Here is a 453,651-nt window from a genome sequence, read left to right on the forward strand (position 1 = left end):
TGCGCCGCTGCACGCAGAACTGCGGGACACATGGCTGCAACATGTGGGACAGGTGCTTGAAGAGGCCACCCTGGCCATGCCCACACCCGAGTCGGCGATGCATCCGGCCTATCGGGGCGGCGCTTCGGGGCGCCACACCGAAGCGCTGGGTTATTTGCTCGCTGAAATGCAGTATCTGCAGCGCGCCTATCCGGGGGCGACATGGTGAACAGCGTTCAGGGTTCTCGCCGCGTGGATACGCGGGCACCGTCCAGCGGCGGCGCCACGCCGCATGCCGGGCATGACCAGGGCACGACACATCCCAGTCGCGATCAGGTTCTGGGGTGGTTGGAGGCGGTGCCTGATCCCGAGATTCCTGTGATTTCCATCGTCGATCTTGGCATTGTGCGCGATGTGCACTGGGATGCCGAGGGGGCGTGCGTGGTGACCATTACCCCCACATATTCGGGCTGCCCCGCCATGCAGGCGATTGCCGAGGACATCGCCGGTGTGCTGCGCGGCCATGGCATTACCGGCGCGCGCATCGAGACCAGGCTTGCGCCGGCCTGGACCACAGACTGGATGAGCGGGCGTGGCCGCGAAGCCTTGCGGGGCTATGGTATTGCGCCGCCGCAGCAAAAGGCGGTGGATGTGTCCGGTATTGCGCGCCGGCCCGCCGCAATTGTGCCTTGCCCCCATTGTGGCGCCGCCCGTACACGGCTGATCAGCGATTTTGGCGCCACCTCGTGCAAGGCCTTATATCGCTGCAACGCCTGCGGCGAACCCTTCGACTATTTCAAGACGCATTGAGCGGCAATGATGAGCGCCTTCCATTCCCTGAAAGTAGCATCCGTGGCGCGCAATACGCGCGATGCAATTGTGGTGACCTTCGAGGTGCCGGATGCCCTGCGCGACACCTTTGCGTTCCGGCCCGGTCAATACCTGACGCTGCGCACAAATGTGGACGGGCAAGAGTTGCGCCGTTCGTACTCCATTTGCGCCGTGCCGTCCGATATGCAATTGCGCGTTGCCATCAAACGCCAGGATGATGGCGTGTTCTCGTCCTGGGCCAATGCCAGCCTGGCCAGCGGCCAGGCATTGGACGTAATGCCCCCGGATGGCAACTTCACCTATCCATTCGAAGCGGGCCAGGCGCGCAGCTATGTGGCATTTGCGGTGGGCAGCGGCATCACGCCTATCATCTCGCTGATCAAAGCCGCACTGTCCACCGAGGAGCACAGCCGTTTCACGCTGTTCTTCGGCAACCGGGCCTCTTCGGCCGTGCTGTTTCGCGACGAGATCGAAGACCTGAAGAATCTATACATGGAGCGCTTCTCGGTTGTGTATGTCATGAGCCGGGAGCATCAGGATATCGCGCTGTTCAACGGCCGCCTGGACGGCGCCAAGGCCGCGCAATTGATGGCAATGTGGATGCGCGGTGAGCAGATCGACGCCGCTTTTGTCTGCGGGCCGCACGACATGATTGAATCTGTGACGCAAGCGCTCAAGGAGCATGGCCTGGATAAAAGCCGCATCAAGTTTGAACTGTTTGGCTCGCCGCCAGGGCCTCGCGCGCTGCGCACTGGCCACGACGCCCGCAAGGCGCCGGGCAGCCAGCAATGCGAGCTGACGGTTATCCAGGACGGCCTGACGCGTACGCTGACGATCGCCAAGAATCGCGAGAGCGTGCTGGATGAGGCGCTGGCGCAGGGCGTTGAGCTGCCTTACTCATGCAAAGGGGGCGTCTGTTCCACTTGCCGCTGCAAAGTCGTGGAGGGCGAAGTGGATATGGACGCCAACTTCGCACTCGAAGACTACGAAGTGGCACGCGGCTTCGTCCTCGCCTGCCAAAGTTTTCCGGTCAGCGACCGGCTGGTAATCGATTACGACCAGGAAACCTAGCGCTACGCAGGGCATCATGCACCAGCCCGCCAACCGGGCATTTGCGTATGCCTCGCATCGACAACGCATAACCAGGGAGCAGAGACACGTGCCTACCGATTTTTTTGCCGCAAATCAGCAGATGCTCGACCGGGCCGTCCAGGCGATCGGCGAGCGGACCTATTGGAGCCCGTTTTCTGAATCGCCCAGCCCGCGCGCCTATGGCGAGACGGCCGGCGATGAGGGCAAGGCCGCCTTCGAGGCTCGCAAGGGGCGAGCCTTTGAGCTTGACGTGGAAGAGGGGGGTGAAGCGGGCAGAATGGTGGGTGATGAGGTTTCGCCCTTCGGCTTTCCGCTAGAGATCCGATATTCGCACCGCGATGCAGCCACCCTGGTGCGGCGCGCGCAGGATGCACTTGCGAGCTGGCGCGAGCGCGGGCCGCGCGTGTGGGTGGGCGTTGCCCTGGAAACCTTGCGCCGGCTGAATTTGCGCAGTTTTGAAATGGCATATGCGGTGCAGCATACGACAGGCCAGGGCTTCATGATGGCATTCCAGGCTGGCGGCCCGCATGCACAGGATCGCGGGCTGGAGGCCGTTGCCTACGCCTGGCAGGAAATGCGCCGCATACCGGATGAGGTAATCTGGGAAAAACCGCAAGGCAAGCAGGAGCCCATACGCATGGCCAAGCGCTACGCCATCGTCCCGCGCGGGGTTGCGCTAGTGATTGGCTGTTCCACTTTTCCCACCTGGAACAGTTACCCAGGGCTGTTTGCCAGCCTGGCCACAGGCAATAGCGTCATCGTCAAGCCGCACCCCAATGCCATTCTGCCGCTGGCCATTACCGTGGAAATCGCGCGCCAGGTGTTGGAAGAGGCCGGCTGCAACCCCGATGTAGTGCAACTCGCACCGCACGACGCGGCGGATCACCTTCCGCAGTCGCTGGCACTGGATGCGGCGGTGCGGTTGATTGATTTCACGGGCAGCACCGAGCACGGCAATTGGCTGGAGCGCAATGCGCGGCAGGCGCAGGTGTATACCGAAAAGGCGGGCGTCAATCAAGTCATTATCGATTCGGCCGACGACGTCAAGGCGGTGGCGCGCAATCTCGCCTTCTCGTTTGCGCTGTATTCCGGGCAAATGTGTACTGCCCCGCAGAATATCTACGTACCGCGAGCCGGTATCGAAACCGCCAGTGGCCACTTGTCCTTCGATGAGGTCGCGCAGGCGCTTGCGCAAGCACTGGACAAGCTCATGTCGGATCCAGCGCGTGCAGTCGAGATTACCGGCGCTATACACGACCCGGCGGTGCTGGGGCGTATTGACAAAGCCCGTGCTACAGGCCTGCCTGTTCTGAGCGACAGCCGGGCCCTAGAGCATCCGGCCTTTGAACGCGCCTGCGTACGCACGCCACTGATGCTCCGAGCCGATGCCGATACCGACCGCAAGCTCATTGCACACGAATGGTTCGGGCCCATCGTCTTTGTGGTTGCAACCGACTCCACAGATGCCAGCCTGGCCTTGGCGCGCGAAATCGTGAATGAGCACGGCGCGCTTACGCTGGCCTGCTACAGCACTCGCGATGCGGTGTTGGATCAGGTGCGCCATGTCGCCGAGGAGACCGGCGTCTCGCTCTCGCTCAACTTGTGCGGGGCAGTGTTCGTGAATCAGACTGCCGCCTATAGCGATTTTCATGGCACGGGCGCCAATCCTGCCGCCAATGCAGCGTTGTCCGACACGGCCTATGTCGCCAACCGGTTCCGTGTCGTACAGACGCGCTGGCATGTGTGAAGCACGCGTAGAGGCGCCACCGAGACTATGAGGCATACGGGAGACAATATGCAGTACAAAAATATCGATCTGACCGTTCAGAATGACGTCGCGCGCATCACGTTGAATCGGCCCGACAAGCTGAACAGCTTTACGCAGGCCATGCACGAGGAGCTGGTCGACGCTCTGGATCGCCTCGCGGCGGAGCCGCCGCGTGTGCTGGTCATTACCGGTTCCGGTCGCGGGTTTTGCGCCGGCCAGGACTTGTCGGAGCGGCAGCCTCAGTCGGGCCAGCGCGTGGATCTGGGCGAAACCGTGCAGAAATGGTACGCGCCGCTGGTTCGTCGCCTGCGCGCGTTCCCCGCACCTGTGGTGGTGGGGGTCAACGGGGTTGCGGCGGGTGCGGGCGCCAATGTGGCGCTGGCTGGCGATATTGTCATCGCCAAGGCATCGGCCAGCTTTATCCAGCCATTCTGCAAGCTGGGCTTGATTCCAGATACAGGCGGCACGTATATGCTGCCCCGGCTGGTGGGGCGTGCGCGCGCGCTGGGCCTGGCGCTGCTCGGCGACAAGCTGGACGCGCAGCGGGCGGCCGACTGGGGCCTGATCTGGGAAGCGGTGCCTGATAGCGAATTCGATGCCCGGCTCGATGCCCTGGCCCGCCATTTCGCGGCGGCGCCCACCAAAGGGCTGGTCTATACCCGGCGCGCCATCGAGCAAAGCCTGGACAACACGCTCGATGCGCAGCTGGATCTTGAAGGCGCCATGATGCGCGAGCTCGGCGCCAGCGACGATTACGCGGAAGGGGTGGCTGCGTTTCTTGAGAAGCGGGCGCCTGTATTCAAGGGGAAATAATGACGCTCACATCCAGCAGCCGCCATACGGACGACATGTCGAATGCGGGAGGCGGAACCGTGCCCAAGACAGCCGAGATGCCTACGCAGTCTGGTAATGGCTCGCCCGCGGCCGCAGGCTGCGTGTTGCCCAACGATCCCCAGGCATTGGCGGAACTGGCCGCTCGAACCATGTACGAAAACGATCCAGCCTCGCAGGCACTGGGGGCGGTCGTGGACCGCGTCGGACCGGGGCGGGCGGAGATGTCCATGACGGTGCGGCGAGACATGTTGAATGGCCACGGCACCTGTCACGGCGGCTTTATCTTCGCCCTGGCCGACAGCGCCTTTGCCTTCGCCTGTAATTCCCGCAACGACGCAACAGTAGCGTCGGGCGCCACGATCGATTTTCTGGCGCCTGCCTTTGAGGGCGATGTACTCACGGCACAGGCGACGGAGAGCGCGCTGGCCGGGCGTACCGGCCTTTATGACGTCGAGGTGGTTAATCAGCAGGGCCGGCGGATTGCGCTGTTTCGCGGACGGTCTTACCGCATCCGGGGGCAGGTGGTGCCGGGCGAACCCGCGTGACCATTGCATCGGTGCGGCAGCGCAACAACAGAGATCACCTATCGCTGGAGCAGGAGACAAGCATGCTAGCAAAAACAGAGCCCGGACAAGCCGGGCGGGACCCTATCGAACACGCCAGTCGCGACGAACTGCAGGCCGTACAGCTCGAGCGCCTGAAATGGACGCTGCGCCACGCCTACGAGAATGTGCCGCACTACCGCAAGGTTTTTGATGCGGCGGGCGTTCATCCCGACGACCTGAAGCAGTTGTCCGACCTGTCGCGGTTTCCGCTGACCAGCAAACAGGATCTGCGCGAAAACTATCCGTTCGCGATGTTTGCGGTGCCCCGTGAGAAGGTGCTGCGTATTCATGCGTCCAGCGGCACAACAGGACGCCCCACAGTGGTAGGCTACACGGCCCGGGATATCGATATCTGGGCTGAACTCGTCGCACGGTCGATGTGGGCGGCTGGCGCACGTCCGGGCGATATTGTTCAGGTCAGCTATGGCTATGGCCTGTTCACTGGCGGCCTCGGGGCGCACTATGGCGCCGAACGGCTCGGATGCTCGGTCATCCCGATGTCCGGCGGACAGACAGAAAAACAGGTGCAGTTGATTCACGACTTCCAGCCGTCCGTCATCATGGTGACGCCTTCGTACTTCTGCAACATCATGGAGGAAATGCTGCGGCAGGGCATGGAGCCGCGCGACAGCTCCCTGCGTATCGGAATTTTCGGCGCCGAACCCTGGACAGGCCGGATGCGCGAGGATATCGAGCGCCGTGCAGGGATTGATGCCGTCGACATCTATGGCTTGTCAGAAGTGATGGGGCCGGGCGTGGCGATGGAGTGCGTAGAGGCCAAGGACGGCCCGGTTATCTGGGAAGATCATTTCTACCCGGAAATCATCGACCCGCTCACCGGCGAACCCGTGCCTGACGGTGAACCAGGCGAGTTGGTGTTCACCACGCTCACCCGCGAAGCCATGCCGGTTATCCGTTACCGCACGCGTGATCTCACCCGTCTGCTGCCACCCACTGCACGCAGCATGCGCCGCATGGACAAAATCACCGGTCGCAGCGATGACATGCTCATTATCCGCGGTGTGAATCTCTTCCCCACACAGATCGAGGAAATCATCTTGGGCATGCCCGAGCTTGCCCCGCAATACCAGCTTGTGGTCACCCGCGAAGGCAACCTGGATGCGCTTGAAGTCGTGGCTGAGTCGCGGCCAGAGTTTGATGCGCACGACAGCGCCTGGCGAACCGAGGTGGCCGGCCGTCTGCGCCATGCCATCAAGGGGCGCATCGGCATCTCCACGCGGGTCAGCATAGGCCAGAGCGGCCAGGTCGAACGCACCCTCACCGGCAAGGCCAAGCGGGTCGTCGACAAACGCCCTCGCTGAGCACTGCGCCCGTCTCGATGCGTCCGCCAGCGGGCTGCCGCCGCGCGTCGCACGTGTGCAGCGCGGAAGGGTGTCACCAGGCGCGTCATGGGCTCCGATGGCTAAGCCCCGCATGTGTGCGGGGCGGGGTATCATTCCATCTTGAGTAATCGACGATGGTGAGCACATGCAGCCAATGCCTTCCGCCGTTGCAGGCATAGGGTTGGACCTTGTACGGCTGGAGCGCATCCAGCACGTATATGCGCGGCGCGGCGAAAAATTCGTGCGGCGCATACTGGGCAGCGAGGAAATCGAAAAATTCCGCCAACGCTATGCGCGCGACCCAGCGCGTGGCCTGCGCTTCCTGGCGAGCCGCTTTGCCGCCAAAGAAGCGTTTTCAAAAGCGGTGGGCCTGGGCATGCGCAGCCCTATGGCTTGGTCGCGCATGCAAACGCTCAATGAGCCCAGTGGCCGGCCTTGCGTCAAGCTCAGCGAGCCGCTCGCTAGCTGGTATGGCCTGCGTTTCGGCAAGGCGCATGTCTCCATCACCGATGAAACCGATACGGTTGCGGCCTTTGTCGTGATCGAAACTCTGCCCGCCGTGCGCGGCGTTCCGGATAACTGAATGGCTAACGAAATCATCCAGGCGCGCATGGCGCCGGGCCCCGTCATGGTTGACGTGCAGGGCACTACACTCACTGCTCACGAGCGCGACCGTCTACGCAACCCGCTCGTAGGGGGCGTCATCCTGTTCGCGCGCAACTTTGAAAGCAGGGCCCAGCTTACGGCGCTGTGCGGGGCCATCCATGCCCTGCGCAACGAACCCCTGCTCATCGCGGTCGATCACGAGGGCGGACGGGTGCAGCGTTTTCGCACCGATGGCTTTACGCCATTACCTGCCATGTGCCATTTTGGCCAAATGTGGTCGCAGGATTCCCCGGTTGCCATGCGGCTGGCCACAGAAACCGGCTATGTACTGGGCGCCGAGCTGCGCGCCTGTGGTGTCGATCTGAGCTTTACGCCCGTGCTGGATCTGGACTACGGCGTCAGCGAAGTGATCGGAACGCGTGCTTTTCACCGCGATCCGCGTGTGGTTACCATGCTGGCCCGCGCGCTTATTCATGGGCTGATGCTCAGCGGCATGGCCGCCTGCGGCAAGCATTTCCCAGGGCATGGCGCCGTAACGGCCGATTCGCACCACGAGATCCCGATCGACGACCGCGGCTTCGAGCAAATCATGCAGGAAGATGCCGCCCCCTATGGCTGGCTGGGCGACATGGTTCTGCCGTCGGTCATGCCGGCCCATGTCATTTACCGCAAGGTTGATCCCAATCCTGCGGGGTTCTCGTCGCACTGGATCAAACAGGTGCTGCGCCGTGACCTTGGCTACGATGGCGTCGTGTTTTCCGACGACTTGACCATGGAAGGCGCCACGGTGGCGGGTGACATTCTCGCCCGGGCACAGGCGGCGCTGCGCGCTGGCTGCGACATGGTGCTGGTATGCAACCGGCCCGACCTGGCAGATGACCTGCTGGCCAGGCTCGATGTCACGCACAGCCCCGAGTCCGTTGCGCGCATCCGGCGCCTGATGCCGCGCCTGCCCGCACCTGATTGGGATACCCTGCAGGCCGATCCCCGTTATCAGTATGCCCGACGTCTTCAATCTCAAATCGTTTCTGGCTGATCTGCCGCACCTGCCCGGCGTCTACCGTCACATCGACGACAAGGGAGAGGTGCTGTACGTAGGCAAGGCCCGCGACCTCAAGAAGCGCGTCAACTCGTACTTTCAGAAGAATCTCGCCAGCCCGCGCATCGCCCACATGGTGGCGCGGGTGGTGCGCCTGGAAGTCACGGTAACGCGCTCCGAGGCCGAAGCGCTGCTGCTGGAAAACAACCTTATCAAGCGGCTCAAGCCGCGCTACAACATCCTGTTCCGGGACGACAAGTCGTACCCCTACCTGATGTTCAGCGGCCACGATGTGCCGCGCATCGCCTATTACCGCGGCAGCACCAGCGGTAAGGGCCGCTACTTCGGCCCCTACCCCAATGCGTGGGCGGTGCGTGAAACCATACAAATTCTGCAGCGCGTGTTTCGTTTGCGCACCTGCGAAGACAGTGTGTATGCCAATCGCTCTCGCCCCTGTCTGCTGTACCAGATCGGGCGTTGTTCCGCACCTTGCGTGGGCTTGATCTCGTCCGACACGTACCAAGAGGACGTGCGGCGGGCCATACGCTTTCTGGACGGCCATGCCGATGAAGTCCTGCGCGACATCGAGGCGCGCATGCTCAAGGCTTCCGAGGCGCTGGATTTTGAACAGGCGGCGGTGCTGCGCGACCAGATGGGTGCGCTGGCCAAGGTGTTGCAGCAGCAAAGCATGGAAAAAACCGGCGATGACGATGTCGATATCATCGCTGTGGCGGCGGCGGGCGGGCGTTTCTGCGTCAATCTTGCCATGGTCCGTGGCGGGCGCCATCTGGGCGACAAAGCCTTTTTCCCCAGCAATATTCACGAAGACGACAGCGCCGCCGATGTGCTCGCCGCGTTTGTCGCTCAACACTACCCGGACACGGCTATGCCGCCGGTGCTGGTTTGTTCGCACGCCTTGCCTGATGCCGGGCTGATGGCGTTACTGGCCGAGCAGACCGGCAAACGGGCACGCGTGATTACGCGCCCGCAGGGCATGCGCAAGACTTGGCTGGAACAAGCGGTACGCAACGCCGAACTGGCCATGGCGCGGATGCTGACCGAGTCCACCGCGCGGGTCGAGCGCACGCTGGCGCTGGCCACCGCGCTCGATCTCGATACAGACGACGGCGCGCTGGATGCGCTGCACATCGAGTGCTTCGATATCAGCCATACTGCGGGAGAGGCCACCCAGGCCTCTTGTGTGGTGTACGAGCATCACGACATGCAGCCATCACTCTACCGGCGCTACAACATCGCTGGTATTACCCCCGGTGACGACTACGCCGCCATGCGCCAGGTGCTGACGCGGCGCTTTGGCCGCGTTGCCGATGGCCACGCCGAGATGCCAGGCGTGGTGCTCATCGATGGAGGCAAAGGCCAGGTCGAGGTCGCGCGGCAGGTGTTTGCCGAGCTTGGCCTGGATATCCGTACACTGGTGGGGGTCGCCAAGGGGGAAGGGCGCAAAGTCGGGCTGGAAACGCTGGTTTTTGCGGATGAGCGCCCGCCGGTGGCGTTGGGCATCGAATCGGCCGCGCTCATGCTGGTGGCGCAGATCCGCGACGAGGCGCACCGCTTTGCAATCACAGGCATGCGCGCCAAGCGTGCCAAGGCGCGCACCGTATCGCGTCTGGAAGAAATCGAAGGTGTGGGTGCCCGGCGACGCCAACGCCTGCTGGCGCGCTTTGGCGGGTTTTCGGGGGTGGTCGATGCGAGCATCGACGATCTGCGGTCGGTCGAGGGGATTTCCGACGAATTGGCCGAGCGGATCTATCATGCGCTTCGTTAGGGCAGATGGGGTAGTATCTCACTATGCGTCGATTCAAGAGCAACCCTTACTATGCCCCTTAACCTGCCCATTGCCCTGACCTGGCTGCGTATCGCCTTGATCCCGTTCATTGTGGTGCTGTACTACATCCCGGGGGGCTTGGTATCCGAGCCGCTGCGTGATGCAATCGCAGCCATCACATTCATCATCGCGGCCCTGACAGACTGGTTCGACGGCTGGCTGGCGCGGCGCTGGAATCAAACCTCCGCGTTCGGCGCCTTCCTCGATCCCGTGGCAGACAAGCTCATGGTATCAGCCGCGCTGCTGATTTTGCTCGACCTGGGCCGCGTCGATTCATTCATCGCACTCATCATCATCGGTCGCGAGATCACCATTTCGGCGTTGCGCGAATGGATGGCCAAGATCGGCGCGAGCGGCAGCGTGGCGGTCCACCAGTTGGGCAAGTTCAAGACTGCCGCGCAAATGGTCGCCATCCCCTGCCTGCTCTACGCACGTCCGCTGGCCGGTGTGCCGCTCGGCTGGATCGGCGAAGTGCTCATTATCATTGCAGCCATCCTCACAGTCTGGTCCATGTGCTACTACCTGAGCCGCGCCTGGCCTGAAATTCGCTCCAAGTCCGATAAAACCTCTTGACAATGACATGTAGCCGCCATGACCACAGCCAATCCCGCCCTGGAGGGCGTCGCTCCTGACTCCATCACCCTGAAGCGGCAAGACTGGAAGATCATCGGCCTGATCGGGTCGGCGCACGGCTGCTCCCATTTCTTCCAACTGGTGTTCCCCACGCTTTACCTGTCCCTGGCGCAAGAATACGGCTACGACTACGTCAAGCTGGGGTTGCTGGTCTCGATCTTCTTTGTCGTCTCGTGCATCGGGCAGGCCAGTTCGGGTTTTGTCGTGGATCGCATCGGGCCGGCGCCGGTGCTGCGCTTCGGGCTCGGCAGCTTCGTGGTGGCCGGCGTGCTCATCGGCGCATCCAACGGCTATGCCATGCTGGTGCTGGCGGCCGTCATCGGAGGCGCGGGCAATTCTGTCTTTCATCCGGCCGACTTTTCCATCATCAATCATCGTGTCAGCCCCCGCAGGTTGGGGCATGCGTTCAGCACGCACGGGTGGACGGGCAGCCTGGGCTGGGCGCTTACGCCACTGTTCATGGCCACGTTCATTGCCATTGCCAACTGGCGCGTCGCGGCATTCGCAGCGGCGGCGCTGGTGGCTTGTGTGCTGGCGCTTGCCTGGCTGGGCCGCAGCCTGCTTACCGGCAGTGCGCCTGCGCCCACCATCGATGGTGCACAGTCGGGGCCTTCGAACGAAACCGACCTGGCCAGCAAGTCAGTGGGTGCTACGCTGGCTACGCTGCTGGTGCGGCCTGGCTTATGGGGCGCTTTCCTGTTCTTTGCCTGCACATCCATCGCCCTGTCGGCAGTGCAAAACTACACCATACCCATGTTGGGCGGCACCTATGGCATCGACAAAGTGCTGGCCGGCACTACGCTGTCCGCCTATATGCTGGCGGCCGCCGCCGGCATGGCGGCAGGTGGTTTTCTGGCAGGTGCTACCCCCAACAGCGAACGCACGGTGGCCATATCGTTGGTGTTAGCGGGTGGCCTGCTGGTGGTGCTGGCCCTGGGGGTGGTCTCGCCCGTGTTCGCCATGGTGTTGGTCGGGCTGGCAGGGTTTTGTTCGGGGGTGTCGGCACCTTCCCGCGACATGCTCATCCGCCGCGTCGCGCCCAAGGGAGCCACCGGCACAGTTTACGGCCTGGTGTATTCGGGCATGGATGTAGGCTCTTCGCTGGCGCCTGTTGGCTTTGGCTTGCTGCTTGATGCCGGTTTTGGCCGCGGCCCCTGGTACGGTGCCGCCGTCAGTTTTGCGATCGCTGCAGTGCTGGCCATGCTGGTGGGGCGCGCCGCTGGCCGGCCCACCATACCTGCGGGGCAGGCCGCCTGAGCCCCGGTGTTGCCGCGTTTCTGCGGTGCGCGCAATGTTGGCGGCGATAGCCTGTCAGCCCGCCGCCGTCGCTGATGTTCGAAACAATACGGATGCCGCAGGCTGAGCGACTATTGTCGTATCGTGCGCGTATGCACCGGCCCTTGCGGCGTGCTTCCGCGCCAGGGGTTGATGTCCAACCCTCCGCGCCTTGTATAGCGCGCATACACCATCAGTTGTTCCGGCCGACAGGCCCGCATGATGTCGCAATACATCTTTTCCACGCAATGCTCATGGAACTCGGTGTGGCGGCGCAGCGACACCACATACCGCAGCAAGGCCTCGCGATCGATGCGCGGGCCCGTATAACGCACCTGCACGCTGCCCCAGTCGGGCTGGCCGGTGACCGGACAATTTGACTTGAGTAGGTCCGACACCAGTGTTTCGGTGACGCGCGTTGCACCAGGGGCACAGCGCAGCAAATCAGTGCGAGGTGTGTAGTCGGCAATCTCGATATCGGCGCCGTCGATGTTATCGCCCTCGAGAGGTTCGCAGCGTTGGGTGTCGCACCCGCTCAGTGGCGTCAGCGATACCTCGACAAGGCTTCCCGCCGCAGCGCTCAAGTCGCGTACGAGGATGTGCGTCAGTTCGTCAACGCTCTGCATTCGCTCTTCACTGAATGAGTTCAGATAAAGCTTGAACGATTTGGACTCGACCAGATAGGGGCTGGACCAAGGAAATTCGAACCGCCCTATAGCCACCACTGGCTTGCCACGCGGCGTCAGCCACGAAAGTTCATAGGCGTTCCAGATATCGGCGCCATGCCATACGGCCGGGGTATGCAAGGCTTGCCGATTGAGGGCTCGCGCAACCGGAAACAATAACGAAGCGTCATAAGCGCGAGGGTAAGCCACCTCGCGTCCTAGAGGCGCCTGGGTAAACGGAATGTCATGCATTCGAACATTGTACTGCCTGCGACTATTTTTCACATTATGAAAAACGTTGTTCATATCGTGAAATTCCTATGCTGCAATGCGCTTTTAAACATTTCACGAACGGAAAAATAGTTTCACAATGCGGTAAGAAAACCGTAAGAGATTGATTATAAATAATAAAATTATATGTCTTATATAAGACAAAAACCGATATTGCCCCGCAGCATCCGAGTAGACTTTTCCTCAACGGCGACACTTTTTCGCCACCCGGTTTCAAGCTCTATTTTCATCATTGCATTCCACAAAAAGGAAATCATCATGTCTACTCGCGAAAACGAAATCCGTACACTGCAGCGCACTTGGGCTGAAGAGCCACGCTGGCAAGGCATCAAGCGCAGCTATGGCGCCGATGAGGTGATCCGCCTGCGCGGCTCGGTGGCGGTGGAGCATACGCTTGCACGGCGCGGCGCCGAAAAACTCTGGTCGCTGCTGCACACAGAGGATTTCGTCAATGCGCTGGGTGCGCTTACAGGCAACCAGGCCATGCAGCAGGTCAAGGCCGGTCTCAAGGCTATTTATCTGTCTGGCTGGCAGGTGGCCGGGGATGCCAACGGCGCGGGCGAGATGTACCCTGACCAGTCGCTGTATCCTGCCAACTCGGTGCCGCAAGTGGTTCGCCGCATCAACAACGCCCTCACGCGCTGCGACCAGATCCAATGGATGGAAGGCAAGAACCCTGGCGACGAAGGCTATATCGACTACTTTGCACCTATTGTCGCTGATGCTGAAGCCGGGTTTGGTGGTGTACTCAACGCTTTTGAACTGATGAAGGCGATGATTGAGGCGGGTGCGGCAGGTGTCCACTTCGAGGATCAGTTGGCATCGGTGAAGAAGTGCGGGCACATGGGCGGTAAAGTGCTGGTGCCTACCCGTGAGGCGGTGGCCAAGTTGGTGTCTGCGCGCCTGGCCGCCGACGTTATGGGTGTGCCCACGGTGCTCGTGGCGCGTACCGACGCCGACGCGGCCGACTTGGTCACTAGCGATATCGATCCGTCCGATCAACCCTTCATCACTGGCGAACGTACCGTGGAAGGCTTCTACCGCACCCGCGCCGGCATTGATCAGGCGATTTCCCGCGGCCTGGCCTATGCGCCATACGCCGACTTGGTGTGGTGCGAAACCTCCACCCCCAATCTCGAGTACGCACGCAAGTTCGCCGAAGCCATCCATCGTCAATTCCCCGGCAAGCTGCTTTCCTACAACTGCTCGCCTTCCTTCAACTGGAAGAAAAACCTGGACGACGCCACGGTGGCCAAGTTCCAGCGCGAGCTGGGCGCCATGGGCTATAAGTTCCAGTTCATCACGCTCGCAGGCTTCCATGCGCTGAACTACGGCATGTTCGAATTGGCGCACGGCTACGCCCGCCGTCAGATGAGCGCTTTCGTCGAGCTGCAGCAGAAGGAATTCGCCGCGGCCGACCTGGGCTTTACCGCCGTCAAGCATCAGCGTGAAGTAGGTACTGGCTATTTTGACGCTGTGACGCAGACAATCGAAGGCGGTCAATCTTCGACCACGGCATTGACCGGCTCGACCGAAGAAGCCCAGTTCGACCACGACACCCAGAAGGACGGCTTGCGCGTGGCCTGACGCCGCAACGCCAAAAGTGGTTCAAGGCGTCGCTAAGCTGTGCCGGTAGTGGCACGTGTCAGGCGGTCGCCAGAAAGAAAAACGCAGCCAAACTGGCTGCGTTTTTCTTTTTGTCGGCAGATATATGACTATTGCTGAAAGATAATCGACTTTTAGGTAAGATGGGGGCCTTTCGGCAGCGGGCTTCATACGTGCTGCCGGCCACGGCCTGAGCGAACGTTAATTGTTGTAGGCGCGCCACGCAAGGGTTACTAGCGCAGTGGGCTGCCTGTGCGCCTTCATATGGATCAAACACTGACCCCAGGCGTTTGATATAAATCAATACTCAGGTAAACCCTAGGTCATATAGTCTCCGCCATGCGCGCATATTCCATTTTTGCTACACCTCAACAACTGTCGGCAGACGATCGTTTGATTCGCCGCCGCATGCTCGCGCGCATGGGGCTGGCATGGTTGGGCATGATGCAAGTCATGATGTTCGCGTTTCCTGGCTATCTGCGTTCACCTTCCATGGCGCCGGACAATCTTGCATTGCTCGACCAAGCCATCTACATGATGAACTGGATCAGCCTGGCGCTGACTGTGCCGGTTGCGCTCTACTGCGCGTCTCCAGTGTGGCGCGGCGCATGGCGCCAGCTTCGGCGCGGTCACGTCGGCATGGATGTCCCCGTCGCGCTCGGCATTGCCGCCGCCTTCATTCCCAGCGCCCGCGCCACGTTCGCCGGGCACGGCGAAGTCTATTTCGATTCGGTCACCATGTTTGTGGCCTTTCTGCTCACCGCCCGCTACCTCGAGTTATGCGCACGCCAGTCCATCGAGGCAGGCGCCGGCCATGTTCGTATCGAGCAGTTCCGGGCGTCCATATCGGGTCATGCCAACACCTTGGCTTTCTGGTTCGTTGCAGTGCAGCTAGCGCTGGCCTTTATCGTGGGCGCGGTCTGGTTTTACTACGCTCCCGAACGTGCCGTGAGCATCATGGTTGCACTGCTGGTCATGAGCTGCCCTTGTGCCATGGCCATGGCCGCTCCCACCGCGGTCGCTGCTGCACATGCTTCGTTGTCCGCACGCGGCACGCTGCCCGCAGGCGAGCTTTCCTCCCTCGTTGCCGCCACACGCCGTGTGGCGCGCCAGAATCTTTATGGTGCGGTTATCTGGCATCTGCTGATGACGCCACTGGCTGCCGTCGGTCTGGTGGCTCCCTGGGTGGCCGCCATCACCATGCTGGTTTCGTCGCTTGCCGTGGCCGCCAACGCGTGGCGCCTGTTTCGTCGGCAAACTCGCGGGTCGCACCCATCCTGGGCTACGGAGCCTGCCCGGAGCTGAGTTATGTCGGGGTCACTGCTGCTTCTGTTGCCCATCTCGCTGGTAATGGCCGTCCTCATCGGGGCGGCCTTCTGGTGGGCGATCTTTGCGGGGCAGTTCGACGACGCTGGTGACGCAGGCCGGTCCATTTTGCAGGATGACGACAGCACGGCGGCGGCGGGGCAGACGTCGGGCGGCAGGGCAGACATGCCTGGGGATACGCGCCGCTGAGGCGCACTGTTACAAGAATCAAATCGTTGTTGTTTAAATCAATCTGAGGGGAAACTCATGAGCGCTTCTGATACTGCTGGCAAGCAGGTCGAGGTCTTCAATTACGGGGTGGTCCGGCAGTTCACGATCGCCACCGTATTCTGGGGGATCGTCGGCATGGCTGTCGGCGTCCTGATCGCTGCCCAGCTCATCTGGCCGGAGCTTAATTTCAATACGCCCTGGCTAAGTTATGGTCGCCTGCGTCCATTGCATACCAACGGCGTCATTTTCGCCTTCGGCGGTAATGCACTGTTTGCAACCTCGTACTACGTGGTACAGCGCACCTGTCAGGCTCGCCTGTTCAGCGACAAGCTTTCCGCTTTCACCTTCTGGGGCTGGCAACTGGCGCTCGTGGCCGCCGTCATCACGCTGCCCATGGGTTTCACCAGCACCAAAGAGTACGCCGAACTCGAATGGCCGATCGATATTCTGATCGCCTTGGTTTGGGTGGCATACGCCGTGGTGTTCTTCGGCACTATCGCCAAGCGCCGTGTCAAGCACATCTATGTGGCCAACTGGTTCTTCGGCTCGTACATCCTCACCATCGCCGTCCTGCATATCTTCAACAACCTCGAAATGCCGGTATCGCTCTGGAAATCGTACTCAGCCTATTCGGGTGTGCAAGATGCCATGGTGCAGTGGTGGTATGGCCACAATGCCGTGGGCTTCTTTCTCACCACCAGCTTCCTGGGCATGATGTACTACTTCGTGCCCAAGCAGGCCGGCCGTCCCATTTATTCGTACCGCCTGTCCATCGTCCACTTCTGGGCACTTGCGTTCACATACATGTGGGCCGGTCCGCACCACCTGCTGTACACCTCGCTGCCCGACTGGACCCAATCGCTGGGCATGGCGCTGTCGCTGATTCTGCTGGCACCGTCCTGGGGCGGCATGATCAACGGCATCATGACGATGTCTGGCGCATGGCACAAACTGCGCACCGACCCCATCCTCAAGTTCCTTGTGGTGGCGTTGTCGTTCTACGGCATGTCCACGTTCGAGGGCTCGATGATGTCTATCCGCACGGTCAATGCGCTGTCGCACTACACCGACTGGACAGTGGGCCACGTACATTCCGGCGCGCTTGGTTGGGTGGCCATGATCACCTTCGGTTCGTTGTATTACCTGATTCCGCGCCTGTATGGTCGTACGCAAATGGCCAACATGAAGCTGGTTGAGCTGCACTTCTGGGTTGCGACGCTGGGCGTGGTGCTGTACATCGCCTCTATGTGGATCGCCGGTGTGATGCAAGGCCTGATGTGGCGCGCCACCGAAGCTGACGGCACGCTCACTTACAGCTTCGTCGAAGCAGTCAAGGCTACATACCCGTTCTACGCCATACGCTTGATGGGCGGGTTGTTGTTCCTGTCGGGCATGTGCCTGATGGCCTACAACACCTGGATCACGGTGCGCCGCCAAACCAAGGTAAACCCGGCTGTGCCCCTGTACAGCCCTGACGCCCGCGACCCGGCCTTTGTCGGTCCCGCGACGCAAGTGGCTTCGGCTTGAGGAGAAGAAAATGGCCAATAAATCCACGGGTTTTTCCCACAAGCTGATCGAGACTAACGTCGGCCTGCTGATTGTCCTGAGTATTCTGGTGATCTCCTTCGCTGGCCTGGTGCAGATCGTGCCGCTGTTCTTCCAGCACTCCACCACGCAGGCGGTACAGGGTGTCGAGCCCTACGACTCTCTGAGCCTGATCGGCCGCGACATCTACATCCGCGAAGGCTGTGTCGGCTGCCATTCCCAGCAAATCCGCATGCTCAGCTCCGAAGTGCAGCGCTATGGCCCGTACTCGTTGGCTGGCGAATCGCGCTACGACCACCCCTTCCTGTGGGGGTCCAAGCGCACCGGCCCCGATCTGGCCCGCGTGGGCGGACGCTATTCCGACGACTGGCATCGCGTGCACCTGCGCAATCCGCGCGATGTCGTCAAAGAGTCGAACATGCCGGCCTACCCCTGGCTGGCACAGCGTTCGGTCGAGGGTGAAAACGTGCAAGACCGCATGATCGCGCTGCGCAGGCTGGGTGTGCCCTATACCGACGAGCAGATCAGCAAGGCGCCCGAGGCGCTGAAGGGTCGTACCGAGGAAGATGCGCTGGTGGCTTTCCTGCAGGGGCTGGGCGTAGCCGGCCGCGATGCGGCGGCCAAGGCGGTGCGTGAGGGAGCGCTGTGATGCTGGGGATTTTCAACGGGATCGCCACACTGCTCGTGCTGGCGACATTCCTGGGCATTGTTTGGTGGGCCTGGTCCGCGGGGCGGGCCAAGGCCAATCACGAGGCATCCATGCTGCCGTTCGCTCTGCCAGACGAGGCGATAGCCTGCGCGGCGACGCAAAAGAATGAAGGACACAATCATGAGTAATTTCGTCAGCAGTTTCTGGAGCTACTTCATCGCCATCATTTCGCTGGGCGGTATCGTGTTCTGCCTGTGGCTGCTGTTCACGCAGCGGGCCTGGCTGGGCCGTTCGGTGCCGGCGGGTGAAGACACCGGGCACGTGTGGGATGGCGACCTGACGGAGCTGAACACGCCCGTGCCACGTTGGTGGACAGTGTTCTATATAGGCCTGTGCGTGATTGCGTTGGCCATTCTGTTCCTCTATCCCGGCCTGGGCGACTATTCAGGCAAACTGGGCTACACCGCTGCCAAGCAGGTCAAGGCGCAGCAGGAGGCCATGCACGCACAGATCGAGCCTTTGTACGCGAAGTATCGAGAGATGCAGATTCCCGCTATTGCGCAGGATGAAAACGCGCGTCAGATTGGTCAGCGCCTGTTTTTGAACAACTGTGCGCAGTGCCACGGTTCAGATGCGCGCGGCGCGGGCACCTTTCCCAACCTGACGGATAAAGACTGGCTGCATGGCGGCTCACCCGAGCAGATCATGCAAACCATCACCAAGGGCCGCCATGGCATGATGCCGCCCTGGGCATCGTCGGTCAGCCCGGTCGATGCGGCCAACATCGCCAACTATGTCCGCTCGCTTTCAGGCCTGGCCAGCGATCCGCTCAAGGTGGTGCCCGGCAAGCGCGGCTTCGAAACCTACTGCGTCGCCTGCCACGGCATCGACGGCAAGGGTAATCAGGCTGTTGGCGCGCCTAACCTCACAGACAATGTCTGGTTGTTCGGCAGTTCCGAAGCCGCAATCGTCGAAACCATCCTGAAGGGCCGGCAGAACGTCATGCCCGCACAGGAAGGTATCCTGACGCAAGACCAGATCCGCATGCTGACGGCATGGGTCTGGGGCCTGAGCAATCAGGCTGCGGTGGCAGCCAAATAAGGGCGTCACGCCCCCAACCCCGATCATCACATCGAGTAGGTCATGGACAGCGAATCGATCAGCCGCCCGGCGAGCGCGGCCAGGAAAGAAGAAATCCCCGCCTGGAGGCCAGCACAGCTGCCTTCGCCCGGCGGTCCTTCTCCCCAGGTCGAGCAGGCGCTGTCCGAAGTCCGCGGCAAGATTTATCCGCGTTCGGTGACGGGGTACTTTGCGCGCTGGCGCGTCATCATGGTGTTTGTCACACAGGCCATTTTCTATGGCCTGCCGTGGCTGCAATGGAACGGCCGCCAGGCTGTCCTGTTCGATCTCGCGGCGCGCAAGTTCTATATTTTCGGCATGGTCTTGTGGCCGCAAGATGTCATTTATCTGGCGGTACTTCTGGTGCTGTCCGCGCTTGGGCTGTTTCTGTTCACGGCCATGGCGGGCCGCTTGTTCTGTGGCTACGCCTGTCCGCAAACGGTCTACACCGAAATCTTCATGTGGATAGAGCGCAAGGTAGAAGGCGACCGCCTGGCCCGCATCCGCCTGGACGAAGCCCCCTGGTCGTGGCGCAAGTTGCGCATCAAGACAACCAAGCATACGCTGTGGGTGCTGCTCGCTTGGTGGACGGGCTCTACCTTCATCGGCTACTTTGCCCCTATTCGCGAGCTTGGCATGGGCCTGCTCACGTTTACGCTAGGCCCCTGGCAGTGGTTCTGGATGGTGTTCTATTCGTTTGCAACCTGGGGCAACGCCGGCTTCATGCGCGAAGCCGTGTGCAAATATATGTGCCCATATGCGCGTTTCCAGAGCGTCATGGTCGATGACGACACCTTCGTCGTCACGTACGATTACAAGCGCGGCGAACCGCGCGGCGGCCGTTCACGCAAGATCGATCACAAAGATGCGGGCATGGGCGACTGCGTCGATTGCAGCATGTGCGTACAAGTCTGTCCAACCGGCATCGACATCCGCGAAGGCTTGCAATATATGTGTATAGGGTGTGGTGCCTGTGTTGATGCCTGCGATACGGTTATGGACAAGATGGGCTACGATCTCGGCCTCATCCGCTATACCTCCGGGCGCGCCATTACGGACGGCCTGACCCAGAAACAGGTGCGTAAACGGGTGCTGCGCCCGCGCGTGCTCATTTACTGGGCTGTCATGATCGCCATTGCAATTGCCTTTGTGGTCTCGCTCGGCACCCGTACCACGCTGCGCATGGATGTTATCCGCGATCGCGGTGCGTTGGGTCGTGAAGTGCCCGGTGGCATCATTGAAAACGTCTACAGGCTGCAGTTCATCAATACGTCTGAGGCGCCAATTACGCTGAAGCTTGGCGCCAAGGGGGTGGAAGGGCTTTCGATCGAAACCGCCGACACCCGCGGTCAGTCCGTCACGGTCGATGCGGCTTCCAACCGCCTGGTGCCCATCGTAGTGCGGGCGCCGGCGGCCAGCACCCAGCCTGGCCTGCACGAAATCGAGCTGCGCGCCGAGGGTAGCTATACCGAAGGCCGTAATGTGGACGTTGTGGAAAAATCCAGTTTCTTTGTACCGAAATAATGTCTGGGGAGGCTCGTCAGATGTCCAGTTCGCTACGCAATACTACGCAGCAGGCCGCCCCGGACAAGGTGGCGCCGGTCGAGCAGATGGGTGCTCGCCCCTGGTGGCGCGAACCCTGGCCGTGGATACTCATGGCCGGGCCCGCGCTCGCGATCATCGGCTGCATCATTACCATTGCGCTGGCCGTGCAGAATTTCTCTGACCAGGAAATCCGCGATGGCGGAGTCAAGCGCGGTCTGGTGGTGTCCGTGGAAAAGCCAGCCGTGGAGGGCCATCGGGCGCAATGATGGGGCAGGGCGCACTCGTTGTGCGGACGCCACAAAAAGGCAACACGGGTGAGCCTGTACTTGGTAACGACCCCGATGCGCGTGCTGCAATGTGCGGATACACTGATGTCATTACATACCAACGACATTGCATGCCAATGGGAGACACTATGAGAAACCGCACGTGGATGTGGGTGCTGTGGCCTTCGTTTCTGGCCGCCGGGGCGGTCAGCGCCGCCGTGTTCGCCCTGGTTGATCCGCTGGATATCACCTTTCTCGGTTATCTCAACGCAACCCGCCAGCAAGTGTACGCGGGTGGGTTTTTTCTTTTCTGGCTGATGGCGGCCTTGTCCAGCGCGCTTACGCTGCAGATCGCGCCGCCGCGTGCGCCTGAACTCGACGAGTTCGGCGAGCCGCTTCATTACTGAGGCCTAAGGCGGCATCGCTACGGCGGGCATGGCCGTATTGTTGATCCCCGCATGCCGACGCCCTGAGGCGTTGCCGTTTATCGATACCAGGCCCGTGCCAGAGGGCCTAGGGCTGAGTCATGTGGTGCACTCTATGCCGGCCAGCGCATGCAGCGCAGGTAGATCCAGCAGGTGTACCTCGCGTTGGTGGATGCGGATCAGGCCTTCTCGGGCAAAGCGCGAGAACAGACGGCTGACTGTTTCAAGGGTAAGACCCAGGTAATTGCCGATTTCGTCCCGGCTCATGCGCAGCACGAACTCATTGGGCGAATATCCAAGCGTGGAAAGGCGCTGCGATAAATTCACAAGAAAAGCCGCCAGCCTTTGCTCTGAGCGCAAGGCCCCCAGCGACATGACCATCTGATGCGAGCGATTGATCTCTTTGCTCATCAGGCGGCGAAATTGCTGCTGCAGCGTAGGCAGTTGCTGGGAAAGCTGATCCATGTCGCGAATTCGGATAACGCAGACTTCGCTGTCTTCCAGCGCCACGGCATTGGACACGTGCTGGTTGGTGAGCAAGCCGTCCATACCGATGATTTCGCCGGGCAGCAGGAAGCCGGTGATCTGCATGTGTCCCGAGGCGTCTTCCAGTTGTGTCTTGAGCGAACCGAAACGCACGCCATAAACGGCGTCGGCAGGGTCACCCAGATGGAACAGCGTGCCCCCCTTGCTGATCCGGATGCGCTCTTGCACCAGTTCGTCGAGCCGGGCAATGTCTTCGCGCGCCATACCCAGCGGCAGGCAGATATCGCTCAGCATACAGGTCGAACAGCGAGAGGCTTCTGGAGTGATTGAAATTCTTCTTTGCATACAATCGCCCCCCGTGGGCGAACAGTAAAGTTATCAGGCAGGCGCGGCATGAAATGCGGCGCCTGCCGCGGCCGGTACGGGGCAAGGGCCCTGTACGCAATGACCCGCACCCTGATGAGGCAGATCATGCGACCAGAAATTGACCTATGTCAGGGATAGTACCAAATATGTCAGCACTCTACTGTGAACGGTGCTGAAATGTTTGATGCAACGGCGCGGTGCCCCGGTTATAAGCATTAACGCGGGCCTGAAATTTGCCGGCGTGTTCCCTTGAAAAATCGCGTGCCATCCGCACATATTCTGTATCCGAGCTCACGCTCCTTCTCTTTACTGTGAAGAACAAACATGCGATTCGACAAACTTACAACCAAGTTTCAGCAAGCGGTCGCAGATGCGCAAAGCCTTGCTGTTACCAACGATAACCCTTATATCGAGCCCGCGCACGTGCTGGCCGCCCTGCTCGCGGATAGCGCCAGCGGCACCGCCAGCCTTCTGGCGCGCGCCGGGGTGGCTGCCAACCGGCTGGCGCCTGCGGTAAACAACCAGATCAAGAACTTTCCCCAAGTACAGGGTGCTGAAGGCAATGTGCAGGTCAGCCGAGACCTGCAGGCAGTGTTTGCCCGCACCGAGAAAGAAGCAGCCCAGCGGGGCGATAGTTACATTGCCAGCGAGCTTTTCCTGCTGGCACTGGCAGACGACAAGGGTGAAACCGGCCGTATTTTGCGCGAAGCCGGGCTAGAGCGCAAGGCGCTCGAGGCGGCCGTTAACGCAGTGCGGGGGGGCGCCGCGGTGTCCGACGCCGAAGGCGAATCCCATAGAGAGGCCTTGGCCAAGTACACCACCGACGTCACCGCACTAGCCTCCCAAGGTAAGCTCGATCCCGTCATTGGGCGCGACGACGAAATCCGCCGCGCCATACAGATTCTGCAGCGCCGCACCAAAAACAACCCTGTCCTGATCGGTGAGCCGGGCGTGGGCAAGACGGCAATTGTCGAAGGCCTGGCGCAGCGTATCGTCAATAACGAGGTACCTGAAACCCTGAAGGGCAAGCGGGTGCTGTCGCTCGACATGGCATCTTTGCTGGCCGGCGCCAAATACCGGGGCGAGTTCGAAGAGCGCCTCAAGGCAGTCCTTAACGAACTGGCCAAAGACGAAGGCCAGACCATTGTATTCATCGACGAGTTGCACACCATGGTGGGCGCCGGCAAGGCCGAGGGCGCGATCGATGCCGGCAATATGCTCAAGCCCGCGCTGGCGCGCGGCGAACTGCACTGTATCGGCGCCACCACGCTCGACGAATACCGCAAGTACGTCGAGAAAGACGCCGCTCTCGAGCGCCGCTTCCAAAAGGTACTGGTGAGCGAGCCGGATGTCGAATCCACTATTGCCATCTTGCGCGGGCTGCAAGAACGCTACGAATTGCACCACGGCGTGGCGATCACCGACCCGGCCATCGTGGCGGCTGCCGAGCTGTCCAATCGTTATATTACCGACCGCTTCCTGCCGGACAAGGCCATCGACCTCATCGACGAGGCAGCGGCGCGCATTCGCATGGAGATCGACTCCAAGCCCGAGGTTATGGACAGGCTGGACCGCCGCATCATTCAGCTCAAGATCGAGCGCGCAGCAGTCAACAAAGACACCGACGAAGCCTCGCAGCGGCGCCTGAAGGCTATCGAAGACGAGCTTGTCTCGCTGCAGCGCGAGTACAACGACTACGAAGAAGTCTGGAAAGCGGAGAAAGCCGCCGTCCAGGGTTCGCAGGCCATCAAAGAAGAAATCGAGCGTGTGCGTGCCGAAATGTCCGAGTTGCAACGCAAGGGTCAGTTCGACAAGCTTGCCGAGCTGCAGTACGGCAAGCTGCCAGAACTCGAAAACCGCCTGAAAGCGGCCGAAATCGGCAAGCAGCAAGTCGATGCGTCCGACAGGCCACGCCTGCTGCGTACCGAGGTGGGCGCCGAGGAGATTGCCGAGGTCGTTTCGCGCGCCACCGGTATTCCGGTGGCCAAGATGATGCAGGGCGAACGCGACAAGCTGTTGAAGATGGAAGAAGTCCTGCACAAGCGCGTGGTGGGCCAGGATGAGGCGGTCACCCTGGTGGCCGATGCCATCCGGCGCTCCCGGGCGGGTTTGTCGGATCCTGCGCGCCCCTATGGTTCCTTTTTGTTCCTGGGGCCCACGGGGGTGGGTAAAACTGAACTCACCAAGGCGCTCGCCAGCTTCCTGTTCGATTCCGAGGATCACCTGATTCGTATCGACATGAGCGAGTTCATGGAAAAGCACTCCGTCGCGCGGCTTATCGGCGCGCCGCCGGGGTACGTGGGCTACGAAGAGGGCGGCTATCTTACCGAGGCAGTGAGGCGCAAGCCGTATAGCGTCGTGCTGCTGGACGAGGTCGAAAAGGCGCATCCGGATGTGTTCAACGTATTGCTGCAGGTGCTGGACGATGGCCGGCTCACCGATGGCCAGGGCCGCACCGTCGATTTCCGCAACACAGTCATCATCATGACATCCAACCTGGGCTCGCAGCACATCCAGAGCATGACTGGCCAGCCTTACGAGGTGGTCAAGGAGGTCATCTGGAGCGAACTCAAGCAAGCGTTCCGGCCCGAGTTCCTGAACCGTATTGACGAAGTGGTGGTGTTCCATGGGCTCGATGCCACACATATTTCCGCGATTGCCCGGATTCAGCTGCAGCGCCTGGGAGCCCGCCTTGCCCAGAAAGACATGCGGCTCGAAGTGTCGGATGCCGCGCTGGCGCAGCTCGCGCGCAGTGGCTTCGACCCGGTGTTCGGGGCGCGGCCGCTCAAGCGGGCCATTCAGCAGCGCATCGAGAATCCGATTGCTCGCCTGATCCTTGAAGGCAAGTTCGGGCCCAAGGATGTGGTACCCGTCGACTGGGACCAGGACGAGTTCGTGTTTTCGCGCACTCTGCAATAAGGGGTCGGGCCCGCGCCTCGCATATACTGGCGGTTTTACAGGCGCGGCCCGATTCTCCCGCACAGGAGTGCATTCATGTCCCAAGAAGCTTTCATGCGCGAGGCCGTGGCGCTTGCCCGTGCCAACATTGAGGCCGGCGGCCGTCCCTTTGGCGCTGTTCTGGTACGCGATGGTCAGATCATCGCGCGCGCCGCTAACCAGATCAACCAGACCAGCGACCCCACCGCGCACGCCGAATTGCTCGCGCTGCGCGAGGCGGGCGGCAAGCTGGGCACCTCGCGCCTGGACGGCTGTGAAGTTTATGCCAGCGGCCATCCCTGTCCCATGTGTCTGGCAGCCATGCGGCTGGCGGGCATCCGCGCCGCCTATTTCGCATATTCAAACGAAGATGGCGAGCCCTTCGGCATGTCAACTTCTGACGTCTACGCAGAACTGCCCGCGCTGGCGGTGGATGGGTCCGCGCTACTGCAGCCTTTGCGTCCCGCCGGCGAAGAAGGGCTGTATCATGCCTGGTCTGCTCGACAGGTAAAGCATGGCTGAACACGGGGCGAAGCGGCAAAGCCTTCGAAACGGCGAGCACGTCGCGCATGCCGGCGTCCTCGCCTTGATTGTCATCGTTGCCCTGGGCATGAACCTGCGCCCCATCCTTACGACGATCGGGCCCTTGCTGGCGGAAATACGTGCGGATACAGGTCTGGGCTTCCAGGGTGCTTCGCTTTTGACGGCGCTGCCTGTTGTCTGCATGGGGGCGATTGCGCTCGTCCTGCCGTGGATAGACCGCGTTGTGTCCGAGAACCAAGGTATCGTGAGCGGGCTGCTGGCCATTGCCGCTGCATGCCTGTGGCGCGCCTGGCTCGACGGGGGCGGTGCGCTGATCGCCAGCGCCGCGTTGGCGGGCACGGGCGTCGCCATTATCCAGGCGTTGGTGCCAGGCGCCATAAAGCGCTGGTTTCCGCGGCATGTTCCCACTGCCCTGGGGTTTTATTCGGCCTCGCTCATGACGGGGGGCGGCGTCGCTGCCGTGCTGGCCCCGCAGGTCGCGCAATGGTTTTCAAGCTGGCGGGTGGGTCTCGCTGTGTGGGCACTGCCAGCGCTGTTGGCGCTGGCGCTGTGGCTGCGTGGGCGTCCGGCTGAAGTGGTCCGGCCACGAACGGCGGGGCCCGTCCGTCACTTCTTCGGCAACCGGCGTGGCTGGCTGCTGGCGTTTTACTTCGGTTTCATCAACGGTGGCTATACCAGCATGGTGGCGTGGCTGCCGCCTTTTTATCGCCAGTTGGGCTGGAGTGCGCCAGCCAGCGGGGGCCTCATCGGCTTCATGACAATTTTCCAGGTTATCGGCGCGCTGGGCGCACCGGTGTTAATGCGCAGCGGCCCTGACCGCCGCCCCTGGCTGATTCTGGCACTGGCGACACAACTGGTGGGGTTTGTAGGGTTGGTGGCGGCGCCGCAGGGCATGCCTTTGCTGTGGGTCGCGCTGATCGGCTATGGCCTGGGCTCGTGTTTCGCCCTGAGTTTGACGCTGACGCTCGATCACGTGCATGAGTCGCGCGCCGCCGGCAGCCTGGCAGCTTTTGTGCAAGGCGTGGGCTTTATCATCACGGGTATTATTCCGTACATCACGGGCTGGCTGCGTGATACCACCGGCGCCTTCGACGCTTCATGGATTGTGCTTGCCGCTTCGGTGGCGGTAATGATTGCAGTGACGATGATATTTTCGCCGCGAGGGTATCAGAAGGCCATCGGTGCGCCTTGACCGCCGGATATAAGGCCGGCGCGGCGGCGCGCACCCCACAGTCGTTGATCTGATCAGGCTCGTTTTCCAACCCCTAGGCCCGCTTGAACCAGTTGCCGCGGTCGTAACCGGCATTGATGAAGGGAATGCCGTGTTTTTCCGCAAGACGAATGTTTCGTTCTTGCGGATTTTGTATTCGCGATCGGGGTTAAACGCATCATGTCAGTCGCCGATGACCAGATTCCAAAGTTCAGTGACCGCGGCGCGTTCCGCTGCAAGCTGCGCGGCAGGTAGCCGGGCTTTCTCGGCCCCCTGCAATCGCAAGGCATGCTGATGCTTGCGCAACGCGCGGTAAGCGTCGGCCACCCTGGCGGCAAGGTCTTGCGGGATCAGGTTTGCCTTGCCCGCCAAGCCTAGCAAGGCAATATTGCCCAGGTTGTCCAGCAGTTCTGGATGCTGTCGTGCATGGCTGAGCACCAGGTACTGCGTGATGAACTCTACATCCACCATGCCGCCGCGATCATGCTTCAGATCGAATTCGGGGCTGGGGTTGGGGTGGCCCGCACTGATACGTTCGCGCATGGTGCGGACATCTGCCCGCAGTGTGTCAGGGTCGCGTGGCCGCAATAGTATCTCGCGCCTGATCCGCTCGAAGCGTTCGCCGATGGCTGGATCGCCCGCTACGTAGCGGGCTCGCGTGATCGCCTGGTGCTCCCAGGGCCAGGCATGGTGCAACTGGTACTGTTCAAAAGCGTCCAGTGAAACAGCCAGCAGGCCGGCGTCGCCGTCAGGGCGCAGCCGCAAGTCTATCTCGTACAGGCGGCCAGACGATGTCATGGTGGACAGCCACGACGACGTGCGCCGGCCCAGCTTGGCGTACAGCTCGCCAGCCTCATCGCTGTTCGGATCCTGGTACAGGAAGACCAGATCCAGGTCGGAGGCGTAGCCGATTTCCTTGCCACCCAGCTTGCCGTAGGCGATGATGGCAAAATGCGGTGGAGCAAGCGTGGCACCGCCGTGGTGGCCGCGGGGTTGTATCAGTGGCCAGACGCGGTGGATCGTTTCGCTCAGCAACATGTCCGCGAGTGCCGAAAGCTGATCGGCCAGGCGCTCCACCGTCAGCACACCCTCCAGGTCTTGGGCCAGCAACTGGAAGCTGATCTGGTGCTGAAAGTCGCGCATCAGGTTCATCTGCTGTTCGACGTCTGGCTGTCCGTTGGCCAGCACGCAGGCATCCAGTTCGGCGCGCAACTGCGCAGCCAGCGACGTGAAATCGGGTGTGGCCATCAATGATTGCCATTCGATCAGGCTGTCCAGCAGGATGGGATGGCGCAGCAGATACTGCGCAGCCCAGGGGCTGGCGCCTACCATGCGCGCCACGCGGGCGAGCGTGTCGGGGTATTCTGCCAGCAGCGCGAGGTAGGCGCTGCGCTGGGCAATCTGTTCCACCAAATCAAGCAGGCGAGTGGTAGTGACAGCGGGCTGGTCGGTGCCGGCAGACGCACGAACAATGGCGGGCAGCAGGTCTTCCAGGCGCTGGCGGCTGCTGGCCGAGAGGCTGCGCACGCGATGGCTGTCTAGCAACGCATGCACGCGCTGGCCGATGGCGGCCGCTTCTTCGCCATATACCTGGCTGAGCAGCGCGGGCAAGTCCGCTTCCTGGCGATCGCCGTCTGCCGTGCCTGCTGCCGTGCCGCCTCGGCCCGGTTTCCGAGCGACGCTGCCATTGCCGACGCTGTCATTCCTGCCGTCGCTGCTGTCGTCGCCACCCATGCCTGCAATGCGGAAGGCATTGCGGAAGGTTTGCGACACAAACGCGCGATGCGCCGCAAGTGTTTCATCGAATTGCGTGGTCGGCATGCCCATGGCTTGGGCCAGACCCTCGCATTGTGCGGGATCGCGCGGAAGCAAATGCGTTTGTTCATCTTCGCGGTACTGCAGCATATGCTCGACGCGCCGCAAGAATGTATAGGCCGCGCTCAAGCCTTGGGCCACTTCATTGGCCAGCACGCCAGCCTTGACCTGCCTGTGCATGGCATCGAGCAGGCCGCTTTGCTGGAGTGATGGTGTGCGCCCGCCGCGGATCAGTTGGTTCAATTGGACCACGAACTCGATTTCGCGGATGCCGCCATCACCCAGCTTGATGTTGTGAACGGCATCGATGCCGTTGCGGGCTGATGCGCGCCTGGCCCAGTCCTGGCGTATGCGTTCCCGCAGCCCCCGCAATGCCGCCAAGGCATTGAAATCAAAATATTTACGATAAACAAAGGGCCGACGCAGCCGTTCAAACTGCTCCTGCTGAGCACGGGAATCGCTGCCTGGAAAGGCACTGCAGGGAATAACGCGGGCCTTGAGCCACGCATAGCGCTCCCATTCGCGCCCCTGTGCCACAAGATAGTTCTCGAGTGCATCCAGGCTCCAGGCCAACGGGCCTGCGTCGCCGTCGGGGCGCAGGCGCAGATCGCTGCGGAACACCTGCCCGTGCTCGTCGGGCTCGGACAACACCGGCATCATGCGCTGCGTGACGCGGCCATAGAATTCGTGGTGGCTGATGGCGCGGCGCCCGTTGGTTTCACCTTCTTCGCCATATAGCATGACCAGATCGATATCGGATGATACATTGAGCTCGCAACCACCCAGTTTGCCCATGCCAATAATCAGCATCTCTTGCGGCAGCCCTGTGGCTGGATCCATCGGCATGCCATGTGTCTGCGCCACCCCTGCGGCGACGCTTTTATAGGCTTGCGCCACGGCAAGATCGGCCAACGTCGACATTGCCGTGACCACCTCCCCGAGGGGCGCCGCTCCGTTGATATCGCGGACCATTAGCGTAAAAAACACGCGCTCGCGCAGTTGGCGCAGCACGCGCCGCACATCGTCCACAGCCAGAGTGGTGTCGCGGGCGCCTTCGCCGGCCAACTCCGCGAACCATGCCTGCAGTGTTTCGTTTGTCACCGCGTGGCGGGCCGCCTCGCCCAGCCATTGTCCGAAGGATTCGCTCGCGGTCAGCTTTCTGCGCAATGCGCCGGACCAGCGCAGTGCGCTCTCTAATATAATGGGCTCAGACATAGTAATACCGGAAGGTGCGGGCTCAAGACTTTCGGACGATACTGCAAATCCTGCCTCACTGGCTATTGAACAGATAAGTGTTGCGCAAATCCGGCCTCCTTCTTAACGTGCTTGGCGCTCTTGCCCTGGCAGTTTATCTGCTTGTATGTGCGCTGGTGCTGGCCGGTCGATACTGGATCCTGCCTAATATCGATACTTGGCGTCCACAGATCACCGCCCATTTATCAGAGCGCTACGGCTTGCATATTCGTGCCGCCCGTATCACTGCCGACTGGAAAGGCCTGAATCCAACCATCGTACTCACCGGCGTGTCGCTTTCAAGTACCGGCAATGTTTCAAGTACCGGCAGTGCACCGCAGGCGGGTGTGCTGCGTGTGCCCCGCATTCGTGCCACGCTCGCATGGCGCAGTGTACTGGCGCGTTCACCCGTGTTCGCGAATCTGGACGCCGCTGGCATCCAGCTTGACCTCGGCCGCGACGAGCAAGGCCATTTTCATGCCTTTGGCATGTCGTTCGGCCCTGACGCCTCGCCCACCTCCGATATGCTGCCGGCGCTTCTGGGCTGGCTGTCGCAGCAGGACCGCATCGTACTGAGCGAAGCCACGCTGCGCTGGACGGACGCTTTGCGCGCCGCGCCGCGCCTGGATCTGCATGGCGTCACGCTTGCATTGGCCAGGCATGGCGGCCAGCGCAGCTTTTCGCTCGATGCTTCGCTGCCTTCGCAGCTAGGCTCTACGGTCACTATACGCGGCGTACTGCAGCATGTCGGCAACGCACCCGGCGCGCCCAGCGAGGCCGCCTCGGCCATGCCAGCCTTGGGTTTTCCTGGCGAGTTTACGGTCGATGGCGATATTTACGCACGCATAGCGGGCTTGCGGCCCGAGGCCTTGGCGCCATGGATCGATCTGCCGCGTACGCTCAGTACCGAACACACGACACTGCAATTGCGTGCGGGCGTATCGCGGGGCCAAGTCAAAACATTGACGACAGATGTCACCCTGCAGGGAAGTAACTGGCATCCTGGCCGAGGTGTGCAAGTGGCGGCGCAGGCCTTGCGGCTCTATCTCGATGGGCCCATCGAAGGGTATAGGCAGGTATTTCGGCCCTGGCAGGCAGTGGAGGATGTCAACCCTGGTCGCGCGCCCAACCGCAAGACGCCGCATTTGGCGTATAGCCTGCAGGGAACCGGGCTTTTCATGCAGGCCGATTTCCAGTTTGGCCATCCGATCAGGCTCGGCAGGGTAAGTGCCAGCGGCGAACTGGTGCGTCCGCCCGATGGTCCTTTGCGTGTCACCTATCAGCAAGCCATGGTCGCCAATGCCGACATCCAGGCAACTGTGCATGGCAGCTGGACACAGGGTGGAGAGGGTATGGCTGGAATCATCGATCTTGCCGGGCAAGCCCGGCGCGCCAGCCTCTCCGCGATCGTACGCTATCTACCCGAACGAGTGGACGAAGATGCGCGAGCGTGGATGGTGCATGGGCTGCTGGCGGGAGAGCTGGAAGATGCCGATATCCTGTTGCGGGGTGATTTGCTGCATTTTCCGTTCGCCGAGCAACCGCAGGCCGGCGACTTCAAGGTGTCGGGGCGCTATCAGGGCGGGGTGATCGATTATCTGCCGCCGCATGACGGCACGAAGGGCTGGCCTCGTCTTGAGGCCATGCGCGGTACCGCCTCGCTGCATCGCGCCGACCTTCGCCTTACCGCCACCGAAGCGGTCGTGCGTCCGGCGGCTGGCGCGGCCATCGTGCTGCGCGATGTTCAGGCCCGCATTCCTAATATAGAGCATGAGCCCATTCTTACGGTAAAGGGCAATACCATTGCGTCGGCATCAGCTTATCTTGCGCTCATGAAGTATTCGCCGCTGGGTGGGTTGCTGGACGACTCTTTCAATGACACCTCGGCAACAGGCGAGTGGCGAGTGCCGTTATCGCTGATGATTCCGCTCACGCGCGGGGAAGACACCGAAGTGGACGGCGCTATTCATTTCGATGGCAATGCGGTGCGACTGCTGCCCGATATGCCAGTCCTTTCCGATATACGCGGCACGCTCAATTTCTCTCATCGGTCCGTTCAGGCCGATAATCTCGCCGGCCGCTTTCTTGGCGGCAAGATGACCATTTCCGGCGAGATTGGTGCGCAAGGGAAGGGCTTGCGCATGGAAGGCGTTATCGGCACACGGGCGCTGGCCCAGTACGGCAACGCTAAAGTGCTTACCCGATTACAGGGTGTGATCCCATACAGTGCCGTATTACGTCGAGGGCCGGATAAAAGTCATGCACTCACGATTTCATCATCCTTGAAGGGGTTGATGGTCGATCTGCCTCAGCCCTTGGGCAAGAGCGCCGATACAGCCATGCCCCTAAAGGCTGTTTGGCGTCGCGAGCCCCAGGAAAACAGCCGTCTGCTGTCTGTTGAGATCGGCAGCCACACTCACGCGCTGATGCGCAGAGACCAACGGGAACGCGGGCCGATCTTCGCAGCGGTCTCCATCGGCGTCAACCAGGCGCCGCGGCTGCCTGCAACAGGTTTGCATATTGATGCTCAACTTCCCGAAGCATCGCTGGACGTCTGGCACCAGGTGCGTCGCGACATCGAAACGCCCTTGCGGGCGACGCCAGTACGCAGCTCCGCGAACGTGCAAAGCGTAGATGGCACCGCAGCGGACGGGCATGCACTTTTCCCGCCCTTGTCGCGCCTGCGTCTGCAGAGCAAGCACGCTACTTTCCACGACTTGGCCCTTGATCAGGTCACGCTTACTGCCCAGCAATCCAATCCAGGTGTATGGCGCGTGGATGTCAGCTCTACCCAAACGGCTGGGGCAGTGCAGTGGCGGGAGGTGGGAAATCGTATCGAAGGCCCCGTCAATGCCCGCTTCAACCGCATGGCGATTGGCACGTCGTCGGAGAAACCGGCTGACGATGGAAGCAATAGCGATGACGCCATCCGCTTGCTGGACGGCGATGAGCCCCTGGATATTCCCGCCATCGATCTGCATATCCAGGATCTCAAGCTTTATGGCCACCATGCAGGCTCGCTATCGCTGCGCGGCGTGAACCAATCGCATGGCCGATTGTGGCGGCTTGACGCCCTGCATCTCGGAACCGGTGATGGCGAGCTGAATGGCTCGGGCCTGTGGCGCTTGTCCGGCCCGCAGCGGGGGCTGACCATCAAGGCAACTGCCCGGTTCAAGAACCTGGGCAACTATCTCGAGCATGCCGGGTTCACCGGCCTGGTTGTCGGCGGCTCGGGTACGGTCGGCGGGGAGTTCGAATGGCGCAACATGCCATGGGCGTTCAGCCGCAGTGATCTGAACGGCAAGGTCGAGGTTGATCTCGCCAAGGGGCGCTTCAGTAGTATCAACTCAAAATCCGCACGATTGCTCGAATTATTGTCGCTGCAATCGGTCAATCGGTTGGCGCGCGGCCAGGCCAACCCCGCAAGCCTGGGGCGGGACGGGTTCCCCTTCGACAATCTGCGCGGTAATCTTTCCATTGGCGGCGGCATGGTGACTACGCGCGACTACCGCGTCAATGGGCCCGCGGGTACGATCGTGCTCGAAGGCAGTGCCAATATCGTCGACGAAACTCTGGATATGCAAGCCGCTGTCGTTCCCAATCTCGACATCAGCGGTGCAGCGATTGCCGCTGGCATCGCCATCAATCCTATTGTTGGCGTGGGGGCGTTTCTCACTCAGTTGCTGCTGCAGACGCCATTGGCAAAAGCCATGGCCGTGCAGTACCACATCACCGGCCCGTGGTCCGCGCCCGTCATCAACGAACTTGCCGTTCCTGAAAAACAACCGCCCTCCGCACCTCGGGCGCCTGCGCTGAACAACTGACGATCAGGTCACCAGTGCACGGGCGCATACCATACGCCGCACCATAAAAAAGGCCCTTCCGAGGAAGGGCCCTTACGTCAGCAAGCCTGGGGCCTGGACACCGGCGGGTAGCCTGTGTCAGTAGAGGCCTTGCTGCAGCATGGCGTCGGCAACCTTTACGAAACCAGCGATGTTTGCGCCGTTTACGTAGTTGATGCTGCCGTCGGCATTGCGGCCATAATTAACGCAATTCTCGTGGATATTGCGCATGATCGCATGCAGCTTCGTATCGACCTGCTCACGCGTCCAGCTCAGGCGTTGGGCATTCTGGCTCATTTCGAGGCCCGACACCGCGACACCGCCTGCATTTGAGGCTTTGCCTGGCGCATACAGAATGCCCGCATGCAGGAAGGCATCTACCGCATCCAGGCTGGTGGGCATATTGGCGCCTTCGGCTACGCAGCGCACGCCATTGGCAAGCAGCGTACGTGCATCTTCAAGCTCGAGCTCGTTCTGGGTGGCGCAGGGCAGCGCGACATCGACCGGTACGTGCCAGGGGCGTTTGCCAGCTTCGTAATTCAACCCAAGGCGCTTGGCATAGGTTTCCACACGACCACGTTCTTCGTTTTTGACGCGACACAGTTCGGCCAGTTTTTCGGTCGTGAAGCCAGCCGGATCAATCGCCACGCCGTGGGAGTCGGAGACCGTCACCACTTTGGCACCCAACTGCATGCATTTTTCGATGGCATATTGCGCCACGTTGCCGGATCCGGATACAGACACGGTGAGGCCTTCGATGGACTGGCCGGCCTGCTTGAGCATTTCTTCCGCAAAGTACACCGCACCATAGCCTGTGGCTTCTGGGCGGATGAGGCTGCCGCCGAACGTCAGGCCTTTACCCGTGAATACTGAAGCGGCCGAATTGGACAACTTCTTCATCATGCCGGCCATATAGCCGACTTCACGCGCACCCACGCCGATATCGCCCGCCGGTACGTCGGTGTCCGGGCCGAGGTGGCGGTATAGTTCAATCATCAACGCCTGGCAGAAGCGCATGACCTCACCATCGGATTTTCCTTTGGGGTCGAAGTCGGAACCGCCTTTGCCGCCGCCCATGGGCAGTGTCGTCAATGCGTTCTTAAACGTTTGCTCGAAGGCCAGAAACTTGAGGATAGAAAGATTGACGGAGGGATGAAAGCGCATGCCGCCCTTGAAGGGGCCGATGGCTGAGTTGTGCTGAATGCGAAATCCGCGGTTGATTCGGGTTTGGCCCTGGTCGTCGACCCAACTGATGCGGAACTGGATGGCGCGCTCCGGTTCTACCAGCCGCTCCAGTATGCCCTGGGTCGCATAACGCGGATTTTGCTCAATGAACGGCCACAAACTAGTCATCACTTCTTTGACCGCTTGCATGAATTCCGGCTGATGCGGATCACGCGCGCGTACCTGGTCTAGGAATTGATCGAGTGTTGGAAGTTTCATCAAGGCTGCTCTAAAGGGGTTTAAAGGAAAGTGGTTAATTACTTCTTCATCATGTCGAAGAACTCGGCATTGGTCTTGGTGGCGCGGATCTTGTCCAGGATGAATTCCATGGATTCGATCTCGTCCATGTCGTGGATGAACTTGCGTAGCACCCAGACTTTCTGGAGCAGGTCCGGCTTGATGAGCAGCTCTTCACGGCGCGTACCCGATTTGTTCAGATTGATGGCCGGGTACACGCGTTTTTCAGCCAGGCGGCGCTCCAGGTGCACTTCGGAGTTACCGGTGCCTTTGAATTCCTCATAGATCACTTCGTCCATCCGGCTGCCAGTTTCAACCAGGGCTGTACCGATGATGGTGAGCGACCCGCCTTCTTCCAGATTGCGCGCCGCGCCGAAGAAGCGCTTGGGCCGCTGCAGCGCATTGGCATCGACACCGCCTGTGAGGACCTTGCCCGACGCGGGCACGACGGTGTTGTAGGCGCGCGCCAGTCGGGTGATAGAGTCGAGCAGGATGACCACGTCTTTTTTGAGCTCGACCAGGCGCTTGGCCTTTTCGATCACCATTTCGGCGACCTGCACGTGGCGGGTGGCCGGCTCGTCGAAGGTGGACGCCACGACCTCCCCGCGCACCGTGCGCTGCATTTCGGTAACTTCTTCGGGGCGTTCATCCACCAGCAGCACGATCATGACTGCGTCGGGATAGTTGGTGGTGATGGCATGGGCAATGTGCTGCATCATCACCGTCTTGCCTGACTTGGGGCTGGCGACGATCAACGCGCGCTGGCCCTTGCCAAGCGGCGCGAAGATGTCGAGGATCCGGCCAGTGATATTTTCTTCGCTCTTGATATTGCGTTCGAGCGTCATGACCTCGTCGGGGTGCAGCGGCGTGAGGTTTTCGAACATGATGCGATGCTTGATCGCCTCGGGCTGCATGCCGTTTACTTTGTCGACCTTGACCAGCGCGAAATACCGCTCCCCGTCCTTGGGCGTGCGTACCTCGCCTTCGATCGAATCGCCCGTGTGCAGGTTGAAACGGCGGATTTGCGACGGCGAGATGTAAATGTCGTCTGTGCTGGCCAGATACGACGTTTCAGGCGAACGCAGGAAGCCGAAGCCGTCAGGCAGCACCTCGAGCACGCCGTCGCCGAAGATCTGCTCGCCTTGCTTGGCGCGCTTTTTCATGATGGCGAACATCAGCTCTTGCTTGCGCAGGCGGCTGGCGTTATCGATGTCCAACTCGGCGGCCATTTCCAGCAGCTTGGAAACGTGCTGTGCTTTTAATTCGTTGAGGTGCATGGGGAGAAGAAGGGGGAGGGGGTATTTGCAAGGGGGTGGCGAGCCCAGACCGGGCTCGCGCGCGAAACAGCAGTACAGGTGTGGTTACAGGGATTCGTCCAGGAAGGCGGCCAGTTGCGACTTGGAGAGCGCGCCTACTTTGGTTGCGGCAGCCTTGCCGCCCTTGAACAGCATCAAGGTGGGGATACCGCGGATGCCGAACTTGGCGGCAGTATCCGGGTTCTCGTCGACATTGACCTTGGCGATGATAACACGACCGGCATACTGCTTGGCCGCATCGTCAAGCAAAGGCGCGATCATTTTGCATGGGCCACACCATTCAGCCCAGTAATCGACCAGCACGGGCAGGTCGGAATTCAGCACATCGGCCTCGAACGAGGCGTCGCTCACGTGTTTGATGGAGTCGCTCATGATAAAAAAGAAAAAGAATTGGACGTATGGAGAGACTATACGGGACAGCGCCACAGTCGCACAATGCGATGGGCCGATTCCGGCCGCTTGGGTGCCTGCCCGCCAGCGGTATGTTGCAGTATTTCGACAAGCATACCACCTGAGGCGGCCGGGCGCGGTTCGCGGAGTCCGTAAAATAACGTATTCACCTGATCTGAATTGGGAAGAAATTGGCTATACCACGTTACGACGAAGCATCGATAAAGGTACTCAAGGGGCTGGAGCCGGTCCGTCAGCGGCCCGGCATGTATACCCGCACAGACAACCCGCTGCACATTTTGCAGGAGGTCATCGACAACGCCGCCGATGAGGCACTCGCAGGCTTCGGCAGTGAAATCGGCGTCACATTGCACACCGACGGCAGCATTTCCGTGCAGGATGACGGGCGCGGCATTCCTGTGGGGCTGCATCCCGAAGAAAACGCGCCAGTGGTGGAGATCGTCTTCACGCGTCTTCATGCCGGCGGCAAGTTCGACAAGAAGCAGGGCGGCGCTTATGCGTTCTCGGGTGGTTTGCACGGTGTCGGGGTTTCGGTCACCAACGCCCTGTCCACCCGCCTGCATGTGCGCGTGTGGCGTGATGGCGCCGTGCATGACCTCGAATTCGCCAACGGTGAGGTCAAGCGGCCTCTACACCAGGTTGACACCGCGCCGCGCCGCAAAACCGGCACACTGGTGCGTATTTGGCCCGATCCCAAGTATTTTGACAGCGCCGCCATTCCGTTGGCCGAGCTCATTCACGCCCTGCGCAGCAAGGCGGTGCTGCTCAGCGGCATCAAGGTGACACTCACCACCGAGAAATCCGGCGAGGTGCGCGCGTGGCAGTATGACAACGGCCTGCGCGGCTACCTCGAAGCCTCGCTGGAAGGCGTCGAAAAAGTCATCCCTGTTTTCGAAGGCCGCCAGTATGCGGGCGACGATGATGAAACGTTTGCCGAAGGCGAAGGGGCGCATTGGGTGGTGGCCTGGACTGCCGAAGGCCAAGTCCTGCGCGAATCCTATGTCAACCTTATATCCACCACGGCGGGCGGCACGCACGAGGCGGGCCTGCGTGACGGCCTGTTCAATGCCGTCAAGGCATTCGCCGAACTGCATGCGCTCATCCCCAAGGGCGTAAAGCTGCTCGCCGACGACGTCTTCGCCCGCGCCAGCTTCGTGCTGTCGGCCAAGGTGCTCGACCCGCAGTTCCAGGGCCAGATCAAAGAAAAACTCAACAGCCGCGACGCCGTGCGCCTGGTCAGTGGCTATGTCAAGAACGCGCTGGAGCTGTGGCTGCATGCCAATGTCGAATACGGCCGCAAGCTGGCCGAGATCGCCATCCGCCAGGCCCAGGCCCGTGCCCGGTCGGCCCAGAAGGTTGAGAAACGCAAGAGTTCGGGTGTGGCGGTGCTTCCGGGCAAGCTTACTGACTGCGAGTCATCCGACATCTCGCAAACCGAGATCTTCCTGGTCGAAGGCGATTCGGCGGGCGGTTCGGCCAAGATGGGCCGCGACAAGGAATTCCAGGCCATTTTGCCGCTGCGCGGCAAGGTGCTCAATTCCTGGGAGGTCGAACGCGACCGTCTGTTCGCCAATAATGAAATCCACGATATTTCCGTGGCTATCGGTGTCGATCCGCACGGCCCCGCCGACAATCCCGATCTTTCGGGCCTGCGCTACGGCCGCATCTGCATACTTTCCGACGCGGACGTCGATGGTTCGCACATTCAGGTGCTGCTGCTAACGCTGTTCTTCCGCCATTTCCCTCGTCTGGTCGAAGCGGGGCATGTCTATGTGGCACGCCCGCCGCTGTTTCGTGTCGATGTGCCAGCCTCTGGCAAGCGCCCCGCCCGGAAGGTTTACTGCCTGGATCAAGCCGAGCTTGAGATCGTGCAGGACAAACTGCGCACTGAAGGTGTGCGCGAGTCAGCCTGGAGCATTAGCCGGTTCAAGGGCTTGGGCGAAATGAGCGCCGAACAACTCTGGGATACCACCATGAATCCCGACACGCGGCGTTTATTGCCGGTCGCTTATGGCGAGCCTGGTGTTGAGGCCACTGTGCGCATGTTCGACATGCTGATGGGCAAGGGCGAATCAGCGCAGCGGCGCCACTGGCTCGAAGAAAAAGGCAACCTTGCCGACGTCGACATCTGATTTCCGGAGATAACGAATGGATAGTACCCAACCTGGCCTGTTTGATCAGGGTCCGGACAGCGATAGTATTACGTTGGCAAACTACGCCGAGCAGGCCTATCTGGACTACGCGGTGTCTGTCGTGCGTGGCCGTGCGCTGCCCGACGTCACCGACGGCCAGAAGCCGGTGCAGCGCCGCATCCTGTATGCGATGCAGGCAATGGGCCTGGGCCCGGGTGCCAAGCCGGTCAAGTCGGCCCGCGTGGTTGGCGACGTGCTCGGCAAATATCATCCCCACGGCGATCAGGCGGCCTATGACGCCATGGTCCGCATGGCGCAGTCCTTCACGCTGCGTTACCCCTTGGTCGACGGTCATGGCAATTTTGGTTCGCGCGACGGCGACAACGCAGCCGCCATGCGCTATACCGAGGCGCGGTTGACGCCATTCTCGCGTCTGTTGCTCGATGAACTGGACGAAGGCACGGTCGATTTCATCGCCAATTACGATGGCAGCCAGCAAGAGCCCTTGAACCTGCCGGCGCGATTACCCATCATGCTGCTCAACGGCGCGTCGGGTATTGCGGTGGGCATGGCTACCGAGATCCCATCGCACAACCTGCGCGAAGTTGCTGCCGCGTGCGTAGCGCTGATACGCGATCCGTCGATGGCCGACGAAGCGTTGTACAACTACGTGCCGGGCCCCGATTTCGCGGGCGGCGGGCAGATCATTTCCGCCCCCGAGGATATCGCCGCAATTTACGAAACGGGCCGCGGCTCGATCAAGGCTCGCGCCCGCTGGAGCTTCGAAGAGCTGGCGCGCGGCCAGTGGCAGTTGGTCGTTACTGAGCTGCCGCCAGGCACGTCGGCGCAAAAAATCCTCGAAGAAATCGAAGATCGCAGCAATCCCAAGGTCAAGCCAGGCAAAAAAAGCCTTTCCGCCGAACAGCAACAGACCAAGGCCCTGGTGCTGAGCATGCTCGACGCTGTGCGCGACGAATCGGGCAAAGAGGCCGCTGTGCGGCTGGTGTTCGAACCCAAAACAAGCCGCATCGATCGTGACGAGTTCGTCACGATGCTGCTCACACAGACTGGCATGGAAAGCAGCGTGCCGCTCAACCTGGTATGCATCGGCACCGACGGTCGGCCGGGCCAGCGTTCGCTCCGCAATATCCTTACCGAATGGCTGGAGTTTCGCGCGCACACCATGACGCGCCGTACGCGCTATCGGCTTGACAAGGTTACCGACCGCATCCATGTCCTCGAAGGCCGCATGGTGGTCTACCTGAACGTCGATGAAGTGATCCAAACCATCCGCGAGTCCGACGAGCCGCGCCCAGCCTTGATGCAGCGCTTCGATTTGTCAGAACGGCAGGCTGAAGACATTCTCGAGATGCGTTTGCGCCAGTTGGCCCGTCTAGAAGGCTTCCGCATCGAGAAAGAGCTGGCCGCCCAGCGCGAAGAGCAAGCCGCCCTGCAGGAATTGCTGGAGAATCCGCGCGCCTTCAAGCGCCTGATGATCAAGGAAATCGAGGCCGATGCCAAAACCTATGGCGACGACCGCCGCACATTGATCGAGGTTGCTGAACGCGCGGTCATGGAAGTCAAGGTTGTCGAGGAGCCAGTCACTGTCATCATCTCCCAGAAAGGCTGGCTGCGCACGCGCCAGGGGCACGGCCACGATGCCGCGCAGTTCAGCTTCAAGTCGGGCGATACACTCTACGCCGCTATTGAATGCCGCAGTACAGACGATCTGGTGGCATTTTCCGACAGGGGCAGGGTCTATAGCGTGGCCATTTCCAGCCTGCCGTCCGCGCGTGGCGACGGCCAGCCCATTACCTCCATGATCGAACTCGAGCCAGGCGCTCATATTGTGCATATGGTGGCTGGCGACTCGGCGCGCCGCTATGTGCTGGGCACCCGCGCGGGCTACGGCTTCATCGCCGCGCTCAAGGATCTCACCACACGCCAGCGGGCCGGCAAACAGTTCATGACGCTGGAAAAGGGCGATGTCATGCTCAGGCCGCTTCCCTTGCGCAACAGCGACACCCAACTGGCGATGATGGCGCACAAGGGGCGATTCCTGGTGATTGATCTGGCCGAACTCAAAACCCTCTCGGGCGGTGGGCGCGGTACCATCCTGATGAGCCTGGACGACGGCGACTTTCTGGAACAATGGGTGGCAGCCGGCCAGCAAGGTCTGGAAGTGCATGGCATCTATCGCAACAAGCACACCGTCGTCGAGCTCGAAGGCACGACGCTCGCCGACTACGTGGGCAAGCGCGCGCGCAAGGGCAAGCTGCTTGACGTGAAGGTAAAAGGGGCGACGTTGCATCCGCGTTGAGGGCATACGCTTCGGCGCGTTCCGGGGCGGCGCCGTACGCCTTCATCGCGATGGCGCTGTCCGGCTTAAAATGGCGGTATTTTTCTCTCGACAACCTAAGGCATAAAAAGCGGGCATATGAGTTTCAAGGTTACTGTTCTTCCTAGCAAGCACGAATTCGAAGTGGCGGATGGCCAGACCGTGCTGGATGCGGCCCTGGCTGCGGGCATCGTGCTGCCCTATAGTTGCCGCAACGGCGCGTGCTCTACCTGCAAGGGCAAGGTGTTGTCGGGCACCTACGACGCTGGCGCCGCACCGGGGCATATCCTCGAGGCGGAAGACCTTGCGCAAGGCTACACCTTGTTCTGCCAGGCCCGGCCCGCATCTGATCTCGTCATCGAGGCGCACGAAATCCGCATGGCCAGCGACATCCAGATTCGCAAGATGCCTGCCCGCATCATGGGTCTGGACAAGGTCGCCGACGATGTCATGGTCGTCAAGGTCCAGCTACCGCCTGCGGATCCCTTCCGGTATTACGCGGGCCAGTATCTCGAATTCATCATGCGTGATGGCCGCCGCCGCAGCTATTCAATGGCCTGCCCGCCGCAAGAAAACAACCTGGTCGAACTGCACATTCGCCATACCCCCGGTGGCGCTTTCACCGACCATGTCTTCGGTGTTGGCGACACGCAAATGAAAGTGCGCGAAATTCAGCGTGTCGAAGGGCCTTTCGGCTCTTTCTTTCTGCGCGAAGATTCCGACAAGCCCATCATCTTGCTGGCCAGCGGCACGGGCTTCGCTCCCATCAAGGCCATTGTCGAGCAGATGATCGCCACTGGCAGCCAGCGTAAGGCGTTCTTGTATTGGGGCGGGCGCCGCCCGCACGACCTTTACATGGACGAGCTGGCACGAGAATGGGCCCAGACGCTGCCCGGCTTCCGCTACGTGCCCGTGGTGTCCAATGCGATGCCTCAGGACGCCTGGGCGGGCCGCACCGGCTTCGTGCATCAGGCCGTGCTGGACGATTTCCCCGATCTGGCGGGCTACCAAGTCTACGCCTGTGGCGCCCCAGTCATGGTCGATGCGGCCCGGCGTGATTTCACCCAGCAGGCGGGCCTGCCGGAACATGAGTTCTATGCCGACGCTTTCACCACAGAGGCCGACGCTGCATAGCGAGGCTGGGGCATCCCGCCGGCGGATGGCTGCCGGCCGGCACCGACGGGAGGATCAAGCATGAAAGTAGCGGTATTGGGTAGCGGCATTATTGGTGTGTCGACCGCATGGTGGCTGCGCCAGGCGGGCCATGACGTTGTCGTCATCGACCGCGAGCCCGGGCCGGCGCAAGGCGCCACGCGTGCCATCGGTGGCCATGTTTCTGTTTCCGGTGCCGGGCCTTGGGCCAATCCGCAGGCACCGCTGCAATTGCTGCGCTGGCTGTTCCGCGATGATGCGCCACTACTCTTCCGGCCTCGGCTCGATACCCGTCAGTGGCTATGGAGCCTGCTGTTCCTGCGCGAATGCATGCCAGCGCGCGTAGCGGCCAATACACGTGCCATGGTCCGCTTGGCCGAATACAGCCTCGCCACGCTGCGCGCCATGCGCCAAGAACTCCAGATCGACGATCAGCATGGCGAGTCCGGCATCCTGAAGTTTTACCGCAGCCCTGTCGAATTCGAAGCATCCCAGGAAATGGCCGGGATTCTGCGCGATTTTGGCATTGACCGGCGCGTTGTCACGCCCGACGAAGTGGTGGCGCTCGAGCCGGCGCTGGCGGGTGCAAGAAACCAGATTGTGGGTGGCGACTACGCGCCCGGTGACGAAACAGGTGATGCGTATCTTTTTGTTACCGAACTGGCGCGTAAAGCGGCGGAGCAGGGCGTAGAGTTTCTGTTCAATACGCAGTTGAGCCGCCTGTCCGCAGCCGGCGGTGAGATCACCGGGGCCGAGGTGATCGGTCCGGACGGCTTGTATCGTACTGTCACGGCCGACGCCTACGTGGCGGCGCTTGGCGCTCACACGCCGCAATATATTGTGCCGCTGGGCGTGCCGTGTCACGTGTATCCGGCCAAGGGTTATTCGGCCACATTCGATATCATTGACGCCGGCAAGGCGCCTGTCATCAGCCTGAACGACAGCGCCAACCAGGTTGTGTATACGCGCCTGGGCACGCAGTTGCGCGTGGCCGGCACGGCCGATCTGTCGGGGTATTCCCGGGCACTGAATACAATCCGTTGCGATAATATGGTGCGCCAGGCACAGGCTTTATTCCCAAGCGCCCTCGATTTTGCTAATGTACGTTTCTGGTCGGGCTTGCGGCCCGCCACGCCCGCCAATGTTCCGCTTGTTGGCCGGGCAAAAATCCGTAATCTCTACCTGAACACAGGGCATGGCACTCTGGGCTGGACAATGGGCGCGGGCTCTGGCCGCGCACTTGCCGATCTCATCTCCGGGCGCTCTCCCGAACCCGAGTTTCCTTTTTTAGGCTGATTCTTTCTATGAAGCTACTTCGCTTGTGCGGCGCCGCTGGCGCCGGGCGTGCCATTGCGTGGCTGGGCGTTGGCGCGCTCGCCTGTTCCAGCAGCGCCGCATTCGCCGCCACCGACATCCAGGTTTGGCACACGCTCAACGGGCATAACCGGGATGTATTCGAAAAACTGGTCAAAGACTTCAATCGTGGCCAGAACGATGTCAACGTCAAGGTCAAGGCCTTCGATAACGGGGCCGCCATCGAACAAGCCCTTTCGGGCATAAAAAAGGCCGACGATCGCCCTCAACTTGTGCAGCTCGAAGACCAGCACGCCGCCGACAGCACCGCGGGGCGCAAAGACATCAAGCCCTTGTACAGCTTGCTCGCCGCACACCCCATCAAGAATGCCGACTGGTTTCTGTCCGATAAAAACACTTTTGTACGCGACGCCAAAGGGCGGCTGGTCGCCTTCCCTTACATGGCCGAAGTGCCGGTCATGTACTACAACATCGGCGCGTACAACAAAGCCGGCATCAAACCAGCCGAGCCACGCCGCCCCTGGGCCGAACTCCAGGCTCAGCTCGTTACGCTGGCCAACAATGGCTCGCGCAAGTGCCCAGCCACGTCCGACCAGCCTGTTTCGATCAACCTCGAGAACCTGGCCGCCGTCAACAACCAACTGTACGTCAGCAACGGTAACGGCTTGAAGGGCAAGGGCAACCCAGCATTCAGCTTCGATTCGATGTATATCCGTCATCTGTCGATGATGATCACCTGGGTACGCAGCGAGCTCATGGTCAAGCCCGAGTACGACAGCGTCGCAACCAAGCGGTTCGCCAACAACGAATGCGCCGTCCTGTTGTCCACATCGGGCAACCTCGGCTGGTTCGATGGTGCCAAGGGCCTTGATTTCGCAGTGTCTGGTCTGCCGTACTACCCTGAGGTCACGCGCACCCCGGGTCTGCCCTTTGTAAGCGGCTCGGCGCTCTGGGCAACCAGCGGCCATGCCAAGGCCAGTGACGCGGCCAGCGCAGCATTCCTGTCCTGGCTGGCGCAACCCGAGCGCGCGTCGGCCTGGTTCCAGAAAACCGGCTATCTGCCTCTCACCGCGCAAGCGTACAAGGCGACGGATAGCAACTACTTCAAGAGTTTGGGCGGTTGGCAGGAACTGGTCGCTGCCTATGGCAGGGCGCCCACTGACAACAGCCGCGGCTTCCGGATCGACAACTATCCGAGCATTCACGCGATGTTCAAGCAAACGCTCGAGCAGGCCCTCGACGGTAAGCAGCCAGCTGTTACCGCGCTCAAGACTGCGTCGGCGCAGGCGAGCAAAATGATGGCGACCAAGTAAACGCCTAAGCGCCGGCGCAAGCAGGCTTGCGCCGGCGCCGGCGTCGACCAGCACCGACGTGCTTAGCGGCGCGGGCAAGGTATTTTCCGCACGCTATGTCATCCCATGTGATCTTCGATCACATGGGATTTTTTTGGCGCAGACAGTTCCATCCATTCGTACAAGCCGGTCTGGCGGCTACGCAGGCATGACGGCACCATGCCGGGACGCACCACCATTCCGTGCGGTTCCTCCTCATTGCCGTCATGTGCCGCTTGTTCTTCCTTTTTGTATTGTCCAGCCTCCTTGCCGCTTGCGCGACGACATCTTCCCGGTTCGGTCTGGCGCCGCATGCCACGCATGCGCACGGTGCCCTCCGAAATGCGTCGCCTGCGGCGCCCACCATGCTCCAGCCTGGCGCGGCATTCAGCTTCGATTGGCATCTTTCGGGCAACCGTGCGGTTGCGCCATTGCAGGTTTTTGATGACGGGCGGCGCGTCTGGCTGCAGTTTGCGCCAGGCCAACCCTTGCCCGCGATATTTGCCCGCACAGCGGCTGGTGATCAACCTATATCGCCAGCTATCGAAGGTGCTTACGCCGTCCTGCCTGCCTACTGGCCAGAGATCATCCTGCGCGGCGGCCACCTCGTTGCATACGTGCGCCGCAGGCAGCACGCGCCCGAGGCGCCGCTTGCCCACACGGCGACGGCCACAAACGCGTCCGGCCCTATAGCTGATATCGATGGGGGTGCGCCAATGCTGCGGCGGTCGGATGGGGCATCGCCCACTGCCGCCGCACTGACGGTAAACCAAGCCCCGGCGGCGGGTCCGGCCAGTTTGGGCCCTGGCTCTGCTGGCACGGTCCGTGATAATGCCCCGTCTGCGGCCGTATCCCCGGAGGCCGTGCCATCCGTGGCTTTCCGCGTTACCCCCGATGATCGCAATTTTCGGCTTGCGCTTGTACGCTGGGCTGGGCTGGCGGGATGGACCTTCCGGCCCGAACATTGGGCGGTGGAGGTGGATATCCCCATTACCGGGAGTGCCAGTTTCGATGCCGAGTTCAAATCGGCGGTGCGCGATCTGATTGCGACGACCGAAATGGCCGAACGTCCCCTACAGCCCTGCTTCTATGCCAATCAGGTATTGCGCATTGTTGCCTATGCGCAGCCGTGCGATCGCGCCGCTGCCAAAGGGGCGCAATCATGACTATCAGCCGCGGCTTTTTTCCCCTTCTTGTCAGAGGCGTATGCTGCGCCGCCCTGGCAGCCGCCGTATCCGGCTGCGTCCTGTCCAACCGCATAAACAAAGCCATATCGGCTTTTCATAAAGCGGGCGAACAGGCATCGTCAATGCGCCAGGATTTCGAGCGCACCGTGCATGACTCGGCTCGGCGCGAGGCCGCTCAGGATGTCGCCCGCCCCTGGATCGCAGGGCGTCCGCAGCCATTGGCGCGTGACATTGTCCTGCCGCCGGCGCTGCGGGCCGATGTCAATACGGCGCTGCTGTTTTCAGACGGTCCACTCGATCTCACAGAAATTGCGCGCCGCATTACAGTGGCAACCGGCATTGCCGCGAACGTGCAGGCCGAAGCATTGCTGCCGCCTCAGGCGTTCATGCCGCGCCTCGCGGAAGCCGGCTCGGGCGGCAGCGCCACCACAGTTCCAGCCGCCATGCATGCCAAGCTGGACGGAGCGCCCGAGCCGCTGGCGCACGTGCTCGATCGGCTCGCTGCCCGCTTGAATGTGCGCTGGCGCTATCGCAACGCGCGCATCGAGTTTTATCGCACCGAGACACGAACCTACATCGTCCGAGCCCTGGCGCTGAATGCCAGTGTCGAAGCATCCATGGGCGTCGCGGGCAATGGCACTCCTGGTGGTTTTGTTGGTGCGTCCCGCACCCGTCTCGAAAGCGGCGCCCACGATGCGTTGGCTACAGTGCGCGCTCGTATCGAACCATTTCTGACCCGCTCGGGTGTGCTGGTGGCCGAACCAGGCGCGGCTGGCGCAATTGTCGTCACAGACACCCCTGACGTGCTGGACCGGATCGCGGCTTTTATCGATCAGGAAAACCGTGGCCTGACGCGACGTGTTCGGCTGGTGTTCGAAGAGCTAGCCGTGCAGGCACACGACAACGCAGAGGCTGGCCTTGACTGGAGCGTCGTGTTTTCTTCCGCGCAAGCGGCACTCAGCGCCGCAACGCCGGGCGTGGGTGCAGGCCGGGCAGGGGCGGCCGGGTTGGTGGCCCATGCGGCGCAAGGTGCATACGGCGGCTCCGAAGCCATTGTCCGTGCGGTGTCAGAAGTGGGCCATGTGGTGCGCCGAAGCCGGTTTCCGGTGCTTACGCTCAACAGGCGCCCCGTTACCCACGCGGTACGTACAACCTTCTCTTATATCGACAAGGTTGAAACGCTATCCGTGGGCGCCATCCATGGCAATGCGGTGCCTAAAGTGTCCGTCAGCCAATCCGAGCAAACAGTTGGCTCTCTGCTGACCATCGTGCCCGACGCGCAGGAGGATGGACAGATTCTACTGTCGATCGCCTACGACAGCACGGTCGCACAGCCACTGCGTTCTGTGGCGCTGGGCGATAAGGATCATCCTCTTCAATTGCAACAGATCACGATTGACGGCAATGGCATTGTGCAGCAGTTGGCGGTACGGCCGGGTCAACCGGCGTTGATCGCAGGGTTTGATCAGGTCAGGCACGAAACCAGCGGCCGGCGGCTCAATCCGGGCTTGCCGATGGCGCTGGGCGGGGAAAACAAAGTCGCGGATCGCCATGTCACCACGATCGTCATCGTCACGGCACAATTGGAAGAAGGCTGACCCAGATATGTCCACGACACAACCCCTGGTGTTAATGGCGCCGGGCCAGCCTGGCCTGGTATTTGGCATCCAATGGTTCGCCACATTGGATGCCACGCCCGAAAGCTCGTTGCGGCGTCTTGCCCGTGAGCACCATGCCACTCACACCGTTCCAGGTGCTTATGGCGCGGGCACAGTTGGGCTGGCACGCCTTGCTACCTATCCGTCGCCGGCCCATGGCACATCATATTCTCTGAGGCGCGGAAAGGGGCTTTGCCTGCGTATCAATCGGTATATACAGCGGGGATCGACGCGGGCCAGGCTGCCAATGTATTCGGCGGCGCAGGCGCTGGCTGGCTTACTTCCCACCGGCTCCCAGGCGTTTGTCATGCAGCTGGAAGACGGTGTGTTTTGGCTGGCAGGAGTGCACGAAGGTGCTGTCATTACGCGTGCCGACCGCTTGTTTACGTGCCGTGGGGACGCCGAACAAGCGGTCGCTGATCTACGTCTGGCCTATCCGGCGCTTGGGGGTGCACCTTGCGGCGGGCCTTCAGCCTGCCCTGATATCCAACAGCTTCGACGGGCCATTGGCCCGGCAAGTCAGCTCCAACCGGCGCCAGCCCGGCGTGCCTGGCCACATCGGGCGATCCTGGTGTTTCTATTGGCGTTTGCGTTCGCCATCTACTTGCCAGACCGCATGGGTGCATTCTCGTCGCCCCCGTTGGGTGTGAGTCAATACACTACTAGTCCGCCGATGCACGCTTCAACCCAAGGCTTGGCGCTGCGGCAGCCAGGCGCTGCCTTCCTGGAGCCCTTGCTGGTCATGCTGCAAAGGCTGCCAGTCGTTCATGCGGGTTGGGTGTTCAATCATGTCGATTGCGCTGCAGTTTCCGCATCTGACGCTTCTATGATGCAGTGGCATTGCACGGCGGCTTACGACCGCAGGCCGCTGGGCACCAGCGCCTCGTTTGTCCGCAACGGATTACCAGGGTGGTCAGTGAGTTTCCCTTCTCTTGACGAGGCGAAGGCAAGCTGGACTGCAGAGCCGGAGCGTGCCTGGATCCCTGGAGTCAATAAGGTTGCTGCAGCGCCCGTTCAGCTTCAAAGCGCACTGCAGGAAATCGCACCGGCGTTCAGCTCACTGGATTTGGGGTCTGGTGGTGAGGCCATGATCCGTGCATCGCCCCAGGGTGCGGCAGGCGGCGCAATGGTCCCGCGGTCGTTGCATCTCGCCGGGCCACTGCGATCGCTCGCACTCCTACTCCCTCATGAAAGCCACATTGCTTGGCATCGCGCCACGCTGCGCCATCAACCCGCGGCGATGCCGGGCCTGCGCAACAGCCGTCTGCACGTCACGCTCGAAGGAACTGTCTATGAAGCCTCAACGATATCTTCCACGCCTGCGCCTGAAGAGAGGCCGCCAGCGAATCCGTCTGGCTACGTCCAGGCGCGTTGAGCGCGCTGCCTCAGGCTTTATGTTCTTTGTTCTCGCGGCTGCCGTGCCGGTCGCGGCCCAGCCCGCGGCGGTTCCGTCCATACGAGATCAATGGCTTCAGGAACAACAGTCCGTACGTGAACTAATGCGTATGGAGACCGAAGAGGCATCAACCCGATTGCAGCCCGCCGATCAGTTTGCGCCTCACGCGACGCAGAGCGATGCGCGCGGCGAAGCGGCGGACGATGCCTTGGTGCTGGTCGGCATTTACGGATTCGGCAAACGGATGACTGCACAGGTTCTGATCGATGGACGGCCGCATCTGTATCGTCAAGGCCGCGCGCAGCCGCTTGCGCAAGCTCGGCTTGCGTTGCACGGCGCCGACGCGCCCCTTGAAGCCGTTTATACCTTGCAGGGGATGAGCGATTCATGCGTGCGGCTTGCTCGCGGGGAGCGTCCCGTTACGCTATGCCTGCATCCCGAACTCCAGCGGCCTTCGGAGCAACCATGAAGGCGTTATTGTTTTCGCCACTGAATCGCTTGCGGGCCCAGGCCCCCGCAAGGCTGTCGCTGCGTTTCGACGCCGCTGCGGCTGTGGCCCTGCATCACAGAGATGAAGTGCAGGCGTTGCGGCCAGGGGTAATCCGGATACTCACCGACACCTTCGATGTCGCTGCATTGGCTGGCAGAATGGTGCCGGCGCTTATGGAAGACGGCAGCGTTGCCATTTTTTCGCTTGCAGCCCATGTTGGCGGCGATCAGGCTGATGCGTTGGCGCGCCGGATAGTTCTGCGGGGGCATAGAGCGGCATCTCCACCACGTTATGCGGTCACTGCGCCCCTGCTGCTGGCGCTCAGCCGCGGCCAGTGCGCCGTGGGTGATGCGCCTGCAGGCGCTGATACCGGTGAACGGCAGTCGAGTACCGCACTAGCTGCCGCGTTTCACGATCTGATTGCATGGGGTGTCCGCCACAAGGCCAGCGATATCCACTTCAACTTGCGTGATCGCGAGCCGAATTCTGAAGTCCGTTACACGATTGCTGGCCATTATGTGGCGCCGGAACGCTCGCGCTGCCTGTCCACAGCCATGCTTCGCGACATGCTGGCTGTGGCATGGATGGATGTGCGGGGTGGCAGCGGCGCGGTCTTCGATCCTCTGCGAGAGCAGCAGGGGTCACTGCAGATGTCGATCGATGGTGCGCTGTATCTCCTGCGCTGGGCATCCATGGCGGCGGAAGCCGGCGCCAGCGTCTGCCTGCGCATCCTCACGCGCGACCTCGCCGTTGCGAACAGTGGGTTGGCACAGTTGGGCTACTTGCCGGCACAGTGCGCCCAGATCGAGCGCGCACTGCTGTCGCAGGGCGGCGCGGTCGTGTTTGCAGGTACTGTCGGTTCGGGAAAGTCGACAAGCCTGGCGGCGCTGGTAAGTGGCTTGGCTGCGCACCGCAAAGTCCTGACGCTCGAGGATCCTGTCGAATATCTTATTCCGGGCGCTATTCAGAATGCCATCGTGCGCAACCTTGACGAGGTCGCGCACGATGCCTATGCCGCCAAGCTGCGAGCGGTGAAACGATCCGCCATGAGCGATGTATTGCTGGGCGAAGTACGTGATATTGAAACGGGTCGGGCGTTTATGGATCTGGCTATCTCGGGTGTCAATCTCTATACCACCGTGCATGCGCCCAGCGCCGCACTGATACCGGCTCGCCTCGCGTCGGATTTCATCGCGATCCCGAAGAGCTTCCTGGCCACTCCAGGTGTGCTCAAGCTGCTTGTCTATCAGGCCTTGCTGCCTGCGCTATGTCCACATTGTTCCCTGCCTGTCCAGTCACTGACTATAAACGGGGGAGCGCATCCCGGTGGTGGCTGGCGCGATGGCGCCCAGTGGCGTGCATGGCTCAACGTATTGGCAGGGTTGTATGGTGAGCGCGTTCATATCACGCGCATCCGCAACGCCGAAGGCTGCGATCGCTGTCGGGCGGGCAACCTGCCTGAACTATACGGCTATAACGGCCGAACGCTGGCCGCCGAGGTCATGGAACCATGCCTGGATCGGCATCCCCGTCCCGATGCCATGGCGTGCGCGGTGGGCAAGGCATTGCAAGGCGAAATTGATCTGCGCGACATCGAATGCCGATTCCATGCCTTTGAAACAATACGGCGGCGTGCGGCTGTGTCGGACGATCACCGGGCTGCATCATGAACATTGTTCCACCAATCTCAGCCCGAGGCGGCCGTTCCTTCATGCAAGGCATTAGGCTGTGGCGTGATAACCGCCATATGCGCGCCAAGCGCGGGGATTACTGCGATTACCTTGGCGCTTTGCTTTCGGGGCAGCGTGGTGCGCGAACCCTGCGCGCCATATTTGCCCAGGATGCCGCGCGCCACGGGGCAACGACCGTGCGCGGAAGGCTGTCTGCGCACTGGATGCGCGCCTATGAGGCCAGCGGCGGCGATCTGTATATCACCTGGCAGGGCAGCTTCCCGCAGGATGAGCGCGCCGCGCTGCGGGTGCTCCAGGCCGCCGGAAGCGATGCGCTGATCGATGCGTTCAAGGCTCTCTCGGCGGACTGCGACCTGATGCGCAGGATACGTGACATCTACGTTGGCTCGCTTTGTTCGGCTGGTGTTGCAATGATGTTGCTGACGGCGATGTTGCTCGCTGTCGCCTGGTGGACCACGCCCCGGCTGTTGCATGCGTTCTCGGCCCTGCCGCCGGCGTACTACGGTGAACTGACGCACGCGTTGACACGTTTGGCCGAATGGGTGCGGGCAGGCTGGCTGGCGGCGCTCGTAACTGCGACCGGCGCATGGGCATTCATGATCTGGTCACTGCCCAACCTCGTGTGTGGTGTGCGGGTTCGGCTGGACCGTCTCGGTCCATGGCGTCTGTACCGCCAGTATCAGAGCCTGCGCCTGTTTGGCCTTCTGAGCATTCTGCTGGGGCAGGGTGAAGGTGGCCCCACGCGGTTGCGGACGGCGCTGCAAGCCTTGGGTACCGGCGCTACACCGTGGTTGTCGTCTCAGATCGAGCGCATGCTGGCCCGTATCGAGGCAGGCCATACGGGCGCCGCCAGCTTCGATACGGGCTTGCTGGCACAAGAACACTATTGGTTTCTCGCAGACCTCATCACGGCACGCGGGCTCGGCGCGGGCCTCCCACTGGGCGCGGGCCGCCTGCGCGAACAACTGCTTTCGGCTGCTGGCCGGCACGCGCTGCGCTTGCGCTGGGGCCTGTTGCTTGGGGTGTTGTTCTGCATGCTGGGGCTCGGCGTGTGGCATTACGCGGTCATCGACGAACTTCGTCGCGCGCTTTTGCTGCTTTACGCCGACCAGTAGTTGGCGCATTTCGCTGGCAGCATCAGCCACGGTTTCCAATCGCCGGCGCGGCCGCTGCGCGCCGGCATTCCTTTCCAGAGGTGTTTATGGCATCACATTCAGCTTCCCAGCGCGGCTTCTCGCTGCTTGAGATCTCCATTGTCAGCGCGGTGATTCTGTTGATCGCCGTGATCGGGATTCCTGTCATTGGCAACTATATTGTCGAGAGCAAGGTTCCGCGCGTTGGCGAGGAACTTGCTCGTTTTATCATGCAAGTGCGCATCAACGGCCAGGTGGCGGGGCAGTTTCCTTATCGTGGCGTAAATACCGTTGCTTTGGCAGAAACGGCGCGCGAGTCTGGCGTGCTGACGGTGGCGGGCGACAGAGGAGCGCCGCGTGTGCTGCATGGCCTGGGAGACGGTGGAGAAGTCCAGGTGGCGGCGTCCACTGACGGGGCGTTGCTCACCATCACTCTGTCCGGCGTCAGCCATGTCGCATGCCCAGGCATTGCAACGGTCCTGCAACGCCTCGCCTCCGTTGTTGCTGTCGGCAACGACAGACAGGCGCTCGCAGTGGTCAAGAACCAGACTACGCCATACAGTCCGATACTGGTGCGCGGCCTATGCGGCCGCGGCAGTGTCAATACCTTTGTGTTCACGTTGGCTTAGGGACTGGTATGCACGCGCAACGGGGTTTCGCACTGCTTGAACTTCTGCTGGCGACAATGGTGGCCACCCTTATCGCAGTGTGGGGGGTGAGCACACTCGTCGATAACATGGACGATGCGGGCGCGCGCGCCGCCGCTCGCTGGATGTTGGCCGTGCGCGACGCGGCCGGCCGTTACCTTGCCCGGCATGGGCCCGAACTCAGCCTTGCCAATGTGCCAGCCGCCTTGCAGCATGAAGGCTACGCGGATTGGCGCACACCGACGCCGGCGGAGCTCAAGCGCGCCGGGCTGCTTGCGGAGGGGTTGCCGCTCACCGTCGCGATGGGAGCTGGCGCCCATATACGTGTGGTGCGCCGCGGCCTGTGCCCCGGCCATGCGTGCCGCCCCAATGCGCTTGTATACAGTGCCCAGCCTTTTGTACGAGAGCGGGGTAGGGTTGATGAGCGCGCTGTGTCGCAGTGGTTGCTGGAAGCGGCGGGTGCGGGCGGCTGGGTAAGCCCGGGGGCGTCGTCGCAGTTGCGCGGCCCCCTGTTCACTCTGCCCAATCCTCCTTGGCCGGGTGCCGCATTGCCGCCCGGGACGGTTGCCATGCTGGCGGACGATACTTTGCGTACAGCGCAAGTGGTGCATATCGGTGATCGCCGGGACCCGCAGCTTCAGGGTGCGATGACTGTAAGCGGTGATATTCGCGCCGGTGCCAATTTGGCTGTGGAGGGATATGTTCGGATCGGCGCGAGGAGGGCGCCAGGCCAGGCTTGCAATGTCGACGGCGCATTAGCGCTGGCGGTGCAGCCGCATAAAAGCCTGCTGGCGTGCCAGGGCGGCAGTTGGACTGCGTTGGGCGTCGCTGCGGCGCCCGGTGGCAGTTATTCAATCAATTCGGTAACTGGCTGCAAAACGCATGCGGGTCAGTCCACTGCCAATGTCAATACCGGAACCTGCGCCTGCCTGCCGGGCCAGAAAGCGATCAAGGTCGGCGAGGATCCCCCTAATCTCTTGCAGCGAGGCCGCATTAGCCATTTCATCTGCGTAAATTGATGGCGCGCAGCCACATTGCACAACACGTCGGCAAAGACACCCTATAATTAACAGTTACCTTTTTATCTCGTGTTTTTCTCCAATGAAAACCTCCGAAATACGTCAGAAGTTTCTGTCTTTCTTCGAGTCGAAGGGCCATCAGCTCGTCCCTTCGTCTTCCCTGGTGCCGGGCAACGATCCCACGCTGCTCTTCACCAATGCGGGGATGGTGCAGTTCAAGGACGTATTCACGGGCAAGGACAGCCGCCCCTACAGTCGTGCCACTACGTCGCAGCGCTGTGTGCGTGCCGGCGGAAAGCACAACGACCTCGAAAACGTCGGCTATACCGCGCGGCATCACACTTTCTTCGAGATGTTGGGCAATTTCAGCTTTGGCGACTACTTCAAGCACGATGCCATCCGCTACGCCTGGGAACTGCTCACCAAGGTGTACGGCCTGCCTGCCGACAAGCTTACCGTCACGGTGTACCACGAAGACGACGAAGCCTACGACATCTGGGCCAATGAGATCGGCGTGCCCCGCGAGCGCATCATCCGCATTGGCGACAACAAGGGTGCGCGTTATGCGTCTGACAACTTCTGGCAGATGGCCGATACCGGCCCCTGCGGCCCCTGTTCCGAGATTTTCTATGATCACGGCCCTGAAATCTGGGGAGGCCCTCCGGGCTCGCCCGAGGAAGACGGTGATCGTTTCATCGAAATCTGGAATCTGGTTTTCATGCAATTCGAGCGCGATGCCCAGGGCAACATGATGCCGCTGCCGCGTCCATGCGTCGATACGGGCATGGGTCTCGAGCGCATCGCGGCGGTGCTGCAGCATGTGCATTCCAACTACGAGATCGACCTGTTCCAGGCGTTGATCAAGGCCGCCGCACGCGAAACCGGTGTGTCCGACCTTTCCAATAATTCGCTCAAGGTAATCGCCGACCATATCCGTGCCTGCAGCTTCCTCGTCGTGGATGGCGTGATACCGAGCAATGAGGGGCGAGGCTATGTGCTGCGCCGCATTGTGCGTCGCGCACTGCGGCATGGCCACAAGCTGGGCCAATCGGGCCTGTTCTTTCATCGCCTGGTGGGCGATCTCGTGGCACAGATGGGTGACGCCTATCCCGAGCTCGCCGTGCAGCAGTTCCGTGTCGAGCAAGTTTTGCGCCAGGAAGAAGAACGGTTCAGCGAGACCCTTGAGCACGGTATCAAGATTCTTGATGCCGCGCTGGCGCAGGTGCCTGAAAACGGCACACTTGATGGCCAAACGCTGTTCACGCTGTACGACACCTATGGCTTCCCGGTCGACCTTACCGCGGATATCTGCCGCGAACGCGATGTACAGGTAGATCACGCGGGCTTCGAGGCCGCCATGGCGCATCAGCGTCAGCAGGCCAGGGCGGCGGGCAAGTTCAAGACTGCTGGCAACCTTTCCTACAGCGGTGTTGAAACGCGCTTCGATGGCTACGAGCATCTCCAGGGGCTGGGCAAGGTTACCGCGCTTTACGTCGATGGCACCTCGGTTGGCAGCATTCATGCGGGGCAGGACGCTATCGTTGTGCTGGATGCTACGCCTTTCTATGCCGAGTCCGGTGGTCAGGTAGGCGACATGGGTGTGCTCGAAGGTGGCGGCGCTCACTTCACCGTACACGACACGCAAAAGATTCAAAGCAATGTATTTGGCCACCATGGCCACCTCGAAAGCGGTTCACTCAATTTGGGCGATACGCTGGATGCGCGTGTCGACGCCACACGGCGTGCCCGCACGGTACGTAATCACTCCGCGACGCACCTGATGCATAAGGCGTTGCGCGAAGTCTTGGGCGGGCATGTCCAGCAGCGCGGCTCTTTGGTCGATGCAGATAAAACCCGTTTCGACTTCGCCCATGATGCGCCTATGACACCGACGCAAATCGCCGAAGTCGAGCGCATCGTCAACGATGAGGTGCTGTCCAATCATGCAGCCGCGGCCCGCGTCATGACCTATGATGAAGCGGTACAAGGCGGCGCTATGGCACTGTTTGGCGAAAAATACGGCGATACCGTCCGTGTTCTGGATATCGGTTTCTCGCGCGAGCTGTGTGGGGGCACCCACGTTGCCCGCACCGGCGACATCGGCCTGTTCAAGATTGTGGCTGAAAGCGGTGTGGCCGCAGGCGTACGCCGCGTTGAAGCCATCACGGGCGATAACGCCGTGCGTTGGGTGCAGGAAACCAATGAGGTGCTGCTGCGTGCCGCGGGCCTGCTGCGCACCCAGCCGGCGGATTTGGTTGATCGCATCGCTCAGTTGCAGGGCCAACTGAAGGCCCTCGAGCGTGACCTCGACCAGGTCAAGAGCAAGCTCGCCGCGTCCGCAGGCAGTGATCTTGCGTCTCGCGCCATTGCGCTGCCCGGTGACGCGCGGCTGCTGGTGGCCAATGTCGGCGGCGCCGATCCCAAGGCGCTGCGCGGCATGGTCGATCAGCTCAAAGATAAGCTCAAGTCCGCCGTGGTGCTGCTTGCCACTGTCGCCGACGACAAGATCAGCATCGTGGCCGGCGTTACGTCCGATCTCACTGGCAAGGTGAAGGCCGGCGAACTGGTCGGTATGGTGGCCGCGCAGGTTGGTGGAAAGGGGGGCGGCCGTCCAGACATGGCCATGGGCGGCGGATCCGATGCCCAAGCTCTGCCAGCGGCAATAGAAAGCGTGCAGGGCTGGGTCAGCGAACGCCTGGCCTGAGTCCGGAGCATAATATGGCCACTCCCGTTGATTTCACGCCAGCCTTCGACCTGGAGGTCGATGCCCGCGGGTTGAAGTGCCCGCTGCCCATACTGCGCGCCAAGAAGGCTTTGGCACAGCTGGAAAGCGGGGAAATTCTGCGGGTGCTGACCACTGACACGCATGCCGTGCAGGATTTCGAAGCTTTCTCGCGGCAGACCGGCAATGCGCTGGAAGCACAAATAGACGAAGGCGAGTACACGGCGCATTACCTGCGCCGCCGCTAGGGCAAGGGGCGCTCGCCAGGGCGGGCGGGTTCGGTGCAGGTGCCGGGGTGACGCCAACGCGACATATATTCGCGTGGCCATGCGTCGTCAAGAGCGGGCCGGCTGCTGGCCTTCTTGCCGGTGCCTGTCGCTTTTTGCCCCGTACAGCGGCCAAAAGCGGCAAAGGGTTTGCCGGTGCCTGCCAAATAGTGCTAGAATCTCTTGTTTTTCACCGTATTTTCAAAGGATTACCATGGTTGTGATTCGTCTGGCCCGTGGCGGCTCGAAAAAGCGTCCGTTTTATAACGTTGTGGCAGCCGATTCGCGTAATCGCCGCGATGGCCGCTTCATCGAGCGCGTGGGTTTTTACAATCCCGTGGCGGCTGAAGGCGCAGAAAGCCTGCGTCTGGCAATGGATCGCGTCCAGTACTGGACCGAAAACGGCGCCCAGCTGTCGCCCGCCGTTGCGCGCCTGGTCAAGCAGGTTTCCGCCCAAGCCGCTGCCTGAGCGCATTTTGCGCCACAGCGCGTAGCCTGCCCGCGGCAGGGCGCGTTTGTGTCTGGCCCACCCGTATGCCCAGCAGCGTCGACGCACCCCTTGGCACCACGCCAGAAGATCTGGTAGAGCTGGGGCGTGTTGCGTCCGCCTATGGTGTGCAGGGGTGGGTCAAGATACAGCCGCACGCAGCAGGCGGCGATGCCCTGCTCACTGCGCGAGTCTGGTGGTTAAGAGCGCCCATCCTTCCTGGGGATGTTGGCGCTTTGCCTATTGCGCGGGCTTATCCGGTGCTGGCATCCCGCAAGCATGGCGCAACGGTTGTGGCGCAATTAGGCCTGGTCAACGACCGTGACATGGCTGATGCGCTGAAGGCTCATACCGTTTGGGTCCCGCGCGCCAATTTTCCCGCTTCCGCGCCAGACGAATATTACTGGGTTGATCTCATCGGCTGCAGCCTGTATGGCGAGCACCAGGGTGCGCCTGCACTCATCGGTGTGGTGCAAGATGTGGTCGATAACGGCGCTCATGCGGTGTTGCAGGTGGCAAGGCAAAGCCTCGACGCCTCGGGCCTCGCGCAGCCTGTCCTCAACAGCAAGGGCAGGTCTGTCGAAGTGCTGGTGCCCTTTGTGGCGGCGCATGTGCACACCGTCGACATCGCTGGCAAGCGGCTCGACAGCAATTGGCCGGTCGAGTGGTGATATGCGATTTGATGTCATCACCTTGTTTCCGGACATGTTCTCCGTGGTCCGGGATCTCGGTGTCACGGGTCGCGCCCACCGGCAGGCGCTGTGGTCTCTGCATCTCTGGAATCCGCGTGATTTCACGCACGACGTCCATCGCACGGTAGACGACCGCCCCTACGGTGGCGGGCCGGGCATGGTCATGCTGGCCGAACCCCTCGAGCATTCAGTCGATGCTGCGCTGGTCGCGCGCGGCGCCGCCGAGCCGCCACCTGTCATCCTGATGAGCCCTACAGGTCAGCGCTTCGACCAAAGCATGGCGCAAGAATTCGCCGCAAGTCCAGGGGCTGTCATTGTATGTGGCCGTTACGAAGGCATCGACCAACGCTTCATTGACCGGCGCGTCACGCATGAGATTTCCCTGGGGGATTTCGTGTTATCCGGGGGGGAAATCGCCGCGCTGGCCATCATTGATGCTGCCGTGCGGCTTCTGCCGGGCGCGCTCAACGATGCTGGCTCCGCGCCCCAGGATTCTTTCAATACTGCGCTTACGGGCTTACTCGACAGCCCCCATTACACGCGCCCCGAGGTATACCAGGGCGTATCGGTGCCCACGCCGCTGCTGTCGGGCCATCATGCCAATATCGCAGTTTGGCGGCGCCAGCAGTCGCTGGCATTGACGGCGGCGCGTCGTCCGGATCTTATCGAGCATGCCCGCGCTTCTGGGCTGCTGTCAAAGGCTGACGAAAATTATCTCGCCGCCCTGCGGCGGGAGGCCGGCCAGGCCTAAGCCGTGGCCGGCAGGCACAGCGCCCGCCGCAGGGCGGGCGGCCCCTTCAAACCAGGCGTGCCAATTGCGCTTTGACTTTCTCAAGTGTTTCGCCGAACTGAACCACGCGGGTTTTTTCCTGATCGATCACCGCGGCAGGAGCACGCTCGATAAAGCTGGCGTTGCCCAGTTTGCTCTGCGCCTTGGCGATTTCACGCTCCAGCCGTTCAACCTCTTTGCCCAAGCGGGCGCGTTCAGCATCTTTGTCGATCTCGACTTTCAGCATGAGCTGGGTTGTGCCGACGACCTGGACCGGCGCGCCCAGATCGGGAAGCTGCGTGACGACATCGACCCCTGAAAGCTTGGCCAGTGCCATGAGGTAGATGCTGTTGGCTGCCAGCACGCTGCTATCGCCCTGGGCCACAAGTGGCACGCGCTGGGCGGGCGAGATACTCATTTCACCGCGCAGTGCCCTGACGACATCGACCTGGGCCTTGAGCTCGGCGACCTGGGCTTCGGCCTGCTCGTCGATGCGTGTAGCATCTGCCATCGGATAGGGCTGTATGGAAATGCTGATCACGGTGTCGGCATCGCGTACGCCAGCTACGACGGAAACCTTCTGCCAGAGTTCTTCGGTGATGAAAGGGATGATTGGATGTGCAAGGCGCAATACGGCTTCCAGCACGCGAATAAGGGTGCGCCGGGTACCAAGCTGCTGGGCTGGTGTGCCGTTTTGCAACTGCGTTTTGGCCATTTCCACGTACCAGTCGCAGTATTCGTCCCATACGAAGTGGTAGATGGCATTGGCGATGTTGTCGAACCGATAATCGGCGAAGCCTCGGTCGACGTCCTGCTCCAGCCGTTGCAGTTGGCTGATGATCCAGCGGTCGGCGAAGGAGAGTTCAGCCTGCACGTTTTGGCCGTCGACGTAGAGGGTATCCGACGAGAGCGCATGCCCTTCGGTATTCATCAGCACGAAGCGCGTGGCGTTCCACAGCTTGTTGCAGAAGTTGCGGTAGCCTTCGCAGCGCTTGAGGTCGAAGTTGATGTTGCGGCCCAGTGTGGCGTAGGCAGCCATGGTGAAGCGCAGCGCATCGGTGCCGTAGGCGGGAAAACCGTCGGGGTAGTCTTTGGCGGTTTTCTTGCGGATGCTGGCGGCTTGCTTGGGATTCATCAGGCCCGTGGTGCGTTTATCGAGGAGCGCGTCCAGACCTATGCCGTCGATCAGGTCGACCGGATCGATGGTATTGCCCTTGGACTTGCTCATCTTCTTGCCGTCCATGTCGCACACCAGGCCGTGCACGTAGACACTGCGGAAGGGTACTTGGCCGGTCATGTGCATGCTCATCATGACCATGCGAGCAACCCAGAAGAAAATAATGTCGAAACCTGTGACCAGCACGCTGGATGGCAGGTAGCGCGCCAGGTCGGGTGTTTGCTCGGGCCAGCCCAAATCGGTGAACGGCACAAGTGCAGACGAGAACCAAGTGTCCAGGACATCCGGGTCGCGGGTCAGCGGGCCTTTGACGCCGGCGGCATCAGCCCTGACGCGGGCTTCTTCTTCGGTGCGGGCAACGAATACCTGGCCGTCTTCAGCGTACCACGCGGGAATCTGATGGCCCCACCAGAGCTGGCGTGAAATACACCAGTCCTGGATCTTCTCGAGCCACTGGTTGTAGGTGGTGGTCCAGTTTTCAGGGTAGAACTTGACGCGCCCGTCGGCTACCGCCTCAAGCGCCACATCCGTAATGCTCTTGCCAGGATGGAGGGTGCCGGCCGGCGCGGGCTTGCTCATGGCCACGAACCATTGATCAGTGAGCATGGGTTCGATCACGGTATTGGTGCGATCGCCGCGCGGCACCATGAGTTTGTGAGGTTTGATACTTTGCAGCAGGCCTTGTGCGTCCAGGTCGGCCACGATCTGCTTGCGCGCGTCGAAGCGGTCCATGCCGCGGTAGGCTTCAGGGGCTTCGCTGGACACCTTGGCGTCCAGCGTCAGGATGCTGATCATGTCCAGGTTGTGGCGCTGGCCTACGGCGTAGTCGTTGAAATCGTGCGCAGGAGTCACCTTTACGACACCCGTGCCGAATTCACGATCGACATAGTCGTCGGCGATAACGGGGATGCGGCGCCCCACTAGCGGCAGCACCACATCATGTCCGATCAGATGGGCATAGCGCTCGTCTTCCGGGTGCACCATGACAGCCACGTCACCCAGCATGGTTTCGGGGCGTGTGGTGGCAACGACCAGGTGCGTGATCCCGCCCGCCGGTTCAGCCAGTGGATAGCGGATTTCCCACATGAAGCCGTCTTCTTCCTCGCTGACCACTTCGAGGTCGGACACTGCGGTGCCCAGCACAGGGTCCCAGTTCACCAGGCGCTTGCCGCGGTAGATCAGGCCTTGCTCATACAGGCGCACGAAAACCTCGGACACGCCCCGGGACAGGTTGCCGTCCATGGTGAAGTACTCGCGCTCCCAGTCGCACGAGGAGCCCAGGCGACGGAATTGCTGTGTGATGGCGCTACCCGATTGTTCTTTCCATTCCCATACTTTTTCAAGGAATTTTTCGCGCCCCAGGTCGTGGCGCGAGATGTTCTGTGCGTCGAGCTGGCGCTCGACCACGATTTGCGTGGCGATGCCCGCGTGGTCGGTGCCGGGTATGAACACCGTGTCGTGGCCGCACATGCGGTGATAGCGCACCAGCCCGTCCATTACGGTTTGATTGAAGGCATGGCCCATGTGCAGCGTACCGGTGACATTGGGCGGAGGGAACTGAATGACGAAGGGTTGGCTGCTGTCGCGGCCTGACGAGGCGACATGTTTGCCGCCCTTGAAATAGCCGTGCTGCTCCCATTGCGCGTACCAGCGGGATTCAAGTTCCTGCGGTTCAAAGCTTTTGGAGAGTTGGTCGGTGCTGATTGATGCGGGGGATGAGGTCATGGCGGTGAAATAAACTCGTGCGATACGGGCGGTGCGGGCAGTGAAAGCGTGCGCAAGGCGGGCTGCGGCGGCGCGCGGCGAGGGCGGTGCGCCTCGCATGCGTGGCGGCGCGCCCCCAAATGCGAATCCTCTATTTTATGATGGAGTGACAGCGCATGGGCGTGTTAAAATGCCCGGTTAACATAAACTTTACCGAAGTTGTTGTTTTTATTGAAGAAACCATTTCGGCAACCCTTGGTCTGAGCCTTTTCGCGGGGCCGGGCGGGCGCCGTTGGCGTTGCCCGGTCTTGTGCCCGGGGCAGGAACAAACCTTTCTTTTCTGGAAATTTTCATGGCAATTGAACGCACCCTATCCATCATCAAGCCCGATGCCGTCGCCAAGAACGTAATCGGCCAAATCGTCGCCCGCTTCGAGCAGGCCGGCCTGAAGGTCGTGGCGGCCCGTTTGCAGCAGCTCTCGCGCGACGAAGCCGAGCGTTTCTATGCAGTACACAAAGCGCGTCCCTTCTACAAGGATCTGGTCGATTTCATGGTGTCGGGTCCCGTGTTCGTGCAAGTGCTCGAAGGTGAGAGTGCCATCCAGAAAAACCGCGACCTGATGGGCGCCACCGATCCCAAGAAGGCCGAGAAGGGCACCATCCGCGCCGATTTCGCTGACAGTATCGACGCCAACGCAGTGCACGGTTCCGACGCGCCCGAGACCGCTGCCGTGGAAATTGCTTTCTTCTTCCCCGAAAGCAACATCCACAGCCGCTGATCCGGCGCTATAGGCAAGACGCAATGCAAGGTCCCACCGTCGTTCCGGCCAAGGCCGAACTCATCAATCTGCTTGGCATGGATGCCCCCGCGTTGGCCGACCTGGTCGGCCAGTGGGGCGGCAAGCCGTTTCGTGCCAAGCAACTCCAGCGCTGGATACACCAGCGTGGGGTCGATTCGTTCAACGACATGACGGATCTTGCGCGCGTCTTCCGTGAGCAGCTATCTGCGCATTGCGCGATTCACGCGCCCGCCGTCGTCACTGAGCAACGCTCTTCCGACGGCACCCGCAAATGGCTGTTCGATGTCGGCCGCAACAACGCGGTCGAAGCGGTCTTTATCCCCGAAGACGACCGCGGCACGCTGTGCATTTCCAGTCAAGCCGGCTGCACGGTGGCGTGCCCGTTTTGTTCCACGGGGTATCAGGGTTTCAACCGTAACCTCACAACGGCCGAGATCATCGGGCAACTCTGGTATGCGCGCCGCGCGGTCGAGGCCGAGCGCGCGGGCGCCCGCATCGGCGAGGCCAGCGCCGAGGCGCCCGACCGCGTCATCAGCAACGTCGTGATGATGGGCATGGGCGAGCCGCTGCTCAATTACGACCAGGTGCTGGGCGCTTTGCGCCTGATGCTCGACGACAATGCCTATGGCCTGTCGCGGCGGCGCGTCACTGTTTCCACTTCGGGTGTGGTGCCCATGATGGACCGTCTCAGCCGTGACTGCCCCGTGGCGCTCGCGGTGTCGCTGCACGCGCCCAATGACACCCTGCGCGACCGCTTGGTGCCGCTTAACCGCAAGCATCCTCTTGCCGAACTGCTCGACGCCTGTAATCGCTATCTCGAGCACGCGCCGCGCGACTTCATCACCTTCGAGTACATCATGCTCGACGGGATCAACGACGCCGACGAGCACGCCGACCAACTGCTGGAGATCGCGCGCCGGGTTCGGTGCAAGTTCAACCTGATACCATTTAATCCTTTCCCGCAGTCGGGGCTGAAACGTTCTCCTCCCGCACGGGTTCGGCTTTTTGCTCAACGCCTGATGGACGGCGGCGTGGTCACTACAGTGCGCAAGACGCGCGGCGATGATATTGCAGCCGCTTGCGGGCAATTGGCGGGTGATGTCAAAGACCGCACACGCGTTGCCGAGCGTCTACCCGATCGCGCCGTTATCGCCATCAATCAGGAGCGTGGATGAATCAACCTTTGCTGAGAGAAGATCCGAACGGCGCCGGGCCCGGTCCGGCGTTGCCTTCAGACATGCCCGCTCATGCGGCGAGGCCCCATGGTTCCTCGGGTGGCGATTCGGTGCCGTCCACCGCGCCGTCTTCAGCGCCCGATGGCAATGGCGTCGGTCCCACGCTGCGCGGCCTGCGGGAGGTGCGTGGCCAGAGCGTGGGTGAAGTGTCGGCCCGCCTGAAGTTTTCCACCCGCCAGATCGAGGCGCTTGAAGCAGAGCGCTGGGAAGCCCTGCCTCAAGGGGTTTCGCTGCGCGGGTTTGTAAAAAACTATGGCCGTTTCCTGGACGCCGATATCGACGCGCTGCTGGCCATGCTCGACACTCAGGTAGGCGACACGGCGCCGCGTGCGGTAAACGTAAGCCGCGCGGCGCCGCTGGGCGCCGTCGATGCTCCGCTGCAAGTCGAGAGCGTTTCCCGTCCATGGGGATGGCTGTTGATCATTCTCATTCTTCTGGCTGTCATCGGCTTTTATGCGCTGGAGCGAGGTTGGATCCCCGATTCATGGCTGGTCTTCGACTGGCTCAAGATGCTGAAAAATGACTGATACTTCCAATTCGTACGAGGCAGGGCAAGCGTTGCCAGTGGGTGCCGCCGTCCGGCGCCGCACGCGCCCGGTTGTCGTGCGCTGGGGCGATCGCAAAGTCCAGGTAGGTGGTGACGCGCCGGTCGTTGTGCAGTCTATGACCAACACCGATACGGCGGATCCGATCGCCACCGCCATACAGGTCAAGGAATTGGCGCTGGCAGGGTCTGAAATTGTCCGTATCACGGTCAATACGCCCGAAGCGGCGCGCGAGGTGCCCGCAATCCGCGAGCAGCTTGATCGGATGAACATCTCTGTGCCGCTGGTGGGAGACTTCCACTACAACGGCCACAAATTGCTGTCGCAATTTCCCGAGTGCGCCCAGGCGCTGTCCAAGTACCGCATCAACCCCGGCAATATGGGGGGCGGAAAAAAGCGCGACGACAATTTCGCGCAGATGATCGAGATCGCTTGCCGCTACGAAAAGCCGGTGCGCATCGGTGTCAACTGGGGCAGCCTGGATCACGAACTGATGGCCCGCATGATGGACGAAAACGGCCGTCGCGCGCAGCCTTGGGAAGCCCAGGCGGTCATGCGCGATGCCTTGGTTGTGTCTGCCATCAGCAACGCGCGCCGCGCCGAAGAGCTCGGCCTGTCACCTAATGGCATCGTCCTGTCGTGCAAAGTCAGCCATGTGCAAGACCTGATCACGGTCTATCAAGACCTTTCCAGCCGTTGCGACTACCCTCTGCACCTGGGGTTGACGGAAGCCGGCATGGGCAGCAAAGGGATCGTCGCTTCCACGGCAGCACTGGCGGTGCTGCTGCAGCAGGGCATTGGCGATACCATCCGCATTTCTCTCACGCCAGAACCTGGCGGAGACCGCCGTCGCGAAGTAATCGTCGCCCAGGAGATCCTCCAGAGCATGGGCCTGCGGGCTTTCACGCCTATGGTTGTGGCCTGTCCTGGTTGCGGGCGCACCAGCAGCACCGTATTCCAGGAGCTCGCCGATGACATCCAGCGCTTCCTGCGCGATCAGATGCCTGTCTGGAAGTCACGCTATCCAGGGGTAGAGAACATGAACGTCGCTGTCATGGGTTGTGTGGTCAACGGGCCGGGCGAAAGCCGGCACGCGGACATCGGCATCAGCCTGCCCGGCACGGGCGAGATTCCCTCGGCCCCGGTCTTCATAGACGGCGAGCGCACCATTACACTCAAGGGCGACAACATTGCCGTCGAGTTCCAGGCCATTGTCGAAGACTACGTCGAACGCCGCTACGGCACCGGCGCAGCGCAGTATTCCGGTCGCGGCTAGCCCGCGCATACCCAAGTAACCATGACATCAACATTTAAGAAGGTTCATGCCATCACCGGCATGAAAGACGCGCTCCCCGACACCAGTGCTGCGTGGGAAAGCCTGGAAGCTACTGTCCGGGAGTGGCTGGGCGCTTACGGCTATTGCAATATGCGCACACCGGTGCTGGAGCACACCCGCCTGTTTACGCGCGGCATCGGCGAAGTCACCGATATCGTCGAAAAGGAGATGTATTCCTTCACCGATGCGCTCAACAACGAGCATCTCACCATGCGGCCGGAGTTCACGGCCGGCATGGTGCGCGCTACCATCGAGCACAATCTGCTGTACGAACGCCCGCATCGCGTCTACGCAATGGGCCCGGTGTTTCGTCACGAAAAACCGCAGCGAGGCCGCTACCGCCAGTTCCATCAGATCGACGTCGAGGCCCTGGGTTTTGCCGGCCCCGACATTGATGCCGAACTCATTGTCATGCTGGCCAGGCTCTGGAAGCTGCTTGGGCTCACAGACATCCGGCTCGAGCTCAACTCGCTGGGGCAGGCCGAAGAGCGCGCCGCCCATCGGGCAGCCCTTATCGAACATCTTCAGAAGCATATCGACGTGCTCGACGAAGAGGCTCGGCGACGCATGCACACCAATCCGCTTCGCGTACTTGATACCAAGAATCCCGCGATGCAGGATATGGCCAACAGTGCGCCGCGCCTGTTCGACTTCCTTGGTGCAAAGTCGCGGGAGCACTTTGCCGGCGTATGCGAGCGCCTAGCGGATGCTGGTATTTCTTACAGGCTCAATCCGCGCCTCGTGCGGGGCCTGGATTACTACAATCTGACCGTTTTCGAGTGGGTCACAGACCGGCTCGGTGCCCAGGGCACGGTATGCGGCGGCGGTCGCTACGATGGTCTGATCGAATTGCTGGGCGGCAAGCCTGCGCCGGCCGTGGGCTTTGCCATCGGCATGGAGCGCTTGCTCGATCTGTGCGAACAAATCGGTGGCCAGGCCGAGCGCCCGGAGTGCGACGTCTATCTGGTTCACCAGGGCGAAGCCGCCCAGCGCCGTGCTGCGCTATTGGGCGAAAGCTTGCGCGATGCCGGATTGCGTGTCATTGTTCATGCCGGTCCGGGCAGCTTCAAGGCACAGTTCAAACGTGCCGACGCAAGCGGTGCGCGCGTGGCCGTCATACTTGGCGATAACGAGCTTGCCAGCGCCAGTGCCAGCGTCAAGTGGCTGCGCGAGCAGGACGGCCATATCGGGGCACAGCAAGAAACCATCCCGCTCGATTGTTTGGTAACAGAGTTGAAAAACAGGGTCTGAAGAAGCATGGCATACGATTTGGAAGAACAGGAGAAACTCGACGCCCTGCGTGCGTGGTGGGACCGCTACGGCACGCTTTGTGTCGTCCTGGTGTTCGTCGCCGTCGCGGGTGTGCTCGGCTGGCGTGGCTGGCAGTGGTACCAGGAACACAAAAGCAACCAGGCCATGAGCTACTTCGAGGCGCTCGAAAGCGCCACGGGGCAGCAGGGTGACGAAGCCGTCGCCCGCATCAAGGCGGCCAGCACCACCTTGCGCGACGACTTCCCGTCTTCCGGCTACACCTCGCGCGGCCTCCTGGTGGCTGCCATGGCCCTCCAGCAGCGCGGCGACCTCGACGGTGCGCGCCAGCAACTCGAATGGCTGGTCCAGCGCAGCGCTGATCAGGCGTTGGTGGCGCTGGGCAAGTTGCGCCTGGCTGGCATATTGCTGCAGCAAAAACAATACGAGCCCGCGCTTGCCTTGCTTGGCGAGCCACCCCCAGCGTTCGCCGGCCTCTATGAAGACCGGCGCGGCGACATCCTGCTCGCGCAGGGCAGCAATGACCAAGCCCGTGCGGCCTGGGAAAGCGCGATCAAGGCATTGGGCGCCGACCCCGCCGCGCAGATCGTGCAATTGAAAATCGACGCCTTGAGTGGAAACTGATCCATGCGTAACACCGCTTTCCGCCGTTCATCGTCCCGCCGCTTCTTGCGTGGCGCCATATTGGCACTGAGCCTGGCCGGTCTGGCTGGCTGCTCCATGTTTTCCAGCAGCGATCCGCGCTACGAGCCCACGCCGCTCACTGAGTATGCGCCGGGCGTTACTGCGGCGGTAGCCTGGAGCACGTCCGTTGGCAGCGGCGGAGGCTATGGTTTTGCACCCACCGTCGTGGGCGAATCCGTTTACGCAGCTGCGCCGGGTGGGCGTGTCGTCAAGGTGGCGCTTGGTTCGGGAGTGGTGCAGTGGCAGGCTGATACCGGCCGCGAGCTTTCCGCCGGGGCGGGTTCCGACGGCACCAACACCGCCGTTGCAGCCAATAACGGCGAGGTTATCGCCTACGACGACAAGGGCGTCGAAAAATGGCGGGCCAAGGCCTCCAGCGCCATCAACATCCCGCCTGTGGTTGGTGCCGGTGTCGTCGTTGTGCGCAGCAGCGACTACCGCATACAGGCGTTCGACGCCCAGACGGGCGAGCCTCGCTGGCAGGTGCAACGGCCAGGCCCGGCGCTGGCACTCAAAACCAATATGCAACTGGTCATCATCCAGGGGCTGGTTGTGTCCGGCATGCCTAGCGGTCGCCTGATGCTGATCGAGGCTGCCAGCGGCAACGTCCAGTGGGAAGGCCAGGTCGCCAGTTCCCAGGGCGCCACAGACCTCGAACGCATCCGTGACGTGGTCGGTACGCCGCAGGTCCAGGGGCCGCTGCTGTGCGGCGTCGCCTATCAGGGGCGCATGGTGTGCTTCGATGTCTCCCAGGGTGGGCGTCCAATCTGGGAAACGACCTTCTCCAGCAAAACCGGCATGGCCACCGACAACGTGCATGCCTATGCGGGCGATCAACGCGATGTGGTGCATGCGTTCAATCTGGCAAGCGGCAGCGAAGTCTGGAAGCAGTCCGCATTGCGCAATCGTCGGTTGACGCAGCCGGCGGTTGTACCGCAGGCAGTTGCCGTCGGTGACCTGGATGGCTATGTCCATTTTCTGTCCCGTGAAAACGGGCATCTGCTGGGCCGCGTGAGCGTGGGCGGCGGCGCCGTGCTTTCTCCGCCGATCGCCACCACGCGCGGCGTGCTGGTGCAAACTGGCAATGGCAATCTGGTGCTGGTTGGTGTCAATTGAACAAATCTGTATTCAAGCCCGTTATCGCCCTGGTAGGGCGCGCCAATGTGGGCAAGTCCACATTGTTCAACCGCATTACGCGTTCGCGTGCCGCGCTGGTAGCCGATTTTTCCGGCCTTACGCGGGATCGCCATTACGGCGAGGGCAGGGTGGGCAATCATCCCTTCATTGCCGTCGATACCGGCGGCTTCGAGCCGGTTGCCAAAGAAGGCATATTGCTCGAAATGGCGCGTCAGACGCAGCAGGCGATCGCTGAAGCGGACGTGGTGATCTTTCTGGTCGACGCCCGTGCTGGTGTCAATGCGCACGATCATGAAATCGCCCGCCTGCTGCGCAAGAGCGGCCAGCGTGTATTGCTGGCGGTCAATAAGGCCGAAGGCATGCGCTACGGCTCGGCGGCGGCTGAATTCCACGAACTGGGCTTGGGCGAACCGCATCCCATTTCGGCCTCACATGGTGATGGCGTCGTTGATCTCATCGAAGAAGCACTTTCTTTCATGGATGCGGCCGAGGCGGGCGGTTCCGACGACAGCGTCGTTTTTGACGCCGATGCACTCAGTGATGACGATATCGACGCCGTCTTAGCGGCTGGTGACGAGGCCGGTGCTGAAGCCGCCGACGAGGCTGACGCTGAAGCTGGCGTGCAGCACCGGATAAAGCTGGCTGTTGTAGGCCGGCCCAACGCAGGAAAATCCACGCTCATCAACACGCTCGTGGGCGAGGAGCGCGTTATTGCCTTCGATATGCCGGGCACCACGCGCGATGCCATCGAGATCGAGTTCGAACGCGGCGGCACGGCTTATACCCTGATCGATACCGCAGGTTTGCGCCGTCGTGGCAAGGTGTTCGAAGCCATTGAGAAGTTTTCCGTCATCAAGACGCTGCAGGCCATCGAAGCCTGCAATGTCGTGCTGCTCATGATTGACGCCCAGGCGGGTATTTCAGATCAGGATGCCCACATCGCCGGCTTCGTGGTCGAAACCGGGCGGGCGCTAGTGGTTGCCATCAACAAATGGGACAGCGTCGACCGCGAGCAGCGCGAACTGCTGCTGCGCGAGTTCGAGCGCAAGCTGCGGTTTCTCTCTTTTGCGCGCATGCATACGATATCCGCCACGAAGGGGCAGGGCATCAATGCACTCCTCAAATCGGTCAATGCGGCGCATGCCGCTGCGTTTTCCAGGTTGTCCACGCCTCGCCTTACACGCGAATTGCGCGATGCTGTCGAGCAGCAACCGCCGCCGCGCAAGGGGATTTTTCGCCCCAAGATGCGCTATGCGCACCAGGGCGGCCAGAATCCGCCGCTCATCGTTATTCACGGCAATGCGCTTGATGCCATACCGGATTCGTATCGCCGCTATCTCGAAACGCGCTTCCGTACCGCATTCAAGCTCGAAGGCACGCCGTTGCGCATCGAGTTCAAATCATCCCAGAATCCTTACATAAAGGGGGCACAGTGAGCCGTTATTGGAGTGACGACGTATCCAGCCTTTCTCCCTATGTCGCAGGGGAGCAGCCAAAGATCGAGGGCCTGCTCAAGCTGAATACCAACGAAAGCCCCTATGGGCCGTCCCCGCGCGCCATTGAGGCGATACGCGCCGCTGCCGGCGATCGCCTCCGGCTGTATCCCGACAACGAATCCAAGGCACTGTGTGAAGCGGCTGCACGCGCCTACGGCGTGGATGCCAGCCAAGTTTTCCCCGGCAACGGATCGGACGAGGTGCTGGCCCACATTTTCAATGGGCTGTTCCGCCACGAAGGCAGGGCGCTTTGGCTGCCGGATATCACCTACAGCTTTTATCGTACATTCTGCGGGTTGTTTGGTATTCCGGCTCGGCTTGTTCCGCTGGCCGACGACTATGCCATCCGGCCGGCCGACTACATCGGGCCGCACGCCGAGACGCCCGCCGGCATCATTTTTGCCAACCCCAATGCGCCTACCGGGCTGGCCATGCCACTGTCAGACATCGAGGCCATTGCGCATTCCAATCCTGATGTCGCGGTCGTCGTAGACGAAGCCTATGTCGATTTTGGTGCTGAATCCGCCGTATCATTGCTGGGTTCATGTCCAAACTTGGTCGTTGTGCATACGTTGTCCAAGTCGCGCGCGCTGGCGGGGCTTCGGGTCGGGTACGCCATCGCGGGCGTTCAAATCATCGATGGTCTGAATCGCGTCAAAGATAGCTTCAATTCCTATCCGCTCGACATGCTGGCGCAGGCGGGGGCCGTAGCGGCGCTTGACGACGGCGGCTATTTCGACCAAACGCGCCGAGCCGTCATGGATACCCGGCGGCAGTTGTCGGACGCGTTGGCGAAACTTGGTTTCGAAACATTACCGAGCTCCACTAATTTCGTTTTCACCCGTCATCCGCGCCACGATGCAGCAGACATCGCTGCAAGGCTTCGGGCACAAAAAATCCTTGTGCGCCATTTCAAGCAACCGCGTATCGAGCAGTTTCTGCGCATCACCGTCGGTACGCCCGAAGAATGCGATCGTCTCTGCCTGGCGCTGGCAGATATCGTGAAGTAATTGCAACTCATTTTTTTTCGTATTGGCCGGATTATTTTGCAAGGGGGCCGTGCCAATACCGGGAAAACCCTGTAAAGTAGATATCTCACCAAACCACCTAAAACAACACAATTGGAGCCTAGCCAATGAGCAACAAAGGGCAAACACTACAAGATCCATTCCTAAACGCCCTGCGCAAAGACCATGTGCCCGTGTCTATCTACCTTGTCAATGGCATCAAGCTGCAAGGTCAGGTAGAGTCCTTCGATCAGTATGTCGTCCTGCTGCGCAACACTGTCACGCAAATGGTATATAAGCACGCGATCTCCACGGTCGTTCCCGCTCGCCCTGTCAATTTCCAGGTGGATGATTCCGCTGAATAACCCGCGCACTCTTTGCACCTGGCTGCCCGCCAAGCGCATCGCGCTGGCGGGTGTTTCGTTTGGAGGGCGCCCATGAGCATGAAAGCCCTCATTATCAGTGTCGACCTTGGCGAGCCCGATTATCAGGCTCATGCCGATGAGTTTGTCATGCTTGCGAAGGGCGCGGGGGCGGAGATTGTCGGCACCGTCGCCGCACGCCGGGCGAGGCCCGATGCGGCGCATTTCATCGGCAGCGGCAAGCTCGAAGAGGCAGTGCTGCTGGCCCATGAAACCGGTGCCGAAATCGTTTTGTTCGATCAGCCATTGAGCCCCGCACAGCAGCGCAACCTCGAGCGCGGCATCAACCTGCGGGTTGTCGATCGGGTCGCGTTGATTCTCGATATCTTCGCGCTGCGAGCCAAGAGCCACGAGGGCAAGCTGCAGGTCGAACTCGCGCAGCTGCAGCACCTGTCCACGCGTCTTACACGCATGTGGACCCACCTCGAACGGCAGCGCGGCGGCATCGGCATGCGGGGGCCGGGCGAGTCGCAGCTCGAGATGGACCGACGCATGATCGGCGACAAGGTGCGCCTGTTGCGCGCGCGGCTCGATCGCGTGCAGCGCCAGCGCGCCACGCAGCGCCGCGCCCGGGCGCGCGGCAATACGCTGTCGGTATCGCTGGTCGGTTATACCAACGCCGGCAAATCGACACTGTTCAACGCCTTGACGCGAGCCGGCGCCTATGCGGCTGATCAACTCTTTGCCACGCTCGATACAACGACACGCCGCGTCTGGATCGAAGGAGCGGGGCAGGTGGTCATTTCCGATACGGTAGGCTTTATCCGGGACCTGCCGCCCACGCTGATCGCAGCTTTTCGTGCCACACTCGAAGAAACCGTGCAGGCGGATCTTCTTCTGCACGTCATCGATGCCTCAAGCCCTCAACGCGATGAGCAAGTCGCTGAAGTCAATAAAGTGCTCGCCGACATTGGCGCGGCCGATATCCCCTGTATTCTCGTCTACAACAAAATCGATCAGGCTGGTTACGAGCCCCGTGTGGAACGTAACGAACATGGTACGATTGCACGAGTTTTCGTAGGCGCACTGGAGCGCCTGGGTTTAGAGGGTTTGCGCCAGGCAATCGTCGAAACAGGACAAATCGCGGGAAACAATGCGTTTAATATCAAAAATATTCAATCTGAATGATCCGGGCTGGGGGCGCGGCAATAACAACAATAGTAATGGCGGCTCCGAACCCCCGCGCCGGCCTGGTCAAAACGAGGGCCCTCCCGACCTTGACGAGGTCTGGCGCGACTTCAACAATAAGCTGGGCTCGCTGTTCGGCCGCAAGCCGCGTCGCGGCGGCGGTGGTTTTGGCGGCGGCAACGGTTCGGGGGGCGGCGTCAACCTGCCCAAGGGCTCGCCCAAGCTATTTGTTGTGCTGGGCGTGGTCATTGTGGGTTTGTGGCTGGCCAGCGGTTTCATCATTGTCCAAGAAGGCCAGGTCGCGGTCGTCACCCGCTTTGGTCAATACACCAAGACACTCAGCCCCGGCCTGCAGTGGCGTTTGCCGGCGCCCATCGAAAACCACCAGATGGTCAATATTGCGCAGCTGCGCACCTTTGAGGTCGGCTACCGCGGCAACACGCGCAACAAGGTACTGCCCGAGTCACTCATGCTGACGACCGACGAAAACATTGTCGATCTGCAGTTCGTGGTGCAGTATCGTCTCGAGCCGAACGGCGCGCCCGACTACCTGTTCCGCACCAACCAGCCGGATGAATCCGTGCGCCAGGCCTCAGAAACGGCAATGCGCGAGATTGTGGGCAAGAAGCCTATGGATTTCGTGCTTTACTCGGGCCGCACCGAGGTCGCCGCTGAGGTTCAGAAGCTGGCCCAGAATATCCTCGACCGCTACCAGACGGGCATCCAGATCAGCACGGTTGCCATCCAGAACGTCCAGCCGCCCGAGCAGGTGCAGGCTGCGTTCGATGATGCCGTCAAGGCCGGCCAAGACCGCGAACGTCTGATCAATGAGGGCAACGCCTATGCCAACAAGGTTCTGCCTGAAGCGCAAGGCCAAGTGGCCCGCATGATCCAGGATGCCGAAGGCTACCGCGCGCGCGTCATCGGCAATGCCGAGGGTGATGCCGCGCGCTTCAGCAGCGTCGAAGCCGAGTACGCCAAGGCGCCCGAGATCACGCGCCAACGTCTATATCTGTCCACCATGGAAAGTATATTGGCCGACGTCAGCAAGGTGGTGGTGGATACCGATTCCGCCAACAACATGCTGTACCTGCCGTTGGACAAAATCATGAACGACGCGGCGCGGGCGCCGCGCAATACGGGCGACCAACCCGGCGCCGCCGCGGCTGGGGCAGCATCAGGCCAGTCTACCGAGGCTGCCAACGGCCGGGCGGCAGCAGGCCGAACCGGGAAGGCTGCTGCTTCCGGCAGTTCGTCGCTGTCCGTAAACCCGTATTCGCGCTGAGAGGCATAGATGCAACGCTCCTTTCCCATACTGATTGGCCTGCTGATTATCCTGGCAGTGCTTTCTTCGTGCGTCTTCGTTGTGCGAGAGCGTGATTCGGCGCTGGTTTTCGCCCTGGGTGAAGTGCGCGAAACCATCGTCAAGCCAGGCCTGTATTTCAAGCTGCCACCACCGTTCCAGAATGTCGTCTTCCTCGACAAACGTCTGCAAACCATCGAAAGCAGCGACCCCGAGCGCATCCAGACAGCCGAAAAGAAGAATCTGTTGATCGATTCCTACGTGAAGTGGCGCATCGCTGATCCTCGGCTCTTCTACGTGACGTTCGGCGCCAATGATCGTGGAGCGGTCGAGCGGCTTTCAGCACAGATTCGCGATGCTCTCAACGCTTCCGTCAACGTGCGCACCGTCAAGGAAGTAGTTTCCAACGAGCGCGACAAAATCATGAGTGAAGTGCTCGATAACGTTGCAGCCCGGGCCAAGCCGCTGGGTGTCGACGTGGTCGACGTTCGCTTGCGTCGCATCGACTTCGCCCCTGAAATCTCCGAATCCGTTTACAGGCGTATGGAAGCCGAGCGCAAGCAAGAGGCCAATCGCCTGCGTGCAAGCGGGACGGCTGACAGCGAGCGCATCCGCGCCCAGGCCGATCGCGAGCGTCAGGAGATCCTGGCCAAGGCTTATGCGCAGGCGCAGCAGGTGAAGGGCGAGGGCGATGCCACGGCATCGGCCATTTTTGCTGATGCATACGGCCGCAATCCCGATTTCTTCAAGCTTTACCGTAGCCTGGAGGCCTACCGTACTGTCTTCTCGACCAAGGGTGACACCATCGTACTCAGTCCGCGCTCCGAGTTCTTCCAGTACTGGGGGGCGGCACATGGTGGCGCAGCAGGCGCGTCAGTCAAGCCCTGATGCGTCCGTAATCAGGTTTTGGCGATGTCTTCGTACGTTGCCAAAGCCTGAAGCGGCACCCGAAGTGTGCACGTACCCTCGTTGCGTGCCATGTGGCTTCGAGTTCGCGCCCTTGGCTTGGCGGCTTTCATTTCCCTTGCTTATTCGTTTATACTAACGCGTAAGTTTCGATTATCTTTTCCGCAAGCGACTTGGCGGGCTTACGCCCCAGGTCGCTTTTTGTTTGGCATAGCCCATTACCGTTCTCACCGGGACTGCACAATGTCCACATGGTTGTTGCCAGAGAATCTGGCGGATATTCTGCCGGCCGAGGCGCGCCGTATCGAAGAGTTGCGGCGCACACTGCTCGATCTATATCGCACGTATGGATACGAGATGGTAGCCCCGCCGCTGGTCGAGTATCTTGATTCACTGCTGTCGGCTGGCGGAGATTCGCTCAGCCTGCGCACATGCAAGCTGATCGATCAGCTTTCTGGCCGCACGCTTGGCGTGCGTGCCGACATGACCCCCCAGGTATCGCGCATCGACGCGCACCTGCTTAACCGCGAAGGCGTCACACGGTTGTGTTACTGCGGCCCAGTGCTGCACGCGCGGCCCGCCGGCTTGCTGTCGGATCGCGAATTGCTGCAGATCGGCGTCGAGTTGTTCGGCCATGCCGGCTTCGAGGCCGACATCGAAGTCATCGAGCTCGCGCTCGAGTCCGTGCGGCGCGCCGGGCTGGCTACCGCGCGTGTCGACCTCAATCATCCCGCAGTGCCGCACGCCATCATTGCGGCGGATGCGGCATTGGCTGACGCCGCCGCCGATATCCTTTGCCTTTTGGGTACCAAAGACGCCCCCGGCATCGCCGCGCTGGCCGAGCAGTATCCAAATGCGCGGGCTGACAGCATCGATGCGTTGCTTGCACTGTTGTCCCTTTACGGCGGCATGGACGTCATCGAGCGTGCGCGCAACGAACTGCCACCGCTGCCGGCGCTGCGCGCCGCCCTTGATGATCTCGATGCCTTGGTCCGCGCGCTGCCAGGGCACGATTTCACGGTTGATCTGGCCGATGTTGCCAGTGGCTACGGCTATCATTCGGGTGTGGTGTTTTCCATTTATGCCCAAGGCTGGCACGATGCGCTCGTGCGCGGCGGCCGCTACGATGGCGTAGGGCGGGCATTTGGCAGGGCGCGTGCTGCCACCGGCTTCAGCCTCGATTTGCGCAAGCTGTCCTCGGGCCTGCCGGCGGCACAGCCGGCCAAGGCTGTGCGGGCGCCATGGGGTAGCGACGCAGCACTGGTTCAAACCTTGCGAGCCTTGCGTGCGCAGGGCGAGATCGTGGTGCAGATGCTGCCCGGGCAGTCTCATGCACTGGATGAATTTACCGTCGATCGCGAGCTTGTGCTGGTCGATGGGGCATGGACAATAAAAGCGATACACTAAGTCCTTTCGCGGGCAGTGTATGTATATGGGTTAACCCTGTACCGGGCGTGCGCGTACCACCGCGCCGGTCGGCACTTTTGTGATACGTAACATGAGCAAGAACATTGTTGTAATTGGCACCCAGTGGGGCGACGAAGGCAAGGGCAAGATTGTGGACTGGCTCGCCGAGTCTGCACAGGGCGTTGTGCGTTTCCAGGGCGGCCACAATGCCGGTCATACCCTGTGGATCAATGGCAAGAAAACCATTCTGCGCCTGATCCCTTCGGGCATCATGCATTCGCACGTTATCTGCTATATCGGCAACGGTGTCGTCTTGTCGCCGCAAGCGCTGCTGCAAGAAATCGGCGAACTCGAAGCTGCGGGCCTCGATGTGCGAAGCCGTCTGCAGATTTCTCCCGCCTGCCCGTTGATCCTGCCGTATCACATTGCCGTTGACCAAGCTCGCGAGGCGCGCAAAGGCGAGGGCAAGATAGGCACAACGGGCCGCGGCATCGGCCCCGCCTACGAAGACAAAGTGGCCCGCCGCGCGCTGCGGGTGCAGGATCTCTACGATCCGGCTATCTTCGACGAAAAACTCGCTGAAGTGCTCGATTACCATAACTTTGTGCTCACTAATTACCTGGGCGCCGCTGCAGTGTCCACCAGCGAGGTTCGCGATCAGGCCATGTCCCTGGCGCCCCAACTGCAGCCCATGGTTGCCGACGTGGCCAGTACCCTTTACCACGCCCAGAAGGGCGGCCACAAGCTGTTGTTCGAAGGTGCGCAGGGCGCCTTGCTGGATATCGATCACGGCACTTACCCCTATGTCACCAGCAGCAATTGTGTCGCTGGCGCCGCATCGGCGGGTGCAGGTACAGGCCCGCAGTCGCTGCCCTATGTGCTGGGCATTGCCAAGGCCTACACCACGCGTGTGGGCGGTGGGCCGTTCCCCACCGAGCTGCTCGACGACACGGGCGCGCGCCTAGCTACCGTCGGCAAAGAATTCGGCTCGGTCACAGGTCGCCCGCGCCGCTGCGGCTGGTTCGATGCGGCAGCAATGAAGCGCTCGGTCATGATCAACGGCATTTCCGGGCTGTGCATCACCAAACTCGACGTGCTGGATGGCGTCGAGCAGATCAAAATCGGCGTTGGCTACCGTTATAAGGGCGAGTTTCTTGATGTGCTGCCTTATGGCGCGCATGCCGCAGCCGAAGCCGAACCGGTGCTCGAAGAAATGGCCGGCTGGACGGAGTCCACGGTGGGCATTACCGAGTACGACAAGCTGCCCGTCAATGCGCGCCGCTATCTGGAGCGTATCGCCGAGGTTTGCGACGTGCCCATTGATATGGTTTCCACTGGCCCCGATCGCCTCGAAACCATTGTGCTGCGCCATCCGTTCGGCGGCTAAACACCCATGTTGCCGCTTCAGGCGGCAGCGGTGGCTTTTCTCCGGCGGCAGACGGGTTTATCATTACGCTCCTTTCAACTTACCGGAATCCGCGTTATGACAATGCCGCCAAGCACTGACCGTGATCTTTGGGTGAGCTGGGACGCCTATCATCAGCTCATCGAGAAACTGGCGCTCGCTGTCCATGACTCGGGTTGGCAGTTCGATAAAATTCTCTGTCTGGCGCGCGGTGGCGTGCGAGTGGGTGATGTGCTCTCCCGCATCTACGATCTGCCGCTGGGTATCCTTGCCACAAGCAGCTATCGCGAAGCGGCGGGCACGCAGCAGGGCCAGCTCGACATCGCCCAGTTCATCACTATTACGCGGGGCACACTCGATGGCAAAGTGTTGCTGGTAGACGACATGGTCGATACTGGCACCACCTTCATGCGGGTGCGGGATCATTTGCTCAGGCAGTTTCCTGCCATCACCGAGCTTCGCACGGCGGTGTTGTGGTGGAAGGGGCACTCCCAGGCCACGCCCGACTATTTCGTTGAAAAACTGCCCACCAATCCCTGGATACACCAGCCTTTCGAAGACTACGACAGTCTGCGTCCGCATCAGCTTGAATCCTGGGTGCGTAAAGGTGAGCGCGCATAAGCCAACCACGGTGGTGTCATTCATGATAAACTTGCTGGTTGTCGCCTAACCCACTAACTTTTTAACCAAGGCTCTTGATTACATGCCTATTGTTCGTCTGAAAGAAAACGAGCCGTTTGAAGCCGCACTGCGTCGCTTCAAGCGCACGATCGAAAAAAACGGCCTCTTGACCGAACTGCGTTCGCGCGAATTCTACGAAAAGCCCACGGCTGAACGTAAGCGCAAGCACGCTGCTGCCGTCAAGCGCCACTACAAGCGCATCCGCAGCCAGCAGCTGCCCCCGCGCCTGTACTGATTTTTTCGAAGGCGGGGCACGCCGCTCGGCTGTACCCCGTATCGCACTGCGGCGAGGGCTTTGATGATACCTGAGTCCTTTGTCCAGGAACTGCTCGCCCGTGTCGACGTTGTCGACGTCGTGGGGCGTTACGTGCAGTTGCGCAAGGGTGGCGCCAATCTGCTTGGCCTCTGCCCATTCCACAACGAAAAAAGCCCTTCCTTCACGGTAAGCCCCACCAAGCAGTTTTATCATTGCTTCGGTTGCGGCGCGCACGGTAGTGCCATCACCTTCCTGATGGAGCACACAGGCGCCAGCTTTCCCGAGGCGGTTCGCACGCTCGCGGGCAGCGTCGGCATGTCCGTGCCTGAAATGCAGCGCAGCCCGCGCCAGCAGGCTGCCGACAGGCGACGCAAGGAAGAAGTCTCTCGCCACCAGCAGGTGCTGGATATGGCCCAGGCGCACTACGCTCGAGAGCTCAAAGGCTCGCAGAGCGCCATCCGTTATCTCAAGCAGCGCGGGTTGTCCGGTGCGACGGCGGCCCGCTTTGGCCTGGGCTGGTCTGGCACAGACCGGCGCGGCCTGGCGGCTGTGTTCCCGCACTACGAAGATCCAATTCTGGTCGAGTCGGGCCTGGTGATCGAATCCGAAGACGGACGCCGCTACGATCGCTTTCGCGAGCGGATCATGTTTCCGATTCGCAATGGCCGCGGCAAGATCATCGGTTTCGGTGGCCGCATCATTGGCAAGGGCGAGCCCAAGTATCTCAACTCTCCTGAAACACCGCTGTTTTCCAAAGGCCACGAGCTGTATGGCCTATGGGAAGGGCGAACCGGCATACGCAGCGAAGGCTTTGTGCTGGTGGTCGAAGGGTATATGGATGTGGTCGGGCTGGCCGAGCACGGTATTGGCAATGCCGTGGCAACGCTGGGTACAGCCACCACGCCGTATCACATCCAGAAGCTGCTGCGCGCCAGCAACCGCATTGTGTTCAGCTTCGACGGCGACAAGGCCGGGCGCCGGGCAGCATGGCGGGCGCTCACCACCTGCCTGCCCTTGGTGCGTGACGATGTCTCGATGCGCTTTCTGTTCCTGCCGGCGGAGCACGACCCAGATTCTTATATCCGCGAATTCGGCAGTGAGGCGTTCCGGGCTACGGCTAACGAGGCGATACCGCTGTCGCGCTTCATGCTCGAAGAGCTTGCCGGGCGCCACGCCATGAACGAAGCCGAGGGGCGCGCCGCCTGCGTACATGAAGCCAAGCCGTTGTTGGTCACGCTGCCGGAAAGCGCCCTGCGGCTGCAGATCGAGCGCGAGTTTGCGCGCATGGTGCTGCTTACGCCCGAAGAACTGGCTCGAATGCTGGCTGAGATGCCCGCCCCGGCCGGCCGAGAGAGTGCAGTGGAGCCTGTGGCGGATGGCCTGGTGCAGTTGCCGGCCCGCAGGGGGCCTGCTGCGCACGGCGGCTCGGTCGAGGCGCCTGCTGCTGTCGGCGGCGCCGGCGACGAACCGCCCGGCTTTATGGACGACGCCCCCGATTTTGGCGGCGTCCCCGCCGAGTTCACGGCTCACGATATAGAGCCGTTCTATGATGAACCGTCGGCTGCGGAATATGGCGGCGGATACGGTGGCCCATCGGGGCCGGCTGCTGGCAGCACATGGAAGGGCAGGCGAGAACGAGGCGCGGGAGAATCTGGCGCGCGTGCGCGTATGGGTTTTCGGCAGGGTGGTCGCGAGCCGCGCGGCGGGCAACGGCCGCATGCCGGGGCGCGGGCAGTCACGCCTATGGCAAAACGTCTGCTGCGTCTCTTGCTGGCGCATCCCGAGCTTGTTTCGACGCTAGGCGACCAGCAGCTTGAAATTTTGCATCAAGGCCCCCATCTTGTCCTTGTACGAGAATTGATCACGCTGGCAAACATGAGCGGCGCGCGCCATGCGGGTGCCTTGCTGCAGGCGGCCGAACCCGGTTCCGACCTGGCAGGCGTACTGGCATCGCTGTCTCCCGAACTGCTCGCCGGCGAGGAGTTGCCCGACCCTCAAACTGAATGGAATGATGCGCTGCGGCGTATTGAACTGGACGCCATCAAGGCAGAGCAATCGGCATTGATTGACGCAGGCCTTGCCGACGATTTGTCCAGAAGGCGGTATCAAGAGTTGACGCGACGAATTGCATTGATCACCAATGCCCCGTAGCATTTAATTGCAGTAAAATAGATAGTTTTCGCGCATTAATGACGGCTTTAGATGGCCCACAGGTGCGTGATCCAGCCAGCCACCATTGCCTTGCGTACGATTAGCCAAGGACAGCATACCCAGCACAGGCGGCCAGGATCCGTGTCGGTGTGTCACACCACAGCCGTACGCGGCGCGAATGAGTTTGCCCTGCAGTCCGCGCCAGGCGTCCCGCCTGCGGCGCGTATCTGCATTTACGGAAGCGACTTATGAGCAAAGTGACCGGTAAAACCCCTCAGATGGCCGAAGAGGTCGTCAAGAAAGCCAAATCGCTGGCGGCGGCCAAAGGTGTCGACAAGGCATCGGTCGAGGCTGGGGCAGGTGCGGATGCGTCCGCCACCAAGGCAGCCAAGAAGGCGCCCGCCAAGCGTGCGGTGCGCAAAGCTGCTGCGCCAGAGGGGGCCGCCAAGCCGGCGCGCAAAACCGCCAAGGCTGCCGATGACAGCAAGGGGCCGGCCAAGGCCCGCGCCGGCGCAACCGGCCGTCGTCCTGGGCGCCCGGCCAAGAATGCCAATACCGATTCGGTCGATTTCACCGACGACGACAACGGCGACGCTGAAGTCATTCCAGAGCTCAAGCCGCTGCCCAAGCGTGGCAAACGAGGCAAGGGTGACAAGGATGCGCCGTCCCGCAGCCAGATGACACCCGAAGAACAGGAAGCGCGCCGCAACCGGCTCAAGATCTTGATCAAGCTGGGCAAAGAGCGCGGCTACCTTACCTACGGTGAAATCAACGACCATCTGCCCGACGATCTGGTGGACGCCGAAGCCATCGACGGCATCATCAGCACCTTCAGCGACATGGGCATCTCGGTCTACGACCAAGCGCCCGATGCCGACACCTTGCTGATGAGCGACAACGCCCCGGTTGCCTCCAACGATGACGACGTCGAGGACGAGGCCGAGGCAGCATTGACGACGGTGGACTCCGATTTTGGCCGCACGACGGATCCGGTGCGCATGTACATGCGTGAAATGGGTACGGTCGAGCTTCTCACCCGCGAGGGCGAAATCGAGATCGCCAAGCGCATCGAAGATGGCCTCAAGCACATGGTCATGGCTATCGCTGCGTGTCCCACCACCGTCAACGAAATTCTCCAGCATGTGCAGCGCGTTCGCGATGGCCAGGCTCAGATCGATGAAATCGTTGACGGTCTGATCGACCAGGAAGGCGAAGAGTACGCCGGCGCCGGTGTGTCCGTGGATAGCGATGAAAGCGAAGACGGTCCGGCCGGTGGCATGAGCAGCAAACAGCTCGAGTACCTGCGCACCAAATCCCTCAAGAAGTTCGAGGTGATCGGGACGTGGTTCGAGAAAATGCGCAAATCGTTCGAGCAGGACGGCTACCGGGCTGACGACTACAACCAGGCCCAGGAAGCCATTCTCAATGAGCTGATGGGGGTGCGCTTCACCGCCAAAATGGTCGAAAAGCTTGCGGATACGCTGCGCGAGCAGGTTGCCCAGGTACGCACCCTTGAGCGTGCTGTACTGCATACCTGCGTAGATCGCGCCGGCATGCCGCGCGCACACTTCATCAAAGCTTTCCCGGGCAACGAGACGAACCTGGAGTGGGTGCTGCAGGAAGTGGCCGCCGGCCATTCCTACTCAGAAACGCTCGAGCGCCACGTACCGGCAGTGCATGAGCTGCAGCAGAAGCTGATTGACCTGCAATCAAGCGTCGTGCTGCCGCTGAAAGACCTGAAGGACGTCAATAAGCGCATGGCCACTGGCGAAGCCAAAGCTCGCAAGGCCAAGCGTGAAATGACCGAAGCCAACTTGCGTCTGGTGATTTCGATCGCCAAGAAGTACACCAATCGAGGCCTGCAGTTCCTGGATCTGATCCAGGAAGGCAATATTGGCCTGATGAAGGCGGTCGATAAGTTTGAATACCGGCGCGGCTATAAATTCTCCACCTATGCCACTTGGTGGATACGCCAGGCCATTACACGGTCCATTGCCGACCAGGCGCGCACCATTCGTATTCCGGTGCACATGATCGAAACCATCAACAAGATGAATCGCATCAATCGCCAGATCCTGCAGGAAACCGGCGCCGAGCCCGATCCAGCAACCTTGGCGCAGAAGATGGACATGCCCGAAGACAAGGTGCGCAAGATCCTCAAGATCGCCAAAGAGCCGATTTCGATGGAAACCCCAATCGGTGACGACGATGATTCGCATCTGGGTGATTTCATCGAGGACACGGGCACGTTGTCCCCGTCCGAGTCGGCGCTGCACGGTTCTATGCGTGATGTGGTGAAAGAAGTGCTTGATTCGCTTACGCCTCGCGAAGCCAAGGTGCTGCGCATGCGTTTCGGCATCGAGATGAGCACCGACCAGACGCTCGAAGAAGTCGGCAAGCAGTTTGACGTGACGCGCGAGCGCATCCGCCAGATCGAGGCCAAGGCGTTGCGCAAGCTGCGCCACCCCAGCCGTGCCGACAAGCTCAAGAGCTTCCTGGAAGGGCAGTAACCATAACGGTGTATACCAGTGCCACTGGCAGGGCGCAAACATTGCGCCTTGCCAGTGTCTGGAAGCCATCGCCCCGCACGCCCTACAGGCATTGCGGGGTTTTTTTCGCTGCGATGCTACATTGGCGTCATGGCATCATATGTGGACGATGCATGCGTGATGATTGTCGGTAATCGTCTGGTGCTCACTGAAGGAGACGGCAGTATGTCCTGGACCATAGATCTGAACTGCGACATGGGCGAAAGTTTCGGCGCATGGCCGATGGGTAATGATGTACAGGTGCTGCCGCATGTTACGTCTGCCAATATCGCCTGTGGTTTTCACGCTGGTGATCCTACAACGATGCGCAAGACGGTGGCCGAGGCGTTGCGGCATGGCGTTGCGCTGGGTGCGCATCCAGGGCTGCCGGATCTGGTGGGTTTTGGCCGCCGCAATATGGCCATCAGGCCCGCTGAAGCCTATGACATGGTGGTGGTGCAGATCGGTGCGCTTGCCGCGGTCGCGGCCACCCGAGGCGCCCGGCTCCATCATGTCAAGGCACATGGCGCGCTGTACAACATGGCTGCGAAAGACCGCGCGCTGGCCGAAGCCATTGCGCGCGCCGTGCGCGATGTAGATCCTGCCCTGGTGTTGTATGGTCTGGCAGGCAGCGAATTGGTGCGGGCAGGTGAGGCTGCGGGGCTAGTGGTAGCCCAGGAAGTCTTCGCAGACCGCACCTACCAAGCCGACGGCAGCCTGACACCGCGCAGCCAGCCCGGCGCGATGATTGTGGATGTGGACGAATCGCTGCGCCAAGTGCTGCGCATGGTGAAGGAAGGGCGCGTGACGACGCTGCAAGGTGAAGATATTGCCGTGCAGGCCGACACGCTGTGCGTGCATGGCGACCAGCCTGGAGCGGTGGCGTTTGCCCGTACGATCCGGGATGCGCTGGCGGCGGCAGGGGTCACTGTTTGTGCGCAGGCGCGGCGGGTTTCCTGAATGTTGCCAGGGCGTGTGCCGCGCCCCCTAGCACCAAGCCCCAGAAGGCGCTGCCTACTCCCATCAGTGTGAGGCCGGAAGCGGTGCATAAAAATGTGATGATTGCAGCCTGGCGGCCATCTTCATCCGCCAGAGCTGCGGTAAGGCTATTGCCGATGGTGCCCAGCAGTGCCAAGCCGGCAATTGCGGCGATGAGCTCCGCCGGAAACGCCGCGAACAATGCCACTACCGTCGCACCAAATATCCCGGTCAGCAGGTAGAAAACCCCGGCCCATATCGACGCTTTGTAGCGCTGGGCGGGGTTCGGGTCGGCGTCGGGACTCATGCAGATAGCGGCGGTAATAGCAGCCAGGTTGAATGCAAAACCCCCGAAAGGGGCCAGCACAACCCCGAGCGCCCCCGTCCAACTGATCAGGGGCGACGCCGGTGTCTGGTAGCCGTTGGCCCGCAGTACGGCTAGGCCCGGCACATTCTGCGACGTCATGGTAACGATGAACAGCGGAACCCCAACCCCAATCAATGCCGACAACGAAAACTCCGGTTTCATGAAGACGGGCGCGGCGGGACGCCACGAAAGGTTATCGAGGCGTATCAGGCCTAATACCGCCGCGGCCGCGATGCCAGCCACCAGCGCCAGCGGCACGGTATAGCGCGGCGCCCAAATCAGCGCGCCTAGAAACACGGCGACCATGAACAACACCAACGCCCATTGTGTCTGCATGGATGAAAACAGGGACATGCCGAAGCGCACGAGAATGCCGGCCAGCATGGCCGCCGCGAGATGGCGCGGCATATATTGCATCAGTTTCTGGAACCAGCCGGTCATACCGCTGAGCAGGATCAGCAGCGAAGAAAACAGAAAAATGCCCGTGGCCTGGCCCATGGTCAGGCCCGCCAGGCCAGTAACCAGCAGCGCTGCGCCCGGGGTGGACCAGGCAGTGAGGACCGGGCTGCGATAGTGTGCGGACAGGCCGATGCAGCTTGCCGCCATCCCTATGCCCAGCGCCCACATCCAGGAGTTGAGCTGGTCGGGGCTTGCGCCGGCTGCATTGGCAGCCTGGAAAATGATGGCCACTGAGCTGGTGTAGCCGACGAGCACGGCGATGAGGCCAGCTGTTAAATGTGAAACCCTGAACCCCTTGCCCACGCTGTTTCCTTTTATGGAGTGCGCCGCGAGCCGCCGGGTGGCAATGGCCGTGCGCGGCGGCCGGGACAGGGTGCGGCGTGAAAGCTGGGTATCCTAACGCGGAGCGGCACGATTGGCAATGACGATATGTTATAACATAACAATTTTATTGCCCGGAGAAATGCCGTGATTGCAAAACCCGCTCCCTTCGCCGCTTTTCTGGGTCTCGCACTCGGATGGGCGACCTCTGCCGCCGCACAGGACGCCGTTCAAATGCTCGATGCCGTTACCGTCAGCGCGTATCCGCTTGCGCCTGGCCGCAGCGATACGCTGGCGGTGCCCGCTGCCGCGCTGGATGGCACGGCCCTGGTGCTCAAACGGGAGGCGACACTGGGCGCCAGCCTCTCGGGCCTGCCAGGGGTGCATGCCGATACTTTTGGTGCGGGTGCCAGCAGGCCGGTTATTCGCGGGCAAACAGCGCCTCGCGTCAAGGTCCTGTCGGCGGGCTCGGCGCTCATGGATGCCTCATCGGTATCGCCGGACCATGCCATTACCAGCGAACCGATGCTTGCCGAGCGCGTCGAGGTGCTGCGTGGGCCGTCAGCGTTGCTGTATGGCGGCGGGGCGATCGGGGGTGTGGTCAACGTTCTCGACAACAAAATCCCTACCGCGATTCCCGAACAAGGCATTGAAGGCTTTGGCGAAGTGCGTGGTGCAACGGGCTCGAAAGAGCGGGCAGGGGCGTTCGGCATGACCGCCGGAGAGGGCAATGTCGCGGTGCATGTGGAAGGGGTGAGGCGCAAGTCGGGTGATTATCGCGTACCCGATTGGCCCGGTGGGCGGCTGGAGGGCTCACACGAGGAAAGCACAACCGGCAGCGTCGGGCTGTCCTGGATAGGTAGCCGGGGTTATACAGGTCTTGCTTACACGCACACCCGAAGCCGCTACGGTTTGCCTGGGCACGAGCACGAATACGAGAGTTGCCATCCGCACGGCAGCCATCTGCATTGCGGCAGCCACGGCCACGAGGGCGATGCGCAGCACGATGAGCATGAGCATGGCGGCGAGGATGCCCATGCGCACGGTGCGCCGTATATCAAATTGAAATCACAGCGCCTGGATGTGCGCGGCGAGTACCGTGATCCGCTGGACGGTCTGCGGGCGATCCGTTTCCGGGGCGGCGCCACCGATTATCGTCATGACGAGATCGAAGGCCATGAAATCGCCACAACATTCAGAAACCGTGGCCAGGAAGGGCGCATAGAGTTAGCGCATTATCCGATCGGTGGCTGGCAGGGGGTGGTGGGGCTGCAGGGCGCGCGCAGCCGCTTCAGCGCGCTGGGTGAAGAGCGTTTCATGCCCGAAGCCGTTACACGCAGCGCGGGCATTTTTGCCCTTGAAGAATACCGGCTTGGTGATTGGCGTTTCGAACTAGGCGCGCGGCACGAATGGCAGCGCATTGATCCAGAATCCGCACAAGCTTCGTCCAGGCTGCGCGGCAATTCGATGTCGGCTGCGGCGGTGTGGCATTTCGTCCCTCAATATGCGTTGGCCTTATCGCTGTCCAGATCCCAGCGCCTGCCCAGCGCACAAGAGTTGTACGCCCATGGCATCCACCTTGCCACCAATACCTATGAGCTCGGCGATGCGGGCCTGACGGCCGAAACCTCGCGCAACATCGACCTGACACTGCGCAAGCTTGAGGGTGATGCGCGCTTCAGCCTGGCGGTGTTCCACAACAGCGTGAAAGACTACATCTATGCCAACACGCTCGATCGTCACGAGGATTTTCGCCTTATCCAATACACCCAGCGCGACGCCCGCTTCACCGGTGTGGAGGGTGAGGCGAGCTACCGCTTCAGCCCCCATTTCACCGCCGGGGTATTCGGCGATCTAGTCTACGGCACATTGCGTGGCGGCGGCAATCTGCCGCGCATACCGGCGGCCCGTTTGGGCGTGCGGCTCAATACGGTCTGGCACCAATGGTCAGGCGGGCTCGAGGCCTACCGAGTGTTCAGGCAGAACCGCGTCGCCGACCATGAAGCGGAGACGGCGGGCTACAACATTGTGAATGCGGATGTTGCTTACGATGGGCGGTTGGGGGCGATGGATTACACCACCTATGTACGCATCAGCAATTTGTTCGATAGCTTAGCCTACAACCACGCTTCATTTGTATCCACGGCAGCGCCCCTGCCGGGGCGCCGGGTCATGGCGGGCATACGGGTGGCTTACTGATGCGAGGGGGGCTCAGGCGCGGCCGAAGCAATTGAAAAATACCCGGCAGAAATGCCGGCGCAACCAAGCCCGCCAAGCACGTCGCTGCGTGGCGTCGGCGCCGGCAATGGCGACCATCAGCAGTAAAAACACTGCACCGACGCCCAGTGTTGCAAGTGTCACAACGAAAAGAGGAACAAGCAATTGATTCATGTCGAACCTCCTAGGGGTTACCCTGATTCTACGCTAAATCTGTAGATCTGACAGGGTAGGACGGGGGGGCCTGCGCCGTCGTGGGGTGCAGCGCACGGGCTGCGTTTAGCGCAGCTTGACGAAGGTAGGAAAAACTACGCCTTTGCCGCTGGAGTACCACCATCCGGAGCAATCTAGAACTCGTAGGCAGCCACGGCGATTGCTCCCGCGGATTGGCGGCTCTTCCCCGAAATCGGCCATGTTGCGCGTGATCCCCGCGCGATGCAAAGCAAAAAGGGGTTGCGCATCCGTTTGCGTAACCCCTTGTTTTTGCTGCAAAATTCTGGTGGGCCCCCCGAGAGTCGAACTCGGCACCAACGGATTATGAGTCCGCTGCTCTAACCAGGCATGAGCTAGAGGCCCGTGAAACTGGCCACATGGGCGGGTGCGTTAAGGCTTGGGAACCTTTGGACAACACCCGCTACCGAGGTCGTGCAGGATCTGCACGACCGTGGCGGTCTGCAATTATTACACAAAAATCGGAAGGACTTTCCACATCCAGTGCTGCAGAGATGCCGCGGCGCAGCCCTTGGGTGCGTTGCATGATGTGCATAGTTGTCTTGAATTGCGCAACAGGTATTTATCCGACGCTGGTTGACGGATCGAATAGGACGAATAGCGGGTGCCGGCAGGCACATAACTTGCTACGGAGGTTTTCAATATATCAATAACCGATACAGGCGGCACCGGGAGCTTCCAATGGACTACTACTACGTCCCTTTCGTTTTGTACGGTATCAGCATGGGGTTGTTTGGTGCGCTTGCCCTGCTGTTGCACAGCCAGGACAGTCAGGATGTGGCGCAGCGTCCTCGTCGCAAAGCGCAGGTGCGCGCCCGCGTGTCTGCGGCGCCCCTGGTGTTGAAAAGCATGGAAACCTGCAGCCCGATATCGGGCGATGCCGCGTTGGTGCCGCGAAAAAGCGGGTCGCCGCGGGATTTGCCGGGTACGCTTGCGGGCGTATAGGGGCTCGCATCAGCTACACCTCCATCGTCGTGTGCGCATCATGCGGGGCGCGATTGGGCGGTCCATATTAGAATCGTGCCGTCGGCCGGGATACCCGGACGCCGGAGAAAGAAGCAATGGTGATACGCGCAGCAGTGACAATCTGTCTGACCGGTATGCTGGCCTGGGCGCAAGGCAGCTATGCCGCTGGGGGGGGGTGCACCACCCGATCGAGTGGTGATATCACGGGCGACACGCCCGCAGGTTCGTCCATGGCCGCAGGGCAGGTATTCGATGTTCCGTGCCGGGGCGGGATACGGGGCGAACTGCAGGTGTTGAGTGGTCGTTTCTTTGACGTGACGCTGCAGCTCGAACAATACGCACGTGATGGCTGGCGGGTTGTGCAAGGTGGCCAGCGCATTGCCTATAGTGCCATGCCTGGCATGTATCGGTTCACTGTGCGAAACAGTGCTTCTGACAACCCACAGGCCGCGCCCGCGGTGTGGCGTCTTCGTTATTCCCTTCCATTCTGATGCGCGGCGAACCGGCTCCCGCGCTTGCCTATCTGTGCCTGGCGACCAGCATGATGCTGGTGGGCAGCTATGTGGCACTGAGTAAACCGCTAGCTGCGGTGTTCCCACTGTTTCTGCTGGCATGGCTGCGATTTGGTATTGGTGGTGTGGCCATGCTTCGCTGGCTACGCAAGCCTGCACATGAACCCGTCCTGACACCGCGTATTCGTATGCTGGTGTTTCTGGAGTCCTTCCTGGGCAATTTTCTGTTTACGCTTTGCATGATAGGCGGCGTCAAGCTGACGGGCGCGGTGGCAGCAGGGGTGATTCTGTCGTTCACGCCCGCGGCGGTGGCCTTGATGAGTCGTGTGTTTCTTCAGGAGTCGATTTCACCAAGGGTATGGGTGGCAGTATGTCTAGGGGTGGTGGGCATAGGCCTGCTTTCCCTCTCGGCAGAGCACGGGGCGGCGCCAGCGGCAACGGTTGACTATGCATGGCTGGGAAATCTGTTGCTGGTGGGTGCGGTGTTTTGCGAAGCCGCCTACGCTGTCATTGGCAAGACACTTACGGCAGTGCTGAGTCCGAGGCGCATCAGTGCGATCATCAATCTATGGGGGTTTGTGCTGACATTACCGGCGGGCGTCTATGCGGCCTGGTATTTCGACTTCGCGTCGGTTGGGTTGGGTATATGGGCGTTGCTGCTGTTCTATGCCTTGGCGGCCAGCGTCTGGACGGTGTTGTTGTGGATGACGGGACTGCGTGGTGTGCCTGCGTCGCGGGCTGGGGTCTTCACGGTGCTTATGCCTGTGACAGCCGCGCTGGTGGGGATGATGGTATTGGGTGAAACGCTCAGTGGTGTGCAGTGGCTTGCATTTGCGCTTGCCTTGGCCGGGTTGATAACAGCCACGCTGCCGGGTAAAGGCGGCCGGGCGGGGCGGCAAGGATAAGAAAACTTGCGATTCTGACGGCTTGATACCTGGCGTTGCGGGGTACTATCTGACAAAAACCAAAACGCTGGAGGTGTGTGTGTATCGCCCGGTTTGCCTGTTGTTCGCGTCGGCATTGTTATTCAGTGCTCCCGTGCCCGCTGCACAGATTGCGCGCATGGTGCCACAGGGCGAGGTGGCACAGGTCAGGCAGGTGGAGCTCGCGTTCGATGCGGACGTGGTTGTGTTCGGCCAGGGCTCACAGCCGGCACCCGTGCTGCTTGATTGCGGCGGGGGTGTCGCGGGCAGTGGCCGCTGGCTTGATGCGCGGCGCTGGACATACGTATTCGATACACCGCCCGGCCCCGGCGTGTCGTGCGACGTGCGTATCGATCCGAGGTTCCGTACCCTTGCGGGCGAGGCGGTGACGGGGCAGACGCATTTTCATTTCAGCACCGGCGGGCCAGTGGCCAACATTGACCGCCCTTACGGCGATACCATTGCCGAAGATCAGGTGTTCGCGCTGCGCTTCAATGGTGCGGTGGATGAGGCATCGGTGCTTGCCCATACGCACTGCACGGTGCAGGGGTTAGGTGAAACCGTACCGGTGCGAACGATCACCGGCAAAGACCGTGCGGCGCTGCTGCAGGCACTTTATGGGCCGCGCAATGATGCGCGCACACAGTTCGTCGCTCTTGTGCAATGCAAGCGGCGTCTGCCTGCGACGGCTCATGTGCGGCTTAGTATCGACCCTGGTGTCACGACGCCGGCCGACGACGGGCGCAGGCCGGTCGAGGCCACGCAGGGTGCGCATTTCGACTTTACCGTGCGGCCGCCTTTCTCTGCGACGTTTTCATGCCTGCGCGAGCGCGCCGACAAGCCCTGCACGCCCGTATCGGGCATGGCGCTGTCTTTTTCGGCGCCTATCGCTCGCGATGATGCGGCGCGGGTGGTGCTGCGGGCAGCAGCGGCAACGTTCGCGCCGAATCTGGGCGGCGACGATGGCGATACGGGGCCGGTGTCGCGGCTTGACTTCAAGGGGCCGTTTCCACCGGACGCCGTGCTGGAGCTCGGGCTTCCGGAAGGCTTGAGAGATGACGCCGATCGTGTGTTGGCCAACGCGGATCAGTTTCCGATGCGAGTCGCTACGGGGCCTTATCCCCCGCTGGTAAAGTTCGCCTCAGGCACTTTCGGTGTGATCGAACGTTTTGCCCATGTGCCACCGGGCGGCGACGAAAGCGCGCATCCGGCAGCCGTGCCGCTGACTTTGCGCAATGTGGAACCGGCGCTGGCCACGAAGGCATTGGCTGTTTCAGCGGGCACGGTGCACGATTATCGTCCGCGCGACGATGTTCAGGTGCTGCGCTGGTATGCCAGGTTGCAGCAACTGGACGGCGCGTATTGGACTGATGGACAGTTGAAGAATATTATCGCCGGCAAGGCGCCTGGCGACAGCAAAGGCAAGCCGGTGGATACTCGCGCAGTATCCGTGCTGGCAAACCAGGAAGGTGTGCGCACGCTTACGCTCCCGGGGGCTGTGTCGGGCACCGGTGGGCAGGCTCCTTTCCAGGTTGTCGGCGTACCGATCGCCGAGCCAGGCTTTCATGTTCTCGAAGCCGCATCGCCACGGCTGGGGGCGTCGCTGCTTGGTCATGATGGGCCCATGTATGTGCGTAGCGCCGCGTTGGTCACTAATCTTGGTGTGCACATCAAGACCGGCCGCGATGATGTCCTGGCGTGGGTCACTACGCTGGACGATGGTAAACCCGTCGCGGGTGCGGATGTCAATGTGCTTGATTGCGAAGGCAAGCATCTGGCGGCGGGACGTACAGATGCGCAGGGCTTGCTGCACATCGTTCAGAACCTGGATGCGCCGCAATACTGCGATGCCACCGGTTTGAGCGGCTTGTATGTGTCAGCGCGCGTTGGCGCGGACCATCCTCAGGCGCGTGGCCGGGCAGACTTTTCTTTTGCGTTGTCCGGTTGGGATGCAGGCATCGAGTCTTGGCGCTTCAATGTGCCGGTTGACACCCGCCCCGAGCCAACGTTGGCAATGCACACGGTGTTCGACCGCACTCTGTTGCGTGCCGGCGAAACCGTATCCATGAAGCACTACATTCGCATGCAGACGCGCGATGGCCTCGCGTCGCCCGATGCCGGGCCCAGGCTGCCCGACCGGCTTGTGGTGGCGCACGAGGGCTCCGACGAGCGCTTCGAACAGCCCGTGCAATGGATCCCGACGGCAACTGGGGGGATGTACGCCACCAGCGCGTTCGCCATCCCGCGCACCGGAAAATTAGGGGTTTACTCAGCCACGCTGACGGACGCGGATGGAAATTGGTATGGGCGCGGCACTTTCCGGGTTGAGGCTTTCAGGCTGCCTCTGCTGGATGGGCATATTACGATCAAGGCGGCAGGGCAGGACGCGGGCGGCGCATTGGTCGCGCCGGAAAGATTGGAAGCGGATGTGCAATTAGGCTACGTGTCGGGCGGCCCGGCGGGCGGGGTGGGCATCGGCCTGTCGGGCGTGATGCGCGGCCGTGGTGTGTCGTTTCCCAATTACGATGATTTTGTTTTCGACGCACCGCGTGCCGGGGGCGTTGAAGAGGGCGCCGATGCGCCGGCCGCGCAGACGTTGTTCCTCGATAAGAAGCAGGTGAGGCTTGATGCGCAGGGCGGTGGGCGCATACATATCGACGAGGTCCCGCAGGTACGAGGCCCCGCCGAGTGGCTGTTCGAAGCCAGCTTTTTCGACCCTAACGGGCAGGTGCAGACGCTCAGCCGGACGGTGCCCGTATGGCCAGCATCCGTACAGGCGGGCTTACGGGCGGGAAACTGGCTCAACAGTGGCAAGCCAGCCGCCATTCATGCGTTGGCGCTGTCCACGTCCGGTGTGCCGCAGGCCGATGTGCCCATGACAGTGCATGCGCTTGCGCGCACCGTCTACTCCACCCGAAAGCGCATGGTCGGCGGCTTTTACAGCTACGATCATCACACCGAAACCAAAGACCTGGGGCAGGTATGCGAAGGCAAGACGGATGCGTCGGGCATGCTGGCCTGCGAGGCAACGCTGGCGCATACCGGCGAGGTCACGCTGGTTGCCACGGCGCGGGACGCGCAGGGGCGCGCCTCGCAGGCAGCTGCCTCGCTGTGGGTCACCGGCAAAAATGACTTATGGTTCGGCGGTGGCAATGATGACCGGATCGATGTGATTCCGGCGCGCAAGCAATGGAAGCCTGGCGAGATTGCCAGCTTCCAGGTGCGCATGCCGTATCGGCGCGCGACGGCGCTGGTGGCGGTGGAGCGGGAAGGGGTGCTGGAAACCAGGATTGTTGAACTCGCGGGCGCTAACCCTGCGATCGAGCTGCCTGTCAAGGCCGAATGGGGCCCCAACGTATATGTGTCTGTGCTGGCCTTGCGCGGCCGCGTGCGTGAGGCGACATTGGGCAGCTTCCTTGACTGGGGCTGGCGGGCGCCGCGTGCATGGTTCGAGGCATTCAGGCGCCGCGGAGATCCGTATACGCCGCCCACAGCACTGGTCGATCTGGCCAAACCCTCGTTTCGCTTTGGCCTTGCGGAAATCCGCGTCAGCGATGACCGGGACCGGCTGCACGTGTCGGTCAAGGCCGACCAGACATCCTATCAAGTCAGGCAGAAGGTTACCGCCAGGATCAAGGCCACGTTGCCGGACGGCACGCCCGCCGCCCATGGCTCGGTTGCCTTTGCCGCTGTCGATGAAGCGTTGTTGGCCCTGATGCCGAACAAGAGCTGGGAGGTGTTGACGGCTATGCGCCAGTTGCGCAGCTATGGCGTGCAGACCGCGACGGCTCAGATGGAAGTGGTCGGGCGGCGCCACTATGGTCGCAAGGCGCTGCCCGCCGGCGGAGGTGGAGGGGCAAGCCCGACGCGTGAGTTGCTGGATGCACTGGTGCTTTGGGAGCCTGTGGTGGACTTGGACGAAAATGGCCAAGCCACCCTGACGTTTCCATTGAACGACACGCTTAGCCGCTTCAGGCTGGTGGCGATCGCCGATTTCGGCAGCCAGCGGTTCGGCACCGGGTCGACGGACATTGTGACAACACAAGACCTGCAGTTGATTCCGGGCTTGCCGGATACGGTGCGCAGCGGCGACACCTATCAGGCAATGGTCACCTTGCGCAATAGCACTGCGCGTGAAATGCGGGTGCGTGTTGCCGCGCGCTACGAAGGCGAGGGTATCGAAAGCGCCAGCCTGAGTGAGCGCGAGGTCAGCATTGCGCCGGGCCAGGCAGCCACAACGCAATGGCGGATTGAAGCGCCGCAAGGCAATGAAAGCGCGGCTGGCACGCGGCTGCGCTGGACTTTTTTGGCCAGTGAAACCGGAGACAGCGCGGCGTCGAACGATGCTGCCGCTCCGGCGATGGATCGCCTGCGAGTGAATCAGCAGCTTGTACCCTCGGTTCCCGTGCGGACATGGCAGGCCAACCTGCTTGCGCTGACGGGCGGCGAATCGGCCGTGACGCTGCCGGTGGCCCCGCCCAAAGGGGCCCTGGCCGATGCATCGGGACGGCCACGTGGTGGGTTGCAGGTCGATGCGCAGCCCACCCTGGGAGGCGGCCTGCCGGGGGTTAGGGAATGGCTGCGCGCATATCCCTACACTTGCCTGGAGCAACGCAGCGCCAAGGTCATTGGCCTGGGCAGTACGGCGGACTGGCAGTCCGTCATCGCTACGCTGCCCGATCATCTGGACGAGAACGGGCTTGTCGCCTACTTTCCTGGTGGCGGCCAGGGCAGCGATATCTTGACTGCCTATTTGCTTTCGGCCAGCCATGAAGCTGAGGCGCTCGGGTTGGATTTCATCATTCCGCAGCCCTTGCGCGACCGTATGGCCGCCGGCCTGGAGGCATTTGTTCAGGGGCGTCTGACGTCGCCGCATTGGTCGCCTGTTCGTGATCTGGATATGCGCAAACTGGCCGCGCTGGATGCATTGTCTCGCTATGGTCTTGTCCACCCGCGCATGCTGGACAGCATCGCGGTCGCACCAGACAGATGGTATACATCCGCGGTGATCGATTGGCTTTCAATGCTGCAGCGTGTGCGGGGGATCGATCGGCGCGAGCAGTTGATGGATCAGGCCAGCCAAGTACTGCGTGGCCGAGTCGCAGGGGGCGGAACCGCTCTGGCGCTCCCGGCTGGCGGCCTGAACGATAGTTGGTGGCTGATGGCGGGCCATGAGGTCAACCAGGCCAGGCTGATGCTTGCTGTCAGCCAGCGGCCCGATTGGGTCGACGATATGCCGAGGCTGGCGCAGGGCCTGCTCGCCAGCCAGCGCGAGGGCGCTTGGCGCACAACATCGGCCAACCTGTTCGGTACGCTTGCAATGCGGATGTTCGCGGCAAAGTTCGAAACAGGGCAAGTGGCAGGCGTGGTACGCCTCGCATTGGCGTCGGGTGGCAAGGCGTCGATTGCTGTGAAGGATGCGAGTGGCAAAGAGGCTGGCAAGGCTGGAGACGCGTATCTGCCATGGGCGTCTGCGCAAAACGACAGCCTTGTGTTGCGCCAGGATGGGAAGGGCAAAGCATGGGTGAGCGTGCGGGCGCAAGCGGCGGTGCAGGTGCGCGAGGCGGTGTCGGCGGGCTATCGCGTGCGGCGTGAAATCACGCCTGTGTCCCAGGCGGAGCAAGGGGTGTGGCGGCGGGGCGATGTATATCGCGTGAAGCTGACGATACATGCCGCGGCTGGTATGCCGTGGGTCGTGGTCGATGATGCTATCCCCGCCGGCGCCACCATTCTGGGCAGTGGGCTGGGGCGGGATTCGGCCATCGCGGCCGATGGCGAAGATGACGATGCGAACCATCGTCCGCCTCGCTATGTCGAACGCGGCGCCGACGCCTACCGGGCCTATTATGATTTCCTGCCGCAGGGCGAGAGCACACTCACCTACACAGTCAGGCTCAACACCGCCGGGCGGTTCTCGCTGGCGCCAACACGCGTGCAGGCACTGTATCAGCCGGACGTCTATGGTGAGCTTCCTGCCGCTGCGCCTCTTGATGTCGCACCCGCGCAGGGGGCGTTACCGTGAGGCACGGCGCATGGGCGTTGGGGGCTTGGCTGGCGGTGTACTGCATGCCGCTGTCTGCCGCTCAGTTTCCCGCTTATGAGCAGGTGCGCGCGCAGTATGCGTCATCGGACATTCTCGTGCTCGATCGGCAAGGTCAAGCGGTAGCGCGCGTTCGTCACGATCTGCAGGCCCGGCGCGGCGACTGGCTGGCGCTCGACGACATATCGATTGCTCTGCAGCGGGCGGTCATCATGTCCGAGGATCGGCGTTTTTATGCGCATGGCGGTGTCGACTGGCAGGCTATGGCTGCCGCTGCGTGGAGCAACGTGGTGCACGACCGGCGGCGCGGAGCATCCACGCTGAGCATGCAACTGCTGGCGTTGATGGATCAAGACTATCGGCGCGAGCCTGGCGGCCGCGGCATGGTGCAGAAATTCGATCAGGCGGTTGGGGCGCAATCGCTTGATGCGCAATGGACAAAGGCGAATATTCTGGAGGCTTACCTGAACCTGGCCGCCTTTCGGGGTGAACTGGTCGGGGTGGACGCGCTGTCTCGCGTGATGTTCCAAAAGCGGGCCAGCGCGTTGAACCTGCGCGAAGCCGCGTTGGCGGCCGCCATGCTGCGTGGGCCTAATGTGTCTGAGGTCTTGCTGGCCAAGCGGGCCTGTGCCCTGTTGCGGGAGATGGGGGTGCCGCAGGCTTGTCTCGGGCTGCGCGAATTTGCCGAGGTGGTGTTGCGCCGTGGTTCGTATCCCTTGGTCGGTACGCCGGGCATTGCCCCGCATTTTGCGCAGTTGGCGCTCGCCGACCTGCTGGCCCCTCCCCGAGTGGGGGCGCGCGTTGCCACGTCGCTGGACGCATCGCTGCAGCGATTGGCGGTGGCTGCCGTGCAGGCGCGTTTGCACGCTTTGGGCGATGCCAATGTACGCGACGCGGCAGTGGTGGCGATGGACAACTTAACGGGCGAAGTGTTGGCGTATGTCGGCTCGTCGGGCGCAATGTCGGACGCGGGACAGGTGGATCATGCGCGAGCGCTGCGCCAGGCGGGTTCGGCGCTCAAGCCTTTTTTGTATGCCCAGGCGATTGGGCAGCAGCGCATCACGGCCGCATCACTGTTGGAGGACAGCCCGCTGAATCTGTCGACCGGCGCGGGCCTGTATATCCCCCGCAACTACGATGCGCATTTTGCGGGCTGGGTCAGCGTCCGTACGGCGTTGGCTGCATCGCTCAATATCCCGGCCGTGCGTACGCTCATGATGGTGACACCCGATGCGTTTGCGCGTCGGCTGGTGGCGCTTGGACTGCCGTTGACGCATCATGGTGATTACTACGGCTATAGCCTTGCTTTGGGTAGTGCGGATGTCACGTTGCTGACGCTTACCAATGCGTATCGCGCGCTGGCGAATCTGGGGGATTTCAGCCTGCCGCGATATCGTGCGCAGGCGGGTGGGCAGGATGACGTGTTCGCGCACCGGCAGGTGGGTACCCCTGGCGAGGCGTGGATCGTGGGCGATATTCTGTCCGACCGCCAGGCCCGTGCACGTACATTCGGGCTCGACAGCCCGCTGTCCACGCCATTCTGGACCGCGGTCAAAACGGGGACTAGCAAGGACATGCGCGATAACTGGTGCATAGGGTGGTCGTCGCGCTACACCGTAGGCGTATGGGTGGGCAACAGCGGTGGCGCCAGCATGCGGGACGTCTCGGGCGTATCGGGGGCGGGGCCGATCTGGCATGACGTCATGGCAGCCCTGCATAGGCATCAGCGCAGTGATCAACGGGGCCCGCCGGCGTCGGTCACGCGCCAGCCGGTGACGTTCGAAGAGCGTCTCGAACCGTCCAGAATAGAAGCGTTTGTGGGTGATACCGCGGTGAGCCGGGTTGCATTGGCGGAGCGCGCATCCGCATCCGGTCCCGCATATGTGCGGATCGAACAGCCAGCGGACGGCGCCTTGCTTGCCCTCGATCCCGACATACCGCCGGCGCGCCAGTGGCTGCGACTGCAGGCGCGCGCAGAAACAGGGGGCGATACGGGTAGGCTGCTGTGGCGGGTCAATGGACGGGTGATTGGCGAAGGCACGAGTGCGCGTTGGCAGCCTACACCGGGCAGCCATAGGGTCGAGCTTGCGGATGCAGCAGGCCGCCGCCTGGATGTTGTCCAGATCACGATACGTGGCCTTCCAGGCACAGTGCGTGCTGATTCGATCGATGAAATGACATTTGATGCAATACACTCTAATTTTGTAGAGTAAATTGATAGACTTTGTGCCGATCCGGAATCCGCAGCCGCGGCATACCCAACCGTCACTCATAGCAGGGGAGAAGCGATGAAATCCATACGTACTTTGAGCCGTCTCGCGGCACCGTTGGGTCTGGTTATTCTGGCAGCTTGCCAAACACCGGCTCAGAAGACGGCGACGGCGCCTGCTGCGGCAGACACGACGGCCCCTGCATCCGCACAGCAGCAACCCGCACCGCAGCCTGCCGCGCGCCAGGGTGCTCCTGTCGCTGTGTTTCTTGCCGACACCGCGGTGCAAACGGGCTGGACGCCCGTTGATATCCCGGATGGCAAGCTGTACGTCAATCCCCAGCCGGTCATCACGCGCGCCGATCTGAGCGGCGTGCAGGCAGGCACCAACAAGGCGGGGGATGGCCTGCTGGCACTGGGCCTGAACGAAGAAGGCAAGCGCAAGATCGTCGATATAACCACCAAGAATCCGAACAAACGACTAGCGCTGGTAGTGGGCCGCACGATGCTGGCGGCGCCCGGTTATTCCACGCCTGTCAATACCGAACACTTGGTATTTGTGGTTGGTACTGAGCAGAACGCAACCGCAGCGGCGCGTGCTATTGCCGGTGTGCCGCAGGATGGCTCCGGGGATGCTGGCGCGCAGACGGCGCCTGCGCAGCCTGACAGCAAGGCGCCCGCCGGCGGCGGGGCCTCGACAACGCCCGTCCGGTAGCCTGGATCGTGTCGGCGGAATTAGCCATACCGGCGCTCGAACGTACACTGGTTCTCGGATTCAAGAGTCTCGTGTGGTTGAACGGCTTGGGCATTGCAGCAATCACCCTCTGTTCGGCCGGTGTGGTGCAGCTCGATATTGCGACGATCTGGCTGCGCTTTCCGCTTGCCCTGTTTCTGTCAGGGTTGGCGCTTGGGCTGCTGGGGTTGCTGTGGTCGTATCCTTTGCAGAGCAGCTTGGCCGCGCGGCTCGCAAGTGGGCGTCGCCCTAAACTCTATTGGGTACCCATGCTCTGTACCACGCTTGCGTATCTTCTGAGCCTCGTCATGTTTGCCGGCGGCTGTTGGTTCTTCCAATTGCTGCTCGAATCGCTCCAGACATACTAGCTGGGTCGCGAGCCGCCGACACCCGGCTGTGTAGGTGCGTCGGCTATCTTGTTGTTTTAATGTGCGACATGCAGAAAACACTCGCACTGCAAGCGCGAAAAAAATAAACTATACGCACTGCGTATAGTTTATTTTCCCAACAGGATTCTTATCATGACCGTATCGCAACAGGTGTTCCTGCGCGACGCCATGCGCCGTCTCAACCTGACCCGGGACGTTTTTGCTGGCCGTATCGGCGTCAAGCGCCGTGCTCTGGATACTTGGCTGTTGCCCGAAGGCTCCCAGGAATTCCGCCCCATGCCTGAGGTGGTCAGCCGTTTCGTCACCGAAATCGTCGAAAACGAAGCCTTGCTGCAAAAGTATGCCGAGCGCGCGCAGTCGGGCCCGCTGCGCACCCGCCTCGCGTATGAAGGCAAGCACCAGTTGCTGTCAGTGGATCAGTTCACGCGCGAATCCGTGGAGGAGTTGTTCCGCATCGCCGACCAGATGCAGCCCATCGCACGTCGCCAGAAAGTATCGCGCGTGCTTGAGGGCGCTGTCCTGGGTAACTTGTTTTTCGAAGCAAGTACACGTACGCGCGTCAGCTTTGGAGCGGCTTTCTGCCGCTTGGGTGGTTCGGTGTGCGACACCACCGGCTTCACATTCTCATCCATGGCCAAGGGCGAATCCATCTACGACACCAGCCGCGTGATGAGCGGCTACGTCGATGCCATGGTGATACGCCATCCCGAAAAAGGTTCTGTGGCAGAATTTGCCGCGGCCACCAACATCCCTGTTGTCAATGGTGGTGATGGCCCAGGCGAGCACCCCAGCCAGGCCCTGCTCGACCTGTACACCATCCTCACCGAGTTTTCGCGCTTGGGCAAGCTGTTGGATGGCGCGCATATCGCCATGGCGGGCGACCTGAAATATGGGCGTACCGTACACTCGCTGATCAAGCTGCTGGCCTTGTACCGCGGCCTGAAATTCACGCTGATCTCGCCGCCTGGCCTGGAGATGCCCGATTACATCGTCGAACAGGCGGGTAAGAATGGCCACGTCATCGAGCAAACCCATTCCCTCGAACAGGGCCTGCGCGGTGCGGACGTAATCTATGCCACACGCGTCCAGAAAGAGCGCTTTTCATCGGAAGAGCAGGCGGCGGGTTATACGGCCGATTTCCAGGTCAACAAGGCGATCATTGATCAGTGCTGCGGGCCGGATGTGATCGTGATGCACCCGCTGCCGCGCGATAGCCGCGAAGGCGCCAACGATCTGAGCGTGGACTTGAATCATGACCCGCGCCTAGCCATTTTCCGCCAGACCGACAACGGCATCCCGGTGCGCATGGCTATTTTTGCAGTGCTGTTGGGGGTGGAAGGCTTGGTGCAGCACTCGCTGCGCGATGTCACGTGGAGCCCCCCTTCACACATAGGCCCCGACGACAGCGTGTTCCACGGGCTGGATTAACCCCGCCAGTGGTAGTACGGCAAGGCTCCCTCACGCAGCCTTGCGTTCGCCGCCCAGCGCCTCGACCAGGTCGTCGATCAGCCGAGCCAGTTCGCCGGTCATGAGGGTGAAGTCCGAATCAAATTGTTCGGCATCGTTCAGCCCGGCGCTTTCCTGGCCTTCCTTGATCACGTCCAGCGGCGCAAGCCGCTTGATGTCCAGCCCCTCAGTAAGCACAAATGACACCCGATCGGCCCAGGTAAGCGCGAGGCGCGTGCACTGTTTGCCGGCCTGGACGTGTTTGCGCACATCATCGATCTCCACAGCCTGGCGCACATAGCGCACCGCAGCGCCGCTGTCGCTGGTGGAGCGAAGTTCAGTATCCTGGTCGATGGAAAAGCCGGCAGGTGGTTCGTCGCCGATCAGCCAATTGGTCATGGCAGCGGCGGGTGACTGCTCCACATGCAAAGGTGTAACCGGGAAGGTGTCGAGCGACTTGGCCAGCAGGCCCAGCACCTCGTCGCTTTTTGCTGACGCTGCGGCGTCGATCACCAGCCAATGATTGCGGGTATCGAGCCAGACGCGGGTGTCGCGGTACACACTGAAGGCCTTGGGCAACAGCTCGTCAGTGACTTGCTCTTTGATTTCCTTCATTTGTTTGCGGCCGGGCTTGAAGCCTTGCTGCTCTTCAATTTCCAGCGCCTTGGCCTTGGCCACCTGGTTGATCACAGTGGTAGGCAGAAGCTTTTTTTCAGCCCGCAGGCTCAGCATGTATTGGCCGTTTTGCGTGTAAACCAACCCGCTGTCCTCGCGCGGCGCGATCCAGCCCAGGCTTTGCATGTCGCGGCTGCCGCTAGGGCGGAAAGCCTGTTTGGCCAGTGCCGCTTCAAGCGTATCGGGGGTGCATTTCCAGGAAGGGGCCAGGCGATAGATCTTGAGATTCTTGAACCACATATATTGCTTCGTGAGGGACGGCCGCGCTGATGCAACCATGCGGGGCGGCGCGCGGACGGCCGTGAAAGGGAAAGGGCGATTGTAAGCCCAATCGGTTGGACAAAAAAATGGCCCGGCATGCCGAAGCATGGGGGCCAACAGGGAACACACTGAGCTGTGCATAAAAAGCTCGCGGGGGGCACAGCACAGGTGATAAAAAGAACCACCTGGCCAGACCGGGGGATCAGACGTCGGGCGTTGAAACGGTGGTGCTCTCTATGGGATGCATTCTACGGAGCAATCGCTGACGTCCGCCTGAATCGGCGCATGAATATCAGGGGGCTGCGTCCCGGGCTCGGCGGTCGATGCCGATGCCAGGAGGAGACCGTTTACGCATTGATATCGTTGCGATGGGTTTCTTTCACGCACGACATGCCCACGGCCAATGTAATGAGCGCGATCACGATGGGGTACCAGAGCCCATAGTAGATATCGCCCGTTGCAGCCACCAAGGCGAATGCGGCCGGTGGCAGAAAACCGCCGAACCAGCCATTGCCGATATGGTAGGGCAGGCTCATCGATGTATAGCGTATACGGGTGGGGAACATCTCCACCAGCATGGCGGCAATGGGGCCGTAGACCATAGTGACCAGTATCACCAGCAGGGTCAGCAGCAGTACAACCATGGCGTAGTTGATCTGGCTTGGATCAGCCTTGGCGGGATAACCGTGGCTGCGTATGGCGTCAGTCAGCTGGCGCCCCAGCAGGTTTGAACGGGCGGCGAATTCAGCCTTGCTCAGTGTGGCCCCCTCGAAAGACTCGAATACGTCCTGGCCGATATGCGCACGTGCAATGGTACCCGGCGGGGCAGTGACGTTGGTGTAGTTCACCGCATTGCGGGCCATGAAGGCCTTGAGGATATCGCATGAGCTGGTGAATGCCGTCGTGCCCACCGGATTGAATTGAAAAGAGCACGCCTGCGGGTCGGCCACGATGGTGACCGGTGCGTTGCCCAGGGCGCGTTCCAGGGCCGGATTGGCAAAGTGCGTAAGGCCCTTGAAAACCGGAAAATACACCAGCGCGGCCAACAGGCAACCCGTCATGATGATGGGTTTGCGGCCGATGCGATCCGACAGCGCGCCGAATATCACAAAAAAAGGAGTTCCCAGCAGCAATGCCAGGCCGATCATGATGCTGGCGGTGTTGGCCTCGATGGCCAACGTCTTGGTCAGGAAGAACAGGGCGTAGATTTGCCCGGTGTACCACACTACGGCCTGGCCCGCGGTCAGGCCGAACAGGGCGAACAGCACGCGCTTGAGATTGCTCCAACGCCCAAAGGATTCACGAATGGGGGCTTTGGAGCCTTTGCCTTCCTCTTGCATTCGGCGAAACGCGGGCGACTCGTTCAAGCGCATCCGGATCCACACTGAGATGACGAGCAGGATGGCGGAAATAAGAAAAGGAACCCGCCACCCCCAGCGCAGGAATGCATCTTCGCCCAGCGTGGCCCGAAACCCCAGCACGACAAGCAGTGACAGGAACAGCCCCATGGTTGCTGTAGTCTGTATCCAGCCAGTATAGAAACCGCGCCGGTGTTGAGGCGCGTGCTCGGCCACGTAGGTGGCCGCGCCGCCGTACTCGCCGCCCATTGCCAAGCCTTGCAGCAGACGCAGGCCGACCAGGATGGCGGGCGCCGCCATCCCGATTGAGGTGTAAGAGGGCAGCACACCCACCAGAAACGTGGACATCCCCATGATCAGAATAGTGATCAGGAATGTGTACTTGCGGCCGACGAGGTCGCCGAGCCGCCCGAACACCAGAGCGCCGAAAGGCCGTACGGCGAACCCAGCGGCAAAGGCGAGCAAAGCAAAAACGAACCCGGCGGTAGGATTGACCCCGGAAAAGAAATGCCGGGCAATGACAGCCGCGAGTGAACCGTACAGGTAAAAGTCGTACCACTCGAACACCGTGCCTAGCGACGAGGCAAAGACGACGCGCCGTTCCTGGTGTGTCATCGGGCGCATACTGTCGTCTGGCGCGGGTGCGTTCTGCGCGGACGAGTAGGTGTTCATCTGGAGCTCGCGGGCATCATAGGGCATAGACATTGGCTGGGAAGGGCGCTCAGGGATCATGGGCACAGGCCCCGACTATTGCCGCCGGGCGGAGCGGCCTGTTCATGCGTAATCACGCCGCATGGCTTCAATACGGCTGAAGGTGATGCGTATGCAAGTACCCTGGGTGACAGGCATGAAGGCCGCGCTGGCCTGGTGAAGGTCGGCGATCTCCTTGACAATGGACAAACCCAGGCCGCTGCCGTCGCGGCCGCTGCCCAGCACCCGATAAAAGCGGTCGAAAACATGCTGTTGTTCGTCGAGCGGGATGCCAGGGCCCGAATCGCGAACTTCGAGATAGGCGGAAAGGGCGTCGCCGCCAATACGCACCGTGACACTGCCGCCCTCGGGGGTGTAGACGATGGCGTTCTCGATCAAGTTGCTGATCAACTCCGTCAGCATCAGGCGATCGCCGTTGATCAACGCGGGTTGCGGGGATTGTTCCAGGCCAAGGTCGATGTGCCGGCCAATCGCGTTTTCGACCCAGTGTGTGGTTTGTGTCGCCGCCAGCGAGTTCAGATCAATCTCTTCAGCACCCAGGCGTGTACGGGCTTCGGCGCTTTCCGCCCGCGCCAGTGTCAACAACTGGTTGACCAAGCGGGTGGCGCGCTCGGACCCGCGCACCAGTTGGCGAAGGCTGTCGTGTTTTTTTTCAGTGCTGTCTTCGCGCAAGGCTAGCTCGGCCTGCGTGCGCATGCCCGCCAGCGGTGTTTTGAGCTGATGCGCGGCATTGGAAACGAACCTGCGCTGGCCGTCGCTGGCGGCCGCCAACCGGGCGAGCAGGCTGTTCATGGCTGCGATCAGGGGCACGATCTCCGCCGGTGCGAGTTCGGCGCTGATGGGCGAGGTGTCGTTGGCGCGGCGGGCGCGTATCCGCTCTTGCAGAATACTGAGCGGCTCCAGGCCTTGGGTCAGGCCCAGGCCGGCAAGCAGCGCGGCCAGCGGCAGCACGATAAGCTGGGGCGTCAGCATGCCAGTGAGAATCTCCTGCTGCAGCGTTGCCCGCATCTCGTTCGATTGTGCCACCACGGTCAGGAATGGCATGCCCGTGATGTCGCGCCCGCCCCAAAGGTAGGCGACGCGTATGCTTTGCCCCTGGTATGTATCATTGCGCAGTTGGATCCGGTCTTCGTCGTAGGTCCAGTTGTCAGGCAGCGGGATGTCGCTGTTGCCGCCCAGAGAGTGCCCATTCGCATCGCGGATCTCCCAGCGGATGATGTGTTCGGTGTCCCCCTGCAGGATGGTGATGGCCGAAGGCGGCAGGCGCAGCCCGTTCAGAATGGCCTGGCGTTCGACTTCATGCCGCAGCATGCGCAGGTGGTCAGATAGCGTGCGGTCGTAGGGCGCGTTGGCGATGTTCTGGGCGATGAAGTAGGTAATCACCAGGCCGATGCTCCAGAGCAGGAACAAAGGGCCGAACATCCAAACGATGATTTTGTTGAGCAGCGAGCGGTGGGTCCGTCGCCTTGGCCCGCTGAACCAGCGCCGTCTTGCCGCAGCCTGGTCTTCGGTGCGTTCGAGAATGTCAGGATCGATCAGCATGCGCGGCGACGGTCACTGTACCGGTGTGGCGGTACAGTGTTCGGGTTCTAGGTAGTAGCCCAGGCCACGCACCGTCACGATGCGGGCGCCGCTGGGCTCGATTTTTTTGCGCAGACGGTGCACATACACTTCGATGGCATTGGGTGTGACCTCTTCGTCCCATTCGCACAGCAGGTCAACGAATTGATTCTTGCTGATCATGCGCCCGCAACGCGAGAGCAGGATCTCCAGCAGCCCGGTTTCCCGGGCCGAAAGCTCCAGCGGCTGGCCGTTGATGCTGGCCATGCGGCCATTCAGGTCGAAGGCCAGACCCTTGTGCACCAGCACCGTGCCCGCGCGCCCCGCGCTGCGCCGAGTAAGCGCGCGCACACGGGCCTCGAGTTCGGTCAGCGCGAAAGGTTTCGCCATGTAGTCGTCGGCACCAAGGTCCAGGCCCGTTACCCGTTGCTCCACCGCGTCGGCGGCCGTTAGAATGAGTACCGGAATCGGCGTGTTGCGAAGGCGAAGCTGGCGCAGCACGGCCAAGCCATGCATCCGAGGAAGGTCCAGGTCAAGAATCAGCAGGTCGAAGGCCTGCAACTGCAGGGCAGAATCGGCGCTGCGGCCGTCGTTGACCACATCCACCGTGTAGCCGTCGTAGCGCAGCGAGCGCGAAAGCCCGTCGGCCAGGATACTGTCGTCTTCTGCAATCAGGATGCGCATGGCATGTCAGGGCGTGGCCCTCGCAGTCGGAAACAGCCCTCCGCAGGTGTGCACGCATCGGCGGAAGGGTTTGCCTCATTCTGGCACGTATGCCGCTGGCGAGCCAGTCAGGGATAACGATGGATATCTGTCTATACATACAGTACAATCTGATGCAATAATTGTTCTATTCTGTGTGCCCAGTGGGCAGCCAACAGGTAAAGCTTCTCGTTGGCGCTGCGTCGAGCAACCCGTTCCACTCAGTTATCGGGCGCCGCATGCGGCGGCGCTCCTCCAGTATTTATGCCTCTTTAGCCAAGGATCCTATGGACGACAAAAACAGCAAAGCCGCCAGCGAACGCAGCAAGGCGCTCGCCGCAGCCCTATCCCAGATCGAAAAGCAGTTCGGTAAGGGGTCGGTCATGCGTTATGGCGACGACTCGGTCGAGCACGACATCCAGGTGGTTTCCACTGGCTCGCTCGGGCTGGATATCGCCCTGGGCGTAGGCGGTTTACCGCGCGGGCGCGTCATCGAAATCTATGGCCCTGAATCCTCGGGCAAAACTACGCTCACGCTGCAGGTCATTGCCGAAATGCAGAAGATAGGCGGCACGTGCGCCTTCATCGACGCCGAGCATGCGCTCGACGTCCAGTACGCCAACAAGCTTGGCGTCAATCTGTCCGATCTGCTTATTTCCCAGCCCGATACCGGCGAACAGGCCCTCGAAATCACCGACGCGCTGGTGCGCTCGGGTTCCGTCGATCTCATCGTGGTCGACTCCGTCGCCGCCCTGGTTCCCAAGGCCGAAATCGAAGGCGACATGGGCGACTCCCTGCCGGGCTTGCAGGCCCGGCTCATGAGCCAGGCGCTGCGCAAACTCACCGCCACCATCAAGCGCGCCAATTGCATGGTCATCTTCATCAACCAGATCCGCATGAAGATCGGCGTCATGTTCGGCAACCCCGAAACCACCACCGGCGGCAACGCGCTCAAGTTCTACTCCTCCGTGCGTCTCGACATCCGCCGTATCGGCGCCATCAAGAAGGGCGATGAGATCGTCGGCAACGAAACCCGCGTCAAGGTTGTCAAGAACAAGGTCGCGCCACCCTTCAAGCAAGCAGAGTTCGACATCATGTACGGCGCCGGCATTTCGCGCGAAGGCGAAATCATCGATCTGGGCGTGCAGGCTGGCATTGTCGACAAGGCGGGGGCCTGGTTCAGCTACAACGGTACGCGTATTGGTCAAGGCAAGGACAACGTGCGCGAGTATCTCAAAGAGCGCCCAGAGCTCGCCTTCGAAATCGAAAACCGCGTGCGCGATCAGCTTGGTGTTGCACCGCTGGCGGCGCCTTTGGTCAAGCCTTTGGCCAAACCAGTGTCGGCCACCAGCGAAGCCGGGGCTGAAGACTGATACCGGCTGGGGCGGTCGCCATGTGTCCGGGTTCCGACGACGATTTCGAAACCATGGCGCCAAAACCGGTGGCGCCCGTCACCGGTGTACGCAGTATCCAAGCTGTTGCTCGCGGTGCCGCCCAATCGCAGCAACCGCAGCGGGGGCAGCAGTCCCCGCAGTTGCAAGAGCGGCAACGATCGCAACAGCCGCAAACGCAGCAAGAGCCAGATGCAAGGGCAAGCAGGCGTGCCGGCATTAGCCTGAAAGGGCGCGCCATTGGCTATCTTTCCCGGCGCGAGCACTCGCGCCTCGAATTGCAGCGCAAGCTCGCGCCGTATATCGACGCCGACGATCCCGAAGCACTAAAACGCGTGCTCGATGAACTCGAGCGCGAAGGCTGGCTGTCCGATACGCGCTTTGCACAAAGCCTGGTGCATCGTCGCGCGGGCCGTTTGGGCGCTCGCCGTGTTCTACAAGAACTACGCCAGCATGGCGTGGCCGACGACACGCTGGCCGAGGTTGGCGATACTCTGCGCGATTCAGAATGCCAGCGTGCCCGCGATGTCTGGCAAAAAAAGTTTGGCCAGCGGCCCGCCAATGCTAAAGACTACGCGCGCCAGTATCGTTTTCTTGCGTCCCGTGGCTTTCCGGTCGATATCGTTCGCCGCCTTCTGGGTGATGTGCCCTACGGCGACTGACCCACCCGCGCGGGCGTGTTGTTCAACGGGCGGCTTTGATCCCATTCAGCGTCTTGAAGCATGTGTCGCGTGCCTGCTTCACGAATGCCTGCACGTAATCCGATTGCGCATCTTCGATACGCGTTGCGGCATAGAGCGTGCGCCACACCCCTTGCTCTCCCAGACGACAGGTGCGCAGCCAGTCTTGGCCCAAGTACTCGGTAAGTGCCCAGTTGGGCAAGGCGGCCACGCCGCGTTGGCTGGCCACCAACTGTACGATCATGGGGGTTAGCTCCGCCTTGCGTATGGCGGCGGGCTCAACGCCGGCTGGGTCAAGGAACACGGTAAACACATCCATGCGCTGGCGGTCTACCGGGTAAGTGATCAGCATCTGGTCGGCAAGCTGCTGAGGCTCGATGTACCGATACTGTGACAGCGGGTTGCCCGCCGCTACAGCCAGTACCAGTTCGTAGCGAAACAGCGGCAGGTATTCCACCGCTTCCATGGGTTGGGGGTCCGAGGTCACCACCACATCGAGGTCGCCGCGCAGCAGCGCAGGCAGCGGGGCAAAAGAAAACGCCGCCGACAAGTCCAGCTCAACTTCAGGCCAGTCGTGGCGAAATGCGTCCAGTGCTGGCATCAGCCACTGAAAGCACGAGTGACAGTCAATCGCCAGATGCAAACGGCCGCTGCGTCCAGCGGCGAGTCGCTGCAACTCGCGCTCTACCGCTCTGATTCGCGGTAACACGTCATCAGCCACCGCCAGGATGCGCAAACCTGCGGTCGTCAGCCGCGCAGGGCGGGTGCGACGGTTCAGTAGGGGCGTTTTCAGCCGTACTTCGAGATCACGCAGTTGATGCGACAGGGCGGATTGCGTCACATGCAGCCGCTCTGCGGCTTCCTGCAAACTGCCTCCGTCGCGGATGGCGGCCAGTGTTTCGAGATGGCGTATTTCAAGCATTGGTCAACAGAAGAAACAGCGTTGGAAGGGGAAGCGTATCGATAGCATCCGTCGGTTATCCGCCGGTGCAGGCGAGATGCAGGGAGCCGGCCCTGGAGGGACAGCATAGCGCTGCGCTGGCGCGGATACTGCTATGTGCCAATGCAGCTATGCCAACGCCGCTTCCGGCGAACGGAAACTCAGCCGAGTGATATGACAGGTATTTTATATGAAATTCATTCATTGTAAGAATGTTGGATTTGATTTTGATTCAAATAAAGCAGCCGGCACAATGATGTTCTTCGCAAAACAAATTCATTCAGCAAGGGTTTTTCATGATTACCACTCATAATCTTGGTTTTCCACGCATTGGTGCGCAGCGTGAGCTCAAGCGCGCGCTCGAAGCGTATTGGGCGGGGGAGCGCACACTCGAAGCCCTGGAGGCCGAAGGCCGCGCATTGCGCGCCCATCACTGGGCGTTGCAGGCCGAGGCGGGCCTGGCCTATGTGCCGGTGGGCGATTTTGCCTGGTACGACCATATTCTTGAATGGACGACTCTGCTGGGTGCGGTGCCTGCGCGTTTCGGCCAGCCGGATGGCGAGTCTGTAGGGCTGGACACGTTGTTTCGCATGGGGCGGGGCAGGGCGCCCACAGGCAGGCCGGCGCCCGCCTGCGAAATGACCAAATGGTTCGACACTAACTACCACTACATCGTCCCCGAACTCACGCCAGGCCAGTCCTACCGCATCGCACGCAGCTATCTGTTCGACCAAGTGCGTGAGGCGCAGGCAGCTGGCCACAGCCCCAAGCCGGTGATTCCGGGCCCCTTGACCTGGCTTTGGCTGGGCAAGGGCGATGCCTACACCGGCGGGCCTGGAGACAGCGCCAAGCTGGCATTGCTCGATGCGCTTTTGCCTGTCTATGCCGAGGTGTTGGCAACACTGCATGCATTAGGCGTGCAGTGGCTGCAGATCGACGAGCCCATTCTTGCGCTCGATCTGCCCGACGCCTGGCGCGAAGCATATGCCCGCGTCTACACAACCCTGGCTGGCGGCCAAGGGCTGCGTCCGCGCATTCTGCTGGCTACATACTTCGGCCCGCTCGGCGATAACGCCAGCGTATTGCGCGGTTTGCCGGTCGATGGCGTGCATATTGACCTGGTGCGTGGTGCCGGCCAACTTGACCAGGTTCTCGATGTTATCGAGCGCGAGCAGGTACTCTCGCTGGGGCTCATCGACGGCCGCAACATCTGGCGTACCGATCTGGATCGCGCCGCGCGGATTGCCGGCGACGCCCTGTCGCGTCATGGGGACAGGCTCTGGCTCGCGCCGTCCTGCTCCCTGTTGCATGTGCCGGTTGATCTCCAGCACGAAACCGCCCTTGATCCCGAACTCAAGAGCTGGCTGTCGTTCGCCGTCCAGAAACTGGATGAGCTTCGGCTGCTCGCCGCGCTCGCGGCCGGCGACACTGATCAGCAAGTTCAGCAGGCCTTGCAGGGGCAGCGCGATGCGCTGGCAGCCCGCGCAGCATCACCGCGTATCCATAACAAAACTGTCCAGGAGCGCATGGCGCAATCCGACGCCTTGTCGCGTGAGCGCCCCCCCTTCGCGGGCCGCATCGCGCAGCAGCAGCGCAAGCTGGGGCTGCCTGCATTCCCAACCACTACGATTGGATCCTTCCCGCAAACCACTGAAATCCGAAAGGCGCGACGCGACTGGAAGCAGGGTGCCATCAATGATGGCGCGTACGAAAAAGCGATGCGCGAAGAAATCGAGCTAGTCATCCGTTTCCAGGAAAAAATCGGTCTTGATGTGTTGGTTCATGGTGAACCCGAGCGCAACGACATGGTCGAGTACTTTGGCGAACTGCTTGGCGGTTTCGCGTTCACGCAAAATGGTTGGGTGCAAAGCTATGGCTCGCGCTGCGTAAAGCCGCCAGTGATCTTCGGCGATGTGGCGCGTCCCGCGCCCATGACAGTCGGCTGGTCTGCCTATGCCCAGTCGCTCACGCAACGACCGGTCAAGGGCATGCTGACCGGGCCAGTCACGATTCTGCAGTGGTCGTTTGTGCGCGACGACCAGCCGCGTGCAACCACGTGCCGCCAATTGGCGCTGGTGCTGCGTGATGAGGTGCAAGATCTCGAGGCGGCGGGCATCGGTGTCATCCAGATCGATGAGCCGGCTTTCCGCGAGGGGCTGCCGCTGCGCCGTGACGATTGGCAATCTTATCTGGACTGGGCTGTCGACTGCTTCCGCCTGTCCACCGGCGGCGTCAAGGACGATACACAGATCCATACCCATATGTGCTATTCCGAGTTCAATGACATCATTGCGTCCATCGCGGCGATGGATGCCGACGTCATTACAATCGAGACGTCGCGCTCCAACATGGAACTGCTGGGCGCCTTCGAAGATTTCCACTACCCGAACGATATCGGGCCCGGTGTCTATGACATACATTCGCCCAATGTGCCGCGGCTGGACTGGATGGTCGATCTTATGCGCAAGGCGGCGACAAGGCTGCCCGCCGAACGCCTCTGGGTCAACCCGGATTGTGGCCTGAAAACACGTGCCTGGCCCGAAACCGAGGCTGCGCTCACCGCGATGGTCGAAGCGGCAAAGACACTGCGTTATACTTAGCAGGTTTGCACTTGTGAAGTGTTGTTTTGTAAATGCCGCTGCCCCCCTCCGAGACCGCACGCGAGCCTCTCCATTCGCGATCCATCCGCGTGAATTCGTTCGCCCGGGCGGACGGCCTCTGGGATCTCGAGGCTGAACTCATCGACGTCAAGGCATACGACTTCCCGCTCCGGGGCGGCGCGACGCATCGCGCCGGCGACCCCATCCACCACATGCATCTGCGCATCACGATCGATGAGAACTTCACGATCGTCGATGCCGCCGCGGCTTATGATGCCGCCCCCTATGGGCCGCACTGCATGGCCATCGAGCCGGATTACCATGATCTCATTGGTATGAACCTGCTGCGCAACTTCCGCGATGCGGTCAAGGCGCGTTTCGGCAGGGTAGCCGGCTGTACACACATGAGCGAGCTGACGTATGTGCTGCCCACCGCGGCGGTACAGACCATGGCCAACCGGCGCCGCCAGGAAGCCCAAAGGCCTGACGCCCGGCGCCCGTTCCAGCTCGACGGTTGCCATGCGCTAAGCGTCGAAGGTGAGGTGGTAAGGCAGTATTACCCCAAGTGGTATGTCACTCCGGCGGCAGAAACAAAATGCGAGTAGGCAACATCCAACCACGCGCCTTGCTGTGATCCGGCATAGGCGCGTTTTCCGTAATTTCCACGTTCTGACAGGTAACAAATGAAAATTCACGAGTATCAAGGCAAGGAACTGCTGAAGAAGTTTGGCGTCACCGTGCCGCGCGGGATTCCTGCTTTTTCGGTCGAAGAAGCAGTCGCCGCGGCGGAGAAGCTGGGCGGCCCAGTGTGGGTGGTGAAGGCCCAGATTCACGCGGGCGGCCGCGGCAAGGGCGGCGGCGTGAAGCTGGCTCGTTCCATCGACGAAGTCCGTCAGCTTTCCTCCGAGATCCTCGGCATGCAGCTGATCACGCACCAGACCGGTCCGGAAGGCCAGAAGGTGGGCCGCCTGTTGATCGAAGAAGGCGCCGACATCAAGAAGGAATACTACGTGGGTATCGTGACCGACCGCGCTTCGCAGCGTGTGTGCGTCATGGCATCGAGCGAAGGCGGCATGGAAATCGAAGTGGTTGCCGAAGAATCGCCCGAGAAAATCCTGAAGGTATTTGTCGATCCCAAGACTGGCCTCACCGACGCCGAGGCTGCCCAGTTGGCTCGCGGCATTGGCGTGCCCGAAGCTTCGGTTGCCAAGGCTGGCGCCGAATTCCAGAAGTTGTACAAGGCTTACTGGGACACTGATGCGTCCTTAGCCGAAATCAACCCGCTCATCCTCACGGGTTCGGGCGACATCATCGCCCTGGACGCCAAGTTCAACTTCGACTCCAACGCCCTGTATCGTCACCCCGAGATCGTCGAGTACCGCGACCTGGCCGAAGAAGACCCATCCGAAGTCGAAGCCAGCAAGTTCGGCCTGGCATACATCCAGCTCGACGGCAACATCGGCTGCCTGGTGAACGGCGCCGGTCTGGCCATGGCTACCATGGATACCATCAAGCTGTTCGGCGGCGAGCCGGCCAACTTCCTGGATGTCGGCGGCGGTGCGACGGCTGAGAAGGTCACCGAAGCTTTCAAGATCATGCTGGCCAACAAGGGCGTCAAGGCTATCTTGGTTAACATCTTCGGCGGCATTATGCGTTGCGACGTCATTGCCGAAGGCGTCATCGCCGCATGCAAGGCCGTGAACCTTACCGTTCCTCTGGTCGTGCGCATGAAGGGCACCAACGAAGAGCTGGGCAAGAAGCTGCTGGCGGAATCCGGCCTGCCCATCATCAGCGCCGACACCATGGCCGAAGCGGCCACCAAGGTCGTTGCCGCCGCCAAATAAGAATTCTGAGGATTTGTAAATGTCGATTCTGATCAACAAAGACACCAAAGTCATCACGCAGGGTATTACCGGCAAGACCGGCCAGTTCCACACCCACATGTGCCGCGAATACGCCAACGGCAGAAACCAGTTCGTCGCCGGCGTGCATCCCAAGAAAGCAGGCGAAAACTTCGAAGGCGTGCCCATCTACGCCAGCGTGAAAGAAGCCAAGGAAGCCACTGGCGCAACCGTTTCGGTGATCTACGTGCCGCCCGCGGGCGCTGCCGCCGCCATCTGGGAGGCCGTCGACGCCGACCTGGACCTGGTCATTTGCATCACCGAAGGCATCCCTGTACGTGACATGCTGGAAGTACGCAACCGCATGCGCGACGAAAACAAGAAAACTCTGCTGCTGGGTCCCAACTGCCCTGGGCTTATCACGCCCGACGAGCTCAAGATTGGCATCATGCCTGGCCACATCTCCAAGAAGGGTCGCATTGGCGTGGTCAGTCGTTCGGGCACCCTCACATACGAAGCCGTGGCGCAGCTCACCGAGCTGGGCCTGGGCCAGTCAACCGCAGTTGGTATTGGCGGCGATCCCATCAACGGCCTGAAGCACATTGATGTGCTCAAGTTGTTCAACGATGATCCCGACACCGACGCTGTCGTGATGATCGGCGAAATCGGCGGGCCCGACGAAGTCGAGGCGGCACGCTGGGCCAAAGACAACATGAAGAAGCCAGTGGTCGGCTTCATCGCAGGTGTTACGGCGCCGGCCGGCAAGCGCATGGGCCACGCCGGTGCCTTGATCTCGGGCGGCGACGACACGGCTGACGCCAAGCTGAAGATCATGGAAGAATGCGGTATCCGCACCACGCGCGATCCTTCCGAAATGGGCCGCCTGCTTAAGTCGGTGCTGTAGTCATTGGTACTGCCGGGGCGCCGTGCGCGTACCGGCAAACACATAATATCGGGGGCGGAAAGCTCGGCATCGGCCGTACCCCGATACACGCAACACCTGCAGCATCCTGTGGTGGCGCCTGCCCTGTAGCGGGGCGCCGCCACAGGCTTTTCATTGCCTTTAATGAAGGGGGATCTTCATCTTAGGACACATGAAACATGGATGTCGGTTCCACTCAGTTCTGGTTGGCCCTGCTTGAAATCATCTGGGTCAATATCCTGCTCTCTGGCGACAACGCCGTCGTCATCGCCCTTGCGGCACGCTCGCTTCCCCCCAATCAACAGCGCATGGCCATTGGTTTTGGTTCTACGGGCGCCATTGTGCTGCGCATTATCCTCACCATTGTGGCGGCCAAGCTGCTGCTCCTGCCCTGGCTCAAAGTTGTGGGCGGCCTGCTGCTGCTTTGTATAGGCATAAGCCTCTTGCGCCCGAGCGACGACGCCGAAGACGGCGTACGCGAACATGGCAGCCTGATGGCCGCCATACGCACGATACTGCTAGCGGATCTCGTCATGAGCCTGGACAACGTCGTGGCCGTCGCGGCGGCGGCGCATGGTGATTTTGTGCTGCTGATCTTTGGTCTTGCAATCAGCATCCCGTTGGTGATCTTCGGGAGCACATTACTGCTCAAGGTCATCGAACGCTTGCCGGTCATTGTCTGGCTGGGAGCGGCGCTGCTGGGCTATATTGCGGGCGAAATGCTCGTGAGCGATCCGGCGATGGTGAACACAATAGATGGTGCGGCGCAGCAGCTGCATACGTCGGTGCACCAGTTTGCGGTATTCATCGGCGTGGCGGGGGCAGTTATTGTCCTTGCCACCGGTAAGGTTTTGCGCCTGCGGGCTGCCGGCTGAAGTCAAGCTGAACTAAAATAGTCCCGGCTATATGCTGCCACCCCGGCGCAGGGCTGCGCCGGGGTTAATTTATTTCACGCGGCCAGGCCTGCCAGCCGTGCAGGCCAGCACTGCTCAACGGGACAACTAATGTTAGCCTTTCTAGATTCCCTGCATTGGGGCGCTGTATTCCAGATCATTCTCATCGACATCCTGCTGGGGGGTGACAACGCCGTGGTGATTGCGCTGGCGTGTCGAAACCTACAACACAGCAAGCGTATGCAGGGCATACTCTGGGGTACGGCGGGGGCCATCGTACTGCGCGTTGTCCTGATCGCCTTCGCACTCACCTTGCTCGATATCCCTTTCCTCAAGATTGTCGGAGGTGCACTGCTGCTGTGGATAGGTATCAAGCTGCTTGTGCCTGAGGAAGACGCCCACGGCAATATCAAGAGCGGCAGCTCGGTATGGAGCGCCGTCAAAACCATTATCATCGCCGACTTTGTCATGAGTCTGGACAACGTGATCGCCATTGCGGGCGCTGCCCAGAGTACCCATCTGGATCATCAGTTGTACTATGTCATATTCGGCCTGCTGGTCAGCGTGCCTATTATCATCTGGGGCAGCACACTGGTGCTCAAGCTGATCGACCGCTTTCCACTGGTTGTTACCTTCGGCGCTGGCCTGTTGGGCTGGATTGCCGGCGGCATGCTGGTCACCGATGTCTTCGTTTTCAATCGTTTTGGGGAGCCCAGCCTGGCTGTTTCCTATACTGCCCATATTGCAGGCGCGCTGTTTGTGATCGCGGTCGGCAAATGGATATCAAGCCGCAAAGGCCCCAAGGAATCAACATGAGTTTGTTCAAATCGTCCGCTGGCAAAAAGCATTTCGAATCCGGCCTGTCTCTGCTGCAAGGCCTGGGCATTCTTGCTCTGATCGGCATCATCGCCGCCGTCGTCATCAACTACTTCATCTGAGGCGATGGTGGCTCAAGCTTTAGCTCCCGAACGGCTGGTCATTGCCACGCGCGCCAGCCGGCTTGCCCTGTGGCAGGCCGAACATGTGCGCGATCGCTTGCGCGCGCTGTATCCCGCTTGCGAAGTCAGCCTGCTGACCATGACCACGCGCGGCGATCAAATTCTGGATCGCAGCCTGGCCAAGGTAGGCGGAAAAGGGCTGTTCGTCAAAGAGCTTGAAACCGCCTTGCTCGATGGACGGGCTGATCTCGCCGTGCATTCGCTCAAGGATGTGCCTGTAGACCTGACACTGCCGTTTGCCCTGCCTGTCATCATGGAGCGCGATGATCCGCGCGATGCCTTCGTCTCCAACGACTATGCTTCGCTCGACGAATTGCCCGCTGGTGCCGTCGTGGGTACTTCCAGCCTGCGCCGCGAGGCGCAGCTGCGCCGCCGTTATCCGCACCTTGCCGTACAGGCGCTGCGCGGCAATCTCGACACACGGCTGGGAAAGCTCGATCGTGGCGATTATGCCGCCATCATCCTGGCCGCCGCCGGCCTGCGTCGGTTGGGGCTGCAGGATCGTATCCGCGGCCTGATCGAACCCGAGCTCAGCCTGCCCGCTGCAGGGCAGGGTGCACTTGGGATCGAAACCCTGGCTTCGCGGGCTGACCTGCATGCCTGGCTGGCGCCCCTGGGTGATCCCGCCACGACGGCCTGCGCATTGGCCGAGCGTGCGGTCTCGCGCACGCTTGGCGGTTCCTGCCAGGTTCCGCTGGCGGCTTATGCGCAGTTGCGGGGGCAAACCCTTTTTGTGCGCGCACTGGTGGCCGAACCCGACGGATCCCGGTTGCTCAGCGCCGAGGCGAGCGGCAGCGTTGCGCAGGCTGAATCGCTGGGTCAGCAGGCAGCCCAAGCCCTGCTGGGCCAGGGTGCCGATGCAATTCTTGCACGGCTGGCGGCTGCCAGCCCGCACGCCTGAGGGGCCGCGCCCCAGGCATATGCAGCTTACGCGCGCGTTCGTTCTACTTACTCGCCCCCAGGGCAAGAACGCTGCGTTGGCGGGCAGGCTAGGCGATGCCGGCCTGTGCGTCATGCAGGCGCCAGCGCTCGTCATCACACCATTGGCCGTCACCATGCAGGCGGTTCGGCAGGCGCGGGCGGCCCAGCTGGCAGTCTTCGTCAGCGGTACTGCGGTTCGCGCCTACTTTCGGGCGATGGATCAGGCTCTGGGCGGGCAGGGGGCGTTTCGCTGGCCGGCGGGCCAACTGGCTGCCGCAGTCGGCGCCGAAACCGCGGCTGCCCTGCGCGGCAGCGGTCGAGTCCCCGAAGATGCCATCCTTTATTCCCGCGCGCCCGATTCCTCTCACGACTCCGAGTCCTTGTGGCCACTGCTCGCCGCCCGCTTGGGCAATGTGCGTCAGGCACTGATTGTGCGCGGGGAAACCGGGCGCGAATGGTTGGGCGAACAACTGACGGGCGCCGGTGTGCAGGTTGAACGCATGGCACTCTACCGGCGTGAGGCGGCTGTGTGGGGTGAGCGCGAGCAGGCATGGTTGGGCAGCGCGCTGATGCCCGGCCATCGATGCATCACGCTGTTGACCAGTAGCGAAGGGGTCGATGCCGTATGCGCCAACATAGCAGCCTTCGGCCTGCTTACGCGCTGGCGGCAAGCCTGTTTCCTGGCCATCCATCCACGTATCGCAGAGCGCTTACAATCGGTGCTTGCGGTTTCTGGCAACGGGCAGCCGCCAATGGTACAACTATGCCAACCGGGCGAAGAATCCGTCTATCGCGCTTTGTTGCAGATGGCATCCGGCCCGTCAGGCTCCTAGGGATTACAATCGCGCCATGACAGAAAAACACACCGAACTCCCGCAAGATTCGAAGGCGGCGTCCACTTCCGCCGTCCCCAAGGCTGATTCGGGCTCACGTCCCGCCCCGGGCGCTGTGCCAGCAGGCAAGTCCGCTCGTGGCGTCAGGCGCGGCGGCCTGGCAGGGCCCGCCCTGATCGTGGCGGTCGTTGTGGCACTGGTTCTGGCGGCGGCCTTGTGGTATCAACAGCGGCGTTTCGAAGGTATCGCTGCCCAATTGCAGCAGCAGGCCGCCAGCAGCGCCGATTTCTCTCGCGAAGCCGACGCACTCGCCCGCCAGGCACGACAGCAGGCCGACGAACAGGCGCAGCGTGTCCAGGCGCTCGAATCCGAGCTCGCCGATACGCGCACCGAACTCGATGGCCTGCAACAGGCCTTCCAGTTGATCACCGACAGCGGTTCCGAGCTTGTGCTGCTCAACGATGTTGATCACCTGGTCACGATTGCCCAACAGCAATTGCAGCTTGGCGGCAACGTCGCCAATGCGATCATCTCGCTCGAAACTGCCCAGGCCCAGTTGGCTCGCGCCAACCGCCCTGGCTTGGCTTCCTTGCAACAGACCATCAACGGCGATCTGGATCGTCTGCGTGCCGCTTCTACCATTGACGTCGCGCTGCTTTCTTCACAGCTCGACGAATTGGCCAATCTGCTTGGCGACGCACCACTCATCGTGCCCGATGATGCCGCGCCCGCTGCTACGGCTGCGCCCGCAGCCAAAAGCGCGGCACCAGCGCAAGCGGGCACACCTGAGCCCTCGGACGCCGATGCATCGTGGTGGGCGCGCAGCGCCGGCGCCGCCAAAGGCTGGGTGCAGTCCGCATGGGGGGCCGTGCGCCAGGACCTGGGTGCTTTCATCAATGTGCGTCGTGTGGACGACACAGCCGCCTTGCTTATGTCGCCCGATCAGGCGCGTCGTTTCCGCGAAAGTCTGCGTCTGCGCATCATGACGGCGCAGTTGGCGATCATGATGCACCAACCAGGCATCTGGGCTTCTGAAACGCGCGCTCTGCTCGAGGCGATAGAGCGCCGCTTCGATCCCCAGTCGGCAAAAACCCGTCAAGCGCTCAAACTGGCGAGGCAGTTCGCCGATACCCCCATCGACGTCAGGCTGCCCACGGTGGACAACAGCCTGCGAGCCATCGAAGCCTTGCGTGCAGAACACCAGCGCGACGAGGCCCGGGATGGCACGCACGAGGGTGCCGGTGAGCAGCCTGGGCAGCAGCCTCCCGATGCCAGCGACAAGCCCGCTGGATCCGCCACGCCGGCTGTTCCTGATACGCCCGTCACCCCGAGTGGCTCGAGTGCACCGGCGCCCGATACGCCGCCTCCCGCCGTGCCTTCAGCCGGCACGGGTGGCCAGGCGGCTGGCGCACCGTTGCAGCCTAACCTGGGTTGAGGTGTTGTCATGAAGACTTGGTTCTGGACGCTCCTCGTTTTTGTTGCCGCAGTCGCGCTTGCGCTGGTGCTGCGCGAGCACAGCGGCAACGTGCTCATCATTGCCCAGCCGTGGCGGATCGAGCTTTCCCTTACCCTGGCGGTACTGCTGCTGGTGGCAGGCTTCGTTGTGCTGTATATCCTGCTCAGGGTGCTCGCCTGGATAATAGGCGGCCCAGAGCGCTTCCGCTCCTGGCGTTCGCTGCGTGCCGAGAAGCGTGACCATGAACTGCTGGAAAGTGGTTGGATCAAGGTGTTGGAGGGTCGCTACGCCGACGCCGACAAAGACTTGTCGCGCCTCATCGGGCGCACCCGTTCCGGCGGACGTCGTGTATTGGCCGCCCTGGCTTCAGCGCGCGCGGCGCATCATATGGGCGAATTCGCAAAGCGCGACGAAGCGCTTGCGTTGGCCACTTCCAGCGCAAAGAACGACTTGCATCTGCGCGAGGCCACGAGCATCGTCGCCGCCGAGCTTTACCTCGACCAGAACAGACCCAACGACGCCCTCCAACTGCTCAAACCCCTGCAGGATGCCAGCTCGCTGCATTTGCAGTCCACCGGCTTGCTGTTGCGCGCGCATCGCCAGCTTCAAAACTATGACCGCATCTACGACCTGACTCGTGTGTTGCTGCGCCGCGGGGCGCTGGACAAGACCGAGGCGCGGCAACTGATCGAGCTGTCGGCGGCTGCCCGCCTGCAGGCAGGCGGGCTTGAGCAATTCAAGAGCACATGGGGTGACCTCAAGGCAGATGAGCGCACCTTGCCAGACATCGCGCTTGCGGGGGCGGCAATTCAGTCGGGCGCCGGCAACCACGATGAAGCGGCACGTATTCTCGAGGCAGCGCTCGCGGTCAAACTGGATGCCCGTGTCCTCAATGCCTATGCGCAATGTCCGCAGGAGCATGTTGCCCGCCGCCTCAGCAAGGCCGAAAGCTGGCTCAAATCCCATCCCGACGATCCCGCGCTGTTGGCCGCCCTGGGCAAGCTGTGCCTGACAGGCGAGCTCTGGGGGCAGGGCGAGCATTACCTGCTTCGCAGCATGAAGCTGCGCAGTGACATGCGTATCCATTCTCTGTTGGGCAGCTTGTATGATCGCTTGGGTCGAACCGGCGATGCCATGAAGCATTGGCGCCGCGCAGCGGGCGTGGCAGGCGCGTTGCCGGTACTGCCCGACATCCACCGTGCCTTGCCGGCGGCCGATACGCACAACGATCCGCTGCTCGTCGATGCAGATCCCTTGCAATCGCCTTCCGTCACTCAGGATGTACATGTGCCGGTTGCGGCCAGTGCCGCTGATTTCTTCGATAGCGATTATGCCGCTGTACAGCCGGCGGAGCCGCCGCTCCCCGGGTCGGCGGCCACGGCCTCCGCGTCTTCGGGCGCACCGGCGCCGCAAGGCGACAATAGCGGGCTGGACGAGTACTTCGACAGTGCTCCCATACCAGGGGTAGACTTGTCCGAGGCGCCCGACCTTGCGGGGCGCAACCGGCGGCGCGATTGACGCTTTAGCGAACGCATACATCCGTTGATTGCATTGCGCCTTATTCGCAGATTCTGTTTTTCCTTACTGAACCTTCCTACCTCACAAGGCAAGACCAGCATGAGTTTAGATCGTGTACCGCCCGGCGATAATCTGCCGGATGAATTCAACGTCGTCATCGAAATCCCCATGAACGCCGACCCAGTCAAGTACGAGGTCGACAAAGAGAGCGGCGCCGTATTCGTCGACCGCTTCATGCTGACGGCCATGCACTATCCCTGCAACTATGGCTATATTCCACAGACACTGTCGGAAGACGGCGATCCGGTCGATGTGTTGGTGCTGACGCCTTTCGCCATCCAAGCCGGTGCGGTGATCCGCGCCCGGGCCATCGGCGTGCTCAAGATGGAAGATGAGGCGGGGCTCGACGCCAAGCTGCTGGCGGTGCCCGCCGACAAGCTCTATCCGCCGTATAGCGTCATCAAGACAGTGCAGGATGTGCCCGAGCTCGAGCTCAAGCGTATTCAGCATTTTTTCGAGCACTACAAGGATCTCGAGAAAGGAAAATGGGTCAAGGTACAGGGCTGGGAAGGTCCTGAAGCCGCCCGCAAAGAGATCGTCGATGGTGCCGAGCGCTGCGCCAAGGGCGGGGAATGACAATGGAAACCGTCATTCCGTTCCCGCAACAGCCTGTGCTGACGGTCGTTGGCAGCCAGGCCGTGTTTCCGGTTCGCCGCGTCTACTGTGTCGGGCGCAATTACGCTGAGCACGCCAAGGAAATGGGTTTCACGGGCCGTGAAGATCCATTCTTCTTCTGCAAGCCCGCCGACGCGTTGGTCAATGTCGCCGATGGCGCAGTCGGCCAGATGCCATATCCGCCGCGCACCGCTAACCTGCACTATGAAATCGAGCTGGTTGCCGCGCTGGGCAAGGGCGGCCGCGATCTGTCGATCGAGCAGGCCGCAGAGGCCATTTGGGGCTATGCGATCGGGCTCGACATGACGCGTCGCGACTTGCAGGGCGAAGCAAAAAAGCAGGGCCGTCCCTGGGAAGTCGGCAAAGCCTTCGACTATTCCGCGCCGATCGGCCCATTGCATGCTCGCGTGTCCACGGGCGAGCTCGAGGCGGGCGCCATCACCCTGACGGTAAATGGTGTTCAGCGCCAGTCTGGCGATCTGTCCGACATGATCTGGCGCACCGCCGAAGCCATTTCTTATCTCTCCAGTCTGTTCGAGCTTCAGGCAGGCGATCTGGTCTTTACCGGCACGCCCGAGGGCGTTGGCCCGGTGGTGGCGGGTGATGTCATGGTGGGCGCCATTGCCGGCCTGGGCGAGCTGCACGTAAAGGTCGGCAACCCCGCCTGACCACTTTCACCGGCCACAGTTGCCCAGTGGCCGGTGATCCGGCATCGCCGCTCACTGCCTGGGCCGATGCCGAATCACTCGCGTAGCGCCCATCGCGTGTCTGGTTCAGACGCTATGCTGCTGGGATTCGACGAGCCTTTCACCACCGCCCCCGACGGGTGGACTTAATCATCCATTTCGGATTCTCCGAATTGGAACACGTGCAGATGCAGAGCACACTGGCTACTCCAGTAATTTCCGGAGTAGCAGCTATGCGTTTTTCAGTTTCCACGCGCCGCAATGCCCAACGCGGCCAAGGGATGACCGAATACATGACTGCCCATACTGGCCAGTGTTTATGCGGGTCTTTGTTGTGCAGTCTAATAGACGTCTAAAACCCTGTGTCCAAAACTGAACGGTTATCCAGCCTTTTTTGTCGTCGCATCGGCAACCTTCTTGGTCGGCCCCTGGACCACTTTTGCGGACTTGTCGCGCAGATAAATCTCGGTGGTTCTGCGGTCGGTATGGCCGAGTAGGGCGGACGGGTCTTTGCCTTGGCGATCCGCATCGGTGCCCGACATAGCGCGCAGGTCATGCAACGTCACGTCTCCCAGTCCGACACTTCGTGCGGCCTCCTTGAAGCTGCGCCACACGTTGCTGTGCAATCGCATCTTTCCGGCCCTGCCGGCGACCAGGTACTTCATGGACCTCACTGGTGTGCCAAGGGCCTTGGCCCGCGCAACTACGTCGCGCAGTTGCGGCGTCCAGGCGACGATGAGGCGCTTGCCGGTTTTCTGTTGGTCGACAAAGATGCCCTCATCCAGTAGGTGCGCGTGCTCGATCTTGAGCACGTCACCGATGCGCTGGCCAGTCAGATAGCACAGATCCATCACAACCTGCAGCCAGGGCGCCACGACGGCGTAGATGCGCTGATACTCTTCAGGCGTGATCAGCCGGTTGCGCTTGCCCTGTGGCAATCGTTTGACCGTCAGGCACGGGTTCGTCTCCACCAGTTCGCGATCCAGCGCCCATTGGTAGACGAGCTTCAGAACCGTCAGCATACGGTTGGCTGTCATTGGGCTGTGCAGGTATAGATCCATCATCTGCACGATGTCGCCGTGCTTGACCTGATTGGGACGAAACTCCGCGAACACCTCTTTCAGCAGTCCCGCACAGTAGCTGTACTGCTTTTTCGTCGAAACAGCGACATCCTTGGTGACCTGCGGGAGCGCTTTGTCGATCAGGGCTGGAACGCCTTCGGTCGGTAGCGCGACGATGCGTGCATACTCCATCAGCGCCTCGTGAAGATCTGCACCCAGCCGGCGCCACTGGTTATTCTTGACGTAGTAGTACGCCCCGTGCTTTAGGTACACGGATGCGGGGAGATGACGGTCCTTTGTCCGTGGGCGCATGGCCGAACGAAGCCTCCATAGCTGCTCGCAGCACAACCGGTGTGCCGTCGGGCCTGATCTTGTAAGGGATACCCAATTGTGCCAATACGTGGCACTGGCTGGATTTGCGTGTTTTGCCGGTAACGCTCTCCAGCTCGGCTGGCGATAGTACGAGCATACTGCTTCTTCCTCCGTTACTCGGCCTGCGCATCACGTTTGCCTGCTTGATAGCCCGCCTGAAACCCCGCGTCGTAGCACTGGGCTGCATAGGTCGTGACGCGCGGTTCGTTCCAGACCGGGAGCGCCGATTTGTCGCGGTAGCACGGTTCGGGTAGGGGTGGTAGTTCTGGGGTGCTCATGGCGCCTCCCGGTCAGGTGCTCTCAGCAGCATGTTTTCGATCGCATGTTCGAGAATGGTCCTGCCGCTGGGCAGCAAGATCTGGCCGAGAAACGCACCTTCGAAAGACAGAATGCCAGTCTCAATCGCAGTGATCTGGCCTTTGATCCAGTCGCGAAGGATCGAATACACGGCCACGCTGGCAATGTCCATCGCCTTGCGTTCGTATTGCTGCTTGGTTCCTGATCGGCGCGAGTTCCACGGGTTCTCTTTCAGCCAGGCCGCCGCGTAGCCTTTGGTCGATGCTTTGACGCTGACCATCTGCCCCCGGTACTCGAATTGGACGAGCAGCTCGCCGGCGGCATCGTCGACCATGGAACCGAACTTGGAGCAGCCGAAGCCGCGCAGTAGTTTCTGGATCTCGCCCAGGGCCTTTTCGCCGCTGGTGGCGGTGCTGTAGGGAAGGGTCATGCTACGATCACCTCGGACGATTGGAGATGACCATGACCGCTTGCGATTCGTGCCTGAAGTTGGACGGAATGCCGTCCAGCACTCCGCCGCATGACAAACTTTCTCCTTCGGGCGTGAGCGCCTTCGGAATCCCGAAGCAGGATATGGTCAAGCGAGATACTCAATGGAAATGCACGGCTTGCGGGACGTGGATGTATCAGGCCACTGACGCCGGCGATCCACCGAACTTGTGGAGGACAGGCGAGCGCCCGCACGATTGGCCGGTCACATAGGCCGTTCTTTCGAGTCTTCATAGGAACTCCACCGGATCTGTCATCGACAGCAGGAACAGAAAGCCGTAGCCGAATCCCGCAGCGAAGATGCCAATAGCGGCCAGAATGAGAAGTGCGATTTTCATGGCTCACCCCGCGATCCGGTGGCGCGTCACACCGACTACGCCTGGTGGCAGGTTGTCGTTGCCCACGGCCTCCAGAAATGGCGTCTCGCCGCCATTGTTGGCTTTGATGTAATCAACCTCGACCTTGGCCGCGTTGATGACGACCTGGCTCATTTCGCTGATGGCTTTGGCTTGCTCGACGGTCAGCTTGCCGTCCTTGAGCATCTGCATGGCCTCGAACAGGCCATCGCGCAGATCACTGATGTTTTTCGACATGATTGATTCTCCGGTTTAGGACGGCGCGGGCGCGGATGGCGTCGCCAATTTCCTTGGGGTAGCGGTGCAGGCTGTTGCGACGCATGTTTTCGGCCAGGCTGATGCATTCGACTCGGTCTAGAGTGATCTGCTCGAGGATGTTGGTTCGCATGCCAGGCTTGAAAACGACGATGTGTTTAGGTGGCACCGGTCCGTTGGCTTCGACCCAGACGAGCTCATGCACGCCGCGCCAGCGCATGCTGTTGCTGCCCTTGTTGTTGCTGATCTTGCGTTGCAGTATCCCGCTGGGGTCGAGACGGTAGGCGCCAATTGGAAGGGTGTTGTGTGGGTTCTGTCCTACCTTGAACTGGGTGTGCGCCATACGACCAGGTGCATAGCCCGGCCGGCGGATACCCTTGTTGGCCGGTATCAGTCCCGGCTTGAACCTGTACTCGGCCCCTAGGTTGTCGCCATGGCGCAGCCGGCATGCATGCGGGCTGTCCAGATACGCTGGCGACTTGACCAATCCCAGCCTACGCGCCTTCGCATAGACCTGCGTGAGCGGTCTACCCAGTGCCTGGGCGATCCGTTCGGTGGGGCTGTCTGCGTAAAACTTGCGCAGGATCTTCACCTCGATCTCCGTCCAGGGCTTGCGCGTCATGCCAGGCCTCGCTCGAGCTGGCGCAGTCGGCGTTCGATTGCTCGTACGACCGTTTTTTGGAGGTCGGGTAGGGCGAGGGCAGCCAGACATTGCGCGCGGTCAAAGTGCTTTACGCGCCGGATGCGATCCTCGGCGGCGACCTCGTAGCAGTCGCGCCCGCTGTAGGTTGCGACATAGAATGGATGCGTTTCGGTGTTCATGCTGCCTCCTTCACGGCCTCTGACTGGGCGATCGCGCCGCCGGCGAGCCATTGGCACTTGACTTGGGGAAAGCCGCTCATATTGGGCGCGGACTTGAATGTGCCAAAGAGCAGCGCCGTGTCGATCTGGCCGTCAGTAGCCATGGCGTCAAGCCCATCGATGAGGTCGGCACGCCCCTGCAGATCCAGGACGTCTACCCGGTCCAGTGCCACCATACGCAAGCCGGACAGTGACGCTAGCGCCAGTGCAATGATGGCGTCGGCGCGCCAGCGCTCGGACTCGGACAGCAGGCCGTACGGACGCTCGCCAGCGGCGATCATCATGTCTGTGTCGATGGTGAGGTGGGGCCAGTACAGGGCCTCGGACACGTAGCGCAGCGCCTCGCGCATGGGTTCCAGCGCGCTTTCCAGGATCTGGGCGGGGATGCCGGCCGGAGACAGGGCGTCGATCGCTGACTGCCAGTCCAGCGCTTGCTGGTGCGCGGCGGCTGCCGTGGCGGTGCGGTGCTGCGCTTGGGCGGCGGCCTGTTGATTGGCCACCAGCGCCTGCAGTTCGCCGCTAACCTGCGCGAGCTCCTGCTGATACCCGGCCAGGATCGTTCGCACGGACTCAACCTCGCTTTCGCTGCCTCGCTCAATCGACTGCTCCAGGCGGGCGCCAGCGGCCTGGGCGGCAGCGATATCGCGTTTGTCGTTGTCCACACTGCGTTGCATGAGGTCACGTGCTTTACGCGCCTCGGGCAGTTTGGCGGCGGCTTCCGGGTTACCCTGGGCGTCAAGTGAGCCATGCTGGGTCTCGTACTGGCCAAGAGCCACCAGAATGCGGGAGTCCAACGCCGCCGGAATGTCGAAGCTGTTATTTCCTTGGTTGTATACGTCATCCAGGCACGCGGCCAGGTCATGCACAAGCCCCACACGCGGGCCCGTACCAGCCTGGCCCTCCAGGATCTTGACTTGGTCAGCCCACTTGAGCAGCTCGTCCTGATCACGCTCGAGCTTCGCTTGCAGGCTCTCCAGTTTGGCGAATGCCTTGCCGTCGGCTTCGCGGCTTTCCTCAGCGGCCAGCCAGCTTTTAAGTTTCTGCTCGGCGGCGCCCAGTTTCGTTTGCTCGGTACCAATCTTGCCTTTGAGGATCTCGGCGCGCGTCTTGAGTTGCTCGATCGCGGTGGTATCCACGTCAGGCGAGATCGCTTTCCACGACTGGGCCTTCACGTGGCCATACGTTTCGCCGGTGGCAGCCTTCCAGGAAGCTTTGGCGTCGCGACAGCGCTCCTCGGCGAACTTCGCGGCAGCTGCGAAGCCGGCGCGCAGCATGGGTGTAGAGGCGTCGATGATTTCGTCAGTCAAGCCACGCTCGCGCATGGCCGCGATGATGTCTTCCTTCTTGCTGCTAGCACCCGTGAGTGCGAAGAGCAGCTGGCGCCGTTCGTCGGGCGAAGCCGCCGCGAATGACGCTGGCTCCAGACAGTAGGGCAGGGCGAGAGCCATCGGCTCCCACTGCGCCTGGGTGTGGCCGTGGCGCAGCTCCTGCTTGCCATCGGGGGCGGTGAAGGTGGTCGCGCCACCCTCAATCTCGATGGCCACGGACCCGGCCTGCTCGCCAGCGTGCACCAGCTGGCCAAGATCCTTTTTTCTAATGACGCGTTCGGGCATGCCGAGGAAGGCGGCGCGTACGGCCTCGCGGACGCTGCTCTTGCCGGCGGCGTTCGCGCCGGCAAATAGTGTCACGGGCGTTGTGAGGGCAGTCTCAATGTGCGTCACGCCGAGCAGGTTGTCGATGCTGATGCTGGTCAGTTTCATGACGCGATCTCCGCATAGTCGCCATCGGGCACGATGACTACGTCGCCGCGGATCGCGTGCGTGGTGCCGGGGCGGCAGTTCTCCCAATACAGCTCGGTCGCCTTCTGGTTGATCGGCAGGTCGTTCAGGTAGCCCGCGTCGTCGATCAACATGACGTGCAGCGGGTTGCCAAGGTGGCGCAGCATGACGGGCTCGAGGGTGTCGGCACCGATCATCAGCTTGACGTCGTCCAGGGCGTGAGGCCCTTCCAGGTGGATCTCGGTTCCGTCGGTGCGGATCAGCTTGCGGATGATGGTCATGATTGCTGGCCCTCCGTTTCGTCGGCGTCTTGCTGCTCGCCCGGGTTCTCTTCATGCCAGGCCTTCCAGCCCTTGACCCACTGAATGCACAACGGGCCGGCCATGACGGGGCAGTCAGTCTGCGGCTTGCCTTCTTCGGCCGCGTCGTAGCCGTCATCCCAGGCCTGGTCCAGTTCTGATTGCAGGGGCTGGTGCTCGATCGCTGCAGGCTTGAATTCGGCGTCCACGACATCGCTGTCATCGTCCATGCCGTCGCCATCCTGGTCGGTGTATTCCTTGCCCAGATCCATGGAGCGCTGGTCGCTCTCGCCCTGGACGTCATCCATCCCGCCGGTGTGCTCGCTGGCGTCGGCCACGACGATCAAGCACGCATGGCCCACGCTGTCGAACAGGTGGTGGCGCCCCTCGCTGTTCTGGTTTATCTTGAACTGCGCCTTGATACCGTCCTTACTGGTGACCGATTCAAGGTCGCCGATGACGGTCGTGCGGTTGTTGCTGGCAATCAGGTGCACCGCCATCTTCACGTTGTATTCAACGCGATCGCGCAGCCGGTCGATGATGTCATCCTGCTTGGATTTGGTCAGGCTCGCCCACGGCTTGGGCAGCAGCTTGATCTCCTGGACCAGCGCGGAGAGCAAGTCGCGCCCCAGGCTGTCGGCGGTCATTTCGCGGATGTCTTTGGGCTGCTCGGGCTGTTGTTCGGGCTTCTTCTTGGCCATGGTCGTTTACTCCAGGTTGGCGGCTTGGCGGCGGCTGCGCGCCGCCGTGGCGGTGGGTTGCGGTTTGGTCTGTTCGGGAGGGACGTGGCGCACGCCGTCGAGCTCGTCCTGGCGCTGGCGGTAATACTCCTGCAAGGCTGCGTGATGCTGCGGGTTGGTGTCCTGGATGAGGTCGGCGGCGACGTCCAGCGTGTCGTGGTCCTGCGCGACGCGCAGCGCATGACGGACCTTGGCGTGATCGGTGTACTCATCCGCAGTAGGTGCCGCGTCGGATTGCTCCGCCTGTGGCGCCGGTTTACCGGCCTCGCCTTGAGCTTTCTCGCGGGAGGAGGTGGTGACTTCGCCGGTGTCCGGGTCGATGGCCTGATCCTCGTCTTCCTCTACCGGCGTGATGTAGTCGCCCTCCAGGACGTTATCCAGCGCCTGAGAGCGGCCGGTGCTGCCGACTTCGTCCAGCGCTGCAGCCTGCGCAAGCTCAATGGACACCGGTAGGTATTTCACCAGGCGGCGCAGCGCTGTTTTGCGGCCCATTTCGGCGTAGTGCTGGCCCCAGACTGTGCTGGACTTGTCGCGGGCGAACTTGTAGTTCTGGCTGGCGTCGCGGATCTCGTTGATCTGGTCCGCGCTCATGACCTCGAAAGCATGCCCGCCGCCCACGAGCTTGGCGACCGCATAGAAGGCGATCACCGGCCCGCGTCCGCTCATGGCTGGCTTGTGCACGAGCGTCTCTTCCAGCCCGTAGCTGTACTCGAAGTGGTCGTTCGCGCACACTTCGTGCGCGGCGATGCTCACGATCTGGCCAGAGCGGCGCGCGAGGTCAATGAGGCCCTTGTAGCCGAGCACGATCTGCACTTCGGTGACACCCTTCCTGCGATTCTCGAAGGGGATCAGGTACGCGTGGCCGAGCGGCGTGTTCGGCTCCAGCCCGAGCTGCGAGCAGTGAACGACGGCGCCCATGAGCGATTCGACGCTGCAGTTCATGAGCTTGGGGGTTGTGCGCAGCGCGCCCAGCGCGATCTTGAGCATACGGTCCGCACTGACATGCTTGGGCAGTACCGCTGCGATGGCGCCGCGCTGACTCTCGAAGAATTTCTTCACACTGCCGATGCCGGCGTCGCGCGCGACCATCTTGGAGGTCTGCTTCAGCTCTGCGAGCGAGGTAGGATTTGCAGCCATGGTGTAAAGCTCCTTGTCTGATTAATGATCGATGTCTGTCATTGCCCATGCGGGCAGGGATACGGGCTGGATGCCCTCGGGGTAGCCGGGCCACTCCCCCGAGCTCAGGCACTGCGCGTAAGCGCTGACGTTGCGCCGGTATTCCGCGCGGCCCTGTTCGAGACTCGCTTCGTCCAGCATCACGGCGCTGGCCGCGTATGGGTATTCGGTTTCAACCGCCAGGAACACGAACGCCAGGACATCGACGTTGGCAGCTGCTGCATAGCCGTCGGTGTAGTACGCCGCCTGCACGTGATATCTCATGCGGGCAATCTGACGGGCGAACTCGACGGGGGCGGCATTGCTGTACGTTTTGACGTCCACCAGGATTGCGCGCCCCGGTCCCGCGTCATGCACCCAGTCCGGCCGACAGCGGCAAAGCACGCCCGTGCCCGAGTCTCGCCAATAGGCGGACACTTCCGGGCGCCCGCGGTCCAGTGCATCGCGAATGTCTGGCAGCCGACGTACACTCTCGGCCTGCCGCAGCGCCGTCTCGCGCTGCTCGTGCGTGATGATGGTGCGACCTTCATTGTTGGCCAGCCATTCGCGCCACCAAGCCATGGCACTCAAGGAATCGCTACTCGGATTCTTGGCGTTCCACTGCGCGCTGGTCGGCTTGCGCGGCGCGTCTGCAGGCAATACGGCATAGCGCTTGTCGAACTCGGCGGGCTCCAGAATGGCGCAGTGCGCGAGGTGCCCGGCCAGACGCGCGGGCGTCTCGTCGTTCTCTTTGGGCGGGCGGTTCGGGTCCAGGTACTCGGCAAAATAGTGCGCCGGGCTGCGTTCGATGAGGTCCAGGCCGGTCTTGCTGATGCCGGCGCCGCGATGGTATTGCTCGATGTCCTGGTCCTCGATGATGCCAAGTGGCTCGAGGCGGTCTGTGAGGACGTTCATGCTCACACCCCCATCGGCACGTTGGCCGCAACGAACCAGATGATCAGGGCGACGGTGCAGTAAACGGCCACCAGCCCACGTGTAGACGGTGCCGCCTGATGCGCCGGCTGCGGGACCGGAATCGTCAGCAAACGATCATCATTGGCCGCCTTGCGCCGGGCGCAGGCGGGGTAACCATAGATCTCTGTGGGGAAGGCCGGCTTGGCCTGGACGGCCTTGGCATAGGCCGGGTGGATGACATGGCACGCACGCCGGCGGGCCAGAGTAAAGCGGGGGTTGGTTTGCATGGCATCTCCACAAATTAAGCGTATCGCTTAACGTGAATATTAAGCGACACGCTTATTTAAAGTCAAGCGAATCGCTTAATCTGTGTGAGGTGCCGTATTGCTAGATTGGGGACACTGTTTTGACTCGATCTAGGCTTCAGCTGTCGATCTGTTCGGGATGAAGAGCGGCGAAGGCTTTCTCATACGCCGTGACGAGCAACGCACGCTGCGCCGGCTCTGCAAGGTTTACAAAGCATTCTCCATCGTGACTGCTTGCAAGCAGGAGAAGGGCCCAGAGCTGGGCCCGTGGGTCGTGTGGGTTGGTCGCGGTGTAACGTCCAGACGCCCGATTGCGTTCAGGCAATTCTTCCGTACAATTCTGCATTGCTGCCTCGTCCTTCAAAAACAGGGGTAGTAGATGTATTCACGCCCCGGAGCTCTGAACCTCCGGGGCGTTTCTTTTTGGGTAGCTCTATATTGCACTGTGTAAATATCCAGTGCAATAGGCGTCCGGAAGCGACATCGAAAAACGCCAGTGGTTATGCGGGTTTTTTGAAATGTAGGTATTTACCCTATGCGCAGCAGGCGCTCCTGTCGCTGGGAAAATTATCGGCCGGGACTGCCGGCGCCATTGTGCGGAACAAAGGCCAATACCGGCACTTTGCACGTATATTGCCGGTATTATGCGCGGCTATCCTGCGGCGCATGGACAAGAAAGAAGCGCCCGAAAAACTGGATGTTCGCCTGCCTGGCGACCTGCGTGACCGCTTGAAGGAAAGGGCAAAGCGCGAGAACCGCTCGAGCAATGCCCAGGCGGTGCATTACATCGAAGCCGGCCTGAATGGCATGGACGCCGAGGAACTCGCGCGCAGGATTGCCAGCATGGACGCCAAGCTAGATGAGCTGCTGCGGCGCTTGGACGGCCGGCGCGGGTAACAGGCCCGGTGGCTCGTGTTTTGGCAACGCCACACGACATACCGGCAACGTACATTCAGGAAAGATCCGAAGTGCTGCGCCGCCTTGCCGATTCCGTATTCCTTCCCCTAAACTACGTCGATGCTTCTGCGATGGCGACGCATTTCGCCGCCTGCGTCATACGTACTTGGAATAACTGTATTGCGAGCCATCAGATATGTCTGTACAAAGCAGCGGTGCCGAGGACCTTCAGGGCGTAGCCTCGTTTACACATGAGTCCGAGCAAGCACGCGAGAACGGCAGCGAAGGTGGTCGTTCGACGAGCATGACCAAGTCTGAGCTGACACGGAAGATCTCAGACCTCGCTGACAAGCTGGACGAGGCGGTGAGGCGCTGGCTGGGAGACTGAAGCCGATCAACGAAGCCCTCCGTCGGGCCGCAGGTGTCGCCAGTCGAAATCCAGCCGCTCAGACCGGTGTATAACTTCCTGAGCCGATTACGCCACAACAGTGTGACATCGGACGTCATCGCGGGCCCGCTTGGCCGCTTGTAAATCACTTTGACGCATTCAAACTGCGTCGCATATCGCACGACGGCCTCGCGAATGTCCGCGAGGAATGCTGAATCTGAGCTTGCAACCTGGCGGCCCTCATGACGGGCGATCAAACCGGCCCGCGCGTGATGGATGGTGATCGTTTCCATAGCAACTCCTGAGCATTAATGAGTTTTGATTTTTACACCAGGTCAAGCAATCTCGGGATTTTTGATTCCATGGCGTGCGGCGCTCGTTGGTGATGGTCGCTTCTGGGGGGGGCCTACTCCAGCGGGTGGCGAATATTCGCGGCAGCCAATTTATTCCAAGGCTTCTGGTGCGGTAAGCGCAGGAGGCTAACGCGGGCGAACATGAAAATAGCCCCTCACGGAGGGGGCTATACTTCAAAGGTGGTACGAAAGTTACACAGTAGTGTTTATGATTGTGCCTTGGGTGAACGACCGTGTGGATGATATTTTAATCGTCGGGTGGGTATGGCCAAGGTCGCTTAATCTGTGTATCGATGTAGATCGTTTCCAACACATTGAAGAGATCTGCCTGTGCAAGAGCGATTTTCATAACGTCGACGTGATCAATCGAGAATTTTCTCGTATACGAACGGCTTTCGAATTTTTCATGACCTGTAATAACATCCATGAATTTTCCGACGGATGTCGAGGCCTGATCGAACCGTTTTTCCATCTTCACAAGTACTTGAAGTAGTGAATCGAGTCGCTCCAAACCTTGCTTGATCTTGATTTCTGCTGATCTGGCGTCGTCGGTGCTATTCTTCAGTTCACAAAAATAGTACTGAGCCTCGTCGGTCAGTTTTTCAGCACGCTTTATCAGTTCATTTATCAGGCTACGGATTTCTTTGCGTGTCTCTCTGCGGTCATTATCACGTGAGACAACGACCCATCCGATTGCGACGATCAGTGGCGCCAACGCGGGTGCGATATACGAACGAAATATCTCTACACTACTAAGCGGATCGGGGGTCATAGCAATTACTGCACTGTTGCTAGCTTGCCATCCTCATCCTGAATGTATTGCCAGGCTCGATCGACGTACATGCGCTTCCGACCGGAAACTATGAGGCGTTCACGCAGCACATTCAGGCGGTAACCCGAGCGGACCAAGCCACCAAAAGCTTCCTCAAGGAAAGAAGACCCTAGACCTAAGGTCCCATCGAGATTTACCGACACCTTGTCGAACGAGCCCAGTGCTGGCAACAGAACCTCTTGGAGGAATTTTTCTCCGGACCATGGGCCGTCAGTACGATACCTTCCCGCGGCGAATGGCGAAAAATCGCGAGCGATGTTGATCACTTTATCCATTTCCTGAACTCTGCGAGCCAAGCGCTTTAGCGTTGAAAGTCCATTGAATTAAGGTCCCCATGATGGACATTTCATGGTCAAGAATTTTTTCCACGCCCGAGCTACCACTATGCGTAAAGATGCCGCGATCGCTGAAAATTCGCAATCCGCCGGATCCTGCAGATTTGACTAATTCTAGCATCTCGTGCAGCCCCTTGCCCCGATTGTCTTTCCCGGTTCTCGTGGCTCCCAATTCGATCGCTGCTTTTATGTACTTGGCATCTAGAGAAGTGTCCGCGCCAAGGCGCTGGAGTATCGCTTCAACAGCGTAACTAGCCCATCTGCCGATGATCGGAAGGGTGCGACGAATGCCAACTCCCAAGTCACACACAGACAGATAGACCACGCCTTCTTCATTGTATTCAGAAAAGAGCCACCAATCTTTTTCAGTACGTATCCCGTCGCCCCGCGGTTGTATGTACGCATGATGCACGGCATTCGTAATGGCTTCCTGCATGGCGCTGAGTAAGTCGAATGCCAAGTCTTCTCCCAAGTGACGTTCAAGCTTATTCTTCAAGGGCGCTAGGCTTGTTATGTCAACATCGCGACCAGCATGATATGTCCAATTTCGAACGCGATTGTGGCCAATGTGGAGTCGTGGAGAGACACCAAACTTCGAAAGTAGGCCGATATGTTGAAACAATTCTTCTACAACTCGATCCCGTGGGCGGGATGCTCTAATGGTGCAGCGTCCTGAACGTGCGGAGATAAGTCGTTCAACTTCGGCTACAAACAGTAGGGTGCCGCATGGATGTAATAGCCGAACTGGCGCTAAATCCAAAAAAACGTCGGAGTAAGATCGAGCGGCCCGATGGATGCGTCTAATAAAGGTCAATAGCTTTTTTCTATCTGACAGAACTATCAGTGAGAAAATCTGAGGCGCGGATATCCGCGCTGTTCGCCCATGGCGACGAACCTTTGATGTTTTGGACGTGATCGTGAACAGAAGACAGCGTTTGGCAAACTGCCGATACATCTGGCGCCGCTGCGCTCGCAGCATACGTTCTTTAGCAAGTTGAATTCGCCTTATTTTTGCCTTAGAAGTAAGCTTTTTCATTGTTCTGAGATCATCGTTAATGCAATAACAACGGCTTTCGGCGGGGGCCGTCAAGCCATCATTTCCGTAAGAAACTCTTCCGCCCACTATCGGTGACGCAATATGTCCCGCCCCGTGTCCCTGTGCAGAACGTCCCGCTGCGGCAGTCGCAGCTCGTTGCTGACTTTCCTTTCGGCTTGGTCACCAAGCTCTGTGCGGGTGCGCGAGACGTCGGACATATCTTCTTGCTGGCGCTGATCGACCCGTCGTTGCACACGAACTTGCCGGCGGCGCAGTGCGACACGCCGCCTTTCTTGCCGGAGCAGGGCGTGTTGCGGACTTCAGCTGGGTTCGCCAACCAGGACCCAACGAACAGCAGCATAGCGCCGGATAACCGCCAAGCCGTTAGCTTGTATGGCATGCGTTGCAACACCAATAACAGCCGTTGATTTTTGCGTTTGGCCATTGGTATTTGGCGTAAGCGACTGCACCATAGCAGTCGTGATGCATGCCGAGATCTTTCTGGCTCGAATTCAAGGGCATGTATGAGCAGCCAATCGTTGCGTTGTGCACCTCAAAGTCGCCGTTCGCCTGTTGGTTGGTGTTGATGATGAACCTTGGCACGTGTGTCTCCTTGTTGAGTTCTGAATAAATTCTGATCGCCATTTGGCGAGGAAAACTGATCCTTACGGTTGTCGACAAAGCCGACGATTGCAAAGACCGCCAGAGCCAATAGGGCGCCGGCCCAGATCCCGGCCAGTAAATAGTCCTCGTTCATTCCTTAACGTGTATGTCAGGCGCCCGCCGGAGCATGAAACAGCACACCGGCGCCGGATCCCGTCAGTGCGGCCTGCACCGACACGTCGGAGAGCATCACCTGAAAGGTGCGGTCCTTGTGCGAGGTCATGCTGGAGTACACGATTGGCGAGCCGTCAACGAAGGCAGACATGGCGTCGAACTTGAAGTCCTTGCCGATATCATTCTTAACACTTACCCCAAGGCGGATATCAAGCGCGGTTGCGTGCATCTTCTTCTTGGCCCCGTCCAGGCGTTGCTGGATCTGCTCCGGCACCACAACGCTGAGCAAGACCGACTCGTTGGATATCAGGTTGATGTGCGCCGGCGATGCGGGCTTTCCTTCCTTATCCTTGTCCAGGTAGACGGGGATCTTGAAATGGGCGTACGAGTCCATTTTCTGGCGAAAGCACTCGACGAATTGCGCATCCTGAAAGATCCCGGGAATTTGTTGCTGCGTCTCGACCAGGGAGGAGGAGGGCTTGCGCGAGTCCTGGTAGTCCGCACAGCTGGCCACTTCAACGTACAGCGCGCCAGGCAACACCTTTGTGGGGCCGCTGAGCAACTCGCTCAGACTGACCTGCGTTTCTACCGTTGCCTTGCAGCCGGCCAACGCCAGCGTGGATAGCAAAACAGCAGCGAATTTTCCTGTTCTCATATGCGCTCCGTCGATCTACACCTTTAACAATTATTTAACATGTTTTGTTACTAGCGAGGTAAAAAAATCAGCCCTTGTCTCGCTCCGCCTCGAAACCGCGCAGGATGATATCGAAGGCGTCGTCGGCTTGGCGTTGCTGCTGCGGCGTGAGAGCTCGGATTCTTTCCACGGTTGCTTTCGTGAGCGGCCACGGTTCGCTTGAAGGCTCCGCCTTGTGTGGCGCAGCATGGTTCGTATCCATCCAGCCTAGTGGCTTTCGCATGCCGGTTTCCAGCTTGCGCGCGGCCTGGCTGCCTAGGTTACGCGCACGGCCCGTCTTCTTGTCCACAGCGCGATTACGAATCTGGCTGATGTATTCGGGAGAAAGTCCGCATGCCTCGGCTAGCGCGTCGGCGGTTCCCGCTTCTTTCACGAGCGTTTCAAGGTTTTCGAGGCGTAGTTCGGCAGCGGATTTCATATGCACGCCATTACAAAGCAAAACGCTTAACAACTGAAGGAGCGAAATGCTTGAGATGATTAAGCGAATCGCTTAATATGTTGGCATGAACCTCCTCGACTTTGTTAATCAGGAACGCGGCAAACGCATGCAACTCGCCATTGCAATCGGCGTCCCGCCCATCCTCATCTCTCAATGGGCCAACCGGAAGCGGCAGGTCCCCGCGGAGCGCTGCCCCGACATCGAGCGGGCCACCGCCGGCGCGGTCCGCTGCGAAGATCTGCGCCCAGACATCGACTGGTCTGTTCTGCGCACCGCGCCTCCCATCACACGGGCCGAGCTGCAGGAGGGCGAGCATGCGTGAAATCCGCATCAATGCGTTCGTCTTCCACGCAAACGCGACCGTTGCCGAGATGGATACAGAGCTGGACGACTTCTGGATCAGCTTGGGCCCCGGGGTTGGATATGCGCGATTCATCCGCCAGCACCCAGGCCAAGCGCACTTCCTATTGCAGCAAGTGCGGTCGGGGTGTTCGCCAATCCCAGGTCCACTAGTTTCAGTGCGAGGTGTTTTGTGGTCTCGGCGGGCAGCTCTCGAAGCTGATCAATCCATCGCTTCTTATCGGGTTGAGGCAAGTCGGACTGAACAATCTTGTTCTCGATCAGCGTCTTCAGAGTGTCGTCATGGATCTTGATCGTGACCACTCCCAAGATAGCGGACAAGCCCCCGTCGTCGGCCAGGAAGTCCAGGCCGCGCGCCGTGATGCGAGTCGCTCCAATGATCTGGACATAACCGTCGCTGAGCGTTCCTTGCAGGCCATGCTCAAGAAGCCCGAGCTCCGCGAGGTAGAACACATTCTTAATGACCAGGTCCGTGTCCGGGTCGATAAATTGAAGTTCTTCCGGATAGCCACTTGGGTAATAGTTCGCGAGCTCCGTAAGAATCTTTCGCTGCAGATTCCGATCGAGCGTCATAAGAATCCCCCCGTCGTAGAAGAAGGTCGTGTGAGAGCTTCCGATTCTACGACGTGCGGGGATCCCCATGGCTCAGTGCACCTGCCTGACACTGTCGTCCAGCTCGGCCAGCGCCACGTAATCGAGCTCGACGCACAGCTGCCGGAACACCTCGGCCACCACCACGGCGGGCGCCCGGCCCAGCGCTGCGCGCGTGATATTCCGAGCCTGGGCCAGCAGGCCCGCCATCTTCCGAGTGTGATCGTTCGCGCCGGCGTCTCTGGCCGGCAGCGGCGTCGCGTCCATTCGAACTTCCCATCCCTCTCAATTTCTTTATGGCGCCATTGTCCGGCCGCCTGGAGCATTCGTCATGCGTAGCCTGTCGCACACCCTGATCGGAATCCTTCGCGAAGAGATCTCCGAGTACCGCCGTATCAACCGTATGTCGCGCGAGACCATCGCGGCCAATATCGTCGAAGCGCACGAGCGCCTGGGCGCTGACACGTTGGCCAACATCCGGTTCGAGCCGAAAACCACCGACGCCTTTGAGCGCATGAAGGTCAACGCCGACCGAATCTTTCGCTGGCTCGATGACGAGACCAAAGACAACAACCTGGTACCGGCCAACTTCCTGCAATCGGTCCTGGCGGGCGTGCCCGAAGAAGTGCGCCGGCGCGCGCTCGACCGCATGCTGATGCCACTGGGCTTTGCGGTACGGTCATTGACCCTTCCGCAGGCCCTGGTGCCATTTTCAGCGTCAGTGGCTGTGGATCTCATGCGCGAGCAGAACGAAGCCGCCCAGGCCGTCACCAGTCTGATTGACGGGCACGACAAGCACGAGCTCGAGCACGCGCATCAGCAGATATCCGAAGCGATCGACGCCGCCAATCGGACGCGCGCCATGATCGAGGCGCAGATGGCCGCCAGCGAAGCGGTGAAGGCAGGGTAGCGCTATGGCCGCATCACTGGCCCGCGCAGCTGCGTTGCTGTGTGGCAATCCACGATTTCAGGCATATCTCGGCGTCGACAGTGTGGACGCTGCTGCTGCCCACGTTCGACGCGTGTGCGGCGTCTCATCGCGTCGTGAGCTGGATAGCGACGCTGAGGCGGCGAAGCGGTTTCATGAGCTTCGGCGGCAGTTCGCTTATGGGGGGCACCCGTGAATTATTACCCGCACCACATCGGCGATTACATCACCGCCACGGCGCACCTGACCATGCTCGAGGACGGTGCTTATCGCCGCCTCCTCGACTTGTACTACTCGACTGAAAAGCAGCTGCCGCGCGATCGAAAGGCGCTGTATCGGCTGGCCAGAGCCCGCACCCAAGAGGAACAGGATGCCGTCGATATCGTCGTCGAGGAATTCTTCGTCGACACCGATGATGGCTGGTTTCACTCGCGCTGCGACGAAGAAATTGAGAAGGCCCGGGTTTCCAGCGAACGATCTCGCGTCAATGGAAAGAAGGGCGGTCGGCCACGGAAACAGGAACCCGCAGATATCCCGCTAGGTTCCTCTGATACTGAAAACCAAAACCCAGAAGAAACCCAGCAGGTTATTTCTAGGTTATCAAATCAAAACCCAGAACAAACCCAGGGCGAACCTAGCGATAACCTGACCCCAAAGCCCCCAATAACCAATAGCCAAGAACCAATAACCAAAGATAAAGCAGCAGCAGTTATACCTCCACCAGAATCGCGCGAGGCTGACCCGCCTGCTGCGCTGCTTGAGATCGAAGACGTTCCGAAACCGCAGGGCGACCCGGTCCATCTGCGCGCGATCGAACTGACCGCCTTGCTGCGAAAGCGCGGGGCCGCATTACAAGCCTCTGACCCGCGATTGCGACGATGGGCATCCGAAGGCGTGACCGATGCACAAGCGCTGCAGGCGCTGGAGCTCGCCCAGCAGCGGCGCGAGACGGCCGGAAGCGCCGCGCCGATCAATGCGGGATACCTGGACTCAATCCTGGCGGATGTGATCGCCGAGAAGCCGGCGACGGGGGCCGTCCAGCGGCCGGCGATCGACGACTGGTACCGCACCGACGCCGGTATCGAGCGCAAGGGGCGTGAGGTCGGCCTGTTCGCCCACGGCGGGGAGTCCTACGGCTCGTACCGCGATCGCATCTGGCAGCGTATCCGCAGCCTGGAAATCCAACCGGAGGCAACCCAGTGAGTGACTACGCAAAGGCGAGCCGTGCCGTCAAAACGAGCGCAGCCGGCAGCCCCGTCCCCATGGCTCCGACCGGGCAGTGCGTTGTGCCGGGCTGCCAGCTTCCGGCCACTATGACCGCCAGCACGACCGGATCGAACGAATGGCATTGCCGGCTGCACTTCAACGCGGACTATGCCAGCCGCGATGCAATCACCGCGATGGCAAACAATCGGATCGGCGCCTATCGGCTGGCTCTGCGGTGCATGAACGCACCATTGGCTGCACGCATACCGTCCCAGGTCAAGTCGCTGCTCGCGCAGCTCGGTCGCGAAGACCTGCTCAAAGGCGCCAAACCGCTGTTCAAGAGCGCGCCTCTGACGGCTCGGGCGCTGGGCATGCACATGCTGTCCGTTCTCGACCAGGAATGTCGCAAGGTGCCCGTTTCAGCGACGCATCTGGACCAGCGCGACGGCTACGACTCCTGGCTACGGGCCGGTGATATCGCCAAAACAGAGGTCGCGCCATGACCGTCCAGTGCATCGCCTGTCGGCATTTCAACCTGCGTGGCGCCGGACAGATGGCCCGCCAAGGCTTCGGACACTGCGCGCTACGGGGCAGCGCCGCGGTGTTCCAGAGCGCCACGTTCGAACGTCTTTGCCCACGGTTCGAGGCCGTGGACGCCGATACGGTCGCCAAGCGCACCACATGGCTGAACTGGGAAAGGCGTCGATTTTTCGAGGAGATTCTCAAGCATGACCAAACATGACCGCAGCGGCACCGCAGCCGATACCCGGCCGATACGCAGCACCCAGCGCGCCGTGAGTTTCATGGTGCCCGGCAAGCCGGTGGGCAAGGGCAGGCCACGGGCCGCCAAGCGCGGCCGCCACATCACGCTGTACACGCCTGAGGAGACGGCGTCCTACGAGTCGACGGTGGCGCTGGCGGCTGGCCAGGCGATGGCCGGGCAGCCGCTCATCGATGGGCCGGTCGACGTGCTCATGCGCATCGCTCTGCCGGTACCGGCCTCCTGGTCGCAGAAAAAGCAACGTGAAGCCCTCGCCGGCACGCTGGTACCCACGGTTAAGCCGGACATGGACAACGTCATCAAAGCCGTTTTCGACGCCATCAACGGCGTGGTCTGGAACGACGATACCCAGGTAGCCGACCTGCGGGTGCAGCGCCGCTACGGTGCCGCGCCTGGTGTTTCGGTGGTGGTGATGACGTTGGAGGGCTATTGAGATGCCGATACGGGACATAGGTCTGAAGGACCTGAACCAGGCAGAGCGTGTTGAGTACCGGGCTAAGGTGCGCGAGCTGTCATGCCTGGCGGTCCAGAAACTGCGCGAGGACTATGGGCTCATGGCGGCGCGTGATCCGCAGAAGACAGAGACCCATGCGGTTATCCGGCTAATTCTCGAGCTGACCGGCCGCACCAGGGGCTCCCGCTCGGACGAGGCGCTGCTGATCGACTTCCTGCGCGGCCGGATGGATCGTGGCACGCCAGCTGCGCCGCGCGCGCCGCGGCCATTTCGTCCGCTACAGATCAGTGCTGACATGCGAATGAACGCCGCGCGGGCCGCTGCGACCCAGCCCACGATGTACACGCCCAATGGCGTGGGCATCGCAAACCAGTACAGCGAATTTTTTGTGTTGAAGAAGGAACAGGCATGACCACGACATGCGAGCCATTGTTTCAAAGCGCGCACGCCGCGCTGGTGTACGCATTCAACTATTCTGGCCAGGCCTATGATCGGCCGATCATGAACCGTATGGCCGACGATCCGGTCGAGGCGGTGTCAAAGGGCCTGTCCGGTCTCGATGGCGCCGGCCAAGCCGGCATGATCTTCAACAAGCTGCAGCACCTGCCGCCGCTATACCAGTACATCGTGTTCGCTACCTACGCGCCGCGCTCCATTCCCTGCAGCTGCCGGTATCCATGCTGCTCTGGCCACAAGCGCAACGAGTTCTGGCATGCGTGCATTCGGCAGATCGAGGAGGCGGCGATTACCCAGGCGCTGCCCGGGTGTGTGTCGCACCGGGTGCTTCGCCGCGGCATCATACAGCGGGAGTTCGGTGATAAGTCGCTGTCGCTGGCCGAACTGGCCGAGAAAGCTGGCGTACACCGGGACACCGCCACCAATCACGCCAGCAAGATACGGGCATGGCTTCACGGACAGAAAGCGAAGTCCGGCCATGAGGCGGTGGCGGGCGTCAAAACAGCCGCGCTTCGAATGATTGCTCAGATTCTCGCCGAGGATGGACTGGTAAGTCCTTGACCATTCCGAGTTTGTATCCGAAAATAGCGCCAATTATGCAATTCTCGTAATTGCGTCCAGATAGAACGAACCCCGCCTTGAGCGGGGTTTTTGCTTAGTAGTTGAGATTCTTATTCAACCATTCGTTCACTTCGGTCGGGCCGAATCCTTGCCATGGTTGTTTGAGCGTAATGATGTAGATATGATCATTTTGGTCGAGGAGCGGCCGCAATGCGTTATACACATCGTCAGGCGTTCCGAAATGCGTAATCGCGTAGCTCGATTCGGAGAGCCTCGCCCAACTGGTGCCGGTGTTTTTGATTTTATCTACGATCGGCGGACGGTTGATTTCTCTATTCAAATCATAGGTTACTAGATAGACGGTCATCTTCTTGTTCCTATAAAGTCGTGGAGATTTCGTTTTATATCTATTTGTTACATATAGGCATGAGCGTAAACCTCAATTGACCACAAATAATGTCGTGATATATGCCCCGCAAAGACAAAGCTCGCGCCGCGTCTAGCGGCCGCATGACACCCAGGCAAAAGCGGTTCGTCGACGAGTACCTGGTCGACCTGAACGCCACTCAGGCAGCAATCCGCGCCGGGTACAGCCCCCGGTCGGCCAAGCAGCACGCCGACGTGCTCATGTCCAGGCCACATATTGCCGCTGCCATCGCAGCCGCGCAGGCCGCCCGCACCAAGCGCACCGAGGTAGACGTCGATTACGTGGTGCGGCGCCTGGTCGAGATCGACCAGATGGACGTCCTGGACATCATGAACGATGCCATGGATCTCAAGCCCGTCAGCGAGTGGCCACGTGTATGGCGCCAGTACCTGTCAGGGTTTGACCTGGCGGAGATGTTCGAGGGCCGGGGCGAGGACCGCGATCTGGTCGGGATTCTGAAGAAAATCAAGTGGCCCGACAAGGTCAAGAACCTGGAGCTGCTCGGGCGGCATCTGGGCATGTTCCGTGAGCATGTCGAACTCACGGGCAAGAACGGCGCGCCCATTGAACAGGTTTCGATTGACACCAAGGAATTCGCAAAGATCGCCAAGGAGATGCTGAGCAAGGTTTGAGGCCCCCGATATGAACACATTCAATGATCTGACAGATCAGGAACGGTTCGTATCGCGGGTGCTGGCCAGGGAGGACCTGTACTACTTCTCGCGGTACATGTTCCTGGCCAGGCGCAACTTCCCCTGGATGCGCTCGGATCACCACCAGGTCATCTGCGATGCGCTGATGCGCGTCTACCGGGGCGAGTGCAAACGGCTCGTTATCAACGTGCCGCCGCGCTACTCGAAGACCGAGCTGGCCGTGGTCAACTTCATGGTCTGGGCGCTGGGCAAGAACCCGGATGCCGAGTTCATCCATACCAGCTACGCGGCCACATTGGCGGTGCAGAACGCCGCCAACGCGCGCGAGCTCGTGCGTCACGAGGAATTCCAGCAGGTTTTCCCGAACGTACAGATCCGCTCGGACAGCGCCGCCAAGGGCGACTGGAAGACGGAGCAGGGCGGCGTCGTATATGCGGCCGGCTCGGGCGGCACGATCACCGGCTTTGGCGCCGGCAAGGCGCGCCCCGGGTTTGGCGGCTGCTTTCCGGTGGGCACCCGCGTATGGACGGAAGAGGGCTTATTGCCCATAGACCGTATCGTGCGCGAGCGCATGGCGATCAACGTGTGGTCTTTTGACTACGCTGGAAAAATGGTTCTTCGCCCTGTGACCGCTTGGCATGAGAACCCGCCCAACGACATTGTGCGGATTACGTTCGATGATGGCGCGACAGTTGAATGCACCCCAGATCACCGATTCTGGACCGACAACCGTGGATGGATACGCGCTGACTCACTCAGCGTAGATGATCGGCTTCCTTGCGTCCAGGGCGGCGTAGAAGGCACGGATGACGTCGGCATCGACGCCCAATGCGATAGCGGTAGGCTTGATGCCTTTGCCGTCTTTCCGTCCGGTTCGGCTCTCCCTGTTGGAGATGGCGTAGTCGGCTTGCTGGCTGGTGAGCTTGGTTCGCAGGTAGGTCTGTCTGCCTCGCTTTCTAACGACATCGATGCCGCCGGTGACAGACTTCCACGTTTCGCCTCGCCAAATTTGGAGGATGACGGCGGCGCTCACTCCGTGCGCGTTGGCAAGGTCGTCGGCGGGAACTCCGGTCGTGTGGTAGATCGTCAGGGCCTGTTCGTTCGTGAGAATGGCGCAGGGGTGCACCTCGGCTTCGCTGAAAGTGCCATGCCTCTGGCTGTCAACGATATTGGCGGCGCGGGTATCGTACCGGAGATTGCTGAGCCTGTTGTTGCTGGTGTCGCCGTCAGCATGGCACACGTCGGCGCTCTCGGATTGGGGGCCAACAAAGGACAGCATGACCAGCTGGTGAATATAGAAAACCTTGGGCTTGGCATTCCTGGACAGGTTGACGCGGAAGTAACCCTTACCGTCGTTGCTGGGCTTGAGGATTCGTTCGGGTTGGACGTATTCAGACCCGGCGCGCGGAATGATACGGCGCTCGCTTCTGACGCGCCCCAAGTCACTGACCGAGTAGAGCCCTTCATATCCGGGCACCGGAAGCCAGTTCTCGTTGAGCGTGTCAGGCATGGTGATGTTACCTTCTGTTTGACTGTCGATGAATATCATAATTTTACCGTCGAATCTGGTTTGGTGGTAAAAAATTGCATAATCATCGATGACCCGCACAAGCCCGATGAGGCAACGTCGGACGTCATCCGCAAGGGTGTCATCGACTGGTTCCAGAACACCCTGGAATCGCGGCGCAACAGTCCCGATACGCCCATCATCGTCATCATGCAGCGCTTGCATGAGGAAGATCTGGCTGGGTGGCTGCTCGCGGGCGGCAACGGCGAAGAATGGGAGCATGTGTGCCTCGAGGCGCTGATCGATGAGGGTCTGCCGACCGAGCGGGCCCTGTGGCCGGCCAAGCACACCGTAGCAGACCTTAAGCGCCTGAAGCGCTCGAACAGCTACATATTCAGCGGCCAGTACCAGCAGCGGCCAACGCCCAAGGGCGGCGCGATCATCCGCGGCGAGTGGTTCCCGCGCTATCGGGTGGTGCCGCCGCTGCAATGGCGCGCCGCCTATGTCGACACCGCCCAGAAGGCGAAAGAGCACAACGACTACACCGTCTTTACGCATGCCGGCATGGGGGTGGACGGGCGCGTGTACCTGCTCGACGTCGTGCGTGACAAGCTGGACGCCGTGAGGCTGGAGCAGACGGCGAAGGATCTGCATGCGAAGTGGAAACTAACCGCGCCGTACCAGGGCAAGGCGTTCAGATACTACGCGATCGAGGACAAGGCCAGCGGCACCGGCCTGATCCAGCAGCTCAAGACCAAACACACCATTCCGGTGAAGGAACTGCAGCGCCTGCGCGGCCAGGACAAGTACAGCCGCGTGATGGACATCCAGGGGCACCTGGAAAGCGGTTTTGTCGTGCTGCCTGAGGATGCGCCCTGGGTGGCCGATTTCATCGCCGAATGCGAGGCCTTCACAGCAACCGACACCCATGCGCACGACGACCAGGTCGATACGCTGGCAGACTGCGCGGCCGACATGCTCGGCGGCAACGACATTGACCGATTCATGGCACTTGCACAATGACCACTCTGAAACTAGACGGCTACGAGAGCGCCTTGATCGGCAACCGCCGTTTCGAATTGGCCTTGCCGTGCCACGACGCCGCGATGCTGTACGCCCGGGGCGGCCTGTACGGTCGCGTGATCGACAAACCCGCTGATAAGGCCGTGGCGCGCGGCGTGGAGATTGAGGGCGACGACGGCAGGGTGCAGGACGAGCTGGACCGGCTCAAGGTCATGCCGGCCCTGGCCGACGGCCTGCGCTGGGCACGACTGAATGGAGGCGCCGGCATTGTGGTGGTGGCTGATGATGGGACCCTCAGAAAGCCGCTGAACCCCGACAATCTTGGCGAAATCGCGGAGTTGCGCGTGTTTGACATCGTCGACATAAGTGCCGACGAGCGCCGATACAGCGACCCGGGCAAGGCGAACTTCGGCATGCCTGAGTTCTACCGGATCCACAACGGCGGCGCCACATTCATCGTGCACGAGTCTCGTTTGATCGAGATTTCGGGCGATCCGCTGCCGGCGAAGATGCGGCTGCGAGGCATCCCCTGGGAGGGCGGATCCGCGGCGTCGCAGGCGTTTGCGGCAGTGAGTCGCTACGAGGAGTCGTTGCAGCTGGCCGTGAGCATTCTCCGGCGAAAGCAGCAGGCTGTCTACGGCATGAAGGGCCTGGCCGACATGATCCAAAACGACTTGGAGCCTGTCGTCCAGAAGCGTATCAATCTCGTCGACTCGGTGCGTGGCGTCCTGAACACCGTTGCGATCGACAGCGAAGATGATTACGACGTCAAGGACATGAACCTTTCAGGCGTCAAGGACGTCATCCAGGAGCTGCAGGTCGGGTTGTCTGCCGAAACGGGCATCCCGGTCACGATCCTGTTCGGACGCTCGCCCGGGGGCATGAATGCGACCGGCGAGGCCGACTTCGACGGCTATCACGAGATGATCGAAGGGCTGCAGCGCACACGGCTCACGCCTGCGCTGGAGCGTATCGTGTCGCTGATCTACGCCCAGAGCCGATTCTCTGACCCGCCCGAGGATTGGAAGATCTCCTGGCCGGCACTACGAAGCCCGACGGACAAGGAAGCCGCGGAGGTCAGAAAGGCAAACGCCGAGGCTGAAGCGCGGGAAATGGATGCGCTGGGCGCTGCCGTGGGCCTGGGCACGGTGAGTGAGGAAGAAGCGCGCGCGCACCTGATGCAGCTCGAGCGCTATGGATTGGAAAAGGACGATGGCGCGGACACCTCAGCACAGTACGCAGCGGTCACGTAAGCCACGCAAGTGGCTGCGCCCGGCCGCCATTGAGCGCGAGTACGTGAGGTATCTGGCCACCGTAGCTCGTGACGTGAACGGCGCCGTTGAGGCTGTCGTGGTTCCTGTTCTCGTCCAGCTGCGCCAGGACGACTGGCGTGACACGCCCGAGGCGACTGGCTGGTACGAGCGGCTGCGCATGGCTATCGCGGACGCCGCAGCGGCGATCGTATTGCCGGCCGTGGCCGAGCAGGTGGCCAATTTCGCGCGCCGGGTGAGCAGTTTTAATGCGGACCAGCTGCATGCCATCCTGCGGGCTGCTTATGGCGTGGACATCTTTCAGGCTGAACCATGGCTCGTCGACGTGCTGCGCCAGTTTGAGGCCGAGAACATCCGGTTGATTCGTTCGATTCCGCAGCAGGCGCTGGATCGACTGCAGGGCAAGATCATCCACGCGGTGCGTGTGGGCACGCCCACGGCGCGCCTGAAGCAGATGATTCGGGAGGATTACGGCGTCACCGCGCGCCGGGCCGAGCTCATTGCGCGCGACCAGATCGGCAAGCTCAATGGCCAATTGACCGGGGCACGCCAGCAGGGCATTGGCGTGACCTCCTACAGATGGCGTGGCAGCCTGGATGAGCGCGAGCGCGATGAGCACGTCGCGCGCGAAGGCGAGGTGATCGCCTGGGACGATCCGCCCTCAGACGGCCACCCAGGTGAACCGATCAACTGCCGGTGCTGGGCCGAGCCGGTGTTGCCGCTGCTCGAAGACCTGCAGGGGCTCATCTATACCGACCCGCTGCCCGCCCGGGGCTTTTCCCGGACACGATTAGGAACACCACCATGACCATGCGATACGACCGGGTGCCTATCAAGGCGACGCGCAACGATGCCGGCTACATCATCGACACGCCCGTTCTCACCAGGACTGGCGTTTTTCTTTACCGAGACCCGCAAGGCCGCGAGCGACGCGAATACCGGCCGCCGGAAGTCGTATTCGCCGCTGACTCTCTAAGCGCGTACAAAGGCATCCCCATCACCGACGGCCACCCCGGCAAGGTCAACAGCAAGAACGTCAAGCAGCACATCGTCGGCACGGTGATGTCCGAGGGTCGGCAGGACGGTAACGATCTGGCGGCAGACATCGTCATCCATGACCCGTCGCCCGTGGAAGCCGGCAAGAAGGAGTTGTCCTGCGGGTACGAGGTGACCTTCGACGAAACACCCGGCGTCTCACCGCAGGGTGAGCGCTACGACGCGATCCAAACCAGTATCAAGCCGAATCATTTGGCTCTTGTTTTACGTGGCCGGGCGGGAAACGCGCGGCTTAATCTCGACGCTGCCGACGAGGCGGCCAACCACCCAGAGGAATCATCCACCATGGATAAGATCCGTCTCGACAGTGGCCTGTCCTACGAGGCAGCGCCAGAAGTCATTCAGGAAGTCAATCGCCTGCGCCAGGACCTGGCAACGGCCAATTCGGACAAAGACAAGGCTCAGGCCCAGGCAGATAGTCTGGACGCCAAGGTCAAGGAGCTCACCGGGCAAATTGAGCAGGTGCGCCAGGATGCGCATGCCGGCGCGCTTGCGCGGATCAAACTCGAAACCCAGGCCACGGACATGGGCGTGCAGTTCAAGGCCGATGCCAAGGACCGCGAGATCCAGGAGGCGGTCATTAAGAAGGTGCGCGGCGACGCGTTCAAGCTTGACGGCAAATCCGATGACTACGTTTCCGCGGCGTACGACCTGGCGCTCACCGAGAAACAGGGCCGCGACACTAATGTGGCGGCCACGCGTCAGGCGATGAACCAGGACGCCCACGGCGGCGCACCCGCCGGCGAGGGCCAACCCACACAATCCATCTCGGCCAGCGCGGCGCGCGCCAAGTATGTGGCGGGCATCCGTCATTAATCCCCCGAAGGAGTTCTCATGTACGAAGATCAAATGGACATTGCCTTTGCGGGCATGAAAGCGGACTCCGGCGCTGACCGTGTCGAGTCGTTCCCCGTCGGCGCAGCAACCCTCGCCTTTGGCGTGGTGACCGGCACCGATGCCAATGGGCTGCTGGTGGCCGGTGCCGGCACCAAGCTGCGTGGCATCACGCTGCACAGCCACACGGTTCCTGGCGCGACCTATGTCACGACCGAGTGCGCCTCGGTGATGACGCGCGGGCTCGTCTGGGCCAAGGTTACCGCTGCCCAGGTCGTCACCGACGGCGGCTCGGTCTACGCGGCCGCCGATGGCACCGTGTCGGACCTGAACACCAACACCGCAGTGCCCAACGCGAAGTTCCGCTCCGGCGCCGTCACCGTGACGGGCGGAACCATCGCGCTGGTCGAACTGCACAATCCGTTCGCCTAAGCCAGCGTCTGAGCCAATCACTCGAGGAAACCAACATGGAACACATGCACTATGATGCGGCGGACGTCGCCGCCATTCACCAGTTCGCCGCGCAAAGCCAAGTCGCCTTGCGCGAGGACGATGGCGTGTTCGCTGCGCGCCAGCTGGACTACGTCAAGGCCCGCACCTACGATCGCAAGCTGCCCGCCATGAACGGGCTGCTGCTGGTGCCGACCTCGTCGGACACGCCCGAATGGGCCGAAACCATCACCTATCGTTCCTACGATATGGTGGGTATGGCCAAGATCATCGCAAATTATGCCGATGACCTGCCGCGTGCCGATGTCTCGGGCACCGAGCGCAACGTGCCCGTTCGCACCATCGGTGACAGCTACGGCTACAACATCAACGAGCTGCGCGCTTCCACCGCCCTGGGCGCCCGGCTGCCCGAGCGTAAGGCCACGGCTGCGCGCCGCGCTATCGAGGTCAAGCAAAACCAGATCGCGATGGTTGGCGACGCCGACTATGGCCTGTACGGCATTACCAATCACCCGAACATCGGCACCACGGCGGGGCTGACGGGAGCCTGGGCCAACGCGGCGACGACCGCTGCGCAGATCGTGGCGGACGTGGACATCCTGTACGCCGCGATCACGACCCAGTCCAAGGACGTGCATATGCCCAACCGTCTGGCGATTCCCGCCACCGCGCTGGCCGCGATGAAGCGCAAGTATGTCGCTGACACCGGCGGCAAGTCGGCCTACACGGTGGTTCGCGAGAACTACCCCGACCTGCAGATCCTCGGCTTGTCTGAGCTGCAGGATGTGGGCGGACAGTCGCTCTCAATCATCGGCGAGTTCAGCGAGGAAAACGCCAGCCTGGAACTCGTGATGCCGTTCAACCAGCTGCCGGCACAGGCCCGCAACCTGGAACTGGTGGTGCCGTGCCTGGCGCGTACCGGGGGCGTGTCCGTCCACTATCCGCTGGCCTTCACCAAGGCCGTGGGCATCTAAGGAGGCGAACGCGATGAAAGTGACCAATCCGAACCCCTGCCTGGTCAACGTCCTGGTGGATAACGACTACGTGCGCATCGGCCCCAACCAGAGTGCCGACGTGCCCGAGAAAGCCGTTGCCAGCTTGCTCAAGTCCGGCGCGCTCGTTGCTGCCGGCGAGGACGCCGGCGATGACGGCCAGAAGACCGCCGGCGACATGCGCGCCGGTGAGCTCAAGGTCGAGCTCGATAAGCTGGGCGTCTCCTACGCTGGCAACGCCAGCACGGAGACGCTGCGCGGCCTGTATGAGGCGGCGCTGGCTGGCCAAGCCGGGAAGGGGCAGTAACCATGGCGGCCACCGTCGAAGATCTCGATTTCATGGCCCCGGCGGTGGCCGGCATGCCGCTGGCAGACAAGCAAAAGGCACTGACCTTCGCCGAAGCATACCGACCAGCCTGCCTGTCAGAGGCCAAGCAGGACGAAGCGCAGTTGCTCTACGCTGCCTGGCTCCTGTACGGCCGCCTGCGGCAGCAGGAAGGCGGCGTCATCCCCGCAGGCGTAAAAAGCCTGAAAGAGGGCGATGTTGCCGTGACCTACGGTAGCGGCGCGGATGGCGGCGATCTGACCGATCCGCTCGGGTTCTACGGGCGCTGGAACAAGTTGAACAGGCTGTGCGGGGTCGGCGCCATCACCGCCAGCAACTGGCGATCGCACTGCTGCTGACCATGGCCAACGTCAAAATCATCGATCACGGGCTCGATGCCCTGCTGCGCCAGACTGATGCGCTCGCGGGTTCTGGCGTGAAGGTGGGCATCCAGGCAGGAACGGACAGCCAGGACGGCACCGACATGCTCGATATTGCCATCTACAACGAGTACGGCACTCGGCACATCCCGCCGCGGCCGTTCATGCGTAATGCGGCTGAGAAGTACCGCGAGGACATCGCAACCGTCATGGACCACCTGGCCAGGAAGGTTGAAGACGGCGCTAATGCGGCTCAGGCACTCGAGACCCTCGGGCAGTGGTACCAGGGGCGTCAGCAGGCCCACATCCGCTCGGGCGAGTTCAAGCCCAACGCCCCGGCCACAATCAAAAGGAAGGGCAGCAGCGTGCCCCTGATCGACAAGGGCAAGTTGGTCAACGCCGTTCGCTATGAGGTACTGAAAAAATGAGCACGATCACTCTAACGCGCGGCGGTAAGCAGATATCTGCCAGTGAGCAGGCAGCAAGGGTTCTACAGCGCGAGGGCTGGGTTATCCAGAAGGAGCAGACCCCTGTCACGCCGCCGGCCATGGTTGCGGTGACCGCGTCCAAGCCGAAACGTAAGGCAAGAAAGTGACCATCCGCACCCCACAGACCATCATCCCGCGCAGCGAAGGCTCGCGCGTGAACGGTATCTGGCAGGACGGCGCCGATCTGCCGGCCATCACGATTCTGGGCAGTGTGCAGCCCGCTACCAAGGGCGACTACGACCAACTGCAGGCCGAGCAATCGGGGCGGCGAATTGAGCGGCTGGTGCGCCTGTACACCGACGCAAGGTTGCCTGTGGCCGGCGAGGACCGCACCAACGGCGCCATTCTGCTCTGGGAAGGCGAACGGTACCTGCTCGTGGCCGTCTCCCCGTGGCGCTCGACGGCGCTCAAGCATTACCGCTATCTGGCCGGCATGATACCGAGGTCGCCATGAGCATTGATCTGACCTTCTTCCAGTTCTTCGAGTCGCTGCTCACGGTGCCGCTCGTGCAGCTGCCCGACAACGGGCCGCGCGCAGCGCCGGTCTTTGCCACGATCCAGGTCACACCAGGCACGCCGCTGCCGGTGCACAAGGGCGACGTCGGCGCCGATGGCCTGCGCACGCTCTACGCCTATCGCACCGTCCAGATCCAGATTCAATGCTACGGCCCGGGCGCGTGGGACGTGCTCGACACTTTGGCCATGGCGCTTGCGACTGATGCGGCCACCACCGACGCCGAGGCGCGCAATATCGGCATCCTGTCCGTCGACCTCCTTCAGTCGGTACCGGCGCTGATGGACAACCAGGCCTTCGAAGATCGTGCCATCCTGGACATTACAGCGAACTACGTCGGCTCGCTGGTCGAGGACGTAGGCTACATCGAAACCGTCATCGGATCGGTGCAGGTGGACGAACTTCCGTCACAGCCATTCGAAGCAACCCTCATCGTTTAACCACATACCTCCGTCTCACCCATAGCCACCCGCCAGGTGGCTTATTTCATTGGAGCCACCTATGGCCAAGCTGAACCGCATCGCTGATGTCGTGATCTCGCTGGGGACCACCGCCATCACCGAACGTTCCTTCAACGACATGCTGATTCTTGGCAGCCATGTGCTGTCTACCACGCGCGCTCTGGTCATCACCGGCGCGGACGAACTGCTCGATCTGGGCCTGCCGTCCACCGATCCGCTGTACTTTGCCGCACGCGATGCGTTTTCGCAGATCCCGGCCGTGCGCCAGGTGTATATTGGCCGCCGGCAGACCAACGAGGCCAAGATCACGGTCAACGCAGCAGCCGTAACGGCCTACTCGGTGGCGCTCAAGTGGCGCGACATCGCCGGCACGCAGCAGACGACTACAGCAACCTACCCCGGGCTGGTTTCGGACACAACCACGCTGATCGCAAGCGGCCTGGCCGCAGCGATTAACGCTACGGCAGCCCCATTCACTGCCGCGGCCGTCGGAGCTGTGGTCACGATCACCAACGACGTCGCCGGTGCCGCGATGGCGCTGCAGGTGTCAGCCGGCGATATGACTATGGCGCTTACGCCCAGCACCGAGACCACCACAGACGCGCTGGCGGCGGTAAACAGCGAGATGGAGAACTGGTACGGTCTGGTCATTACCAGCCGCGACACCACCGACGTGAAGAACGCTGCAGCTTGGGCCGAGGCCAACGAGAAGTTGTTCGGTACCGCCTCGAGCGACCCGAACGTGATTGACTCGGGCTCGACGGCCGACATTGCCACGGAGCTGAAGAACAACCAGTACTTCCGCACCTTCGTCATGTTCAGTGAGCAGGCCGCAACGCAGTACCCCGAAGCTGCGCTCATGAGCAACCGCTTCACGTACTACGCTGGCGCGGAATCCTGGTCCAACGTCCAGATGGCTGGCATCACGATCAGCCCACTCTCCGAAGGGCAGTACCTGACGGCCAAGGGCAAGAATGCGACCACCTTCGAGATGTTCCGCAACTTCGCCGTGACCCAAGGCGGGCGCGTGGCCGCCGGCGAGTGGATCGACGTCATCCGCCTGCGCGACCAGCTGGTGGAGCAGATCAAGGTGGCCGCTGTGGGTGTCATCGTGCGCGCGACGAACTCCACAGGCAAGGTGCCCTATACGGACGAGGGCATCCAACTTATTGGCAACGCAATCCGAGATCCGCTGGACCTGAACGTGCGTCGCGGCGGTATCGCGCCTGAAGCACTGGACGAGAACGACAAGATCATCCCGTCCTACACGATCACGCTGCCGCGCGCGAGCCAGGTGCTCACCAACGACAAGGCCAACCGCATCCTGCGCGACGTCAAGTTCACCGCCCGCCTGGCTGGCGCAATTAATACTACTGAGATCAAGGGATCTCTGGTTTACGACTTCTAAGCGGAGCAATGAAAAATGGATTTTTCGCCTATAGCGGACATCAAGCCGTCAGATGAAATTAGGTTTTGGGCCAAAGTGCATCGTGACAATGAGCCAGCTTGCTGGGAATGGCGTGCGCATAAAAATTCATTCGGATACGGGAAATTTTTTCTTAATGGCATGATTGTCTATGCGCACCGCTTCGCATGCGCTTTGCGCGGGGATGACATCACGAGGAAAATCGTAATGCACACCTGCGATAACCCGTCTTGCGTCAATCCCCGCCATCTTGTGGCCGCCACACAAAAAGAAAACGTAGTCGATATGTTCGATAAGGGGCGCGAAGGCCGCTTTCGGGGAGGCGCTTATTGTTCTGCTTCAGTATCTGCAGAGAAAATCGCGGGAATGCGAAAGGCGTATCGCGACAATGGGAGCATCAGAGAGACAGCGCGATTGTTCGATGTCAGCTATGACATTGCACGTCAATCAATACGCGGAGTTACATGGGCCCGCGCTGTTTGTGGGGAACCACCGGTAGAACTTGGTGCGACGCGGCGGGCAAATATCGGCGCAAGGGCGCTTACAGATACTCAAGCGGCGAGCATCAAACGATCACTTCTTGCTGGCTGCAGTCGCGCAGAAATACGCACAGCTCACGGAATATCAAAAACACTCCTGTCTGACATATCGACCGGAAAAGCTTATCAATGGATATCTGTTTAATAAGGAACAGTTATGGCTCAGGATCTCAAAACGTATTCCCCCGACCAGGTCAAGGTCATCATCGGGCCGCATACGGTGACCGGTACCGCCGACGGCACGTTTATCACCATCGAGCCGATGGGCGATGGCGTGACCAGCGAGGCGGGCGCCTACGGGGACGTGGCACGCGCCATGAGCCTGGATCCTCGGCACACCATCACAGTGACCCTGCAGCAAACCAGCCGTTCGAACGACGTTCTGTCGGCGCTGCATGATGCCGATCGGCTCTCTGGAGGCAATGGCGCCGTGCCGATCGCAGTTACTGACCTGCGTGGCACCACGCTCTTTGCCGGCACCGGCTGGGTGGTCAAGAAGGCGCGTGCGACCTTCTCCAAAGGCCTGGAGGCCAAGGAGTGGGCGCTGGAGGCCGTCGGCCAGTTCACGAACGGGGGTAATGACTGATGGCAAAGCCGATTGAAGTGACGGTTGGAGAGACCCTTTTCTTCGTCACGCCCATGGACGCGTTCGAGGCGCTGGCTGCGTTCGGCGACCTGCAGAAGGACCTGCTGCCGGCGCTGGGCGAACTCATCTCGGTTGCGGCCGGTCAGGATGATGGCGAAGCGGCCATGGGCCGGGCCATCGAAAAGCTTTCAACCAAGCTGGACGGCAAGCAGCTCAAGTACTGGGCCGACCGGCTGCTCACGCGCGACACGATCTCGGTCGAGATCAACGGGGCGGATATGCCACTGGACGTTGCGGCCAAGGCGATGGCGTTCCGGGAGTTTACCGACATTCTGGAGCTGCTGGCCCACGTCATCCGGATCAATTTCGCCGGGCCTTTTATGCGCTGGCTCAGCCGTACTGGTCTGGACCTGAGCCAGCTTCAAGCAGGCCTGTCGGGCGCTATCGCCCAGAAATAGAGCGCGAGTTCCTCATCTGGCGTCCGGTGTTGGCGGGCAAGGCTTCGGTCGGCGAGATCCGCCGACGCGAGGTCCTGCTGCTGGACCTGATCAAACTCAATCACCTGTTGGACGCCCAGGCTGCCGCGGAAGCGGCGGCCTATGAGAAGGGAAAGTAGAGATAGCCATGGCAATTGTTCGCGAGCTTGTCACACTGCTGCGCTACCAGGTCGATCGGAGCGGCCTGACGGAATACGCCCAGAAGGCGCAGACTGTCGGGCGCCAGGTAGGCGGCATCGGACGCGCGGCCATGCAAGGCTGGCGCGAAGGTGTGCGAAATGCCTTGAACGAGTACGGCTTGGTGCCGGGCAAGGTATGGCAGGGCATTCGTGAGCAGCGCCGTTTGAACCGCGAGCAGCGTCAGTCTGTGCAGAACGTGCGCGAGATTGGCGGCGGCTACTCGATGTTGGGCAGCTACATCCGGGCAGCACTTGCCGGTGTTGGCGTGGTAGCCGTCGCGCAGTTGGCGGACGAGTGGTCAGGCGTGCAGGCACGCATCGGACTGGCCACCGACAGCGTAGACGAGCAGCGCATTGCCATGGAACGGCTGTACGCAACGGCCCAGTCGTCCGGCCAGGACTTTCTTGCTACGGGCGACCTGTTTACCAGCATCAGTCGCAACCGCAAGGAGCTGGGGCTGGCGCTGGACGATTCGCTGCAGTTGACCGACACCATTGGCAAGCTGCTCACCATCGGCGGGGGTTCTGCGGCAGGCCAACAGGCCGCGCTTACCCAGCTTGGCCAGGCGCTGGGCTCGGGCACGTTGCGTGGCGATGAGCTGAACTCCATTTTGGAGCAGGCGCCGCGCCTGGCCCAGGCCGTGGCCGACTCCTTTGGTGTATCGGTTGGGCAGTTGCGGGCGCTGGGCGAAGAGGGCAAGATCACCAGCAAGGCGCTGGCCGACGGGCTGCTCAAGCTGGGCGCGTCGATCAACGAAGAGTTCGACCGCATGCCAAAGACGTTCGGTCGGGGCATGACGCTCATTCGCAACGCCTGGGGCCGGTTCATTAACCAAATGAACCGCGCCACGGCCGCCAGCGAGTCGTTTTACGTGGTCGCCCGGCTCATCGCCGAGAATATGGCCGAGATCGTGCGCATCGGTGCTATGGCACTCCTCGCCGCCGGCGTGATGAGGCTGCTGCCGTTGCTCAAAGCTATGCGCGGGGCCTCAATGGCGGCGCTTTGGCCGTTCCTGCGGATGTACACCATCTTGGAGTCTATCCGGCTGATCGGTGACGATGTACTCACGTGGCTGCACGGCGGAGAATCTGTGCTGGGCACCATCATTGGCCGTTCCGAGGCTTGGAAAACGCAAGTCGATGCGGTCAAAGGTTTCCTCGCCTCTATAAAAGACGCGTTGGGCGGTGCTTCCGAATCCCTCGGTGAATGGCTCTCGAAGTGGGGCACCATCGGCACGGTCATCGCTGGCGTTGCGTTGCTCATTGGTTGGATACCTACGGCCATTGGCGTTGTCGCGCTCATCCTGATTCGCTATTGGGGCGATATCAGGCAGGCTGGTGAAGACCTGTGGGATGCCTTCACCGAAGGCGCCGCCCAGTCCTGGACCGAGATAAAGTCCGACTTTCAGCGGCTACTCGACTGGTTCAAGGAGCAGGGAGCATGGCTCAAGAGTTTGTTTGCCGGCATGGTGCCGGACTGGCTATCGAATGGCGTGAGTCGAGTAGGCGACTTCTTCGGCGTCAGGCCGTCGACGATGCAGCGAGGTGGTAGTGCTCCGATTTCGACCACCGACAATAGGCGTACCGAGATCATAATCAACGGCGTTGCCGGCAATCCCGCGACGGTAGGAAAAGCCGCCGAACAGGGTGTCAACCGGGGCTTTGGCCCGGCAGTTCCCGTCGTGCCCCCCGGCTTTCTGACCCCAAATGTCGAGGCAATGCCTTAGAATGTAGCGAATAATTACAATTTGAGGGGTTGATGTGAAAGTCGTCGCTGGGGATTTCCCGATTACGGTCCCATCTTGGGCGTCGAGTGACTGCTTCATTTTTGGTGATAGAAAGAAGGGCGAGACTGTTCTCTACGTCCATATCGAAGAAATCGAGCTGCAAGAAGAGACTAAGAAGGGCTCCCTTGTGAAGATTCGCTTCCTTGATGGACGCCGGCTGCTTACCCAACTGACCGAAGATGAGTACCTCCGCATTCGAGGTGCGCTGTTCGACGTTCAGGAAGACCTGGACAGCAGGCGCGCCGACGCCGTTGCACGTTCGGATAGCTACAAGCTATACGTCCAAAAGAGGCTCCTGCGCCAAAAGCGAATCAAGCAGATTGCTCTTGTTGGAGCATTAGCCATCGTCGGCTACGGCGTTTTATCGCCAAGCTCCGAGGAAGCGGCGCCGGCTCCTAGTTCTCCCGCGGCCAGTTCAACGAGCGCCGCCATCGCCGCTCCGAAGGATTCGGCGACTTCTGCTCAATCGGCGACACCGGTAGCGCCCGTCAAAGATTTACGGCCTGCGCCTGCCGAGCCGAAAGGTGTAATTGCTGATGGCGCGATCCAGAAGATCACGAAGGCCCAATACCCAAAGACCTTCAAGCAATGGGGGCAAAAGGGCGTGGATCGCATCAATAGTCTGACGCCGGCGGCTGCACAGCTGGTGATCGATTCCGGCACATGCGACAGCCTTGAGTTGATCGAACTATCGGGGCGTAGCAAGCCGCCCAGCAGCATTGTTTTCTTTGCTGATTGCAAGAACGGTAATCGGTTCTACGTAAGTGACGCTGACATCAAGGCTAGTCAGAAGTTGATGTCTAAGAACGAGACGACTTCAAAATACAGCGACAGTGCAATGACGGAGATGTGCACAAAATCTATCCGGTCTGGGTTGCAGTTTCCCTCGACGTTTGACGCTAATTTTGGTGGCACGACAGTCTATAGAGCGCCGGGCGGCAACGTTGTTGTGAATATCGACTTCGAAGCCAAGAATGGGCTGGGCAACGTGCTCCCTCATAGAGGCCGCTGTGTCTTCGATGATCGAGGAATGTCTCCACCCGAGATATCTCCACGCTGAAACAGAGACCGCCTTCGGGCGGTTTTTTTATGGACGACTCTCATGGCATTTCTCTCCCTTCTATTCGGCCTGGGCGGCGCGCAATCAATGATCGGCAGCTTGCCGCTCGATGCACTGCTCTCCGAGGACACTGAGCTCACCTCCACTGCCACAAAATACCCGGTGGAGGACGGCACGAACATCTCGGACCACATAACCCGCGAGCCCGAGCGCCTGGCGCTACATGGCACGGTGACGGCCGCCGGCATCCTTCTTCTGGGCGCCGGCGGGCGTTCCAAGCTCATCGCGGCTAAAGAGGCCATGCGGCTGATCCATGAGCAGAGGCTACCTGTGACCGTGGTGACCGGCTCCGATGTGTATGCCGATTTCGCCATGGAGAACGCCAAGATCTCGCGCACCAACGAAAGCGAGAAGATCACGCTCTCGTGCGAGTTCAGCAAGATCGATAAGACGCAGCTGCAAACGGCGGACATCCCGCCTGAGAAAGCCCAGGGCAGCGCCAAGGGCAAGGCTGGCAAGACGGCCGAGAAGGGGGGCAAGGTTGCCTCTGGTGGCAGCGGCGCGGCCGGCAGCACGCCGCCTCCTTCCGAACTGGCCAGAAAAACCGGGTGGGGCACATGATCACGATCCCTCTGATAGACCAGAACTCATTCGTCATCGAAGCGAGCCTGGAGGACCGAACCTACTTCCTGCGCTTTGATTGGAACAGCGAGGCCGGGATCTGGACCATGGCGACCCAGGATGCAGGCAGCCAGGCCGTGCTGACCGGCGTTGTGCTGGTGCCCAACTCACCGCTGCTCGACCAGTTCCGCCACCTGGCTGTGCCGCCCGGCGAATTCATTGTGTACGCCCTGAACAATGACCTGGTGCTGGGTCGAGATACGTTTCTCGCCGGCGCCGCGACGCTGTATTACCTGACGGAGGCCGAGGTTGCCACGCTTCAATCGTGATTATCGGCTGCTTATTGGGCCGGCCGGTGGCAGGGGCGTCGAGATTGTGCCGCCGCTGCGCATGACGTTCGATATCTCCAAGGACACGAAGGAGGAGCCCAATGAGATCAAAATCCGCGTCTGGAACCTAAAAAAAGAGACGCGCGACGCCATCGTCGAGCCGGACAATGTGGCGGCTCTGTATGCCGGGTACGCCGAGGAGGATGGGCCACTGCTCATCGCCTACGGTACCGTGCTGCAGGGCTGGACGTATTTTGACGGGCCCGACGTCGTCACAGAGCTGGACGTCCTGGACGGCTACGCGCAGATCCGCGACACCGTGGTGAGCCTGGGCTATGGCCCTGGCACGCGGGCGCGGCTCATCATTGCCGACATGGCTCGCCAAATGGGCCTGCGCCTGGTCATGGCCGATGATGCGCCGGATCGGGTCTGGCAGAACGGCTTTTCCTACTACGGCGCGGCCCGGGTGGCGCTACACAAGGTGGTGCAGGGCACTGGCCTTGAATGGAGCATCCAGAACGGCGAGCTACAGGTGATCTCCCGGCGCGGCACGACGACGCGCCAGGGCTTTGTCCTTTCGGCGAGCTCTGGCCTTATCGGCCACCCCGAGCGCACGCGCCAGGGCGCCAGGGAGAAGGCAAAGGTCAGGGATCAGAGAACGGGCGACAACAGGAACATCGTGTCGGCCCGCCAGCAGGTGGATGGCTGGCGCGTGACATCCCTCCTGCTGCCTACGCTGAACCCGGGCGACCTGGTCAAACTGGAGTCGCGCACGGTCCAGGATTGGTTCCGGATCGAATCGCTTAAGCATGTCGGCGACTGGGGCGGGCCGGGCGACTGGCAGACGGAACTGGAACTGGTCGAGCGTAACGCTCCCCCGAGGAAGCAGTAATGAACGAACTGATTGCAGCCGTGCTGGCCGACCTGAATGTTTGCCTGCCTGGCGTCATCGTCGCCTATGACGGCACGACCGCCACGGTGCGCCCGGCCATGCCCAAGCAGTTGGCCAACGGCGAGACCCTCGCAGCGCCACAGATTGTGCAGGTGCCCGTGTGTTGGCCGATCGCCGACGGTGGCCGAGCCCAGATCACGGTACCGCTCAAACCAGGCGACCCAGTGCGGCTCACGTTCTCCCAGCGTAGCCTGGAGAATTGGCTGTCCGGTTCAGATCAGGCCCCTGATGATCCACGACAATTCGACCTGACCGATTGTTTCGCGTCCCCGGTGATGCGTCCGGGCGTGTCCGCAGATCCGGACAATGTGACGGTCCAGTATGGCGCTGGTACGCTCAAGATCGCTCCGAGCGGGGACATCACGATCGATGCACCGAGCCTGACGATCAACGCACCGACGACCGTGAACGGGCTGCTGACCTACACCCAAGGCATGATCGGTTCTGGCGGCACGCAAACGGCGCAGATCAACGGCGACGTCATCGCCAACGGCGTGAGCCTGGTCCACCACAAGCACCCGGGCGATAGTGGCGGCACGACTGGGGAGCCGCTCTGATGGGTATCGACATCAAACTGGACCGCAGGCACGACCTCGCGCTGTCCAAGACAAATGACCTGGTGCTCATCGATGGCGCGCAGCGCGTGCGCCAGCAGATCGAGGTGACCCTCCTGACGTTCCTCGGCGAATGGTTCCTGGATGTCTCCTGGGGCATCCCGTACCTGGAAAAGATCATGATCAAGACGCCCAACCGTGCCGAGATCGAAAACATCATCCGCGCCAAGGTTCGCGATGTGCCGGGCGTGACGGCTGTGCCATCTGTACAGGTCGAACTCGACGCTCGGGCGCGCCAGGGACGCATCACGCTGCCCGACATTCAGACTACCGAAGGGCTGATATCAGTCTCGGTAACACGATAGGAAACTTCAACGATGGCCGATTACGGAATCACCCCCGATGGATTCGTGCGTCCGCGCCTGCCCGAGATCCGGGCGGAGATCATCGACACCATGCGCGCGAATCTGCGCGCCAAAGGGCTGCCCGACGACATTGAAACTCGGCCCGATTCGGTCATGGGCGTGGTGATCGACACGTTCGCAGACCGTGAGGCGGCGCTTTGGGAGATGGGCGAGGGCGTCTACTATGCGATGTACCCGGGCTCTGCAGTGGGTGCCGCGCTTGATCGCTCGGTGTCCTTTTCTGGGGTCAAACGCCTGCAAGCCGAGCGTTCCCAAGCGTATGTGGTGGCCTATGGCATTGCCGGTACCGTCATCGGCGCCGGCAGCCAGATCCGGCACCGCAGCACGCAAAGCATCTGGGAGACGACCGCGCCCGTGACCATCAGCGCCGCGGCGGCTGCCGATGTGCGTATCGTGCCCACCATTCAGAGTTCGAGCACCTACACCATCACGGTGGACGCCACGGCCTATAGCTATGTCTCGGATGCCACAGCGACGGGGGGAGAGATCCTGGCCGGCCTGACGGCGGCGCTCGCGACCAGCGGCTTGCAGGTCGCCAATGACGGTGCGGCGCTGCGCTTGGTATCCACGGCCAAGGTAGGCGTGAACATCACGCTGACCGCCAACCTCACGTTCTCCGAGCTGGGCTCCGCGGTGCTGGCGCAAACGGTCGATGTCATCCCTGAGGTGGCCGAGCCAGGCGATCTGAATACGATCGTCACTCTCACCACCGGCTGGACCCGCGTGACCAACCTGCAGGAAGGATCCGTTGGCCGGCTACAGGAGACGGACGCCCAGTTGCGGGCCCGGTACCGGCTGGGGGTCTTTCGATTTGGCGCGGGCACTCTGCCAAGCATTGGGCCGAACATCCTCAATGACGTGCCGGGCATCACTGACATTCGCGTGTTCGACAACAAAACTGACATCGTGGATGCGGCCGGCAGGAAGCCTCACAGCGTACATGTCATCGTGGACGGAGGCATTGACGACGATATTGCAGTTGCCCTCTACAAGTACAAGGGCGGCGGAATCGATACGAACGGCGCTGTCACTAGGACATTAGCCACGGCCGAGGGCCAGCAGATCATCCAGTTCGATCGACCGACGCCTGTATACGTATGGGTCAAGGCGGTGGTGACACTGCTGCCGCCCGAAGAGCAGGCGTTTCCCTCGGATGGTTTCGACCAGATTCGCGCAGCGATCCTTGCCACTGGCCAGGCCCACGTAATCGGTCAGGATGTTCGCCTCCAGCGCTTTTTCTGCGAGATCTACAAGACGCCCGGCATTGCCAATGTGGAGCTGACCTTTGCCAGCACCGGTAACCCGGCCTACACGCCGGTCTCGGGAGACTATTCGGCGGCCAACATCACGATTGCCGACATCGCCAAGGCACTTTTTGACGCCAGCCGTATCGAGGTGACCTGATGGATCTGGATCAAGACCATGCCGACATTGCATGGGGAAACTTCCTTGCGCAGTACGGCGATTCGCCACGGCTCGAATCGGTGGTCCGGGCGTTATATTCGCCGCTCTCGCACAAGCAGCTCAAAGCGCTGTACGACGAGCGCTGGCTCGATACGGCCGTGGGCAGGCAGCTGGACGGTATCGGTGAGATCGTCGGTCAGTCTCGCGAGATAGACGATACGCTTTTTGTGCAGTTCTTCGGTTTTGATGGCCAGCCAGATGTGATGGGGTTCGGCAAAGCCCGTCTGCGACGGCAGTACGAGCCCGCTATTGCGGGGTCTACTCGTTTGCTCGACACCGAGTACCGAAAGATCCTGTACTGGAAGATCGGCCTGAACAACGGACACGGCACGGCGCCCGAGATTGCAGCATCCGTCAAAGCCATTTTTGACGCATCGGTCGTTCGGGTGCGGGATATGGGCAACGCCAAGCTGGGCGTCTGGTTCAACTCCACGCCCGACACGAACCCGGCGCTGCTGGTCAATCCCATGCGATGGGTACCAGCGCTGGCCGGAGTCGGGGTAGATCTGCTGGCTAACACGGACGAAAAACCGTTCGGGTTTATCAGCCAGGGCCTGTACGGCTTTGGCGAGGGCGTTCTGGCCCACAGCGTCTGACCACACACAACATTGACTGATCAGCCATCTTCGGGTGGCTTTTTTATTGGGGCGAACATGGCCGCTGTCGAATTCTTTACCGGTTTTAATTACAAGTGGGCGCAGGACGGGACTGCTTTTGCCTGGGATGAGGCGCAGTACAAGCAGGGCTGGGCCACCATCGGCTCGGTCCCGCCGTCGGTTGAGCAGTTCAACCGAGCTCAGCAGTTCCTGGACGAAAAGGCGAACTATTTGTTCGCGCACATCAAGCAGGCGGCGACCGATGCCAGCCTCACAATGACCGCCAGCGACACAACGACTCTGTCCAAGGTCATTCGCGCTTTGTCCCTTCCGATCTACGCGACGGCGCCAGCGGTCAATTCGGGTCCGATCATTTTTGCACTCGACCGTCAGCAGATCCTGCTCTGGCAGACCATCGGCACCTTCACGGGCTACGCATCGGCGGAGGTCGGCGACTTCCACTGGGGCACGTCGATTTCCCCGAAACCGTACCAGGAGCTGCTCATAGGACAGAACGTGGATCGCACGTTGCCCAAATATGCAGCGCTGATCGCGTGGGCGGAAGCCAACGGGCACATGAAGGCTTCGGCTTCCTGGGTGAAGGGAGCGTTTCATTTCAGTGACATGGGCGCGAACCTCATCCGGCTGCCCGATCTGCGCGACCAGTTCATCCGGGCGACCGGTACTGACGCTGACACTGCAAATGCGAGGGAGTTGGGTAGCAAACAGACAGGTGCCATTGGAACTCATGGTCACCAGATCAATCAGGACGTTCGAAGCGTAGGCCTTGCCTCCCTGGCTACCGGTACCGCCCTGCAACTATTGGATGTCGAACCCGGCATCACCCAGCAAATTTACGCCACCAGCACCGGAGGTGCTGAGACACGCGGCCCCAACGTGGCTCTTCATCCAACTATAGTGTTATGACTGGATGAAGTGCCGTATTAACTGACCGAGTTTCTGCGCCGCCTGTCAAGCCAGTATTCCGAGCGCCAACGCCGAAATTATTGGTTCCGCCTGTGTAATTGCCAGTTGCGGAGTCGGTTCCCGTCAGGTTGGGAATAAGGCTGTGTAAGTGCGCTTTGAGGGAGTCCAGCTGCTTGCTGCCAAGCACACGTGCATTTGCAGATAGATGGCCACATTCCTGCAAATGCTCGTGCGCTCGGATCAAAACAAATTGATGCCATCCAGAACATCGTTGGCACTGTCGGGGCAATGATTGGTGGCACCACTGTGGATGGCGCGTTTTCATACGTGACTGAAGCTCGCCAGATCCAATCGGCGGCCAGTGGTCTGGGAACATTTAGGTCAGTATTTGACGCGTCGCGCGTTGCGCGCACATCTGTTGAAACCCGTACCCAGAACACGGCTCTGCACCCCGTCATAACGTTATGACTGGATGGAGCGCGGTGTTTCCTGGGCGTGTGTCTGCGCCGCTACCCACTGAGAAACTGAGTATCGAGTTTCTGTAGAAATTTGGAGCCCCTTGGGCGACATCAGCGATCACTGCGCCGGACGCTCCGTATGCGGACACAATGTGATCGGCGCCGCTGCCTATCAACTGCAGCTTTTGAACCGCTTGGGCTTGGCTCGAACCAAGCGCACGAGCATTTGCAGTCAGAGGCACACGACCGGATGCATCGCGGTGTTTTTCGCCCGTGTTTCACTACCGCCCTCATTGAAGGTGGAGGCCAAGTAGCCTGGGGCCACCTGGTCATTGATAGCATACGAGGCGACCTCCACCCAGGGTGATTTGGCGGAGCCATAGTCTGCGAATACCATCTCGCCGAAGCCGGTTCCGGCCTCCGTTTTTAGCCTGTGGTAATGCGATTTGAACGCGTCTAACTGCTTGCTGCCAAGCACACGCGCATTTGCAGTTCAATTCCCACCCAATAATCAACCGCCCCGTCGGGGCCAGGAGTACTCATGTTTTTCCAAACCGATGCCACCGGCCTGCTGAATGGCCCGTCTCCGTACAACATGAAGGGCCACGGAGATGTCGCTGTGTCGCCCGCGCAGATTCCGGCCAATCACGTTGCCCGCTGGACGAGTACGGTCGAGCGCGGCGCCGCCAATTACGGCGAGCCCGGTACCGGTGAGTGGCAGTTTCTCGAGGATCACCGTGGCGACACGCTGTACACGGCCGACGGCCAGTACGAGTTGGGCACGGACTATCAGGAGCAGTCATTTGACGGCCTGGGCCCGCTGCCTGCATGGTTGACCATGAACGCGCCGTCGGCGCCAGAACCCACACTGGCCGAGGCGCAGGCCGGACAACTGGCGCAGATCAATGCCGCGTTCGAAAAAGCGGCCGGCGCGCTGACAGCCGGCTACCCAGAGGCCGAGCGCCTGACGTGGCCCGTGCAGCAGTCCGAGGCGCTCGCCTGGGCGGCGGATCCGGCGGCATCGACGTCGTACCTCGACGGTCTGGCGACTGCGCGCGGCATCACGCCGGCGGAGATGCGTCAGCTAACGCTCGACCAGGTCAATGCGTTCATGGCTGCCAGCCAGCAGCTGGTCGGAACGCGTCAGCGACTGCGCGACGCCATCAATGTGGCCACTACCGTCGCCGGCGTGCGCGCCGTGGTCTGGCCGGCGTAAATCAGGCCACCATGCGAAGTTGCTCGGCCTGCCAGCGGCCCAGTTTGGACTGCGTGAGCTGCCGCGCCAGATCCCGACCGTGCGGGTTGTAATAGCGCATGGTCATGCGGGTATCGCGGTGTCCGGTGAGCTTGGCCAGCTGTTGGATCGCGAACACAGCCGCAAGTCGGGACGTGGCCTCATGGCGCAGATCGTGAAAGCGCAGGTCATGAAAGTACGCCGTCACCGGCCGGCGGCCATGCAGGCGGCACACTTTGACGTAGGCGCGCCGCGCACGCTCGCGGGCCCGCCCGAACGCTTTTGATACCGCTCCCGGTGTGATATCGAAGATCGGCCCACGCATGGGCCGGCCCGCGAGCCATTTGCGCAGCGCATCGCGCGCGAAGGGAGAGAGCGGCACGTATCGGCTGTCACCGTTCTTGGTGTCGTGCAGCGTCACCACGCCGTGCGTCAGATCGATCTGTTCGCGCGTGAGTGTGACGATCTCCGATCTGCGCATCCCGGTTTCGACGGCCAGCGTCACGATGGTGGGCAGCGCTTCGGACCGTGTGTATCGCAGGATCCAGTCGATCTCGGCGCGCGGGCATTCTTCAGTGGAGACTCCGTACAGGCGGATCTGCGTGAATAGACGCCGGTCCCGGGCGTCGGCCACTGCTGGCCGGCGTACCAGCTGGACCGGGTTGGCCAGCCAGTGCAGACCCCAATCCTTGCGGGCAACGGTGTACAGGTGCGAGAGCAGCGCCAAGCGCCGATTGACCGTCGCTGGTTTGCGATCCTTCAACCACTCATCGCGCAGGCGCTGCAGATCGATCTGGCTGACCTTCGCCAGATTTCGATTGATGAGCAGCGTGCCGCGCCAGGCGCGCGCGATCGACTGTTCCTGATACGCGCTCTTCTTCTTTACGGACACCTCGGCCAGATAACGGTCGAGGGCTTCGGCGAGAGTGGGGCAGGAACGAAACAGGCGGCGCTGACGTGAGTTCATGGCGGGCAAAAAGTCTCGTTGTATCAGCAGTACCAATTTTCAAAGCCCCGAGTAGAGGCATTCCATCGCCCGGTTTGCCGGGCTTTTTTTCGTCCAAAGGAACGTGATGCAGGACATTCAAGAAATCATCGAAAGGGCGCTGCCCGGAGTGTTCGGCTCGGCCGGCGCTTTGTTCTGGCTCAAAGGGGGACCCATTCGGAAGTTGGGGCTGTTCCTGTTTGGCGTGATCGTCGCCTACTACGTCGGTACCGCGTTGGCGCAGTGGGCAGGCGTGAACGAGGCGGCTACCGGCCTGGTGCTGGGCCTGTTCAGCATGAGCATCGTCGATCGCCTGTTCGATGCCATCCAGCAATTCGATTTCAACGACCTGTTTGACCGCATCGTCGACAAGTTCCTGGGCCGGAGGTAATCATGGATTGGTTTCTCATCTACATCATCGCGCTGTACGTGATCATCATCCCGCTAGCCAGCTGGGGCGCGTTGTCGCCACAGTTCGATGCCAATATGCTGCAGCGCATTGCGCTGTGCATGGTGGCGCTTTGGGCCGCCTGGCGCATCTCGCTGATGCTCCAGCATGGATGGGGATTTCCTCATGAGCCACTGGTGGCCACCGCGCTCGCGCTGTATGCACTGGGAACGCTGCAGAAGGCGTTGGGGTACCGGAGGCGGGCATGCCGCGAATAACTCCTGACCAGGCCGGCGGCCCGAACATCTGTGCGTTCCTCGACGCCATCGCGTTCACCGAGGGCACCGACAACAACCGGCAGCCGACGCGCGATCATGGCTACGACGTTCTGGTCGGCGGTGCCCTGTTCACCGACTACAGCCAGCATCCCAACCGCCTGGTGCGCCTGAACGCGAAACTCTCGAGCACCGCCGCCGGCCGGTATCAGATCCTGTTCCGATTCTGGCGGATCTACCAGTCGCGCCTCGGGCTCCCGGATTTCTCACCGCTCAGCCAGGACCTGTACGCCATCAACCAACTGAAAGAGCAGGGTGCCTACGGGAGGCTCCAGGCCGGGCAGTTTGAGACGGCGGTGCTGCGGGTCAACGACATCTGGGCCAGTCTGCCGGGGTCACCCTATGGGCAGCACACATACAGCATGGACGAAATGAAGGCGATCTACATCATGCACGGGGGCACTTATGTTTAAAACCGCTCTGGCGATGCTGGGGGGCTGGAAGGGCTACGTCGCGGCGCTGGCGGCCGGCGCGCTACTGGCGGGTATTGGGGCGTGGACGGTGCAGGGATGGCGCACCGATGCGCAGCTGGCTAGCCTGCGCGCCGACCACGCCGCCGTGCTCGAGCAACAGGCGCAGGCCGTGGTGGCGTCCGTGCAGGCCGCCCGGGATCTGGAACAGCGGCGCACTGCCGCAGTGGAGAATGAACGTGATAATGCCATCGAACAATCGACGGCCCTGGCTGCTGACGTGGCTGCTGGGCGTACTGCTGCTCAGCGGCTGCGGCGCGAACTCAGTGCGCTACGTGAGCGCCAGGCCGGCGGCGATACCGCCTCTGCCCAGCGAGGCCCGGGTCAGTCTGGTACCGACGCCATCGGTTTGCTCATCGAGCTGTACGCAGGGTTGGACGGCGCTGGCCGAGAGGTCGCTGAGTACGCTGATAGGCTCCGAATCGCCGGACTGACGTGCGAGCGCAGTTACGACAGAGTGCGTCGCTAAAACGTCAGCCAGGTCCAGCCTCCACCTCTTTGTATATCCGCGCATTGCAGCCCGTAAGGTCCGATAGCCTCAGAATGGCCATATAGTTATGATTAATAGCACCACAGCGCCTACCGAAGATAGGCCAGACAACCAGCCCGTAATTACTGAGGCAGCGAACCACCTGCGCCCAGGCTCAATGTATGGTTTTGCGGTAGCAACAAGCGCACTCCAACTGTCAGCTTGACGGATTTCTCTGGCCCGCGTATCAAGGGCGGTCGCTTGTTTAACGTACCCGTTCTGTACGAGCCAGAACTGCAAAACTGACGCCAAGAGGCCAATTGTAAACGCTACTAAAGAGATCGATAACCACAGGCTTTCGATTCTCTGCAGCAAAGCTGCAGTGCCAGCTACGCCGGCTACTGCGACGATAGATAAATGTTTTGCCGTTTCAATCGACCATTTGCTCTGCTGATCCCACGCTCGCGCTGCAAAATTCGCAAATACGCCGTATTGGTCGCCTGCGAAATTCGCAAAGTGTTGAAGAGAGGATTCCAGCATTTCTTTTGTGTAATCGATATCCCCGCGTGTTCGAAATATGCTTTCGCCTATGTTGCTGTAGATCACCGCGTCGTAACCCCGAGAGACTGCCCAGGCGTGCCCAATGTATCTGGCCTCTGCAGATTGGCGAATCAGGTTTGACTGCTGTTGTTGTGGTTCCATACCGCCCCTAGCTTTTGAAAAGTAATCACGATTCTACTGGCTCGTTAGCCAGCGGATTTTGGTGTCGAGAATTCCCCATCGCTCGCGTGACCTGCCACCATTGGAAGGCGGATTCCGGACGCGGTGTCGATAACAGCTCGAACGCAGCGTCTATCGGCGTCTCTGGGTCCAGCCACGCCAGCGCATCATCCAGGAGCAATGCAACCGGTCGGCGATCATGCAGATCCATCATGCCGTGCGCGCCCAGCGCGAGCAGCTCGGGCTGCAGCGGATCCGGGATTGGCCTGGGCGTGTCTTTGCCGCCATGGGCGTGGCGCACGACCTGCAACCGGGGAATGTACCGGTTCAGTACGGCATGCCGATACATATCCATCTGCACAGGCCCCGGAACAGGGGCATCCCATTGTCGCTCGGGCAATTTACGGCCGTGCCGGTGCGTGCGGGTGATGGTGCAGTTCTGCATGGTAATACTGTATCGATGAACAGTATTTGTAGCACAAAAAGGCCCGCCCGATGGGGAGTTCAGGCGTCTAATACTCGGGATGGCAGTGAATGAAATCAATGTGTTGCAGGGACCGTTCTATCATCGTCAATTAGACAGAGCGACCATCGTTTCACTCTGTATTCAATAGGTTAGGTTGCTTTTCCGAGCAATTGACCGAATACATTGTCGTCGTCGCCTTGGTGGCAGTGGCCGCCATCGCTGTCTACCAATCTTTCGGCCAGGTGGTGCGCTCGCAAACCGCCGCCATGGCACGCGAACTCGCCGGCGAAGACGGCACGCGCCAGAGCCGTAGCGCGCGCAGCGCAGCCGATACGGCTGCCGGCCAAACCTCTTCCAAGTCACTCAAGTCGTTCACCGGCAATGCCGGCGCCAGCAAATGAGCGGGCATGCCTCGCAAGGCTGGAGGCAGCGCAGCCCTTGCGGCAGCCGTATGGCGCGGCGGGGTTGCGTGCGTACACGTGCTGCGGGGCAGTGCGGCCAGTCGCTGGTACTGGGCATGTTGCTGCTTGGCGTACTCGCGATCGCCTTTACGCGCTTTTTTGCTGTCGGCCAGGTGGCCGCCGCACGAGCGCGGCAGCTTCACGCCCTGGATGCCGCTGCATACAGCGGCGCGCTGGTGCAGGCTCGTGCGCTGAACATGATGGCGCTCATTAACCGCTCCCAGGTTGCGCATCAGGTCGCCATGGCGCATCTGATCACGCTGGCATCCTGGCAAGCGTATGGCGCCACGCAGGGGGGGCGGGTACGCCGCGGCAATCCGCCCGCCTACCTCATCGGCATGATGTTCGGGCCTCAGCATGGTATGGCGTATCGTGCTGCCGGCCATGCGGCAAACTTCACGGGCAGCGGGGCGCTGGCCGGTACGTTCATCCAGCATGATGCAACGGTTCATGGCCTGCTGGCCGGAGCGCAACGGGCGATAGCCCAGACGCTGTCGGCCGTGCGCCGCCAAGCGATGCAGGAGGTGCTGGCCGCCAACTATCCGCACCACGCGCCGGGCAGCTTTGATTTTGTGATCCACGCGGATACGCTGGCCGGCTACTTGCAGGCCAGGCCTGCTACACATAGCGGTATGGCGAGCATGCGCAATCTCGTGCTCCAGGCTGCAGGCGCCTATGGTTTTCTCGCGCCGCGCGACCATACGGCGCGCAATCCCTGGCTCGTTCATCCAGCCTGCCCGCATTTGCGCCACGAGCTCCGCCGCCGCGGCCACACCCGACTGGACCGCAATGGCCGCTGGCAGGCCAACGATACACAATCATTTCATGCGCTGCGCTTCAATCGCTACCGCTGGTGCTATCACCGCGAATATCCTATGGGCTGGGCATGGACCACGTCGGGCGGGACATGGTTGTCGGGCGGCGACGTGGTGCGGCGAGTGAGCGGCGATCGCCTTATTTCGCACGAAGTCAGCGAGTTCATCGCAAAGCGCATCGTTGGCGGCATTTCCCTTGGGGATGGCAATATATTTGCCGGGCTGCGTGCGCGGCTGGCCGTGTCGCGCTGGCCTGCACGCGGCATGCCGGGCTATGTCGATATTGCAGAGGCCAGGCGCACACATACGTTGCGATTTGCTGTCGCACTGAGGCTCGCCGGCCCCGAAGGGTTGAGTATGCGGGTGCACAGCGCGGCCGAGACCTTTTTCGACCGTCCTGTCGCTCGCAGCGACGGGCGTTCTGAGCGTGCCCATTTGTTCCAGCCATATTGGCAAGCCCGCTTGGCGCCTCAGCCTGGAGGGCGCCCGCGTGGGCCAGCAGGCCGGCGTCCAATACCACGTTGGCGCCGGCGCTCGGCGGCGTCAGCGCGCCGATACAGCGGGGCGCAGTCGGGTCAGGCGCTGGCCGAGGGTATGGTGGTGCTGGCAGCGCTGCTCGTCTTCTGGTTCGCCATTGGGTGGCTCTATCGCCTTCAGGGTGACGCCCTGGAGGCCCAGCACCACAGTCGTTATCTGGCTTTTTTGTTGACGCGTCATCCAGGCCGTGCAGCCACCCATGAAGGTAAATTGCGGCTGCCCGGCACTGCTCAGCCGGGCGCAGGTAGTGCGGGCACAAGGGCATTGCTGCGCCAATGGCAGGACGACCCAGTCGGTATTCTTGTCGTGCGCCGGTATGTTGGCACCGGTATACGAACGCCACAGGCGCTGTCGCGGCATATCGCAATACTGGCTGGTGCTGGGCACGCCAGTCATGACGCAGCCGCGCAGCGCATGTTGTTGCGTTCGCAGGCCGCTTGGCGGGCTGTCGCCCACTCATCCATCCAGTCCGCATCGAGCGCCGCGCGCCGTTTGGCGCGCATTGATCAGGGCTGGCTCCGCCCGGGCCCAGTGTTCGATTGGGTCACCCCCTGGGCCGGGAGGGTGCCGCAACACATGACCCAGCGACTCGCCGCCGCGGAACACGCGGGGACAGCCCGATATTCCTCTGCTTCAGGGGCGGCACATCATGCTAAGTAAACGCGGAGGGACTTTCATGCAACGTGACTGGTTGTGTTTACCCAATGCTCGATGGCGTGCGGCGGCGGGTATCGCTGCTGTGCTGTGCCCTGCCATATCTCCTCACGCCTATGCAGGGCTGAACGACGGGCAGGTGGAAGCGAGTCGGGCGGTTGTTATCGCCCCCGCCGTTGCCAATGCCTTTGCCCGTGTTGAAGCACTGGCGGGGCGCGCCTTCGACTGGCAGGCGCCGCTGTCGCTGGTGGCCAATGGGGTGGCCTTTCATATTCGTAGTTTCACGGCGTCGATGGGGTTGGAAGCGGCGGCACAGGTATTGGCCCGTCATGACACGCTGTTTCAGCGTCTTCTGGCAACCCCTGGTCTCGTACGCTTGTCGGGGCTGGCGAACGGTTCGCATTGGCTAGTCGAAATACAGCCGCACTCCGATGGGCAACCTGGCGTCAGCGGTCGCTTGTCGGTGATGGCGCTCCCCGGGGGCCTCCGATCGGCCCACGCGCCAGCCATCGTCTCCGTTCCCGCAATCGGCAGCCATCCCGACCTGTCTTGGCTACCGGCGGGCGCAGTGCCCTTGTTCGCTCACACAGACACGGCTGTGGCGAATCGAGGCGGACGCTATGGGTTCCGCGTCGACATGCAGGCGGATGCGCTGGCGGCAGGCATTGCAGCTCGCCTTGTGACGCTGGGATGGACGGCGCAGCACGAGGCGCCAGCCTTGCGTCGCGTACAGATGTGGCGGCGAGGGCCGGTACAGATGTTGATTTTTTTATGGGGCCGTGGCGATGGCACGGCCTTGTATGTTCATTTTCATTAGACAGCCATGAATCTGCCCCGTGTTCCTTCTTCCTGGTTATTGGCATTTTTTGCTGTTGCGGCAGGCGGCTGCGCTGCTTGGGCGGCCCAACGCTATCTGCACCAGCAGGCTGCCATGTTCGAGGCACGCCACAGCGTCCAGATGGTGGATCGCATCGTCGCAGCGGACGATCTCGCTGAAGGTACAGTGCTGCACGCCGGCCTGTTGGCGGTACGGGCGTTCCCGCTGCCGCATGTGGCGGCGGATAGCATTGCGCCAGCGCAGAGCGATACGCTGGAGGGTGCGGCGCTGCGGGCGGCAGTGCGGGCAGGCGATGCGCTATTGCCCGTTCATGTCGGCCCGCCCCGCTCGGCCGGGCTCGCGGTGCAGCTGCAGCCCGGCCGTCGTGCGGTCACGTTGCCTGTGGACGCCAGCAACATGCCGGCTGGGCTGATACAGGCCGGTGATCTCGTCGATCTGTATGTTTCGTTCAGTCATCAACGCCGAAAAGTGACCGCACCTTTACTGCAGCGTGTGCGGGTGCTAGCAGCAGGAGGGGACACGGGGCCGAGCACGGAGGCGGGAGCGACAACGGGCGCGCTCGACGCATTGACGCTTGATGCATCGCCAGCCGAGGCCATGACGCTCATCGCCGCGCGTGATGCAGGCACGATTACGGCAATGTTGCGCGCTCCAGAGGATACCGGCTCCAGCAATCTCGCCACACGCGGCGATCTGGCCAGCCTGCTGGGTATAGGGGGCCCGGCCGTCCCGGCAAGGCCTCAGGTTATCTATGGCAACAAGGCTGCGCGCGGCTTGTCGGCGCTGAACAGCAATCAGGCCGCGAAATCCGCTGGCGACAGCTTCTTCCAGCTGTCTTCAAATGCGCTTGCGTCAGTTGGGCAGGGCAGCGTCGAAAGACGGGAGGGCAACACAGAACTTGCATTTGCAAGGCATACCGTGAGTGCCATTGAGGCGGATTCACCGATGAGTGATGAGGACGCTGTGAGTCTGACGAGCATGTCCGATGATGATCAGGAGGAGTGATGTTGGTCCCGAGCAAGACGCAGTGGCGTGGGGTGCGGCATGTCCGGGGGCGTGCCGCGTGCGTTGCAGCTCAGATGCCGACGGTTGCGTGGCTACGCGGCGGTTCGGGCGCGACGGTCGCGCACCGGGCGATGGCTGTGGCGGCTGTTTGGATGGCGGGATGGCTTGCAGTGCCGGACGTGTTCGCCGCGGAGCCCGCCCCGTCGGCCGTGGCCACGCGGGAAGAAGGCTCGATGTCGATGCAGGTTGGCGAGGTACGAGTGCTGAAAGCGCCGAAGATTGCCAGGGTTGTTGTGGGTGACGGTCACGTCCTGCGTGCTCTGACAACTGATGAGAATGAAGTCATCGTATTTGCGCGCAACGAAGGCTTCAGCGCGCTTGGATTGTGGGCTCGCGACGGCACGCGCCGTCAACTGCGTGTACAGGTGGCGCCCGAAGGCGCAAAGCGGGCACAGGAAGAACTGCGCAGCCTTCTGGCGCGGATTCCGGGTGCAAGTGTTGTGGTGGTGGGCGAAAAACTGGTGGTCGAGGGCGACAACCTCGGTGAAGACGACAGGGCCCGGATCGCAGCACTCGCGCGTCAGTATCCGCAACTCGTGAACCTGACTGGGCAGGTTGGTTGGGATGACATGGTTCTGCTGGATGTGCAGGTGGTTGAAGTGCCGCGTTCGCGCTTGCGCGAGCTGGGCGTGCGATGGGGTGCGGCGCATGACGGCGCGGCCTATTTCGGGGCCGCGTGGGACGGCGGGAGCGCCGGGCTTGTTCAAAGGCCGGGCGCGCCGCCGCTCGCCTACCCGCTTAATCCTGGCACCTGGGCGACCTATGCCGGCGTCAACGCCTTGTGGTCAGCGCGCCTGAGCCTTATGGAGCAGCAGGGCCAGGCGGTGGTGCTGGCGCAGCCGCAATTGCTCGCGCGCAGTGGTGCCACGGCCGAGTTCCATGCCGGCGGCGAGGTTCCCTATTCTTCCGTCACGAGCGACGGTAAGCCACGCACTGAGTTCAAGCCTTATGGTGTGCAGTTGCGCATCACGCCGCAGGTCGAACGCAACGGAACGGTGCGCTCGCGCATTGAAGTTGAAGTCAGCGCCGTTGATCAAGCCTTGTCCGCGCCATCGGGTCCGTCGCTCAAGACTCGGCGCGCAGCGACCGAGTTCAATGTTCGCTCCGGCGAAACGCTGGTGCTGGCTGGCTTTCTTTCGCGCTCAGTGGGTTGGCATCAGGATGGCCTGCCCGGCCTGGCGGATATCCCTTTGGTTGGAAGCCTCTTCGGCGCAAAGCGCAGCTCGCATATAGAAACCGAGCTGGCGATTTTCGTTACGCCCAGCGTGGTTGCGGGCGATCATCCAGATCTGCGCGATCGGGTGCGGCGCGGCAAGGATCTGCTGGGAACAAGCTTCCCCGACGCCCCCTGGATCAATACCCCACTGCAAGCCCGGCAAGGCTTGCCGCACCCTGTTTCAGCGCCTGATGATGCAGGATGGCGCCCCTACGGCAACGGTACGCAATGGGCGCCTGACGACGATGTCGCGGCCTCGACGTCGCGAATGGGGAAAAACGCGTTTGAGTTGACGGAGTAAGGACATGGTTGAACTGGAGTTGCGTTTGGATGCGGGCGAGTGGGTGAGTCGCAGCGTGGTATTGCCTCTGCATATAGGCCGAGGCGCGGAGTGCGGCCTGCGGCTGCGGTCATGGCGGATCGCACGTCGCCATGCCTGCCTGGATCAGCGGCCCCTTGGTGTCTACGTCAGAGATCTGGGCAGCGTGGCGGGCACGCAGGTAAACGGCGCAAATGTGATTGAATACGGGCCCTTGGGGCTGGCTGACGAGATTTCCATTGGTCCCTGCACGCTGCGTTTGGGCAGTCGTGGCCGGGGCACGCTGGGCGGGATGGGCACAGAGCAGGCGGCTGGCGGCTGCGTTCCGGATAGGGGTTTGCCCACAGGGCGGGGCGGGCTTGTGCTGCACGCAGACGGCGAGCTGTGCGCACAACCTGAGCAAGGTAATGAATCGGTGCGTGGCCCGGTCGCACAGGCGGACGCGGAGCGAGGCGTCGGCGTGGGAGTAGTCTCGCCCGCCGAACGCTTGCCTGACAGCGCAGACACACTTGGCCTTGCGGCGCAGGACATGCATCTGCACCGTCGGCGGCTCCATGCTCGCTTGCTCGAAGCCCTGGATCTGCGGCGCAGGGATGTAGCCAGTCTCAGTGACGAGGCCTTGCGCGGCGAAGCTGCGCAGGTGCTTGCCGAGCTGATCGCCGCCGATACCCATCTGCCGGTTGCTGTCGACCGAGCGGGGCTCTTGCACGCGGTGGTGAATGAGGCGGTAGGATTGGGCGTGCTCGAGCCCCTGCTGGCTGATCCTGCCATTACCGAGATCATGGTCAACCGCCACGACGAGATTTTTGTTGAAATCGCAGGCCGGCTGAGCCGCCATGCCGGTACCTTCAGCAGCGAGGACGCTGTTCGCGGAGTGATTGACCGTATTGTCTCGCCGCTGGGTCGGCGCATCGATGAAAGCTCACCCATGGTCGATGCCCGTTTGGCGGATGGCTCACGCATCAATGCTGTGATTCCGCCCGTGGCGCTGCGGGGCGCGAGCCTGACAATACGCAAGTTTGCGCAGTCGCGGTTGGGCATGGATGATCTGCTGAATGCCGGTGGGCTGAATCAAGCCATGAGCGAGTTTCTGGCGGCTTGCGTGGCCAGCCGCAAAAACTTGATTGTGTCGGGCGGCACAGGCACGGGCAAGACTACTCTGCTCAACATCTTGTCCAATTGCATCGGCGAGCATGAGCGTATCGTCACGATAGAAGATGCCGCCGAGTTGCGGCTCAGCCATGGCCATCTGGTTGCTCTCGAGTCGCGGCCGGTCAATTCGGAAGGCACGGGGCGCGTCGATATTCGCGATCTGGTGCGCAACGCGCTGCGTATGCGGCCCGACCGCATTGTGGTGGGTGAGTGCCGCGGTGGTGAAGCATTTGACATGCTGGCGGCGATGAATACCGGCCATGAGGGCTCATTGACTACCCTGCACGCCAACAGCCCCCGCGATGCGTTGGCACGCCTGGAAACCATGATCCTGATGGCGGGCATGGATTTGCCGCTGCTTGCGGTCCGCGAGCACATCGCAGCAAGCATCCATTTTATTGTCCAGCAGGCCAGGCTTGCGGATGGCCGCCGCCTGGTGTCGTCGATTGTGGAAGTCACCGGCATGGAAAGCGGGCGCATCCAGACGCAGGAGATCTTCCGCTATCAGTCGCGTCCTGTACCTGGCTTTGCCGGTTGTGGTGTCATTCCCGAGTGCTTCATGGATGGCGCTGGTGCTGCGGCTGTCCCGTTATCGCTGTTCACTGCTCACACCGTACTCGCGCCTGCGGCGCCACTGCAGGGTTGATGATGTTTATTGCATTCTGCCTGTTGGCTGCGGCAATCGCGGGAATAACCGCCGGCTGGCTATTGCTGCAAACCATGTCGCGCGGCTGGTCCGCATACCGGCGCGCCTTCGGCCAGGATGTTGCCAATCGCATGGACGAATTCTTCCTGTTTTTCGATCCTTCCAGGTTGCTGGCGGCCAATCTTCTGGTGAGCGCAGCGAGTGCCACACTGGGCTTTGCGTTGTTGCGTACGCCGTTCGCGGCGATCATCGCCGGCGGGTTGGCACTTGCCGCGCCTCGCTGGCTGGTGGCGGCGGCGCATCGGCGCCGTTTGCGACGCTTCGATGCGCAATTGCCCGACTTGCTCATGGGCTTGGCGGGTGCATTGCGTGCCGGTATGGGGCTGCAGGCCGCGCTGCGGCAAGTGGTGGCGCAATCGGCCGCTCCCCTGTGCCAAGAGTTTGGCTTGCTGCTACGCCAGCAGCGCATGGGTGTGTCTTGGGACGAAGCGTTGAAAAACCTGCGTGAGCGCACGCCGACAGAAGGAGGGGCCTTGGTCGTATCGGCGTTGGCTATTGCGTCGCGCAGTGGTGGCGCGGTCGCTCAATCGCTCGATACGCTGGCATCTACGATGCGCACGCGCCAGCATCTGGATGAGCGTGTACGCGCACTGACATCTCAAGGCCGCATGCAGGCATGGCTGATGGCCGGGCTTGCCCCCGCAGTCGGCATGGCCTTGTACCATCTCGACCCGGATGCTATGCGACTGCTTTGGGAAACACCGCTGGGCTGGGCAGCGCTTGGCCTTATCACGGTGCTTACTTGCGCCGGCATGCTGCTGGTGCGGCGTATTGTTGCAATCGATGTATGAAAGGGGAAGGCATTGGACTGGCTCAGTTGTGCCGCCGCGGGGGTGTTTCTAGGGCTGCTGGCCTGGTATACCGGTCGCTGGGCGGTTATGTTCCGGCACGGTACGCGTCCGTACACGCACTCGTCGGCGCCGCATTGGGCCTGGCCTTGGTTGGAGGCGCTGCATCCTATCGTCGATGCCATGCTGCCGGCGGCGACTCGCGCCTATCTGGAGCGATTGCTGTCGCGGGCGGGCATGGCGGGGCAGGGCTGGCGCGCGGCGCATATTGCCATATTGCAATGCATGGCGCTCGCTACGCTTGCCCCAGCCGCGCTGGCGATGGCGGCGTGGGCAGGCGCTGGCGGCATCGCCGCGGCAGGCATCACTGCAGTGGCGGGCATACTAGGCCTGTGGTGGCCCTGCCAGCGCTTGCGCGAACGCGCACGAAAGCGCACTACATCGATTCTGCGGCAACTCCCTTTTATGCTTGATATGGCAAGCCTGTGCGTAGAGGCGGGCCAGAATCTGCATGGCGCTCTGCAGCAGGCTGCGTCCCATGGCCCACACGGGCCGCTGCGAGATGAGCTGCGCCATGCGCTTGCAGACATGCGTGGCGGTGTCCCGCGGATTCAGGCGCTGCGGGCCATGGCGCAGCGTACAAATGTGCCGGCGCTGCATAGCCTGGTGGCTTTGCTTGCACAGGCCGACCACATGGGTATGAGTATCAGCCCGGTGCTCAGGGCGCACGCAGAGCAGCGCCGGGCTGAGCGTTTCCTGCGGGCTGAAAAGCTGGCGCTGGAGGCGCCTGTGAAGATGCTGCTGCCGCTGGTGACCTGCATTTTTCCGTGCACCTTTCTGGTTATCGCTTTCCCGGTGGGGCAGCGCCTGCTGCTGGCAGGGGCGTGATATATGGGCAGGCCAGCTTCCGGCGGGAGTGGCGCTTTGCGGCCGCGCGGCGCGCTGGTTCTTTATGTGGCGGATACCTTCTTTAAACGCTTGTTCGGCCTGTTTGCCTGCCCGCCCTTGGTCTTTGGAACAGGCCTTTGCATCAGGCCATGCCGCGCAGTGCATACCTTTGGTGTGCGTGCGGCCATTGATGTGCTGTTTCTGGACATGCACGGCGGCCTGCGCCGTTGCGTGCACCGGCTTCAACCATGGCGCGCAGCGCTATGCCTGAAGGCTGGCATGGTAGTCGAGCTGCCGGGAGGCTACTGCGCTGCTCATCCCGACTACTTGCTACGCGTCCATCTCGCTCTCGGCCTGGTAGACATTGCCGAAAACGCTGACGTAGGCGGGATAGAAGCTGCAGTACAGGATGGCCGCCACAATGATGTTGACGGGCGTGAGGAGCACCTGCATGGCTGCGGCCGATATGCCCATCGACACAATCATGCCCGCCGCAGTCTGGATGGCGAAGAAGATGGCGGCCCAACTGGCGCCATAGGCAAGAAAGGGTAGCTTGTTGCGCCAGCAGGCCACCATTGAAAAGAATAAGGCTTGCGGCATACGGATGCCATGCCAGCCGATCAGTGCGGGCGCGTGCCAGAATAGGGCCGAAATGAGCACATACAGCAGGCCGAAGGTAATGAAGGGCCCACGCATGGCAAGCAGCAGGGCGTGCTCGTTGATAGCGCCGTCGGTGTTGAGTACCGCGGATAGGTCGCCCAGAAAGGGTAGGGTGGCGGCAAAACCCGCCGCCAGGCAGACCAGCAAGTAGGCCAGGCCCAATGCGAGCAGCCGTTTTCGGGTGTCACGCTTGCGCAGGGGCTGCAACCACATAGACAACAGCATGCGTCGTCCGTCGGCGATGTTGCGGCAGGCGCAGAGGGTGATGAACGTGAGGATAGGGGTGCCGGCGATCAACGCCATCTGCCCAAGCAGCGGAATGAGGTAGCTGATTGAGATCAGCACGCTGGTCACCATGCTCCAGAAGAACATGGCCATGGGCTGGCGGCGGAACAGGCCAAAACCGTCCTGGATCCAGGACCATCCGGCAGTGATCGGCAGGGTAGCGGCTTGCATGCGACGAACCTTTGTGTACGGCTTATAACGGGCGCGGCGCTACGGTGCGGCGCAGACGAAGGATGCGTTCGAAGTGGCGCGGATCGTGCGGCTTGAGGGTTTGCGCCGGCCGCGGCAGGAAGTAATCATACAGCCGTGACGTCCAGAAACGCAGCGCGGCGCCTTGCAGCATCAGTGGCCAGGCCTGGCGTTCTTCGGGCGTGAAGGGCCTTACGGCGCGGTAAGCGTGCAGCCACGCATGCAGCTTGTGGTCGTCGAAACCACCTGTTGCGCGGTCGATGCACCAGTCGTTGACACTGACGGCCACATCGAACAGCCAGGTGTCGCACCCGGCGAAGTAGAAATCGATGATGCCGCCCATGCGGGGCATCTCGAAGGTGCCGTCGAACAATACGTTGTCGCGGAACAGGTCGCAGTGCGCCGGGCCGTTGGGCAGCTTGGCGTAGGCGGCGCTGGCGGCGAATTCAATCTGCTCGGCCAACGTTGCGCGGATCATTTCTGCCTGTGCCTCGTCGAGGAAAGGCAGAACCTTGGGCACGGTCTCGCGCCACCACACCAGCCCGCGAAGATTGGGCTGGTGGATGGGGAAATCCTGTGCCGCCAGGTGTGCACGCGCCAGCGTCTGGCCCGCCAGCGCGCAGTGCGCGGCGCTTGGCGCTGGCTCGTAGCCGCCCGACAGGCGTGTAACAATGGCGCAGGGCTTGCCGTGCAGTGTGGTGAGCCGGCCGCCCTCGCGCAGAGTTTGTGGCTCTGGCACGGGGATGCCGCGTGTGGCCAAGTGGTGCATGAGCTCGATATAGAACGGCAGTTGCTCATGCGTGAGCACTTCGAACAGTGTCAGTACGTACTCGCCCCGGGTGGTAGTGAGGAAGTAATTGGTGTTTTCGATGCCGGCCGTGATGCCCCGCAGTGAAACGAGGTCGCCAAGGGCGTAGCGGGTGAGAAGCGTGCTGGCGTCGCTATCGCTGACTGGGGTGAATACGGCCATATGGAACTGGATGTGAGACGGTTTGGATGCGCAAGGGATAGAACGGCGGGTGTCGCTAATGTGCAGGGGAGATTATCGCCCCGCAGGCGGATTGTAGTCGCACCGGTCAGCGATGGCGGGTCGGCCGGCTGATTTTAGTGCATTGGGCGCCCGCCCCATGCGCGAACCACGGGCGGGCGCGTGCCAAACACGTGGTCACGGGGGCGGGGCGGGTATCATGCGCCGGCCAACTGCTGGGCGTGATGGCGCAGATGGTCTTCGATGAAAGTCGAGATGAAGTAATAGCCGTGGTCGTAACCTTCGTGCTCGCGCAAGACCAGTGGCTGGCCAACTGCGGCGCAGGCCTGCCCGAATGCCTGCGGGCGCAGTTGTTCGGCGAGGAATTGGTCGGCCAGGCCCTGGTCGATCAGGATGCCGCCCGGAAACACGGGCTGGCCAGCCTTGGCGATGAGCCGGGTGGCGTCATAATCGTGCCAGGCATGCCGGTCTTCGCCCAGATAGCCGCTGAAGGCTTTTTGCCCCCAGGGGCAGTTGGCTGGTGCGGCGATGGGCGCGAATGCGGACAGAGAGCGGAAGCGTGCGGGATTGCGCAGGCCCAGTACCAGCGCGCCGTGGCCGCCCATGGAGTGCCCCATGATGCCGATGGCGTTTGGGCGCACCGGTAGCGCGCCAGCGACGAGATCGTAAAGCTCCTGCACGATGTAGCTGTACATGCGGTAGTGGCTGCTCCAGGGGGCGCGGGTGGCGTCAAGGTAAAAGCCGGCCCCGGCGCCGAAGTCCCAGTGATCGGTCTCACCGGGGATGCCTGCGCCGCGCGGACTGGTGTCCGGGGCGATCAGGATCAGCCCTTCGCGCGCCGCGGCGCGCTGTGCACCGGCCTTGATCATGAAGGTTTCTTCAGTGCAGGTCAGGCCCGCCAGATAAAACACGGCGGGGCAGGGTTTGCCCTGTACCGCATTGGGCGGCAGATAGACGGAAAAGCGCATCGGCAGGCCGATGACGTCCGAGGCATGGCGGTAGAAGCGTTGCATGCCGTCGAAACAGCGGTGTTCGCTGATGAGTTCTAGAGGCTGATGCGTCATGTCTGGAGTCTCCAGCCGCTGGCGCGGGCTTGGCCCGACGCCAGTGGAACTGATTGGATTGAAAATGCCTCGCTAGAGGGCGTACAGGGTGCGCTGACTGGCTGCCGCCGTCAGCGACGCCGGATCAGTACAGGACGACGGACCGGATCGACTCGCCGCGCTTCATTAGCTCGAAGCCTTCGTTGATGCGATCAAGCGGCAAGGTGTGTGTGATGAGGTCGTCGATGTTGATCTTGCCGTCCATATACCAGTCGACAATCTTGGGCACGTCGGTGCGCCCGCGCGCGCCGCCGAAGGCGCTGCCTTTCCAGACGCGGCCGGTGACCAATTGGAAGGGACGGGTGGAGATTTCGGCACCCGCCTCGGCCACACCGATGATGACCGATTGCCCCCAGCCGCGGTGGCAGCATTCGAGTGCCTGGCGCATCACTTTGGTGTTGCCGATGCATTCGAAGGAGTAATCGGCCCCGCCGTCGGTGAGTTGGATGATATGGTCGACCACGTTTTCGACGTCATTGGGATTGACGAAGTGTGTCATGCCGAATTTACGCGCCATGGCTTCGCGTTCGGGGTTCAGGTCGACGCCGATGATTTTGTCGGCGCCGACCATTTTGGCACCCTGGATGACGTTCAGGCCGATACCCCCCAAACCGAACACCACCACATTGGCCCCAGCCTCTACCTTGGCTGTGAACAGCACGGCGCCGATCCCGGTCGTTACGCCGCAGCCGATATAGCAGACTTTGTCGAAGGGAGCGTCGTCGCGGATCTTGGCCAGGGCAATCACGGGCACTACGATATGGTTGGAGAAGGTTGATGTGCCCATGTAATGGTGCACGGGCTTACCTCCGACCGTGAAGCGCGAGGTGCCGTCTGGCATCAGGCCTTTGCCTTGGGTGGCGCGGATGGCCGTGCACAGATTTGTCTTGCGCGATAGACAGGATTTGCACTGGCGGCATTCGGGCGTGTACAGGGGGATGACATGATCGCCAGGCTTGAGCGAGGTGACGCCAGGGCCTACCTCGAGCACCACGCCCGCGCCTTCGTGCCCGAGAATTGCCGGGAACAGGCCCTCGGGGTCGGCGCCGGACAGCGTGTAATAATCGGTATGGCAGATGCCCGTGGCCTTGATTTCGACCAGCACCTCAAAGGTTTTGGGGCCGGCCAGCTCGACGTCTTCGATGGTGAGGGGCGCGCCTGCCTTCCAGGCGATTGCTGCTTTTGTTTTCATGGTTTCGCGTCCGTGTGACTTAAAATAGAGAACCCGTCGGGCTCATGCAAGTCTATGTGAGTCCGCAGGTTCATTCAAGGCCGCTGCGCCTGGCGCGGCGGCGGGCATGATACACGTTATCCGCCCCGCGTCCGATATTGGCTTTTTCTTGTGACAACAACATCGCTTTCCCCTACCGCATGGCGCCTGTGCGTCGCACCGATGATCGACGTAACCGACAGGCATTGTCGTTATTTTCATCGTTTGTTGTCGCCGCATGCCCGTCTGTACACCGAGATGATCACGACCGGGGCGCTGACACACGGCGATGCGGCCAGGCATCTCGACTTCAACGAGGTGGAGCATCCCGTCGCACTGCAGTTGGGTGGCAGCGAGCCCACTGCACTGGCGCGTTCGGCGCGCCTGGGCGAGCAGTGGGGCTACGACGAAATCAACCTCAACTGCGGCTGCCCCTCCGAGCGGGTGCGGCGCGGTGCCTTTGGCGCCTGCCTGATGGCTGAACCCGCGTTGGTGGCCGATTGCATCAAGGCCATGCAAGACGCAGTTTCAGTGCCCGTTACCGTCAAACACCGCCTGGGTCTGGACTACAACGACGACCACGGCTTCGTGCACGATTTCGTCGGCAAGCTGTACGATGCGGGGTGCCGAGTATTCGTGGTGCACGCGCGCAATGCTGTGCTCAAGGGCCTGTCGCCCAAAGACAACCGCGAGATCCCGCCGCTGCGCTACGAGCGTGCGGCGCAATTGAAGGCGGATTTCCCAGGCTGTGTATTCGTGCTTAATGGCGGCATTGCCACGGTGCCCGATGCGGTGGCACTCATGGCGCGCTTTGATGGGGTAATGCTGGGACGCGCCGCGTGGCATAACCCGGGCATCCTGGCAGCGATCGAGCATGAACGTGACCCCGGCTTTGCGCTGCCCGACCCTGACGCAGTGGTTGCCGACATGACGCGTTACGCCGAAGCTCAGGTTAAGCGCGGCGTGCCCCTGCGCATTATTGTGCGCGGCCTGCTGGGGTGGATGGCGGGCACGCCTGGAGCGCGCGGTTGGCGACGTACGCTGTCGGATGTCGCGCTGCTCAAAAACAATGACCCGGCCTTGATAGGCCGGGCCTGGGAGGCGTTTCGCAACGCTGCGGGCACGGCGGGGCACCTGCTGCCCGACTGAGGCGGCAGGAGGCCAAATGGCCCGCGCGACGGCCGCTGGCGCGGGCCGACGGCCTTATTGGCCCGTGCGTGCGGCCTCGGTATCCGACGGCCAATCGCGGATGTACGCCTTTAGCATGTCGTTCTCGAACTGTTGCGCCGCCACGATAGCCTGCGCCATGTCGTAGAACGAAATCACACCCAGCAGCGTCGGGCCATCCATGACCGGGATGTAGCGCGCGTGCTTTTCGAGCATGAGGCGCTGCACTTCGTCGGCGCTGGTATTGGGCGATACACTGACCGGTGCGTCGTCCATGATGCTGCGAAGCGTGTTGTCGCCAGTGACGCCATGGTTGTCGTGCAAGTGCCGGATGATTTCCCGGAACGTCACCATGCCCGTCAATTGGCCGTGCTCCATGATGACCAGGGAGCCGATGTCCTGTTCGCTCATGGTTTCGAGGGCGCGGATGATGGGCATGTCGGGCGTGGCTGTGTACAGCGTATTGCCTTTGACGCGTAGTATTTCGTTTACCCGTAGCATGGTAGCCTCCTACCCTGTTGTGTCGTTCATTGTATTTTGCACCATCCTGTGTCGTTCGTGTAGGGGCGCGGTATCGAACAGGCTTTCAAGCCGCGGAGGCTTGGCGACCAGCGCTTTGGCAATGGCGTCGAGCAGCGCCTGGTTGCCGCGCAGCGCGGGCTGGCGGCGGTCCACCAGCATGGCATCCACCAGGCGGCCGATATCGGCGGCCCGCTGGTCGCAGGACAACACCCACACTACGTCGCCGCTCTCCATGGTATCAACCGCATAGCCAAGGTCTTTGAGCCGGCAGAGCACCCGCGCCAGCTCATCCTGGTGGATTTGCAGGCGATCGCACAGATAGGCCGTGCCTAGGCCGGGCGAGGGGCCTTCGGCCTGGGCCTGCCACAGCAGGCGCAGTGCGCGCAGCGCGTCGATGAACTCGTCGCCGGTGTAGTGCACCAGCGCCCAACGGCGCTGCCGCAGCGACGGGAGAATGGCGGCCACCGTGGCACCGACCAATATCACCAGCCACGACAGATAAATCCACATCAGGAAGATTGGCACCGTGGCAAAGGCGCCATATATGACGGTATAGGAAGGAAAACGGGCAAGGTAGTAGGCAAACCCGGCGCGCATGATTTCGAGCACCACGGCCGTGCCGATGCCGCCGACGAACGCGTCGCGCCACGCCACCTTGCAGTTGGGCACCATGCGGAATAGCAGGGTGAAGGCAGTGCCGGTGATCAGCAGTGGCGTCAGCGAGAGCGCAAAGCCGCCCTGGGACAAGTCGCCGATGACGCCGTCACTCTTGCGCGCCAGCAGGGACAGCGCCCAGGGGCTTGCCCCGGCGAGGATAGGGCCGAGCGAGACAAGCGCCCAGTAGGCCAGCATGCGTTGGCGGATCGGCCGTTGCTGACGCACCTGCCAGATGTCATTGAACGCTTCGTCGATTGTCATGATCAGCGATATCGACGTTACGATAAGAAACAAGGAACCTACGGCCGTGAGCCCCGACGCCTTGGCGGCGAACTGGTTCAGATACTGCATGACGGTATCCGACACTGAAGGGGGCATCAGACTGGCCGTCAGGAAATTCTGCAGCGCCAACTGGAATTCGTTGAACATCGGGAAGGCCGTGAACAGCGACAGCACAACGGTAAGCAGCGGCACCAGGCTGAGCACGGTGGTGAACGTCAGGCTAGACGCCACCTGCATCAGTTTTTTGTCTCCGGCGCGCTGGATGACGAACCGCGCAACGGCACCGCTGTTGGCCGGCAGCGCGAACAGATCACGCGCAGTTGAGCGCAAGCGGCTCGAAAGGCGGGTGGAAGCTTTCCCGCCGACATGGTTTGTATCGTCTTGCGGCATGCGTGTCAGAACCTTTCTGTGTTTCCTGGGGCCCGGCGCAGGGGGCGCTTTCGAGTGATAATACCAGCATGAGTACGCAACTTAATCCCATTCTGCGCCACGGCGCATCCGTAACGCTGGTCGCGCTGATCATCCTTTGCCTGGCCTGGGAGTTGCGTCTGGCGCCCCTGCGGCCCGGCGGTTCGCTGCTGGCGCTCAAGGCCCTGCCGCTGCTGCTGCCGCTGCGCGGCGTGCTCAAGGGCAGTCTCTATACCCTGCAGTGGGCCGCCATGCTGATCCTGCTGTACTTCATGGAAGGGGTGGTGCGGGCGTGGTCTGATACGTCGCCGGTATCGGTGGCCTTGGCCCTGGCTGAAACAGGGCTGGCGCTGGTGTTCTATTGTTGCGCCATCTTTTACCTGAAGCCCGCGAAACGGGCGGCGAAGCTGGCGGCCAAAAACGCTGAGGCGATGGTGGCCGGGGGTGCCGCGGGTATCGCGGCGCGGATCACGCCGGACGGGGTCCCGGACGAGGTGCCAGGGCAGGTGCACGACGCCGCTGGCGATGCGCCTAGGTCGGCAGCGCCGCAATCATAGGGGGCGTCATGGATCAGGTCGTGCTCAAAGACTCGCTGGTCGCGCTGGAGGTTGCTAACTCGTACGCTTCGCTGCCGGCCGCGTTCTACACGCGGTTGGCCCCGCAACCTTTGACTGAGCCCAGGCTGCTGCACGCTAACGCAGGTGTGGCAGCCATGCTGGGTTTGTCCGAAACGGCGCTGGCCGCGCCTGAGTTCCTGCAGGTGTTTTCCGGCGGGCAGCCGTTGCCCGGCGGTGACACTATCGCCGCCGTATACAGTGGGCACCAGTTCGGTGTCTGGGCGGGGCAGCTTGGCGATGGCCGCGCGCATCTGCTGGGTGAAGTGATTACGCCCGCCGGCAATCTTGAGTTGCAGCTCAAGGGGTCGGGCCTGACGCCTTATTCGCGCATGGGCGATGGCCGTGCGGTTTTGCGGTCGTCGGTGCGCGAATACCTCGCAAGCGAGGCGATGGCCGGCCTGGGCATACCCACTACTCGCGCGCTGGCGTTGGTTGTGTCCAATGACCCGGTCTATCGCGAAACAGTCGAAACCGCAGCCATAGTCACCCGCGTCTCGCCCAGCTTTGTCCGTTTCGGGTCGTTTGAGCATTGGGCCAATCAACCGGACAATCTGCGCATTCTGCTTGAGTACGTGGCGCGCAGGCATTACCCCGAGTGCATGGAACAGGTCGGCCCCGACAATGCGCCTGCGCTGGCCGCGCGAGTGCTGGCCGAAGTCACCGTGCGCACTGCCCGGCTGATTGCCGATTGGCAAACGGCCGGTTTTTGTCACGGGGTGATGAATACCGACAACATGTCCATCCTGGGCTTGACGCTGGATTACGGTCCTTACGGTTTCATGGATGCCTTTCAGGCAGGCTACGTGTGCAACCACAGTGATACTGCCGGGCGTTACGCCTGGAACACGCAGCCCGCCGTGGCGCACTGGAATCTCTACCGCCTGGGCAGCGCCTTGCTGCAATTGGGCGGCGAGCAGGACGCACTCAAGGCCGCATTGGGCGGCTACGAAGAAGCATTCCTTGCCGCATACCGCGGAAATCTGGCGCGCAAACTCGGCCTTGCGGGCTACCAAAACGGCGACGACACGCTGATCGACGGCTGGTGGCGCCTGCTGCACACACAGTCGGCGGATTTCACCCTCAGCTTTCGTGCGCTGGCCGGTGCGGCGGCGGACAGCGACGCCTTTGTGGCGCGTTTTCCCGAACGCGAGCCGGCGCGAGCCTGGGTTGACCAATATCTGGCACGGCTGGCGCGGGATGGTCGCCCCGACGCAGAGCGTGTGGCGCAGATGAACGGTGCCAACCCGCTTTATGTGCTGCGCAATTATTTGGCCGAAAACGCTATCCGGGCAGCCGCGCGCGGCGATGCCACTGAAATCGATACCCTGCTCAGGCTGCTGCGCGAACCCTATACAGAGCGTGCGGGCTATGAAGCCTATGCGGCGGAGCCGCCGCAATGGGCGGGCATGCTCGAAGTGAGCTGTTCGTCATGAGGTGCGTGGGTACAGTTGCCATGGCCGGCGACGCAGGCTCTACTACAATCGTCTATCAGATCGCGGCAGCGCTTTGCACTGCGATGGCGCGTCCCACCTTTTTACGTAACCCTTCACAATAAAACGATTATGTCCGGCAACACCCTAGGCAAGCTCTTCTGTGTGACCAATTTCGGCGAGTCGCATGGCCCTGCCATCGGCGCGGTGGTGGACGGCTGCCCGCCGGGCATGCCGCTGTCCGAGGCCGACATCCAGGCCGAGCTCGACCGCAGGCGCCCCGGCACATCGCGCCACGTTACCCAGCGCCAGGAACCGGACCAAGTCGAGATTCTTTCCGGCGTCTACCAGGGCAAGACCACCGGTACGCCGATCGGGCTGCTTATTCGCAATACCGACGCGCGCAGCAAGGATTACGGCAATATCGTCGACACCTTCCGACCTGGGCATGCCGATTACACCTATACCAACAAGTACGGCGACCGCGATCCGCGCGGTGGCGGGCGGTCGTCGGCCCGGCTGACGGCCCCGACAGTGGCGGCGGGTGCCATCGCCAAGAAGTGGCTGGCGCAGGCGCATGGCGTGCGTATACGCGGCTATATGAGTCAACTGGGGCCGGTTGCCATTCCTTTCGTGTCCTGGGACGACGTGCCGGGCAACCCCTTCTATGCGCCCAATGCCGGCATCGTGCCTGAGCTGGAAGCCTATATGGATCAGTTGCGCCGCGATGGCGATTCCATCGGCGCGCGGATAGAGGTGATTGCCGAGCATGTGCCGGCGGGGTGGGGCGAACCCCTGTATGACCGTCTCGATGCGGATATCGCACATGCCATGATGGGCCTGAACGCGGTCAAGGGCGTTTCTATCGGCGCCGGTTTTGAGTCGGTGACGCAGCGCGGCTCAGAGCATGGCGATGAGATCACGCCTGAAGGCTTTGTTGGCAACAACGCCGGCGGCGTGCTGGGCGGCATCTCATCGGGCCAACCGGTCACGGTGTCGTTGGCGATCAAGCCCACGTCCAGCATCCGTGTCGAGCGTCGCTCCGTCAACCGGGCGGGCGAACTGGTCATGGTGCAGACGCTGGGGAGGCACGATCCTTGCGTAGGCATACGTGCCACGCCGATTGCAGAGGCTCTGCTCGCCATTGTACTGATGGACCACGCGCTGCGGCATCGCGCGCAGTGTGGGTAGGCTCACGATTTTCCAGTGTTTTTCGCCAGCACTGCCGCGCCTCGGCAGCCATGTGGCGGTTTTGCCAGGCAAGCTCAACACAAGCAGCATCAAAGCAAAGGAGCGCTCATGAACAGCAATACTTCAAGAATCCGCAGGCTTTGTACGGTCGGCGCGCTATGTGCAGCAACACTGCTGGCCGCATGTTCAGCCGTGCAGACAACGGGCTCGGGCGCCGTTGGGGTAGAGCGCAAGCAGTATATGTCAGGCTTGGTGTCCGAGGCTGCCTTGCAGCAGGAGGCGGCGCAGCAGTACACCTCGCTCGTGTCCAAGGCGCGCAGCCAGGGTGCGCTGGACGTCAATGCAGCGGAAACCGCGCGCGTGAACAAGATCGTGCAGCGGCTGATCCAGCAAGTCGGTGTTTTTCGCCCCGATGCGCGCGGCTGGAACTGGGAGGTCCATGTACTGAACTCCGACGAGGTGAACGCATGGTGCATGCCCGGCGGAAAAATCGCCGTCTACACAGGCCTGATCAAGCAAATCAAACCCAGCGACGCGGAGCTGGCGGCAGTGATCGGCCATGAAATGGCACACGCCCTGCGCGAGCACACGCGCGAACAAGTGTCGCGCGAGATGGCGTCCAACCTCGGCCTGTCTGTCCTGTCGGCGGTTACCGGTACCAGCGCGGTGGGTGACCTGGGCGGTGCGCTGAACAAAGTGATGTTCAGCCTGCCCAACAGCCGTACGGCCGAATCCGAAGCTGACCAGATCGGTGTCGAACTGGCCGCGCGCGCCGGCTATGATCCGCGGGCCGCCGTCACCCTGTGGCAGAAAATGAACGCCTTGGGTGGCGCGGGCCAGCCCGAGTTTCTGTCCACCCACCCCTCTGCCTCTACCCGTATTGCAGAATTGCAGAAGGCATCGGAAAAGGTGATGCCGCTGTATCAGCAGTCTGCCAAGGCGGGCTGACGGCTCTTACACCGCCTGCGCCGCCGGCTCGGGGTTGTACCCCAGGCGCCGCGACAGGCGGCCGCAGACATCCCCCATGATGTCGCGAATCTGCTCGATGGAAGGCCGCGGTGTGCCGTCGATACGCGCAATGTGGGGGATATTGATGGCCGCCATGACCTGCCCATCGGCGCTGAAGACGGGGAACGCGATGTTCGTCACCCCGCCGATCTGTATGCTGGGCATGGACGCATAGCCTTTGGCGCGCACCTCCTTCAGGATGGCAAAAAGTTCGCCCGGATCCATCTGCAGTTCGCCTTCAACCTTGATATGGCTGCTCAGCATGCGCGTGCGCTCGACCTCGTCTTTGTAGGCTAGCAGCACATGGCCTGAAGAGGTGTCTGTCAGCCCCATGGCCTCACCCAGCTTGAGCCCCAGCGACCAGCGTTCGGGGCTGTCCACCTGCGCCACAATGACGACCCGGCCTGAGCGGAACAAGGAGAGGTGGCAGGACTGGCGCGCCCGTTCCGCAAGCTCGCGCAGCAGCGGCAGAGCGAGCTGGACCAGCGACTTGACCGGCTGGTGCTGGTGCGCGAGTTGAAACATCTTGAGGGTGAGCGCATAGCGGTCGTCGGGCTCTCCTTGGGCAATGTAGCCGCGATGCTGCAGCGTCATCACCATTCGGAAGATTTCGTTCACATTGCGGCCCAGCGCCTGTGCTAGCTCGTTGAGCGTATAGCCACCGTCCGTCTGGGCCAAGGCCTCAAGGATGTCCAGGCCTTTTTCCAGTGCCGGGGCGCTGTAGCGATTGGGTGCGGGTGTTGTCATGATGCTTGTTATGAGTAACGTTTTTTATATGTAAAAAACAATTAGGCGTTTTTCTGGGCTATTGAACAATTATCTCTCCCTTGCGGCTTTGTTTGTAGTGTTACCAAGAAGGGAAATCCCTAATCATTAAAAGGTAGTTGGCCATTGCTTGGCGGTTCGGGCTGGCTTACGATATTCGCCAGACTGTTAGAAATACAGTTTTATATATAAAAACAAATACGGGGCGGGCAGTATCCTTGTAAAGCCGCGCCATTTCCCCGGGCCGCATTGCATTGTATTGATACGGTCGTTGGATACAAAACAGCCATAACAGGAGGAGTACACCATGAAGAGACATCGTTTGCTCAAGGCGGCGCTCGCGTTGTGTGTCAGTGCAGTCGCAAGCGCCGCGCACGCGGCTTGGCCCGAGCGGCCCATTACCATGCTGGTGGCTTGGGGCGCTGGCGGCGGTACGGACGCAACTGCGCGTATTGTGGCCACGCTGCTCGAGAAGGAGCTTGGCCAGCCTGTCAATGTGGTTAACCGCACGGGCGGCAATGGCGTCGTTGGCCACGCTGCCATTGCCAGCGCCAAGCCCGACGGCTACACCTTGGGTATGCTGACGGTCGAAATCGCCATGATGCGGCATCTGGGGCTTACCAAGCTCACGCCGGCCGATTACACCCCGCTTGCACTGATGAACGTCGATCCTGCGGCGGTGTCGGTCAGCGCCGCATCGCCCTACAAGACCATGGGCGAACTGATGGATGCGATCAAAGCTAACCCAGGCAAGCTCAAGGCATCAGGGACAGGGCAGGGTGGCATCTGGCATATCGCAATCGCTGGCTTGCTCAAGAATGCCGGTCTTGCGCCCACTGCCGTGCCCTTCGTGCCTTCCAATGGCGCGGCGCCGGCCATGCTGGAACTGGCAGCCGGCGGCATAGATATCGTCCCCACGTCGCTGCCCGAGGCGCGCTCCATGATCGATGCGGGCAAGGCCCGGCCGCTCGCGGTCATGGCAGACCAGCGCGAGCCCTTGTACCCCGATGTGCCCACGCTCAAAGAGTCGATCGGCAGCGACTGGAAGATCGGTGTCTGGCGCGGCATTGCCGGCCCCAAGGGGTTGCCGGATGAAGTGGTCAAGAAGCTGGAAACCGCGCTCGCGAATGTGAATAAAAGCCAGGAATTCCGTGACTTTATGAAGCAGCGCGGCTTCGGCGTGGGTTATGCCAGTGGCCAGGAGTATGGCGCCTATATGAAAAAGTCCATGGACGATTTCGGTGAGGTCATCGCGGCGATCGGCATGGCGCGCCCCGCACCGAAATAACACGCCGCGCGCAGCACCCGGGCCGCGCGTGCAGGGCGGCTCGGGTTTGACGAGGATTCAAGCCGCCATGAAATTCGACGATACCCTGATCGGGATCGTGCTGGGTGTTTTTTCGGTCATTGCATTTGCCGCTGCCCAGGCTTTCCCACCCATTCCCGGCCAACAGTTCGGGGCCAGCCTTTTCCCTTCTGTGATTGCCGCGGGCCTGTTCATTTGTGCCGTGCTGCTGGTGATACAGGGTCTGCGCCGCCGAGCGGTCAGCGTGGCGCGGGCTGACTGGATGCGCGACCCTGTATCGGTGTTGCGGTTTGCACTCGTGCCGGGTGTGCTGGTTTTTTACTTTTCCGCCAGTGATGCGCTTGGCTTTCTGCTTTGCGCCTTCCTTAGCCTGATGGTGCTTTTCCGCGCGTTCGGCGTGACGTGGCGGCGGGCGCTGCTTTGCTCGGCAGCCAGCGTGCTGGTGATCCATTTCATGTTCTACAGCGTGCTGCACGTGCCTCTGCCTTGGGGTGTGCTGGGCGCCTTTGCCTGGTGACGCCATGGAACTCTCCAATCTATCCGCCGCGCTTGCGCAGATTGCCGATCCGTTCGTGCTGGGCGTGATCCTGTTCTCGGCCGTCTTCGGGCTGTTTGTCGGCGCGGTGCCTGGCCTGAGTGCCACCATGGCGGTGGCCCTTCTTGTGCCTGTCACCTTCTTTATGGATCCGGTGCCGGCGATTGCGATGATGGTGACGGCAACGGCCATGGCGATCACCTCGGGCGATATACCAGGCTGCCTGTTGCGCATACCCGGCACGCCATCGTCCGCGGCCTATACCGACGAGGCCTATGCCATGACGCGGCGCGGTCTGGCGGCTCAGGCGCTGGGGGCGAGCATTGTATTTTCGTGCATCGGCGGCCTGTTCGGCACACTGGTACTGATCACCTCGGCGCCGATGCTTGCCGAGTTGGCGCTCAATTTTTCTTCCTATGAGTTTTTCTGGCTTGTGGTGTTGGGCTTGTCGTGCGCCATCTTCATATCACCTTCCAGCACGTTGCGCGGCTTCGTCTCGCTTTTGATCGGGCTGTTGCTGGCATGCGTGGGCATGAATAACCCCGCCGCGTTTCCCCGGTTCACCTTCGGCAACGACGCTTTGCTCAATGGTGTCACGCTCCTGCCGATGATGGTGGGTATGTTCGCGATTTCCGAAGTGTTGCGCTACGCCAAGGATGCGACGCAGACGCGCGTGGAGATCAAGGAGCAAGTCGCGAATATTTTCTCGGGCATGGGAGGCTTGCTGCGCCGCTACCCCAAGAGTGTGGTGCGCGGCAGTGTCCTGGGCACGGTCATCGGCGCCTTGCCGGGGGCGGGGGCGGATATCGCGGCATGGATGTCCTACGGCATCAGCAAACGCTTCTCGCGCGAACCCGAGAAGTTCGGCACTGGTCATGTGGAGGGCATTGTGGAGGCGGGTGCCGCCAACAACTCGGCGCTTGCGGGCGCCTGGATACCGGCGCTGGTGTTCGGCATCCCCGGCGACTCGATAACAGCCATTGTGATTGGCGTGCTCTATATGAAGAATATGGCGCCTGGCCCAATGATCTTCACCAACAGCCCGGTACAGATATATGCCGTATTCCTGGTGTTCATTCTTGCCAACCTCATCATGCTGCCGCTTGGGTATCTTGCGGTCAGGCTGGCGAGCCGGGTGCTGAACGTGCCGCGCAATATCCTGATGCCGCTGATTCTGTTGTTCTGCATTGTCGGTACGTTTGCGATCAATAACAGTGTCTTCGACGTGATGGTGATGCTGGCCATGGGTGTGCTGGCGTTCGTTATGGAAGAAAACGACTTCCCGATTGCGCCGGCGGTGCTGGGGGTGGTGTTGGGCGGCATGCTCGAGGAGCACTTTATTTTTTCCATGATCAAGGCGGACGGTGATTTCATGATGTTCTTCAGCCGGCCCATCGCGGGTGCGCTTGGGGCGTTTGCCATATTGGTCTGGCTCACCCCGTTGATCAAGGCGCTTGTGCGGCTGAAAGCGAGACCGGCGCGGCGGGCGCGGGTGCAGCAAGGGTGACGCGCGGCTGCCCGAATGGGCGTGAGGTCAGGCGGGTGTTGAACGCGGATGAAGGGCTAAATGAAGACGCATCGAAGATGAACGGCATCGACGGCATGATCAATGACGAGAATGGAGGCGGGCAGGCATGACGAGAGGAGTGAATACAGCGCGGGCTATGAATGACGCGGGCGCGGATGCGGCGGGCGGACGTTATCGCGCCCACGATCTCGCGAGGTTTGCCGCGCAGGTACTGGAGCGGGCAGGCTTGCGGGCGGACATGGCGGCCACGGTTGCCGACGTGCTGGTGGAGGGCGATCTATTGGGCCACACCACGCACGGCCTTGCGCTGCTGGCGCCCTATGCGGCACAGCTTGCCGCCGGTGATATGGCGCGCAGCGGCGAACCTGAGCTGTTGGCCGACAAGGGCGCATCTGTGTTGTGGGACGGCGGGCGGCTACCCGGCCCATGGCTGGTGAGTCAGGCGCTCGATACCTTGGCGCCGCGCGCCAGGCAGTTTGGCACTGCGACAATGGTCATACGGCGCAGCCACCATATTGCCTGTCTCGCCAGCTATCTGCTCAAGGCGGTTGAGCAAGATATGCTGGTGGTGCTGGCGTCGTCGGATCCGGCCGGACGCAGCGTGGCGCCCTTCGGCGGCACGCGCGCGGTATTCACCCCCAATCCGATTGCGGCGGGCATACCGGCCGCGTCGCCACTGCTGATCGATATCTCGGCCTCGGTCACCACAAACGGGCAGTGCGCACGGCTCGCGCAGGCGGGCGCACGTTTTGACCACGAATGGCTGATCGATGCCGAAGGCCGGCCCACCCGCGACCCGGCTGTACTGTTCGCCTCGCCGGCGGGCAGCATTCTTCCCGTGGGCGGCCTGGAAGCGGGGCACAAGGGCTACGGCCTGGCGCTGCTCGTTGAAGCACTCACGGGCGGTTTGGCGGGCTATGGCCGCGCGGACGATGCGCAGGGCTGGGGCGCCACCGTATTCATCAGCCTGTACGACACGGTGGGCTTTTCCGGCAAGGATGCGTTCCGCCGGCAGATGGACTGGCTGGCCGAGCAATGCCGCGACAATCCGCCCAGCGACGCGGGGCGCCCCGTAAGGCTGCCCGGCGATCGTGCGCTGGCGCTGCGCGACGAACAGACACGACGGGGCGTCGCTCTGCATCAAAGCATCGTGCCAGTGCTGCGAGACCTCGCGCAGGCCCACCGTATTGAATTTCCACAAAGCAAGCAGGATTGGAGTCAACAGGCATGAATCAACTGGATTTGAAAGGCAGGGTGGCCGTGGTGACGGGCGGGGCGCGCGGCATCGGGTTTGCAATCGCGCAGCGCATTCTGGGTTCGGGCGGCAGCGTCGCCATCTGGGATCGCGATGTCTCGCGCATGCGCGAGGCGCAGCAGGCACTGGGCGAGCGGTGCAGCACACATGAGGTGAACCTGACGGAGCTGGGCGCCGTGGAAGCGAGCGCCCAGGCAACGCTGGCGCGGCATGGCAAGGTCGATATTCTTGTCAACAATGCCGGGGTAACGGGCGGCAATGCGCTGGCATGGGAGCTTGATCCTGTGGGATGGAAAGAGGTGGTGGACATTAACCTGATCGCGCCGTACTACACCTGCCGCAGCCTGATTCCCCACATGATTGGGCAGGGCTACGGGCGCATTGTGAATATCGCCTCGATCGCCGGCAAAGAGGGCAACCCCAACGCTTCGCATTACAGCGCATCCAAGGCGGGGCTGATTGGTCTGACCAAATCGCTGGGCAAGGAATTGGCAGGCAAAGGTGTGCTGGTCAACGCCGTGACACCGGCAGTGGCCAAGACAGACATGTTCGCGTCGATGACCCAGCAGCACATCGACTATATGTTGTCCAAGATACCCATGGCGCGTTTCGTGGGTGTCGATGAAATCGCCGCCATGGTGTGCTGGCTGTCGTCCGAGGACTGCTCCTTCAGTACAGGCGCGGTATTTGACATTTCGGGCGGGCGTGGCACGTATTGACGGTTGCCCGGCGCGCTGGACAGCCGCATGGTGCCTGGGCAATGCCGGCCGCCATGCCGATTACTCGGCGTCCGCGGGCATGTGGATATGGATCGGGGCGGCCAGGAGGAGACATGACAGATAGCAGAAACACGCTGGCAGCGGATTCCGGAGCTGACGGCGCAGAGGCGGCGCGGATTGCGCAGGTGGATGTGCGCCGCACCCGCACACTTGCCGACCATTTGTTTGCCATTCTTACGCTGATCATCTCGTTTAGCTTGCTGACCATGCTCGTGCTCGTATTCGGCAACGTCGTGCTGCGCTATGTCTTCAACTCAGGCATCACGATTTCGGAAGAGGTGTCGCGCATGGCATTTGTATGGCTGACGTTCGCGGGCGCCGTGCTGGCCTTGCGCGCGCGCCAGCATCTTGCCATCAATATGCTGCTCGATCGCTTTTCACCGCAGGTGCAAAAGGCACTGCATATCGTCCGGCAGTTGCTGATCCTGTGGGTGTTGTGGCTGTTGATCGATGGCGGGTGGGAACAGACCGTGATTGGCGTGAAGACGGTGACGCCTGTGTCGGGCCTGCCCATTGCGGTGTTCAGCGGCGCCGTGCTGTGCTCGTCGGTGCTGATGGCGCTCATGTTGTTGTGCGACCTGTATGCGGCCTTGCGCACACCGGCCACGCGCGCAACGGCCGGCAGGTTTCGCACTTCTGTCGACACTGTCGATGATGTCTGAGCGTATTGCCGGCGGGCTGCGCAGCAGCGCAACGGTGCGCTCAATCGTTCAAGGATATTGAACCATGACAGTATTCATCTTCGTGGGTGCATTGCTCGGCTTCATGTCGATAGGCACGCCGATCGCATTTGCATTATTGCTCAGCGCCATTGCGCTGATGTTCCATCTCTCTTTTTTCGATCCGCAGATCCTGGCGCAGAACATGCTGACGGGCGCGGACAACTTTGCACTCATGGCAGTGCCGCTGTTCATGGTGGCCGGCGAGGCTATGAATGCGGGTGGTATGTCGCGGCGCATGGTGCACCTGGCGGCCAGCTTCGTGGGGCATATCAAGGGCGGACTGGGTTATGTGGCCATCATGGCCAGTGTGCTGCTGGCCGCGCTGTCGGGCTCGGCGGTGGCCGATGCCGCCGCGCTCGCCGCCATGCTGGTGCCGATGCTGCGCAGCCGCGGCTACAACATGAACCAGGCCACGGGGCTGATCGCGGCCGGCGGTATCATCGCGCCCATCATCCCGCCCTCTATCTCCTTCATTATTTTTGGTGTAGCCGCGAATGTCTCGGTCACCAAGCTATTCATCGCCGGGATCGTTCCGGGCCTCTTGATGGGCCTGGTGTTGGTTCTGGTGTGGGCGTTTATCTCGGCGCGCTCGACCACCATTATTGCTTCTCCCAAGGAGCACTGGCCGGTGCGCCTGCGGGCGCTGCGCGATTCGATCTGGGCCTTGTTCCTGCCGGTCATCATCATAGGCGGCTTGCGCGGCGGCATTTTCACGCCCACCGAGGCCGCCGCTGTCGCAGCCATCTACGCCTTGTTTGTCGGCATGGTGGTTTACCGCGAGATCACGGTCAAGTCCTTGCTGCCGCTGCTGGCCAGTGCCGCCATGACAACCAGCGTGGTGATGTTCATGGTGGCCGCGGCGCTGGTGACCTCCTACATGATCACCTTGGCGGATCTGCCGCAGTCCATCATCGAAATGCTAGGCCCGCTGGTCGAGTCGCCTACCTTGCTGATGTTCTGCCTGGTCATTCTGCTCACGGTGGTCGGCACGGCCATGGATCTCACGCCCACGATCCTGATTCTTGCGCCGGTGCTGATGCCGGTAATCGAAAAAGCCGGCATCGATCCCATCTATTTCGGCGTCATCTTCATTATGGTCGGATGCGCTGGGCTGCTCACCCCGCCGGTGGGCACGGTGCTGAATGTTGTATGCAGCGTTGCGCGCATACGCATGGAAGACATCATCAAGGGCGTTTGGCCCTACGTGATGGCATACACCGCGCTGATTGTGCTGCTGGTGCTGTTTCCGCAGATCGTGCTGGCGCCCTTGCGGTGGTTTTACTAGAACAACGCCCGCGCCGCGGGACAATTGAGGAGATAAATGACATGACTGGCGTATTCAAGCTCAAAAAGCGCATTGCCCTGAAGGCCCTGGCCCTGAGCCTGGCAGCCTTGGCGTCCATGGGATTGGCCGCCCACGAGGCGGTGGCTAAAGACATCAAAACCCGCATCATACGTTTCGGCTATGGCCTGGCCGACACCAGCCCGACGGGGCAGGCGACGCGCTTCTTCGCCGATGAAGTAGCCAAGCTCAGTGACGGCAAAATGAAGGTCAAAACATACGGTAATGGGGCACTCGGCTCGGATGAGCAGATGCAGAACGCGCTCATCGGCGGTTCGCAGGAAATGACCTTTGTCTCTACCGCGCCGCTGGCCGGGCTGATCAAGGAATTTGGCGTGTTCGATCTGCCCTTCCTGTTCGATAACGAGAAGGTTGCCGATGCGGTGCTGGACGGGCCCGAAGGTAGGAAACTGCTGGACAAGCTGCCTGAAAAAGGCCTTGTCGGGCTACTGTACTGGGAAAACGGTTTCCGCAATATCACCAACTCGCGTCATCCCATTGCGACCGTTCAGGACCTGTCGGGTATTAAGTTGCGCGTGATGCAGAACCAGGTGGCGCTTAAGGTATTTGATGGCTTGGGCACCAACGCGATCCCCATGCAGTTCACGGAGCTGTTCACGGCGCTTGAAACCAAGACCGTGGATGGGCAAGAGAACCCGCTCAGCACCATACAGACCAGCAAGTTCTACGAGGTGCAGCCTTATCTGACGATCTCCAATCACGTCTATACGCCTTTTGTGCTGCTGGCCTCAAAGCGCTGGTGGGACAAGCTCTCGGATGATGAGCGGCAGATCATCAGCGAGGCCGCCAAAACCGCCCAGGCCAGGCAGCGCACGCTTAGCCGCGAAGGCAATGTGGCCGCCATGGACTTCCTGAAAAAGAACGGCATGAAGGTATCGTCATTCTCGCCGGCTGAGAAAGAGAAGATTCGTGAGAAGCTCGCACCCATTGTCAGCGGCTTGAAGGCGCAGATCGGTGTCGAGACGGTGGACGCCGTCATGGAGGCCGCCAAGAAGGCAGAGCAGGCGGCTTGACCGGAAGCCGGCGCTGCTCCTTTGGACCGCACACGCAGCACGGCACACGTAGCACGGCACACACGATGCGCACGATGCTGTGCGGCAGGCGCATCGCGGAGCTGAACACCACACATTCCACTACACAAATACACCGCAGCGCGCACGCCTCGCAACCATACACTGCCGCGCGTTCCGCGCGGTTTCGATGACAAGGATTTTCACGGCCATGGATACACCGGAATCTGATGCTTCCACACTGCGCAGCCGCAGGTGGTTCGACAACCCCGCCGACCCGGGCATGACGGCGCTCTATATCGAGCGCTACATGAACTATGGGCTCACGCGCGAGGAACTGCAGTCGGGCAAGCCCATCATCGGTATCGCGCAGACTGGTTCCGATCTTTCGCCTTGCAACCGCCACCATCTCGAGCTGGCCCGCAGGGTGCGTGATGGTATCCGCGACAGAGGCGGGGTGCCGCTGGAATTTCCCGTGCACCCCATCCAAGAGACGGGCAAACGGCCGACCGCAGCGCTGGATCGCAACCTGGCGTATCTGGGGCTGGTCGAGATCCTGCATGGCTACCCGCTGGACGGCGTGGTCTTGACCACAGGCTGCGACAAGACTACGCCGGCCTGTCTGATGGCTGCGGCAACGGTCAACATCCCCGCCATCGTGCTCTCGGGCGGCCCCATGCTGGATGGTTGGTGGCGCGGCAAGCTGGCCGGTTCCGGCACGGTAGTGTGGGACGCGCGCAAACGCCTGGCTGCGGGGGAAATCGGCTACGGCGAGTTCATGGACAACGTGGCCTCGTCGGCGCCTTCGGCGGGGCATTGCAACACCATGGGCACCGCGCTGTCGATGAATTCGCTGGCTGAAGTGCTGGGCATGTCGCTGCCCGGTTGCGCAGCGATCCCCGCGCCGTACCGCGAACGAGGCTGGATGGCTTATGAAACCGGCAAGCGCATTGTCGACATGGTGCATGAAAACATTCGGCCGTCGGACATACTCACGCGAGAAGCCTTCGAAAACGCCGTGGTTGCGGCGGCGGCACTGGGCGCATCGTCGAACTGCCCCATCCACCTCATTGCCATCGCACGCCACATGGGGGTGGCGCATACGCTCGATGACTGGCAGCGCCTTGGGGCGTCAATACCGCTGCTTGTGGACTGCCAGCCCGCAGGCCGTTTCCTGGGCGAAGCCTTTCACCGTGCAGGTGGGGTGCCGGCCGTGATGCGCGAACTGCTGGCGGCGGGCCGGTTGCAGGGAGGCGCGATGACGGTTACTGGCAAGACGGTGGCAGACAACCTGCGGGATGTCGCCGAGCCGGACCGCGAAGTTATACGCCCCTGGGGCAAGCCGCTGAAGAAAGATGCCGGGTATGTGGTGCTTAGCGGCAATCTCTTTGAAAGCGCTGTCATGAAAACCAGCGTGATTGACACTGCCTTTCGGGACAGGTTTCTGTCCGATCCGGCGCATCCGGGTGTGGTCGATCTGAAGGCCGTGGTATTCGAAGGCCCCGAGGACTATCACGCGCGCATCGAAGACCCCGAACTGGGCGTGGACGAACACACGCTGCTGGTCATCCGCAACGCGGGGCCCGTGGGCTACCCGGGCGGGGCGGAAGTCGTCAACATGCAGCCGCCTGCCGCATTACTTGCGCGCGGCATTGAGACACTGCCCACCATGGGTGATGGCAGGCAGAGCGGTACCTCGGCCAGCCCCTCCATTCTAAACGTGTCGCCCGAGGCCGCCGTTGGCGGCGGCCTGGCCTTGCTGCGCACGGGTGATGTCGTACGCATCGACTTGAATCGTCGGCGCGTGGACGCGCTGCTGCCCGACGGCGAGCTGGAACGGCGGCGCGCAGCCTGGCAGGCCCCCGAACTCAAGCACCAGACGCCGTGGGAGGAGATCTATCGCGGCATGGTGGGCCAGCACCAGACAGGCGGTTGCCTGGAGCCGGCGACGCAGTATCTGAACATCATCGAGACGCGCGGCGAATCGCGCAACAATCATTGAACCATTGGCACCCGTCAACGCTACTAAGCCCTCCGCATCGACCTCCCTGTTATCGGGAGGCGATGCGGTTGTGAGCGTCGCAGCGCGCGGCCGCCCCTGCACGTGACGACCTTGAAAAAAAGCACATTATGAGCCCCCTTGCAACACCGCATACACCACAAGAAACAGGCGAATCAGGTGCATCATACATCCCAGAGTCATCGCTCCCCGCCAGCACATCGTATGCACCAGGCACGTCGAACGCACCAAGCGCCTCGCACACCCCAGGGGCATCGCATACGCCGAACACGCTGTCGATGCATCACCGGCCTCGCCGCACGCTGACGCCGGCGGCGCTTGCCGCGTTCCAGGCACAATTCGGCGCGCGTTTCCTGACCAGTGACGCGGTGCGCGAACACCACGGCACCGATGAGTCGCCATACCCCGTCTGCCCGCCCGATGCTGTGATTTTCCCGCGCGACATTGATGATGTCGTGGCCGTCGTGCGCCTTTGCGGTCAATACGGTGTTCCCGTGATCCCTTTCGGGATCGGTTCGTCGCTGGAAGGCCATGTGTTGCCGGTGGAAGGCGGCATTACGCTGGATTTCGCGGAAATGGACAAGGTGTTGGCCATTGACGCGGAGGACTTTACGGTAACGGTGCAACCGGGTGTGACGCGGACGCGGCTCAATGAGGAGATCCGCCACACCGGGCTGTTTTTCCCGATCGATCCGGGTGCGCACGCGACAATAGGCGGCATGGCAGCCACGCGCGCCTCGGGCACCAATGCGGTGCGCTATGGCACCATGCGCGAGAACGTCGTCTCGCTCAAGGTGGTGACAGCCGATGGCCAGGTGGTGCGCACCGCCAGCCGCGCCCGCAAATCGTCCGCCGGCTACGACCTTACGCGCCTGTTTGTCGGCAGTGAAGGTACGTTGGGCATCATCGTGGAGGCCACCGTGCGCGTGTACCCTCAGCCCGAAGCCATCACAGCGGCCATCTGCAATTTTCCAACACTGGACGCTGCTGTGCGCACGGTGATCGAGGTCATGCAAAGCGGGGTGGCTGTTGCGCGCGTGGAATTCATGGACGAGCGCGCAGTAAACGCCGTCAACCGCTACAGCAAGCTGGCACTCAAGGAAACGCCGCTACTGTTGTTCGAGTTTCATGGCAGCCTCACTGGCGTTCAAGAGCAGGCCGCCGTGGTGCAGGAAATTGCGCACGGCAACGGCGGCATGGATTTCGAATGGGCCGAAAAGCCTGAAGATCGCACCCGCCTATGGACGGCGCGCCATAACAGCCATTACTCGGGCCTGCAGTTGCGCCCCGGTTCGCGCAGCGTGGCCACCGACGTATGCGTTCCCATCTCCCGGCTGGCCGATTGCGTGACCCAGACTGCGGTCGATCTTGTTGCCATGCCATTCCCATACACGATTGTTGGGCATGTGGGCGATGGCAACTTTCATGTGCAGATGCTTATCGACCCTGACAGCGAGCATGAATGGCGGCTGTCCGAAGAACTGAATCACCGCCTCGTGCGGCGGGCCATTGCGATGGACGGTACCTGCTCGGGCGAGCACGGGGTGGGACTGCACAAAATGGCCTTCCTGCGCGAAGAGCACGGCGACGATGCATTACAACTGATGCGGCTGATCAAGCGCGCCTATGATCCCGGCAATATCTTCAACCCGGGCAAGCTGGTGTCATGGGCTTGAGGTGGCTCGGCAGCGCCAGGCGGTTGCCAGGCGCTGCCGCACGAGAGGGAGGGCATGGCAGATCAGCGGGGCGCGGGAGATAAATAGGGGCAGGACGGCGGCTGCTCGGTGGCGCGGGGGCAAATGCGTGGCAAGATATCCGATACGGGTGCCTGGTAGCGTTCATACCAGTATAAATGCTCGTATTGTTCCCTGCAGCCACGCTGGCATAATAGTTTGCATCGGCGCGGGATCCGGGCGGTTTACCGGGTTTCGCGGTTATTTTTCCAGCCTTAGCGGGATGCAAACATGCCACAAACCTTGTATGACAAACTCTGGGATGCACACGTCGTGCACCAGGAAGCCGACGGCACCTGTCTGCTGTATATCGACCGCCATCTGGTTCACGAAGTCACCAGCCCCCAGGCGTTCGAAGGGCTCGCCATTCACGGCCGCAAGCCCTGGCGCATCAGCGCCAACCTCGCCGTGGCGGATCACAACGTGCCCACGACTGCACGCGAACAAGGCATTGCCGATCCCATCTCGCGCCTGCAGGTCGATACTCTGGATGAAAACTGCGAAAAATACGGCATCACCGAGTTTCGCATGAACGACCGTCGCCAGGGTATCGTGCACATCATCGGGCCGGAGCAGGGCGCCACGCTGCCCGGCATGACAGTCGTCTGCGGCGATTCGCATACCAGCACCCACGGCGCGCTGGGCGCGCTGGCCTTCGGCATTGGTACGTCCGAAGTCGAGCACGTCCTGGCTACACAGACGCTGCTGATGAAGAAAAACAAGAACATGTTGATCCGCGTCGAGGGCGCGCTGCCCACCGGCTGCACCGCCAAGGACGTCGTGCTGCACATCATCGGCAAGATCGGCACGGCGGGCGGCACTGGCCACGCCATCGAGTTCGCGGGCAGCACCATTCGCGATCTGTCCGTCGAGGGCCGCATGACGGTCTGCAACATGGCGATCGAAGCCGGCGCCCGCTCGGGCATGGTTGCGGTCGACCAGAAAACCATTGACTATTTCCGCGGTCGTCCCTATGCGCCCACCGGTGCGACGTGGGATCAGGCGGTGGAATACTGGCGCACCCTGCATTCAGACGATGGCGCGCAATTCGACACGGTGATCGAGATCGATGCGGGTGATATCCGGCCGCAGGTATCCTGGGGCACATCGCCCGAAATGGTACTGCCCGTGGATGCCAACGTGCCCGATCCGGCCAAAGAAGCCGACAGCGTCCGACGCAGCGGCATGGAGCGCGCCTTGCAGTACATGGGCCTCGATGCCAACATGCCCATCACCGACATCAAGATCGACAAGGTCTTCATCGGCTCCTGTACCAATGCGCGCATCGAAGACCTGCGCGCAGCGGCCGAGGTGGCGCGCGGCAAGCACGTGGCACCGTCGGTCAAGCTGGCCATGGTGGTGCCGGGTTCCGGTCTGGTCAAGCAGCAGGCCGAGCAAGAAGGCCTCGACAAGATCTTCATCGACGCCGGCTTCGAGTGGCGTGAACCGGGCTGTTCCATGTGCCTGGCCATGAATGCCGACCGCCTCGAGCCCGGCGAACGCTGCGCCTCCACGTCCAATCGCAATTTCGAAGGGCGTCAGGGGCAGGGCGGCCGCACGCACCTGGTGAGCCCGGCCATGGCCGCCGCCGCGGCCATCAAAGGCCATTTCGTCGACGTACGCACTTTCAGCTAGGACGCATCATGCAAGCATTCACCACTCACAAGGGCCTGGTCGCGCCGCTCGACCGCGAGAACGTCGACACGGACCTGATCATCCCCAAGCAGTTCCTCAAGTCCATCAAGCGCACAGGCTTCGGCCCCAACCTGTTCGACGAACTGCGCTATCTGGACCACGGCGAGCCGGGCATGGACAACAGCAAACGCCCGCTCAACCCGGATTTCGTGCTGAATCAATCGCGCTACCAGGGTGCCAGTGTGCTGCTGGCGCGCAAGAATTTCGGCTGCGGTTCGAGTCGCGAACATGCGCCCTGGGCGCTGACGCAATACGGCTTTCGCGCAATCCTGGCACCTTCGTATGCCGATATTTTCTTCAACAACAGCTTCAAGAACGGCTTGCTGCCCATCGTGCTTCCCGAGCAGGAAGTGGCCCGGCTGTTCGAGGCGGTCCAGGCCAATCCAGGCTACCAACTGACCATAGACCTGGCGCGCCAGGTCGTGGTCGAGCCCGACGGCCGCGAACTCGCGTTCGACATCGAGCCCTTCCGCAAGCATTGCCTGCTCAACGGCCTGGATGACATCGGCCTTACGCTGCAGAAAGCGGACAAGATCCGTGCCTTCGAGGCCGAGCGGCTGGCGAAGTTCCCTTGGCTTGAGGCACACCCGACGACAGGAAACACATAATGACCTACAACATCGCAGTGCTGCCCGGCGACGGTATCGGCACCGAGATCACCGAACAGGCCCAGCGCGTGCTGGGCGCGCTGGGCCTGGATCTGACCATGACGGTGGCGCCGGTCGGTGGCGCCGCGTATGATCAGCACGGCCACCCGCTGCCGCCGTCCACCCTCAAGCTGGCAAAGGCCTCTGACGCGGTGCTCTTCGGCGCAGTGGGCGACTGGAAGTATGACAAGCTCGAGCGTGCGCTGCGCCCCGAGCAGGCGATCCTGGGGCTGCGCAAAGAGATGGGCTTGTTCGCCAACCTGCGTCCGGCCATTCTCTACCCGCAACTTGCCAACGCATCGTCGCTCAAGCCCGAGGTTGTGTCGGGGCTCGACATCCTGATCGTGCGCGAGCTCACCGGCGACATCTACTTCGGCCAGCCGCGCGGGGTGCGCACCCTGGAAGACGGCCCCTTCAAGGGCGAACGCCAGGGCTACGACACCATGCATTACGCCGAAAGCGAAGTGCGGCGCATCGCCCACGTGGCTTTCCAGGCAGCCAGCAAGCGCAAGAGGCGCCTGTGCAGCGTCGATAAGGCGAATGTGCTGGAAACCTCCCAGTTCTGGCGCGACATCATGATCTCTGTCGCCCTTGAGTATCCGGATGTTGAGCTGTCGCATATGTATATCGACAACGCCGCGATGCAGTTGGTGCGCGCGCCCAAGGAATTCGATGTTGTCGTGACGGGCAATCTGTTCGGCGATATCCTGTCCGACGAAGCCGCCATGCTGACGGGCTCGATCGGCATGCTGCCCTCTGCTTCGCTCAACGCCTCCAACCAGGGCTTGTACGAGCCCAGTCATGGGTCTGCGCCCGACATCGCTGGCAAGAACGTCGCCAATCCGTTGGCCACGATACTGTCCGCCGCCATGCTGCTGCGCTACTCGCTCAACCAGGCTGCACAGGCAGACCGCATCGAGGCCGCTGTACAGGCGGTGCTGGCGCAGGGGCTGCGCACCGCCGATATCTACGAAACGGGAACGACCCGCGTCTCAACCGTCGAGATGGGCGACGCAGTGCTCAAGGCGCTACAAGCCTGACCGCCAGGGGGCGGCCCGGGTTGGGCCGTCCGCGGACGCACATCGTCGCGTTGGGCCCGGTGGGCGGGCTGTCGTTCGCGCCTGCCCGCCGCGGCTTTGCTGGCGGCCGCAATGCTGCAATCTCGCTGCAATATTGGGGAAATATTGGGTTGATACCGCAGTTTTCGTGCATCGCGACAAGTCCTTCCAGTAGAATAGAACGATCTCTGAACTGTTTTTACGAGTGATTTTCTGATGAGCCAAGCAGTAGGTCTGGTCGGCTGGCGCGGTATGGTGGGCTCCGTGCTCATGCAGCGCATGCGCGACGAAGGCGATTTTTCCCTCTTCGAGCCGGTTTTCTTTTCCACGAGCAACGCGGGCGGCGCGGCCCCCGCCTGGGCCACCGGTGCGGCCCCGCTGCAAAACGCCTACGACATCGAGGCGCTGCGCAAGCTGCCCATCATCGTTACCGCCCAAGGTGGCGACTACACCACCCAGGTCTATCCCAAGTTGCGCGCTGCGGGCTGGGACGGCATCTGGATCGATGCCGCCAGCACCCTGCGCATGGCAGACGACGCCATCATTGTGCTCGACCCGGTCAACCGCCCGGTCATTGATGCAGCCCTCAAGCGTGGCGTCAAGAACTTCATCGGCGGCAACTGCACGGTCAGTTGCATGCTGATGGGCCTGGCTGGCCTGTTCAACCAAGATCTGGTCCAATGGATGACCAGCATGACGTACCAGGCCGCTTCCGGCGGCGGCGCGCAGCATATGCGCGAGCTGCTCACGCAGTTCGGCCTGCTCAATAATGCGGTCAAGCCTCTGCTCGACGACCCGGCATCGGCCATCCTCGAGATCGACCGCGGCGTACTCAAGGTGCAGCAAGACGGCTCCCTGCCGCAAGAAAACTTCGGCGTGCCGCTGGGCGGCAACCTCATTCCCTGGATCGACAAAGACTTGGGCAATGGCGTTTCGCGCGAAGAATGGAAGGCCGAGGCCGAAACCAACAAAATCCTTGGTCGCGGCGCCGCTTTTGGCACCGAGCCCACTCCCATCGACGGCCTGTGTGTGCGTATTGGCGCCATGCGCTGCCACAGTCAGGCGCTCACCATCAAGCTCAAGCGCGACGTGCCGCTGGATGAAATCAACGACATCATTCGCGAAGGTTCCAAGTGGGCCAAGGTCGTGCCCAACGAGCGCGATGCCACCATGCGCGATCTCACGCCCGTGGCCGTCACCGGCACGCTGGATATCCCCGTTGGCCGTCTGCGCAAGATGTCCATGGGTGAAGGCTACCTCAGCGCGTTTACCGTGGGCGACCAACTGTTGTGGGGCGCCGCCGAACCTCTGCGCCGCATGTTGCGCATTTCATTGGGCGAACTCTAAGCACTATGACGAGCAACCGGTCAGTGTCATCCATCGTAGACGTGCCTTACCTGAAACCCTGGATACTGGCGCTGACCGCGGCGCTCGCCTGCGCCTCGGCGCAGGCGGCCACACTGGGGCATTCGCGCCTCGTTTCGGCGCTTGGCCAGCCGCTGAGCGTCGATGTCCAGGTTTCCGGGCTCACGGCTGACGAACGCAACTCGCTGTCTGTCGCACCAGCCCGCCTGTCCGAGTGGGCTGCGGCGGGCCTGACGCCACCGGTCGATCTGGCAACGTTATCCATACGGGTGGTCGACGGCTATGCGCCCGGCACAAAAATTATCCAGTTGCGTTCCACGCAGCGCTTCAACCAACCGGTTGCCGATCTGCTGCTCGATGTGCGTTCTGCTGCAGGGCAACAGCGCTACCAAGTAAGCCTGCTCACACAGGCAAGCGCGTCCGCCGGAGCGCCCGCAGCCGCATCGGCAAGCGGCGGGGCGGTGGTGGGCCGGGCGGCCGGTGTACAGGCTGAACGCCAGCGTATTCGCGTGCGCAATGGCGACACGATGTTCGCCATTGCACAGCGCAACGCTGTAAAGGGTGTAACCGTCTACCAAATGATGATGGCGCTGCAGAAGGCCAACCCGCAGGCATTCATCGAAGGCAACGTCAATCTCGTCAAGGCCGGCGCTACCCTTTCCATGCCCGACAGTGCAGCGCTTACTGCGCTGTCCGATCGTGAGGCGCGGCGTCTCTTCATGCAGCATGCGCAGGCTTTCGCTGCCTATCGACAGCGGCTCGCGGGGCATGCGGGAAAGGTTGGCGATCTCGGTGCGCCCAGTGCCGGCCAAGTACAGCCAGGCGGCCAGGCGGCGCAGCCCGCCAACGCGCCCGAAGGCCCGCGTGACCGCCTACGGTTGTCCGAAGGCGCGCGCGGCAATGGCGGCGTGGCAGGCAATGCGCTGGCCGACGATGCCGCGGCCGACAAGGCCAACATCAACGAATCCGCCGGCCGGGTATCCCAGCTCGAAGAAAACGTCAAACACTTGAACGAAGCGCTGCAGGCTCGTGGCGGTGCGGCCAGCGATCTGGTGCGCGAGGGCGCACGCAGCCTGGCTGGCTCCCTGTCCGGCACGACAGCGCAGGGCGGGGCAGGTACGGCTGCGGCAGAGCAGGGTAGCACACCCAGTGGTGTTGCCCCGGCGGGCGCAACGGCGTCCGGCATCCAAGGCGGTGCTGGCGCGCAGCCGCGTATCGGCGCAAGCGGCGCGACCGCTGCCAGCCCGAGCGATGGTGCTGCCAGCGGCGCCACAGCGGCGGGTGCATCCGCATCACGCGCGGGCAACTCTGATACAGGCGCGGCGTCGGCGGGTGGCAACGGGGGGCAGGCCGTGGCTGGCAATACCGCTGCCACAGCAGCCTCCTCGGGTGCACAGACACAAGCGGGTGGCAGCGCCGGCACCGACGCTGGTGCCAGTCAGGCCAGTGGCGCAACGGCCGGCGATGGCCAGGCCGCCGCGCAATCCGGCGCGAGCAGCCAAAGCGGCTCGGGTGTGGCATCCCAGGGCCAGGCCGATGATCCAGGCAAATCCGCCAACGAAGCGGCGGCATCCAATTCCAAGGGCGGCCCGCAAGGGGCGCCTGAAACCAGTTCTAACAAGGCAGGGCAGGCTGTGTCGTGGTTCCAGGAACATACACTGGGGGTGATTACCGGTGTATTGGCGCTGATTGTATTGATTATTGCGTGGCTGCTGCGCCGTGTGGGCGCAGCAAAAAGCGATGGGCGCGATGGCGTCATCACCGAAGCCATGGTGCAGGAAAAGCTCGACCAGATCAGTCTCGACCTGGACGAGCCCTCGCAAGGCGAGTCGCGCGCGCCGCGCGGGTAGGCCACGATGCCACGTATTGCCCTGGGCGTGGCCTATGACGGCCGGTCTTGGCGCGGTTGGCAGACACAGCCCGGTGGGCACACTGTACAAGACCAACTCGAGGCAGCGCTGTCGCAGTTTCTGGCCCGGCAAACCGCCACCATCTGCGCGGGCCGCACCGATGCGGGCGTGCATGCCCTGTGCCAAGTAGTGCACGTGGATACCGACGCGCAACGCCGGCCCGAATCCTGGGTGCGCGGTCTGAATACATTGCTGCCGCCAAGTATTTCGGTGCAGTGGGCACAGCCGGTGGCGGACACTTTCCATGCCCGTTTTTCGGCGCAGGCGCGCACCTACATCTATGTGCTGCGCAATGCGCGGGTCCGTTCGCCCATGACCTATGGGCTGGCAGGGTGGGTGCATCAACCGCTAGACCTGTTCTCCATGCGGCAGGCGGCCGCCCGCCTCATCGGCGAGCACGATTTCACCAGTTTTCGTTCCTCGGAGTGCCAGGCGGCAAGCCCGGTGCGGCATTTGCGCCGCCTTGATATCGAGCAGGAAGGCGAGCATTTCTACTTTATCTTCACGGCCAACGCATTTCTGCATCATATGGTGCGCAACCTGATGGGTGTGCTGGTCTATGTGGGCATGGGGCGTCAGCCCGTGGCGTGGGCCGATGACGTGCTTGTGGCACGTGATCGCTGCAAGGCTGCGCCCACATTCTGGCCCGATGGCCTGTATCTGGCGCAGGTCGATTACCCTGAAGCCTTCGGGTTGCCAGAGCTTGATGCCGGCCGGGCCCTCGAATCCCTTACGGGCATCTCCAGGCTGGCGGGCGCTACGGGCAGATACTGACAGCGTCGCGGCCTCGAATCAGCTAGAATTCCAGAGTTTTGGATTTGATACATTTTGTTCGTCGCTCCGCTTCGAACAGTATGCATTCCCTCGTCGATGCAGCCGGCGCGCCGGCCATCTTTGCGAACAGGCCCCATGAAATTCCTACTCTCTGCATCCAGGGTGCTCGACTATATCAACACAAAAGTCGGCCAAGCCGTGATCTGGCTGACGCTTGTGGTTGTCGTGGTCAGCGCTGGAAACGCGATAATTCGCAAAGTGTTCAGCGTCAGTTCCAACGCATGGCTGGAACTGCAATGGTATCTGTTCGGGGCGCTGTTCCTGCTGGCCGCTGGCTATACCTATCTACGCAATGAACACGTCCGGGTAGATGTCCTTGCACAGCGTTTGAGTCGACGCACACAGATCAAGATAGAGATCTTCGGGATCATTTTTTTCCTGTTGCCCGCCTGCTGCCTCATATTCTGGCTGTCGCTGCCGTTTTTCTACGAGTCTTTTGTGCTGCATGAGCTATCGTCAAACACCGGCGGCCTTATCCGCTGGCCGGTCAAGCTGCTGATCCCTGTCGGCTTCTTCCTGCTGATACTTTCCGCGCTCTCGCACTTGATCAAATGCATTGGCTATCTGCGCGGCCTGTGCCCAGACCCGATGCTGCGCGGCGATGGCAAAAGTGCCGAAGAAGAGCTGGCCGAAGAAATCCGTCAGCAGGCCGCAGCCATTCGGCAAGACGTTGATACGCCTGCCGTGCCCATCCAGCAGGGGCACCAACCATCACACGATCAATCCCAAGGCGAGGGTCGCTAATCATGGAGTTTTTTGTCGACAACCTCGCGCCGATCATGTTCTTCAACCTGGTCGTCTTTCTGCTGCTGGGTTTTCCTGTTGCGTTTACGCTGGCTGCGGTCGGTATCCTGTATGGCCTGGTTGCCATCGAACTCGGGCTCATGCAGCCGGCGCTTTTCCAGGCCTTGCCGCAGCGGGTGTTCGGTATCGTCTCTAATGATACGCTGCTGGCGGTGCCATTCTTTACCCTCATGGGCCTGATACTCGAACGATCAGGCATGGCCGAAGACTTGCTTGAAACAGTGGGCCAGCTCTTTGGCCCCGTGCGCGGCGGCCTGGCCATCGCAGTTGTACTGGTCGGTGCCATGCTGGCTGCCACCACCGGCGTGGTGTCCGCGTCGGTCATTTCCATGGGCTTGATTTCGCTGCCCATCATGTTGCGCTATGGCTATGATCGCCGGTTGGCGTCCGGGGTCATCGCTGCCTCGGGTACGCTGTCGCAGATCATTCCGCCGTCGCTGGTGCTCATTATCCTGGCCGATCAGCTCGGCCGCTCCATCGGCGACATGTACCGCGGCGCCATGGTGCCGGGCCTGCTGCTGGTGCTGGCCTATATCTCGTATATCGTGATCATGTGCGTGCTCAAGCCATCGAGCGCGCCAGCGCTGCCGCCCGAGGCCCGCATCTACGACCGCCCCGATGGCACGCGCGGCCTCAAGTCGTTGGCGGTACTTACCCTCATCGCCGCCGCTGCCTCGTACTTCGCCACCCAGCATTATTTCCGTGAGCACACCGACGTGCCGGTCGATGAGCGCGTGGTGATCAGCATGGTGGCGTGGGGCATTACTGCGCTTGCCATTGCCTTGGGCAACCGCCTGCTTAGGCTCAAGCTGCTGTCCCCCATCGCCGAGCGGGTCGTCTTTGTCATGATTCCACCGCTGGCATTGATCTTCCTGGTGCTGGGCACTATTTTCATCGGGGTGGCAACGCCTACCGAAGGCGGCGCCATGGGTGCCGTCGGGGCGCTGATCATGGCGATGTCGCGTGGCCGGTTTTCCTGGAAGCTGCTGCGCCAGGCCATGGACACCACCACCAAGCTGTCATGTTTCGTGGTGTTCATCCTGGTAGGCTCCACCGTATTCAGCCTGAGCTTCCGCGGCATCAACGGCGACCTGTGGGTCGAGCACTTGCTGATCGGCCTGCCGGGCGGCGAATGGGGCTTCCTCATCGTTGTCAGCGTGCTTACGTTCGTGCTTGCTTTCTTCCTCGATTTTTTCGAGCTTGCCTTCATTATCATCCCGCTGCTGGGGCCGGTCGCCGAAAAGATGGGCATAGACCTGATCTGGTTTGGCGTGCTGTTGGCGGTGAATATGCAAACCTCATTCATGCATCCGCCTTTCGGTTTTGCGCTGTTCTACCTGCGCTCGGTCGCACCGCGCGACGACTACCACGACCGCGTCACCAACAAGATGATCCCACGCGTCACCACGGGGCAGATCTACTGGGGCTCGGTGCCCTTCATCGTGATCCAGCTTATTATGGTGGCAGTGGTCATGATCTTCCCGTCGCTTGTCACCCATTACAAGGGTGAGCATACCCAGATCGATCCGGCTACCGTTGATTTCGGCACGGGCGCGGGTTATGGCGGAGGGACATACGGCGCCGACCCGGGCGCGGCGTTCCAGTAGCGGCCGGCTGCGCGTTTTTTTTTGATAGTTTCAAAAATGGCTGAGCGTGTGCGTACTCGTGTGAAAATCTGTGGCATTACCCGCCAGGAAGACCTCCATGCGGCGGTCGATGCCGGTGCGGACGCCATAGGCTTGGTGTTCTACCCGGGCAGCAAGCGGGCAGTCACCCTGGCCCAAGCTCGTGCGTTGCGCGAGGCAGCTCCTGCGTTCGTTGATGTGGTTGCACTATTCGTGAACGCCACGCCCGCCGATGTGCGTGCTGTGATTGATGACGTCGCGCCCGATCTGTTGCAATTCCATGGCGATGAAACACCCGCATACTGCGACAGCTTTGGCCGCCGCTACATGCGCGCATTCAGGGTGGGGGCGCCAGGGCTTGAAACAGCGCCTCGGGTGCTGGCCGCCTGCCAGCAATTCAATCATGCGGCCGCATGGTTGTTCGACAGCTATAGTGCCAGTTACGGCGGCAGCGGCCTGGCGCTCGATGTTGCATTGCTCGACGCGGTCCGGGCGGCCGCCGACAGCCGCCCGCTGGTATTGGCCGGTGGGCTCAAGGCTGAAACCGTGCGCCAGTCCATCACAGCTGTAAGGCCTTATGCGGTCGATGTCAGCAGTGGGGTCGAAGTCAGCCCTGGCATCAAGTCTCCCGAAATGATCGCCGCTTTCATGCGCGCCGTGTCAGGCCAGTCGGCCTGACCCAACCACTGTGCAGCTCGGCCTGGGCGAGCCTGTGCTTACATCCGTTTCATAAGGTCAGCGGCGGTCGCGCATCGCACCGCTGCGCATTGTTCCCACATCGCATTCCCGTGTGACTTGCAGCATGGGTGTACGGCGCCTATTCTTTTTGGCAGAGCTATTTTCTTCCGAGGAGGGCGATCATGTCCGCCAGCAGCATTCCGCTCAGTCGCGAAGCCTGTGCGCAGCGCAACGATGAAGACCCACTCGCTTCGTTGCGTTGTGAGTTTGCGTTGCCCGAAGGCATCATCTACCTCGACGGCAATTCGCTGGGCGCTCGTCCTGCGCGGTCGCTCGAGCGTGCCCATACAGTAATAAGCCATGAATGGGGCAGCGACCTGATCCGCAGTTGGAACAACGCGGGCTGGTTTGAGCTACCGCTGCGCCTGGGCGACATGCTCGCGCCCTTGATCGGCGCAGGGCAGGGCGAGGTTGCCATCACCGACACGACATCGGTCAACCTCTTCAAGGCGCTGGCGGCGGCACTGGATATTCAGCATCAATGCGCAGCCACGAGCAGCCGCCGGGTCATTGTCAGTGAACGCGACAACTTTCCGACAGACCTTTACATTGCGCAGGGCTTGTCTCACTGGCTGGACCGCGGCTACACACTGCGCTTGGTGGATGACCCGGATGCGCTGTCGCAGGCTATAACCGACGACGTAGCCGTTGTCATGCTGACACACGTCAACTACCGCAGCGGTCGTTTGCTGGACATGCAGCGCTTGACTGCCCATGCGCATGCGCAAGGTGCACTGGCCATCTGGGACTTGGCGCATTCAGCGGGTGCAGTGCCTGTCGATCTGCGGGGCGCGGACGCTGATTTTGCCGTTGGCTGCACCTATAAATACCTGAACGGCGGCCCCGGCGCGCCAGCTTATATCTGGGTGGCACCACAGCATCTGGCGCAGTTCTCGCATCCCTTGACGGGTTGGTGGGGCCACGCCAACCCTTTTGCCATGCAGCCAGGATTCGAGCGCCACCCCGGCATACAAGCAGGCTTGTGCGGCACGCAGCCTATTGTGTCGCTGGCCCTGGTCGAATGCGGCCTTGAGACCTTCAGTCGCGTCGATATGGCGGCTGTGCGCGCAAAATCCCTGGCGCAGTCCGACCTGTTTATTGCACTGCTGGACGCCTGCTGCGCCGGCCACGGCTTGCGGCTCGTTACGCCGCGCGAACATGCGGCGCGCGGCAGCCACGTGAGCGTCACCCATCCTCATGGTTACGGCATCATGCAGGCGCTGATTGAACGGGGCGTCATCGGCGATTACCGTGAGCCGGGCCTGATGCGCTTCGCGTTCACGCCGTTGTATTTGCGCTATACGGATGTTTGGGATGCTGTCGATATACTGGCTCGCATCCTGCAGGACGGCGCCTATGATGCCAAAGCCAGCCGCGCAGCGGTTACGTGATGGCCGGCGGCCGCAGATTGAAAAGGCCGCTGTGCAAGCACAGCGGCCTTTGGAAGCCTGGTAGGCAGTACTGGATTCGAACCAGCGACCTCTACGATGTCAACGTAGCGCTCTAACCAACTGAGCTAACCGCCTAACGAAAGAACGCTATTATAAGTAGATTGTTTTTGACCTGTCAAATCGCGCCGGGCCGGCGGTGTGACAATCTCATGTACAAATTATATCCATGGAACCTCGCGTCCAGCGTCCTTGCGCCTTTGCGCGAGGTGTTCAGCAGTTATGCGCAGGCTTATGCACATGCTGTGTGGATAAGCCTGCTGGTATATCTCTTGGGCTTTTTTGCAACAGCCACGCCGTGAATCAGCGCGTTGGAGGGCGAGGCAGCGCTACGGGGGCTGAAAATCGGTCGAGTGGTGTTACACTGGAGCAACGTTTATTGCTTACCCGATACGGTCTATATATGTGCACAAACACTACGCGAACTACGACACGGCATTGCTGATTGCCGCCGCGTACTGTTTTGTCTGCCTCTTTAGCAAAATCAATACACCGATAACGCGGCTCAGGCCGCGTTTTTGTATTTCAGGATTTCCCTCATGGTTCAGATCACACTGCCCGACGGCTCCCAGCGAGCGTATCCCGGTCCCGTTACCGTCAGCGAGGTCGCTCACTCGATCGGCACCGGGCTGGGGCGCGCCGCGTTGGCGGGGCGCGTAGCGGTCGGTGGTGCCGAGCCGCAATTGGTAGATACCGGCTTTGTGATCGACGCTGACGCAACACTGGCCATTATTACCGCCAAGGACCCTGATGGGCTGGATCTGATCCGCCACTCCACCGCGCACCTGCTTGCCTATGCGGTGAAGTCGCTGTTTCCCGATGCTCAAGTCACGATTGGGCCTGTCATCGAGAACGGCTTTTACTACGACTTCTCCTACAAGCGGCCGTTTACGCCCGAAGACTTGACGGCGATTGAAAACAAGATGGCCGAGCTGGCACGCAAGGATGAAGTCGTCACGCGCGAAGAATGGCTGCGCGACGATGCGGTGCGGTTTTTCAACGACATCGGCGAGCACTACAAGGCCGAGATCATCGCCTCGATCCCGTCCAACGAAACGATCAGCCTGTACCGCGAGGGCGATTTCATCGACCTGTGCCGCGGCCCGCACGTGCCGTCCACCGGCAAGCTCAAGGTCTTCAAACTCATGAAGGTCGCTGGCGCCTACTGGCGTGGCGACAGCAACAACGAAATGCTGCAGCGTATCTACGGCACGGCCTGGGCAACGAAGGAAGACCAGGCGGCCTATCTGCACATGCTCGAAGAGGCCGAAAAGCGCGACCACCGCAAGCTGGGGCGCGAGCTGGATCTCTTCCATTTCCAGGACGAGGCGCCGGGTCTGATCTTCTGGCACCCCAAGGGCTGGACGCTCTGGCAGCAGGTTGAGCAGTACATGCGCCGCGTTTATCAAGAAAACGGCTACCAGGAAGTCAAGGCGCCGCAGATCCTCGACTTGTCGCTGTGGAAGAAAACCGGTCACTGGGACAACTACGCCGAGAACATGTTCACGACGGAGTCCGAGAACCGCGTCTATGGCCTCAAACCCATGAACTGCCCGGGCCATGTGCAGATCTTCAACAGCAGCCTGCATTCGTATCGCGAACTGCCCGTGCGCTATGGCGAATTCGGGCAATGCCATCGCAACGAGCCGTCCGGTTCGCTGCACGGCATGATGCGTGTGCGCGGCTTTACCCAGGACGACGGCCACATCTTCTGTACCGAAGACCAACTGCAGGAAGAGTGCGCAGCGTTCACCGCATTGTTGCAGAAGGTGTACGCGGATTTCGGCTTCAAGGAAATCCTGTACAAGGTGGCCACCCGGCCCGACAAGCGCATCGGCGACGACGCGGTCTGGGACAAAGCCGAGAAGGCGCTGATGGACAGCCTGGATCATACCGGCTGCCAGTACGAAATCTCCCCCGGCGAAGGGGCCTTCTACGGGCCCAAGATCGAATACACGCTCAAGGACGCTATCGGGCGGCATTGGCAGTGCGGCACGATCCAGGTCGACTTTTCCATGCCGGCGCGTCTGGGCGCCGAGTATGTCGACGCATCCGACCAGCGCCGCACCCCAGTGATGCTGCACCGTGCCATCCTGGGCTCGCTTGAACGCTTTATCGGCATGCTGATCGAAAACCACGCCGGTGCCATGCCCGCGTGGCTCTCGCCCCGGCATGCGGTGGTATGCTGCATTTCCGAGGCATCCGCCCAATATGCTGACGACGTTGCCCTAAGCCTGAAAAAACAAGGGTTTAGAGTTGATTCCGATTTGCGCGGTGAAAAAATCAACCGTAAAATCCGTGAGCACAGCATGCAAAAGCTGCCCTACATACTGGTTGTCGGCGAAAAAGAGCGCGAAACCGGCATGGTGGCGGTGCGCGGGCGCGGCGGGCTTGATCTGGGCACTATGCCATTGGCCCAGTTCGAAGCGCGTCTGCGCACTGAAATCGACAACAGGCTTGACAGCGGGGAAGCTGCTTCGGCCTGACTTTTATTAATTACCAGGAGTCCTAGACATCGCAACCGATAAAACCCATCGCATCAATGGTGAAATCCGTATCCCCGAGGTTCGCCTCATCGGCACGGAGGGTGAACAACTCGGCGTTCTGAAGACCGCCGATGCCCTGCGTCTGGCGGAAGAAAACGACGTGGATCTGGTCGAGATCGCGCCCACAGCGTCTCCACCGGTCTGCCGCCTGATGGACTACGGCAAGTTCAAATACCAAGAGCAAAAGCGCCAGCAAGAAGCGCGGGCCAAGCAGAAAGTCATTCAGGTCAAAGAAGTCAAGTTCCGTCCCGGCACCGATGAGGGCGACTATCAGGTCAAGCTGCGCAACCTGAAACGTTTCATCGAAGAGGGCGACAAGGCCAAGGTCACGCTGCGCTTCCGCGGCCGCGAAATGGCCCACCAGGAACTCGGTATGCGCGTACTCGAACGCGTACGTGACGACCTGAATGAATTGGTGCAGGTGGAAGCCATGCCCAAACTCGAAGGCCGACAGATGGTGATGGTGCTGGCCCCGCGCAAGAAAGCGCCGGGCGGCAAGGGCGACGCCTCCTGATCCGTTTTTGACTATCATCGCCGCGCAAGCCCCGGGTTTGCGCGGCGGCGCACGCAGGTATCCTATGCACGTCTTGTTCATCATCGACCCTTTGCCCACACTCAAGGCATACAAGGATTCCTCGGTGGCCATGATGCGCGCGCTGACGGCGCGTGGCCATCAGCTCAGTGTGACACTACAGGGCGACCTGTTCATCGACCAGGGCACCGTAAAGTGTGCCGCCACTGAAATCTCCCTGGTCGACGGTGCAGACCTGCATGGCCATGCCTGGTGGCGTCAGCGCAACAAGGCGGCCGAGCGTTCGGTGGCGGACTTCGACGCGGTGATCATGCGCAAGGATCCACCCTTCGACATGGAGTACGTGTACTCCACCCATCTGCTCGAATACGCTCAGCAGCAGGGCGCCCGTGTGTTCAACAGCGGCGCCGCCATCCGCAATCACCCGGAAAAGCTCGCTATCACAGAGTTTCCCGAGTTCACCGTCCCTACGCTTGTCACGCGCGATATGCCACGCCTTCGGGCCTTTCACGCGGCACACGGCGATGTGGTTGTCAAGCCGCTCGACGGCATGGGCGGCACAGGGGTATTCAGGCTGCGCGAGCAGGAACACAACTTGGGCGCCATTCTCGAAACGCTTACCGAAAACGGGTCGCGCACGATCATGGCGCAGCGGTACATCCCCGAGATCGTCAATGGCGACAAGCGCATTCTGTTGATCGCGGGCAAGCCGGTGCCCTACGCGCTGGCGCGCATTCCGCTGGCCGGCGAAACCCGCGGCAATCTTGCCGCCGGAGGCAGGGGTGTGGCCCAGCCGCTCAGCGAGCGCGACCAAGCCATTGCGGCCACCATAGGCAAGCGTGTGGCGGAGCGTGGCCTGTTACTGGTGGGGCTGGACGTCATCGGCGACTACCTCACCGAGGTCAATGTCACCAGTCCCACGTGTTTCGTGGAAATTACCGAGCAGACCGGCTTTGACGTGGGCGACTGTTTCGCGGCTGCCCTCGAGCAGGCCGCAGGCATGTAATGGCACGCATTGTCCTGGTCATGCACGAGCCGCTGGGGTCTGCATTCGCCGACTGCGCCAGCCATGTGTTGGGGCATGAACCCGGGCTCGTGGTATTCGACGTACCCGCAACGGCCGACCCCGAAGCCGAAGTCACGCGCCTCGCGCGCCTGCTGCAGGCAGGCAAGGATGCCGTGCTGGTGCTGTGCGACATCTACGGCGCAACGCCTTTCAATATCGCCAAGCGCGCCGTACGGTTGGCGAATGCCCACGGCACCGACGCGCATCTGATTACCGGCACCAATCTGTGCATGGTGCTCAAGGCTCTCACCGATCAGCAGGAAAATCCGGATAAACTTAGCGAGAACGTTCGCCAGGGCGCATTGCGCGGCATCGTCGACGCCGACGAATCGTCGTGATCCGACGCCAGTTTTCGCCAACCCGAGCCCAGACATAAAAAGAGCATCTATGCCTTCCGTCGATATTGTCATCAGCAACAAGCTTGGCCTGCACGCGCGGGCGGCAGCCAAACTCACACAGCTCGCGGGCAAATACCGCAGCGAAATTTTCATCGCGCGTGGCGCCCAGCGCGTGAATGCAAAAAGCATCATGGGCGTAATGATGCTGGCCGCCGGCATGGGTGTAACCGTCAAGGTCGACGCCACGGGCGACGATGCGGACGGCGCGCTGTCGGCGATCCGCGCGCTGTTCGACGGTAAATTCGGCGAAGCAGAATAACGTTCTTTCAGGCCAACCCGCCATGACGCACCCGGCAATGAAACCGTCGCCCGAAGGCCTGAGCGCCATGCTGTGCGCGCATGGCCAGGGTGTGGTCAAAGGCTATGCAATCGGCCGCGCGGCAGTGATGAGTGCGGCCGCCCTTGAGGTCGCGCATTACCGCATTGCCCCCGAAGACGTGCAGGCCGAATGCGAGCGCCTGGACAATGCCATGCGCACCGCGCGCCAAGAGCTCGACGCCATGGTGGCGGCCTTGCCCGACGACGCGCCGCGCGAACTGGGCCCGCTGCTTAATGTGCATAGCATGCTGCTGGCCGATCCCATGCTGCTCGAGCAGGCCTGTGCGCTGGTCGTCGAGCGTCACTACAATGCCGAATGGGCGTTGACCAGCCAGGGCCAGTTGCTGGCAGAGCAGTTCGCGCTGATGGAAGACGAATACCTGCGAGAGCGCGGGGCCGACATCCGTCAGGTAATAGAGCGCGTGCTGAGGGTCATGTCCGGATCGCCGCCGCTGCTTCCCAGCCTGGCGGCCGGCCAAGGCGATGATCCGCTCATCGTCGTCGCCCGTGATATTTCCCCGGCCGATATGCTGCGTCTGCGCGGCGCGCGCTTTGCCGCCTTTCTGACTGACTTGGGTGGCCCCACCTCCCACACTGCGATTGTCGCGCGCAGCATGAATGTGCCAGCCATCGTTGGCCTTGGGCATTTTCGAAGCCTCGCGCGCGATGGCGACATGCTGATTGCCGATGGGTTTACCGGTACGGTGCTGGTCAATCCGTCTGCCCTCGTGCTGGCAGAATACCGCCAACGGCAGGAAGAATACGCGCGTGAACGTGCTGAGCTGGCGCAATTGCGCAATGCGCCGGCGGTTACGCTGGATGGCATTGAGATCAAGCTTGAGGCCAATATAGAGCTGCCCGAAGAAGCCCAGGCGGCGCTGGACGCCGGCGCCGACGGCATAGGCTTGTTTCGCAGCGAGTTCCTGTTCATGGGCCGTGCTGAACTGCCCAGCGAAGAAGAGCAGTATCAAGCCTATGCATCGGTGGTCAAAACCATGCAGGGCCGGCCGGTGACGATACGCACACTGGATCTCGGGGCGGACAAGAATCTGGATGGCGACGTAACCGTGTCCACCAATCCGGCGCTGGGCCTGCGCGCCATACGCTATTGCCTGGCCAAGCCCGAGATGTTCGCGACGCAGCTGCGGGCCCTGCTGCGTGCTTCGGTGTACGGCCACGTACGCATCCTCATCCCTATGATCTCGCACATGCGCGAAGTGCACGCGACGCGGCAGGCCATTGAGGCCGCCTGTCGTGAGCTGGACGCGCGTGGTACGCCTTATGCGCGCAATTACTCTTTGGGCGCTATGGTAGAAATTCCCGCCATTGCCATTGCCATCGAGCCCTTTGTGGAGGCGCTGGATTTTCTTTCCATCGGCACCAACGACCTGATTCAGTACACCCTTGCGGTGGATCGTGGTGACGCCGATGTGGCAGACTTGTACGATCCCATGCATCCGGCCGTGTTGCGGTTGATCGCCCATACCATCAACGCTGGCGAACGGGCCGGCAAACCTGTTGCGGTATGCGGCGAAATCGCGGGCGATGCGCGGGTTACGCGCATGCTGCTGGGCTTGGGGCTAACCGAGTTTTCCATGCATCCGCAGCAGCTCCTGGATGTAAAAAAAGAAGTGCGCCAGGCGCACTCCAATGCATTGCGGGTCCAAGTGGCTACCGCCCTGAACCGGGCGGAGCGTATCGATCTGGCGTCGTTGTCGAACTGACGCAGCGCCGGGGCCAGGTGGGCGTCGGGCAAAACCGGCGCAGGGCGTTGTTTATCGCGAGTAGGCCGTTTCCCCGTGGGTGGTGATATCCAGCCCTTCGCGCTCCTGTTCGGCGCTTACCCGCATGCCGCCGCACAGCTTGTCGGCAGCAAAACAAGCGATCAGTGCCGAAATGGCCGACCAGACCATGGTGATCAGCACGCCTTCAAGTTGCAGCCACACCTGGAAGGGAATGGCGCCCAGCGTATCCAGGCCGGGGCCGCCCAGCGGCTTGGCGTTGAATACACCGGTCAGTAGTGCACCGATGATTCCGCCCAGGCCGTGGATACCGAACACATCCAGTGCATCGTCGGCATTTAGCATGCGCTTCAATCCGTTCACCCCCCAGACGCACGCAGCGCCGGTGATGAGGCCGATCAGCAGTGCGCCCGCTGGTCCGACCAGGCCTGCGGCGGGCGTGACGCCGACCAGCCCAGCTACGGCACCCGAGATCGCACCCAGCAGCGACGGCTTGCCCTTGACTTTCCATTCGACGATCAACCATGCCAATATCCCGCCCGCAGTGGCGATCATTGTGTTGAAGAATGCAAGCGCGGCGACCTCATTTGCCGACAGCGCGGAGCCGGCATTGAAGCCGAACCAGCCTACCCACAGCAGCGATGCACCGATCATGGCCATGGGCAAGTTGTGCGGAGGCATGGCTTCTCGGCCGTGGCCGATGCGCTTTCCGACAAAGTAGGCGCAGGTCAGGGCGGCGACCCCTGAGTTGATATGCACCACGGTGCCGCCTGCGAAATCGAGCGCGCCGCGGGTAAGCAGGAAACCCTTGGGGCCCCATACCATGTGGGCGATCGGGATATAGGCCAGTGTGATCCATACCAGGGTGAAGACCAGGACGGCGCTGTAGCGCACGCGTTCGGCAAAGCCGCCCAGGATGAGTGCACACGTGATGCCCGCGAATGTCGCCTGGAAGGTGGCGAAGATAAATTCGGGTATTGTCCCGGACAACTGGTGCTTGCCCGTACCCAGATCCATCATGCCGCTGAAGAACAGGCGTGACAGCCCGCCCAGCACGGCACCGCTTTCAGTGAAGGCAAGGCTGTAGCCGTACACGAACCAGACGACCAGGGCGAGGGCAAAGACGCTGGTGACCTGCACCAGGATGGAGAGGACGTTCTTGGCGCGAACGAGACCGCCGTAGAACAGTGCGAGGCCGGGCATAACCATGAAAAGTACGAGCACGGTCGAGATGCCGACCCATGCCAGGTCTGCTTTATCCATATTATTGGCTCCAGAATGTTTAGGTAGGGCGGGGTTACAGTGCGCTCTCGCCCTGTTCGCCGGTGCGGATGCGGATCACTTGCTCGATCGGCGTGACAAAAACTTTCCCATCGCCGATCTTGCCGGTATGCGCTGCCGCGCACAGGCATTCGATGGCCTGCTCGACCATAGGCTCCGCAACTGCAAGCTCCAGCCGCAGCTTGGGCAGAAAGTCCACGGTGTATTCGGCGCCCCGGTATAGTTCGGTGTGGCCCTTTTGGCGCCCGAAACCCTTGACTTCGGTCACGGTCATGCCTTGTATACCGATTTCAGACAGCGCTTCGCGGACCTCGTCGAGTTTGAATGGTTTGATGATGGCGGTGATCAGCTTCATGACGGTTCCTGGTGATGGTGTTCACTGCTCAGTACGCAAGCTTCGTGCCAAAAATGGAAAAATCGGGAGCTGCCGGCGGGCTTTCTGGCGCCGCGTTCCGCTCCCGGGGTCTGATTCGCGCATTCGCGTACAGACGCGGGCCGCCATATCGGTGCATGAGATAGCGGAGTCATCGCCAGCCTGTTCCAAAATGGTGCACACGGCTTACTGTATGCACTGGGATAGAGCGGGGCAGGTGTGGCGTACAGGCATCTCTCTGTAACAAGGGTCTGCCGGCCAGTCAGGCTTTGTATCCGTGTGTACGCTGGCCCTCTTCAAGAAAATGGCGGTACATCCTTGCCGGATCAGGCTTGAGGCCGATTTTTGGATGTGAAAACTTTCTAGATTGAAATCAGGATTTACACTAGTGTTTAGGTCGTCGAAGACGGTATCGATAGAATGAAATCAGCCAGTTGTAACAAGCTCGCTGCTGAACCGTTCGTCGCACCGGCCTCAGCCATCACTAATCCGCGACATTGGATAAATGAGGGATAAAGATGATGCAGACACGTACTCAATTAGCCATTATTGCCTTGGCCGCTTCCCTGACGGCGCTGGCGGGTTGCTCCAAGAAGGAAGAATCCAGCGCGCCGGCATCGGATCCGGCAACGAGCTCCACTACACCTGCGCCTGGCAGCAGCGCGCCCGCTACTGGCACACCTACGCCAGCACCCGCTCCGGCGCCCGCGCCTGATGCATCGGGCACAAAGTGAGGTTCTTATGAAGAAATCGCGTACTCATCTGGCCGTTCTGGCCATGGCCGCCACGCTGAGCCTGCTTGCCGCATGCGGAAAGGAAGAGTCTGATACCGCCGCGACAGGCACGGCGCCTACCACCGAGCCGGCATCGGCGCCCACGCCTGGATCGACGGGGGCTGAAAGTGGCACGTCGCAGCCATCCGGCATGGACGCGCTGAAGGATGACGCCAAGCGCGCCGGCGAGGCAATCTCGAAAACCGCTGGTGATGTGAAGGACGCCACGGTAGACGCCGCCAAGAGCGCGGGTGAGGCGATCCGCGAAGGTGCGGACAAGGCGGATCAGAAGATCCAGGAAAAGCTGGGCGACGGTAAACCCACCACGCAAGAGCCGCCACCGCCCAATCAGGGGTGACGGCACGGGCCAGCGTTGGGTTCATTCGCCAGGCGCCGCCTGCGCCCAACCAGAGGTGACAGTGATCGTGATCCGCTGGCCCATAAAGACGATGCCGATATCCAAGACCGGCATCGTCTTTTCTTTTACACTAGTGGATAAACCCGTATTCGCGCCGCGCTGGCGGCTGCACGCAGCAAGGAGGCCCCTATGATCAACCGCAATGCCTGGATCGAAGATTTCCAGAAGAACGTCTCCGACCTCATCGCCAAAAGCCCCGCTGCAGACATCGAACGCAACGTAAAGGCCATGATGGCGCAAACATTCTCGCGCATGGATTTGATCACGCGCGACGAGTTCGATGTTCAGGCCCAGTTGCTCGAACGTGCCTTGGCGCGCATCACCGCGCTCGAATCCCGGGTACAAGCGCTCGAGGGCCGGCCCGATACGCCACTGCAGCAAGGCACGCCGCATACTTGAGCCATCGTCCGTGCCCCGGCAATGCAAGGTTTTACCCGCCAGCAGCAACGGTAGCTGTGGCCGCTCGTTTTTGAGCGTTATCCGTAACAAGCACTGAATGCAGTCCGGGCTGCGGGGTGGCTCGCGTTGGGCGAGGCGATGGCAATGCCTCTTCGCGCATTCGGCGTCCTACTTCAACTGTCAGTTTTTGTGTGGCGCGATGCGCGCCGCGCGCTGGTCGGCGCCCCTGCGCGTTGGCATACTTTCCCCTCGATTTGCATAACTAGGCCAGTATTCTTCATGTGCCGTTCGCGCATTGGCCCAGGGGCGCGGGCGCTTTACTGGCACAAGCTCGCCCGCTTGGAGAGGGGCAGAGGCCGAAAGCAGGGGGAATTATGTCGTTGGCAGTATTGGCCAGCCGGGCACTGCACGGCATTGAGGGGCGCCCGGTAAGGGTCGAGGTGCATCTGGGCAATGGCCTGCCCGCTTTCAATATGGTTGGCCTGGCCAGCACCGATGTGCGCGAAAGTCGTGATCGCGTGCGTTCGGCCATCGTCACCAGCGGGTTCGAGTTTCCCGCCGGGCGTATCACCGTCAATCTTGCGCCAGCGGATCTGCCCAAGGAATCCGGGCGCTTCGACTTGCCTATCGCGTTAGGCATCCTGCTGGCCTCGGCGCAGATTGTGCCGGCCGGCGGTGGTGTGGAGCTCGCACAGTATGTGTTTGCGGGTGAAATGTCGCTTACCGGCGCCGTGATGCCTGTTGCGGCACCGCTGGCTATCGCGCTTGCAGTGGCCCGGCATAATCCTGATGCCATGTTGGTGCTGCCGCCCGGGTGTGCGGGCATTGCAGCCCAAGTGCCTGGCCTCAAGGTATTCGAGGCCGCTACCCTGGCCAGCCTGGCGGCGCATTTTGCGGGTACTGGCCTCTTGCCCGTCGCCAGCGCAGCAGCGCCGAGTTTGGGTGTGGGTTTCGATGATGCCATGCCTTGCCTCTCCGATGTACGCGGGCAGTTGCTGGCAAGGCGGGCACTCGAAATTGCGGCGGCGGGCGGTCACAGCCTGCTGATGTCGGGTCCGCCGGGCGCGGGCAAAAGCATGTTGGCCCAGCGGCTGCCGGGCATACTGCCGCCATTGTCTCAAGCCCAGGCACTCGAGGCGTCAGCCATCGCTGGTGTGAGCGGCGTGGCGCGCTACAGCAATCGGCCGCCTTTTCGCGCGCCGCATCACTCGGCGTCAGTGGCGGCGCTGGTGGGCGGCGGCCGCCATCCCCGGCCCGGTGAAATTAGTCTGGCTCACCATGGCGTGTTGTTTCTGGACGAATTGCCCGAATTCGGCGCCCACGCACTCGATTCGCTGCGCGAGCCGCTGGAAACCGGGCAGGTCAGCATCGCCCGCGCCGCGTGCACGGTAAGCTTTCCCGCGCGTTTCCAACTGGTCGCGGCCATGAATCCATGTCCTTGCGGTTTTCTGGATCATCCCGGCGTCAGCTGCCGCTGCAGCACCGATGCGATCATCAGGTATCGTGGCCGGGTGTCGGGCCCCATACTCGATCGCATCGACCTCCAGATATCGCTGCCGGCGGCTGATGCCGATTGGCTGGATGCGCCGCCAGGCGAACCTTCCGCGCCTGTACGCGAGCGGGTGGCCGGCTGCCGTGCCATTCAGCTTGCACGCCAAGGCTGCGCCAATGCCAGCCTGCCGGTCGCCGCCATCGAACAGCACTGCCGGCTTGAAACGGCGGCGCATGCATTACTGCGCCGAGGCTTGGGGCGCTGGCGCTGGTCTTCGCGCGTGGTGCACCGCATGCTGCGGGTGGCACGCACCGTGGCCGATACGGAGCGGGCATGCGATATTTCGGCCGTACATCTGGCCGAAGCCATCCGCCTGCGGCAGCCATGGAGTGGTTGACGGGGGCGGCCGGGGCGGATGCCTGCTGGCGGTACAATCCTCTAAAGCCATCTTGGCGGAAGGCCGGCAATCGCCACGGGCACCACATGTGCGGGCTTGTTGATCAGCCCCTCTATCAACTGGACAAGCCATTGAAAATCATCATATAATCCAAGGCTTTTCCGGCATTATTTCCGGTAAAAATCCAATAAGTGGATTTCAGGTTTATTGAAGTGCTGCCGAGGCCGGTGGCCACCTGCGTTCACAAATCATCGAGTTTTGCATCATGCCTAAGATGAAAACCAAGAAAAGCGCCGCAAAGCGCTTTAAGGTTCGCGGTAGCGGGTCGATCAAGCGGGGCCAGGCGTTCAAGCGCCACATCCTCACCAAGAAAACAACCAAGAACAAGCGCCAACTGCGCGGTTCTGCCGCGGTGCACGAATCCAACGTCGCCTCGGTCAAGGCCATGATGCCTTTTGCTTGATTAACGGAGATCACTCACTATGCCACGCGTAAAACGCGGCGTTACCGCCCGTGCCCGTCACAAGAAAGTCCTCAAAGCAGCGAAAGGCTATCGTGGCCGCCGCGGCAATGTATTCCGCATTGCCAAGCAGGCCGTCATGCGCGCAGGCCAGTATGCCTACCGCGACCGCCGCAACAAAAAGCGCACCTTCCGTGCGCTGTGGATCACTCGTATCAATGCCGCTTGCCGTGAACTGGGCGTAAGCTATAGCCAGTTCATCGCCGGCACCAAGAAGGCGTCGATCGAACTCGATCGCAAGGTTCTGGCCGACATGGCCGTCAACGACAAGGCTGGCTTCGCAGCCGTGGTTGCCCAGGCCAAGAACGCGCTGGCCTCGTAATCGGCCTGCACAATCTGTTGTAACACTGCAAACGGGGCCTCTGACGGGCTCCGTTTGCATTTGGACATGCGACATCTATGACATCCTCGGCCGAAGACCTGATACTCCAGGCTCAAGATCTTTTTGCGCAGGCGCATGACGCCGCGGCGCTCGAAAACGCCAAGGCCCGCTTCCTGGGCAAGCAGGGCGCGCTGACTGCCCTGCTCAAAGGGTTGGCCAGCCTTGATCCCGAACGCAAGAAAACGGAAGGCGCACACATCAACCAGGTCAAGCAGCGCATCGAAGCCTTGCTCAACGACCGACGTTCGGCGCTGGCACAGGCCGAGCTCGATAAGCGCTTGGCTGCCGAAACCATCGATGTCACGCTGCCGGGCCGCGGGCGCGGATTCGGCGGCATCCATCCAGTCATACAAACGTGGCAGCGGGTCGAGGCCATTTTCCGTTCCATTGGTTTCGATGTGGCCGACGGTCCCGAAATCGAGAACGACTGGACCAATTTCACAGCGCTCAACAACCCCGAAAACCACCCCGCGCGCTCCATGCAGGACACCTTCTACGTCGATATGAACGACGCGCAGGGCCTGCCGCTGCTGTTGCGCACGCACACTAGCCCGATGCAGGTGCGCTACGCGCGCATGAACAAGCCGCCCATCAAGGTGATCGCACCGGGACGCACCTACCGGGTCGACAGCGATGCCACGCACTCGCCCATGTTCCACCAGGTCGAGGGCCTTTGGATCGCCGAAGACATCTCTTTCGCCGATCTGAAGGGCGTCTATACCGATTTTCTGCGTGCCTTCTTCGAAACCGACGACCTGAGTGTGCGCTTCCGCCCCTCGTTCTTCCCGTTCACTGAGCCTTCGGCCGAAATCGACATGATGTTCACATCGGGGCCCAATCAAGGTCGCTGGCTCGAGATTTCCGGCTCGGGGCAGGTGCACCCCGCCGTCGTGCGCAATTTCGGGCTCGATCCCGAGCGTTATATCGGCTTTGCCTTTGGCTCGGGCCTCGAGCGCCTGACCATGCTGCGCTATGGTGTGAACGACTTGCGCCAGTTCTTCGAGGGTGATCTGCGCTTCCTGCGCCAGTTCAACCGTTAATCCCGATCATCCTGAATTCTTAGTCTACGAGCGGATCATGCAATTCCCTGAGTCCTGGCTACGCGCTTTTGTGAACCCCGACATCGATACCGAGGCGTTATCGCATCGCCTGACGATGGCCGGCCTGGAGGTCGAGGAAACCACGCCCGTTGCGCCGCCGTTTCGCGGCGTTGTCGTGGCGCACATCGTCGAGGTGGCAGCGCACCCCAACGCCGACAAGCTGCGCGTGTGCCAAGTGGACGACGGCACGGGTTCGCTGCTGCAGATCGTATGCGGCGCGCCTAATGCAGCCGCAGGCATGAAGGTGCCACTGGCCCGCGTGGGTGCTACGCTGCCGGGCGGCATGAAGATCGGCGTTGCAAAAATGCGCGGCGTAGAATCCTCCGGCATGCTGTGCTCTGCCCGTGAACTGGGCCTGTCGCAAGACCATGCCGGGTTGCTCGAACTCGATCCTGCACTCGGCATCGGCCAGTCCATCCGTGATGCGTTGGACCTTGACGATACGCTGTTCACGCTCAAGCTCACGCCCAACCGCGCCGATTGCCTGTCCATCATGGGTGTTGCGCGCGAGGTGGCCGCGCTCACCGGCGCGCCGCTGACGCCTCCCATGTTCGACGCGGTGCCGGTGACGCTTACCGATCGCCTCGATGTCAATGTGCATGCGCCCGACCTGTGTGGGCGTTTTGCCGGCCGCATTATCCGCGGCGTGAACGCGCGCGCGCAGACACCCGACTGGATGAGGACGCGCCTGGAGCGCGCTGGCCAGCGCTCGGTGTCGGCGCTGGTCGATATTTCCAACTACGTGATGCTCGAGCTGGGCCGTCCCACGCACGTGTTCGACCTGAACCGCATCAAGCGCAATACGCTCGACGTCCGTTGGGCCAGAGAGGGCGAAGCACTCGAACTGCTCAATGGCCAGACGATCAAGCTCGACAGCGATGTGGGTGTGATCTGCGCCGATGGCCAGGTTGAAAGCATGGCGGGGATCATGGGCGGTGAAGCCACCGCGGTCACGCTGGACACCACCGACATCTATCTCGAAGCGGCTTTTTGGTTTCCCGAGGCCATCATGGGGCGCGCCCGCCGCTACAAGTTCAGCTCCGAAGCCAGCCATCGCTTCGAACGAGGCGTCGACTTTGCCAGTATCCCCGAACACCTCGAGTTCATCACTCGTCTGCTGGTGGATATCTGTGGCGGCCAGGCCGGCCCTGTAGACGACCAGGTCGTCAACCTGCCCGAGCGTGCGCCGGTCACTATGCGTCTGGCGCGTTGCCGTAAAGTCCTGGGGCTTGACGTTTCGCGCGAAGAAGTCGAATCCATTTTCACGCGGCTCGAGCTGCCTTATGTTTTCCGCGACGACAATTTCATCGTTACGCCGCCGTCCTATCGCTTTGATCTCTTCCTCGAGGAAGACCTGATCGAAGAGGTGGCGCGCATCTATGGCTTCGAGCGCATTCCCGATGTGCCGCCCACCGCACGTGCCGACATGCTGGTGCAGCCCGAAGCGCTGCGCGGCCCGCATCTGCTGCGCGCGCGCATGGCTGCGCTCGACTACCAAGAGGTCATCAACTTCGCGTTTGTCGAAGAAGCATGGGAGCGCGACCTGGCCGGCAACACTGATCCGATCAGGCTGCTCAATCCCATCGCCAGCCAGCTTGCTGTCATGCGATCGAGCCTGCTTGGCGGTCTGGTGGCCAATATTGCCTACAACGCCAACCGCAAACAGAGCCGTGTACGGGTGTTCGAACTGGGTCGTGTCTTCCGGCGCGATACGCAGGTGGACGATGGCGATCTGTCCGTCGCGGGTGTGGCGCAGCCCACACGTCTTGCGGGTGCGGCATGGGGTCCGGCGCTTGATGAACAGTGGGGCCTGCCTACCCGCCAGGTTGACTTTTATGATGTGAAAAAAGATGTCGAGAACCTGCTGGGCGACAGCGCAGGGCGGCTCCAGTGTGTCGCGGCTGCGCATCCGGCGCTGCATCCAGGCCGCTCGGCCCGCCTCGAGCTCGACGGCACGCTGATTGGATGGCTGGGCGAGGTGCATCCCCGCTGGGCGCAGCAGCATGATCTGACGCATGCCCCGGTGGTGTTCGAGGTGGATGTGGCGGCAATCTCGCACGGTTCGCTGCCCGCGCCGGCGCCGCTTTCGCGTCAGCCCATGGTCATCCGCGACCTGGCCGTGTGGGCCAACGCCCAGGTGAGCTACCAGGCATTATTGGATACACTTAAGCAAACTATCCAATCTGATGATACGCTTGGGATCGTCAAAGACATTAAACTGTTTGATGTCTGGCGCGACAAGACCGCCGAGGCGGCCGGCGCTGCCGAGAAAAGCATGGCACTGCGCTTCTGGCTGCAGGGCCAGGATGCCACCCTGGACGACACAACTGTTGAAAAGTGCGTGGCGCGGCTGCTGGAAGTACTTGTTGCCGCACACGGCGTTCGTCAGCGCGCTTGAGGAGCACACATACGCATGAAAGCCGACCGTACCCTGACCAAGGCCGAGCTTGCCGAATTGCTGTTCGAGCGCGTAGGCCTGAACAAGCGTGAGGCCAAGGACATCGTCGATACCTTCTTCGAAGAGATCCGTGATTGCCTGGCGCGTGGTTCCGAAGTGAAGTTGTCCGGTTTCGGCAACTTCCAGGTGCGCGACAAGCCGCCACGCCCGGGTCGTAATCCCAAGACGGGCGAGATCATTCCCATAGCCGCGCGCCGTGTGGTGACTTTCCATGCGAGCCAAAAACTCAAGAGCGCGGTCGAGACCGCTGACAGCAGCGCACCGGCCTCCGAATAACAGGCATAGAATCCGCCCATGAGCACCAGCGAAAAATCCGTCATCCTGCCACCCATTCCCGCCAAGCGTTATTTCACAATCGGCGAGGTCAGCGAGTTGTGTTGTGTCAAGCCTCACGTGCTGCGCTACTGGGAACAAGAATTCACCCAGCTCAAGCCCGTGAAGCGGCGCGGTAATCGGCGCTACTATCAGCATCACGAGGTGCTGCTTATCCGCCGTATCCGTGATCTGCTGTATGAGCAGGGCTTCACGATCAGCGGCGCGCGCAACCGCCTGGGCGATGATGAGCCGCGTGATCAAGATGCGGCGGTACGCCTGTCGGGCGCCGAACTGCAGTCGCTTCGCACCGACCTGATGGCCATCCGGGACATGCTGGGCGCGGCGTTGGACGAACACGCTGCAGGGGCGCCCCCACGCGAACACCTGTTCTGATGTCTTAAAGCAGCGGGCCAGTCGGCGCCGCTTCTTGCCAATTGGCCAGACTATTTGCTTCATGCCGATTCATTCTTTGCGCGCGCGGGCGCTGGCGGCTTTATGCGAGCGAAACCCCTCCGCCAAGGCTCAGGCTGCGCAAGCGCTGAGCGACAATCTCGACCCCGGCGCCGCCATTATTTTCGATGCACCCGGAAACATACCCGGGCGCCCGGACACGCCCGAACTGGTCCGCCCGCAGGATGTTCGTGCCCGCACGCCGGGTTCGATACAAGGCAGGGCGGCACTCATCCATTCTCTTTGCCATATCGAGTTCAATGCCATCAATCTGGCGCTGGATATCCTGTGGCGCTTCCCAGGCATGCCCGATGCATTCTATGCAGACTGGGCGCGTGTCGCGCGCGAAGAAGGCCTGCATTTCTCATTGTTGCGCGCCCATCTGCGTACGCTGGGTTACGACTATGGCGACATGCCGGCCCATGACGGCCTGTGGGAGATGGCCGAACGTACGAAAGAGGATTTGCTTGCGCGGCTGGCCTTGGTGCCGCGTACGCTTGAGGCGCGCGGGCTGGATGCTTCGCCGGTTGTCAGACGCAAGCTGGCGGATGCGGGCGATTTGGCCGCGGCGGGCATTATCGACATTATCCTGCGCGATGAAATCGGCCATGTGGCGGCGGGCAATCGCTGGTATCGCCACGTATGCGCAACGCGCGGGCTGGACCCGTTGGCCGCGTTTCGCGAACTGGCCGCCAGGTATCGCGCGCCCAAGCTGCGGGGGCCTTTCAACCTGCCAGCGCGGCGCGCGGCAGGCTTCAGTGACGAAGAGTTGGAGGCGCTGTTGAGCGAGGCGGGCTGAACGCGGAGCCCGTGCGGATCAGTTTGCGGCGCTGCCCGGCGCTGAGCCGGACGCAGCGGGCGGCCTGCCACCGCCCACGACCGGCTCGGTGCCGGGTGCACCGAAGGTGACGACACGGCCAATGAACAGTACCGGGCCGCTGGGGCTGGCCGTAGGCGAACCGCCTTGTGGCTCAAGCGTCATTTCAAAGTATTGTTCTTTGCCCAGTTCTCCCATGAGCGCGGCCGGCACAGTGATCGGTCTGTTCGGATCGATCAGGCCCAACGAGCGCGGCGCCGACACGGTTTCGTTGTACGTCCAGAGTTGCACGGCGGATTTTGGCGCGACATCGCTGTGTACCTGCGGCGACATCAACACATTGCCCTGAGGGTCGAAGGTAACGATCCAGCCGGGTGTCGAACTTTGCCCGGGGGCTTGCAGGATGGCGGCGCGCGTAGGCGCAACTTGTACGACATTGATGGGTGGCGGCAGCGGCTCTTTGGGGACGAGCGAAATCGCCAGCGCAAGTGCGGCGAAGACGATAGTGGCGCCGCGCCAGAGCCAGACGCTGTGCATCAGACGGCGTTTTTCGGGAGGAGGGAGCGTTGAAGGCGCGGTGATCGGGATAGCGTCGGACGCAGATGCCGGGTTGAGCGGCGGTACACGCGCGGCGGCTTGTGCCGGCGAAAATGCAGGCGCGGAGGCGGCCGGCCGCGGGGCACCCTCGGTGGCAGGCGATGAATGGGGGGCTTGCGAAATACGCGAGGCGTCTGAAGGCGTACTCGGAAGGGAAGAGGCACCCATGTGCGCGGCTTGCCCGGACGAGGCGCGGCCTTGTGGCGCCTGCGTGGCGCCAGATGCGCCCACGAATGCGCTATCGTTGAAATAGGGCTCGCGCGGTGCGCGGCGGTGCGGATTGTGGCCGGGCGAACCGCCTGCGGGGGGGCGGGCCGTCGGGCCAGCCTGCCCGCTGTGCCCGGGGGCAGGCGTACCGTTGCGCTCGGCGCTTGATTCGCTGCCAGCCGCAGCCATACCCGCCGCACGCAAGGCGCCATCAGATATGGATGCGGCTGATGTGGCAGGCGCGTTGGCCGATGGGAGCGAGGCAGCGGCCGTGGATGGGGCCTCTTGTGTGGCGGTTGCTGCAATACCCGGCATGGCCGCGCTTGTGTTGTTGGGTATTTGGGCCGACGCGATGCCGTTGTGCGCCTGGGCCACGGCAGCCCCGTTGCTCGAATCGGCCATGCCGTTCATGGGGCGTGTAGCGCCATTTGGCCCAGGAGCTGCCGGTGTGGTGGCGCCGACCATGCCGTTTGCGAGGAACGGTTGAGGCGAATCTGGCTGACGGTACAAACTAGAGGGCGCGGGTGGGGCATTGTGCCCCAGGCTAGCCTGTATGCGCTGGAGCAGCAGCGGCGATGGGTCGACCGGTGGCAGCAGATCGGTGAGTTCGAGCAGGTTTTGTTCCCAGTCGAGTGCCATGGCGACGGCGTCGTCGCGCTCGCCCAGCAACTGATGCGCGCGGGCGAGCTCATGCGACTCGAGCAGGCCGAGCGTGTATTCGGCGATCAGGATGTGATGGCTGTTGGGTTTGGCGGCACTCATGCTTGACGCAGCCCCCGCAGTAGACTGAGGCCGACCTGGACGCGCGTTTTGGCCTGGGTGGCGGGAATACTGAGCCGCGCACCGATCTGCTCGTACGTATACCCCTTGTAGAACGCCATCATGATTGGTTCGCGCTGGCTGTCGTCGAGGCGGGCCAAGGCGCCCACCAGCGAGGTGGCGGGCATGTGTGCGCTAGCGACGCGAAGGTCGGGCAGAGCACCGGCTCCGGGCGGCTCGGGACGCCGGGCGGCCTGGCGCAGGCGCCTGAGCGCACGGTAGCGCAGGATGCTGTACATCCAGGCGCGGCCGGAACCAGCTTGTTCATCGAAGCTGCCGGCATTCTTCCAGATGAGTGTGAAGGTATCGCGCAAGAGGTCTTCGGCGCTGGCGCGCTGGCCCAGCAGCGAGATACCCAACGCCAGCATACGCGGCGCCTCGTGTTCGTAGAGCCTTTGGAATGCATGTTCGTCGCCGCGCGCGCAGGCGCGCAGGGCGGCGTCGTAATCGACGGGGGATGCTGCCATGGGTACTCCGGAATCGCCACATTGGGCGCGCCCCTTCGATACACAAGCGCATCGAAGGGGCGCGCGATCATCAGATTATTCGTTATTGTATTAGGTGCGGCGCGTGGCGATGGTTCCCGGGTGCAATTGAATGCATCAAGCTGGCGTGATGCCCGCTTTTTTGATGATCTCGCCCCATTTCTCGGTTTCTTTTTTCTGGAAATCGGCAAGCTCCTCGGGTGATGAGGTCACTGGCCGGGTACCGGTTTGGCTGTAGAACTGCTTCGCGGCGTTACGGCTCGTCGCCTTGACTAGCAAGTCGTGCAGCGTAGCGACAACATCCTTGGGCGTGCCGGCCGGCACATAGGCGGCAAACCAGTAGCCCATTTCGTAGCCAGGAACACCGGCCTCGGCGATTGTGGGCACATCGGGCGACAGCGGCGAGCGTTGGGTGCGCGTGACACCAAGTGCGCGCAGCTTGCCTGATTGCACCTGCGGCAGGCCGGTTGCCATATCCGCCATCATCATGTCGACCTGCCCGCCGAGCAAGTCGGTGATGACCAGCGGGTTGCTTTTGTAGGGTACATGGAGCAGCTCTACCCCGGCCATTTGCTGGAACAGTTCACCGGCCACGCGGCTGCTTGAACTGCCGCTGCCGAAGCTGTATTTGCCGGGGTTTTCCTTGGCCATGCGGATAAAGTCTTGTACGGACTTGGCCGGAGAAGCGAGGTTGACGACCATGATTTGGCCACCCGTGCCCAGCAGCGTTACGGGCTGAAAATCGGCAACGGGATCGTAGCTCAGTTTTTTGTACAGATGCGGATTGGCCGATTGCGAAGTGTTGGTGGTGATCAGCACCCTGTAGCCGTCAGGTTTGGCGCGAGCGACGTCGGCAGCGCCGATCATGGCGCTGGCACCGGCCTTGTTCTCGATCACGACAGCTTGGCTGGTTTGTTCCGTAACGCCCTGGCCGAGTGCGCGGGCGAGTTGGTCGGTGGCACTTCCCGCGCCGAACGGCACGACGAAGGTAATGGGTTGGTCGGGATACTTGGCCTGGGCGGCCAGTGGCGCGGCCAGGCAGGTGGCGGCGGCCAGCAGCAGGCCGAGGGTGAGGCGATGCGGATGCATAGTCAGTCTCCTTGGTTATTGGTGATGGGTGTTGCGTTGATGATCTGGCGCTGTGCGGCGCTCAGACGACGTCTGGCAAGCCGCGGGCGAGCACGGCGCTCACTTCGATCGGGATATCCAGCAGATGAAAGGACAGCCCCTTGCCATGCGCGTCCAGGTTGAGCGCGCTGTTCACGCCGCCATCGAGTACATCGTGCAGCACGAAGTTGAGCGCGCCCAGCGTAGGGATTTCGTAACGGTCGACGCGACTCGGGTGACGGTAGCTGAACCAGTCGCGCACTGCCTGCGCGGTGAGCTGCCGGGCGAGCAGCGCATAGTTGGCTTCGTCATAGGCGATGACACTGATATTCGAGATGTTGCCCTTGTCGCCGGTGCGGCTGTGGGCCAGCCGATAAAGCGGGACGGTGACAGCATCGGTGCCCCTGGCGGCGACCGTCGCTGTGGAAGCTGCGCTGGCGGCCATGTGATGCGCGCCGGCTTCAGCGATGCCATCGGCGCTATGGCTGGTGCCGCTGGCACCGATTTTGGGGGTATGGGCTGAATGCGTGACCATACGGTATGTTCCTTTGATTGTTTTGCTCGACTTCTATTCTTCGAAGCGCCAGCCAGCGGGTGCAAGCTCGCGTGGTATCAACGCCGAGACGCTGCCCAGGCGTGCGCGCAGCGATGTGCGTACACCACCCCCGCCGGCCGGGCCGCAGGTGTAGAGCGCGGTAACTTCGCGCAACACGTGCTCGGCCGTGGCGCGATCAGTGTGCGCACCCGCCACCCGCAGCCGCACGTCGCGTGCGTGGCTGTCGGGTGCTCCGCCCAGCATCTCGCCGCTGTCGTCGCCCAGTATGCTGGTGACGCCAATCAGATCGAAGCGTAGCGGCAGGCGATGGCCGATGCGCCGGCGCACCGTGTCGGCGGCGAGCCGGGCACGGGCCTCGGCCTGCACCCCTGCATAGGAGATCTCGGCCTCGGCCAGCCAGCCGCCCTGATAGCAGACGTTGACCTTGAGCGTATCTGGCCGTGCGTGGCCGCGCACGTCGTATACGCGCACCCTATCGGCGCCTGGTTGCGCCACACGCGCCTGGCTGATGTCGGCGACGACGTCGGGCGTGAAGTAGGCAGCCGGGTCGTGCACTTCGTAAAGGAGTTGTTCTTTGACTGTAAGGCTGTCCACCCGTCCACCGGTGTTGTCGGCCTTGCCGACCTCGAAGCCGCCATCGGCATCGATGCGGGCAATGGGGTAACCCAGCGTATCCATGCCAGGTACGTCCTTCAGGCCCGGGACGGCAAAGTATCCGCCGGTGACCTGAGTGCCGCATTCGAGCAGGTGGCCCGCCATGGTGGCGCCCGCCAGCCGCTGCCAGTCGTCGCCGGCCCAATCAAAATGGGCCAGCGCGCAGCCCACAGTTAAAGACGGGTCTGACACGCGTCCGGCTACGACAATGTCCGCGCCGGCACGCAGCGCCTCACCGATTTCCGCCGCACCCTGATAAGCGTTGATGCTGACGATGTCCAGCGTGTCCATCGCCGGCCCGAGCTGCTCCCGCAGGTAGGACTTCTGCGCAGCGTCGTTCAGCGTATCGCCCGAGAGCACCGCGATACGCGGCGCTCGCAGGCCCAGTTCACCGGCCAGCCTTCGGATGCGGCGCGCCGCAGCGGGCGGGTTGGCGGCGCCAAAATTGCTGACGATGCGTATGCCGTGCCGCAGACAAGGTTCGAGTGCCGGGCGCAGCAGGTCATCGAGTAGCGGCTCATAGCCGAGCTCGGGGTCGCGGTTGCGCGCCAGTTGCGCCAGCGCGAGCGTACGTTCGGCAAGGGTTTCAAAGATCAGGGCATGGCCGCCCTGGCGTACCAGGGTGTCGACGACAGGGCCGACGCCGTCCGTGCGGTCGCCCGAGAACCCTGTTGCGCAAGCAATGATCAGCGGTGTGTCTGGCATGTCTTCCTTTCTCCTCACGCCTCGTGCCGATGCGGCGCGTGGGCCGCGGTATGTGACGTACTGCGCGTCTTGCCGGGCGTCGAGCCTGGTGCCCACTGCGTGGCGCATCGCGATGAAGAAATGATAGGCACCCAGGATTAATAAGTAAAATACAAAAATACGATCAATTAATAGAGAAAATAATATGAATATCGCGGCCCGGCATCTGCGTGCTTTCGTGGCTTTGTGCGAAGAGAAACACTTCTCCCGGGCTGCGGCGCGCTGTCACCAGACTCAGCCGGCCTTCAGTGCGCTGATTCGCACGCTCGAAGAGCAGGTGGGTGCGCGCCTCTTCGACCGCAGCACACGCAAAGTCGAGCTCACGCGCGAAGGTGAGCGCCTGTTGGAGACGGCGCTGCGTGTGCTGCGGGATATCGATGACGCGGTGGGCGACATCCGCGACCGAATCGCGATCCGAAAAGGCAGAGTGGCCATTGCGGCGTTGCCTTCGCTGGCGGCGGGGTGGCTGCCGGATATCTGTGCGCAGTTTCATGCCGCACACCCTGGCGTGGATCTGATCTTGCGCGATGCCTTGCTGGAGCCATGCCTGGCACTGGTGCGTGCCGGCGCGGCCGATTTCGCCGTTGCGGCAATGGGCCGCGAAATGGCCGGGCTTGCGGTGGAACCATTGTGCGAGGATGCGTTTTACCTGGTCTGCCGCGACGATCACCACCTTGCCGGGCGAACGTCGCTGCGGCTTGCGGACTTGGCGGGCTGCGACATGATCCAGCTGGGGCAGGGCAGCAGCGTGCGCCAGAGCCTGGCGCCGCGCATCGACAGCCAGGGTTTGCGAACGTTTCTGGAGGTGGATCATCTGGCAACCGTGACCGGGCTGGTGGCGGCAGGCCTGGGGGTGAGCTTGGTGCCAGGCATGACATTGTTCCAGTTTCGTCATCCGCGCATACGCATTGTCCCGCTGGCGTCGCGCGATCGCATCATGCGCGCGCTTTATCTCATTCGCCGCCAGGATCGTAGCCTGCCCGGCGCCGCGCAAGCCTTTTATGACGTCCTGTTGGCGCGGCGCAGCGAAATACGAGCCCTGGATCCGCGCGTCAAGCCGGCAGGCTGACGCCCACGGCCGACGGTGCACGGCACATGGCGGCCAACTCCATAGCCTGAACGAGATCTTGCGAATGGAAATGACGCTGCGGCACCACGGCCACAGCCTGCGGGCTGCTGTCCCGATCGAGATACAGGCACCGGCATTGAGGCGTACGCTGCATATTGCACGGCCCCGCGCGCGCCACGCCTACAATATGGCCTTCCGAGCAAATACTAACTTTGGAATGGGCAATGCCTTGCTGTCGCGCGGCATGATGCCTCCCCCCCACCATGAAGTTCACCCCCCGCCCTGCGCCCACCGATCGCAACGACCTCTATGCCCTCAAGTCGCTGCTGCCTTACGTATGGCAATTCAAGTATCGGGTGTTGGCGGCGCTCGCCTGTCTGGTGGCGGCCAAGGTCGCCAGCGTCATCTTGCCGCTCTACCTGAAAGACGTAGTCGACGCCTTGAGTGTGCCTGCCACGATGCTGGCGCTGCCGCTGGCCGCGCTGGCCGGCTATGGCTTTGCGCGCCTTGCCACGAGTGTTTTCGGCGAATTGCGTGACGTGCTGTTTGCGCGGGTCACGCAGGGGGCGATACGCCGCATTGCTACCCGGCTGTTCGAGCATCTTTTTTCACTGTCGCTGCGTTTTCACATGCAGCGCCAAACGGGCGGCCTGAGCCGCGACATCGAGCGTGGCACAAAGGGCGTTGGCTTTCTGCTCAATTTCATGGTGTTCAATATCCTGCCCACCTTGCTGGAGATCGGCATGGTGGCCGGTATATTGCTGTGGCGCTACGACCTGCGTTTTGCGGTGGTCACGTTGGGCACTATCGCCGCCTACGTGCTCTTTACACTGCTGGTAACCGAGAAGCGCATGGTGTACCGGCGCAGCATGAACGAGCTTGACAGCAAGGCCAACAGCCGCGCCATTGATGCGCTGCTCAACTACGAGACGGTCAAGTATTTTGGCAACGAGGCCTACGAGGTGCGCCGTTACGACCGCAATCTGGGCAAATGGGCCGATTCGGCAGTGAAGAACCAGATTTCGCTCAATCTGCTGAACATGGGGCAGGGCGCAATCATCACCGTTGGTATCAGCTTGCTGCTATGGTTGTCGGCCGATGGCGTTGTGCGCGGCACGATGACGGTTGGCGATGTGGTGCTGGTGTCGGCGTATCTTACGCAACTGTATGCACCGCTGAATTTCCTGGGCTTTGTGTACCGCGAAATCAAGCACGCGCTGGCCGATATGGAGCGCATGTTCAGGCTGATGGACCAGTCGCGCGAAGTCGCTGACCGGCCCGACGCGCAGGCGCTGCGCACTGATCGCGCCGCAATCGTCTTCGATGGCGTTGATTTCGGCTACGAACCTACGCGGCAAATACTGCGTGGCGTATCGTTCTCGATACCAGCTGGCCATACGGTGGCGGTTGTCGGGGCGTCGGGTGCTGGAAAATCGACGTTGTCGCGGCTGTTGTTCCGGTTCTACGACGTGGATAGCGGCGCCGTGCGCATCAATGGCACCGATGTGCGCGACCTGACCCAGGCCAGCCTGCGCCAGCATATCGGCATTGTTCCGCAGGATACGGTGCTGTTCAATGACACCATTCAATACAACATTGCCTATGGCAACCCTGATGCGGGCGAGGAGGACATCGTGCGCGCGGCAAAGGCCGCCAGCATCCACGATTTCGTGCTGAGCCTGCCCGAGGGCTATCACACACAGGTAGGCGAGCGCGGCCTGAAGCTTTCGGGCGGCGAGAAGCAGCGCGTTGCCATTGCGCGGGCCATTCTCAAGAACCCACCAATCATGGTGTTCGATGAAGCCACCAGTGCGCTGGATACGCGCACCGAGCGGGCCATCCAGCAGGAACTGGAGCAGATTGCACGCGATCGCAGCACGCTCATTATTGCGCACCGATTGTCTACAATTGTGAATGCCGACCAGATCATTGTGCTCGATCATGGCCAGGTGCTGGAGCGCGGCACGCACGCCGAGCTGCTCGCCCGCGGCGGGCGTTATGCGCAGATGTGGCGGATGCAGCAGGCGCATGAAGAGGGGGTGGATGCCCCGGCGCAGGCGCAGGCGTGAAGGTCGCCAGGATGATGGAGGCTGCGGTTTTGCAGTGATAAAAAATTCAATTACAATACCGTGCCTTATAAAAGGCCGCCGCAGGCGGCCTTTTTCTCGGCCCGATGCCAAGGCGTTGCGACCAACCCCTCCGCATTTCTTTCCTTGAACATACAGTACCAAAATGGTACTATATGCGCATTGTAAAATTCACTGCCGGAGGCGGAGCACGTGCTGCGCATCAGCAAGATCATGGATTACGGCACGTTGGTGCTGACCCACATGGCGGGGGCGCCAACCGGCGTGTACAGCGCTGCGGATCTCGCAGCCACCCTGGGCTTGGGCCAGCCCACCGTCAGCAAAATCCTCAAGTTACTCGGCCAGCACGGCCTGGTGCGCGGCAGTCGCGGCGCGCGGGGCGGCTACACGCTCAGCCGCCCCGCGTCCCAGATCAGCATTGCCGATGTCATCGATGCCCTCGAAGAGCAGCCCTTTGGCCTGACCGAATGCACCGCCCAACCGGGCGCCTGTAGTGTCGAGGCGGGTTGCCACATCCGCAGTAATTGGCAGCGCATCAATGCCATTGTGCGGCGCACCCTCGAAGATGTGTCCATTGCCGACATGACGCCCCCGGGTGCAATACCGGGCGGCACCGCCGAGTTTTCCTTGAATTTCCGGCCGGGGTCCCGGCCAGCGGCGCCCGCGCCGCAATCCAAGTCCCGTGTGGCCGAAGCCACGACATGGAGCCTTCCCGAATGAATCCAAGCACAGCACCCGCAGTCGTTTCCGCGGCCGATCCGCTGGAGTCGTTTCTCGACCGAGAATACTCGGCCGGTTTCGTCACCGAGATCGAATCGATCACCATACCCAAAGGGCTGAACGAAGACACCATCCGTCTGTTGTCGTCCAAGAAGGGCGAGCCCGAATGGATGCTCGAATGGCGCCTGGCGGCCTATCGCCACTGGCTCACCATGAAGCAGCCCGAGTGGGCACAGGTGCACTTCCCGCCGGTCGACTTCCAGGACATCAGCTATTATTCGGCACCCAAGAGCAAGGCCGATGGCCCCAAAAGCCTGGACGAGGTCGATCCTGAGTTGCTGCGCACCTACGAAAAGCTGGGCGTGCCGCTGCACGAGCGTGCGCGGCTGGCTGGTGTGGCGGTGGATGCGGTATTTGATTCGGTGTCGGTGGCCACAACCTTCCGCAAGCAACTGGCTGAAGTCGGTGTGATCTTCTGTTCCTTCAGTGAAGCGGTCAAGGAGCACCCTGAGCTGGTGCAGAAATACCTGGGCACCGTCGTCCCTACGGGCGACAACTTCTACGCGGCGCTGAACTCCGCGGTGTTTTCCGACGGTTCCTTCGTGTTCATCCCCAAGGGCGTGCGCTGCCCCATGGAGCTGTCCACCTACTTCCGCATCAACGCATCTGAAACCGGCCAGTTCGAGCGCACCCTCATCATCGCCGAAGAGGGCGCGTCTGTCAGTTACCTGGAAGGCTGTACGGCGCCCATGCGCGACGAAAACCAGCTTCATGCCGCGGTGGTAGAGCTGGTTGCGCTGGACGACGCCAAGATCAAATACTCCACCGTGCAAAACTGGTATCCGGGCGACAAGGACGGGGTGGGCGGTATCTACAATTTCGTCACCAAGCGCGGCGATTGCCGCGGCCCGCGTTCGCATATTTCCTGGACGCAGGTGGAAACCGGTTCGGCCATCACCTGGAAGTACCCCAGCGTGATCCTGCGCGGCGACGATTCCGTGGGTGAGTTCTATTCTGTGGCGCTCAGCAATCACCGCCAGCAGGCCGACACGGGCACCAAGATGATCCACATGGGCCGCAACACGCGCAGCACCATTATTTCAAAAGGGATCTCGGCCGGCCATGGCAGCAACACCTATCGCGGGCTGGTGCGCATCACCCCCAAGGCCGAAAATGCGCGCAACTATACGCAGTGCGATTCGCTGCTGATCGGCAAAACCTGTGCCGCGCACACCTTTCCCACGATGGAAGTGCAGAACCCCTCGGCCAGTGTCGAACACGAAGCCACTACTTCGCGCATCGGCGAAGATCAGCTTTTTTATGCCATGCAGCGTGGTGTATCGGCCGAAGACGCGGTCTCGATGATCGTAAATGGCTTCTGCAAAGAAGTATTCAAGGAATTGCCCATGGAGTTTGCGGTCGAAGCACAGAATCTGCTCGGCGTCAGCCTCGAAGGCAGCGTAGGTTAAGGAGAATTACACACATGCTGAGCATCAAAGATCTGCACGCCTCGATCGAAGAAAAGTCGATCCTGCGCGGTTTGAACCTCGACGTCAAAGCGGGTGAGGTGCACGCCATCATGGGCCCCAACGGCGCTGGCAAGAGTACGCTGTCGCAAGTACTGGCGGGTCGCGAAAACTACGCAGTCACCAAAGGGTCGGTCGAATTCCTTGGCAAAAACCTGCTTGACATGCCTATTGAAGAGCGGGCACGCGCAGGCCTTTTCCTGGCATTCCAGTACCCGATCGAAATCCCGGGTGTATCCAACGCCTACTTCCTGCGCACCGCTGTCAACGCCGGGCGCCGCCACCGCGGCGAGCCCGAGCTGGACGCGATGGACTTCATCAAGCTGGCCAAGGCCGAAATGAAGAACGTCGGCATGCGGGAAGAGTTCCTCTACCGCTCCGTGAACGAAGGGTTCTCGGGCGGCGAGAAGAAGCGCAATGAAATTCTGCAGATGTCGCTGCTGCAGCCCAAGCTGGCCATCCTCGACGAAACTGATTCGGGGCTGGACATCGATGCGCTCAAGACGGTGGCTAATGGTGTGAACCGCATGCGTTCGCCCGACCGCGCCATGATCGTCATTACCCACTATCAGCGTCTGCTCGACTACATCGTGCCTGACTATGTGCACGTGCTTGCGGGCGGGCGCATCGTGCGCTCCGGCGGGCGTGAGCTGGCGTTGGAGCTCGAGGAGCAGGGCTATGGCTGGGTAGAAGACAAGCCAGCCGGCAAAGGGGCGGCCGCATGAGTACGCTTGCCCCCTGGATTGACAGCTACGCGGCGCGCCAGCGGGCCGCGGGCGCCACGGCGCCGGCGTGGCTTGCCACGCTGCGTGCGCAGTCGCTGGCGCGTTTCGCCGATGAAGGCTGGCCCGCAAGCAATCTGGAAGCCTGGCGTCATACCTCGCTGGCGGTGCTGGCGGGGCAGGCCTTTGCGCTACCCGAGCAAAGCGCGGCGGCCACTGTACCAACGCCGTGGTCTGATGCCGATGATGGACACTGGATGGTGTTTGTTGATGGCGCCTACGCACCCGCATTGTCGCGCATCGGCACCCTGCCGGGCGGCGTGCGCCTGCAGCCGCTGTCACAGGCTCTGGCCGAAGCCCCCGATACCATTGAGGCGGCGTTTGGGGATGCCGCCGCGGGTTTCAGCAGCGAGGCGCTGAACACGGCGCTCGCGGCCGACGGCGCGGTGCTGCGCCTGGCGCAGGGTGCGGTGCTCGAAGAAACCCTGCACTTGGTGTTCATCGCGGCCACCCCTGGCGCGGCCAGCTTCGCGCGCAACCTGGTGCTGGCCGAGGCGGGCGCGCAGGCGACCATCCTCGAACACTATATGGGGCACGGCAGCCAGGCCAGCCTTACCAATACTGTCACGCGCCTGAGGCTTGACGCTGACGCTCACGTCACGCACCTGAAGCTGCAGAACGAAGACCTGGCGGCTTTCCACTTGGGGGCCGTAGATGTCTCGCAAGGTCGAGGCTCGGTATTCAACTCGCATTCCATGTCTTTTGGCGCGCGTCTGGCCCGCCATGATATCCACACTGATTTCGCCAGCCCTGGCGCCGAGGCTTTGCTCAATGGCCTGTATTACGTCAACGGCAAGCGTCATGTCGATCACCACACGTTCATCCGGCACAGCCAGCCGCATTGCGTGAGCCGGGAGTTCTACCGCGGCGTGCTCGACGACACCGCACGCGGGGTATTCGGCGGCCGCATCTATGTGGCGCCGGGCGCCGACAAGACCGACGCCATACAGCGTTCCGACAGCCTGCTGCTATCGCGGCTGGCCAAGGCCGATGCGCGCCCCGAGCTCGAAATCTACGCCGATGATGTCAAGTGCGCACACGGCGCGACCGTTGGCCAGTTGGATGAAACCAGCTTGTTTTACCTGCGTTCACGCGGATTGGACGAAGCGCATGCACGGCATGTGCTGACCTACGCATTTGCGGCTGAAGCCATTTCCCGTATCGGGGCCGATGCCTTGCGCAATCGCATCATCGGCGCCATCCGCGCCTTGGCGCCCGCCGAGCTGGGAGACCTGTCATGAACGCACCGTTGATTGCAAGCATGGAAACAGCCTTGCTGGATCGCGCTGGCGATTTTCCCATCTTGGTACATCCCGTGAAGGGCCGGCGTCTGGCCTATCTGGACAACGGCGCCACGACGCAGAAGCCCGCCGCCGTGATCGATGCCGAGCGTAGCTACTACGAACGCTCAAACGCCAATATTCACCGCGGCGTGCACTGGCTGTCCCAGCACGCCACTGATCTGTACGAGCAGGGCCGCGAGAGCGTCCGCCGGCTGCTCAACGCAGCGCGTGCCGAGGAGATCGTCTTCACCCGCGGCACCACAGAAGGCATCAACCTGGTGGCGGCAAGCTGGGGCCGTGCCAACCTGAAGGCGGGCGACGAGATCCTGATCACGGGTATGGAGCACCACTCCAACATCGTGCCCTGGCAGTTGCTGTGCGAGCAGACCGGTGCCGTGCTCAAGGTGGCTTCAGTCACCGACAGCGGTGAGCTGGATCTGGATTCCTTCAAAGCACAGGTGTCCTCGCGCACCCGGCTGGTAGGTGTGGCGCATGTATCCAATGCACTGGGCACCATCAACCCGGTGGCCGACGTCGTTGCGCTGGCCCATGCCGTTGGCGCGCGCGTACTGATCGACGGTGCGCAGGCGGTAGCCCACCAGGCGGTGGACGTGCAAGCGCTCGATTGTGACTTCTATGTCTTTTCCGGGCATAAGCTCTATGGCCCCACAGGCATTGGTGCGCTGTACACGCGCTACGATATCCTGAAAGATATGCCTCCCTGGCAAGGAGGGGGGGACATGATCTACACCGTCAGTTTCGAGCGCAGCACCTATGCAGACGTGCCCCAGCGTTTCGAGGCCGGCACGCCTAATATCGCAGGCGTGGTGGGGCTGGATGCCGCCATCCGTTATGTCGAAGAGGTGGGGCTGGACGTGATCGCCGCGCACGAACAGGCTTTGCTCGATCAGGCCATGCAGGCGCTGCAGGCGCTGCCGGGTTTGCGTGTGGTGGGTACGGCGCCGCAAAAGGCGGGCATACTGTCTTTCGTGGTCGATGGCATCCATCCGCACGATCTGGGCACCATCCTCGATACCGAAGGCGTAGCCATACGTGCCGGGCATCACTGTGCCATGCCGCTGATGACACGCTTTGGCATCCCAGGCACGGCGCGCGCCTCGTTTGCGCTGTACAACACGCCTCTGGACGTGCAGGCCCTTGAATCGGCGCTGCGCAAGGCCCTGAAACTGTTTGGAATAGGCCAATGACCGGCAACAGTGATCTGCGCGAGCTTTACCAGGAAGTCATCTTCGACCACAACCGAAACCCGCGCAATTTTGGCGCGCTGGAAGACGCCAGCCATCGTGCCGATGGCCACAATCCGTTGTGTGGTGACCAACTTACCGTCTATGTGCGCGTTGAAGGCGATGTGGTGCAGGCGGTCAGCTTCATCGGTCATGGCTGCGCTATCTCGACCGCCTCAGCATCACTGATGACAGAAGCCGTCAAAGGGATGAAGCTGCAAGAGGTTGAGGCGCTGTTCAACGACATGCATGCCATGCTCACAGAATCCCAGCCCGAGGGGCGCGATTTCGGCAAGCTGGAAGTACTGTCGGGGGTGCGCGAGTTTCCCGCCCGGGTGAAATGCGCGACGCTGGCATGGCACACCCTGCACAACGCCATCAACATGGCACGTGAAATCGCGCGTACCGAGTAAACACGCAAGAGAAATACATGAGCTACACACGCCAAGATGTCATCGTCAGCCGGGACTGCCCGGCGGTCACGGTGCCCTATGGGTCGCCCGTCACCATCGAGAAGGGATGCGAAGCTACCATCACCCAGCAGTTGGGTGGCACCTTTACGGTATTGGTGCAGGGTAATCTGTACCGCGTCGAAGGCGTGGATGGCGACGCCCTGGGCTTCGAACCCATCGAGCCGACTGTTCACGTCCATGAAGGCCCCATCACTGCGCAGGTCATCGAGGATGCGGCCTGGAGCATGCTGGCTACCTGCTATGACCCGGAGATCCCTGTCGATATCGTTGCGCTGGGGCTGGTCTACAGTTGCAAGGTGACGCCGCTGGCCGAAGAGCGCTACCGCGTCGAAGTCGAAATGACCTTGACTGCGCCCGGCTGTGGCATGGGGACCATGATCGCGGACGAAGCGCGGGACAAGCTGCTGACCATCCACGGTGTAGACGAGGCCAAGGTAGACTTGGTCTGGGATCCTCCATGGAGCCGCGAAATGATCAGCGAGCCAGCCCGGTTGCAACTGGGGCTGCTCTAGCGCCGGTTCGCGGCGGCGCCCCGCAAGCGCGGAGGCCGCCGGACCTGCGATCAGGCGCGTGCTTCGGGGGCTTTCTGGGTGGTGATGCTGGGCAGGCCCAGCGTGGCGCCGCGCGAAACGGCTGCGTATACAGCGGCGTTCCGATTATGCACATCCAATCGCTGGTATAGGGTTTCGGTATGTGCCTTGGCCGTTGCCACCGAAATATTCAGGTAACGACCCACCGTCTTCATTGGGTAACCCCGAGCCAGCAATACCAGCACCTCGTACTGGCGCGGCGTCAGTCCGAGCATTTCACACTCGGGGTGCGCGTTGCCGTTGAAGCGGCGGGGCTTGTCGGGCTCCGGTACCGGCCACGGGCCATTGGCCGGCGTGATACTGGGCAGCGAGGCCTGCTGCGGCAACTGAACATGCGTACCGTTGGTGTTGCCAGGCATGGGGAAGCACGTGCCACCGGCCAGCACCAGGCGCACAGACGCCTGCAGCACTTCGGGCGACGCATGCTTGGGCACATATCCCGTGACGATGGGCGGGAGGCTCTGCGGTGAATAGGGCAAGTCCGGCGTGTCGGACATGAGCAAGACCGCCTTGGGCGAATATGCCGTGCGGGCTGCGTTGACGAGCCGGTGTACGTCGCCGAAGTCGGCCACCGACAGGAGAATCAGATCGCACTCGGATTCGGCGGTCGGCTCGCGTGAAAGATCGGAGTAATCAGCGCCCCGCAACATACAGTTGGGAGTGATATCCGTGAGCAACTGCAAAAGGCCCAGCCGTAGCAAGGGGTGCGGTTCAATGACAAGAATGGTTGACATGCTCTTTTCCCTGTGTTGTCCGCCTTTGGTACCGCGCCCGGAGGGTAAGCTCCGGCCGTTGTCCGGCGAAACTTGATAGATAGCCGGTATTGCTGGCTACTTTATTGGCTTCTCGGTGCTGTACAGACCAATATTATTGGTCAACCTAACCATTTGCAAGAAAATGTGGTTGTAGATGAGTGACTTGCGACAGTTGTTTCAGTATTTAATAATTTGATTCGGGTTATCCCGGGCATTCAAAATGATATTTCCGTTCCGGCGCGCCCGCCTCTCTCAGGAATAGCTCGACGAAGCAATTATTTTCAGGTGCCCGTGTTACGGACATGCGTCCAAGTGCCGTGGGGACGCCTGCTTCCAACCTGATCGTGCCGCCCTGGCTCATCATCGCGCGCCCGGTGGCACCGATGTTCACGGTTTGCACCAGGTAGCGTAAGGTGCGGCCCCGGTCGCTTTCGACATAAGGTACGATCATGGACGGTTGAGTCTGGGTCATCTGCTCCAGCCAGACCTGGATATCGGCGTCTCCGTTCATCATGTGTCTCCTCTGATTCTTCGGTCTGGTCGAGGCCGGACGGGCCCGGCCCGCCCGACCCCGGCTTGCTGCCAGGTACGTCGAGTTAGTGTTGCTTTATGTATGCATCGTTGCGATAGCCGACCTGTGTGACAGTCGCCATGTGGCCGCTGCCGGATTGAAGTACGACTGCGTCGTTCTTCGCACCGACCTGGTTGATGGTGGCCGTCAGACCGCGACCGTCTTGGCGGATGTAACCGTCATTGAACCAACCGCGCTGGTTGATGTTGGCTACGTTCATGATGTGATCGTCGCCTTTCTGGTCAATTACAGCAAGGTTTTTGACGCCGGCTTGTGTAATGGCCGCCGAGAGCATATCGCCCATCTGGTCAACTGCGGCGCTGTTGCCCCAACCCGCGGTCTGGTTGATGGTTGCGGTCAGGTTGATGCCCATGTGGTGGCCCCAGTGATGGCCGCCGTCCGGGCGTTGCCTGATCGTTGCATCACCGCCATAGCCAGCTTGGTAAATGGTTGCGCTGGCGTTTGCGACACGGTTCTGCTCGATCACTGCATCGTTGCGGCTGCCGCTGGCGTCGATGCGGGCGGTGGTGTTCCAGTTGCGCGACTGCGTAATCGTACCGTCGTTGTAGTCGCCGGTCGACCCAACATAGGCCGTCGTGTTGTAGTTGTGATCTTGTTCGATCACGGCCTGGTTGTAATCACCATTCTGGTACACCGTTGCCTGATTGACAGCGGACGCTGGTGCGCCGTAAGCGATTGCGATGCCCAGGGCGGCTGCAGTCAAAGTGTATTTCATCATAGTTCTCCTCAAATTAAAGACCTGGCACTACTGAAACAAGCGAGCCCGACGGTCTTTGAATCGCGCTCTCCCGACACTTGCATGGCTGTCCTGGTTTCTGTCTGCGCTCAGAGAGGCTTGGGTGGTTCAGCAGGGCTGACCGGGTTGGTTTGGGCACCTTGTTCATTGCTGGACGCTTCACTTGCCGCGGCGGCACTTTCCACCGTGCCCTGTACAGGTTTTGCATCGCTGGGCAGCGCGTAGTTGGTGCTGTCGCGCAGGTAGCGCTGAACAATGGGTGAGTACCAGTCGCTCTGGTTTTTGAGGTTCCAGGTGCCTTCCTTGATGCCTTGCACCGTCAGGTGCAGGACGGCTGCTTCGATCGCCTCCTTGACGCACAGCTGCGTAGGCTCGTTGCTGGTGATACCGGCCTCAATTTCCAGCAGATCGCGATAGTTCACGAACTTGTAGACGCTGGGATGCAGTTCGTACGAATAGATCGTCTTGGTGGTTGAGACGGTATGCAGGATGCGCCCTGTTCGGATATCCACGCTGCGCAAGCTCACGGTGACCTGATCCATGCGGTACTCGGTTGACAGGCCAATGCCTAGGAAACGGGCGCCTGCGCCGCCGGTGCGTACATTGCTTTCGTAGGCCACAATGCCGCCGTCGATGAGTATCGTGGCCGGCATCAGAGCGGGGATCTGGAGGGGCTGGGCCTGTTCGTTTTGCGAGCCATCCAGCGCGCGCACAATCCGGCGCTCGGTCAGCAGTTCCTGCAGGCTTTCACGCTCCACGGGCGTGTACCAGCCGGAGTCCTTGAGCGCTTTGACCAGCATGGAAGCGGCGCCCTGTGTCACAGAGGTTGAGAATGAGCTGTCCGGAGACGGTTTGTACTGGCCGGTCTGATCACGAAATCCGTAGACGGCCGTGACAATCTTGCCCGCTGGCGGGGGCATCTTCAGCAGATCGCGCGTGGACGGTGTGGCAGGGGTCAGCTTTGCGGAGCCGTTGACCTCGGCCGGGTGGTTGGGGATTGCACATGCGGTGAGTGTCAGGGCCAGTGCTGCCATCAAGGGCAGGCGTGCGTAGCGTGCAAGCGTACGCTTGTTATTAGTATGGGTAGTTTTCATTGCAGGATCCCCGTCCCTGTTTGTGTCGTCACCTGGGCGCCCGTCACCTTGTCTGTCGTGGTGATCTCCATATAGGTGCCCATGTCTTTCACGGTGATGATGTAATTGATGGTTTCCAGCGTGCCGGGGACGAACTTGCCGTCAGGACCAATGATTCTGGACGAGGCGGCCGATGCCATCTGGGCCAGGATGGAACGCTCCAGCGTCTCGTTGAAGATTTCCAGCGGCGTTTTCTGTTCGATGCCCAACCCGTCCGCGCCTACATCGGGCGGCTCGTGGTGGCTGGTAATCTGCGCCTGATTCAGCAAAATCGAGCCATTCAGCGGGTTGCCGCCGAACGATGGATTGCGAGGGTGATAGATCAGCTCTGAGGCGCTGGCCGATCCGGCCAGCAGTCCCGTGGCGAGCAGTACTGCATGCAGCGCTTGTTTTTTGTGCCTGATCATGATGTCTTCTCCTTGTTACAACTCTTCCGGCCCGAGATCCGGAGACCGATTCAACAACTGAGCCATCAACTTATTGGTGATGTTCTGGTTGACGATTTCCACTGCCCGTGTGCTGATCTTCCGGGTAGCCGCCCGGGCAGGCGGCAGAAAGGCATGCAGCATGGCCTGGTTGCGGTACAGCACCCAGATTTCGCTGCCATAGCGGGCAGTGGGGCGCTCGCGTACCACGATCGTGACCGCGTTGCTCAGTTCTCTCTGACGCCAGGCCTGGGCAAAGTACTGGTAGAACTCGTTACCCTGCACGGTGACCGTGCGGTTCACCACAATGCCCGCAAGCGGATCCTCGAATATCTTGCGGACGTCTTTTTCCTTGTCGGTTTCCAGCTTCGGCTCCGGCAGCGGGTTCTGCTTGCCTGCCAGATCCTGGCCTTGCACAACGGGACTGCAAAGCAGGGCCAGCACAGCGATGCAGAGGCCGGTATGTCGCCAGGTCCAGCCTGCCTGGTGTTGGCTCATTCGGTAATTGCGTGGGTTGCTGGGCCTCATCACCATCTCCGAAATGCGAATTGCTACGGTTAGACAAAAAAATGCGTCGATCAGTAACAAGTGAAAAAGACTAAGACATCATGATAGGGAGGGGCGTTTATTCGGGCATGTGCCGTATTACTTACGCTGCGCCCCGTTACGTGGACTACGACTTTCGAGCAGCGGTCGTAGGACGTACGGCGTAAGCAATTACCCTTTCGTCTGTTATCGCCGCCCTGCGGCCTTGTGCGGGTCACGCCACACGCTGCTGCTCGAACACATTGCTGTTGCCCGCCGGCTGCATGCGCAACTGGTCGGTTTCCAGGAAGGCAATATCGCCTTCGCCGGAGTGGTAAATCACGGTGACTCGACTGTCCTGGACTTCATGCAACTGATTGGGGGACAGGTGGAAATGCAAGGCCCGCGTTTCTTCGTCCACTACGGCCGCAATATCCCGGTGCTGCAGCTTGTCCGCGAACCTTTTTCGATAGCGTCCCCACAGCACGACAACGGCGGCGCTTGTTGCGGCAATGGCGCTGAATACAGCGATCGCACCCGAGGACGGCAGCGCCGACGTCGTGCTTTCGCCGGTGGTCGCTGTCATGCCGGCAAAAGTCAGGTAGATGAGGCCGGCCCAGCCGAGCGCGGTCAGACAGGCATCGATGATGGCGCCCAACGGAGCGCGGGATGTCTTGATAATCATGTCAACTCCTTAATGCCGCGATCCGGACTGCTCCAGCGTGCGCGCCGGCGCCGGATTCTGAGCATGACTTTGGGGAAACTGCAGACGATGGTGACGAAGTTGATGAGCCAGAAGGCGAACGGGTACCAGATGATCCAATACAGGGCGCGCGCCAGATCCGGCTCATAGCGGCGGTCTATCGTGATGCTCACGAGGAACTGCATCAGACAGGCCAGGGCCAGCACCATGCCGGTGAACGACGACGGCACGATGATGGATACTTGCAAGTGGGGCGGCAGCGCCACAGCATGCCCGGCCACCCACAGGACGATGGACAGCAGCAGCGCGTAGGCCCAAAGGACAGACAGAAAGTAGTCAACCATCAGCGGCCACAGGCGGCAGTAATTCCAGCGCCAGATGGTGGTGACGTTCTTGATGAAAACCTCGGCGCCGCCCTGCGCCCAGCGCATGCGCTGTTTCCACAGCCCACGCACGGTTTCGGGCATCAGAATCCAGCACAGTGCGCGAGGTTCGAAGAACACGGCCCAATGAGCGCGCTGCAGCTTCCAGGTGATATCGATGTCTTCGGTGATCATGTCCAGGTCCCAGTACCCGATCTGGTCGATCGCCTGGCGCCTGAAGGCCGTACAGACGCCCGACACAGTGAATATCTGTCCGTAGACACGTTGGGTGCGCTTGATCAGTCCGATGATGGATGAGAACTCACCGACCTGTACGCGACCAATCAGGGTGGAGCGCGTGCGGATGCGCGGATTGCCCGTTACTGCCGCGACACGTGGGTGATCGACCAACGGTGCGATCAGATAGTTCACAGCATCGGGCGCCAAGGTTGCATCGCCGTCTATGCAAACCAGGTAATCGCTGCGGGCTGCCATTGCACCCATGCGCAGGGCCATCGCCTTGCCCTGGTTGCGGGCCAGGTGGATCACGCGCAGGCGCGGGTCGCGGGTGGTCAACCGGTCGAACAGCTGCGCCGTTTCGTCGCTCGATCCATCGTTGACCGCGATCACTTCGATGTTGCGGTAATCCTGTCCCAGTGCCGCCATAATGGTCTCTTCGGCATGGCGCGCTTCGTTGTAGCACGGGATCACAATGGTCACCAAGGGGTTGCCCTTGAGCTCGGGCGGCCGGTAGGGGCGCCAGTTCCATTTGCGTTCCCAATGCGCCCAGAAATACAGTCCACCCGCCATCCAGATCACCGACATGAACAAGGGGTAGATGAAGACGAAGGCCAGCAGCAGCTCGCTGGTGAGCGAGAGCGTCAGTCCGAACGGTGCGCCGAGCACGAAGCACAGCACAAGAAGGGCGATCAGTCGGTCTATCATTCTTGTGGGTACCAGCTGTTGGAAATGGCCGGCCGGATCACATCCAGACGGGGATGGTTCTCGACGAAGTCGTCGGGGTAGTAGCCCAGATTGCGCGCACCGCGCAGCTGCAGGCGTTTGAGCCAGCGCGCCATTACCGCCGAGTCAATGGCGCCGCGTTCCCGCCCCTTGGCGTTGGGTCGCCAGTCGCGCGCCTGAATCTCGAACACCGTGCGGTTCAATGCGCCGGGGCGGCTGGCCACGGCATCGACCAGGCGATCTAGCCATGCGTTTTCTTCCCCGGCGGGCACGTTTTCCATGTAGGGCATGGCCATCGGTGCGGTCCAGTCGTAGGCCGCCAGGAAATCGTCCAGATTCTGTGCAAACCACGCTTCGCTCTCGGGCTCGATGATCGGCATGGCGAATATATTGCGGGCAGTCTTGATCTGCGGCCCCCTGATCGCTTTGACGTGATTGGCCAGTTCCAGTGTCAGATCGGTCAGCGCCTTGCTCTTGAATCGCGTCCAGCGCTGCTGCATGGCGGGATCGGCGCGCAGGGCGGCTATGTTGTCAGGTAGGCCGGCGGCGCGATAGGCGGCCAGCGCCTGTGGCCCCACATCCTCGAAATCGGACAGCAGCGCATCATCGTGAAACAGAATGCCGTCGAACATGGCGTGACTGGACAGATCTTCGTAGATGTCGATGATCTGCTGGCGTGCACGGGGATCAAAGGGAGACAGGCGGCGGTACTGTTGTGCGTCCACATTTATCTGGCCGGTTGCGGGGTCCCAGCGCTGTACGCGCGCAAACGCCGGGTCCAGGTCAAAGCTGAGCACAGGCAGCCAGGCATATACCTTCACGCTCGCACGGCTCATCAACTGCCACGCCGCGCGGTTGAAGAGTTCGGACCGCATCGGCAAATGGCGGTTGGGAAAGTACAGCGCCTTGATCAGGCCGTCGCCTTCCGGATCGGCGAATGCCTGCAGAAACACATGCGTGATTCTCATGTCGGCGATGCGCTGCACCAGTTCGCCCAGGTTGCGCTCCATCTGCGCCGGGTCATCGTCGTAGACATAATCCAGATCCACATGCGCCACGCGCATGAGCGGGTGATTGCGCATATTGATGACGGCTGAGGCATATTCACGCAGCGGCGGGTCATTAGCCACCAGCATCCGCGGGGTATTCATCAACGTGTTCACTGTGCCGGCGCCGTCCTGCAGCGTCATGGCGATGTCGTAGCCATGGTCACCCACGATCTTCAATGCGGGTCCGGAGGCGGCGCCATACGGCCACACCCACACTCTCGGTTTGGTACCGGTGGCGCGCATGATCTTGCCGCTGATCATCCGGACATCTTGTTCGATGCGCGTACGGTAGTCCGCCTCGCTCTCGTACGACTTGAGGGCGATGTCGTAGCGGCGCGCCGCGGCAGCGGGCTCTTGGTTGCCTTGCGGGTTGGCGACGGCGCCGTGGTGCAAGTTGTCGGTATGGGCACCGATTTCGACCAGGCCCGAACGGACCATCTCGCGCACCTGCTGCCAGTACAGAAACTTGTCGCGAGGTGTAGGTGTGCCGCCGAAGTTCACGGACTGGTCACGGGGCGTATCCAGCCAATTGCCCACGGGCGCCAGCACAGCCGGCCAGCGATAGGCCTTCAACACCGGATACACACGGGTATAGAAGCTGCGATAACCATCATCGAAGGTCAGCAGGACCGCACGTTCGGGCAATGATTCACCGCCTCGCCTTGAGGCGAGTATCTGCTCCACGGATACGGGCTGATAGCCGTTGGCATATAGCCAGGCAAATTGTTCCTTCAAGTGATCAGTGGTAATGGCGACGAAGGTCTGGTCCGGGTTGCGGTCCACCACGTCGTGATAGGCCAGCGCCAGAAAGGAGTTCTCGGCCCACGGCTGTTCGGCCTCTATTGGCGCGCGCTCTGCGGGCGGCGTGAACAGAGGAATGTCGCGGGCGCAGGCCGACAGCAGCAGGACGAGGCCCAGTGCGCTGGTCAGCAGACGTAAGCAACGAAACAGGCGGGTGCGCATTCACGTTCTCCTAGAAGCGCAGATTCATGTCGAACATGATGCGTACCTCGCGTTCTCTAACGCCGTCGTAGGGACGCGAAATACCGACGACCGAAGCACCTACATCGAGTACCTGGTTGCTGCGATAGCGCAGCCCGTAGCCGATGGCGCCCACAGCGCCGCTGCTGAAGCCGCGCTGTGCATAAATGCCGGCGCCAATCATGAAACGCTGCTCCAGGCTAGTGTCATAGCGGCGGTAGAGCGTATGCGTGAATGCCAGGGCTGGAAGCACGAACAGGTCTGCACGTGGATTGAAGTAGGGGCCGCCTTCCTGCGAGTTGTGCGAACCGCTGAATTCGAGTTCAAGATCGGTTTGCAGGCGCGGGGAGGCGAACAGGCGCTCTCGGCCGTGCAGGCTGTATTCGACCCGGTTGTTCCCATCCGAGAAGTGCGAGGGTGCTAGCGCCAACTGCCAGGCACGGCCTTCGTTGGCGTGCCAGCCGATGCGAAACTCGGCGCGGTTGCTTGAAATGTTGGCCAGCAAGGCGCGCAATGGAGTGGCGCGGGAGCGAAACTCGGCGCTCGCGCCGATCTGCCAGTGATCGTTAAGGTCGACATCGACGCTTGCGCGAAAGCCAGTCTTCACGCCGTGGCCATAACTGTTCGCGGATGCATCGAGCTCCGCCTTCAGGTCGCGCCCCCGCCATTCCACGCCCCCACGCATCCAGCGGTAATGTGATTTGCCTTCCTCGAACTCGGCTTGTGCATAGCCGCCGCCTGCAAAACCGCGCCAATTCTGGTCGATCGGCGCGGTATAGACCACGGTATCGATGCCGGTATCGCCGCTGCCCGACACCGGGCTATCGGTGGCGATGTCGTGATTGGCGGTTACGCGCAGCTCGGCCTTGTTGTGCACTTCCCAGACCCGGGCCAAGCGCTGCACCTCCCCATTTTCGGGATTGCGTGCAGTAACGTCGGCCACCAGTAGTTCAGCTTGTCGGTATTCCCTCAATGCTATGGCGGTGTTGGCCTGATCCACTTCAAGCTGCACCGCGCGCGGTGTCATAGCTTCGGCCATCTTCAGTTCGCGCTCGGCGGCGCGCGGTTGCTCGCGCCCCAGCAGAATCATGGCCAGATCTCCGCGCAGCGTGCTGTTGTTGGGGGCGGTCTGAAGCAGTGTGCGAACACGCTGTTCAGCACCCTCTGCGTCCCGGGCGTAGTATTGGCCGACCGCTTGGGTATGCGCGGCATACAGGTACAGTTCGTTGGGCTGACTAGATGGCTGGCCCTTCAATCGCACCCATTTTGGCTGCTCGCTGACTGCTTGTTCAATGACATCGTCGGCTTCCTCGTAGCGCTCGCTCTCTTGCAGCGCGTAGTACAGGCCGGTCTGGGCGCTGACGCGTTCGTGGGCGCTCAGGGGGGGAGGAGATTCGTCGCTGAGCAGCAGTTGGTAGAGCGCGACAGCTTCTTCGGGGCGACGCACCGCCAGGTACGCATCGGCAACGTCGCCCAAGACGTGTCGGGGAATGGGTGTGCCCTCGGCGCGCATGGCTTCGTATCCGGCGACGACATCCTCGCGCCGGGCCCGTGCATGAAGTGCATGCAGGCGGTCGGCACGGGCACGGTTCAGTTCCGCCCGCGCCGGCTCCCCAAGCGCCTGCCATTCCGGTATGAGTTTGTCGTAGAGGGCCAGCGCCTGGTCGGCCAGTGCAAAGCGGTCCGACTCTCGCATGCTGGGCAGCACAGCCAGCCGGGTGAGCTCGGCCGCGCGATCAGCCCATATGACGCGCACTGTGGCGGCGTCGATGCTACCGGGGCTTACTCTGGCCTCTCGCAGCGCGGGGCCGGGCAGGCCGGCATCGCGCAGCGCGTGTATGTATTCGCGGGTAACGTAGCGTTTGCCCGGCGCGAGCGCAGCGGCGCGTGTTGTGTGCTGAAGCGCAGCGTCGGCGGTGTGCGCACCGCGTGCCGCATAAGCCTGTGCCAGCGCGATGTCTTCGCTTTCGGGCCATTGCCTCGCGGCCGCTTGCGCGGCGGCCAGCGCCTCATTCCCGCGTCCGGCATCAGCCAGCACTTTGATTTCACCTACGGCGAAGGCGGTGTGGCGGGGATAGAGTCGCCGGCCGTCCCGATAGAGCACAAGCGATTTATCCCATTGCCGGGTATCGCGATAAGCGGCGGCCACTGTGGCGAGCACGTCGGCCGGAGGATGGTTGGGCGTCGGCGTAAGCGCCTCGTACGCCGCAATGGTTTCAGCGGGGCGCCTGGCCCATGACGCGATCAGCGCGCGATCATAGGCGGCGCGCAAGTCGTGCGGGTATTGTTGGCTGTGCTCCCGAAGCATGGCGAGCGCGGGTTCGTATTCGCCATTGCGGGCCTGGATGATGAGCGCGTCATACTCATTGCGCGTCAGCGCATGTGCCGGTTGGCCCGCAGCGCCCAGCAATAGGCTCAACACACCCATCCATGGAGCTGCCGCCTTTATCATGGCCGTCTTCCCGGCGGTCCGGACGCGCGCCACGATGCGTTCGTACTCAGCGTTATGCGCATGCTCTTCCCCTGATTGGCCGCCGCGTATTGCCAATTGCCGCTGACTGTATCCGCTTGTTTGCGGCCTGCTTTGCGGCCGTCTCGCTGCCTCCCTGATGCAGCCGTTACGGTCAGTAAGCTTTCTAATGTCTAGATACAGACCTTGAGGTAATGTTAGAGATGGCTTGGCACTGCTACATGCGATGTTCGTCTTAAGCCTGCCGGGCTTGATGGCTTAGCGCGGATGGTATCGGCTATGTGGTCGAGGATAGGGAAGTAGCGAGGACGAGGCGGCCAAAGAGGGGGGGATGGGTGGCGGATATTTACGCAGGATATCGATCGGGGAGAAAGGTATCGATGGTGGATATTGCTGCGGCCAGCTACGGCGGTATCGTGGTAGCGCAAGAAAAAAGGCCTGCGGACATTGCTGTCTGCAGGCCTTTCTGGCTTGGTCGGAACGGCGGGATTCGAACTCGCGACCCCTTGCACCCCATGCAAGTGCGCTACCAGGCTGCGCTACGCTCCGTTTTTCTGGTCGGGACGGCGGGATTCGAACTCGCGACCCCTTGCACCCCATGCAAGTGCGCTACCAGGCTGCGCTACGCCCCGAAAGAACGAGAGTATATCCGATAAAAAAAAGTTGCACAAATGACATGCGCGCCCTGATTACGATGAAATAACCGGGCTGTTATGCCACCGAAAACAGGCTGGTTACGCCATATGCGCATGACCTGTATGGGCCGCCTAGATGTACTTTCGTACGGACAAGGGCGCGGTATGTCAGGGCACATCACGGCAGGTTTTGCAGAACTGTGAAAACGGTTTTGGTCAGGAAGGAAAGGTCTTCGTCAGGCATGGTAAACGATGGCGTCAGGTAGACAGTGCGGCCGAATGGCCGTATCCATGCGCCTGCATCGATAAAGCGCTGGCGCAGTGCATCGCGGTTGGGCTGGCGGGCGAGCTCCACAACACCGATCGCCCCCATCACGCGCACATCCTGCACACCTGGCAGGGCGGCGCATGGCGTCAGGCCGGCACGCAGCGCGGCTTCAATGTCGCGCACTTGGTTCAAGCGCGGTTCGCGCTCGAACAGATCAAGCGACGCATGGGCGGCGGCGCAGGCCAGCGCATTGCCCATATACGTAGGCCCATGCATCAGCGCACGAGCGGGATCATCGGACCAGAACGCCTCGAACACCTTGCCGCCGGCCACCGTGGCGGCCAGCGGCAGCGTGCCGCCAGTAAGCGCCTTGGAAAGCGTGATGATGTCGGGCATGATGCCGGCCTGTTGAAATGCGAACATCGAGCCGGTGCGGCCAAAGCCTGTGAAGATCTCGTCGAAGATCAGTAGTGTGCTGTGGCGGTCGGCAAGGCGGCGCAGGCGCCGCAGCACAACGGGTGGATGCATCAGCATGCCACCCGCGCCTTGTACGAGCGGCTCAATCAGCAGGGCCGCGATCTGGCCTTCATGCTGCGTCAGCAAGGTGTCGAGCGCGGCTTCGCTTTCGTCGTCCACTGGCACAGGCGCAATGATCTGGGCAGGGAAGACACCATCGAAGGCCGTGTGCATGCCGACATCGGGATCGCATACGGCCATGGTGCCGAAGGTGTCGCCATGATAGCCGCCTTTGAAGGCCACCACCTTGCGGCGCAGGGGCTCGCCCAGATTGAACCAATACTGCATGGCCATCTTGAGCGCGACTTCCACACTAACCGATCCGGATTCAGTGAAAAACACGCGGTCCAGGCCAGGCCCCAGCAGCCCCGCCAGCCTTTTTGCCAACGTGAGTGCAGGCTCATGTACCAGCCCGCCAAACATCACATGCGGCATGGTGTCGAGTTGTTCGCGCACTGCTTGCGCAATGTGTGGATGGTTGTAGCCATGGCAGGCTGTCCACCACGATGCAATACCGTCCACCAGCTTGCGCCCATCGGCCAGCTCGATGTGGCAGCCGTGGGTCCGCACGACCGCTGGTGACGGCGCGGCGGTTTTCATTTGCGTGTAGGGTAGCCAGATATGCGGCATGCCTTCGGCCATCCATGATGGCGGCGGCACGTTGGAGTTGTGGCGGGCAGACTGGCTATGGGTGACGGCGGGCGTTGGCATGGTGGGCATGGCGGCGGGAGGGGGCTTCATGATCGTTTTGCTATGATCGCATGATCACGCGGCTTGCGCTGTATTAGCGCGCGGGCATATGCTGCGCGGTCTTGTGTTGTGCCCCGTTCGTGTTTCCGCCCCTTGCTCCATCTGCCCTCGCCAGAATCCCTCCGTATCGCCTTTACCCGATCCCGATGAGCCGCCTCGATTCGCTATGCCTGGATTACCTCGCCGACGCTGCGCGGCGGAACCGTTTGCGTGTGCTGCGCACACGCGATCCGGCGGGCCCGGGGCGGGTGACCGACGGCGGCCGTGTCATGCTCAATTTTTCCAGCAATGACTACCTCGGCTTGTCGCAGCATCCTGCTGTAGTGGATCGATCGCGCGAATGGGCGGCGCGTTTTGGTGCGGGCGCGCAGGCCTCGCGGCTGGTGTGCGGCAGCTTCAGTGCGCACGAACAGGTCGAGCGCAAGCTCGCGCGAGCCAAAGGCACAGAAGCCGCATTATTGCTGGCATCCGGATGGCAGGCCAATGCGGCTGTACTGCCGGCATTGTTGCAGCTTGCCGCACGGGAGCCTGGCACGCTGCAGGTCTATACCGACAAACTCAATCACGCCAGCCTGCACCATGGCTGTACTGCCGCGGGGGTGCGCCAGGTTCGTTTTCGCCACAACGACCTTGATCACCTCGAAACCCTGCTGCAGAGCAGGGCGGGCGATCCGGGGCGGCGCTTCATCGTGACCGAAAGCGTGTTCAGTATGGACGGCGATCGCTGCGACATCGCACGCCTGGCCGATATTGCGCGGCGCCATGACGCCTTCGTCTACCTAGACGAAGCGCATGCGACCGGTGTGCTGGGGCCGCATGGCATGGGCCTGGCAGGTCTGGTTCCGGGCGGCATCGATCTGGCCATGGGTACGTTCAGCAAGGCTGCGGGCGCTTTTGGCGCCTATGTGGCGGGCTCCCGCGCATTGTGCGATTACCTGGTCAACGCCTGTGGCGGCGTTATCTACACGACCGCACTGCCGCCGGCGGTGCTGGGCGCCATCGACGCCGCACTCGACCTTATCCCCGCAATGGGTGCCGAGCGCGCGCGGCTGGCAACGCATGGCGATACACTGCGTGCCGCATTGCGAGCGGCGGGCATGCAGTGCGGTCTATCCAGCACACAGATCGTGCCTGCCATGGTAGGCGATGAGCGCGTTGCGCTGGACATGGCCGCAGACATCGCGGCGCAGGGCATGCTGCTTACCGCGATCCGGCCACCGACGGTGCCGCATGGCACCAGTAGGCTGCGCGTCGCATTGAGCGCGGCTCATACAGAAGAAGATATTCATACACTGGCGCAGGCATTGGCTGCGGCGTGGGCGCGGCGGGCCGGTACTGCGCGGGAGACAGATACTGATGATATGCATTGATGCAATGTCTGGCGCTGCGACCGGCGCGTGGGCGGGGGTCGCCTCTGGCGGCCGCCCCACGCTGGTGTTCGTGCATGGTTGGTCGTTCGACCCCGCGTTCTGGGCGCCGTTGCGGGCCGCGTTGCACGCCTGGCCGCAGCATACGCTGGATCTAGGCTATTACGGCGGAGAAGCCGCGTCCGCGATGCTTCCCGAGGGGCCGTTGGTCATCGTCGGCCATTCGTTCGGCTTCATGCATGCACTCGATGCGTTTGCAGGTCTGGACGCGCGCACGGCTGCGTGGATATCAATCAATGGTTTCGCGCGGTTTTCCGCTGGCGAAGGCTTTCCCCAAGGGGTGGCTGCGCGGGTGGTGCAACGCATGTTGGCGCGGCTGCCACAGGCGCCGGATGCGGTCGTTGCGGATTTCCGCCAGCGCTGCGGTGCGCACACCGATCAACGGCCCTTGCGGCTCGAGACGCTGCAGCGTGATCTCTCCGCCATGCTGAGCGGCGACGCGCGCAGCCGCTTGGCCCGGCGGCATGTACCGCTGCTGGCGCTTGCAGGCGACGCCGACCCGATCGTGCCGGCGGCCATGACGGCGGCCCAATTTTCCCCGCACCATATTCGCTGGCGCGCTGGGGGCGGGCATCTGTTGCCCTGTACCGATGCTCAATGGTGCGCGGATCACATCCAGATGTTCCTGGCGAAGCTGGCCGGCGGCGATACGGCGCGCCGGGCGCGTATCGGCCGGGCCTTTGGCGCTGCTGCGGATACTTACGCAGGGCATGCCGCAGTACAGTCCATTGTTGCAGACGACCTGATGCGCCGTATTGCGGCACTCGATTTACCCGTGCGGCCGCGCATCCTGGAGATCGGCTGCGGCACCGGCAATCTGACGCGCAAACTGGCGGCGCATTTTACTGATGCGGAGTGGATCATCACCGATTTGGCGCCGGCCATGGTGCAAGCGACGCGCGACACCGTAAGCTTGGGGGGGCGGGCCCGTTTTCTGGTGATGGACGGTGAGTTTCCCAGCCTCCTGCTGGGCACCGAGGCGGACGCCGAGCAAGGTTTTGATCTCATCTGCTCCAGCATGGCCGTGCAATGGTTCGATGATCTCAATGGCGGCCTGAGGCGGCTCGCCGCACTGCTGCGCCCCGGAGGATGCCTCTGCGTGTCCACGCTGGCGGGCGGCACCTTTGAAGAGTGGGGCGTCGCGCATGTCGAAGAGGGCTTGATCGCCGGCACACCCGCATATCCGGCCGCAGAGGATATCGGCGCCGGCCTGGGTCTGTGCGGCAGGGTCGACGTGCAGCGCGTGGTGCATGCGTGTGGCAGCGGGCGCGCCTTTGCGCGGGGCCTGAAGGCGATTGGAGCGGGGACGCCAGCCGCGTCGGCCATACCGTTGAGTCCGCCGCAGTTGCGCCGCGTATGCGCCCGCTTCGATGCGCAGGGTGCCCGGGTAACCTACAACGTAGCCTATGGCCTATGGCGCAAAGCGCGCCTGCCGCGCGGCGTATTCGTCACAGGCACGGACACCGATGTGGGCAAGACGCTGGTCTCGGCGATCTTGGCCAAGGCGTGGCAGGCTGATTACTGGAAGCCTTTCCAGACAGGCGTAGCCGAACTACCGGCTGATACGGATACGGTCGCAGCACTGCTGGGGGCGCCGGGCGCCGGCGAGCGTGCACATGTGCTGCACCCGCCCGCTTATATATTGCAGGCCGCCTTGTCGCCGCTGGCGGCGGCGCAATGCGAGAACGTAGAGATCCGTGCCAACGCCCTGCGCCTGCCCGACACCGCAGCGCCGCTGGTAGTGGAAGGTGCGGGCGGCCTGTATGTGCCAGTGGACGAAACGACCATGATGATAGACCTGGCCGAATCGTTGGCCCTGCCGGTGGTTCTGGTGGCACGCAGCACCCTAGGCACCATCAACCATACGCTACTGAGCCTGCGTGCGCTTCGGGCGCGAGGCATACTGGTGCTGGGGGTGGTAATGAGCGGGCCGCCTTCGTCGGGCAACGCCGATGCCATCGGCAGATTCGGCGGCGTACCCGTGATCGCACAGATCCCGCACATGGATAGGCTGGACGCTGATGCTGTTGCCGCTGCGGCGGCTGCCATCCCTGCGCTGGAGGCCTTGATGACAGGTAGCTGCAGGCCGGGCCAGCAAGGCCCGGACGATATGCGCGGCGCGGCCTGATTGGTAGGCATACACGGGGCGGCCTGCGCGGGGTGATCCGAGCGGGGGGCGGTGCCGAGCATGCGCGTCGGGTGCCCGTTGAGTTTGGCCCGCCCGGGGCGCTAGCCCACCTGGAATTCTGCTTCGGGGTAGCGGATGCGGCTGCGGCGTTGCGTGGCTATGCTGTATACCAGTGTCAGCGGGCCTATCCGGCCTGCGAACATCAGCACTGCTACGATTATCTGCCCCGGTGCCGAAAGCGTTGGCGTCAGGTCGCGGCTCAGGCCGGTTGTGCTGAGCGCGGAGATTACCTCGAACAGGATGCTGAGGAAGGGGGCTTTTTCTATCATAGTAAGCACCAGCACGCCCACGAATGCCATGGCAGCGGTAACCAGCAGCAGCGCCAGGGATTTCTGCACGGTTTCGGAAGAGATCGAACGACCCAGCAGAACCACTTCTTTGCGGTGCGTAATATAGGAGCGCACGGCGGCAAGCAATACGATGAACGTACCAACCTTGATGCCGCTTGCTGTGCTCAACGAGCCACCGCCGATAAACATCAGCAGCATCATCACCAGGGTCGAGCTGTCGTGCATCTTGCCGATGTCGATGGAGAAAAAACCGGCCGTGCGTGAGGCTACGGACTGGAACCAGGCGCCCAACGCCTGTTCGTGCCAGGGCAGCATCCCCAGCGTGTCGGGGTTGCCGGCCTCCAGCGCCCAAAAGATCACGAAGCCGGTAAGATTCAGCGCCAGTGTGCCGAAAATCATGATTTTGGTGTAAGGCATCAGCGGCGCCCACGCACGCTTGGCATTTATATCGCTCAGCACAGAGAAGCCGATGCCGCCGAGAATGATTGCGCCTGAAATGGTTAGCAGGGTAAGCGGGCTCGCGGAGAACAGGGCCAGGCTGCCGGGAAACAAAGAGATGCCCGAGTTATTAAAGGCGGTGATAGCGTGAAACATCCCCAGGAATAATGAGGTTCCCAGGGTATGCTCAGTACGCCACGCCATGGTCAAGATCACCATGATGATTAGCTCGATCACAATGGTGATGCGCAGCACGGATAAGGCCGTGCGGTTGATCTTGCCGACATTGGTCTGGTTGAACGCCTCGAGCGCCAGAGCTTGATGGGTGAGGCTCATGCGCTTACCCAGGGTGATCGACGCCAGCACCGCAAATGTGACAAAGCCGATGCCGCCGGCCTGTACCAGCAGCATGAGAACGACCTGCCCGAAACGAGTCAAGTCGGTGCTGGTATCGATGACAGCCAGTCCCGTGACCGTGACTGCCGACGTGGCCATGAAAAAGGCCGAAAGTATGCTGATGGGTTTGACCGTGGCGGCCGGGAGCGACAGCAACAGCGTGCCGAGGGCGATCAGGGCGAGAAAGCCGGCCGCAAGCACGGCCGGCGGGCTGGCCCGCAGGGTGCCCGTGCGGCGAAAGCGTGCATAAGAATGGAAATGCGCCAGCGGATCCCAGTTTCGCATAGGCTCAGACCAGCTTGGGCGCAATCATTTTCAGTGCTGCCAGCTGGCCGAGCAGGATAAGTGAATCCTTGGCCTGCAGGGCAAAGCCAGCCGGCGGATGCGGGGTGACCCGTGTCTTGCGCTTGACGGCCAGCACGTGCACATCTTCCGCCACGTCTTTGAGCACTGCGTTCAGGGTCATGCCGTCCAGGCGTTCGCTGACGTCGATTTCGACCACGAATTCGCCATTGCCCAGCGAGATGTAATCGTTGACCATTGGGTAACTGAGTGTCTGTGCGACCCGTATGCCCATTTCTTCTTCAGGGTGAATGATGCGATCCACCCCCAGCTTGCCTAGAATCAAATGCTGCGCATGCGAAGAGGCCTTGACCCAGATGGTAGCGATGCCCAGTGTCTTAAGGTGCACCACGCACACCAGGCTGGCCTGCACGTCTTCGCCGATGGCGACCAGCACAACGTCGTAGTGCTCGAGGCCCAGTTCTTCAAGTGCGGCACGATCGGTAACATCGGCAATGACGGCGCGGGTAAGCTGGTCTGCGTGTTTGTCTACCAGCTTTGGGTTGGCATCGACACCCAGTACGGAGTGCCCCATTTTCATGAGTTCGAGCGAGGCGGCAGCGCCGAAGCGGCCCAGGCCGATTACTGCAAATTGCCCCATCCCGCTTCCTCCGCGCATTGTGCCGCTGAATCTAATCCGATACGATAGTCGATTGGCATTGTTACTAAAAATCTGGTAAAAACCCTTATGGACATTTGATTGTGGCGCAAAAAGAACTATAAGGCGCCATTTACAGGCCAGTCGGTAGTCAAGGCTGACCCTCGCTTAACGGCCGCAGATTTGATTATGACGAATTTATTCGACCCTATCCAATTGGGGTCTCTGGCGCTGGAAAATCGGATAGTCATGGCGCCCATGACACGCAACCGTGCGTCGGAGGGCCGCATACCCAACGACATCATGCGGCAATACTATTGCCAACGCGCGTCGGCCGGCCTTATTGTTTCCGAAGCCACGTCAATTTCGCCCCAAGGTGTGGGGTATCCCCATACGCCGGGCATTTGGTGCAGCGCCCAAGTCGAAGGCTGGAAGCGCGTTACCCAAGCAGTGCATGCCAAGGGCGGCAAAATTATGCTTCAGCTCTGGCACGTCGGCCGTGTCTCGGATCCCGAATATCTCAATGGCGAAATCCCCGTAGCGCCGAGCGCTATCGCGTGCGAAGGCAATGTCAGCCTGCTGCGCCCGCAGCGGCCTTATGTGGTGCCGCGCGCATTGCATGCCTGGGAAATCGCCCGCGTTGTCGCTGATTTCGCCGAAGCGGCGCGCAAGGCCAAAGAGGCCGGCTTCGATGGCGTCGAGATCCATGGCGCCAACGGCTATCTTATCGACCAGTTTTTGCACGATGGCAGCAATACGCGTGCAGACGAATACGGCGGCTCGATCGGCAATCGCGCCCGCCTGCTGCTCGAGGTCGTGGACGCCTGCGTCGGTATCTGGGGCGCCGGCCGGGTGGGCGTGCATCTGTCGCCCAGGGGTACGGTGCACGGCATGCATGATTCCAATCCCCAGGCGCTCTTCGCGTATGTCGCCCAGGCCTTGGGCGAGCGCCGCCTCGCGTTTCTGTTCTTGCGCGAGCCGCGCCACGCGGAAAGTCTCAGCCCTGAAATCAAGCGTTTGTTCCGGGGCCCGGTGATTGTAAACGAAGCCTATGACAGCAAACTGGCCGCGCGCTCGCTCATTGAAGGCCACGCCGATGCAGTGGCTTTTGGCAAGCCGTTCATTTCCAACCCTGATCTCGTACAGCGCCTGCGCAGGGGTGCGCCGCTGGCACCCTGGGACACATCCACCTTTTACAGCAGCGGTGTCAAGGGTTATACCGATTATCCCGTCCTTGCGGCCGACGATACGCTTTTCGCCGAAGAAAAAACTTCACCGCAAAGCGCGATGACGTGCTAATTTTTCAAGCTGTCAGGGTTGCGCTGGGAGGCCTTGAAGGGCCGTCCGCGTAAGCGCCACACTATCTTGCCCGGCCTGCGCGCCGTATGCCATTTTCCGCCAGGCCATCACGAATGAAAACGGAGGCGATGGTGAAAGCACTTGTTTCCGCCATGGCGGTTGCACTGTTGGCCGGATGTGCCGGTGGTATCAAATCCGGCGATGATTCTCCCTCCATTACTTACGTCGTGCCGCGCAGCTATCAAATCGTGTACTTGCGCGTGCAGAATCAAGCTGGCGAGTGTTTGCGCGCCAAGAATCAATATGATGTCTATGCCAGCGTGGATGGCGATAGGCAGAAAGGCTCGGTTGTCGTGAAGGGCATGCTGGGCACGCTGGAGGTGGCGCGCACCGATATCGAGGCCATCGACAAGAACCATACACGCGTCAGGCATACGGTGTGGGGCCGTGCGCCCTGGGACGGAGAGGCGCTGCAAGCCATGCGGCAGTCGGTCCTGATGGATACGTCGGTGTGCTCGGCGTATCGGTAGTAGTGGGTGGCCGGTAGCGGCTGCTTGTGCAGGCATGCAAGGCGTGGCGAGGCCGCCTTGGCGGCCCGGTTGGGCGCACTGGCAAGGCCGCCAGGCCCATGGCCCTGGCGGCATGCGTCTGCGCGGGGGCGGCTGTTGAGCCTGGCCCGCTGTCGGCGGTCAGCCGTTGAGCTTCGCCTTTACCTGCCCTGATATGGCCGACATATCCGCCCGCCCGGCCAATGCCTGCTTTACCTGGGCCATTACTTTACCCATGGCGGCGCCGCCCGTCAGGCCTTGAGCCTGTACCTGCGCAATGGCGTCGGTAATGGTGGCGTCGATTTCTTCTTGTGTGGCAGCTTCGGGAAGGAACTCCTGCAACACGGCCAGCTCGGCTTTTTCCTGGTCGGCGCTTTCGGTGCGGCCGGCTTGCTCGAAGGCGGCAATGGATTCGCGCCGCTGCTTGACCTGCTTTTCGATGATGGCCGTGATGTCGTCGTCAGACAGCGTTTTTTGGCTGTCAATTTCTTTCTGCTTGATGGCGGCTTGCAGGAGGCGCAGGGTGCCCAGACGGGCCGTGTCGCGGGCGCGCATAGCGGCTTTGACGGCGTCGGAAATATGCTGTGCGAGCAGGTTGCTCATGATGACATCCTTTATGGTGAAGCGAATATTTTAAGACATGGTTCGGGTGGCCTGGTCCGTGTTCTCAATGGAAGTCGCGGCTGCGCGTAGGCAGGCCGTCCAGCAAAGGGGAAAGATCAACCAGCCGGGACGCCAGCAGGTGGCAGACGCCCGACTGCTTTTGCCAGACACCATATACGCCCATCAGCCGAGTGTGCATCAGTTCGCCGCGCTGACGCTCGGCCAGATGCGCATGCACGATCACATTCACATTGCCGCTTTCGTCTTCCAGAGTAACGAAGACGACGCCTTTGGCGGTGCCGGGTCGCTGGCGGCCTGTGACGATCCCGCAGGCGCGCGCCAGGCGCCTGTCGGGGTAGCTGCCTGCCAGGGTAGCGGCGTCAAGAAAGCCGCGTTCCCGCAAGGCCGGGCGCAACAGGGCGACAGGATGGCGCCCCAGCGTCAGACGCAGCGACTGGTAGTCGGCAAGGATCTCTTCGGCTTCGACAGGAGCGGGCAGGGCGGGCATTACGGGTTCCGTAATCGGTGCGCCATGCAGCAGGCCTTTGAGTGCGGGGCCGGCGGCTTGCCAGCGGGCTTGGCGGCGATGGCCGGCGAGGGCTTGCAGGGCGTTGGCGGCGGCCAGGGCATCCAGGTCGTGGCGGCTCAACGCTGCGCGCAGACTCAAGTCGTGCACGTTGTCGAACGCGCGTTCGCAGCGAGCCGCTTCGATGCGCCGGCCGGCCGCTTCGGACAGCGCCTTGATCCGGCTCAGGCCCAGGCGCACGGCAGGCCGGGCGGCAGTCGTCGGCGCAAAGCCGGGCATCCTGGCTGATGCTGTCTCCGGCGTCGCGTCGGACGCCGTGGCTGACACCAACGCCTCATGCGGCGTGTGCAATGCGCAGGATGCGAGAGTGCTGTCCCACATACTGTGGGCGATGTCCACCGGCAGCACCTGTACGCCGTGCCGCCGTGCATCCTGCACCAGTTGGCTGGCAGAGTAAAACCCCATGGGCTGAGAGTTGAGCAGGGCAGCCAGAAAGGCTTCCGGCTCGTGCCGCTTGAGCCAGGCGCTTACATAAGCCAGTTTGGCAAAGCTGGCCGCATGGCTTTCCGGAAATCCATACTCGCCAAAGCCTTCGAGCTGGCGGTAAAGCGCCTCGGCGAAATCCTTGTGGCAACCGTTGGCTAACAAGCCCTGTACCAGGCGATCATGGAATTTGCCCACGCCACCCTTGCGCCGCCAGGCAGCCATGGATCGACGCAACTGATCCGCCTCATCGGCGCTGAAGCCCGCTGCATCCATGGCGATCTGCATGGCTTGCTCCTGAAATATGGGCACACCCAGCGTGCGGCGCAGCACGGCTTCGATGGCAGGCGTCGGGCTGATTGCGGGCTCCTCGCCATTGCGCCGCCGCAGGTAGGGGTGCACCATGCCGCCCTGGATCGGCCCAGGGCGCACGATGGCCACCTGGATGACCAAATCGTAGAACTCGCGCGGCCGGATGCGGGGCAGCATGCTCATCTGGGCGCGCGATTCGATCTGGAACACACCGACAGTGTCGGCGTTGGCAATCATCTCGAAGGTGGCTGTGTCGTCGCCGGGGATGTCCTGCATCCGCAGCGGCTGGCCGCGCCGCGCACTGGCCAGTGCCAGGCAGCGGCGCAAAGCCGACAGCATGCCCAGCGACAGCACGTCCACCTTGAGCAGGCCCATGGCGTCCAAGTCGTCCTTGTCCCATTGCACGACACTGCGATCGGGCATGGCGGCATTCTCGATCGGCACCAGGCGGCAAAGCTTGTCGCGTGCAATCACGAACCCGCCTGGGTGCTGAGACAAATGGCGCGGAAACCCTAGCAGCGCCTCGGCCAACTGCGCCCACATGCCTGCCAGCCGGCTGTCGCGGTCCAGGCCGTGTTCGGCCAGCCGGTCCAGCAGGCCGGTTTTGCCGTCCCAGTAATGAAAAGACTTGGCGATGCGATCGATTAGGTTCGCATCCAGCCCCAGCGCCTTGCCGGTGTCACGCAATACGCTGCGGATGCGATAGCTGCTGACCACCGCGGTCAGGGCGGCACGGTCACGCCCATACTTGCCGTAGATGTATTGGATGATTTCTTCGCGCCGCTGATGCTCGAAATCCACATCGATATCGGGTGGCTCTTTGCGAGCATGGCTGATAAAGCGTGCGAACAGCGTGTTGCCGCTTTCCGGATCGACCTCGGTGATGTGCAAACAGTAGCACACTGCGGAATTCGCGGCTGAGCCTCGACCCTGGCACAGTATGCCGCGCGAACGCGCGAATTGAACAATGTCATAGACGGTGAGAAAGTAAGGCTCATAGGCCAGACTGGCAATAATGGCCAATTCGCTTTCGATCTGGCTGCGCACCTTGGCGCTGATGCCGCCTGGGTAGCGCAGTTTCGCGCCCGCGTAGGTTTCCTGGCGCAGATAAGCGGCCGGTGTCATGCCGTCGGGTACGATTTCGCGCGGATACTGGTAGCGTATGTCTTTTAGGTCAAAGGTGCAGCGCTCGCTGATAGCCAGTGTCTGGGCCAGTGCGCGAGCAGGATAGAGATTGGCCAGGCGCACCCGGCTGCGCAGGTGGTGCTCGGCATTGGGCTTGAGTGCATAGCCACATTGCGCCACCGGCCGCTTCAGACGTATGGCGGCCAACACATCGTGCAGGGGTTGGCGTGAACGCGCATGCATTTCGGCCTGCCCCAGCGCAACGACTTCCAGGGCGTGATTGGCAGCGGCTTTTTCCAGTGTGGCCTGGTGACGGGCATCGGCGTGGCCATGATGCAGGGCAAGGCCCAGCCACAGGCGCGCAGGAAATACGGACTTGAGCCGGGCGAGCTGTTCATCCAGCAACGGCGGCGCGATGTCATGCGCAGGACGCAGGATGGCCAGGCAATCCGGCAGTTGGCGCAGGTGTGCATAGCCTGCGGGCGGCTCGGCAATGTCGTGCAGGCCTAAGGTATAGCAGCCTTTCCCGCTGCGTCGCCGCGCCAGGGTGATGAGTTCGGACAGGTCACCATAGCCGTTGGTATTGCAGGCCAGAATGATCACATGCATGCCGTCGAGTTCGAAGCGGCTGCCCACGATGAGCTTGATGCCTTGTTGTTCGGCTTCAGTGTAGGCGCGCACGACCCCGGCCAGCGAGCACTCATCGCACAGCGCCAGCGCCTGGTAGCCAAGCCTGGCCGCTTGTTCGACGAGTTGTGCGGGGCAGGAGGCGCCGCGCAGAAAAGAAAAATTGGACAGGCAATCCAGCTCGGCATAGCCGGACAGTGCGGTAGTGTGCATGGCAGCCCCTTAGCCGAACAGGCCGTGCAGAAACCAGCCCTGCGGCGGCTTGCCGCGCAGGCGGTAGACCCAATAGCGGGCGCCTTGGCTATCCTGGGCTACGAAGTAATCGCGTTGGGCATGGCCGGTACTGCTCCACCAGCCGCTTTCCATGCGCTCCGGGCCCAGAATCAGCCGTAATGGCGCGCCCTGGTGCATGGGGCGGTTATTGCGGGTATTGAGCGGCTCCGGAGGGTCCAGCAGCCAGCATGGCCGGGCATGTGTTGGCAATTGTGGTGGTGGGGCGATGGCAGCCCCTTCCAGGCCGCCATCGGGCTCGGTGCCCAGAGGCAGCCATAGGTTGGCCTGCTCAGGCCGGTAATCGGCAACAGGCACGCTGCGCCGCAGGCGCGCCGGGCCCAACCGGGCGCGCAACAGATCGAGCAGGCGGTGCTCTTGGCGCTGCCACTGGGCGGGTTCGGGCAGCAGGCTGGTATTAGCCGGGGGCCGTTCGGCTGGATGATGCGCGCTCAGTGCGATGCCCACGACGGGCGCGGGCAGGCTCAGCGTCTGGACTTGCTCGCGCAGCACTGCAGCAAAATCATCGGGCGCCCAGGCGTTTTCGGATAAACGCAGGGCGAAGCGGGTAGGTGGGCGCGCATGGCGGCCTTTTTCGTGGTCGAGCGTGAAATCCAACTGACCCACAGCCAGTTGCCGAGCCTGCAGCCAGCCGCAGAGCTGTTCGATGAGCCGTAGCGCAACGGCCAGCACACCGCCCGTGTGTTCGATATGCTCGACCAGGTCGTAACGTTGGCTGAAACAGGGTGGTGGTTCGAACCAGTCGAAACACTGCACAGAGAGACCGTAGGCGGCGTCAGCATCTCGCATGAGTGCCGGCGCGCTGCGCTGCTGCAAGGCAGCGCGAGGCAGGCCACGCAACTGGCCCAGTGTGCGGCAGCCTATGCCTTCAAGCCAGTCGGCATAGGGCTGCGCCGCAGGCAGGGCATGGGCTGGCAGGGTGTCGAGCAGGCGGGCCAGGCGCGTCATGGACAGCGCACGCCGCCCGGCGGGGTGCTGGCGGGACAGCAGCCAGGCGCCTAGAGCAGTGGGCGCCATGCCCAATTGGGCGCGCATGCCCAACCTGGCAAGTGTGGCGCGGACGCGGTGGCACAGTTGAACCGGCCCGCCGAAGAGGATAAGGCTGGCCCGCACCTCCATCAGTACGGCATGTTCGCGAAAGAACGTCACATTGGGCGTGTATTGCAGCATGCCCAGAGCCAGGGCGCGCAGATGGCGTTCGCGGGCCGAGGGGTCGTCAGGCGCGAGCTGGATGCCGGGGGCTAGGCTGCGCGCAGCCCCTGCACTCATGCCAGACGATACGCCCCGGGCCTGCGCAGCGGGTGTGCAGGTATGGATGCGGTCGCGCACCAGCACGGCTGCCGCTTGCTCAGCCGACCAGTTCGGAAAACTGACGTCCAGGCTGTGCGTGCAGAGGTAAAGACTGATCCAGAGCTGCATGATGGAGAACAGGGGCGGTGGAAGCCGCCCGCGCCGGATACAAGGCCAGTGAGATGGTGACGGCGCAGGCCGGCCCCGGCCGTTTCAGGATACGGATGTCCAGGCCGTGCGCGGCAGGGGCCAGCGCCAGGCGTAGAGGGGCTGCGCTGGCCTGCTCGGCCGCCGTGGGCGGGCGTGCCATGATGAACAGCGTGTCGCTTTGCCGGGCGGCCAGATGCAGCCGGCGCAGTGCGGCGGGGCGCAGGGGGCCCGCCCAGCAAAGCAGGGCGGCGCCGGCATTGTGGCGCAGGATCTGTTCGGCGGCCCAGAGTGTGTCGGCCATGCTGGCGGGCGTGATCCATATAATCTGGCGGCCTCCCAGCCCCCAGTTGGACCAACAGTGGAAATATGGTGTGCAAGGAGGGGCGAGCAGGTAAATACCCCGTTCGCCAGGCAGGCGGGCCAGGGCAGGCTGCAGCAGGGAAAGCTCACCCTGGCCCGGCCGGTCGGGGAGCAGTTCGACCAATGAGCCCAGAGGCCAGCCAGCGCTGGGCAATTGCTTGTCGAGTGCGCCAAAACCCGTGCTCACTGCCGCCCCAGGCGGGCGCGCCAACTGGCTGCCTCGCCACAAAGCGGGGTGGATGCGCTCGGGGTGCCGGAGTGCGGCCGGCGAATGAACAGGAGCGGTCTGGGCCATGGAAGCGAGACGTGAATCGTGGAATCGAAACAGATAAATCGTGGCAGATGGACAGGCAAAGCCGCGGCGAACGAAGACGGCAAGCGGGGCCGCATCAGATTGGCCGGCGCAGATGCGTCAGGGATTGTGGCAACTGAGCCAAGGTATCCGTCTTTCAAAAAACTGTATGAATACACAGTATAAAGCTTTATAAAAATTTTGCCCAACTGCACTGTGCTCATTCGACCGACTGCGCGCATTCGATACAGTCTATACAGGCGTGGTTGGCTCTATTTCCATCTTGGCTTGCCACTGCATTCGCCCGAAGAAGCCCCGGCGTGCAGGGCGCTTCAGCGTACAATTTCCTTATTGATTTCAGACTTGATTTAGCGTTTTCCGGAGGCGCCCACCCATGGGGATGTTTGAAAAGCCGGGGTTGCCGCAGCCCTACGTATTTGTGCCACGCAGCGGTAAGCCGCAGTTGTTGTTTGTGCTGCTGCACGGCGAAGACGCCACGCCGCGTCAGTTGTTTCCACTGGCCGACGCCATCAAGCAGGCCTTTCCTGCCTCAATGGTGGTATTGCCTTATGCCTTCGAAAACCGCGCCTGCCCGGGCGCGGGCCAAGTAGCGGATGCTTACTTCTGGGTCGATCCGGTAGAGCTGCACGCGGGCAATCAGGCCGAGCGCATGCAAAAAGCCGTGGCCTCGCTGATCGCTGAAGTGCGTGCCATCCAGCAGGCCTATGGCCTGAGCGGCCAGCAAACCGCGCTGGCCGGGTTCTCGCAGGGTGCCACATTGGCGCTTGAGGCCGTGCACGAACGCAATGATCTGGCTGGCCGTGTCCTGGCCTTTTCAGGTGCTTATACCCGTTTGCCCGAACACGTTCCGCCTGCCACAGTGCTGCATTTCTTTCATGGCGCGCAAGACGACGTGATATCTGTGCGTGAAATCGAAGCCAGCCTCAAACATTTGGGCGAGCTGCAAGCCGATGCGACGCTGGACATCGCATCGGGGGTGGGGCACACGCTCCACGAGGCACTGGTCAACCAGGCTGTGGTGCGGCTGCAAACCTGCGTGCCCCTGCGCAGTTGGGAAGCTGCCTTCGCTTCGCTGGACGAAGCCCAGCACCAAGAAGGCCAAAGCAGAAGCCCCGGCCCTGGTGACACCTTGCATTGACCAAGGCAGGCTACATGGGGCCGCTGGCGGGCAGTTTCCAGGTGAACTTGATATCGGTCGTGCCGCTTGCCTTGATCACCACTTTTTGCGACTGTGTCTGGCCCTCGTAGGTTGCAAAAACCTTGTAGCTGCCAGGCTGCAGGCGCGCCAGGAAATACGGGCCATCCGAGGTTACGTTCAGTACGGGCTGGTCCTGGATGTCGCGGATCACCACTTGCACATCCGCGGCATAGGGCGAACTGCTGCTGCCTTCGGCATGGGTGGCAAAAGTAAGCGCCAAGGCATATTGCGATTTGGCTTGCCTGAATGCCGTGGATTCATCCTGGCCAAAGCCGCCGGATACATAAACAATGCCGTTCTGGTTTTGCGTGGGCGGCAGTTGCGCCTGGGCGGCCCCCAAGGCAAGCAGGCTCGCCAACGCGGTAGCCGCAAAAGAGATGCGATTCATGGTGTGCTCCGTGCCCAATATGAAGGTGCTGGTTGATCAGACCTGGTTGGTTGGGCTGTTGTTGATTGTTCCGTGCCAGCTGGAAACGCAAAGGCTGGATGGAGTTCAGCATATCGTATGCCGCGTGTAGCGCGTGCCGGGCACTCCTGGACGAGTGTATGCCACTTGCTGCAAGTGCAAGCACGGGAGCCTCAAGGGCTGCGCCGCTATGCATCCTATGCCCGTACGGCCTGTAGCGGCGCCAGGCTCAGCCCACCAGCCTGAACGGCCAGTCGTGGCGCTGCACGGGGCGCCCCTGGGCATCGTAGCTGAGCTCACTCAACAAACCTTGCCCGCTCGCGCCAAGCGCGATCAGGGTCGAGCAGCGGGTACCGTAGTCGGGGCTGACGATAAAGGGGCTGCTGAGCAGGCGCTCGCGCTCCGGAGTCAGGCCCGTGTTCGGCAGCGCGTGCTCCTCGGCCTGGGTGGCATCCCGAAGCGCATCGAATGCCGGTGCCAGAGACGCCTCAAGGCCTTCGAGCGCAAAGGCGTCAAGCGCGCTGCGCAAGCGGCGCGCTTTGGGCCAGGGTGTATCCAGCAGATGATTGGACAGCACATAACGCCCCGGCGGCAGCACTACGGGGGCCGCCTGGCCCGCACGGTTGCTGAGATAGCAGGCTTGCTGCCTGTCGCCCACAATCAGATTGAAGCCGTTGTATGCCGTGCCGTCCGCATGCACCTGCCGCGCGTAGTCGAGCGGCGACTGCGCGCCCTCCAGGTAATCGCTGACGAGCCGCCCCCGCGAGGGCGCATGGGCCAGTGCATGGCCGGGCTCGCGGTAATTGGTGATCAGGGCGTAGCGGCCCGCGTGCGTAACCCCCAGCCAAGTGCCGCCACCCTGCAGATCAAGGCCAGCGATGATGTCGGGGCGTTGTGTCCAGGGTTGCGCGACGCTGCAGGGGCGGGCATGGAACTCATCGCGGTTGGCTGCGATGAACAGCGGCCAGCGCGCATGGGCGCCGAGGGCGAGATAGGCAATGCACATGGCGCCCCGTTGTCTACAGCATGGCGATGGCGTTGGAGTTTTCGACCAGGTTGCGCAGGCGCACCGCGTCGCCAATGCGCGAATAGCGTCCACTGGAGTTCAGCAGCACGATGGCCAGGTCGCGGTCGCCAATGCGTGTGAGCATGACCAGGCATTCGCCCGCTTCGTTGATGAAGCCGGTTTTGGAAATGCGGATGTCCCAGTTGTCGTTGCGAACCAGACGGTTGGTATTGTTGTAGACGAGCTGACGGCCTTTTCCCACCTGCAGCTCGTAGCGGTCGTCGGTAGTGTAGCGACGGATCAGCGGCTGTTTGCTTACCGCCTGCAGCAGCTTGACCAGATCGCGCGCCGTGGAAACGTTTTCGCTGGACAGGCCGGTAGGCTCGACAAAGCGCGTATTGCGCATGCCCAGCGCACGCGCCTTGTCATTCATGGCGCGCACGAAAGCTGGCAGGCCGCCAGGGTAGTAGCGGCCCAGCGCATGCGCCGCGCGGTTTTCGGACGACATCAGCGCAAGGTGCAGCATATCGCCGCGATTTAATTCGGTGCCCACGCGCAGGCGCGAGCTGGAATGGCGCATGCGGTCGACATCGGCCTCGGTGATCTGCATGACTTCGTCCATTGGCAGGCCTGCTTCGGTCACCACCAGGGCGGTCATTAGTTTGGAGATGGACGCGATGGGCCGCGGGGTGTCGTCTGCGTTTTTGTTGTACAGCACTGTGGCGGTTGCCAGGTCTTGTACATAGGCGATTTCGGATCGCAGCGAGGCTTTGCCCGTAAGGGGTTTGATGCCGAGGTCTTCGGAGCGGGGTGAAACCGCGCTGGGTAGTTGTGTGCCAGCCCCAGGCTGGCTCAGGCTCGCACGAGTGAGTACGCCATGGCTGTCGGCCGCGTACCGGACGGGGTGCAGGTTTTGCCGATGCAGGATTTGAGTGCCATGCACACGCGTCGTGGCGTGGGTGGGCGCACCGGATTCGGCGTGGGCGGGCGCAACCGCGAATGCCAGGCAAGCCGGGCCAAGGGCCACCTGTGCCAGGCAACGCATGACGTAGCGTTTAAGTGCGGACATGGGAGACGTTCCGATGAGAGATTAGCCGAAATGATATCAAAAAATCTCTTTATATTAGATAGTTACAGGCCATATTTAAGTAATTTCTTAGCTTTGGGTGCAAAACCTGGTTGATTTAAAGGTTTTTGCTGTATATGAATACAGCAGCAGCGTCTTTGGCGCCATGCCCGCAACAATGACCACACTGTGCCTGATGCGCATCGGGCTGGTGAAACACTATGCATTGCGTTGTGGACAGGGGCGGAGCCACCCTATGCGCTGAGGGTTCGCCAAGAAGAAGCGTTTTCGCTGCGACGGCGGCGGCAAGGTGGGCGGGCATTACGCCTGGCGCACTTGGATTTTACGCCGCCTGGCTCCTGAAAATATTGCAGTACGTGAGTGTTGGCGAGATCTGTCAGTCACGCGTGCGTCACGTGCGGTCAAAGCAGAATGCGGGCAGTGGCCCGTGCCACGGGGCCTTCCAGGAAACGGGCAAGCGGGGCCGGCAGATCGAGTGGGCGCAGCAACATTTTGGCGGCCATGTCGACAGGGTAGTGTTGCTTCACCGAACCGCTCAGCCGTGCCATGACGTCGCGCATCGTTGCGTCCGCATTTGGCTCTCCTTGTGGTTGCATACGGATGCGGTGCACATGACGCAGCGCAATCTCGGCGTCGTCGTTGCGAGCTTCCACCATACGGCGCCGCAAAGCGGCGAGTATGCGCAGGCGGCCTGGCGGCTGCCTTTCGCCGTAGGCCCGGAAGAAACGATAAAAGTATTTGTAATGACCTACCTCGTCGGCCCGAATGCGGGCGGCAATGCCGGCCAGCACCGGCTCGCAGGCCATTTTCCCCAGCGCCTGGTAAAACGTGGCCGTGCCTGTTTCCACCACACATCGAGCCACCATTTCGAGGCTGCGCGCGGGCTCGAATTCGTCCAGGGTGCAGCGGGCGGAGTATTCGGCAAAAAAACCCTCGTAGGCACGCTGCCAGTCGAACTCTGGCCATACGTGCTCCACGTAGCCGCGCAATGAATAGCCGTGGCGCAGCTCTTCGGGCTTCCATCGCTGCGCCAGCCATTGCACGACTTCGGTATCGCCGCTGAAATAGTCGATCAGATTGTCGGTATAAAGCTCGGCGGCGATCTCGACAAATGACGCACCGGCAACAAGATAGAAAAGGTCCTCGTTGGCGCGTGCGCGCCCAATGTCGATCATGTGATAAGGAATTGTGTCCAGTGTCCAATGCTCTTCGACATCTTTTTGGTCCGGCATTCCCGAGCCTCCATGAATGGCCCGGCCTGCAAGCACCTGGGCACGCTGTGGATACACAAAGCGAATGTATTCAGCATACAGCGGCTGCCGGGATACTGTCGTGCTTGTCAGCCTTGCTATGTAACAATTTTGCTGTGGATTGAAACAAATTCATGCTATTGTGGAACGTAGACGCGCCCAGCCGGCGCGCCGTTCCGTTCACGCTGAACACCTCCAAATTCAAACATGCAACCTGTCTTGCCCGCCCACCTGATCGCACGCTGGCTACTGGTGCTGGTCGTGCTGGTTGGGCTCTATTTTCTTCGCGGCTTTCTGGTGCCTGTGCTTGCCGCGCTGATCATCGCCCTGGCCAGTTGGCCGCTCTATCGCCGCCTCATGCGGCGCTGCCACGGCTCGCGGCCGCTTGCCGCAACCATTGCGCTACTGGTGGTGATCACGGTTCTCGTGGTTCCGCTTTCGTTCGCATTAACGTATGCCATCCGTGAAGCCAGTGGCTTCATCGGCTGGATGCTGGCGGCTAACCGCGACGGCATGCCCACGCCCGCCTGGATTCCCGCCTTGCCGCTGGTGGGTGAGCATCTGGCCAAATATTGGCAAACATACCTCGGCGCGCCGCATGCGCTGGGTGAGTTGGTCGAAATGGTCAGCGGCGAGCATCTCGGCAATATCTACCGCATGCTGCTGTCAGCCACGGGCGATATCTTCCGCTTGCTGCTTACTGTGATTTTCATGCTGATCACGCTGTTCTTTGTCTACAAAGACGGCAGTCGCATATTGCATCAGCTCGACATCGTCGGCGAACGTATTTTGCCTGGGCGCTGGCAGCGCTTTTCCCGCATGGTGCCAGCCACCATCAACTCTACCGTCACCGGTATGGGGTTGATCGCGTTGGGCGAAGGCGTAGTGCTGGGCATTGCCTATTGGGTCGCTGGTGTGCCCTCTCCGGTGCTGCTCGGTGTGATCACAGGCTTCATGGCGTTGGTGCCCGGCGGCGCGCCGTTGTCATTTTCACTGGTCTCACTGTACCTGGTGGGCTCGGGCCATGCCATGGCCGGTCTGGGGCTGTTCCTGTGGGGCACGGTCGAGCTGTTCATTGTCGATAAAACCTTGCGCCCCAGGCTGGTGGGCGGGCCCGTCAAGCTGCCTTTCCTGCCCACGTTTTTTGGCTTGGTCGGCGGCGTTCAAACCATGGGGCTGGTCGGGCTTTTTGTTGGTCCGGTGCTGATGGCGCTGCTGGTCGCGATCTGGCGTGAATGGATACACGAAAAGGCCGAGGAGGCGCTACCGGTCAATGTGGTCATGCCGGCCGGTGATGACGCAGCGGCGGCCGGCAATACGGCTGTTGTCGCGGGTGGCGCGCACGTCCCAGCCGAGGCAGCCGGCGTCGCGCAAGCGGCCCTCGTTGCCGAACCCGCCGTCGATGCGGTTGCCTTGGCGGATAAGCACGCCCTTGCGCCGGCGCCTGCCTCGAGTGCGGGCGGCCGTTTCGAGTCGCCGACCCGGCCCGCCAAGCAGACGCCTAAAGGGCAGCCGGCCTGATCTACAAGCTGGCGTGGGCGGGCGGTTGGCTCATTGCCGTGCCGCCGCACAACACCAGCCGGGCATGCCCAGCCTGCGGCCATGTCCACGCGGACAACCGCAAGACGCAGGCGCGGTTTGCGTGCGTGCAATGCGGCTACGAGGAAAACGCCGATGTGGTCGGCGCGATGAATATTTTGGCGCGGGGACACCGCGTTGCAGCCTGTGGAGAGGACGTCAGCCGTGCAAGGCCCGCAAGGGCCAAGCGTGCAGCCTCTGCGAAGCAGGAACCCACCGAAGCGACGCACAGCAGCCTTGCGCCGCTGCGAGCGCCGTAGGAATCCCCTTTCTTTAGGGAGGGGAGGATGTCAACGTGCTCCCATGCCCAACGCTGCCAGTAAAGGGGCGTTGTTTCCACTGGGCCCGCACTGTCCGTGCATGGGTCGCTCAGCCTTATCAGGCAGTCAGCGATCGCAGTATCTCAAGCTGCGTCTCCAGCGGCAGGCTGGCGTCCACAATATGCACCTTGCCCGCCAATACAGCGTCTGGCTGCCTGAGCGGGGCCAGGTAGGCGTCCCAGTGATCGAGCTTCCATTGGTCGCGCGGGTCGCCCCGGCGGATGATGCGCTCGCGGCGTATCTCTGGTGACAAGTCGAGCCACACATGGCGCAAGCGCGTTTCGCCCGGCAGCCCGAGCGCCTGCGGCGAAAACAGCGCGCCCGAAGAGAGTTCGCGGTTCCAGGGGCCGGGCAGGACTACGTCCAGGTCGAATTCGAGCTGGTCGCGCGCGATGCGCAGCGTGCTTTGGTAGCCCAGGTCGCGCACATGTGTCTTGAAGGCGGGGCTGTCGCGGTCGTTCGGGTCGAAGCCTAAGGCCTGCAGCAGCGGGCCTGACCAGCATTCGCTCACAACGTCCTTGTCCAGTACACACCAGGCATGGCGCGCCTTGCGTTGCTGGAGCACAAATTGTGTAGTCAGGAAGGACTTGCCGACGCCGGCATGTCCAAGGATGAAGAGAGCGGTCGGCATGACGGTATCGGAAGAGGGATCAAGCAGTGGCCAGGTCGTGTTTGCCGCGCGCGTAATGCTGGGCCATCACGGCGCACACCATCAACTGGATCTGGTGAAAAATCAGGACAGGCAGCAGGGCGGGGCCGACGGCCGCGCCCGTGAACAGCACCTGCGCCATCGGCACGCCGGTCGCCAGGCTTTTCTTGGAGCCGCAGAATACGATGGTGATTTCGTCCTGGGTATTGAAACCCAGCCTACGCGCCATTTTTGCCGTGCCGTAGAGGGCGATTGCGAGCAAGGCGCAACAGAAGAGGGTTAGTTCCAGGAGTGCCAGCGGCGGTACTTCGTTCCAGAGGCCGCCTATCACAGAGGCGCTGAAGGCGGTGTAGACCACCAGCAAAATGGAGCCCTGGTCCACATTCTTGAGCCAGCTGCGGTTGCGGTCGACCCAGTTGCCTATCCAGGGCCGCATCAGATGGCCGGCGACAAAGGGCAGCAGCAACTGGACGCTGATGTGCCAGATTGCGTCGAGCAGTGATGTGGCACCGCTTGCATCGATGTTTATCATCAGGTTCACGAGCAGCGGTGTCACGATGATGCCAATCAGGCTCGAGGCGGAAGCGCTGCAGACGGCCGCTGCAATGTTGCCCCGTGCGATGGACGTGAACGCAATCGCGGATTGCACCGTGCCGGGCAAGGCGCACAGATACAGCACGCCAATGTACAGCGGCTCGCCCAACACCGGCTGCAGCAGCGGACGCAACGCCAGACCGAGCAGCGGGAAGAAGATGAAGGTGCAGGCAAATACCAGCAGATGCAGCCGCCAGTGTGTCGCCCCGGCGATGATTGCCTGGCGCGACAGCTTGGCGCCGTGCATGAAGAAAAGCAAGCCGATGGCAAGGCTGGTGAGCAGCTCGAAAAACGCTGCGCCACGGCCATGGGCTGGCAGGAAAGTGGCGGCCGCGACTACTGCGATCAGTATCAGTGTGAAATTGTCGAAAACGAGGCGAAGACGAGCAAGCATGAGCCGGGCGGAAGGATGGGCGATGGAGCGAGAGAATGAACATGGGCATCGTCATGGACGATGCCCGTTGCTCGATTGTAGCCCCTTCGCCGTGCTGCTGTGCCGGCTTGCACGGAAAGCGCGCCGTGTCAGGGGTGAAGCCTGATGGGAGGAGGCACCCGTCGGGAGGAGACACCTGACGGGTGGGCGCACCACGATGCAGTGTTTCGCTGCGCGCACCATTGCGCAGGCTGGAGCTGCGTGCGGGTGTCACCACCCGTGTGCGGATCAGGCGTGTTTGAGTGACAGGCCGGTGAGGCGCTGCAGATCTTCGAACGTGGTGTCGCCGAAGAGATCGCCGACGGTGATCTCACCATTTTTGATGTTGAACACAGCCATGTCGGTGTACACACGCGACACGCAGCCCACGCCCGTAAGTGGATAAGTGCAGCGTTCGACGAGTTTGCTGGTGCCATCGCGGGTGAGCAGTTCCATCATGACAAACACGTCTTTTGCGCCGATGGCCAGGTCCATGGCGCCGCCCACGGCGGGTATCGCGTCGGGTGCGCCCGTGTGCCAGTTGGCCAGATCGCCCGTGCGTGAAACCTGGAATGCTCCCAGGACGCAGATGTCGAGATGGCCGCCGCGCATCATGGCGAAGGAATCGGCGTGGTGGAAGTAGGCACAGCCGGGCTGCTCGGTGACGGGCTGCTTGCCCGCGTTGATCAGGTCGTAGTCTTCCTGCCCGGGTGCGGGCGCCGGCCCCATGCCGAGCATGCCGTTTTCGGTGTGCAGGATCACTTCGCGATCAGCCGGCAGATGATTGGCTACCAGGGTGGGCAGGCCGATACCAAGGTTTACGTATGCACCCTCGGGAATGTCGCGCGCCACGCGGGCGGCCATTTGGTCGCGCGTAAGTTTGGCGGTCATGCTTGCTCCTTGTCTGCGGCGTCCAGCGCCACGACGCGCTTGACGAAGATACCGGGGGTGACGATGTTTTCGGGATTGAGTTCACCCAACTCGACGACTTCGCGCACCTGGGCTACGGCGATTTTGGCTGCGCTGGCCATGATGGGCCCAAAGTTGCGCGCGGTCTTGCGGAAGGTGAGGTTGCCCCAACGATCGCCTTGGTCCGCCTTGATCAGGGCGTAGTCCGCATACAAGGGGTACTCGAGCACGTATTGTCGGCCATTAATCTCGCGGATTTCTTTGCCCTCGGCCAGCGGTGTGCCGTAGCCGGTGGGCGTGAAGAACGCCCCGATACCGGCGCCAGCGGCGCGGATACGCTCGGCGAGGTTGCCCTGGGGCACCAGTTCGAGCTCGATCTTGCCGCTGCGGTATAGACCGTCGAAAATCTGCGAATCCGACTGTCGCGGAAAGGAGCAGATAATCTTGCGCACACGGCCCGCACCCAGCAGTGCGGCGAGGCCCGTGGTGCCATTTCCGGCGTTGTTGTTGATGATGGTAAGGTCTTTGGCACCCTGTTCGAGCAAGGCGTCGATCAATTGGATGGGCTGGCCCGCAGTGCCGAAGCCCCCGATCAAGACGGTGGCACCGTCAGGTACGTCGGCCAGCGCGTCGGCGGCCGAAGCGACGATTTTTGAGATCATGGTTGCGCGCGTGTAGTTGCGAGGAAAGGAATGGCAGCCATGGTTCCATTTGCACGGGCGGGATGTCAACGACCCATAACTATAGTGTTCATTGTGCGGACATTTTTTACTGCATGATTCTGTATAGTGAGTGAAGCTCTCGTGGGTGGGACGAGAGGGTTGAATAAAAATAGTTCACTAGTCGGACGTTTTGTTGGGCAGCGATATCATGCATATGCTCGGTCGATGGCTGGGGTTGTTATGGCGGCGCTTGCGTGTGCACGGCGTGCCGCCAGCAGGCACGCATGATGAGGCATGCATGCCTGCGGTGAATGGCAGAGTTGGCAGCGGGTCTACGGCTTGTCCAAGTACAATTCTGCGATTGAAACATCGCGTCGTACATACGCGGCGCCGCACGTCACCTCAGGAACCCAAGCCCATGATACGCAGCATGACCGCCTTCGGCAGCGCCCGCGCAGAATCTACGCACGGCAGCGTCAATATTGAATTCCGCAGCGTGAACAGCCGGTTTCTCGATATCAATTTCCGCATCCCCGAAGAGCTGCGCATGGCGGAAGGGATGGTGCGGGAGCAGCTTGGCCAGCAGGTGAAACGCGGCAAAGTGGATATCCGCGTCTCCTTTGCCCGCGCGGCGAGCGCCATTGAGGTCCAGCTCGACGAAGCACGCCTGGCCGATCAGGCCCGCAAGCTCGAGCTTGCCCGTCGCTACATCGCTGATGTTCCCGCTCCCACACTCTCCGAACTGGCTGCCGCTTCGCGCGGAACTGAGGTGGACAGCATGGATGGCGAAGCCTGGATGGCGATGTGCCAGCAAGCCACGGCGCAGGCATTGGCGGATCTGCAGGCAACCCGCGAACGCGAGGGCGCACGCCTTGCGCAGATGATGCTCGAGTGCGCGGCTACAGCGGGCGTTATCGTCGACGAGGTTGAACGCGACCTGCCGACGCTGTTGGCAGAGCATCAAGAGAAGATCGCCACACGGCTGCGCGATGCCTTGCTGGCGGCCAGCCCCGAAGGCTTCGCCCAGATCAGCGGCAATGAGCTTTCAGCCCGCATTGCCCAAGAGGCATCCTTGTTCGCCCTGCGCATCGACGTGGCCGAAGAGCTGTCGCGTCTGCGTTCCCATATTGCCGAACTGCGCCACCTGCTGGCCGCAGATGTGGCTGACGGTGAATCTGGGCGCGGCCGTAGAGGCGGCGGCAGTGCCGGCAAGCGGCTCGACTTTTTGTTCCAGGAAATGAATCGCGAGGCCAATACCCTGGGCTCCAAGGCCGGCGCCCTCAGCGTCACCCGCGCCGCTATTGACCTGAAGCTGCAGATCGAGCAGATGCGCGAGCAGGCGCAAAATATCGAATAGGGCCGCTACCCGCTACCCGCTACCCGCTACGCGCCGGAGTGCGACGCCACGTCTTATGCCTGTACTGGCGTGGTGCGTTTTTCGCCGCTAGCCTGCCTGATCGACGCCGAACCACTAAGCGGCACCATGGCTCGGCGCGAGTGCGCAGCTTTCGCGGCGTTGCCGGTGCAGGCCTTCCGCCGCGATGGCGGGGCGATGCAATTCGCATCACTGGTCAAGGCCAGGAGCATCCGGATGGAAGGAGCAGCGGCTGTTCCGTGCGAAAATGCCTTTCTGTCCGGGGTGGCCGGCGTCAGCCAGGCCGCCCTTATTGTTTTCCAGAGAGGTTGCAGTGTCCGATTTCATCACATCTTCGCGCCGGCCTTCGGGCCGCTCCGCCGCCGAGCTGCGGCCCATCACGCTTGAAACGGGCTACACCCGCTACGCCGAAGGCTCGGTGCTGATCCGTGCCGGCAATACGCATGTGTTGTGCAATGCCAGTGTGCTGGATAAGGTGCCGCCCTTTCTGAAGGGTAAGGGCCAGGGTTGGGTCACGGCCGAGTACGGCATGCTGCCGCGCTCTACGCACACGCGGTCTGATCGCGAGGCGGCACGCGGCAAGCAGAGCGGGCGCACGCAGGAAATCCAGCGCCTAATCGGGCGCAGCCTGCGCGCAGTGTTCAATCTGGGCGCGCTCGGCGAGCGCACACTGCATTTGGATTGCGATGTCATCCAGGCCGACGGCGGCACACGCTGCGCCAGCATTACCGGCGCCTGGGTGGCGGCCGCGCTGGCCATGCGGCGGCTGGTGGCCGATGGGCAGTTGGCCGCCTCGCCGGTCCTCGATCACGTGGCGGCGGTGTCCGTCGGCCTGTACGAGGGGCAGCCAGTGCTGGATCTTGACTATATCGAAGACTCGGGCTGCGGCGCTGACATGAATATCGTCATGACGGGCGCAGGCCATTTCGTGGAGGTGCAGGGTACCGCCGAGGGGCAGACCTTCGGCCGCGAGCAGTTGGACAGCCTTCTGGACCTGGCCCAGAACGGCATCGCCGACTTGATTGGCATACAGAAAAAGGCGCTCGAAAGCGCCTGATCGCGTGGCGCGGTATGCATTCCCGCGCCTATACAACCGCGAAGTTTACGCAGCCAGCCCAGGCGTCAGGCAAAGCCGGGCAAGCGCCGGGCAATCATGCATGGCACGCACACATGCCAAACGGCAACGCATACGTTGCCGTTTGGCGTTTGCACAAAGCGCTGTCTGCGCAGGCAGCGAGGCCCGGCGCTTGCCATCGCCAAGCCCGTACACGGGTTTACTCCAGGAAGTGCCCCACCATAGGCGCGCGGGCAATCGCCCATACTTTGTCAATAATGGCCTGCGCCTCTTGCGCCGTAGCCGCGTTGCGGTAGGTGCTCAGGCGGCGGGCCTTGTCTTCGATCTCGGCGCGCGACAGCGTGTTGCCCGGATCGCCCTTGGGTTCGTCCACACGGCTCTCCAGCGTACGCCCGTCGCGTGTACGCACGGCAACCTTGCCGATCCAGCGTGCAGGGTAGGCGGTGTCCACCTCCTGGTCCAGTTCCATCGACACCCGATTACGGAAGTCGCTGACCTGCGCGTTTTCCAGGCCGGCATCGAATTCAGCCAGACCGGCGCGCTGGTGAACGGCAATCAGGCCCAGCACCGTGCCCATCGAAAACTTGGACTGATGCACGGTGGTGGGGTTGACCACCGGCCCTAGCACGTCGATGGCGCCCTGGTGTACACGGGCCGTAACGGATTCGATATCGCCAGCCGTCAGGCCGTGTTCACGCACCAGTGCCAACAGGGCGTCGGCGGCAGGGTGGGTATGGCGGCAGGAGGCGTGGTATTTGAAGGAGGTCTCGAGTACCGTCCAGCGCTGGCCCAGCCCGTCTGTGAGCTTGGCGGGGTTGGCGTCGCTGGACATGCCGGCCGCCATGCCCTGGGGGCCTTCCAGGATGCGGCGCGCGCCGGTAAAGCCCTCTTGCGCCAGGTAGGCGGCCGTCAGGCCACTGGCGGCCGCTTTGGCGGTATGCAGTTGTTTGGAATCCGCCGCATCGCGCAGGAATTCCCAGAGGCCGCTGGCCTGGGTGCCAGCCGAACCAAAAGCGTCGAGCATCTGTTCGGCGGTGAGGTTGAGCAGCCGGCCCACAGCCGCCGCAGCCGCCAGCGTACCCGCTGTGCCGGTGGTATGGAATACTTTGTAGTGCGACCGACCCAGGAATTCGCCAACGCGGATACCGACCTCATAGCCCGCGACACAGGCCGTGAGCAGTTCGCGGCCGGTGCGGCCCAAGGCCTGGGCAGCTGCGATGGCAGGCGGGAACACCACGGCGGCAGGGTGGAACACCGAGCCGTTGTGCACGTCATCCTGCTCCACCATATGCGCGGAGGCGGCGTTGACCATGGCGGCAAACAATGGGCTGGTAGTCTTGCGTGTGACCATGTTTTCAGAAGGCCCGCTGGCAGGCCCCATGGCGTCGGCGAAATGCCCGATGGCCTGCACCGGCCGCGCGCTGGAACCGGCCAATATCGATGCCAGCGTATCCAGCATCAAGTCTTCGGTGCGGCGCAGCACTGCGTCGGGGATTTCTTCGTAGGATAGGCCTGCGGCGAAGGCGGCAAGCTCAGCGCTGGGATGGCTCATGATATGTTTGCCTGATGGTATTTGACAGTGTTGGGGGAAGGGCGGCGCGGGGCCGCCTTGTTTCATTGGCTTGCGATCAGAACGAGCGTGGCAGGCCCAGTATATGCTCGGCCACGTACGACAAGATAAGGTTGGTGGAAATCGGCGCCACTTGATACAGGCGCGTTTCGCGGAACTTGCGCTCGATGTCGTATTCGTTGGCAAAGCCGAAGCCGCCATGGAATTGCAGGCAGGCGTTGGCGGCCTCCCATGAAGCATCGGCCGCGAGCAGCTTGGCCATATTGGCTTGGGCGCCACAGGGCTGGTGCGCATCGAACAGGCGGCAGGCTTCGAAACGCATCAGGCTGGCTGCCTCGATATTGATGTGAGCGCGAGCGATGGGGAACTGCACGCCTTGGTTCTGACCAATGGGGCGGCCGAATACAATGCGCTCCTTCGCATAGGCCGAGACCTTGTCGATGAACCAGCGACCATCGCCAATGCATTCGGCGGCGATCAGCGTGCGTTCTGCGTTCAGGCCGTCGAGAATATACTTGAACCCCTTGCCTTCTTCGCCGATCAGGTTCTCGGCAGGGATTTCCAGGTTGTCAAAGAAGAGCTCGTTGGTTTCGTGGTTTACCATATTGGGGATGGGGCGCACCTCCATGCCCTTGCCGATGGCCTGGTGCAGGTCAACGATGAAAATCGACATGCCTTCCGATTTCTTCTTCACCTGCTCCAGCGGCGTGGTGCGCGCCAGCAGAATCATCAGGTCGGAATGCTGGATGCGCGAGATCCATACCTTCTGGCCATTCACGACATATCGGTCGCCCTTGCGCACCGCGGTGGTCTTGATCTTGGTGGTATCGGTGCCGGTGGTGGGTTCCGTGACGCCCATGGACTGCAGGCGCAGCTCTCCGCTGGCAATGCGCGGCAGGTACAGGTTTTTCTGTGCGTCGGATCCATGGCGCAGCAGCGTGCCCATGTTATACATCTGCCCGTGGCACACGCCCGAATTGCCACCGTTGCGGTTGATCTCTTCCATGATGACCGAGGCCGCTGTGAGGCTCAAACCCGAGCCGCCGTATTCTTCGGGGATGAGCGCCGCCAGCCAACCGGCTTCGGTGAGCGTCTTGACGAACGCTTCGGGGTAGCCGCGTTCTTCGTCCACCTTGCGAAAGTATTCGGGCGGGAACTGTGCGCACAGGTCGCGGATGGCGTCGCGGATGTCCTGGAAGTCGTTGTGCGGGTTGGTCATGGCTTGGATTCCGGGTTTATTACAATAGAGGTGGATTGCTGTCGTTGCGCTACTGTGCCCCAAGCGTCGCGGCTTGCCAATTATTGCTTGCTTAAGCGGGGCTTTCTAATTCATGAAGAGCGCGCTGCGCGCCCTGATGTCGGCCTGCCCCGTGGCGGCATGCATCGCCGGCAAGCTTTCTTAACCCACTACTGCGCGAGATCGTTACGATGGCCACGCATTTCGACCTGATCGACATGCAATTAATGGTGAATGTTGCAAGTGCCCAAAGCATGACCAAGGGAGCCGAGCGCTCGTTTCTTTCCTTGCCTGCCGCCAGCAATCGCGTCAAGAACCTGGAGCAGCACTTGGGCACCGCGCTGCTGTATCGCAACAGCCAGGGCGTCACCCTCACGCCCTCCGGCGAGGCGTTCGTGCGCCACGCCCGCATTGTGCTGCGCCAGCTCGAACACCTGCGCGGCGACATCCGCGAGTATGCCAGCGGGGTCAAGGGGCAGATCCGTGTGTTTGCCAACACAACGGCCATGAATGAATTCATGCCTAATGTGCTGGCCCGCTACCTCAGCGCCCACCCCGAGGTCAATGTCGAGCTGCGCGAACGCCTCAGCTACCAAGTGGTCAAGGCGGTGGCCGACGGCTCGGCCGATATCGGTATCACCGCGCAAAGCGGCGGCGGCGAAAACATAGAATTCCTGCCTTACCGCACCGATCGCCTGGTGCTGGTCACGCACCGCGATCATCCGCTTGCCGCCCATGTCTCGGTGGATTTTGACGCCACTCTGTCATGGGACTACGTTGGCCTGTTTGAGGCCAGCGCTATTCACAGCTTTCTGTTGCAGGCCGCCGACGAAATCGGGCGCGTGCTGCGATTCCGGGTCGAAGTCAGCAACTTCGAGGCCGCATGCCGCCTGATCGCCGCACAGGTCGGGATTGGGGTCATTCCAGAATCTGCCGCGCGGCGCTATGTGCAGGGCCTGCCGCTGGCCATGATCGGCCTGAACGACTCCTGGTCGCTGCGCCGGCTCAGCATCTGCGTGCGGCAATTCGACAAACTGCCCGTTTTCGCCAAAGACCTGGTATCCCTCCTGGTCAGGGACGGCGCACAGGACGAAACTCTGGCGCAAGGTGCCACCGACGCCGCCTGCGATGCCAGCACACCTCCGATGTAAAGACATGAATTCCTCCAACGATACATATTCCTCAAATGCCATCGCCGGCACAAAAGTCGTGCTCGCTTCCAACAACGCCGGAAAGCTGAAAGAGTTTTCCGCCATACTTGGCCAGGCGGGTATTGTCATGGTCGCGCAGGGCGAGCTGGGCGTGCCCGAAGCTGACGAGCCGTTTTCAACCTTCGTCGAGAACGCGCTGGCCAAGGCGCGCCACGCCAGCAGCTTCACCGGCCTGCCTGCATTGGCCGACGATTCCGGGTTGTGTGTGCACGCCCTGGATGGCGCGCCCGGCGTGTTTTCTGCACGCTACGCGGCGCTGGCGGGTGGTCCCAAGTCGGATGCCGCCAATAATCAGCGCCTGGTGCGTGAGTTGGCCGATTGCACCGATCGCCGAGCCTGTTATGTTGCGCTGCTGGTCTATGTGCAATCGGCGCAGGATCCCACGCCACTCATTGCCGAGGGCCGCTGGGAGGGCGAAATCATCGACTCCCCGCGGGGGGAGAACGGCTTTGGCTACGATCCTCATTTTTACCTGCCCGGCCTGGGCCGTACCGTCGCCGAACTGAGCCCGGCGGAAAAAAACGCAATCAGCCACCGCGCCCAGGCCTTGCAGGTGTTGCTGCGAGGCTTGCACGATAGAGGCGTGAGGGGTGCGCTGTCATGACCACACCCACCGTACGCGTGGCCTCGCGGCAGCCCGGCGTGGTTGCCGGAAGCGGGCAGCAGCGGGCCACCATTCTGCGCAGCCTTCCGCCGCTGTCGCTCTATGTGCACGTGCCGTGGTGCGTGCGCAAATGCCCTTACTGCGATTTCAATTCCCACGAGGCGGGCGGGGAGATACCCGAGCAAGCGTACTTGGAGGCCTTGCAGGCTGATCTGGAACAAGCGCTGCCGTTGGTTTGGGGCCGTCAGGTCATTTCGGTGTTCATTGGCGGCGGGACGCCCAGTCTGCTTTCCTCGTCGGCAATGGACCAAATGCTCGCTCTGTTTCGCGCCTGCCTGAATTTATTGCCGGATGCCGAGATCACCATGGAGGCCAACCCAGGAACAGTAGAGGCGGGGCGATTTGCCGATTATGCTGCCAGTGGCGTGAACCGCATCTCGTTGGGCATACAAAGCTTCGACGACGGCGCGCTCGCAGCCCTTGGCCGCATTCATGACAGCCGGCAGGCGCGCGCGGCCATCGATATTGCGCAACGTGCGGTGGACCGCGTCAATCTCGACCTAATGTTCGCGCTGCCGGGGCAATCGCTGGAAGGCTGCGCCCGCGACCTTAACGAAGCCATGTCTTTCGGCACCGGGCATTTATCGCTGTACCACCTGACGATGGAGCCCAATACCGTCTTCGCCAAGTACCCGCCTGTCGTGCCTGACGACGATGCCAGCGCCGCGATGCAGGACATGATCGTGGCCATGACAGCGCAGGGCGGCTGGTCGCGTTACGAAGTATCTGCCTATGCCAAGCCCGGGCAGCAATGTCGGCATAATCTCAACTATTGGCAATTTGGCGATTACCTTGGTATTGGGCCCGGCGCGCACGGCAAGCTCTCGTTCCACGACCGCATTGTGCGCCAGGCGCGCCTGCGCAACCCAGCTTCTTGGATAGACAAGGCGGTTCGGCGCGATGGCAGCCATATCGCCGAAGACCGCGAGGTGCCGTGGCAGGACCTGGGCTTCGAATTCATGCTCAACGCGCTGCGCCTGAAAGGTGGTGTCGATCGCGGCGACTTCATCGCGCATACCGGGCAGTCCATCCTTACCATTATGCCCGCCATCGAGCGAGCAACCGCCCGCGGCTTGCTGGATCCGGACCGAGAGCGCCTGAAAGCCAGCGAACTGGGCTGGCGTTTCCTCAATGACCTGCAGGCGGAGTTTCTGCCCTGAAACGTTGCCGGGATGCGTCGCGTAAACAGCGCATCGCACTGGCTATGCACTAAAATATGCACCATTAATGTGCGTGCCGCCCCATAACGGGGCGTTACGCGCCCTCCCGCCGCATGGCAGGCCGCGTTTTCAGCAAAATCGGGCCCAGCAAATCTGGCACGCGTATTGCTTTTTGTCTCATATCGCAGCCCTGTTCTGTATTTATCCTCCCCTGGAGCCTTTATGTCCACTCCCGAAGACGTTACCAAGCTGATCGCAGACCGTGAGGTCGTGTTCGTCGATTTTCGCTTCACCGATACGCTCGGCAAAGAGCATCACCTGACCGTTCCCGCGCATTCGGTGGACGAAGAGAAACTGGAGTCGGGTGTGGCCTTCGACGGCTCCTCGATCGCTGGCTGGAAGGGGATCGAGGCCTCTGACATGCTGTTGATCCCGGACGCTGGCTCGGCCCGCCTGGATCCTTTCCGTGAAGAAGTCACGCTCAACCTTACCTGCGACGTCGTCGAACCTTCCGACCTGAAGGGCTACAGCCGCGACCCGCGTTCGCTGGCCAAGCGTGCCGAAGCCTATCTGAAGTCCAGCGGCCTGGGCGATACCGCTTACTTCGGCCCTGAACCCGAATTCTTTGTCTTTGACGGTGTGAGCTGGGACGACAACATGTCCGGGTGCTTCGTCAAGGTCAAGTCTGAAGAGGCGCCTTGGTCGCGCGGCCTGGATGTTGAGGGCGGCAACACGGGGCACCGCCCGGGCCTCAAAGGCGGCTATGTGCCTGTTTCTCCGGTCGATTCCTTCCAGGACATGCGCGGCGAAATGTGCTTGCTGCTCGAGCAGCAGGGCGTACCGGTCGAGATCCATCACCATGAAGTGGCGGCGCCTGGCCAACTTGAGATCGGCACTAAGTTTTCCACCCTGGTGCAGCGCGCCGACTGGAACCAGATTCTCAAGTACACGATCCGCAACGTTGCGCATGTCTATGGCAAGACGGCCACCTTCATGCCCAAGCCTATCGTGGGCGACAATGGCTCGGGCATGCACGTACATCAGTCCATCTGGAAGGACGGCCAGAATCTGTTCGCCGGCAACGGCTACGCCGGCCTGTCCGAGTTCGCGCTTTACTATATTGGCGGCATCATCAAGCATGCCAAGGCGCTCAACGCCATCACCAATCCTGGCACCAACTCCTACAAGCGTCTTGTGCCGCACTACGAAGCGCCCGTCAAGCTGGCATACTCGGCTCGCAACCGCTCGGCCTCCATTCGCATTCCCTATGTGGGCAGCCCCAAGGCGCGTCGTGTTGAGGCCCGCTTCCCCGATCCGCTGGCCAACCCCTACCTGACGTTTGCGGCGCTGATGATGGCGGGCCTGGATGGTGTGCAGAACAAGATCCATCCCGGTGATCCGGCCGACAAGAACTTGTACGACCTACCGCCGGAAGAAGATGCGAAGATCCCGACCGTGTGCGCCTCGCTTGAAGAAGCACTGGACGCCCTGGATCGCGACCGTGAGTTTCTCACCCGTGGCGGCGTGTTCAGCAACGACATGCTTGATGCCTACATCGAACTCAAGATGAGCGAAGTCACGCGCCTGCGCATGACCACGCACCCGATCGAGTTCGATATGTACTACAGCTTGTAAGGTTGCAGGTCTGCGCGTGCATGCACGCGCAGGCCGCCGGCAGCGGGCGAAAGCGTATGCACCCAGCAAAGTTCACCGCCTGAAAGCGTCGGCGCGTTCGTCACCGCCCGGCAAAGCCCGCGAAGGATTTATGCCGCTGGAGGGCGCATCCGCGCCGCGCGCTACAGAAGGAAACTTGATGGAACCAGCCAGCTACGACCTGCTTTCGACCGCCGTGCTGTTTCTGGATCACGACGGGCGCATCCTGCACGCCAACACGGCCGCCGAAGAGCTTTTCAGCCTGTCGCGCAGACAGCTTGCGGGGCAATTGCTGGGCAGGCTGCTGGATGCCCACGGTGCACTTTGCGAGCGGCTGCCCGATGCCATCGAAGGTAAGTTCGGCATCCTGCGCCAGGATCTGATCATGACGCGCTGGGGGCGCCAGCAGGCCATCAGCCTGGCGGTGGTGCCCCTGCACCAGCAGCCCTGGGCTGCGCTGGTAGAAGCGCGGGTCATCGAACACCACATTCTGTTGGATCGCCACCAGCAGCTTGCCAACGAGCTCACCGCGCAGCGCGAATCCCTGCGCAATCTGGCGCATGAAGTCAAAAACCCGCTGGGTGGCATACGCGGGGCGGCACAACTGCTCGAAGCCGAGCTCGGCGACGACAGCCTGCGCGAGTATACGCAAGTCATCATTGCCGAAGCCGACCGCTTGGGTGGCTTGGTCGATCGCCTGATTTCCCCGCAGGGTGAGTCGCTGGTGATGGGTTGGCTCAATATCCATGAAGTCTGCGAGCGTGTTTATACGCTGTTGTCGGCCGAATTCCCGCACATTCAGTTTGTACGCGATTACGATGCCTCGGCACCGGACTTAAAGGGCGATTTTGCACGCCTGCTGCAGGCGCTGCTGAACATTGCCCGCAACGCAGCGCAAGCGCTCACTGAGCATGCGCCCCACGACGGCGCACCGCGCGTCATTTTGCGCACCCGCGTGGGGCGCCAATTGCTGCTGGGTGGCCACCAGGCCCGCATGGGCCTTATTGTGTCGGTGATCGACAACGGCCCCGGTGTTCCGCCCGAACTGCGCGACAAAATTTTTCATCCTCTGGTTACCGGACGGCCGAGCGGCACCGGCTTGGGGCTGAGTCTGGCACAGGAATTCACCCAGCAGCACGGCGGTATCGTGGAGTTCGATTCCTACGCGGGGCGCACGGAGTTCCGGATGGTGCTTCCGCTTGAATCCCCATGAACGCCAAGTGCGGGCGCGCGCAGCGCCTGCGATGACGGAGCAAAGCATGAAAGCAGTGTGGATCATCGACGACGACCAAAGCATCCGCTGGGTGCTGGAGAAAGCCTTGGCTCGGGTCGCTATCCCGGCGCAGGGGTTTGCAAACGCCGCGGACATGCTGGATGCACTCGAACACGATACGCCGGCCGTACTGGTGACCGACATCCGCATGCCTGGCCAGGATGGCCTGTCCTTGCTCAAGCGCGTCAAGACGCAATGCCCCGCATTGCCGGTTATCGTGATGACCGCTTATACCGATTTGAACAGCACGGTGGCGGCGTTTCAGAAGGGCGCATTCGATTACCTGCCCAAGCCCTTCGACGTCAACGCAGCCATTGCCTTGATACAGCGCGCGGTGCAATCCGGCACAAATGCCGACGGGGCTGAAACGCCGGCGGCCAGCAGCCCCGAGCGCCTGATGATGCAATCTTCCGCGCCCGCGATGCAAGAGGTGTTTCGTGCGATTGGGCGGTTGGCGGCATCGAACGTGACCGTGCTGATCACGGGCGAATCCGGCACCGGCAAAGAACTGATCGCCCGCGCTCTGCACACGCACAGCAATCGGGCCAACGGTCCGTTTGTGGCTGTCAATGCGGCGGCTATTCCCAAGGATCTGCTGGAGGCCGAGCTCTTCGGCCATGAGCGCGGCGCCTTCACTGGCGCTACGCAGCAGCGCCGCGGCCGCTTCGAGGAAGCACGGGGTGGCACGCTGTTTCTGGACGAAATCGGTGACATGCCTTTCGAGTTGCAGACGCGTTTGCTGCGCGTACTGGCCGAAGGCAGCTTTTATCGGGTTGGGGGTTCTCAGGCTATCCACGCCGATGCCCGCATCGTCGCTGCCACACATCAACCGCTTGAGCAGCGCGTGACCGAAGGGCGCTTTCGGGAGGATTTGTTCCACAGGCTCAATGTGATCCGCCTGCGCCTGCCTCCTTTGCGCGAACGCAAGGAAGACATACCAGCGCTGGTGCGGCTATTCATGCAGAACAGCGCCAACGACCTTGGCGTGCCGGTGCGGCGCCTCACGTCCGAGGCCATGCAGGCCCTCTCGGCATTCGATTATCCGGGCAATATCCGCCAGCTAGAAAACTTCTGTCAGTGGCTCACTGTCATGTCATCTGGCCAGCTTATCGAGGCCAAGGATCTGCCGCCCGAGGTATTGGCCGCTGCGGCCACCGACGGCGCGGCTGGGCAGGGTGCCCCCGGCGGCGATGCGAATCAAGGCGGGGGGGGCGCGCTGGCGTCGCCTCAAAGGCACACCGCGGATGCAACCAGGGCGGAGCTGCTGGAGCAGCCAACATCGGCGGCGCAGACGGTTCAGCCCGCGCTGGCGCCTACCCTCGCTGGTCAACTAGACACTGCGCGCGGCTGGCTGGGCTTGCTCGAACTAGAAGCCCAGGCTCGCCTCGCGCGCAACGAGCCGGCCATCATGACCACACTGAGCCGTGACTTTGAGCGTGTACTCATCCAGACTGCGCTTGAATACTGCCGTGGCCGCCGCATGGAAGCTGCCCAGCGCCTGGGCATAGGCCGCAACACGCTGACGCGCAAATGCAGTGAACTGGGTATTGAGTGAGCGATGAGGGCGGCGGCGCCTGCAACGATATGCGAGCGCTGCGTGCTGCGGATAGCCGGTGAGGATGCGTCAGATTGCGGGAAAACTTCGCAGGCGCCGCCGCCGTGCCCACGCATCGCATGTGTTGATTGGCGTGCGCGCCAGCCCCGTTTTCAGGTCAGTGCGCCTCGCCGCGCAAGTAGGCTTGCGCACGCTGAGCCATCAGGGCTTCGCGGCGGATAAAGTTGGCCACGAAGGGCGAAACCGGGTTGGTGTGCAAGCCGTAGGGGCTGTCCCACTGCACGATAGCGCCGTCTTTCATGATGCCAATGCGATCGGCAATGGCGAAGGCCTCAGCCTGGTTGTGCGTGACCAATATGGCGGTATGCCCTGTTTGTTTCAGGATATCGCGCACTTCGAATGCCAAGTGCTCGCGCGTGTCCACGTCCAGATTCGAAAACGGTTCATCCAGTAGCAGCAGTTCGGGCTCGGGTGCCAGGGCGCGCGCCAGCGCGACACGCTGCTGCTGCCCGCCTGACAGTTCGTGGGGATATCGTTTGGCTGAACCTTCAAGATGCGTGAGAGAGAGCAGCGCTTCAATCCGGGCTTCACGGCGTTGCCTGTCCCAGCGTCGCAGCCCGAAACCGACGTTGCCTGCCACTGTGAGGTGGGGGAAAAGCGCATAGTCCTGGAACATCATGCCTACCCGGCGCTGTTCGGGGGGAACCCGTGCATTGACGGTGGACAGCACGGTATGATCCAGGACAATGCGGCCGGCGCGCAGCGGTTCGAAGCCGGCAATGGCGCGCAGCACCGTCGTTTTGCCGCAGCCCGAGGCACCCAACAGGCAGGCAATGGTGCCCTTGTCGAGCGAGATCGAGAGATCGCGCACCGCAGGCACCAAGCCGTTGGCGGTTTCATAGGCGAGAGAGATGCCTTCAAGAGTAAGCAGGGCGGACATGGTGCGATGATGCGGTGATTATTGGTTGGTTCTGAACTGCGTGCGTGCGAGCAGAATGACAGGCACTAGGCCGGCCAGCACGATCGCCAGCGCGGCCACGGCGCCTTCTTCGTAAGTACCGCGCGCCGCCTCGGCATACAGCCAGGTGGCCAGTGTCTCGAAGTTTACTGGGCGCAGCAGCAGCGTCGCGGGCAGCTCTTTCATGGCGTCGACGAACACCAGCAGCGCTGCCGCGCCCAATGCTGGCCGCAGCAGCGGCAGATGGACGCGACGCAATGTGCCGGCGGGTGTTTCACCCAGCAGCCGGGCAGCTTGTTCCATAGAAGGCGGAATGCGCGCCAGGCCCGCTTCAATGCCGCCGATGGAGATGGCAAGAAAGCGGATCATATAGGCAAGCACGAGCGCCGCACCGCTGCCCATGAGGATGAGGCCCGGGTCGGGCCTGCCCAGCATCTGCCAGAGCGCGGAGATAGCATGGTCGGCCAGCACGAAGGGCATCAGCAGCCCGATCGCCAACACAGTACCGGGCAGGGCGTAGCCGCTGGTGGCGACCCGTGCGCTGGCTTGCGCCAGCCGTTCGGCCGTGCGCGACGATTGCCGGGCACAGCGCACGGCCCAGGTGGCGACAAGGCCGCATGCCAGCGTAAGTGCCGTGGCGGCCAGGGCAATAAAAACGGTATTGCCGGCACTGTGCAACAACTGCTCGGATATTGAACCGACCTCATGAAGACGCTTGACGGTTTCATTGAGCAAATACAGCGCGGGGGCCACAAAGCCGATTACAACAGGCAGCCAGCCAAGCAGGCAGGCGAGCCAGGCGGATGAGCCGCGCAGCTTGATAGGCTGCACCGTACGCGCGCGTTGCGTGCCCGCATAGCGCTGGCGCCGCCGCCCCATGCGCTCGGCTACGATCAGCACAGCGACGATGGCCAACATGGCCAGTGCAATTTGCGAGGCGCCGGCAAGGTCATTGCGGGTGATCCAGGTGGTGTAGACCGACACGGTGAGCGTCTGCACACCCAGGAATTCGGAAGCGCCGATATCGTTGAGCGTTTCGAGCAGCGCCAGGCTCACACCGACTGCGATGGCGGGGCGCGCCATAGGCAAGGCCACGCGAAAGAACACACTGCGGCTGGATTCGCCCAGCACCCTTGCCGCTTCCAGCAGGCTGGCCGCCTGTGTGGAAAACATGATGCGGGTGCTCAGGTAGACGTATGGGTAGAGTACGAAACCAAGCAGGAAGATGGCCCCCGGCAGGGAGCGCAGATCGGGCAGACGGAACTGGCGCGGGCTGTCGTAGCCGAGAAGATCGCGAATGAGTGATTGTATGGGCCCGATGGGGTGCAGCAGGTCGAGGTAGGCGAAGGCCACAATATATGTCGGCACGGCTAATGGCAGCAGCAGCGCCCATGACAGCGTACCGCGCGTGGGGAAATCGAATGCGGTGATCAGCCACGCGGCGCCCACGCCCAGACAGGCTACCAGCGTGCCAACCCCAACAAGCAGCAGCAATGTGTTGCCCAGGGCCGAGGGCAGCACGAACGCCCAGAGGTGCGACCAATGGCCTGCTTCCCCCTGCATGGCGTACCATGCGAGCGCCAGCACGGGTGCCAGCACACAGGCGGCGATGGCAAAGCCGGCGAGCGGCCAGCCCGCCCCAGCCTTGAGCAGATTTCGCAGTTTACGGCCCAAGGCAAAACCGGCAGGCCCCGTGGTGAGGGCTGCCGGCTGTGAAGCGCGGGCCTGGCGGACGCTGCCAGGCGCGGTGGGCGTACCAGAAAGGGAAGCACCCGCGCGCGCGCTGATCAACGGTTGTTGCGGTTTAGTTGTTGAAGCCAACTTTGTCTACCAATTCACTGGCCTGTTTGCGATGTTTCGCGATCTCGGTCAGCGCAAGATTATCGACCTTGAGTTCGCCGAAGCTGGCAACCACAGGATCAAGTTCGACGCCGGCCTTGACCGGGTATTCGTAGTTGGCCTTGGCGTACATGCTTTGCGCCTTGTCGGACACCAGGTATTCGAGTAGCGCAACTGCATTGTTGCGGTTGGGCGCATGCTTGGCGACCGCGGCGCCCGAAATGTTGACGTGCGTGCCGCCGCTTTTCTCGAACGTGGGGCGCACAACCTTGATGGCTTCGCCCCATTTGTAGGCGTCGGAGCCGGGCTGTGCGTTCTTCATGCGGCCGACATAATAGGCGTTGGCGATACCGACATCGCAGATGCCGCCAAGGATATCACGCGCTACATCGCGATCGCCCCCCGCAGCCTTGCGGCCCAGGTTGTCCTTTACCTTGCGCAGCCAGGTTTCGGTGGCTTCGGTGCCGTTGTGCGCGATCATGGCCGCGATCATTGCGGTGTTGTAAGGGTGCTGGCCTGAACGGATGCAGACTTTTTTATTCCATTTGGGATCGGCAAAATTTTCGTACGTGATGGCTTTCAGGTCGAGATCTTTTGCGACATAGGCGACGCGATCACGCAGCGACAGCGTGAACCACTGGTTGTCCTGGCCGCGCAGATTGGCGGGGATGGTTTCCTTCAGTACCTTGGAATCGACAGGCTGGGTGATCCCGGCATCGACCAGATCGAGCAGATTGCCGATGTCGACTGTCATGAGCACATCGGCCGGGGATTTGTCGCCTTCGGTCTTCACGCGCTCGATCAGGCCGTCTTTGACGAAAACCGTGTTGACCTTGATGCCGGAGTCTTTGGCAAACTGATCGAGCAGCGGCTGGATGAGGCCGGGTTCGCGTGTGGTGTAGAGCGTGACATCGCCGCCCGCGGCGTGAGCGACCCCAGGAAGGGTGACAAGGGTGGCAGCGCCAGCCAAGGTGAGAGCACGAAAGAGGGGTTGCAGCCTGGGGGCGAAGGACATGAGCGGTATCTCCGGAAATTGGGGAAGGAAAGACGGCCCCGCGGGTAATGCGGGGCCGTGATCGAAAACGGATTGTAAAGCTTAATGGGGTTTTAAATACTAATGATTCTCATATAACATTGAGAACAATACCAGAGTCCGATATCGCTTTCAATATTTTGTCAGGAAACGTCGTATCCGTGCTGCGGTTTTCTGCCTGGATTTGCGTCATATCAAGCCTGGTGTGCGGTGTTTATGTGACAGTGCCGCAAGTGGGATAAAATCTTCTTTGTCAACAAGTACATACCAGTACGCGCGTTGGCCTGGATACCAGCATCCGGCGCGCTTCATTTTCAACAATATGGCAGCCTTCAATACTGAGCAGGTCCTGAGCGTTCATCACTGGAACGATCGGCTATTTTCCTTTACCACCACCCGCGATCCGGCACTGCGTTTCCATAACGGCCATTTCGTCATGGTTGGCCTTGAGGTGGAAGGCAAACCGCTGATGCGCGCCTACAGCATCGCCAGTGCAAACTACGAAGAAAATCTCGAGTTTCTCTCGATCAAGGTGCCAAACGGCCCGCTCACCTCGCGGCTGCAGCACCTGAAGGCGGGCGACTCGGTGCTTGTCAGCCGCAAGCCGGTCGGCACCTTGGTCGCCGATGACCTGCGCCCCGGCAAGCATCTGTACCTGTTCGGCACGGGCACTGGCCTGGCGCCGTTCATGAGCATCATCAAAGATCCCGACATCTACGAACGCTTCGAAAAGGTCGTGCTGGTGCATGGCGTGCGCTACATCAGCGAACTTGCCTACGCCAACTACATCGAAAATGAGCTGCCCGCCAACGAATACTTCGGCGAGCTCGTGCGTGACAAACTTATCTACTATCCCACCGTCACCCGCGAACCCTTCCGTCATAACGGGCGTATCACCAAACTGGTCGAAACCGGCCAAATCTTCCAGGATATCGGCCTGCCGCCGCTTGATCCCGCTGTTGACCGCGCCATGCTGTGCGGCAGCCCGGCCATGTTGGCCGATGTCAGCGCCATGCTCGATAGTCGTGGCTTCGAGGCCTCACCGGGCGTAGGTCAGCCGGGCGATTACGTCATCGAACGCGCTTTCGTGGATAAATGAAAAACATCGGTACTGTTGCCGAATAAACTGCGGCCACTGCCACCATTGATTAAATGGCGGCAGTGGCCGCAGTGCTTGCCCCAACCCAGTAGTGCACGCCTCGCTACTCAATACCACTGCATGCTTTCCGCATCGCCGTTTTGCCGCGCAACGATGCTCGGTGAAACGTTCAAGGTGTCAACGCTCGCGGTTCCCCTCCGGCCCTTTTCTCGTCGCATCGTCCGCGTTCGGCCAAGAAAGGGGCTTTTAGTTTTGGCTATAGCAGATTAAACTCCAATAGTATTCAACACGGCGTTTAATGCGGGGCGGCCAGGGGTTGTCGGTCGTGCCACCGCGTCAGGGATCGTTCAACAAAGCACAAAGGCGCACACATGAGCAAGCAAGTCATCCACACCGATGCAGCCCCCCCCGCAGTGGGGCCATATTCGCAAGCCATCGCTGTCAATGGCGGCAAAACGGTCTATCTTTCCGGTCAGATCGGTCTCGAACCCGCCACCGGCGATCTGGTATCCGAGAACTTCGAAGGGCAGGTGCGCCAGGCGTTCGCCAACCTCAAGGCAGTAATCGAAGAAGCCGGCGGCACGCTGGACAATATCGTCAAGCTCACGCTCTTCCTGACCGATCTGTCAAAGTTCGCCAGCGCCAATGCCATCATGGCAGACTTTATTCCCCAGCCATATCCCGCCCGCTCCACACTGGGCGTAGCCAGTCTGCCCAAAGGTGCGCAGTTCGAAGTGGAAGCGGTCGTCGTCATCTGAAGCGGCCTATGGGCTCTGCTACGCGGGCACCCGCCAACGGCGCCGTCGATGTGCCGGGCGGCAGCGGTCGGGCGGCCGGTCGCCGTGCGTCGAGCGGCAAGGCTGCGCCCGCCAAGGCGCAAGACGAGCAGGGGGCGTCGGCATTGCAGCGCCGTTTTGGTCGCCTGGGCCTGCGCGAGCCGGCAGATTTCATCGTTCACCTGCCGCTGCGGTATGAAGACGAAACCCGCATCGTACCTATCGCCTCGCTCATGCCTGGCATGAGCGGCCAGGTGGAGGGCGAGGTCGTGCGCAGCGAGGTACTGTTCAGGCCACGCCGGCAACTGCAGGCGGTACTCGAAGACGACTCCGGCCAGTTGGCGCTGCGATGGCTCAATTTCTACCCCAGCCAGCAAAAACAGGTGGAGGCGGGCAGGCGCCTGCGCGTACGCGGCGAGGTTCGCGGCGGCTTTGGCGGCTACGAAATGGTGCACCCTAAAGTCAGCGCCGCCGGTGCACCACTGCCGCAGGCGCTCACGCCCGTATACCCCACCACAGACGGCCTTTCACAGGCTAGTCTGCGCAAGGCGATCGACCAAGCGCTGGGGCGGGCGGACTTGTCCGATACCTTGCCTGATGCGCTGCGCGAGCAGTATGGGCTGATTCCTTTTGCACAGGCCATTCGCGTGCTGCATCATCCGCCGGCCAATGTTTCTTATCACGATCTGATCGAGCGCGGCCATCCAGCCTGGGCCCGCATCAAGTTCGATGAGCTGCTGGCGCAGCAGTTGTCGCTGGCGGCTGCGCGGGCCGCGCGGCGCCGCCAGCGGGCTACGCCGCTCCCGCCCGACGCGGGCCTGTCAAAGACGCTGCTGGCCAATTTGCCGTTTACGCTCACTGATGCACAACAACGCGTAATCGCTGAAATCTCGGCTGATCTGGCGCGCTCCTTCCCCATGCATCGCTTGCTGCAAGGGGATGTGGGTAGCGGCAAGACTATCGTGGCGGCGTTTGCCGCCGCGCAAGCCGTGTCCGCTGGTTGCCAAGTGGCCATTATGGCGCCCACCGAAATCCTGGCCGAACAGCATTTTCACAAGCTTGCGGCTTGGCTGGAGCCGCTGGGTGTGCGGGTGGCCTGGCTTACCGGCAGCATGTCTGCGGCGTCGCGGCGGCAGGCAGTGACGGACGCTGAGTCTGGCCAGGCCGACCTTGTCGTGGGGACGCAGGCGCTGATTCAAGACAGGATCGCCTTTGCCCGCCTGGGTCTGGTGATTCTCGATGAGCAGCACCGCTTCGGTGTGGGCCAGCGGCTGGCGCTCAGCCGCAAGGGGGAAGACGGGGCGTTGATCCCGCACCAGCTCAATATGAGCGCCACGCCGATTCCGCGCACCTTGGCCATGACCTTCTTCGCTGACCTGGATGTGTCCGCCATCGATGCACTACCTCCTGGTCGTACACCAGTGGTAACCAAGCTGATCGCCGACTCTCGGCGCGACGAGGTGTTGGGCAGCGTGACAGCCGAAGTGAGGCAGGGTCGCCAGGCCTACTGGGTATGTCCGCTGGTCGAAGAAAGCGAAGCGCTGCAGTTGCAGACGGCTGTCGATACACATGCGCGCCTGGCGCAGGCGCTGCCTGATCTGCGCGTGGCGCTGATACACGGCAAGATGGCGCCAACCGAGAAGCAGGCGGTTATGCAGGCCTTTCGCGATGGGCAGACCGACCTACTGGTGGCGACCACGGTAATCGAGGTTGGGGTGGATGTACCCAATGCCTCCCTCATGATCATTGAACATGCCGAGCGCTTCGGGTTGGCCCAGTTGCATCAGTTGCGCGGCCGGGTAGGGCGCGGCAGCGCGCGTTCGGTGTGCGTGCTGATGTACCAGGCGCCGCTGAGCATGGTGGCGCGCCAGCGCCTGCGAGCAATGTACGAAACGACGGATGGCTTCGAGATCGCGCGGCGTGATCTCGAACAGCGCGGCCCGGGTGAGTTCCTGGGTGTCAGGCAGTCCGGTCAGGCATTGCTGCGCTTTGCCAGCCTGGACACCGATGCGTCCCTGGTCGAACAGGCGCGGCAGGCGGCGGTCGATATGCGCACAAAGTATCCGGACTATGCTGCCGCGCATTTGCGGCGCTGGATGAAGGACCGTGAGGATTACCTGAGAAGCTAGCCAGATTTACCGCGAGAACTCCACCATGACCCTGACTGAACTCAAATATATTGTTGCCGTTGCGCGTGAGCGCCATTTCGGCCGGGCCGCCGAGGCCTGCTTCGTCAGCCAGCCCACGCTGTCTGTCGCCATACGCAAGCTTGAGGATGAGTTGGGCGTGGTGCTGTTCGAGCGTGGCGGCGCCGAGGTCGGCATTACACCCATCGGGCTGCGCATTGTGGCACAGGCCCAGCGCGTGCTGGAAGAAGGCGCGCAGCTGCGTGAGATCGCCCGCCAGGGGCATGACCCGCTGGCCGGCCCGCTGCGCGTGGGTGTCATCCACACCATAGGCCCATATCTGCTGCCAAGGCTGGTGCCCACGCAGATCGAGGCCACGCCGCAGATGCCGCTGCTGCTGCAGGAGAATTTCACGGCTCGGCTGCTGGAGCTTTTGCGCCAAGGCGAAATCGACTGTGCCATCCTGGCGCTGCCCATACCGGATGCAGGGCTGTCGGTGCACCCACTCTACGACGAACCGTTCCTGGTGGCGATTCCCAAGAACCACCCCTGGAGCAACAGGAAGGAAATTGACGCCACTCAGTTGAAGGACGAGACTATGCTGCTGCTGGGAACGGGGCATTGCTTTCGTGACCAAGTGCTTGAAGTATGCCCTGAGTTGTCGCGGTTTTCGGCATCCAGCGAAGGCATCCAGCGCACCTTCGAAGGCTCGTCGCTCGAGACCATACGCCACATGGTGGCGGCCGGCCTCGGCGTGACGGTGCTGCCGGCCAGTTCGCTTTCCATGCCGGGCATCGAGAACCACCTGCTCTCCTACATACCGTTCAAGAAGCCGGTGCCCGACCGTCGCGTCGTGTTGGTCAACCGCAAGAGTTTCCCCCGTCCCGCCGCCATCGACGCCTTGATCAAGGCCATCCATGATTGCGCGTTGCCCGGCGTCAACTACCTGGATACTGTGCCGGCCGCCGCCGAGCCGGCGTGAGAGTGCTGGCAATTTCGGGGTGGTAGGCGCCGAAGTGAATGCTGCCGTGCGCCGCGTAGCTGACGGCTATCACGCCGATCAATAAATCTCATGCCGCGCAACACATTTCGAACTACTTTGCCGTGATATCCTGAGCCCTTCTTCGAATGCATGGATACGCCACGCCGCGTTCCGTGCATAGCGTCCAATGCTCATCAAGGAGATCCATCATGGCAAAAGAGCGCAAACCCGATGCAGCCAAGAGCACCGCGCCCGCGGAAAAAGGCCTCGACATCGACATCGGTATTTCAGACAAAGACCGTGCGACTGTGGCCGCCGAGCTATCCAAGATGCTGGCGGACTCCTACACGCTGTATTTGATGACGCACAACTTCCACTGGAACGTCACCGGCCCGCAGTTTAATACGCTGCACAATATGTTCATGACGCAGTACACCGAAGCCTGGCAGGCGCTGGACAGCATTGCCGAGCGCATCCGCGCTTTGGGGCATTTCGCGCCCGGCACCTATGCGCAATACGCAGCGCTGTCGTCGATCAACGAAGTTGCGACGGTGCCGAACGCAACAGCCATGATCGAACTGCTCGTCAAGGGCAACGAGGCAGTCGCCAAGACAGCGCGCCAGGCCCTCAAGAAGGCTGACGCGGTCGACGACCAACCTACCGTTGATCTGCTCACCCAACGCTTGGATGTGCACGAGAAGAACGCCTGGATGCTGCGCAGCATGCTGCAGTGACGCTGGCGCGGGGTTTCGTTGCCCGATCGTAGCGGCTGGCCGCCTCGCATGCGGCCATGCGCAGCCCGGTGGCAGTTGTAATGCGCTCGTACAGGGCTGCTGGTCAACGCCGTGCCGGGCGTCTGTCGTAACGTTCAGTAATAACCCTGAGTTTTCAACTGGGGCGGGCTATGCGGCATGGGTTCAGTGTATGCTTGGCAGCGTATCTGGATAGCGCACTTCGAGGAGGCTATATGAAAGTTCGCTTTACCCCCGTCGCCGCCGCACTCGGCTTGGCCGCGGGTATGCTTATGGCAGGCCCCGCAGCGGCCGCCACGATCAAAATTGCCATTGCCGGTCCGTTCACCGGCCCCGTCACGCAATACGGCGACATGGTCAAGCAGGGTGTTGACACCGCCATCGAACAACTCAACGCTAAGGGCGGTGGCAACACCTTCGAAGCCGTGGTGCTCGATGACGGCTGCGAACCCAAGCAAGGCCCCGTGGTCGCCAATCGTGTTGTCAACGATGGCATCCATTATGTGGTTGGCCATGTATGCTCGGGCGCCACCATTGCCGCCACCGACATCTACAACAACGAAGGCATTGTCATGGTCACGCCCTCGGCCACTTCGCCGGCGGTCACCGATGGCAAGAATTACGAAACCATCTTCCGCACCATCGGCCGCGACGACCAGCAGGGTCCCGCAGCGGCCAAGTTCATCATCGAAAAGATCAAGCCCAAGAAGGTTGCGGTTCTGCACGACAAGCAGTCTTACGGCCAGGGCATCGCAAGCGCTGTGCGCAACGATCTGCAGAAGGCGGGCGTTGACGTCGTGCTGTTCGAAGGCATCAACGCGGGCGATTCCGATTACTCAGCCGTCATCACCAAGCTCAAGACCACGGGCGCTGATTTCGTCTATTACGGCGGCTATCACCCTGAAATGGGCCTGCTGCTGCGCCAGGGTTCGGAGCAAGGCCTGAAGGCGCAGTTCATGGGCCCTGAGGGTGTAGGCAACCCCGATATCAACGCCATCGCGGGTGCTGCAGTCGAAGGCATGTTGGTTACCTTGCCGGCAGACTTCACCAAAAATCCGGCCAACGCCGAGATTGTGAAGGCCTTCAAAGACAAGGGCCGCGACCCCAGCGGCGCTTTCCAGCTCACTGCCTATTCAGCCATGCAGGCCATTGCCGCCGGCATCAAGGGCGCAGGCGCGGATGACCCTGCCAAGGTTGCTGCATACCTGCACAGCCATGCCGTCAAGACGCCAATCGGCGAAATTTCCTGGAACAAGCAGGGCGACCTGAAAGAGTTCAAGTTTGACGTCTTCAAATGGCATAAAGACGGCAGCAAATCGGTTTATCAATAACAACAAACAATAAAAAGGCCACACAGGCCCAGTCGGCGCACAGGCGTCACAGCTTGTACGCCGTCTCTGAACCCCGCGCAGCCAGAACTAGGCCTGGTTTCGCGGGGTTTTTTGCCGCCATCTTGTTAGCACAATAGGCATGAACGCAGGCGCCGCCCTGGCTGCCGCCCGCTCGCCACGGAAGGGTCGCGCGCATGGCTGGTATGGCAGCCTATCTCCTGGGGGCTGCCGTGCTTTCTCGGCGGCAGGGCCCTCGTGGCCGCGGCAGGCAGGTTGGGGATATGTGACCCTGCGCTTGTTGCGGTATAGCGGTTACGCGTCGACGCGTTTACCGGTTTCCGGGTCGAACCAATGCAGCGGATGGATGCCATCCTGGCCAACCTGCACCGCTTCGCCCGTCTGCAGCGGGTATTCGCGCGTCAGGCCGATCGGGCAGCGCAATACCACCGGGGTGTCGCCGTGCCGGCCGTGGATCAGTTGCTCGGATCCGAGAATTTCGATCATTTCGATTGTGATGGCAAGGCCGCTTGTATGCAAGGCGATATGCTCTGGCCGCATGCCAAGCAGGGCCTTGCGGCTGGCCAGCGAGGCGGGCGCTTGCGCGGCATCGAAATCGAGTACTTGGCCGTTTTCGTCGTGGACCCGCCGCTCGGCATCAAGCTGCACCGGGATCAGGTTCATGGGCGGCGAGCCAATAAAGCTTGCCACAAAGACCGATGCGGGGCGTTCGAATACCTCGACCGGGGTGCCGATTTGTTCGGGCACACCTTTGTTCATCACAACCATGCGTTGGGCCAGTGTCATCGCTTCTACCTGATCGTGCGTGACGTACAGGCTGGTGGTGCCCAGGCGGCGGTGCAGCTTCTGGATCTCGAGCCGCATCTGCACGCGCAGTTTCGCGTCCAGATTGGACAAGGGCTCATCGAACAGGAAGACTTTTGGGTCGCGTACGATTGCCCGCCCCATGGCCACCCGTTGGCGCTGGCCCCCTGACAGTTGGCCGGGACGACGGTCGAGCAGATGCAACAGCTCGAGTATGCGCGCGGCGTCTTGCACTTTGCGCTGGATCTCTGCCTTGCTGAGCTTGCGTATCTTCAGGCCATAGGCCATGTTGTCGAACACGCTCATGTGGGGGTAAAGCGCGTAGTTCTGAAACACCATCGCAATATCGCGCTCGGCTGGCTCCAGATTGTTGACAACCTTCCCGTCGATGGCGATCTCGCCGCTGGTTACGCTTTCGAGGCCTGCCACCATGCGCATCAGCGTGGATTTGCCACAGCCCGACGGGCCGACGATGACGATGAATTCGCCGTCCTTGATATCCATGCTTATGCCATGGATCACGGCAATGCCGTTGGGATAGGTTTTGCTTACGTTGCGGAAACTCAGCGTTGCCATGTGTGCATCCAGTTCTATGTATAGTGCGGCCAGCCGGCTTATTTTTCGGCGTCTACCAGGCCCTTGACGAACCACTTCTGCATGAAGATGACGACCGCCACGGGCGGGATCATCGCCAGCATTGCTGTAGCCATGACCAGGTTCCATTCTGTGACGGAATCGCCGCCCGAAATCATGCGCTTGATACCAATGACCACCGGGTACATGTTTTCTTCGGTGGTGATGATGAGCGGCCACAGGTATTGGTTCCAGCCGTAGATGAATTGGATCACGAAGAGGGCGGCGATGCTGGTGCGTGACAGCGGCAGCAGCACATCGCGGAAAAATCGCATGGGGCCGGCGCCGTCGATCCGTGCGGCCTCAATCAGCTCATCGGGAACAGTAAGAAAAAACTGCCGGAACAGGAAGGTGGCGGTTGCCGAGGCGATGAGCGGCAGGGTGAGGCCCGCGTACGTGTTGAGCATGCCCAGATCCGCGACTACCTTGTAGGTGGGCGCGATTCGCACCTCGACCGGCAGCATGAGGGTGACGAAGATCATCCAGAAGAAAAACATGCGGAAACGGAAGCGGAAATACACTACAGCAAAGGCGGAGAGCATGGAAATAGCGATCTTACCGATGGCGATAACCAGGGCCATGACAGTGCTGATCCACATCATGCGCGCAACGGCCGGGGTGTTGATGGCGTCGCCCGTGAGCACGCGCGCGTAGTTTTCGATGAAGTGGCCGCCCGGCATCAGTGACATGGGCGCAGCGGCGACCTCCTGCGCGGTCTGGGTCGATGCTACAAAAGTGACGTAAAGCGGGAATGCAATGATCGCCACCCCGACGATGAGCACAATGTGGGTGACGATATCCAGGACAGGTCGGCGTTCGATCATGGTGCGTAGGCTTGAAGAGTCGGTTGCGGGCGCGTGTCAGTAATTGACCTTGCGGTCGATATAGCGAAACTGCACGACGGTGAGTGCAATCACGATCAGCATGAGGATTACGGACTGTGCGGCGGATGAGCCAAGATCCAGGCCTTTGAAGCCGGCGTTGTACACCTTGTAGACCAGGATGGAAGTGTCGGTACCCGGACCGCCCTGCGTGATGATGTCGATAATGGCGAAGGTGTCGAAGAACGCGTAGATCACATTGATGATCAGCAGAAAGAAGGTGGTGGGCGACAACAGGGGAAAGACGATCGTCCAGAACCTGCGCCGCGGGCCGGCGCCATCAATCGCGGCTGCTTCGATCAGCGAGCGTGGGATGGCCTGGAGCCCGGCGAGAAAGAAAAGAAAGTTGTAGGAAATCTGCTTCCAGACGGCGGAGATCACGACCAGTGTCATGGCATCGTTGCCGTTCAGGCGTGGGTTCCAGCCTATGCCAAGCTTACTGAGCATAACGGCGAGGATGCCAACGGAAGGCGAGAACAGGAACAGCCAGAGCACCCCAGCCACCGCTGTGGCGACGGCGTAGGGCCAGATCAGAAGGGTTTTATAGACGCCGGCCGCCTTGACGGCGCGGTCTGCCATGACGGCCAGCAACAACGAGATGGCGAGCCCTAGTATGGCAACAAGCAGCGAAAATACCGCAGTGATGCGGAATGAATCGGTGTAGTCGCTGCTGGACAGGAGGTCTGCGAAGTTTGCCAGGCCCACGAACTGTGACGACAGGCCGAACGGATCTTCGAGATGAAAGGACTGCCACAGCGCCTGGCCGGCAGGCCAAAAGAAAAACACAACCGTTACCGCCAGTTGCGGAAGCAGCAGGAGATAGGGCAGTACTTTATGGGTGAAGACGACGCGTTTTTCCATGCGGCGAATTGTAGTCCTGGTATAAGAGGCCCGGGGAAGTGCGCATGCCTTGTTTGTGACGGGCCAGCCCCTGCGTTGGTGGTGGCGGGGTTCGCAGCCGCCCGTTCGGGCGCGGCGGTATGGTGCGGGCGGCTACCCCGCACAGCAAGCACGCACCGGCGAAAGTGGCGCCGGCGAATGCGCGCTTGCGGCGGGCGCCTGGCTTACTTGACGCTCTTCTCGAAGCGCTCGAGCAGCTCGTTGCCGCGCTTGTTCATGTTGGCCAGGCCTTGCTCGGCGGAAACCTTGCCAGCAAAGATGTTTTCCATTTCACCATCCTCGATCTCACGGATCTGCGGCAGATAGCCCAGACGGATACCGCGCGAATTGGTGGTGGTGGTGGCGTCCAGCTGCTTGACGGCGATATCGGTGCCCGGATTTTTTTGGTAGTAGCCGGACTCTTGCGTCAGCTTGTAGCCTGCCTTAGTGACTGGCACGTAACCCGTGGCCTGGTGCCATTGCGCTGCTTTTTCGGGGCTGGACAGGAACTTGAAGAAGGCCGTCACGCCTTTGTAGACCTCGGGCGACTTTTTGGCAAAGACCCACAGCGACGCACCGCCGATGATGGAGTTCTGGGGCGCGCCCTTGACATCGTCGTAGTAGGGCAGGAAGGATGTACCGAAGGCGAAGTTGCCGGTTTTGATAATGTTGGCGCGATTGCCGCTGGAACCGGTGAACATGCCGCACTTGCCGGAGGTGAACAATGCGTTGGGTGCATCGCCGCGGCCGCCGTAGGTGAACGTGCCTTCTTTGGACATGCGGGCCAGATTGCTCAAATGGCGCACGAACAGCGGATTGGTCAGCGCCAGGCGAGCCTGCGGGCCGTCGAAGCCGTTGTTATGCGTGGCATAGGGGATGTTATGCCAAGCGGCAAAGTTTTCGAGCTGTATCCACGACGGCCAAGAGGTGGTGTAGCCGCATTCCATGCCGGCGGCACGCAGCTTCTTGGCGGCTTCTTCCACTTCCTTCCAGGTGCGGGGCGGTTTTTCGGTGTCGAGCCCGGCCTTCTTGAAGGCATCTTTGTTGTAGTAGAACACGGGCGTGGAACTGTTGAACGGCATCGAAATCAGCTGGCCGTCGGTGGTGGAATAGTAGCCCGCCACGGCACCCAGGAAATCGGCAGGATTGATGGCGCTGCCGGCCTTCTCGGACATTTGCTGGACGGGCTGGATTGCACCCTTGGCGTTCATCATCGTTGCCGTGCCCACCTCGAAAACCTGCAGAACATCCGGCGCGTTGCCGGCGCGGAAGGCAGCAATGCCCGCGTTCATTGACTCGCCGTAATTGCCCTTGTAGGTACCTTGCACTACGTAATCGGACTGGCTCTTGTTGAACTCGTTGATCAATTCATTGACGCGGTCGCCGAGCGCGCCTTCCATGGAGTGCCAAAAAACGATGTCAGTTGCTGCATTTGCGGTGCCGGTATGGGCGAAGGCGGTAACCAGGGCAAGGGCAATCAATTTTGCGCGCATTTATTTTCTCCGTTGTGGGCTGGCCGAGAAGGCGGCTGGCCGTGTGGACGCAAGTTTATGACCGGTCTATGACTTTGATGTGACTGTAACGATATTATGTTGCCGGGGTCAATCGTCTTCTTGTCGCAGCCCGCTGTCAACATCACTGTCGGCTTCGGCCATGGCACGGCGTCCGCGGGCGCCTACAATAGCGGCGTTGCGGGAACCCGGTTGTGCGGCGCGCCCGCCGTATAACCGGGCAACCCGTCCGGCATCGTTACATCGGTATATCTCTAGGTGAAAACATGACCAGCAAAGCAATGACGCTCGCCTTCATCGGCGGGGGCAATATGGCGAGCGCCCTGGGCGCAGGCCTGATCGGCAAGCGCTGCGGCGCGCATGATGTCCACGTGATCGACCCCAACGAAGCGGCGCGCGAGCGTTGGCGCAAGCAGGGCACGACAGTGGCGGCCGCCGCGGATGAAACACTCGCCAGCCGAAACGTATGGATTCTGGCGGTCAAGCCGCAGTCGCTCAAGGAGGCCGTGCTGGCATGCAAGCCTTGGTTGCGCGAGGATACCCTGGTCATCAGCATTGCCGCCGGCATTTCCGCCGCGACGCTGTCTCGGTGGCTGGGCGAACCTGAGCGGCCCTGGACACGATTGGTGCGCTGCATGCCCAATACGCCCGCCCTGATCGGCGAGGGGGCCACAGGCGTCATGGCGCTCAAAGGCGTTACCCAGGAAGACCGCGCGGTAGCCCAGCAGATGCTGGGCGCCGTGGGCAAGGTTGTGTGGGTCGACACAGACGCTCATATCGATGCCGTGACAGCGCTGTCAGGCAGCGGGCCGGCCTATGTGTTCCTGTTTCTCGAAGCCCTCATACAAGGCGGCGTGGCGCAAGGCCTGACGCCCGAGCAAGCTCGCACCTTGGCGTTCGCCACGCTCGCGGGCGCCACCGAGCTGGCAGCGCTGTCGCCCGAGCCGCTGGCCACCCTGCGCGACCGCGTAACGTCCAAAGGCGGCACCACAGCTGCTGCGCTGGATGTGTTCGGCCGCGAAGGGTTTTCCGGCATCGTCATGCAGGCCATGGATGCGGCCCGGGATCGTGCGGCCGACATGTCGCGGGAGCTGGCAGACTGATCTGCCGATCCGCCGGTCATCGCCCGCCCGCGGCACCGCAAGGGTAGACCCTGCTGGCGCCGCTTGGCGGTACGAAGCTCTGCGAAAGAATTTGTAAGGGGTTATACGTAGTGACAGCCTTACAGCGGATAGTCAGAATACGCATGCCGATCAAGGCGGAAGCTAATAACAATGGCTTGCCGTTCTATACGCGAGCCCGCAAGATGGGCCGCGCGCATGACGGCAGGCCCAACCGGAGAAGCGGGCATGAGTTTCAGTAAACGTGTAACACCCCTGGTCCTGGCGGTTGCAGCCATGGCTGCCTACGGCACTGCCAGCGCCGCAGACCCGATCAAAATCGGTATTCCCCAGCCCATGACGGGCCCGGCCACCCAATACGGCGACCAAATCCAGGCCGGTGCGCTCACCGCTATCGACGCGATCAACGCGGCGGGCGGGGTGAAGGGCCGTAAACTCGAGCCGCTGCTGATCGATGACGGCTGCGAACCCAAGCAGGCAGTGCCCGCCGCCAATCGTGTCGTCAATGCCGGCGCCAAGTTCGCAGTCGCCCATGCCTGCTCCGGCACTACCGTACCGGCGGTCAATGTCTACGAACAGGAAGGCATCGTAGCCATCACGCCGGGGGCTACTTCGCCGCTGGTCACCGACACCATCCGTCCGCACTATTTCTTCCGCACCATCGGCCGCGACGATCAGCAGGGCCCGTTTGCCGCCGAATACATCGCCTCGCACCTCAAGCCCAAGTCCGTCGCGATTCTGCACGACAAGCAGACCTACGGTACTGGCGTGGCCACCCAGGTCAGCAATGCGCTCAAGAAGGCCAATGTCAATGTGGCCATGTTCGAGGGCATCAATGTGGGTGACAGCGACTACTCCGCGGTCATCACCAAACTCAAGGCGCTGAACCCTGATCTGGTCTACTTTGGCGGCTACCACGCCGAACTCGGTCTCTTGCTGCGCCAGGCGCGTGAGCAGGGCTTTAAAAACCAGTTCATGGGTCCTGAAGGCGTGGCCAATAAAGATTTGGTGGCGATCGCCGGCCCAGCGGTCGAGAACCTGTTGGTGACGCTGCCGGCCGACTTCACTAAATTGCCGGCCAACAAACCGGTGCTCGAGCACTTCAAGACAAGCAAGCGCAGCCCCGACGGCGCATTTACCTTCCCGGCCTATGCGGCGGTGCAGATCATTGCGCAAACCATCGGTGCCGTGGGCGAAGACCCCGTCAAGGGCGCCGACTACATGCACAAGAACACCTTTGATACCGCGATCGGCAAGGTCGAGTACGACGAAAAGGGTGATCTGAAGCATTTCGAGTTTGCGGTCTTCAAGTGGGACGCCAAGGGCAACCTCGAGCAACTCAAACTCTAGTTATAAGCAGTGGCCGCCCGCCCTGGCGATCAACCAGGGCGGCTGCATATCATCCTGCGACGTTTTTGCACGGCCGGCTGCCGCGCTGCCCACCGGACCTCCGTTCCCTATGTCTGACTTTCTTCCCCAGTTGACCCAGCAGCTCTTCAACGGGCTTTCATTGGGCGCGATCTACGCGCTCATCGCCATCGGCTACACCATGGTGTACGGCATCATCGGCATGATCAACTTCGCGCACGGTGAAATCTACATGATCGGCGCTTATGTCGGCCTGGTTACGCTCTCGGCCATTGGTGTGAACAGCGGCTTGCCGCTGCCCTTCATTATTCTTGCCATGCTGGTCGTCGCTATTGCGGTTACGGCTGTCTATGGCTACGCCATCGAAAAAGTCGCATACGCGCCGCTGCGGGGCGGGCCGCGTCTGGTGCCGCTGATTTCGGCCATTGGCATGTCGATTTTCCTGCAGAACTGGGTGGCGATTGGCCAGGGCGCGCGCGACGTCGCTGTACCGGCTTTGGTTACCGGCTCGGTGCAGTTCGACATGGGCTCTGATTTTATCGTTACCGCGCCGTATTCGCGCATCATGATCATCGTAGTAACGGTGCTGCTGATGATCGGTCTGTCTTTGTTCATCAAGTATTCGCGCCTGGGCCGTGCTTCGCGTGCATGCTCTCAAGATCTGCGCATGGCCAATCTGCTTGGCATCGACACCAACCGGATCATATCCTTTACCTTCATCATCGGTGCCATGCTTGCCGCTGTAGGCGGTGTGCTTATCGCCCTGGCCATTGGCAAGCTCAATCCCTTCATCGGTTTTCTGGCCGGCATCAAGGCCTTCACGGCGGCGGTACTCGGGGGGATAGGCAGCATTCCCGGCGCCATGCTCGGCGGGGTTCTTCTGGGTTTGGCCGAGACCTTTGCCGCCGCCTATATTTCATCCCAGTACAAAGATATCGTCGCCTTCGGGCTGCTGGTGTTCATTCTACTGTTCAGGCCCACAGGCCTGCTGGGCAAACCCGAAGTGGAAAAAGTGTGATGGGCAACAATCTGAAGAATGCGTTCATCGCGGCTATTGTGGCCGGTATTGTGATTGCGCCCATATTTGGCGTGAATATCGTGCGCCGGGGTATGGATTCCACCCTGCAGCCAGAATGGGGGGTTCTGTTGTCAGGCGTCGGCATCGTGTTCGTGTTTCAATTGCTGGTGCGGCCGGCCCTGGCGCGGCTTTTCGCACATAAGGCCAAGAAGCGCACGCTGCCGGCCATGCCCGAATCCATGCGGCGCGGGCTTATCCTGCTGCTGATCGCAATTGCCCTGATCTGGCCGATGTTCACGGGCCGCGCGCAAGTGGATATTGCCACCTTGGTGCTGATCTACGTGATGCTGGGCCTGGGCCTGAACATCGTGGTCGGGTTTGCAGGCCTGCTCGACCTCGGTTTCGTCGGCTTCTATGCGGTGGGTGCCTATACCTATGCGCTGCTCTATCATTGGGCAGGCTGGGGTTTTTGGCAGGCCTTGCCGCTGGCCGGAGCGATGTCGGCCACATTCGGCTTCTTGCTGGGCTTCCCTGTGCTGCGCCTGCGCGGCGACTACCTCGCCATCGTCACGCTGGGCTTTGGTGAAATCATCCGTCTGCTGCTGATCAACCTCTACAGTTTCACGGGTGGTCCGGATGGTATCTCGGGCATCCCCAAGCCCTCGGTGTTCGGCTTGCCCATGGTGCGCCGCGCGCCCGAGGGGGTTACCACTTTCCACGACTTCATGGGCTGGCAATACAACACCCAGGATGTTGTGGTGTTTGTTTACCTGATGGCTTTGGCCCTGGCACTGTTTACCCTGTTCGTCTCCAATCGGGTGATACGCATGCCCATCGGCCGCGCCTGGGAGGCGCTGCGCGAAGATGAGATCGCCTGCCGTTCGCTGGGCCTGAACCCCACGCGCATCAAGCTGTCCGCGTTTACCATGGGCGCGATGTTCGCCGGTTTCGGTGGCGCTTTTTTTGCCGCGCGCCAGGGTCTGGTCAATCCTGAGTCTTTCACCTTCATCGAATCCGCGCTGATCCTGGCCATTGTAGTGTTGGGCGGCATGGGCTCACAGGTAGGGGTTATATTGGCGGCCGTTGTGCTGACGGTGGTGCCGGAGATTGCGCGCGAATTCGCTGAATACCGGATGATGATTTTTGGTTTGGTCATGGTGTTGATGATGATCTGGCGGCCGCAGGGTCTGCTGCCCGTCAAGCGCCCACATGTGGAGCTCAAGGCATGAGCGATGTTCTACTCGAAGTGTCCGGGCTCAGCATGCGTTTCGGCGGGCTGCTCGCCGTGGATCAGGTGCAGTTCGATGTCAAGAAAGACGAGGTTTTCGCCATTATTGGGCCCAACGGCGCGGGTAAAACCACGGTGTTCAACTGCGTGGGCGGTTTCTATAAGCCTACCGCCGGCGCCATCCGCATGGCGGGGCACGAGATTACCGGCCAACCCAGCCACAAGGTAGCCCTGCACGGCTTGGTGCGCACCTTCCAGAACGTGCGCCTGTTCAAGCAGTTGACCGTGCTGGAGAACCTGCTGGTCGCGCAGCACTCGCAAATGGAAACCAACCTGCTGTGGGGCTTGCTCAAGACACCGCGCTACCGAGCCTCGGAAGCGAAGGCGCTGGAGCACGCGGGGCAATGGCTGGATTTCATGGGCATACGCGAGTATGCCAACCGCGAGGCTGGCAACCTGGCATACGGCCACCAGCGCCGGCTCGAGATCGCGCGCTGCATGATCACCCGGCCGCGTCTGTTAATGCTGGACGAGCCCGCGGCTGGCCTGAACCCGCAAGAAAAGCGTGAACTGCAGGCGCTGATCGACCAACTGCGGCGTGAGTTCGACGTAGCCGTACTGCTTATCGAGCACGACATGAGCTTGGTCATGGGCGTGTCGGATCGCATCATGGTCATGGAGCAGGGCAGGCCCATCATGACTGGGCTGCCCGAAGCAGTGCGCAGCGATCCACGCGTCATTAAAGCTTATCTGGGGGAAGAGTAGTGCTCAAGCTGGAAAACGTGCATACGCACTATGGCGCGATCCAGGCTCTGGATGGCGTGTCGGTCGAGGTGAACAAGGGCGAAATTGTCACGCTTATCGGGGCCAATGGCGCCGGCAAAACGACACTGCTGATGACGGTGTGCGGGACGCCGCATGCCAGTAGTGGCACAGTCAGTTTCCTCGACCAGGACATCACCCGCTGGGACACGCATAAGATCATGCAGCGCGGTATCGCCATCTCGCCGGAGGGGCGGCGGGTGTTTCCCGATCTGACGGTATCGGAAAACCTGCAGATGGGTGGTTTCTTTCTCAAGAAAACAGAGATCGAACAGGGCCTGGAACATGTCTATGGCTTGTTTCCGCGCCTGCGCGAGCGCGCCACTCAGCGTGCTGGCACCATGTCGGGCGGCGAGCAGCAAATGCTCGCGATCGGGCGCGCGTTGATGACGCGGCCGCAGTTGCTGTTGCTCGATGAGCCAACGCTGGGCCTGGCCCCGCTGATCATTGCGCAGATATTCGACATCATCCGCACCATCCGGGCGCAGGGCGTTACTGTGTTCTTGGTGGAGCAGAATGCCAGCAAGGCGCTGGCTGTGGCCGACCGCGGCTATGTGCTGGAAAATGGCAAGGTTGTGTTGCACGACACAGGTGCAAACTTGCTGGTCAACGATAACGTGCGGCGTGCGTATCTGGGCGGCTGATCGACGACCGGTGATTCGCTGTTATTGGCAAGGAGGCCTGGCATCGGTATGCATGGGCGGGTCTGTTCCATCGGGCGCGCATGCGGCATTCACCCCACGCGCGCCGCCAGTCAAGCCGTTTCCTCAGGCCAAGCCTTCCGTCTTCAGTGCGGCCTGCACACCGGCGTCGGCTTCCATGCGGGCCGAGAACGCCGCCAGGTTTTTCAGGTGGCCGATGTCGATATTCTTGCCCTTGGCCCAGCGCAGCAGCGTGTACAGGTAAGGGTCAGCAATCGAGCGGCTGCCCGAGACCCACTGCTTGCCTTCCAGTTGCTGATCGACCACGGTGAATAGTGCTACCAGCTTGGCGCTGCTGTTGGCAATGAGTTCTTTCCGGCCTGTTTCGTCCTGGACCAAGCGAGGCGCGGCGAAGACATCACCAAACGTTCGATGCAGATCGGCATTGCACAGGCCCAGCCAGCGACGCATTTCGGCGCGCTCGCGTACGTCTTCGGGCACCAGGCCTGCTTCGGGGCTTAGCTCGGCCAGGTATTCCAGAATGGCCGCGCTTTGTGTCAGGGTGCTCTCACCGTCTGTAAGCACGGGTACCGCGCCCAGCGGGTTTAGCGCAAGGTAGGCGGGCTGCTTGATTTCCTCGCGGCTGACGCGCTGCGTTTCGTACGGCTTGCCTATCCATTCGAGCGTGATGTGCGAAGCCAGGGAGCAGGCACCGGGCATGTAATACAGTTTCAAATCAAATCTCCTTGGAATGACAGCGGATTGCCTTGGGGCGGGGTGCCTCAGGGCTTGAGGTACTCGGCCAGGAAGGCTTCCATGCGTTCGTAGAACTCGAACTTGTTCTCGTCGTTATGGAAACCGTGGCCTTCATTGTCTTTGACCATATATTCGACTTCTACGCCGCGGGCCCGCAGAGCGGCAACCATCTGGTCGCTTTCGTTCTTGTTCACGCGCGGGTCGTGGGCGCCTTGGGCAATGAACAGCGGCGTGCGGATGCGTTCGGCATTCAGCGCAGGCGAGGTGGCTTCGAGACGCGCACGGTCGATTTCAGGGTTGCCCACCATGGCATGCATTTTTGTGAGCATGGGCTTCCAGTATGGTGGGATGGTGTCCATGAAAGTAAGCAGATTGGACACGCCCACGTAATCGACTGCAGCGGCGTATAGATCAGGCGTGGATACGATGCCCGCCAGCGTAGCGTAGCCACCATAGCTGCCCCCATAGATGGCGATGCGGGCCCGATCGGCAATGCCCTGGTCAATGAGCCATTGAACGCCGTCGGTGATGTCATCCTGCATAGCCAGGCCCCACTGGCCGAAGCTGGCTTCCCAGAAGGCGCGGCCGTAGCCGGTGGAGCCGCGGAAGTTCAGTTGCAGCACGCAGTATCCCCGGTTTGCCAGGAACTGCGCTTCGGGATTGAAGCCCCAGCTGTCTCGCGTCCAGGGGCCGCCGTGGGGGTTGACGACGCAGGGCAGGTTTTGTGCGGGGCGGTCTTGCGGCAGCGTCAGATAGCCGTGTATGACCAGCCCGTCGCGTGATGTGTACGAGATAGGCCTGACGTGGGCCATTTCGTTCTCGTCAAGCACAGGATTGATGTCGCCCAGCTTATCGAGTGTGTTGGCGTCGGCATCGTAGATGTAGCGGCTGCCGGGGGTACGATCGTTCCAGGCAGCTACGATGAACTTGGTTTCGTCGCGCGTGGCGCTTTGCATCGTGATTTCGTGGCCGGGCAGCTTCTCGCGCAAGCGCGTGTGGCGTAGGGCGGTGATCTCATCGAAGAAGTGATAGTGCGGTTTGTCGGTCTGGTAAGTGACTGCGGTAAGTACATGGCGCAGGCGTGAATAGCCTGCCGCATCGAGGTCGTAGCCCGGCACCTCATGCACAAGGTGCTCGCGGCCGGGATCGGCAGGGTCGATCACCACCAATGCCAGGCAGTCGCGGCCGCGGTTGCTGAGCGCGTACAGAGCGCGGTCGTTGAAGGTGAAGAACTGCGGATGGACGGTCGTGCGAAAATCGGTGGACACGATGGGGCGGAACGCATCGTCTTCGGTATCGCGATACAGCAACACGGTTTCCAGGCCATCGCTGGCTACGGCGGCGCGCACCAGGCCGTGATGGTCAGTTTGCCAGCCGATGATGTTGCCGGGGTTCTCGGCGACCAGTGTCAGCTCACCCGTGTGAATGTTGGCGCGATAGACGTCGAACACCTCGGCGTTGCGCGCGTTGTGGCTGATGAGGATGTGCCCCGGGTCATCTTCGAGATCGTCTTCGATGCTGGCCCGTACACCGGGAAACGGCGTGAGATCACGCACGTCGCCTGTGTCGGCATTGACAGCGATGACGTGGAAGTTTTCATCGCCATTGAAGTCTTTTTCGTAGATGACGGTCTGGGCGCCTTTCCAGAAGAACTGGGCGATGTCGCGCTCGGTCTCGCTGGTAAGCCGACGTACCGGCCCCGTCGGTGTGCTGCCTTGGAGCGCCTGCACGAATACATTCATGCGCGCGGGGTTTTCGTCGATGCTGGCCGGCTCCATGAAGCCCAGCATGCTGCCGTCGTCGGAGAGGCGAAAGAATGCGCGCTGGGGGTTGCGGAAGAAGTCTTGTACAGCGTAATGGCGTGGCATAGAAAATCAAAATCCGTTCTGCGAAATTCCCATTACTATATCGTGTCATCGCGCGCGCCCGGCCGCAAGTCGGCTCCGCGCGTGCCGTGGCCACAGGCAGCCAACAAAAAACCAGAAGAGGATCCTCCATGACAGACCGCTTGCAGGTTGTATTCCTGGATCGGGAGACAATATCGCCGCAAACCATTATGCGCCCGCCCGCGTTCGCCCACGACATGGTCGTGCATGGGCGCACTGCGCCGCAGGACGTAGCCGCGCGCATTGCGCAGGCCGACATCGTCATCGTCAACAAGGTGCGGCTGGATCGCGCCGCGATACTGGCGGCGCCCCGCCTGAAAATGATTGCTTTGGCCGCGACGGGCACCGACAACATTGATCTTGCGGCCTGCAATGAAAGAGGCATTGTTGTGTCGAATATACGCGGCTATGCGCTGCACACGGTGCCAGAACACACATTCGCGCTCATATTTGCCTTGCGGCGCAGCATCGTGGCCTATCACGCTTCAGTCAAGGCCGGGCGCTGGCAGGCGGCGCAGCAGTTTTGTTATTTTGACTACCCGATCAAGGATCTGGCGGGCTCCACGCTGGGCATTATCGGCGAGGGCGCGCTGGGCCAGCAGGTGGCTGCCATGGGCAGGGCGCTGGGCATGCGCGTGCTGTTTTCGGCCCGCAAGGGCGGGCCGCGCCAGGGCAGTCTGTACACGCCGTTCGAGCAATTGCTTGCCGAAAGCGACGTCATTACACTGCATTGCCCGCTGACGGAGCAGACGCGCGGCTTGATCGGCGCCCCAGAGTTCGCGTTGATGCAGCGCCGGCCCTTGTTGATCAACACGGCGCGCGGCGGCCTTGTCGACGACGCAGCGCTTGGCGAGGCGCTGCGCAGCGGGCAGTTGGGCGGTGCGGGCTGCGACGTGGCCACACCCGAGCCCCCACCTGCGGACCACCCGCTGATGCAACTGCTCGATCTGCCTAATTTCATCCTCACGCCGCACGTTGCCTGGGCGAGCGAAGAGGCGATCCAATCGCTGGCCGATCAGCTTATCGACAATATCGATGCCTTCGCCCAAGGGCAGCCGCGTAATGTTGTTGCAGGCGCTGCAGCACGGCGGGAGGCCTGATCGTGCGTGTCGTGATTGCACCTGATTCATTCAAAGAAAGCCTGAGCGCGGCGGGCGTGGCCGCAGCACTGGCCGATGGCGTGCGCGATGCGCTGCCCGACGCCGAGATCGTCTGCGTGCCCATGGCTGATGGCGGCGAAGGCTCGCTGGACGCAGTACTCGACGCGACGGGCGGAGCACGCCGCGCTGTAAGCGTGCGTGATGCGAACGGGCGGGCTTGTGAGGCGGCTTGGGCCTGGCTCGGAGAGGGCAAGGCATTCATCGAGATGGCCGCCGCCGCGGGGCTGGAGCGCATCTCGCCAGCCGAACGTCGCCCGCTGGACGCCAGCAGCTATGGCGTGGGGCAACTGATTGGCGACGCACTGGATGCGGGCGCGACGCATATCGTCATCGGCCTGGGCGGCAGCGCCACCAATGATGCGGGTGCCGGTGTGCTGCAGGCGCTGGGCGTGCGGCTGCTGGATGAACATGGCGCCGAACTGCCACCCGGTGGCGCGGCGCTGGCCCGGCTGGAGCGTGTGGACATGGGCGGGGTGGATGCGCGCCTGAGCAGTGTGCACTTCGATATTGCGGTCGACGTCGACAATACCCTGTGCGGTGCGCGTGGCGCTTCCGCGATTTTCGGGCCGCAAAAGGGCGCAACGCCGGAGCAAGTGCGGCAACTGGACGCCGCGCTGACGCATTTCGCCGATGTCTGCGCGCGGCAGTTCGGGCGCGACGAGCGGGATATACCGGGGATGGGCGCCGCAGGCGGGCTGGGCTTTGCAATCAAGACGTGTTTTAACGCGCAGTTCCGGCCCGGCGTCGAACTGATCGCCGAACTGGCAGGTTTGGATGTCGCGTTGGCGGGTGCGGATCTGGTGCTGACCGGCGAGGGGCGTATGGACGCGCAGACGGTGCTGGGCAAGACACCGGTGGGCGTGGCACGGCATGCGCAGCGGCACGGGATTCCGGTGGCGGCGATTGTCGGGTCGCTGGGAGAGGGGTTCGAGGCCGTTTATGATTGCGGCATTACCGCGGCGTTCAGCCTGGCACCTGGGCCGATTACGCTGGAACAGGCCTGCAAGGAGGCAGGTGCGCTGCTGCGCCAGCGAGCCAGCGCTTGCATGCGGTTGTTTCTGGCAGGGCGTGCCGCGACAACACGCTGAACCCAGTGCGGGTATTGGCGTCCAGCGGTCAACTAAAGTAGTACAGTTACAGTATCCTTGACCACCCGCTCCATCCGGATTCGCCATGACCGCTCCTATCCGTATTGCTATCAATGGCTACGGCCGCATTGGCCGAAGTGTGTTGCGCGCCCTTCAGGAAAGCAAGAGTAAATGCGGGCTCGACGTAGTGGCCATCAATGAGCCGGCGGCGGATCTGGAAACCATGGCTTACCTGACGCGCTACGATTCCACGCATGGCGTGTTTCCGGGCACCGTTGGCCACGAAGGCAACGCGCTCGTCATTGATGGCCAGCCCATTGCCGTGCGGCATGTGCGTGACCCGGAAGCGGCGGATTGGGCGTCGCTGGATGTGGATATATTGCTTGAATGCTCAGGCCGATTTGGCGCCCGGGCGCAGCTGCAGCGCTTTCTGGATGCGGGCTGCCCGCGCGTACTGGTGTCCCAACCCGGCAACAGCGCCAGCGATGTCGATTACACCGTCGTGTTTGGTGTGAACGACGAAGGCCTGTCTGGCCGCGAAAGGATTGTGTCCAATGCTTCATGCACCACCAATGCCATTGTGCCGGTGCTGGACGAGCTTGATCGCGCCTATGGCGTCCAGCATGCCTTCCTGACCACATTGCACTCGGTGATGAACGACCAGCCCATGATAGACGGCTACCATCACGCCGACCTGCGACGCACTCGTTCAGCCATGCAATCTATCGTGCCCGTGGCGACCGGCCTGGCGCAAGGCGTGGAGCGGCTGCTGCCCAAGCTGGCCGGTAAAGTGCAGGCCAAGGCCATACGCGTGCCCATCCTGAACGTGTCGGCCATTGACCTCATGGTCAAACTGGGCCGGGACGTTACCCCCGAGATGCTGAACACACTGATGCAAGACGCGCGGCGGCGGCATCCGCGGCTGATCGCGTATTCAGACCACCCGCATGCGTCGATCGACTTTAACCATGATCCGCACTCCGCCATTATCGATGGCAGCCAGACACGCAGCAATGGCGACGGTTTTGCGAATTTGTTCATCTGGTTCGACAACGAGTGGGGCTTTGCCAACCGCATGTTGGACGTTGCCTGTATGTGGGCGGAGCGCATCCGCGCCCCGCAGGCCGAAACCGCTGCGGCGTCAGCCTGACGCCGCAGCGGCGCGCGCCGCATGTATCAGTAAGCGCTACAAAAAGCAGGAGAACACGATTATGGCGGACTTTCGCATAGAAACCGATTCGATGGGCGAGATCAATGTGCCCGCCGAGCACTACTGGGGTGCGCAAACCCAGCGCTCCATCCAGAATTTCCCAATCGGCGTGAGCCGATTCAGATGGCAATCGCCCATCATTTCGGCGCTGGGCACCCTGAAGCGGGCCGCAGCCCAGGCTAATGCGGAGCTGGGCCAACTGCCACAGGACATCGCCGACCTGATCGTGCGCGCCGCCGACGAAGTCATTGAAGGCAAGCTGGATGGCGAATTTCCACTCGTGGTGTTCCAGACCGGCTCGGGCACGCAGTCGAACATGAATGCCAACGAGGTGATCTCCAACCGCGCCATTGAACTGGCTGGCGGCGCACGCGGCAGTAAAATGCCTGTACACCCCAACGACCACGTCAACTGCGGCCAATCCTCCAACGACACCTTCCCCACCGCCATGCACATTGCCGTGGCGCGCCAGCTCGAAGCCCGCCTTTTTCCGGCCGTGGGCAAGCTGCGCAACACGCTTGACGACAAAGCGAGAGCTTATACCGACATCGTCAAGACCGGCCGCACGCACTTGCAGGATGCCACGCCGATCACTCTGGGCCAGGAAATCAGCGCCTGGGTCGCGCAGGTCGATTTCGCCCTGGATGCCGTGCAGGCAGCCCTGCCGGGCATCTACGACCTTGCCATTGGCGGTACAGCGGTGGGCACCGGCCTGAACGCCCATCCGGCCTTTGGCGAAACCGCGGCGCGGCATATCGCCGAGATCACTGGTTTGCCATTCCGCTCGGCGGAAAACAAATTCTTTGCGCTGTCGGCCCACGATGCCTTGGTCAACCTGTCGGCCGCCCTGCGCACGCTGGCCGGCGCCCTGATGAAGATGGCCAACGATGTACGCTGGCTGGCCAGTGGCCCGCGTTGCGGCATCGGCGAGCTGGTTATCCCAGAGAACGAGCCGGGCTCGTCCATCATGCCGGGCAAAGTCAACCCCACGCAGTGCGAGGCCATGACCATGGTGTGCGCACAAGTATTCGGCAATGACGCCACGGTCGCCTTTGCCGGCTCGCAGGGCAATTTCCAGCTCAACGTTTACAAGCCAGTCATGGTGCACAACGTGCTCGAAAGCATCGAACTCATCAGTGATGCCTGCCTCGCCTTCGACGAGCATTGCGCCACCGGCATCGAGCCCAACCGCGAGGTGATCCAGGCTAATCTTGACAAGAACCTGATGCTGGTCACCGCGTTGAACCGCCATATCGGCTACGACAAGGCGGCGGCCATTGCCAAGAAGGCACACAAAGAAAAAAGCACGCTCAGAGCGGCCGCGCTTGCACTGGGCTATGTTTCCGAAGCCAACTACGATGACTGGATACGTCCGATCGACATGACGCATCCGAGCGCATAGTCGGCATCGACGTTTCCGCGCGGGGTTGCGGCGCCCCGCGTGGGCTGCAAGGAGCCTGTAATGACTGAGCACGTGAAGATCAAGCGCGCTTATGATCCCGCCGCGTCTGGCGACGGCTACCGTGTGTTTGTGGATCGTCTCTGGCCGCGCGGCATCGCCCGTGAAGACCTCAAATATGATGCCTGGGTCAAGGATCTCGCGCCCAGCCCCGAGCTGCGCAAGTGGTTCGGGCACAAGGTCGAGAACTGGGCGCACTTTCGCGAAAGTTACGAGAATGAACTGCGCGACCCGGCGCAGGTGGATCGCATGCGTGAGGTGATCAAAGACGCTGGAAAGCGGCACATCACCCTGGTTTATGCCGCCAAGGATACCGATCACAACCATGCGCTCATACTCGCGCGGGAAATGAACCGTCTATACTGAAGGCTGAAGGCAGGCCTGGACATCGCTGCTCTGGCCGGCCCGGAAGGCACTTTCGGAGGCTGCCATGCGCAATGTGCGACTGTTGTGGTGCTTTGCCTGCCTGCTGATGGGGATGCTGATGGCAGGCGCAAGCCTGTTCATGATGCCGGTCCCGGCGGCACAGGCCGGAGTCGCCACAGCACAGGCTGTGGCGTCAAAGGCAGCGCAGCGCGAGTTGGTGCGCGTGCTGTCGCTCAGCGACATCATCACCCCGGCCAGCGCCGATTTCGTTGTACGCGGGCTGGATGACGCGGCCAAAGCCGGCGCCGCGCTGGTCGTCTTGCAGCTTGATACCCCCGGCGGCCTGGATACGTCCATGCGCAGCATCGTGCGCGCCATCCTGGCTTCGCCCGTACCCGTCGCCACCTTTGTGGGGCCCGGCGGCGCGCGCGCAGCCAGTGCGGGCGTGTTCATCCTGTATGCCAGCCATATTGCGGCGATGGCGCCCGCCAGTAACCTGGGCGCGGCGTCACCCGTATCCATTGGCTTCCCGCAGCCTGAAAATAGCCGCGACAAGGCTGCCGACGGTGGCAAGGGAGATAAGGGCGACAGCGGTACAACGGCCCCTGCCGGCAGCGAGGCCGATACCATGACGCGAAAAGTCACCAACGACGCTGCCGCCTATCTACGCAGTCTTGCGCAACTGCGCCATCGCAATGCGGAATTCGCGGAGCGTGCCGTGCGGGAGGCGACCAGCCTGTCTTCGCGCGAAGCGCTGGACGACAACGTCATAGACTTCATCGCCAACGATGTTCCCGACCTGCTCGCTATGCTGAACGGGCGCAGCATTACGCTTGACCATGGCAGGCAGGTGACACTACGGCTGGAAAATGCCGAAGTCCAAGTGATGGAGCCTGACTGGCGCACGCGTATTCTGGCGCTCATCGCCAACCCGCAGATCGCGCTGGTGTTGATGATGATCGGCATCTATGGCCTGTTCTTCGAGCTCATGAACCCCGGTGCGGTGCTGCCGGGCGTTGCGGGCCTGATCAGCCTGTTGCTCGCGCTGTATGCCTTTCAATTGCTGCCGGTCAACTGGGCAGGGCTGGGCTTGTTGTTTGCGGGCATCATTATGATGGTTGCGGAGGTTTTCCTGCCCAGTTTTGGCGCACTCGGCGTGGGCGGCATCATCGCGTTCGTGATCGGGGGCTTGATGCTGACCGACACGGGTATTCCCGGTTTCGATCTGTCCGTGCCATTTCTCGCGGGTATGGCGGTTGCTGGCGCAGGGCTAATCATCCTGACCGGCTTGCTCGCGGCGCGTGCCGCGCGCAGCACGGTGATGACCGGGCAGGAAGCGATGACAGGGCAGGAAGGGCGGGTGAGCGCCGTTACGGGCGACATGATTTATGCCGACATCGCCGGCGAGCGCTGGCGCGTGCGCGCCACTGAACCACTAACGCCGGGAGACAGGGTGATCGTGAGGCGGGTGGAAGGCTTGACGCTGCAGGTGGATCGGCTTGCAGGACGGCCGGGCATCGGGCCGCCCTAGGCTGACACGCGCCCGTCGAGCCATTGCCTGCGTTTTTTTCACTGCCATGGAGGCACCATGTTCATCTATAGCGTCAATATCGGCCTCACAGCCGTCATTATTGTGCTGGCGCTGGTCGTCATCAACGCCATCAAGATTCTGCGTGAATACCAGCGCGGCGTGGTGTTCACCCTGGGGCGCTTCACCAGTGTCAAGGGCCCAGGGCTGGTATTTGTCATCCCAGTCATCCAACAAATGGTGCGTGTCGATCTGCGTGTGGTCACCATGGACGTGCCCAGCCAGGATGTGATCTCGCGCGATAACGTGTCGGTGAAAGTGAACGCGGTGCTGTACTTTCGCGTGGTGGCGCCCGACAAAGCCATCATCCAAGTTGAACGCTACCTGGATGCCACCAGCCAGCTGGCGCAGACTACGCTTCGCGCGGTACTGGGCAAGCATGAGCTGGATGAAATGTTGTCCGAACGCGAGAAGCTCAACCTGGACATCCAGCAGATACTCGACGCACAGACCGACGTCTGGGGCATCAAGGTCACCAACGTCGAGATCAAGCATATCGACCTGAATGAGAGCATGGTAAGGGCGATTGCGCGGCAGGCTGAGGCCGAACGAGAACGGCGCGCCAAGGTCATCCACGCCGATGGTGAAAAGCAGGCAGCGCAGGCCTTGATGGAGGCGGCCGAAATCCTGGCCACGCAGCCCTCGGCGCTGCAACTGCGCTATCTGCAAACGCTGACGCAAGTGGCCGGCGACAAGACCTCCACACTGGTGTTTCCGATCCCGGTTGATCTCTTGAACACGTTGATGGAACGACCGCCCAAGTAGAATTGGTCGGTTGATGACGATACACAGGAGAACGTGAATGCAATTAGGTATGGTCGGGCTGGGCCGCATGGGCAGCAACATGGTGCAGCGCTTGCTGGGCAAGGGCCATGCATGTGTGGTGTACGACCCCAACCTCGAAGCCGGCCGTACGTTGGCCGGGCAGGGGGCCGTGGCGTGCGAGACGCTGGCCGATCTGGTCGCCGCTCTCGAGGCGCCGCGCGCGGTATGGCTAATGGTGCCCGCCGCCATCGTGGACAATGTGTTGGATAATCTCATCCCCTTGCTGGCGCCCGGCGATATCGTGATCGACGGGGGCAACTCGTCATATCACGACGACATACGCCGCGCTGCAGCGCTGGGCGCCAAGGGCTTGCGCTATATGGACGTGGGCACCAGCGGCGGCGTATTCGGGCGTGATCGCGGCTATTGCCTGATGGTGGGTGGCGAGCGCGCCGCATTTGAACACCTGGAGCCTGTATTTGCCGCGCTGGCGCCCGGCGTCCAGGCGGCCACACTTACGCCTGGCCGCCCGGAAGGCGGCACCGCGCATCAGGGTTACCTGCATTGCGGTGCACATGGTGCGGGCCATTTCGTGAAGATGATCCATAACGGGATCGAGTACGGCATCATGGCCGCCTATGCCGAGGGCTTGAACATTTTGCATCGTGCCAATATAGGCAAGCACGAGCGTGAGGCCGATGCCGAAACCACACCCCTGCGCAATCCCGAACACTATCAATACGACTTCGATCTGCCCGAGATCACCGAGCTTTGGCGGCGAGGCAGCGTGATTGGATCATGGCTGCTGGACCTGACCGCGCAAGCGATGCAGGGCGATGCGCAACTGGCGAACTACAGCGGCCATGTATCTGATTCGGGAGAAGGGCGGTGGGCGCTGGCTGCAGCTATCGATGAAGGCATCCCCGCGCCGGTGCTCAGCGCCGCGCTGTTTTCGCGTTTCGAGTCGCGCGGCAATGGCGATTATGCCAATCGCGTACTGTCCGCCATGCGGCATCAGTTTGGCGGGCATGCAGAGAAAAAACCGGGAGGCAGGCACGAATGACGGCTCACGCCACTGTCACCACAGCTCGCGGCGACATCGCTGCAGCGGATGCCTTGGTGCTGTTCGGCATCACGGGTGACTTGGCATACAAAAAAATCTTTCCCGCGCTGTATATTCTGGCCGAGCAGGGAAGGCTGCGGGTTCCTATCGTAGGGGTGGCGGGTTCGCGTCTCACGCCGGCGCAACTGCGCCAGCGCATACGGCGCAGTGTGCGCGAGGCATGGCCACGGCCCGACAAGGCAGCGCTGGCGCACCTGCTTGCCAGCGTCAGCTACGTGAGCGGAGACTATCGTGACATTGCTGTGTTCCACGCCTTGGCGCAGGCGTTGGGCCAGGCACGCCGTCCCGCGCATTATTTGGCGATTCCGCCCTCCTTGTTTCCCACGGTGATAAAGGCATTGGCAACCACGGGCCTGGCCGACGGCGGGCGTGTCATTGTTGAAAAACCTTTCGGGCGTGATCTCGCATCGGCGCGGTCTCTGAACGATTTGGCCAGTTCGGTGTTCCCAAAAAACGCGATATTCCGCATTGATCACTTCCTGGGCAAGGAGGCGATCATGAATATCCTGTACTTCCGTTTTGCCAATTCATTTCTGGAGCCGATCTGGAACCGCGATCAAATCGAAAGCGTACAGATCACGCTGGCAGAAGACTTTGGCGTGGGCAGCCGGGGCGCATTTTACGAGAGCGCAGGCTGTCTGCGCGATGTAGTGCAGAACCACTTGTTCCAGATCATGGCCTTGCTGGCCATGGAGCCGCCCGCCTCGCGAGACTACGCCGCGGTGCACGCTGAGAAGGCCAAGGTGCTCAAGGCGCTGCGGCCTGTGCGGCGCGAAGATCTCGTGCGCGGGCAGTATCGGGGCTATCGTCGCGAACCGCATGTGGATCGGCGTTCGGACGTCGAAACGTATTGCGCGCTGCGGCTGCATATAGATTCATGGCGGTGGGCTGGCGTGCCGTGGTTCCTGCGCTCGGGCAAATGCCTGGCTGCCAGTGCGGCGGAAGTCGTGGTGCGCTTCAAACCGCCGCCTCAACCACTGTTCGAAGATGCGGCCGCACATGCGGACGCACCCAATTACATCCGCCTGCGTCTTTCGCCGGGTTCGGCCGTGGCGCTGGCCGCACGCGTTAAACGGCCTGGCAAAGAATTCATCGGTGAGCAGCATGAGTTATATCTGCTGGACACGGACACGAAGGAAGATCCGCCGTATGCGCGGCTGTTGAGTGACGCGCTGGCCGGAGAGCGGGCGTTGTTCACCAGCGAAAGCGCGATCGAGGCGGCGTGGACGGCGCTTGCGCCGGTGCTTGAGGATCACGACGCCGCTCTGCCTTACACGAAAGGAAGCTGGGGGCCGCGACAGGCACAGGAACTGATGCGGGGATACGGCGGCTGGCACAATCCGCAGCCCGAGGAGTCGCCATGCAATGGCACGCGCGCGATTTGAGGGCGCTGGGTATTGCCCTGTGCGGCCTGGCGGGCCTATGGCGGGCGGCGCCCGCCGCGGCTGTGCAGCACGATGCCCCCGCAGTGCGTACACCGGGCGACGTCGTGGTCGAGGTCTTGGCCGAAGGGCTGACACACCCTTGGGGCATGGCCTTTCTGCCCGCCGATGCGGGCGTGCTAATTACCGAACGCCCGGGCACACTCAGGCTGTGGCGCGCAGAGCAGGGGCTTTCCGCCCCCTTGGCGGGCGTGCCCGGCGTATATGCGCATGGTCAGGGCGGTTTGCTGGATATCGCGCTAGCCCCCGATTTTGCGCAGAGCCGGCGTGTCTATCTCTCGTATGCCGAGCGTGGCGATCAGGGCAAAGCGGGAACTGCCGTGGGCTATGGCGTGCTGGCGCACGATCTGACACGGCTTGAAAACTTCAGGGTTATCTTTCGCCAGCAGCCCAAACTGTCCACAGGCGAGCATTTTGGTTCGCGCCTGGTTTTTGATCGCAACGGGCACCTGTTCGTTACATTGGGTGAAAACAATCAGCGTCCCACTGCGCAGCAGTTGGACAAGCTGCAGGGCAAGGTGGTGCGGATTCTCCCCGATGGCGGCATACCAGCCGACAATCCTTTCGTCGGTCGCTCGGATGCGCGACCCGAGATTTGGTCTTATGGCCACCGCAACCCGCAGGGCGCGGCGCTCAATCCATGGACGGGCGTGCTGTGGGTGAACGAACACGGCGCCCGAGGCGGCGATGAGATCAATATCCCGCGCGCCAGCCGCAATTACGGCTGGCCTATTGCCACGCATGGCGTTAACTATACGGGGTTTCCCATCCCTGAATCGAAAGGCGCGGTTGTGGCGGGCACCGAGCAGCCTGCCTATTATTGGAAGGAGTCGCCGGCGATTTCGGGCATGGCCTTCTACGCCGCCGAGCGCTTCTCGCCTTGGCAGTATTCAGTATTTATTGGTGCGCTGAAAGACCGTGCCTTGATTCGCCTGAGCCTGGACGGCAACGATATCAGCGGCGAGGAATGGCTGCTGGAATCACGCCGGCAGCGCATACGCGATGTGCGCGTCGGGCCTGACGGCTACGTGTACGTACTGACCGACGAGAGCGATGGCCAGTTGTTGAAGCTGGGCTTGAAGTAGGCAGGCTCGGCGCGCGGCGGAACGCGCGTGCTTGGCGCCTGCCTGCATGGAAGCCTTATTTGACCAGCGTGACCGGCACGGCGGAGAGGCTGATTACCTTGGTGGCTATGGACCCGAGGATCAGGCCGCTGACAGGGCCCAGGCCGCGCGTGCCCATGAAGATTTGGTCGCAGTTGTGTTTTTTGCCGTATTCGATCAGCGTGGGGGCAATGGGGCCGACCACGACTTCGTGGGTGAACTTGACACCGCTAGCCTCGAGAACGGGAATTGCCGGCGCGAGCGCGACACGGCCTTCGTCTTGATAAAAGGCATTAATGTCTTCAGCGGAGAAAAAACGGGTGACATTGCCGGAAATAATGGGGGCCTGGACGTTGACGGCGAATATGGCGCTGTCGCCGTTAAGCGTCTTGGCCAGGTTGATGGCCGCCTGGAGCGCGCGCACCGAACCTTCAGAGCCATCGATTGGTACCAGAATGTTTTTCATGAGGCATCCCTGTTGTGAAACGAGTAGTTTTATGAAACGAATAGTTTTGAAATTATCGCCCCGCTTGCGCATGCTATTTGTTGCGCACGGCTCGACTCGCTTATATTAGAAGATGTCAGCGCCCGGTGGGGCATGATTTATATCAAGTCAAAGAGTGGGGGACTATGGCAGCCCGAATCGAAGACTATGCAATGCTCGGCAACTGTCGTACGGCCGCGCTGGTATCCAGGGCCGGGTCGATCGATTGGTTGTGTTTTCCACGCTTTGACAGCGCAGCGTGCTTCGCCGCGTTGCTTGGCTCGGCCGAAAACGGGCGATGGCAGATTGCGCCGTCGCAGCCTACAACCGAGATTCGGCGCAGCTATCATGACGGCACGCTGATTCTTGAAACCCGGTTCGTCACCGATGACGGTGAGGCGGCGCTGATCGATTTCATGCCTTCGACATTTCGGCATTCCAGCGTGGCCCGTATCGTAGTCGGCATACGCGGCACCGTTGCGTTCAGCATGGATCTGGCCATGCGCTTCGATTATGGGCACACCGTACCCTGGGTTGAGCATCACCGAGCCGAAACCCTGACTGCGGTGGCGGGGCCAGAGATGTTGATTTTGCGCACCCCGGTCAGTCTCAAGCCGCGCGCCAAGCACACCACGTCGCGGTTCACGGTCACAGCGGGCGAACGCATCCCTTTTCTGTTGACACACCAGCCTTCGCACGAGCCGGTACCCGATCCCGTCGATGTCGAAGCGGCGCTCGACGAGACCACCTACTTCTGGCGAGAGTTTTCTGACCGCTGTCCTGATGTGGGCCAGTGGACCAACCTGGTCAAGCGTTCGCTCATAACGCTCAAGGCCTTGACCTATCGCCCTACGGGCGGCATTGTGGCCGCCGCCACAACCTCGCTGCCCGAGCATATCGGTGGCCCGCGCAACTGGGATTACCGCTATTGCTGGCTGCGCGACGCCACCATGACGCTGATGGCGTTCATGAAGCTGGGTTACTTCGATGAAGCCCATGCCTGGCGCGAATGGCTGGCCCGGTCTGTTGCGGGCCGCCCCGATCAAATGCAGATCATGTATGGCCTGGGTGGGGAGCGCAGGCTGCCCGAATACGAAATCCCCTGGTTGGCCGGCTACGAAGGGTCGCAGCCAGTGCGTGTCGGCAATGCTGCCGCCACGCAGCGCCAACTCGACATCTATGGTGAGGTGGCGGATGCGATGGAACAGGCGATCAAGGGCCACTTGCCCCGCCACCAGCGCATCGAGGCTATCGCCGAGGTTATTGTTCCGTTTCTGGAAAAGGCCTGGCGCCTGCCCGACGAAGGCATCTGGGAGATCCGCGCCGTTCAGCGCCACTTCACGCATTCCAAGGTAATGGCCTGGGTGGCCTTCGACCGCATCGCCATGGTGGCGGACGGCGTAGAGAACGGCCGTGAGTTTTCGGCCTATTGCCGTCGCATCGCAGACGAGATTCACGCCGAGGTATGCCGCGAGGCTTACGATGAAACCTTGGGCAGTTTTGTGCAGTACTACGGCTCGCAGTTGCTCGACGCCAGCCTGCTGCAGATCGCGCTGACGGGTTTTCTGCCGCCTGACGATCCGCGTGTTACGGGTACGGTGAAGGCGATCGAAAAGCGCCTGATGCGCGACGGCCTGCTGCTGCGCTATGAAACCGAGCATGGCGTCGACGGCCTGCCGCCGGGCGAGGGCGCATTTCTGGTGTGTTCGTTCTGGTTGGCTGACGTCTATGTGCTGCAGGGGCGCGATCACGACGCGCGTGCGTTGTTCGAGCGTCTGGCAGGGCTGTGTAATGACGTGGGGCTGCTTGCGGAACAGTACGATGTGGCTGATCGGCGCATGCTGGGCAATTTCCCGCAGGCGTTCAGCCACGTCGGCATCATCAATACCGCGCTAAACTTGCACCGCGTCAAGGGCCCTGCCCAGGATCGCGCGAGCGGCGCGGTGCACGATGGCACCAGCGCCGCCCCGGCATTTGCGCCGTCCTCCGCCCAGTAGGCGGCCGCCTTTCGCCCTATATTACCAAGCAAGTGTCGTTGCTCTGTCATGAAGAAGCTGTCAAGTGATCACAACCAGGAAACCATTGTTGCCCACGTGGTGGGCAGAGTGCAGGGGGTGGGCTTTCGCGCCGCCACGGTGCGGCAGGCGCATCTTACCGGCGTGCGCGGCTGGGTGCGCAACGGCCATGACGGTTCGGTCGAAGTGCTGATCCAGGGTACGCACGATCGCATCGATCGTCTGCTGTCCTGGTTGCGCACCGGCCCGCCGGCCGCCCGGGTTACCGACGTGACGCACGAAGAAGTGCAGACTGAGCGTCGATACGACCGCTTTGAGCAGATCTGAATACGGCGGGCGATAGCAGTACCGCAGTACCCGTGCAAGCGTGATCGCCCATGGCAAGGCGCGGTGCGCCGCCGGTGCTGCTTACGCGCGGATGGCGGGCAGGCTCTCCGCGAAGGTTCGCTTGCGGTGCAGGGCGGGCACGGCCTTGCCGCGCAGCAACAGGTTCCAGTAGAACCATGGCAGCCAGGTTTTCTTCAGCGACCAGTACAGCCGACGCGGCTTGCGTGGGTCCAGCGGCAGGCTAGGCGTAATGCTGCCCCCGTAGCTGAACTCGGCGAGGAGCACTTTGCCAGCCGATGTGGTCAATGGGCAGGCTGCATAGCCATCATAAGCCGCCTCGAGCGACCTGCCGGCCAGTTGTGCGAGCAGGTTTGCCACGACAACCGGCACCTGTGCCTTGACGGCTGCGGCCGTCTTGCTGTTAGGGGTCGAGGTGCAATCGCCCAGACCAAAAATATCCGTATGTGTTACGTGCCGCAGCGTAGCCGAGTCGACGTCCAGCCAGCCGGCGGCATTGCCTAGCGCGCTGTCGCGGATGAAACCGGGCGCGCGCTGGGGCGGCACCACGTGCAGAAGATCGAAGCGCACAGTCTCGCGCCGCCGTTCGCCGTCGATGACCGTCTCGAAAACCGCCGCGCGCGCTGCGCCGTCCACGGCAACCAGTTCACGGTTCAGCACTGTGCGCGCGCCATAACTGGCGATGACCTCGTCCAGAGCGCGCGCATAAAAGGGCACGCCGAAAATTGCGCCTGCGGCCGTGTAGAAGGAAAGATCAGCCTTGACGCCGCGACGCCGTAGTGCGTCGGCCGCGAGATACAAGGCTTTCTGCGGAGCGCCTGCGCATTTGATGGGGGTGCCGGGCTGGGTGAAGATAGCGGTGCCGCCATTCAGGGCTTGCACGCATTTCCATGTATAGGGCGCCAGATCGTAGCGATAGTTGCTGGTAACACCATTGCGGCCGAGGGTTTCCTCCAGGCCGTCGATTGCGGCCCAGTCTAAGGTAATGCCCGCGGCGACCACCAGGGCGCGGTAGGCGATCCGCCGGCCATCGTTGAGCGCCACCGCGCGCTGCGCGGCGTCGATGGCGACTACCTCGCCCTGCACCAGGGTGGCGCCCGGAGGGAGGACGCTGGCTGTGTCGCGGCGCGTATGCGCGGCTTGGTACTGACCGCCGCCCACCAGCGTCCAGGCGGGTTGATAATAATGCGACGCCGAAGGCTCGATCAGCGCGATGGACAATTGCGCATTGGCACGCCGCAGGCTCGCCGCAACAGAAACGCCGCCGGTTCCGGCGCCGATGACGACAACGTCAAAGGCGGCGGACACGGCGGCGGTGGATGAAGATGCATTCGCCAGGGCGGCGTTGCCGGAGGATATCGGCGATGCGGTTGCGGCGTAATCAGGAATGTGTGGGGTGCTCATGCTGCGGCTCAGAAGGCAGTGGAAACGACGGCGGCTCTCACCGCTGCGGATACCTGCATTCTAAGGCGGCGGCCGCACACCCGAACGACACAATGGATATTTGCTTATTGCCGCTCACTCTTCCTCGACGAAGGCTTCTTCGCGCTTCTTCTTGACCGAAGGCAGCGCAACCAGGATGACCAGAGCCAATGCCATGGCCAGCAGCGTCAGCGACAGCGGACGGGTGACAAAGGTGGCATAGTCGCCACGCGCCAGCAACAGCGCTCGTCGGAAGTTTTCTTCCATCATGGGCCCCAGCACCAGGCCCAGCAGCAGCGGCGCGCCTTCGCACCTGAGCTTGGCCCACACGTAGCCGATGAGGCCGAATGCGGCGGTCATCCAGATATCGAACACGTTGTAGTTCAGCGAATACACACCGATCGTGCAGAACACCAGAATGGCCGGGAACAGGATGCGGTAGGGCACGCGCAGCAACTTGACCCACAGACCCACCAGCGGCAGGTTCAGGACGATCAACATCAGGTTGCCAACCCACATTGAGACGATCAGGCCCCAGAACAGATCAGGGTGGCTGGTCATCACCTGGGGGCCAGGCTGGATATTGTGGATCGTCATCGCACCGATCATCAGTGCCGTCACGGCGTTGCCGGGGATACCCAGCGTGAGCAGCGGGATAAAGGACGTCTGCGCCGCCGCGTTGTTGGCCGACTCGGGGCCTGCCAGGCCGGCGGGATGGCCCTTGCCAAAACGCTCGGGTTGCTTGGCGATTTTCTTTTCAAGCGTGTAGGACGCAAACGAGGAGAGCACTGCACCGCCGCCGGGCAGGATGCCCAGCGCAGAGCCGAGCGCAGTGCCGCGCACACATGCGGGCCAGGCTTCCTTGAACTCCGTCTTGTTCGGGTACAGCGAACCGACCTTGTCGGTGATATCCACGCGCTGGTCGCGCAATTCCAGGTTGGTCATGATTTCGGAGAAGCCGAAAACGCCCATGGCAACCACGGCGAAGTCGATACCATCTTGCAGTTCGGGGATGCCGAAGTCGAAACGGGCCACCCCGGAGTTGACATCGGTGCCGATCATGCCCAGCAGCAGGCCCAGCAGAATCATGCAGATGGCCTTGGGCAGCGAGCCCGAAGCCAGCACCACGGCACCGATCAAGCCCAGCACCATCAGCGAGAAGTATTCGGCGGGGCCAAACTTAAAGGCCAGCTCGGCCAGCGGGGGCGCAAAACCGGCAATCACCAGCGTTGCCACGCAGCCCGCGAAGAACGAACCCAGCGCCGCAATGGCCAGGGCTGCGCCCGCGCGGCCGTTGCGGGCCATCTGGTGGCCGTCCAGCACGGTAACCACGGCCGAGGTTTCACCGGGCAGCGCGACCAGGATAGCTGTGGTCGAGCCCCCATACTGTGCGCCGTAATAGATGCCGGCTAGCATGATCAGGCCTGCCACGGGCGGCAGCACATAAGTGATGGGCAGCAGCATGGCAATGGTGGGCACGGGCCCGATGCCGGGCAGCACCCCGATCAAGGTGCCCAGCAGACAGCCAAGCAGGCAGTAGGCGATGTTCTGCATCGACAGCGCCACGGAAGCGCCCAGCGCCAAGTGTTCAAACAGTTCCATGATTCAATTCCTTAAGGCGCCGATCAGTTGCCGATGAAGCTGGGCCACAGCGGGAAAATAAGCCCCAGGCCCTTGATGAAGGCGAGCCAGGAGAAAAGGACGAGGAACAGGCCGTTGGCGGCGGCGACCTTCCAGTTGAAGACGTGGCTGGCCATGCTGCTCAGGAATACCAGCAGGAACACCGAGATATAGACCCCCAGGAAGTTGAGCGCCAGGCCAGTCAGCGCGACGGAGCCAATGATGATGAAGACAATGTTGAAATCGAACTTTTCGACCTCGACCTTTTCAGCCTTGGCCGACAGGCCGCTCAGGGCCACGCCTGCACCGAGAATAGCCATCAACATGCCCAGCCAGAACGGGAAATAGCCCGGCCCCATGCGTGCCGCGGTACCCATGGAATACTGGGTGGCGCCCGCGGCAAAGCCCAACCCTACGACAAGGAACATTACGCCAGACCAGAAGTCCTGCTTGTTTCTGATTTTCACATTGTCTCCACACGTGAACGGAATGACGGTGGAAGCGCGAATTGCATGCGCGCGCCTCGGAACCGTCCGAAAAAGGAAGAAGGAATGATAGGAGAGAAGACGACGGCGTAACCGGCGCGCGGATTACCGGAACATTACCGATCGGTAATGCATAAGGAGAAGGATGGGCGCCTGATGGTGCCCGGCACCTTGTGTGCGCCGCGACGCTTAGCCTTGCGAAATGGGAAGATCGACGCGCACGCGCAGGCCCGGCCGCGCATCTTCGAAGACAATGATGCCGTCGTGCAGCGACACAATGGCTCGCACTGAGGCGAGGCCCAGGCCGAAACCTGGGGCATCGGGATCGATGCGGTAAAAGCGCTCGCCAAGATGCGGCATGTGGCGCGCGTTGACGCCCGGTCCGTTGTCTTCGACGGCCAGGCGCACTACGCCGTCCACGCGCTCGCAGTGGATGACGATGCGGGCGCCATCACCCGCGTATTTGATCGCATTCTCGACCAAGTTGACGATCACGCCAGCCAACAGGTCGGGGTCGGCCCACACCAGCGGGGCGAGCACCGGGGCGGCGAGCGGTGCGTCGGGCGTGTCGTCGTCGCGAAGATCGTGTACCGACGCATTTTGCCCGCGGCCCAGCACGATACCGCGTTCAGCCGCGAGCGGCTCGTATAGATCAATAACGTCATCTACGATGTGGTCCAGCCTGACTTGCTGGAATGATTGACGGCGCACGCCCGATTCAGTTTCGGCGATCAGCAGCAGTTTTTCGGCGACGGTGATCATATCGAGGATCTCGCGCCGGGCATTTGCGATGGCTTGGGAGGCCGCTGTATCAGCGCCCATGCGCGCCTGTGCGGCGTCCAGGCGCGCCAGCACGCGCATCAAGGGTGTGCGCACGTTGTGGGCGATGGAGTCTGACACGTTGCGTACGCCTTGCATCAACGCTTCAATGTCGTCGAGCATCTGGTTGATGTCGCCCCGCAGCCCTGAGAACTCGTCTGTTTCGGGGCTGCCAGGTACGCGCCGGTTTAGCTCGCCAGTGCCCACCCGGCGTGCGGTATCCCGGATATCCTGCACCCGCCACATCAGCGCCACGCGAAAGATGTACGTACCCGCCATGACGAGGATGATCGCGATGGCGGTTGTTGCCAGCATGGCCTGGCCAATCAAGTGTTTGATCTCCTGCAATTCATAGGTGTCGCGCCCCACCACCAGCGTCCAGCCGTTGTCCAGCGTCACGGCGCGCAGATAACCGCGATCGGGATGGCCATTGCGGCTGACGCGGATGGGTGAACTGGCGAGCTTATCCAAGCGAGCCGGGTCGGCGTCGAATGGATCGATATTGCCGACCAGTTTGGCGCCGCTTGTATCCATGAGCAGATACATTTCGACGTCGACGTCGGCATTGTCGGAAAGCAGGGTGCGGACGGTATCAATAAGCGCCGCACCGCCTTCCTGCTGGTACTGGACAACCAGGCGGCCGGCGTCGAGCGCGGTCTGGCGCGCAACGCGGGCCTGCAGCAGATTCACGATCTGTAGATAGACGAAGAACAGCACCACAATAGCGGTGACCACCGCCAGCAGGCTGTAGTTGAAGGTGAGCCGGAATGAAACCGAGCTCCAGAGCCGCCGCCAGCTTGCATCCAGGCGCGCCAGCAGGCTCCCTGCCCATATACGCACGGACATCATGTGTCGGCGCGCGTGGCGCCGGGAGGCTGATCGCGGGCCGTGAGCATATAGCCGGCGCCGCGTACCGTGTGAATCAACCAGGGCGGGGCATGGCTACCATCAATTTTCTGGCGCAGCCGGCTGATGGCGGCGTCAATGACATTGGTTTGTGGGTCGAACTGGTAGCCCCAGACCGAGCCCAGCAGCATCGCCCGTGTGAGCGTCTGGTCGGGGTGGGTCATCATGTACGACAGCAGCCGGTATTCGCGCGGCTGCAGCGGGATGACCTTCCCGACGCGCGTGGCCCGCGGCACGGTTAGATCCAGCCGCAGATCGGCATACTCGAGTATCCGGTTGCTGTCGTCGCTTTGGGTGCGGCGTATCAGCGCCTCTGTGCGTGCCAGCAATTCCATCAGCGCAAAGGGCTTGACCAGATAGTCGTCGCCGCCAGCCTTCAGGCCGCGTACGCGTTCATCGAGCGTAGTAAGGGCGCTGAGCACCAGTACGGGCACCTTCTTGCCGAGGCCGCGCAAGGTGGTGAGTATGGACAGGCCGTCGACCTGGTCGGGCAGCATGCGGTCAAGGATGATGACGTCCCATTGGCCCGATACGGCTTTCTGCAGCCCCTCAACGCCGTCATAGCAAACCACCGCGTGATGGCCGAGCTGGCGAAAGCCATCGGCCACATAGTGCGCATTGTCGCGATCGTCTTCGATAATCAGGCAATTCCACATGCATAATCCCTTTGGCGTGCCGGCGCGCCCCGTGGCCGCCACCATCCCCGGGGATTTTAGCCTCTACCCGTCAGTATCTGTTCTACCTCTCTGTCGGTGGTCTGGGTAAACCTGTCGTACCACAGCCCTACCGCGCGGAACTGCGCCGGACAAGCCAGGCAGACCATATCGTCGGCACGCCCGGCAAGGTCTTCGCGGGCGTCGGCTGAACCGACCGGCGCTGCAACGACAACGCGAACGGCGCCCAGTTTGCGGGCCGCGACGATAGCGGCCCGCATAGTGGCTCCGGTGGCCAAGCCGTCATCGACGAGAATCACGGTTCTGCCCTGCAAGTCCAGGGGAGGGCGGCCTGCGCGGTAGGCGAGTTCGCGGCGCTCGAGTTCGCGTTGTTCCATGGTGCGCACGCGCTCAAGCGTCTGTGCGCCGATGCCCATCAACCGCGTAACCTGCTCGTCCACCACGCAGACATCACCCGTGGCGATCGCACCCATGGCAAATTCTTTGTCGCCGGGCACGCCCAGCTTGCGTACCAGAAGCACATCCAGCGGCGCATCCAGGAGGCGGGCGACTTCAGCGGCTACCGGGACGCCGCCGCGCGGCAGCCCCAGCACCAGCACGTTGGGCTGTTGGCCGTAGTTCGGACGCAGGGCTTCGCCCAACGCCCGGCCGGCGTCACGGCGATCGTGGTAGAGCGGTTTCATGATCAGGCGGATGGAGAGCTAAAAGGCTTATCGTCATTTGCCAGCAATTTCGGGGCCAGACATAGTAGCCGCCCAGCATGGCCCGCCACGGATACCCTGCACGATGGCGATCAGCGTCTGGTCACTGTGGCAAGCGGAGAGTGAGCAAAGGACAGGCCCACAGGCGCGCGCTGGCGCAAGGCTGGATATAATGCTGGATTCGGCCTTTGCACGGGTAAACCCTTGGCGCGGCCAGCCCAACCCTATTTTGATTCCTACGCGCCTCGCGGGCGCCGCCTACCATGAAAAAAATCACTGCCGTACTCACGATATCCGCCCTGTCGCTGCTGCTTGCCGCCTGCGGCAAGGGCGAAGACGCTCCCAAGGTGTCGGCCGCGCCCGCCGCGGCCCAGAAGATTGTCGTAGGCCTGGACGACAACTTCCCACCCATGGGGTTTCGCGATGAAAGCAACAAACTGGTGGGTTTTGACATAGACATGGCCAAAGAAGCCAGCAAGCGGCTGGGCATAGAGGTCGAATTCAAACCCATCGACTGGAGCGCCAAAGAGGCCGAACTCAACGGCAAGCGGGTGGACGCCCTCTGGAACGGCCTGACCATCACCGAAGAGCGCAAGAAGAACATCGCGTTCACCAAGCCCTACATGGCCAATCACCAGATCATTGTTGTCGCTCAGGCGTCCGCCATCAAGGTCAAGGCTGATCTGGCCGGCAAAGTAGTGGGCGCCCAGGAAGGCAGCAGCGCGGTCGACGCGATCAAGAAAGAAGCCGATGTCGCCGCCAACATGAAAGAGCTCAAAACGTTTGGCGACAACGTTACCGCGCTGATGGATTTATCCGCCGGCCGCCTGGACGCAGTGGTCGTTGATGAAGTGGTGGGCCGTTATCTGGCCAGCAAGCGCGAGGGCCAGTACCGCGTGCTTGATGAAAATTTCGGCACCGAAGACTACGGCGTCGGCGTGCGCAAAGACGACACCGAGCTGCTTGCCAAGCTGGATGGCGCGCTTGACGCCATGAAAAAGGATGGCACTGCCGCAAAGATCGCCACCCAGTGGTTTGGCGCCGACATCATCAAATAATGTCCTTACCGGCCGCCCTGGCGGGCGTTGCATGCCCGCCCGCGGGCATGGCCAACGTCCAACAGGCCGGGCGGCCGGGAGCCCATTGAATGGACTATATCGTTTCGCTTCTGGGGCCCATGGCCGACGGCGCCAAGGTCACCCTGACGCTTTTTTTCATTACGCTCGCGCTGGCTGTGCCGCTCGGCCTGGTGCTGGCGCTGTTGCGCATTTCCAGGTGGCGCACAATCAGCCGCCTGGTAAACGGCTATATCTGGCTGATGCGGGGCACACCGCTGATGCTGCAGATGCTGTTCATCTATTTTGCGCTGCCTTTCGTTCCGGTGATCGGTGTGCGGCTGCCGGACTTCCCCGCCGCTGTGGTGGCTTTCGCACTCAATTACGCCGCGTATTTCGCCGAAATCTTCCGCGCGGGCATCCTTTCCGTTGATCGCGGTCAGTACGAAGGCAGCCAAGTGCTGGGTATGTCTTATGGGCAAACCATGCGACGCATCGTGCTGCCGCAGATGGTCCGCCATGTGTTGCCGCCGCTCAGCAACGAAACCATCACCCTGGTCAAGGACACCTCGCTGATCTACGTGCTTGCGCTCAACGATATTCTGCGTGTGGCCCGCGGCATCGTCCAGCGCGATTTCTCCACCACGCCTTTCTTGGTCGCCGCGGCGTTCTATCTCCTCATGACGCTGGTCTTGACCTGGATGTTCCAGTATCTGGAAAAGCACTATGACAAATACGACCGATAGCGCCGTGCACGCCGGCGGCGGGCGCAATCAGGCACCGGGCGCGGAGCGCCCCGTTATGATCGCCGCGCGTGATGTCGTCAAATCCTTTGGCGCCAACAAAGTGCTCGACCAGGTTTCGCTTACTCTGCGCAAGGGCGAGGTGGTGGCGGTGATAGGCCCGTCGGGCTCGGGCAAGAGCACTTTTCTGCGCTGCCTGATCAACCTCGAACGTATAGACCGCGGCACTATCACCATCGAAGGCGAACCGCTTGCCCGCGCGTCGGGCGCCAGTGCCAGCCAGTATCCGGCCGAGGCTGAGATCCGCCGTATCTGCGGCAAAATGGGCATGGTGTTCCAGTCTTTCAATCTGTTCCCGCACATGACGGTGCTGCAGAACGTGATCGAGGCCCCACTCACCGTCAAAAAGCTGCGGCGTGATTCCATCGTTCCCAAGGCCGAAGCTTTGCTGCGCAAGGTGGGTTTGCTCGAAAAGCGCGATAGCTATCCGGGCCGGCTCTCGGGTGGGCAGAAGCAAAGAGTGGCCATTGCCCGAGCGCTGGCCATGGAGCCCGACATCATGCTGTTCGACGAACCCACCTCTGCGCTAGACCCTGAGCTCACAGGCGAGGTCTTGCGCACCATGCGCCAGTTGGCTGACGAGCATATGACTATGCTGGTCGTCACACACGAAATGGGTTTCGCCCGCGAAGCCGCTCACCGCGTGATTTTCATGGACCAAGGCAAGGTTGTCGAAGAAGCGCCGGCGGCGCAGTTTTTCCAGGCACCCGAACACCCGCGCACGCGCGCATTTCTCAGCCAGATGTTGTAAAAGCGGCCATCGGTCGGGCGTTTCTCGACGACTGGGCGCCGGATGGCTGGCGCCGCCGCGTTTTGCGCCGTTCCGCATCCGCGCATACGCCTGCGAGCTTCCCATGCATCCGCACATGCACCTGCGTGTGCTTCCCATACATACGCGCATACGTCCTCGCGCGTGCTTCGATGATTCCCAGGCCGTTCACACGACTGTGGCAGCGTGGCATCGCTGCCATGTATTCGCTGCTGGCCGCGTATCTTGCCTCTTCGTTATTTGTTATGATAATTAGCATATTTTTATTAGTTATATAGTAAATATGCTGATCTTACCGGTATTGCTGGGCGCAGCCATAGGCATGATCCTCGGGTTGACTGGCGCGGGCGGGGGCATACTCGCCGTACCGGCGCTGGTGATGGGGCTGGGTATGAGCCTTACACAAGCCGCGCCTATTGCACTGATCGCGGTAGGCGCCGCAGCCGCACTGGGCGCGGCAGACGGGTTGCGGCGTGGGCTGGTCCGCTATAAAGCCGCCGCTCTCATGTCTGTGGTCGGCGCGCTCACCGCGCCATTGGGTTTGGCCATTGCCCACCGCCTTCCCGCATTTTGGCTCGCCGTACTGTTCAGTTTCGCCATGCTGGCGGTAGCGTGGCGCATGTTCAGACAGTCCCTGCAAGCCGCGCATGCGCACGATGCCATGGCCGACGCCCGCAAGCCCTGCCATATTTCGCCTCAAACCGGAAAATTCATCTGGACGGGCAGGGCGGGTGTCTCGATCAGCCTGATCGGTGCCGTATCGGGCCTGTGCACCGGCATGCTGGGGGTGGGTGGCGGCTTCATCATCGTGCCTGCCCTCACCGCACTGACCGACGCACCCATGCGGACTATCGTACCTACCTCGCTCATGGTGATTGCGCTCGTCTCATCGGCCGCCGTGCTGGCGGCCTTGGACCGCGGCGTTGACTTCCCTCCCGCCGCTTGGTGGTTTATTGCGGCTACCGGCGCGGGCATGCTGCTGGGCCGTATCGTGAGCGGGCGCATCCCGGCATGCTGGGTGCAGCGCAGCTTCGCGATCGTGTGCGTGGTGGTGGCAGCCGTGCTTGTTGCACGAGCGTGGTGATACGCCAGCGCTTCGCTCTTGCGGCAAAGCCCTGAGGGCCAGCAGTATTGGCGGTACTGTTGCGTCAGTCTTGCACGAGCCGGATCAGGCGTTTGCCGAAGTTTTTTCCTTGATAGAGATCGGCGATGGAGCCAGGCGCTGCTTCAATGCCGTCCAGGATTTCCTCGCGGTAGCGTAGGCGGCCCTCACGGATCATGGGCGCCAGCACGTCGATGGCTTCCTGGTAGCGGGCCTCATAGTCGAAGGCCAGGAACCCTTGCATGCTGGCGGCCTTGTTGAGCAGGTGGCGATCCACCCTGGGGCCTGCGGGCCAAGGGTCCCAACTGGAAATGGAGGCTGTGCCTACCACGACAATGCGCGCATGGCGGTTGATGCGCCGGATCACCGCATCGGAGATAAAGCCGCTGGTATTGTCGAAATAGACATCGACGCCCTGGTCGGTGGCCTGCGTGAGCGCCTCTTCAAAGCCTGGCGCCTTATAGTCGATCGCATGCTTGACGCCAAACTCATTCTGGCAAAGGGCAACTTTCTCGGGCCCGCCCGTTATGCCGACAACGTTGCATCCACGCGCCGCAGCCAGTTGACAGGCAATCGACCCGACAGCGCCGGCGGCAGTTGAGACAACGACGGTGTCACCGCGCTCAGGTCGACCGCAGGCCGTCAGGGCAAAATACGCCGTCAGCCCGTTCAGGCCCAATACGCCCAGCGAGAGCGAAAGAGGGAGGTCCTGCTCGCGTATTGTGCGGCGTATGTTGGCCCCGTCGGAAATCGCATAATCCTGCCAGCCCAACGACCCCATCACTGCGGTGCCCACAGGGTAATCCGGGTGCCGCGATTGCACGACACGCCCGGCCGCATACGACCGCATCACATCGCCAATGCCGACGGGCACCGAATAATTGGCGACTGCATTGACCCAGCCTCGCATAGCAGGGTCGACCGATAGGTAGTGATTACGCACGAGAAATTGCCCCGCCTGCAAAGCGCCGACGGGCACCGTACGGATTCCGAAATGCTCGGCTTGCGGTACGGCTGAGGGGCGCGCTTTCAGGAAGACCTGGCGATTGACGGCAGGAGAGGTAGGCATGGATGGTGCTCCGTACGGAATCAGGGCAAAGGCCGATAAACACACTATTGTAGGCAAGCTGCAATATCATGCCACCATCACGGCACAAGCGCGGGGCAGGGGGCTGCCGCCATGACGCTGACAGGCATCGGGCAGGGCGGTTGACGCCGCGCGCACGCTTTTCTGTTGGCAACCTCTATAGTAAAATACTTTGCATGCAAACTAGTTCTGCCCTTGAACCCGATGACGCGCCTGACATTGCTCAGGCACGCTCGCGTTTCGGGCTGCTGCTGGGCAGTGTTTACAGGCAGTGGCGCCGCCAAATCGACCTCGCGTTCAAAGATCTGGGGCAGTCCGACGCTACGCGCATGCCCCTGCTGATCCTGTATGTGCACGACGAACCGCTGCGGCAAAAAGACCTTGCCGATGCCCTGCATCTGGATTCTTCCTCTCTGGTTCGCGTGCTGGCGCATCTCCGGGAAGCTGAACTGGTCGATTGGGCCTGTAATCCCGCTGATCGGCGCACAAAATACATTACCTTGACGCCTTCGGGCCGCAAAATGGCCAAGCTGATCCTGGCAAAGAGTATGGAAATAGAACACGCCATTCTGCAAGGCCATTCCCCCCAGGAGCTTGATGTCACCCGCCGCGTACTTGAAAGCATTTCGCGGCGCTTCAGTGAATTGGGCAGTTGAACCGCAAGCAGCCACATCATCCCGTCAGGGGCCGGCACCGCCAAAAGGCGGTCCATTACGCATCCATCCAACAATGAAGTTGAAAATTTCCGCCTATGCATGGGTGAGCTTTGCCATGATCGTCGGGGTCATGGGCACTGCGCTCATCAGCCCCCTGTACGCGCTCTACAAAGAAAGCTGGCATCTGCAGGCCAGCGATATCTCAATAATCTACGTGGTCTACATGGGCGGCGCGCTCTGCGGTCTTTTGTTTCTGGGTCGCCTGCCCGACCGGGTGGGTTTTCGGCCCATGATGCAGTGCGGCCTTGCGCTGGCGCTGCTTGGCACCTTCATCAGCCTGGTCGCATGGGACATGGCCAGCCTTTGCGTCGGCCGGATAATCATGGGTGTGGCATCGAGCATGCTGACGACCAGCGCCACAGTGGGGTTGTCCAGGCTCTCACGTTCGGGCGATATTCAGCGCGTGGCCATGATGACAGGCTTTCTGATGGCGTTCGGTTTCGGCCTGGGCCCATTGGTGGGCGGCATTATTGGCCAATGGGGGCCTGCGCCATTGGTAAGCACCTATGTTCCAACGTTGTTCCTGGGGGTGCTGGGCCTGGCGGCACTGTTCCGTCTGACCTTGCCGGACTACGCCAGCCACCAGGCTGGCCTTTCCTTGAACGTGCACGATGTTCTGCCCAGGCTCACATGGCCGGGGCGGGATACCTCCAGGGCCTTCTTACTGACCTGCTGCCTGCCGTTTCTTGCGTTTGGCGTCTTTGGCTTGTATGCGTCCATGGCGCCGTTGTTTCTGGATCAACTGCTGCCCTGGCATGGCCCCGTTGTCAGCGGCACCGCCATCGCTTTGATTCTGTTTGCCTCGGCCGCCGTCCAGATGATGGCTGGGCGCATGCCTACGTATTATTGCGGCACGGCTGGGCTGATTAGCCTGGCATTGAGCAACCTGACTCTGATGCTGAACCTGTGGGCAAGCTCAGCCGTTTTGTTTGCGTTGGGCGTGCTGCTGACTGCCGTGGGCCATGGCCTGTGCATGCTCGCCGGTATGAGCATGGTCAACCGCCTGGCCACATCAGGCAATCGCTCCGGCCTGCTAGCCACCTATCTGGTGATCGGCTACATCGGCAGCATGATCCCCATGATGGGCATAGGCTGGATTGCCGATCACTGGGGCATGGACGTGGCGGTAAACACGTTTTGCATATTCGTGATCGCAACAGCGGGAAGTGCAGCAGTATTTTTTTACCGCAATCCGCATATGCGGCCGATCATGGATGCTACGCCAAATAACCTTACCGGCAGCATCACCATCGAACCAGAAGGCACCGTGGCCGCAAGCGGCGCACGCGATAACGTGGATTCCCCGCGCTTGTGATATGCCTCAGTGATGGCGTGCCCAATGCGGGCGATATCGGCCAGATGTCATGTGGTTTTCCGCGTGAAATCAAAAAAATCTATGGCCGTGGGCAATGTATCAGTGCAAGCGCTTCATTTGCATAAATGGAATATTTGTTATGTAAATGTTTCACGCGTGTTGTTTTATTAAACATTTTTACGTTTGTTATATTTTTCCATTTTTAACCCTTATTTTTGAGAGAATATTTACATTAAGTTTCGAAAATTATAAATATTTTCAATATGAGTGTATTTTTCAGTACATTGCGCCGCGATTGCTCGGGCAAAGACCGATCTGCCACCGTGAATTTCACACCTCGACGCGCTTCGAATATCTGTAAATGGCGCTTGATATATTTATTTAGTGTATTAACTTTCAATTAATTCGAAATATAAAGTAGCTAAATAAATATAATGCAACATAGTTGTATGAATATTAAAAATGTAGTAACTGTTTTTTTATTTTGTTATTCAGGTTTTGCGTTAGATGCATACTTGACTCGCAGCTGAGGAGAACGCGTCATGGTTCTTTGTATTGTCTGCAATCTTGGCTGTTTCCAAAGTAGGCTTTCACCTGTTGAGCAGGATCTTATGAAGGAGCAAGTCATCATGAAAATACGCAAAACAACGCTGATTGCTACCGGGGTGGGGGCAGCCCTGGCCATGGCACTAAGCGGGCCAGTTCTGGCCGACAATAACGACAATACTGTTACAGACAGTGCTAACGCAAATAATGGTTCGGCCGCATCCTACGCCCAGTCTCTCTCGAATGTCGGCAATACTTCCAACTCGGATAGTTCAACTCACACCTCCCTTCGTCTTGGCGATATCTCAGTTGGCATAGCCACAGCAACCACCAGTCTGTCGGGCAGCATATCCGGCAATAATTCCAGCGGCATCAGCGGCAACACCGGCGGGACCGCCAACGCGGCGGGCGACGGTGGGATGGGCGGTAGCAGCGGGGCGGCCAGCACTTCGTCGGTTCGGAGCGGCCAGGCTAACGGTGGTGCCGGCGGGGCGGGTGGCAGTGCCGGGGCCCTGGGTCTAGGGCTCAGCAACGCGGCAAACGGTGGTAGTTCCGCGCAAACGGGCGACAACTCCGCGACATCCACTGGCTCTGGCTTCGGTTTTGGCCTTGGCCTTGGCGCGAGCAGAGCTAGAAGTGGCGACAGCACGGCGGGAGCCTCCAGTGCATCGTCCTCGGGTGGGGCATCGGGCAGTGGCGGCACCAATACGGCGGGTAATGGCGGCTTCGGTGGTTCCGCAGCCTCTGGTGCGGCCTTGGCTATGGCCACCACGGGCAATGGCGCAATGGGTGGCGCCGGTGGCTCGTCGTACGGTGGTTCCGCCGGCAGCTTTAGTGCCGCCAACTCCATCGCCAACAATTCGTTCGCCAGTGCTGCTGGCATCATGAACGTCAGCCAGAACATGGGTGAAAACTCACTGGTTCAGCAAGGGGTAACGGTTCAGGCAAACCTCAACTTCTGATGATCCGTCTGTGATGTGGTAGCGGTTACCCAGGATATGGACGGAAATCGGCCTATCCTGGGGCATCTCGCAGCGTTCTATACGCTAGGAGGCTATGATGAACCGGCAGCAATTACTTGCGCTAATGATTCTACAAGCCGCACCCGTGTTTGCCTTGGCTGCGACGCCTCAGCCCGTATCCCTAGGGGCGCCGGTGTCAGATACCGAACTTTCCCAATATCGCGGCGCCCGCGATATCACCTTCAATCAGCAAAACACGGAAGGTTATCTCTATAACAATCAAGCGACCAATACCGTTTCTGGCCATAACCAAGTATCGGGTGAGGCATTTTCTGGAATGAATGGGTTTTCAACCGTTATCCAGAACTCGGGAAATAACGTCATTATCCAAAGCTCGACAATCGTCAACGTGCAAATGCAATAGGTGACCATCGTGAGAGCGCACCTGTTGGCGATTGCCTTGCTACCCTGTCTCGCCGGCGCCGTGCAGGCTGGCGGTGTATTCGTGCCAGCACTGGACGGCCTTAACGTTGCTAATGTAGAGAGCATACAAGAACGGGCATTCAGCCGCACCGTCCGTCAGCAATATGATTTCAGCTGCGGGTCTGCCGCGGTCGCCACGTTGCTCACTTATCAATATCACGATCCGATCAGTGAGCACGAGGTGTTCATGAGCATGTGGGACCTTGGGGATCAGGAAAAAATCCGGCAGGATGGTTTTTCACTTCTGGATATCAAGCGCTATCTGGACAAGCGCGGCTACGAATCAAACGGATATGAAGTGCCGCTCGAAAAATTGATGGAAAATTCAGTTCCGGCAATCATGCTGATCAATGACCATGGGTACAACCATTTTGTCGTGGTCAAGGGAATGAGCAAAGATCGCGTGTTGCTGGGAGATCCGTCAGCAGGGGCTCGGCTGGTTTCCCGTGAACGCTTCAAGGAAATACTGGTCACCCCGATTGTTTTCGTCATTACCAGTCACAGTGCACAAGCAGTATTCAACGGCCGCACCGACTGGCAAACGAAGCCCTTGGCATCGCTCGGCGCAGCGATGTCGGCCGCAAGACTGGCGCAGGAAACTGTTTTCTCCGACCGTAAGCCAGGCTTGTTTTGAGGCGGTTTGATGGCAGGAGACGAATTATGTTCACATCTTTACGTAGTTGTGGCACCGCACTGGCTCTGGCTGCTGGCACTTTGATGCTCCAGACGCCAGTGCTTGCCAGTAATGCTTTCAATGGCGTGAGCCCGGTAAGTGACCTGGCTTTGGACCACATCCGAGGAGGATTCTCGGCAGCGTATGACTACGGTCACTTGAAATTGGCAATGGACATCACGCAGGCCACCCTCATCAACGGATTCATTGGGTCGGCACAGCAATTGGCTGATGCGTCCGGAGGGGCGTTGACTGTCATGCAAAATGGGTTGAATAACGTGGTAAACCTGCCCGTTCTGAATAACGTGTCCAACAGCACAATGAACACGGTGATTCAAAACAGCATGAACAACCAGGTCATCAGCACCATCAATACGCTGAACATCACCATAACGAGTCAGGCATTGGCGCAAGCCATGGCCATGCAGTCAGTAACACAGGGAGCGTTGTTGCAGTTTTCCCGCTAGATTGCCGTGAGTACGCGCACTTCAGCGTGCCGCGCATGGAAAGAAGCCTATTACAAGAAATCGTCCAACTAAAAGCGAGCGCCCATGAATATCAAACAGGTACTGCCCAACGCCACTTTTTTGGTGCTTTTTGCTACAGCATTACCAACCTGTGCCCAGGAAGCGGCCATCACCATCCAACAACTTGAACAACAGCTCCGCGATCAGCAGAAAATGCTGGAACAAACACGTCAAAACCTTGAGCGCTTGAAAATTCGCCTGCAAGCCCCCGGCAGTGCTGCATATGGACCAGGGCCCAACGCGAATGGTGGCGGCAGGGATGCTGGACCAGACACGATCCAGGCGGGTTATGAGGGGATAGGCCCGGAACCCGTCGGAAAGGCGCCTCCCAATCCCCAGCAAGAAGAGGCCGCAAAAGTCGCTCCTATTCTCGAGCAGCCTGGCATATTGACGTCCCGCGGTCGCTTCGCTCTGGAGCCATCGCTGCAATACGACTATTCGTCGAATAACCAAGTCAACCTTATCGGTTTCAGTGTCCTGCCGGCCATTCTTGTAGGCCTGATTGACGTGCGTCAGGTTGACACGTCAACCGTGATGGCCGCAGTGAGCGCTCGCTACGGCCTGACCAACCGACTAGAGCTGAACGCGAAGCTTCCATACGTATATGCTCATCAAAGCACCATCATGCGCCCGTTGACAGAAGGGGCAACCAATGACCGCGTGTTCACCAACTCGGGGCATGGGATCGGCGATGTTCAAGTGGGCGTACGCTATCAGTTCAACGACGGCGGCCCGAACGAGCCTTACTTTATTGGGTCGCTGTCGGCTACTTTACCCACCGGGAAAGGCCCCTTTGATATCGCTTACGCACTTAACAGCACCACACCTGGTGGAGAACCCATGCCGGAAGAGCAGCCGACGGGTAGCGGTTTCTACGCATTCGATGCCGGTGTGCTGGCGATTTACCCATCTGATCCGGTTGTATTCTTCGGAGGCTTAAACTACACTTGGCGCCCATCCAAGAATGTTGACACTACCATTGGCGCCCTGAATATCGGCAAGGTGGATCCAGGCGATTCGATCAAGCTTAACTTTGGCATGGGAATGTCGCTGAATGAAAAATCGTCACTCAGCCTGGGCTATCAGCACACCTACGTCATGCCAACGAAATTTGCCGGAAACTCGGCAGCCAATTCCGAATCCATCCAGGTGGGCCAACTGCTGATCGGGTATGGGTACCAGATCACACCCAGGACCAACATCAACCTCACGTTGGGAGTAGGTGTGACGCGATACGCGCCCGATGCACAGCTGGTGCTTCGGGTCCCGATCACTTTCTAGGTTTTAACGCCGGTCGAGATCCGGCCCATTGGCGGCTCAGTATTAAACCGGCGCTAACATCTGAAGGGCGCTACGGACAGCGTACGCAGAAGACAGGGCACGCAGAATGTTGAAGTTATCTACCCAAAGAGGGGAAGGGAAGAAGTCCCAAGAGGAACCCCAGGAGCAGCTAAAGAAAAACGGCATCCGACTGCATGACAAGCCTTCGGGTGCCGTTTTCATTCCAGCCAGTGATGTGGGATTGAGTTGGCATCACCAATAAACGTGACTTTACATAATATACATTATCAGTATTAACGAGATAAGCACAGGAGGTCGAGATGCGGCTACCGAGTTCGGCCGCGTTGCCGCGTCCGCCGAACGACGGAATTGCCAAGGACATGCCGGCGGCGCTGGTTTCGCCTCTTGGCGGGGATTACAATTGCCGCTTGATCAAAGCCTTACGGAATTTCAAGTGAGAAAAGTAGTCAGTGGAAAACTTCATGGCCTGCATGTAACCGGTGCGGATCTCGACTATCACGGGTCCATCACCCTGGATCCGGATCATTGCGAGGCGGCGGGTATCCTGCCGATGGAGTTTGTGGAGATCTGGAACAAGAATTCAGGCGCACGCATCAGTACTTATGTGATTTACGGCGAACGCGGTTCGCGCTGCTGCATTTTAAATGGCGCAGCGGCACGCACCTGCCAGCGCGGCGATGAGGTGATCATTGCCAACTCGGTGTATGTGAACGAAAGCGAGCTGGTCAACATCAAGCCGTCTATTCTTACATTCAATGCGGACAATTCCGTGCGCGAGCGGCTGGGCTACAGCGTCGGCCGTGATAATCAGGGCCGGCTGACATTCGATATCGTCAAGCTCGATTAAGGCGTACGCGGGCATGCCGATCGCCATACTTGCCATTGCGCTGGGCGCCTCGCTGGGTGCTTTGCTGCGCTGGGTGCTCGGCATCGCACTCAATGCGCTGTGGCCGATGCTGCCGCTGGGCACGTTGGCAGCCAACCTGCTGGGCGGCTTATTGGTGGGTATTGTTTTCGAATCGCTCAGCGTGTATTCGGGCCTGGCGCCGAGCTGGCGGCTGTTTGCCATTACGGGCTTTCTTGGCGGGCTCACTACGTTTTCGACGTTTTCGCTCGAGATCAGCACACTGCTGCTGGGCCGTCATTATTTGACTGCGGCGCTGTCGATCGGCCTGCATGTGGTGGGCTCGATCGGGCTGACGATTGCAGGGATCGCGTTGGTGCAATATCTGGCCAACCGTTGAGCCCGCAGTTGCAGCGCTGCCGGCGTGGGCCGCGCCAGGCGCCGGGCGTACCCCGCAGTCCATCATGGTTTACGCCACCCGTCCCGTCCCGTACTGTCCTGTTCCTGCGCCCTGCTCTGCGGCGCGCGCCATCCCTCCCCTCCTTTTGCAATGCTAGCCACGCTTTGCTGCACGCGCGGATCGCTGAAGAATGTGTGGACAGGCACTGGCAAGGTGCGCCGCCAGTCAGGATGCGGTTCACCAGTCGCTGGCGAATTGGCTGAGTGTGCCGCGCGCGGCAGATTGGGTTGCTCGATGACGCCGAGCAAGTCTTCCGCAGGGAAGATTGCCAGCGGCGCGGGCGTCGCGGCGACAAATGCCAGCACCTGCTGGCGCGGAGCGCTGTTCATTTCCCCCATGCCTGTACTGGTGGGTTGAGCCCCCTGAGCCTGAACGTAATTGCCGCTCAAACCAGACTGCTGCCCGCCGATTGTGGCGCCAAAGCGTTCCAGCGTTGCGCACAGTGCGGCTTTGGCTTTGTCGCGCATGGCAAGCTCCCCTTCCGCCTGGTCTTGGTTCAACTGTCCTAACGCCTTGCGCCAAGTGATGTCGCGCGCTGCCCACCAACCTTCAATAGTGGGCAGATCGTGGGTGGTGGTAGTGGCCATGCTCCAGTCAGGCCAGTCGTCCGGGGCCTTGAAGCGCATCCCTTCGCGCTCGAACCAGAGCACGCTGGTACCCAATATCCCCGCGTCGTGCAAGGTTTCATTGAAGCCAGTTGGCACTGTGCCCAGGTTCTCGCCGATCACCAAAGTTCGATGGCGCCAGGCCTCCAGGGCAAGCAGGCGCAGCAGATCTTGCTGCGGATACTGGAGATAGGCGCCATCCCAGGCGTCGCCATCGGCGCACACCAGCCACATGCGCACAAGCCCCATGACATGATCGATGCGCACGCCGCCGGCATGGGCCATGGCAGCGCGCAGGGTGTCGATGTATGCGCCGTAGCCGCGCCGTGTCAGCGCGCGCGGCGAGAGCGCAGTCAGGCCCCAGCGCTGGCCGAGCGGCTGGATGGGGTCGGGTGGCGCGCCGACTGATACGCCGGGCAGGATGTCTGCCTGGTGGCTCCAGGCCTGGCTGCCGCGCGGGTCTGCGCCGATCGCCAAGTCTGTGATCAGGCCGATGGGCATGCCAGCCGTGCGTGCAGCCCATTGCGCATGAGCCAGCCCACGGTCTGCGAGCCACTGCAGAAACACGTGAAAATCGATGGCCTCGCGATGGCGGTCGGCATAGATCCGTGCGGCGGCGCCTCGGGGGTCATGCAGTGCCGCAGGCCAATCGCGCCAGCCATGTTCGGGGCCTAGTGTGGTGCTGTGCGCGGCATGCAGCGCTTCGTATAACGCATGCTGTGCGAGGGTGTCGCCACCACGCCGTATAAAACAATCAAGGTCCGCGCGCTGAGCGGCGCCGGGATTTGCGGTAAAGGCGTCGAACACCTGCCGCAGTGCCACGAGCCGGCGACCGGCTTGGGCTGGCCAATCGAGCAGCGGGCCAGTCGGGCTATTGGTACCGCCGTCCGCGGCATCATACATGCGGGCGTTTGCCAAGCGGCGGGTTTCGTCGCTGCTTTCATACAGATGGTGGTTCCAGAGCGTCTGCATTGCCGCATTCTCGCCCGCGATTGTAGATGGGTCTGCGTACAAGGCATTCAGAAACAGTCGGCTCGACGGTGAGTATGGGCTATAGCGATGCGGCGCTGCGCTGAACATGGCATGCAAGGGGCTCAACAACACCGCGCTGGCGCCGGCGCGGGCCGCCAACGAAGCAAACTGCACCAGCAAGGAGAAGTCCGGCAGTTCGTTGCTTGCGCCATGGCGCAGGCTGTACATCTGGGCGGCCACACCCCACGCCCGCCCTTCCCTGCCCGCTGCCCATTCGGGCTGCTGCGGAATTCGCGGGCACTGCGGCGGACATACGGCAAGATTCACGCGAGTGTCTCCAAGAAAGAGAGTGTGATAGCCCGGTGTACCGATGGGAGGCAGCTGTATGTGACCAGGCGCTCGCGCTTCGGCCAGTCCATCCGCGGCCATGCCCGATTCCAGTTCGATGCGATATGCGCGCGAGCCTTGCCACGGCAGGCGTAGCGGCTCATCGGTCCGCAGGATCCACAGCGGCCGCGTGGCGGGATCGGCATAAGCGTTTTGTTCCGTGCGCAACATGGCCAGGCTATCAGCGGCCTGCGCCGCTGTTGCGCAGGGAAGCGCCATGGCGTCAAGCAACTGTCGCACGGTCTGCGGACTGGCCTCGCGCGTGGCGCCGGTGTAGTCGATCCATACGCGCTGCAGCCCGGCGGCCTCCGCGAGTGACTGCAACTCGGGTGGCATACTCATTCAGGGCCTCTCGCCGGAGTTGTCCATATCGCGCCCGGCTGACAGCGTGCCTGCCAGCAGCACAATGCTGTGCGCGGCGACTTTGACGCTCTCGCGCACTGGGCGTTCGCACCGGTCAGCCGGCACGTTGCTGTCCAGTACCGTGCACAGCACGCATGGCGACGCAGGCAACACGAAATCTATCGCAAGAGCGCTGGCATTCAGCAGCAGGAAGGTGACGTCAATGTCGTTGTTGACCAGCGTAGCCGCGCGCCGCAGCCCGAGCACCCGCCCTTCGTGGTACTCCCAGGCGGCGCGCGACATCTCCTTGGCGTCCATGTCGTACCAGGCAATGCGGCGCAAGCCGGGCGCCAGTTCAATGTCGCCATCGCGAAAGCGGGCCAGCCGTACGGAAGGATGGCGCCGGCGCAGTTCGGTCAGCTGCGCGACATAATCGGTCAGTTCGCGCCCCGCCGGTGTGTCGGCCAGATGCCAGTCCAGCCATGATGTGGGGTTATCCTGGCAATAAGCATTGTTGTTGCCCGACTGAGTGTTGCCAAACTCGTCGCCTGCCAGCAGCATAGGGGTGCCGCAGGATAGAAACACTGTGCCCAGCATAGCCCGCAACACGCTGCCGCGCACACGCTCGATGGAGGGCTCGGTGCTGTGGCCTTCGCGGCCCCAGTTGCAGCTGTGGTTCTCGTTCTGGCCGTCGGCATTGTTGTCGCCATTCGCTTCATTATGCTTGTGGTTGTATGACACCACGTCGCGCGCGGTAAACCCATCATGTGCGGCAAGGTAATTGATGGATGCCCACGGCCTGCGGTGACGGCGGTCGAACAGCGCGGGCGAGCCCAGCAGCCAGTCTGCAATATCGCCGCGCAACCCGGCTTCGCCTTTCCAGAAACGGCGGATGCCGTCGCGGAATTGGTCATTCCATTCTGCGAAACCTGGGGGGTGATTGCCTAACTGGTAACCATCGGGGCCGGGATCCCAGGGCTCAACAATCAGCTTCAGGCGTGCCAGCACCGGATCCTGGATGATGGCATCGAAAAAACCCGCGCCAGGGTCGAAACCCGTGCCTTCTCGGCCCAGCGTCACACCCAGATCGAAGCGGAAACCATCGATGCGATAGCTTTGCGCCCAGTAGCGCAGCGAGTCCATCACCATTTGCAGTACACGCGGGTGTGAAAGGTTGAGCGTGTTGCCGCAGCCGGTATCGTTGACGTAATAGCGTTCGTCGCCAGGCGGGAGACGGTAGTAGCTGGCATTGTCCAGTCCGCGCCAGGATAACGTCGGGCCTAGCTCGTTGCCCTCGCAGGTATGGTTGTAGACCACATCCAGGATGACCTCGATTCCGGCGTCCTGCAGGCGCCGTATCGCCATGCGCAGGTCGTTGGTTCGGCCGTTGGCCAGATAGCTCGGTTCGGGCGCGAAGAACCCCAGAGTGTTGTAGCCCCAGTAGTTGCGCAGGCCGCGCTGCGCCAGAAAATGGTCGGTCAGGAAGGCATGCACGGGCAGCAGTTCGATGGCGGTGACACCCAGTTTGTGCAGATGGTCGATAAAGCGAGGATGGGCGAGTGCTTCGCTGGTGCCGCGCCATTCTGGGCGTACGGATTCGCGCAGCATGGATGCGCCCCGCAGGTGGACTTCGTAGATAACGCTGCGATCCCATGGGGTGGCGGCGCGTGAAGCCGCACCCCAGGTAAAACCGTCACCAGCGACCACGCATTTGGGCACACACAGCACGGAATCTCGCCTGTCCAGGCTCAGGTCTGCCTTGGCGTGACCGACACGGTAGCCGAATATCGCATCAGACCAGCGCACAGCGCCGTCCAGTTTTCGGGCGTAAGGGTCGAGCAGCAACTTCTGCGGATTGAAGCGGTGGCCGTTCTGCGGATCATAAGGGCCGTAGGCGCGATAGCCATACAGCAGCCCGGGCTCGGCGCCGGGCAAATAGCCGTGCCAGATCTCATCTGTGCATTCGGGCAGTGTGTAGCGCCGCGTTTCCTTGCGCCCGCGCGCGTCGAATATGCAAAGATCGATGCGGGTGGCGTTGGCTGAAAACACGGCAAAGTTGACCCCCAGTCCATCGCTGGTGGCACCCAACGGGTATGGCAGCCCCGGCGATAGTATGTCTGCGAATGACTGCCTCATGGCGCTACTCCTGCGCCGCCAGTACCAGCGTGGCCAGCGGCGGTAGCGTCAGCACGAGCGAATGCGGGCGGCCATGCGACGGATACGGTAGTGCCGCAGCGCCACCGGCATTGCCGGTATTGGTTCCGCCGTAGCAATGGGCGTCCGTGTTCAAGAGTTCGCGCCAGTATCCGCCGCGCGGCACGCCTACGCGATAAGCCTGCCGGACTATGGGTGTGAAGTTGCTGAGAGTCAGCAGCATCTGGCCTCCGTGAATGCGCAGAAATGCAAACACGCTGTTCTGTGTATCATCGCCAACGATCCACTGGAAGCCTTCAGGCAGCGTGTCGCTTGCGTGCAGGGCCGGCATCGTTCGATAAATCTGGTTCAGGTCGGCCACCAGGCGCCGCATGCCGCGATGCGGGTTCCCACTCAGCGCGTCTTCGGTGTGACCGGCCTGATGTACCGGCATCGCATCGCTGCGCTGGACGTCTCGCACGGCAGGCTGGGCGGGCTCATCCAGGAGCGCCCAGTCCAGGCAAGCATCGTGATTCCATTCCTTCCATTGGGCAAATTCTCCGCCCATGAACAACAACTTTTTGCCTGGGTGCATCCACATGAAGCCCAAGTAGGCGCGCAGGCTGGCAAAGCGCTGCCACGTGTCGCCCGGCATTTTTCCAAGAAGCGAGCCTTTTCCGTGAACGACCTCATCGTGCGACAGCGGCAGGATGAAGTGCTCGGACCAGGCATACGTCAAGCCGAAGCTGATGTCGCCATGATGATGGCGCCGGTACGCCGGATCGCGCCGCATATAGCGCAAAGTGTCGTGCATCCAGCCCATATTCCATTTGTAGTCGAAGCCCAGACCTCCGTCGCTTGCCGGCGCGGTGACGCTTGGCCAGGCGGTGGACTCTTCGGCGATCATCACAGCGCCCGGACAATACGCATGAACGCGGGCATTCAGGGTGCGCAGGAAATCGATAGCCTCCAGATTCTCGCGGCCGCCGTGCTGATTCGGGATCCATTCACCGGGCGCGCGACTGTAGTCCAGATACAGCATGGACGCTACCGCGTCCACCCGCAAACCATCCACGTGATAACGCGTCAACCATTCCAGCGCGCTACCGAGCAGGAACTCGCGTACTTCGTGCCGACCGTAGTTATAGATGAGTGTGTTCCAATCGGGATGGCGGCCTTGCCGCGGATCCTCGTGCTCATAAAGTGCCGTCCCGTCAAAGCGCGCCATGCCGTGCAAGTCGCCGGGAAAATGCGCCGGTACCCAGTCCAGGATGACGCCCAGCCCGGCGGCATGGCAGGCATCCACAAAGGCAGCGAATTGGATGGGTGTGCCGTAACGGGCCGATGGCGCATACATGCCCAGCGGCTGGTAACCCCACGATCCGCCGAAGGGGTGCTCCATGATGGGCAGTAGTTCGATGTGGGTGAAACCCATCTCGCGCACACTGTTGATCAGCGCAGGTCCCAACGTTTCCCACACACGGCCCAGCTCGGCATGACGCCAGGAAGCCGGGTGGACTTCATAGATGGACATGGCGGCGTCAGGCCCCTGCCGTGCCCCGCGCTGCGCCATCCACGCCGTATCTGTCCATGCCAAGGGTGTGGGATCGGGGATGATCGAGGCTGTGGCGGGTGGTAATTCGGCCTGGCGTGCGCAGGGGTCGGCCTTGAGCGGCAGCAGCGCGCCTTGTCTGTCGCGAATGGCGTACTTGTAGCAAGCGCCTGGCCACGCACCCGGCACAAACTCAGTCCAGACCCCTGTGTCAGCATCTCGCCGCATCGGATTGCGGTCGGCATCCCAGCCATTGAAATCTCCCACCACGGCAACCGAGCTGGCATTGGGCGCCCATACCGCGAAATGCGCACCAGCCTGCCCCGCATGCACGTCCACATGGGCGCCGAGCTGATGGGTGGAGGCGCCGCTGGTCTGCGGCCCTGCGAATCCGGATTCCCACATAGGCCGCACGATCAGGCTCGCAGCGTCGCGTCCAGCGTGATGGTGGCGTTGAAAAGCTTGGAGACCGGGCAACCCGACTTGGCTTGGTCAGCGATACGGGCAAACGTTGCCTGGTCGGTACCCGGCACGATTGCCGTGGTGCTGAGATGACTGCGCGTGATGGCGTAGCCATCGCCCACCTTGTCCAGCGTTACGGCGGCTGTCGTGCTGATCTCTTCCGGCTTGAGCCCTGCCTCGCCCAGCATGAGGGAAAGCGCCATCGAAAAGCATGCGGCATGTGCGGCGGCGATGAGTTCTTCAGGGTTGGTTCCGGGGCCGCCATTCTCGAACCGGCCTTTGACGCCGTAAGCGGCGTTGCTGAGCGCGCCGGTCGCCGTTGATATCGATCCGCCGCCATCCTTGAACCCGCCTTTCCAGACAGCCGATGCTTTCTTGGTGATCATGGCATGCTCCTTCGTGTGAGACGATGTGTTGCCTTCCTCCCGCCATATGCGGCGAATGGAACAGCGAACACTGCAGCAAGAAGCGTGCCTGCGCGTCAGAGGGGGCTTGCTGCGCGTATCATGCCACCGGCCACTGTCTGGTGGCTGGCTTCGTCGATCAGAATAAAGGCGCCGCTCGCCGGCAGGCTCGCATAGCAGTCCACAGGCAGTGCGTCCCGTGTGCGCAGCGCCACGCAGCCAATATCGTTCATGGACAGCGTGGCACCGTCGGATGCGGGCGCCTCCGCGAGCTGCATCAGGTCGCGTCGAGTCAATACCCGCTCGATCTTGGCGCTGCTCAGGCGGGCGCCATGCTTGATCAGATATTTGCGCGCGGGGCTGAGCGTGCGGCTGTCCAGCCAGCACATGTCTGCCACCAGGCGCCGCGCAATGATGGGTGCGTGGCTTTCATGCGAAAACCAGTCGCCGCGAGAAACGTCGATCTCCTGCGCCAGTTCGACCGTAACGGGGGTGCCAGCGATGGCCCTTTGCACTGGCCCGGCCGGTGTATGCAAGGACTTGACAATGGCTGCCGCACCTGACGGTTGGGCCACGACCGTATCGCCCACCTTCAGTGTGCCGCTGGCGATCTGCCCCGCGTAGGCGCGCAGCCCGTCCGTGCGGCTGCCGTTGTGTCGCATCACCCATTGCACCGGCATGCGTAGTGGCTCGCTGGCACGGTCCTCGCCGGTGTCCAGCGCTTCAAGATGCGAGAGCAGCGTGGGGCCGCGATACCAAGGCATGCGGCCCGATGCCCGGACGACGTTGTCGCCCAGCAGCGCCGAAACCGGTATGGCCGTGAAATCGCCGATGCCAAGCTGGTTGGCCAAGTCCGCATAGGCGCTTTCAATACGCCTGAACACATCCTCGCGCCAGTCCAGCAGGTCGAGTTTGTTGACGGCGACGATCAGATGCCGTACGCCGAGCAGGTGTGCAAGAGTGCTGTGCCGCACGGTCTGCACCAGCAGACGGCCATCGGCCGCCTTGACAGCGTCGATAAGGATGATGGCGGCATGTGCTGTGCTCGCCCCCGTCACCATGTTGCGCGTGTACTGCTCATGGCCTGGTGCATCGGCCACGATGAATTTGCGCGCCGGCGTGGCAAAGTAGCGATAGGCTACATCTATGGTAATGCCTTGCTCGCGCTCGTCTTCCAGGCCGTCGGTCAGCATCGCCAGGTTGACATTCTCATCGTCGGGGCGGCGATGGCGGGTTTTTTCCAGCGCCCGCAACTGGTCGCTGAACACCGTTTTGCTGTCGTACAGCAGGCGGCCGATCAGTGTGGATTTTCCATCGTCGACGGAGCCAGCAGTGATGAAGCGCAGCACGCCATGCGCCGCCGCGGGAAGTAACTGGTCGTTGATCGCGTTCATGGGTAGTACCTGTGGTCCTGAAGTTTAGAAATAGCCATTCTTCTTGCGGCGCTCCATCGAGGCCTCGGAGGCCTGGTCGTCCATGCGTGTGGCGCCGCGCTCGGTGACCGTGGCCACCGCCGTTTCGGCAATGATGTGATGGGCCGTGGCGGCCTTGGAAGCCACTGGGCAGGTGCACGAAATATCGCCGACGGTGCGAAAGCGCACCGACACGTGTTCGACGGTATCGCCCTCGCCTGCCGGTGTGAGCGGTGTCACGGGCATCAGCAGGCCGCGCCGCCGCACAATGGGCCGCATATGTGCGTAATAGATACTGGGCAAGGCGATGTTTTCGCGCTGTATGTATTGCCATACATCCATTTCGGTCCAGTTCGAAATGGGGAACACGCGCATATTCTCGCCAGCATGCACACGGGTGTTGTACAGGTTCCATAGCTCGGGCCGCTGGGATTTTGGGTCCCATTTGCCGAACTCGTCGCGGAAGGAAAAAATACGTTCCTTGGCACGGGCTTTCTCCTCATCACGCCGCGCGCCGCCGATGCAGGCATCGAAGCCGAATTCTTCGATGGCTTCAAGCAGCGTGACGGCCTGCGCGGCATTGCGCGAATCATTTTCCCTGCGCAGCACTACCGAACCGCGACGGATGGAATCCTCGACGCTGCGCACGATCAGCGTTTCTCCCAGTTCGGCGGCGCGCTGGTCGCGAAAAGCGATTACCTCGTCGTAATTGTGGCCGGTGTCGATGTGCAGGAGTGGAAAAGGAAAACGCCCCGGCCGAAAGGCCTTTTCCGCCAGCCGCAGCAGCACGCAGGAATCCTTGCCGCCCGAGAAGAGCAGCGCGGGCCGCGTGCACTCTGCCGCGACTTCTCGCAGGATATGGATGGCTTCGGCTTCGAGCCACCCAAGATGGTTGTCGTCGATGTGTGTGGCGGTGGCAAGTGTGTCGGCTTCAGGTGCAAAGGTTGCGGTCATAGTGTTTGCCTGTATGAATGCGTAGATGTCATTGCGTGCGCATCGTTGCGCACGCCTGGCTGCGCGCCAGCGTGGCCAAGCGTGCGGCCGGGATAGAGCGGTTTCACGGCCTCGCTCCAGCGCTCACGCGCGGCGCCTGCGTCCGCAGGTTGCCGGCGTGCAGGCCGCACTCGCGGCTGTCGGCGTTCTCCCACCACCAGCGGCCCGCACGCAGGTCCTCGCCGGGCTTGACGGCGCGCGTGCAAGGTTCACACCCAATGGAGGGATAGCCCTTGTCATGCAAGGGGTTGTAGGGGATGCCGAAGTGCCTGATTACTTCCCATACGTCTTCATGCCCCCAGCCTGCCAGCGGATTGAACTTGGGCAGCCCGGTCAATGGATCCGTCTCGTGCTCGTCAAGCGCCCCGCGTGTGGCTGACTGCTCGCGGCGCTGCCCCGTGATCCATGCATCGCGGCCGGCCAGCGCACGCCGCAGTGGCTCAATCTTGCGCAGTTGACAGCACGCCTTGCGCAGCGCCACGCTTTCATAAAAAGCAAAAGCGCCATGCTCGGCCACATGGTTGGCTACGGCAGGGGCGTCCGGCTGCCACACTTCGATATCCTTGCCGTAATGACCTCGGATGGTGTCGATCAGCGCCAACGTTTCCGGATGCAGTCTGCCCGTGTCCAGTGTGAACAGCGCAATTGGCAGTCGCGCATCAAAGATGGCGTGCGTGAGCACCATGTCTTCCGCAGCCAGCGACGATGCCAATGCGGCGCGCGGGTACTGGCCCGCGATGTCGCTCAATTGCGCGCGCAGCGTCTGCCACAGGCCTTGTGTCGTGTCTTTCATGCCGCGGCCTCCGTCGATGTAGGCGTTGCAAAAATACGCATGCGGCGCGGCAGCGCATACAGCGTATCGCCCTCGCGCAACGCTAGTTCGCGAAAGCGATATTCAGGCAGATGTGCCTCGATGATCTTGCCCGAGGCCGCATGTGCCAGTTCCAGCCATGCGCCGGATGCCGCCACGTATGCGTGATTTAGCCGCACAGGTACGGCATCGCCGCCCTTCCCCAGCGGCGTGCGCGCCAGCTCGACATCGTGCGGTCGTACATAGGCCGTGGCTGTCGTCGCATCAAAGCCTGCATGGGCGGGAGCGGCCAGCCGCAGCCCGTCCGCATGCAACACACCCGCCACGAGGCGGCCGTTGAACTGGTTCACCTCACCCAGAAATCCATACACAAAAGGCGATGCCGGGGCCTCCCAAACGGCTTGCGGCGTACCCACCTGCTCGATGCGACCGCCATTCATCAGAACAATTCGATCAGCCACTTCCAGCGCTTCTTCCTGGTCATGCGTCACAAACACGCTGGCGACATCGAGCTCGTCGTGCAGGCGGCGCAGCCAGCGCCGCAGCGCCTTGCGTACTTTGGCGTCAAGCGCGCCAAATGGCTCGTCCAGCAGCAATACACGCGGTTCGACCGCGAGTGCGCGCGCCAGGGCAATACGCTGGCACTGCCCGCCCGACAACTGCGAAGGATAATGGTCAGCCAGCCAGTCCAACTGCACCAGGTCCAACAGCGCATGCACTTTTTCGTGAATCACGGCTTCGGGCAAGCGCCGCGCCCGTGGTCGCGCACGCAGGCCGAAGGCCACGTTTTCAAAGACAGTCATGTGTCGAAACAAAGCATAGTGCTGGAACACGAAACCCACCTGGCGCTCGCGCACGTCTACACGCGTAGCATCTTCACCCTCGAACCGCACACTGCCTGTATCGGGCCGCTCCAGGCCTGCGATGATACGCAGCAGTGTGGTCTTGCCGCAGCCCGAGGGCCCCAGCAATGCCACCAGCTCGCCGCGTTCGATATGCAGCGATACATCGTCCAGCGCCTGAAACCCGCCGAACGCCCGTGATACGTGACTGACTTCAATACTCATGCAACACTCCGGTGCTGAACCCAGCGCTTGAGCGCCAGCGTGGCCAGTGCCGGGAAGGCAAGCAGCGAGGCCACCGCGAACGCCGCCGAGAACATGTACTCGTTGTAAAGAATTTCGATATGCAGGGTCATGGTGTTGGTCATCCCTCGTATATGGCCCGATACCATGGACACGGCACCGAATTCGCCAATGGCGCGTGCGTTGGCCAGGATTGCGCCATACAGCAGGCCCCAACGCACTTTGGGCAGCGTGATGCGGCGAAAAATCACCCAGCCGCTGGCGCCCAAGGTAAGCGCCGCATGCTCCTCGTCGCTGCCTTGCGCCTGCATCAGCGGGATCAGCGTGCGTGCCACAAAAGGAAGGGTGACAAACAACGTGGCCAGTACAACGCCAGGCACGGCGTAGATGATGGCTGCATCGGCATCGCGCAGCCAGTCGCCAAACCAACCCTGGCGGCCAAACAGCAACACGAACACCAGGCCAGCCACTACAGGCGACACCGTGAACGGCAGGTCAATGAGGGTGATCAGCCAGCGCTGGCCGCGAAAACGGAACCTTGTAATAGCCCAGGCCGCCGCCAGCCCGAAAACAATGTTCAGCGGCAAGGAGACGGCTGCCACCAACAAGGTCAGCCTGATGGCCGCCCACGCGTCAGGATCGGTGATTGCTTGTAGGTAAACATCGACGCCCCGCCGGAAGGCTTCGACGAATACCACGCCCAGTGGTGCCATCAGGAAGATGGTTAGAAACGCGAAGGCGGTAACGATAAGCAGCGCACGCATCCAGCGTGGCTCGGTAAGGTGCTGGGCATCACGCCCAGCAAGCGGGGCTTGCGTATGCGGCGCGCGGGCGGCGGCTGTGGCGACAACTGTGCTGTTCATTTACGCGCCTCCCGAGGCCGTCGGTGTTGGCGCGCTTGCAGCGTATTGATGGCAAGCAACAGCAAAAACGAAAACACTAGCATGGTGGTGGCGATGGCCGCCGCGCCTTCATAGTCGTATTGCTCCAGTTTGGAGACGATGAGCAGCGGCGCGATCTCCGACACCATGGGCTGATTGCCAGCGATGAAAATGACCGAGCCATATTCACCAATGCCGCGTGCAAAGGCCAGTGCAAAGCCGGTAAGTATGGCCGGGCGCACGGCGGGCAATATCACGTTGACGACGATGCGCAGCCTGTCCGCGCCTAGGCTGGCCGCAGCTTCTTCCAAGTCGCGTTCCAGGTCCGCCAGCACCGGCTGCACTGTGCGCACAACAAACGGCAAGCCGATAAAGATAAGCGCCACCACAATCCCCGAGGGCGTATAGGCCACCTTCCAGTCCAACGCCTGCTCCAGCAGGCCGCCAAACCAGCCATTACCGGCGTATAGCGTGGCAAGCGCAATGCCCGCCACCGCTGTCGGCAGGGCGAAAGGCAGATCGATCAGGGCATCCGCGATGGCGCGCCCCGGAAACCGATAGCGCACCAATACCCAGGCCACCACGACGCCGAATGCTGTATTGATGAGCGCAGCAATCAGCGCCGACAAAAAGGTGATGCGATACGACGCGAGCACACGGGGCGCCGTGGCAGCGGCCCAGAATGCATCCCATCCCATGTCGGACGCGCGCAGCGGCAAGGTGCTGAGCGGTATCAGGATCAACAAGCTGAGGTAGCAAACTGTGAAGCCCATGCTCAAGCCAAAACCCGGAAGGACACCGGCCCGGCCGCCGTGCGAGGACGCGGGCCCGCGTGCCCTTCCGCCGATGCGGCGCACCGCATCTGGGCCTGTACTCCGACTTGTTGTGTTGGTCGTCATATCTGTCATTGCTGCATATAGATCTGGTCGAAGGTGCCACCGTCGGCAAAATGCGCGCGATGCGCAGCCTGCCATCCACCAAACAGCGTGTTGACGTCGAACAACCGCAGCGTCGGAAACTGTGTCTTGTACTTCGCGGCCACTGTGCTGTCTGTGGGGCGATAGCCATTGCGGGCAATGATCTCTTGCGCCTGCGGGGTATACAGAAACGCGAGATACGAATGCGCAGCCCGCGCGTTGCCGCGTCGGCGCACGATGTCATCCACCACCGCCACAGTCGGCTCAGCGCGTATGGATACAGAGGGGATAACGATATCGAACTTGCCCGCGCCCAGCTCTTCGCGAGCTAGCAGCGCTTCGTTTTCCCAGGCCAGCAGTACATCGCCCTGCCCTCGCTCCACAAATGTCGTCGTGGCGCCGCGTGCCCCGCTGTCCAGCACTGGTACGTGGCGAAACAGCTCGCGCACGTACGCCTCGGCCTGCCGTTGGTCGCCCGCGGCACGCTCTAACGCGTAACCCCAGGCCGCCAGATAATTCCATCGTGCGCCGCCGGATGTCTTCGGATTGGGCGTGATGACTTGAACGCCAGGCTTGATCAAGTCTCCCCAGTCATGAATACCCTTGGGGTTGCCTTTGCGCACCAGGAACACAATCGTTGACGTATAGGGCGCGCTATTGCGGGGCAATCTCGCTTGCCATTCGCGATCGATCAGGCCTTGCGATGCAATCGCGTCGATATCATAGGCAAGCGCCAGCGTCACCACGTCGGCCCTCAGGCCTTCGATGACGGAGCGCGCCTGCGCGCCAGACCCGCCATGTGATTGCCTGATGTGCAGCATGGTGCCCGTGTCCTCGCGGTAGCGAGTAATAAAGGCCGCGTTGATGTCTCGATAGAGTCCGCGCGTGGGGTCGTACGATACGTTGAGCAAAGTCTGCGCCTGCTGGGCGTGCGCGGATGCGATAGGCGCAATGGCCGCCGCGAGTGCGAATGCACGAAACAATAATGCGTAGCGCCCCATCCTGATCTGCATGATGACTCCGTGTTGCATGATGGCTGTCATCTTGCCTGTGCTCGGCATTGAACGGAACTACAGGTTTTTCGATTGCTTATGTCTGCGCTCTATATACCCGGCGGGCGATGCGGCATACACGCCGCCGCGTGTCGTATACAAAGACATGGCAAGCACCTCAGGCATGAGGGTTGCCTGCCGCTGCACATACATCGGCACAGCAGGCGGCGGATGCGTTCAGGATGCATCTTGCATTAAGGCCTCCTCAACGTTATGTTATTGATCATCCAGACTACGGTCACCCATGCACGGCGCACAGGGGCACTTCGATGAAATACGTCGATTACTACCATGTCCTGGGCGTCCCCCGGGACGCCAGCCAGGCCGATATCAAGAAGGCCTATCGCAGTCTTGCCCACAAGTATCATCCGGACGTCTCCAACGATGCAGATGCCGAAGCCAGGTTCAAACAGGTGGCCGAGGCTTATGCCACACTTAAAGACCCCGAAAAACGCGCGGCATACGACAAGCTCGGCCAGCATGCCGAAGGCGAGGATTTCGTACCGCCGCATGCCTGGCAACGCGATTTCACCGGCGGCGACGGCGCATTTCGAGATGGTGGCTTTGGCGATTTTTCAGAAATGGATCTGGCCGACCTAATAGCCGCATTCGCTGCCGCCCAGCGCCAGGAGCACATGCATCGCGCCCGACGGCCTGTACGCGGTGAAGACTACGAAATCGCCGTCCCAGTTACGCTGGAACAGATCTACGATGGCACCGAAACCGAGTTCACAGTAAACCTCCCGGGCCTGGACGAGCATGGCAGGCCCCACCATGCGTCGCGCACCTACCGCGTGCGCATCCCCAAGGGCGCGGGCGACGGCCAGCGTCTGCGCCTGCCCGGCAAAGGCGGCAGCGGCCGTAATGGCGGTGGGGCCGGCGACTTGTACCTGGTCATGAAACTGCAGCCGCACCCGCTGTATCGTGTCGATGGTCGCGACTTGTATGTTGACCTGCCGCTTACGCCCTGGGAAGCCGCGCTGGGCGCGTCGGTACAGGTGGCCACCCCCGGCGGCCCGGTCGAGCTGTCCATTCCGGGCGGCACTTCTTCGGGGCGCAAGCTGCGCCTGAGCGGGCGCGGTCTGCCCAGGGCGCCCGAAGGCAAGGCGGGCGACCTTTACGCCATCGCGCGCATCGATGTGCCTCGCACCTTGTCCGCGCGCGAGCGCGAGCTGTTCACCGCACTGGCCGCCGAATCCGCATTTACCCCGCGCGCGCAGCGCACAGGAGCCTGACATGCCTAGCTATCTGACGGAAACCGTATGGCTCAATGCCTCGGACATCTGTTCGATTGAGCACATGGTCGAGGTATCAGGGCTGAGCGAGGCCGATATCCTGGACCTTGTGGATACAGGCATTCTCCAGCCGTCCAACCAGGATCGCACTCATTATTTTTTCCATACCGAATGTGTGGTCATTGCCCGCAAGGCGCGCCGCTTGCGCGATGATTTCGAGTTGGACGCCGACGGCCTGGCGCTGGCCATGCGCCTGCTGGCGCGCGTTGACGCGCTGGAGTCCGAAGTGCATGCTCTGCGCGCTCGGCTTCTGCACAAGTCGTGACGGCGGTTCATCGTGCGCATGCAGCCTGCTGCGTGACCTGTCTTGTTCGCGTACACTGGACCGGCTGGTTCTTTGTGCTAGATCAAGAACGCTTCCTGCGCTTCGGGTTTCAATCGTACGGTTAGCCGCTGCGGTTTTCCTAACGGTTGCTCGGCGCGCCTTGTTTTTGCTTATCGGAGATCTTAAATGCTTGCAAAAATCACCTTCGCCGCTATCCTTGCCGCTGCCAGCGTGCCTGCCATGGCGGCGTGCGATATCACCATCGAAGCCAACGATGCCATGCAGTTCAACACCAAGGAAGTCACGGTCGACAAGTCGTGCAAAGAGTTCACCGTGAACCTCAAGCACGTCGGCAAGCTGCCCAAGGCCAGCATGGGCCACAACGTGGTCATCTCCAAGAAATCCGACGAGCAAGGCGTTGCCACCGACGGCATGGCTGCGGGTCTGGACAAGGACTACGTCAAACCGGGTGACGCCCGCGTCATCGCACACACGGCGGTCATCGGCGGCGGCGAAACCACCTCGGTCAAGTTCGATGTCTCCAAGCTTGAAGCCGGCCAGGAATACGCCTTTTTCTGCTCCTTCCCCGGCCACTGGGCTGTCATGACCGGCAAGCTTACACTCGCCGGCTAAGGCGGGGCGTATCGCTGTACCGCAGCCGGGCCCTGCGCCCGGCATGAAACAGGGGCGGCCCAGGCCGCCCCTGTTTCATGCGCATCCGTATCATGCGCGGTGCCGCGTCGGCATCGCCGCCGGGCCTCGCAAACACGTTTGCCCGCGCTCGTTTTTCATGGCCGGGCCGCCTCGTCAGTGCTCGGCCAGCTCATCCAGAATGGGGCAGTTGGGTCGATCATCACCATGGCAGCAATTGGCCAGGTGCTGCAGCTCGGTGCGTATGGATTGCAGTTTGCGAATGTCGGCATCCAGTTCCGTAATGTATTGCAGTGCAAGCTTTTTTACATCGGCACTATGGCGTGTGCCATCCTGCCACAGCGCCAGCAATGTGCGGATACGCTCCAGCGAAAACCCCAGGTCGCGCGCACGTTTTATGAAGCGCAATGTTTGCACATCCGTATCGCCGTACCGGCGGTAGCCTGCCTCACTGCGCTGGGCCTGATGCAATAACCCGATCTGCTCGTAATAACGGATCATCTTTGCTGATACGCCCGATGCCAGCGCCGCCTGGCCGATGTTCAGTTTCACGGATGTCTGCTGGGTCGTGGCAGAGGCCATCGGCTGCCTGTAACGCGTCATTTCTCGCTCCTTGTTACACCGCCGCTGGCGGCGCGTAACGACGCAAGCGCAGCGCATTGGTCAGCACGAATACGCTGGACAGCGCCATTGCGCCCGCAGCGAAGATCGGCGACAACAAAATGCCTGCTACAGGGTATAGGGCGCCCGCCGCCAGAGGTATCAGCGCGGTGTTGTAGGCAAAGGCCCAGAATAGATTCTGGCGGATATTGGCCAATGTCGCGTGCGACAGATCGATGGCGTTCACGACGCCCTGCATATCGCCCGACATGAGCACCACATCCGCAGCCTCTACGGCGATGTCCGTGCCGGTGCCGATGGCGATGCCGATCTCCGCCTCAGCCAGGGCTGGCGCATCATTGATGCCATCGCCCACAAAAGCTAGTGTGCCGTAGCGTTCGCGAAGCCGCTTTACCTGCTCCACTTTGCCCTCGGGCATGACTTCCGCTACGACGTCATCAATGCCTAACTGACGTGCGATGGCATGCGCCGTGCGCGCGTCATCCCCGGTGATCATCGCTACCTTCAGCCCCAACGCGTGCAGAGCGCGGACAGCCGGCGCCGCTGATGGCTTTACGGGGTCGGTGACTGTGATCAGCGCAACCAATTGGCCGTCCAGCGCGGCGTAGACCGGTGTCTTGCCTTCTTCGGAGAAGTGTTGCGCCTGTTCAGTCAGCGCAACCGCATCTTGCACTCCATTTTCGTGTATGCCGCGCTGCGGGGCGCTGCCTGGCCCCAAGCCGCCCTCCCCGCCTGCGTCGACCGCCGCGCCAAAGCGGTCGATACCTATGCCCAGGCTCCGCATGTACCGAGCCGCGCCAACCTCAACGCGCACACCCTGAACGGTGGCGCGTATACCCGCGCCCACATCCGTTTCAAACGCCTGGGCGTCGGCCAACGGCAAACCTTGCTCGCGCGCGGCACGCACAATGGCCTGCGCGATCGGGTGTTCGGATCGCGTTTCAGCAGCCGCGACGAGTGCGAGGATGCGGTCCCGATCGGCGCCCGGGGCAAGCACGATGTCACCCAGCGTTGGCTTGCCTTCGGTCAGCGTGCCTGTCTTGTCGATGGCGACGACACGCGCATCGCGCAGCGATTGCAGGGCATCGCCCTTACGAATCAATACGCCAAGCTGTGCCGCACGCCCCGTGCCCACCATGATGGACGTAGGTGTGGCCAGCCCCATGGCGCAGGGGCAGGCGATAATCAACACTGCTACCGCATTGACGAGTGCAAAGCTGAGCGCAGGCGACGGGCCCCAAGCCATCCATACCAGAAAGGTCAGCGCAGCAGCCGCCATGACGGCAGGCACGAACCACAATGTGATGCGGTCCACCATCGCCTGGATAGGCAGTTTGGACGCCTGCGCCTGCTCTACCATGCGGATGATCCGCGCCAGTACGGTATCGGACCCGGTGCGGGTTGCCTGCATCGTCAACGCGCCGTTCTGGTTGACGGTACCCGCCACCACCTCGGCGCCCGCTTCCTTGCGATTGGGGATGGGCTCGCCCGTGATCATCGACTCGTCCACATAGCTGCTGCCCTCAGTGACCGTGCCGTCCACCGGCACGCGTTCGCCGGGCCGCAACTGAAGCGTGTCACCCGGCCGTACGTCAGCCACCGGCAGTTCCACATAGCCGTCGTCGCGCATTACGCGCGCCGTAGCTGGCTGCAGCCGGAGCAGTCGTTTGATCGCTTCGGACGTGCGCCCCTTGGCCCGCATCTCGAGATAACGGCCGAGCAGGATCAGCGTAGCAATGACCGCCGCCGCTTCGTAGTAGACATTCACTGTCTGCGCTGGCAACAGCCCGGGCGCAAAGGTTGCCACAATGGAATAGAGATAGGCTGCGCCAGCGCCAACCGCAACCAGCGAGTTCATGTCAGGCGCGCCCCGCATCAGCGCTGGCAGCCCGGCCGTAAAGAAGCGGCGACCTGGAAACAGCAGCACTGCCGTGGTCAGCGCAAACTGCAAATACCAGTTGTTCTGGCGCCCCAGCGTGCTGTCGATAAAGTGATGGAAAGCTGGGATAAAGTGCGACCCCATCTCAAGCAGGAAGACCGGTAGGGTCAGCGCGGCAGCCAGCCACAGCGCCGCGCTCAATGCGTTCATCTCCAGGCGTTGGCGTTCGGCCAGTGCATCCATGCCGCCGGTCTCTGCTTCGAGCAGCCGGGCGTCATAGCCCGCCTTCTCGATCGCAGCAATGAGTGGCATGGCGTCCACCCCGCGCCCAACAGCCACCCTGGCCTGCTCGGTCGCCAGGTTTACGCTGGCGGACACCACGCCAGGCACAGCAGCCAGCGCCTTTTCCACGCGCATTACGCACGATGCGCAGCTCATGCCAGTAATGGCAAGATCCAGCGTCTGAGACGGCGCAGCCGCCGTTGCTGTGCCCGCACCGGAGGTGCCGGGATTGCCTGCGGCAAATGATTTATCCATAGTCATGCCAGTATCTCGATATTGTTCACGCGATACTGACAAGGATAATCCTTGACATCATGGGAAGGTCAAGCAGTCATACCCGCCGCATTCATGAAAATACGCAGCACCCAGGCCACCACACCCAGCGCTGCGACGCTCAAGGCCCAGATCAGCATCAGCCAACCCAAGCGCCGGCCCCAGCGCCGTGCGGTATTGCCCGCGTTGTGGCCGCGTTCAGTGGTAGCCCGCATCGGCGCTCACCTTGCCGCGAAAAACATAATACGACCATGCCGTGTACATCAGGATGAAGGGCACGATGAACAGGGCGCCGACCAGCGCGAAGCCCTGGCTCTGCGGCGGCCCCGCCGCCTGCCAGATAGTGATGGCGGGCGGTATGATGTACGGCCACACACTGATCCCCAGCCCACTATAGGCCAGGAACACCAGTGCCAGCGTTAGCATGAATGGCCCCGCGTGCGGTTTGGCGGCCAGGCTGCGCAGCAAAAAGTACGTGGCCAGCAGCACCAGTAGCGGCACCGGCGCGAACCAGAACAGATTGGGCAAGCTGAACCAGCGCTGCGCAATGGCAGCGTGCTCCATCGGCGTCCAGATGCTGATGGCCACGATCACCGCCAGCAGAACCAGCGTCAGCGGCCGAGCCAGACTGCGCATGCGCTCATAAAGGCTCCCTTGCGTTTTGACGATCAGCCAGGTGCAGCCAAGCAAGGCATAGCCGGCCAGCAGCCCCAGGCCGATGAACACTGAGAACGGCGTGATCCAGTCGAGCGGGCCGCCAGCATAGGCACCATTCTCCACCGGCATGCCGTGGATGAAGCCGCCCAGCGTCACTCCCTGGAAAAACGTGGCCATGATTGAGCCCGCGATGAAGGCCTTGTCCCACCAATGGCGGTGCGCTTCGTTGGCCTTGAACCTGAACTCGAAGGCGACGCCCCGGAAAATCAGACCCAGCAGCATGAAAATCAGCGGCAGCATGAAGGCATCAAGAATCACCGCATAGGCAAGCGGAAAGGCGGCCAGCAGCCCTGCCCCGCCCAGCACGAGCCATGTTTCGTTACCGTCCCACACGGGTGCCACCGTGTTCATCATGGCATCGCGGTCTTCCTTGTTCGGAAAGAATGGAAAGAGAATGCCGATGCCTAGATCGAAGCCGTCCATGACGACATACATCAGGACGCCGAACAGAATAATCACCGCCCACAGCAAAGACAGATCAATACCCATGATGTCACCTCGCAGGCCTGTGCATACCGTTGTCACGATCGGGGCCCTGGCCTGTGCCCTCGGCAGCGGTTTCGCGGGCGGCGGAAATAGGCCGGGCCGGCCGCCGCGATTCGCCGTGCTCATCGGCCACCGGTGCGGCTTCATGTGGCACCGGCCCGCGCCTGATTAATTGCAGGATGTAGCCGATGCCCGCGCCAAATACGACGAAATACACGATCACAAACAAGGCCAGTGTCAAGGCGACCTCGCCGCGGCCGTTGGGCGTGACCGCGTCGGCGGTGCGCATGACGTTATACACAATCCAGGGCTGCCGACCGACCTCGGTGGTGAACCACCCGGCGATGATGGCAATCAGGCCCGCAGGGCCCATACAGAGGGCAAAACGCAGCAGGCCGCGCCGCTCGAACAGGGTGCCCCGCCACCGCAGCCAGGCGCCCCACAGCGCTTGAGCCACCATGAGCAGGCCTAGCCCGACCATGATGCGAAAACTCCAGAACACCACGGTTGCGTTGGGCCTGTCCTCCGGCGCATAGGATTTCAATCCTGGAAACTGCCCGTCCCAGCTATGCGTCAGGATCAGGCTGCCCAGATGCGGCACGGACACGGCAAAATGGGTGGTTTCGGCCTCCATGTCGGGCCAACCAATCAACGTGAGCGGCACACCTTTGCCCTCCTCGTTCTCCCAGTGCGCCTCCATGGCCGCGATCTTTGCGGGTTGATACTTGAGCGTATTGAGCCCGTGCAAATCCCCCACAAAAACCTGCAGCGGCGCCACGAACAGCAGCATCCACATCGCCATGGACAGCATCTTGCGCACGGCCGTCGTGTCGTTGCCACGCAGCATATGCCAGGCGCCCGATGCGGCCACCATTAATGCCGTAGCCAGAAAGGCTGCCAACGACATATGCACCAGCCGATAGGGAAACGAAGGATTGAAGATTACTGCCAGCCAGTCTACCGGCACCGCCTGGTTGTTGATGATCTCGAAACCTGCCGGCGTCTGCATCCAGCTGTTGGAGGCCAGAATCCATGTGGCGGAGATCAGCGTGCCCAGCGCCACCATAATGGTGGAGAACAAATGCAGGCCGTGGCCAACGCGCTTCCAGCCGAACAGCATCACGCCCAGAAATCCGGCTTCCAGAAAGAACGCAGTCAGTACCTCGTAGGCCAGCAATGGGCCAGTGATGCCGCCCGCAAAACGCGAGAAGTGGCTCCAGTTGGTGCCGAACTGATAGGCCATCACAATGCCCGACACTACGCCCATACCGAAGTTCACCGCAAATATCTTGATCCAGTAATGATAAAGATCGCGATAGACAGGCTTGCCAGTGGCCAACCAACAGGCTTCGAGTACGGCCAGGTAGCTGGCCAGGCCGATGGTGATGGCGGGAAAAATGATATGGAAAGCAATGGTGAAACCAAACTGGATCCGCGCCAGCATCAGGGCGTCAAATACCATGCCGCACTCCTTGCGATCCAGCCCGGGCGACCTCGGCTGTCGAGGTGCGGGCTGCTCGATACGGCCACTGTAGCGCAGCGTGCGGACGGGCGAAAGTGACAAATTGTCCTGACTCGACGGGCATGAGGCTTGCTGGATATGGATGGCATCAAAGCGGGATGAGGGCTATAGTGAGTCTGTATGGAGCAGGTTCGGGGCATGCGTCACGCTGGTTCACAATCAGGAGGGCACTATGCTACGCAGAGTCGGCAGTTTGAAAGACTATGCCATCCAGGCTACGGATGGCGAGTTGGGCAAGATCCGCGAGATGTATTTCGACGAGGAGCAGTGGGCCGTCCGCTACTTGGTCGTGGACACGGGTAAATGGCTGACGCGGCACGAGGTCCTGATTTCGCCCTACTCGGTCGACGGTATCGATGACGAGCACGGGAAGGTGCTGGTGTCGCTCACACGCGAGCAGGTCGAAAACAGCCCTGACATCGATACCCATCAACCATTGTCCCGCCAGCTCGAAGGTGAGTTTTCCGCTTATTACGGCTATGGCCACTACTGGACCGGGCCTTACTTGTGGGGCGCCGATGGCGCGCCCGTCATGCCATTGCCGAACACGCTCACCGAGGTCGCTTCCGCTGCTGTGGCCGAGGAGTTTGGCCATGCCGCCGACACACATTTACGCAGCAGCGCTGAAGTGCACGGCTACCATATCGCCGGCACCGACGACGCGATCGGCCATGTCGCCGACTTCATCTTCGACGACGAAACCTGGGCGCTGCGCTATCTGCTGGTTGACACGCATAATTGGTGGCCAGGCGGCAAAAAGGTACTGCTCGCCCCCGAATGGATCGAGCATATCGATTGGGCCGATGCGCTGGTAAAAACACGCCTGACGCGTGAGGAAATCCGCAACAGCCCAGAGTATGTCGAAGAACTCCCCATTGCCCGCGACTACGAGAAACGCTTGCACGAGCACTACCGCCGCCAGGGCTACTGGGATGTGTAAACCCCACGGGGCCGGCGCTTGCCAGCCAGGCCCCAGGGCGTCGGCCTGTCAGGCCGACGCCTCAGCGGCGCCTGCGGGCGAGAACATTTGCTCCAGGTTGCGCCGCATGGCGTAAGCCGCGGTGGATGTGTCCATGGCCACATCGTCCCACGTCAGGCTCTGCCCCTTGCGCACCGGCCGCACCACCTTGATGCCATGCGCCAGGCCCAGTGGCAGGCCGCCCGCCGCCAGCGATATTTCGGCAGGCGTGAGTTTGCCCCACACCGTGTAGCCGCCTTCGCCATCCAGCAGCTCGCCGGGAGCGAGATCGCGTTTGGCGGTGGCCACCACATCGGCGCGCCAACACGTGGCCGCACCGGTAGGTTCGCCGCGCAGCGCCACCGAGGCCACCGACATACCCACCTCCAGGCCGATCAGGTGCCAGCGCTTGTACAGAGTGAAGTAGCGTCCGCTCGGATCCGTCTGTGCGTTGTATTCCTCGAAGCAATGCTTGATATAGTCGGTTTCGGCCTCTACTGTTACCCATACCCCCATGCGGATGTCGTAATCGATGGTGTGACCATCCCGGTGCAACGACGACACCACTTCCACCATACCCTTGCGTTCAAGAGTGCCGCCTTCGCTGCGCGGCCGCGTGACGCTGGGGATATCGGCAACGCTTGCAGGTGGATACTGCAGGCCGTTGGATGGCACATACAGGCCAGTGGCGTTGGCAATGGCAGCGCTTTCAATGGAAGGCTTGGAGCCATCCAGAAAGCTGTTGAACATTTTGGGATTCAGGCCACCGCGCTCGGCCTGCTCGGGGGTAAGGCCATAGTTGCCCCAGACCGTATCGGGCGTGGATTCGCAGAAATGCGGCAGCCATTTATGGCCGCGGCCCGCTGCCACCACCGGGAAACCGCAGGTGCGCGCCCAATCGACCAGGTCGCACACCAGGGCTGGCTGATCGCCGAAAGCCAACGAATAAACCACCCCGGCCTCGGCCGCGCGCCGGGCCAGCAGCGGGCCACAGAAGGCGTCGGCCTCGACCGTGACGTTGACCACATGCTTGCCGTTGCGAAATGCCTCCAGGCAGTGCTCGACGGCAGCCACGGGGTTGCCCGTACACTCGACCAGCACATCGAGCTCAGGCAGCGCGGCCAGCGCTTGCCAATCGTCGGTGATCCACGTGGTGCCGTCGCGCAGCGCCTGCGCGGCCGATGTGGCCGCCACGCGGGCGGGATCCCAGCCAACACGGGCCAGGTTGCGCCGCGCTGCCTCGGGAGACAGATCGGCCACGCCGACCAGATGTACCCCTGGCGTACGAGGTATCTGGGCGAGATACATGGAACCGAACTTGCCCGCGCCCACCAGGCCAATGCGCACGGGCCGGTTGTCGGCCTGCCGTTGCTGCAGTTTCAGGTACAAACTCATTGCCTCTTCCTTTGTTGATCTGGATGACGGTTTTACTGAATTGCGGTGCCGTGCTGCCGGGAAATGCCGCAGCCTGCCCCTTTGCGCGCCCGTGCAGCAACGATGCCAGGTGATGGCCTTAACGTTTGCGCCCACCCGCCACGCGGCGCCTGGCAGGCTTGCGGCGCACCGATACAGCTTCGGGGGTGCCAGACCAGCTCAGTTCGTATGCCGCATCACGCCGCACATTGCCTACCAACGCAGGGCGAAAACAGGCCAGATTGGTACCGCCGGGATGGCGCACGCTAGGGTACACGATACCGAGAGAGCCGGCCTCCAGCAAGCTTGCCGCGAGTGCTTGCGAGGCGACATAACTGCGCGTGTCGAGACAGCGGGCGTATCCCCGCGCCTGGCGGATATCGTGAAAACTGCCGCTGAAATCGGCCAACATGAGTTGGTAGCTGACGGTATCGTGAAAGTAGCCGATCTCGGCATATTCCACTGTTTTATGGAAAATGACCTCGGCCAGCGCGGTGTCGACGTCAAACGCACAGTACCAGGCGCCCCGCTGCCCGTCGTTGAAGCGGCTGCCTTCGGGCCGTGCATAGGTGAACGCACCATTGATGATCCTGAAATTGGGCACGCCGAATACCAGCTCATCGATGCCTATACCCGGCAAGGCACCGCGCTCGGCCGCCAGGCGCTGGTTGGTGGCATTGTCGAGCGCGAACAGGTCGGCGAGTTCGGTGTCGTTGTCGGCCAAGGGCGCCAGCACAGAGTCTTCTTCCGCGGCAAAACGGGAAGGCAGCAGGCGGCAGGTATCGGCTTGGCGCAGCGCCGTAAGGGGCGGCAGCCGCATGCCTAGATGCCGCCGCGACGCGCGTCAAGCAATTGGCGCAGCGTTTGCATGGCCGGCAACCCACCCTCCAGCAGGTAGCTGAGCGGCGTCTTGCCGCCGAACAGCAGGTTGCGGTTGGGCATGGAGACCCATAGGTCGGCGAGCTTGTCGCCGTACAGGATATGCAACGCCTTATAAATGCCCAACAGATAGGAGATGCGCGTCAGGCGGTCGACCTCCAGTACCCTGTCGGGGTGTTTCTTCCATTCGTAGAAGGCGCTGCTGGAAATGCCGCCAAGCAGCGTGCAGGCGTCTTCGTCCCGAAGCTTCCAGGCCTGCGCGAGTTTGAAGAAAGCCTTCAGGGCCGAATGCGAGAGGCGTTCGCGCGCAGCCTTGTCGTTCAGGTCGGGCACGACGGCTGGCTCGAAGCGGCTGAGCGGGTAAGCGTATGCGAAGCTCATCGACGACTCCTTATCTGGATTTTATTTTATCCAGAGATGGATATCTTAACCTTTTGCCGTCGACATGGCCAGTACTGGCGCTGCCCTGCCCCGCCGCTAAACAGAAAGCAGCACCACCCCGGCAACAATGATTGCGCAGCCCGCCAAGCGGGCAATCGATGCCTCTTCTTTGAGAATGAAAAAGCCGGCGATCGTCGCCAGCATCAGCGACACTTCGCGTAAAGGCGCGATCAGGCTCACTTGGCCGCCCAATTGATAGGCATAGAGCACCAGGATATAGGCCAGGGGCGACAGCACCGCGACAGCCACCGCATACTTCCATTTGCCGCGCATCTGTTCGCGCATGGCGCGCCGGCGCAACCAGGCGCGCGGCGCCAGCAGCGCTGCATTGCCGAGTGCCGACAGCCAGTCCAGAATCACTGGCGCCACCAGCAGCACTTTGACGCTATAGGCGTCGGCCACCGTATAAGCCGCAATGAACAGGCCGATAAAACCGCCCCAGCCTACGCCTATCCACGCATGCGGCGAGGCAAAACGGCGCAGCGCGCCACCGGTTGCAATGAGCAGGATGCCGGCCACCACGCAGAGTATGCCGGCCACCCCAACTGCCGTGGGCTCTTCGCCCAGCCAGATGAACGCGCCCAGGCTCGAAAGGAGCGGCCCTGTGCCGCGCGCCACAGGGTAAACCACCGACAAGTCCGCCGCCCGGTATCCCCATTGCAGGCTCAAGCTGTATCCTAGATGCAGCACGCTGGACAATGCAATGAAGAGCACCACCGGCACACTCCATGTCATCCCGTCCACCACCAGGATATACAACACCCAGGGGGCATAGAAAATCGCTGACAGCAGCCGGTAGGAAAACACAAAATCGCCCGCCGCCGCCGCTGCCTTCTTGGAGATGAGGTTCCAGGTGGCATGCAGCGCGGCCGCACAAATGACGAGCAGGAATGTTTCCAGCGTCATGCGGGCGACCCATTAACCGCCGTGGCCCACGGCCGTGACTCAGTAATCAGAGGATTTCCTGCACGACTTCTGCCGGCCGGCACAGCCGCGTGCCTTTGGGGCCGACAACGAAGGGACGATTGAGCAGTATGGGATGTTCGACGATTGCGTCCAGTAGCTGATCGTCGGTGAGCGTGGCGTCGTCCAGGTGCAGTTCTTGATAGATGGCTTCTTTGGCGCGCATGGCCTCGCGCACCGTCAGGCCTGCGTCAGCGATCAACTGGGCGATCTGTGCGCGTGAAGGCGGTGTCTTGAGGTATTCGATGATTTCGGGGCTATGGCCGTTATCCTGCAGTGTCTGTAGCACCGTGCGGGACGTACCGCAGCGAGGGTTATGATAGATTTTCGTCATTGTTGTCTTGCCGGTGTGCATCGAAGGCAAATCAGAGATTACAGAATGGCGAAACATGCGTGAAACAGGCGTGTTTCGTTGCTCATTATCTTAACGCAGTTTGCCGCACGCACCGCCGGCGCCCATCACAGAGGATTCACTGATGATCGATCTGTATTACTGGACCACGCCCAATGGGCACAAGATCACGCTTTTTCTTGAAGAGGCCGGCCTGCCGTACAGGATCGTACCGATCAATGTCGGCAAGGGCGAACAGTTCGATCCCGCCTTCCTGCGCATTTCGCCCAACAACCGTATCCCCGCGATTGTCGATCACGCACCGGCCGACGGCGGCGAGCCGTTGTCCGTCTTCGAGTCCGGCGCAATCCTGACGTACCTGGCCGAGAAAACCGGACGCTTCCTGCCCACAACCCTGCGGGGCCGCGTGCAGGCCACACAGTGGCTGTTCTGGCAAATGGGTGGCCTGGGCCCCATGGCGGGGCAGAACCATCACTTTTCCCGCTATGCGGTCGAAAAAATCCCCTATGCAATCGATCGTTATGTGCGCGAAACCAGCCGGCTCTATGGCGTGCTCAACAAGCAGCTGGATGGCCGTGAGTTCATCGCCGGCGAATATTCCATCGCCGACATAGCTTGCTATCCCTGGATAGTGCCTCACGAAAGGCAGGGCCAGGCACTGGAAGACTTTCCGCACCTGAAGCGCTGGTTCGACACCATCGCTGCGCGTCCCGCCACACAGCGCGCCTATGCGCTGGCAAGCAAAATCAACACCGCACCGTCGATCAGCGACGAGGAATCTCGCCGGATACTGTTCGGCCAGGATGCAGGGACGGTGCAATGATGAATGCGAAATCGAAAGGCGCTGCGTGTGCCGTATATAGCATGTGGCGGATCCAGACGCACGGCGGTTTCAGCGACGCGCGGACGCAATCCTTGTACGCACCGGGCGCGCTGAAACGCGGCGCTGGTGCGGCGCGGGCCCGATTCGGCCGCCTGGCGCTGGCGGGCCTGCTGGCGGCCACGCTGGCGGCCTGTGCGAGCCGGCCAGGGGATATTTCGCGCATACCGGCCCAGGTGGGCCAGGAAACCGGTAAACAGGGCGTGTTCACCCAGCCCGTCAAATGGGAAAGAACCCGGCCGGGCTGCAAGGGTGAATGCCCCTCCATAAAGGTGGATTCCATTGTCTTCCCGGGCAACGGCGAACTGACCGAGCTGGTGGACCAAGGCCTGGCCTACATGACGGGGGTGGATGCCACCGTTACCCACCCCTACGCCACCATCGCAGAGTTCGAAGACTACTTCTGGAAAACCGCCGGGCCGCGCGATTCCGTGGTGTTGGCGGCCAAAACGGTGTATCGCAACCGCACGCTTACATCAATCGAGCTGGATACCTGGCAATATCTCACCGGAATGGCGCATGGGCTATCCGCAACGCGCTACCTGAATTGGGACAACTCCGCCGGCAAGCTGCTGGCGCTTGGCGATGTGCTGCGCCCCGGTGCCCGCGACGCCTACCTTGCCGCTTTGCGCGCCGCACACCAGCGCTGGTTGGACACCAACCCCGATGCTCGCCATGACCGCGCCGCCTATGAGCGTATGTGGCCTTTCCAACCCAGCGACAACTTCGCCTTCACCGACAGCGGTCTGGTGGTGCGCTACAACGCCTACGAAATCGCACCCTATTCGGCGGGGCAGCCCGAGTTGGCCATCCCCTACAGTGAGCTGGCCGATGTCCTGAGGCCGGCGTTTTTGCCGGCGCAGGGATAGGCAGCCTGTTATGGCGAAGTCGTGACAAGCACGGTTACTGCGACAAGCACGTCTCCAATCGGAAGGAAAAATCGTACGCACACATGCTCCCCTACCGGAGAGCTGTTGCGCCTAAAGTGCTCTCATTCGCCCGCGCCGGCTATGGCGTTGAGGGCTTGTTGAAGCGATCCAGGTCGAAGTAGCGCGATGTACCCTGCTTTGCGGACGGTGCCGCTGCAGGGGGCGCGGGCGGTTGCGGCGGTGTCGCGCGCGGCATATCGGGCGGCAGGGTGTCGACACCAGGGATGCCGAATGCGCCCGGCGCGCCAGCCTGGGCGGGCGTGTTCGTCGCGTTGTTGGCACCGACGCCGCCTTCATTGACGCTGGCACTGCCAACGCCAAACGTTTCTGGTTGGTCAGCCGCCACGCGCTTGGCACTGCGATCGGCCTGCACCCGGGCGGACAGATCGTCCAGCTTTTTCGCCAACCCGTCATGCTTCTTGAGCCGGGCCCAGTCTGCGGCATCCATTTTCTGCAGGTTCTGCATGGTCGCGTCAGCGCCGTGGTCGAGGAGGTAGCGCACCACATCCTCGCTGCCTGCGCGCGCGGCCATCATTAGTGCGGTGGTGCCGTCGGGCCCCGGCGCGTTCACAATGGCTTTGTTGGCGATCAGCATTTTCACGGTTTCAAGCTGGCCGGTCGACGCCGCGTATTGCAAGGGTGTCCACCCCAGCCGGTTTACCTGTGCGCCCCGGTGAATGAGTGCGCGGGCGCGCTCGGTCTGCCCCACGACCGCCAGGTACATAAGCGGCGTTTCACGGTTCTTGTTGATGGCGTTGAGCGATGTGCGGCGGTCTGCGGCAAGCACATCGAAAACCTTCCAAGCGCTACTGCGGATCGCCAGCATGATACCCGGCTGGCCGTCGGGGCTGACCGCATTGGGATCTGCGCCCTGACGCAACGCCTCTTCGACCTTTGCGGCCCTGTCGTTGGCGATGTCCACCCACCAGCTTTGCGGCACCGCCGCCTGGGCGGCGATGGTCAACAACATGGCGGCGGCGAAGGCCAGGAATCGACTCAATAAGCTGCGCATATGTTTATGTGTATAAATCGTTAAAAATCAAGTTGATAGAGTATTTATATAAAAATTAACTGTAGATTTAATTTATTAGATAAATCACATTAAATAAAATATGTAGTATATTGAAAATATTGAATTTATTGATGTATTCACATCAATAGAAACAGAGGGCCGCACCAAAGATAAGCACTCCCAAGCCGATGAGGGCTAGCCTCTGGCTAGCACTTCCATTTCCAAGAGCGGGCCTTAGGGCCTAAGGCCCTAACGTTTTATTTTGCTGAACAAGCTGAAGAAGTTTTCTGTTGTCTGTTCACCAATCTGTTGCACGGAAATGCCGCGCAAGTCTGCGATCTTTTCAGCAACGTGGATAACTTTTGACGGATCATTGAGCTTGCCCCTGTGTGGCACAGGCGCCAGGTATGGCGAGTCCGTCTCGATCAGCAGGCGATCCAGCGGCACCCGCGCAGCCACGTCCTGCAATGCGACAGCATTCTTGAACGTGACAATCCCCGACAGCGAAATGTAGAAATTCATCTCCAGGGCTGCCTGCGCGACCTCCCAGGACTCGGTAAAACAGTGCATCACGCCGCCGTACTCTCCGGCCCCCTCTTCCCGCATGATCCGCAGCGTATCTTCACTGGCCGCCCGCGTGTGGATGATCAGCGGCAGGCCGGTTTCGCGGCTGGCGCGGATGTGGGTACGGAACCGTTCGCGCTGCCACACCAGCGGCTCTTGAAGGCGATAGTAGTCCAACCCCGTTTCGCCCAGGGCTACAACCTTGGGCGAGGCGCTCATCTCGACCAACTGCGCCACGGTGGGCTCTACTTCGTCTTCGTAATCCGGGTGAACGCCTACTGAGGCGTAAAGATTGTCATGCGGGGCCACGAGCTCCATCAGGCGCGGCCAGGCGGGCAGATTCACGCTGACCACGAGTGCGTGGCTGACGCTGTTGCGTGCCATGCGGGCGAGGATGTCGGGCAGGTTCTCGGCCAATTCAGGGAAATCGAGATGGCAGTGCGAGTCTACAAACATGGTGGTGGTACTTCTGAGCGATGAAGTGAAACGGTTGTACTACGCGGGCATCGAGCGTGGTGTTCGCCGAGGCTTCCCAATGAACCGGCCTGACCACACCGGGCCGCGCACGCCTTGGCAGGACTGTGCGCCGGATCAGGCTCACGGCCGTTGAGCGCCCGCTGCCGGCGCACAAGCCAGTGCAACTCGCTGAAGGGCGCTGTGCACAAACAGTTTGGCATTAAGCGGATGCCCCGCAATACCGCGCTGCTGCGCCAGCCATTTGGCGGTATCGCCCAGGGCGGCCGGCGCCGCGCGGGCGGCAATGGCCGAAACCTGGGATTGCAGCGCGGGATAATAACGCGCGGCGGCACCGGCGCGTGCCAGCAACAGATCGACAAACAAGCGTTGCAAAGCGTCGATCCAGGCTTCGGGTGCAAGCTTTTCGACCTGATCGGCGCAGCCGCCGATTTCAGGTGCCTGCCCACGGGCCAACAAGGTGGAGAACTCCACCAGCCAGTGCGGGCACGGTGTATCACCTGATTGTGCCATGGATCTGGCTCGCAGCGGCGCCCCGCCTGCCGCTGCCAACCATTGCTCAGGCTGCGCGACACCCTCTCCAGCCAGCCATTGTACGGCGTTGGCATGGCTGGGCATGGGCAGCGGCAGGCGTCGGCAGCGCGACACCAAGGTGGGCAATAACCGATCGGGTGCGTCGGCCACCATTAGAAAAACTGTATGTGCGGGTGGCTCTTCAAGCACCTTGAGCAAGGCGTTGGCGGTGATGGTGTTCATGGCATGGGCTGGGTACAGCACGGCCACCCGCCAGCCGCCCCGATGCGTGGCGGTGTTGAACCAATCACCCAGTGCGCGCAATTGATCGATGCGTATATCGCGCGATGGGGCCTTTTTGGCCGCCGTGCCAGCACCCTCGTCTTCACCAGGCTCGCCCTCTTCGAGTGCCACCGCGTCCGGACGAATGCGGCGCAAATCGGGATGATTGCCGTGGGCTACCCACAGGCAGGCGGCGCAATGGCCGCAGGCCAGCCCGTAGGTGGGCTGTTCGCACAACAGACTGGCGGCCGCGGCCAGGGCGAATTGTGTCTTGCCTATGCCGGGCAGGCCGTGAATCAGCCAGGCATGTGCGAAGCGCTCACGGTGCCCCAGCCAGTGCTGCGCCGTATCGTGCTGCCAGGGCAGAAAACCAGGCAGGCCGACGGGGTTCTCGCTCATGCCTGCCCCTGGGCGGGGATATCGCCCGCAGGTGTGGGCGCGCCAGACCAACCGCGCACCAGAGCGTCCAGTTGGCTGGCAAGCAGCGCTCGTATCGCGGCAATGGGCTGCGTGCTGTCGATGACACACAGTCGATTGGGCTCGCGCCGGGCTAATTCATGGTATGCCTGCCGAGTACGGGAAAAAAACGCAGCCCCTTCCCTTTCGAAGCGGTCTGGCTCGCGCGCGTCGGCGAGCCTGGCTCGCGCGACTTCAAGCGGGACGTCGAACAACCAGGTGCGGTCAGGCCCGAAGCCCCCCAATGCCCAGGTATCGAGGGCCCGCACGGCTTCGTAGCCCAATTCACGACCACCCCCCTGATAGGCGTAACTGGCATCGGTGAAGCGATCGCACACTACCCAGGCGCCCCGATCAAGCGCGGGCGCGATCACGCTGCGCACATGCTCGCAGCGTGAGGCGAACATTAGCATGGCCTCGGTGCGGGCCGTCATCTCGCAGGACAGCAGCAGTTCGCGCAGGCGCTCGCCCAGTTCGGTGCCGCCCGGTTCACGGCTGCAGACCACGGTCAGGCCGTGTGCACGCAGGTGATCGACCATCCACTGGACGTGGGTGCTCTTGCCCGCGCCGTCCACCCCTTCGAGTGTGATGAAGCATCCCCGCTGTTTGGGCATGTTGCTAGCGCCTCAGGATATATTTGGCGACCGCACGGTTGTGCGAGGCCAGGTTGCTGGAAAACTCACTGCTGCCGTCGCCGCGCGAAACGAAATACAGATAGTCGTGCTTGTCAGGATGCAGCACGGCCAGCAGCGCAGCCTTGCCCGGTGCGGCAATCGGCGTGGGAGGCAGCCCTGCGCGCGTGTAGGTATTCCATGGCGTATCGGTGGTGAGATCTTTCTTGCGTATACGACCTTGGTAGGCCTCGCCCATGCCGTAGATGACGGTTGGGTCTGTTTGCAGAGGCATGCCAATGCGCAGGCGATTGATAAACACACCCGCCACCCTGCCGCGATCGCCATTGTGGCCGGTTTCTTTCTCGACGATAGAGGCCAGCACCAGCGCATCATAAGGCGAATCGAGCGGCAAGTCGGCGTCGCGGCCTTGCCAGAGCGCTGCCAGCATCTGCTGCTGGGCATGATATGCCCGGCGCAGGATGTCAAAATCGGAAGTGCCCGGCGTGTATACATAGGTATCCGGGTAGAACAGGCCTTCGGGGCTCGAAGCCTTGGCACCCAGGCGAGCAAGCAGCGCCTCGTCACTCACGCCGTCGAGTGTCTGGCGCACGTCTCCGCTTTGCGCCAGGGCCTCGCGCATGCGCCGGTACGTCCATCCCTCGACCAGGGTGAGTCGGGTTTGTGTCATGTCGCCGCTGGCCATGCGTTCCAGCAGCAACATCGGCGTATCGCCCCGCACCGCTTCGTATGCACCGGCCTGCAGACGTTTGTCCAGGCCGGTCAGACGCGCTAGGGCCACGAAACCATCTTCGTTGACCTGGATGCCCGCGGCATTGAGGTGGCGTGCAATGGCCCGCGGGCTGCTGCCCGATTCGACGAGGTAGTCGACGCGCGGCTGCGCCATTTCGACCGGCCGCGCGGACCAATACCAAGCCCCGCCAGCCGCAATGACACCGGCCAACGTCAGCGCCAGCAGCGCATAGAGTATGATCAGGGTAAGTTTTTTCATCAGCCCTCCAGTTTAGCCCAAGCTCGCCGCCCGGCGCATCCGTCGCCGCCCATTCGGCAGAGCGCCGCGCAGCCGTTACAGACCAACGCGATCATGAATAATTCCCCCGCCTCCCTTCTACCCCTGCCCGACATCGCAGTGGTGCAGGCTACTGGCTCTGAAGCCATTGCTTTCCTGCATGGCCAGCTCACTCAAGATATCCAGGGTTTGCCCGGCGGCCAGGCCCGCCTGGCCGGCTATTGCACACCCAAAGGGCGGCTGCTGGGCTCGTTGGTGATCTGGAAGGCGCCGGTTGCCGCACAGGGCGAAGATGACCCCGTGGCCTATGCGCTGGTCAAGTCAGACATTGCTGCGGCGCTGACGAAACGCATCGCCATGTTCATTCTGCGCGCCAAGGCAAAGCTGCAGGTCACCCGCTTACGGGTCTCCGGCCTTACCGTGGCACCCACCGCTCAGCAGCCCGCCGGCCTGCCTGCCCAGCCCAACGCCTGGTCGGTGGCGCAGTCGGAAGGGGCTACATATATTTGCGCGCCCACGGCAGGTAACAGTGCGGTGCGCTGGTGGGTGATAACGCAAGAACACAACGGCGCACCCGGCGAAGCTGCCGAGCCCGCCGCCGGCATGCATGCGCAATGGCAGGCGGCGGATATTGCGGCTGGCCTGCCTTGGATCCAGGCCGCCACACAAGATCTTTTCATCCCGCAGACCTTGAATTTCGACCTCATCGGCGGCGTCAACTTCACCAAAGGCTGCTACCCAGGGCAGGAAGTGGTGGCGCGCGCCCATTACCGTGGTACGGTCAAGCGGCGTATGGCGTATGGCGTGGCAAACGACGCATCAGGCGCTGACCCGAGCGCCCTTCCGGGCGTCGATACCTTCGACGCCCGGCAGCCTGACTCTCCCGCTGGGCGCATCATCAACGCCGCCCGCGCCGACGATACGCTGCACCTGCTGATGGAGGTACAGCTGTCGGATCTGGACGACGCCCAGTACAGGCTGGGCGCTGCGGATGGCCCGGCCATTCAGTTGGTGACGCTGCCCTACAGCATTACCGCCGAGGGGTGAACTGGGCAGCAGCCCCTATGCGCGGCTGCCTGGCTAGCTGCTTCGGCCGCAGCAGCCAAGGGTAGAACGGAGCCCCATGCAAAAGCTCCGTTCGGCCTTCCTGAAAGGCGCTCGGGTCGTATGACGCCAGCGGCCTTCTACTTGCGATACAGCGTCAGGATGCTGGAAAAATCCAGCCCGCCGCTACCTTTGGCGCTGTGCAGCGAGTACAAATTGCGCGCCAGTTCGCCCAGCGGTATCGTAGCCCGCGCATGCAGCGCCGATTCGGCGGCCAGACCCAGGTCTTTGAGCATCAGGTCCACGCCAAAACCGCCCTTATAGTTGTTGGCTGCGGGCACGTTTTCCATTACCCCTGGCCAGGGGTTGTAAAGCTCGGTAGCCCAGTTGCGGCCGGAACTCTTGGCGATGATATCCGACAGCACTTTGGGATCCAGGCCGTTGGCGGCACCCAGGGCGAGCGCTTCGGCCGTGCCAGCCATCAGGATGCCCAGCAGCATGTTATTGCAGATCTTGGCCACCTGGCCCGCGCCGGCCTCGCCGGCATGGAAGATGTTCTTGCCCATGCTTTGCAGGTACGGCCTGGCCGCATCCAAGTCGGCCGCGGTGCCACCCACGATAAAGGTAAGCGTGCCTGCAACGGCGCCACCCGTGCCGCCCGATACAGGCGCATCAATCATGCGTATACCTTTTGCATGGGCAGCCGCACTCACCTTGCGCGCTGACTCTGGTGCAATGGTGCTGCATTCAAGCACCAGTGTGCCGGGTGCAATATCATTGACCAGCCCCGAATCGCCCAGGTACAGGCCTTCGACGTGCTGGCTGGCCGGCAACATAGTAACGACGACTTCAGCCCCCTTTACAGCCTCGGCGGCCGACGCGGCCGAGGCGGCGCCGCTGTCCACCAGCAGCTTGACGGCCGCAGGCACCAGATCGAACACCGACAGCGTGTGCCCTGCCTTGAGCAGATTCTGGGCCATGGGCGCGCCCATATGGCCCAGGCCGATGAATGCAATACGACTCATGCTTGTCTCCTGTCAGAAATATTGTTGTGCGTGTGTTTATGGTTGCCGTGTCGTCAGCCGCGCCCCAGATCGCGCAGCGGGTGCGGCATGCTGGCAGGCCACGGGGCCTGGAAGAAACGCTGCACCCATTGCGCGGTAGCCTCGGCAGGCGTTGCCGGGTTCCATCTGGGGGTTTTGTCTTTGTCGATGATGAGCGCGCGTATGCCTTCCTGCAAATCGCCCTGCACGCCGCACTGCAGGCTGACGATGTACTCTTCGCGGAAAACATCGGCCAGCGACATCAGGCGCACGCGCTGCAGCAATGTGAAGCTGAGCCTGGCCGAGCCCGGCGAACCTGCCTTGAAGGTTTTGGCGGCGCGCTGGAGCCAGGGATCGGCTTCAGCCTCAAAGCCAGCGATATTGGCGCATACTGCTTCAAAGTCCGCGCTGTCGCAGGCTTCGCGAATACGCGCAAAGTGTGTATCAAGGGGCCCCGGCGGCAGTGCTTTAGGCGGCTTGAACGACAGCAGCGCCTGACGCAGCAGCGCATGGTCCTGCGCGGCTTCGCCCGTCCAGGGCAGCGTCGGCAGTTGCTCCATGACTGCGCCCCAGCGGGCGGTGTCTATCATGTAGTCAGCCAAACCCAGGCGCAGGCAGTCGGCTGCGCCGATCTGCGCTGCGGTCAGTGCAAGAAAGGTGCCGATGCCGCCAGGCAGGCGCGCCAGCATCCAGGTGCCGCCCACATCGGGAAACAGGCCGATTGAAATCTCGGGCATGGCGAAACGCGTCGTTTCACTGACCACCCGATGGCTCGCGCCCATCATGAGCCCCACGCCGCCGCCCATGACAATGCCGCTGCCCCAGCAGAGCAGTGGCTTGAGATAGGTATGAATCTGGTAATCCAACCGATACTCGACATCGAAGAACTCGCGCGCGTGCACATTGTTCCAAGGGTCTTTGTCGGTGTTGTCCAGCATGCCCTGATACATCCCGGTGAGGTCGCCGCCGGCACAAAATGCCTTGCCACCCTCCGCATCAAGCACCACCATGGCGATGCTGTCGTCGTCCTGCCATTGCGCCAGCCGCTGCGCCAGCATACGGCACATCTCAAGCGTCAGGCTGTTCAGGCTTTTGGGCGAATTCAGCGTGGCCACACCAATCTTTTTACCGCTGGCGGTGTCGAGTTCGCGGAAAAGCACGGGGGCGTTCATCGGATGTCTGCTCCTTTTTCAAGTATTTGCCGGGCCACGATGACCCGCATGATTTCATTGGTGCCCTCGAGAATCTGGTGCACGCGCGTGTCGCGTACCAAGCGTTCGAGCGGGTAGTCTTTCAGATAGCCATAGCCACCGTGAATCTGCTGCGCATCCAGGCAAGCCTGGAAGCATAGATCGGTGGCCAGGCGCTTGGCCATGGCGCAGTAGGTGCTGGCCTGCGGGTCGCCGTCATCAAGCTTGGCGGCGGCCAGACGCACCATCTGGCGCGACGCGACGATATGCGTCAGCATGTCGGCCAGTTTGAATTGCAGGGCCTGGAACGCGGACAGTGGCTGGCCGAACTGCCTGCGCTCCGCCATGTAGCGCCGCGCGGCATCGTAAGCGCCCTGTGCGGCACCCACAGAGCAGGTGGCGATATTCACACGCCCGCCATCCAGCCCCTTCATCGCAAACTTGAAGCCCTCGCCTTCGGCACCCAGCAGGTTTTCCGCAGGCACTTCCACGTTTTCGAACGTAATGGAGCGGGTGGATTGGCTGTTCCAACCCATTTTGTCTTCTTTGCGTCCGTATGTGATCCCGGGCAGGTCTGCCGGCACTACCAACGCTGAAACCCCGCCAGCGCCGCCCCCTCCTGTGCGCGCCATGACCACCAGTACATCGGTGTCGCCGCCGCCCGAAATAAAGGCCTTGGCGCCATTGATCACATAGGCATGGCCGCGTTTTTCGGCGCGCGTGACGAGCGACGCGGCATCCGAGCCCGAACCCGGCTCGGTGAGGCAATATGAAGCAAGCTTTTCGCCGCTGGCAAGCAAAGGGCCCCACGCATCGCGTACGGCAGGGCTCGCCCAGTTGCCCACCATCCAGGTGGCCATGTTGTGAATCGTGATAAAGGCGGTGGTGGAGGGGTCGACTGCGGCCATTTCCTCGAATACCAGCGTGGCATCGAGCCTGGGCAGGCCCAGGCCGCCTATGGTTTCGGGTGCATAGATGGCGCAGAAGCCGAGTTCACCGGCACGCGCGAAGCTTGTGCGCGGAAAAATGCCTTCGGCATCCCAGCGGGCGGCATTGGGTGCCAATTCGCCCGTTGCAAAGTCGCGCGCTGCCTGCGCAAAGGCCTGTTGTTCGTCGCTAAGGCGCAAATCCATCGTCTATGTCTCCTTGCCTTGCCGCGCGAGGTCGTACGCGCAGCCTGATTATAGTTGCCTAACCATAGCGCCGATCGGCCTGTTTTTTTGTCATGTGCGCGACAATCGATTCTGCTTGTGGAGTGCTCGCCGGCGCCGGGATTCCATCGGATCGAAGTTCAGCGGGCGATAGAGTTCGACCCGGTCGCCGTCGACCAGCATGCGGCTAAGCGTGCAGGCCTGCCCATAAATACCGGCCTGCAGCGGGGCTTCATGCAATGCGGGAAACTGCGACAAAACGCCGCTGGCTTCGATGGCGTCGCTTACGCACGCACCCATTGGCAGGGTGAGCGACGCCGTCCAGATGGACGTAGGACCAGCTGCATACATGACCTGTATATGGACGATGTCATTCGCCATACAACGCTTGGGCCCTTTGCGTGAAAGAGTCGACGAAACTGGTGGCAATGCGGTTGAATACCGGCCCCACCACAGCCTCGAGGGCTCGGCTGGAGAATTTGTATTCCATGGTGTAGACCACTTTACAGGCGTCGTCCGACAAGGCGAGAAATTCCCACGTGCCCAGCAGGTGCGAAAATGGCCCATTGACCAAATCGATCGTGATCTTACCGGGAAAATCGTGGGTATTACGCGTAGTGAAAGTTTGCCGGATGCCCGCGATACTGATCGTAATCGATGCCTCCATGCCCTGCTCGTCGCGTCGCAGCACCTGCGCGCCGCCGCACCACGGCATGAACTCAGGGTATTTCTCCACGCCCTCGACCAGGCGAAACATCTGTTCGCAACTGTAAGGAACCAGAATTGAGCGTTGTATTTTATGCATCGAGCCGTGTTAATAGATAGAATGTACCGATTTTACAGTCTGCAGTCATATTGGCCATATCCATGAGTATTGTTGAGAATCGCAAAGCCACACACGAATACTTCATCGAAGATCGCTTCGAGGCAGGGCTCGTGCTTGAGGGCTGGGAAGTAAAGGCGATCCGGGCCGGCCATGTGCAGCTCAATGAAAGCTACGTCATCGTGCGCGATGGCGAAATATGGGTGATAGGCATGCATATCAGCCCGCTGCCTACGGCATCCACCCATATCCACCCCAACGCCACGCGCACACGCAAGCTGTTGCTCAAGGCAGAGGAAATCAGCAAGCTTATCGGCAAGGTGGAGCAGCGCGGCTACACACTGGTACCGCTCAATCTGCATTACAAGAACGGCCGGATCAAGCTCGATTTCGGTCTGGGCCGCGGCAAGAAACTGCACGACAAGCGCGACGTGGCGCGCGACAAAGACTGGCAGCGGGAAAAAGAGCGGGTCATGAAACACGACACACGCAACAAGGGTTAACGGTATCGGCCCGTGTGCGCAACGTCAACGGCGCATCAATACACCTCAAACCCTTCTATCTGAAGCAGCCCCACTTTGCGATCCAGCCCGCCGGTGTAGCCATTCAGCCGCCCCGACCCGGCCAGCACACGGTGGCACGGGACAATAATGGAAATCGGGTTCTGCCCTACCGCCATGCCTACGGGCCGCCCGTGCTGGCGGCTCATGCCCGCCGCCAACGCCACATCTCCGTACGAGACATACTCGCCATATGGGATGCCTTGCAGCGCGCGCCATACGCGCAGTTGGAAGGCGGTGCCTTCGAAGGCCAAGGGCACCGAGAATGTTCGCAGCTCTCCCGCAAAGTACGCCAGCAGCTCGGTGTGGGCCAGCGCAAACACAGCGCGCGCGCCAGCCGGAGTATGCGCGTCGGCCAACACCAGTGCGGAACAGTGGGCTGCTTCGTTGTCGGAGGCCGCCTTCGGTGCGGGGCTGGCCTCGAAAAGATCCGTCTGCGCATCGTGCGCCGAGCCCTGGCGCCGTGCGCGCAGCCCGCGTATGGGACGACCGCCCAGTTCGCCGTCCATCGGTCTGGGCGGGCTTGCGGCCGGCACGCGTGCGCCTGCCGGGCAATCGGGCTGGTCGGTGAAATAAAGACCGGTGAGCGCTCGGTGGTGGGCGCGCAGCAGCATAGTGCCCAAGGGTGTGTGAAAGTGCGCGAAATAAGTGTTCATGTCAGATATGGCACGCGATACGGCGTAAGCGGTAGGCATGTGCGAGGCTTGCGTGCGGGCCTGGTTGACCATGGCGGGATTATGCCCCTCTATCTGCTCAATGCAGTTTCACGCGCGGGGCGCCTCGCTTAAGCAACAAACGGCCCAGGGCCAGCGAGGTGGTGCGCAGCAGCCCCAGCACCGCAGCATGGTGCATGAGGTGCAGGCTCATGTACATAAGCCGCGCCAGCAGCCCTTCGACAAACCAGCTTTTGCCTGACAACACCCCCATCAGGCTGCCAACCCCACGCGTATGGCCCACCGATACCAGCGAGCCATAATCGCGAAACGCGAATTCACCCGGCGGTTCAGACTCGCCCTGGATACGCGCCCGGATGATTTTGCGCAGGAAGGAGGCCTGTTGGTGCGCAACCTGCGCCCGCGCGGGCAGGGCGCGGCCCTCCCCTTTCCAGGGCGCCTGTGCGCAATCGCCAATGGCGAAAATATTGGCATCGGCCGTGCGCAGCCGTCCATCGACCACGAGCTGGTGCACGCGATTGGTTTCCAGGCCAAGCCTCGCCAGAAAGGCGGGAGCCTCGATGCCCGCTGCCCAGACGCATAGATCGGCCGGATAGCGCTGGCCGGCGCTGTCGATCAGGCAGTCGGGCTCGACGGCGGCAACCCTGACCGACGTCAGCACCTTGACGCCCCGCTCTTCCAGCAGCCGTGCGGCGGTGGCGGAAAGCTTGGGCGGCAGCGCGCTAAGGATGCGCTCGGCCCCTTCGAGCAGGGTAATATGCACGTCGCGGGCGGGGTCGAGTTCGGTCAGGCCGTAATAGACAAGGCCGGCACAGGCTTCGAGCAGTTCGGCCGAAAGCTCGACGCCGGTGGCGCCGCCGCCCACAATGGCGATATTGAGACGGGTGTCGCCGCCACGGACCGACGCGGGCCGGTAGCCCCCCGCCACTTGTGCCGCCTTGCGGTGGTTGCGCAGCACCAATTCGTGCAGCAACTGCTGGCGAAACCGCTCAGCCTGCGCGGTTTCATCGAGCGCGATGGCATACTCGGCTGCACCGGGCGTGCCGAAGAAATTAGCCTTGCTGCCCACAGCCATCACCAGCGTATCGTAGGGCACCGTGCGAGCGGGAAAGATCTCCAGCCCGTCGGGGCCGCATACTGCCGCGAGGCTCAATTGGCGTGTGTTGCGATCCAGGCCGTCGAGTTCGCCATGCAGAAAGGTAAAACCGCAATCGCGCGCAAGCATTGAGTAGGAAAGGTCTTCGCGATGGATGTCGAGCGTGCCCGCGGCCACCTCGTGCAACGAAGGTTTCCAGATGTGGCTGTCAGCCTTGTCGATGAGTGTGATCTGGCCAGGGCCGAAAGCGCGGCCAAGCCGTGCCGCAAGTTCAAGGCCGCCTGCGCCGCCACCGACAATGACCACCTTGTGCTTGCCATGGCTCATGCTGATTACCTTATCCCGATGATGGTTTTTGGCCAGCACATGATACACCAGGGTGCAGGCTTAACCGCTATGGCCCGTTCCCTTGTGCTGTCCGTTCCCTTGTGCTGCCTGAGGCCGTTGCGGCCCATACCCGTGCGCCACATCAGCGCCGACCAGAAAAAAAAGGCCCGCTGAATGAACTGCACCCAAAAGTTGGACAGTGATCCAACCTTTGGGTGCAGTTCATTCCGGGCCCCTCTCGGCAGCGACGACAGATCGACTGCGATCAGCGCCTCGCGTGAGGCGCTGCCGCTGCCAGATGCTGCGCTGGTCAGCCCTCGCGCGCCAGGCGCTGCCAGGTGTCGACCACCGTGTCCGGGTTCAGCGACATGGACAGAATGCCTTCATCTTTGAGCCACTTGGCCAGGTCGGGATGGTCGCTGGGGCCCTGGCCGCAGATGCCCACGTACTTGCCGGCCTTCAAGCAGGCCTGGATGGCCCGGCGCAGCATGAACTGCACTGCTTCGTCGCGTTCGTCGAAATCCGCTGCCAGCAGCTCCATGCCGGAATCACGATCCAGGCCCAGGGTGAGTTGGGTCATGTCGTTAGAGCCAATGGAGAAGCCGTCGAAGTACTCGAGGAATTGTTCGGCCAGGATAGCGTTGGACGGGACTTCGCACATCATGATGACGCGCAGGCCATTATCGCCGCGGGCCAGGCCGTTGCGGGCCAATAATTCGACCACGCGTTTGGCCTGCGACGTGGTGCGCACGAACGGTACCATGATCTCGACGTTGGTTAGCCCCATGTCGTCGCGCACCTTCTTGAGCGCTTCGCATTCCATGCGGAAACATTCTTCGAACTCTTCCGAGACATAGCGTGAGGCGCCGCGGAAACCCAGCATGGGGTTCTCTTCTTCGGGTTCGTAGCGCGAGCCGCCCACCAGCTTGCGGTATTCGTTGGACTTGAAATCGGACAGGCGCACAATGACAGGCTTGGGATAAAAGGCGGCGGCCAGCGTGGCCACGCCTTCGGCAAGCTTTTCGACGAAGAAGGCGCGCGGGCTAGCGTAGCCGCGGGCAGCCGACTCGACCGCCAGCTTCAGCTCGCTATCCACATTGGGATAGTCGAGCACTGCCTTGGGGTGCACGTTGATGTTGTTGTTGATGATGAACTCGAGACGGGCCAGGCCCACACCCTTGTTGGGGATCTGCGAGAAGTCGAAGGCCAGTTGCGGGTTGCCGACGTTCATCATGATCTTGACGCCGATCTCGGGCATTTCACCCCAGCGCACTTCCTCGATTTCGGTTTCGATCAGGCCATCGTAGATGCGGCCCTCGTCGCCTTCGGCGCAGGAAACGGTGACCTCGCGGCCATTGTCGAGCACATCGGTGGCGTTGCCGCAGCCGACCACGGCAGGGATGCCGAGTTCACGGGCAATAATGGCGGCATGGCACGTACGACCGCCGCGGTTGGTGACGATGGCCGAAGCCAGCTTCATGACGGGTTCCCAGTTCGGGTCGGTCATGTCAGTGACGAGGATATCGCCCGCCTTGACCTGATCCATCTCGGAAACATCGCCCACGATACGCACACGGCCCGAGCCGATTTTCTGGCCGATGGCGCGGCCGGTTATCAGCACGTCGCCGGTGGCCTTGAGGCGGTAGCGCTCTTGTACATCGTTGTGGCCAGCCTGGGATTTCACGGTTTCGGGGCGAGCCTGCAAAATGTACAGCTTGCCGTCAATGCCGTCGCGGCCCCATTCGATATCCATTGGGCGCTGGTAGTGCTTTTCGATGATGACGGCGTAGCGTGCCAGTTCGATGACTTCTTCGTCCGTCAGCGAATAGCGGTTGCGTTCGGACACCGGTACATCGACGGTGCGCACCGCGTGGCCGGACGCGCGCTCGGCATCGAACTCCATTTTGAGGAGCTTGGAGCCGATGCGACGGCTGATGATGGGATAGTGGCCCGAAGCCAGCGTGGGTTTGAAGACATAGAACTCGTCCGGGTTGACGGCGCCCTGCACCACGGTTTCGCCCAAGCCGTAGGATGAGGTGATGAACACCACATCATTGAAGCCTGATTCGGTGTCGAGCGTGAACATCACGCCGGCGCTACCGACGTCGGAACGCACCATGCGCTGGATGCCGGCCGACAGGGCGACATCGGCGTGCGCATACCCCTTGTGCACGCGATACGAAATGGCGCGATCGTTGTAAAGCGACGCAAATACATGCTTGATCTTGTCCAGCACGTCGTCAATGCCGACGACATTCAGGAAGGTTTCCTGCTGGCCCGCGAAGGATGCGTCGGGAAGGTCTTCGGCGGTGGCGGAGGAGCGCACGGCGAAGCTGCCCTTGCCGTCGGCATCGAGCTTGGAGAATGCATCACGAATAGCCTGCTCGAGTTCGGCAGGCAGCGGTGTGTCGATGATCCACTGGCGAATCTCGGCCCCGGCAGACGCAAGTTCACGCACGTCGTCCGAATCAAGGCTTTCGAGGCGCTGGGCGATGCGCTGGTCTAGCCCTGTGCCGCTCAGGAATTCACGAAAGGCATCGGCCGTGGTGGCGAAACCGCCCGGAACCCGGACGCCGGCACCGGCCAACTGACTGATCATTTCACCAAGTGATGCGTTTTTACCTCCAACCGAGTCGACGTCCGTCATGCGGAGCTGCTCGAAAGACACTACATAAGACATGAAGTCACCTTTGACAATATAAGAAAGCGTGTTTGCTTAGCGCGCCGCCACACTGTGGCGCTTTTGCACGCATCGGGCCGCAACCCTAACGCGCTAGGCAAACCAGCCTTGCCTGCTGGTACGGTGACTGTTAATCTTTCGCGATTGTACCGTTTCTGGCAGCCCCTGCGCTTGCCTTTCTTTCCATGTCTGAAAACATCATCGAACGTACTGTATTCGTCATCTCCGACAGTACCGGCATTACCGCTGAAACATTCAGCAACTCTGTTCTGTCCCAATTCGAACAGGTGCGCTTCGATACGATCCGCATTCCTTTCATCGACAGCCCTGACAAAGCCGATAGCGTGGCGCAGCGCATCAACCGCTGCGCCGCTGCGCAAAATTCGCGCCCGCTGGTGTTCAGCACGCTGGTCAACCCTGAAAGCGCCGAAAAAATCCGCGCAACAGACTGTATCTTTCTCGATCTGTTCGGCACCTTCGTGCACCACATCGAAAATGCCTTGGGCGTGAAGTCCAACCATTCCGTCGGGCGCTCGCATATGGGCGGGCTCAGCAAGCAGTACACCAACCGCATCGAAGCCATCAACTTCAGCCTTGCCCACGACGACGGGCAGTTTGTGCATGGGCTGGAACAAGCCGATGTTATCCTGGTGGGCGTGTCGCGCTGCGGAAAAACACCCACCAGCCTGTATCTCGCCATGCAGTATGCCGTCAAGGCCGCCAACTTCCCGCTCATCCCCGAAGACTTCGACCGCGGTTCGCTGCCGGCCACCTTGCTGCCCTACCGTAAAAAGCTGTTCGGCCTGTCCATCCAGCCCGAACGCTTGGCCGAGGTGCGCAACGAACGCCGCCCCAAGAGCCAGTACGCATCACTCAAACAGTGCCGCTTCGAGGTGGCCGAGGCCGAGCGCCTGATGCGCATGGAAAACATCCCTTGGTTGTCCACCACCACCCGCTCCATCGAAGAAATCTCCACCAAGGTGCTGGACGAAATCGATCTGCCGCGCCGCTCGTATTGAGCCCCGCAGGCGCTTACACCGTGCCCGCAAGCAGGCGCCGGCGCTGCTCGAACAGGCATATGCCCGCCGCCACCGCTACATTCAGCGACTCCACCCCAGGCGCCTGGGGCACGAATACGCGCTTATCGGCACGCGCCAGCAGGCGCGCATCGACGCCCTGCCCTTCATTGCCCAGCACCCAGGCGCAATGCGCAGGCAGGCTGGCTTCGTAAAGCGACACGCCACCCTCCAGCGCTGTGGCCAGCAGCGGCACGCGCAGGTGCTCGCAGGCAGCAAGCAGATCCACATGTTCGCGAATGCGCAGCGCGAAGTGCGCGCCCTGGGCGCTGCGCAGCACCTTGGGCGACCATACCGCCGCCGTGCCGGCGGACACATAGACATCGGCAATGCCAGCTGCTGCAGCGGTGCGCAGCAGCGTGCCCACATTGCCGGGATCTTGTATGCGGTCCAGCCAAAGGCACAAATGGTCGATGTGCGCGGGCACGGCAGGTGCTGGCGGCGAAACAACAAAATACACGCCCTGCCCATGTTCCACCTGCGACAACCCCCGCGCCAGGCGCTCATCGCAGGATAGGCACAGCGCTGGGTCGATCGCCTCCGCCAGGGCTTGCAGTTGCTCGTCACGCTCGAGCCGCTGCGCGTCGAAGACCGCCCTGACGGGCATACCTTGATGCTGCAGCCAGGCCTCGCACAGATGAATACCTTCCAACATGGCCTGCGGGGCTTCGCCAGCGCGATGACGGCTGGCGGCAATGCGCAGTAATTGCTTGTAGACCGCGTTGTCGCGGGAGCTGATGAATTTCATGAGGCCTTAGCGGACGGCGGGTTGCGCGTCGAGCAGATCACGCACGGGACGAAAGCTGCGTCGGTGCGCCACACACGGGCCATGCAGGGCCAGGCGCTCGAGGTGCAAGGCCGTACCATACCCTTTGTGCTGGTCGAAGCCATACTGAGGATATAGGCCATGCAACGCCAAGCAATCGGCATCGCGCGCCGTCTTGGCCAGGATAGACGCGGCGGAAATAGCCTTGATCGTAGCATCGCCACCGATCACCGGCTCGGCTATGCAAGCCAGACCGCGCGGCAGGCTGTTGCCATCGATGAGCGCTTTATCGGGCACCAGCGCCAGGCCCTCGCAGGCGCGCCGCATCGCCAGCATGGTTGCTTGAAGAATATTGAGCGTGTCGATCTCTTCGACCGTGGCGCTGGCCACGCACCAGGCCAGCGCCCGCTCGCGGATGTTATGCGCCAGTTCCTCGCGCCGTTCGGCGCTCAGCTTTTTGGAGTCGTCCAGGCCGCGGATGCGGCGGGCGGGATCGAGGACGACCGCGGCAGCAAACACCGGCCCGGCCAGCGGACCTCTGCCCGCCTCATCGATACCTGCCACATGCAATACGCGGGCGGCATCGGCTACCGCGAACAGGTCGGGCTGGGCAAGCGCCTTAGGCACGGCCCGCCTCATTGAGAATGGCGCGGGCAGCCAGCGCCGGCGTGTCGCGCAGCAGGGATTCGTGAATCTGGCGAAAGCGTTCGGCGACCTGCGCGGCATAGGGTGTGTCGGTCAGTGCCTTCCAGGACGCCTCGGCCAGGGCCTCAGGGGTGGCATCGTCCTGGAGCAGCTCGGGCACCACGAAATCCTGCGCCAGCACATTGGGCAGCCCGACCCATGGCACGTAGGGCCGCGACTGGCCGGATTTCCATTCCATAATGCGCTTCATCATGGGCGAGAGTACATAGGAGATAACGATGGGCCGCTTGAAAAGGCTTGCTTCCAAGGTGGCCGTGCCACTGGCCGCCAGCACCGCGTCGGCTGCTTCCATAACGTTCCAGGCCGGTGGTTGCGCGTCGCGCGTGGTATCGGAAGCCTCCGGCGCCTGGCTGGAGTGGTCGATGATGCGGCAGCGCGGCACCGGATGGCGCGCAAGAATAGCCTCAAACTCGGCCCGCCGCCGGGCATTGACCATAGGCACCAGGAATTCCAGGTCGGGATCCTGCCTGGAAAGTATCTGCGCGGCGGCGAGAAAGCGCGGTGCCAGCAGCCGGATTTCGGATGACCGGCTGCCAGGCAGCACAGCCAGTACGCGTGCGCTGTCGCTCACCCCCAGATAGCGGCGCGCGGCGGCACGGTCCGGCTGCATGGGGATGACGCCTGCCAGCGGATGCCCAACATAAGTGACCGGAACGCCTTCCTTGCGGTAAATCTCTTCTTCGAAGGGAAACAACACCAGCATGTGCGACACGGCCGCACGAATTTTATGGATGCGCTCATAACGCCAGGCCCAAATCGACGGGCCCACGAAATGCACGGTAGGCACACCCGCTTGCTTGAGCTGATGCTCCAGGCGCAGGTTGAAGTCGGGCGCATCGATGCCGACAAAGACATCGGGCCGCGCCGTCAGCCAGCGCTTCTTGACGTCTCCGTACGTGCGCAGCAGGCCAGGCAGGCGCTTGAATGCATCGACATAGCCAAAGACAGTGAGCGCATCCATGGGGTGCCAAGTATCGAAACCGGCGCGCCGCATGGCTGGCCCGCCTATGCCCTCGCACCGGCTGTCGGCCTGCTGTCCGTGGATTCCTTCGATGACCTTGGCGGCAAGTAGATCGCCCGAAGGCTCGCCCGCCACCATGCCTACGCGCGGGCTCATGGCCGCACAATGCCCCGGGATGAGGCATTGAGGAAGTCGATCATGGTCTGAAGCGCTGCGGCGGTTTCCGGGCGTTGAGCGGCGATATCGGCCATTTGCGCGGCCGCTTCCTCGGCTTTGAGATTACGGCGGTACAACAGCTTATACGCTTCTTTGAGTGCCGCCACGGCCTCGGGCGAATAGCCGCGCCGGCTCAGGCCTTCGGAGTTGATCCCGACCGGGCGGAAGGGATCACCCGCACCGATGAGATAAGGCGGGATATCCTGGCGCACCGAACTGGTGCCGCCTATCATGGCATGCGCGCCGATGCGCACGAATTGGTGCACAGCCGACAGGCCGCCCAGGATGGCCCAGTCGCCCACATGAATGTGGCCGGCCAACTGCACGCTGTTGGCAATGATAGTGTGGCTGCCGACCTGGCAATCGTGCGCAACATGCACATAGGCCATGATCCAGTTATCGTCGCCCAGGCGGGTAACGCCAATATCCTGCGCCGTACCGGTGTTGATGGTGACGAATTCACGTACAGTATTGCCGTCGCCGATCTCCAGCGAAGTAGGCTCACCACCGTATTTTTTGTCTTGCGGAATACCGCCTATGGAGCAGAAACGGTAGAAGGTGTTACCTGCGCCTATGGTGGTGTGCCCGTCTATGACGCAATGTGGGCCCACGACTGAGCCTGAGCCGATCACCACGTGCTCACCGATTACGCTATAGGCGCCCACGGTAACATCGCCGGCCAGCTTCGCCCCGGGCGCCACGATGGCTGTGGGGTGAATACGATCTGGCATGATCAGTCTTCCAGTACGCGGATGGCGCACATGATCTTGGCTTCGGCGGCCACCTGCCCGTCTACCGTCGCCTGCGCGGAATACTTGCAGATTGAGCGGCTGATGCGGTCGGCCGTGACTTCGAGGCGCAGTTGGTCGCCCGGCACCACCGGCCGGCGAAAGCGTGCGCCATCCACGCCGACAAGGTAATAAGCGATTTTCTTGTCGGCGGGGTTGACGTCTGTATCGTCTTCAAACGAAAACAGGGCGGCGGCCTGTGCGAGCGCTTCGATGATGAGCACGCCGGGCATGACCGGGTGATGCGGGAAATGGCCCGTGAAGAATGGCTCGTTCATACTGACATTCTTGATCGCGACGATGCGCTTACCCGGTTCCATCTCGAGCACGCGGTCCACCAGCAGCATCGGGTAGCGATGCGGCAGCCGGTCCATGATTTGTCTGACGTCGAGTTCCATTCTTATTCCTGCCTGTACACCGCGGCCAGCACGGCGCTTCCTGTATAAAGTTGATTACGGATTGTTCTTCTCGGCCGTTCTGATACGGCGGCGTAGCTGTGCCAGTTGCCCGATGACGGCAGCGTTGTGCTGCCATGCGCGATGCTCGGCAAATGGATAGACGCCGGTATAGCGGCCCGGCTGGCTGATACTGGCCGTGATAGCCGTGCCCCCCGATACGTGGACGTCGTCGCCCAGCACTAGGTGACCTGACAGCATGGCTGCGCCGCCTATGGTACAGCGCTGCCCAATGGTAGTGGAACCGGCCACGCCGACGCATGCCGCCATGGCGGTATGGTCGCCGATCCGGCAGTTGTGGCCGATCATGATCTGGTTGTCGAGCTTTACCCCGTTGCCCAGCACTGTGTTCTCGATGGCGCCACGGTCTACCGTGGTGTTGGCGCCGATTTCCACATCATTGCCTAGCACCACGCCACCGATCTGGGCGATCTTGGTCCAGCCCTGCCCGCCCGGTGTGGGCGCGAAGCCGAAGCCATCGGCGCCGAGGACTGCACCTGAGTGCAGAATCGCGCGGTCACCGACCTGGACCCCATGATACAGCGTGACATGTGCATGCAGCAGGCAATCGCGACCCAGCATCGAGCCCGCGCCAATGACGCAGCCTGGGCCCAGGCGCGCCCCGTCGCCGATGCGCGCACCTGCTTCGACCACACAATGCGGGCCAATGCTGACGCCTGCGCCCAACTGGACGCCGTCTGCGATGACCGCGGTGGCGTGTATACCCTTGGGCAGATTACGCAAGCGGTGGCTGTCGAACCATTGCGCAAGCAAGGCGTACATGACGTAGGGCTGGCTGCACAGTACAACCCGATAGGGGTGGCCGGGTTGTACGTTGGCTTCGTAGTCGGCCGGCGTCAGGATGACCGCAGCGGCGCGGCAGCCTTGAAGCTGCTCATGTAGGCGAGGATTGGACAAAAAGCTGATTTCGGCCGGCCCCGCCGACAGCAACGAACCCAGCCCCTGGATTCGGGGCTGGGACTCGTTGGCGTGGGGAAGGAGCCTGCAGTCCAGGCCTGCGGTATTGGCGTCAGCCAGCAACTGCTGAAGGGTCGGCGCCTGTTCAGGTGCGAGCAATACCGGCATTATGGATCAACCGCCCAGCGCCTTCATGACCTGGTCGGTGATGTCTACGCGTGGGCTGACCGTGACGGCGTCTTGGATGATCAGGTCGTAGCCTTGCTGCTCGGCAATTTGCTTGATGGCGGCGTCAGCCTTTTCGACGATATTGGAGAACTCTTCGTTGCGGCGGCGGTTGAAGTCCTCTTGGAACTCGCGGCGCTTGCGCTGCAGGTCGGAATCGAGGTCGGCCAACTGGCGCTGACGTTTGACGCGCTCGGACTCGGACAGCACGGGTGCATCCTTGTCGAGCTTCTGCGCCTCGCTGCGCAGGCGCGTGGCCATGCTCTGCAGTTCCTGGTCGCGTTTTTTGAATTCGGCTTCGATCTTGGATTGAGCGGCCTTGGCTGGCTTGGAGTCGCGCAGGATGCGTTCTGTGCTCACGAAGCCGATCTTGGTGGCTTGCGCTTGGGCAATGGGGGCTGCAACCAGCCCGCCCAAGCCCAGAGCGGCGGCGAGCACCATTGCGCGCTGGCCACGAGCCAGACTGCTGGCGATACCGGAAAGCTTGTAAGAAATTTGAGACTTCATGAAAAATCTACCTTGCAATTGTGCAGAGATAAAAAAGCTATTGTGCCATTAAATGGCGGCCATCAGAAACCGGTGCCGATCTGGAACTGGAAGGCCTGCTTGTCATCGCCTTCCTTGGCGTTGAGCGCGCGGCCCCAAGACAGCTGCAGCGGACCGAGCGGGGATTCCCATGACAGGCCAATACCCGCCGAATACTTCCAGCCGCAAGGGTCTTCGGCCGAATTGGCGATGCCGCGCGGGCAACTGCCCGAGGTGTTATCGACGCGGCCCGCATCGGTGAAGAGGAACCAACGCAGCGTACGGTCGCGCGACGCGCCAGGGAAAGGCAGGTACAACTGCATGTTGCCTACGACGCGGCGCGAACCGCCTAGGTAGTCGTTGGTGAGAATATCGCGGCCGCCCAGCGAGGCGCCCTCGTAGCCGCGCACCGAACCAATGCCGCCGCCGTAGACGTTTTTGATGATCGGGAAATCTCGGTCGCCGTAGCTGCGACCCCAGTCGACTTGGCCGTTGAAGGCCAAGGTGTATGCTCGTCCAAGCGGCAGGTAGTACTGCTGCTGCGCACTGAGCATGTAGTACTTCAGGTTGAGCGTGGAAAGGTCGCCCGACAGGCGCGTGTAGCTGCCGCGCGTGGGCGCCAGCGCGCTGTCGCGGGTGTCTTTGGACCAGCCCAGGTTGAAGATGACGGCGTTGGTATCTTCACCATACTGGTCAACAAAATCACGGTATGCCTGCGGCGCCGAATCGCGGAAATCGCTGATGCGGTTGTGCTCGAACTTGGCGCCCGCGAAAATGCGATCGGTTTCGGAGATGGGTACGCCGAAGTTCAGGCCGGCGCCATATGCCGTGATCCGGTAGTCGCCGGTGGCGTAGCTGTTGTCGTACGGCGTGGTGCGGCGGTAGTACAGCGAGGTTGTCTTGCTGATGCCGTCGCGCGTCCAGTAAGGGTTGGTGTGCGACACCACCAGCGCGCGGTTGGTTTGGCTGGTGTTGACGTTGAGCGATAGCGTGTTGCCGCTGCCGAAGATGTTGTCTTGGCTGATGCCCGCCGACAGAATCAGCTTGTCGGTGGAGCCATAACCCACGCCCAGGTTGATCAGGCCGGTTGGCTTTTCCTTGACATTGACATTGATGTCGATCTGGTCGGTGGAGCCCGGAACGGGCGCGGAGGCCACGTTGACCTCGCTGAAATAGCCCAGGCGATCAACACGATCGCGCGACGTCTTGATGGCGCTGCCGTCGTACCAGGCGGCTTCCTGTTGACGCATTTCGCGCCGGATGACTTCGTCGCGCGTGCGGGTATTGCCACCGATCTGGATGCGGCGTACATACACGCGGCTACCCGGATCGACATAAAAGGTAAGGTCGGTTTCGTGGGCGTCGCGATCCATTGCCGGATTGGGATTGACGTTGGCAAACGCATAGCCCAGGGTGCCGAGGTATTCGGTGATGGCCTTGGCGGTTTCGTTGGTTTCGGCTGCCGAGAAGGTTTGGCCTTCTTTGACCTTGACCAGCGGCTGGATCTTGTCGTCGAGGCCCAGGAGATCACCGGCCAGTTTCACGCTGCGAACCTTGTAGGGCTCACCTTCGTGAATGGTGTAGGTGATGAAGATATCCTGGCGGTCGGGTGAAATAGTGACCTGCGGCGGCTCCGCGGAATACTCGAGATAGCCGCGATCCAGGTAGTAGGAGCGCAGGCGTTCGATGTCGCCTTCGAGTTTCTCGCGTGAATACTTATCGGTGCCTGTGTACCACGTCATCATGCCCGACGTGGTCAGTTCCATCTGGTCTTTCAGGGTGCCTTCCGAGAAGGCCTTGTTGCCGATGATATGAATTTCTTTAATGCGGGCGCGGTCGCCTTCGAAGATCTCGAAGCTGATGCCCACGCGATTGCGTGGCAGCGGCGTGATGATGGGATTGATCTCTACACCGTACTTGCCCTTGGACAGATACTGCTGCTCGATCTCGAAGCGGGCGCGTTCAAGCATGGAACGGTCGAACACCCGCCCTTCCCCGAAGCCTACCTGGCGCAGCGAAGCGGTAATGGCCTTGGCGTCGAACTCACGCATGCCGTTGAAACTGACCGAGGCAATGGTGGGACGCTCCTGGACCGTAACGAGCAGCACGTTGTTGTCGGTGCTGATCTTGACGTCGCTGAAAAAACCGGTGGCGTACAGACGCTGGATGGCCTCGCTGGCCTGGGCGTCTGTGAACTGCTCGCCGACCTTGACAGGCAAATAGCTGAAAATGGTACCCGCGTCAACCCGCTGGATGCCGTTGACCTGGATGTCGCGCACGATGAAGGGGCTGAACGCACTGGCAATGCCCGGCAAGAGCAATGCCGCCAGCAATGCGGAAAAGCCGCGCTTGGCGAATGGGAGTTTCCTGCTAAACGACATCCTGAGCGGTCCTCTGGCGACTAAATGGTGGAAGATTGTACGGCACAAATGTTTGTTCTAACTGAAAAGGCGCACAAAATCGTTGAAAAACGCAATACTCATCAGCACCGCGAGCAGGCCCAACCCTACACGCTGCCCGTTTTCGAGCCATTTTTCAGAAAGTGGTTTTCCGCGAATGGCTTCGATGGCGTAATACAAAAGGTGGCCGCCATCCAGCATGGGTATGGGCAACAAATTTAACACGCCGATACTGACGCTGATGAGTGCAAGAAACCCTATGTAAGCGGCAAGCCCGATTCGTGCCGTCTGGCCCGCGTAATCTGCAATGGTAACCGGGCCGCTGACGTTGCGCAGCGAAACGTCCCCGATCACCATCCGGCCCATCATCTTGAGCGAATACCACACCGTTTCACCGGTGCGGGACACCCCGCGCGCGATGCTGTCGAACAGGCCGTAACGCACCGTCACCATCGGAAAATCCGCAGTCAGCAGCACACCTATGCGGCCGACCTGCGCACCGCCGGACCCCGCCTCGGGTGTGGGCGTGACCGTTGCCGTGACGGGCGTGCCGCCGCGCAGCACAGTAAGCGCCAGTGGCTGGCCAGGATGTTTCTGGATTTCGGCAACCAGCGCTGCCGCCGACGGCCGCTGCAGCGAGCCAGCCGCAACGATGATGTCACCTTGCCGAAGCCCGGCAGCCTCGCCCGCACCGCCCGCTAGCACCTCGCCCACCATGGGACGCGGTGCTGCGAGCACCAAGCCCGCCTGGCGCAAAGGATCGGGCGCGTCGGGCGCCACGTTGCTCGGGGGAAACTGTATTGTGCGATCACGCATCAGGCCGCCATGGTCCACCCTCAGGACGGCTGTGCCACCCGATGTGGTGACGTCCAGCAGTTGCCAGCGGGCCTCGCTCCATGAGCGCACGGGCTGGTCATTGACACTTTCGATGCGATCGCCCTCCATAAGGCCGGCCTGGGCGGCGGGCGTGCTTGCCGCGGGCTTGCCCAGTATGGCGGCGGGTTCGCTGGTGCCTGCCAGGTTAAGCATAGTATAGAGAATGGCGGCAAGCAGCAGATTGGCCGCGGGGCCCGCCGCCACGATGGCGCTGCGCTGGGCTAGGCTTTTGCTGTTGAAGGCTTCTTGGCTGGCACCCGGCGCGGCATCGGTGGCCGCCTCATCCAGCATTTTCACGTAGCCGCCCAAGGGGATGGCGGACAGCGCCCACTCGGTGCCGTGGCGGTCGGTGCGCCGCGCAATCACCTTGCCGAAGCCGACGGAAAACCGCAGCACGCGAACACCGCAGCGGCGCGCGACCCAGTAATGCCCCAGTTCGTGGAAGGTGATCAGCACGCCCAGGGCAACGACGAAGGCGACAAGGGTATAAAGCATGTGGGTGTGATCGGTGCAGTGACGACTGCCCGGGCATCAGGCCGCGGACAGACAGTAATCGGCCGCCATGTCGCGGGTGCGCGCGTCGAGCGCCAGGACTTCGTCGAGCGTTTCGGGGGTGTGCAGCGCCATGCCGCTTGCACGATCCAGGCAAGCATCAATGATGCGGGGTATCTGAGTATAGCCAATTTGCCGCCGCAGGAAGCGGTCTACCGCTACCTCGTTGGCGGCGTTGAGTACCACGCAGGCGGTTTGGCCGGCCCGCAGGGCATCGAACGACAGTCTGAGGCAGGGAAAACGCGTGAGATCGGGAAGCTCGAAATCGAGCCGCCCCAGCGCGGCGAGGTCGAACAGCCCCACCCCGCTGTTTATGCGCTCGGGAAACCCCAGGCCGTAAGCAATAGGCGTGCGCATGTCGGGTTGGCCCAATTGCGCCAGCACCGAACCATCTTCGTACTCGACCATGGAATGCACTGTGCTTTGCGGATGGATGAGCACCTGGATGCGATCCACCGGCATGGAAAAAAGCCAATGGGCTTCTATTACCTCTAGGCCTTTGTTGAGCATGGTCGCGGAATCGACGGAAATCTTGCGTCCCATGCTCCAGTTGGGATGCGCACAAGCCTGCTCGGGCGTTACCTGCTGAAGATGCTCAAGCGGCGTATTGCGAAACGGCCCGCCCGATGCGGTGAGAATCAGGCGCCGCACCCCTGGTACGGGCACGACGCCGGGGCGGCTGCGCTGTTGCGGCCGTGGCATACATTGGAAAATAGCGTTGTGTTCGCTGTCGATGGGCAAAAGCTCGGCACCGCTGTCGCGCACTGCGCGCATAAACAGGCTGCCTGCGGCCACCAGCGACTCTTTGTTCGCCAGCAGAACGCGTTTGCCAGCCTGGGCCGCGGCGATGGCGCCTGGCAGGCCCGCGGCGCCGACGATGGCCGCCATGACGGTCGTCACGTTGGTATCAGCGGCGGTATCGGCCAGCGCCTGCGCCCCGACACGGATCTCAGGCAAGGCCTGCCCCCCGGGCCAGGCATGCACGAAACGGGCGCGCGCGGACTCGTCAGGCACCACCACCACGCGCGCCCCGGTGGCCTGGGCTTGCGCGGCGAGCTTGTCCATACGACTATAGGCGCTCAGGGCATACACGGAATGCGTGTCCGGGTGGCGGGCAATAACGTCCAGCGTACTGTCGCCGATGGATCCTGTGGATCCGAGCACGCAAACCTGTTGATGATTCATGACTGCTACCATAGCCCCGTTGAAAACAGGAACGCAAAGGGCGCCACGGGAAGCAAAGCGTCGATGCGATCATAGACCCCGCCATGACCGGGCAGTAGGTTGCTGGAATCTTTCACCCCCGCCCGCCGTTTGAGCAGCGACTCGAACAGGTCACCCACAATCGACAATGCGGCCAGGAAGATGGCAATCAGCACCACGGCCCAGAGGGGCCAACGGCCCGCCAGCACCGCCCCGAAGCTGCCGGGCCAGAAGCTGGTGGCAATCACCCAGGCGGTTGCACCCACAATGCCGCCCAACGCGCCTTCGATGGTTTTGCCGGGGCTTACGCGGGGCGCCAGCTTATTTCGGCCCCAGGCCTTGCCAACGAAATAGGCAGCAATATCGGCGATCCAGATGGTGGCGAGCAGCGATACAAGATACCACGCACCATATACACGGAATAGTTGCACCAACGCCGCCCAGGCGGACAGCGCGGCTAGGACGGCGAACAGGCTAAGCGATAGCGGGTGCCGGCGCTGATCAGTGCGGGCCCGCACGACCATAGCTGAACCACCCGCCAACCAGGCCAGCGCGACAGCAGGGAGCAGCCACTGGTTGATCATCAGGAAAAACGACCATGTCCAGGGCGCGGCTGGCACTGATAACCATTGTAGCGCTACAACCGCAAGCCCAAGGCCGATTGCCAGTGCCACTGCGGCGGGCAGAACAGGCCCGGGGATCGGCGACGTGAGACGCAGCCATTCCCACAGCGCGCAGGCGGCGATCAAGGCCAACAGCAGCACCAGCGGCAAAGGGCTGGACGCAAGCAGTGCAGCCAGCAGAATGATCAGAAGAATGACGGCGGTAATGACGCGCTGCCTGAGCATGAGCGCTCCTGTTGGGCTACTCGTTCCGCGCAGCGAGCTGCGCGCTGGTGCGCCCGAAGCGGCGCTCTCTGGCTTTGTACCACTTAAACGCGGCGTCGAGCTCCTTGGCACCGAAATCGGGCCAATAGCAGCCGGTGAAATAAAGCTCGGTGTAGGCCAACTGCCAGACCAGGAAATTTGAAATGCGCTGCTCGCCGCCCGTGCGAATAAAAAGATCGGGTTCGGGAGCGAAAGACATGGCCAGATGCCTGGCTAATTGAGACTCGTCGATGCCCTCTGGATGGGCGGCGAGCGCGGGGTTTTCAGCCAGCATGCGGCGCATCGCTTGCAGGATGTCCCAGCGGCCACCGTAATTGGCCGCGATCGACAGGTGCAGCATATCGTTGTGCGCGGTGCGTGCTTCGGCGTCGCGAATCAGATCGCGCAAGCGGGGCTCGAAGGCGGAAAGATCGCCGACGACCCGCAACCTGACGCCCTGGTCTTCGAGGCGCCCCACTTCTTTTTCAAGCGTCTGGATAAACAGGCGCATGAGCAGGGAGACTTCTTCGGCAGGCCGGCGCCAATTCTCGGAACTGAAGGCGAACAAGGTCAGGTATCTGACGCCGCGCCGCCCGCAGGTTTCGACCGCTCGGCGCACGGCGCGCAACCCACGCATATGACCGGCAGTGCGCGGCAGAAAGCGCTCGGTGGCCCAGCGACCGTTGCCGTCCATGATGACAGCTACGTGGCGCGGAACGTCTGAGGATTCGGGTATGGAGAGTGTCGACGAACTTACTGTCATTCAGGGGACCGGGCGCGGAGCGCCCGGTATATCGTGTGGGTTAGACGGTCATGATTTCGGCTTCTTTCTGAGCGACAAGCTTGTCGATCTCGGCCACATGGCGGTCGGTGAGCTTCTGGATATCATCCTGCATGCGGCGCTCGTCGTCTTCGGAAATTTCCTTGTCCTTGAGCAGCTTCTTGAGGGCGTCGTTGGCTTCGCGGCGCAGATTGCGCACGGCGACTTTACTGTCTTCGCCCTCGGTGCGCACCACCTTGGTGAGATCGCGGCGGCGCTCTTCGGTAAGCGGCGGCATGGGCACGCGGATGTTGTCGCCCATGGCGATGGGGTTCAGGCCCAGATCGGATTCACGGATTGCCTTTTCGACGGGGCCAGCCATGGATTTTTCCCAGACCTGCACGCTGATGTTGCGGGCGTCTACCACGTTGACATTGGCGACTTGGCTCACAGGAACGGGAGAGCCGTAGTATTCGACCAGTACGTGATCAAGAATGCCTGCATGCGCCCGGCCGGTGCGGATCTTGGCCAGGCTGGTCTTGAGCGAGTCGATAGACTTGCCCATGCGGGATTCGGCGGATTTCTTGATGTCGGAGAGACTCATTGCGGTTCCTTTTCTATTTATGTCAGACGTGCACCAGCGTGCCCTCGTCTTCGCCGGACACGGCACGCTTGAGGGCGCCTGGCTTGTTGATCGAGAACACCTTGATGGGCAGCTTCTGATCGCGACACAAGGCGAACGCGGTGGCATCCATGACTTCCAGCCGGCGCACAATGGCTTCGTCGAAACTGATGCGCGCGTAGCGTGTGGCGCTGGGATCTTTGTTGGGATCGGCGCTGTAGATGCCGTCGACCTTTGTTGCCTTGAGAACGATCTCGGCGCCGATTTCAGCGCCTCGCAGCGCGGCCGCGGTGTCAGTGGTAAAGAAAGGGTTGCCCGTGCCGGCAGCGAAGATGACAACCTTGCCTTCTTCGAGATAACGCAGTGCCTTGGGGCGGATGTAGCGCTCGACCACCTGATCGAGGTTCAGGGCCGACTGCACGCGTGCATCGACCCCGCGGTTCTTGAGCGCGTCTTGCAGCGCAAGCGCATTCATGACCGTGGCCAGCATGCCCATGTAATCGGCGGTTGCGCGATCCATGCCTTGCGCGCCAGGCGCGACACCACGAAAAATATTGCCGCCACCTATGACAATGGCAAGCTCCACACCCTGCGACGATACCTCGGCGATCTCTTCAGTCATGCGCTGGATGGTGGAACGGTTGATCCCAAACGCGTCCTCGCCCATCAGGGCCTCGCCTGAAAGCTTGAGGAGGACACGCTTATACGATCTGATGGTCATAGGTAGAATTCCTAATAAACAAACCAACGGAAGTGTAAGCCAGACTCGGGCCTGCGTGATGACGCAGGCCCGTTTTTTTTGAAAGCGAAGCGCAAACAGGCGTTACGATGGGCGCATGAGTGTTACAGGATGCCCCGCCCGGTTACGGCTTGCCTGAAGACCTTAGGCCTGGCCGCCGGCAGCGGCGGCGACTTCAGCGGCGAAGTCTTCGACTTTTTTCTCGATGCCCTCACCCACGACATACAGGGCGAAGCGGGAGATGCCGGCGCCCTTTTCCTTGAGCATCTGCTCGACGGATTGCTTGTCGTTCTTGACAAAGGGCTGAGACAGCAGCGTGACTTCTTTGAGGAACTTCTGGACCGAACCTTCGACCATCTTGGCAACGATCTCGGCGGGCTTGCCGGATTCTGCGGCCTTTTGCTCGGCGACCGAGCGTTCGGCGGCGATATCGGCAGCAGGCACGCCATCGGCGTTCAGGGCCTTGGGACGAGTGGCGGCGATGTGCATGGCAAGGTCTTTGCCGACTTCATCGGGGCCGTTGAAGTCGACCAGCACACCGATGCGGCCACCGTGCACGTAGCTGGCCAACGTGTTGGTGGTTTCAAAGCGCTGGAAGCGGCGGATGGCCATGTTTTCGCCGATTTTGCCGACCAGTGCGGAACGGGTTGTTTCGACCGTGCCCTCACCCATGGGCAGCTCGCTCAGGGCTGCGACATCGGCGGGGTTCTTTTCAGTGACCAAAACGGCCATGGCATTGACGAAAGCGATGAAGTCGTCATTCTTGGCGACGAAGTCGGTTTCGCAGTTGACTTCGATGACCGCGCCGCGCTTGCCGTCGGCAGCGATGTTCAGGCCGATCAAGCCTTCAGCGGTGATACGAGCGGCAGCCTTGCTGGCTTTGTTGCCGAGTTTGACGCGGAGAATCTCCTCGGCACGGGCCATATCGCCTTCGGCTTCGGTGAGCGCCTTCTTGCATTCCATCATGGGCGCGTCGGTCTTTTCGCGCAGTTCTTTGACCATGGAAGCGGTAATTTGAGCCACAATTTTCTCCAGTTATCTAAAACACGCCCCGGTCGGGCCGGGGCTGTTGCGAAATGACGGTGCGGCGCGCCCAAGGCGTGCCGCGGCGGCCCGGCGCACTGCCGGGCAGGCCACATTACTCGCGGTCTTCGTCGACTTCGATGAATTCTTCATCGCCTTCGGCGATTTCTTCGACCAAGCCGTTCAGGTTCTGCTCACGGCCTTCGATGACGGCGTCAGCAATACCGCGGGCGTACAGCGCGATGGCCTTGGCGGAATCGTCGTTACCCGGGATGACGTGTGCAACGCCGTCGGGCGAGTGGTTGGTATCGACCACGCCAACAACCGGAATACCCAGGGTGCCGGCTTCGGCCACAGCAATTTTGTGGTAGCCGACGTCGATGATGAACAGTGCGTCGGGCAGCGTGTTCATGTCTTTGATGCCGCCAATGGATTTGTTCAGCTTGGCCAGTTCGCGTTCAAACATGAGCGCTTCTTTTTTGCTCATGGCATCAGTACCGCCTTCGGCGACCTGGGCTTCCATCTCTTTCAGGCGCTTGACGGATGTCTTGACCGTTTTGAAGTTGGTCATCATGCCACCGAGCCAGCGGCTGTCCACATACGGCATGCCGCAGCGGGCGGCTTCGGCCGCGATGATTTCACGAGCGGCGCGCTTGGTGCCGACAAACAGGATGGTGCCGCCGCGCGCTGCAAGCTGGCGCACAAACTTGGTGGCTTCCTGGAACTTGCCAACCGTTTGTTCGAGGTTGACGATATGGATCTTGTTACGCTGACCGAAGATGAACGGAGCCATCTTGGGGTTCCAGTAACGGGTCTGGTGGCCAAAGTGCACACCAGCTTCAAGCATTTCACGCATCAAAGACATGATATTCTCCAAGGGTTGGGCCTTGTACCGGGCCAGTATTTGCTTGCGGCCCGCCCTGCTTGGGCGGCCCCGCGCGCAAACACCCTGAGGTGGCCGGGCACGCGATTTACTCCCCCGGCGCCTGCCAGTGCGGCAGCCAGAAATCCGGGAAAGCCTATAATTCTACTATTTTTAAGTAAGCCATATCAAGTTGCCATGAGTAGCCTAGTCACTGACCCCGCCGATCTCGCCAAGATGCGCACCGCCTGCCAAACGGCTGCGTCCATACTCGACTACCTCACGCCTTTCGTTCAGGCTGGGGTCACGACCGGTGAACTCGAAAGGCTGTGCAGCGAGAAAATCGCTGAACTCGGGGTCAAATCCGCCACGGTGGGTTATGCGCCGCCCGGCTACACGCCCTATCCGGCCTCCATCTGCATTTCGGTCAACCATGTGATCTGCCACGGCATTCCGGGCGACAAAGTGCTAAAGAACGGCGACATCCTCAACATGGATGTCACCATCATCCAGGACGGCTGGTTCGGCGACACCAGCCGCATGTTCTATGTGGGCGAACCTTCCATTCTGGCACGCCGCCTCACCGAAACCACCTTTGAGTGCATGTGGCTCGGTATCGACCAGGTGCGCCCCGGCGCCACCCTGGGTGACGTCGGCAATGCCATTCAGAAGCATGCCGAAAAAAACGGTTTTTCAGTGGTGCGAGAGTATTGCGGGCATGGCGTGGGGCGCAAGTTCCATCAGGATCCACAGGTATTGCACTATGGCAAGCCGGGCACGGGCGTGCGCCTTGAGCCGGGCATGATTTTCACGATCGAGCCCATGATCAATGCCGGCCGCCGCGAGATTCGCACGCTGGCTGACGGCTGGACAGTTGTCACACGAGACCACAGTCTGTCCGCGCAGTGGGAACACGCAGTACTCGTCACCGATACCGGCCACGAAGTGCTGACGATCTCCGAAAACATGCCTCCTCCTCCCGCGTTCATCAAGAACGCATGAGCCATGGTGGCCACACCGCGCCCCACGCTTGACGCACTGCGTCGGCAGTTGGCCGCGCGTCGCCAGGCAGCCATTGCCGCCTGGCGCCAGCACCTGCGCCCCGATACCCTGCTGACGGCGCTGCGCCGGGCCACAGATCAAACCCTGCGCGACCTCTTGCGCCTGCATCCGCTGCCAAGTGGCGCAACACTCGCTGCGGTAGGTGGCTACGGCCGCGGCGAGCTGTATCCGTATTCAGACGTCGACGTGCTGGTACTGTTGCAGCAGCCCCCCGGCCCCCAGGATAGTGCAATGATTGCCGCTTTTGTAGCGGCAATGTGGGATCTTGGGATAGAGCCCGGCCACAGCGTGCGCACGGTTGAAGACTGCCGTCGCGAGGCCGCCGGCGACATTACGGTGGAGACTTCTCTGCTCGAAGCGCGCTGGCTTGCAGGCTCCCGGGAATTGCTGCATACGCTGCGCGAGGCAATGGCGGCGCAACTGGATCCCCAGACCTTCTTCCAGGCCAAGCGCGCCGAAATGCACCAGCGGCACGCGCGGCACCAGGATACCCCATACGCGCTCGAACCCAATTGCAAAGAAGCCCCCGGCGGCCTGCGCGATCTGCAAGTGCTGTTGTGGATGGCCCAGGCCGCTGGCCTAGGCCATACCTGGCGCGAGATTGCTCGCACCGACTGGCTCATGCCATCGGAGTACCGTGCGCTGCGGCGCGCCGAACAGGCTTTCAAACGCCTGCGCATCGAGCTGCATCTGCTGGCCGGGCGCCGTGAAGACCGCGTACTGTTCGACCTGCAGCCGGCTCTGGCCACGCTTTACGGGTTCGAAGCCACCCGCAACCGGCGCCCCAGCGAGATTCTGATGCAGCGCTACTACTGGGCCGCGCGCGTCGTCAACCAGATGAATGTCATCCTGATGCAGAGCATGGAAGAACGCCTCTTTCCCATGCCGGCAGACCAGGCCCGCCGCATTGACGATGATTTTCTGGTGGTGCGCGGGCGCCTGGGGATCGTGCGCGATGACGGCTTCGAGCGCAATCCAGCGCTACTTTTCCGTGCCTTCCTTGTCATGCAGGAGCACCCCGAGATCGAGGGGCTGACCGCGCAGGCGCTGCGCGCCATGTGGCACGCGCGGCGCCACATCGATGCCCAGTTCAGGCGCAATCCGGTCAATAGGCATCAATTTTTGCAGATACTGCAGCAACCACGCGGCATTGTGCATGCCCTGCGACGCATGACCATGCTGAACATCCTGCCGCGCTACCTGCCGCTGTTCAGGCGCATCGTCGGCCAGATGCAGCACGATCTGTTCCACGCCTACACCGTTGACCAGCACATCCTGATGGTGATTCGCAATCTGCGTCGCTTCACTATGCCCGAACACGCCCAGGAGTATCCCCTGGCCAGCCAGTTGATTGCCGGGTTTGAACGGCACTGGCTGCTTTACGTGGCGGCCCTGTACCACGATATCGCCAAGGGCCGCGGCGGCGATCACTCTGAGCTTGGCGCAGCCGATGCGAGACGCTTCTGTATCGACCATGGCATCGATAGCACCGACCGCGATCTGGTCGAATTTCTTGTGCGCCAGCACTTGACCATGTCCATGGTGGCGCAAAAACGCGATCTCAGCGATCCTGAGGTGGTAAAACAGTTTGCCCAAGTGGTGGGCGACGAGCGCCACCTGACAGCGCTCTATCTACTCACCGTCGCTGACATCCGGGGCACCAGCCCCAAGGTCTGGAATGCCTGGAAAGGCAAGCTGCTCGAAGACCTCTACCGTCAGACGCTGGCCGTCTTGGGCGGCGCGCAGCCAGATACCGGCACTGTGCTCGCCCAGCGCAAGCAGGCCGCAGCCACCGAAATACGCCTAATGGGCCTGCGCGACGAGAGCCGTGATGCATTCTGGAGCCAGCTAGATGTCGCTTACTTCCTGCGCCACGAAGCCAGCGAAATCGCCTGGCACACGCGTCAGCTCTATTATCGGGTAGACGCGCCAGAACCCGTCGTGAAGGCGCGCGTGGTGGGGCAAAACGAAGCGCTGCAAGTCATGGTCTACACGCGCGATCGCGATGATCTATTTGTTTCAATCTGTCGTTATTTCGACCGGCGCGGCCTGAGCGTGCAGGATGCCCGCATCCATACCACGCACCACGGCTGGGCACTGGACAGCTTCATTGTGCTGCTGCCGGGGCATGACAAAGACTATCGCTCCAATGCCTCCCTGGTAGAACACGAGCTGTACCAGGCACTGATGCCTGCGAGCGTCCACGCCACCGGCGAAGCCGCGCAACCTGCGCGACGGCCTGGCTCGCGTCGTTCTCGCGTGTTTCCTATTGTGCCCAATGTAGAATTGCAGCCCGATGAGCGCAGCGCCTCGTGGCGCCTGTCAATTACCGCCGCAGACCGGCCGGGTCTGCTCTACAGCGTCGCCAGCCTGTTCGTCAGGCATGGGATCGACCTCAAAATGGCCAAGATCATGACGCTGGGCGACCGCGTCGAAGATATCTTTATCATCTCCGGCGACGTGCTGGGCCATCCCCGCCAGCAATTGCGTTTCGAACGCGAGCTGCTGGCCATGCTGGACAGCAGCGACATCCACTCTCCCTCTCGTTACACCACCTTCCAACAATGAACACTCGTTCCGTGAAACTCCTGAATCTGATTGCCGTGCTGTGTGCTGCCGCCGTGGCAGTCGCCCTGATTTCACAGCATGTTTTCGACATGCAACCCTGCGCCTGGTGTGTGCTGCAGCGGCTGGTGTTCCTGGTGATTGCGCTCGTGTGCGGGCTGGGCGCCTGGGCCGGCCGACACAGCCCGACCGCAGGCAAGGCTGCCGCTGGGGCAGTGGTGCTGCTCAGTGCGGCAGGGGTAGTTGCCGCTTGGTATCAATACACGGTCGCAGCCAATATGTTCTCGTGCGCGCAAACGTTTGCCGACAAGTTCATTGCGGCGTCCGGCATGGACGCCGCCCTGCCCTGGCTGTTCGGCATTTACGCGACGTGCATGGAAGCGCGCGTAGAGCTCTTCGGCGTCGAATATGCCCTGTGGGGCATGGGGCTCTTTGTTGTAACAGGCGTGTTGGGCGTGATCGCACTCGTGCAACGCACCCCCCGAGGCTGATCACGCTGCATTCTGGCACCGCTACCTTTAAGGCAGCGGTGTCACACAGGCCTGCGCCGACGATGTATACCCATACCCGGCGCGCGGCCCGCAGCCCTCAATCTTCTTTTTCGTTGGTGGCCATTTCGCCGGCAGGCGGCAATGTTCCGCGTGTCTGCTCCAGGCGATCAAGGTAGGCTGCATCGATATCGCCCGTGACATACTTACCGTTGAAGCACGACGATTCAAACTGCTTCATGGCGGGGTTCAGATCGCGGATCGCCTGTTCCAGATCTTCGAGGTTTTGGTAAACCAACCCGCAGGCGCCGATTTCACGCGCAACGTCTTCGGTGCTTCGGCCCACCGCAATCAGTTCGCGGCGCGTGGGCATATCAATGCCGTATACGTTCGGAAAGCGCACGGCAGGCGCGGCGGACGCGAAGAACACTTTGTTCGCCCCTGCCGCCTTAGCCATGTCGACGATCTCGCGGCTGGTGGTGCCACGCACGATGGAATCATCGACCAGCAGTACATTTTTGCCGCGGAACTCCATATCGATGGCGCTAAGCTTTTGACGCACGGATTTTTTACGCACCGCCTGCCCCGGCATGATGAAGGTGCGGCCCACATAGCGGTTTTTGATGAAGCCTTCACGGTAGTTGAGGCTCAGGCGCGACGCAAGCTGCATAGCTGCCGGCCGCGATGAATCGGGGATAGGCATGACGACATCGATCTCGCCCAGGCGCAGCGTTCGCGCGACGTTATCGGCCAGGTACTCACCCATCTTGAGCCGCGCGTTATAAATGGATACCGTATCCATGACAGAATCGGGCCGGGCGAAATACACATACTCGAACACACAGGGTGTGAGTACTGCGTTGTCTGCGCATTGGCGGCTCACGAGCTTGCCATCCATATCGATAAAGATCGCTTCGCCGGGCTGTATGTCGCGCACCAGTGTGTAGCCACAACCGGTCAGGGCCACGGATTCGGATGCCACCATCCACTCTGTGCCCTGTTCGGTTTCGAGGGAACCCAGGCACAAAGGGCGTATCCCGTATGGATCGCGGAAAGCAACCAGGCCGTAGCTGGCGATCTGTGCAATGACGGCATAGGCCCCCCGAGCGCGCCGGTGCACGGCCGAAACCGCCTTGAAGATTGCGTCGCTGTCGAGCGTACCGCCGCTGGACGCCTGTTGCAGCTCATGCGCGAACACATTGAGCAGCACTTCGGAGTCGGAATTGGTATTGATATGGCGGCGATCAATCTTGAATAGGGACTCGCGCAACTCTCGCCAATTTGTGAGGTTGCCATTGTGTACGAAGGTGATGCCAAATGGTGCGTTGACGTAGAACGGCTGGGCTTCGTCCACGCTGTCGCTGGAGCCGGCGGTGGGATAGCGCACTTGGCCCAAGCCGCTGTTGCCGGGTAGTGAACGCATATTGCGCGTGCGAAACACATCGCGCACCAAGCCGTGCGCCTTGTACATATTGAAAAACTGTTCGTGCGAGGTGGAAATGCCCGCCGCATCCTGGCCACGATGCTGCAGCAGCAACAGACTGTCGTAGATCAGTTGATTGACGGGGGAGGTACCTGCAACCCCAACGATTCCGCACATGATGAATTCCTGTAAATGCGATCAGATCAATATGGTAACCATGCGGCCAGGTCAGGCGGCAGCATCTGCTTGATCTGCTGTATGCCCTTTACCGCGGTGCCGGAGAGCCGGGCTTGTTGCCACCAAGGCTCCTTTGGCAACTCTGTATAGCCTGCCAACCCGACCAGCACCAATACGAATACGATACCGCGTAACAACCCGAACAGTGCGCCCAAGCCATGATCGGCAGGCGTGAGGCCGGTGCGGTCGATCAGCGCCGCCAATGTCACATTAACCAGGCCCACGAGCAGCAGGACAAGAATGAAGACGAGCGCGTAGGCTGCACCCGCGCGAAGTAGCGGGTTGTCGATCCAGCCCTGTAGCCAGTCGCCGGCCAGAGGGCCCCACCAGATGGCGGCCATGAACGCCAGCACATAAGCAAGCAAGGAGAGGATTTCTTTGACCAGCCCTCGCAAGAGACCGAGGAAGGCGGACACAGCCAGAATGGCCAGGACGAGGTAATCGAAACTGGTCACGTATCAGTGGCCAAAGGCCCATAAGTTGGATGGGAGAGGCGGCAACGTTTATTGGCTGGAAATGAAACCGTTATCGTAACCCAGCGCGCGCAGGCGCGCCTGCGCGGCTTGGGCGGCGTCGCGCGACGGGAAGGGACCTACCCGCAGGCGATAGGTGGTGCGCCCGCCCGCGGTGCCGCGCTCTACATAGGCGTTGGTGACCCCGGCTGCAGCCAGGCGGTCGCGCCGCACCCGGGCGTCTTCCTCGGCACCGTAAGCAGCGATCTGCAGTACGAAATTGCCTTTCTCGGACGCGGCCGCGCGTTTGGGCGGCACCCTGCCTTCCAGCATGGCGAGGGCAGCCGAGCCGTCATCGGTGCGTTGGATTTTTTCGGCCGCCTTGGGCTTGGCTTCGGGTTTGGCTTCTGCTTTGGGCTTGGGTTCGGGTTTGGGTTCGGGTTTTGGCTTGGCTTCAGGTTTGGGCTGCGGTGCGGGCACCGCCTCGGGCGGCGCAGGCTCGACCGGAGTTGTTGTGTCGGGTTGGCTAGGGGCGAGACCGGTTGATGGCGCTGGCACTTGCGGCGCATCGGGCTGCTGGATGCTGCCCGAGTAGGCGTTGCCTTGCGCGTCGGTGTTGGGCGCGGCGGCCAGATTGCCGGTGTCGGCGGCCGGTGGTTCGATGGATGGTACCACCACTGGCGTAGGCGCTTGCTCGGGCGGCTCGGTGGTATCGAAAAGCATGGGCACTACGATCACGGCGGCGAGTACCAGCACCAATGCACCGATCAACCTGCGGCGGGCGCGATTGCGCAGATCGCTGGCTTGCGCCTCGCTGGATAGCGCGGATCGGGAAGCCGGGCGACGCTCGGAGCGGGAAGCGGACTCGTTGCGAGAGAACAGACCCATGTGTGAAGAAACCTATGCTGTGTACAAGGCTGGCCGACGTAGCGCCGGCGCGGCCCGGAATACCCGTTGGCCTAACGCCCCAGCGATTGGAGCACCGGCCCGACCGTGGTGAATGACCCAAACACAAGGATTCTATCATCCCCTGCCGCACGCTTTTGCGCCTCGGTAAAGGCCTGTACCGGATTTTCAAATACAGATACGGTTGCGGACCCGGCTGCGACCTGCTTGGGTGCGACAGCGCGCACACCTGGGCTGCGCGTATCCGTGGCGGCTGACCCATGGCCGGCCAACCCCGGGCCATCGAAACTGTCGTCGACCATGGCGGGCGCGGGAGACACGGGCGCCACGCTGGGCGACGGTGCAACGGCAGGCACGGCCAACGCAGCACGCGCGGCGAGCACCTTGCGCACGTGCTCGGCAAGCGCATCGCCCGCCATGCCACGTGCGCCATCGACGCTCGCGCAATACCAGTGGTCAACCCGGCTTGCAATTTTTTCGATTACCCCTTCGACGTCTTTGTCTGCGAGCATGCCAATGACAGCATGCGTCTTGCCGAAGCGGCCCATGTTGTCGAGGTTCTGCCCCAGCGCCGCCGCGGCATGCGGGTTGTGGGCCACGTCAAGGATGACCACGGGATTGCCAGGAAGAATCTGCAGGCGGCCAGGCAGATTGACCTGCAGAAGCCCTTCACGGACTGCTTGCTGTGGTACCGCCAGCCGGCCGCGCAGCGCTTCGATGGCCGCCAGCGCTGCGCAGGCGTTGAGCAATTGATTGGCGCCGCGCAAGGCAGGATAGCCCAAAGCCGCGCGGCGCTGCGAACGCCCGCCGTAGGCCCATTGCTGGCGGTCGCCGGAGTAGTTGAAGTCATTGCCGAACAGCCAGAGGTCGGCGCCGACCTGTGCGGCATACTCGACGATACTGGCCGGCGGCATAGGATCGGCGCAGATGGCCGGCCGCCCGGGTCGGAAGATATGGGCTTTTTCCCAACCTATTTTTTCGCGTGTATCGCCCAGATATTGCGCGTGATCGATGTCTACGCTGGTGATGATGGCACAATCGGCGTCGACCATATTGACCGCATCGAGCCGGCCGCCCAGCCCGACTTCGAGCACCGCCACATCGACGGCACGCTCCTGGAACAATAGCAGCGCGGCCAGCGTGGAGAATTCGAAATAACTAAGCGTAATGTCGCCGCGCGCCGCGTCTATCTTGCGGAATTGGCTGATGATGTCAGTGTCGGCGGCTTGTTCGCCATTGAGCCGGATGCGTTCGTTGTAGCGCACCAGATGTGGCGACGCATAGACCCCTACCTTGTACCCAGCGGCCAGCAACATACTTTCGAGCATGGCACAAGTGGAGCCCTTGCCGTTGGTGCCGCCCACAGTGATCGTTACAAACGGCGTCTGGATGTCCAGCACTTGTGCCACCTTGCGGATCCGCGACAGCTCCAGGTCTATGGCGACCTTGTGCAGGGTTTCAAGATAGCTCAGCCACTGGTCGAGCGTGGCGGAAGCGGCGGGTGCGGAGGTGGACATGATACGAACCGGAAACGAAAAACGCAGGTGCTGATATTAGCACCTGCGGCGCAGGGTGGACGTGGCAGGCGCGCCAGCGGCATGGGTACAAACCCACGCCGCCGGGCTGCCGCCCTATTTCTTTTTGCGTGCCGGCGGCACGTCGGTGCAACTGCCTTCGGCCACTTCGGCAGCCATACCGATGGATTCGCCCAGCGTGGGATGCGGGTGTATGGTTTTACCGATATCCACCGCGTCAGCGCCCATTTCGATGGCCAGCGCCACCTCGCTGATGAGGTCGCCCGCGTGCGTGCCAACAATGCCGCCACCCACGATGCGATGCGTCTTCGCATCGAACAGCAGCTTGGTGAAGCCTTCGTCGCGCCCATTGGCGATGGCTCGCCCCGAGGCCGCCCACGGGAAGAGGCCTTTCTCGACTTCGATGCCATCTGCTTTGGCCTGCTCTTCGGTCAGGCCGACCCACGCTACCTCCGGATCGGTGTACGCCACTGAAGGAATCACGCGGGCATCGAAGAAACTCTTGTGCCCTGCGATGACTTCGGCCGCCACATGGCCTTCGTGCACAGCCTTGTGGGCGAGCATGGGTTGGCCAATAATATCGCCAATGGCGTAGATGTGGGGCACATTGGTGCGCATCTGGCGGTCGACATCGATGAAGCCGCGATCAGACACCGCAATCCCGGCCTTGTCGGCGCCAATGCGTTTGCCATTTGGGGTGCGGCCCACAGCCTGCAGCACCAGATCGTAGCGCTGTGCTTCCTTGGGCGCCTTTTCGCCTTCGAACTCGACCCAGATGCCATCCTTGTCGGCCCGTGCACCCACGGTGCGCGTGTTGAGCATGATGTTGTCGAAGCGCCGGGCATTCATCTTTTCCCACACCTTCACAAGATCGCGGTCGGCGCCCAGCATCAGGCCGCCTTGCATCTCGACCACGTCCAGCCGCGAACCCAGGGCGGAATACACCGTGCCCATTTCGAGGCCGATGATGCCTCCGCCGATAATGAGCGTCTTTTTGGGGATACCCGCGAGCTGCAGTGCGCCGGTGGAATCGACAATGCGATCGTCTTCGGGCAGGAAAGGCAGTTTGACGGACTGGCTCCCGGCCGCGACGATGGCGGAAGCGAAGCGCACAGTCTGCACGCCGCCGTCGGCACGCTGGATCCGCAGGTGATGCGGGTCGGCGAATTCGCCGGTGCCGGTGATGACCTGCACCTTGCGCGCTTTGGCCATGCCGGCCAACCCACCCGTGAGCTTGCCAACCACGCTGTCTTTGTAGGCGCGCAGGCCGCCGAGGTCAATCGTGGGCGCGCCGAAGGTAATGCCATGCGAGGACAGCGACTGTGCCTCTTCGAGGACCGCTGCGGTGTGCAGCAGGGCCTTGGACGGAATGCAGCCTACGTTAAGGCACACGCCGCCCAGCGTGGCGTAGCGTTCGACCAACACCGCTGACAGGCCGAGATCGGCAGCACGGAATGCGGCGGAATAGCCGCCGGGCCCCGCACCCAGTACGACCACATCACACTCGAGATCGGCTTGCCCTGTAAAGGCGGCGGCTTGCGGCGCAGCGGCAACTGGCTGAGCGGGAGCGGCCGGCTGCGCCGGGGCGGCAGCGGGTGCGGACGCGGCGGCCGCAGGTGCGGGCGGCTCAGCGGGGGCGGCAGCGGCCGCTTCCAGTCGCACCATTGCCATGCCCTCCCTGATCTTGTCGCCCACCTTGACCAGTACTTCTTTAATGACGCCGCCCTGCTCCGCGGGGATCTCCATGGAGGCCTTGTCAGACTCCACCGTAATCAGGCTCTGTTCGGCCTGGATGGTGTCGCCGGCGGCCACCAGCACTTCGATGACTTCGACCTCGTCGAAATCACCGATATCGGGAACCTTCAGTTCGATAATGCTCACACGCGGCTCCTAGAGAATGGCACGGCGGAAATCGCCAAGCAGGCTGGCCAGATATGTATTGAAGCGCGCAGCAGCGGCGCCATCGATGACCCGGTGATCGTAGGACAGCGACAGCGGCAGCATCAGCCGCGGCACGAAGTCGCTGCCGTTCCATATCGGCATATGCGCCGAGCGTGAGACGCCGAGGATAGCGACCTCGGGGGCGTTGATGATGGGCGTGAAATGTGTTCCGCCGATGCCTCCCAGCGAGGAAATCGAGAAGCAGCCACCCTGCATCTGCGCGGGCGAAAGCTTCCCCTCGCGCGCCAGCGCCGCGAGTTCGGCGGTTTCTTTGGCGAGTTCAAACACGCCCTTCTTGTCGGCGTCGCGAATCACAGGCACGACCAGGCCGTTGGGCGTGTCGGCGGCAAAGCCGATATGGTAGTACTGCTTGAGCACCAGGTTGTCGCCATCGAGCGAGGCGTTGAACTCGGGAAACTTCTTGAGCGCCGCAACCACCGCCTTGATCAGGAAGGCCAGCATGGTGACCTTGACGCCGGATTTCTTGTTTTCGTCGTTGAGTGTCTGGCGCAGCGCCTCGAGCTCGGTGATGTCAGCCTGATCATTGTTGGTGACGTGCGGGATCATCACCCAGTTACGATGCAGGTTGGCACCCGAGATCTTCTTGATGCGCGACAACGGCCGTGTTTCGATAGCGCCAAACTTGGCGAAATCCACCTTGGGCCAGCCCAGCACCGCCAGCCCGCCCTCGCCCGTCGCCGCGCCGATTGCGGGCGCCGCGCCAGTGGCCAGCGAACGTTTCACATATTCACGCACGTCATCCTGGGTGATGCGGTTCTTGGTGCCGGAGCCAGTGACGCGCCGCAAATCAACGCCCAATTCACGGGCGAACTTGCGCACTGAAGGTGAAGCGTGCGGCAGATCGCGCGCCGGCATATCGGCATCAGCATAGGCCTCGGTGGGCGAATGGCGCTCGGGCGGCGTTGAGGCCATACCGCCGCCGGATGGCACTACAGGCGCGGCAGCAGGCACGGGTGCGGTTGGCGTTGGAGCGACAGCGGGCGCGTCGGCCTTTACTGCAGCCCGCTCCTCGGCCGGAGCTGCCGCGGCAGCCGGCGCGCCACCACTGGCGCGAAGTTCTAGGATGTCGGAACCCTGGCTGACCTTGTCGCCCAGCTTGACCTTGATGGCGGTGACCACGCCTGCCTGTGGCGCCGGCACCTCCATTGATGCCTTGTCGGACTCAACGGTGATCAGGCTTTGCTCGGGTTGGATGCTGTCACCGACTTTGACGAGGATCTCGATAACCTCGACGTCCGTCGCGCCACCGATATCAGGTACGGATACAGTGACGTTCGCGCCATCCTGGGCTGCGGGTGCTGCGGCTTGCGCCGCAGGCTGCGCTGCCGCAGGTGCCACGGATGGCGCGGCTGCTGGCGCAGCCGCGGCTGGAGAAGCGGCTGCGCCAGCGCCCTCCCGCAGCTCCAGAATGACACTGCCTTCGCTGATCTTATCGCCGACTTTGACCTTGAGCGATTTGACGACACCCTCTGACGGCGACGGGATCTCCATTGATGCCTTGTCGGATTCGACAGTGATCAGGCTTTGCTCAGCGGTGATTTCATCACCTTCCGCAACCAATACTTCAATGACTTCGACCTCGTCGAAATCGCCAATATCCGGGACCTTGATCTCGGTAATATTGCTCATGTCCGTCCCCTCTGTTTATGCGTGATGCGGATTGGCTTTTTCGGGATTGATACCATATTTGGCGATTGCTTCGGCAACCTTGACGAGTGGCAGCGCGCCTTCGTCGGCCAGGCTGCGCAGCGCAGCAAGCACGACGAAGTGGCGATCAATCTCGAAGTGCTCGCGCAGCTTGCTGCGGTAATCGGAGCGGCCGAAACCATCGGTGCCAAGGACGTGCATGCCGCGCCCTTTGGGCAAGAAGGGGCGGATCTGCTCGCCGTAGGACTTGACGTAGTCGGTCGATACCACCACGGGGCCCTCGGTACCTTGCAACTGCTGCGTGACGTATGGCAGTTTCTGCGCATCCGCATCGGGGTGCAGCAAATTATGGCGTTCGCAATCCAGGCCGTCGCGACGCAGTTCGGTAAAACTGGTGACGCTCCACACATCGGATGCGACACCCCAGTCGCTCTGCAGAAGCGCTTGCGCGGCCAGCACCTCGCGCAGAATCGTACCCGAGCCCATTAGTTGCACACGTGGCTGTTTCGCCTTGCCAGCGCTGCTAAGCTTGTACATGCCGCGGATGATGCCTTCTTCGTCGCCCGTCTTCAGGCCTGGCTGCGCGTAGTTCTCGTTCATCACCGTGATGTAGTAGAACACGTTCTCTTGATCCTGCACCATGCGGCGCAGGCCGTCACGGATGATCACGGCCAGTTCGTGCGCATAGGTGGGGTCGTACGACACGCAGTTGGGGATGAGGCTGGACATGATGTGGCTGTGGCCGTCTTCGTGCTGCAGCCCTTCGCCATTGAGCGTGGTGCGGCCGGCGGTGCCGCCCAACAGAAAACCGCGGGCCTGCATGTCACCCGCCGCCCAGGCCAGATCGCCCACGCGCTGGAACCCGAACATCGAGTAATAGATGTAGAACGGAATCATGATGCGGTTATTCGTCGAGTACGACGTGGCCGCGGCGATCCAGGAGCTGAACGCGCCTGCTTCGTTGATGCCTTCCTGCAGCAACTGACCGTTGGATGTTTCGCGGTAGTACATGACCTGGTCTTTATCGACCGGCACGTACTTCTGGCCTTCGGGCGCATAGATGCCGATCTGGCGGAACAGGCCTTCCATGCCAAAGGTACGCGATTCGTCGGCCAGAATGGGCACGACGCGCGGGCCAAGCTCCTTGTCGCGCAGGATCTGGTTGATGATGCGCACGAATGCTTGGGTGGTGGAAATCTCGCGGCCTTCGGCGGTGGGCTCCAGCACGGCTTTGAAAACATCCAGCGCGGGCGCCTTGAAATGTTCGTCGGCCTTCTGGCGACGATGCGGAAGGTATCCACCCAGCGCCTTGCGACGCTCATGCAGGTATTTCATTTCGGGCGAATCCGCCGATGGCTTGAAGTACGGGATTTCTTCCAGCTTGTCATCCGGGACAGGTATATTGAAGCGGTCGCGGAACTCGCGCACAGATTCCATATCCAGTTTTTTCTGCTGGTGGGTGGGGTTCTTGGCCTGGCCGACCTGACCCATGCCGTAACCCTTGATGGTCTTGGCCAGGATGACAGTGGGCTGCCCGGTGTGATCGGAGGCTGCCTTGAAGGCGGCATACACCTTGTAGGGATCGTGGCCGCCACGATTCAGGCGCCAGACGTCTTCGTCGCTCATCCGGCTGACCATTTCGAGCAGCTTGGGATGTTTGCCAAAAAAGTGCTCGCGCACAAACTTGCCGTCATGCGCCTTGTAGGCCTGATATTCGCCGTCGACGGATTCTTCCATCACCCGGCGCAATATGCCTTCTTTATCGCGCGCAAGCAGCGGATCCCAGTACCCGCCCCAGATCAGCTTGATGACGTTCCAGCCGCTGCCGCGGAAATCGCCCTCGAGTTCCTGGATGATCTTGCCGTTGCCGCGCACCGGGCCGTCCAGGCGCTGCAGGTTGCAGTTGATGACGAAAATGAGGTTGTCGAGCTTTTCACGGGACGCAAGGCTGATCGCGCCCAAGGATTCGGGCTCGTCCATTTCGCCGTCGCCGCAGAAGACCCACACTTTGCGCTTGCTGGTATCGGCGATGCCGCGGGCATGCAGATATTTGAGAAAGCGAGCCTGATAAATGGCCATCAATGGGCCCAGGCCCATGGACACCGTGGGGAATTGCCAGAAATCGGGCATCAGCTTGGGGTGCGGATAAGACGGTAGCCCCTTGCCATCGACTTCTTGGCGGAAGTGATCGAGCTGGTCGGCCGTGAGCCGCCCCTCAAGGTAGGCGCGGCCGTACATGCCCGGCGAGGAGTGGCCCTGGAAATAAACCAGGTCGCCGCCGTGGTCGGGGGATTCAGCGTGCCAGAAATGGTTCTGGCCACAGCCTATCATGGTCGCCAGCGAGGCGAACGAGGCAATGTGGCCGCCGAGGTCGCCGCCGTCGGCCGGGCTGTGGCGGTTGGCTTTGACCACCATGGCCATTGCGTTCCAGCGCACGTACGAACGAATGCGCTCTTCGAGCACAATATTGCCAGGGTGCGGAGGCTCCAGGCCCGGCGGGATGGTGTTGACGTAGGCGGTATTGGGCGAAAACGGAATGTGGGCACCGCTGCGGCGGGCCAGGTCGATGAGGCGTTCAAGCAGAAAGTGCGCGCGTTCCGGCCCCTCGCGATCGAGGACGGCCTCCAGGGCCTCTAGCCATTCCTGGGTTTCCAGGGCATCGACGTCGGTATTGCCGGCCGTGTTGGTGGCCCGATCTGAAGAGGACATTCACTGTCTCCTGTATAAAGAGTGAATTCTGTTGCCGCGTAAAAAATCGAATTCTGTTGCCGCAGGCAAACTGCTTGCCCGCTTGCCTCATCCCCGCGCGACAATACCCTTCTTTTCAAAAAGCATTGCACGCGCGGCCCCCGATGATGCGGCGGCACATCGTGAGGCCATTCTAGGAAAGCCCCAAAGAATGTTCAAGGAAAATTTCATTTTATGATATAGCTTTTTATAATGTGAAAAATGAAACCGGGCCAGCAACGTTGTTACGGTCTAAAATGTGCAACAGAAACGCGCGGTTAAGCCGTATAGTGGCTGGTTATTGGCTACACGGCATACCCCTTATGGCTACCGGCTAATATATTGGGCTCGTCGGGGGGTATTCTTCCTGCACGCAACCAGTACCCCCATTATCGCTACAGATGGCAGGCAACTCTCGCAAATCCTTGATCCCGACCACGTTCTATGAGCAGGCTCATAACACGCGTCGCGGGTTTTACTGGCTGACGCCTGTCATTGTGCTGCTGCTCTATCTGTGCGTCATGGGCGTATTCTTCTGGCTGCAGCAGTTGCACAACGATAGTGTGATGTTCATCACGATCGACCAGGAAACCCGCCAGCAGCGCCTCATCATGATCGTGGTGGCCTTGTCCGCGCTCATCGTGCTGAGCTTGCTTGCACTGTGGCGCTACACGCGCTTCCGCACCCGCGCCGAAGCAGCCCTGATCGCCGAAACAGGCTTTCGCCGCGCCATGGAAAACTCCATGTCCACCGGCATGCGTGTGTTCGACATGCACGGGCGCATTGCTTATGTAAATCCCGCCTTCTGCCGCATGATAGGTTGGAACGAGGCCGATCTCATCGGCCGCACCACACCGTTTCCCTATTGGGTGCCGGGGCGTTACGCCCAGCACCAGGAAACCCTGGATATCCTGCTCTCAGGCCGCACGCCCAGCAGCGGGCTTGAGGTCGAGGCCCAGCGCCGCGATGGATCGCGTTTTACCGCCCGCATGTACGTGTCGCCGCTGCGCGACCCCAATGGCGAGCAGATCGGGTGGATGACCTCGATGACCGACATCACCGAGCCCAAACGCATCCGCGAGGCACTTACCGCCGCGCATGAACGCTTCATGACCGTGCTCGAAGGGCTGGATGACGCCATTTCAGTCGCAGCCGATACGTCGGACGGGCTCGAACTGCTCTTTGCCAACCGTACGTACCGGCGCTTCTTCGGGGCGCAGTCCAACGGGCACGCCGAACTCATGGGCGGGCGCCTTGGGCGCTTCACCGACGAAACTGTCGAAATTTTTTCAGAATCGGCCCAGCGCTGGTTTGAAGTGCATCATCGCATCCTCGCTTGGACAGACGGGCGGCGCGTGCGTCTGCAGGTGGCTCGCGACATCACCGAGCGCCGCCGGCACGAAGAAGCGTCGCGCGTGCAGCAGGAAAAAGTGCAGCTCACCAGTCGCCTGACCACCATGGGCGAAATGGCTTCGTCCCTGGCCCATGAGCTGAATCAGCCGCTTACCGCCATCAGCAACTACAGCATGGGCGCCGTGGCCATGGTCAAGTCGGGCAACGCTGACCCCGAGCGCCTGCTGCAGGCGCTCGAGAAAGCAGCCGAGCAGGCCCAGCGCGCCGGCAAGATCATCATCCGCATCCGCGAATTCGTAAAACGCAGCGAGCCGCGCCGTCAGCGCGTTCCCGTCATGCGCATTGTCGAGAATGCCGTCGGCTTCGCCGAGATCGACGCCCACAAGCGCCAGGTCGAACTCGAACTCTCGGTACCCGAGAACATCCCCGATGTGATGGCAGACCCGATCCTGATCGAGCAGGTATTATTGAACCTGCTCAAGAACGGCATCGAGGCGATGGAAAAGGCGGAGCACCGCACGTTGCAGTTGGTCATCACCGACCAAACCCCGATCGTGGAAATCGCCGTGATCGACCGCGGGCACGGGCTGCGCGACCCAGACCGGCTTTTCGAGCCGTTCTACAGTACAAAGTCGGAAGGCCTGGGGATGGGCTTGAATATCTGCCGTACTATTATCGAGTCGCACCATGGCCGCCTGTGGGCAAGCGCCAATCCGGAGGGTGGCACGATATTCCGCTTTACACTGCCCCGCGCCACGGCGCCAGCGCAAACCGAGACTGAAGACAGAGACAATCAGGAGCAGCATGCATGACTACACTTCAAGCACCCAACACCATTTTCATTGTCGATGACGACGAGGCCGTGCGCGACTCGCTGCGCTGGCTGCTCGAAGCCAATGGCTATCGTGTGCGCAGCTTCAGCGGTGCCGAAGAATTCCTCAACGCCTATGACCCCGAGCAGATCGGCGTGCTGATCGCCGACGTTCGTATGCCAGGCATGAGCGGGCTCGAACTACAGGAAGAACTCATCGCCCGCAAAGCGCCGCTGCCCATCGTCTTCATCACCGGCCATGGCGATGTGCCTATGGCGGTCTCCACCATGAAGAAAGGCGCGGTCGACTTTCTCGAAAAACCGTTCAACGAAACCGACTTGCGCACCATCGTGGCCCGCATGCTCGAGCAAGCCTCCGAACGGCTTACTCAGGCACAAGCGCAGCGCAACCACGAAGCCGTGCTCAGCCGCCTTACCGCGCGCGAGCAGCAGGTGCTCGAGCGCATCGTTGCCGGCCGCCTGAATAAACAAATCGCAGGCGACCTGAACATCAGTATTAAAACCGTCGAGGCGCACCGCGCCAACATTATGGAAAAACTCGAAGTCACCACTGTGGCAGACCTCATGAAGATTGCCCTCGCCAAAGCCGAGGGGGCTGTATGACCGCGCGTATCATCGATGGCAAGGCGCTGGCCGATTCCGTCAAAGCCGACGTCTCTGTGCGGGTGGACGCACTGAAAAAACAAGGTGTCGTACCCGGCCTTGCCGTCGTGCTTGTGGGCGACGATCCGGCTTCGCAGGTCTATGTGCGCAACAAAGCGGCGGCTTGCGAGAAAGCCGGCCTGTATTCGCGCGTCATCCGGCTCGATGCTGGCATCACTGAGGCCGCGTTGCTCGAGCAGGTGCGCGAGCTCAACGAGGATGACGCCATCCACGGCATCCTGGTTCAGCTTCCGCTCCCGCGTCACATAGACTCTGCCAAAGTCATCGAAGCCATCGACGCCCGCAAGGATGTCGATGGCTTTCACATCAGCAACGCTGGCCTGTTGATGACAGGCCAGCCGCTGTTCCGGCCCTGCACACCCTACGGCATCATGAAGATGTTCGAGTCGGAAGGCGTCGATCTCTGGGGCGCCGAAGCGGTCATCGTCGGCGCAAGCAATATTGTCGGCAAGCCCATGGCAATGCTAATGCTGGCCAAGGGTGCCACCGTCACGCTCTGCAACTCCAAGACGCGCGACCTTGGTGCCCAGACGCGCCGCGCCGACGTGCTGGTCGTGGCCACCGGCAAGCCAGGCATCGTCACCGGCGACATGATCAAGCCCGGCGCCGTGGTCATCGATGTGGGCATAAACCGCGGCGAAAATGGCAAGCTCGTCGGCGACGTCGACCTCGCGTCCGCCAGCCAGGTTGCCGGCGCCATCACGCCCGTGCCGGGCGGCGTCGGGCCCATGACCATCGCCATGCTGCTCGTCAACACACTCGAAGCCGCCGAACGCAGCCTGCAATCGGGCGCCCGCGCGGCTGCCTGAGTCACGCGGCACCACAGTCGGCGCCGCGCCGGCTGTGACCACCCTTCCCCGCTCTGCACACAGACCCATTTCTCGCCCCATGCATCCGTCTCAGCCTCACAATCCCCTACTTGCCCCAATTACGCAGCTTATCGACTATGCGTCCATACGGCCCGCCCACATTGAGCCCGCCATTGATGCGCTGATTGCCGATGCTCGGCGGGCGGTCGAGCAAGCGGCGGATCCCACGCTGCCCGCCACCTGGGATGCAGTGGTGGAGCCGCTGGAAGACGCCTCTGAAAAGCTTTGGCGTGCCTGGTCTGTGGCGGGGCACCTGAATGCGGTGATCAATACACCCGAGCTGCGGGCGGCCTATAACACCTGCCTGCCACGCATTACTGAATTTTCCACCTGGGTCGGCCTGCACGAAGGGCTGTTCGCGCAGTACAAGCGGCTCAAGGCGGCCCCCACGTTCGCGTCCCTTGCGCCGGTACGCCAGCGCATCATTGATCTCGCCTTGCGCGATTTCCGGCTCAGCGGTGTCGAGCTTCAGGGCGAAGAGCGCGCACGCTACGCCGAGATCTCCGACGCGCAGGCGCAGGCATCGCAGAAGTTCTCCGAAAATGTACTCGACAGCGTGGATCGCTGGTCACTGCATGTCACTGACGCCGCTCGGCTGGACGGGCTTCCACCCGACGCTTTGCAGGCGGCCCGCGCCGCTGCCCAGGCCGACGGGCTGGAAGGCTGGAAGCTGGTCCTCAAGATGCCCTGCTACCTGCCCGTCATGCAACACGCCTCTGACCGCGGCTTGCGTGAGCAGATGTACCGTGCGTATGCCACCATCGCTTCCGAACAAGGGCCGGTCGAACTCGATAATTCCGCGCTGATCGAGCAGTTGCTTGCGCTGCGCGCCGAAGAGGCTGCCCTGCTGGGCTATGGCAGCTTTGCCGACCTTCGCCTCGAAACTCGCATGGCCGATAGCGCGGTACAGGTGCTCGGCTTCTTGCGCGAGCTGGCCGCAAAGGCCAAGCCCTACGCGCTGCACGACCTCGAACAACTCCGCGAGTTTGCGCGCGACACGCTGGGCATGGACGACCTTGCGCCCTGGGATATCGCCTACGCCTCCGAGCGCATGCGCGAGGCGCGATATGCGTATTCCGAAGAAGAAATCCGCCAATATTTCACCGAACCGCGGGTGCTGGAGGGGCTGTTTCACGTCATTGCGCGCCTATATGGCGTACGTATGCGCGCCATCGATGCCCCTACCTGGCACACCGACGCCAAGGCGTTCGAGGTGATCGATGCTGGTGATACTCGCCTGGGCGTGCTGTATATCGATTTACAGGCTCGCCAGGGCAAACAAGGCGGCGCCTGGGTCGACAGCGAACGCAATCGCCGCCGCACTGCACGGGGGCTGCAAATGCCAGTTGCATACCTTACCTGCAACTTCCCCGCGCCGCAGGGCGGCAAGCCCGCCCTGCTCTCGCACGATGACGTCATCACGCTGTTCCACGAAAGCGGCCACGCATTACACGCCCTACTGTCCCAAGTGGACGACCCAGGCGCCGCAGCCTTCGCCAGCGTCGAATGGGATGCGATCGAACTACCGTCGCAATTCATGGAGAACTTCTGCTGGGAATGGCCAGTCGTGCAGGCGCTGTCGTCGCACGCCGAAAGCGGCGATCCACTGCCGCGCGCACTCTACGACAAGCTGCTGGCCGCACGCAATTTCCAGAGTGGTATGCAGATGCTGCGACAGATCGAATTCGCGCTCTTCGACATGTCCATCCACCATCAGTCCGCAGGCATGGACATCGCGCAGGTGCTCGAGACGCTGGACGCGGTACGCAAGGAAGTCGCCGTGCTTTTCCCGCCGGCGTGGCACCGCTTCCCGCATAATTTCTCGCACTTGTTCGCGGGCGGCTACGGCGCGGGCTATTACAGCTATAAGTGGGCCGAGGTATTGTCCGCCGACGCCTACGCTGCCTTCGAAGAGCAGGCTGCTGTCGGCCCGGGCGGCGAGCGCGATACACTAGACCCGACCACTGGCGCGCGCTTCCTGAAGGAGATACTTGCCGTCGGTGGCGCGCGTCCGGCCGCCGAGTCGTTTGCCGCCTTCCGGGGCCGTGCGCCCACCATGGATGCCCTGCTGCGCCACAGCGGGCTGTCCGACAACCACCCTTAATGCGTGCGAGGCGCAGGCGCATGTCGCCCGTCTCGCGATACTTCCTTGCTTGCCTGTCGCCATGTGTAATTTTGTTCGTTTACTTGCCTGCCTGGCAACCTCGCTGCTGATGACCCCGGTGTTTGCCGCACCCAACACGGACGCCGCACCCACTACAGATGCCGGGCCTGCCGCCAAAACGCCGGACACCGCACTGCATCCCGTACGAGGCTTCCTGCCCGACCTGAAATTCAGCCTGCAGGGCGCCGGCGGGAAAACCTACACGCAAGAGGATTTCAAAGGCACGGTCGTGCTGATGTTCTTCGGCTATGCCAGTTGCCCCGACATCTGCCCCACAACCATGGCCCAACTCACCCAGGCGATGAACGAGCTGGGCGAGCAGGCAAAAAAAAGTACGCGCATCCTCTTCATCAGCGTCGACCCGCACCGGGACACGCCTGATGTGTTGCAGGCATATGTCGACGCCTTCGGCGGACAAGCCTTGGGGCTGACTGGCACCGAAAAACAGGTGGCTGATGTGGCGCGACGCTATCGTGTGGCCTACCAGATCGCGAAACCGCAGCCTGGCTCACCTGAGGTCTATGAAGTGGCTCACAGCCGTGGCGTGTATTTCTTCGATCAGGAAGGCAGGGCGCGCTTTCTTGCAGCCGACAGCGAGACGGTAGATGTCATCAAGAGAGGCGTGCAGACGCTTTTGCAACAGGGCTGACGCTGGCGGGCTTATTAGGCGCCCGCCTGCAATCATACAAACTCGCACTGCCTGCGTGGCGACGCAGCGGCTGCAAACGGGCACGCGGCCGCATACATGCAAGGCTTAATCGCCTGTCCACTCACTGACAAATTGGCGGTGGTCGGGCCGCTGCATAGGCATGAGTGCGTCGATGGGTGTGCCGATCGACACGTAGCCCATGAAGCGATAGTCCAGCTCATCGAAACCCAAGGCCTCGGCAACGTCGGGTACATCGGTGCCCAGGCCGGTACTCCAGAAGCCGGCGTAGCCGAGCATATGAGCAGCGTTCAGGATATTGGTGGCCGCGGCGCCCGTTGCCAGCAGACGCTCATGTTCGGGAATCTTGGTATTGCTGTGATCGAGCCTGCACGCCACCGCAAGCACCAACGGCGCCTTGCCCAGCCAGTTGCGCGCGTTTGCCTGCTTGGGCGTCGGCATGCCGACGCCTGCAGCCTCCATGCGCGCAATGACCATTTCGGCCAGGCGCGGCACGGCGGCGCCGCGAATGACCTTGAAGCGCCAGGGTTTCAGGCCGCCGTGATCGGGGGCCGACATGGCCGACTGCAGGATCAGGGCGAGTTCTTCATCCGACGGCCCGGGTGCCTGAACAAACTTGACCGAACGCCGGGAAAGCAGAAAATCAATAGGTGTCGAGGACATCTTCAACTCATCAAAATCGTATCAAGGGACGTGCACAAGGGATGAGGCACGGACGGATGGGGTCAGGCGACCCGCACCAGCAGCGCTTTCATATCACGGACAGCCTTCTCCCACCCGTCGAATACCGCCCGTGCGACAATCGCGTGGCCGATGTTCAGCTCGGCAATGCCCGGCAAGGCCACAATAGCCCCAACATTGCTGTAGTGCAGCCCATGCCCCGCATTGACGCGCAGGCCATGGCCCACACCCTGGGCAATGGCATCGCGCAGGCGGGTAAGCTCGGCATCTACCGCGCCCAATGCATGGTCGGGGCCCGACAGTGCGGCGCCGCCCTGCTGCACGCTGCGATCCACCGCATCTTGTGCCTCGGCATAGGCGCCGGTATGCAGTTCGATCACAGTGGCCCCCGCACGCACGGCCGCATCGACCTGCACCGCCTCGGGGTCGATGAACAGCGACACGCGTATGCCCGCGTCATGCAGGCGATCCACCGCCTGTTTTACCTGATCGAACTTGCCCGCCACATCCAGGCCGCCTTCGGTGGTCAGTTCTTCGCGCTTCTCGGGCACCAGGCAGACATCTTGCGGCCGTACACGGCAGGCAATGGCCAGCATCTCGGGCGTAATTGCACACTCGAGGTTCATGCGAGTGCGCAGCAGTGGCCGTATCGCGTCGACATCCGCATCCTGGATGTGGCGGCGGTCTTCGCGCAGATGCAGGGTGATGAGATCCGCCCCCGCATCTTCCGCGCGCAGCGCAGCCTGGATGGGATCGGGATAGGTGGTATGCCGTTGCTGGCGCAGGGTGGCGACGTGGTCGATATTGACGCCCAGCTCAATCATGAAGCACTCTCGGTTAGGGTTATAGGTAACGCGCCAACGGCGCCTACAGCGCCGTTGGCGCAGTGAGGCGCCGCAGGCGCAGATGGCGCGGGCGCACAGCGGCGCCGCCCCCTATTATGGCCTTTATGTCGGCCCCGCGCTTACCGGCGAGGCGCCTGCCCCTCGGCGCTGGCCTGCGCACCCGGCACTTCGAGCCAGCCGCCGCCCAGTGCTTTATAGAGCTCTACACGGTTAAGCAGCGAATCCATGCCAGTTTGCACAAACTTCTGCTGCACACCATATAGCGTCACTTCGGCATTTTGCACCTGCAGAAAGCTGTCGACCCCGGTTTCGTAGCGCAACTGTGCCAGCTTGAGCGATTCGGACGCGGCCGATTCGGTGGCACGCAAGGCGTCGAGCTGGTTGGCATAGGTGGCTTCGCCCGCCAGTGCGTCGGCGACTTCCCGGAACGCCACCTGGATGGATTTTTCGTACTGCGCCACCGCGATATTCTTGCGTGCTTCGGCCACAGCCAAATTGCCTTGCAGGCTGCCGCCCGCGAATATCGGTACTTGAATCTGCGGCGCATATTGCCAGAAGCGCTGGCTGCCACTGAACAGGCCACCCAACTGGTCGCTGGCAAAGCCCAAGAGACCGGTGATGGAAATATTGGGAAAGAAGGCTGCCCTTGCAGCGCCAATGTTGGCATTGGCTGCACGCAGCGCATGCTCGGCGCCAACGATATCGGGACGGCGCGTCAGCAGATCGGAAGGCAGCCCCGCGGGGATTGCAGCGACAAGCTGGCTGCGCCCATAGGCCGCCGGAGGCGGCAGGCTGGGGCCCGGCTCGGCGCCAACTAGCAACTGCAAGGCATTTTGTGCCTGCGCCTGTGTGCGCCGTATGCCAGCCAAGTCTGCTCGCACGGTCTCGAGCTGGCCGCGCGCCTGATTCAGATCGAGTGCGGAGGCAACGCCGCTGTCGTAACGGGCCTGCACCAGCCTCATGGTGTCCTGACGCGCCTGTTGGGTGCGCAGCATGAGGTCTTCGAGCGTTTCTGCAGTGCGTAGACGGAAATACGCCTCTGCGACCTGGGACACCAGATTGATGTGCACAGTACGTCGCGCTTGGGCCGTGGCGAGGTATTGCTGGAACGCCGCATCGCTCAGATTACGCAGCCGGCCGAAAAAATCAATCTCGAACGAAGTGAGGCCAATGCCCGCCTGATAGGAGCGCGACACACTGGGGGAATCAGGGCCGCCCATGCGCAGGTTTTCGGGTGAACGTGTGACCTGACCATTTGCGCCCGCCCCGATCGTAGGGAACAAGTCACCGCGCACGATACCGTACTGCGCCCGGGCCTCTTCGACGCGCTCCACCGCGACACGCATGTCGCGGTTGTTCTGCAATGCAAGCGCGATCAGGGCCTGCAGCCGCGCATCGGTAAAAAATTGACGCCAACCCAGATCACCGCCGTATGCGGCTTCCGTCGCTGGCTGGACGGCGGCCCCCTGCCCGCCCACGCCTAACGCACTGATGTCAGGGTATTGCGTCGGCACAGGCGCTTCGGGCCGCTGATAGGCGGGCGCAAACGAGCAGCCCGCCAATGCTGCAGCGACGACTACGTGCGATACGGTTAGACGGAAAAGACGATGACTCATGCTTACTCTCCCGTGTGCCCATCGCGCGACGACAGTGGCGCGTGCGCCCCATGGGCCCCGTGCCCGCCGCCATCCGGCGCGCCATGCTTGCCCAACAATTTGGGCTTGGTCTTGAAGAAACCAAGCACCACCACGAAAAACGCAGGAACGAAAATTACTGCCAGCGGCGTGGCGGCAACCATGCCCCCCAGCACGCTGAGGCCGACCGCATTCTGGCTGGCCGAGCTCGCCCCGGTTGCCAACGCCAGTGGCAGCACCCCCAGGATGAACGCAAATGAGGTCATCAGAATGGGACGAAAGCGCAGCCGCGCCGCGTGCGTAGCGGCGGTGAGCAGATTCCCCCCCTGCGCGTAGAGATCCTTGGCGAACTCGACAATCAGGATAGCGTTCTTGGCCGCCAGACCGATCACGGTCACCATCCCTACCTGGAAATACACATCGTTAGCCATGCCCAGGACGGAAACCAAGGCCACTGTACCCAGCATGCCCAGTGGCACCGCCAGCATCACCGACAGCGGAATAGCCCAGCTTTCGTACAGCGCGGCCAGCACCATGAATACAACCAGAACAGACAGACCCATTAGAATCAGCGACTGGCTGCCAGCCTGGATTTCCTGGTAGGACAGCCCCGTCCATTCGAAGCCGATGCCCGCGGGCAATTGCGCCACCAGACGCTCCATCTCGGCCATGGCCTCACCGGTGGAGTGCCCCGGCGCCGCGGAACCACCGATACGGACGGTTTCGTAGCTGTTGTATCGCACCACCTGAACAGGGCCCTGGGCCCACTCGATCGACACGAATGACGACAGCGGCACCATCTGGCCATTGAGGTTGCGAGCATTGAGCTTGAGAATGTCCTGAGGGTCCATGCGATGTGCCTGCTCGGCCTGTACCCAGACGTTTTGCACCCAGCCGTGATTAGTGAACTTGCCCACAAACGCCGAGCCCAGGGCAGTCGAAATCAATTGCGAGGCCTCACTGAAATCAACGCCCAGCGCCGCAGCCTTTTCGCGGTTGATCTCGATGTGCAGTTGCCGCCCCCCGGCAAGCCCGGTTACCCGCGTACCGGCAAGAATGGGGCTTTGGCTTGCGAGCTGCAGCAACTGCTGCGAGGCAGCGATCAACGCATCATGCCCGACACCGCCGCGGTCTTCGAGGCGCAGGTCGAAGCCTGCGGCATTTCCCAACGAGGAAATGGCGGGTGGCACGATGGAAAACACCATCGCGTCGGGGATGCCAAAAAGCAGGCGCTGGATAGCGCCGCCCGCGATTGCCTGGGCGGAGTTTTCTTCGCCTTTGCGCTCCGCGAAATCCTTCAGGGGAACAAATGCAATGGCAGCGTTCAGACCGTTGCCGTTGAAGCTGAAGCCTTGCACGGTGATGATGTTTTCCACCTGCGGCAGCCCTTTGAAATAGGCCTCTACCTGCTCAATCACATCCAGCGTGCGGTTGGCCGTAGCACCCGACGGCAGCTCGATATTGGCAATGACGTAGCCCTGGTCTTCTTCGGGCAGGAAGGAACTGGGCAAACGGAAGTACAACCAGCCCATCACGATCACAAGCACCAGGAAGATCACCATCATGCGGCCACCACGGCGCACGATACTGCCGACGCCGCGTTCATACCTGTTGGTGGTGCCATCGAACATGCGATTGAACCAACCGAAAAAACCTTTCTTGCTGGCATGATGGCCTTTGGGAATAGGTTTGAGCACGGTTGCGCATAAGGCAGGCGTGAAGGACAGCGCCAGAAAGCCTGAGAACATGATCGACACGGCCATGGCAACGGAAAACTGCCGATAAATCACGCCCACGGAGCCGGACATGAATGCCAACGGGAGGAACACCGTGGTAAGCACCAGCGTAATACCGACGATGGCACCGCTGATCTGCGGCATCGCCTTGCGGGTTGCCTCTTTGGGTGGCAGACCTTCCTCGGCCATGATACGCTCGACGTTCTCGACAACCACGATAGCGTCATCGACCAGAATGCCGATAGCCAGCACCATGGCAAACATGGTTAGCACGTTGATCGAAAAACCCAAGGCCAGCATGACCGCAAATGCGCCCATCATCGCAACAGGCACCACCAATGCGGGAATCAGTGTGTAGCGTATGTTCTGCAAAAAGACGAACATCACCACGAAGACCAGCACCATGGCCTCGAGCAGCGTATGGACGACCTGCTCGATGGAGAGCGACACATAGGGTGATGTATCGTAGGGAATTGCGTATGTGATGTTGCCGGGGAAGAACTTGGACAACTGCGCCATCTCGGCCTTGATGCCTTCGGCGGTGGACAGTGCATTGGCGCCTGGCGACAGTGAAATGGCAAACGCTGCAGTGGGCTTCCCGTTCAGGCGCGCGCCGAATTGGTAGTTGTCGGATCCGACTTCGATGCGAGCGACATCTTTGAGCCGAACGCTGGAGCCGTCGACGTTGGCGCGCAGCACGATGTTGCCGAACTCTTCGACAGTGGCGAGCTGCCCATTGACAGTGATGGGCGCGGACACACGTTGCGAGTCGGGGTTGGGTGGAGAACCCAGGATGCCGCCTGATACCAGTACGTTTTGCCGCGCAATGGCAGCGTTGACTTCGCTTGCGCTCAGGTTCAGGCCAGTGAGCTTGTCTGGGTCAACCCATATGCGCATGGCGCGTGGCGCAGCAAACAACTGGAATTTCCCCACGCCGGGCACCCGCGAGATCGGGTTCTGGATATTGCGGATGATGTAGTCTGCCAGCGCGGTCTGGCCCATGGAGCCGTCGGTGGACGATAACGCCACCACCAACAGGAAGCCGGTATTGCTCTGCTCTACCTTGAGGCCTTGCTGGATCACGGCCTGCGGCAGTTTGGAGGTGATATTGGCAAGCCGGTTCTGCACGTCGACCTGGGCAAGGTCGGGGTTGGTGCCTGGCTTGAATGTGGCAGAGATTTCGGAGGTTCCGTAGGAATCACTGACGGACTCGTAGTACAGCAGGCCTTTAGCGCCGTTGAGCTCGTTCTCGATCACGCTGGCGACGGTGGTGGCCACTTCTTGCGCCGAAGCGCCAGGATAGATGGCACGCACGCTGATGGTGGGTGGCGCGACTTCGGGATACTGAGACACAGGCATGTTGGGTATGGCCAACAGGCCAGCCAACGTGATGCCCAGCGCGACTACCCAGGCGAAAATCGGTCGATCAATAAAAAACTGAGGCATGTGTGCTCACTTTTCTTGCATGAACGCTGCGGGCCCTTTATGGGGGCCCGTATGTTGTGGCGATGGTGGCGAATCAGCCCTGTTTGCCGTTGCCCGCCGGCGCGGTGGCTGGCTTGGGTTCTTGGTTCGCGCCAGGCGCGGCCGGCGGAGTTTGCCCATTAGGCTTGCCGCCTTGGGCTTGCGCACCGCCCTGCGGGGTGGCTTCACCCACGCCTTGCGCTTTCCAGGGCATAGGCTGCACTGGGGCACCGGGGCGAATCTTCTGGAACCCTTCGACGATGACTTGTTCGCCCGGATTCAAGCCCTTGGTAATGATGTAGCCGTCTTGTACCTCAGCGCCAACATCGACCGTGACCGAGGCAGCCTTGCCTTCACGCACCACGACCAGGCTGCTGAGGCCATCCGCCGTGCGTTGAAGCGCCTGCTTGGGCACCACCAGCGCCTTGTCGTCGACGCCCTGACTCAGCCTGACCCGCACATACATACCGGGCAACAGGATGTGGCCGGGATTTTCGGCCACCGTGCGCAAACGAACCTGACCGGTGGTGGGATCGACGCTGATGCCCGAAAACAGAAGCTTGGCGGGGTGATCGTACACAGAGCCGTCTTCAAGCAGAACCTCGACCGCAGCCGCGCCTTCGCCCGCCTGGCGCAACTCGCCCGATGCCAGCGCGCGGCGCAGCTCGGCCAGTTGCGCGGTGGATCGATTGACATCCACATAGACCTGGTCGATCTGCTGCACCGTTGCCAACTGCGTTGCCTGCGCGGCGCTGACTAGCGCGCCTTCAGTGACCAGCGATTCACCGATACGACCACTGATAGGCGAAATGACCTTGGTGTAGCCCAGATCGATTTGCGCCGCCTTGAGCGCGGCCTTGGCAGCCGCAACGGCGGCTTCGGCCTGGCCTGCCTGCGCAACAGCGCTGTCGTATTCCTGTCGGCTGACAGCATTGGCCTTGATCAGCTTTGCGTAACGCTGTGCGAGCAGCCGGGCGCTGCGCACGTTGGCTTCGGCGTTCTTGAGCTGAGCCGCGGCCTGGTCGCGCACCGCTACATAGGGTGCCGGATCGATGGTGAACAGCAACTGCCCCTGTTTCACCTCGCTGCCCTGCTCGAAATTGATGGCTTCGACGATCCCCGTGACCCGTGCGCGAATTTGTGCGTTCTTGATGGCTTCGACACGCCCCGGAAGATCAACCATGACGGGGGTAGACGCGGGATTGACGGTGACGACGCTGACCGGCACTTTCATGCCGCCTTGCTGTGGCGGTGCGTTTTCGCCGCAAGCGCTTAACAACGCAAGTGAAGAGATCAGCAGGAAGGAAGAGACAACAAAACGGCCGTACTGGCGCGCGGGCTGCCGCGTGGGCAGGCGGGTACTAGGCATCCGAAACTCCTGAAGCAATAGGGCCCCTTTGTGAGGTACGCCGTACTGCTTTTGTTTTTGTTGGTGCTTGGCTGGGTCAAACCGCAAAGTATAAGGGTAAAACGTAACCAGAGATATATAACTTCCATTTCATTCTGTTTCACTCCGCCCACCCTGCAAGCATGCTGGCGGCATGCCACTTGCTTGCGGATGCACATCCCCGGATTGGGGCAACTCAGCATGAAGGAGGTAATGCAATGACTAAGCATCGATTCTCGCGCGTCATGATGACGGCCGCTGTGACCACCTTGCTGGCGGCCTGCGCGCAGCAGCCCGCGCGACAAAGTTCGGCCGCCGGCCCTGTCGATGACACGACCATCAACACCAAAGTACAGAACGCAGTGCTGGGTGTGCGCGGCGTGCATGAGAAGGACATCCAGGTCTCGACCACCGACGGCGTCGTCAAACTGCGCGGGTCGGTCGACAACCAAATGGCCGCCCAGGATGCTATCCAGGCTGCACGCCAGGTGGAAGGCGTGAAGAAGGTCGACTACGACCTAGACGTCAAATCGACCTATTAAGGGCCCGTAGGGGGCCTTCCGAAGGCGTGATGCGCCTTCGAGGCCGCTTTCCTTATAAATTGCGCTCGGGCTCGGGTGTGGCAAGAGGATCGAAATCGTCCCACTGGCCGTTGCGCCACGTGCCGCGAGCACGCTCGACCTCAACGCCTCCGGCATCACGCAGCAGCAGCGCGATCCGTCGCTCATCTTCGGTGCCGACATGCGCCGCGAGCAACACACCCGAAGGATGGCCTTTGCGCAGCAGTGTTTCACGCTGTTCCTCGGGGTTGCGGGGCGGCCGGGCATGGCCCAGGCCCCGCATGGCGCCCGCGAGCGATCCCACATAAGCACCCACGCCAGCCGCCGCCGCGATCAGCGTTGCATCCAGGTCGAACCAGGATGTTATGACGACACCGATCAATGCGCCGCCCACCCCGCATAACGCCGCCATGCCCAGCGTGCTGGATGGCGCGCCGCGCGAGTCCGGGTCGGCGGCACGGTCGCCGCCCATGGCGTAGCGGTTGTGGCTGCCGGCGGGATTAACAAAAAAGGTATGCAGATTGTCGGCGGTGACGCCTGCATTCATCAGAGAGGCCGCGGCGGTTTTGGCGGCGTCGAAGGTTTCAAAACGTGCGGCGACGATCAGAGCCATGATCAACTCCAGGCAATTGCGCTTGTATTCAGGGCAGCATTTTGCATACCCGATTCAACTGCCCTCGCCCTGCCGATTTCCAATATCCGCCTCGTGCACCAAATACCAGACGCCCGCCACGAACAGCGGTGTCAGATAGTACACAGCTCGAAACACCAGTGTCGCGGCAAGCGCGTCGCTGCGCGGCAGTTCCGCCGACGCGAGCAGCGCGATCACTGTCGCCTCAAGTACCCCAAGGCCTGCCGGCACTCGGATCAGCAAGCCGATGACTGCGCTGAGCAATACTGCGCCCAAGGCCATCGCATAAGAGGCTTGGTGCTGCAGCAATACATACAGCACGCCGCCCATCAGCAGCCAGTGCACGGCGGCTGCGCCCGCTTGTGCCAGTGCCAGCGCCCCTGTGGGCAGCACAATGGTATGCCCGCGCACCGACCATTCTCGCCTGCGCGCCAGAAAGCAGAACAGGACGTATGCGACGACCGCGACAATGGCCACCCCTCCGCCAATGCGTAGCCCGGTATCGCTCAACGGCCATGTCTCAGGCAACGCGATGTAGCCAGAGGCGAACAGACATCCGCTGACCAGGCAGTAGCCGATCCAGTTGGTGCTCACAGCGAATGCAAACACTCGCGCGGCGTCGGCGGGCGAAACGCCACTGCGTGTATACAAGCGTAGTCGCAGCCCGAGGCCGCCGATCGACCCTCCCAGATTCAGATTGAAGGCATATGAGGTACAGGCAATGCAAAGTGTGCGCAGGCGCGACAGTGTATGGCCTGTGTAACAACGTCCCAACTGATCGAAGCTCGCATACGCAAGATATCCAGCGAACGTGAGCGCGTACGCGACAGCGAGAGATGCTGGTGGCAGCGAGGCCGCTGCCTGACCTACCTGCACCCAGTCGACGCGAAAGGCAGCCAGTGCCAACAAACCGGCAACCGCAACAATAAAGCCGCCAATCAGTATACGTCGCAGCAGCGGCCAGTGCCGGCGCAGCCAGGCCGTTACCCCTCGCACCGAATTCGCGCTCGGGCGCGCACCGCTATGGCCCTCCGGCCCGGCGCATTCCCGCCCCACCTCAATCAAGCGGCCTTCCGCCCGCGCTCCGTCGACTCCGCCGAGCGGCTGCTGCCTCTCGCCGCTCACGGCTTGTCTTCCACCGGCATATCCGCCGCAGGGATGGACGTCAAGGTGCGCTCACGCGCCGGCAACCAACTGGACCACGAGGGAAAGCGGCGCAGAAAGTGGAATACCAGCGTGCCCAATATGACGCGTTGAATCTTGCGGCGCGGCTGGGTCGCTCGCTTCACCCGCCGGCAGTGACGCTCCACCAACTCATCCAGCCGCTGCTCCAGCACGCTGCCAAACGCCTCATCACGAATCATCACATTGGCTTCGAGATTGAAGGCAAGACTGAGCGGATCGAGATTGCTGGACCCGACGGTTGCCCACACGCCATCCACCACGGCCACTTTGCCATGCAGTGGACGTTGGCAATACTCATAGATCTCGACGCCAGCCGACAAGAGATAGTCGTACAGCATGGTTGCAACGAAGCGTGCTGCCGGCATGTCAGGCTGGCCTTGCAGGATCAAGCGCACCCGCACGCCACGCTGGGCAGCACTGCGCAATGAGCGCAGCAACTGATAACCTGGAAAGAAGTAGGCATTGGCAATCGTCACAGTCTGTTTGGCGGCGCGTATGCCTACGCGGTAGTGCATCTCGATGTCGGTCTTGTGACTGTCGTTGTCGCGCACCACCAGTGCGGCGGACGAATCACCCGGCATCCATACATGTTGGTGCGCATGGCGCCGTCGCAGGCCTCGCCAAGTGCGCCGCACCGCCTTGACGGGCGCCAGCGCTTCGGCGGCGAAACGCGAGATTTCGTCGACCAGCGGGCCGCGAATGGCAATCGCATAGTCCTGTTTCGCTGTGGGGCCGAAGTCGGCTAGATGGTCGGCGCCAAAATTGATGCCGCCAACGAAGGCGATCTCGCCATCCACCACCACAATCTTGCGGTGCAGCCGGCAGAAGAGGTTGGTGCGCACGCCGAAGCGGCGTGGCTGCGGGTCGAAGACATGAAACCCCACGCCGGCGGAGGTCATAGCACCAATGAAGGAAGGCGACAGATCTGCGGTGCCATAACCGTCAACGGCAATATCGACACGTACGCCGCGGCTTGCCGCCTCAATGACAGCCTGTTGCAGACTGCGGCCAACCGAGTCATCGAAGATGATAAAGGTTTCGATGACCACCATGCGCCTGGCCTCGCGTATGGCCTGCATCACTGCGGGAAAGTATTCTTCGCCGTTTTCCAGCAAGGTAATAGCGTTACCGGTTGTCCATTTGCTGTTCATAGCGCGAGCTCCACCGCCAGCGGCGCGTGATCAGAAAGATGCGACCAAGGCCGGCGGGCAAGGGCCATAGCATGGTAGCGCAGCACATTGCGCACATATACCCGGTCGAGCCGCAGCAAGGGCCAGCGGGCCGGAAAGGTGCGGGCCACCCGCCCGTGGCATTCGCGAAACACCTCCTGCAGGCGGCATGCCCGATACAGCATGCGCTGACCCACTTGTCGCCAGTCGTTGAAATCGCCCGCAATCACCAGGGGTGCATTATCCGGAATTTCCTCGTTGATATAACGGCACAAGCGGCTCAATTGCGCGTGGCGATGACGCTCCTGCAAACCAAGGTGCACGCAAATAACATGCACATCTTCGTTGTAGCCCGGAGGGTGCATGACACAGTGCAGCATGCCGCGCTTTTCGTGCTGGCCAATGGAAACATCGATGTTCTGGTAGAAAACAATGGGAAACTTGGACAGTATTGCGTTGCCATGATGGCCGTGGGGATAGACGGCATTGCGGCCATAGGCATACTGCGGCCAGATGGTGTCCGCCAGGAACTCGTACTGGCTTGTGGCAGGCCAACGAGCATGCCGCTCGGCATGCCGCTGATGCGCGCCGAGCACTTCCTGCAAAAAAACCACGTCAGCACCCGTTGCGCGGATTGCCTCGCGCAGTTCATGCAGGATGAAACGCCGGTTAAGTGCCGTGAACCCCTTGTGGGTATTTACGGTGAGCACCTTAAGCGTAAACGGGTTGACGTCGTCGATTCTTGCCATGAATGCGGCGGTTCCGTGAAATGACCGCCCCACCCTCAGCAATCGGTGTGCCCATAGCGGCACACCAACGCATCTCGAAGCGCAGGCCGCCGCCGACGCCAGCAACCTGTGGCGGCCGCTGGGGTGAAGCAGCCCCGCTACCGAGCTGGCCCCTTAGATAATCAACCCAGCAACAGGGCGTCGTCCGATACCTTTTCGCCGCGCACGCGCTCGAACATCTGTAGCAGATCGGGCACATCCAGGCCTTTGCGCGCCTCTCCGGACACGTCGAGAACGACATTACCCTGGTGCAGCATGACAGTGCGTTCACCCACGTCCAGCGCTTGGCGCATGCTGTGGGTAACCATCATGGTGGTGAGCCCACTTTCGGCCACAATACGCGCAGTCAGCTGCAGCACGAAATCGGCCGTTCGGGGGTCGAGGGCGGCCGTGTGCTCGTCGAGCAGCAAAATGCGCGATGGCCGCAGCGCGGCCATGAGCAGGCTCACCGCCTGCCGCTGCCCCCCCGAGAGCAGGCCGATGCGATCGGTTAGGCGGTTCTCGAGCCCCAGGCCCAGCATGGACAGGCGCTCGCGGAACTCATCGCGCATTGCCGCCTTGACGGCACGGCTGAAACCGCGCCGGCGCCCGCGCCCCGACGCGAGCGCGAGGTTCTCTTCAATGGTGAGATCCTCACAGGTACCCGCCATCGGATCCTGAAAGACCCGTGCAACGCGCTGCGCACGCGTCCAGACGGGTTCGCGCGTGACATCGCGACCGTCGATCGAAATACTGCCGCTGTCGATGGCCAGGTCGCCCGAGATGGCGTTGAGGAACGTCGATTTACCGGCACCGTTGGAGCCGATCACCGTGACGAACTGCCCCGCCGGGATATCGAGCGACATGCCCCGTAGCGCCCGCGTTTCAATGGGCGTACCGGGGTTGAACGTAATGGAGACGTTTTTTGCGCTCAGCATGTCAGCGCCCTCCTTTGCCGCTTAGGCGCTGCTTGATCAATGGTATGACCAACGCGACTGTGACCAGCACTGCTGTAACCAGATTCAGATCCTGCGCCTTCAGGCCGATGAAGTCGGCATTGAGCGCCAACGCAATGAAAAAGCGATACAGGACAGCGCCCAGAATCACCGCCAGTGTGGCGATCATCAGCTTGCGAGTAGGCAGAATGCTTTCACCGACGATGACGGCGGCAAGGCCAATCACAATAGTGCCTATGCCCATGGAGATATCGGCGCCGCCCTGGGACTGCGCGAACAGCGCGCCCGCCAGCGCGCATAGCGCATTGGAAATAGCCATGCCCGCCAGGATACGATTGCCGGTGGCCACGCCTTGCGAACGCGCCATACGTGGATTGGAGCCAGTGGCCCGCATCGCGAGCCCGATCTCGGTGGAAAAATACCAGTCCAGCACCAGCTTGACCACTATCACCAGCGCGATCAGCAGCAAAGGCCGGAAGATGTAGTCGCTAAGCCCCTCGGGCTGCAGAAGCGTGAAAACGGTGGGCTCGGTGATCAGCGGCACATTGGGCCGCCCCATGATGCGCAGGTTGATCGAGTACAGCGCAATCATCATCAGGATGCTCGCCAGCAGATCCATGATCTTGAGCCGTACGTGCAGCCAGC

The 453,651-nt window shown here is 61.6% G+C and carries 423 protein-coding genes, 4 tRNA genes and 6 pseudogenes (2 of these 433 running past the window's edge); 260 read left to right on the forward strand and 173 right to left on the reverse strand.

Annotation, left to right across the window (positions count from 1 at the left end; translation table 11 throughout):
* The 12 genes from paaC to LOL23_RS00580 form a co-directional block, all read left to right on the forward strand.
* Nucleotides 1-208, forward strand: partial view of a 1,2-phenylacetyl-CoA epoxidase subunit PaaC gene (paaC, locus tag LOL23_RS00525; RefSeq protein ID WP_237172975.1) — the 3' portion only. 557 nt of this gene lie to the left of the window's left edge; only the last 208 of its 765 coding nucleotides appear in the window; the start codon falls outside the window, past its left edge; it ends in the stop codon at nt 206-208.
* Nucleotides 202-789 (forward strand): 1,2-phenylacetyl-CoA epoxidase subunit PaaD, encoded by a 588-nt coding sequence (gene paaD / locus LOL23_RS00530; RefSeq protein WP_160976061.1) that lies wholly within the window; start codon nt 202-204, stop codon nt 787-789. Before paaC ends, paaD begins: the two co-directional genes overlap by 7 nt.
* A gap of 9 nt (nt 790-798) precedes the next feature.
* Nucleotides 799-1,881: a 1,2-phenylacetyl-CoA epoxidase subunit PaaE gene (paaE, locus tag LOL23_RS00535; RefSeq protein ID WP_160976894.1), complete on the forward strand. Its 1,083-nt coding sequence runs from the start codon at nt 799-801 to the stop codon at nt 1,879-1,881.
* A gap of 88 nt (nt 1,882-1,969) precedes the next feature.
* On the forward strand, nt 1,970-3,649 hold the full coding sequence (paaN, locus tag LOL23_RS00540; protein ID WP_160976063.1) for a phenylacetic acid degradation protein PaaN: 1,680 nt from the start codon (nt 1,970-1,972) through the stop codon (nt 3,647-3,649).
* 48 nt (nt 3,650-3,697) lie between these two features.
* A complete protein-coding gene (gene paaG, locus LOL23_RS00545) occupies nt 3,698-4,483 on the forward strand; it encodes a 2-(1,2-epoxy-1,2-dihydrophenyl)acetyl-CoA isomerase PaaG (RefSeq protein WP_160976065.1) in 786 nt (261 codons plus the stop codon).
* Nucleotides 4,484-4,560: 77 nt separating this feature from the next.
* Nucleotides 4,561-5,049, forward strand: coding sequence for a hydroxyphenylacetyl-CoA thioesterase PaaI (paaI, locus tag LOL23_RS00550; RefSeq protein WP_160976896.1), 489 nt, complete (start codon nt 4,561-4,563; stop codon nt 5,047-5,049).
* A gap of 62 nt (nt 5,050-5,111) precedes the next feature.
* On the forward strand, nt 5,112-6,431 hold the full coding sequence (gene paaK / locus LOL23_RS00555; RefSeq protein WP_237172977.1) for a phenylacetate--CoA ligase PaaK: 1,320 nt from the start codon (nt 5,112-5,114) through the stop codon (nt 6,429-6,431).
* Nucleotides 6,432-6,597: 166 nt separating this feature from the next.
* A complete protein-coding gene (gene acpS, locus LOL23_RS00560) occupies nt 6,598-7,035 on the forward strand; it encodes a holo-ACP synthase (protein ID WP_160976069.1) in 438 nt (145 codons plus the stop codon).
* Complete coding sequence (gene nagZ, locus LOL23_RS00565; protein ID WP_160976071.1) at nt 7,036-8,094, forward strand: beta-N-acetylhexosaminidase; 1,059 nt, start codon at nt 7,036-7,038, stop codon at nt 8,092-8,094. It abuts the gene before it with no gap.
* Complete coding sequence (gene uvrC / locus LOL23_RS00570) at nt 8,057-9,883, forward strand: excinuclease ABC subunit UvrC (protein ID WP_237172979.1); 1,827 nt, start codon at nt 8,057-8,059, stop codon at nt 9,881-9,883. Before nagZ ends, uvrC begins: the two co-directional genes overlap by 38 nt.
* Nucleotides 9,884-9,934: 51 nt before the next feature.
* Nucleotides 9,935-10,516 (forward strand): CDP-diacylglycerol--glycerol-3-phosphate 3-phosphatidyltransferase, encoded by a 582-nt coding sequence (pgsA, locus tag LOL23_RS00575; RefSeq protein ID WP_160976075.1) that lies wholly within the window; start codon nt 9,935-9,937, stop codon nt 10,514-10,516.
* Nucleotides 10,517-10,534: 18 nt separating this feature from the next.
* Complete coding sequence (locus LOL23_RS00580) at nt 10,535-11,833, forward strand: MFS transporter (RefSeq protein ID WP_160976077.1); 1,299 nt, start codon at nt 10,535-10,537, stop codon at nt 11,831-11,833.
* A gap of 110 nt (nt 11,834-11,943) precedes the next feature.
* Here the strand turns inward: LOL23_RS00580 and queF are convergent, their stop codons facing one another.
* The gene (gene queF / locus LOL23_RS00585) at nt 11,944-12,759 is read right to left on the reverse strand and encodes an NADPH-dependent 7-cyano-7-deazaguanine reductase QueF (protein WP_237173175.1); all 816 of its coding nucleotides are present in this window, start codon (nt 12,757-12,759) and stop codon (nt 11,944-11,946) included.
* A gap of 306 nt (nt 12,760-13,065) precedes the next feature.
* Between queF and aceA the strand changes: the two genes are divergently transcribed.
* The 10 genes from aceA (at nt 13,066) to LOL23_RS00635 (ending at nt 21,479) form a co-directional block, all read left to right on the forward strand.
* The gene (aceA, locus tag LOL23_RS00590) at nt 13,066-14,394 is read left to right on the forward strand and encodes an isocitrate lyase (RefSeq protein ID WP_160976081.1); all 1,329 of its coding nucleotides are present in this window, start codon (nt 13,066-13,068) and stop codon (nt 14,392-14,394) included.
* A 357-nt stretch (nt 14,395-14,751) separates the two neighbouring features.
* Complete coding sequence (locus LOL23_RS00595) at nt 14,752-15,717, forward strand: P-type ATPase actuator domain-containing protein (protein ID WP_160976083.1); 966 nt, start codon at nt 14,752-14,754, stop codon at nt 15,715-15,717.
* 3 nt (nt 15,718-15,720) lie between these two features.
* Nucleotides 15,721-15,927 (forward strand): cbb3-type cytochrome oxidase assembly protein CcoS, encoded by a 207-nt coding sequence (gene ccoS, locus LOL23_RS00600; protein WP_160976085.1) that lies wholly within the window; start codon nt 15,721-15,723, stop codon nt 15,925-15,927.
* A 57-nt stretch (nt 15,928-15,984) separates the two neighbouring features.
* Complete coding sequence (gene ccoN / locus LOL23_RS00605) at nt 15,985-17,475, forward strand: cytochrome-c oxidase, cbb3-type subunit I (RefSeq protein ID WP_160976087.1); 1,491 nt, start codon at nt 15,985-15,987, stop codon at nt 17,473-17,475.
* A gap of 10 nt (nt 17,476-17,485) precedes the next feature.
* Entirely contained in the window at nt 17,486-18,142 is a 657-nt protein-coding gene (ccoO, locus tag LOL23_RS00610; protein ID WP_160976089.1) for a cytochrome-c oxidase, cbb3-type subunit II, read from the forward strand.
* Nucleotides 18,142-18,330 carry a cbb3-type cytochrome oxidase subunit 3 gene (locus LOL23_RS00615; RefSeq protein ID WP_160976091.1) on the forward strand — a complete coding sequence of 63 codons (189 nt, stop codon included), beginning with the start codon at nt 18,142-18,144 and terminating at the stop codon, nt 18,328-18,330. The genes ccoO and LOL23_RS00615 overlap by 1 nt, the downstream gene beginning before the upstream one ends.
* Nucleotides 18,323-19,243 carry a cytochrome-c oxidase, cbb3-type subunit III gene (ccoP, locus tag LOL23_RS00620; RefSeq protein ID WP_160976093.1) on the forward strand — a complete coding sequence of 307 codons (921 nt, stop codon included), beginning with the start codon at nt 18,323-18,325 and terminating at the stop codon, nt 19,241-19,243. Before LOL23_RS00615 ends, ccoP begins: the two co-directional genes overlap by 8 nt.
* Before the next feature lie 42 nt (nt 19,244-19,285).
* Entirely contained in the window at nt 19,286-20,785 is a 1,500-nt protein-coding gene (ccoG, locus tag LOL23_RS00625; protein WP_160976095.1) for a cytochrome c oxidase accessory protein CcoG, read from the forward strand.
* An 86-nt stretch (nt 20,786-20,871) separates the two neighbouring features.
* The gene (locus LOL23_RS00630) at nt 20,872-21,072 is read left to right on the forward strand and encodes a FixH family protein (RefSeq protein ID WP_160976898.1); all 201 of its coding nucleotides are present in this window, start codon (nt 20,872-20,874) and stop codon (nt 21,070-21,072) included.
* 149 nt (nt 21,073-21,221) lie between these two features.
* Nucleotides 21,222-21,479: a hypothetical protein gene (locus LOL23_RS00635; RefSeq protein ID WP_160976097.1), complete on the forward strand. Its 258-nt coding sequence runs from the start codon at nt 21,222-21,224 to the stop codon at nt 21,477-21,479.
* 117 nt (nt 21,480-21,596) lie between these two features.
* Here the strand turns inward: LOL23_RS00635 and LOL23_RS00640 are convergent, their stop codons facing one another.
* Nucleotides 21,597-22,328, reverse strand: a complete 732-nt coding sequence (locus LOL23_RS00640) for a helix-turn-helix domain-containing protein (protein ID WP_160976099.1) — start codon at nt 22,326-22,328, stop codon at nt 21,597-21,599.
* A 345-nt stretch (nt 22,329-22,673) separates the two neighbouring features.
* Between LOL23_RS00640 and clpB the strand changes: the two genes are divergently transcribed.
* The 3 genes from clpB to LOL23_RS00655 all read left to right on the forward strand — a co-directional run bounded on the left by clpB (nt 22,674) and on the right by LOL23_RS00655 (nt 27,021).
* Entirely contained in the window at nt 22,674-25,268 is a 2,595-nt protein-coding gene (gene clpB / locus LOL23_RS00645; RefSeq protein WP_160976101.1) for an ATP-dependent chaperone ClpB, read from the forward strand.
* Between the two features lie 75 nt (nt 25,269-25,343).
* Nucleotides 25,344-25,808: a nucleoside deaminase gene (locus LOL23_RS00650; RefSeq protein ID WP_160976103.1), complete on the forward strand. Its 465-nt coding sequence runs from the start codon at nt 25,344-25,346 to the stop codon at nt 25,806-25,808.
* On the forward strand, nt 25,801-27,021 hold the full coding sequence (locus LOL23_RS00655; RefSeq protein WP_160976105.1) for a CynX/NimT family MFS transporter: 1,221 nt from the start codon (nt 25,801-25,803) through the stop codon (nt 27,019-27,021). The genes LOL23_RS00650 and LOL23_RS00655 overlap by 8 nt, the downstream gene beginning before the upstream one ends.
* 201 nt (nt 27,022-27,222) lie before the next feature.
* Here the strand turns inward: LOL23_RS00655 and glnE are convergent, their stop codons facing one another.
* On the reverse strand, nt 27,223-30,069 hold the full coding sequence (glnE, locus tag LOL23_RS00660) for a bifunctional [glutamate--ammonia ligase]-adenylyl-L-tyrosine phosphorylase/[glutamate--ammonia-ligase] adenylyltransferase (protein WP_160976107.1): 2,847 nt from the start codon (nt 30,067-30,069) through the stop codon (nt 27,223-27,225).
* A gap of 77 nt (nt 30,070-30,146) precedes the next feature.
* Between glnE and LOL23_RS00665 the strand changes: the two genes are divergently transcribed.
* A complete protein-coding gene (locus tag LOL23_RS00665) occupies nt 30,147-33,911 on the forward strand; it encodes a YhdP family protein (RefSeq protein ID WP_237172980.1) in 3,765 nt (1,254 codons plus the stop codon).
* A 117-nt stretch (nt 33,912-34,028) separates the two neighbouring features.
* Here LOL23_RS00665 and gdhA read toward each other — a convergent pair whose 3' ends face one another.
* From gdhA to trxA, 3 genes are all read right to left on the reverse strand, one after another.
* Nucleotides 34,029-35,372, reverse strand: a complete 1,344-nt coding sequence (gene gdhA / locus LOL23_RS00670; protein WP_160976111.1) for an NADP-specific glutamate dehydrogenase — start codon at nt 35,370-35,372, stop codon at nt 34,029-34,031.
* A gap of 38 nt (nt 35,373-35,410) precedes the next feature.
* On the reverse strand, nt 35,411-36,667 hold the full coding sequence (gene rho / locus LOL23_RS00675; RefSeq protein WP_160976113.1) for a transcription termination factor Rho: 1,257 nt from the start codon (nt 36,665-36,667) through the stop codon (nt 35,411-35,413).
* Nucleotides 36,668-36,751: 84 nt separating this feature from the next.
* The gene (trxA, locus tag LOL23_RS00680) at nt 36,752-37,078 is read right to left on the reverse strand and encodes a thioredoxin TrxA (RefSeq protein ID WP_160976115.1); all 327 of its coding nucleotides are present in this window, start codon (nt 37,076-37,078) and stop codon (nt 36,752-36,754) included.
* A 209-nt stretch (nt 37,079-37,287) separates the two neighbouring features.
* On the opposite strand from trxA, the gene LOL23_RS00685 reads away from it, so the two are divergent.
* The 5 genes from LOL23_RS00685 (at nt 37,288) to LOL23_RS00705 (ending at nt 45,366) form a co-directional block, all read left to right on the forward strand.
* The gene (locus tag LOL23_RS00685; RefSeq protein ID WP_237172981.1) at nt 37,288-39,249 is read left to right on the forward strand and encodes a DNA topoisomerase IV subunit B; all 1,962 of its coding nucleotides are present in this window, start codon (nt 37,288-37,290) and stop codon (nt 39,247-39,249) included.
* Nucleotides 39,250-39,265: 16 nt separating this feature from the next.
* Nucleotides 39,266-41,569, forward strand: coding sequence for a DNA topoisomerase IV subunit A (gene parC, locus LOL23_RS00690; protein ID WP_237172982.1), 2,304 nt, complete (start codon nt 39,266-39,268; stop codon nt 41,567-41,569).
* A 117-nt stretch (nt 41,570-41,686) separates the two neighbouring features.
* Nucleotides 41,687-42,721, forward strand: a complete 1,035-nt coding sequence (locus LOL23_RS00695) for a CDP-6-deoxy-delta-3,4-glucoseen reductase (protein WP_237172983.1) — start codon at nt 41,687-41,689, stop codon at nt 42,719-42,721.
* Nucleotides 42,722-42,781: 60 nt separating this feature from the next.
* Nucleotides 42,782-44,035, forward strand: a complete 1,254-nt coding sequence (locus tag LOL23_RS00700; RefSeq protein WP_237172984.1) for a D-amino acid dehydrogenase — start codon at nt 42,782-42,784, stop codon at nt 44,033-44,035.
* An 8-nt stretch (nt 44,036-44,043) separates the two neighbouring features.
* Nucleotides 44,044-45,366, forward strand: a complete 1,323-nt coding sequence (locus LOL23_RS00705; protein ID WP_160976125.1) for an extracellular solute-binding protein — start codon at nt 44,044-44,046, stop codon at nt 45,364-45,366.
* Nucleotides 45,367-45,464: 98 nt separating this feature from the next.
* On the opposite strand, the gene LOL23_RS00710 is transcribed toward LOL23_RS00705, so the two are convergent.
* Nucleotides 45,465-45,698 carry a hypothetical protein gene (locus LOL23_RS00710; RefSeq protein ID WP_160976127.1) on the reverse strand — a complete coding sequence of 78 codons (234 nt, stop codon included), beginning with the start codon at nt 45,696-45,698 and terminating at the stop codon, nt 45,465-45,467.
* A 51-nt stretch (nt 45,699-45,749) separates the two neighbouring features.
* On the opposite strand from LOL23_RS00710, the gene LOL23_RS00715 reads away from it, so the two are divergent.
* From LOL23_RS00715 to trmD, 12 genes are all read left to right on the forward strand, one after another.
* Entirely contained in the window at nt 45,750-46,550 is an 801-nt protein-coding gene (locus tag LOL23_RS00715; RefSeq protein ID WP_160976129.1) for a TrbG/VirB9 family P-type conjugative transfer protein, read from the forward strand.
* Complete coding sequence (locus LOL23_RS00720; RefSeq protein WP_160976131.1) at nt 46,547-48,169, forward strand: hypothetical protein; 1,623 nt, start codon at nt 46,547-46,549, stop codon at nt 48,167-48,169. Before LOL23_RS00715 ends, LOL23_RS00720 begins: the two co-directional genes overlap by 4 nt.
* Nucleotides 48,170-49,521: 1,352 nt before the next feature.
* Nucleotides 49,522-50,094 (forward strand): hypothetical protein, encoded by a 573-nt coding sequence (locus LOL23_RS00725; protein ID WP_237172985.1) that lies wholly within the window; start codon nt 49,522-49,524, stop codon nt 50,092-50,094.
* Entirely contained in the window at nt 50,091-51,785 is a 1,695-nt protein-coding gene (locus tag LOL23_RS00730) for an ATPase, T2SS/T4P/T4SS family (RefSeq protein WP_160976138.1), read from the forward strand. The genes LOL23_RS00725 and LOL23_RS00730 overlap by 4 nt, the downstream gene beginning before the upstream one ends.
* Nucleotides 51,786-51,826: 41 nt before the next feature.
* A complete protein-coding gene (locus LOL23_RS00735) occupies nt 51,827-52,921 on the forward strand; it encodes a type II secretion system F family protein (protein WP_160976140.1) in 1,095 nt (364 codons plus the stop codon).
* An 86-nt stretch (nt 52,922-53,007) separates the two neighbouring features.
* Nucleotides 53,008-53,568, forward strand: a complete 561-nt coding sequence (locus LOL23_RS00740; RefSeq protein WP_160976142.1) for a prepilin-type N-terminal cleavage/methylation domain-containing protein — start codon at nt 53,008-53,010, stop codon at nt 53,566-53,568.
* A gap of 8 nt (nt 53,569-53,576) precedes the next feature.
* Nucleotides 53,577-54,605, forward strand: coding sequence for a prepilin-type N-terminal cleavage/methylation domain-containing protein (locus LOL23_RS00745; RefSeq protein ID WP_160976144.1), 1,029 nt, complete (start codon nt 53,577-53,579; stop codon nt 54,603-54,605).
* Nucleotides 54,606-54,687: 82 nt separating this feature from the next.
* Nucleotides 54,688-57,309, forward strand: a complete 2,622-nt coding sequence (gene alaS, locus LOL23_RS00750; RefSeq protein ID WP_237172986.1) for an alanine--tRNA ligase — start codon at nt 54,688-54,690, stop codon at nt 57,307-57,309.
* A gap of 14 nt (nt 57,310-57,323) precedes the next feature.
* On the forward strand, nt 57,324-57,575 hold the full coding sequence (locus LOL23_RS00755; RefSeq protein ID WP_160976148.1) for a sulfurtransferase TusA family protein: 252 nt from the start codon (nt 57,324-57,326) through the stop codon (nt 57,573-57,575).
* 232 nt (nt 57,576-57,807) lie between these two features.
* A complete protein-coding gene (gene rpsP / locus LOL23_RS00760) occupies nt 57,808-58,062 on the forward strand; it encodes a 30S ribosomal protein S16 (protein WP_160976150.1) in 255 nt (84 codons plus the stop codon).
* A gap of 65 nt (nt 58,063-58,127) precedes the next feature.
* Nucleotides 58,128-58,751, forward strand: a complete 624-nt coding sequence (gene rimM, locus LOL23_RS00765; RefSeq protein ID WP_160976152.1) for a ribosome maturation factor RimM — start codon at nt 58,128-58,130, stop codon at nt 58,749-58,751.
* Nucleotide 58,752: 1 nt separating this feature from the next.
* Entirely contained in the window at nt 58,753-59,523 is a 771-nt protein-coding gene (gene trmD / locus LOL23_RS00770) for a tRNA (guanosine(37)-N1)-methyltransferase TrmD (RefSeq protein WP_160976154.1), read from the forward strand.
* 46 nt (nt 59,524-59,569) lie between these two features.
* Here the strand turns inward: trmD and LOL23_RS00775 are convergent, their stop codons facing one another.
* On the reverse strand, nt 59,570-62,443 hold the full coding sequence (locus LOL23_RS00775) for a valine--tRNA ligase (RefSeq protein WP_237172987.1): 2,874 nt from the start codon (nt 62,441-62,443) through the stop codon (nt 59,570-59,572).
* Between the two features lie 331 nt (nt 62,444-62,774).
* On the opposite strand from LOL23_RS00775, the gene ndk reads away from it, so the two are divergent.
* The 20 genes from ndk (at nt 62,775) to LOL23_RS00875 (ending at nt 85,077) form a co-directional block, all read left to right on the forward strand.
* The gene (ndk, locus tag LOL23_RS00780) at nt 62,775-63,200 is read left to right on the forward strand and encodes a nucleoside-diphosphate kinase (protein WP_160976158.1); all 426 of its coding nucleotides are present in this window, start codon (nt 62,775-62,777) and stop codon (nt 63,198-63,200) included.
* Nucleotides 63,201-63,223: 23 nt separating this feature from the next.
* Complete coding sequence (gene rlmN / locus LOL23_RS00785; protein WP_160976160.1) at nt 63,224-64,396, forward strand: dual-specificity RNA methyltransferase RlmN; 1,173 nt, start codon at nt 63,224-63,226, stop codon at nt 64,394-64,396.
* Nucleotides 64,393-64,983, forward strand: a complete 591-nt coding sequence (locus tag LOL23_RS00790; protein ID WP_237172988.1) for a helix-turn-helix domain-containing protein — start codon at nt 64,393-64,395, stop codon at nt 64,981-64,983. The genes rlmN and LOL23_RS00790 overlap by 4 nt, the downstream gene beginning before the upstream one ends.
* Nucleotides 64,976-66,277 carry a flavodoxin-dependent (E)-4-hydroxy-3-methylbut-2-enyl-diphosphate synthase gene (ispG, locus tag LOL23_RS00795; RefSeq protein WP_160976162.1) on the forward strand — a complete coding sequence of 434 codons (1,302 nt, stop codon included), beginning with the start codon at nt 64,976-64,978 and terminating at the stop codon, nt 66,275-66,277. The genes LOL23_RS00790 and ispG overlap by 8 nt, the downstream gene beginning before the upstream one ends.
* A 21-nt stretch (nt 66,278-66,298) precedes the next feature.
* Nucleotides 66,299-67,588 carry a histidine--tRNA ligase gene (gene hisS, locus LOL23_RS00800; protein WP_160976164.1) on the forward strand — a complete coding sequence of 430 codons (1,290 nt, stop codon included), beginning with the start codon at nt 66,299-66,301 and terminating at the stop codon, nt 67,586-67,588.
* Nucleotides 67,589-67,594: 6 nt separating this feature from the next.
* Nucleotides 67,595-68,230, forward strand: coding sequence for a YfgM family protein (locus LOL23_RS00805; protein ID WP_160976166.1), 636 nt, complete (start codon nt 67,595-67,597; stop codon nt 68,228-68,230).
* Nucleotides 68,231-68,233: 3 nt separating this feature from the next.
* Nucleotides 68,234-69,406: an outer membrane protein assembly factor BamB gene (gene bamB, locus LOL23_RS00810; protein WP_237172989.1), complete on the forward strand. Its 1,173-nt coding sequence runs from the start codon at nt 68,234-68,236 to the stop codon at nt 69,404-69,406.
* Entirely contained in the window at nt 69,403-70,863 is a 1,461-nt protein-coding gene (gene der / locus LOL23_RS00815) for a ribosome biogenesis GTPase Der (RefSeq protein ID WP_160976170.1), read from the forward strand. The genes bamB and der overlap by 4 nt, the downstream gene beginning before the upstream one ends.
* Nucleotides 70,860-71,933, forward strand: a complete 1,074-nt coding sequence (gene hisC, locus LOL23_RS00820; RefSeq protein ID WP_160976172.1) for a histidinol-phosphate transaminase — start codon at nt 70,860-70,862, stop codon at nt 71,931-71,933. Before der ends, hisC begins: the two co-directional genes overlap by 4 nt.
* 125 nt (nt 71,934-72,058) lie before the next feature.
* Nucleotides 72,059-72,295, forward strand: a complete 237-nt coding sequence (gene hfq / locus LOL23_RS00825; protein WP_137237690.1) for an RNA chaperone Hfq — start codon at nt 72,059-72,061, stop codon at nt 72,293-72,295.
* A gap of 78 nt (nt 72,296-72,373) precedes the next feature.
* Nucleotides 72,374-73,480 (forward strand): GTPase HflX, encoded by a 1,107-nt coding sequence (gene hflX, locus LOL23_RS00830; RefSeq protein ID WP_160976902.1) that lies wholly within the window; start codon nt 72,374-72,376, stop codon nt 73,478-73,480.
* Complete coding sequence (gene hflK, locus LOL23_RS00835; protein WP_160976174.1) at nt 73,446-74,765, forward strand: FtsH protease activity modulator HflK; 1,320 nt, start codon at nt 73,446-73,448, stop codon at nt 74,763-74,765. Before hflX ends, hflK begins: the two co-directional genes overlap by 35 nt.
* 9 nt (nt 74,766-74,774) lie before the next feature.
* The gene (gene hflC, locus LOL23_RS00840) at nt 74,775-75,671 is read left to right on the forward strand and encodes a protease modulator HflC (RefSeq protein ID WP_160976176.1); all 897 of its coding nucleotides are present in this window, start codon (nt 74,775-74,777) and stop codon (nt 75,669-75,671) included.
* Between the two features lie 261 nt (nt 75,672-75,932).
* A complete protein-coding gene (locus LOL23_RS00845; RefSeq protein WP_160976178.1) occupies nt 75,933-77,096 on the forward strand; it encodes an ATP phosphoribosyltransferase regulatory subunit in 1,164 nt (387 codons plus the stop codon).
* A gap of 91 nt (nt 77,097-77,187) precedes the next feature.
* Entirely contained in the window at nt 77,188-78,483 is a 1,296-nt protein-coding gene (locus LOL23_RS00850) for an adenylosuccinate synthase (RefSeq protein ID WP_160976180.1), read from the forward strand.
* A gap of 96 nt (nt 78,484-78,579) precedes the next feature.
* Nucleotides 78,580-79,122: a phosphoribosyltransferase gene (locus tag LOL23_RS00855; RefSeq protein WP_160976182.1), complete on the forward strand. Its 543-nt coding sequence runs from the start codon at nt 78,580-78,582 to the stop codon at nt 79,120-79,122.
* An 82-nt stretch (nt 79,123-79,204) separates the two neighbouring features.
* Nucleotides 79,205-79,417 (forward strand): 30S ribosomal protein S21, encoded by a 213-nt coding sequence (rpsU, locus tag LOL23_RS00860; protein WP_129968890.1) that lies wholly within the window; start codon nt 79,205-79,207, stop codon nt 79,415-79,417.
* Between the two features lie 63 nt (nt 79,418-79,480).
* On the forward strand, nt 79,481-81,589 hold the full coding sequence (gene dnaG, locus LOL23_RS00865; protein ID WP_160976184.1) for a DNA primase: 2,109 nt from the start codon (nt 79,481-79,483) through the stop codon (nt 81,587-81,589).
* 248 nt (nt 81,590-81,837) lie between these two features.
* A complete protein-coding gene (gene rpoD / locus LOL23_RS00870) occupies nt 81,838-84,099 on the forward strand; it encodes an RNA polymerase sigma factor RpoD (RefSeq protein ID WP_160976186.1) in 2,262 nt (753 codons plus the stop codon).
* A 204-nt stretch (nt 84,100-84,303) separates the two neighbouring features.
* A complete protein-coding gene (locus LOL23_RS00875; protein WP_160976904.1) occupies nt 84,304-85,077 on the forward strand; it encodes a LamB/YcsF family protein in 774 nt (257 codons plus the stop codon).
* Here the strand turns inward: LOL23_RS00875 and LOL23_RS00880 are convergent.
* Nucleotides 85,043-86,224 (reverse strand): benzoate/H(+) symporter BenE family transporter, encoded by a 1,182-nt coding sequence (locus LOL23_RS00880; protein ID WP_160976188.1) that lies wholly within the window; start codon nt 86,222-86,224, stop codon nt 85,043-85,045. The genes LOL23_RS00875 and LOL23_RS00880 overlap by 35 nt on opposite strands.
* 165 nt (nt 86,225-86,389) lie before the next feature.
* On the opposite strand from LOL23_RS00880, the gene LOL23_RS00885 reads away from it, so the two are divergent.
* Nucleotides 86,390-88,441, forward strand: a complete 2,052-nt coding sequence (locus LOL23_RS00885) for a TonB-dependent receptor domain-containing protein (protein WP_439652060.1) — start codon at nt 86,390-86,392, stop codon at nt 88,439-88,441.
* Nucleotides 88,442-88,453: 12 nt separating this feature from the next.
* Here LOL23_RS00885 and LOL23_RS00890 read toward each other — a convergent pair whose 3' ends face one another.
* Together LOL23_RS00890 and LOL23_RS00895 are read right to left on the reverse strand one after the other, a co-directional pair.
* The gene (locus LOL23_RS00890; protein WP_160976190.1) at nt 88,454-88,633 is read right to left on the reverse strand and encodes a hypothetical protein; all 180 of its coding nucleotides are present in this window, start codon (nt 88,631-88,633) and stop codon (nt 88,454-88,456) included.
* A 323-nt stretch (nt 88,634-88,956) separates the two neighbouring features.
* Nucleotides 88,957-89,035, reverse strand: a tRNA-Ile gene (locus tag LOL23_RS00895).
* 336 nt (nt 89,036-89,371) lie between these two features.
* On the opposite strand from LOL23_RS00895, the gene LOL23_RS00900 reads away from it, so the two are divergent.
* The 8 genes from LOL23_RS00900 to LOL23_RS00935 all read left to right on the forward strand — a co-directional run bounded on the left by LOL23_RS00900 (nt 89,372) and on the right by LOL23_RS00935 (nt 101,890).
* The gene (locus LOL23_RS00900; RefSeq protein WP_160976192.1) at nt 89,372-89,635 is read left to right on the forward strand and encodes a hypothetical protein; all 264 of its coding nucleotides are present in this window, start codon (nt 89,372-89,374) and stop codon (nt 89,633-89,635) included.
* Nucleotides 89,636-89,751: 116 nt separating this feature from the next.
* Complete coding sequence (locus LOL23_RS00905) at nt 89,752-90,147, forward strand: hypothetical protein (RefSeq protein WP_237172990.1); 396 nt, start codon at nt 89,752-89,754, stop codon at nt 90,145-90,147.
* The gene (locus tag LOL23_RS00910) at nt 90,147-91,073 is read left to right on the forward strand and encodes a DMT family transporter (RefSeq protein WP_160976908.1); all 927 of its coding nucleotides are present in this window, start codon (nt 90,147-90,149) and stop codon (nt 91,071-91,073) included. The genes LOL23_RS00905 and LOL23_RS00910 overlap by 1 nt, the downstream gene beginning before the upstream one ends.
* 79 nt (nt 91,074-91,152) lie before the next feature.
* Nucleotides 91,153-97,113: an alpha-2-macroglobulin family protein gene (locus tag LOL23_RS00915; RefSeq protein WP_237172991.1), complete on the forward strand. Its 5,961-nt coding sequence runs from the start codon at nt 91,153-91,155 to the stop codon at nt 97,111-97,113.
* Between the two features lie 44 nt (nt 97,114-97,157).
* Nucleotides 97,158-99,344: a penicillin-binding protein 1C gene (pbpC, locus tag LOL23_RS00920; protein WP_237173177.1), complete on the forward strand. Its 2,187-nt coding sequence runs from the start codon at nt 97,158-97,160 to the stop codon at nt 99,342-99,344.
* A gap of 75 nt (nt 99,345-99,419) precedes the next feature.
* Nucleotides 99,420-100,055 (forward strand): SecDF P1 head subdomain-containing protein, encoded by a 636-nt coding sequence (locus tag LOL23_RS00925; protein WP_237172992.1) that lies wholly within the window; start codon nt 99,420-99,422, stop codon nt 100,053-100,055.
* An 8-nt stretch (nt 100,056-100,063) separates the two neighbouring features.
* Nucleotides 100,064-100,441 carry a hypothetical protein gene (locus LOL23_RS00930; protein ID WP_160976196.1) on the forward strand — a complete coding sequence of 126 codons (378 nt, stop codon included), beginning with the start codon at nt 100,064-100,066 and terminating at the stop codon, nt 100,439-100,441.
* A gap of 153 nt (nt 100,442-100,594) precedes the next feature.
* Nucleotides 100,595-101,890: an aspartate carbamoyltransferase gene (locus LOL23_RS00935; protein ID WP_237172993.1), complete on the forward strand. Its 1,296-nt coding sequence runs from the start codon at nt 100,595-100,597 to the stop codon at nt 101,888-101,890.
* A gap of 30 nt (nt 101,891-101,920) precedes the next feature.
* On the opposite strand, the gene LOL23_RS00940 is transcribed toward LOL23_RS00935, so the two are convergent.
* The 4 genes from LOL23_RS00940 to LOL23_RS00955 form a co-directional block, all read right to left on the reverse strand.
* Entirely contained in the window at nt 101,921-102,823 is a 903-nt protein-coding gene (locus tag LOL23_RS00940; RefSeq protein WP_160976200.1) for a recombination-associated protein RdgC, read from the reverse strand.
* A 368-nt stretch (nt 102,824-103,191) separates the two neighbouring features.
* A complete protein-coding gene (locus LOL23_RS00945) occupies nt 103,192-104,817 on the reverse strand; it encodes an MFS transporter (RefSeq protein ID WP_237173178.1) in 1,626 nt (541 codons plus the stop codon).
* Between the two features lie 159 nt (nt 104,818-104,976).
* Nucleotides 104,977-106,455 carry a sensor histidine kinase gene (locus LOL23_RS00950; RefSeq protein WP_160976202.1) on the reverse strand — a complete coding sequence of 493 codons (1,479 nt, stop codon included), beginning with the start codon at nt 106,453-106,455 and terminating at the stop codon, nt 104,977-104,979.
* Nucleotides 106,456-106,467: 12 nt separating this feature from the next.
* Nucleotides 106,468-107,157 carry a response regulator transcription factor gene (locus LOL23_RS00955; protein ID WP_160976204.1) on the reverse strand — a complete coding sequence of 230 codons (690 nt, stop codon included), beginning with the start codon at nt 107,155-107,157 and terminating at the stop codon, nt 106,468-106,470.
* 305 nt (nt 107,158-107,462) lie between these two features.
* Here LOL23_RS00955 and recA point away from each other — a divergent pair, with 305 nt between their 5' ends.
* Both recA and recX read left to right on the forward strand, forming a co-directional pair.
* Nucleotides 107,463-108,548 carry a recombinase RecA gene (gene recA / locus LOL23_RS00960; RefSeq protein ID WP_160976206.1) on the forward strand — a complete coding sequence of 362 codons (1,086 nt, stop codon included), beginning with the start codon at nt 107,463-107,465 and terminating at the stop codon, nt 108,546-108,548.
* Between the two features lie 20 nt (nt 108,549-108,568).
* Nucleotides 108,569-109,228 (forward strand): recombination regulator RecX, encoded by a 660-nt coding sequence (recX, locus tag LOL23_RS00965; protein ID WP_237172994.1) that lies wholly within the window; start codon nt 108,569-108,571, stop codon nt 109,226-109,228.
* Between the two features lie 22 nt (nt 109,229-109,250).
* Here the strand turns inward: recX and LOL23_RS00970 are convergent, their stop codons facing one another.
* Nucleotides 109,251-110,168, reverse strand: coding sequence for a LysR family transcriptional regulator (locus LOL23_RS00970; RefSeq protein ID WP_160976208.1), 918 nt, complete (start codon nt 110,166-110,168; stop codon nt 109,251-109,253).
* Between the two features lie 314 nt (nt 110,169-110,482).
* Here LOL23_RS00970 and metE point away from each other — a divergent pair, with 314 nt between their 5' ends.
* From metE to LOL23_RS01030, 13 genes are all read left to right on the forward strand, one after another.
* Nucleotides 110,483-112,786, forward strand: a complete 2,304-nt coding sequence (metE, locus tag LOL23_RS00975) for a 5-methyltetrahydropteroyltriglutamate--homocysteine S-methyltransferase (RefSeq protein ID WP_160976210.1) — start codon at nt 110,483-110,485, stop codon at nt 112,784-112,786.
* A gap of 32 nt (nt 112,787-112,818) precedes the next feature.
* On the forward strand, nt 112,819-113,391 hold the full coding sequence (locus LOL23_RS00980; protein ID WP_160976212.1) for a DUF2889 domain-containing protein: 573 nt from the start codon (nt 112,819-112,821) through the stop codon (nt 113,389-113,391).
* Nucleotides 113,392-113,469: 78 nt separating this feature from the next.
* Entirely contained in the window at nt 113,470-114,630 is a 1,161-nt protein-coding gene (gene sucC / locus LOL23_RS00985; protein ID WP_160976214.1) for an ADP-forming succinate--CoA ligase subunit beta, read from the forward strand.
* A gap of 19 nt (nt 114,631-114,649) precedes the next feature.
* Nucleotides 114,650-115,531: a succinate--CoA ligase subunit alpha gene (sucD, locus tag LOL23_RS00990; protein WP_160976216.1), complete on the forward strand. Its 882-nt coding sequence runs from the start codon at nt 114,650-114,652 to the stop codon at nt 115,529-115,531.
* Between the two features lie 197 nt (nt 115,532-115,728).
* Nucleotides 115,729-116,424, forward strand: a complete 696-nt coding sequence (locus tag LOL23_RS00995) for a TerC family protein (protein WP_160976218.1) — start codon at nt 115,729-115,731, stop codon at nt 116,422-116,424.
* 129 nt (nt 116,425-116,553) lie between these two features.
* Complete coding sequence (locus LOL23_RS01000; protein ID WP_160976220.1) at nt 116,554-117,258, forward strand: TerC family protein; 705 nt, start codon at nt 116,554-116,556, stop codon at nt 117,256-117,258.
* Nucleotides 117,255-117,380, forward strand: coding sequence for a hypothetical protein (locus tag LOL23_RS18930; protein WP_255772627.1), 126 nt, complete (start codon nt 117,255-117,257; stop codon nt 117,378-117,380). The genes LOL23_RS01000 and LOL23_RS18930 overlap by 4 nt, the downstream gene beginning before the upstream one ends.
* Nucleotides 117,381-117,384: 4 nt before the next feature.
* Nucleotides 117,385-118,341 carry a hydroxymethylbilane synthase gene (gene hemC, locus LOL23_RS01005; protein WP_237172995.1) on the forward strand — a complete coding sequence of 319 codons (957 nt, stop codon included), beginning with the start codon at nt 117,385-117,387 and terminating at the stop codon, nt 118,339-118,341.
* Between the two features lie 19 nt (nt 118,342-118,360).
* A complete protein-coding gene (locus LOL23_RS01010; RefSeq protein ID WP_160976224.1) occupies nt 118,361-119,194 on the forward strand; it encodes a uroporphyrinogen-III synthase in 834 nt (277 codons plus the stop codon).
* Between the two features lie 16 nt (nt 119,195-119,210).
* A complete protein-coding gene (locus LOL23_RS01015; RefSeq protein ID WP_237172996.1) occupies nt 119,211-120,629 on the forward strand; it encodes a uroporphyrinogen-III C-methyltransferase in 1,419 nt (472 codons plus the stop codon).
* Between the two features lie 9 nt (nt 120,630-120,638).
* Entirely contained in the window at nt 120,639-122,168 is a 1,530-nt protein-coding gene (locus LOL23_RS01020; RefSeq protein WP_160976228.1) for a heme biosynthesis HemY N-terminal domain-containing protein, read from the forward strand.
* 99 nt (nt 122,169-122,267) lie between these two features.
* Nucleotides 122,268-122,804 carry an inorganic diphosphatase gene (gene ppa / locus LOL23_RS01025; protein ID WP_160976230.1) on the forward strand — a complete coding sequence of 179 codons (537 nt, stop codon included), beginning with the start codon at nt 122,268-122,270 and terminating at the stop codon, nt 122,802-122,804.
* A gap of 2 nt (nt 122,805-122,806) precedes the next feature.
* Nucleotides 122,807-123,511, forward strand: a complete 705-nt coding sequence (locus tag LOL23_RS01030; RefSeq protein ID WP_237172997.1) for a fumarylacetoacetate hydrolase family protein — start codon at nt 122,807-122,809, stop codon at nt 123,509-123,511.
* A gap of 398 nt (nt 123,512-123,909) precedes the next feature.
* Here LOL23_RS01030 and LOL23_RS01035 read toward each other — a convergent pair whose 3' ends face one another.
* The 13 genes from LOL23_RS01035 to LOL23_RS01090 all read right to left on the reverse strand — a co-directional run bounded on the left by LOL23_RS01035 (nt 123,910) and on the right by LOL23_RS01090 (nt 132,394).
* Complete coding sequence (locus LOL23_RS01035) at nt 123,910-124,782, reverse strand: tyrosine-type recombinase/integrase (protein ID WP_237172998.1); 873 nt, start codon at nt 124,780-124,782, stop codon at nt 123,910-123,912.
* A 40-nt stretch (nt 124,783-124,822) separates the two neighbouring features.
* The gene (locus tag LOL23_RS19030) at nt 124,823-125,149 is read right to left on the reverse strand and encodes a DUF4224 domain-containing protein (RefSeq protein WP_369414072.1); all 327 of its coding nucleotides are present in this window, start codon (nt 125,147-125,149) and stop codon (nt 124,823-124,825) included.
* Nucleotides 125,076-125,240, reverse strand: a complete 165-nt coding sequence (locus tag LOL23_RS01040; RefSeq protein ID WP_237172999.1) for a hypothetical protein — start codon at nt 125,238-125,240, stop codon at nt 125,076-125,078. Before LOL23_RS01040 ends, LOL23_RS19030 begins: the two co-directional genes overlap by 74 nt.
* The gene (locus LOL23_RS01045) at nt 125,237-125,689 is read right to left on the reverse strand and encodes a hypothetical protein (protein WP_237173000.1); all 453 of its coding nucleotides are present in this window, start codon (nt 125,687-125,689) and stop codon (nt 125,237-125,239) included. Before LOL23_RS01045 ends, LOL23_RS01040 begins: the two co-directional genes overlap by 4 nt.
* Before the next feature lie 400 nt (nt 125,690-126,089).
* The gene (locus LOL23_RS01050) at nt 126,090-126,341 is read right to left on the reverse strand and encodes a hypothetical protein (RefSeq protein WP_237173001.1); all 252 of its coding nucleotides are present in this window, start codon (nt 126,339-126,341) and stop codon (nt 126,090-126,092) included.
* The gene (locus LOL23_RS01055; protein WP_237173002.1) at nt 126,322-126,981 is read right to left on the reverse strand and encodes an HNH endonuclease family protein; all 660 of its coding nucleotides are present in this window, start codon (nt 126,979-126,981) and stop codon (nt 126,322-126,324) included. Before LOL23_RS01055 ends, LOL23_RS01050 begins: the two co-directional genes overlap by 20 nt.
* Nucleotides 126,978-127,181 (reverse strand): hypothetical protein, encoded by a 204-nt coding sequence (locus LOL23_RS01060; protein ID WP_237173003.1) that lies wholly within the window; start codon nt 127,179-127,181, stop codon nt 126,978-126,980. Before LOL23_RS01060 ends, LOL23_RS01055 begins: the two co-directional genes overlap by 4 nt.
* A complete protein-coding gene (locus tag LOL23_RS01065; RefSeq protein WP_237173004.1) occupies nt 127,178-128,980 on the reverse strand; it encodes an AAA family ATPase in 1,803 nt (600 codons plus the stop codon). Before LOL23_RS01065 ends, LOL23_RS01060 begins: the two co-directional genes overlap by 4 nt.
* Nucleotides 128,977-129,279 carry a hypothetical protein gene (locus LOL23_RS01070; RefSeq protein WP_237173005.1) on the reverse strand — a complete coding sequence of 101 codons (303 nt, stop codon included), beginning with the start codon at nt 129,277-129,279 and terminating at the stop codon, nt 128,977-128,979. The genes LOL23_RS01065 and LOL23_RS01070 overlap by 4 nt, the downstream gene beginning before the upstream one ends.
* On the reverse strand, nt 129,276-129,998 hold the full coding sequence (locus tag LOL23_RS01075) for a cell division protein FtsK (protein ID WP_237173006.1): 723 nt from the start codon (nt 129,996-129,998) through the stop codon (nt 129,276-129,278). The genes LOL23_RS01070 and LOL23_RS01075 overlap by 4 nt, the downstream gene beginning before the upstream one ends.
* 6 nt (nt 129,999-130,004) lie before the next feature.
* On the reverse strand, nt 130,005-131,174 hold the full coding sequence (locus LOL23_RS01080; protein WP_237173007.1) for a recombinase RecT: 1,170 nt from the start codon (nt 131,172-131,174) through the stop codon (nt 130,005-130,007).
* A 21-nt stretch (nt 131,175-131,195) separates the two neighbouring features.
* On the reverse strand, nt 131,196-132,107 hold the full coding sequence (locus LOL23_RS01085) for a PD-(D/E)XK nuclease-like domain-containing protein (RefSeq protein WP_237173008.1): 912 nt from the start codon (nt 132,105-132,107) through the stop codon (nt 131,196-131,198).
* A gap of 2 nt (nt 132,108-132,109) precedes the next feature.
* Nucleotides 132,110-132,394 (reverse strand): hypothetical protein, encoded by a 285-nt coding sequence (locus tag LOL23_RS01090; protein ID WP_237173009.1) that lies wholly within the window; start codon nt 132,392-132,394, stop codon nt 132,110-132,112.
* A 684-nt stretch (nt 132,395-133,078) separates the two neighbouring features.
* On the opposite strand from LOL23_RS01090, the gene LOL23_RS01095 reads away from it, so the two are divergent.
* Complete coding sequence (locus tag LOL23_RS01095; protein WP_237173010.1) at nt 133,079-133,309, forward strand: Arc family DNA-binding protein; 231 nt, start codon at nt 133,079-133,081, stop codon at nt 133,307-133,309.
* A gap of 228 nt (nt 133,310-133,537) precedes the next feature.
* Here LOL23_RS01095 and LOL23_RS01100 read toward each other — a convergent pair whose 3' ends face one another.
* The 8 genes from LOL23_RS01100 to LOL23_RS01130 form a co-directional block, all read right to left on the reverse strand.
* On the reverse strand, nt 133,538-133,990 hold the full coding sequence (locus LOL23_RS01100; RefSeq protein WP_237173011.1) for a hypothetical protein: 453 nt from the start codon (nt 133,988-133,990) through the stop codon (nt 133,538-133,540).
* Between the two features lie 307 nt (nt 133,991-134,297).
* Nucleotides 134,298-134,822: a hypothetical protein gene (locus LOL23_RS01105; RefSeq protein ID WP_237173012.1), complete on the reverse strand. Its 525-nt coding sequence runs from the start codon at nt 134,820-134,822 to the stop codon at nt 134,298-134,300.
* Nucleotides 134,823-134,827: 5 nt separating this feature from the next.
* Nucleotides 134,828-135,157 (reverse strand): STAS-like domain-containing protein, encoded by a 330-nt coding sequence (locus LOL23_RS01110; protein ID WP_237173013.1) that lies wholly within the window; start codon nt 135,155-135,157, stop codon nt 134,828-134,830.
* Nucleotides 135,150-136,253: a hypothetical protein gene (locus tag LOL23_RS01115; protein WP_237173014.1), complete on the reverse strand. Its 1,104-nt coding sequence runs from the start codon at nt 136,251-136,253 to the stop codon at nt 135,150-135,152. Before LOL23_RS01115 ends, LOL23_RS01110 begins: the two co-directional genes overlap by 8 nt.
* 58 nt (nt 136,254-136,311) lie before the next feature.
* A complete protein-coding gene (locus LOL23_RS19180; protein ID WP_500797214.1) occupies nt 136,312-136,698 on the reverse strand; it encodes a YdcA family protein in 387 nt (128 codons plus the stop codon).
* A gap of 108 nt (nt 136,699-136,806) precedes the next feature.
* Nucleotides 136,807-137,010, reverse strand: a complete 204-nt coding sequence (locus tag LOL23_RS01120) for a hypothetical protein (protein ID WP_237173015.1) — start codon at nt 137,008-137,010, stop codon at nt 136,807-136,809.
* Nucleotides 137,011-137,025: 15 nt separating this feature from the next.
* A complete protein-coding gene (locus LOL23_RS01125) occupies nt 137,026-137,685 on the reverse strand; it encodes a DUF7424 family protein (protein ID WP_237173016.1) in 660 nt (219 codons plus the stop codon).
* Nucleotides 137,686-137,752: 67 nt separating this feature from the next.
* Nucleotides 137,753-138,142, reverse strand: a complete 390-nt coding sequence (locus tag LOL23_RS01130) for a hypothetical protein (protein ID WP_237173017.1) — start codon at nt 138,140-138,142, stop codon at nt 137,753-137,755.
* An 85-nt stretch (nt 138,143-138,227) separates the two neighbouring features.
* On the opposite strand from LOL23_RS01130, the gene LOL23_RS01135 reads away from it, so the two are divergent.
* Complete coding sequence (locus LOL23_RS01135; RefSeq protein ID WP_305072113.1) at nt 138,228-138,485, forward strand: transcriptional regulator; 258 nt, start codon at nt 138,228-138,230, stop codon at nt 138,483-138,485.
* 110 nt (nt 138,486-138,595) lie between these two features.
* Here LOL23_RS01135 and LOL23_RS01140 read toward each other — a convergent pair whose 3' ends face one another.
* Together LOL23_RS01140 and LOL23_RS01145 are read right to left on the reverse strand one after the other, a co-directional pair.
* Nucleotides 138,596-139,096, reverse strand: coding sequence for a hypothetical protein (locus LOL23_RS01140; RefSeq protein WP_237173018.1), 501 nt, complete (start codon nt 139,094-139,096; stop codon nt 138,596-138,598).
* A 72-nt stretch (nt 139,097-139,168) separates the two neighbouring features.
* Entirely contained in the window at nt 139,169-139,381 is a 213-nt protein-coding gene (locus LOL23_RS01145; protein ID WP_237173019.1) for a hypothetical protein, read from the reverse strand.
* A gap of 64 nt (nt 139,382-139,445) precedes the next feature.
* On the opposite strand from LOL23_RS01145, the gene LOL23_RS01150 reads away from it, so the two are divergent.
* The 7 genes from LOL23_RS01150 (at nt 139,446) to LOL23_RS01180 (ending at nt 143,500) form a co-directional block, all read left to right on the forward strand.
* On the forward strand, nt 139,446-140,024 hold the full coding sequence (locus LOL23_RS01150) for a toxin YdaT family protein (RefSeq protein WP_237173020.1): 579 nt from the start codon (nt 139,446-139,448) through the stop codon (nt 140,022-140,024).
* 210 nt (nt 140,025-140,234) lie between these two features.
* The gene (locus LOL23_RS01155; RefSeq protein WP_237173021.1) at nt 140,235-141,245 is read left to right on the forward strand and encodes a YdaU family protein; all 1,011 of its coding nucleotides are present in this window, start codon (nt 140,235-140,237) and stop codon (nt 141,243-141,245) included.
* The gene (locus tag LOL23_RS01160) at nt 141,242-141,751 is read left to right on the forward strand and encodes a hypothetical protein (RefSeq protein ID WP_237173022.1); all 510 of its coding nucleotides are present in this window, start codon (nt 141,242-141,244) and stop codon (nt 141,749-141,751) included. Before LOL23_RS01155 ends, LOL23_RS01160 begins: the two co-directional genes overlap by 4 nt.
* A complete protein-coding gene (locus LOL23_RS01165) occupies nt 141,748-141,990 on the forward strand; it encodes a hypothetical protein (protein ID WP_237173023.1) in 243 nt (80 codons plus the stop codon). Before LOL23_RS01160 ends, LOL23_RS01165 begins: the two co-directional genes overlap by 4 nt.
* Nucleotides 141,977-142,462: a RusA family crossover junction endodeoxyribonuclease gene (locus LOL23_RS01170; RefSeq protein WP_237173024.1), complete on the forward strand. Its 486-nt coding sequence runs from the start codon at nt 141,977-141,979 to the stop codon at nt 142,460-142,462. Before LOL23_RS01165 ends, LOL23_RS01170 begins: the two co-directional genes overlap by 14 nt.
* Before the next feature lies 1 nt (nt 142,463).
* On the forward strand, nt 142,464-142,895 hold the full coding sequence (locus tag LOL23_RS01175) for a hypothetical protein (protein ID WP_237173025.1): 432 nt from the start codon (nt 142,464-142,466) through the stop codon (nt 142,893-142,895).
* Entirely contained in the window at nt 142,892-143,500 is a 609-nt protein-coding gene (locus LOL23_RS01180; RefSeq protein WP_237173026.1) for a DNA-binding protein, read from the forward strand. The genes LOL23_RS01175 and LOL23_RS01180 overlap by 4 nt, the downstream gene beginning before the upstream one ends.
* Nucleotides 143,501-143,594: 94 nt before the next feature.
* Here LOL23_RS01180 and LOL23_RS01185 read toward each other — a convergent pair whose 3' ends face one another.
* Nucleotides 143,595-143,867, reverse strand: coding sequence for a hypothetical protein (locus LOL23_RS01185; RefSeq protein WP_237173027.1), 273 nt, complete (start codon nt 143,865-143,867; stop codon nt 143,595-143,597).
* A gap of 143 nt (nt 143,868-144,010) precedes the next feature.
* Between LOL23_RS01185 and LOL23_RS01190 the strand changes: the two genes are divergently transcribed.
* Together LOL23_RS01190 and LOL23_RS19035 are read left to right on the forward strand one after the other, a co-directional pair.
* Complete coding sequence (locus LOL23_RS01190; RefSeq protein WP_237173028.1) at nt 144,011-144,559, forward strand: terminase small subunit; 549 nt, start codon at nt 144,011-144,013, stop codon at nt 144,557-144,559.
* Between the two features lie 253 nt (nt 144,560-144,812).
* A pseudogene (locus LOL23_RS19035) lies at nt 144,813-145,292 on the forward strand (hypothetical protein); the annotation flags it as partial.
* A gap of 39 nt (nt 145,293-145,331) precedes the next feature.
* Here the strand turns inward: LOL23_RS19035 and LOL23_RS19040 are convergent.
* Complete coding sequence (locus LOL23_RS19040) at nt 145,332-146,129, reverse strand: NUMOD4 motif-containing HNH endonuclease (RefSeq protein ID WP_369414083.1); 798 nt, start codon at nt 146,127-146,129, stop codon at nt 145,332-145,334.
* On the opposite strand from LOL23_RS19040, the pseudogene terL reads away from it, so the two are divergent.
* The 28 genes and pseudogenes from terL to LOL23_RS01325 all read left to right on the forward strand — a co-directional run.
* Nucleotides 146,106-147,110: pseudogene (gene terL, locus LOL23_RS19045) on the forward strand (phage terminase large subunit); the annotation flags it as partial. The gene LOL23_RS19040 and the pseudogene terL overlap by 24 nt on opposite strands.
* On the forward strand, nt 147,107-148,363 hold the full coding sequence (locus tag LOL23_RS01200) for a phage portal protein (RefSeq protein ID WP_237173030.1): 1,257 nt from the start codon (nt 147,107-147,109) through the stop codon (nt 148,361-148,363). The pseudogene terL and the gene LOL23_RS01200, both read left to right, overlap by 4 nt.
* Nucleotides 148,323-149,189: a phage head morphogenesis protein gene (locus tag LOL23_RS01205; protein ID WP_237173031.1), complete on the forward strand. Its 867-nt coding sequence runs from the start codon at nt 148,323-148,325 to the stop codon at nt 149,187-149,189. Before LOL23_RS01200 ends, LOL23_RS01205 begins: the two co-directional genes overlap by 41 nt.
* Nucleotides 149,186-150,253 carry a DUF2213 domain-containing protein gene (locus LOL23_RS01210; protein WP_237173032.1) on the forward strand — a complete coding sequence of 356 codons (1,068 nt, stop codon included), beginning with the start codon at nt 149,186-149,188 and terminating at the stop codon, nt 150,251-150,253. The genes LOL23_RS01205 and LOL23_RS01210 overlap by 4 nt, the downstream gene beginning before the upstream one ends.
* Nucleotides 150,254-150,271: 18 nt before the next feature.
* Nucleotides 150,272-150,703, forward strand: coding sequence for a structural cement protein Gp24 (locus LOL23_RS01215; protein WP_237173033.1), 432 nt, complete (start codon nt 150,272-150,274; stop codon nt 150,701-150,703).
* A 35-nt stretch (nt 150,704-150,738) separates the two neighbouring features.
* Nucleotides 150,739-151,695, forward strand: coding sequence for a DUF2184 domain-containing protein (locus tag LOL23_RS01220; protein ID WP_237173034.1), 957 nt, complete (start codon nt 150,739-150,741; stop codon nt 151,693-151,695).
* Nucleotides 151,696-151,714: 19 nt separating this feature from the next.
* A complete protein-coding gene (locus LOL23_RS01225) occupies nt 151,715-152,020 on the forward strand; it encodes a hypothetical protein (protein ID WP_237173035.1) in 306 nt (101 codons plus the stop codon).
* Between the two features lie 2 nt (nt 152,021-152,022).
* Nucleotides 152,023-152,397 (forward strand): DUF4054 domain-containing protein, encoded by a 375-nt coding sequence (locus LOL23_RS01230; RefSeq protein WP_237173036.1) that lies wholly within the window; start codon nt 152,023-152,025, stop codon nt 152,395-152,397.
* Between the two features lie 2 nt (nt 152,398-152,399).
* A complete protein-coding gene (locus tag LOL23_RS01235) occupies nt 152,400-152,846 on the forward strand; it encodes an HK97-gp10 family putative phage morphogenesis protein (RefSeq protein ID WP_237173037.1) in 447 nt (148 codons plus the stop codon).
* Nucleotides 152,843-153,013: a hypothetical protein gene (locus LOL23_RS01240; protein WP_237173038.1), complete on the forward strand. Its 171-nt coding sequence runs from the start codon at nt 152,843-152,845 to the stop codon at nt 153,011-153,013. The genes LOL23_RS01235 and LOL23_RS01240 overlap by 4 nt, the downstream gene beginning before the upstream one ends.
* Complete coding sequence (locus tag LOL23_RS01245) at nt 153,010-153,360, forward strand: hypothetical protein (protein WP_237173039.1); 351 nt, start codon at nt 153,010-153,012, stop codon at nt 153,358-153,360. The genes LOL23_RS01240 and LOL23_RS01245 overlap by 4 nt, the downstream gene beginning before the upstream one ends.
* Nucleotides 153,357-153,860 (forward strand): phage neck terminator protein, encoded by a 504-nt coding sequence (locus tag LOL23_RS01250; protein WP_237173040.1) that lies wholly within the window; start codon nt 153,357-153,359, stop codon nt 153,858-153,860. Before LOL23_RS01245 ends, LOL23_RS01250 begins: the two co-directional genes overlap by 4 nt.
* 61 nt (nt 153,861-153,921) lie before the next feature.
* Complete coding sequence (locus LOL23_RS01255; RefSeq protein WP_237173041.1) at nt 153,922-155,289, forward strand: DUF3383 family protein; 1,368 nt, start codon at nt 153,922-153,924, stop codon at nt 155,287-155,289.
* A gap of 15 nt (nt 155,290-155,304) precedes the next feature.
* Nucleotides 155,305-155,991, forward strand: coding sequence for an HNH endonuclease (locus tag LOL23_RS01260; RefSeq protein WP_237173042.1), 687 nt, complete (start codon nt 155,305-155,307; stop codon nt 155,989-155,991).
* A gap of 12 nt (nt 155,992-156,003) precedes the next feature.
* A complete protein-coding gene (locus tag LOL23_RS01265; protein WP_237173043.1) occupies nt 156,004-156,432 on the forward strand; it encodes a phage structural protein in 429 nt (142 codons plus the stop codon).
* Nucleotides 156,432-156,890 carry a phage tail assembly chaperone gene (locus LOL23_RS01270; RefSeq protein ID WP_237173044.1) on the forward strand — a complete coding sequence of 153 codons (459 nt, stop codon included), beginning with the start codon at nt 156,432-156,434 and terminating at the stop codon, nt 156,888-156,890. Before LOL23_RS01265 ends, LOL23_RS01270 begins: the two co-directional genes overlap by 1 nt.
* Nucleotides 156,891-156,919: 29 nt before the next feature.
* Nucleotides 156,920-157,048 (forward strand): hypothetical protein, encoded by a 129-nt coding sequence (locus LOL23_RS18935; protein ID WP_255772629.1) that lies wholly within the window; start codon nt 156,920-156,922, stop codon nt 157,046-157,048.
* Between the two features lie 8 nt (nt 157,049-157,056).
* Complete coding sequence (locus LOL23_RS01275; protein ID WP_237173045.1) at nt 157,057-158,835, forward strand: tape measure protein; 1,779 nt, start codon at nt 157,057-157,059, stop codon at nt 158,833-158,835.
* 34 nt (nt 158,836-158,869) lie between these two features.
* The gene (locus LOL23_RS01280) at nt 158,870-159,955 is read left to right on the forward strand and encodes a hypothetical protein (protein ID WP_237173046.1); all 1,086 of its coding nucleotides are present in this window, start codon (nt 158,870-158,872) and stop codon (nt 159,953-159,955) included.
* A 42-nt stretch (nt 159,956-159,997) separates the two neighbouring features.
* Entirely contained in the window at nt 159,998-160,576 is a 579-nt protein-coding gene (locus LOL23_RS01285; RefSeq protein WP_237173047.1) for a phage baseplate protein, read from the forward strand.
* Nucleotides 160,573-160,905, forward strand: coding sequence for a phage baseplate plug family protein (locus LOL23_RS01290; RefSeq protein ID WP_237173048.1), 333 nt, complete (start codon nt 160,573-160,575; stop codon nt 160,903-160,905). The genes LOL23_RS01285 and LOL23_RS01290 overlap by 4 nt, the downstream gene beginning before the upstream one ends.
* The gene (locus LOL23_RS01295; RefSeq protein WP_237173049.1) at nt 160,886-161,797 is read left to right on the forward strand and encodes a phage protein; all 912 of its coding nucleotides are present in this window, start codon (nt 160,886-160,888) and stop codon (nt 161,795-161,797) included. Before LOL23_RS01290 ends, LOL23_RS01295 begins: the two co-directional genes overlap by 20 nt.
* The gene (locus LOL23_RS01300) at nt 161,797-162,414 is read left to right on the forward strand and encodes a Gp138 family membrane-puncturing spike protein (RefSeq protein ID WP_237173050.1); all 618 of its coding nucleotides are present in this window, start codon (nt 161,797-161,799) and stop codon (nt 162,412-162,414) included. Before LOL23_RS01295 ends, LOL23_RS01300 begins: the two co-directional genes overlap by 1 nt.
* Nucleotides 162,414-162,776 carry a contractile injection system sheath initiator gene (locus LOL23_RS01305; protein WP_237173051.1) on the forward strand — a complete coding sequence of 121 codons (363 nt, stop codon included), beginning with the start codon at nt 162,414-162,416 and terminating at the stop codon, nt 162,774-162,776. The genes LOL23_RS01300 and LOL23_RS01305 overlap by 1 nt, the downstream gene beginning before the upstream one ends.
* Before the next feature lie 12 nt (nt 162,777-162,788).
* Entirely contained in the window at nt 162,789-164,240 is a 1,452-nt protein-coding gene (locus LOL23_RS01310; protein ID WP_237173052.1) for a baseplate J/gp47 family protein, read from the forward strand.
* Nucleotides 164,240-164,896: a baseplate wedge 1 family protein gene (locus LOL23_RS01315; RefSeq protein WP_237173053.1), complete on the forward strand. Its 657-nt coding sequence runs from the start codon at nt 164,240-164,242 to the stop codon at nt 164,894-164,896. Before LOL23_RS01310 ends, LOL23_RS01315 begins: the two co-directional genes overlap by 1 nt.
* Before the next feature lie 57 nt (nt 164,897-164,953).
* Nucleotides 164,954-165,823 (forward strand): hypothetical protein, encoded by an 870-nt coding sequence (locus tag LOL23_RS01320; protein WP_237173054.1) that lies wholly within the window; start codon nt 164,954-164,956, stop codon nt 165,821-165,823.
* A 999-nt stretch (nt 165,824-166,822) separates the two neighbouring features.
* Nucleotides 166,823-167,497 (forward strand): hypothetical protein, encoded by a 675-nt coding sequence (locus LOL23_RS01325; protein ID WP_237173055.1) that lies wholly within the window; start codon nt 166,823-166,825, stop codon nt 167,495-167,497.
* A 1-nt stretch (nt 167,498) separates the two neighbouring features.
* Here the strand turns inward: LOL23_RS01325 and LOL23_RS01330 are convergent, their stop codons facing one another.
* Nucleotides 167,499-168,482, reverse strand: a complete 984-nt coding sequence (locus LOL23_RS01330; protein WP_237173179.1) for a tyrosine-type recombinase/integrase — start codon at nt 168,480-168,482, stop codon at nt 167,499-167,501.
* A gap of 106 nt (nt 168,483-168,588) precedes the next feature.
* On the opposite strand from LOL23_RS01330, the gene LOL23_RS01335 reads away from it, so the two are divergent.
* Genes LOL23_RS01335 through LOL23_RS01350 form a run of 4 tightly spaced genes read left to right on the forward strand, consistent with a single transcriptional unit; the run spans nt 168,589 to nt 170,162 of the window.
* Complete coding sequence (locus LOL23_RS01335; protein ID WP_237173056.1) at nt 168,589-168,891, forward strand: hypothetical protein; 303 nt, start codon at nt 168,589-168,591, stop codon at nt 168,889-168,891.
* 2 nt (nt 168,892-168,893) lie between these two features.
* Nucleotides 168,894-169,166 (forward strand): hypothetical protein, encoded by a 273-nt coding sequence (locus LOL23_RS01340; protein ID WP_237173057.1) that lies wholly within the window; start codon nt 168,894-168,896, stop codon nt 169,164-169,166.
* Nucleotides 169,154-169,636, forward strand: a complete 483-nt coding sequence (locus LOL23_RS01345; protein WP_237173058.1) for a glycoside hydrolase family 24 protein — start codon at nt 169,154-169,156, stop codon at nt 169,634-169,636. The genes LOL23_RS01340 and LOL23_RS01345 overlap by 13 nt, the downstream gene beginning before the upstream one ends.
* Nucleotides 169,629-170,162 (forward strand): DUF2514 family protein, encoded by a 534-nt coding sequence (locus tag LOL23_RS01350; RefSeq protein WP_237173059.1) that lies wholly within the window; start codon nt 169,629-169,631, stop codon nt 170,160-170,162. The genes LOL23_RS01345 and LOL23_RS01350 overlap by 8 nt, the downstream gene beginning before the upstream one ends.
* Nucleotides 170,163-170,231: 69 nt before the next feature.
* On the opposite strand, the gene LOL23_RS01355 is transcribed toward LOL23_RS01350, so the two are convergent.
* Together LOL23_RS01355 and LOL23_RS01360 are read right to left on the reverse strand one after the other, a co-directional pair.
* A complete protein-coding gene (locus tag LOL23_RS01355) occupies nt 170,232-170,864 on the reverse strand; it encodes a hypothetical protein (RefSeq protein WP_237173060.1) in 633 nt (210 codons plus the stop codon).
* Nucleotides 170,865-170,889: 25 nt separating this feature from the next.
* The gene (locus tag LOL23_RS01360; protein WP_237173061.1) at nt 170,890-171,327 is read right to left on the reverse strand and encodes an SOS response-associated peptidase family protein; all 438 of its coding nucleotides are present in this window, start codon (nt 171,325-171,327) and stop codon (nt 170,890-170,892) included.
* A 191-nt stretch (nt 171,328-171,518) separates the two neighbouring features.
* On the opposite strand from LOL23_RS01360, the gene LOL23_RS01365 reads away from it, so the two are divergent.
* The 9 genes and pseudogenes from LOL23_RS01365 to LOL23_RS19050 all read left to right on the forward strand — a co-directional run.
* Nucleotides 171,519-171,749 carry a hypothetical protein gene (locus tag LOL23_RS01365; protein ID WP_237173062.1) on the forward strand — a complete coding sequence of 77 codons (231 nt, stop codon included), beginning with the start codon at nt 171,519-171,521 and terminating at the stop codon, nt 171,747-171,749.
* A gap of 68 nt (nt 171,750-171,817) precedes the next feature.
* On the forward strand, nt 171,818-173,821 hold the full coding sequence (locus LOL23_RS01370; RefSeq protein ID WP_202411573.1) for a hypothetical protein: 2,004 nt from the start codon (nt 171,818-171,820) through the stop codon (nt 173,819-173,821).
* 16 nt (nt 173,822-173,837) lie between these two features.
* Nucleotides 173,838-174,632 carry a hypothetical protein gene (locus LOL23_RS01375; RefSeq protein WP_160976236.1) on the forward strand — a complete coding sequence of 265 codons (795 nt, stop codon included), beginning with the start codon at nt 173,838-173,840 and terminating at the stop codon, nt 174,630-174,632.
* Nucleotides 174,633-174,638: 6 nt separating this feature from the next.
* A complete protein-coding gene (cpaB, locus tag LOL23_RS01380; protein ID WP_237173063.1) occupies nt 174,639-175,658 on the forward strand; it encodes a Flp pilus assembly protein CpaB in 1,020 nt (339 codons plus the stop codon).
* A gap of 152 nt (nt 175,659-175,810) precedes the next feature.
* On the forward strand, nt 175,811-177,235 hold the full coding sequence (locus LOL23_RS01385) for a type II and III secretion system protein family protein (protein ID WP_160976918.1): 1,425 nt from the start codon (nt 175,811-175,813) through the stop codon (nt 177,233-177,235).
* Nucleotides 177,236-177,239: 4 nt separating this feature from the next.
* Entirely contained in the window at nt 177,240-179,051 is a 1,812-nt protein-coding gene (locus LOL23_RS01390; RefSeq protein WP_237173065.1) for a TadA family conjugal transfer-associated ATPase, read from the forward strand.
* Nucleotides 179,051-179,902 (forward strand): type II secretion system F family protein, encoded by an 852-nt coding sequence (locus tag LOL23_RS01395; RefSeq protein ID WP_237173066.1) that lies wholly within the window; start codon nt 179,051-179,053, stop codon nt 179,900-179,902. The genes LOL23_RS01390 and LOL23_RS01395 overlap by 1 nt, the downstream gene beginning before the upstream one ends.
* 12 nt (nt 179,903-179,914) lie before the next feature.
* On the forward strand, nt 179,915-180,787 hold the full coding sequence (locus LOL23_RS01400) for a type II secretion system F family protein (RefSeq protein WP_237173067.1): 873 nt from the start codon (nt 179,915-179,917) through the stop codon (nt 180,785-180,787).
* A gap of 3 nt (nt 180,788-180,790) precedes the next feature.
* Nucleotides 180,791-181,093: pseudogene (locus LOL23_RS19050) on the forward strand (DUF192 domain-containing protein); the annotation flags it as partial.
* 24 nt (nt 181,094-181,117) lie between these two features.
* Here LOL23_RS19050 and LOL23_RS01405 read toward each other — a convergent pair.
* From LOL23_RS01405 to LOL23_RS01420, 4 genes are all read right to left on the reverse strand, one after another.
* On the reverse strand, nt 181,118-181,903 hold the full coding sequence (locus tag LOL23_RS01405) for a BPSS1780 family membrane protein (protein ID WP_237173068.1): 786 nt from the start codon (nt 181,901-181,903) through the stop codon (nt 181,118-181,120).
* Nucleotides 181,904-181,925: 22 nt separating this feature from the next.
* Nucleotides 181,926-182,891: a homoserine kinase gene (locus tag LOL23_RS01410; RefSeq protein WP_160976244.1), complete on the reverse strand. Its 966-nt coding sequence runs from the start codon at nt 182,889-182,891 to the stop codon at nt 181,926-181,928.
* Nucleotides 182,892-183,106: 215 nt separating this feature from the next.
* Nucleotides 183,107-183,973, reverse strand: a complete 867-nt coding sequence (gene fghA / locus LOL23_RS01415; protein ID WP_160976246.1) for an S-formylglutathione hydrolase — start codon at nt 183,971-183,973, stop codon at nt 183,107-183,109.
* Between the two features lie 124 nt (nt 183,974-184,097).
* Nucleotides 184,098-185,204, reverse strand: a complete 1,107-nt coding sequence (locus tag LOL23_RS01420) for an S-(hydroxymethyl)glutathione dehydrogenase/class III alcohol dehydrogenase (protein ID WP_160976248.1) — start codon at nt 185,202-185,204, stop codon at nt 184,098-184,100.
* Nucleotides 185,205-185,405: 201 nt separating this feature from the next.
* On the opposite strand from LOL23_RS01420, the gene dusA reads away from it, so the two are divergent.
* Nucleotides 185,406-186,371 carry a tRNA dihydrouridine(20/20a) synthase DusA gene (dusA, locus tag LOL23_RS01425; RefSeq protein WP_160976924.1) on the forward strand — a complete coding sequence of 322 codons (966 nt, stop codon included), beginning with the start codon at nt 185,406-185,408 and terminating at the stop codon, nt 186,369-186,371.
* 54 nt (nt 186,372-186,425) lie between these two features.
* Here the strand turns inward: dusA and LOL23_RS01430 are convergent, their stop codons facing one another.
* Both LOL23_RS01430 and LOL23_RS01435 read right to left on the reverse strand, forming a co-directional pair.
* Nucleotides 186,426-186,890 (reverse strand): CBS domain-containing protein, encoded by a 465-nt coding sequence (locus tag LOL23_RS01430; RefSeq protein ID WP_160976250.1) that lies wholly within the window; start codon nt 186,888-186,890, stop codon nt 186,426-186,428.
* A 9-nt stretch (nt 186,891-186,899) separates the two neighbouring features.
* Entirely contained in the window at nt 186,900-188,240 is a 1,341-nt protein-coding gene (locus LOL23_RS01435) for a YihY family inner membrane protein (RefSeq protein WP_160976252.1), read from the reverse strand.
* Between the two features lie 68 nt (nt 188,241-188,308).
* Here LOL23_RS01435 and LOL23_RS01440 point away from each other — a divergent pair.
* The 4 genes and pseudogenes from LOL23_RS01440 to LOL23_RS01455 form a co-directional block, all read left to right on the forward strand.
* Nucleotides 188,309-188,665 (forward strand): annotated as a pseudogene (locus LOL23_RS01440) (DUF2069 domain-containing protein); the annotation flags it as partial.
* Nucleotides 188,666-188,823: 158 nt separating this feature from the next.
* Entirely contained in the window at nt 188,824-190,308 is a 1,485-nt protein-coding gene (locus LOL23_RS01445) for a protein adenylyltransferase SelO (protein ID WP_160976256.1), read from the forward strand.
* 129 nt (nt 190,309-190,437) lie between these two features.
* A complete protein-coding gene (aroC, locus tag LOL23_RS01450) occupies nt 190,438-191,496 on the forward strand; it encodes a chorismate synthase (RefSeq protein WP_160976258.1) in 1,059 nt (352 codons plus the stop codon).
* Between the two features lie 108 nt (nt 191,497-191,604).
* Nucleotides 191,605-192,444, forward strand: a complete 840-nt coding sequence (locus LOL23_RS01455) for a M48 family metallopeptidase (RefSeq protein ID WP_160976260.1) — start codon at nt 191,605-191,607, stop codon at nt 192,442-192,444.
* A 6-nt stretch (nt 192,445-192,450) separates the two neighbouring features.
* Here the strand turns inward: LOL23_RS01455 and LOL23_RS01460 are convergent, their stop codons facing one another.
* Nucleotides 192,451-193,251 (reverse strand): IclR family transcriptional regulator, encoded by an 801-nt coding sequence (locus tag LOL23_RS01460; RefSeq protein WP_160976262.1) that lies wholly within the window; start codon nt 193,249-193,251, stop codon nt 192,451-192,453.
* Between the two features lie 325 nt (nt 193,252-193,576).
* On the opposite strand from LOL23_RS01460, the gene LOL23_RS01465 reads away from it, so the two are divergent.
* From LOL23_RS01465 to kynU, 20 genes are all read left to right on the forward strand, one after another.
* Nucleotides 193,577-194,557 (forward strand): tripartite tricarboxylate transporter substrate binding protein, encoded by a 981-nt coding sequence (locus tag LOL23_RS01465; protein ID WP_160976264.1) that lies wholly within the window; start codon nt 193,577-193,579, stop codon nt 194,555-194,557.
* A 67-nt stretch (nt 194,558-194,624) separates the two neighbouring features.
* Nucleotides 194,625-195,092: a tripartite tricarboxylate transporter TctB family protein gene (locus tag LOL23_RS01470; protein ID WP_160976266.1), complete on the forward strand. Its 468-nt coding sequence runs from the start codon at nt 194,625-194,627 to the stop codon at nt 195,090-195,092.
* Between the two features lie 4 nt (nt 195,093-195,096).
* Complete coding sequence (locus LOL23_RS01475) at nt 195,097-196,617, forward strand: tripartite tricarboxylate transporter permease (RefSeq protein WP_237173069.1); 1,521 nt, start codon at nt 195,097-195,099, stop codon at nt 196,615-196,617.
* Between the two features lie 127 nt (nt 196,618-196,744).
* Nucleotides 196,745-197,869, forward strand: coding sequence for an Ldh family oxidoreductase (locus LOL23_RS01480; RefSeq protein WP_237173070.1), 1,125 nt, complete (start codon nt 196,745-196,747; stop codon nt 197,867-197,869).
* The gene (locus tag LOL23_RS01485) at nt 197,866-198,612 is read left to right on the forward strand and encodes an SDR family NAD(P)-dependent oxidoreductase (protein WP_237173071.1); all 747 of its coding nucleotides are present in this window, start codon (nt 197,866-197,868) and stop codon (nt 198,610-198,612) included. Before LOL23_RS01480 ends, LOL23_RS01485 begins: the two co-directional genes overlap by 4 nt.
* A gap of 113 nt (nt 198,613-198,725) precedes the next feature.
* Nucleotides 198,726-199,334, forward strand: coding sequence for a TRAP transporter small permease (locus LOL23_RS01490; RefSeq protein ID WP_237173072.1), 609 nt, complete (start codon nt 198,726-198,728; stop codon nt 199,332-199,334).
* A 64-nt stretch (nt 199,335-199,398) separates the two neighbouring features.
* The gene (locus tag LOL23_RS01495; RefSeq protein ID WP_160976272.1) at nt 199,399-200,679 is read left to right on the forward strand and encodes a TRAP transporter large permease subunit; all 1,281 of its coding nucleotides are present in this window, start codon (nt 199,399-199,401) and stop codon (nt 200,677-200,679) included.
* A gap of 41 nt (nt 200,680-200,720) precedes the next feature.
* Complete coding sequence (locus tag LOL23_RS01500) at nt 200,721-201,770, forward strand: TRAP transporter substrate-binding protein (RefSeq protein WP_237173073.1); 1,050 nt, start codon at nt 200,721-200,723, stop codon at nt 201,768-201,770.
* A 208-nt stretch (nt 201,771-201,978) separates the two neighbouring features.
* Nucleotides 201,979-203,769 carry an IlvD/Edd family dehydratase gene (locus LOL23_RS01505; protein ID WP_160976276.1) on the forward strand — a complete coding sequence of 597 codons (1,791 nt, stop codon included), beginning with the start codon at nt 201,979-201,981 and terminating at the stop codon, nt 203,767-203,769.
* A gap of 296 nt (nt 203,770-204,065) precedes the next feature.
* The gene (locus LOL23_RS01510; RefSeq protein WP_160976278.1) at nt 204,066-205,463 is read left to right on the forward strand and encodes an FAD-binding oxidoreductase; all 1,398 of its coding nucleotides are present in this window, start codon (nt 204,066-204,068) and stop codon (nt 205,461-205,463) included.
* A 288-nt stretch (nt 205,464-205,751) separates the two neighbouring features.
* Nucleotides 205,752-207,155 (forward strand): 3-isopropylmalate dehydratase large subunit, encoded by a 1,404-nt coding sequence (gene leuC, locus LOL23_RS01515; RefSeq protein ID WP_160976280.1) that lies wholly within the window; start codon nt 205,752-205,754, stop codon nt 207,153-207,155.
* A gap of 8 nt (nt 207,156-207,163) precedes the next feature.
* Nucleotides 207,164-207,823: a 3-isopropylmalate dehydratase small subunit gene (gene leuD, locus LOL23_RS01520; protein WP_160976282.1), complete on the forward strand. Its 660-nt coding sequence runs from the start codon at nt 207,164-207,166 to the stop codon at nt 207,821-207,823.
* A complete protein-coding gene (gene leuB / locus LOL23_RS01525; RefSeq protein WP_160976284.1) occupies nt 207,823-208,902 on the forward strand; it encodes a 3-isopropylmalate dehydrogenase in 1,080 nt (359 codons plus the stop codon). The genes leuD and leuB overlap by 1 nt, the downstream gene beginning before the upstream one ends.
* Before the next feature lie 234 nt (nt 208,903-209,136).
* Nucleotides 209,137-210,267, forward strand: a complete 1,131-nt coding sequence (gene asd / locus LOL23_RS01530; RefSeq protein WP_160976286.1) for an aspartate-semialdehyde dehydrogenase — start codon at nt 209,137-209,139, stop codon at nt 210,265-210,267.
* A gap of 23 nt (nt 210,268-210,290) precedes the next feature.
* The gene (locus LOL23_RS01535) at nt 210,291-212,135 is read left to right on the forward strand and encodes a type IV pilus assembly protein FimV (protein WP_160976288.1); all 1,845 of its coding nucleotides are present in this window, start codon (nt 210,291-210,293) and stop codon (nt 212,133-212,135) included.
* Nucleotides 212,136-212,141: 6 nt separating this feature from the next.
* Nucleotides 212,142-212,969 carry a tRNA pseudouridine(38-40) synthase TruA gene (gene truA, locus LOL23_RS01540; protein ID WP_160976290.1) on the forward strand — a complete coding sequence of 276 codons (828 nt, stop codon included), beginning with the start codon at nt 212,142-212,144 and terminating at the stop codon, nt 212,967-212,969.
* 135 nt (nt 212,970-213,104) lie between these two features.
* Complete coding sequence (locus LOL23_RS01545) at nt 213,105-213,773, forward strand: TRAP transporter small permease subunit (protein ID WP_237173074.1); 669 nt, start codon at nt 213,105-213,107, stop codon at nt 213,771-213,773.
* Nucleotides 213,774-213,775: 2 nt separating this feature from the next.
* Complete coding sequence (locus LOL23_RS01550) at nt 213,776-215,440, forward strand: TRAP transporter large permease (protein WP_160976294.1); 1,665 nt, start codon at nt 213,776-213,778, stop codon at nt 215,438-215,440.
* A 48-nt stretch (nt 215,441-215,488) separates the two neighbouring features.
* Nucleotides 215,489-216,136, forward strand: a complete 648-nt coding sequence (locus LOL23_RS01555; RefSeq protein WP_160976296.1) for a phosphoribosylanthranilate isomerase — start codon at nt 215,489-215,491, stop codon at nt 216,134-216,136.
* 182 nt (nt 216,137-216,318) lie between these two features.
* Nucleotides 216,319-217,587, forward strand: coding sequence for a kynureninase (kynU, locus tag LOL23_RS01560; protein ID WP_160976298.1), 1,269 nt, complete (start codon nt 216,319-216,321; stop codon nt 217,585-217,587).
* A gap of 58 nt (nt 217,588-217,645) precedes the next feature.
* Here the strand turns inward: kynU and LOL23_RS01565 are convergent.
* Nucleotides 217,646-217,722 (reverse strand) — tRNA-Val (locus tag LOL23_RS01565).
* 461 nt (nt 217,723-218,183) lie between these two features.
* Here LOL23_RS01565 and thrS point away from each other — a divergent pair.
* The 6 genes from thrS to ptsP all read left to right on the forward strand — a co-directional run bounded on the left by thrS (nt 218,184) and on the right by ptsP (nt 224,228).
* On the forward strand, nt 218,184-220,130 hold the full coding sequence (gene thrS / locus LOL23_RS01570; protein ID WP_160976300.1) for a threonine--tRNA ligase: 1,947 nt from the start codon (nt 218,184-218,186) through the stop codon (nt 220,128-220,130).
* 28 nt (nt 220,131-220,158) lie between these two features.
* Entirely contained in the window at nt 220,159-220,704 is a 546-nt protein-coding gene (infC, locus tag LOL23_RS01575; protein ID WP_160976930.1) for a translation initiation factor IF-3, read from the forward strand.
* 64 nt (nt 220,705-220,768) lie between these two features.
* A complete protein-coding gene (gene gshB, locus LOL23_RS01580; RefSeq protein WP_160976302.1) occupies nt 220,769-221,728 on the forward strand; it encodes a glutathione synthase in 960 nt (319 codons plus the stop codon).
* Nucleotides 221,728-222,126 carry a PTS sugar transporter subunit IIA gene (locus LOL23_RS01585; protein WP_160976304.1) on the forward strand — a complete coding sequence of 133 codons (399 nt, stop codon included), beginning with the start codon at nt 221,728-221,730 and terminating at the stop codon, nt 222,124-222,126. Before gshB ends, LOL23_RS01585 begins: the two co-directional genes overlap by 1 nt.
* Nucleotides 222,127-222,175: 49 nt before the next feature.
* Nucleotides 222,176-222,445 (forward strand): HPr family phosphocarrier protein, encoded by a 270-nt coding sequence (locus tag LOL23_RS01590; protein ID WP_160976306.1) that lies wholly within the window; start codon nt 222,176-222,178, stop codon nt 222,443-222,445.
* A 91-nt stretch (nt 222,446-222,536) separates the two neighbouring features.
* Nucleotides 222,537-224,228: a phosphoenolpyruvate--protein phosphotransferase gene (gene ptsP / locus LOL23_RS01595; protein WP_237173180.1), complete on the forward strand. Its 1,692-nt coding sequence runs from the start codon at nt 222,537-222,539 to the stop codon at nt 224,226-224,228.
* Between the two features lie 51 nt (nt 224,229-224,279).
* On the opposite strand, the gene LOL23_RS01600 is transcribed toward ptsP, so the two are convergent.
* Together LOL23_RS01600 and LOL23_RS01605 are read right to left on the reverse strand one after the other, a co-directional pair.
* On the reverse strand, nt 224,280-225,509 hold the full coding sequence (locus LOL23_RS01600; RefSeq protein WP_237173075.1) for an ammonium transporter: 1,230 nt from the start codon (nt 225,507-225,509) through the stop codon (nt 224,280-224,282).
* Nucleotides 225,510-225,543: 34 nt separating this feature from the next.
* A complete protein-coding gene (locus LOL23_RS01605) occupies nt 225,544-225,882 on the reverse strand; it encodes a P-II family nitrogen regulator (RefSeq protein ID WP_160976312.1) in 339 nt (112 codons plus the stop codon).
* A gap of 539 nt (nt 225,883-226,421) precedes the next feature.
* On the opposite strand from LOL23_RS01605, the gene LOL23_RS01610 reads away from it, so the two are divergent.
* The 11 genes from LOL23_RS01610 to LOL23_RS01660 all read left to right on the forward strand — a co-directional run bounded on the left by LOL23_RS01610 (nt 226,422) and on the right by LOL23_RS01660 (nt 235,403).
* The gene (locus LOL23_RS01610) at nt 226,422-226,634 is read left to right on the forward strand and encodes an endopeptidase (protein WP_160976932.1); all 213 of its coding nucleotides are present in this window, start codon (nt 226,422-226,424) and stop codon (nt 226,632-226,634) included.
* 7 nt (nt 226,635-226,641) lie between these two features.
* On the forward strand, nt 226,642-227,031 hold the full coding sequence (locus LOL23_RS01615) for a hypothetical protein (protein ID WP_160976314.1): 390 nt from the start codon (nt 226,642-226,644) through the stop codon (nt 227,029-227,031).
* Between the two features lie 189 nt (nt 227,032-227,220).
* The gene (locus LOL23_RS01620; RefSeq protein WP_160976316.1) at nt 227,221-227,490 is read left to right on the forward strand and encodes an accessory factor UbiK family protein; all 270 of its coding nucleotides are present in this window, start codon (nt 227,221-227,223) and stop codon (nt 227,488-227,490) included.
* Between the two features lie 374 nt (nt 227,491-227,864).
* Entirely contained in the window at nt 227,865-229,379 is a 1,515-nt protein-coding gene (locus LOL23_RS01625) for a YifB family Mg chelatase-like AAA ATPase (RefSeq protein ID WP_160976318.1), read from the forward strand.
* A gap of 265 nt (nt 229,380-229,644) precedes the next feature.
* Nucleotides 229,645-229,842: a 50S ribosomal protein L35 gene (gene rpmI, locus LOL23_RS01630; RefSeq protein ID WP_160976320.1), complete on the forward strand. Its 198-nt coding sequence runs from the start codon at nt 229,645-229,647 to the stop codon at nt 229,840-229,842.
* A 19-nt stretch (nt 229,843-229,861) separates the two neighbouring features.
* Entirely contained in the window at nt 229,862-230,221 is a 360-nt protein-coding gene (gene rplT, locus LOL23_RS01635; protein WP_160976322.1) for a 50S ribosomal protein L20, read from the forward strand.
* Between the two features lie 77 nt (nt 230,222-230,298).
* The gene (gene pheS / locus LOL23_RS01640; RefSeq protein WP_160976324.1) at nt 230,299-231,321 is read left to right on the forward strand and encodes a phenylalanine--tRNA ligase subunit alpha; all 1,023 of its coding nucleotides are present in this window, start codon (nt 230,299-230,301) and stop codon (nt 231,319-231,321) included.
* A gap of 37 nt (nt 231,322-231,358) precedes the next feature.
* Nucleotides 231,359-233,779 carry a phenylalanine--tRNA ligase subunit beta gene (gene pheT / locus LOL23_RS01645; protein WP_160976326.1) on the forward strand — a complete coding sequence of 807 codons (2,421 nt, stop codon included), beginning with the start codon at nt 231,359-231,361 and terminating at the stop codon, nt 233,777-233,779.
* 15 nt (nt 233,780-233,794) lie between these two features.
* Entirely contained in the window at nt 233,795-234,115 is a 321-nt protein-coding gene (locus tag LOL23_RS01650; RefSeq protein WP_160976328.1) for an integration host factor subunit alpha, read from the forward strand.
* Nucleotides 234,116-234,133: 18 nt separating this feature from the next.
* Nucleotides 234,134-234,547: a MerR family transcriptional regulator gene (locus LOL23_RS01655; protein WP_160976330.1), complete on the forward strand. Its 414-nt coding sequence runs from the start codon at nt 234,134-234,136 to the stop codon at nt 234,545-234,547.
* A gap of 61 nt (nt 234,548-234,608) precedes the next feature.
* On the forward strand, nt 234,609-235,403 hold the full coding sequence (locus LOL23_RS01660; RefSeq protein WP_160976332.1) for a ferritin-like domain-containing protein: 795 nt from the start codon (nt 234,609-234,611) through the stop codon (nt 235,401-235,403).
* 18 nt (nt 235,404-235,421) lie between these two features.
* On the opposite strand, the gene LOL23_RS01665 is transcribed toward LOL23_RS01660, so the two are convergent.
* The 5 genes from LOL23_RS01665 to LOL23_RS01685 form a co-directional block, all read right to left on the reverse strand.
* Nucleotides 235,422-236,987: an anti-sigma factor domain-containing protein gene (locus LOL23_RS01665; RefSeq protein ID WP_237173076.1), complete on the reverse strand. Its 1,566-nt coding sequence runs from the start codon at nt 236,985-236,987 to the stop codon at nt 235,422-235,424.
* Nucleotides 236,984-237,511, reverse strand: coding sequence for a sigma-70 family RNA polymerase sigma factor (locus LOL23_RS01670; protein ID WP_160976334.1), 528 nt, complete (start codon nt 237,509-237,511; stop codon nt 236,984-236,986). Before LOL23_RS01670 ends, LOL23_RS01665 begins: the two co-directional genes overlap by 4 nt.
* Nucleotides 237,512-237,646: 135 nt before the next feature.
* On the reverse strand, nt 237,647-238,618 hold the full coding sequence (locus LOL23_RS01675; RefSeq protein ID WP_160976336.1) for a Bug family tripartite tricarboxylate transporter substrate binding protein: 972 nt from the start codon (nt 238,616-238,618) through the stop codon (nt 237,647-237,649).
* 61 nt (nt 238,619-238,679) lie between these two features.
* Nucleotides 238,680-239,081, reverse strand: coding sequence for an AtuA-related protein (locus LOL23_RS01680; RefSeq protein WP_160976936.1), 402 nt, complete (start codon nt 239,079-239,081; stop codon nt 238,680-238,682).
* Nucleotides 239,082-239,204: 123 nt separating this feature from the next.
* Nucleotides 239,205-240,551: an acyclic terpene utilization AtuA family protein gene (locus tag LOL23_RS01685; RefSeq protein WP_160976338.1), complete on the reverse strand. Its 1,347-nt coding sequence runs from the start codon at nt 240,549-240,551 to the stop codon at nt 239,205-239,207.
* 184 nt (nt 240,552-240,735) lie between these two features.
* Between LOL23_RS01685 and LOL23_RS01690 the strand changes: the two genes are divergently transcribed.
* The 9 genes from LOL23_RS01690 (at nt 240,736) to sufT (ending at nt 250,286) form a co-directional block, all read left to right on the forward strand.
* On the forward strand, nt 240,736-241,659 hold the full coding sequence (locus tag LOL23_RS01690) for a LysR family transcriptional regulator (RefSeq protein ID WP_160976340.1): 924 nt from the start codon (nt 240,736-240,738) through the stop codon (nt 241,657-241,659).
* 263 nt (nt 241,660-241,922) lie between these two features.
* Nucleotides 241,923-243,728: an ABCB family ABC transporter ATP-binding protein/permease gene (locus LOL23_RS01695; RefSeq protein ID WP_237173077.1), complete on the forward strand. Its 1,806-nt coding sequence runs from the start codon at nt 241,923-241,925 to the stop codon at nt 243,726-243,728.
* A 210-nt stretch (nt 243,729-243,938) separates the two neighbouring features.
* Nucleotides 243,939-244,466 (forward strand): SUF system Fe-S cluster assembly regulator, encoded by a 528-nt coding sequence (locus LOL23_RS01700; protein WP_160976344.1) that lies wholly within the window; start codon nt 243,939-243,941, stop codon nt 244,464-244,466.
* On the forward strand, nt 244,463-245,935 hold the full coding sequence (sufB, locus tag LOL23_RS01705; protein ID WP_160976346.1) for a Fe-S cluster assembly protein SufB: 1,473 nt from the start codon (nt 244,463-244,465) through the stop codon (nt 245,933-245,935). Before LOL23_RS01700 ends, sufB begins: the two co-directional genes overlap by 4 nt.
* A 14-nt stretch (nt 245,936-245,949) precedes the next feature.
* Complete coding sequence (gene sufC, locus LOL23_RS01710; protein ID WP_237173078.1) at nt 245,950-246,717, forward strand: Fe-S cluster assembly ATPase SufC; 768 nt, start codon at nt 245,950-245,952, stop codon at nt 246,715-246,717.
* Nucleotides 246,714-248,015 carry a Fe-S cluster assembly protein SufD gene (sufD, locus tag LOL23_RS01715; RefSeq protein ID WP_237173079.1) on the forward strand — a complete coding sequence of 434 codons (1,302 nt, stop codon included), beginning with the start codon at nt 246,714-246,716 and terminating at the stop codon, nt 248,013-248,015. The genes sufC and sufD overlap by 4 nt, the downstream gene beginning before the upstream one ends.
* On the forward strand, nt 248,012-249,265 hold the full coding sequence (locus tag LOL23_RS01720) for an aminotransferase class V-fold PLP-dependent enzyme (RefSeq protein ID WP_160976352.1): 1,254 nt from the start codon (nt 248,012-248,014) through the stop codon (nt 249,263-249,265). The genes sufD and LOL23_RS01720 overlap by 4 nt, the downstream gene beginning before the upstream one ends.
* On the forward strand, nt 249,262-249,714 hold the full coding sequence (gene sufU / locus LOL23_RS01725) for a Fe-S cluster assembly sulfur transfer protein SufU (protein ID WP_160976354.1): 453 nt from the start codon (nt 249,262-249,264) through the stop codon (nt 249,712-249,714). The genes LOL23_RS01720 and sufU overlap by 4 nt, the downstream gene beginning before the upstream one ends.
* 17 nt (nt 249,715-249,731) lie before the next feature.
* Nucleotides 249,732-250,286, forward strand: coding sequence for a putative Fe-S cluster assembly protein SufT (gene sufT, locus LOL23_RS01730; protein WP_160976355.1), 555 nt, complete (start codon nt 249,732-249,734; stop codon nt 250,284-250,286).
* A gap of 50 nt (nt 250,287-250,336) precedes the next feature.
* Here the strand turns inward: sufT and LOL23_RS01735 are convergent, their stop codons facing one another.
* The 13 genes from LOL23_RS01735 to LOL23_RS01795 all read right to left on the reverse strand — a co-directional run bounded on the left by LOL23_RS01735 (nt 250,337) and on the right by LOL23_RS01795 (nt 263,188).
* Entirely contained in the window at nt 250,337-251,098 is a 762-nt protein-coding gene (locus tag LOL23_RS01735; RefSeq protein WP_160976357.1) for a response regulator transcription factor, read from the reverse strand.
* A 223-nt stretch (nt 251,099-251,321) separates the two neighbouring features.
* Nucleotides 251,322-251,633 (reverse strand): curli-like amyloid fiber formation chaperone CsgH, encoded by a 312-nt coding sequence (gene csgH, locus LOL23_RS01740; protein ID WP_160976359.1) that lies wholly within the window; start codon nt 251,631-251,633, stop codon nt 251,322-251,324.
* An 82-nt stretch (nt 251,634-251,715) separates the two neighbouring features.
* Entirely contained in the window at nt 251,716-252,426 is a 711-nt protein-coding gene (locus LOL23_RS01745) for a hypothetical protein (protein WP_237173080.1), read from the reverse strand.
* 110 nt (nt 252,427-252,536) lie between these two features.
* Nucleotides 252,537-253,541, reverse strand: a complete 1,005-nt coding sequence (locus LOL23_RS01750; RefSeq protein ID WP_160976363.1) for a CsgG/HfaB family protein — start codon at nt 253,539-253,541, stop codon at nt 252,537-252,539.
* Nucleotides 253,538-253,987 carry a curli assembly protein CsgF gene (locus LOL23_RS01755; RefSeq protein ID WP_160976365.1) on the reverse strand — a complete coding sequence of 150 codons (450 nt, stop codon included), beginning with the start codon at nt 253,985-253,987 and terminating at the stop codon, nt 253,538-253,540. The genes LOL23_RS01750 and LOL23_RS01755 overlap by 4 nt, the downstream gene beginning before the upstream one ends.
* A gap of 15 nt (nt 253,988-254,002) precedes the next feature.
* Nucleotides 254,003-254,533 carry a curli production assembly/transport protein CsgE gene (locus LOL23_RS01760; RefSeq protein ID WP_160976367.1) on the reverse strand — a complete coding sequence of 177 codons (531 nt, stop codon included), beginning with the start codon at nt 254,531-254,533 and terminating at the stop codon, nt 254,003-254,005.
* Nucleotides 254,534-254,765: 232 nt separating this feature from the next.
* Entirely contained in the window at nt 254,766-255,215 is a 450-nt protein-coding gene (gene pgaD / locus LOL23_RS01765; RefSeq protein WP_160976369.1) for a poly-beta-1,6-N-acetyl-D-glucosamine biosynthesis protein PgaD, read from the reverse strand.
* Entirely contained in the window at nt 255,212-256,540 is a 1,329-nt protein-coding gene (pgaC, locus tag LOL23_RS01770) for a poly-beta-1,6-N-acetyl-D-glucosamine synthase (RefSeq protein ID WP_160976371.1), read from the reverse strand. Before pgaC ends, pgaD begins: the two co-directional genes overlap by 4 nt.
* Nucleotides 256,537-258,570, reverse strand: a complete 2,034-nt coding sequence (gene pgaB / locus LOL23_RS01775) for a poly-beta-1,6-N-acetyl-D-glucosamine N-deacetylase PgaB (protein WP_237173081.1) — start codon at nt 258,568-258,570, stop codon at nt 256,537-256,539. The genes pgaC and pgaB overlap by 4 nt, the downstream gene beginning before the upstream one ends.
* A gap of 10 nt (nt 258,571-258,580) precedes the next feature.
* Nucleotides 258,581-261,040, reverse strand: coding sequence for a poly-beta-1,6 N-acetyl-D-glucosamine export porin PgaA (pgaA, locus tag LOL23_RS01780; protein ID WP_237173082.1), 2,460 nt, complete (start codon nt 261,038-261,040; stop codon nt 258,581-258,583).
* Between the two features lie 490 nt (nt 261,041-261,530).
* Nucleotides 261,531-261,607 (reverse strand) — tRNA-Pro (locus tag LOL23_RS01785).
* 6 nt (nt 261,608-261,613) lie between these two features.
* Nucleotides 261,614-261,690: transfer RNA gene (locus LOL23_RS01790), tRNA-Pro, on the reverse strand.
* 181 nt (nt 261,691-261,871) lie between these two features.
* On the reverse strand, nt 261,872-263,188 hold the full coding sequence (locus LOL23_RS01795; protein ID WP_237173181.1) for an adenosylmethionine--8-amino-7-oxononanoate transaminase: 1,317 nt from the start codon (nt 263,186-263,188) through the stop codon (nt 261,872-261,874).
* 185 nt (nt 263,189-263,373) lie between these two features.
* Here LOL23_RS01795 and LOL23_RS01800 point away from each other — a divergent pair, with 185 nt between their 5' ends.
* Both LOL23_RS01800 and bioD read left to right on the forward strand, forming a co-directional pair.
* On the forward strand, nt 263,374-264,597 hold the full coding sequence (locus tag LOL23_RS01800; protein ID WP_237173083.1) for an aminotransferase class I/II-fold pyridoxal phosphate-dependent enzyme: 1,224 nt from the start codon (nt 263,374-263,376) through the stop codon (nt 264,595-264,597).
* Nucleotides 264,598-265,273: 676 nt separating this feature from the next.
* On the forward strand, nt 265,274-266,782 hold the full coding sequence (gene bioD / locus LOL23_RS01805) for a dethiobiotin synthase (RefSeq protein WP_160976942.1): 1,509 nt from the start codon (nt 265,274-265,276) through the stop codon (nt 266,780-266,782).
* Nucleotides 266,783-266,883: 101 nt separating this feature from the next.
* Here bioD and LOL23_RS01810 read toward each other — a convergent pair whose 3' ends face one another.
* Both LOL23_RS01810 and LOL23_RS01815 read right to left on the reverse strand, forming a co-directional pair.
* Nucleotides 266,884-268,251 (reverse strand): TrkH family potassium uptake protein, encoded by a 1,368-nt coding sequence (locus LOL23_RS01810; protein WP_160976377.1) that lies wholly within the window; start codon nt 268,249-268,251, stop codon nt 266,884-266,886.
* A gap of 4 nt (nt 268,252-268,255) precedes the next feature.
* Nucleotides 268,256-268,909, reverse strand: a complete 654-nt coding sequence (locus LOL23_RS01815; RefSeq protein ID WP_160976379.1) for a potassium channel family protein — start codon at nt 268,907-268,909, stop codon at nt 268,256-268,258.
* Between the two features lie 186 nt (nt 268,910-269,095).
* Here LOL23_RS01815 and LOL23_RS01820 point away from each other — a divergent pair, with 186 nt between their 5' ends.
* The gene (locus tag LOL23_RS01820; RefSeq protein ID WP_160976381.1) at nt 269,096-270,205 is read left to right on the forward strand and encodes an alkene reductase; all 1,110 of its coding nucleotides are present in this window, start codon (nt 269,096-269,098) and stop codon (nt 270,203-270,205) included.
* A 128-nt stretch (nt 270,206-270,333) separates the two neighbouring features.
* Nucleotides 270,334-270,735, forward strand: a complete 402-nt coding sequence (locus LOL23_RS01825; protein ID WP_237173084.1) for a BPTD_2524 family lipoprotein — start codon at nt 270,334-270,336, stop codon at nt 270,733-270,735.
* Nucleotides 270,736-270,894: 159 nt separating this feature from the next.
* Here the strand turns inward: LOL23_RS01825 and LOL23_RS01830 are convergent, their stop codons facing one another.
* The 4 genes from LOL23_RS01830 to imuA all read right to left on the reverse strand — a co-directional run bounded on the left by LOL23_RS01830 (nt 270,895) and on the right by imuA (nt 276,815).
* The gene (locus LOL23_RS01830; protein ID WP_160976385.1) at nt 270,895-271,356 is read right to left on the reverse strand and encodes a GatB/YqeY domain-containing protein; all 462 of its coding nucleotides are present in this window, start codon (nt 271,354-271,356) and stop codon (nt 270,895-270,897) included.
* Nucleotides 271,357-271,420: 64 nt separating this feature from the next.
* Nucleotides 271,421-274,642 (reverse strand): error-prone DNA polymerase, encoded by a 3,222-nt coding sequence (locus tag LOL23_RS01835; RefSeq protein WP_237173085.1) that lies wholly within the window; start codon nt 274,640-274,642, stop codon nt 271,421-271,423.
* A gap of 9 nt (nt 274,643-274,651) precedes the next feature.
* The gene (locus LOL23_RS01840) at nt 274,652-276,139 is read right to left on the reverse strand and encodes a Y-family DNA polymerase (protein ID WP_160976389.1); all 1,488 of its coding nucleotides are present in this window, start codon (nt 276,137-276,139) and stop codon (nt 274,652-274,654) included.
* Nucleotides 276,069-276,815 carry a translesion DNA synthesis-associated protein ImuA gene (imuA, locus tag LOL23_RS01845; protein ID WP_237173086.1) on the reverse strand — a complete coding sequence of 249 codons (747 nt, stop codon included), beginning with the start codon at nt 276,813-276,815 and terminating at the stop codon, nt 276,069-276,071. Before imuA ends, LOL23_RS01840 begins: the two co-directional genes overlap by 71 nt.
* Nucleotides 276,816-277,206: 391 nt before the next feature.
* On the opposite strand from imuA, the gene ypfH reads away from it, so the two are divergent.
* Nucleotides 277,207-277,971, forward strand: a complete 765-nt coding sequence (gene ypfH / locus LOL23_RS01850; protein WP_237173087.1) for an esterase — start codon at nt 277,207-277,209, stop codon at nt 277,969-277,971.
* A gap of 10 nt (nt 277,972-277,981) precedes the next feature.
* On the opposite strand, the gene LOL23_RS01855 is transcribed toward ypfH, so the two are convergent.
* From LOL23_RS01855 to LOL23_RS01870, 4 genes are all read right to left on the reverse strand, one after another.
* Nucleotides 277,982-278,419, reverse strand: coding sequence for a carboxypeptidase-like regulatory domain-containing protein (locus tag LOL23_RS01855; RefSeq protein ID WP_202411576.1), 438 nt, complete (start codon nt 278,417-278,419; stop codon nt 277,982-277,984).
* Nucleotides 278,420-278,666: 247 nt separating this feature from the next.
* Nucleotides 278,667-279,443: an NRDE family protein gene (locus LOL23_RS01860; RefSeq protein WP_160976393.1), complete on the reverse strand. Its 777-nt coding sequence runs from the start codon at nt 279,441-279,443 to the stop codon at nt 278,667-278,669.
* A 13-nt stretch (nt 279,444-279,456) separates the two neighbouring features.
* Nucleotides 279,457-280,512 carry a D-alanyl-D-alanine endopeptidase gene (gene pbpG / locus LOL23_RS01865; protein ID WP_237173088.1) on the reverse strand — a complete coding sequence of 352 codons (1,056 nt, stop codon included), beginning with the start codon at nt 280,510-280,512 and terminating at the stop codon, nt 279,457-279,459.
* 419 nt (nt 280,513-280,931) lie between these two features.
* A complete protein-coding gene (locus LOL23_RS01870) occupies nt 280,932-281,762 on the reverse strand; it encodes a ferritin-like domain-containing protein (protein ID WP_237173089.1) in 831 nt (276 codons plus the stop codon).
* Between the two features lie 225 nt (nt 281,763-281,987).
* Here LOL23_RS01870 and LOL23_RS01875 point away from each other — a divergent pair.
* Nucleotides 281,988-283,022, forward strand: a pseudogene (locus tag LOL23_RS01875) (AI-2E family transporter); the annotation flags it as partial.
* 275 nt (nt 283,023-283,297) lie between these two features.
* Nucleotides 283,298-283,618, forward strand: a pseudogene (locus LOL23_RS01880) (zinc ribbon domain-containing protein); the annotation flags it as partial.
* 118 nt (nt 283,619-283,736) lie between these two features.
* Here LOL23_RS01880 and LOL23_RS01885 read toward each other — a convergent pair.
* The 4 genes from LOL23_RS01885 to LOL23_RS01900 form a co-directional block, all read right to left on the reverse strand.
* Nucleotides 283,737-284,309, reverse strand: a complete 573-nt coding sequence (locus LOL23_RS01885; protein WP_160976395.1) for an AAA family ATPase — start codon at nt 284,307-284,309, stop codon at nt 283,737-283,739.
* 19 nt (nt 284,310-284,328) lie between these two features.
* Entirely contained in the window at nt 284,329-285,315 is a 987-nt protein-coding gene (locus LOL23_RS01890; RefSeq protein WP_237173090.1) for a bile acid:sodium symporter family protein, read from the reverse strand.
* 267 nt (nt 285,316-285,582) lie between these two features.
* Nucleotides 285,583-286,224 carry a 3-oxoacid CoA-transferase subunit B gene (locus LOL23_RS01895; protein ID WP_237173091.1) on the reverse strand — a complete coding sequence of 214 codons (642 nt, stop codon included), beginning with the start codon at nt 286,222-286,224 and terminating at the stop codon, nt 285,583-285,585.
* Entirely contained in the window at nt 286,221-286,904 is a 684-nt protein-coding gene (locus LOL23_RS01900) for a 3-oxoacid CoA-transferase subunit A (protein WP_160976401.1), read from the reverse strand. Before LOL23_RS01900 ends, LOL23_RS01895 begins: the two co-directional genes overlap by 4 nt.
* Nucleotides 286,905-287,322: 418 nt before the next feature.
* Here LOL23_RS01900 and LOL23_RS01905 point away from each other — a divergent pair, with 418 nt between their 5' ends.
* Together LOL23_RS01905 and rph are read left to right on the forward strand one after the other, a co-directional pair.
* Nucleotides 287,323-288,261 (forward strand): YicC/YloC family endoribonuclease, encoded by a 939-nt coding sequence (locus tag LOL23_RS01905; protein ID WP_160976403.1) that lies wholly within the window; start codon nt 287,323-287,325, stop codon nt 288,259-288,261.
* Nucleotides 288,262-288,592: 331 nt separating this feature from the next.
* Nucleotides 288,593-289,336 (forward strand): ribonuclease PH, encoded by a 744-nt coding sequence (rph, locus tag LOL23_RS01910; RefSeq protein ID WP_439652061.1) that lies wholly within the window; start codon nt 288,593-288,595, stop codon nt 289,334-289,336.
* Between the two features lie 217 nt (nt 289,337-289,553).
* Here rph and LOL23_RS01915 read toward each other — a convergent pair whose 3' ends face one another.
* Together LOL23_RS01915 and LOL23_RS01920 are read right to left on the reverse strand one after the other, a co-directional pair.
* Nucleotides 289,554-290,906 carry an MmgE/PrpD family protein gene (locus LOL23_RS01915; RefSeq protein ID WP_237173092.1) on the reverse strand — a complete coding sequence of 451 codons (1,353 nt, stop codon included), beginning with the start codon at nt 290,904-290,906 and terminating at the stop codon, nt 289,554-289,556.
* A 76-nt stretch (nt 290,907-290,982) separates the two neighbouring features.
* Nucleotides 290,983-292,143, reverse strand: coding sequence for an acyl-CoA dehydrogenase family protein (locus tag LOL23_RS01920; protein ID WP_160976407.1), 1,161 nt, complete (start codon nt 292,141-292,143; stop codon nt 290,983-290,985).
* Between the two features lie 209 nt (nt 292,144-292,352).
* Between LOL23_RS01920 and LOL23_RS01925 the strand changes: the two genes are divergently transcribed.
* From LOL23_RS01925 to ntrC, 6 genes are all read left to right on the forward strand, one after another.
* Nucleotides 292,353-293,312 (forward strand): LysR family transcriptional regulator, encoded by a 960-nt coding sequence (locus LOL23_RS01925; RefSeq protein ID WP_160976409.1) that lies wholly within the window; start codon nt 292,353-292,355, stop codon nt 293,310-293,312.
* Between the two features lie 4 nt (nt 293,313-293,316).
* On the forward strand, nt 293,317-293,976 hold the full coding sequence (rdgB, locus tag LOL23_RS01930; protein WP_237173093.1) for an RdgB/HAM1 family non-canonical purine NTP pyrophosphatase: 660 nt from the start codon (nt 293,317-293,319) through the stop codon (nt 293,974-293,976).
* Nucleotides 293,973-295,196: a radical SAM family heme chaperone HemW gene (hemW, locus tag LOL23_RS01935; RefSeq protein ID WP_237173094.1), complete on the forward strand. Its 1,224-nt coding sequence runs from the start codon at nt 293,973-293,975 to the stop codon at nt 295,194-295,196. The genes rdgB and hemW overlap by 4 nt, the downstream gene beginning before the upstream one ends.
* 222 nt (nt 295,197-295,418) lie before the next feature.
* Nucleotides 295,419-296,831: a type I glutamate--ammonia ligase gene (gene glnA, locus LOL23_RS01940; RefSeq protein ID WP_160976415.1), complete on the forward strand. Its 1,413-nt coding sequence runs from the start codon at nt 295,419-295,421 to the stop codon at nt 296,829-296,831.
* A gap of 178 nt (nt 296,832-297,009) precedes the next feature.
* Entirely contained in the window at nt 297,010-298,062 is a 1,053-nt protein-coding gene (glnL, locus tag LOL23_RS01945) for a nitrogen regulation protein NR(II) (protein WP_160976417.1), read from the forward strand.
* 46 nt (nt 298,063-298,108) lie between these two features.
* Complete coding sequence (gene ntrC / locus LOL23_RS01950; RefSeq protein ID WP_237173095.1) at nt 298,109-299,677, forward strand: nitrogen regulation protein NR(I); 1,569 nt, start codon at nt 298,109-298,111, stop codon at nt 299,675-299,677.
* A 157-nt stretch (nt 299,678-299,834) separates the two neighbouring features.
* On the opposite strand, the gene LOL23_RS01955 is transcribed toward ntrC, so the two are convergent.
* From LOL23_RS01955 to LOL23_RS01965, 3 genes are all read right to left on the reverse strand, one after another.
* Nucleotides 299,835-300,617, reverse strand: a complete 783-nt coding sequence (locus LOL23_RS01955) for an ABC transporter ATP-binding protein (RefSeq protein ID WP_160976421.1) — start codon at nt 300,615-300,617, stop codon at nt 299,835-299,837.
* Nucleotides 300,618-300,635: 18 nt separating this feature from the next.
* Nucleotides 300,636-302,309: an ABC transporter permease gene (locus LOL23_RS01960; RefSeq protein ID WP_439652065.1), complete on the reverse strand. Its 1,674-nt coding sequence runs from the start codon at nt 302,307-302,309 to the stop codon at nt 300,636-300,638.
* 130 nt (nt 302,310-302,439) lie between these two features.
* Nucleotides 302,440-303,489 carry a Fe(3+) ABC transporter substrate-binding protein gene (locus LOL23_RS01965; RefSeq protein WP_160976423.1) on the reverse strand — a complete coding sequence of 350 codons (1,050 nt, stop codon included), beginning with the start codon at nt 303,487-303,489 and terminating at the stop codon, nt 302,440-302,442.
* A 340-nt stretch (nt 303,490-303,829) separates the two neighbouring features.
* Between LOL23_RS01965 and LOL23_RS01970 the strand changes: the two genes are divergently transcribed.
* The 6 genes from LOL23_RS01970 (at nt 303,830) to LOL23_RS01995 (ending at nt 310,573) form a co-directional block, all read left to right on the forward strand.
* Nucleotides 303,830-304,606, forward strand: a complete 777-nt coding sequence (locus LOL23_RS01970; protein ID WP_160976425.1) for a ferredoxin--NADP reductase — start codon at nt 303,830-303,832, stop codon at nt 304,604-304,606.
* Between the two features lie 371 nt (nt 304,607-304,977).
* Entirely contained in the window at nt 304,978-305,364 is a 387-nt protein-coding gene (locus LOL23_RS01975) for a Rid family detoxifying hydrolase (protein ID WP_160976427.1), read from the forward strand.
* An 8-nt stretch (nt 305,365-305,372) separates the two neighbouring features.
* Nucleotides 305,373-307,511, forward strand: coding sequence for an ATP-dependent DNA helicase RecG (gene recG, locus LOL23_RS01980; protein WP_160976429.1), 2,139 nt, complete (start codon nt 305,373-305,375; stop codon nt 307,509-307,511).
* A gap of 25 nt (nt 307,512-307,536) precedes the next feature.
* Nucleotides 307,537-308,490 carry a LysR substrate-binding domain-containing protein gene (locus LOL23_RS01985; RefSeq protein WP_160976431.1) on the forward strand — a complete coding sequence of 318 codons (954 nt, stop codon included), beginning with the start codon at nt 307,537-307,539 and terminating at the stop codon, nt 308,488-308,490.
* 209 nt (nt 308,491-308,699) lie between these two features.
* Nucleotides 308,700-309,224, forward strand: a complete 525-nt coding sequence (locus LOL23_RS01990) for a Dps family protein (protein WP_160976433.1) — start codon at nt 308,700-308,702, stop codon at nt 309,222-309,224.
* A gap of 233 nt (nt 309,225-309,457) precedes the next feature.
* A complete protein-coding gene (locus LOL23_RS01995; RefSeq protein WP_160976435.1) occupies nt 309,458-310,573 on the forward strand; it encodes a branched-chain amino acid ABC transporter substrate-binding protein in 1,116 nt (371 codons plus the stop codon).
* 312 nt (nt 310,574-310,885) lie between these two features.
* On the opposite strand, the gene LOL23_RS02000 is transcribed toward LOL23_RS01995, so the two are convergent.
* The 4 genes from LOL23_RS02000 to ugpB all read right to left on the reverse strand — a co-directional run bounded on the left by LOL23_RS02000 (nt 310,886) and on the right by ugpB (nt 315,281).
* Nucleotides 310,886-311,971, reverse strand: coding sequence for a sn-glycerol-3-phosphate import ATP-binding protein UgpC (locus LOL23_RS02000; protein ID WP_160976437.1), 1,086 nt, complete (start codon nt 311,969-311,971; stop codon nt 310,886-310,888).
* Nucleotides 311,972-312,009: 38 nt separating this feature from the next.
* Nucleotides 312,010-312,852: a sn-glycerol-3-phosphate ABC transporter permease UgpE gene (ugpE, locus tag LOL23_RS02005; RefSeq protein ID WP_160976439.1), complete on the reverse strand. Its 843-nt coding sequence runs from the start codon at nt 312,850-312,852 to the stop codon at nt 312,010-312,012.
* A 36-nt stretch (nt 312,853-312,888) separates the two neighbouring features.
* On the reverse strand, nt 312,889-313,770 hold the full coding sequence (ugpA, locus tag LOL23_RS02010) for a sn-glycerol-3-phosphate ABC transporter permease UgpA (RefSeq protein WP_160976441.1): 882 nt from the start codon (nt 313,768-313,770) through the stop codon (nt 312,889-312,891).
* Nucleotides 313,771-313,973: 203 nt separating this feature from the next.
* The gene (ugpB, locus tag LOL23_RS02015) at nt 313,974-315,281 is read right to left on the reverse strand and encodes a sn-glycerol-3-phosphate ABC transporter substrate-binding protein UgpB (protein ID WP_160976443.1); all 1,308 of its coding nucleotides are present in this window, start codon (nt 315,279-315,281) and stop codon (nt 313,974-313,976) included.
* Nucleotides 315,282-315,565: 284 nt separating this feature from the next.
* Between ugpB and proC the strand changes: the two genes are divergently transcribed.
* From proC to LOL23_RS02045, 6 genes are all read left to right on the forward strand, one after another.
* The gene (proC, locus tag LOL23_RS02020) at nt 315,566-316,402 is read left to right on the forward strand and encodes a pyrroline-5-carboxylate reductase (RefSeq protein WP_237173096.1); all 837 of its coding nucleotides are present in this window, start codon (nt 315,566-315,568) and stop codon (nt 316,400-316,402) included.
* A 246-nt stretch (nt 316,403-316,648) separates the two neighbouring features.
* Nucleotides 316,649-317,770, forward strand: coding sequence for a high-affinity branched-chain amino acid ABC transporter substrate-binding protein (locus LOL23_RS02025; protein WP_160976445.1), 1,122 nt, complete (start codon nt 316,649-316,651; stop codon nt 317,768-317,770).
* Nucleotides 317,771-317,879: 109 nt separating this feature from the next.
* Entirely contained in the window at nt 317,880-318,806 is a 927-nt protein-coding gene (gene livH / locus LOL23_RS02030) for a high-affinity branched-chain amino acid ABC transporter permease LivH (RefSeq protein WP_160976447.1), read from the forward strand.
* Nucleotides 318,806-320,035: a high-affinity branched-chain amino acid ABC transporter permease LivM gene (locus LOL23_RS02035; RefSeq protein WP_160976449.1), complete on the forward strand. Its 1,230-nt coding sequence runs from the start codon at nt 318,806-318,808 to the stop codon at nt 320,033-320,035. Before livH ends, LOL23_RS02035 begins: the two co-directional genes overlap by 1 nt.
* Nucleotides 320,032-320,799, forward strand: coding sequence for a high-affinity branched-chain amino acid ABC transporter ATP-binding protein LivG (gene livG, locus LOL23_RS02040; protein WP_160976451.1), 768 nt, complete (start codon nt 320,032-320,034; stop codon nt 320,797-320,799). The genes LOL23_RS02035 and livG overlap by 4 nt, the downstream gene beginning before the upstream one ends.
* A complete protein-coding gene (locus tag LOL23_RS02045; RefSeq protein ID WP_160976453.1) occupies nt 320,799-321,500 on the forward strand; it encodes an ABC transporter ATP-binding protein in 702 nt (233 codons plus the stop codon). The genes livG and LOL23_RS02045 overlap by 1 nt, the downstream gene beginning before the upstream one ends.
* Nucleotides 321,501-321,623: 123 nt before the next feature.
* Here LOL23_RS02045 and LOL23_RS02050 read toward each other — a convergent pair whose 3' ends face one another.
* The gene (locus LOL23_RS02050; protein ID WP_160976455.1) at nt 321,624-322,232 is read right to left on the reverse strand and encodes a glutathione S-transferase family protein; all 609 of its coding nucleotides are present in this window, start codon (nt 322,230-322,232) and stop codon (nt 321,624-321,626) included.
* Nucleotides 322,233-322,279: 47 nt separating this feature from the next.
* Nucleotides 322,280-324,121 (reverse strand): alpha/beta hydrolase family protein, encoded by a 1,842-nt coding sequence (locus LOL23_RS02055; protein WP_160976457.1) that lies wholly within the window; start codon nt 324,119-324,121, stop codon nt 322,280-322,282.
* 128 nt (nt 324,122-324,249) lie between these two features.
* On the opposite strand from LOL23_RS02055, the gene LOL23_RS02060 reads away from it, so the two are divergent.
* From LOL23_RS02060 to LOL23_RS02105, 10 genes are all read left to right on the forward strand, one after another.
* Nucleotides 324,250-325,239, forward strand: a complete 990-nt coding sequence (locus LOL23_RS02060) for a D-2-hydroxyacid dehydrogenase (protein WP_202411578.1) — start codon at nt 324,250-324,252, stop codon at nt 325,237-325,239.
* A gap of 2 nt (nt 325,240-325,241) precedes the next feature.
* A complete protein-coding gene (locus LOL23_RS02065; protein ID WP_160976459.1) occupies nt 325,242-326,387 on the forward strand; it encodes a glycerate kinase in 1,146 nt (381 codons plus the stop codon).
* A gap of 85 nt (nt 326,388-326,472) precedes the next feature.
* Complete coding sequence (locus tag LOL23_RS02070; RefSeq protein ID WP_160976461.1) at nt 326,473-327,537, forward strand: type I glyceraldehyde-3-phosphate dehydrogenase; 1,065 nt, start codon at nt 326,473-326,475, stop codon at nt 327,535-327,537.
* A gap of 61 nt (nt 327,538-327,598) precedes the next feature.
* Nucleotides 327,599-328,999 (forward strand): class II fumarate hydratase, encoded by a 1,401-nt coding sequence (gene fumC / locus LOL23_RS02075; protein ID WP_237173097.1) that lies wholly within the window; start codon nt 327,599-327,601, stop codon nt 328,997-328,999.
* 60 nt (nt 329,000-329,059) lie between these two features.
* Nucleotides 329,060-329,422, forward strand: a complete 363-nt coding sequence (locus tag LOL23_RS02080; RefSeq protein WP_160976465.1) for a DUF488 domain-containing protein — start codon at nt 329,060-329,062, stop codon at nt 329,420-329,422.
* Nucleotides 329,423-329,486: 64 nt separating this feature from the next.
* Nucleotides 329,487-330,953 (forward strand): NfeD family protein, encoded by a 1,467-nt coding sequence (locus LOL23_RS02085; RefSeq protein ID WP_160976467.1) that lies wholly within the window; start codon nt 329,487-329,489, stop codon nt 330,951-330,953.
* Nucleotides 330,954-331,010: 57 nt separating this feature from the next.
* Nucleotides 331,011-331,775 (forward strand): slipin family protein, encoded by a 765-nt coding sequence (locus LOL23_RS02090; RefSeq protein WP_160976469.1) that lies wholly within the window; start codon nt 331,011-331,013, stop codon nt 331,773-331,775.
* A gap of 37 nt (nt 331,776-331,812) precedes the next feature.
* A complete protein-coding gene (gene gnd, locus LOL23_RS02095; protein WP_160976471.1) occupies nt 331,813-332,838 on the forward strand; it encodes a phosphogluconate dehydrogenase (NAD(+)-dependent, decarboxylating) in 1,026 nt (341 codons plus the stop codon).
* The gene (zwf, locus tag LOL23_RS02100; RefSeq protein ID WP_160976473.1) at nt 332,835-334,283 is read left to right on the forward strand and encodes a glucose-6-phosphate dehydrogenase; all 1,449 of its coding nucleotides are present in this window, start codon (nt 332,835-332,837) and stop codon (nt 334,281-334,283) included. Before gnd ends, zwf begins: the two co-directional genes overlap by 4 nt.
* Complete coding sequence (locus LOL23_RS02105) at nt 334,259-335,425, forward strand: PQQ-dependent sugar dehydrogenase (RefSeq protein WP_160976475.1); 1,167 nt, start codon at nt 334,259-334,261, stop codon at nt 335,423-335,425. Before zwf ends, LOL23_RS02105 begins: the two co-directional genes overlap by 25 nt.
* A 55-nt stretch (nt 335,426-335,480) precedes the next feature.
* Here LOL23_RS02105 and LOL23_RS02110 read toward each other — a convergent pair whose 3' ends face one another.
* On the reverse strand, nt 335,481-335,909 hold the full coding sequence (locus tag LOL23_RS02110; RefSeq protein ID WP_160976477.1) for a universal stress protein: 429 nt from the start codon (nt 335,907-335,909) through the stop codon (nt 335,481-335,483).
* A 164-nt stretch (nt 335,910-336,073) separates the two neighbouring features.
* On the opposite strand from LOL23_RS02110, the gene LOL23_RS02115 reads away from it, so the two are divergent.
* Together LOL23_RS02115 and LOL23_RS02120 are read left to right on the forward strand one after the other, a co-directional pair.
* Nucleotides 336,074-337,924, forward strand: a complete 1,851-nt coding sequence (locus LOL23_RS02115; protein WP_160976479.1) for a glycoside hydrolase family 15 protein — start codon at nt 336,074-336,076, stop codon at nt 337,922-337,924.
* Nucleotides 337,925-337,972: 48 nt separating this feature from the next.
* A complete protein-coding gene (locus LOL23_RS02120) occupies nt 337,973-338,269 on the forward strand; it encodes an acylphosphatase (RefSeq protein WP_160976481.1) in 297 nt (98 codons plus the stop codon).
* An 81-nt stretch (nt 338,270-338,350) separates the two neighbouring features.
* Here LOL23_RS02120 and LOL23_RS02125 read toward each other — a convergent pair whose 3' ends face one another.
* The 6 genes from LOL23_RS02125 to LOL23_RS02150 all read right to left on the reverse strand — a co-directional run bounded on the left by LOL23_RS02125 (nt 338,351) and on the right by LOL23_RS02150 (nt 344,896).
* The gene (locus tag LOL23_RS02125; protein ID WP_160976483.1) at nt 338,351-339,691 is read right to left on the reverse strand and encodes an NAD(P)/FAD-dependent oxidoreductase; all 1,341 of its coding nucleotides are present in this window, start codon (nt 339,689-339,691) and stop codon (nt 338,351-338,353) included.
* A gap of 114 nt (nt 339,692-339,805) precedes the next feature.
* The gene (locus LOL23_RS02130; RefSeq protein WP_237173098.1) at nt 339,806-341,311 is read right to left on the reverse strand and encodes a tripartite tricarboxylate transporter permease; all 1,506 of its coding nucleotides are present in this window, start codon (nt 341,309-341,311) and stop codon (nt 339,806-339,808) included.
* A 23-nt stretch (nt 341,312-341,334) separates the two neighbouring features.
* Nucleotides 341,335-341,796: a tripartite tricarboxylate transporter TctB family protein gene (locus tag LOL23_RS02135; protein ID WP_160976487.1), complete on the reverse strand. Its 462-nt coding sequence runs from the start codon at nt 341,794-341,796 to the stop codon at nt 341,335-341,337.
* A gap of 207 nt (nt 341,797-342,003) precedes the next feature.
* Entirely contained in the window at nt 342,004-343,482 is a 1,479-nt protein-coding gene (locus tag LOL23_RS02140) for a sensor histidine kinase (protein ID WP_160976489.1), read from the reverse strand.
* Entirely contained in the window at nt 343,479-344,195 is a 717-nt protein-coding gene (locus LOL23_RS02145; protein ID WP_160976491.1) for a response regulator transcription factor, read from the reverse strand. The genes LOL23_RS02140 and LOL23_RS02145 overlap by 4 nt, the downstream gene beginning before the upstream one ends.
* 56 nt (nt 344,196-344,251) lie before the next feature.
* The gene (locus tag LOL23_RS02150) at nt 344,252-344,896 is read right to left on the reverse strand and encodes a phosphoribosyltransferase (protein WP_160976493.1); all 645 of its coding nucleotides are present in this window, start codon (nt 344,894-344,896) and stop codon (nt 344,252-344,254) included.
* Between the two features lie 281 nt (nt 344,897-345,177).
* Between LOL23_RS02150 and LOL23_RS02155 the strand changes: the two genes are divergently transcribed.
* From LOL23_RS02155 to LOL23_RS02170, 4 genes are all read left to right on the forward strand, one after another.
* Nucleotides 345,178-345,972, forward strand: coding sequence for an amino acid ABC transporter substrate-binding protein (locus LOL23_RS02155; protein WP_160976495.1), 795 nt, complete (start codon nt 345,178-345,180; stop codon nt 345,970-345,972).
* Between the two features lie 89 nt (nt 345,973-346,061).
* Complete coding sequence (locus LOL23_RS02160; RefSeq protein ID WP_160976497.1) at nt 346,062-346,715, forward strand: amino acid ABC transporter permease; 654 nt, start codon at nt 346,062-346,064, stop codon at nt 346,713-346,715.
* Nucleotides 346,716-346,770: 55 nt separating this feature from the next.
* Entirely contained in the window at nt 346,771-347,523 is a 753-nt protein-coding gene (locus tag LOL23_RS02165; RefSeq protein ID WP_160976958.1) for an amino acid ABC transporter ATP-binding protein, read from the forward strand.
* Nucleotides 347,524-347,824: 301 nt separating this feature from the next.
* Entirely contained in the window at nt 347,825-348,625 is an 801-nt protein-coding gene (locus LOL23_RS02170; protein WP_160976499.1) for a sulfite exporter TauE/SafE family protein, read from the forward strand.
* Between the two features lie 64 nt (nt 348,626-348,689).
* Here the strand turns inward: LOL23_RS02170 and LOL23_RS02175 are convergent, their stop codons facing one another.
* On the reverse strand, nt 348,690-349,712 hold the full coding sequence (locus LOL23_RS02175) for an NADP-dependent oxidoreductase (protein ID WP_160976501.1): 1,023 nt from the start codon (nt 349,710-349,712) through the stop codon (nt 348,690-348,692).
* Nucleotides 349,713-349,906: 194 nt separating this feature from the next.
* On the opposite strand from LOL23_RS02175, the gene LOL23_RS02180 reads away from it, so the two are divergent.
* From LOL23_RS02180 to crcB, 9 genes are all read left to right on the forward strand, one after another.
* A complete protein-coding gene (locus tag LOL23_RS02180) occupies nt 349,907-350,386 on the forward strand; it encodes a MarR family winged helix-turn-helix transcriptional regulator (protein WP_202411579.1) in 480 nt (159 codons plus the stop codon).
* Nucleotides 350,387-350,459: 73 nt separating this feature from the next.
* The gene (locus LOL23_RS02185; protein ID WP_160976503.1) at nt 350,460-351,761 is read left to right on the forward strand and encodes an MFS transporter; all 1,302 of its coding nucleotides are present in this window, start codon (nt 350,460-350,462) and stop codon (nt 351,759-351,761) included.
* 629 nt (nt 351,762-352,390) lie between these two features.
* Complete coding sequence (locus LOL23_RS02190; RefSeq protein WP_160976505.1) at nt 352,391-353,269, forward strand: hypothetical protein; 879 nt, start codon at nt 352,391-352,393, stop codon at nt 353,267-353,269.
* Nucleotides 353,270-353,366: 97 nt separating this feature from the next.
* Nucleotides 353,367-353,693, forward strand: coding sequence for a hypothetical protein (locus LOL23_RS02195; protein ID WP_237173099.1), 327 nt, complete (start codon nt 353,367-353,369; stop codon nt 353,691-353,693).
* 9 nt (nt 353,694-353,702) lie between these two features.
* Nucleotides 353,703-354,386 (forward strand): C39 family peptidase, encoded by a 684-nt coding sequence (locus LOL23_RS02200; RefSeq protein ID WP_160976509.1) that lies wholly within the window; start codon nt 353,703-353,705, stop codon nt 354,384-354,386.
* Between the two features lie 26 nt (nt 354,387-354,412).
* Nucleotides 354,413-354,892: a hypothetical protein gene (locus LOL23_RS02205; protein WP_160976511.1), complete on the forward strand. Its 480-nt coding sequence runs from the start codon at nt 354,413-354,415 to the stop codon at nt 354,890-354,892.
* An 84-nt stretch (nt 354,893-354,976) separates the two neighbouring features.
* On the forward strand, nt 354,977-356,233 hold the full coding sequence (locus LOL23_RS02210) for a transporter (RefSeq protein ID WP_160976513.1): 1,257 nt from the start codon (nt 354,977-354,979) through the stop codon (nt 356,231-356,233).
* A gap of 421 nt (nt 356,234-356,654) precedes the next feature.
* Nucleotides 356,655-357,101: an aspartate 1-decarboxylase gene (gene panD, locus LOL23_RS02215; protein WP_202411580.1), complete on the forward strand. Its 447-nt coding sequence runs from the start codon at nt 356,655-356,657 to the stop codon at nt 357,099-357,101.
* 13 nt (nt 357,102-357,114) lie between these two features.
* On the forward strand, nt 357,115-357,498 hold the full coding sequence (gene crcB, locus LOL23_RS02220) for a fluoride efflux transporter CrcB (RefSeq protein ID WP_160976515.1): 384 nt from the start codon (nt 357,115-357,117) through the stop codon (nt 357,496-357,498).
* Nucleotides 357,499-357,560: 62 nt separating this feature from the next.
* Here crcB and malQ read toward each other — a convergent pair whose 3' ends face one another.
* The 11 genes from malQ to LOL23_RS02275 form a co-directional block, all read right to left on the reverse strand.
* Nucleotides 357,561-359,864, reverse strand: coding sequence for a 4-alpha-glucanotransferase (gene malQ, locus LOL23_RS02225; protein ID WP_237173100.1), 2,304 nt, complete (start codon nt 359,862-359,864; stop codon nt 357,561-357,563).
* On the reverse strand, nt 359,865-362,000 hold the full coding sequence (gene glgX, locus LOL23_RS02230) for a glycogen debranching protein GlgX (protein WP_160976519.1): 2,136 nt from the start codon (nt 361,998-362,000) through the stop codon (nt 359,865-359,867).
* Nucleotides 362,001-362,004: 4 nt separating this feature from the next.
* The gene (gene glgB, locus LOL23_RS02235) at nt 362,005-363,954 is read right to left on the reverse strand and encodes a 1,4-alpha-glucan branching protein GlgB (protein ID WP_160976521.1); all 1,950 of its coding nucleotides are present in this window, start codon (nt 363,952-363,954) and stop codon (nt 362,005-362,007) included.
* Nucleotides 363,955-363,965: 11 nt separating this feature from the next.
* Nucleotides 363,966-364,394 carry an OsmC family protein gene (locus tag LOL23_RS02240; RefSeq protein WP_439652066.1) on the reverse strand — a complete coding sequence of 143 codons (429 nt, stop codon included), beginning with the start codon at nt 364,392-364,394 and terminating at the stop codon, nt 363,966-363,968.
* A gap of 98 nt (nt 364,395-364,492) precedes the next feature.
* Nucleotides 364,493-365,809 (reverse strand): sulfate adenylyltransferase subunit 1, encoded by a 1,317-nt coding sequence (locus LOL23_RS02245; RefSeq protein ID WP_160976525.1) that lies wholly within the window; start codon nt 365,807-365,809, stop codon nt 364,493-364,495.
* A gap of 24 nt (nt 365,810-365,833) precedes the next feature.
* Nucleotides 365,834-366,781 carry a sulfate adenylyltransferase subunit CysD gene (gene cysD / locus LOL23_RS02250; protein ID WP_237173101.1) on the reverse strand — a complete coding sequence of 316 codons (948 nt, stop codon included), beginning with the start codon at nt 366,779-366,781 and terminating at the stop codon, nt 365,834-365,836.
* 103 nt (nt 366,782-366,884) lie between these two features.
* Complete coding sequence (locus LOL23_RS02255) at nt 366,885-367,613, reverse strand: phosphoadenylyl-sulfate reductase (RefSeq protein WP_160976529.1); 729 nt, start codon at nt 367,611-367,613, stop codon at nt 366,885-366,887.
* Entirely contained in the window at nt 367,610-368,698 is a 1,089-nt protein-coding gene (locus tag LOL23_RS02260) for a sulfate/molybdate ABC transporter ATP-binding protein (RefSeq protein WP_160976531.1), read from the reverse strand. Before LOL23_RS02260 ends, LOL23_RS02255 begins: the two co-directional genes overlap by 4 nt.
* The gene (cysW, locus tag LOL23_RS02265; protein WP_237173186.1) at nt 368,695-369,480 is read right to left on the reverse strand and encodes a sulfate ABC transporter permease subunit CysW; all 786 of its coding nucleotides are present in this window, start codon (nt 369,478-369,480) and stop codon (nt 368,695-368,697) included. Before cysW ends, LOL23_RS02260 begins: the two co-directional genes overlap by 4 nt.
* A gap of 95 nt (nt 369,481-369,575) precedes the next feature.
* Nucleotides 369,576-370,496: a sulfate ABC transporter permease subunit CysT gene (cysT, locus tag LOL23_RS02270; RefSeq protein ID WP_439652062.1), complete on the reverse strand. Its 921-nt coding sequence runs from the start codon at nt 370,494-370,496 to the stop codon at nt 369,576-369,578.
* A 5-nt stretch (nt 370,497-370,501) separates the two neighbouring features.
* Nucleotides 370,502-371,527 (reverse strand): sulfate ABC transporter substrate-binding protein, encoded by a 1,026-nt coding sequence (locus LOL23_RS02275; protein WP_439652067.1) that lies wholly within the window; start codon nt 371,525-371,527, stop codon nt 370,502-370,504.
* Between the two features lie 308 nt (nt 371,528-371,835).
* On the opposite strand from LOL23_RS02275, the gene LOL23_RS02280 reads away from it, so the two are divergent.
* The 3 genes from LOL23_RS02280 to azu all read left to right on the forward strand — a co-directional run bounded on the left by LOL23_RS02280 (nt 371,836) and on the right by azu (nt 373,759).
* Nucleotides 371,836-372,801: a DnaJ C-terminal domain-containing protein gene (locus LOL23_RS02280; protein WP_237173103.1), complete on the forward strand. Its 966-nt coding sequence runs from the start codon at nt 371,836-371,838 to the stop codon at nt 372,799-372,801.
* 1 nt (nt 372,802) lies between these two features.
* Nucleotides 372,803-373,126 carry a chaperone modulator CbpM gene (locus LOL23_RS02285; protein WP_160976539.1) on the forward strand — a complete coding sequence of 108 codons (324 nt, stop codon included), beginning with the start codon at nt 372,803-372,805 and terminating at the stop codon, nt 373,124-373,126.
* Nucleotides 373,127-373,312: 186 nt separating this feature from the next.
* Nucleotides 373,313-373,759: an azurin gene (azu, locus tag LOL23_RS02290; RefSeq protein ID WP_160976541.1), complete on the forward strand. Its 447-nt coding sequence runs from the start codon at nt 373,313-373,315 to the stop codon at nt 373,757-373,759.
* Nucleotides 373,760-373,933: 174 nt separating this feature from the next.
* On the opposite strand, the gene cueR is transcribed toward azu, so the two are convergent.
* The 5 genes from cueR to LOL23_RS02315 all read right to left on the reverse strand — a co-directional run bounded on the left by cueR (nt 373,934) and on the right by LOL23_RS02315 (nt 379,497).
* A complete protein-coding gene (cueR, locus tag LOL23_RS02295) occupies nt 373,934-374,323 on the reverse strand; it encodes a Cu(I)-responsive transcriptional regulator (RefSeq protein WP_237173187.1) in 390 nt (129 codons plus the stop codon).
* A gap of 70 nt (nt 374,324-374,393) precedes the next feature.
* Nucleotides 374,394-376,814, reverse strand: coding sequence for a heavy metal translocating P-type ATPase (locus tag LOL23_RS02300; RefSeq protein ID WP_369414079.1), 2,421 nt, complete (start codon nt 376,812-376,814; stop codon nt 374,394-374,396).
* Nucleotides 376,815-376,882: 68 nt separating this feature from the next.
* Nucleotides 376,883-377,047 (reverse strand): DUF2474 domain-containing protein, encoded by a 165-nt coding sequence (locus tag LOL23_RS02305; RefSeq protein ID WP_160976545.1) that lies wholly within the window; start codon nt 377,045-377,047, stop codon nt 376,883-376,885.
* A complete protein-coding gene (cydB, locus tag LOL23_RS02310; RefSeq protein WP_160976547.1) occupies nt 377,031-378,038 on the reverse strand; it encodes a cytochrome d ubiquinol oxidase subunit II in 1,008 nt (335 codons plus the stop codon). Before cydB ends, LOL23_RS02305 begins: the two co-directional genes overlap by 17 nt.
* Nucleotides 378,039-378,042: 4 nt before the next feature.
* Nucleotides 378,043-379,497, reverse strand: a complete 1,455-nt coding sequence (locus LOL23_RS02315) for a cytochrome ubiquinol oxidase subunit I (protein WP_160976549.1) — start codon at nt 379,495-379,497, stop codon at nt 378,043-378,045.
* 232 nt (nt 379,498-379,729) lie between these two features.
* On the opposite strand from LOL23_RS02315, the gene LOL23_RS02320 reads away from it, so the two are divergent.
* Nucleotides 379,730-380,497 (forward strand): PRC-barrel domain-containing protein, encoded by a 768-nt coding sequence (locus LOL23_RS02320; RefSeq protein ID WP_160976551.1) that lies wholly within the window; start codon nt 379,730-379,732, stop codon nt 380,495-380,497.
* 48 nt (nt 380,498-380,545) lie between these two features.
* On the opposite strand, the gene LOL23_RS02325 is transcribed toward LOL23_RS02320, so the two are convergent.
* From LOL23_RS02325 to arsC, 5 genes are all read right to left on the reverse strand, one after another.
* Nucleotides 380,546-381,910 carry an NAD(P)H-dependent oxidoreductase gene (locus tag LOL23_RS02325; RefSeq protein ID WP_160976553.1) on the reverse strand — a complete coding sequence of 455 codons (1,365 nt, stop codon included), beginning with the start codon at nt 381,908-381,910 and terminating at the stop codon, nt 380,546-380,548.
* 118 nt (nt 381,911-382,028) lie between these two features.
* Nucleotides 382,029-382,748: an RES family NAD+ phosphorylase gene (locus LOL23_RS02330; protein WP_160976555.1), complete on the reverse strand. Its 720-nt coding sequence runs from the start codon at nt 382,746-382,748 to the stop codon at nt 382,029-382,031.
* A 2-nt stretch (nt 382,749-382,750) separates the two neighbouring features.
* Nucleotides 382,751-383,188: an MbcA/ParS/Xre antitoxin family protein gene (locus tag LOL23_RS02335; RefSeq protein WP_160976557.1), complete on the reverse strand. Its 438-nt coding sequence runs from the start codon at nt 383,186-383,188 to the stop codon at nt 382,751-382,753.
* Nucleotides 383,189-383,284: 96 nt separating this feature from the next.
* A complete protein-coding gene (locus LOL23_RS02340; RefSeq protein WP_160976559.1) occupies nt 383,285-384,154 on the reverse strand; it encodes an EamA family transporter in 870 nt (289 codons plus the stop codon).
* A gap of 46 nt (nt 384,155-384,200) precedes the next feature.
* Complete coding sequence (gene arsC, locus LOL23_RS02345; protein ID WP_160976561.1) at nt 384,201-384,545, reverse strand: arsenate reductase (glutaredoxin); 345 nt, start codon at nt 384,543-384,545, stop codon at nt 384,201-384,203.
* A gap of 142 nt (nt 384,546-384,687) precedes the next feature.
* Between arsC and LOL23_RS02350 the strand changes: the two genes are divergently transcribed.
* Both LOL23_RS02350 and LOL23_RS02355 read left to right on the forward strand, forming a co-directional pair.
* Nucleotides 384,688-385,386, forward strand: a complete 699-nt coding sequence (locus LOL23_RS02350; protein ID WP_160976563.1) for a glutathione binding-like protein — start codon at nt 384,688-384,690, stop codon at nt 385,384-385,386.
* A gap of 41 nt (nt 385,387-385,427) precedes the next feature.
* Nucleotides 385,428-386,312: an RsiV family protein gene (locus tag LOL23_RS02355; protein ID WP_160976565.1), complete on the forward strand. Its 885-nt coding sequence runs from the start codon at nt 385,428-385,430 to the stop codon at nt 386,310-386,312.
* 139 nt (nt 386,313-386,451) lie between these two features.
* Here the strand turns inward: LOL23_RS02355 and LOL23_RS02360 are convergent, their stop codons facing one another.
* From LOL23_RS02360 to mltG, 5 genes are all read right to left on the reverse strand, one after another.
* Nucleotides 386,452-387,384 (reverse strand): ankyrin repeat domain-containing protein, encoded by a 933-nt coding sequence (locus LOL23_RS02360; RefSeq protein WP_160976567.1) that lies wholly within the window; start codon nt 387,382-387,384, stop codon nt 386,452-386,454.
* A gap of 249 nt (nt 387,385-387,633) precedes the next feature.
* Nucleotides 387,634-388,404 (reverse strand): TatD family hydrolase, encoded by a 771-nt coding sequence (locus tag LOL23_RS02365; RefSeq protein ID WP_160976569.1) that lies wholly within the window; start codon nt 388,402-388,404, stop codon nt 387,634-387,636.
* Between the two features lie 141 nt (nt 388,405-388,545).
* Entirely contained in the window at nt 388,546-389,616 is a 1,071-nt protein-coding gene (holB, locus tag LOL23_RS02370; protein WP_160976571.1) for a DNA polymerase III subunit delta', read from the reverse strand.
* Nucleotides 389,613-390,287 carry a dTMP kinase gene (tmk, locus tag LOL23_RS02375; protein WP_160976573.1) on the reverse strand — a complete coding sequence of 225 codons (675 nt, stop codon included), beginning with the start codon at nt 390,285-390,287 and terminating at the stop codon, nt 389,613-389,615. Before tmk ends, holB begins: the two co-directional genes overlap by 4 nt.
* A gap of 4 nt (nt 390,288-390,291) precedes the next feature.
* The gene (mltG, locus tag LOL23_RS02380) at nt 390,292-391,296 is read right to left on the reverse strand and encodes an endolytic transglycosylase MltG (RefSeq protein ID WP_160976575.1); all 1,005 of its coding nucleotides are present in this window, start codon (nt 391,294-391,296) and stop codon (nt 390,292-390,294) included.
* Between the two features lie 93 nt (nt 391,297-391,389).
* On the opposite strand from mltG, the gene ygfZ reads away from it, so the two are divergent.
* Nucleotides 391,390-392,361, forward strand: coding sequence for a CAF17-like 4Fe-4S cluster assembly/insertion protein YgfZ (gene ygfZ, locus LOL23_RS02385; RefSeq protein ID WP_160976577.1), 972 nt, complete (start codon nt 391,390-391,392; stop codon nt 392,359-392,361).
* A gap of 137 nt (nt 392,362-392,498) precedes the next feature.
* Here ygfZ and mmsB read toward each other — a convergent pair whose 3' ends face one another.
* The 5 genes from mmsB to LOL23_RS02410 all read right to left on the reverse strand — a co-directional run bounded on the left by mmsB (nt 392,499) and on the right by LOL23_RS02410 (nt 396,547).
* Entirely contained in the window at nt 392,499-393,383 is an 885-nt protein-coding gene (gene mmsB, locus LOL23_RS02390; RefSeq protein ID WP_160976579.1) for a 3-hydroxyisobutyrate dehydrogenase, read from the reverse strand.
* 53 nt (nt 393,384-393,436) lie between these two features.
* On the reverse strand, nt 393,437-394,573 hold the full coding sequence (locus LOL23_RS02395) for an enoyl-CoA hydratase/isomerase family protein (protein WP_160976581.1): 1,137 nt from the start codon (nt 394,571-394,573) through the stop codon (nt 393,437-393,439).
* On the reverse strand, nt 394,570-395,724 hold the full coding sequence (locus tag LOL23_RS02400; protein ID WP_160976583.1) for an acyl-CoA dehydrogenase family protein: 1,155 nt from the start codon (nt 395,722-395,724) through the stop codon (nt 394,570-394,572). The genes LOL23_RS02395 and LOL23_RS02400 overlap by 4 nt, the downstream gene beginning before the upstream one ends.
* A gap of 90 nt (nt 395,725-395,814) precedes the next feature.
* Nucleotides 395,815-396,123 (reverse strand): RnfH family protein, encoded by a 309-nt coding sequence (locus LOL23_RS02405; RefSeq protein WP_237173104.1) that lies wholly within the window; start codon nt 396,121-396,123, stop codon nt 395,815-395,817.
* Nucleotides 396,113-396,547, reverse strand: coding sequence for a type II toxin-antitoxin system RatA family toxin (locus LOL23_RS02410; protein WP_160976587.1), 435 nt, complete (start codon nt 396,545-396,547; stop codon nt 396,113-396,115). The genes LOL23_RS02405 and LOL23_RS02410 overlap by 11 nt, the downstream gene beginning before the upstream one ends.
* Nucleotides 396,548-396,609: 62 nt before the next feature.
* Between LOL23_RS02410 and smpB the strand changes: the two genes are divergently transcribed.
* The gene (gene smpB, locus LOL23_RS02415) at nt 396,610-397,068 is read left to right on the forward strand and encodes an SsrA-binding protein SmpB (protein ID WP_160976589.1); all 459 of its coding nucleotides are present in this window, start codon (nt 396,610-396,612) and stop codon (nt 397,066-397,068) included.
* Between the two features lie 35 nt (nt 397,069-397,103).
* Here smpB and LOL23_RS02420 read toward each other — a convergent pair whose 3' ends face one another.
* From LOL23_RS02420 to ppsA, 3 genes are all read right to left on the reverse strand, one after another.
* The gene (locus LOL23_RS02420; RefSeq protein ID WP_160976590.1) at nt 397,104-397,781 is read right to left on the reverse strand and encodes a methylated-DNA--[protein]-cysteine S-methyltransferase; all 678 of its coding nucleotides are present in this window, start codon (nt 397,779-397,781) and stop codon (nt 397,104-397,106) included.
* A 97-nt stretch (nt 397,782-397,878) separates the two neighbouring features.
* On the reverse strand, nt 397,879-399,222 hold the full coding sequence (locus LOL23_RS02425; protein WP_160976591.1) for an NAD(P)/FAD-dependent oxidoreductase: 1,344 nt from the start codon (nt 399,220-399,222) through the stop codon (nt 397,879-397,881).
* 310 nt (nt 399,223-399,532) lie between these two features.
* Nucleotides 399,533-401,902: a phosphoenolpyruvate synthase gene (ppsA, locus tag LOL23_RS02430; protein ID WP_160976592.1), complete on the reverse strand. Its 2,370-nt coding sequence runs from the start codon at nt 401,900-401,902 to the stop codon at nt 399,533-399,535.
* Between the two features lie 185 nt (nt 401,903-402,087).
* Here ppsA and ppsR point away from each other — a divergent pair, with 185 nt between their 5' ends.
* The gene (gene ppsR / locus LOL23_RS02435) at nt 402,088-402,921 is read left to right on the forward strand and encodes a posphoenolpyruvate synthetase regulatory kinase/phosphorylase PpsR (RefSeq protein WP_160976593.1); all 834 of its coding nucleotides are present in this window, start codon (nt 402,088-402,090) and stop codon (nt 402,919-402,921) included.
* Between the two features lie 13 nt (nt 402,922-402,934).
* On the opposite strand, the gene LOL23_RS02440 is transcribed toward ppsR, so the two are convergent.
* The 16 genes from LOL23_RS02440 to rpsB form a co-directional block, all read right to left on the reverse strand.
* Nucleotides 402,935-403,726 (reverse strand): TrmH family RNA methyltransferase, encoded by a 792-nt coding sequence (locus LOL23_RS02440; protein WP_160976594.1) that lies wholly within the window; start codon nt 403,724-403,726, stop codon nt 402,935-402,937.
* Between the two features lie 6 nt (nt 403,727-403,732).
* A complete protein-coding gene (gene rnhB, locus LOL23_RS02445; protein ID WP_237173105.1) occupies nt 403,733-404,371 on the reverse strand; it encodes a ribonuclease HII in 639 nt (212 codons plus the stop codon).
* The gene (lpxB, locus tag LOL23_RS02450) at nt 404,364-405,566 is read right to left on the reverse strand and encodes a lipid-A-disaccharide synthase (protein ID WP_237173106.1); all 1,203 of its coding nucleotides are present in this window, start codon (nt 405,564-405,566) and stop codon (nt 404,364-404,366) included. Before lpxB ends, rnhB begins: the two co-directional genes overlap by 8 nt.
* On the reverse strand, nt 405,563-406,357 hold the full coding sequence (lpxA, locus tag LOL23_RS02455) for an acyl-ACP--UDP-N-acetylglucosamine O-acyltransferase (RefSeq protein ID WP_160976597.1): 795 nt from the start codon (nt 406,355-406,357) through the stop codon (nt 405,563-405,565). The genes lpxB and lpxA overlap by 4 nt, the downstream gene beginning before the upstream one ends.
* Nucleotides 406,358-406,359: 2 nt before the next feature.
* Entirely contained in the window at nt 406,360-406,812 is a 453-nt protein-coding gene (gene fabZ / locus LOL23_RS02460) for a 3-hydroxyacyl-ACP dehydratase FabZ (RefSeq protein WP_160976599.1), read from the reverse strand.
* A gap of 54 nt (nt 406,813-406,866) precedes the next feature.
* Complete coding sequence (lpxD, locus tag LOL23_RS02465; RefSeq protein WP_160976601.1) at nt 406,867-407,955, reverse strand: UDP-3-O-(3-hydroxymyristoyl)glucosamine N-acyltransferase; 1,089 nt, start codon at nt 407,953-407,955, stop codon at nt 406,867-406,869.
* Between the two features lie 6 nt (nt 407,956-407,961).
* Entirely contained in the window at nt 407,962-408,453 is a 492-nt protein-coding gene (locus tag LOL23_RS02470; RefSeq protein ID WP_237173189.1) for an OmpH/Skp family outer membrane protein, read from the reverse strand.
* 128 nt (nt 408,454-408,581) lie between these two features.
* The gene (gene bamA, locus LOL23_RS02475) at nt 408,582-410,918 is read right to left on the reverse strand and encodes an outer membrane protein assembly factor BamA (protein ID WP_160976605.1); all 2,337 of its coding nucleotides are present in this window, start codon (nt 410,916-410,918) and stop codon (nt 408,582-408,584) included.
* A 57-nt stretch (nt 410,919-410,975) separates the two neighbouring features.
* Complete coding sequence (gene rseP, locus LOL23_RS02480; RefSeq protein ID WP_160976607.1) at nt 410,976-412,307, reverse strand: RIP metalloprotease RseP; 1,332 nt, start codon at nt 412,305-412,307, stop codon at nt 410,976-410,978.
* Between the two features lie 36 nt (nt 412,308-412,343).
* Nucleotides 412,344-413,549 carry a 1-deoxy-D-xylulose-5-phosphate reductoisomerase gene (locus tag LOL23_RS02485; protein ID WP_160976609.1) on the reverse strand — a complete coding sequence of 402 codons (1,206 nt, stop codon included), beginning with the start codon at nt 413,547-413,549 and terminating at the stop codon, nt 412,344-412,346.
* A 5-nt stretch (nt 413,550-413,554) separates the two neighbouring features.
* On the reverse strand, nt 413,555-414,415 hold the full coding sequence (locus LOL23_RS02490; protein WP_237173107.1) for a phosphatidate cytidylyltransferase: 861 nt from the start codon (nt 414,413-414,415) through the stop codon (nt 413,555-413,557).
* 16 nt (nt 414,416-414,431) lie between these two features.
* Entirely contained in the window at nt 414,432-415,196 is a 765-nt protein-coding gene (gene uppS / locus LOL23_RS02495) for a polyprenyl diphosphate synthase (RefSeq protein ID WP_160976613.1), read from the reverse strand.
* Between the two features lie 40 nt (nt 415,197-415,236).
* Nucleotides 415,237-415,797, reverse strand: a complete 561-nt coding sequence (frr, locus tag LOL23_RS02500; RefSeq protein WP_160976615.1) for a ribosome recycling factor — start codon at nt 415,795-415,797, stop codon at nt 415,237-415,239.
* A 22-nt stretch (nt 415,798-415,819) separates the two neighbouring features.
* Nucleotides 415,820-416,536: a UMP kinase gene (gene pyrH, locus LOL23_RS02505; RefSeq protein WP_160976617.1), complete on the reverse strand. Its 717-nt coding sequence runs from the start codon at nt 416,534-416,536 to the stop codon at nt 415,820-415,822.
* A 162-nt stretch (nt 416,537-416,698) separates the two neighbouring features.
* Nucleotides 416,699-417,577 carry a translation elongation factor Ts gene (gene tsf / locus LOL23_RS02510; RefSeq protein WP_160976619.1) on the reverse strand — a complete coding sequence of 293 codons (879 nt, stop codon included), beginning with the start codon at nt 417,575-417,577 and terminating at the stop codon, nt 416,699-416,701.
* Nucleotides 417,578-417,692: 115 nt separating this feature from the next.
* Entirely contained in the window at nt 417,693-418,442 is a 750-nt protein-coding gene (gene rpsB / locus LOL23_RS02515; RefSeq protein ID WP_160976621.1) for a 30S ribosomal protein S2, read from the reverse strand.
* Nucleotides 418,443-418,637: 195 nt separating this feature from the next.
* Between rpsB and map the strand changes: the two genes are divergently transcribed.
* The 3 genes from map to LOL23_RS02530 are packed head-to-tail and all read left to right on the forward strand — an operon-like array spanning nt 418,638 to nt 422,557.
* Entirely contained in the window at nt 418,638-419,441 is an 804-nt protein-coding gene (gene map, locus LOL23_RS02520; protein ID WP_160976623.1) for a type I methionyl aminopeptidase, read from the forward strand.
* A gap of 3 nt (nt 419,442-419,444) precedes the next feature.
* Nucleotides 419,445-422,069 carry a [protein-PII] uridylyltransferase gene (locus tag LOL23_RS02525; RefSeq protein ID WP_160976625.1) on the forward strand — a complete coding sequence of 875 codons (2,625 nt, stop codon included), beginning with the start codon at nt 419,445-419,447 and terminating at the stop codon, nt 422,067-422,069.
* Nucleotides 422,066-422,557 carry a disulfide bond formation protein B gene (locus tag LOL23_RS02530; protein WP_160976627.1) on the forward strand — a complete coding sequence of 164 codons (492 nt, stop codon included), beginning with the start codon at nt 422,066-422,068 and terminating at the stop codon, nt 422,555-422,557. Before LOL23_RS02525 ends, LOL23_RS02530 begins: the two co-directional genes overlap by 4 nt.
* A gap of 97 nt (nt 422,558-422,654) precedes the next feature.
* Here the strand turns inward: LOL23_RS02530 and purF are convergent, their stop codons facing one another.
* From purF to aceE, 7 genes are all read right to left on the reverse strand, one after another.
* On the reverse strand, nt 422,655-424,154 hold the full coding sequence (gene purF / locus LOL23_RS02535) for an amidophosphoribosyltransferase (protein ID WP_160976629.1): 1,500 nt from the start codon (nt 424,152-424,154) through the stop codon (nt 422,655-422,657).
* Between the two features lie 26 nt (nt 424,155-424,180).
* The gene (locus tag LOL23_RS02540; protein WP_160976631.1) at nt 424,181-424,669 is read right to left on the reverse strand and encodes a CvpA family protein; all 489 of its coding nucleotides are present in this window, start codon (nt 424,667-424,669) and stop codon (nt 424,181-424,183) included.
* Nucleotides 424,670-424,717: 48 nt separating this feature from the next.
* The gene (locus tag LOL23_RS02545) at nt 424,718-425,554 is read right to left on the reverse strand and encodes an SPOR domain-containing protein (RefSeq protein WP_160976633.1); all 837 of its coding nucleotides are present in this window, start codon (nt 425,552-425,554) and stop codon (nt 424,718-424,720) included.
* A 71-nt stretch (nt 425,555-425,625) separates the two neighbouring features.
* Nucleotides 425,626-427,089, reverse strand: a complete 1,464-nt coding sequence (folC, locus tag LOL23_RS02550; RefSeq protein ID WP_237173108.1) for a bifunctional tetrahydrofolate synthase/dihydrofolate synthase — start codon at nt 427,087-427,089, stop codon at nt 425,626-425,628.
* A 114-nt stretch (nt 427,090-427,203) separates the two neighbouring features.
* Nucleotides 427,204-428,988: a dihydrolipoyl dehydrogenase gene (gene lpdA / locus LOL23_RS02555; protein WP_237173109.1), complete on the reverse strand. Its 1,785-nt coding sequence runs from the start codon at nt 428,986-428,988 to the stop codon at nt 427,204-427,206.
* 9 nt (nt 428,989-428,997) lie between these two features.
* Nucleotides 428,998-430,698: a dihydrolipoyllysine-residue acetyltransferase gene (gene aceF / locus LOL23_RS02560; protein ID WP_237173110.1), complete on the reverse strand. Its 1,701-nt coding sequence runs from the start codon at nt 430,696-430,698 to the stop codon at nt 428,998-429,000.
* A gap of 15 nt (nt 430,699-430,713) precedes the next feature.
* The gene (gene aceE / locus LOL23_RS02565) at nt 430,714-433,425 is read right to left on the reverse strand and encodes a pyruvate dehydrogenase (acetyl-transferring), homodimeric type (RefSeq protein WP_237173111.1); all 2,712 of its coding nucleotides are present in this window, start codon (nt 433,423-433,425) and stop codon (nt 430,714-430,716) included.
* 419 nt (nt 433,426-433,844) lie between these two features.
* Between aceE and LOL23_RS02570 the strand changes: the two genes are divergently transcribed.
* From LOL23_RS02570 to LOL23_RS02590, 5 genes are all read left to right on the forward strand, one after another.
* Nucleotides 433,845-435,608 (forward strand): PAS domain-containing sensor histidine kinase, encoded by a 1,764-nt coding sequence (locus LOL23_RS02570; RefSeq protein WP_160976643.1) that lies wholly within the window; start codon nt 433,845-433,847, stop codon nt 435,606-435,608.
* Complete coding sequence (locus LOL23_RS02575; RefSeq protein WP_160976645.1) at nt 435,605-436,231, forward strand: response regulator transcription factor; 627 nt, start codon at nt 435,605-435,607, stop codon at nt 436,229-436,231. Before LOL23_RS02570 ends, LOL23_RS02575 begins: the two co-directional genes overlap by 4 nt.
* Nucleotides 436,228-437,100, forward strand: coding sequence for a bifunctional methylenetetrahydrofolate dehydrogenase/methenyltetrahydrofolate cyclohydrolase FolD (folD, locus tag LOL23_RS02580; RefSeq protein ID WP_237173112.1), 873 nt, complete (start codon nt 436,228-436,230; stop codon nt 437,098-437,100). The genes LOL23_RS02575 and folD overlap by 4 nt, the downstream gene beginning before the upstream one ends.
* Nucleotides 437,101-437,179: 79 nt before the next feature.
* Nucleotides 437,180-439,264 (forward strand): M3 family metallopeptidase, encoded by a 2,085-nt coding sequence (locus LOL23_RS02585; protein WP_237173113.1) that lies wholly within the window; start codon nt 437,180-437,182, stop codon nt 439,262-439,264.
* Between the two features lie 109 nt (nt 439,265-439,373).
* Complete coding sequence (locus tag LOL23_RS02590) at nt 439,374-439,973, forward strand: SCO family protein (protein ID WP_237173190.1); 600 nt, start codon at nt 439,374-439,376, stop codon at nt 439,971-439,973.
* A 105-nt stretch (nt 439,974-440,078) separates the two neighbouring features.
* Here the strand turns inward: LOL23_RS02590 and LOL23_RS02595 are convergent, their stop codons facing one another.
* The 5 genes from LOL23_RS02595 to LOL23_RS02615 form a co-directional block, all read right to left on the reverse strand.
* Nucleotides 440,079-440,654 (reverse strand): nitroreductase family protein, encoded by a 576-nt coding sequence (locus LOL23_RS02595; RefSeq protein ID WP_237173114.1) that lies wholly within the window; start codon nt 440,652-440,654, stop codon nt 440,079-440,081.
* Nucleotides 440,655-440,716: 62 nt separating this feature from the next.
* Nucleotides 440,717-441,496, reverse strand: coding sequence for a pyridoxine 5'-phosphate synthase (locus LOL23_RS02600; RefSeq protein WP_160976653.1), 780 nt, complete (start codon nt 441,494-441,496; stop codon nt 440,717-440,719).
* Nucleotides 441,497-441,636: 140 nt separating this feature from the next.
* Nucleotides 441,637-443,133 carry an efflux transporter outer membrane subunit gene (locus LOL23_RS02605; protein ID WP_160976655.1) on the reverse strand — a complete coding sequence of 499 codons (1,497 nt, stop codon included), beginning with the start codon at nt 443,131-443,133 and terminating at the stop codon, nt 441,637-441,639.
* 2 nt (nt 443,134-443,135) lie between these two features.
* Nucleotides 443,136-446,333, reverse strand: coding sequence for an efflux RND transporter permease subunit (locus LOL23_RS02610; protein ID WP_160976657.1), 3,198 nt, complete (start codon nt 446,331-446,333; stop codon nt 443,136-443,138).
* A 73-nt stretch (nt 446,334-446,406) separates the two neighbouring features.
* Nucleotides 446,407-447,720: an efflux RND transporter periplasmic adaptor subunit gene (locus LOL23_RS02615; protein WP_237173115.1), complete on the reverse strand. Its 1,314-nt coding sequence runs from the start codon at nt 447,718-447,720 to the stop codon at nt 446,407-446,409.
* Nucleotides 447,721-447,956: 236 nt separating this feature from the next.
* Here LOL23_RS02615 and LOL23_RS02620 point away from each other — a divergent pair, with 236 nt between their 5' ends.
* Nucleotides 447,957-448,280 carry a BON domain-containing protein gene (locus tag LOL23_RS02620; protein WP_237173116.1) on the forward strand — a complete coding sequence of 108 codons (324 nt, stop codon included), beginning with the start codon at nt 447,957-447,959 and terminating at the stop codon, nt 448,278-448,280.
* A 52-nt stretch (nt 448,281-448,332) separates the two neighbouring features.
* Here LOL23_RS02620 and LOL23_RS02625 read toward each other — a convergent pair whose 3' ends face one another.
* The 6 genes from LOL23_RS02625 to LOL23_RS02650 form a co-directional block, all read right to left on the reverse strand.
* Nucleotides 448,333-448,911, reverse strand: coding sequence for a hypothetical protein (locus tag LOL23_RS02625; RefSeq protein WP_160976663.1), 579 nt, complete (start codon nt 448,909-448,911; stop codon nt 448,333-448,335).
* Between the two features lie 54 nt (nt 448,912-448,965).
* Nucleotides 448,966-450,054 (reverse strand): lysylphosphatidylglycerol synthase transmembrane domain-containing protein, encoded by a 1,089-nt coding sequence (locus tag LOL23_RS02630; protein WP_237173117.1) that lies wholly within the window; start codon nt 450,052-450,054, stop codon nt 448,966-448,968.
* Nucleotides 450,051-451,265, reverse strand: coding sequence for a cardiolipin synthase ClsB (clsB, locus tag LOL23_RS02635; protein ID WP_160976667.1), 1,215 nt, complete (start codon nt 451,263-451,265; stop codon nt 450,051-450,053). Before clsB ends, LOL23_RS02630 begins: the two co-directional genes overlap by 4 nt.
* A complete protein-coding gene (locus tag LOL23_RS02640) occupies nt 451,262-452,032 on the reverse strand; it encodes an endonuclease/exonuclease/phosphatase family protein (protein ID WP_160976669.1) in 771 nt (256 codons plus the stop codon). Before LOL23_RS02640 ends, clsB begins: the two co-directional genes overlap by 4 nt.
* 161 nt (nt 452,033-452,193) lie before the next feature.
* On the reverse strand, nt 452,194-452,988 hold the full coding sequence (locus LOL23_RS02645; protein ID WP_160976671.1) for an ABC transporter ATP-binding protein: 795 nt from the start codon (nt 452,986-452,988) through the stop codon (nt 452,194-452,196).
* Between the two features lies 1 nt (nt 452,989).
* Nucleotides 452,990-453,651 carry the 3' portion of an ABC transporter permease gene (locus LOL23_RS02650; protein ID WP_160976673.1) on the reverse strand. The gene runs 229 nt beyond the window's last position, so the window shows 662 of its 891 coding nt (coding positions 230-891); the start codon falls outside the window, past its right edge; it ends in the stop codon at nt 452,990-452,992.

The sequence above is a fragment of the Paracandidimonas lactea genome, from assembly GCF_021653995.1.
GTDB lineage: Bacteria > Pseudomonadota > Gammaproteobacteria > Burkholderiales > Burkholderiaceae_B > Allopusillimonas > Allopusillimonas lactea.

What these genes read in the sequence shown, in the direction of transcription:
- paaD (WP_160976061.1), top strand. Translation starts at nt 202, where the DNA reads ATGGTGAACAGCGTTCAGGGTTCTCGCCGCGTGGATACGCGGGCACCG.
- paaE (WP_160976894.1), top strand. Translation starts at nt 799, where the DNA reads ATGAGCGCCTTCCATTCCCTGAAAGTAGCATCCGTGGCGCGCAATACG.
- paaG (WP_160976065.1), top strand. Translation starts at nt 3,698, where the DNA reads ATGCAGTACAAAAATATCGATCTGACCGTTCAGAATGACGTCGCGCGC.
- paaI (WP_160976896.1), top strand. Translation starts at nt 4,561, where the DNA reads ATGCCTACGCAGTCTGGTAATGGCTCGCCCGCGGCCGCAGGCTGCGTG.
- paaK (WP_237172977.1), top strand. Translation starts at nt 5,112, where the DNA reads ATGCTAGCAAAAACAGAGCCCGGACAAGCCGGGCGGGACCCTATCGAA.
- acpS (WP_160976069.1), top strand. Translation starts at nt 6,598, where the DNA reads ATGCAGCCAATGCCTTCCGCCGTTGCAGGCATAGGGTTGGACCTTGTA.
- nagZ (WP_160976071.1), top strand. Translation starts at nt 7,036, where the DNA reads ATGGCTAACGAAATCATCCAGGCGCGCATGGCGCCGGGCCCCGTCATG.
- uvrC (WP_237172979.1), top strand. Translation starts at nt 8,057, where the DNA reads ATGCCCGACGTCTTCAATCTCAAATCGTTTCTGGCTGATCTGCCGCAC.
- pgsA (WP_160976075.1), top strand. Translation starts at nt 9,935, where the DNA reads ATGCCCCTTAACCTGCCCATTGCCCTGACCTGGCTGCGTATCGCCTTG.
- LOL23_RS00580 (WP_160976077.1), top strand. Translation starts at nt 10,535, where the DNA reads ATGACCACAGCCAATCCCGCCCTGGAGGGCGTCGCTCCTGACTCCATC.
- aceA (WP_160976081.1), top strand. Translation starts at nt 13,066, where the DNA reads ATGTCTACTCGCGAAAACGAAATCCGTACACTGCAGCGCACTTGGGCT.
- LOL23_RS00595 (WP_160976083.1), top strand. Translation starts at nt 14,752, where the DNA reads ATGCGCGCATATTCCATTTTTGCTACACCTCAACAACTGTCGGCAGAC.
- ccoS (WP_160976085.1), top strand. Translation starts at nt 15,721, where the DNA reads ATGTCGGGGTCACTGCTGCTTCTGTTGCCCATCTCGCTGGTAATGGCC.
- ccoN (WP_160976087.1), top strand. Translation starts at nt 15,985, where the DNA reads ATGAGCGCTTCTGATACTGCTGGCAAGCAGGTCGAGGTCTTCAATTAC.
- ccoO (WP_160976089.1), top strand. Translation starts at nt 17,486, where the DNA reads ATGGCCAATAAATCCACGGGTTTTTCCCACAAGCTGATCGAGACTAAC.
- LOL23_RS00615 (WP_160976091.1), top strand. Translation starts at nt 18,142, where the DNA reads ATGCTGGGGATTTTCAACGGGATCGCCACACTGCTCGTGCTGGCGACA.
- ccoP (WP_160976093.1), top strand. Translation starts at nt 18,323, where the DNA reads ATGAGTAATTTCGTCAGCAGTTTCTGGAGCTACTTCATCGCCATCATT.
- ccoG (WP_160976095.1), top strand. Translation starts at nt 19,286, where the DNA reads ATGGACAGCGAATCGATCAGCCGCCCGGCGAGCGCGGCCAGGAAAGAA.
- LOL23_RS00630 (WP_160976898.1), top strand. Translation starts at nt 20,872, where the DNA reads ATGGGTGCTCGCCCCTGGTGGCGCGAACCCTGGCCGTGGATACTCATG.
- LOL23_RS00635 (WP_160976097.1), top strand. Translation starts at nt 21,222, where the DNA reads ATGAGAAACCGCACGTGGATGTGGGTGCTGTGGCCTTCGTTTCTGGCC.
- LOL23_RS00640 (WP_160976099.1), bottom strand. Translation starts at nt 22,328, where the DNA reads ATGCAAAGAAGAATTTCAATCACTCCAGAAGCCTCTCGCTGTTCGACC.
- clpB (WP_160976101.1), top strand. Translation starts at nt 22,674, where the DNA reads ATGCGATTCGACAAACTTACAACCAAGTTTCAGCAAGCGGTCGCAGAT.
- LOL23_RS00650 (WP_160976103.1), top strand. Translation starts at nt 25,344, where the DNA reads ATGTCCCAAGAAGCTTTCATGCGCGAGGCCGTGGCGCTTGCCCGTGCC.
- LOL23_RS00655 (WP_160976105.1), top strand. Translation starts at nt 25,801, where the DNA reads ATGGCTGAACACGGGGCGAAGCGGCAAAGCCTTCGAAACGGCGAGCAC.
- glnE (WP_160976107.1), bottom strand. Translation starts at nt 30,069, where the DNA reads ATGTCTGAGCCCATTATATTAGAGAGCGCACTGCGCTGGTCCGGCGCA.
- gdhA (WP_160976111.1), bottom strand. Translation starts at nt 35,372, where the DNA reads ATGAAACTTCCAACACTCGATCAATTCCTAGACCAGGTACGCGCGCGT.
- rho (WP_160976113.1), bottom strand. Translation starts at nt 36,667, where the DNA reads ATGCACCTCAACGAATTAAAAGCACAGCACGTTTCCAAGCTGCTGGAA.
- trxA (WP_160976115.1), bottom strand. Translation starts at nt 37,078, where the DNA reads ATGAGCGACTCCATCAAACACGTGAGCGACGCCTCGTTCGAGGCCGAT.
- parC (WP_237172982.1), top strand. Translation starts at nt 39,266, where the DNA reads ATGGATAGTACCCAACCTGGCCTGTTTGATCAGGGTCCGGACAGCGAT.
- LOL23_RS00695 (WP_237172983.1), top strand. Translation starts at nt 41,687, where the DNA reads ATGAGTTTCAAGGTTACTGTTCTTCCTAGCAAGCACGAATTCGAAGTG.
- LOL23_RS00700 (WP_237172984.1), top strand. Translation starts at nt 42,782, where the DNA reads ATGAAAGTAGCGGTATTGGGTAGCGGCATTATTGGTGTGTCGACCGCA.
- LOL23_RS00705 (WP_160976125.1), top strand. Translation starts at nt 44,044, where the DNA reads ATGAAGCTACTTCGCTTGTGCGGCGCCGCTGGCGCCGGGCGTGCCATT.
- LOL23_RS00710 (WP_160976127.1), bottom strand. Translation starts at nt 45,698, where the DNA reads ATGCGGCGCCAGACCGAACCGGGAAGATGTCGTCGCGCAAGCGGCAAG.
- LOL23_RS00715 (WP_160976129.1), top strand. Translation starts at nt 45,750, where the DNA reads ATGCTCCAGCCTGGCGCGGCATTCAGCTTCGATTGGCATCTTTCGGGC.
- LOL23_RS00720 (WP_160976131.1), top strand. Translation starts at nt 46,547, where the DNA reads ATGACTATCAGCCGCGGCTTTTTTCCCCTTCTTGTCAGAGGCGTATGC.
- LOL23_RS00725 (WP_237172985.1), top strand. Translation starts at nt 49,522, where the DNA reads ATGAAGCCTCAACGATATCTTCCACGCCTGCGCCTGAAGAGAGGCCGC.
- LOL23_RS00730 (WP_160976138.1), top strand. Translation starts at nt 50,091, where the DNA reads ATGAAGGCGTTATTGTTTTCGCCACTGAATCGCTTGCGGGCCCAGGCC.
- LOL23_RS00735 (WP_160976140.1), top strand. Translation starts at nt 51,827, where the DNA reads ATGCAAGGCATTAGGCTGTGGCGTGATAACCGCCATATGCGCGCCAAG.
- LOL23_RS00740 (WP_160976142.1), top strand. Translation starts at nt 53,008, where the DNA reads ATGGCATCACATTCAGCTTCCCAGCGCGGCTTCTCGCTGCTTGAGATC.
- LOL23_RS00745 (WP_160976144.1), top strand. Translation starts at nt 53,577, where the DNA reads ATGCACGCGCAACGGGGTTTCGCACTGCTTGAACTTCTGCTGGCGACA.
- alaS (WP_237172986.1), top strand. Translation starts at nt 54,688, where the DNA reads ATGAAAACCTCCGAAATACGTCAGAAGTTTCTGTCTTTCTTCGAGTCG.
- LOL23_RS00755 (WP_160976148.1), top strand. Translation starts at nt 57,324, where the DNA reads ATGGCCACTCCCGTTGATTTCACGCCAGCCTTCGACCTGGAGGTCGAT.
- rpsP (WP_160976150.1), top strand. Translation starts at nt 57,808, where the DNA reads ATGGTTGTGATTCGTCTGGCCCGTGGCGGCTCGAAAAAGCGTCCGTTT.
- rimM (WP_160976152.1), top strand. Translation starts at nt 58,128, where the DNA reads ATGCCCAGCAGCGTCGACGCACCCCTTGGCACCACGCCAGAAGATCTG.
- trmD (WP_160976154.1), top strand. Translation starts at nt 58,753, where the DNA reads ATGCGATTTGATGTCATCACCTTGTTTCCGGACATGTTCTCCGTGGTC.
- LOL23_RS00775 (WP_237172987.1), bottom strand. Translation starts at nt 62,443, where the DNA reads ATGACCTCATCCCCCGCATCAATCAGCACCGACCAACTCTCCAAAAGC.
- ndk (WP_160976158.1), top strand. Translation starts at nt 62,775, where the DNA reads ATGGCAATTGAACGCACCCTATCCATCATCAAGCCCGATGCCGTCGCC.
- rlmN (WP_160976160.1), top strand. Translation starts at nt 63,224, where the DNA reads ATGCAAGGTCCCACCGTCGTTCCGGCCAAGGCCGAACTCATCAATCTG.
- LOL23_RS00790 (WP_237172988.1), top strand. Translation starts at nt 64,393, where the DNA reads ATGAATCAACCTTTGCTGAGAGAAGATCCGAACGGCGCCGGGCCCGGT.
- ispG (WP_160976162.1), top strand. Translation starts at nt 64,976, where the DNA reads ATGACTGATACTTCCAATTCGTACGAGGCAGGGCAAGCGTTGCCAGTG.
- hisS (WP_160976164.1), top strand. Translation starts at nt 66,299, where the DNA reads ATGACATCAACATTTAAGAAGGTTCATGCCATCACCGGCATGAAAGAC.
- LOL23_RS00805 (WP_160976166.1), top strand. Translation starts at nt 67,595, where the DNA reads ATGGCATACGATTTGGAAGAACAGGAGAAACTCGACGCCCTGCGTGCG.
- bamB (WP_237172989.1), top strand. Translation starts at nt 68,234, where the DNA reads ATGCGTAACACCGCTTTCCGCCGTTCATCGTCCCGCCGCTTCTTGCGT.
- hfq (WP_137237690.1), top strand. Translation starts at nt 72,059, where the DNA reads ATGAGCAACAAAGGGCAAACACTACAAGATCCATTCCTAAACGCCCTG.
- hflX (WP_160976902.1), top strand. Translation starts at nt 72,374, where the DNA reads ATGAAAGCCCTCATTATCAGTGTCGACCTTGGCGAGCCCGATTATCAG.
- hflK (WP_160976174.1), top strand. Translation starts at nt 73,446, where the DNA reads ATGCGTTTAATATCAAAAATATTCAATCTGAATGATCCGGGCTGGGGG.
- hflC (WP_160976176.1), top strand. Translation starts at nt 74,775, where the DNA reads ATGCAACGCTCCTTTCCCATACTGATTGGCCTGCTGATTATCCTGGCA.
- LOL23_RS00845 (WP_160976178.1), top strand. Translation starts at nt 75,933, where the DNA reads ATGTCCACATGGTTGTTGCCAGAGAATCTGGCGGATATTCTGCCGGCC.
- LOL23_RS00850 (WP_160976180.1), top strand. Translation starts at nt 77,188, where the DNA reads ATGAGCAAGAACATTGTTGTAATTGGCACCCAGTGGGGCGACGAAGGC.
- LOL23_RS00855 (WP_160976182.1), top strand. Translation starts at nt 78,580, where the DNA reads ATGACAATGCCGCCAAGCACTGACCGTGATCTTTGGGTGAGCTGGGAC.
- rpsU (WP_129968890.1), top strand. Translation starts at nt 79,205, where the DNA reads ATGCCTATTGTTCGTCTGAAAGAAAACGAGCCGTTTGAAGCCGCACTG.
- dnaG (WP_160976184.1), top strand. Translation starts at nt 79,481, where the DNA reads ATGATACCTGAGTCCTTTGTCCAGGAACTGCTCGCCCGTGTCGACGTT.
- rpoD (WP_160976186.1), top strand. Translation starts at nt 81,838, where the DNA reads ATGAGCAAAGTGACCGGTAAAACCCCTCAGATGGCCGAAGAGGTCGTC.
- LOL23_RS00875 (WP_160976904.1), top strand. Translation starts at nt 84,304, where the DNA reads ATGTCCTGGACCATAGATCTGAACTGCGACATGGGCGAAAGTTTCGGC.
- LOL23_RS00890 (WP_160976190.1), bottom strand. Translation starts at nt 88,633, where the DNA reads ATGAATCAATTGCTTGTTCCTCTTTTCGTTGTGACACTTGCAACACTG.
- LOL23_RS00900 (WP_160976192.1), top strand. Translation starts at nt 89,372, where the DNA reads ATGGACTACTACTACGTCCCTTTCGTTTTGTACGGTATCAGCATGGGG.
- LOL23_RS00905 (WP_237172990.1), top strand. Translation starts at nt 89,752, where the DNA reads ATGGTGATACGCGCAGCAGTGACAATCTGTCTGACCGGTATGCTGGCC.
- LOL23_RS00910 (WP_160976908.1), top strand. Translation starts at nt 90,147, where the DNA reads ATGCGCGGCGAACCGGCTCCCGCGCTTGCCTATCTGTGCCTGGCGACC.
- pbpC (WP_237173177.1), top strand. Translation starts at nt 97,158, where the DNA reads ATGCCGCTGTCTGCCGCTCAGTTTCCCGCTTATGAGCAGGTGCGCGCG.
- LOL23_RS00925 (WP_237172992.1), top strand. Translation starts at nt 99,420, where the DNA reads ATGAAATCCATACGTACTTTGAGCCGTCTCGCGGCACCGTTGGGTCTG.
- LOL23_RS00935 (WP_237172993.1), top strand. Translation starts at nt 100,595, where the DNA reads ATGACCGTATCGCAACAGGTGTTCCTGCGCGACGCCATGCGCCGTCTC.
- LOL23_RS00940 (WP_160976200.1), bottom strand. Translation starts at nt 102,823, where the DNA reads ATGTGGTTCAAGAATCTCAAGATCTATCGCCTGGCCCCTTCCTGGAAA.
- LOL23_RS00945 (WP_237173178.1), bottom strand. Translation starts at nt 104,817, where the DNA reads ATGACACACCAGGAACGGCGCGTCGTCTTTGCCTCGTCGCTAGGCACG.
- LOL23_RS00950 (WP_160976202.1), bottom strand. Translation starts at nt 106,455, where the DNA reads ATGCTGATCGATCCTGACATTCTCGAACGCACCGAAGACCAGGCTGCG.
- LOL23_RS00955 (WP_160976204.1), bottom strand. Translation starts at nt 107,157, where the DNA reads ATGCGCATCCTGATTGCAGAAGACGACAGTATCCTGGCCGACGGGCTT.
- recA (WP_160976206.1), top strand. Translation starts at nt 107,463, where the DNA reads ATGGACGACAAAAACAGCAAAGCCGCCAGCGAACGCAGCAAGGCGCTC.
- recX (WP_237172994.1), top strand. Translation starts at nt 108,569, where the DNA reads ATGTGTCCGGGTTCCGACGACGATTTCGAAACCATGGCGCCAAAACCG.
- LOL23_RS00970 (WP_160976208.1), bottom strand. Translation starts at nt 110,168, where the DNA reads ATGCTTGAAATACGCCATCTCGAAACACTGGCCGCCATCCGCGACGGA.
- metE (WP_160976210.1), top strand. Translation starts at nt 110,483, where the DNA reads ATGATTACCACTCATAATCTTGGTTTTCCACGCATTGGTGCGCAGCGT.
- LOL23_RS00980 (WP_160976212.1), top strand. Translation starts at nt 112,819, where the DNA reads ATGCCGCTGCCCCCCTCCGAGACCGCACGCGAGCCTCTCCATTCGCGA.
- sucC (WP_160976214.1), top strand. Translation starts at nt 113,470, where the DNA reads ATGAAAATTCACGAGTATCAAGGCAAGGAACTGCTGAAGAAGTTTGGC.
- sucD (WP_160976216.1), top strand. Translation starts at nt 114,650, where the DNA reads ATGTCGATTCTGATCAACAAAGACACCAAAGTCATCACGCAGGGTATT.
- LOL23_RS00995 (WP_160976218.1), top strand. Translation starts at nt 115,729, where the DNA reads ATGGATGTCGGTTCCACTCAGTTCTGGTTGGCCCTGCTTGAAATCATC.
- LOL23_RS01000 (WP_160976220.1), top strand. Translation starts at nt 116,554, where the DNA reads ATGTTAGCCTTTCTAGATTCCCTGCATTGGGGCGCTGTATTCCAGATC.
- LOL23_RS18930 (WP_255772627.1), top strand. Translation starts at nt 117,255, where the DNA reads ATGAGTTTGTTCAAATCGTCCGCTGGCAAAAAGCATTTCGAATCCGGC.
- hemC (WP_237172995.1), top strand. Translation starts at nt 117,385, where the DNA reads ATGGTGGCTCAAGCTTTAGCTCCCGAACGGCTGGTCATTGCCACGCGC.
- LOL23_RS01010 (WP_160976224.1), top strand. Translation starts at nt 118,361, where the DNA reads ATGCAGCTTACGCGCGCGTTCGTTCTACTTACTCGCCCCCAGGGCAAG.
- LOL23_RS01015 (WP_237172996.1), top strand. Translation starts at nt 119,211, where the DNA reads ATGACAGAAAAACACACCGAACTCCCGCAAGATTCGAAGGCGGCGTCC.
- LOL23_RS01020 (WP_160976228.1), top strand. Translation starts at nt 120,639, where the DNA reads ATGAAGACTTGGTTCTGGACGCTCCTCGTTTTTGTTGCCGCAGTCGCG.
- ppa (WP_160976230.1), top strand. Translation starts at nt 122,268, where the DNA reads ATGAGTTTAGATCGTGTACCGCCCGGCGATAATCTGCCGGATGAATTC.
- LOL23_RS01030 (WP_237172997.1), top strand. Translation starts at nt 122,807, where the DNA reads ATGGAAACCGTCATTCCGTTCCCGCAACAGCCTGTGCTGACGGTCGTT.
- LOL23_RS01035 (WP_237172998.1), bottom strand. Translation starts at nt 124,782, where the DNA reads ATGGAGTATGCACGCATCGTCGCGCTACCGACCGAAGGCGTTCCAGCC.
- LOL23_RS19030 (WP_369414072.1), bottom strand. Translation starts at nt 125,149, where the DNA reads ATGCAGCCCAGTGCTACGACGCGGGGTTTCAGGCGGGCTATCAAGCAG.
- LOL23_RS01040 (WP_237172999.1), bottom strand. Translation starts at nt 125,240, where the DNA reads ATGAGCACCCCAGAACTACCACCCCTACCCGAACCGTGCTACCGCGAC.
- LOL23_RS01045 (WP_237173000.1), bottom strand. Translation starts at nt 125,689, where the DNA reads ATGACCCTTCCCTACAGCACCGCCACCAGCGGCGAAAAGGCCCTGGGC.
- LOL23_RS01050 (WP_237173001.1), bottom strand. Translation starts at nt 126,341, where the DNA reads ATGTCGAAAAACATCAGTGATCTGCGCGATGGCCTGTTCGAGGCCATG.
- LOL23_RS01055 (WP_237173002.1), bottom strand. Translation starts at nt 126,981, where the DNA reads ATGACGCGCAAGCCCTGGACGGAGATCGAGGTGAAGATCCTGCGCAAG.
- LOL23_RS01060 (WP_237173003.1), bottom strand. Translation starts at nt 127,181, where the DNA reads ATGAACACCGAAACGCATCCATTCTATGTCGCAACCTACAGCGGGCGC.
- LOL23_RS01065 (WP_237173004.1), bottom strand. Translation starts at nt 128,980, where the DNA reads ATGAAACTGACCAGCATCAGCATCGACAACCTGCTCGGCGTGACGCAC.
- LOL23_RS01070 (WP_237173005.1), bottom strand. Translation starts at nt 129,279, where the DNA reads ATGACCATCATCCGCAAGCTGATCCGCACCGACGGAACCGAGATCCAC.
- LOL23_RS01075 (WP_237173006.1), bottom strand. Translation starts at nt 129,998, where the DNA reads ATGGCCAAGAAGAAGCCCGAACAACAGCCCGAGCAGCCCAAAGACATC.
- LOL23_RS01080 (WP_237173007.1), bottom strand. Translation starts at nt 131,174, where the DNA reads ATGGCTGCAAATCCTACCTCGCTCGCAGAGCTGAAGCAGACCTCCAAG.
- LOL23_RS01085 (WP_237173008.1), bottom strand. Translation starts at nt 132,107, where the DNA reads ATGAACGTCCTCACAGACCGCCTCGAGCCACTTGGCATCATCGAGGAC.
- LOL23_RS01090 (WP_237173009.1), bottom strand. Translation starts at nt 132,394, where the DNA reads ATGCAAACCAACCCCCGCTTTACTCTGGCCCGCCGGCGTGCGTGCCAT.
- LOL23_RS01095 (WP_237173010.1), top strand. Translation starts at nt 133,079, where the DNA reads ATGGACAAGAAAGAAGCGCCCGAAAAACTGGATGTTCGCCTGCCTGGC.
- LOL23_RS01100 (WP_237173011.1), bottom strand. Translation starts at nt 133,990, where the DNA reads ATGGAAACGATCACCATCCATCACGCGCGGGCCGGTTTGATCGCCCGT.
- LOL23_RS01105 (WP_237173012.1), bottom strand. Translation starts at nt 134,822, where the DNA reads ATGACCCCCGATCCGCTTAGTAGTGTAGAGATATTTCGTTCGTATATC.
- LOL23_RS01110 (WP_237173013.1), bottom strand. Translation starts at nt 135,157, where the DNA reads ATGGATAAAGTGATCAACATCGCTCGCGATTTTTCGCCATTCGCCGCG.
- LOL23_RS01115 (WP_237173014.1), bottom strand. Translation starts at nt 136,253, where the DNA reads ATGAAAAAGCTTACTTCTAAGGCAAAAATAAGGCGAATTCAACTTGCT.
- LOL23_RS19180 (WP_500797214.1), bottom strand. Translation starts at nt 136,698, where the DNA reads ATGGCCAAACGCAAAAATCAACGGCTGTTATTGGTGTTGCAACGCATG.
- LOL23_RS01120 (WP_237173015.1), bottom strand. Translation starts at nt 137,010, where the DNA reads ATGAACGAGGACTATTTACTGGCCGGGATCTGGGCCGGCGCCCTATTG.
- LOL23_RS01125 (WP_237173016.1), bottom strand. Translation starts at nt 137,685, where the DNA reads ATGAGAACAGGAAAATTCGCTGCTGTTTTGCTATCCACGCTGGCGTTG.
- LOL23_RS01130 (WP_237173017.1), bottom strand. Translation starts at nt 138,142, where the DNA reads ATGAAATCCGCTGCCGAACTACGCCTCGAAAACCTTGAAACGCTCGTG.
- LOL23_RS01135 (WP_305072113.1), top strand. Translation starts at nt 138,228, where the DNA reads ATGAACCTCCTCGACTTTGTTAATCAGGAACGCGGCAAACGCATGCAA.
- LOL23_RS01140 (WP_237173018.1), bottom strand. Translation starts at nt 139,096, where the DNA reads ATGACGCTCGATCGGAATCTGCAGCGAAAGATTCTTACGGAGCTCGCG.
- LOL23_RS01145 (WP_237173019.1), bottom strand. Translation starts at nt 139,381, where the DNA reads ATGGACGCGACGCCGCTGCCGGCCAGAGACGCCGGCGCGAACGATCAC.
- LOL23_RS01150 (WP_237173020.1), top strand. Translation starts at nt 139,446, where the DNA reads ATGCGTAGCCTGTCGCACACCCTGATCGGAATCCTTCGCGAAGAGATC.
- LOL23_RS01165 (WP_237173023.1), top strand. Translation starts at nt 141,748, where the DNA reads ATGACCGTCCAGTGCATCGCCTGTCGGCATTTCAACCTGCGTGGCGCC.
- LOL23_RS01170 (WP_237173024.1), top strand. Translation starts at nt 141,977, where the DNA reads ATGACCAAACATGACCGCAGCGGCACCGCAGCCGATACCCGGCCGATA.
- LOL23_RS01175 (WP_237173025.1), top strand. Translation starts at nt 142,464, where the DNA reads ATGCCGATACGGGACATAGGTCTGAAGGACCTGAACCAGGCAGAGCGT.
- LOL23_RS01180 (WP_237173026.1), top strand. Translation starts at nt 142,892, where the DNA reads ATGACCACGACATGCGAGCCATTGTTTCAAAGCGCGCACGCCGCGCTG.
- LOL23_RS01185 (WP_237173027.1), bottom strand. Translation starts at nt 143,867, where the DNA reads ATGACCGTCTATCTAGTAACCTATGATTTGAATAGAGAAATCAACCGT.
- LOL23_RS01190 (WP_237173028.1), top strand. Translation starts at nt 144,011, where the DNA reads ATGACACCCAGGCAAAAGCGGTTCGTCGACGAGTACCTGGTCGACCTG.
- LOL23_RS19040 (WP_369414083.1), bottom strand. Translation starts at nt 146,129, where the DNA reads ATGATATTCATCGACAGTCAAACAGAAGGTAACATCACCATGCCTGAC.
- LOL23_RS01200 (WP_237173030.1), top strand. Translation starts at nt 147,107, where the DNA reads ATGACCACTCTGAAACTAGACGGCTACGAGAGCGCCTTGATCGGCAAC.
- LOL23_RS01205 (WP_237173031.1), top strand. Translation starts at nt 148,323, where the DNA reads ATGGCGCGGACACCTCAGCACAGTACGCAGCGGTCACGTAAGCCACGC.
- LOL23_RS01210 (WP_237173032.1), top strand. Translation starts at nt 149,186, where the DNA reads ATGACCATGCGATACGACCGGGTGCCTATCAAGGCGACGCGCAACGAT.
- LOL23_RS01215 (WP_237173033.1), top strand. Translation starts at nt 150,272, where the DNA reads ATGTACGAAGATCAAATGGACATTGCCTTTGCGGGCATGAAAGCGGAC.
- LOL23_RS01220 (WP_237173034.1), top strand. Translation starts at nt 150,739, where the DNA reads ATGGAACACATGCACTATGATGCGGCGGACGTCGCCGCCATTCACCAG.
- LOL23_RS01230 (WP_237173036.1), top strand. Translation starts at nt 152,023, where the DNA reads ATGGCGGCCACCGTCGAAGATCTCGATTTCATGGCCCCGGCGGTGGCC.
- LOL23_RS01235 (WP_237173037.1), top strand. Translation starts at nt 152,400, where the DNA reads ATGGCCAACGTCAAAATCATCGATCACGGGCTCGATGCCCTGCTGCGC.
- LOL23_RS01240 (WP_237173038.1), top strand. Translation starts at nt 152,843, where the DNA reads ATGAGCACGATCACTCTAACGCGCGGCGGTAAGCAGATATCTGCCAGT.
- LOL23_RS01250 (WP_237173040.1), top strand. Translation starts at nt 153,357, where the DNA reads ATGAGCATTGATCTGACCTTCTTCCAGTTCTTCGAGTCGCTGCTCACG.
- LOL23_RS01255 (WP_237173041.1), top strand. Translation starts at nt 153,922, where the DNA reads ATGGCCAAGCTGAACCGCATCGCTGATGTCGTGATCTCGCTGGGGACC.
- LOL23_RS01260 (WP_237173042.1), top strand. Translation starts at nt 155,305, where the DNA reads ATGGATTTTTCGCCTATAGCGGACATCAAGCCGTCAGATGAAATTAGG.
- LOL23_RS01265 (WP_237173043.1), top strand. Translation starts at nt 156,004, where the DNA reads ATGGCTCAGGATCTCAAAACGTATTCCCCCGACCAGGTCAAGGTCATC.
- LOL23_RS01270 (WP_237173044.1), top strand. Translation starts at nt 156,432, where the DNA reads ATGGCAAAGCCGATTGAAGTGACGGTTGGAGAGACCCTTTTCTTCGTC.
- LOL23_RS01275 (WP_237173045.1), top strand. Translation starts at nt 157,057, where the DNA reads ATGGCAATTGTTCGCGAGCTTGTCACACTGCTGCGCTACCAGGTCGAT.
- LOL23_RS01285 (WP_237173047.1), top strand. Translation starts at nt 159,998, where the DNA reads ATGGCATTTCTCTCCCTTCTATTCGGCCTGGGCGGCGCGCAATCAATG.
- LOL23_RS01290 (WP_237173048.1), top strand. Translation starts at nt 160,573, where the DNA reads ATGATCACGATCCCTCTGATAGACCAGAACTCATTCGTCATCGAAGCG.
- LOL23_RS01300 (WP_237173050.1), top strand. Translation starts at nt 161,797, where the DNA reads ATGAACGAACTGATTGCAGCCGTGCTGGCCGACCTGAATGTTTGCCTG.
- LOL23_RS01305 (WP_237173051.1), top strand. Translation starts at nt 162,414, where the DNA reads ATGGGTATCGACATCAAACTGGACCGCAGGCACGACCTCGCGCTGTCC.
- LOL23_RS01310 (WP_237173052.1), top strand. Translation starts at nt 162,789, where the DNA reads ATGGCCGATTACGGAATCACCCCCGATGGATTCGTGCGTCCGCGCCTG.
- LOL23_RS01315 (WP_237173053.1), top strand. Translation starts at nt 164,240, where the DNA reads ATGGATCTGGATCAAGACCATGCCGACATTGCATGGGGAAACTTCCTT.
- LOL23_RS01320 (WP_237173054.1), top strand. Translation starts at nt 164,954, where the DNA reads ATGGCCGCTGTCGAATTCTTTACCGGTTTTAATTACAAGTGGGCGCAG.
- LOL23_RS01325 (WP_237173055.1), top strand. Translation starts at nt 166,823, where the DNA reads ATGTTTTTCCAAACCGATGCCACCGGCCTGCTGAATGGCCCGTCTCCG.
- LOL23_RS01330 (WP_237173179.1), bottom strand. Translation starts at nt 168,482, where the DNA reads ATGAACTCACGTCAGCGCCGCCTGTTTCGTTCCTGCCCCACTCTCGCC.
- LOL23_RS01335 (WP_237173056.1), top strand. Translation starts at nt 168,589, where the DNA reads ATGCAGGACATTCAAGAAATCATCGAAAGGGCGCTGCCCGGAGTGTTC.
- LOL23_RS01340 (WP_237173057.1), top strand. Translation starts at nt 168,894, where the DNA reads ATGGATTGGTTTCTCATCTACATCATCGCGCTGTACGTGATCATCATC.
- LOL23_RS01345 (WP_237173058.1), top strand. Translation starts at nt 169,154, where the DNA reads ATGCCGCGAATAACTCCTGACCAGGCCGGCGGCCCGAACATCTGTGCG.
- LOL23_RS01350 (WP_237173059.1), top strand. Translation starts at nt 169,629, where the DNA reads ATGTTTAAAACCGCTCTGGCGATGCTGGGGGGCTGGAAGGGCTACGTC.
- LOL23_RS01355 (WP_237173060.1), bottom strand. Translation starts at nt 170,864, where the DNA reads ATGGAACCACAACAACAGCAGTCAAACCTGATTCGCCAATCTGCAGAG.
- LOL23_RS01360 (WP_237173061.1), bottom strand. Translation starts at nt 171,327, where the DNA reads ATGCAGAACTGCACCATCACCCGCACGCACCGGCACGGCCGTAAATTG.
- LOL23_RS01375 (WP_160976236.1), top strand. Translation starts at nt 173,838, where the DNA reads ATGCAACGTGACTGGTTGTGTTTACCCAATGCTCGATGGCGTGCGGCG.
- cpaB (WP_237173063.1), top strand. Translation starts at nt 174,639, where the DNA reads ATGAATCTGCCCCGTGTTCCTTCTTCCTGGTTATTGGCATTTTTTGCT.
- LOL23_RS01385 (WP_160976918.1), top strand. Translation starts at nt 175,811, where the DNA reads ATGGCGGGATGGCTTGCAGTGCCGGACGTGTTCGCCGCGGAGCCCGCC.
- LOL23_RS01390 (WP_237173065.1), top strand. Translation starts at nt 177,240, where the DNA reads ATGGTTGAACTGGAGTTGCGTTTGGATGCGGGCGAGTGGGTGAGTCGC.
- LOL23_RS01395 (WP_237173066.1), top strand. Translation starts at nt 179,051, where the DNA reads ATGATGTTTATTGCATTCTGCCTGTTGGCTGCGGCAATCGCGGGAATA.
- LOL23_RS01405 (WP_237173068.1), bottom strand. Translation starts at nt 181,903, where the DNA reads ATGCAAGCCGCTACCCTGCCGATCACTGCCGGATGGTCCTGGATCCAG.
- LOL23_RS01410 (WP_160976244.1), bottom strand. Translation starts at nt 182,891, where the DNA reads ATGGCCGTATTCACCCCAGTCAGCGATAGCGACGCCAGCACGCTTCTC.
- fghA (WP_160976246.1), bottom strand. Translation starts at nt 183,973, where the DNA reads ATGACGCATCAGCCTCTAGAACTCATCAGCGAACACCGCTGTTTCGAC.
- LOL23_RS01420 (WP_160976248.1), bottom strand. Translation starts at nt 185,204, where the DNA reads ATGAAAACAAAAGCAGCAATCGCCTGGAAGGCAGGCGCGCCCCTCACC.
- dusA (WP_160976924.1), top strand. Translation starts at nt 185,406, where the DNA reads ATGATCGACGTAACCGACAGGCATTGTCGTTATTTTCATCGTTTGTTG.
- LOL23_RS01430 (WP_160976250.1), bottom strand. Translation starts at nt 186,890, where the DNA reads ATGCTACGGGTAAACGAAATACTACGCGTCAAAGGCAATACGCTGTAC.
- LOL23_RS01435 (WP_160976252.1), bottom strand. Translation starts at nt 188,240, where the DNA reads ATGCCGCAAGACGATACAAACCATGTCGGCGGGAAAGCTTCCACCCGC.
- LOL23_RS01445 (WP_160976256.1), top strand. Translation starts at nt 188,824, where the DNA reads ATGGATCAGGTCGTGCTCAAAGACTCGCTGGTCGCGCTGGAGGTTGCT.
- aroC (WP_160976258.1), top strand. Translation starts at nt 190,438, where the DNA reads ATGTCCGGCAACACCCTAGGCAAGCTCTTCTGTGTGACCAATTTCGGC.
- LOL23_RS01455 (WP_160976260.1), top strand. Translation starts at nt 191,605, where the DNA reads ATGAACAGCAATACTTCAAGAATCCGCAGGCTTTGTACGGTCGGCGCG.
- LOL23_RS01460 (WP_160976262.1), bottom strand. Translation starts at nt 193,251, where the DNA reads ATGACAACACCCGCACCCAATCGCTACAGCGCCCCGGCACTGGAAAAA.
- LOL23_RS01465 (WP_160976264.1), top strand. Translation starts at nt 193,577, where the DNA reads ATGAAGAGACATCGTTTGCTCAAGGCGGCGCTCGCGTTGTGTGTCAGT.
- LOL23_RS01470 (WP_160976266.1), top strand. Translation starts at nt 194,625, where the DNA reads ATGAAATTCGACGATACCCTGATCGGGATCGTGCTGGGTGTTTTTTCG.
- LOL23_RS01475 (WP_237173069.1), top strand. Translation starts at nt 195,097, where the DNA reads ATGGAACTCTCCAATCTATCCGCCGCGCTTGCGCAGATTGCCGATCCG.
- LOL23_RS01480 (WP_237173070.1), top strand. Translation starts at nt 196,745, where the DNA reads ATGACGAGAGGAGTGAATACAGCGCGGGCTATGAATGACGCGGGCGCG.
- LOL23_RS01485 (WP_237173071.1), top strand. Translation starts at nt 197,866, where the DNA reads ATGAATCAACTGGATTTGAAAGGCAGGGTGGCCGTGGTGACGGGCGGG.
- LOL23_RS01490 (WP_237173072.1), top strand. Translation starts at nt 198,726, where the DNA reads ATGACAGATAGCAGAAACACGCTGGCAGCGGATTCCGGAGCTGACGGC.
- LOL23_RS01495 (WP_160976272.1), top strand. Translation starts at nt 199,399, where the DNA reads ATGACAGTATTCATCTTCGTGGGTGCATTGCTCGGCTTCATGTCGATA.
- LOL23_RS01500 (WP_237173073.1), top strand. Translation starts at nt 200,721, where the DNA reads ATGACTGGCGTATTCAAGCTCAAAAAGCGCATTGCCCTGAAGGCCCTG.
- LOL23_RS01505 (WP_160976276.1), top strand. Translation starts at nt 201,979, where the DNA reads ATGGATACACCGGAATCTGATGCTTCCACACTGCGCAGCCGCAGGTGG.
- LOL23_RS01510 (WP_160976278.1), top strand. Translation starts at nt 204,066, where the DNA reads ATGCATCACCGGCCTCGCCGCACGCTGACGCCGGCGGCGCTTGCCGCG.
- leuC (WP_160976280.1), top strand. Translation starts at nt 205,752, where the DNA reads ATGCCACAAACCTTGTATGACAAACTCTGGGATGCACACGTCGTGCAC.
- leuD (WP_160976282.1), top strand. Translation starts at nt 207,164, where the DNA reads ATGCAAGCATTCACCACTCACAAGGGCCTGGTCGCGCCGCTCGACCGC.
- leuB (WP_160976284.1), top strand. Translation starts at nt 207,823, where the DNA reads ATGACCTACAACATCGCAGTGCTGCCCGGCGACGGTATCGGCACCGAG.
- asd (WP_160976286.1), top strand. Translation starts at nt 209,137, where the DNA reads ATGAGCCAAGCAGTAGGTCTGGTCGGCTGGCGCGGTATGGTGGGCTCC.
- truA (WP_160976290.1), top strand. Translation starts at nt 212,142, where the DNA reads ATGCCACGTATTGCCCTGGGCGTGGCCTATGACGGCCGGTCTTGGCGC.
- LOL23_RS01545 (WP_237173074.1), top strand. Translation starts at nt 213,105, where the DNA reads ATGAAATTCCTACTCTCTGCATCCAGGGTGCTCGACTATATCAACACA.
- LOL23_RS01550 (WP_160976294.1), top strand. Translation starts at nt 213,776, where the DNA reads ATGGAGTTTTTTGTCGACAACCTCGCGCCGATCATGTTCTTCAACCTG.
- kynU (WP_160976298.1), top strand. Translation starts at nt 216,319, where the DNA reads ATGTCCGCCAGCAGCATTCCGCTCAGTCGCGAAGCCTGTGCGCAGCGC.
- thrS (WP_160976300.1), top strand. Translation starts at nt 218,184, where the DNA reads ATGGTTCAGATCACACTGCCCGACGGCTCCCAGCGAGCGTATCCCGGT.
- gshB (WP_160976302.1), top strand. Translation starts at nt 220,769, where the DNA reads ATGCACGTCTTGTTCATCATCGACCCTTTGCCCACACTCAAGGCATAC.
- LOL23_RS01585 (WP_160976304.1), top strand. Translation starts at nt 221,728, where the DNA reads ATGGCACGCATTGTCCTGGTCATGCACGAGCCGCTGGGGTCTGCATTC.
- LOL23_RS01590 (WP_160976306.1), top strand. Translation starts at nt 222,176, where the DNA reads ATGCCTTCCGTCGATATTGTCATCAGCAACAAGCTTGGCCTGCACGCG.
- LOL23_RS01600 (WP_237173075.1), bottom strand. Translation starts at nt 225,509, where the DNA reads ATGGATAAAGCAGACCTGGCATGGGTCGGCATCTCGACCGTGCTCGTA.
- LOL23_RS01605 (WP_160976312.1), bottom strand. Translation starts at nt 225,882, where the DNA reads ATGAAGCTGATCACCGCCATCATCAAACCATTCAAACTCGACGAGGTC.
- LOL23_RS01610 (WP_160976932.1), top strand. Translation starts at nt 226,422, where the DNA reads ATGCAGACACGTACTCAATTAGCCATTATTGCCTTGGCCGCTTCCCTG.
- LOL23_RS01615 (WP_160976314.1), top strand. Translation starts at nt 226,642, where the DNA reads ATGAAGAAATCGCGTACTCATCTGGCCGTTCTGGCCATGGCCGCCACG.
- LOL23_RS01620 (WP_160976316.1), top strand. Translation starts at nt 227,221, where the DNA reads ATGATCAACCGCAATGCCTGGATCGAAGATTTCCAGAAGAACGTCTCC.
- LOL23_RS01625 (WP_160976318.1), top strand. Translation starts at nt 227,865, where the DNA reads ATGTCGTTGGCAGTATTGGCCAGCCGGGCACTGCACGGCATTGAGGGG.
- rpmI (WP_160976320.1), top strand. Translation starts at nt 229,645, where the DNA reads ATGCCTAAGATGAAAACCAAGAAAAGCGCCGCAAAGCGCTTTAAGGTT.
- rplT (WP_160976322.1), top strand. Translation starts at nt 229,862, where the DNA reads ATGCCACGCGTAAAACGCGGCGTTACCGCCCGTGCCCGTCACAAGAAA.
- pheS (WP_160976324.1), top strand. Translation starts at nt 230,299, where the DNA reads ATGACATCCTCGGCCGAAGACCTGATACTCCAGGCTCAAGATCTTTTT.
- pheT (WP_160976326.1), top strand. Translation starts at nt 231,359, where the DNA reads ATGCAATTCCCTGAGTCCTGGCTACGCGCTTTTGTGAACCCCGACATC.
- LOL23_RS01650 (WP_160976328.1), top strand. Translation starts at nt 233,795, where the DNA reads ATGAAAGCCGACCGTACCCTGACCAAGGCCGAGCTTGCCGAATTGCTG.
- LOL23_RS01655 (WP_160976330.1), top strand. Translation starts at nt 234,134, where the DNA reads ATGAGCACCAGCGAAAAATCCGTCATCCTGCCACCCATTCCCGCCAAG.
- LOL23_RS01660 (WP_160976332.1), top strand. Translation starts at nt 234,609, where the DNA reads ATGCCGATTCATTCTTTGCGCGCGCGGGCGCTGGCGGCTTTATGCGAG.
- LOL23_RS01665 (WP_237173076.1), bottom strand. Translation starts at nt 236,987, where the DNA reads ATGAGTGCCGCCAAACCCAACAGCCATCACATCCTGATCGCCGAATAC.
- LOL23_RS01670 (WP_160976334.1), bottom strand. Translation starts at nt 237,511, where the DNA reads ATGGCAGCATCCCCCGTCGATTACGACGCCGCCCTGCGCGCCTGCGCG.
- LOL23_RS01675 (WP_160976336.1), bottom strand. Translation starts at nt 238,618, where the DNA reads ATGCATCCGCATCGCCTCACCCTCGGCCTGCTGCTGGCCGCCGCCACC.
- LOL23_RS01680 (WP_160976936.1), bottom strand. Translation starts at nt 239,081, where the DNA reads ATGGCCGCCAGCGCAGCTTCCACAGCGACGGTCGCCGCCAGGGGCACC.
- LOL23_RS01685 (WP_160976338.1), bottom strand. Translation starts at nt 240,551, where the DNA reads ATGCCAGACACACCGCTGATCATTGCTTGCGCAACAGGGTTCTCGGGC.
- LOL23_RS01690 (WP_160976340.1), top strand. Translation starts at nt 240,736, where the DNA reads ATGAATATCGCGGCCCGGCATCTGCGTGCTTTCGTGGCTTTGTGCGAA.
- LOL23_RS01695 (WP_237173077.1), top strand. Translation starts at nt 241,923, where the DNA reads ATGAAGTTCACCCCCCGCCCTGCGCCCACCGATCGCAACGACCTCTAT.
- sufB (WP_160976346.1), top strand. Translation starts at nt 244,463, where the DNA reads ATGAATCCAAGCACAGCACCCGCAGTCGTTTCCGCGGCCGATCCGCTG.
- sufC (WP_237173078.1), top strand. Translation starts at nt 245,950, where the DNA reads ATGCTGAGCATCAAAGATCTGCACGCCTCGATCGAAGAAAAGTCGATC.
- sufD (WP_237173079.1), top strand. Translation starts at nt 246,714, where the DNA reads ATGAGTACGCTTGCCCCCTGGATTGACAGCTACGCGGCGCGCCAGCGG.
- LOL23_RS01720 (WP_160976352.1), top strand. Translation starts at nt 248,012, where the DNA reads ATGAACGCACCGTTGATTGCAAGCATGGAAACAGCCTTGCTGGATCGC.
- sufU (WP_160976354.1), top strand. Translation starts at nt 249,262, where the DNA reads ATGACCGGCAACAGTGATCTGCGCGAGCTTTACCAGGAAGTCATCTTC.
- sufT (WP_160976355.1), top strand. Translation starts at nt 249,732, where the DNA reads ATGAGCTACACACGCCAAGATGTCATCGTCAGCCGGGACTGCCCGGCG.
- LOL23_RS01735 (WP_160976357.1), bottom strand. Translation starts at nt 251,098, where the DNA reads ATGTCAACCATTCTTGTCATTGAACCGCACCCCTTGCTACGGCTGGGC.
- csgH (WP_160976359.1), bottom strand. Translation starts at nt 251,633, where the DNA reads ATGATGAACGGAGACGCCGATATCCAGGTCTGGCTGGAGCAGATGACC.
- LOL23_RS01745 (WP_237173080.1), bottom strand. Translation starts at nt 252,426, where the DNA reads ATGAAATACACTTTGACTGCAGCCGCCCTGGGCATCGCAATCGCTTAC.
- LOL23_RS01750 (WP_160976363.1), bottom strand. Translation starts at nt 253,541, where the DNA reads ATGAAAACTACCCATACTAATAACAAGCGTACGCTTGCACGCTACGCA.
- LOL23_RS01755 (WP_160976365.1), bottom strand. Translation starts at nt 253,987, where the DNA reads ATGATCAGGCACAAAAAACAAGCGCTGCATGCAGTACTGCTCGCCACG.
- LOL23_RS01760 (WP_160976367.1), bottom strand. Translation starts at nt 254,533, where the DNA reads ATGAGGCCCAGCAACCCACGCAATTACCGAATGAGCCAACACCAGGCA.
- pgaD (WP_160976369.1), bottom strand. Translation starts at nt 255,215, where the DNA reads ATGATTATCAAGACATCCCGCGCTCCGTTGGGCGCCATCATCGATGCC.
- pgaC (WP_160976371.1), bottom strand. Translation starts at nt 256,540, where the DNA reads ATGATAGACCGACTGATCGCCCTTCTTGTGCTGTGCTTCGTGCTCGGC.
- pgaB (WP_237173081.1), bottom strand. Translation starts at nt 258,570, where the DNA reads ATGCGCACCCGCCTGTTTCGTTGCTTACGTCTGCTGACCAGCGCACTG.
- pgaA (WP_237173082.1), bottom strand. Translation starts at nt 261,040, where the DNA reads ATGATAAAGGCGGCAGCTCCATGGATGGGTGTGTTGAGCCTATTGCTG.
- LOL23_RS01795 (WP_237173181.1), bottom strand. Translation starts at nt 263,188, where the DNA reads ATGCCAACGCCCGCCGTCACCCATAGCCAGTCTGCCCGCCACAACTCC.
- LOL23_RS01800 (WP_237173083.1), top strand. Translation starts at nt 263,374, where the DNA reads ATGAGCCGCCTCGATTCGCTATGCCTGGATTACCTCGCCGACGCTGCG.
- bioD (WP_160976942.1), top strand. Translation starts at nt 265,274, where the DNA reads ATGTTCCTGGCGAAGCTGGCCGGCGGCGATACGGCGCGCCGGGCGCGT.
- LOL23_RS01810 (WP_160976377.1), bottom strand. Translation starts at nt 268,251, where the DNA reads ATGCGAAACTGGGATCCGCTGGCGCATTTCCATTCTTATGCACGCTTT.
- LOL23_RS01815 (WP_160976379.1), bottom strand. Translation starts at nt 268,909, where the DNA reads ATGGGGCAATTTGCAGTAATCGGCCTGGGCCGCTTCGGCGCTGCCGCC.
- LOL23_RS01820 (WP_160976381.1), top strand. Translation starts at nt 269,096, where the DNA reads ATGACGAATTTATTCGACCCTATCCAATTGGGGTCTCTGGCGCTGGAA.
- LOL23_RS01825 (WP_237173084.1), top strand. Translation starts at nt 270,334, where the DNA reads ATGGTGAAAGCACTTGTTTCCGCCATGGCGGTTGCACTGTTGGCCGGA.
- LOL23_RS01830 (WP_160976385.1), bottom strand. Translation starts at nt 271,356, where the DNA reads ATGAGCAACCTGCTCGCACAGCATATTTCCGACGCCGTCAAAGCCGCT.
- LOL23_RS01835 (WP_237173085.1), bottom strand. Translation starts at nt 274,642, where the DNA reads ATGCACACTACCGCACTGTCCGGCTATGCCGAGCTGGATTGCCTGTCC.
- LOL23_RS01840 (WP_160976389.1), bottom strand. Translation starts at nt 276,139, where the DNA reads ATGCAGCTCTGGATCAGTCTTTACCTCTGCACGCACAGCCTGGACGTC.
- imuA (WP_237173086.1), bottom strand. Translation starts at nt 276,815, where the DNA reads ATGGCCCAGACCGCTCCTGTTCATTCGCCGGCCGCACTCCGGCACCCC.
- ypfH (WP_237173087.1), top strand. Translation starts at nt 277,207, where the DNA reads ATGGGGATGTTTGAAAAGCCGGGGTTGCCGCAGCCCTACGTATTTGTG.
- LOL23_RS01855 (WP_202411576.1), bottom strand. Translation starts at nt 278,419, where the DNA reads ATGAATCGCATCTCTTTTGCGGCTACCGCGTTGGCGAGCCTGCTTGCC.
- LOL23_RS01860 (WP_160976393.1), bottom strand. Translation starts at nt 279,443, where the DNA reads ATGTGCATTGCCTATCTCGCCCTCGGCGCCCATGCGCGCTGGCCGCTG.
- pbpG (WP_237173088.1), bottom strand. Translation starts at nt 280,512, where the DNA reads ATGTCCGCACTTAAACGCTACGTCATGCGTTGCCTGGCACAGGTGGCC.
- LOL23_RS01870 (WP_237173089.1), bottom strand. Translation starts at nt 281,762, where the DNA reads ATGCCGGACCAAAAAGATGTCGAAGAGCATTGGACACTGGACACAATT.
- LOL23_RS01885 (WP_160976395.1), bottom strand. Translation starts at nt 284,309, where the DNA reads ATGCCGACCGCTCTCTTCATCCTTGGACATGCCGGCGTCGGCAAGTCC.
- LOL23_RS01890 (WP_237173090.1), bottom strand. Translation starts at nt 285,315, where the DNA reads ATGCTTGCTCGTCTTCGCCTCGTTTTCGACAATTTCACACTGATACTG.
- LOL23_RS01895 (WP_237173091.1), bottom strand. Translation starts at nt 286,224, where the DNA reads ATGACCGCCAAACTTACGCGCGACCAAATGGCCGCCCGCGTGGCGCGC.
- LOL23_RS01900 (WP_160976401.1), bottom strand. Translation starts at nt 286,904, where the DNA reads ATGATCTCAAAAATCGTCGCTTCGGCCGCCGACGCGCTGGCCGACGTA.
- LOL23_RS01905 (WP_160976403.1), top strand. Translation starts at nt 287,323, where the DNA reads ATGATACGCAGCATGACCGCCTTCGGCAGCGCCCGCGCAGAATCTACG.
- LOL23_RS01915 (WP_237173092.1), bottom strand. Translation starts at nt 290,906, where the DNA reads ATGAGCCATCCCAGCGCTGAGCTTGCCGCCTTCGCCGCAGGCCTATCC.
- LOL23_RS01920 (WP_160976407.1), bottom strand. Translation starts at nt 292,143, where the DNA reads ATGACCAACCCGCACAACGACTTCCAGGACATCCGCGACGCCATCCGC.
- LOL23_RS01925 (WP_160976409.1), top strand. Translation starts at nt 292,353, where the DNA reads ATGGCCACGCATTTCGACCTGATCGACATGCAATTAATGGTGAATGTT.
- rdgB (WP_237173093.1), top strand. Translation starts at nt 293,317, where the DNA reads ATGAATTCCTCCAACGATACATATTCCTCAAATGCCATCGCCGGCACA.
- hemW (WP_237173094.1), top strand. Translation starts at nt 293,973, where the DNA reads ATGACCACACCCACCGTACGCGTGGCCTCGCGGCAGCCCGGCGTGGTT.
- glnA (WP_160976415.1), top strand. Translation starts at nt 295,419, where the DNA reads ATGTCCACTCCCGAAGACGTTACCAAGCTGATCGCAGACCGTGAGGTC.
- glnL (WP_160976417.1), top strand. Translation starts at nt 297,010, where the DNA reads ATGGAACCAGCCAGCTACGACCTGCTTTCGACCGCCGTGCTGTTTCTG.
- ntrC (WP_237173095.1), top strand. Translation starts at nt 298,109, where the DNA reads ATGAAAGCAGTGTGGATCATCGACGACGACCAAAGCATCCGCTGGGTG.
- LOL23_RS01955 (WP_160976421.1), bottom strand. Translation starts at nt 300,617, where the DNA reads ATGTCCGCCCTGCTTACTCTTGAAGGCATCTCTCTCGCCTATGAAACC.
- LOL23_RS01965 (WP_160976423.1), bottom strand. Translation starts at nt 303,489, where the DNA reads ATGTCCTTCGCCCCCAGGCTGCAACCCCTCTTTCGTGCTCTCACCTTG.
- LOL23_RS01970 (WP_160976425.1), top strand. Translation starts at nt 303,830, where the DNA reads ATGGCAGCCTTCAATACTGAGCAGGTCCTGAGCGTTCATCACTGGAAC.
- LOL23_RS01975 (WP_160976427.1), top strand. Translation starts at nt 304,978, where the DNA reads ATGAGCAAGCAAGTCATCCACACCGATGCAGCCCCCCCCGCAGTGGGG.
- recG (WP_160976429.1), top strand. Translation starts at nt 305,373, where the DNA reads ATGGGCTCTGCTACGCGGGCACCCGCCAACGGCGCCGTCGATGTGCCG.
- LOL23_RS01985 (WP_160976431.1), top strand. Translation starts at nt 307,537, where the DNA reads ATGACCCTGACTGAACTCAAATATATTGTTGCCGTTGCGCGTGAGCGC.
- LOL23_RS01990 (WP_160976433.1), top strand. Translation starts at nt 308,700, where the DNA reads ATGGCAAAAGAGCGCAAACCCGATGCAGCCAAGAGCACCGCGCCCGCG.
- LOL23_RS01995 (WP_160976435.1), top strand. Translation starts at nt 309,458, where the DNA reads ATGAAAGTTCGCTTTACCCCCGTCGCCGCCGCACTCGGCTTGGCCGCG.
- LOL23_RS02000 (WP_160976437.1), bottom strand. Translation starts at nt 311,971, where the DNA reads ATGGCAACGCTGAGTTTCCGCAACGTAAGCAAAACCTATCCCAACGGC.
- ugpE (WP_160976439.1), bottom strand. Translation starts at nt 312,852, where the DNA reads ATGATCGAACGCCGACCTGTCCTGGATATCGTCACCCACATTGTGCTC.
- ugpA (WP_160976441.1), bottom strand. Translation starts at nt 313,770, where the DNA reads ATGGAAAAACGCGTCGTCTTCACCCATAAAGTACTGCCCTATCTCCTG.
- ugpB (WP_160976443.1), bottom strand. Translation starts at nt 315,281, where the DNA reads ATGCGCGCAAAATTGATTGCCCTTGCCCTGGTTACCGCCTTCGCCCAT.
- proC (WP_237173096.1), top strand. Translation starts at nt 315,566, where the DNA reads ATGACCAGCAAAGCAATGACGCTCGCCTTCATCGGCGGGGGCAATATG.
- LOL23_RS02025 (WP_160976445.1), top strand. Translation starts at nt 316,649, where the DNA reads ATGAGTTTCAGTAAACGTGTAACACCCCTGGTCCTGGCGGTTGCAGCC.
- livH (WP_160976447.1), top strand. Translation starts at nt 317,880, where the DNA reads ATGTCTGACTTTCTTCCCCAGTTGACCCAGCAGCTCTTCAACGGGCTT.
- LOL23_RS02035 (WP_160976449.1), top strand. Translation starts at nt 318,806, where the DNA reads ATGGGCAACAATCTGAAGAATGCGTTCATCGCGGCTATTGTGGCCGGT.
- livG (WP_160976451.1), top strand. Translation starts at nt 320,032, where the DNA reads ATGAGCGATGTTCTACTCGAAGTGTCCGGGCTCAGCATGCGTTTCGGC.
- LOL23_RS02055 (WP_160976457.1), bottom strand. Translation starts at nt 324,121, where the DNA reads ATGCCACGCCATTACGCTGTACAAGACTTCTTCCGCAACCCCCAGCGC.
- LOL23_RS02060 (WP_202411578.1), top strand. Translation starts at nt 324,250, where the DNA reads ATGACAGACCGCTTGCAGGTTGTATTCCTGGATCGGGAGACAATATCG.
- LOL23_RS02070 (WP_160976461.1), top strand. Translation starts at nt 326,473, where the DNA reads ATGACCGCTCCTATCCGTATTGCTATCAATGGCTACGGCCGCATTGGC.
- fumC (WP_237173097.1), top strand. Translation starts at nt 327,599, where the DNA reads ATGGCGGACTTTCGCATAGAAACCGATTCGATGGGCGAGATCAATGTG.
- LOL23_RS02080 (WP_160976465.1), top strand. Translation starts at nt 329,060, where the DNA reads ATGACTGAGCACGTGAAGATCAAGCGCGCTTATGATCCCGCCGCGTCT.
- LOL23_RS02085 (WP_160976467.1), top strand. Translation starts at nt 329,487, where the DNA reads ATGCGCAATGTGCGACTGTTGTGGTGCTTTGCCTGCCTGCTGATGGGG.
- LOL23_RS02090 (WP_160976469.1), top strand. Translation starts at nt 331,011, where the DNA reads ATGTTCATCTATAGCGTCAATATCGGCCTCACAGCCGTCATTATTGTG.
- gnd (WP_160976471.1), top strand. Translation starts at nt 331,813, where the DNA reads ATGCAATTAGGTATGGTCGGGCTGGGCCGCATGGGCAGCAACATGGTG.
- zwf (WP_160976473.1), top strand. Translation starts at nt 332,835, where the DNA reads ATGACGGCTCACGCCACTGTCACCACAGCTCGCGGCGACATCGCTGCA.
- LOL23_RS02105 (WP_160976475.1), top strand. Translation starts at nt 334,259, where the DNA reads ATGCAATGGCACGCGCGCGATTTGAGGGCGCTGGGTATTGCCCTGTGC.
- LOL23_RS02110 (WP_160976477.1), bottom strand. Translation starts at nt 335,909, where the DNA reads ATGAAAAACATTCTGGTACCAATCGATGGCTCTGAAGGTTCGGTGCGC.
- LOL23_RS02115 (WP_160976479.1), top strand. Translation starts at nt 336,074, where the DNA reads ATGGCAGCCCGAATCGAAGACTATGCAATGCTCGGCAACTGTCGTACG.
- LOL23_RS02120 (WP_160976481.1), top strand. Translation starts at nt 337,973, where the DNA reads ATGAAGAAGCTGTCAAGTGATCACAACCAGGAAACCATTGTTGCCCAC.
- LOL23_RS02125 (WP_160976483.1), bottom strand. Translation starts at nt 339,691, where the DNA reads ATGAGCACCCCACACATTCCTGATTACGCCGCAACCGCATCGCCGATA.
- LOL23_RS02130 (WP_237173098.1), bottom strand. Translation starts at nt 341,311, where the DNA reads ATGGAACTGTTTGAACACTTGGCGCTGGGCGCTTCCGTGGCGCTGTCG.
- LOL23_RS02140 (WP_160976489.1), bottom strand. Translation starts at nt 343,482, where the DNA reads ATGATGTCCGTGCGTATATGGGCAGGGAGCCTGCTGGCGCGCCTGGAT.
- LOL23_RS02145 (WP_160976491.1), bottom strand. Translation starts at nt 344,195, where the DNA reads ATGTGGAATTGCCTGATTATCGAAGACGATCGCGACAATGCGCACTAT.
- LOL23_RS02150 (WP_160976493.1), bottom strand. Translation starts at nt 344,896, where the DNA reads ATGAAACCGCTCTACCACGATCGCCGTGACGCCGGCCGGGCGTTGGGC.
- LOL23_RS02155 (WP_160976495.1), top strand. Translation starts at nt 345,178, where the DNA reads ATGAAAAAAATCACTGCCGTACTCACGATATCCGCCCTGTCGCTGCTG.
- LOL23_RS02160 (WP_160976497.1), top strand. Translation starts at nt 346,062, where the DNA reads ATGGACTATATCGTTTCGCTTCTGGGGCCCATGGCCGACGGCGCCAAG.
- LOL23_RS02165 (WP_160976958.1), top strand. Translation starts at nt 346,771, where the DNA reads ATGATCGCCGCGCGTGATGTCGTCAAATCCTTTGGCGCCAACAAAGTG.
- LOL23_RS02170 (WP_160976499.1), top strand. Translation starts at nt 347,825, where the DNA reads ATGCTGATCTTACCGGTATTGCTGGGCGCAGCCATAGGCATGATCCTC.
- LOL23_RS02175 (WP_160976501.1), bottom strand. Translation starts at nt 349,712, where the DNA reads ATGCCTACCTCTCCTGCCGTCAATCGCCAGGTCTTCCTGAAAGCGCGC.
- LOL23_RS02180 (WP_202411579.1), top strand. Translation starts at nt 349,907, where the DNA reads ATGCAAACTAGTTCTGCCCTTGAACCCGATGACGCGCCTGACATTGCT.
- LOL23_RS02185 (WP_160976503.1), top strand. Translation starts at nt 350,460, where the DNA reads ATGAAGTTGAAAATTTCCGCCTATGCATGGGTGAGCTTTGCCATGATC.
- LOL23_RS02190 (WP_160976505.1), top strand. Translation starts at nt 352,391, where the DNA reads ATGAAAATACGCAAAACAACGCTGATTGCTACCGGGGTGGGGGCAGCC.
- LOL23_RS02195 (WP_237173099.1), top strand. Translation starts at nt 353,367, where the DNA reads ATGAACCGGCAGCAATTACTTGCGCTAATGATTCTACAAGCCGCACCC.
- LOL23_RS02205 (WP_160976511.1), top strand. Translation starts at nt 354,413, where the DNA reads ATGTTCACATCTTTACGTAGTTGTGGCACCGCACTGGCTCTGGCTGCT.
- LOL23_RS02210 (WP_160976513.1), top strand. Translation starts at nt 354,977, where the DNA reads ATGAATATCAAACAGGTACTGCCCAACGCCACTTTTTTGGTGCTTTTT.
- crcB (WP_160976515.1), top strand. Translation starts at nt 357,115, where the DNA reads ATGCCGATCGCCATACTTGCCATTGCGCTGGGCGCCTCGCTGGGTGCT.
- malQ (WP_237173100.1), bottom strand. Translation starts at nt 359,864, where the DNA reads ATGAGTATGCCACCCGAGTTGCAGTCACTCGCGGAGGCCGCCGGGCTG.
- glgX (WP_160976519.1), bottom strand. Translation starts at nt 362,000, where the DNA reads ATGAGGCAGTCATTCGCAGACATACTATCGCCGGGGCTGCCATACCCG.
- glgB (WP_160976521.1), bottom strand. Translation starts at nt 363,954, where the DNA reads ATGTGGGAATCCGGATTCGCAGGGCCGCAGACCAGCGGCGCCTCCACC.
- LOL23_RS02245 (WP_160976525.1), bottom strand. Translation starts at nt 365,809, where the DNA reads ATGAACGCGATCAACGACCAGTTACTTCCCGCGGCGGCGCATGGCGTG.
- cysD (WP_237173101.1), bottom strand. Translation starts at nt 366,781, where the DNA reads ATGACCGCAACCTTTGCACCTGAAGCCGACACACTTGCCACCGCCACA.
- LOL23_RS02255 (WP_160976529.1), bottom strand. Translation starts at nt 367,613, where the DNA reads ATGAAAGACACGACACAAGGCCTGTGGCAGACGCTGCGCGCGCAATTG.
- LOL23_RS02260 (WP_160976531.1), bottom strand. Translation starts at nt 368,698, where the DNA reads ATGAGTATTGAAGTCAGTCACGTATCACGGGCGTTCGGCGGGTTTCAG.
- cysW (WP_237173186.1), bottom strand. Translation starts at nt 369,480, where the DNA reads ATGCGTGCGCTGCTTATCGTTACCGCCTTCGCGTTTCTAACCATCTTC.
- cysT (WP_439652062.1), bottom strand. Translation starts at nt 370,496, where the DNA reads ATGACGACCAACACAACAAGTCGGAGTACAGGCCCAGATGCGGTGCGC.
- LOL23_RS02275 (WP_439652067.1), bottom strand. Translation starts at nt 371,527, where the DNA reads ATGCAGATCAGGATGGGGCGCTACGCATTATTGTTTCGTGCATTCGCA.
- LOL23_RS02280 (WP_237173103.1), top strand. Translation starts at nt 371,836, where the DNA reads ATGAAATACGTCGATTACTACCATGTCCTGGGCGTCCCCCGGGACGCC.
- LOL23_RS02285 (WP_160976539.1), top strand. Translation starts at nt 372,803, where the DNA reads ATGCCTAGCTATCTGACGGAAACCGTATGGCTCAATGCCTCGGACATC.
- azu (WP_160976541.1), top strand. Translation starts at nt 373,313, where the DNA reads ATGCTTGCAAAAATCACCTTCGCCGCTATCCTTGCCGCTGCCAGCGTG.
- LOL23_RS02300 (WP_369414079.1), bottom strand. Translation starts at nt 376,814, where the DNA reads ATGGATAAATCATTTGCCGCAGGCAATCCCGGCACCTCCGGTGCGGGC.
- LOL23_RS02305 (WP_160976545.1), bottom strand. Translation starts at nt 377,047, where the DNA reads ATGCGGGCTACCACTGAACGCGGCCACAACGCGGGCAATACCGCACGG.
- cydB (WP_160976547.1), bottom strand. Translation starts at nt 378,038, where the DNA reads ATGGGTATTGATCTGTCTTTGCTGTGGGCGGTGATTATTCTGTTCGGC.
- LOL23_RS02315 (WP_160976549.1), bottom strand. Translation starts at nt 379,497, where the DNA reads ATGGTATTTGACGCCCTGATGCTGGCGCGGATCCAGTTTGGTTTCACC.
- LOL23_RS02320 (WP_160976551.1), top strand. Translation starts at nt 379,730, where the DNA reads ATGCTACGCAGAGTCGGCAGTTTGAAAGACTATGCCATCCAGGCTACG.
- LOL23_RS02325 (WP_160976553.1), bottom strand. Translation starts at nt 381,910, where the DNA reads ATGAGTTTGTACCTGAAACTGCAGCAACGGCAGGCCGACAACCGGCCC.
- LOL23_RS02330 (WP_160976555.1), bottom strand. Translation starts at nt 382,748, where the DNA reads ATGCGGCTGCCGCCCCTTACGGCGCTGCGCCAAGCCGATACCTGCCGC.
- LOL23_RS02335 (WP_160976557.1), bottom strand. Translation starts at nt 383,188, where the DNA reads ATGAGCTTCGCATACGCTTACCCGCTCAGCCGCTTCGAGCCAGCCGTC.
- LOL23_RS02340 (WP_160976559.1), bottom strand. Translation starts at nt 384,154, where the DNA reads ATGACGCTGGAAACATTCCTGCTCGTCATTTGTGCGGCCGCGCTGCAT.
- arsC (WP_160976561.1), bottom strand. Translation starts at nt 384,545, where the DNA reads ATGACGAAAATCTATCATAACCCTCGCTGCGGTACGTCCCGCACGGTG.
- LOL23_RS02350 (WP_160976563.1), top strand. Translation starts at nt 384,688, where the DNA reads ATGATCGATCTGTATTACTGGACCACGCCCAATGGGCACAAGATCACG.
- LOL23_RS02355 (WP_160976565.1), top strand. Translation starts at nt 385,428, where the DNA reads ATGTGGCGGATCCAGACGCACGGCGGTTTCAGCGACGCGCGGACGCAA.
- LOL23_RS02360 (WP_160976567.1), bottom strand. Translation starts at nt 387,384, where the DNA reads ATGCGCAGCTTATTGAGTCGATTCCTGGCCTTCGCCGCCGCCATGTTG.
- LOL23_RS02365 (WP_160976569.1), bottom strand. Translation starts at nt 388,404, where the DNA reads ATGTTTGTAGACTCGCACTGCCATCTCGATTTCCCTGAATTGGCCGAG.
- holB (WP_160976571.1), bottom strand. Translation starts at nt 389,616, where the DNA reads ATGAGCGAGAACCCCGTCGGCCTGCCTGGTTTTCTGCCCTGGCAGCAC.
- tmk (WP_160976573.1), bottom strand. Translation starts at nt 390,287, where the DNA reads ATGCCCAAACAGCGGGGATGCTTCATCACACTCGAAGGGGTGGACGGC.
- mltG (WP_160976575.1), bottom strand. Translation starts at nt 391,296, where the DNA reads ATGAAAAAACTTACCCTGATCATACTCTATGCGCTGCTGGCGCTGACG.
- ygfZ (WP_160976577.1), top strand. Translation starts at nt 391,390, where the DNA reads ATGAATAATTCCCCCGCCTCCCTTCTACCCCTGCCCGACATCGCAGTG.
- mmsB (WP_160976579.1), bottom strand. Translation starts at nt 393,383, where the DNA reads ATGAGTCGTATTGCATTCATCGGCCTGGGCCATATGGGCGCGCCCATG.
- LOL23_RS02395 (WP_160976581.1), bottom strand. Translation starts at nt 394,573, where the DNA reads ATGAACGCCCCCGTGCTTTTCCGCGAACTCGACACCGCCAGCGGTAAA.
- LOL23_RS02400 (WP_160976583.1), bottom strand. Translation starts at nt 395,724, where the DNA reads ATGGATTTGCGCCTTAGCGACGAACAACAGGCCTTTGCGCAGGCAGCG.
- LOL23_RS02405 (WP_237173104.1), bottom strand. Translation starts at nt 396,123, where the DNA reads ATGGCGAATGACATCGTCCATATACAGGTCATGTATGCAGCTGGTCCT.
- LOL23_RS02410 (WP_160976587.1), bottom strand. Translation starts at nt 396,547, where the DNA reads ATGCATAAAATACAACGCTCAATTCTGGTTCCTTACAGTTGCGAACAG.
- smpB (WP_160976589.1), top strand. Translation starts at nt 396,610, where the DNA reads ATGAGTATTGTTGAGAATCGCAAAGCCACACACGAATACTTCATCGAA.
- LOL23_RS02420 (WP_160976590.1), bottom strand. Translation starts at nt 397,781, where the DNA reads ATGAACACTTATTTCGCGCACTTTCACACACCCTTGGGCACTATGCTG.
- LOL23_RS02425 (WP_160976591.1), bottom strand. Translation starts at nt 399,222, where the DNA reads ATGAGCCATGGCAAGCACAAGGTGGTCATTGTCGGTGGCGGCGCAGGC.
- ppsA (WP_160976592.1), bottom strand. Translation starts at nt 401,902, where the DNA reads ATGTCTTATGTAGTGTCTTTCGAGCAGCTCCGCATGACGGACGTCGAC.
- ppsR (WP_160976593.1), top strand. Translation starts at nt 402,088, where the DNA reads ATGTCTGAAAACATCATCGAACGTACTGTATTCGTCATCTCCGACAGT.
- LOL23_RS02440 (WP_160976594.1), bottom strand. Translation starts at nt 403,726, where the DNA reads ATGAAATTCATCAGCTCCCGCGACAACGCGGTCTACAAGCAATTACTG.
- lpxB (WP_237173106.1), bottom strand. Translation starts at nt 405,566, where the DNA reads ATGAGCCCGCGCGTAGGCATGGTGGCGGGCGAGCCTTCGGGCGATCTA.
- lpxA (WP_160976597.1), bottom strand. Translation starts at nt 406,357, where the DNA reads ATGCCAGATCGTATTCACCCCACAGCCATCGTGGCGCCCGGGGCGAAG.
- fabZ (WP_160976599.1), bottom strand. Translation starts at nt 406,812, where the DNA reads ATGGAACTCGACGTCAGACAAATCATGGACCGGCTGCCGCATCGCTAC.
- lpxD (WP_160976601.1), bottom strand. Translation starts at nt 407,955, where the DNA reads ATGCCGGTATTGCTCGCACCTGAACAGGCGCCGACCCTTCAGCAGTTG.
- LOL23_RS02470 (WP_237173189.1), bottom strand. Translation starts at nt 408,453, where the DNA reads ATGGTGCTCGCCGCCGCTCTGGGCTTGGGCGGGCTGGTTGCAGCCCCC.
- bamA (WP_160976605.1), bottom strand. Translation starts at nt 410,918, where the DNA reads ATGTCGTTTAGCAGGAAACTCCCATTCGCCAAGCGCGGCTTTTCCGCA.
- rseP (WP_160976607.1), bottom strand. Translation starts at nt 412,307, where the DNA reads ATGCTTTATACCCTTGTCGCCTTCGTCGTTGCCCTGGGCGTGCTGATC.
- LOL23_RS02485 (WP_160976609.1), bottom strand. Translation starts at nt 413,549, where the DNA reads ATGAATCATCAACAGGTTTGCGTGCTCGGATCCACAGGATCCATCGGC.
- LOL23_RS02490 (WP_237173107.1), bottom strand. Translation starts at nt 414,415, where the DNA reads ATGCTCAGGCAGCGCGTCATTACCGCCGTCATTCTTCTGATCATTCTG.
- uppS (WP_160976613.1), bottom strand. Translation starts at nt 415,196, where the DNA reads ATGACAGTAAGTTCGTCGACACTCTCCATACCCGAATCCTCAGACGTT.
- frr (WP_160976615.1), bottom strand. Translation starts at nt 415,797, where the DNA reads ATGAGTCTCTCCGACATCAAGAAATCCGCCGAATCCCGCATGGGCAAG.
- pyrH (WP_160976617.1), bottom strand. Translation starts at nt 416,536, where the DNA reads ATGACCATCAGATCGTATAAGCGTGTCCTCCTCAAGCTTTCAGGCGAG.
- rpsB (WP_160976621.1), bottom strand. Translation starts at nt 418,442, where the DNA reads ATGTCTTTGATGCGTGAAATGCTTGAAGCTGGTGTGCACTTTGGCCAC.
- map (WP_160976623.1), top strand. Translation starts at nt 418,638, where the DNA reads ATGAGTAGCCTAGTCACTGACCCCGCCGATCTCGCCAAGATGCGCACC.
- LOL23_RS02525 (WP_160976625.1), top strand. Translation starts at nt 419,445, where the DNA reads ATGGTGGCCACACCGCGCCCCACGCTTGACGCACTGCGTCGGCAGTTG.
- LOL23_RS02530 (WP_160976627.1), top strand. Translation starts at nt 422,066, where the DNA reads ATGAACACTCGTTCCGTGAAACTCCTGAATCTGATTGCCGTGCTGTGT.
- purF (WP_160976629.1), bottom strand. Translation starts at nt 424,154, where the DNA reads ATGTGCGGAATCGTTGGGGTTGCAGGTACCTCCCCCGTCAATCAACTG.
- LOL23_RS02545 (WP_160976633.1), bottom strand. Translation starts at nt 425,554, where the DNA reads ATGGGTCTGTTCTCTCGCAACGAGTCCGCTTCCCGCTCCGAGCGTCGC.
- folC (WP_237173108.1), bottom strand. Translation starts at nt 427,089, where the DNA reads ATGTCCACCTCCGCACCCGCCGCTTCCGCCACGCTCGACCAGTGGCTG.
- aceF (WP_237173110.1), bottom strand. Translation starts at nt 430,698, where the DNA reads ATGAGCAATATTACCGAGATCAAGGTCCCGGATATTGGCGATTTCGAC.
- aceE (WP_237173111.1), bottom strand. Translation starts at nt 433,425, where the DNA reads ATGTCCTCTTCAGATCGGGCCACCAACACGGCCGGCAATACCGACGTC.
- LOL23_RS02570 (WP_160976643.1), top strand. Translation starts at nt 433,845, where the DNA reads ATGGCAGGCAACTCTCGCAAATCCTTGATCCCGACCACGTTCTATGAG.
- LOL23_RS02575 (WP_160976645.1), top strand. Translation starts at nt 435,605, where the DNA reads ATGACTACACTTCAAGCACCCAACACCATTTTCATTGTCGATGACGAC.
- folD (WP_237173112.1), top strand. Translation starts at nt 436,228, where the DNA reads ATGACCGCGCGTATCATCGATGGCAAGGCGCTGGCCGATTCCGTCAAA.
- LOL23_RS02585 (WP_237173113.1), top strand. Translation starts at nt 437,180, where the DNA reads ATGCATCCGTCTCAGCCTCACAATCCCCTACTTGCCCCAATTACGCAG.
- LOL23_RS02590 (WP_237173190.1), top strand. Translation starts at nt 439,374, where the DNA reads ATGACCCCGGTGTTTGCCGCACCCAACACGGACGCCGCACCCACTACA.
- LOL23_RS02595 (WP_237173114.1), bottom strand. Translation starts at nt 440,654, where the DNA reads ATGTCCTCGACACCTATTGATTTTCTGCTTTCCCGGCGTTCGGTCAAG.
- LOL23_RS02600 (WP_160976653.1), bottom strand. Translation starts at nt 441,496, where the DNA reads ATGATTGAGCTGGGCGTCAATATCGACCACGTCGCCACCCTGCGCCAG.
- LOL23_RS02605 (WP_160976655.1), bottom strand. Translation starts at nt 443,133, where the DNA reads ATGAGTCATCGTCTTTTCCGTCTAACCGTATCGCACGTAGTCGTCGCT.
- LOL23_RS02610 (WP_160976657.1), bottom strand. Translation starts at nt 446,333, where the DNA reads ATGCCTCAGTTTTTTATTGATCGACCGATTTTCGCCTGGGTAGTCGCG.
- LOL23_RS02615 (WP_237173115.1), bottom strand. Translation starts at nt 447,720, where the DNA reads ATGCCTAGTACCCGCCTGCCCACGCGGCAGCCCGCGCGCCAGTACGGC.
- LOL23_RS02620 (WP_237173116.1), top strand. Translation starts at nt 447,957, where the DNA reads ATGACTAAGCATCGATTCTCGCGCGTCATGATGACGGCCGCTGTGACC.
- LOL23_RS02625 (WP_160976663.1), bottom strand. Translation starts at nt 448,911, where the DNA reads ATGGCTCTGATCGTCGCCGCACGTTTTGAAACCTTCGACGCCGCCAAA.
- clsB (WP_160976667.1), bottom strand. Translation starts at nt 451,265, where the DNA reads ATGAACAGCAAATGGACAACCGGTAACGCTATTACCTTGCTGGAAAAC.
- LOL23_RS02640 (WP_160976669.1), bottom strand. Translation starts at nt 452,032, where the DNA reads ATGGCAAGAATCGACGACGTCAACCCGTTTACGCTTAAGGTGCTCACC.
- LOL23_RS02645 (WP_160976671.1), bottom strand. Translation starts at nt 452,988, where the DNA reads ATGCTGAGCGCAAAAAACGTCTCCATTACGTTCAACCCCGGTACGCCC.